General features: G+C 54.6%; 391 protein-coding genes, 6 tRNA genes, 3 rRNA genes, 1 other RNA gene, 34 pseudogenes, 1 riboswitch and 1 other annotated feature (1 of these 437 only partly in view). Of the genes and pseudogenes, 256 read left to right on the top strand and 179 right to left on the bottom strand.

What is annotated here, in order from left to right; genetic code table 11:
- From K7R23_RS02140 to bglJ, 3 genes are all read left to right on the top strand, one after another.
- A protein-coding gene (locus K7R23_RS02140) for a helix-turn-helix domain-containing protein (RefSeq protein ID WP_012908725.1) crosses the window boundary here: on the top strand, nucleotides 1-12 show its final stretch. Its footprint begins 873 nt before the window's first position; only the last 12 of its 885 coding nucleotides appear in the window; the start codon falls outside the window, past its left edge; its stop codon occupies nucleotides 10-12.
- 262 nt (nucleotides 13-274) lie between these two features.
- A complete protein-coding gene (locus K7R23_RS02135) occupies nucleotides 275-997 on the top strand; it encodes a helix-turn-helix domain-containing protein (RefSeq protein ID WP_012908726.1) in 723 nt (240 codons plus the stop codon).
- On the top strand, nucleotides 958-1,590 hold the full coding sequence (gene bglJ / locus K7R23_RS02130) for a DNA-binding transcriptional activator BglJ (RefSeq protein WP_012908727.1): 633 nt from the start codon (nucleotides 958-960) through the stop codon (nucleotides 1,588-1,590). Before K7R23_RS02135 ends, bglJ begins: the two co-directional genes overlap by 40 nt.
- Before the next feature lie 46 nt (nucleotides 1,591-1,636).
- Here bglJ and K7R23_RS02125 read toward each other — a convergent pair.
- The 3 genes and pseudogenes from K7R23_RS02125 to K7R23_RS02115 form a co-directional block, all read right to left on the bottom strand.
- Nucleotides 1,637-1,797: pseudogene (locus K7R23_RS02125) on the bottom strand (YbaK/EbsC family protein); the annotation flags it as partial.
- Between the two features lie 9 nt (nucleotides 1,798-1,806).
- Nucleotides 1,807-2,595 (bottom strand): siderophore-iron reductase FhuF, encoded by a 789-nt coding sequence (gene fhuF, locus K7R23_RS02120; RefSeq protein ID WP_012908728.1) that lies wholly within the window; start codon nucleotides 2,593-2,595, stop codon nucleotides 1,807-1,809.
- Between the two features lie 112 nt (nucleotides 2,596-2,707).
- The gene (locus K7R23_RS02115; RefSeq protein ID WP_012908729.1) at nucleotides 2,708-3,772 is read right to left on the bottom strand and encodes a GGDEF domain-containing protein; all 1,065 of its coding nucleotides are present in this window, start codon (nucleotides 3,770-3,772) and stop codon (nucleotides 2,708-2,710) included.
- Between the two features lie 210 nt (nucleotides 3,773-3,982).
- On the opposite strand from K7R23_RS02115, the gene K7R23_RS02110 reads away from it, so the two are divergent.
- On the top strand, nucleotides 3,983-4,258 hold the full coding sequence (locus tag K7R23_RS02110) for a DUF1435 domain-containing protein (RefSeq protein WP_024133093.1): 276 nt from the start codon (nucleotides 3,983-3,985) through the stop codon (nucleotides 4,256-4,258).
- Between the two features lie 39 nt (nucleotides 4,259-4,297).
- On the opposite strand, the gene K7R23_RS02105 is transcribed toward K7R23_RS02110, so the two are convergent.
- From K7R23_RS02105 to rsmC, 4 genes are all read right to left on the bottom strand, one after another.
- Nucleotides 4,298-4,384: transfer RNA gene (locus tag K7R23_RS02105), tRNA-Leu, on the bottom strand.
- A gap of 32 nt (nucleotides 4,385-4,416) precedes the next feature.
- Nucleotides 4,417-4,503 (bottom strand) — tRNA-Leu (locus K7R23_RS02100).
- 28 nt (nucleotides 4,504-4,531) lie between these two features.
- Nucleotides 4,532-4,618 (bottom strand) — tRNA-Leu (locus K7R23_RS02095).
- A gap of 206 nt (nucleotides 4,619-4,824) precedes the next feature.
- On the bottom strand, nucleotides 4,825-5,853 hold the full coding sequence (rsmC, locus tag K7R23_RS02090; RefSeq protein ID WP_012908731.1) for a 16S rRNA (guanine(1207)-N(2))-methyltransferase RsmC: 1,029 nt from the start codon (nucleotides 5,851-5,853) through the stop codon (nucleotides 4,825-4,827).
- A gap of 213 nt (nucleotides 5,854-6,066) precedes the next feature.
- Here rsmC and K7R23_RS02085 point away from each other — a divergent pair, with 213 nt between their 5' ends.
- The 4 genes and pseudogenes from K7R23_RS02085 to K7R23_RS25895 all read left to right on the top strand — a co-directional run.
- Entirely contained in the window at nucleotides 6,067-6,480 is a 414-nt protein-coding gene (locus K7R23_RS02085; RefSeq protein WP_012908732.1) for a DNA polymerase III subunit psi, read from the top strand.
- Nucleotides 6,449-6,895 (top strand): ribosomal protein S18-alanine N-acetyltransferase, encoded by a 447-nt coding sequence (gene rimI / locus K7R23_RS02080; protein ID WP_012908733.1) that lies wholly within the window; start codon nucleotides 6,449-6,451, stop codon nucleotides 6,893-6,895. Before K7R23_RS02085 ends, rimI begins: the two co-directional genes overlap by 32 nt.
- 14 nt (nucleotides 6,896-6,909) lie before the next feature.
- The gene (gene yjjG / locus K7R23_RS02075) at nucleotides 6,910-7,587 is read left to right on the top strand and encodes a pyrimidine 5'-nucleotidase (protein ID WP_012908734.1); all 678 of its coding nucleotides are present in this window, start codon (nucleotides 6,910-6,912) and stop codon (nucleotides 7,585-7,587) included.
- A 91-nt stretch (nucleotides 7,588-7,678) separates the two neighbouring features.
- Nucleotides 7,679-7,741: pseudogene (locus K7R23_RS25895) on the top strand (hypothetical protein); the annotation flags it as partial.
- Between the two features lie 461 nt (nucleotides 7,742-8,202).
- Here K7R23_RS25895 and K7R23_RS02070 read toward each other — a convergent pair.
- Nucleotides 8,203-9,338, bottom strand: a protein-coding gene (locus K7R23_RS02070; protein WP_217968131.1) for an IS3 family transposase whose coding sequence is annotated in 2 segments (ribosomal slippage) — nucleotides 8,203-9,092 and nucleotides 9,092-9,338 — 1,137 coding nt in all. Because the reading frame shifts where the segments join, the coding sequence is not laid out codon by codon here.
- 64 nt (nucleotides 9,339-9,402) lie between these two features.
- Nucleotides 9,403-10,517 (bottom strand): annotated as a pseudogene (locus K7R23_RS02065) (IS3 family transposase); the annotation flags it as partial.
- Between the two features lie 52 nt (nucleotides 10,518-10,569).
- Here K7R23_RS02065 and K7R23_RS02060 point away from each other — a divergent pair.
- Nucleotides 10,570-10,650 (top strand): annotated as a pseudogene (locus K7R23_RS02060) (hypothetical protein); the annotation flags it as partial.
- Nucleotides 10,651-11,381: 731 nt separating this feature from the next.
- On the opposite strand, the pseudogene K7R23_RS25890 reads toward K7R23_RS02060, so the two are convergent.
- A pseudogene (locus K7R23_RS25890) lies at nucleotides 11,382-13,163 on the bottom strand (hypothetical protein).
- A gap of 373 nt (nucleotides 13,164-13,536) precedes the next feature.
- Here K7R23_RS25890 and K7R23_RS02050 point away from each other — a divergent pair.
- From K7R23_RS02050 to K7R23_RS02040, 3 genes and pseudogenes are all read left to right on the top strand, one after another.
- Nucleotides 13,537-13,844 (top strand): annotated as a pseudogene (locus tag K7R23_RS02050) (hypothetical protein); the annotation flags it as partial.
- Between the two features lie 143 nt (nucleotides 13,845-13,987).
- Nucleotides 13,988-14,869 (top strand): type III secretion system effector kinase NleH, encoded by an 882-nt coding sequence (gene nleH / locus K7R23_RS02045; RefSeq protein ID WP_012908740.1) that lies wholly within the window; start codon nucleotides 13,988-13,990, stop codon nucleotides 14,867-14,869.
- A 65-nt stretch (nucleotides 14,870-14,934) separates the two neighbouring features.
- Nucleotides 14,935-15,504 carry an NleF caspase inhibitor gene (locus K7R23_RS02040; RefSeq protein WP_024133095.1) on the top strand — a complete coding sequence of 190 codons (570 nt, stop codon included), beginning with the start codon at nucleotides 14,935-14,937 and terminating at the stop codon, nucleotides 15,502-15,504.
- A gap of 364 nt (nucleotides 15,505-15,868) precedes the next feature.
- Here the strand turns inward: K7R23_RS02040 and K7R23_RS02030 are convergent, their stop codons facing one another.
- From K7R23_RS02030 to K7R23_RS02010, 5 genes and pseudogenes are all read right to left on the bottom strand, one after another.
- On the bottom strand, nucleotides 15,869-16,498 hold the full coding sequence (locus K7R23_RS02030) for a DUF1076 domain-containing protein (protein ID WP_012908743.1): 630 nt from the start codon (nucleotides 16,496-16,498) through the stop codon (nucleotides 15,869-15,871).
- 379 nt (nucleotides 16,499-16,877) lie between these two features.
- Nucleotides 16,878-17,195: pseudogene (locus K7R23_RS02025) on the bottom strand (YkgJ family cysteine cluster protein).
- 131 nt (nucleotides 17,196-17,326) lie between these two features.
- The gene (locus tag K7R23_RS02020; protein WP_012908744.1) at nucleotides 17,327-17,980 is read right to left on the bottom strand and encodes an EspJ family T3SS effector ADP-ribosyltransferase; all 654 of its coding nucleotides are present in this window, start codon (nucleotides 17,978-17,980) and stop codon (nucleotides 17,327-17,329) included.
- 318 nt (nucleotides 17,981-18,298) lie between these two features.
- Nucleotides 18,299-18,933 (bottom strand): annotated as a pseudogene (locus tag K7R23_RS02015) (SAM-dependent methyltransferase).
- Between the two features lie 98 nt (nucleotides 18,934-19,031).
- Nucleotides 19,032-20,237, bottom strand: a pseudogene (locus tag K7R23_RS02010) (IS3 family transposase).
- Between the two features lie 208 nt (nucleotides 20,238-20,445).
- Between K7R23_RS02010 and prfC the strand changes: the two are divergent.
- The 5 genes from prfC (at nucleotide 20,446) to K7R23_RS01985 (ending at nucleotide 25,315) form a co-directional block, all read left to right on the top strand.
- A complete protein-coding gene (prfC, locus tag K7R23_RS02005) occupies nucleotides 20,446-22,032 on the top strand; it encodes a peptide chain release factor 3 (protein WP_012908745.1) in 1,587 nt (528 codons plus the stop codon).
- Nucleotides 22,033-22,438: 406 nt separating this feature from the next.
- A complete protein-coding gene (gene osmY / locus K7R23_RS02000; protein ID WP_012908747.1) occupies nucleotides 22,439-23,056 on the top strand; it encodes a molecular chaperone OsmY in 618 nt (205 codons plus the stop codon).
- Between the two features lie 127 nt (nucleotides 23,057-23,183).
- A complete protein-coding gene (locus K7R23_RS01995; RefSeq protein WP_000490275.1) occupies nucleotides 23,184-23,345 on the top strand; it encodes a DUF1328 domain-containing protein in 162 nt (53 codons plus the stop codon).
- Between the two features lie 123 nt (nucleotides 23,346-23,468).
- Nucleotides 23,469-24,542: a patatin-like phospholipase family protein gene (locus tag K7R23_RS01990; RefSeq protein WP_012908748.1), complete on the top strand. Its 1,074-nt coding sequence runs from the start codon at nucleotides 23,469-23,471 to the stop codon at nucleotides 24,540-24,542.
- On the top strand, nucleotides 24,539-25,315 hold the full coding sequence (locus K7R23_RS01985) for a metal-dependent hydrolase (RefSeq protein WP_012908749.1): 777 nt from the start codon (nucleotides 24,539-24,541) through the stop codon (nucleotides 25,313-25,315). Before K7R23_RS01990 ends, K7R23_RS01985 begins: the two co-directional genes overlap by 4 nt.
- A 31-nt stretch (nucleotides 25,316-25,346) precedes the next feature.
- Here the strand turns inward: K7R23_RS01985 and K7R23_RS01980 are convergent, their stop codons facing one another.
- Nucleotides 25,347-26,210 carry a YjjW family glycine radical enzyme activase gene (locus K7R23_RS01980; protein WP_012908750.1) on the bottom strand — a complete coding sequence of 288 codons (864 nt, stop codon included), beginning with the start codon at nucleotides 26,208-26,210 and terminating at the stop codon, nucleotides 25,347-25,349.
- On the bottom strand, nucleotides 26,182-27,732 hold the full coding sequence (locus K7R23_RS01975) for a YjjI family glycine radical enzyme (protein WP_012908751.1): 1,551 nt from the start codon (nucleotides 27,730-27,732) through the stop codon (nucleotides 26,182-26,184). The genes K7R23_RS01980 and K7R23_RS01975 overlap by 29 nt, the downstream gene beginning before the upstream one ends.
- A 261-nt stretch (nucleotides 27,733-27,993) precedes the next feature.
- On the opposite strand from K7R23_RS01975, the gene deoC reads away from it, so the two are divergent.
- From deoC to deoD, 4 genes are all read left to right on the top strand, one after another.
- Nucleotides 27,994-28,773, top strand: coding sequence for a deoxyribose-phosphate aldolase (gene deoC, locus K7R23_RS01970; protein ID WP_012908752.1), 780 nt, complete (start codon nucleotides 27,994-27,996; stop codon nucleotides 28,771-28,773).
- Between the two features lie 156 nt (nucleotides 28,774-28,929).
- On the top strand, nucleotides 28,930-30,252 hold the full coding sequence (gene deoA / locus K7R23_RS01965) for a thymidine phosphorylase (protein WP_012908753.1): 1,323 nt from the start codon (nucleotides 28,930-28,932) through the stop codon (nucleotides 30,250-30,252).
- A gap of 51 nt (nucleotides 30,253-30,303) precedes the next feature.
- Complete coding sequence (gene deoB, locus K7R23_RS01960; protein WP_012908754.1) at nucleotides 30,304-31,527, top strand: phosphopentomutase; 1,224 nt, start codon at nucleotides 30,304-30,306, stop codon at nucleotides 31,525-31,527.
- Nucleotides 31,528-31,629: 102 nt separating this feature from the next.
- Nucleotides 31,630-32,349 carry a purine-nucleoside phosphorylase gene (gene deoD, locus K7R23_RS01955; RefSeq protein ID WP_012908755.1) on the top strand — a complete coding sequence of 240 codons (720 nt, stop codon included), beginning with the start codon at nucleotides 31,630-31,632 and terminating at the stop codon, nucleotides 32,347-32,349.
- A 71-nt stretch (nucleotides 32,350-32,420) separates the two neighbouring features.
- On the opposite strand, the gene K7R23_RS01950 is transcribed toward deoD, so the two are convergent.
- From K7R23_RS01950 to K7R23_RS01940, 3 genes are all read right to left on the bottom strand, one after another.
- Nucleotides 32,421-33,110: a DUF1120 domain-containing protein gene (locus K7R23_RS01950; protein ID WP_012908756.1), complete on the bottom strand. Its 690-nt coding sequence runs from the start codon at nucleotides 33,108-33,110 to the stop codon at nucleotides 32,421-32,423.
- Nucleotides 33,111-33,300: 190 nt separating this feature from the next.
- On the bottom strand, nucleotides 33,301-34,317 hold the full coding sequence (gene lplA, locus K7R23_RS01945) for a lipoate--protein ligase (protein WP_012908757.1): 1,017 nt from the start codon (nucleotides 34,315-34,317) through the stop codon (nucleotides 33,301-33,303).
- A 20-nt stretch (nucleotides 34,318-34,337) separates the two neighbouring features.
- A complete protein-coding gene (locus K7R23_RS01940; RefSeq protein WP_012908758.1) occupies nucleotides 34,338-34,982 on the bottom strand; it encodes a YtjB family periplasmic protein in 645 nt (214 codons plus the stop codon).
- Between the two features lie 117 nt (nucleotides 34,983-35,099).
- On the opposite strand from K7R23_RS01940, the gene serB reads away from it, so the two are divergent.
- The 4 genes from serB (at nucleotide 35,100) to K7R23_RS01920 (ending at nucleotide 39,872) form a co-directional block, all read left to right on the top strand.
- Nucleotides 35,100-36,068 (top strand): phosphoserine phosphatase, encoded by a 969-nt coding sequence (serB, locus tag K7R23_RS01935; protein WP_012908759.1) that lies wholly within the window; start codon nucleotides 35,100-35,102, stop codon nucleotides 36,066-36,068.
- Nucleotides 36,069-36,142: 74 nt separating this feature from the next.
- Entirely contained in the window at nucleotides 36,143-37,525 is a 1,383-nt protein-coding gene (gene radA / locus K7R23_RS01930) for a DNA repair protein RadA (protein WP_012908760.1), read from the top strand.
- A gap of 219 nt (nucleotides 37,526-37,744) precedes the next feature.
- On the top strand, nucleotides 37,745-38,980 hold the full coding sequence (gene nadR / locus K7R23_RS01925) for a multifunctional transcriptional regulator/nicotinamide-nucleotide adenylyltransferase/ribosylnicotinamide kinase NadR (RefSeq protein WP_012908761.1): 1,236 nt from the start codon (nucleotides 37,745-37,747) through the stop codon (nucleotides 38,978-38,980).
- Nucleotides 38,973-39,872: a LysR family transcriptional regulator gene (locus K7R23_RS01920; RefSeq protein ID WP_012908762.1), complete on the top strand. Its 900-nt coding sequence runs from the start codon at nucleotides 38,973-38,975 to the stop codon at nucleotides 39,870-39,872. The genes nadR and K7R23_RS01920 overlap by 8 nt, the downstream gene beginning before the upstream one ends.
- A 4-nt stretch (nucleotides 39,873-39,876) precedes the next feature.
- Here K7R23_RS01920 and argP read toward each other — a convergent pair whose 3' ends face one another.
- A complete protein-coding gene (gene argP, locus K7R23_RS01915; protein ID WP_012908763.1) occupies nucleotides 39,877-40,770 on the bottom strand; it encodes a DNA-binding transcriptional regulator ArgP in 894 nt (297 codons plus the stop codon).
- Nucleotides 40,771-40,930: 160 nt separating this feature from the next.
- Between argP and rpiA the strand changes: the two genes are divergently transcribed.
- Both rpiA and serA read left to right on the top strand, forming a co-directional pair.
- Nucleotides 40,931-41,590 (top strand): ribose-5-phosphate isomerase RpiA, encoded by a 660-nt coding sequence (rpiA, locus tag K7R23_RS01910; protein ID WP_012908764.1) that lies wholly within the window; start codon nucleotides 40,931-40,933, stop codon nucleotides 41,588-41,590.
- A gap of 255 nt (nucleotides 41,591-41,845) precedes the next feature.
- Nucleotides 41,846-43,078: a phosphoglycerate dehydrogenase gene (serA, locus tag K7R23_RS01905; RefSeq protein ID WP_012908765.1), complete on the top strand. Its 1,233-nt coding sequence runs from the start codon at nucleotides 41,846-41,848 to the stop codon at nucleotides 43,076-43,078.
- Nucleotides 43,079-43,180: 102 nt separating this feature from the next.
- Here serA and K7R23_RS01900 read toward each other — a convergent pair.
- The 5 genes and pseudogenes from K7R23_RS01900 to zapA form a co-directional block, all read right to left on the bottom strand.
- Nucleotides 43,181-43,627: pseudogene (locus K7R23_RS01900) on the bottom strand (hypothetical protein).
- A gap of 451 nt (nucleotides 43,628-44,078) precedes the next feature.
- Complete coding sequence (locus K7R23_RS01895; RefSeq protein ID WP_012908766.1) at nucleotides 44,079-44,462, bottom strand: hypothetical protein; 384 nt, start codon at nucleotides 44,460-44,462, stop codon at nucleotides 44,079-44,081.
- A 4-nt stretch (nucleotides 44,463-44,466) separates the two neighbouring features.
- Entirely contained in the window at nucleotides 44,467-45,063 is a 597-nt protein-coding gene (locus K7R23_RS01890) for a 5-formyltetrahydrofolate cyclo-ligase (protein WP_012908767.1), read from the bottom strand.
- Nucleotides 45,064-45,086: 23 nt separating this feature from the next.
- A non-coding RNA gene (gene ssrS, locus K7R23_RS01885) (6S RNA) lies at nucleotides 45,087-45,270 on the bottom strand.
- 41 nt (nucleotides 45,271-45,311) lie between these two features.
- Nucleotides 45,312-45,641, bottom strand: a complete 330-nt coding sequence (gene zapA, locus K7R23_RS01880; protein WP_012908768.1) for a cell division protein ZapA — start codon at nucleotides 45,639-45,641, stop codon at nucleotides 45,312-45,314.
- Nucleotides 45,642-45,808: 167 nt separating this feature from the next.
- Between zapA and K7R23_RS01875 the strand changes: the two genes are divergently transcribed.
- The 4 genes from K7R23_RS01875 (at nucleotide 45,809) to ubiI (ending at nucleotide 50,352) form a co-directional block, all read left to right on the top strand.
- A complete protein-coding gene (locus tag K7R23_RS01875; protein ID WP_012908769.1) occupies nucleotides 45,809-46,387 on the top strand; it encodes a YecA/YgfB family protein in 579 nt (192 codons plus the stop codon).
- Between the two features lie 27 nt (nucleotides 46,388-46,414).
- Nucleotides 46,415-47,731: a Xaa-Pro aminopeptidase gene (pepP, locus tag K7R23_RS01870; protein WP_012908770.1), complete on the top strand. Its 1,317-nt coding sequence runs from the start codon at nucleotides 46,415-46,417 to the stop codon at nucleotides 47,729-47,731.
- Nucleotides 47,728-48,906, top strand: a complete 1,179-nt coding sequence (gene ubiH / locus K7R23_RS01865) for a 2-octaprenyl-6-methoxyphenyl hydroxylase (protein WP_012908771.1) — start codon at nucleotides 47,728-47,730, stop codon at nucleotides 48,904-48,906. Before pepP ends, ubiH begins: the two co-directional genes overlap by 4 nt.
- 243 nt (nucleotides 48,907-49,149) lie before the next feature.
- Complete coding sequence (gene ubiI / locus K7R23_RS01860; RefSeq protein ID WP_012908772.1) at nucleotides 49,150-50,352, top strand: FAD-dependent 2-octaprenylphenol hydroxylase; 1,203 nt, start codon at nucleotides 49,150-49,152, stop codon at nucleotides 50,350-50,352.
- A gap of 73 nt (nucleotides 50,353-50,425) precedes the next feature.
- Here the strand turns inward: ubiI and K7R23_RS25885 are convergent, their stop codons facing one another.
- Complete coding sequence (locus K7R23_RS25885; protein WP_024133101.1) at nucleotides 50,426-50,629, bottom strand: hypothetical protein; 204 nt, start codon at nucleotides 50,627-50,629, stop codon at nucleotides 50,426-50,428.
- 172 nt (nucleotides 50,630-50,801) lie between these two features.
- Between K7R23_RS25885 and gcvT the strand changes: the two genes are divergently transcribed.
- From gcvT to gcvP, 3 genes are all read left to right on the top strand, one after another.
- On the top strand, nucleotides 50,802-51,896 hold the full coding sequence (gcvT, locus tag K7R23_RS01855) for a glycine cleavage system aminomethyltransferase GcvT (RefSeq protein WP_012908773.1): 1,095 nt from the start codon (nucleotides 50,802-50,804) through the stop codon (nucleotides 51,894-51,896).
- A gap of 25 nt (nucleotides 51,897-51,921) precedes the next feature.
- Nucleotides 51,922-52,311 (top strand): glycine cleavage system protein GcvH, encoded by a 390-nt coding sequence (gcvH, locus tag K7R23_RS01850; RefSeq protein WP_012908774.1) that lies wholly within the window; start codon nucleotides 51,922-51,924, stop codon nucleotides 52,309-52,311.
- A gap of 172 nt (nucleotides 52,312-52,483) precedes the next feature.
- A complete protein-coding gene (gene gcvP / locus K7R23_RS01845) occupies nucleotides 52,484-55,357 on the top strand; it encodes an aminomethyl-transferring glycine dehydrogenase (RefSeq protein WP_012908775.1) in 2,874 nt (957 codons plus the stop codon).
- A gap of 140 nt (nucleotides 55,358-55,497) precedes the next feature.
- Here gcvP and K7R23_RS01840 read toward each other — a convergent pair.
- Nucleotides 55,498-56,932, bottom strand: a pseudogene (locus tag K7R23_RS01840) (6-phospho-beta-glucosidase).
- 189 nt (nucleotides 56,933-57,121) lie between these two features.
- Here K7R23_RS01840 and yqfB point away from each other — a divergent pair.
- Both yqfB and trhA read left to right on the top strand, forming a co-directional pair.
- The gene (yqfB, locus tag K7R23_RS01835; RefSeq protein ID WP_012908776.1) at nucleotides 57,122-57,433 is read left to right on the top strand and encodes a N(4)-acetylcytidine aminohydrolase; all 312 of its coding nucleotides are present in this window, start codon (nucleotides 57,122-57,124) and stop codon (nucleotides 57,431-57,433) included.
- Between the two features lie 162 nt (nucleotides 57,434-57,595).
- Nucleotides 57,596-58,258 carry a PAQR family membrane homeostasis protein TrhA gene (gene trhA, locus K7R23_RS01830; RefSeq protein WP_012908777.1) on the top strand — a complete coding sequence of 221 codons (663 nt, stop codon included), beginning with the start codon at nucleotides 57,596-57,598 and terminating at the stop codon, nucleotides 58,256-58,258.
- An 81-nt stretch (nucleotides 58,259-58,339) separates the two neighbouring features.
- Here trhA and ygfZ read toward each other — a convergent pair whose 3' ends face one another.
- The gene (ygfZ, locus tag K7R23_RS01825; protein ID WP_012908778.1) at nucleotides 58,340-59,320 is read right to left on the bottom strand and encodes a tRNA-modifying protein YgfZ; all 981 of its coding nucleotides are present in this window, start codon (nucleotides 59,318-59,320) and stop codon (nucleotides 58,340-58,342) included.
- 256 nt (nucleotides 59,321-59,576) lie between these two features.
- Here ygfZ and sdhE point away from each other — a divergent pair, with 256 nt between their 5' ends.
- Nucleotides 59,577-59,843, top strand: a complete 267-nt coding sequence (gene sdhE, locus K7R23_RS01820) for an FAD assembly factor SdhE (protein ID WP_012908779.1) — start codon at nucleotides 59,577-59,579, stop codon at nucleotides 59,841-59,843.
- On the top strand, nucleotides 59,824-60,231 hold the full coding sequence (locus K7R23_RS01815) for a protein YgfX (RefSeq protein ID WP_012908780.1): 408 nt from the start codon (nucleotides 59,824-59,826) through the stop codon (nucleotides 60,229-60,231). Before sdhE ends, K7R23_RS01815 begins: the two co-directional genes overlap by 20 nt.
- A 43-nt stretch (nucleotides 60,232-60,274) precedes the next feature.
- Here the strand turns inward: K7R23_RS01815 and fldB are convergent, their stop codons facing one another.
- Nucleotides 60,275-60,796, bottom strand: coding sequence for a flavodoxin FldB (fldB, locus tag K7R23_RS01810; RefSeq protein WP_012908781.1), 522 nt, complete (start codon nucleotides 60,794-60,796; stop codon nucleotides 60,275-60,277).
- A gap of 100 nt (nucleotides 60,797-60,896) precedes the next feature.
- On the opposite strand from fldB, the gene xerD reads away from it, so the two are divergent.
- From xerD to lysS, 5 genes are all read left to right on the top strand, one after another.
- Entirely contained in the window at nucleotides 60,897-61,793 is an 897-nt protein-coding gene (xerD, locus tag K7R23_RS01805; RefSeq protein ID WP_012908782.1) for a site-specific tyrosine recombinase XerD, read from the top strand.
- A gap of 23 nt (nucleotides 61,794-61,816) precedes the next feature.
- Complete coding sequence (dsbC, locus tag K7R23_RS01800) at nucleotides 61,817-62,530, top strand: bifunctional protein-disulfide isomerase/oxidoreductase DsbC (protein ID WP_012908783.1); 714 nt, start codon at nucleotides 61,817-61,819, stop codon at nucleotides 62,528-62,530.
- Between the two features lie 5 nt (nucleotides 62,531-62,535).
- Nucleotides 62,536-64,269, top strand: coding sequence for a single-stranded-DNA-specific exonuclease RecJ (recJ, locus tag K7R23_RS01795; protein ID WP_012908784.1), 1,734 nt, complete (start codon nucleotides 62,536-62,538; stop codon nucleotides 64,267-64,269).
- Between the two features lie 91 nt (nucleotides 64,270-64,360).
- Nucleotides 64,361-65,459 (top strand): peptide chain release factor 2 gene (prfB, locus tag K7R23_RS01790; protein WP_012908785.1). Its coding sequence is split into 2 segments (ribosomal slippage): nucleotides 64,361-64,435 and nucleotides 64,437-65,459, totalling 1,098 coding nucleotides; the frame shifts between segments, so codons are not numbered across the junction.
- Nucleotides 65,460-65,468: 9 nt separating this feature from the next.
- Nucleotides 65,469-66,986: a lysine--tRNA ligase gene (lysS, locus tag K7R23_RS01785; protein WP_012908786.1), complete on the top strand. Its 1,518-nt coding sequence runs from the start codon at nucleotides 65,469-65,471 to the stop codon at nucleotides 66,984-66,986.
- Nucleotides 66,987-67,063: 77 nt separating this feature from the next.
- Here the strand turns inward: lysS and idi are convergent, their stop codons facing one another.
- Nucleotides 67,064-67,609 (bottom strand): isopentenyl-diphosphate Delta-isomerase, encoded by a 546-nt coding sequence (gene idi, locus K7R23_RS01780; RefSeq protein ID WP_012908787.1) that lies wholly within the window; start codon nucleotides 67,607-67,609, stop codon nucleotides 67,064-67,066.
- A 273-nt stretch (nucleotides 67,610-67,882) separates the two neighbouring features.
- Between idi and actS the strand changes: the two genes are divergently transcribed.
- The 7 genes from actS to K7R23_RS01745 all read left to right on the top strand — a co-directional run bounded on the left by actS (nucleotide 67,883) and on the right by K7R23_RS01745 (nucleotide 74,964).
- Nucleotides 67,883-68,632: an amidase activator ActS gene (gene actS / locus K7R23_RS01775; RefSeq protein ID WP_012908788.1), complete on the top strand. Its 750-nt coding sequence runs from the start codon at nucleotides 67,883-67,885 to the stop codon at nucleotides 68,630-68,632.
- Between the two features lie 78 nt (nucleotides 68,633-68,710).
- Nucleotides 68,711-68,784: transfer RNA gene (locus K7R23_RS01770), tRNA-Gly, on the top strand.
- Nucleotides 68,785-69,107: 323 nt separating this feature from the next.
- The gene (locus K7R23_RS01765) at nucleotides 69,108-70,541 is read left to right on the top strand and encodes a site-specific integrase (RefSeq protein ID WP_024133103.1); all 1,434 of its coding nucleotides are present in this window, start codon (nucleotides 69,108-69,110) and stop codon (nucleotides 70,539-70,541) included.
- On the top strand, nucleotides 70,542-71,171 hold the full coding sequence (locus K7R23_RS01760) for a DUF4145 domain-containing protein (protein WP_012908790.1): 630 nt from the start codon (nucleotides 70,542-70,544) through the stop codon (nucleotides 71,169-71,171). It abuts the gene before it with no gap.
- Nucleotides 71,172-72,429: 1,258 nt separating this feature from the next.
- The gene (locus K7R23_RS01755; RefSeq protein ID WP_024133105.1) at nucleotides 72,430-72,726 is read left to right on the top strand and encodes a hypothetical protein; all 297 of its coding nucleotides are present in this window, start codon (nucleotides 72,430-72,432) and stop codon (nucleotides 72,724-72,726) included.
- Between the two features lie 648 nt (nucleotides 72,727-73,374).
- Nucleotides 73,375-73,944 (top strand): recombinase family protein, encoded by a 570-nt coding sequence (locus tag K7R23_RS01750; RefSeq protein ID WP_024133106.1) that lies wholly within the window; start codon nucleotides 73,375-73,377, stop codon nucleotides 73,942-73,944.
- 714 nt (nucleotides 73,945-74,658) lie between these two features.
- Nucleotides 74,659-74,964 carry a hypothetical protein gene (locus tag K7R23_RS01745; RefSeq protein ID WP_012908794.1) on the top strand — a complete coding sequence of 102 codons (306 nt, stop codon included), beginning with the start codon at nucleotides 74,659-74,661 and terminating at the stop codon, nucleotides 74,962-74,964.
- Nucleotides 74,965-75,066: 102 nt separating this feature from the next.
- Here the strand turns inward: K7R23_RS01745 and K7R23_RS01740 are convergent, their stop codons facing one another.
- From K7R23_RS01740 to K7R23_RS01725, 4 genes are all read right to left on the bottom strand, one after another.
- Complete coding sequence (locus K7R23_RS01740) at nucleotides 75,067-75,348, bottom strand: hypothetical protein (protein ID WP_012908795.1); 282 nt, start codon at nucleotides 75,346-75,348, stop codon at nucleotides 75,067-75,069.
- 613 nt (nucleotides 75,349-75,961) lie between these two features.
- Nucleotides 75,962-76,369, bottom strand: a complete 408-nt coding sequence (locus tag K7R23_RS01735; protein WP_232081575.1) for an ATP-dependent endonuclease — start codon at nucleotides 76,367-76,369, stop codon at nucleotides 75,962-75,964.
- Nucleotides 76,370-76,385: 16 nt separating this feature from the next.
- Nucleotides 76,386-76,991: a hypothetical protein gene (locus tag K7R23_RS01730; protein ID WP_231851590.1), complete on the bottom strand. Its 606-nt coding sequence runs from the start codon at nucleotides 76,989-76,991 to the stop codon at nucleotides 76,386-76,388.
- Nucleotides 76,988-77,596 (bottom strand): AAA family ATPase, encoded by a 609-nt coding sequence (locus tag K7R23_RS01725; protein ID WP_231851591.1) that lies wholly within the window; start codon nucleotides 77,594-77,596, stop codon nucleotides 76,988-76,990. The genes K7R23_RS01730 and K7R23_RS01725 overlap by 4 nt, the downstream gene beginning before the upstream one ends.
- Before the next feature lie 435 nt (nucleotides 77,597-78,031).
- Between K7R23_RS01725 and K7R23_RS01720 the strand changes: the two are divergent.
- The 3 genes and pseudogenes from K7R23_RS01720 to K7R23_RS01710 form a co-directional block, all read left to right on the top strand.
- Nucleotides 78,032-78,480: pseudogene (locus K7R23_RS01720) on the top strand (hypothetical protein).
- On the top strand, nucleotides 78,477-78,665 hold the full coding sequence (locus K7R23_RS01715; protein ID WP_012908798.1) for a helix-turn-helix domain-containing protein: 189 nt from the start codon (nucleotides 78,477-78,479) through the stop codon (nucleotides 78,663-78,665). Before K7R23_RS01720 ends, K7R23_RS01715 begins: the two are co-directional and overlap by 4 nt.
- Nucleotides 78,666-78,945: 280 nt before the next feature.
- A pseudogene (locus K7R23_RS01710) lies at nucleotides 78,946-79,231 on the top strand (integrase domain-containing protein); the annotation flags it as partial.
- Here the strand turns inward: K7R23_RS01710 and K7R23_RS01705 are convergent.
- The 17 genes and pseudogenes from K7R23_RS01705 to K7R23_RS01625 all read right to left on the bottom strand — a co-directional run.
- Nucleotides 79,221-79,829 (bottom strand): annotated as a pseudogene (locus K7R23_RS01705) (tyrosine-type recombinase/integrase); the annotation flags it as partial. The pseudogenes K7R23_RS01710 and K7R23_RS01705 sit on opposite strands and share 11 nt — an antisense overlap.
- A 273-nt stretch (nucleotides 79,830-80,102) precedes the next feature.
- Nucleotides 80,103-80,945 (bottom strand): annotated as a pseudogene (locus K7R23_RS01700) (DUF4942 domain-containing protein).
- A gap of 84 nt (nucleotides 80,946-81,029) precedes the next feature.
- On the bottom strand, nucleotides 81,030-81,227 hold the full coding sequence (locus K7R23_RS01695; protein ID WP_012908799.1) for a DUF957 domain-containing protein: 198 nt from the start codon (nucleotides 81,225-81,227) through the stop codon (nucleotides 81,030-81,032).
- 16 nt (nucleotides 81,228-81,243) lie between these two features.
- Nucleotides 81,244-81,732, bottom strand: a complete 489-nt coding sequence (locus K7R23_RS01690; RefSeq protein ID WP_012908800.1) for a DUF5983 family protein — start codon at nucleotides 81,730-81,732, stop codon at nucleotides 81,244-81,246.
- Nucleotides 81,729-82,106 (bottom strand): TA system toxin CbtA family protein, encoded by a 378-nt coding sequence (locus tag K7R23_RS01685; RefSeq protein WP_012908801.1) that lies wholly within the window; start codon nucleotides 82,104-82,106, stop codon nucleotides 81,729-81,731. Before K7R23_RS01685 ends, K7R23_RS01690 begins: the two co-directional genes overlap by 4 nt.
- Before the next feature lie 88 nt (nucleotides 82,107-82,194).
- Nucleotides 82,195-82,563, bottom strand: a complete 369-nt coding sequence (locus K7R23_RS01680; protein ID WP_012908802.1) for a type IV toxin-antitoxin system YeeU family antitoxin — start codon at nucleotides 82,561-82,563, stop codon at nucleotides 82,195-82,197.
- A 49-nt stretch (nucleotides 82,564-82,612) separates the two neighbouring features.
- Nucleotides 82,613-83,257 carry a hypothetical protein gene (locus K7R23_RS01675; protein ID WP_012908803.1) on the bottom strand — a complete coding sequence of 215 codons (645 nt, stop codon included), beginning with the start codon at nucleotides 83,255-83,257 and terminating at the stop codon, nucleotides 82,613-82,615.
- Nucleotides 83,258-83,275: 18 nt separating this feature from the next.
- Nucleotides 83,276-83,497 carry a DUF987 domain-containing protein gene (locus tag K7R23_RS01670; RefSeq protein ID WP_000692323.1) on the bottom strand — a complete coding sequence of 74 codons (222 nt, stop codon included), beginning with the start codon at nucleotides 83,495-83,497 and terminating at the stop codon, nucleotides 83,276-83,278.
- A 62-nt stretch (nucleotides 83,498-83,559) separates the two neighbouring features.
- Nucleotides 83,560-84,036, bottom strand: a complete 477-nt coding sequence (locus tag K7R23_RS01665; RefSeq protein WP_001186727.1) for a JAB domain-containing protein — start codon at nucleotides 84,034-84,036, stop codon at nucleotides 83,560-83,562.
- A 15-nt stretch (nucleotides 84,037-84,051) separates the two neighbouring features.
- Nucleotides 84,052-84,537 (bottom strand): antirestriction protein, encoded by a 486-nt coding sequence (locus K7R23_RS01660; RefSeq protein ID WP_012908804.1) that lies wholly within the window; start codon nucleotides 84,535-84,537, stop codon nucleotides 84,052-84,054.
- A gap of 90 nt (nucleotides 84,538-84,627) precedes the next feature.
- Nucleotides 84,628-85,446 carry a DUF932 domain-containing protein gene (locus K7R23_RS01655; protein WP_012908805.1) on the bottom strand — a complete coding sequence of 273 codons (819 nt, stop codon included), beginning with the start codon at nucleotides 85,444-85,446 and terminating at the stop codon, nucleotides 84,628-84,630.
- A gap of 326 nt (nucleotides 85,447-85,772) precedes the next feature.
- On the bottom strand, nucleotides 85,773-88,619 hold the full coding sequence (locus tag K7R23_RS01650; protein ID WP_012908806.1) for an Ag43/Cah family autotransporter adhesin: 2,847 nt from the start codon (nucleotides 88,617-88,619) through the stop codon (nucleotides 85,773-85,775).
- Between the two features lie 372 nt (nucleotides 88,620-88,991).
- Nucleotides 88,992-89,864 (bottom strand): GTPase family protein, encoded by an 873-nt coding sequence (locus K7R23_RS01645; protein WP_024133108.1) that lies wholly within the window; start codon nucleotides 89,862-89,864, stop codon nucleotides 88,992-88,994.
- Nucleotides 89,865-89,973: 109 nt separating this feature from the next.
- Entirely contained in the window at nucleotides 89,974-90,993 is a 1,020-nt protein-coding gene (locus K7R23_RS01640; protein WP_024133109.1) for a replication regulatory protein RepB, read from the bottom strand.
- Between the two features lie 1,092 nt (nucleotides 90,994-92,085).
- Nucleotides 92,086-92,317 (bottom strand): annotated as a pseudogene (locus K7R23_RS26035) (IS1 family transposase); the annotation flags it as partial.
- A 171-nt stretch (nucleotides 92,318-92,488) separates the two neighbouring features.
- Complete coding sequence (locus K7R23_RS01630) at nucleotides 92,489-93,061, bottom strand: hypothetical protein (protein ID WP_021564615.1); 573 nt, start codon at nucleotides 93,059-93,061, stop codon at nucleotides 92,489-92,491.
- Nucleotides 93,062-93,146: 85 nt separating this feature from the next.
- On the bottom strand, nucleotides 93,147-93,353 hold the full coding sequence (locus K7R23_RS01625; RefSeq protein ID WP_001095912.1) for a helix-turn-helix transcriptional regulator: 207 nt from the start codon (nucleotides 93,351-93,353) through the stop codon (nucleotides 93,147-93,149).
- A 700-nt stretch (nucleotides 93,354-94,053) separates the two neighbouring features.
- On the opposite strand from K7R23_RS01625, the gene hha reads away from it, so the two are divergent.
- The gene (gene hha, locus K7R23_RS01620) at nucleotides 94,054-94,266 is read left to right on the top strand and encodes a hemolysin expression modulator Hha (RefSeq protein ID WP_012908811.1); all 213 of its coding nucleotides are present in this window, start codon (nucleotides 94,054-94,056) and stop codon (nucleotides 94,264-94,266) included.
- Nucleotides 94,267-94,509: 243 nt separating this feature from the next.
- On the opposite strand, the gene K7R23_RS01615 is transcribed toward hha, so the two are convergent.
- Nucleotides 94,510-94,713 (bottom strand): hypothetical protein, encoded by a 204-nt coding sequence (locus K7R23_RS01615; RefSeq protein ID WP_024133110.1) that lies wholly within the window; start codon nucleotides 94,711-94,713, stop codon nucleotides 94,510-94,512.
- A gap of 203 nt (nucleotides 94,714-94,916) precedes the next feature.
- Between K7R23_RS01615 and K7R23_RS01610 the strand changes: the two genes are divergently transcribed.
- The 7 genes and pseudogenes from K7R23_RS01610 (at nucleotide 94,917) to K7R23_RS01585 (ending at nucleotide 99,060) form a co-directional block, all read left to right on the top strand.
- Nucleotides 94,917-95,486 carry an inovirus Gp2 family protein gene (locus K7R23_RS01610; protein WP_012908814.1) on the top strand — a complete coding sequence of 190 codons (570 nt, stop codon included), beginning with the start codon at nucleotides 94,917-94,919 and terminating at the stop codon, nucleotides 95,484-95,486.
- Nucleotides 95,487-95,746: 260 nt separating this feature from the next.
- The gene (locus K7R23_RS01605) at nucleotides 95,747-96,130 is read left to right on the top strand and encodes a putative zinc ribbon protein (RefSeq protein WP_024133111.1); all 384 of its coding nucleotides are present in this window, start codon (nucleotides 95,747-95,749) and stop codon (nucleotides 96,128-96,130) included.
- Nucleotides 96,127-96,539 (top strand): annotated as a pseudogene (locus K7R23_RS01600) (putative zinc ribbon protein). The gene K7R23_RS01605 and the pseudogene K7R23_RS01600 overlap by 4 nt, the downstream one beginning before the upstream one ends.
- Nucleotides 96,540-96,544: 5 nt before the next feature.
- Nucleotides 96,545-96,726 (top strand): annotated as a pseudogene (locus K7R23_RS25880) (hypothetical protein).
- Between the two features lie 110 nt (nucleotides 96,727-96,836).
- Nucleotides 96,837-97,999, top strand: a protein-coding gene (locus K7R23_RS01595) for an IS3-like element IS3 family transposase (protein ID WP_085947771.1) whose coding sequence is annotated in 2 segments (ribosomal slippage) — nucleotides 96,837-97,098 and nucleotides 97,098-97,999 — 1,164 coding nt in all. Because the reading frame shifts where the segments join, the coding sequence is not laid out codon by codon here.
- Nucleotides 98,000-98,107: 108 nt separating this feature from the next.
- On the top strand, nucleotides 98,108-98,731 hold the full coding sequence (locus K7R23_RS01590) for an ECs1377 family protein (protein ID WP_012908816.1): 624 nt from the start codon (nucleotides 98,108-98,110) through the stop codon (nucleotides 98,729-98,731).
- Nucleotides 98,732-98,826: 95 nt separating this feature from the next.
- Entirely contained in the window at nucleotides 98,827-99,060 is a 234-nt protein-coding gene (locus tag K7R23_RS01585) for a hypothetical protein (protein ID WP_012908817.1), read from the top strand.
- A 52-nt stretch (nucleotides 99,061-99,112) separates the two neighbouring features.
- Here K7R23_RS01585 and K7R23_RS01580 read toward each other — a convergent pair whose 3' ends face one another.
- Nucleotides 99,113-99,319: a DUF4222 domain-containing protein gene (locus K7R23_RS01580; RefSeq protein ID WP_071820646.1), complete on the bottom strand. Its 207-nt coding sequence runs from the start codon at nucleotides 99,317-99,319 to the stop codon at nucleotides 99,113-99,115.
- Nucleotides 99,320-99,958: 639 nt separating this feature from the next.
- Between K7R23_RS01580 and K7R23_RS01575 the strand changes: the two genes are divergently transcribed.
- The 17 genes and pseudogenes from K7R23_RS01575 to qatD all read left to right on the top strand — a co-directional run bounded on the left by K7R23_RS01575 (nucleotide 99,959) and on the right by qatD (nucleotide 124,744).
- Nucleotides 99,959-101,611 carry a ShlB/FhaC/HecB family hemolysin secretion/activation protein gene (locus tag K7R23_RS01575; protein ID WP_012908819.1) on the top strand — a complete coding sequence of 551 codons (1,653 nt, stop codon included), beginning with the start codon at nucleotides 99,959-99,961 and terminating at the stop codon, nucleotides 101,609-101,611.
- A 9-nt stretch (nucleotides 101,612-101,620) separates the two neighbouring features.
- Nucleotides 101,621-102,148 carry a toxin-activating lysine-acyltransferase gene (locus K7R23_RS01570; RefSeq protein ID WP_012908820.1) on the top strand — a complete coding sequence of 176 codons (528 nt, stop codon included), beginning with the start codon at nucleotides 101,621-101,623 and terminating at the stop codon, nucleotides 102,146-102,148.
- 15 nt (nucleotides 102,149-102,163) lie between these two features.
- Entirely contained in the window at nucleotides 102,164-110,992 is an 8,829-nt protein-coding gene (locus K7R23_RS01565) for a polymorphic toxin type 25 domain-containing protein (RefSeq protein WP_012908821.1), read from the top strand.
- Nucleotides 110,979-111,440, top strand: coding sequence for a hypothetical protein (locus K7R23_RS01560; RefSeq protein WP_000624946.1), 462 nt, complete (start codon nucleotides 110,979-110,981; stop codon nucleotides 111,438-111,440). The genes K7R23_RS01565 and K7R23_RS01560 overlap by 14 nt, the downstream gene beginning before the upstream one ends.
- Before the next feature lie 212 nt (nucleotides 111,441-111,652).
- Nucleotides 111,653-111,988 (top strand): immunity protein YezG family protein, encoded by a 336-nt coding sequence (locus K7R23_RS01555; RefSeq protein ID WP_012908822.1) that lies wholly within the window; start codon nucleotides 111,653-111,655, stop codon nucleotides 111,986-111,988.
- A gap of 161 nt (nucleotides 111,989-112,149) precedes the next feature.
- Complete coding sequence (locus K7R23_RS01550) at nucleotides 112,150-112,590, top strand: DUF769 domain-containing protein (RefSeq protein ID WP_231851592.1); 441 nt, start codon at nucleotides 112,150-112,152, stop codon at nucleotides 112,588-112,590.
- Nucleotides 112,591-112,697: 107 nt separating this feature from the next.
- Nucleotides 112,698-113,048, top strand: coding sequence for a DUF596 domain-containing protein (locus K7R23_RS01545; RefSeq protein WP_000954752.1), 351 nt, complete (start codon nucleotides 112,698-112,700; stop codon nucleotides 113,046-113,048).
- Nucleotide 113,049: 1 nt separating this feature from the next.
- Nucleotides 113,050-113,382 (top strand): annotated as a pseudogene (locus K7R23_RS25875) (VENN motif pre-toxin domain-containing protein); the annotation flags it as partial.
- Nucleotides 113,383-113,963: 581 nt separating this feature from the next.
- Complete coding sequence (locus tag K7R23_RS01540; protein ID WP_012908826.1) at nucleotides 113,964-114,539, top strand: Ail/Lom family outer membrane beta-barrel protein; 576 nt, start codon at nucleotides 113,964-113,966, stop codon at nucleotides 114,537-114,539.
- Between the two features lie 177 nt (nucleotides 114,540-114,716).
- On the top strand, nucleotides 114,717-116,462 hold the full coding sequence (locus tag K7R23_RS01535) for a 3'-5' exonuclease (RefSeq protein ID WP_024133114.1): 1,746 nt from the start codon (nucleotides 114,717-114,719) through the stop codon (nucleotides 116,460-116,462).
- A 65-nt stretch (nucleotides 116,463-116,527) separates the two neighbouring features.
- Nucleotides 116,528-116,833, top strand: coding sequence for a hypothetical protein (locus tag K7R23_RS01530; protein ID WP_012908828.1), 306 nt, complete (start codon nucleotides 116,528-116,530; stop codon nucleotides 116,831-116,833).
- Between the two features lie 54 nt (nucleotides 116,834-116,887).
- Nucleotides 116,888-118,252, top strand: a pseudogene (locus K7R23_RS01525) (VasL domain-containing protein).
- A gap of 238 nt (nucleotides 118,253-118,490) precedes the next feature.
- Entirely contained in the window at nucleotides 118,491-120,053 is a 1,563-nt protein-coding gene (locus K7R23_RS01520; RefSeq protein ID WP_232796109.1) for a hypothetical protein, read from the top strand.
- Between the two features lie 89 nt (nucleotides 120,054-120,142).
- Nucleotides 120,143-121,969: a KAP family P-loop NTPase fold protein gene (locus K7R23_RS01515; protein WP_232796108.1), complete on the top strand. Its 1,827-nt coding sequence runs from the start codon at nucleotides 120,143-120,145 to the stop codon at nucleotides 121,967-121,969.
- Nucleotides 121,969-122,721 carry a hypothetical protein gene (locus K7R23_RS01510; protein WP_000537317.1) on the top strand — a complete coding sequence of 251 codons (753 nt, stop codon included), beginning with the start codon at nucleotides 121,969-121,971 and terminating at the stop codon, nucleotides 122,719-122,721. Before K7R23_RS01515 ends, K7R23_RS01510 begins: the two co-directional genes overlap by 1 nt.
- Nucleotides 122,703-124,022 carry a Qat anti-phage system QueC-like protein QatC gene (gene qatC / locus K7R23_RS01505; RefSeq protein WP_000508958.1) on the top strand — a complete coding sequence of 440 codons (1,320 nt, stop codon included), beginning with the start codon at nucleotides 122,703-122,705 and terminating at the stop codon, nucleotides 124,020-124,022. Before K7R23_RS01510 ends, qatC begins: the two co-directional genes overlap by 19 nt.
- Nucleotides 124,019-124,744: a Qat anti-phage system TatD family nuclease QatD gene (gene qatD, locus K7R23_RS01500; protein WP_000020778.1), complete on the top strand. Its 726-nt coding sequence runs from the start codon at nucleotides 124,019-124,021 to the stop codon at nucleotides 124,742-124,744. The genes qatC and qatD overlap by 4 nt, the downstream gene beginning before the upstream one ends.
- A 588-nt stretch (nucleotides 124,745-125,332) precedes the next feature.
- On the opposite strand, the gene tnpC is transcribed toward qatD, so the two are convergent.
- From tnpC to K7R23_RS01470, 6 genes and pseudogenes are all read right to left on the bottom strand, one after another.
- Nucleotides 125,333-126,904, bottom strand: a complete 1,572-nt coding sequence (gene tnpC / locus K7R23_RS01495; protein WP_012908830.1) for an IS66 family transposase — start codon at nucleotides 126,902-126,904, stop codon at nucleotides 125,333-125,335.
- A gap of 19 nt (nucleotides 126,905-126,923) precedes the next feature.
- Nucleotides 126,924-127,271: an IS66 family insertion sequence element accessory protein TnpB gene (gene tnpB, locus K7R23_RS01490; protein ID WP_012908831.1), complete on the bottom strand. Its 348-nt coding sequence runs from the start codon at nucleotides 127,269-127,271 to the stop codon at nucleotides 126,924-126,926.
- Nucleotides 127,271-127,921, bottom strand: a complete 651-nt coding sequence (gene tnpA, locus K7R23_RS01485; protein WP_012908832.1) for an IS66-like element accessory protein TnpA — start codon at nucleotides 127,919-127,921, stop codon at nucleotides 127,271-127,273. Before tnpA (K7R23_RS01485) ends, tnpB (K7R23_RS01490) begins: the two co-directional genes overlap by 1 nt.
- Before the next feature lie 87 nt (nucleotides 127,922-128,008).
- A pseudogene (locus K7R23_RS01480) lies at nucleotides 128,009-128,583 on the bottom strand (SLATT domain-containing protein).
- A 7-nt stretch (nucleotides 128,584-128,590) separates the two neighbouring features.
- On the bottom strand, nucleotides 128,591-129,919 hold the full coding sequence (locus tag K7R23_RS01475; protein ID WP_012908834.1) for a nucleotide-binding domain-containing protein: 1,329 nt from the start codon (nucleotides 129,917-129,919) through the stop codon (nucleotides 128,591-128,593).
- Between the two features lie 134 nt (nucleotides 129,920-130,053).
- Nucleotides 130,054-130,497: pseudogene (locus tag K7R23_RS01470) on the bottom strand (IS66 family transposase); the annotation flags it as partial.
- 54 nt (nucleotides 130,498-130,551) lie between these two features.
- Here K7R23_RS01470 and K7R23_RS01465 point away from each other — a divergent pair.
- Nucleotides 130,552-130,854 (top strand): annotated as a pseudogene (locus K7R23_RS01465) (IS66-like element accessory protein TnpA); the annotation flags it as partial.
- Between the two features lie 9 nt (nucleotides 130,855-130,863).
- Here the strand turns inward: K7R23_RS01465 and K7R23_RS01460 are convergent.
- From K7R23_RS01460 to K7R23_RS01440, 5 genes and pseudogenes are all read right to left on the bottom strand, one after another.
- Nucleotides 130,864-131,256 (bottom strand): annotated as a pseudogene (locus K7R23_RS01460) (IS4 family transposase); the annotation flags it as partial.
- 31 nt (nucleotides 131,257-131,287) lie between these two features.
- A pseudogene (locus K7R23_RS01455) lies at nucleotides 131,288-131,468 on the bottom strand (transposase domain-containing protein); the annotation flags it as partial.
- A 168-nt stretch (nucleotides 131,469-131,636) separates the two neighbouring features.
- Nucleotides 131,637-132,899 (bottom strand): tyrosine-type recombinase/integrase, encoded by a 1,263-nt coding sequence (locus K7R23_RS01450; RefSeq protein ID WP_012908835.1) that lies wholly within the window; start codon nucleotides 132,897-132,899, stop codon nucleotides 131,637-131,639.
- Between the two features lie 197 nt (nucleotides 132,900-133,096).
- Nucleotides 133,097-133,172: transfer RNA gene (locus tag K7R23_RS01445), tRNA-Phe, on the bottom strand.
- Nucleotides 133,173-133,277: 105 nt separating this feature from the next.
- Entirely contained in the window at nucleotides 133,278-133,985 is a 708-nt protein-coding gene (locus K7R23_RS01440; RefSeq protein ID WP_012908836.1) for a DUF554 domain-containing protein, read from the bottom strand.
- Between the two features lie 425 nt (nucleotides 133,986-134,410).
- Here K7R23_RS01440 and K7R23_RS01435 point away from each other — a divergent pair, with 425 nt between their 5' ends.
- Complete coding sequence (locus tag K7R23_RS01435; protein WP_012908837.1) at nucleotides 134,411-136,546, top strand: ornithine decarboxylase; 2,136 nt, start codon at nucleotides 134,411-134,413, stop codon at nucleotides 136,544-136,546.
- Between the two features lie 164 nt (nucleotides 136,547-136,710).
- On the opposite strand, the gene K7R23_RS01430 is transcribed toward K7R23_RS01435, so the two are convergent.
- From K7R23_RS01430 to mutY, 4 genes are all read right to left on the bottom strand, one after another.
- The gene (locus tag K7R23_RS01430) at nucleotides 136,711-137,967 is read right to left on the bottom strand and encodes a nucleoside permease (protein WP_012908838.1); all 1,257 of its coding nucleotides are present in this window, start codon (nucleotides 137,965-137,967) and stop codon (nucleotides 136,711-136,713) included.
- A gap of 211 nt (nucleotides 137,968-138,178) precedes the next feature.
- Nucleotides 138,179-139,264, bottom strand: coding sequence for a membrane-bound lytic murein transglycosylase MltC (mltC, locus tag K7R23_RS01425; RefSeq protein ID WP_042623038.1), 1,086 nt, complete (start codon nucleotides 139,262-139,264; stop codon nucleotides 138,179-138,181).
- A 99-nt stretch (nucleotides 139,265-139,363) separates the two neighbouring features.
- Complete coding sequence (locus K7R23_RS01420; protein ID WP_012908840.1) at nucleotides 139,364-139,636, bottom strand: oxidative damage protection protein; 273 nt, start codon at nucleotides 139,634-139,636, stop codon at nucleotides 139,364-139,366.
- Nucleotides 139,633-140,715, bottom strand: a complete 1,083-nt coding sequence (gene mutY / locus K7R23_RS01415; protein ID WP_012908841.1) for an A/G-specific adenine glycosylase — start codon at nucleotides 140,713-140,715, stop codon at nucleotides 139,633-139,635. The genes K7R23_RS01420 and mutY overlap by 4 nt, the downstream gene beginning before the upstream one ends.
- A 162-nt stretch (nucleotides 140,716-140,877) precedes the next feature.
- Here mutY and trmB point away from each other — a divergent pair, with 162 nt between their 5' ends.
- The 4 genes from trmB to ansB all read left to right on the top strand — a co-directional run bounded on the left by trmB (nucleotide 140,878) and on the right by ansB (nucleotide 143,928).
- Complete coding sequence (gene trmB / locus K7R23_RS01410) at nucleotides 140,878-141,597, top strand: tRNA (guanosine(46)-N7)-methyltransferase TrmB (protein ID WP_012908842.1); 720 nt, start codon at nucleotides 140,878-140,880, stop codon at nucleotides 141,595-141,597.
- Nucleotides 141,597-141,923: a YggL family protein gene (locus tag K7R23_RS01405; protein WP_012908843.1), complete on the top strand. Its 327-nt coding sequence runs from the start codon at nucleotides 141,597-141,599 to the stop codon at nucleotides 141,921-141,923. Before trmB ends, K7R23_RS01405 begins: the two co-directional genes overlap by 1 nt.
- Before the next feature lie 49 nt (nucleotides 141,924-141,972).
- Entirely contained in the window at nucleotides 141,973-142,692 is a 720-nt protein-coding gene (locus K7R23_RS01400) for a YggN family protein (RefSeq protein ID WP_012908844.1), read from the top strand.
- A 189-nt stretch (nucleotides 142,693-142,881) separates the two neighbouring features.
- The gene (gene ansB, locus K7R23_RS01395) at nucleotides 142,882-143,928 is read left to right on the top strand and encodes an L-asparaginase 2 (RefSeq protein ID WP_012908845.1); all 1,047 of its coding nucleotides are present in this window, start codon (nucleotides 142,882-142,884) and stop codon (nucleotides 143,926-143,928) included.
- A 110-nt stretch (nucleotides 143,929-144,038) separates the two neighbouring features.
- On the opposite strand, the gene hemW is transcribed toward ansB, so the two are convergent.
- The 5 genes from hemW to K7R23_RS01370 are packed head-to-tail and all read right to left on the bottom strand — an operon-like array spanning nucleotide 144,039 to nucleotide 147,345.
- Nucleotides 144,039-145,175: a radical SAM family heme chaperone HemW gene (gene hemW / locus K7R23_RS01390; protein WP_012908846.1), complete on the bottom strand. Its 1,137-nt coding sequence runs from the start codon at nucleotides 145,173-145,175 to the stop codon at nucleotides 144,039-144,041.
- Nucleotides 145,168-145,761: an XTP/dITP diphosphatase gene (locus K7R23_RS01385; RefSeq protein WP_012908847.1), complete on the bottom strand. Its 594-nt coding sequence runs from the start codon at nucleotides 145,759-145,761 to the stop codon at nucleotides 145,168-145,170. The genes hemW and K7R23_RS01385 overlap by 8 nt, the downstream gene beginning before the upstream one ends.
- Before the next feature lie 7 nt (nucleotides 145,762-145,768).
- Complete coding sequence (gene yggU / locus K7R23_RS01380) at nucleotides 145,769-146,059, bottom strand: DUF167 family protein YggU (RefSeq protein ID WP_012908848.1); 291 nt, start codon at nucleotides 146,057-146,059, stop codon at nucleotides 145,769-145,771.
- The gene (locus tag K7R23_RS01375) at nucleotides 146,056-146,622 is read right to left on the bottom strand and encodes a YggT family protein (protein WP_012908849.1); all 567 of its coding nucleotides are present in this window, start codon (nucleotides 146,620-146,622) and stop codon (nucleotides 146,056-146,058) included. Before K7R23_RS01375 ends, yggU begins: the two co-directional genes overlap by 4 nt.
- An 18-nt stretch (nucleotides 146,623-146,640) precedes the next feature.
- Nucleotides 146,641-147,345, bottom strand: coding sequence for a YggS family pyridoxal phosphate-dependent enzyme (locus tag K7R23_RS01370; RefSeq protein WP_012908850.1), 705 nt, complete (start codon nucleotides 147,343-147,345; stop codon nucleotides 146,641-146,643).
- 17 nt (nucleotides 147,346-147,362) lie between these two features.
- On the opposite strand from K7R23_RS01370, the gene K7R23_RS01365 reads away from it, so the two are divergent.
- Entirely contained in the window at nucleotides 147,363-148,343 is a 981-nt protein-coding gene (locus K7R23_RS01365; protein WP_012908851.1) for a type IV pilus twitching motility protein PilT, read from the top strand.
- Nucleotides 148,344-148,378: 35 nt separating this feature from the next.
- On the opposite strand, the gene ruvX is transcribed toward K7R23_RS01365, so the two are convergent.
- The 8 genes from ruvX to hprR all read right to left on the bottom strand — a co-directional run bounded on the left by ruvX (nucleotide 148,379) and on the right by hprR (nucleotide 154,679).
- The gene (gene ruvX, locus K7R23_RS01360) at nucleotides 148,379-148,795 is read right to left on the bottom strand and encodes a Holliday junction resolvase RuvX (RefSeq protein ID WP_024133119.1); all 417 of its coding nucleotides are present in this window, start codon (nucleotides 148,793-148,795) and stop codon (nucleotides 148,379-148,381) included.
- Nucleotides 148,795-149,358 carry a YqgE/AlgH family protein gene (locus K7R23_RS01355; RefSeq protein WP_012908853.1) on the bottom strand — a complete coding sequence of 188 codons (564 nt, stop codon included), beginning with the start codon at nucleotides 149,356-149,358 and terminating at the stop codon, nucleotides 148,795-148,797. Before K7R23_RS01355 ends, ruvX begins: the two co-directional genes overlap by 1 nt.
- Nucleotides 149,359-149,547: 189 nt before the next feature.
- Nucleotides 149,548-150,495 (bottom strand): glutathione synthase, encoded by a 948-nt coding sequence (gene gshB / locus K7R23_RS01350; protein ID WP_012908854.1) that lies wholly within the window; start codon nucleotides 150,493-150,495, stop codon nucleotides 149,548-149,550.
- Nucleotides 150,496-150,507: 12 nt separating this feature from the next.
- A complete protein-coding gene (gene rsmE, locus K7R23_RS01345) occupies nucleotides 150,508-151,239 on the bottom strand; it encodes a 16S rRNA (uracil(1498)-N(3))-methyltransferase (protein ID WP_012908855.1) in 732 nt (243 codons plus the stop codon).
- 73 nt (nucleotides 151,240-151,312) lie between these two features.
- Complete coding sequence (endA, locus tag K7R23_RS01340; RefSeq protein WP_012908856.1) at nucleotides 151,313-152,020, bottom strand: deoxyribonuclease I; 708 nt, start codon at nucleotides 152,018-152,020, stop codon at nucleotides 151,313-151,315.
- 91 nt (nucleotides 152,021-152,111) lie between these two features.
- Nucleotides 152,112-152,612, bottom strand: a complete 501-nt coding sequence (locus K7R23_RS01335; protein ID WP_012908857.1) for a SprT family zinc-dependent metalloprotease — start codon at nucleotides 152,610-152,612, stop codon at nucleotides 152,112-152,114.
- Between the two features lie 44 nt (nucleotides 152,613-152,656).
- Nucleotides 152,657-154,009, bottom strand: a complete 1,353-nt coding sequence (locus K7R23_RS01330) for a heavy metal sensor histidine kinase (RefSeq protein ID WP_012908858.1) — start codon at nucleotides 154,007-154,009, stop codon at nucleotides 152,657-152,659.
- Complete coding sequence (gene hprR / locus K7R23_RS01325; RefSeq protein WP_012908859.1) at nucleotides 153,999-154,679, bottom strand: response regulator transcription factor HprR; 681 nt, start codon at nucleotides 154,677-154,679, stop codon at nucleotides 153,999-154,001. Before hprR ends, K7R23_RS01330 begins: the two co-directional genes overlap by 11 nt.
- A 134-nt stretch (nucleotides 154,680-154,813) precedes the next feature.
- Here hprR and hiuH point away from each other — a divergent pair, with 134 nt between their 5' ends.
- Complete coding sequence (gene hiuH, locus K7R23_RS01320; RefSeq protein WP_024133120.1) at nucleotides 154,814-155,224, top strand: hydroxyisourate hydrolase; 411 nt, start codon at nucleotides 154,814-154,816, stop codon at nucleotides 155,222-155,224.
- Nucleotides 155,225-155,275: 51 nt separating this feature from the next.
- On the opposite strand, the gene galP is transcribed toward hiuH, so the two are convergent.
- Together galP and metK are read right to left on the bottom strand one after the other, a co-directional pair.
- On the bottom strand, nucleotides 155,276-156,670 hold the full coding sequence (galP, locus tag K7R23_RS01315; protein ID WP_012908861.1) for a galactose/proton symporter: 1,395 nt from the start codon (nucleotides 156,668-156,670) through the stop codon (nucleotides 155,276-155,278).
- Nucleotides 156,671-157,093: 423 nt separating this feature from the next.
- Nucleotides 157,094-158,248, bottom strand: coding sequence for a methionine adenosyltransferase (gene metK / locus K7R23_RS01310; RefSeq protein ID WP_012908862.1), 1,155 nt, complete (start codon nucleotides 158,246-158,248; stop codon nucleotides 157,094-157,096).
- 138 nt (nucleotides 158,249-158,386) lie between these two features.
- Between metK and K7R23_RS01305 the strand changes: the two genes are divergently transcribed.
- From K7R23_RS01305 to speB, 5 genes are all read left to right on the top strand, one after another.
- Entirely contained in the window at nucleotides 158,387-158,719 is a 333-nt protein-coding gene (locus K7R23_RS01305; RefSeq protein ID WP_024133121.1) for a hypothetical protein, read from the top strand.
- A gap of 9 nt (nucleotides 158,720-158,728) precedes the next feature.
- Complete coding sequence (locus K7R23_RS25780; protein WP_269147809.1) at nucleotides 158,729-158,863, top strand: hypothetical protein; 135 nt, start codon at nucleotides 158,729-158,731, stop codon at nucleotides 158,861-158,863.
- 104 nt (nucleotides 158,864-158,967) lie between these two features.
- Nucleotides 158,968-159,099, top strand: a complete 132-nt coding sequence (gene yqgB / locus K7R23_RS25820) for an acid stress response protein YqgB (RefSeq protein WP_042623137.1) — start codon at nucleotides 158,968-158,970, stop codon at nucleotides 159,097-159,099.
- An 8-nt stretch (nucleotides 159,100-159,107) separates the two neighbouring features.
- Nucleotides 159,108-161,084, top strand: coding sequence for a biosynthetic arginine decarboxylase (gene speA / locus K7R23_RS01295; RefSeq protein ID WP_012908863.1), 1,977 nt, complete (start codon nucleotides 159,108-159,110; stop codon nucleotides 161,082-161,084).
- Between the two features lie 144 nt (nucleotides 161,085-161,228).
- Nucleotides 161,229-162,149 (top strand): agmatinase, encoded by a 921-nt coding sequence (speB, locus tag K7R23_RS01290; protein WP_012908864.1) that lies wholly within the window; start codon nucleotides 161,229-161,231, stop codon nucleotides 162,147-162,149.
- A gap of 129 nt (nucleotides 162,150-162,278) precedes the next feature.
- Here the strand turns inward: speB and loiP are convergent, their stop codons facing one another.
- Nucleotides 162,279-163,037, bottom strand: coding sequence for a metalloprotease LoiP (loiP, locus tag K7R23_RS01285; RefSeq protein ID WP_012908865.1), 759 nt, complete (start codon nucleotides 163,035-163,037; stop codon nucleotides 162,279-162,281).
- 278 nt (nucleotides 163,038-163,315) lie between these two features.
- Between loiP and tkt (K7R23_RS01280) the strand changes: the two genes are divergently transcribed.
- A complete protein-coding gene (gene tkt, locus K7R23_RS01280) occupies nucleotides 163,316-165,307 on the top strand; it encodes a transketolase (RefSeq protein WP_012908866.1) in 1,992 nt (663 codons plus the stop codon).
- Between the two features lie 122 nt (nucleotides 165,308-165,429).
- Here the strand turns inward: tkt (K7R23_RS01280) and K7R23_RS01275 are convergent, their stop codons facing one another.
- Nucleotides 165,430-166,224 carry a triose-phosphate isomerase gene (locus K7R23_RS01275; RefSeq protein ID WP_012908867.1) on the bottom strand — a complete coding sequence of 265 codons (795 nt, stop codon included), beginning with the start codon at nucleotides 166,222-166,224 and terminating at the stop codon, nucleotides 165,430-165,432.
- A 245-nt stretch (nucleotides 166,225-166,469) separates the two neighbouring features.
- On the opposite strand from K7R23_RS01275, the gene pdxA (K7R23_RS01270) reads away from it, so the two are divergent.
- The 10 genes from pdxA (K7R23_RS01270) (at nucleotide 166,470) to K7R23_RS01225 (ending at nucleotide 176,290) form a co-directional block, all read left to right on the top strand.
- Nucleotides 166,470-167,477: a 4-hydroxythreonine-4-phosphate dehydrogenase PdxA gene (gene pdxA, locus K7R23_RS01270; RefSeq protein ID WP_012908868.1), complete on the top strand. Its 1,008-nt coding sequence runs from the start codon at nucleotides 166,470-166,472 to the stop codon at nucleotides 167,475-167,477.
- 35 nt (nucleotides 167,478-167,512) lie between these two features.
- The gene (locus K7R23_RS01265; protein WP_012908869.1) at nucleotides 167,513-169,231 is read left to right on the top strand and encodes a four-carbon acid sugar kinase family protein; all 1,719 of its coding nucleotides are present in this window, start codon (nucleotides 167,513-167,515) and stop codon (nucleotides 169,229-169,231) included.
- Nucleotides 169,232-169,323: 92 nt separating this feature from the next.
- Nucleotides 169,324-170,340 carry a 2-keto-3-deoxygluconate permease gene (locus tag K7R23_RS01260; protein ID WP_012908870.1) on the top strand — a complete coding sequence of 339 codons (1,017 nt, stop codon included), beginning with the start codon at nucleotides 169,324-169,326 and terminating at the stop codon, nucleotides 170,338-170,340.
- Between the two features lies 1 nt (nucleotide 170,341).
- On the top strand, nucleotides 170,342-170,707 hold the full coding sequence (locus tag K7R23_RS01255) for a PTS glucitol/sorbitol transporter subunit IIA (RefSeq protein WP_012908871.1): 366 nt from the start codon (nucleotides 170,342-170,344) through the stop codon (nucleotides 170,705-170,707).
- A 44-nt stretch (nucleotides 170,708-170,751) separates the two neighbouring features.
- Nucleotides 170,752-171,225, top strand: coding sequence for a ribose 5-phosphate isomerase B (gene rpiB / locus K7R23_RS01250; protein WP_012908872.1), 474 nt, complete (start codon nucleotides 170,752-170,754; stop codon nucleotides 171,223-171,225).
- 15 nt (nucleotides 171,226-171,240) lie between these two features.
- Complete coding sequence (tal, locus tag K7R23_RS01245) at nucleotides 171,241-172,191, top strand: transaldolase (RefSeq protein WP_012908873.1); 951 nt, start codon at nucleotides 171,241-171,243, stop codon at nucleotides 172,189-172,191.
- Nucleotides 172,192-172,218: 27 nt separating this feature from the next.
- Nucleotides 172,219-174,216 (top strand): transketolase, encoded by a 1,998-nt coding sequence (gene tkt / locus K7R23_RS01240; protein WP_081442381.1) that lies wholly within the window; start codon nucleotides 172,219-172,221, stop codon nucleotides 174,214-174,216.
- A 376-nt stretch (nucleotides 174,217-174,592) separates the two neighbouring features.
- Nucleotides 174,593-175,159 carry a fimbrial protein gene (locus tag K7R23_RS01235; RefSeq protein ID WP_012908875.1) on the top strand — a complete coding sequence of 189 codons (567 nt, stop codon included), beginning with the start codon at nucleotides 174,593-174,595 and terminating at the stop codon, nucleotides 175,157-175,159.
- Between the two features lie 52 nt (nucleotides 175,160-175,211).
- The gene (locus K7R23_RS01230; RefSeq protein WP_012908876.1) at nucleotides 175,212-175,949 is read left to right on the top strand and encodes a fimbrial biogenesis chaperone; all 738 of its coding nucleotides are present in this window, start codon (nucleotides 175,212-175,214) and stop codon (nucleotides 175,947-175,949) included.
- Between the two features lie 23 nt (nucleotides 175,950-175,972).
- On the top strand, nucleotides 175,973-176,290 hold the full coding sequence (locus K7R23_RS01225; protein ID WP_024133122.1) for a FimD/PapC N-terminal domain-containing protein: 318 nt from the start codon (nucleotides 175,973-175,975) through the stop codon (nucleotides 176,288-176,290).
- Nucleotides 176,291-176,331: 41 nt separating this feature from the next.
- Here K7R23_RS01225 and K7R23_RS01220 read toward each other — a convergent pair whose 3' ends face one another.
- Entirely contained in the window at nucleotides 176,332-177,300 is a 969-nt protein-coding gene (locus K7R23_RS01220) for an IS5 family transposase (protein ID WP_012904651.1), read from the bottom strand.
- Between K7R23_RS01220 and K7R23_RS01215 the strand changes: the two genes are divergently transcribed.
- From K7R23_RS01215 to fbaA, 4 genes and pseudogenes are all read left to right on the top strand, one after another.
- Nucleotides 177,280-181,392: a hemagglutinin repeat-containing protein gene (locus K7R23_RS01215; RefSeq protein WP_024133123.1), complete on the top strand. Its 4,113-nt coding sequence runs from the start codon at nucleotides 177,280-177,282 to the stop codon at nucleotides 181,390-181,392. The genes K7R23_RS01220 and K7R23_RS01215 overlap by 21 nt on opposite strands.
- A gap of 334 nt (nucleotides 181,393-181,726) precedes the next feature.
- Nucleotides 181,727-182,747, top strand: a pseudogene (gene epd / locus K7R23_RS01210) (erythrose-4-phosphate dehydrogenase).
- 51 nt (nucleotides 182,748-182,798) lie between these two features.
- The gene (pgk, locus tag K7R23_RS01205) at nucleotides 182,799-183,962 is read left to right on the top strand and encodes a phosphoglycerate kinase (RefSeq protein ID WP_012908878.1); all 1,164 of its coding nucleotides are present in this window, start codon (nucleotides 182,799-182,801) and stop codon (nucleotides 183,960-183,962) included.
- A gap of 96 nt (nucleotides 183,963-184,058) precedes the next feature.
- Nucleotides 184,059-185,138: a class II fructose-bisphosphate aldolase gene (fbaA, locus tag K7R23_RS01200; RefSeq protein ID WP_012908879.1), complete on the top strand. Its 1,080-nt coding sequence runs from the start codon at nucleotides 184,059-184,061 to the stop codon at nucleotides 185,136-185,138.
- Between the two features lie 107 nt (nucleotides 185,139-185,245).
- On the opposite strand, the gene K7R23_RS01195 is transcribed toward fbaA, so the two are convergent.
- A complete protein-coding gene (locus K7R23_RS01195; protein ID WP_024133124.1) occupies nucleotides 185,246-186,151 on the bottom strand; it encodes a carbamate kinase in 906 nt (301 codons plus the stop codon).
- A 304-nt stretch (nucleotides 186,152-186,455) separates the two neighbouring features.
- Between K7R23_RS01195 and K7R23_RS01190 the strand changes: the two genes are divergently transcribed.
- The 8 genes from K7R23_RS01190 to K7R23_RS01155 all read left to right on the top strand — a co-directional run bounded on the left by K7R23_RS01190 (nucleotide 186,456) and on the right by K7R23_RS01155 (nucleotide 195,059).
- Nucleotides 186,456-187,679: an MFS transporter gene (locus tag K7R23_RS01190; RefSeq protein WP_012908881.1), complete on the top strand. Its 1,224-nt coding sequence runs from the start codon at nucleotides 186,456-186,458 to the stop codon at nucleotides 187,677-187,679.
- Between the two features lie 12 nt (nucleotides 187,680-187,691).
- Complete coding sequence (locus K7R23_RS01185; RefSeq protein WP_012908882.1) at nucleotides 187,692-189,353, top strand: acyl-CoA synthetase FdrA; 1,662 nt, start codon at nucleotides 187,692-187,694, stop codon at nucleotides 189,351-189,353.
- Nucleotides 189,354-189,369: 16 nt separating this feature from the next.
- The gene (locus K7R23_RS01180; protein WP_012908883.1) at nucleotides 189,370-190,632 is read left to right on the top strand and encodes a YlbE family protein; all 1,263 of its coding nucleotides are present in this window, start codon (nucleotides 189,370-189,372) and stop codon (nucleotides 190,630-190,632) included.
- A gap of 60 nt (nucleotides 190,633-190,692) precedes the next feature.
- Nucleotides 190,693-191,520, top strand: coding sequence for an oxamate carbamoyltransferase subunit AllH family protein (locus K7R23_RS01175; protein WP_024133125.1), 828 nt, complete (start codon nucleotides 190,693-190,695; stop codon nucleotides 191,518-191,520).
- Complete coding sequence (gene allS, locus K7R23_RS01170) at nucleotides 191,477-192,415, top strand: HTH-type transcriptional activator AllS (RefSeq protein WP_012908885.1); 939 nt, start codon at nucleotides 191,477-191,479, stop codon at nucleotides 192,413-192,415. The genes K7R23_RS01175 and allS overlap by 44 nt, the downstream gene beginning before the upstream one ends.
- A gap of 122 nt (nucleotides 192,416-192,537) precedes the next feature.
- Nucleotides 192,538-193,398 carry a small-conductance mechanosensitive channel MscS gene (locus tag K7R23_RS01165; protein WP_012908886.1) on the top strand — a complete coding sequence of 287 codons (861 nt, stop codon included), beginning with the start codon at nucleotides 192,538-192,540 and terminating at the stop codon, nucleotides 193,396-193,398.
- A 189-nt stretch (nucleotides 193,399-193,587) separates the two neighbouring features.
- Entirely contained in the window at nucleotides 193,588-194,223 is a 636-nt protein-coding gene (gene argO, locus K7R23_RS01160) for an arginine exporter ArgO (RefSeq protein WP_012908887.1), read from the top strand.
- Between the two features lie 92 nt (nucleotides 194,224-194,315).
- On the top strand, nucleotides 194,316-195,059 hold the full coding sequence (locus K7R23_RS01155) for an oxidative stress defense protein (protein ID WP_012908888.1): 744 nt from the start codon (nucleotides 194,316-194,318) through the stop codon (nucleotides 195,057-195,059).
- Nucleotides 195,060-195,190: 131 nt separating this feature from the next.
- Here the strand turns inward: K7R23_RS01155 and ettA are convergent, their stop codons facing one another.
- Nucleotides 195,191-196,858: an energy-dependent translational throttle protein EttA gene (gene ettA / locus K7R23_RS01150; protein WP_012908889.1), complete on the bottom strand. Its 1,668-nt coding sequence runs from the start codon at nucleotides 196,856-196,858 to the stop codon at nucleotides 195,191-195,193.
- A 315-nt stretch (nucleotides 196,859-197,173) separates the two neighbouring features.
- Here ettA and sltY point away from each other — a divergent pair, with 315 nt between their 5' ends.
- Nucleotides 197,174-199,111, top strand: a complete 1,938-nt coding sequence (gene sltY / locus K7R23_RS01145; protein WP_012908890.1) for a murein transglycosylase — start codon at nucleotides 197,174-197,176, stop codon at nucleotides 199,109-199,111.
- Nucleotides 199,112-199,167: 56 nt separating this feature from the next.
- On the top strand, nucleotides 199,168-199,494 hold the full coding sequence (gene trpR, locus K7R23_RS01140; protein WP_012908891.1) for a trp operon repressor: 327 nt from the start codon (nucleotides 199,168-199,170) through the stop codon (nucleotides 199,492-199,494).
- 62 nt (nucleotides 199,495-199,556) lie between these two features.
- Here trpR and yjjX read toward each other — a convergent pair whose 3' ends face one another.
- Entirely contained in the window at nucleotides 199,557-200,069 is a 513-nt protein-coding gene (gene yjjX, locus K7R23_RS01135; protein ID WP_012908892.1) for an inosine/xanthosine triphosphatase, read from the bottom strand.
- Between the two features lie 70 nt (nucleotides 200,070-200,139).
- Here yjjX and gpmB point away from each other — a divergent pair, with 70 nt between their 5' ends.
- Nucleotides 200,140-200,787, top strand: coding sequence for a 2,3-diphosphoglycerate-dependent phosphoglycerate mutase GpmB (gene gpmB / locus K7R23_RS01130; RefSeq protein ID WP_012908893.1), 648 nt, complete (start codon nucleotides 200,140-200,142; stop codon nucleotides 200,785-200,787).
- Here the strand turns inward: gpmB and robA are convergent.
- Entirely contained in the window at nucleotides 200,784-201,653 is an 870-nt protein-coding gene (gene robA / locus K7R23_RS01125) for an MDR efflux pump AcrAB transcriptional activator RobA (protein WP_012908894.1), read from the bottom strand. The two genes, gpmB and robA, sit on opposite strands and share 4 nt — an antisense overlap.
- A 211-nt stretch (nucleotides 201,654-201,864) precedes the next feature.
- On the opposite strand from robA, the gene creA reads away from it, so the two are divergent.
- Genes creA through creD form a run of 4 tightly spaced genes read left to right on the top strand, consistent with a single transcriptional unit; the run spans nucleotide 201,865 to nucleotide 205,908 of the window.
- Complete coding sequence (gene creA, locus K7R23_RS01120; protein WP_024133126.1) at nucleotides 201,865-202,338, top strand: protein CreA; 474 nt, start codon at nucleotides 201,865-201,867, stop codon at nucleotides 202,336-202,338.
- Nucleotides 202,339-202,350: 12 nt separating this feature from the next.
- On the top strand, nucleotides 202,351-203,040 hold the full coding sequence (creB, locus tag K7R23_RS01115; RefSeq protein ID WP_012908896.1) for a two-component system response regulator CreB: 690 nt from the start codon (nucleotides 202,351-202,353) through the stop codon (nucleotides 203,038-203,040).
- Nucleotides 203,040-204,464 (top strand): two-component system sensor histidine kinase CreC, encoded by a 1,425-nt coding sequence (gene creC / locus K7R23_RS01110; RefSeq protein ID WP_012908897.1) that lies wholly within the window; start codon nucleotides 203,040-203,042, stop codon nucleotides 204,462-204,464. The genes creB and creC overlap by 1 nt, the downstream gene beginning before the upstream one ends.
- A gap of 58 nt (nucleotides 204,465-204,522) precedes the next feature.
- On the top strand, nucleotides 204,523-205,908 hold the full coding sequence (creD, locus tag K7R23_RS01105) for a cell envelope integrity protein CreD (RefSeq protein ID WP_012908898.1): 1,386 nt from the start codon (nucleotides 204,523-204,525) through the stop codon (nucleotides 205,906-205,908).
- Nucleotides 205,909-205,972: 64 nt separating this feature from the next.
- On the opposite strand, the gene arcA is transcribed toward creD, so the two are convergent.
- The gene (arcA, locus tag K7R23_RS01100) at nucleotides 205,973-206,689 is read right to left on the bottom strand and encodes a two-component system response regulator ArcA (RefSeq protein WP_001194359.1); all 717 of its coding nucleotides are present in this window, start codon (nucleotides 206,687-206,689) and stop codon (nucleotides 205,973-205,975) included.
- A gap of 95 nt (nucleotides 206,690-206,784) precedes the next feature.
- Between arcA and yjjY the strand changes: the two genes are divergently transcribed.
- From yjjY to thrC, 6 genes and pseudogenes are all read left to right on the top strand, one after another.
- Nucleotides 206,785-206,925: a YjjY family protein gene (yjjY, locus tag K7R23_RS01095; protein WP_001541509.1), complete on the top strand. Its 141-nt coding sequence runs from the start codon at nucleotides 206,785-206,787 to the stop codon at nucleotides 206,923-206,925.
- Nucleotides 206,926-207,312: 387 nt separating this feature from the next.
- Nucleotides 207,313-207,997, top strand: a pseudogene (locus tag K7R23_RS01090) (tRNA/rRNA methyltransferase).
- Nucleotides 207,998-208,209: 212 nt separating this feature from the next.
- Nucleotides 208,210-208,275 carry a thr operon leader peptide gene (thrL, locus tag K7R23_RS01085; RefSeq protein WP_012904385.1) on the top strand — a complete coding sequence of 22 codons (66 nt, stop codon included), beginning with the start codon at nucleotides 208,210-208,212 and terminating at the stop codon, nucleotides 208,273-208,275.
- Nucleotides 208,211-208,331 (top strand) — a sequence feature (Thr leader region). (Overlaps the previous gene by 65 nt.)
- A gap of 25 nt (nucleotides 208,332-208,356) precedes the next feature.
- Entirely contained in the window at nucleotides 208,357-210,819 is a 2,463-nt protein-coding gene (thrA, locus tag K7R23_RS01080; protein WP_012904386.1) for a bifunctional aspartate kinase/homoserine dehydrogenase I, read from the top strand.
- A gap of 2 nt (nucleotides 210,820-210,821) precedes the next feature.
- Nucleotides 210,822-211,751: a homoserine kinase gene (thrB, locus tag K7R23_RS01075; protein WP_012904387.1), complete on the top strand. Its 930-nt coding sequence runs from the start codon at nucleotides 210,822-210,824 to the stop codon at nucleotides 211,749-211,751.
- Between the two features lie 3 nt (nucleotides 211,752-211,754).
- Nucleotides 211,755-213,041: a threonine synthase gene (thrC, locus tag K7R23_RS01070; RefSeq protein ID WP_012904388.1), complete on the top strand. Its 1,287-nt coding sequence runs from the start codon at nucleotides 211,755-211,757 to the stop codon at nucleotides 213,039-213,041.
- 149 nt (nucleotides 213,042-213,190) lie between these two features.
- On the opposite strand, the gene yaaA is transcribed toward thrC, so the two are convergent.
- Both yaaA and K7R23_RS01060 read right to left on the bottom strand, forming a co-directional pair.
- Entirely contained in the window at nucleotides 213,191-213,964 is a 774-nt protein-coding gene (yaaA, locus tag K7R23_RS01065; RefSeq protein WP_012904389.1) for a peroxide stress protein YaaA, read from the bottom strand.
- A gap of 69 nt (nucleotides 213,965-214,033) precedes the next feature.
- On the bottom strand, nucleotides 214,034-215,464 hold the full coding sequence (locus tag K7R23_RS01060; protein ID WP_012904390.1) for an alanine/glycine:cation symporter family protein: 1,431 nt from the start codon (nucleotides 215,462-215,464) through the stop codon (nucleotides 214,034-214,036).
- Nucleotides 215,465-215,734: 270 nt separating this feature from the next.
- On the opposite strand from K7R23_RS01060, the gene tal (K7R23_RS01055) reads away from it, so the two are divergent.
- The 3 genes from tal (K7R23_RS01055) (at nucleotide 215,735) to K7R23_RS01045 (ending at nucleotide 218,818) form a co-directional block, all read left to right on the top strand.
- Nucleotides 215,735-216,688, top strand: coding sequence for a transaldolase (gene tal, locus K7R23_RS01055; protein WP_012904391.1), 954 nt, complete (start codon nucleotides 215,735-215,737; stop codon nucleotides 216,686-216,688).
- 113 nt (nucleotides 216,689-216,801) lie between these two features.
- Complete coding sequence (gene mog, locus K7R23_RS01050; protein ID WP_012904392.1) at nucleotides 216,802-217,389, top strand: molybdopterin adenylyltransferase; 588 nt, start codon at nucleotides 216,802-216,804, stop codon at nucleotides 217,387-217,389.
- Nucleotides 217,390-217,510: 121 nt separating this feature from the next.
- Entirely contained in the window at nucleotides 217,511-218,818 is a 1,308-nt protein-coding gene (locus K7R23_RS01045; protein WP_012904393.1) for an MFS transporter, read from the top strand.
- A gap of 34 nt (nucleotides 218,819-218,852) precedes the next feature.
- Here K7R23_RS01045 and satP read toward each other — a convergent pair whose 3' ends face one another.
- Complete coding sequence (gene satP / locus K7R23_RS01040; protein ID WP_012904394.1) at nucleotides 218,853-219,419, bottom strand: acetate uptake transporter; 567 nt, start codon at nucleotides 219,417-219,419, stop codon at nucleotides 218,853-218,855.
- Between the two features lie 355 nt (nucleotides 219,420-219,774).
- Here satP and dnaK point away from each other — a divergent pair, with 355 nt between their 5' ends.
- The 4 genes from dnaK (at nucleotide 219,775) to K7R23_RS01020 (ending at nucleotide 224,622) form a co-directional block, all read left to right on the top strand.
- Nucleotides 219,775-221,691 (top strand): molecular chaperone DnaK, encoded by a 1,917-nt coding sequence (gene dnaK, locus K7R23_RS01035; protein ID WP_012904395.1) that lies wholly within the window; start codon nucleotides 219,775-219,777, stop codon nucleotides 221,689-221,691.
- 86 nt (nucleotides 221,692-221,777) lie between these two features.
- Nucleotides 221,778-222,908, top strand: coding sequence for a molecular chaperone DnaJ (dnaJ, locus tag K7R23_RS01030; RefSeq protein ID WP_012904396.1), 1,131 nt, complete (start codon nucleotides 221,778-221,780; stop codon nucleotides 222,906-222,908).
- A 315-nt stretch (nucleotides 222,909-223,223) separates the two neighbouring features.
- Complete coding sequence (locus K7R23_RS01025) at nucleotides 223,224-224,156, top strand: LysR family transcriptional regulator (protein WP_012904397.1); 933 nt, start codon at nucleotides 223,224-223,226, stop codon at nucleotides 224,154-224,156.
- Nucleotides 224,157-224,271: 115 nt separating this feature from the next.
- Nucleotides 224,272-224,622: a phage holin family protein gene (locus K7R23_RS01020; RefSeq protein WP_012904398.1), complete on the top strand. Its 351-nt coding sequence runs from the start codon at nucleotides 224,272-224,274 to the stop codon at nucleotides 224,620-224,622.
- 83 nt (nucleotides 224,623-224,705) lie between these two features.
- Here the strand turns inward: K7R23_RS01020 and K7R23_RS01015 are convergent, their stop codons facing one another.
- Together K7R23_RS01015 and K7R23_RS01010 are read right to left on the bottom strand one after the other, a co-directional pair.
- Nucleotides 224,706-225,239 carry a glycoside hydrolase family 108 protein gene (locus K7R23_RS01015; protein ID WP_012904399.1) on the bottom strand — a complete coding sequence of 178 codons (534 nt, stop codon included), beginning with the start codon at nucleotides 225,237-225,239 and terminating at the stop codon, nucleotides 224,706-224,708.
- A 33-nt stretch (nucleotides 225,240-225,272) separates the two neighbouring features.
- The gene (locus K7R23_RS01010) at nucleotides 225,273-225,686 is read right to left on the bottom strand and encodes a winged helix-turn-helix domain-containing protein (RefSeq protein ID WP_012904400.1); all 414 of its coding nucleotides are present in this window, start codon (nucleotides 225,684-225,686) and stop codon (nucleotides 225,273-225,275) included.
- Nucleotides 225,687-226,070: 384 nt separating this feature from the next.
- Between K7R23_RS01010 and K7R23_RS01005 the strand changes: the two genes are divergently transcribed.
- Nucleotides 226,071-228,146: a glycoside hydrolase family 18 protein gene (locus K7R23_RS01005; protein ID WP_012904401.1), complete on the top strand. Its 2,076-nt coding sequence runs from the start codon at nucleotides 226,071-226,073 to the stop codon at nucleotides 228,144-228,146.
- Nucleotides 228,147-228,205: 59 nt separating this feature from the next.
- Here K7R23_RS01005 and K7R23_RS01000 read toward each other — a convergent pair.
- A pseudogene (locus tag K7R23_RS01000) lies at nucleotides 228,206-228,327 on the bottom strand (outer membrane protein OmpK); the annotation flags it as partial.
- 171 nt (nucleotides 228,328-228,498) lie between these two features.
- Between K7R23_RS01000 and K7R23_RS25870 the strand changes: the two are divergent.
- The 3 genes and pseudogenes from K7R23_RS25870 to nhaR all read left to right on the top strand — a co-directional run.
- Nucleotides 228,499-228,582, top strand: a pseudogene (locus tag K7R23_RS25870) (sulfatase); the annotation flags it as partial.
- 164 nt (nucleotides 228,583-228,746) lie between these two features.
- Nucleotides 228,747-229,913 carry a Na+/H+ antiporter NhaA gene (gene nhaA, locus K7R23_RS00990; protein WP_012904402.1) on the top strand — a complete coding sequence of 389 codons (1,167 nt, stop codon included), beginning with the start codon at nucleotides 228,747-228,749 and terminating at the stop codon, nucleotides 229,911-229,913.
- A gap of 59 nt (nucleotides 229,914-229,972) precedes the next feature.
- Nucleotides 229,973-230,869, top strand: a complete 897-nt coding sequence (gene nhaR / locus K7R23_RS00985) for a transcriptional activator NhaR (protein WP_012904403.1) — start codon at nucleotides 229,973-229,975, stop codon at nucleotides 230,867-230,869.
- A 34-nt stretch (nucleotides 230,870-230,903) separates the two neighbouring features.
- Here the strand turns inward: nhaR and K7R23_RS00980 are convergent, their stop codons facing one another.
- The 3 genes from K7R23_RS00980 to rpsT form a co-directional block, all read right to left on the bottom strand.
- Nucleotides 230,904-232,943, bottom strand: a complete 2,040-nt coding sequence (locus K7R23_RS00980) for a glycoside hydrolase family 31 protein (protein ID WP_012904404.1) — start codon at nucleotides 232,941-232,943, stop codon at nucleotides 230,904-230,906.
- A gap of 38 nt (nucleotides 232,944-232,981) precedes the next feature.
- Nucleotides 232,982-234,355 (bottom strand): MFS transporter, encoded by a 1,374-nt coding sequence (locus K7R23_RS00975; RefSeq protein ID WP_012904405.1) that lies wholly within the window; start codon nucleotides 234,353-234,355, stop codon nucleotides 232,982-232,984.
- A 430-nt stretch (nucleotides 234,356-234,785) separates the two neighbouring features.
- Nucleotides 234,786-235,049 (bottom strand): 30S ribosomal protein S20, encoded by a 264-nt coding sequence (gene rpsT, locus K7R23_RS00970; protein ID WP_002887965.1) that lies wholly within the window; start codon nucleotides 235,047-235,049, stop codon nucleotides 234,786-234,788.
- Between the two features lie 105 nt (nucleotides 235,050-235,154).
- Between rpsT and K7R23_RS00965 the strand changes: the two genes are divergently transcribed.
- From K7R23_RS00965 to lspA, 4 genes are read left to right on the top strand one after another with little or no spacing between them, the layout of a single operon-like run.
- Nucleotides 235,155-235,370, top strand: a complete 216-nt coding sequence (locus K7R23_RS00965) for a DUF2575 family protein (protein ID WP_012904407.1) — start codon at nucleotides 235,155-235,157, stop codon at nucleotides 235,368-235,370.
- 7 nt (nucleotides 235,371-235,377) lie between these two features.
- Nucleotides 235,378-236,316, top strand: a complete 939-nt coding sequence (ribF, locus tag K7R23_RS00960; protein ID WP_012904408.1) for a bifunctional riboflavin kinase/FAD synthetase — start codon at nucleotides 235,378-235,380, stop codon at nucleotides 236,314-236,316.
- Nucleotides 236,317-236,353: 37 nt separating this feature from the next.
- Nucleotides 236,354-239,170 carry an isoleucine--tRNA ligase gene (gene ileS, locus K7R23_RS00955; protein ID WP_012904409.1) on the top strand — a complete coding sequence of 939 codons (2,817 nt, stop codon included), beginning with the start codon at nucleotides 236,354-236,356 and terminating at the stop codon, nucleotides 239,168-239,170.
- On the top strand, nucleotides 239,170-239,667 hold the full coding sequence (gene lspA, locus K7R23_RS00950) for a signal peptidase II (RefSeq protein WP_012904410.1): 498 nt from the start codon (nucleotides 239,170-239,172) through the stop codon (nucleotides 239,665-239,667). The genes ileS and lspA overlap by 1 nt, the downstream gene beginning before the upstream one ends.
- A gap of 215 nt (nucleotides 239,668-239,882) precedes the next feature.
- Here lspA and K7R23_RS25815 read toward each other — a convergent pair.
- Nucleotides 239,883-240,002, bottom strand: a pseudogene (locus K7R23_RS25815) (hypothetical protein); the annotation flags it as partial.
- A 174-nt stretch (nucleotides 240,003-240,176) separates the two neighbouring features.
- Between K7R23_RS25815 and fkpB the strand changes: the two are divergent.
- From fkpB to K7R23_RS00935, 4 genes are all read left to right on the top strand, one after another.
- Nucleotides 240,177-240,626, top strand: coding sequence for an FKBP-type peptidyl-prolyl cis-trans isomerase (fkpB, locus tag K7R23_RS00945; RefSeq protein ID WP_012904411.1), 450 nt, complete (start codon nucleotides 240,177-240,179; stop codon nucleotides 240,624-240,626).
- Nucleotide 240,627: 1 nt separating this feature from the next.
- Entirely contained in the window at nucleotides 240,628-241,578 is a 951-nt protein-coding gene (ispH, locus tag K7R23_RS00940) for a 4-hydroxy-3-methylbut-2-enyl diphosphate reductase (protein ID WP_012904412.1), read from the top strand.
- 125 nt (nucleotides 241,579-241,703) lie between these two features.
- Nucleotides 241,704-241,826 (top strand): hypothetical protein, encoded by a 123-nt coding sequence (locus K7R23_RS25775; RefSeq protein ID WP_255201146.1) that lies wholly within the window; start codon nucleotides 241,704-241,706, stop codon nucleotides 241,824-241,826.
- On the top strand, nucleotides 241,819-242,601 hold the full coding sequence (locus tag K7R23_RS00935) for a glucose-6-phosphate isomerase family protein (protein ID WP_012904413.1): 783 nt from the start codon (nucleotides 241,819-241,821) through the stop codon (nucleotides 242,599-242,601). Before K7R23_RS25775 ends, K7R23_RS00935 begins: the two co-directional genes overlap by 8 nt.
- A 51-nt stretch (nucleotides 242,602-242,652) precedes the next feature.
- Here K7R23_RS00935 and K7R23_RS00930 read toward each other — a convergent pair whose 3' ends face one another.
- Genes K7R23_RS00930 through K7R23_RS00910 form a run of 5 tightly spaced genes read right to left on the bottom strand, consistent with a single transcriptional unit; the run spans nucleotide 242,653 to nucleotide 246,969 of the window.
- On the bottom strand, nucleotides 242,653-243,471 hold the full coding sequence (locus tag K7R23_RS00930) for a PTS system mannose/fructose/sorbose family transporter subunit IID (protein WP_012904414.1): 819 nt from the start codon (nucleotides 243,469-243,471) through the stop codon (nucleotides 242,653-242,655).
- The gene (locus tag K7R23_RS00925; protein WP_012904415.1) at nucleotides 243,471-244,274 is read right to left on the bottom strand and encodes a PTS mannose/fructose/sorbose/N-acetylgalactosamine transporter subunit IIC; all 804 of its coding nucleotides are present in this window, start codon (nucleotides 244,272-244,274) and stop codon (nucleotides 243,471-243,473) included. Before K7R23_RS00925 ends, K7R23_RS00930 begins: the two co-directional genes overlap by 1 nt.
- A gap of 10 nt (nucleotides 244,275-244,284) precedes the next feature.
- Nucleotides 244,285-244,779: a PTS sugar transporter subunit IIB gene (locus tag K7R23_RS00920; protein WP_012904416.1), complete on the bottom strand. Its 495-nt coding sequence runs from the start codon at nucleotides 244,777-244,779 to the stop codon at nucleotides 244,285-244,287.
- Between the two features lie 11 nt (nucleotides 244,780-244,790).
- Complete coding sequence (locus tag K7R23_RS00915; RefSeq protein ID WP_012904417.1) at nucleotides 244,791-245,219, bottom strand: PTS sugar transporter subunit IIA; 429 nt, start codon at nucleotides 245,217-245,219, stop codon at nucleotides 244,791-244,793.
- Nucleotides 245,220-245,223: 4 nt separating this feature from the next.
- On the bottom strand, nucleotides 245,224-246,969 hold the full coding sequence (locus K7R23_RS00910; RefSeq protein ID WP_012904418.1) for a class I mannose-6-phosphate isomerase: 1,746 nt from the start codon (nucleotides 246,967-246,969) through the stop codon (nucleotides 245,224-245,226).
- A gap of 185 nt (nucleotides 246,970-247,154) precedes the next feature.
- Between K7R23_RS00910 and K7R23_RS00905 the strand changes: the two genes are divergently transcribed.
- The 5 genes from K7R23_RS00905 to caiF all read left to right on the top strand — a co-directional run bounded on the left by K7R23_RS00905 (nucleotide 247,155) and on the right by caiF (nucleotide 254,598).
- Complete coding sequence (locus K7R23_RS00905) at nucleotides 247,155-248,162, top strand: LacI family DNA-binding transcriptional regulator (RefSeq protein ID WP_012904419.1); 1,008 nt, start codon at nucleotides 247,155-247,157, stop codon at nucleotides 248,160-248,162.
- A 133-nt stretch (nucleotides 248,163-248,295) separates the two neighbouring features.
- Nucleotides 248,296-249,117, top strand: a complete 822-nt coding sequence (gene dapB / locus K7R23_RS00900) for a 4-hydroxy-tetrahydrodipicolinate reductase (RefSeq protein ID WP_012904420.1) — start codon at nucleotides 248,296-248,298, stop codon at nucleotides 249,115-249,117.
- Nucleotides 249,118-249,570: 453 nt separating this feature from the next.
- Nucleotides 249,571-250,719, top strand: a complete 1,149-nt coding sequence (gene carA / locus K7R23_RS00895; protein ID WP_012904421.1) for a glutamine-hydrolyzing carbamoyl-phosphate synthase small subunit — start codon at nucleotides 249,571-249,573, stop codon at nucleotides 250,717-250,719.
- A gap of 18 nt (nucleotides 250,720-250,737) precedes the next feature.
- A complete protein-coding gene (carB, locus tag K7R23_RS00890; RefSeq protein WP_012904422.1) occupies nucleotides 250,738-253,962 on the top strand; it encodes a carbamoyl-phosphate synthase large subunit in 3,225 nt (1,074 codons plus the stop codon).
- 246 nt (nucleotides 253,963-254,208) lie between these two features.
- Nucleotides 254,209-254,598 (top strand): carnitine metabolism transcriptional regulator CaiF, encoded by a 390-nt coding sequence (caiF, locus tag K7R23_RS00885; protein WP_012904423.1) that lies wholly within the window; start codon nucleotides 254,209-254,211, stop codon nucleotides 254,596-254,598.
- 226 nt (nucleotides 254,599-254,824) lie between these two features.
- Here the strand turns inward: caiF and caiD are convergent, their stop codons facing one another.
- From caiD to caiT, 5 genes are all read right to left on the bottom strand, one after another.
- Nucleotides 254,825-255,610 carry a crotonobetainyl-CoA hydratase gene (caiD, locus tag K7R23_RS00880; protein ID WP_012904424.1) on the bottom strand — a complete coding sequence of 262 codons (786 nt, stop codon included), beginning with the start codon at nucleotides 255,608-255,610 and terminating at the stop codon, nucleotides 254,825-254,827.
- A gap of 52 nt (nucleotides 255,611-255,662) precedes the next feature.
- Nucleotides 255,663-257,216 (bottom strand): crotonobetaine/carnitine-CoA ligase, encoded by a 1,554-nt coding sequence (gene caiC / locus K7R23_RS00875; RefSeq protein ID WP_012904425.1) that lies wholly within the window; start codon nucleotides 257,214-257,216, stop codon nucleotides 255,663-255,665.
- 56 nt (nucleotides 257,217-257,272) lie between these two features.
- Complete coding sequence (gene caiB / locus K7R23_RS00870; protein ID WP_012904426.1) at nucleotides 257,273-258,490, bottom strand: L-carnitine CoA-transferase; 1,218 nt, start codon at nucleotides 258,488-258,490, stop codon at nucleotides 257,273-257,275.
- A 103-nt stretch (nucleotides 258,491-258,593) separates the two neighbouring features.
- Nucleotides 258,594-259,736: a crotonobetainyl-CoA dehydrogenase gene (gene caiA, locus K7R23_RS00865; protein ID WP_012904427.1), complete on the bottom strand. Its 1,143-nt coding sequence runs from the start codon at nucleotides 259,734-259,736 to the stop codon at nucleotides 258,594-258,596.
- 33 nt (nucleotides 259,737-259,769) lie between these two features.
- Nucleotides 259,770-261,287, bottom strand: a complete 1,518-nt coding sequence (gene caiT, locus K7R23_RS00860; RefSeq protein ID WP_012904428.1) for an L-carnitine/gamma-butyrobetaine antiporter — start codon at nucleotides 261,285-261,287, stop codon at nucleotides 259,770-259,772.
- Between the two features lie 456 nt (nucleotides 261,288-261,743).
- Here caiT and K7R23_RS00855 point away from each other — a divergent pair, with 456 nt between their 5' ends.
- Genes K7R23_RS00855 through fixX form a run of 4 tightly spaced genes read left to right on the top strand, consistent with a single transcriptional unit; the run spans nucleotide 261,744 to nucleotide 265,062 of the window.
- A complete protein-coding gene (locus K7R23_RS00855) occupies nucleotides 261,744-262,517 on the top strand; it encodes an electron transfer flavoprotein FixA (protein ID WP_012904430.1) in 774 nt (257 codons plus the stop codon).
- 11 nt (nucleotides 262,518-262,528) lie between these two features.
- On the top strand, nucleotides 262,529-263,470 hold the full coding sequence (locus K7R23_RS00850) for an electron transfer flavoprotein subunit alpha/FixB family protein (protein ID WP_012904431.1): 942 nt from the start codon (nucleotides 262,529-262,531) through the stop codon (nucleotides 263,468-263,470).
- A 21-nt stretch (nucleotides 263,471-263,491) separates the two neighbouring features.
- The gene (locus K7R23_RS00845; protein ID WP_012904432.1) at nucleotides 263,492-264,778 is read left to right on the top strand and encodes an FAD-dependent oxidoreductase; all 1,287 of its coding nucleotides are present in this window, start codon (nucleotides 263,492-263,494) and stop codon (nucleotides 264,776-264,778) included.
- The gene (fixX, locus tag K7R23_RS00840; protein ID WP_012904433.1) at nucleotides 264,775-265,062 is read left to right on the top strand and encodes a ferredoxin-like protein FixX; all 288 of its coding nucleotides are present in this window, start codon (nucleotides 264,775-264,777) and stop codon (nucleotides 265,060-265,062) included. Before K7R23_RS00845 ends, fixX begins: the two co-directional genes overlap by 4 nt.
- 175 nt (nucleotides 265,063-265,237) lie before the next feature.
- Here the strand turns inward: fixX and K7R23_RS00835 are convergent, their stop codons facing one another.
- Nucleotides 265,238-266,218, bottom strand: a complete 981-nt coding sequence (locus K7R23_RS00835) for an IS110-like element ISCro4 family transposase (RefSeq protein WP_012904434.1) — start codon at nucleotides 266,216-266,218, stop codon at nucleotides 265,238-265,240.
- Between the two features lie 245 nt (nucleotides 266,219-266,463).
- Between K7R23_RS00835 and K7R23_RS00830 the strand changes: the two genes are divergently transcribed.
- Together K7R23_RS00830 and K7R23_RS00825 are read left to right on the top strand one after the other, a co-directional pair.
- Complete coding sequence (locus tag K7R23_RS00830) at nucleotides 266,464-267,795, top strand: MFS transporter (protein ID WP_012904435.1); 1,332 nt, start codon at nucleotides 266,464-266,466, stop codon at nucleotides 267,793-267,795.
- A gap of 104 nt (nucleotides 267,796-267,899) precedes the next feature.
- Nucleotides 267,900-268,133, top strand: a complete 234-nt coding sequence (locus K7R23_RS00825; RefSeq protein WP_012904436.1) for a YgdI/YgdR family lipoprotein — start codon at nucleotides 267,900-267,902, stop codon at nucleotides 268,131-268,133.
- 52 nt (nucleotides 268,134-268,185) lie between these two features.
- Here K7R23_RS00825 and K7R23_RS00820 read toward each other — a convergent pair whose 3' ends face one another.
- Nucleotides 268,186-270,402 carry an autotransporter family protein gene (locus K7R23_RS00820; RefSeq protein WP_231851593.1) on the bottom strand — a complete coding sequence of 739 codons (2,217 nt, stop codon included), beginning with the start codon at nucleotides 270,400-270,402 and terminating at the stop codon, nucleotides 268,186-268,188.
- 310 nt (nucleotides 270,403-270,712) lie between these two features.
- Here K7R23_RS00820 and K7R23_RS00815 point away from each other — a divergent pair, with 310 nt between their 5' ends.
- The 4 genes from K7R23_RS00815 to folA all read left to right on the top strand — a co-directional run bounded on the left by K7R23_RS00815 (nucleotide 270,713) and on the right by folA (nucleotide 274,500).
- Complete coding sequence (locus tag K7R23_RS00815) at nucleotides 270,713-270,964, top strand: hypothetical protein (protein ID WP_232081594.1); 252 nt, start codon at nucleotides 270,713-270,715, stop codon at nucleotides 270,962-270,964.
- A gap of 474 nt (nucleotides 270,965-271,438) precedes the next feature.
- A complete protein-coding gene (kefF, locus tag K7R23_RS00810) occupies nucleotides 271,439-271,969 on the top strand; it encodes a glutathione-regulated potassium-efflux system oxidoreductase KefF (protein ID WP_012904438.1) in 531 nt (176 codons plus the stop codon).
- Complete coding sequence (gene kefC / locus K7R23_RS00805) at nucleotides 271,962-273,836, top strand: glutathione-regulated potassium-efflux system protein KefC (RefSeq protein WP_012904439.1); 1,875 nt, start codon at nucleotides 271,962-271,964, stop codon at nucleotides 273,834-273,836. Before kefF ends, kefC begins: the two co-directional genes overlap by 8 nt.
- A gap of 184 nt (nucleotides 273,837-274,020) precedes the next feature.
- Nucleotides 274,021-274,500: a type 3 dihydrofolate reductase gene (gene folA / locus K7R23_RS00800; RefSeq protein ID WP_012904441.1), complete on the top strand. Its 480-nt coding sequence runs from the start codon at nucleotides 274,021-274,023 to the stop codon at nucleotides 274,498-274,500.
- A gap of 44 nt (nucleotides 274,501-274,544) precedes the next feature.
- Here folA and apaH read toward each other — a convergent pair whose 3' ends face one another.
- Genes apaH through lptD form a run of 6 tightly spaced genes read right to left on the bottom strand, consistent with a single transcriptional unit; the run spans nucleotide 274,545 to nucleotide 281,288 of the window.
- On the bottom strand, nucleotides 274,545-275,393 hold the full coding sequence (apaH, locus tag K7R23_RS00795; RefSeq protein WP_012904442.1) for a bis(5'-nucleosyl)-tetraphosphatase (symmetrical) ApaH: 849 nt from the start codon (nucleotides 275,391-275,393) through the stop codon (nucleotides 274,545-274,547).
- Nucleotides 275,394-275,403: 10 nt separating this feature from the next.
- Entirely contained in the window at nucleotides 275,404-275,781 is a 378-nt protein-coding gene (apaG, locus tag K7R23_RS00790; protein ID WP_012904443.1) for a Co2+/Mg2+ efflux protein ApaG, read from the bottom strand.
- Between the two features lie 2 nt (nucleotides 275,782-275,783).
- The gene (rsmA, locus tag K7R23_RS00785) at nucleotides 275,784-276,605 is read right to left on the bottom strand and encodes a 16S rRNA (adenine(1518)-N(6)/adenine(1519)-N(6))-dimethyltransferase RsmA (RefSeq protein ID WP_012904444.1); all 822 of its coding nucleotides are present in this window, start codon (nucleotides 276,603-276,605) and stop codon (nucleotides 275,784-275,786) included.
- Complete coding sequence (gene pdxA, locus K7R23_RS00780) at nucleotides 276,602-277,591, bottom strand: 4-hydroxythreonine-4-phosphate dehydrogenase PdxA (protein ID WP_012904445.1); 990 nt, start codon at nucleotides 277,589-277,591, stop codon at nucleotides 276,602-276,604. Before pdxA (K7R23_RS00780) ends, rsmA begins: the two co-directional genes overlap by 4 nt.
- Nucleotides 277,591-278,877 carry a peptidylprolyl isomerase SurA gene (gene surA, locus K7R23_RS00775; protein WP_012904446.1) on the bottom strand — a complete coding sequence of 429 codons (1,287 nt, stop codon included), beginning with the start codon at nucleotides 278,875-278,877 and terminating at the stop codon, nucleotides 277,591-277,593. The genes pdxA (K7R23_RS00780) and surA overlap by 1 nt, the downstream gene beginning before the upstream one ends.
- 53 nt (nucleotides 278,878-278,930) lie before the next feature.
- On the bottom strand, nucleotides 278,931-281,288 hold the full coding sequence (gene lptD, locus K7R23_RS00770; protein WP_012904447.1) for an LPS assembly protein LptD: 2,358 nt from the start codon (nucleotides 281,286-281,288) through the stop codon (nucleotides 278,931-278,933).
- Between the two features lie 254 nt (nucleotides 281,289-281,542).
- Between lptD and djlA the strand changes: the two genes are divergently transcribed.
- Nucleotides 281,543-282,358, top strand: coding sequence for a co-chaperone DjlA (gene djlA / locus K7R23_RS00765; RefSeq protein ID WP_012904448.1), 816 nt, complete (start codon nucleotides 281,543-281,545; stop codon nucleotides 282,356-282,358).
- 109 nt (nucleotides 282,359-282,467) lie between these two features.
- Here djlA and rluA read toward each other — a convergent pair whose 3' ends face one another.
- From rluA to polB, 3 genes are all read right to left on the bottom strand, one after another.
- Complete coding sequence (gene rluA, locus K7R23_RS00760; protein ID WP_012904449.1) at nucleotides 282,468-283,127, bottom strand: bifunctional tRNA pseudouridine(32) synthase/23S rRNA pseudouridine(746) synthase RluA; 660 nt, start codon at nucleotides 283,125-283,127, stop codon at nucleotides 282,468-282,470.
- Between the two features lie 11 nt (nucleotides 283,128-283,138).
- Nucleotides 283,139-286,045, bottom strand: a complete 2,907-nt coding sequence (gene rapA, locus K7R23_RS00755; RefSeq protein ID WP_012904450.1) for an RNA polymerase-associated protein RapA — start codon at nucleotides 286,043-286,045, stop codon at nucleotides 283,139-283,141.
- 198 nt (nucleotides 286,046-286,243) lie between these two features.
- A complete protein-coding gene (gene polB, locus K7R23_RS00750) occupies nucleotides 286,244-288,595 on the bottom strand; it encodes a DNA polymerase II (protein ID WP_012904451.1) in 2,352 nt (783 codons plus the stop codon).
- A gap of 404 nt (nucleotides 288,596-288,999) precedes the next feature.
- On the opposite strand from polB, the gene K7R23_RS00745 reads away from it, so the two are divergent.
- A complete protein-coding gene (locus K7R23_RS00745; protein WP_012904452.1) occupies nucleotides 289,000-289,383 on the top strand; it encodes a DUF4751 family protein in 384 nt (127 codons plus the stop codon).
- Nucleotides 289,384-289,418: 35 nt separating this feature from the next.
- Here the strand turns inward: K7R23_RS00745 and araD are convergent, their stop codons facing one another.
- The 3 genes from araD to araB all read right to left on the bottom strand — a co-directional run bounded on the left by araD (nucleotide 289,419) and on the right by araB (nucleotide 293,562).
- Entirely contained in the window at nucleotides 289,419-290,114 is a 696-nt protein-coding gene (gene araD, locus K7R23_RS00740) for an L-ribulose-5-phosphate 4-epimerase (protein ID WP_012904453.1), read from the bottom strand.
- A gap of 225 nt (nucleotides 290,115-290,339) precedes the next feature.
- The gene (gene araA / locus K7R23_RS00735) at nucleotides 290,340-291,842 is read right to left on the bottom strand and encodes an L-arabinose isomerase (RefSeq protein ID WP_012904454.1); all 1,503 of its coding nucleotides are present in this window, start codon (nucleotides 291,840-291,842) and stop codon (nucleotides 290,340-290,342) included.
- Between the two features lie 10 nt (nucleotides 291,843-291,852).
- The gene (gene araB, locus K7R23_RS00730) at nucleotides 291,853-293,562 is read right to left on the bottom strand and encodes a ribulokinase (protein ID WP_012904455.1); all 1,710 of its coding nucleotides are present in this window, start codon (nucleotides 293,560-293,562) and stop codon (nucleotides 291,853-291,855) included.
- A gap of 338 nt (nucleotides 293,563-293,900) precedes the next feature.
- Here araB and araC point away from each other — a divergent pair, with 338 nt between their 5' ends.
- Both araC and K7R23_RS00720 read left to right on the top strand, forming a co-directional pair.
- The gene (gene araC, locus K7R23_RS00725; protein ID WP_012904456.1) at nucleotides 293,901-294,779 is read left to right on the top strand and encodes an arabinose operon transcriptional regulator AraC; all 879 of its coding nucleotides are present in this window, start codon (nucleotides 293,901-293,903) and stop codon (nucleotides 294,777-294,779) included.
- A gap of 85 nt (nucleotides 294,780-294,864) precedes the next feature.
- The gene (locus K7R23_RS00720) at nucleotides 294,865-295,632 is read left to right on the top strand and encodes a DedA family protein (protein WP_012904457.1); all 768 of its coding nucleotides are present in this window, start codon (nucleotides 294,865-294,867) and stop codon (nucleotides 295,630-295,632) included.
- A 184-nt stretch (nucleotides 295,633-295,816) separates the two neighbouring features.
- On the opposite strand, the gene thiQ is transcribed toward K7R23_RS00720, so the two are convergent.
- The 4 genes from thiQ to sgrR form a co-directional block, all read right to left on the bottom strand.
- Nucleotides 295,817-296,527 carry a thiamine ABC transporter ATP-binding protein ThiQ gene (thiQ, locus tag K7R23_RS00715; protein ID WP_012904458.1) on the bottom strand — a complete coding sequence of 237 codons (711 nt, stop codon included), beginning with the start codon at nucleotides 296,525-296,527 and terminating at the stop codon, nucleotides 295,817-295,819.
- Nucleotides 296,511-298,121, bottom strand: coding sequence for a thiamine/thiamine pyrophosphate ABC transporter permease ThiP (gene thiP / locus K7R23_RS00710; RefSeq protein ID WP_012904459.1), 1,611 nt, complete (start codon nucleotides 298,119-298,121; stop codon nucleotides 296,511-296,513). The genes thiQ and thiP overlap by 17 nt, the downstream gene beginning before the upstream one ends.
- On the bottom strand, nucleotides 298,097-299,080 hold the full coding sequence (gene thiB / locus K7R23_RS00705; RefSeq protein ID WP_024132461.1) for a thiamine ABC transporter substrate binding subunit: 984 nt from the start codon (nucleotides 299,078-299,080) through the stop codon (nucleotides 298,097-298,099). The genes thiP and thiB overlap by 25 nt, the downstream gene beginning before the upstream one ends.
- Before the next feature lie 31 nt (nucleotides 299,081-299,111).
- A riboswitch (TPP riboswitch) is annotated at nucleotides 299,112-299,233 on the bottom strand.
- A 33-nt stretch (nucleotides 299,234-299,266) separates the two neighbouring features.
- Nucleotides 299,267-300,922 (bottom strand): HTH-type transcriptional regulator SgrR, encoded by a 1,656-nt coding sequence (gene sgrR, locus K7R23_RS00700; RefSeq protein ID WP_012904461.1) that lies wholly within the window; start codon nucleotides 300,920-300,922, stop codon nucleotides 299,267-299,269.
- Nucleotides 300,923-301,015: 93 nt separating this feature from the next.
- Here sgrR and sgrT point away from each other — a divergent pair, with 93 nt between their 5' ends.
- Nucleotides 301,016-301,138: a glucose uptake inhibitor SgrT gene (gene sgrT / locus K7R23_RS00695; protein ID WP_024132462.1), complete on the top strand. Its 123-nt coding sequence runs from the start codon at nucleotides 301,016-301,018 to the stop codon at nucleotides 301,136-301,138.
- Between the two features lie 121 nt (nucleotides 301,139-301,259).
- Nucleotides 301,260-302,438, top strand: coding sequence for a sugar efflux transporter (locus K7R23_RS00690; RefSeq protein WP_012904462.1), 1,179 nt, complete (start codon nucleotides 301,260-301,262; stop codon nucleotides 302,436-302,438).
- Nucleotides 302,439-302,555: 117 nt separating this feature from the next.
- Here K7R23_RS00690 and leuD read toward each other — a convergent pair whose 3' ends face one another.
- From leuD to leuL, 5 genes are all read right to left on the bottom strand, one after another.
- A complete protein-coding gene (gene leuD / locus K7R23_RS00685; protein ID WP_012904463.1) occupies nucleotides 302,556-303,161 on the bottom strand; it encodes a 3-isopropylmalate dehydratase small subunit in 606 nt (201 codons plus the stop codon).
- Nucleotides 303,162-303,171: 10 nt separating this feature from the next.
- Nucleotides 303,172-304,572 (bottom strand): 3-isopropylmalate dehydratase large subunit, encoded by a 1,401-nt coding sequence (leuC, locus tag K7R23_RS00680; RefSeq protein WP_012904464.1) that lies wholly within the window; start codon nucleotides 304,570-304,572, stop codon nucleotides 303,172-303,174.
- Nucleotides 304,573-304,574: 2 nt separating this feature from the next.
- The gene (gene leuB / locus K7R23_RS00675; RefSeq protein ID WP_012904465.1) at nucleotides 304,575-305,666 is read right to left on the bottom strand and encodes a 3-isopropylmalate dehydrogenase; all 1,092 of its coding nucleotides are present in this window, start codon (nucleotides 305,664-305,666) and stop codon (nucleotides 304,575-304,577) included.
- The gene (gene leuA, locus K7R23_RS00670; RefSeq protein WP_012904466.1) at nucleotides 305,666-307,237 is read right to left on the bottom strand and encodes a 2-isopropylmalate synthase; all 1,572 of its coding nucleotides are present in this window, start codon (nucleotides 307,235-307,237) and stop codon (nucleotides 305,666-305,668) included. Before leuA ends, leuB begins: the two co-directional genes overlap by 1 nt.
- Nucleotides 307,238-307,327: 90 nt before the next feature.
- Complete coding sequence (leuL, locus tag K7R23_RS25865) at nucleotides 307,328-307,414, bottom strand: leu operon leader peptide (protein WP_012904467.1); 87 nt, start codon at nucleotides 307,412-307,414, stop codon at nucleotides 307,328-307,330.
- Nucleotides 307,415-308,071: 657 nt separating this feature from the next.
- Between leuL and leuO the strand changes: the two genes are divergently transcribed.
- From leuO to mutT, 23 genes are all read left to right on the top strand, one after another.
- Nucleotides 308,072-309,022 (top strand): transcriptional regulator LeuO, encoded by a 951-nt coding sequence (leuO, locus tag K7R23_RS00665; RefSeq protein ID WP_012904468.1) that lies wholly within the window; start codon nucleotides 308,072-308,074, stop codon nucleotides 309,020-309,022.
- Between the two features lie 326 nt (nucleotides 309,023-309,348).
- A complete protein-coding gene (ilvI, locus tag K7R23_RS00660) occupies nucleotides 309,349-311,073 on the top strand; it encodes an acetolactate synthase 3 large subunit (protein WP_012904469.1) in 1,725 nt (574 codons plus the stop codon).
- A 2-nt stretch (nucleotides 311,074-311,075) separates the two neighbouring features.
- Nucleotides 311,076-311,567, top strand: a complete 492-nt coding sequence (gene ilvN / locus K7R23_RS00655) for an acetolactate synthase small subunit (protein ID WP_012904470.1) — start codon at nucleotides 311,076-311,078, stop codon at nucleotides 311,565-311,567.
- Between the two features lie 257 nt (nucleotides 311,568-311,824).
- Nucleotides 311,825-312,829 carry a catabolite repressor/activator gene (gene cra / locus K7R23_RS00650; protein ID WP_012904471.1) on the top strand — a complete coding sequence of 335 codons (1,005 nt, stop codon included), beginning with the start codon at nucleotides 311,825-311,827 and terminating at the stop codon, nucleotides 312,827-312,829.
- A gap of 614 nt (nucleotides 312,830-313,443) precedes the next feature.
- Nucleotides 313,444-313,902: a division/cell wall cluster transcriptional repressor MraZ gene (gene mraZ / locus K7R23_RS00645; protein WP_024132463.1), complete on the top strand. Its 459-nt coding sequence runs from the start codon at nucleotides 313,444-313,446 to the stop codon at nucleotides 313,900-313,902.
- A 1-nt stretch (nucleotide 313,903) separates the two neighbouring features.
- Nucleotides 313,904-314,845 carry a 16S rRNA (cytosine(1402)-N(4))-methyltransferase RsmH gene (gene rsmH / locus K7R23_RS00640; RefSeq protein ID WP_012904473.1) on the top strand — a complete coding sequence of 314 codons (942 nt, stop codon included), beginning with the start codon at nucleotides 313,904-313,906 and terminating at the stop codon, nucleotides 314,843-314,845.
- Nucleotides 314,842-315,207 carry a cell division protein FtsL gene (ftsL, locus tag K7R23_RS00635; RefSeq protein WP_012904474.1) on the top strand — a complete coding sequence of 122 codons (366 nt, stop codon included), beginning with the start codon at nucleotides 314,842-314,844 and terminating at the stop codon, nucleotides 315,205-315,207. The genes rsmH and ftsL overlap by 4 nt, the downstream gene beginning before the upstream one ends.
- 15 nt (nucleotides 315,208-315,222) lie before the next feature.
- Nucleotides 315,223-316,980 (top strand): peptidoglycan glycosyltransferase FtsI, encoded by a 1,758-nt coding sequence (ftsI, locus tag K7R23_RS00630; RefSeq protein WP_012904475.1) that lies wholly within the window; start codon nucleotides 315,223-315,225, stop codon nucleotides 316,978-316,980.
- Complete coding sequence (gene murE / locus K7R23_RS00625) at nucleotides 316,967-318,454, top strand: UDP-N-acetylmuramoyl-L-alanyl-D-glutamate--2,6-diaminopimelate ligase (protein ID WP_012904476.1); 1,488 nt, start codon at nucleotides 316,967-316,969, stop codon at nucleotides 318,452-318,454. The genes ftsI and murE overlap by 14 nt, the downstream gene beginning before the upstream one ends.
- On the top strand, nucleotides 318,451-319,809 hold the full coding sequence (murF, locus tag K7R23_RS00620; RefSeq protein ID WP_012904477.1) for a UDP-N-acetylmuramoyl-tripeptide--D-alanyl-D-alanine ligase: 1,359 nt from the start codon (nucleotides 318,451-318,453) through the stop codon (nucleotides 319,807-319,809). Before murE ends, murF begins: the two co-directional genes overlap by 4 nt.
- Nucleotides 319,803-320,885, top strand: coding sequence for a phospho-N-acetylmuramoyl-pentapeptide-transferase (gene mraY, locus K7R23_RS00615; protein ID WP_012904478.1), 1,083 nt, complete (start codon nucleotides 319,803-319,805; stop codon nucleotides 320,883-320,885). Before murF ends, mraY begins: the two co-directional genes overlap by 7 nt.
- A gap of 2 nt (nucleotides 320,886-320,887) precedes the next feature.
- Nucleotides 320,888-322,204 (top strand): UDP-N-acetylmuramoyl-L-alanine--D-glutamate ligase, encoded by a 1,317-nt coding sequence (gene murD / locus K7R23_RS00610; protein WP_012904479.1) that lies wholly within the window; start codon nucleotides 320,888-320,890, stop codon nucleotides 322,202-322,204.
- Nucleotides 322,204-323,448 (top strand): cell division protein FtsW, encoded by a 1,245-nt coding sequence (ftsW, locus tag K7R23_RS00605; RefSeq protein ID WP_012904480.1) that lies wholly within the window; start codon nucleotides 322,204-322,206, stop codon nucleotides 323,446-323,448. The genes murD and ftsW overlap by 1 nt, the downstream gene beginning before the upstream one ends.
- The gene (gene murG / locus K7R23_RS00600) at nucleotides 323,445-324,512 is read left to right on the top strand and encodes an undecaprenyldiphospho-muramoylpentapeptide beta-N-acetylglucosaminyltransferase (RefSeq protein WP_012904481.1); all 1,068 of its coding nucleotides are present in this window, start codon (nucleotides 323,445-323,447) and stop codon (nucleotides 324,510-324,512) included. Before ftsW ends, murG begins: the two co-directional genes overlap by 4 nt.
- A 57-nt stretch (nucleotides 324,513-324,569) precedes the next feature.
- Nucleotides 324,570-326,045: a UDP-N-acetylmuramate--L-alanine ligase gene (gene murC / locus K7R23_RS00595; protein ID WP_012904482.1), complete on the top strand. Its 1,476-nt coding sequence runs from the start codon at nucleotides 324,570-324,572 to the stop codon at nucleotides 326,043-326,045.
- Nucleotides 326,038-326,958 (top strand): D-alanine--D-alanine ligase, encoded by a 921-nt coding sequence (locus K7R23_RS00590; RefSeq protein WP_012904483.1) that lies wholly within the window; start codon nucleotides 326,038-326,040, stop codon nucleotides 326,956-326,958. The genes murC and K7R23_RS00590 overlap by 8 nt, the downstream gene beginning before the upstream one ends.
- A 1-nt stretch (nucleotide 326,959) precedes the next feature.
- Nucleotides 326,960-327,790 carry a cell division protein FtsQ gene (gene ftsQ / locus K7R23_RS00585; RefSeq protein ID WP_012904484.1) on the top strand — a complete coding sequence of 277 codons (831 nt, stop codon included), beginning with the start codon at nucleotides 326,960-326,962 and terminating at the stop codon, nucleotides 327,788-327,790.
- A complete protein-coding gene (gene ftsA / locus K7R23_RS00580) occupies nucleotides 327,787-329,049 on the top strand; it encodes a cell division protein FtsA (RefSeq protein ID WP_012904485.1) in 1,263 nt (420 codons plus the stop codon). The genes ftsQ and ftsA overlap by 4 nt, the downstream gene beginning before the upstream one ends.
- A 116-nt stretch (nucleotides 329,050-329,165) precedes the next feature.
- On the top strand, nucleotides 329,166-330,317 hold the full coding sequence (gene ftsZ / locus K7R23_RS00575) for a cell division protein FtsZ (RefSeq protein WP_004857884.1): 1,152 nt from the start codon (nucleotides 329,166-329,168) through the stop codon (nucleotides 330,315-330,317).
- A 100-nt stretch (nucleotides 330,318-330,417) separates the two neighbouring features.
- A complete protein-coding gene (gene lpxC / locus K7R23_RS00570) occupies nucleotides 330,418-331,335 on the top strand; it encodes a UDP-3-O-acyl-N-acetylglucosamine deacetylase (protein WP_012904486.1) in 918 nt (305 codons plus the stop codon).
- Between the two features lie 272 nt (nucleotides 331,336-331,607).
- A complete protein-coding gene (gene secM / locus K7R23_RS00565; RefSeq protein WP_024132464.1) occupies nucleotides 331,608-332,117 on the top strand; it encodes a secA translation cis-regulator SecM in 510 nt (169 codons plus the stop codon).
- Between the two features lie 61 nt (nucleotides 332,118-332,178).
- Nucleotides 332,179-334,884 (top strand): preprotein translocase subunit SecA, encoded by a 2,706-nt coding sequence (gene secA, locus K7R23_RS00560; RefSeq protein WP_012904488.1) that lies wholly within the window; start codon nucleotides 332,179-332,181, stop codon nucleotides 334,882-334,884.
- A gap of 106 nt (nucleotides 334,885-334,990) precedes the next feature.
- The gene (gene mutT / locus K7R23_RS00555) at nucleotides 334,991-335,389 is read left to right on the top strand and encodes an 8-oxo-dGTP diphosphatase MutT (RefSeq protein WP_012904489.1); all 399 of its coding nucleotides are present in this window, start codon (nucleotides 334,991-334,993) and stop codon (nucleotides 335,387-335,389) included.
- 99 nt (nucleotides 335,390-335,488) lie between these two features.
- On the opposite strand, the gene yacG is transcribed toward mutT, so the two are convergent.
- Genes yacG through coaE form a run of 3 tightly spaced genes read right to left on the bottom strand, consistent with a single transcriptional unit; the run spans nucleotide 335,489 to nucleotide 337,056 of the window.
- Complete coding sequence (gene yacG / locus K7R23_RS00550; RefSeq protein ID WP_012904490.1) at nucleotides 335,489-335,683, bottom strand: DNA gyrase inhibitor YacG; 195 nt, start codon at nucleotides 335,681-335,683, stop codon at nucleotides 335,489-335,491.
- 9 nt (nucleotides 335,684-335,692) lie between these two features.
- Entirely contained in the window at nucleotides 335,693-336,436 is a 744-nt protein-coding gene (gene zapD / locus K7R23_RS00545; protein WP_012904491.1) for a cell division protein ZapD, read from the bottom strand.
- Nucleotides 336,436-337,056, bottom strand: coding sequence for a dephospho-CoA kinase (gene coaE / locus K7R23_RS00540; protein WP_012904492.1), 621 nt, complete (start codon nucleotides 337,054-337,056; stop codon nucleotides 336,436-336,438). Before coaE ends, zapD begins: the two co-directional genes overlap by 1 nt.
- A 225-nt stretch (nucleotides 337,057-337,281) precedes the next feature.
- On the opposite strand from coaE, the gene K7R23_RS00535 reads away from it, so the two are divergent.
- Nucleotides 337,282-338,325, top strand: a complete 1,044-nt coding sequence (locus K7R23_RS00535; protein WP_012904493.1) for a GMP reductase — start codon at nucleotides 337,282-337,284, stop codon at nucleotides 338,323-338,325.
- A 71-nt stretch (nucleotides 338,326-338,396) separates the two neighbouring features.
- Here the strand turns inward: K7R23_RS00535 and hofC are convergent, their stop codons facing one another.
- The 4 genes from hofC to nadC all read right to left on the bottom strand — a co-directional run bounded on the left by hofC (nucleotide 338,397) and on the right by nadC (nucleotide 342,515).
- Nucleotides 338,397-339,599, bottom strand: a complete 1,203-nt coding sequence (gene hofC / locus K7R23_RS00530) for a protein transport protein HofC (RefSeq protein WP_012904494.1) — start codon at nucleotides 339,597-339,599, stop codon at nucleotides 338,397-338,399.
- Entirely contained in the window at nucleotides 339,589-340,974 is a 1,386-nt protein-coding gene (gene gspE, locus K7R23_RS00525; RefSeq protein WP_012904495.1) for a type II secretion system protein GspE, read from the bottom strand. The genes hofC and gspE overlap by 11 nt, the downstream gene beginning before the upstream one ends.
- Nucleotides 340,971-341,423 carry a prepilin peptidase-dependent pilin gene (ppdD, locus tag K7R23_RS00520; RefSeq protein WP_012904496.1) on the bottom strand — a complete coding sequence of 151 codons (453 nt, stop codon included), beginning with the start codon at nucleotides 341,421-341,423 and terminating at the stop codon, nucleotides 340,971-340,973. The genes gspE and ppdD overlap by 4 nt, the downstream gene beginning before the upstream one ends.
- 198 nt (nucleotides 341,424-341,621) lie before the next feature.
- Nucleotides 341,622-342,515 carry a carboxylating nicotinate-nucleotide diphosphorylase gene (gene nadC / locus K7R23_RS00515; protein ID WP_024132465.1) on the bottom strand — a complete coding sequence of 298 codons (894 nt, stop codon included), beginning with the start codon at nucleotides 342,513-342,515 and terminating at the stop codon, nucleotides 341,622-341,624.
- Nucleotides 342,516-342,602: 87 nt separating this feature from the next.
- On the opposite strand from nadC, the gene ampD reads away from it, so the two are divergent.
- Together ampD and ampE are read left to right on the top strand one after the other, a co-directional pair.
- A complete protein-coding gene (gene ampD / locus K7R23_RS00510; RefSeq protein ID WP_012904498.1) occupies nucleotides 342,603-343,166 on the top strand; it encodes a 1,6-anhydro-N-acetylmuramyl-L-alanine amidase AmpD in 564 nt (187 codons plus the stop codon).
- Nucleotides 343,163-344,017, top strand: a complete 855-nt coding sequence (gene ampE, locus K7R23_RS00505) for a beta-lactamase regulator AmpE (protein ID WP_012904499.1) — start codon at nucleotides 343,163-343,165, stop codon at nucleotides 344,015-344,017. Before ampD ends, ampE begins: the two co-directional genes overlap by 4 nt.
- Nucleotides 344,018-344,249: 232 nt before the next feature.
- On the opposite strand, the gene K7R23_RS00500 is transcribed toward ampE, so the two are convergent.
- The 3 genes from K7R23_RS00500 to aroP all read right to left on the bottom strand — a co-directional run bounded on the left by K7R23_RS00500 (nucleotide 344,250) and on the right by aroP (nucleotide 348,139).
- Complete coding sequence (locus K7R23_RS00500) at nucleotides 344,250-345,200, bottom strand: glycoside hydrolase family 43 protein (protein WP_012904500.1); 951 nt, start codon at nucleotides 345,198-345,200, stop codon at nucleotides 344,250-344,252.
- Nucleotides 345,200-346,606, bottom strand: coding sequence for a glycoside-pentoside-hexuronide (GPH):cation symporter (locus K7R23_RS00495; RefSeq protein WP_012904501.1), 1,407 nt, complete (start codon nucleotides 346,604-346,606; stop codon nucleotides 345,200-345,202). The genes K7R23_RS00500 and K7R23_RS00495 overlap by 1 nt, the downstream gene beginning before the upstream one ends.
- Nucleotides 346,607-346,765: 159 nt before the next feature.
- Nucleotides 346,766-348,139 (bottom strand): aromatic amino acid transporter AroP, encoded by a 1,374-nt coding sequence (aroP, locus tag K7R23_RS00490; protein ID WP_012904502.1) that lies wholly within the window; start codon nucleotides 348,137-348,139, stop codon nucleotides 346,766-346,768.
- Between the two features lie 562 nt (nucleotides 348,140-348,701).
- Between aroP and pdhR the strand changes: the two genes are divergently transcribed.
- The 4 genes from pdhR (at nucleotide 348,702) to lpdA (ending at nucleotide 355,536) form a co-directional block, all read left to right on the top strand.
- On the top strand, nucleotides 348,702-349,466 hold the full coding sequence (gene pdhR / locus K7R23_RS00485) for a pyruvate dehydrogenase complex transcriptional repressor PdhR (protein WP_012904503.1): 765 nt from the start codon (nucleotides 348,702-348,704) through the stop codon (nucleotides 349,464-349,466).
- A 158-nt stretch (nucleotides 349,467-349,624) separates the two neighbouring features.
- Nucleotides 349,625-352,288: a pyruvate dehydrogenase (acetyl-transferring), homodimeric type gene (aceE, locus tag K7R23_RS00480; RefSeq protein ID WP_012904504.1), complete on the top strand. Its 2,664-nt coding sequence runs from the start codon at nucleotides 349,625-349,627 to the stop codon at nucleotides 352,286-352,288.
- Nucleotides 352,289-352,302: 14 nt separating this feature from the next.
- Nucleotides 352,303-353,913, top strand: coding sequence for a pyruvate dehydrogenase complex dihydrolipoyllysine-residue acetyltransferase (aceF, locus tag K7R23_RS00475; RefSeq protein WP_012904505.1), 1,611 nt, complete (start codon nucleotides 352,303-352,305; stop codon nucleotides 353,911-353,913).
- Between the two features lie 198 nt (nucleotides 353,914-354,111).
- Nucleotides 354,112-355,536: a dihydrolipoyl dehydrogenase gene (gene lpdA / locus K7R23_RS00470; RefSeq protein WP_001519338.1), complete on the top strand. Its 1,425-nt coding sequence runs from the start codon at nucleotides 354,112-354,114 to the stop codon at nucleotides 355,534-355,536.
- A 78-nt stretch (nucleotides 355,537-355,614) separates the two neighbouring features.
- On the opposite strand, the gene K7R23_RS00465 is transcribed toward lpdA, so the two are convergent.
- Nucleotides 355,615-356,406: a DUF2950 family protein gene (locus K7R23_RS00465; RefSeq protein WP_012904506.1), complete on the bottom strand. Its 792-nt coding sequence runs from the start codon at nucleotides 356,404-356,406 to the stop codon at nucleotides 355,615-355,617.
- Nucleotides 356,407-356,418: 12 nt separating this feature from the next.
- Nucleotides 356,419-358,035: a DUF3300 domain-containing protein gene (locus tag K7R23_RS00460; protein WP_012904507.1), complete on the bottom strand. Its 1,617-nt coding sequence runs from the start codon at nucleotides 358,033-358,035 to the stop codon at nucleotides 356,419-356,421.
- Nucleotides 358,036-358,436: 401 nt separating this feature from the next.
- Here K7R23_RS00460 and acnB point away from each other — a divergent pair, with 401 nt between their 5' ends.
- The 6 genes from acnB to K7R23_RS00430 all read left to right on the top strand — a co-directional run bounded on the left by acnB (nucleotide 358,437) and on the right by K7R23_RS00430 (nucleotide 365,763).
- Nucleotides 358,437-361,034 carry a bifunctional aconitate hydratase 2/2-methylisocitrate dehydratase gene (gene acnB, locus K7R23_RS00455; RefSeq protein WP_012904508.1) on the top strand — a complete coding sequence of 866 codons (2,598 nt, stop codon included), beginning with the start codon at nucleotides 358,437-358,439 and terminating at the stop codon, nucleotides 361,032-361,034.
- A 201-nt stretch (nucleotides 361,035-361,235) separates the two neighbouring features.
- Complete coding sequence (yacL, locus tag K7R23_RS00450; protein ID WP_012904509.1) at nucleotides 361,236-361,598, top strand: protein YacL; 363 nt, start codon at nucleotides 361,236-361,238, stop codon at nucleotides 361,596-361,598.
- A gap of 181 nt (nucleotides 361,599-361,779) precedes the next feature.
- Nucleotides 361,780-362,733 carry a 2-keto-3-deoxygluconate permease 1 gene (locus tag K7R23_RS00445; protein ID WP_012904510.1) on the top strand — a complete coding sequence of 318 codons (954 nt, stop codon included), beginning with the start codon at nucleotides 361,780-361,782 and terminating at the stop codon, nucleotides 362,731-362,733.
- Nucleotides 362,730-364,001 (top strand): D-threonate kinase, encoded by a 1,272-nt coding sequence (dtnK, locus tag K7R23_RS00440; protein WP_012904511.1) that lies wholly within the window; start codon nucleotides 362,730-362,732, stop codon nucleotides 363,999-364,001. The genes K7R23_RS00445 and dtnK overlap by 4 nt, the downstream gene beginning before the upstream one ends.
- Entirely contained in the window at nucleotides 363,991-364,974 is a 984-nt protein-coding gene (locus tag K7R23_RS00435) for a D-threonate 4-phosphate dehydrogenase (protein WP_012904512.1), read from the top strand. The genes dtnK and K7R23_RS00435 overlap by 11 nt, the downstream gene beginning before the upstream one ends.
- A gap of 9 nt (nucleotides 364,975-364,983) precedes the next feature.
- Complete coding sequence (locus tag K7R23_RS00430) at nucleotides 364,984-365,763, top strand: DeoR/GlpR family DNA-binding transcription regulator (protein WP_012904513.1); 780 nt, start codon at nucleotides 364,984-364,986, stop codon at nucleotides 365,761-365,763.
- On the opposite strand, the pseudogene K7R23_RS00425 reads toward K7R23_RS00430, so the two are convergent.
- The 4 genes and pseudogenes from K7R23_RS00425 to K7R23_RS00410 form a co-directional block, all read right to left on the bottom strand.
- Nucleotides 365,752-365,886, bottom strand: a pseudogene (locus K7R23_RS00425) (LysR family transcriptional regulator); the annotation flags it as partial. The gene K7R23_RS00430 and the pseudogene K7R23_RS00425 overlap by 12 nt on opposite strands.
- Before the next feature lie 188 nt (nucleotides 365,887-366,074).
- Nucleotides 366,075-366,869 carry an adenosylmethionine decarboxylase gene (gene speD, locus K7R23_RS00420; RefSeq protein WP_012904514.1) on the bottom strand — a complete coding sequence of 265 codons (795 nt, stop codon included), beginning with the start codon at nucleotides 366,867-366,869 and terminating at the stop codon, nucleotides 366,075-366,077.
- Nucleotides 366,870-366,884: 15 nt separating this feature from the next.
- On the bottom strand, nucleotides 366,885-367,751 hold the full coding sequence (speE, locus tag K7R23_RS00415) for a polyamine aminopropyltransferase (protein WP_012904515.1): 867 nt from the start codon (nucleotides 367,749-367,751) through the stop codon (nucleotides 366,885-366,887).
- Between the two features lie 104 nt (nucleotides 367,752-367,855).
- Nucleotides 367,856-368,203: a YacC family pilotin-like protein gene (locus K7R23_RS00410; protein WP_024132470.1), complete on the bottom strand. Its 348-nt coding sequence runs from the start codon at nucleotides 368,201-368,203 to the stop codon at nucleotides 367,856-367,858.
- Nucleotides 368,204-368,370: 167 nt separating this feature from the next.
- On the opposite strand from K7R23_RS00410, the gene cueO reads away from it, so the two are divergent.
- Nucleotides 368,371-369,921: a multicopper oxidase CueO gene (gene cueO / locus K7R23_RS00405; RefSeq protein ID WP_012904516.1), complete on the top strand. Its 1,551-nt coding sequence runs from the start codon at nucleotides 368,371-368,373 to the stop codon at nucleotides 369,919-369,921.
- A 307-nt stretch (nucleotides 369,922-370,228) separates the two neighbouring features.
- On the opposite strand, the gene K7R23_RS00400 is transcribed toward cueO, so the two are convergent.
- Together K7R23_RS00400 and K7R23_RS00395 are read right to left on the bottom strand one after the other, a co-directional pair.
- Nucleotides 370,229-371,239, bottom strand: coding sequence for an IS110-like element ISCro5 family transposase (locus K7R23_RS00400; RefSeq protein WP_012904517.1), 1,011 nt, complete (start codon nucleotides 371,237-371,239; stop codon nucleotides 370,229-370,231).
- 162 nt (nucleotides 371,240-371,401) lie between these two features.
- Nucleotides 371,402-373,792 (bottom strand): glucose/quinate/shikimate family membrane-bound PQQ-dependent dehydrogenase, encoded by a 2,391-nt coding sequence (locus tag K7R23_RS00395; RefSeq protein WP_012904518.1) that lies wholly within the window; start codon nucleotides 373,790-373,792, stop codon nucleotides 371,402-371,404.
- A gap of 205 nt (nucleotides 373,793-373,997) precedes the next feature.
- Between K7R23_RS00395 and hpt the strand changes: the two genes are divergently transcribed.
- Nucleotides 373,998-374,534, top strand: a complete 537-nt coding sequence (gene hpt / locus K7R23_RS00390; RefSeq protein ID WP_012904519.1) for a hypoxanthine phosphoribosyltransferase — start codon at nucleotides 373,998-374,000, stop codon at nucleotides 374,532-374,534.
- A gap of 59 nt (nucleotides 374,535-374,593) precedes the next feature.
- Here hpt and can read toward each other — a convergent pair whose 3' ends face one another.
- Nucleotides 374,594-375,256, bottom strand: a complete 663-nt coding sequence (can, locus tag K7R23_RS00385) for a carbonate dehydratase (RefSeq protein WP_012904520.1) — start codon at nucleotides 375,254-375,256, stop codon at nucleotides 374,594-374,596.
- Nucleotides 375,257-375,364: 108 nt separating this feature from the next.
- Between can and K7R23_RS00380 the strand changes: the two genes are divergently transcribed.
- The 4 genes from K7R23_RS00380 (at nucleotide 375,365) to K7R23_RS00365 (ending at nucleotide 378,916) form a co-directional block, all read left to right on the top strand.
- Entirely contained in the window at nucleotides 375,365-376,291 is a 927-nt protein-coding gene (locus tag K7R23_RS00380) for an ABC transporter ATP-binding protein (protein ID WP_012904521.1), read from the top strand.
- The gene (locus K7R23_RS00375; RefSeq protein ID WP_012904522.1) at nucleotides 376,288-377,058 is read left to right on the top strand and encodes an ABC transporter permease; all 771 of its coding nucleotides are present in this window, start codon (nucleotides 376,288-376,290) and stop codon (nucleotides 377,056-377,058) included. Before K7R23_RS00380 ends, K7R23_RS00375 begins: the two co-directional genes overlap by 4 nt.
- Before the next feature lie 105 nt (nucleotides 377,059-377,163).
- Nucleotides 377,164-377,604 carry a PTS sugar transporter subunit IIA gene (locus K7R23_RS00370; protein ID WP_012904523.1) on the top strand — a complete coding sequence of 147 codons (441 nt, stop codon included), beginning with the start codon at nucleotides 377,164-377,166 and terminating at the stop codon, nucleotides 377,602-377,604.
- 85 nt (nucleotides 377,605-377,689) lie between these two features.
- Entirely contained in the window at nucleotides 377,690-378,916 is a 1,227-nt protein-coding gene (locus K7R23_RS00365; RefSeq protein ID WP_012904524.1) for a polysaccharide deacetylase family protein, read from the top strand.
- Nucleotides 378,917-378,919: 3 nt separating this feature from the next.
- Here the strand turns inward: K7R23_RS00365 and panD are convergent, their stop codons facing one another.
- The 9 genes from panD to thpR all read right to left on the bottom strand — a co-directional run bounded on the left by panD (nucleotide 378,920) and on the right by thpR (nucleotide 386,100).
- Nucleotides 378,920-379,300 carry an aspartate 1-decarboxylase gene (panD, locus tag K7R23_RS00360; protein WP_012904525.1) on the bottom strand — a complete coding sequence of 127 codons (381 nt, stop codon included), beginning with the start codon at nucleotides 379,298-379,300 and terminating at the stop codon, nucleotides 378,920-378,922.
- Nucleotides 379,301-379,443: 143 nt separating this feature from the next.
- A complete protein-coding gene (gene panC / locus K7R23_RS00355) occupies nucleotides 379,444-380,298 on the bottom strand; it encodes a pantoate--beta-alanine ligase (RefSeq protein WP_012904526.1) in 855 nt (284 codons plus the stop codon).
- A gap of 63 nt (nucleotides 380,299-380,361) precedes the next feature.
- Nucleotides 380,362-381,153, bottom strand: a complete 792-nt coding sequence (gene panB, locus K7R23_RS00350; RefSeq protein ID WP_012904527.1) for a 3-methyl-2-oxobutanoate hydroxymethyltransferase — start codon at nucleotides 381,151-381,153, stop codon at nucleotides 380,362-380,364.
- A 118-nt stretch (nucleotides 381,154-381,271) separates the two neighbouring features.
- Entirely contained in the window at nucleotides 381,272-381,751 is a 480-nt protein-coding gene (folK, locus tag K7R23_RS00345; RefSeq protein WP_012904528.1) for a 2-amino-4-hydroxy-6-hydroxymethyldihydropteridine diphosphokinase, read from the bottom strand.
- A complete protein-coding gene (gene pcnB, locus K7R23_RS00340; RefSeq protein ID WP_217968164.1) occupies nucleotides 381,748-383,145 on the bottom strand; it encodes a polynucleotide adenylyltransferase PcnB in 1,398 nt (465 codons plus the stop codon). The genes folK and pcnB overlap by 4 nt, the downstream gene beginning before the upstream one ends.
- A gap of 105 nt (nucleotides 383,146-383,250) precedes the next feature.
- On the bottom strand, nucleotides 383,251-384,147 hold the full coding sequence (gene gluQRS, locus K7R23_RS00335; RefSeq protein WP_012904530.1) for a tRNA glutamyl-Q(34) synthetase GluQRS: 897 nt from the start codon (nucleotides 384,145-384,147) through the stop codon (nucleotides 383,251-383,253).
- Between the two features lie 72 nt (nucleotides 384,148-384,219).
- Nucleotides 384,220-384,675 carry an RNA polymerase-binding protein DksA gene (gene dksA, locus K7R23_RS00330; RefSeq protein ID WP_003829221.1) on the bottom strand — a complete coding sequence of 152 codons (456 nt, stop codon included), beginning with the start codon at nucleotides 384,673-384,675 and terminating at the stop codon, nucleotides 384,220-384,222.
- A 177-nt stretch (nucleotides 384,676-384,852) separates the two neighbouring features.
- A complete protein-coding gene (gene sfsA / locus K7R23_RS00325; protein ID WP_012904531.1) occupies nucleotides 384,853-385,557 on the bottom strand; it encodes a DNA/RNA nuclease SfsA in 705 nt (234 codons plus the stop codon).
- A gap of 12 nt (nucleotides 385,558-385,569) precedes the next feature.
- A complete protein-coding gene (thpR, locus tag K7R23_RS00320; protein ID WP_012904532.1) occupies nucleotides 385,570-386,100 on the bottom strand; it encodes an RNA 2',3'-cyclic phosphodiesterase in 531 nt (176 codons plus the stop codon).
- 73 nt (nucleotides 386,101-386,173) lie between these two features.
- Here thpR and hrpB point away from each other — a divergent pair, with 73 nt between their 5' ends.
- The 6 genes from hrpB to fhuB all read left to right on the top strand — a co-directional run bounded on the left by hrpB (nucleotide 386,174) and on the right by fhuB (nucleotide 397,545).
- Nucleotides 386,174-388,603, top strand: a complete 2,430-nt coding sequence (gene hrpB / locus K7R23_RS00315) for an ATP-dependent helicase HrpB (protein WP_024132471.1) — start codon at nucleotides 386,174-386,176, stop codon at nucleotides 388,601-388,603.
- A 131-nt stretch (nucleotides 388,604-388,734) separates the two neighbouring features.
- Entirely contained in the window at nucleotides 388,735-391,269 is a 2,535-nt protein-coding gene (gene mrcB, locus K7R23_RS00310; RefSeq protein WP_012904534.1) for a bifunctional glycosyl transferase/transpeptidase, read from the top strand.
- Between the two features lie 306 nt (nucleotides 391,270-391,575).
- Nucleotides 391,576-393,831 (top strand): ferrichrome porin FhuA, encoded by a 2,256-nt coding sequence (gene fhuA, locus K7R23_RS00305; protein WP_012904535.1) that lies wholly within the window; start codon nucleotides 391,576-391,578, stop codon nucleotides 393,829-393,831.
- A gap of 47 nt (nucleotides 393,832-393,878) precedes the next feature.
- The gene (fhuC, locus tag K7R23_RS00300) at nucleotides 393,879-394,676 is read left to right on the top strand and encodes a Fe3+-hydroxamate ABC transporter ATP-binding protein FhuC (RefSeq protein ID WP_012904536.1); all 798 of its coding nucleotides are present in this window, start codon (nucleotides 393,879-393,881) and stop codon (nucleotides 394,674-394,676) included.
- Entirely contained in the window at nucleotides 394,676-395,566 is an 891-nt protein-coding gene (gene fhuD, locus K7R23_RS00295) for a Fe(3+)-hydroxamate ABC transporter substrate-binding protein FhuD (protein ID WP_012904537.1), read from the top strand. Before fhuC ends, fhuD begins: the two co-directional genes overlap by 1 nt.
- On the top strand, nucleotides 395,563-397,545 hold the full coding sequence (fhuB, locus tag K7R23_RS00290; protein WP_012904538.1) for a Fe(3+)-hydroxamate ABC transporter permease FhuB: 1,983 nt from the start codon (nucleotides 395,563-395,565) through the stop codon (nucleotides 397,543-397,545). Before fhuD ends, fhuB begins: the two co-directional genes overlap by 4 nt.
- Nucleotides 397,546-397,640: 95 nt before the next feature.
- Here fhuB and hemL read toward each other — a convergent pair whose 3' ends face one another.
- Nucleotides 397,641-398,921 (bottom strand): glutamate-1-semialdehyde 2,1-aminomutase, encoded by a 1,281-nt coding sequence (gene hemL, locus K7R23_RS00285; RefSeq protein WP_012904539.1) that lies wholly within the window; start codon nucleotides 398,919-398,921, stop codon nucleotides 397,641-397,643.
- A gap of 168 nt (nucleotides 398,922-399,089) precedes the next feature.
- Here hemL and clcA point away from each other — a divergent pair, with 168 nt between their 5' ends.
- Together clcA and erpA are read left to right on the top strand one after the other, a co-directional pair.
- Nucleotides 399,090-400,511, top strand: coding sequence for a H(+)/Cl(-) exchange transporter ClcA (gene clcA, locus K7R23_RS00280; RefSeq protein WP_012904540.1), 1,422 nt, complete (start codon nucleotides 399,090-399,092; stop codon nucleotides 400,509-400,511).
- Between the two features lie 81 nt (nucleotides 400,512-400,592).
- Complete coding sequence (erpA, locus tag K7R23_RS00275) at nucleotides 400,593-400,937, top strand: iron-sulfur cluster insertion protein ErpA (protein WP_012904541.1); 345 nt, start codon at nucleotides 400,593-400,595, stop codon at nucleotides 400,935-400,937.
- Nucleotides 400,938-401,057: 120 nt separating this feature from the next.
- Here the strand turns inward: erpA and K7R23_RS00270 are convergent, their stop codons facing one another.
- The 3 genes from K7R23_RS00270 to mtnN are packed head-to-tail and all read right to left on the bottom strand — an operon-like array spanning nucleotide 401,058 to nucleotide 403,207.
- A complete protein-coding gene (locus K7R23_RS00270; protein WP_012904542.1) occupies nucleotides 401,058-401,681 on the bottom strand; it encodes a TRIC cation channel family protein in 624 nt (207 codons plus the stop codon).
- 34 nt (nucleotides 401,682-401,715) lie between these two features.
- Nucleotides 401,716-402,516 carry a vitamin B12 ABC transporter substrate-binding protein BtuF gene (gene btuF, locus K7R23_RS00265; RefSeq protein WP_012904543.1) on the bottom strand — a complete coding sequence of 267 codons (801 nt, stop codon included), beginning with the start codon at nucleotides 402,514-402,516 and terminating at the stop codon, nucleotides 401,716-401,718.
- Nucleotides 402,509-403,207: a 5'-methylthioadenosine/S-adenosylhomocysteine nucleosidase gene (mtnN, locus tag K7R23_RS00260; RefSeq protein ID WP_012904544.1), complete on the bottom strand. Its 699-nt coding sequence runs from the start codon at nucleotides 403,205-403,207 to the stop codon at nucleotides 402,509-402,511. Before mtnN ends, btuF begins: the two co-directional genes overlap by 8 nt.
- A gap of 80 nt (nucleotides 403,208-403,287) precedes the next feature.
- Here mtnN and dgt point away from each other — a divergent pair, with 80 nt between their 5' ends.
- The 3 genes from dgt to cdaR all read left to right on the top strand — a co-directional run bounded on the left by dgt (nucleotide 403,288) and on the right by cdaR (nucleotide 407,657).
- Nucleotides 403,288-404,805, top strand: coding sequence for a dGTPase (dgt, locus tag K7R23_RS00255; protein ID WP_012904545.1), 1,518 nt, complete (start codon nucleotides 403,288-403,290; stop codon nucleotides 404,803-404,805).
- A gap of 129 nt (nucleotides 404,806-404,934) precedes the next feature.
- Nucleotides 404,935-406,350, top strand: a complete 1,416-nt coding sequence (gene degP / locus K7R23_RS00250) for a serine endoprotease DegP (protein WP_012904546.1) — start codon at nucleotides 404,935-404,937, stop codon at nucleotides 406,348-406,350.
- A 149-nt stretch (nucleotides 406,351-406,499) separates the two neighbouring features.
- Complete coding sequence (gene cdaR, locus K7R23_RS00245) at nucleotides 406,500-407,657, top strand: DNA-binding transcriptional regulator CdaR (protein ID WP_012904547.1); 1,158 nt, start codon at nucleotides 406,500-406,502, stop codon at nucleotides 407,655-407,657.
- Nucleotides 407,658-407,966: 309 nt separating this feature from the next.
- Here cdaR and K7R23_RS00240 read toward each other — a convergent pair whose 3' ends face one another.
- The 4 genes from K7R23_RS00240 to map all read right to left on the bottom strand — a co-directional run bounded on the left by K7R23_RS00240 (nucleotide 407,967) and on the right by map (nucleotide 412,894).
- The gene (locus tag K7R23_RS00240) at nucleotides 407,967-408,353 is read right to left on the bottom strand and encodes a DUF3461 family protein (RefSeq protein WP_012904549.1); all 387 of its coding nucleotides are present in this window, start codon (nucleotides 408,351-408,353) and stop codon (nucleotides 407,967-407,969) included.
- Nucleotides 408,354-408,463: 110 nt separating this feature from the next.
- Nucleotides 408,464-409,288 carry a 2,3,4,5-tetrahydropyridine-2,6-dicarboxylate N-succinyltransferase gene (gene dapD, locus K7R23_RS00235; RefSeq protein WP_012904550.1) on the bottom strand — a complete coding sequence of 275 codons (825 nt, stop codon included), beginning with the start codon at nucleotides 409,286-409,288 and terminating at the stop codon, nucleotides 408,464-408,466.
- A 30-nt stretch (nucleotides 409,289-409,318) separates the two neighbouring features.
- Entirely contained in the window at nucleotides 409,319-411,991 is a 2,673-nt protein-coding gene (gene glnD, locus K7R23_RS00230; protein WP_012904551.1) for a bifunctional uridylyltransferase/uridylyl-removing protein GlnD, read from the bottom strand.
- A gap of 108 nt (nucleotides 411,992-412,099) precedes the next feature.
- Nucleotides 412,100-412,894, bottom strand: coding sequence for a type I methionyl aminopeptidase (gene map, locus K7R23_RS00225; RefSeq protein ID WP_012904552.1), 795 nt, complete (start codon nucleotides 412,892-412,894; stop codon nucleotides 412,100-412,102).
- A gap of 447 nt (nucleotides 412,895-413,341) precedes the next feature.
- Here map and rpsB point away from each other — a divergent pair, with 447 nt between their 5' ends.
- The 25 genes and pseudogenes from rpsB to tilS all read left to right on the top strand — a co-directional run bounded on the left by rpsB (nucleotide 413,342) and on the right by tilS (nucleotide 441,621).
- Entirely contained in the window at nucleotides 413,342-414,067 is a 726-nt protein-coding gene (rpsB, locus tag K7R23_RS00220; protein WP_012904553.1) for a 30S ribosomal protein S2, read from the top strand.
- 135 nt (nucleotides 414,068-414,202) lie between these two features.
- Nucleotides 414,203-415,054 (top strand): translation elongation factor Ts, encoded by an 852-nt coding sequence (gene tsf / locus K7R23_RS00215; protein WP_012904554.1) that lies wholly within the window; start codon nucleotides 414,203-414,205, stop codon nucleotides 415,052-415,054.
- Between the two features lie 152 nt (nucleotides 415,055-415,206).
- Nucleotides 415,207-415,932, top strand: coding sequence for a UMP kinase (gene pyrH / locus K7R23_RS00210; RefSeq protein WP_012904555.1), 726 nt, complete (start codon nucleotides 415,207-415,209; stop codon nucleotides 415,930-415,932).
- A 300-nt stretch (nucleotides 415,933-416,232) separates the two neighbouring features.
- A complete protein-coding gene (frr, locus tag K7R23_RS00205) occupies nucleotides 416,233-416,790 on the top strand; it encodes a ribosome recycling factor (protein WP_012904556.1) in 558 nt (185 codons plus the stop codon).
- 107 nt (nucleotides 416,791-416,897) lie between these two features.
- Nucleotides 416,898-418,094 carry a 1-deoxy-D-xylulose-5-phosphate reductoisomerase gene (gene ispC, locus K7R23_RS00200; protein WP_012904557.1) on the top strand — a complete coding sequence of 399 codons (1,197 nt, stop codon included), beginning with the start codon at nucleotides 416,898-416,900 and terminating at the stop codon, nucleotides 418,092-418,094.
- Between the two features lie 188 nt (nucleotides 418,095-418,282).
- The gene (gene ispU, locus K7R23_RS00195; protein WP_012904558.1) at nucleotides 418,283-419,041 is read left to right on the top strand and encodes a (2E,6E)-farnesyl-diphosphate-specific ditrans,polycis-undecaprenyl-diphosphate synthase; all 759 of its coding nucleotides are present in this window, start codon (nucleotides 418,283-418,285) and stop codon (nucleotides 419,039-419,041) included.
- A 12-nt stretch (nucleotides 419,042-419,053) separates the two neighbouring features.
- Nucleotides 419,054-419,911: a phosphatidate cytidylyltransferase gene (gene cdsA / locus K7R23_RS00190; protein WP_012904559.1), complete on the top strand. Its 858-nt coding sequence runs from the start codon at nucleotides 419,054-419,056 to the stop codon at nucleotides 419,909-419,911.
- 11 nt (nucleotides 419,912-419,922) lie between these two features.
- On the top strand, nucleotides 419,923-421,275 hold the full coding sequence (gene rseP / locus K7R23_RS00185) for a sigma E protease regulator RseP (protein WP_012904560.1): 1,353 nt from the start codon (nucleotides 419,923-419,925) through the stop codon (nucleotides 421,273-421,275).
- Nucleotides 421,276-421,306: 31 nt separating this feature from the next.
- Nucleotides 421,307-423,736, top strand: coding sequence for an outer membrane protein assembly factor BamA (bamA, locus tag K7R23_RS00180; RefSeq protein ID WP_012904561.1), 2,430 nt, complete (start codon nucleotides 421,307-421,309; stop codon nucleotides 423,734-423,736).
- A 122-nt stretch (nucleotides 423,737-423,858) separates the two neighbouring features.
- Nucleotides 423,859-424,344 (top strand): molecular chaperone Skp, encoded by a 486-nt coding sequence (skp, locus tag K7R23_RS00175; RefSeq protein WP_012904562.1) that lies wholly within the window; start codon nucleotides 423,859-423,861, stop codon nucleotides 424,342-424,344.
- A gap of 3 nt (nucleotides 424,345-424,347) precedes the next feature.
- Nucleotides 424,348-425,373, top strand: a complete 1,026-nt coding sequence (gene lpxD, locus K7R23_RS00170) for a UDP-3-O-(3-hydroxymyristoyl)glucosamine N-acyltransferase (protein ID WP_012904563.1) — start codon at nucleotides 424,348-424,350, stop codon at nucleotides 425,371-425,373.
- Nucleotides 425,374-425,476: 103 nt separating this feature from the next.
- A complete protein-coding gene (gene fabZ / locus K7R23_RS00165) occupies nucleotides 425,477-425,932 on the top strand; it encodes a 3-hydroxyacyl-ACP dehydratase FabZ (RefSeq protein WP_003018528.1) in 456 nt (151 codons plus the stop codon).
- A 3-nt stretch (nucleotides 425,933-425,935) separates the two neighbouring features.
- Entirely contained in the window at nucleotides 425,936-426,724 is a 789-nt protein-coding gene (lpxA, locus tag K7R23_RS00160) for an acyl-ACP--UDP-N-acetylglucosamine O-acyltransferase (protein WP_012904564.1), read from the top strand.
- Nucleotides 426,724-427,872: a lipid-A-disaccharide synthase gene (gene lpxB, locus K7R23_RS00155; protein WP_012904565.1), complete on the top strand. Its 1,149-nt coding sequence runs from the start codon at nucleotides 426,724-426,726 to the stop codon at nucleotides 427,870-427,872. The genes lpxA and lpxB overlap by 1 nt, the downstream gene beginning before the upstream one ends.
- Entirely contained in the window at nucleotides 427,869-428,465 is a 597-nt protein-coding gene (gene rnhB / locus K7R23_RS00150) for a ribonuclease HII (RefSeq protein ID WP_012904566.1), read from the top strand. Before lpxB ends, rnhB begins: the two co-directional genes overlap by 4 nt.
- Before the next feature lie 24 nt (nucleotides 428,466-428,489).
- Nucleotides 428,490-431,972 carry a DNA polymerase III subunit alpha gene (dnaE, locus tag K7R23_RS00145; protein ID WP_012904567.1) on the top strand — a complete coding sequence of 1,161 codons (3,483 nt, stop codon included), beginning with the start codon at nucleotides 428,490-428,492 and terminating at the stop codon, nucleotides 431,970-431,972.
- A gap of 12 nt (nucleotides 431,973-431,984) precedes the next feature.
- Complete coding sequence (gene accA, locus K7R23_RS00140) at nucleotides 431,985-432,944, top strand: acetyl-CoA carboxylase carboxyl transferase subunit alpha (RefSeq protein ID WP_012904568.1); 960 nt, start codon at nucleotides 431,985-431,987, stop codon at nucleotides 432,942-432,944.
- Nucleotides 432,945-433,125: 181 nt separating this feature from the next.
- Nucleotides 433,126-433,449, top strand: a pseudogene (locus K7R23_RS00135) (chitinase); the annotation flags it as partial.
- Between the two features lie 52 nt (nucleotides 433,450-433,501).
- Nucleotides 433,502-434,179, top strand: coding sequence for an IS66-like element accessory protein TnpA (gene tnpA / locus K7R23_RS00130; protein WP_012904569.1), 678 nt, complete (start codon nucleotides 433,502-433,504; stop codon nucleotides 434,177-434,179).
- Nucleotides 434,179-434,526, top strand: coding sequence for an IS66 family insertion sequence element accessory protein TnpB (gene tnpB / locus K7R23_RS00125; protein ID WP_012904570.1), 348 nt, complete (start codon nucleotides 434,179-434,181; stop codon nucleotides 434,524-434,526). Before tnpA (K7R23_RS00130) ends, tnpB (K7R23_RS00125) begins: the two co-directional genes overlap by 1 nt.
- 19 nt (nucleotides 434,527-434,545) lie before the next feature.
- Nucleotides 434,546-436,117 (top strand): IS66-like element ISCro1 family transposase, encoded by a 1,572-nt coding sequence (locus K7R23_RS00120; protein WP_012904571.1) that lies wholly within the window; start codon nucleotides 434,546-434,548, stop codon nucleotides 436,115-436,117.
- Between the two features lie 31 nt (nucleotides 436,118-436,148).
- Nucleotides 436,149-437,591: pseudogene (locus tag K7R23_RS00115) on the top strand (glycoside hydrolase family 19 protein); the annotation flags it as partial.
- A 76-nt stretch (nucleotides 437,592-437,667) separates the two neighbouring features.
- On the top strand, nucleotides 437,668-439,806 hold the full coding sequence (ldcC, locus tag K7R23_RS00110) for a lysine decarboxylase LdcC (protein WP_012904572.1): 2,139 nt from the start codon (nucleotides 437,668-437,670) through the stop codon (nucleotides 439,804-439,806).
- Nucleotides 439,807-439,871: 65 nt separating this feature from the next.
- A complete protein-coding gene (locus K7R23_RS00105) occupies nucleotides 439,872-440,261 on the top strand; it encodes a VOC family protein (RefSeq protein WP_024132475.1) in 390 nt (129 codons plus the stop codon).
- Nucleotides 440,262-440,322: 61 nt separating this feature from the next.
- Nucleotides 440,323-441,621, top strand: coding sequence for a tRNA lysidine(34) synthetase TilS (gene tilS / locus K7R23_RS00100; RefSeq protein ID WP_012904574.1), 1,299 nt, complete (start codon nucleotides 440,323-440,325; stop codon nucleotides 441,619-441,621).
- Between the two features lie 84 nt (nucleotides 441,622-441,705).
- On the opposite strand, the gene rof is transcribed toward tilS, so the two are convergent.
- Nucleotides 441,706-441,966 (bottom strand): Rho-binding antiterminator, encoded by a 261-nt coding sequence (rof, locus tag K7R23_RS00095; protein ID WP_012904575.1) that lies wholly within the window; start codon nucleotides 441,964-441,966, stop codon nucleotides 441,706-441,708.
- The gene (locus tag K7R23_RS00090) at nucleotides 441,953-442,153 is read right to left on the bottom strand and encodes a YaeP family protein (RefSeq protein ID WP_024132476.1); all 201 of its coding nucleotides are present in this window, start codon (nucleotides 442,151-442,153) and stop codon (nucleotides 441,953-441,955) included. Before K7R23_RS00090 ends, rof begins: the two co-directional genes overlap by 14 nt.
- A gap of 188 nt (nucleotides 442,154-442,341) precedes the next feature.
- Between K7R23_RS00090 and K7R23_RS00085 the strand changes: the two genes are divergently transcribed.
- The 6 genes and pseudogenes from K7R23_RS00085 (at nucleotide 442,342) to K7R23_RS00060 (ending at nucleotide 449,163) form a co-directional block, all read left to right on the top strand.
- Nucleotides 442,342-442,887, top strand: a complete 546-nt coding sequence (locus tag K7R23_RS00085) for a YaeQ family protein (RefSeq protein WP_012904577.1) — start codon at nucleotides 442,342-442,344, stop codon at nucleotides 442,885-442,887.
- A complete protein-coding gene (arfB, locus tag K7R23_RS00080) occupies nucleotides 442,884-443,303 on the top strand; it encodes an alternative ribosome rescue aminoacyl-tRNA hydrolase ArfB (protein ID WP_012904578.1) in 420 nt (139 codons plus the stop codon). Before K7R23_RS00085 ends, arfB begins: the two co-directional genes overlap by 4 nt.
- A gap of 33 nt (nucleotides 443,304-443,336) precedes the next feature.
- Nucleotides 443,337-444,038, top strand: coding sequence for an envelope stress response activation lipoprotein NlpE (gene nlpE / locus K7R23_RS00075; RefSeq protein WP_012904579.1), 702 nt, complete (start codon nucleotides 443,337-443,339; stop codon nucleotides 444,036-444,038).
- 695 nt (nucleotides 444,039-444,733) lie between these two features.
- Entirely contained in the window at nucleotides 444,734-445,951 is a 1,218-nt protein-coding gene (locus K7R23_RS00070; protein WP_232796106.1) for a cell envelope integrity TolA family protein, read from the top strand.
- Nucleotides 445,952-446,603: 652 nt separating this feature from the next.
- Complete coding sequence (locus K7R23_RS00065) at nucleotides 446,604-447,713, top strand: porin (protein WP_024132477.1); 1,110 nt, start codon at nucleotides 446,604-446,606, stop codon at nucleotides 447,711-447,713.
- A gap of 132 nt (nucleotides 447,714-447,845) precedes the next feature.
- Nucleotides 447,846-449,163, top strand: a pseudogene (locus tag K7R23_RS00060) (IS4-like element ISCro6 family transposase).
- Nucleotides 449,164-449,241: 78 nt separating this feature from the next.
- On the opposite strand, the gene proS reads toward K7R23_RS00060, so the two are convergent.
- From proS to metN, 6 genes are all read right to left on the bottom strand, one after another.
- Nucleotides 449,242-450,960 (bottom strand): proline--tRNA ligase, encoded by a 1,719-nt coding sequence (gene proS / locus K7R23_RS00055; RefSeq protein ID WP_012904582.1) that lies wholly within the window; start codon nucleotides 450,958-450,960, stop codon nucleotides 449,242-449,244.
- Nucleotides 450,961-451,070: 110 nt separating this feature from the next.
- The gene (gene tsaA / locus K7R23_RS00050) at nucleotides 451,071-451,778 is read right to left on the bottom strand and encodes a tRNA (N6-threonylcarbamoyladenosine(37)-N6)-methyltransferase TrmO (RefSeq protein ID WP_012904583.1); all 708 of its coding nucleotides are present in this window, start codon (nucleotides 451,776-451,778) and stop codon (nucleotides 451,071-451,073) included.
- Nucleotides 451,775-452,179 carry an Rcs stress response system protein RcsF gene (gene rcsF, locus K7R23_RS00045; protein ID WP_012904584.1) on the bottom strand — a complete coding sequence of 135 codons (405 nt, stop codon included), beginning with the start codon at nucleotides 452,177-452,179 and terminating at the stop codon, nucleotides 451,775-451,777. Before rcsF ends, tsaA begins: the two co-directional genes overlap by 4 nt.
- Before the next feature lie 117 nt (nucleotides 452,180-452,296).
- On the bottom strand, nucleotides 452,297-453,112 hold the full coding sequence (gene metQ / locus K7R23_RS00040; protein ID WP_012904585.1) for a methionine ABC transporter substrate-binding lipoprotein MetQ: 816 nt from the start codon (nucleotides 453,110-453,112) through the stop codon (nucleotides 452,297-452,299).
- 41 nt (nucleotides 453,113-453,153) lie between these two features.
- Nucleotides 453,154-453,807: a methionine ABC transporter permease MetI gene (locus K7R23_RS00035; protein ID WP_012904586.1), complete on the bottom strand. Its 654-nt coding sequence runs from the start codon at nucleotides 453,805-453,807 to the stop codon at nucleotides 453,154-453,156.
- Complete coding sequence (gene metN / locus K7R23_RS00030; protein ID WP_012904587.1) at nucleotides 453,800-454,831, bottom strand: methionine ABC transporter ATP-binding protein MetN; 1,032 nt, start codon at nucleotides 454,829-454,831, stop codon at nucleotides 453,800-453,802. Before metN ends, K7R23_RS00035 begins: the two co-directional genes overlap by 8 nt.
- Nucleotides 454,832-455,022: 191 nt before the next feature.
- On the opposite strand from metN, the gene gmhB reads away from it, so the two are divergent.
- The 5 genes from gmhB to rrf all read left to right on the top strand — a co-directional run bounded on the left by gmhB (nucleotide 455,023) and on the right by rrf (nucleotide 461,367).
- Entirely contained in the window at nucleotides 455,023-455,589 is a 567-nt protein-coding gene (gene gmhB, locus K7R23_RS00025; RefSeq protein ID WP_012904588.1) for a D-glycero-beta-D-manno-heptose 1,7-bisphosphate 7-phosphatase, read from the top strand.
- 370 nt (nucleotides 455,590-455,959) lie between these two features.
- Nucleotides 455,960-457,501 (top strand): 16S ribosomal RNA (locus K7R23_RS00020).
- A gap of 171 nt (nucleotides 457,502-457,672) precedes the next feature.
- Nucleotides 457,673-457,748, top strand: a tRNA-Glu gene (locus tag K7R23_RS00015).
- Nucleotides 457,749-458,065: 317 nt separating this feature from the next.
- Nucleotides 458,066-461,052: ribosomal RNA gene (locus tag K7R23_RS00010) — 23S ribosomal RNA — on the top strand.
- A 199-nt stretch (nucleotides 461,053-461,251) separates the two neighbouring features.
- Nucleotides 461,252-461,367: ribosomal RNA gene (rrf, locus tag K7R23_RS00005) — 5S ribosomal RNA — on the top strand.
- The 16S, 23S and 5S rRNA genes sit together here with 1 tRNA gene alongside, the layout of an rRNA operon.
- Nucleotides 461,368-461,373 lie beyond the last annotated feature (6 nt).

Below are 461,373 nucleotides of genomic sequence, written 5' to 3'. Positions count from 1 at the left end.
CATTTACGCTAATCAGGTAAGCAGAGCTAATTTGCAAATGTAGAAAAATTTAATGTTGCATTTCGGGTTTCTGGTTAATTATTAATGGCGTAGGCTTGCGTTATACTATGCGTATAGTTATATAATCGCCTCGTAAGGAATTTACGTAAAACACAGGGATAAACAATTCATATTAACTATTGTTTTGTTTTTCGTATTTCGCTGATGTATAGGCAAACTCATACCATCACAGTGAATTACGGGACAATAATGGATATGAAATGTGGAGGATATTATGTTGCCAGGACGCTGCAAAAATGGAATTGTCATCAGCAAAGTGCCGGTAATTCAGGCGGGACTCAATGGGATTATGCACCATCATTTCCCGGAATATGAAATGACGTCCTGTCGTGCTGTAGAAGAGCTGACGTTATTACAACTTCGTCGTTCGGATGTGGTGATCGCGGATCTCACCGGCGAATGTCACCAGCCGCGTAATCTCTGCGAGCAATTTTATACGCTTATTACTCAGTATCGGGATATTCACTGGGTTTTTCTGGTCTCCCGCGCGTACTATCCGCAGGCGGTTGAATTCCTGATGTGCCCCTCCAGCACGCTGTTGTCTGATGTCGAGCCGATAGAAAATCTGGTCAATACCGTCCGTTCCGGTTGCAAAAATCCGGAAAGAATTAGTCAGTCTTTGTTATCGCCCGCACAAGCCGAACATCAGGAATTTACTTCACGTTCGATTATTTTAACGCTGTCAGAGCGAAAAGTGCTGCGCCTGCTGGGTAAGGGTTGGGGAATCAATCAGATTGCGATGTTGCTTAAGAAAAGCAATAAAACCATCAGCGCGCAAAAAAACAGTGCAATGCGCCGGTTATCAATCACCAGTAATGCTGAAATGTATGCATGGATTAACAGTTCTCAGGGAGCGAGAGAATTGAATTTACCTTCTGTATATGGAGATACGATGGAATGGAAAATCGAAGCTATACGGGAAATGTCGCACTCGTAGAAAAATGCGTCATGAGTCGTATTGGTTTTCAGAGTATATTTATTACCAACCCTGAACACCATTATAAGTTGTGTCTTTTCAAAACACGGGATGCGTTCCGGGAAGCGATGAGACTAATGGATTTTTCCGCCGTGATTTTCGCTCTCTCCTCGATTAGAAAAGACCGCCGGGTGGGATTATCGTGTCTGGCTGAACTGGCCATTGATTATCCCCGTATGCGTCGTCTGGTTATTGCGGATGATGATAACGAGGCGCGTTTGATCGCCGCGCTGTCGCCTGCGCCGCTGGATGGCGTTCTGAGTAAAGAGGCATCGCTGCCGGAGCTGCAGGAGGCGTTATTTGCCAACCTCACCGGCCCGCGTCGATTTAACGAAAGCCATCATACGATCTGGTATATCAATCAGAGCCGTATGTTGAGCCCCACAGAGCGGGAGATTTTGCGCTTTATGTCGCACGGCTACTCAATGCCGGAAATCGCGGTTGAACTGGAGCGGAACATTAAAACCATCCGGGCGCATAAATTTAACGTGATGTCGAAGCTGGGCGTCAATTCCGACGCCGGTTTGCTGAATGCGGCTGATATTTTGCTTTAACTCCACAGCCGACGTCTTCCTCTGTCCAGGTTGCCGCGACCGGCATTTACTGGCTGACGTCAACCCAGATAGCTGAAGTCAGTTCAGCCATACGTTCTGGCGAGATGCGAATGGCGCTATCAATACGCCTGCGGCGGAAAGCGTTTTGGCACAGGTCTGCAGAGAAACATCACAATCAGCGGGCAGCGGCGTTTCCAGTCCGAAAGGTTTTTTACTTTATTTCAGCGTGCAGTCGCCGCACTGCTGTACGTCGGGCAGGCGGTAGCGCTGGCAGCAGGTTCTGCGCGTCAGCACCCCCTCGCGTGGCACCACGGTGCGCCAGAGCGGGTTATCTGCGCCACAGGAAAGCTGTTTGTCAAAGAAGCAGGTCTGGCGAAGCGTATTGAGCAATGCCTCACCAAGCAGCGGTTTCATTTCGTTGAGATACCAGTGGATCAGATAGCCGGTGTTGCTCCAGATAAGCTTACTGTTGATCTCGTCCGTCGCTTCAAGCGCTTGCACGACCGGGGTGAGCGCCTGTTTGATCAGTTTTTCCATGCGTAGCTGTGGCGAACAGGCGCTCGCCTGCGGGTCTTCGTGGACGTCAATCCAGAAGCACGCGGCGCGTCCTGTTTCATGAAACTCTACGTGGAGATGGTCGGGCGAGACATCAATTGCCGTTTGCTGGGTCAACAGCGCGAGCATCAGCGGCGGCACCATCAGGCCGATATACCATTGCGCCCATAACGAGATAAGCGGCTTATTTTCGCGCGTCAGCGCAGGCTGGTTGCGATATATATGGTCGGAATAGAGGCTCAGCAGGGACTGCAGTTCGTCGGGGCGACGCCACTGTTCCAGCGTCATAGCGCTCTGCGGCGCAGGCTCATCCAGACGAATAAAATCCAGCAGGTGCTCGCGCGTCCGGGCTATGGTCGCACGTACGGCTTCGGCCAGCGAGGGAATCTGCGGCTGGAGAGGCGTTCGCCAGATAACATTATCAATGACGGGTGCGGAACGATAGGCCATAGCGTGGATAGTAATCTAAATGATAATGATTGCTAATCCTAGCTATAGGCGTAACCGATAGCAAGATCTTTATCAGTCCTGCATTCTGCGCCGCGCGATGACGCCAGAAACCTCAGGCGATGCCGGGTTCGCCGCTGACTAAAATATGGTTACGTCCCAGATGCTTGGCCTGATAGAGCGCTTTATCGGCGCGGCCAATGGCCTCTTCGACATCGCGCTCCATCAGCGGCGCGATGCCAATACTGATCGTGACGTTAGTGGCGACGCTTTCATTAAACATATGCGGGATGCTGAGATCGTAGACGCTTTGCCGGATACGCTCCGCGGCGGCGCGCGCCTGCTGCGGGTCGCTGGCGGTCAGCAGTACCATAAACTCTTCTCCGCCAAAACGCGCCACCACGTCACGCGAGCGTACGGCGTCGCGGATGGCGGCGGAGACGCGGATCAGCGCCTGATCGCCCATCATATGGCCGTAGTGATCGTTGTAGGCTTTGAAATGATCGATATCGATCAGTAAAACGTAACGCTCGTGGCTGTCTATCTCCAGCAACGTTTCCAGCCGGTGCTGCAACCCCCGACGGTTGTATAAGCCGGTTAAAGGGTCGAGCATACTGAGGTCGTTGAGCGTCTCTTTTTCGGCGAGCAGCCTGAACATCAGCTGCTGGGCAAAATTATCGTAGCGCTTCTGGATTACATGTTGAATGGCGATGCCCGCCATCGGAAGCGCGGTAAAAAAGAGGATTTGCAAAGCGTGCTGGCTACCGTTGAGCCATAAACAGGCCAGTACCGACGGCAGCGAATGCAGGGTAAAGGCGACAATATTATTGGCAAAAGATATCGAGCTGATAAATAAGATCGACAGCAGGGCGATCAGCAGAAAAGAGCCGTCCGGCAGTGAGAGCGCATAATATTTCAACGTGACGTGCACCGCCCACAGCCCGCCGAACAGTAGCGAGATCGCCGGTAAATTCACTTTCTTATCGGCATATTTTCCGTGCCACGCCAGCAGCACGGCGCTCAGCAGCAAAATGATGATACCGGGTACGGAGAGCGAATTTATCTGATAGATGGGCCAGATAACGGCAAACAGCGCAGAAACGGCATTGAGAAACAAATAGAGCTGCAGCGAGAGTTGAATTTTTTTCTTGCGTAAAGATTGCCAGGATTGTGCGGTCATATTTTAAGTATCGTGATTTTCTAATAATTACACTGTTCAGGAGGCAAAGAATACCGGGCGAGAAGTTGCTCGCGTAAAAAAGTAGATTAACGTGTTTGCGGGTTTAGCGCTGCGCAATCTATCACCTTAAAGAATTCATGTCATCAGTACGTAAGTAAAGCTAATGTCAGCAGCGACGGCGGAGTGCTGACAAATGAGAAAATTTATCATATGATATTGGTTATCATTATCAATGTCAGAGGTGAAAGCATGTTGCAACGCGCGCTGGGCAGTGGCTGGGGCGTCCTGCTACCGGGGATCGTGATCGCCGGACTGGCGTTTGCCGATCTCTCACTGGCGGTCTGGAAGGCCATTATTGTATCAGGGTTACTACTGACTCCGGGAATGCTTTACCACAAACAGCTACGCCATTTTGTTTTGTTGCCATCGTGTGTTGCGCTGATCGGCGGAATGATAGTGATAATACTGAACTGGAATCAGGGGTAACTAAACAGGGGAAGTATTGCAGGAAGGCAGCAAGATAATTGGTGCGAGGGGGGGGACTTGAACCCCCACGTCCGTAAGGACACTAACACCTGAAGCTAGCGCGTCTACCAATTCCGCCACCTTCGCACAGTCATCTTACTTTTTTGATATCGCCTCGTTGGTGCGAGGGGGGGGACTTGAACCCCCACGTCCGTAAGAACACTAACACCTGAAGCTAGCGCGTCTACCAATTCCGCCACCTTCGCCCGGTGAGAGCAATATCAACGTGGATTATGGTGCGAGGGGGGGGACTTGAACCCCCACGTCCGTAAGGACACTAACACCTGAAGCTAGCGCGTCTACCAATTCCGCCACCTTCGCATACCATCGATTCTGAAAAAGAATCGCTACCACGGAGGCGCATTCTAGTGGTTTTCAGCTTTTCGTCAATAGTTAATTGCGCCGGACGCGCTTAATTGATGGAAAAATCGGCTCTGAACGCAGGCCGGATAAGCGAAGCGTCATCCGGCAATCCGCAAACCATGCCGGAAAGGGGCAGACACCTTATCCGGCCTGAGTTGAACAGACTATTTTTTCGCCTGGCGGGTCATCACCGTGCGGTAAACCTTAAAGCGTCCGGTCTGGGCGATAACCTCATGGAAGCCAAAGGTGTCGTCCAGTACCTGCGGCCAGGGCAGAAAGGCGTTAGCGACAATACGCAGTTCGCCGCCGCTGTTCAGATGACGCACTGCGCCGCGAATCAGGGTCTGCGCCGCGTCGAAGCTGGTCTGGAGGCCATCGTGGAACGGCGGATTCGAGATGATCATGTCGAAGCGGCCCGTTACTTCAGAAAAGACGTTGCTGGCGAACACGTCGCCTTCAATACCGTTGGCGGCAAGGGTCGCGCGGCTGGCCTCTACCGCCGGCGCGCTAACGTCGCACAGGGTTAAGCGCACCTTCGGCGAGTGGCTGGCAAGGGCGACGGAAAGCACGCCAGCGCCGCAGCCGACGTCCAGCACCTTGCCTTTCGTATGCGGCGTCAGGGTGGAGAGCAGCAGCTGGCTGCCGACGTCCAGCCCGTCGCGGCTGAATACGCCCGGCAGGGTTTTGATCGTCAGGCCGTCAATCTGGTACTCGCCCCAGTATTTTTCTGCGTCAAAGGCGGGCTGTTTTTCCAGACGACCGTGGTACAGGCCGCAACGGCGGGCGCTGTCGACTTTGTTCAGCGGCGCATATTCCGCCAGCATCTGTTCGGCGCTGCGCACGCCGCTGCGGTTTTCGCCGACCACGAAAATATCGCAGTCCACCGGCAGCAAAGATAAAAGATTCATCAACTGGAACTGGGCTTCCGGCTTGTTCTTCGGCCAGTAGTAGATCAGCGTGTCGCTGTCAGCCACGTCCTGCGCCTGGGCGACAAGGCTGAAACGGGCGTTATCGCCCATCTGACGGCTGAGCGCCTGCCAGTGGTGGAACTGCTGCGTATGCGCGCGGCTGGCGGCGCTTGTAAAACGCGCGGGCAGATCATCCTGCAAATCTCCGGCAAACAGAATACGGCTTTGTTCGAAATCATCACTGTGGCGCAGCAAGACTTCACTTGCCGGGGTAAAAGCAGACATGAAACGCTCCTTAAGTTATCCAGCCGGGGATTATATACGCAAAATCATGCAAGCTGAATCAAGGCGGCAGGCGGGTAACAGATAACGCTGTGACAGGAGGAAAGAGCGCAGCTCACGCGGAGTCAGTTACAGAGGACGAAGTGTCCGTTGTTTGATGGTACAGATTCGACTTATTTGCTATATTTGCGCCCCTGATGACAGGAGCGATTCGCTATGACAACCCGACGAGACTGGCAGTTACAACAGCTGGGCATTACCCAGTGGTCGCTGCGTCGCCCCGGCGCGTTGCAGGGAGAGATCGCCATTTCCATTCCTGCGCATATCCGTCTGGTGATGGTCGCTGAAGAGCCGCCGGCGCTGACTGAACCGCTGGTAAGCGATATTCTGCGGGCGTTAACCCTCACTCCCGACCAGGTGTTGCAGGTGACGCCGGAACGTGTCGCCATGCTGCCGCAGGGCAGTCGCTGCAACAGCTGGCGTCTGGGAACGGAGGAGCCGCTGCTGCTGGAAGGCGCGCAGGTGACCACGCCCGGACTGGATGAGCTACGGGCAAACCCAGCGGCCCGCGCCGCGTTATGGCAACAAATCTGCACACATGAACACGATTTCTTCCCTTCGCGAGAGTGACTTACCCGCGGCGTTTCAGATTGAAAAGCGCGCCCACGCGTTTCCCTGGAGTGAACAGACCTTTACCAGTAATCAGGGAGAGCGCTACCTCAACTATCAGTTGACGGTTGAGGGACTGATGGCCGCCTTCGCGATTACGCAGGTAGTGCTGGATGAAGCTACGCTATTCAACATTGCCGTCGATCCCGATTTTCAGCGCCGGGGATTAGGAAAAGCGCTGTTAGAACATCTCATTGACGAGCTGGAAAAACGCGGCGTCCTGACGCTGTGGCTGGAGGTTCGCGCCTCCAACGTTGCCGCCATCGCACTGTATGAAAGCTTAGGCTTCAACGAGGCAACGATTCGCCGCAATTACTACCCGACCGCCGACGGTCGCGAGGACGCCATTATAATGGCACTGCCAATCAGTATGTAACAGAAGGTGTAACAATGAAGTGGGACTGGATTTTCTTTGATGCCGACGAAACGCTGTTCACGTTTGACTCGTTCACCGGCTTGCAGCGGATGTTTCTCGACTACAGCATTACCTTTACCGCTGAAGATTTCCAGGACTACCAGGCCGTGAATAAACCGCTGTGGGTGGATTATCAGAATGGCGCGATCACCTCGTTGCAGCTTCAGCATGCCCGCTTCCGGAGCTGGGCGGAGCGGCTTAACGTGGCGCCGGGCCTGCTGAACGACGCCTTTATCAACGCGATGGCGGAAATTTGCGCGCCGTTGCCCGGCGCCGTTTCGCTGCTGGATTCGATTCGCGGCAAAGCGAAAATCGGCATTATTACCAACGGGTTTACCGCTCTGCAACAGATCCGCTTAGAGCGTACCGGGCTTCGTGACTACTTTGATCTGCTGGTGATCTCCGAAGAGGTCGGCGTGGCGAAACCGGACCGGAAGATTTTTGATTATGCGCTCGCGCAGGCGGGCAATCCCGACCGTTCCCGGGTGCTGATGGTGGGCGATACCGCCGCCTCCGATATTCTCGGCGGTATCAATGCCGGGCTGGCAACCTGCTGGCTGAATGCGCATCAGCAGGCGCTACCGGAAGGCATTGCGCCGACCTGGACGGTCACATCATTACATGAACTGGAGCAGCTGCTGTGTAAACACTGATTGCCTCCCCCCCGCTGATGGGTAAAATAGCCGCAATTTTTCGTATTCAACATGCGCGGCGCGACGCCGCGTTTACCAAGAAGAATGAATTATGACGTTGTCTCCTTATTTGCAGGAGGTGGCCAAGCGCCGCACTTTTGCCATTATTTCTCACCTCAATAATTAAGCCCAAATCCAAGCTCTTTTACTCTTTAAAAGTCCTTTCAGTTAATTGAGTGAAAGCCACAGAGCTCATTTAAATACATGGTGTTATGTGGTGGCTTACATTGAAAGTTCTTTCATTTAACTTTAAATCGATCAGGTTGCTTTCCTCAAAAATCTGTACGTATTCTTGTACGTAATGTACAAAGCAGCAGAGATGTTTTGCGATTTGTACAAGGTGAGTAATGGCGCAGTTTGATGCGTGGTTGCGTTCAGTCATTGGAAAAGAACGCGATAAGGTTTTGGTTAAATCTGATCGTGATGTTCCGTCCGTCAGAGTTTCACCGAAAGGTCGCGTAGTGTTTCAATATCGTTATCAATAGGCAGGGAAAGGCGAGCGCCTTGATATCGGAACTTACCCAGCTACTGGATTAAAAGATGGACTGACCCCACGCCTGTAGACAAATTCTGTCCTCACGACGAGGCCTGTTCAAAGGCCTCCGGACTGACGCCGCCGAGGTGGCTGTGGCGCCGGGCCCGGTTGTAGAACACTTCAATGTAATCGAAGATATCCGCCCGGGCCAGAGCCCGGGTTTTGTATATTCTCTTCCTGATGCGTTCTTTTTTCAGTGAACTGAAGAACGATTCGGCCACCGCATTATCCCAGCAGTTGCCACGCCGGCTCATGCTCGGTGCCAGGTGATTGGCCCGGCAGAAGCGCTGCCAGTCGTCACTGCCGTACTGACTACCTTGATCGCTATGTACGATGACCTCGCCGTCCGGTTTTCGGCGCCAGACCGCCATCATCAGCGCGTCGAGCGCCAGTTCGCGCGAGAGAGTGGGTTTCATCGACCAGCCGACCACATTACGGGCAAAGAGATCGATAACCACCGCCAGATACAGCCAGCCCTGCCAGGTGCGGATATAAGTAATATCGGTGACCCAGACCTGGTTGGCCCGGACAACGGTGAACTGCCGCTGCACGCGATTAGGAGCAACGATTGAAGGCCTGCCAGCGATACGACGTGGCGCTTTATAGCCGCGCACGGCTTTAATCCGGTTCAGTTGCATGATCCGACCCACCCGGTTTTTACCGCAGGTTTCCCCGATTTCGTTCAGATCGCCATGAACCCGCCGGTAACCGTATACGCCTCCGCTCAGGGAATATGAGTCGCGGATAAGTATCAGCAGGCGCTGGTTATCTTTATCACGCGCCGAGACAGGGTTATGCAGCCACGCATAGAACCCGGCCCGGGCGACATTCAGTACCCGACACATCGTCATCACACCCCATACAGTGCGGTGCTCATTGATAAAGCGGTACTTCAGTCGGGCTCCCTTGCAAAGTACCGCGCGGCCTTTTTCAGGATATCCCGTTCTTCTTCGGTGCGTTTTAGCTGCGCCCGGAGTTTCAGGATCTCGCTTTTCGCTTCCAGTAAATCCCGGGCATGCTGCTCGCTGTTATCAGGTTTGATAGCCCGTAGCCACTTGTAGAGGCTGTGTGCAGAGACGCCCAGACGGTCAGATACTTCGGCGACGGAATAACCGCGTTCCGTTATCTGACGGACGGCTTCTTCCTTAAATTCAGGTGTAAATCGTGGTGTGCCCATACGCTCCTCCTATGCTCAAACTATAGGGCAGGATCGTCTACCGGGGCGGGGTCAGTCCATGTGCCAGATCTGCAGGGCGCGAGAGTAAAAACTCATTTTTCAGGATCCCGTTTATTCGCTCAGCCAGCGCATTCTGGTAGCAGTCATAACCATCGGTCATTGAACAGGTTATTCCGTTTCTCTCATGGACTGACTGATAAAGCGCTGAGCAGTATTGCTGCCCTCTGTCAGAGTGATGTACCAGGGGACCCGCTGTTTTTCTCCGCTTCAGTGCCTGCCTCAACGCCTTTACCACATTTTCCGTATGCAGACTTTCCCCAACATGATAACCCATAATTTTTCTGGAGCAGGCATCTGTTACCAGACTCAGATAAGCCGTGCCGCTGCGTAGCGGAAGGTAAGTAATGTCGGCAACCCAGACCTGCTCAGGCTCAAGGGCAGTAACCTGCCCCGGACCGGGTTTCAGCAGATTAGGATGCCGGTAAAAGCGATGATGGCTGTGGGTGGTTTTGTGATATGCCCGTTTCACTGGCACCAGGAGCCGGTATTCATCCAGCAGGTTAAACAGACGGTCTCGTCCGATATTCAGCATTTTATTGGCCTGAGTATTCAGCAGGTAATGCAGTTTACGCGTACCGATTCGCGGCTGACGACACCTGACGCGGGCAACAAAATCAAGAATCTGAGCATGATGTTCCTGCCGTTTTCTGCGCCTTGTGTTGTCCTGATACCATGACTGTCTGCTGTGCCCCAGGAACTGGCATGCTCGCGTAACGGTTATTTTTGGGGCCGGAGTTTGTGCGAGGACTTGCCGGGCCGCTTTTTTACGAGACTCACCCCGTAATCGTTTTTCAGGACATTGTTAACCGACTCAAAAAACTCAGCTTTCTGGTTCGCCAGCTCAAGCTGTTCTTCAGGTTCCCTGATTCTTTGCTCGGGTGTCAGCGGGACAGTCGTCTGAGCCACAGGCAGTTTCCTCTTCACCAGGTCAGGAAGTCCGGGGCTCCAGTCAAGCCGGCCATATTTACGCAGCCAGACAAGAACAGTGGAGCGCCCCTGAATGCCATATCGCAGCTGGGCCTGTTTAGAGGTCATCTCGCCTTTTTCGACCTGCTCAACAACGGCTATTTTAAAGGACAGAGGATAAACACGTTGGGTGCGTTTGACCTCAGTCATCATCACGTTCTCCGGATTTAAGTCAGGAACGTGTCAACGCTATTCAGGACGGGTCAGACTGCTGAAAAAAGTTCGTCATTTTATGGAAACCATCAGCCCATTCCCCGGAGGCAAACATGGGCTGGCAAAAGTGTAGCGGTATTATGTGCAGCTATTTAGGATATGACAAGTTTATGACAAGAGCGATTATCTAGAGGAACAGCGTAAAGCCTACCAGGCATGGTGAGAGAGGGTTGAATCGATAGTTATTTGTACTAACTCAGATAGTTTGCGCAGCCAGAACGTAATCCAATCTGACAGTCCGCTTTGAGCTAATACACATTACTCAATAATTCCAGCAAACCTGTAAATCTTGCGTGATATCCATTGATTTGGGCAGGATTTAATATCAGGATCTGGAAAATCTGATCTGTATTTCTGAGCAGTCCTCCGGTTTACGTTGTTCCGGCGAAGCACTGTCGATATTGAAACGCCACAGAAGTTGGCGACTTGTTTAGTTGTCATTAAGTTGTTTATTGCTGACTCTCCAGCGGTTGTGCAGTTGAAAGGCTGATACCAGCTCATTGCTGCTAAACGACCCAGCCGAGAGCCATATCCGATGCCATGTACTCGTTATCACCGTTTTGCCGGTTACCACGGCAGCGCGTTTTGCTGTCAGCAAGCAAGTTACGTCAGAGTGGTCGTGTGGCTTTCTGCATTAGATTAGCGATTGGATATGGATTTATAGTTCCTTTGAATTTTTATTAATATTTTTAAGTAAAGATAATTAGTTACTCAGCTTGTATATGTGTATGCGACATATTAGTGGTTTGGTCGCATACATTTTTGAACATATTGACTAATACTTTGTTAATAAAGTTTAACAATCTAACACAGCATAGATTCTCTGTATGCTAATGTTTTTATTATAACTGCGATTATTTCTTCATTAACTTTATTACCCATGCTTAATTGGTATTTATCTTTTTCATGAGTTTTATTTAAATATATCAAGAAACATCTCATTTCATTTGGTAATGAATTTAGGTTTTCTTCGGAAAAATTTCCTTCATAAACGTTGTCGATTTTATTTTAGCATATTTCTGCTTGAGAGATGCTTAAAATAGCTCTGTTCCTATGAGAGCAGGCACTTATAACTTCTTTAAATATTTTCTTTTGATCTTCAGTACTTGTTCTTTGTCCATTGAATGCATAGGATATTCTATCCTTTGTATTGAAAAGTGACTCGGTGATCTTGCTTATATATTAACGGTCAACACAAAGAGCTATTGCCTGAGTATTTAATATGTCAGGATTATGAGAATAATTTGGCCTTTTCAAGGCCTGGATGCTTGCTGATGCTCCTTCATATGGATTTTGATGAAATAATAGATTTAGTGTATTCACGATGAGTAAAGACATCATTTGTGGTGGCGTACCTTTCTCAAGGTGGCGTAGAATAGCTCCGGTTAAAGAAGACATCAAGCTTAATCCCTGAGTGAACACCCGCTGGGTAGTTTTAAATGCTGCTTCTTGTGATATAAATCGTTGAGCAGAATTTTGGTCACCAGAGGAGCCATATTTATTCGCTTTATGCCATGCGTCACCTAATATAGCTAAAGCTAGAGGAATATCTAAATAACTCACTCCTCTGCCTATAGCTCTTACTATATTACCTGTGTTAATTGCTCCATTAAGCATTAATAATGGAGATATGGTTAGTAACGAGCTTGTTAAACATTCAGTAAATCGTGCTATAACAGAACCTGTTATTGTCTTTTTATTTATGCACTGTTTGATGTCATCGATTAGTTTGGGGTACTGGTAGAGTATTGTTGGCGCATGAAATAAGGTAGCATATAGTAAATCACCAATCATACGTACTTGATTTATATCTAACGATAATACATTATTTAAGAACGCCTCTGTTTTTATTGTTGGAGGGGTAGATGTATATAAAGCTGATTGTTGATTCTGTGGAGATGATTTGTTATAGTTTCCATTAAAAAATAATGCCTGTATTAGCAAGTGAATACTAATGCCGCCTCCAGATCTGAACGCATAGGGTAGTATATTTTCTATTTGATTGTGTAAGGCCATGTAGGCATTTATAAATGCATCCTGACTCATTGTATATCTTATGGTATTGTTCATTAAGAATCCTCATAAGATGGAAAACTGCTTCTGCACTTTCATCCTCATTAGGTATAATGTCACCAATGATGTTTTCCAGTTGATATTTATGTTTGCATTCCAGAATTTTTGTGATTCTTTCATCAATTTCGATGCATACCGAATTGCTTTCTTTAGACAATAATAGATTTTTTTCTTGTATGTTTGTTATTGTATCTTGATGGGAATTGATATCAATTGCCACATCAGGGTTACATGTGCTATTTGCATCATTTGTCTTTATGTTGTCAAAAAATCGTTTAATGTTAGTTGAGAGCCAGGCTCACTGATATGGGGCGACGATGATATAGAAAAATGATCATCAAGGAGATCGTTCAGTGTTAATTCAGAGTTACTCCTTATGATCGTATATTCATTCACTGTATCTACCACTCTAATACTCCGGTTGGTAGAGATATGAACTATATTCTCATTGATTAGTGAGCATGGTATATCAATACATACATAATCTTTGTTTGAAATTGAATTTGGAGTCAAATTTACCTCCCAAATGAATGATTTTGTTTTTACAATACTAACGCGGACCGCAAAATCTATTATATGCGATTAAAATGAAGACATTTTCAAAAGAAAAAAACTTCTTCGAGTTTGTTCTTACATACAGCACTTCAGGCTGTCAATATGGTCTTACGGCACCATTTATCTAATGGTTATCGCCATTCCTATATTTCAGAATTGAAGCCATCAGCGTCATGCTAATGGCTTTTCGTATGTATGGCATAGATATGCGCTGTAAATTGCCTGGATGTGTCCTGTTTTTTTACGGAGAGAGAATGCAACAGCATTTAAACATTACGATGTGATCAGGGCTGCGTCGCCTTCATACCTTGCTGAAAAGCTGACATAAAAACTGCAGGAAGGCTGGCAACGGTTTGGTAGCCCGGTGGCCATAACCCTTTATACCCTGATGCAGGCGATTGCAGCAGAAGGTGATGTGGTGGTCAGTGGCATAACTGAGTCCGAGTGGTACTACGTAATAGTACTGGCCGGACAGTCCAATGCCATGGCTTACGGTGAGGGGCTTCCGCTGCCGGATTCATACGATGCACCAGACCCGCGTATCAGGCAACTGGCACGTCTCAGTGCGATGCGCCGAGTGGGGCCGCCTGCAGATACAACGACATTATTCCGGCAGACCACTGTCTGCATGATGTTCAGGTAACGGGACGTGGGAAAATATTGGTGGGATAAGATAGCCGACAGGTTCACAAAAATCGGAGTCCGGCTCCGGTTTTTGTTGTCATGTCAGGGTGATATTTGTTAATAAAGTTAAGATAGTCTTATTTTGAAGGTTGAAATGTATGTTATCACCAGCTCCTGTAAATTTGGGATGTTCATGGAATTCTTTAACCAGAAACCTGACTTCGCCTGATAATGCCGTCTTATCCTCTGTAAGGGATGCTGCCGCTTGCTCTGATAATGGGACGCAAGTAAAGGTGGGCAACAGAATATATCGTGTTGTTGTAACTGATAATAAGTTTTGTGTTGCAAGGGAAAACCATAGTGGTTGTTTTACTAATATGTTACATAGACTGGGATGGCCTAAGGGAGAGATTACCAGAAAAATTGAGGCTATGCTGAATACATCGCCAGTGAACTTAGCGATGGAAAGGGGTTCTGTTCATTTGAAAAGACCTGATTTACCTCCTGTGGATTATATGCAGCCAGAGTTGCCGAGGGTGGACTATAACAAGTCACCCGTTCCGGGTAATGTCATTGGTAAAGGTGGTAACGCCGTGGTATATGAAGATATGGATGATACAACAAAAGTCTTGAAGATGTTTACTACATCTCAAAACCCTGAAGAGGTGACAAACGAAGTTAGTTGTTTCAACCAATATTATGGTTCCGGGAGTGCAGAGAAAATATATGATGCCAATGGCGATATAATTGGTATTAGAATGAATAAAATAAATGGAGAATCGCTTTTTAATATTCAGTCATTACCAACACAGGCTGAGCAGGCTATTTATGATATGTTTGACAGGCTGGAACAAAAAAGAATTCTTTTTGTTGACACAACAGAAACAAATGTTTTATATGATCGTGTAAGAAACGAATTTAATCCAATAGATATATCTTCTTATAATATTTCTGATGTTTCGTGGAGGGAAGGGCAAATAATGCAATCTTATCATGGAGGAAAGCAAGATCTTATCAGAGTGGTATTAAGTAGAATTTAATATTTTTATCCGGTTATAGTAGGCATGATAATATGTATGGATTTATCGACTAAGGAATGTTTGGTATGTTACCAGCTAGTAGCTCTTCAGCAAATCTTTACTCATGGATGTATATCTCAGGAAAAGAGAATCCTTCGACTCCGGAATCAGTAAGTGAACTTAATCATAATCATTTTCTTTCTCCTGAATTACAGGAGAAACTGGATGTTATGTTCGCCATATATTCATGTGCCAGAAACAATGATGAGCGTGAGAATATTTACCCGGAGCTAAGGGATTTTGTAAGTAGCCTAATGGATAAGAGAAACAATGTGTTTGAGGTGATAAATGAAGATACTGATGAGGTGACCGGAGCTCTGAGAGCGGGAATGACGATAGAGGACAGGGATAGTTATATCAGGGATCTTTTTTTTCTGCATTCATTGAAAGTAAAAATTGAGGAAAGCAGACAAGATAAAGAGGATTGGAAATGTAAAGTTTATGATCTGCTATGTCCGCATCATTCTTCAGAGCTATATGGGGATCTACGGGCAATCAAATGCCTCGTTGAAGGATGCAGTGATGATTTTAGTCCTTTTGATACTATTAAGGTGCCGGATCTTACTTACAACAAAGGATCTTTGCAAATTGGATAGTCACGGGCCTGGTTACCATTCTGTGTAAATGCCAGTTTTCAGAAGTGACCGTCAAGGCGGTCACCAAACTTGATAATAAATCGACTCAATGCCGTATGTCAGTCTTTAAGGACATTGTCCATTTCTGTGATGACCTGGATAGCAAACCGTCCACCTTTTTACTGACCGTCTGCCGGGAACATATTGCGTTTCCTGATGGCATGATGGTTCCCCGTTATTACTTACTGTTCTCTTTAACACCAATACGCAATTCACCACATAGGAATTTTTCTTGGTTGACCGTAAATGCATGAGTGTTAATGCTAGTCTGTAAAGTATTCTGATAAAATATTATTTCTGTATTTTATCCACGATACTGTTTATGTCAGTCTGTATCCAGAATTCTGAAATGCTGATTCATAATATCAAAATAACAATTATTCTTGTCAATAATCATTTCTTTTGCTATCTTTTCCCTGCTAAGAGGATGGGGGTGGTGCTTTCTGATAAGCTGCATAATAGCTGACTTATCGTATAAAGAGCAAACTTTTGAGTCCATAGAATTTTTGACAAAAACGCCATTTTCCGGAATGCAAAATGTTATCGGGCATTCAAGATATTGTTTGCTGCAAGTAAATTCATCAGGATTTACAATAAACGCATGAGAATGAATTTTGCTTTTCAGTGCATTTTCGGCCCCTTTTTGCCATCCTATATTTAAAGACAATTGAAGCATAAAATCTCGAGACACTTGTTCAAAACTTCGTCCGTTGTTTATCTGGCGTTCTAGATTACGGGCAAGGCTGTTCCCCCTTTTCATAAGGATGGATAAATGATTGCTGTGAACAGGGTGTATCGTAAAGCCATTGACTGATTCAATATAACGAATCTCCATTTGATGGCGCCCCCTTATGATTACAGTATCATTTTGATTTTGCTGTACAATATAACGTAAAGAGTTTAGTTCATTTTCAGGCAATATGCTTCCTGCGGAGAAGTTTAAAAAGATAGGCATATTTCTTTCTGTAATATAATTAGGGGGTTTATGTTTTTTTCTGTAGGTACATTACCATTCAGATTTGATTCTCTATAAAGTATTACATGGTATGGGGATAAATGCAATAATTAAAGATGGATTACTATTATAAAATAGCGTTTGACAAATTCAGTTGTGCAGAAAGAGATGAACTGTGTTTTTGCTATAGCACCAAGAGATGTGAGTTGCTCCTACTGTTAACTGTATTAGATGTTATAAAATGGGAACTACATGGATATAGGCAGTCCTGTGTAATGTGTTCAGGAATTTAATATAATTATAATAGTTAGCATGCAAGCCATGCCATACTAAAACGTCACAGGAAGTGATGTTGCTCTCATTATTGCTGTTCCCTCATTCAGAGTACGGGTAACCCATATCTGGCGCGTGCACGGTTACATGCTTCATTTTTCAGACCGCTTTCACCAGGCATTGCGAATTCCCTGCATGTAGATGGGCGTTTTTTGTAAACGGAGCAATATGCATTTTTACCGGGGGGGCAACCAGAGCAACACATCCGGGATCTTTACTGGTTAGTGCCCTGCATAGGGGATATTTTCTTAGTGAGACTGACTGGGACGTTTCAGCATGCATTATCAGTTTCAGCCCAGTAAAAGGAGACACGAAAAAATGCACAACATGCACCACACGTCATGCATAGATTCTGATTGCTCACAATTAACCAGTCCAGCTATAACTCGAATAGAAACTGCGGTACGTTGTATGCAGACCGAGGTGCGGGTAATGGTGTGATTTATGTGAATACATTGAATTATGCCACCTTATTATATCTAAGTATATTTAAGATTATTTTTTAAATGGGTATATGTCAACATCCAGTCTGACTGATTCTGGAAGTGTAATGATGAATGGCTCGCCCAATCTTAAAGAGCATGATATGTCAGGGTATACCTTTGCACCTTTATCAAGAAGTTCACCAATTGAGGTTACAACCCAGCTACTGTTTTCTGTTTTGCTGTATTTTTTTTGTAAGTTGGCATCGCTGTTGAGTATCTTTTCATTGAATGTATCCTTTTCCATTATCATGAAATTTAGAGCGTTTCTGGATTCTTCCTTTGCTATATCAGCAGAGCGTCTTGGTATACCCGTAGTGATACCAAAAGCATTTTGACGTGAGTTATACCAGTCAATAACTTGTGCAACGGTACCTTTATGCCCTTGAATTGTTTTATTTTTTAAATCAGTGAATTGATTGTCTTGAACTCTTACAGCAACGAAATTGCGTTTTATATTAAATATGGATAACACTTTATCTGTAATGTATTTTTCTTTTGTTAAATCAGCATTTCTGAATGATAATAACTTTGCAGGGGTATTTGCAGGAGAAATGTTTCTATTTAACAGTTTTCCTGTTTGTTCTGTTTTTATTAAGGAGTATGATGTTTTTTCGTTTTTTAATATGTTGTTCACTGATGATAAACAGGACCTTATAATTGGCATGATAAACTCCTTGTCGCCATATTGGTAGATATTGAAAGTGATTATTATCATGTTTATAACAACTTGTCTAGTGGTTATCAGGTATTTTTGAATTGCTATTATATTTTATTGTTAATTAAAAATGATTTCATTATGATGTTTATAGATAATTATTATTAATTTATGTTGGTATAGTTATCATTCACTATGAGACGGTGGGACAAAACTGAGACAATGATTTTTTGCCCTTACTTTCTGTTCATGCCATTCATGAGTTATGAATGAGGGGAGGCTTCATTCATAACTTCTATATATTTATTTTGCAAGATGCTTGTGAGCTTACTTCTTATTTGTGGCAGAGAACAAAGCAACAACCCCCTCGGTTTTAATATTAATAGTGTTGAAAAGTTCAGAGAGAATTTTTGCTAAGCTTTCTTCAGGATCTGGTGTGTTAGAAAAGCTCCCTTTGTTATTATATATGTGCATTAATTTACGAGCAAACAAATTATGTTGGACTGCTTTTCTAAGGATCATAGCCCCAAATAACACACCATCGTCAGTTAGAGCCTCTGCAGCATTTTTTAATAACAGGGCTTTTCTGCTCCATACGCCTGCTAGGCAATGCAAAAAGAATCATACTGATGATGCAGCGTTTCTGGAAAAGATGGAAGAACATCATGTTGAATTGTTTTCGTGATTCGCTTACTTCCTGCTCGTTTAGAGGCTGAATCAAGGCTGGCTTCATTCAACTCCAGGAGTGAAATACTGTACTCATCCAGAATTACAGGAAGATAAAACCCTAATACCTATATCAAGATGTCTTTGTCTTACATGTTGCATGTAGTGCGGAAGTGGGGGGGGCTGTTTTCACATCTCCATGCGAAACGGTTAGAAACACCTAACACCCATCAGTCGTATAGTTTCAATGTAATTGGTTTATATACTTTTGTGCTATCAGAAATCTTGTTTTTCATAATTTTGTTAATGATAATTAAAATTCACTGGTATAAGGCTATCATGGATGGCAGTAGGCGCTGTCCTTGACCTGCTATATCCAGACAGCCGTTGTATCTTAAGTTAACGTTACCCGCTGACGCCGATATTCCCTCGGTGAGAGATAACTCAGCGCACTATGCGAATGGTTCTCATTGTAATGTTCGATCGCCACTGCAAGGTTATGCAATGCCGTTCTTACATTCGGTTTGGATATGAACGCGATGTAGTCTTCCGTCATCGTTTTCACGAACTTTTCTGCCATGCCATTACTTTGGAAGCTACTGACTGCTGTTGTGCAGGGCTCCAGATTCAACTCTCTGGCGAACTGCCGTGTTTCATGAGCCATATAGGCCGAACTGTTATCTTTCAGCTACTGGATAGCCTGTTCCGGTACCTTATCTCCAAAGCGTTTTTCTACAGCACCTAACATGACATCCTGCACCGTAGCTTTGTCATAACCTCCCGTGCTTGCTGCTCGGTCTATGGCTTCACTATCGCAACAGTCCAATGCGAACGTAACCCGTAGTTTTTCGCCATCATCACAACCGAACCCGAAGCCATCGGAATACCAACGCTAGTCGCTTTCCTTCAGCGATATCCGACCTTTATGTTCCCGCTGCGGCCGTGAAGGTTTGTTATGTAACAACAACAGGTTATTTTCGCTCATTATTTGGTAAACGCGCTTTGCATTCACAAACGGCACTCCTTCGTTGCGGGAATGACGTCTGAGTATGGTTCAGACACGACGATAGCCATATGTCGGCATACTGCTGATGATATCGAGGATGCGTGATAACACTTCGGCATCCGCAGCCTCATCACGTCTGTGGCGATGTTTATCTGACTTATTACCAGACGTTTTCATCCTTTGTACCATCTACGCACGCGACACTCCCAGAATACGGCTTACCAGGGTTATTCCTTGTCCGTCGGCAACAAGGGCGTATGCGCTATCCATTTTCGCGACAGACCGTACTCCACTGCTTCTTTAAAGATCTCAACTTCTATTGTTTTCTTACCCAGCAAGCGCTGTAACTCTTTTATCTGTTTTATAGTATCTGCCAGCTCTGAAGCAGGAACGGCATCCTCACAAGCAGCAACAGCAGTGAGACTTCCTTCCTGATATTGTTTTTTCCATTAAACAATAGGCTGGACTGAATACCATGCAAACGAGCAACATGGGACACTATCATGCCGGGTTCCATTGTCTGCTGAATAATGGCGATTTTTTCCTGAGGTGTTTTACGCTTATGGAGCTTCTGCCCAGCAAAATTCCGGTCATCTCAAAATTAGAACTAGTGTTAGACATATATCCAAATTTATTTTTTATTTTAAGATACATCCAAGGTCTGGTGTTTTAGGGGAGCGGCTCACTACAAATACACCTACTGATCATGTTCTGCTATGCTCTGATACCTCCAAAATGTACAATCAGCGGCATGAATTTTTCTTTGTACATATGATTGTACATAATCAAAGAGACAAAAATTATGACAAGCCTTTTGGCTGCAGAAGTAGCGAAAAGAAGAACCTTTGCCATTATTTCTCACCCGGATGCCGGTAAAACCACCATCACCGAGAAGGTGCTGCTGTTCGGACAGGCTATTCAGACCGCCGGTACGGTCAAAGGCCGCGGTTCCAGCCAGCACGCGAAATCCGACTGGATGGAAATGGAAAAGCAGCGTGGTATCTCCATTACCACCTCAGTGATGCAGTTTCCGTATCATGACTGCCTGGTGAACCTGCTGGACACCCCGGGTCACGAAGACTTCTCGGAAGATACCTACCGTACGCTGACCGCGGTGGACTGCTGCCTGATGGTCATTGACGCCGCGAAAGGCGTCGAGGATCGTACCCGTAAGCTGATGGAAGTTACCCGTCTGCGCGATACGCCGATCCTGACCTTTATGAACAAACTTGACCGCGATATCCGCGATCCGATGGAGCTGCTGGATGAAGTGGAGAACGAGCTGAAGATCGGCTGTGCGCCGATCACCTGGCCTATCGGCTGCGGCAAGCTGTTTAAGGGCGTTTATCACCTTTATAAAGACGAAACTTACCTGTATCAGACCGGTAAGGGCCACACGATTCAGGAAGTGCGTATTGTTAAAGGCCTGAACAACCCGGATCTTGACGTCGCCGTCGGCGAAGATCTGGCGCAGCAGCTGCGCGATGAGCTGGAGCTGGTGCAGGGGGCGTCCAATGAGTTTGATAAAGAGTTGTTCCTCGCGGGCGAAATTACTCCGGTCTTCTTCGGTACGGCGCTGGGTAACTTTGGCGTCGATCATATGCTCGACGGTCTGGTGGAGTGGGCGCCTGCGCCAATGCCGCGTCAAACAGACACCCGCACGGTGGAAGCCAAAGAAGAGAAGTTCACCGGCTTCGTGTTTAAGATTCAGGCCAACATGGATCCGAAACACCGCGACCGCGTGGCCTTTATGCGCGTCGTCTCCGGCAAGTATGAGAAAGGCATGAAAATGCGTCAGGTGCGCATCGGTAAAGATGTAGTGATCTCCGACGCGCTGACCTTTATGGCCGGCGACCGTTCCCACGTCGAAGAGGCTTATCCCGGCGATATTCTCGGTCTGCACAACCACGGCACCATTCAGATTGGCGACACCTTTACGCAGGGTGAAATGATGAAGTTCACCGGCATTCCGAACTTCGCGCCGGAGCTGTTCCGTCGTATCCGCCTGAAGGACCCGTTAAAGCAGAAGCAGCTGCTGAAAGGGCTGGTACAGCTTTCTGAAGAGGGGGCGGTACAGGTGTTCCGGCCTATCGCCAATAACGATCTGATCGTGGGCGCGGTGGGCGTTCTGCAGTTTGATGTGGTGGTGGCCCGCCTGAAGAGCGAGTACAACGTTGAGGCCATCTACGAGTCGGTCAACGTGGCGACCGCACGTTGGGTGGAATGCGCCGACGCGAAGAAATTCGAAGAGTTCAAGCGCAAGAACGAAGTTCAGCTGGCGCTGGATGGCGGCGACAATCTCACCTATATCGCGCCGACGATGGTCAACCTCAATCTGACGCAAGAACGTTACCCTGACGTTCAGTTCCGCAAAACGCGCGAGCACTAATCGTCCCGCAGGGCGCGGCGTCCGCTGCGTCCTGCCACTTTCCCTGTCTTATTAGCCTCTTGCGGAATGTTCTTAAATCCCTCTGTTTTGCTTATGTCTGCTTGTTTTTTGTTCACTTCGTCAGGCGATTTCGAAATTGTGATCTATATTTAACAAAGTGATGACATAAACACCGGCTTTAAATACCGTTCAATGCGTGAATGCAAGTGCTTAACGCTGATGTTTATTGTTGTAACGATATTAATAACTGATGCAGAAGGGCTTAAGGCGGTGCTTCGTTAACACTCTCTGATTGTGACGACTGCCATTGACTTCTGAACTGGGCGCTATTTTTTCGCCCCATTCAGCAATGCAACCTCGTGTTGCCGGAGCTCTGATTATGAGCAAACCATACAGGAACAAATCGATGACTATGACAAGACTGAAGATTTCTAAAACTCTGCTGGCCGTCATGCTGACCTCTGCTGTGGCAACGGGTTCTGCGTACGCAGAAAACTCGACCACGGACAAAGCGCAAGCCGGCGCCGAAAGCGCAGGGCAAAAAGTCGATAGCTCTATGAATAAAGTCGGTGATTTCATGGATGACAGCGCCATTACCGCAAAAGTCAAAGCGGCACTGGTGGATCATGAAAACATTAAGAGCACCGATATTTCTGTCAAAACCGACCAGAAAGTGGTGACGCTGAGCGGCTTCGTGGAAAGCCAGGCGCAGGCTGAAGAAGCCGTGAAGGTAGCGAAAGGCGTGGAAGGCGTAACCTCGGTGAGCGATAAACTGCACGTCCGCGACGGCAAAGAAAGCTCGGTGAAAGGCTATGCCGGCGACACGGCAACTACCAGCGAAATCAAAGCTAAACTGCTGGCGGATGACATTGTCCCTTCCCGTAAAGTGAAAGTAGAAACCACTGACGGCGTGGTTCAGCTTTCCGGCACCGTAGATTCTCAGGCGCAAATCGATCGCGCTGAAAGCATCGCGAAAGCGGTAGACGGCGTGAAGAGCGTTAAAAACGATCTGAAAGCTAAGTAATTTTTCGTATTCGTCCTCCTGACATTTGTCGGGAGGCGTTTTGGGCACCACACTATAAATATCGCGAATGAGTCGCCTGAGCGCTCATGACAAGCGGTCGACATTAACTATGGTAAAGGAGAGGGCTATGTTTCGTTGGGGCATTATATTTCTGGTTATCGCGTTAATTGCCGCCGCTCTGGGTTTTGGTGGACTGGCAGGTACGGCTGCGGGCGCGGCGAAAATTGTGTTCGTCGTCGGTATCATCCTGTTCCTTGTCAGCCTGTTTATGGGCCGTAAACGACCCTAGTGCGTAAAAACGTAACGCTAAATTGCAACGAAGCCAGTCCAAAGGACTGGCTTTTTCGGTTTCAGCGGGCGTGAAATTGCGTTACTTTGGCACTCTTATAAATAAAAAAACAGGAAGGCAGAGGTGGGGCAGCGTATACCCGTCACGCTTGGCAATATTGCGCCGTTGTCATTAAGGAAGTTCAAACCGGGCCGCCTGGCGCTGGTCTGCGAAGGCGGCGGACAGCGCGGCATCTTCACCGCAGGCGTGCTGGATGAATTTATGCGCGCGAAGTTTAATCCTTTTGAGCTTTTCTACGGCACCTCTGCGGGCGCGCAGAATCTTTCCGCCTACCTCTGCAACCAGCCCGGCTATGGGCGCAAAGTGATCATGCGCTATACCACCCGACGCGAGTTTTTTGACCCGGTACGCTTTGTGCGCGGCGGCAATCTTATCGATCTTGACTGGCTGGTCGAGGCGACCGCCAGCCAGATGCCTTTGCAGATGGATACCGCGGCGCGCCTGTTCGACAGCGGCAAACATTTCTATATGTGCGCCTGCCGTGGCGATGACTACACGCCGGGCTATTTTTCGCCGACGAAGCAGAACTGGCTCGATATTATTCGCGCCACGAGCGCGATTCCGGGATTTTATCGCACCGGCGTATCGCTGGACGGCATCAGCTATCTGGACGGTGGCATCAGCGATGCGATCCCGGTTCGCGAAGCGGTGAGACAGGGGGCGCAAACGGTGGTGGTGATCCGCACCGTACCGTCGCAAATGTATTACACCCCGCAATGGTTCAAACGTATGGAGCGCTGGCTTAGCGAGAGCAGCCTGCGTTCGCTGGTCAATCTGGTGCAGCATCACGAAACGAGCTATACGGAAATCCAGCGCTTTATTGAAAAACCGCCGGGCAAAGTGCGCATTTTTGAAATTTATCCGCCGAAGCCGCTAAAAAGTATGGCGCTGGGCAGCCGGGTGCCGGCCCTGCGGGAAGATTACAAGATGGGGCGGCTGTGCGGCCGATATTTCCTCGCGACGGCAGGAAAAATGCTGGCGGACGAGCCGCCGCTGCTGCGGCATCTTCCGCAGGTTGTCACGCCGACGCCGGTAGTGGTGCCTCCCGCGCCGGTGGCTAACGATCCCCATGTGGCGACGGTGTCCGCAGCGCCGCAGGCCAACGATACCCTGTTCAGCGATGAGGATCTGGCATGAGCCGACGTTTTATTGATACCCACTGCCACTTTGATTTTCCGCCTTTTACCGGCGATGAGCAGGCCTGCCTGCAGCGGGCGGCGCAGGCGGGCGTTGAAAAGATCGTGGTGCCGGCGACAGAAGCGGCCCATTTTGCGCGGGTAGTAAGGCTGGCGGAGCAGTTCGCGCCGCTGTATGCCGCGCTGGGGCTACATCCCATCGTTATTGAACAGCATACCGGTGAGTGCCTGGATCGCTTACAGCAGGTACTGGACGATCGTCCGGCAAAGGTGGTGGCCGTCGGGGAGATCGGTCTGGATCTCTATCGCGACGATCCGCAGTTTGCCAGGCAAGAGCAGATCCTCGAGGCGCAGCTGAAGCTGGCAAAACGCTACGATCTGCCGGTGATCCTCCATTCCCGCCGCACCCATGACAAGCTGGCGATGCACCTGAAGCGTCAGGATTTGCCGCGTACCGGCGTGGTTCACGGCTTTGCCGGAAGTCTGCAACAGGCTGAGCGTTTTGTGCAACTGGGCTACAAAATTGGCGTAGGCGGGACGATCACCTATCCGCGCGCCAGCAAAACCCGTGACGTAATGGCGCGGTTGCCGCTGTCGGCGCTGCTGCTGGAAACCGACGCGCCGGATATGCCGCTCAACGGTTTTCAGGGCCAGCCTAACCGCCCGGAACAGGCCGCCCGCGTGTTTGACTCATTATGTGAACTGCGCCGGGAACCCGCGCAGGAGATCGCCGACACGCTGTACCGCAATACCACGGCGTTGTTTGATGTGTAGGCCGGATAAGGCATCGCCGCCATCCGGCATGTCACAGATATAACGCCGGAAAGATCACTTTCTTCACCCCACGCTCCCGCAGCGCATCGGCCAGCTGTTCCACCTCTTCTGGCGTCGCGCTTACCCACCCGCTGGCTTCACCGTACGCGCCGTGGGGGTGAAAGGCGTTCAGCCTCACCGCGACGTCGCCAGTTTGCCGGATGAACGCGGCTAACGCATCAATATGTTGCAGATAATCGACCTGCCCCGGAATAACCAACAGCCGCAGCTCCGCCAGCTTTTGACGCGCTGCCAGCCACAGAATACTGCGCTTAATCTGCGCGTTGTCCCGTCCGGTCAGCCGCTGGTGATACTCGCTGCTCCAGGCTTTCAGATCGAGCATCACGCCATCACACACCGGCAGCAATTTCTGCCAGCCGGTTTCGTTCAGCAGTCCGTTGCTGTCGACCAGGCAGCTCAGCGACGTTAACTGCGGATCGGCTTTGATGGCGGCGAACAGGTCCACAATAAACGGCAGCTGGGTGGTGGCTTCGCCGCCGCTGACGGTAATGCCTTCAATAAACGGCGCGGCCTGACGGATCTGGTGCAGCACCTCGTCAACGCGCATGCTCTGCGCCATTGGCGTCGCCTGCTGCGGGCACATCCGCAGGCAGGTGTCGCACTGCTGGCAGCGATCGGCCCGCCATGACACCTTCCCGGCGCTGAAACTCAGCGCCTGATGCGGACACTGCGCGACGCACTCCGCGCAGTGGTTGCAGCGTCCGATGGTCCACGGGTTGTGGCAGTTTTTACAGCGCAGATTGCAGCCCTGTAAAAACAGGACCAGGCGACTGCCTGGCCCGTCGACGCAGGAAAAGGGGAGGATTTTACTGACTAAAGCGCATCTGCTGCTCATGACTTACCACACGCGGTTGTCGTTCCAGAATACGCGTATTACGCGCCGCCTCCTCGCCAAGCCAGGTGGTGTTGGTGCGGGAACCGTCGGCGCGATACTTTTGCAGATCCGACAGGCGCACCATGTAGCCGGTCACGCGCACCAGGTCGTTGCCGCTGACGTTGGCGGTAAATTCACGCATTCCGGCCTTAAATGCGCCGAGGCACAGCTGCACCAGCGCCTGAGGATTGCGCTTGATGGTTTCATCAAGCGTCAGAATGTCGCTGATCCCGGAAGGGTAATGCGCATGATGCGGCGCGACGGTTTGCAGATGGGTTACCGGGTCCGGTTCGTCGCCGTAGGGCAGGCGCGCGCCCGGCGTGGTGCCGATATCCGAACTGATCCCCGACTGGGCGTGCAGCATCGCCCGCTGCTTCCAGCCATATTTCACCGGCGTGTTTTCAACAAAATCCGCGAGCTGGGCGCTGATGCGCCAGGCCAGCTCATTCGCCGCCTGCGCTTTCCCGTAGCGCGCGCTCATGTCCGCTTTTTCGCACAGCAGATTTACCGCCTCCGCCAGCCCATACATCCCAAACATCGGCACAAAACGTTGAGGGTCGATCAGTCCTTCCTGAACGAGGAAGCTATGCTCAAAGAAATGTGATTTTTCATAGAGGAACTCACATCGCGCATCAATAACGGCGATCTGCTGTCGGCAGTAGTGGGGAAGTACGTTGGCGAAGAAGTCTTCGACAGAGCTGCTGCGCTCCGCAACGGCTTTCAGGTTCAGACGCACCAGCGTGCTGCCGCCGCCAGCGAGCGGCAGGGAGTTGTAGCAACTCACCACGCCATAACCGCCTTTTGTGAAAATTTTATCATTTACCGGGCCGTTGGAAATATGCGGCTTGCTGCATTCACAGATATTTTTCGCCACCGTCAGCAGCAGGTCGTCCGGCGTGATCTGCGGGTCGTAGATAAAGGTCAGGTTTGGCGCAACCTGCTTCAGATCGGCATCGGCGCGTAAAATGGCGCGGGTGACAGGGCCATCGGCGGGGCCGATATTGGCATGCATAAACGCGTCCGGCAGGGTTCTGTCGAGATAGCGCCAGAAACGTTTTATTCGGCTATCAATCTCATCTTGTGTTAGAATTTTAACATAAGGCTGCAACAGCGCATCAAGCTGACCGAGGTAGACCGGCATTGAGGTCACGGACGGCACATGGTAGTAGAGAATGGTCAGTAGCGAGAGCGCATCGTCGAGATCCTGCGCGCCTTCCAGCTCCAGCCACGCGGAGCCGTTGCGCAGAAAACGGGCGTAATCGGGCAACACATAGCGCGGTTTGAACGGCGCATGACCTTCAAACATATCGCAGATTACCCCGTCGTCCAGCGCCTGGCGCGCCCCGGCGGGCAGTTCAGGATAAGGCAGATTGTTCTCGGCCTCCAGCGCCAGAAAATGGCGTTTTTGCGCCGGGCTGAGCACCGAACTGGTGACGATTTGCTGGCAGCGTTGTTGCAGCGCGGTTTCGTTTGACGTGGACATCGGGATTCCTTATATGCCGGAAAGCGTGCGGACATTGTAGGAATAAGCGGGTTTATGGCTTTTGATCCTGATGCGCCTGCGGGCAGAAGTACATGCCAGAAAAAGAAATTTATTTGAAGTTGATCGCATTACGGTAATGCAAATTTGTACCAGGTTTTCATTAACTGTGATGCATATCGAAGTGTAATCGCGGGTGGATGTTAGAATACTAACAGACCCGCACGGTAAGAATTTTATACGGCGATGCCGTTGGAGAATGTTATGACCGATTTAACTGCAAGCAGCCTGCGCGCCCTGAAGCTGATGGATCTGACGACCCTGAATGACGACGACACCAATGAAAAAGTGATTGCACTGTGTCATCAGGCGAAAACCCCGGTGGGCAATACGGCAGCAATCTGTATCTACCCGCGCTTTATCCCGATCGCGCGTAAGACGCTGAAAGAGCAGGGCACCCCCGAGATCCGTATCGCCACGGTCACTAACTTCCCGCACGGTAATGACGATATTGAGATTGCGCTGGCGGAAACCCGCGCGGCGATTGCTTACGGCGCGGATGAAGTTGACGTGGTGTTCCCGTACCGCGCGCTGATTGCCGGCAACGAGCAGGTGGGCTTCGATCTGGTGAAAGCCTGTAAAGACGCCTGCGCTGCGGCCAACGTCCTGCTTAAGGTGATTATTGAAACTGGCGAACTGAAAGAAGACGCGCTGATTCGTAAAGCGTCGGAAATCGCTATCAGGGCCGGTGCGGACTTTATTAAAACCTCGACCGGTAAAGTGCCGGTAAACGCCACGCCGGAAAGCGCGCGCATCATGATGGAAGTGATTCGCGATATGGGCGTGGAAAAAACCGTTGGCTTCAAACCGGCGGGCGGCGTACGTACGGCGGAGGACGCGCAGAAATTCCTCGCCATCGCGGACGAGCTGTTCGGCGAACAGTGGGCGGATTCCCGTCATTACCGCTTTGGCGCCTCCAGCCTGCTGGCGAGCCTGTTGAAAGTACTGGGCCACGGCGACGGTAAGAGCGCAAGCAGCTACTAATAGCATTGTTCGCTGTAGGCCGGATAAGGCGTAGCCGCCATCCGGCGTTGTTCCGGTTCGCCGGGTGGCTGGCGCTACGCTTACCCGGCAAATGCCTGATGGCGCTTCGCTTATCAGGCCTACGGAAGGCTTACACTCTTTTCTCCAGGAGGTACTGTGTTTCTCGCACAAGAAATTATTCGTAAAAAACGTGATGGTCATGCGCTGAGTGATGAAGAGATCCGCTTCTTTATCAACGGCATTCGTGACAATACCGTTTCGGAAGGTCAGATTGCCGCCCTGGCGATGACCATCTTCTTCCACGATATGACCATGCCGGAGCGCGTATCGCTGACGATGGCAATGCGGGATTCAGGCACCGTCCTGGACTGGAAGAGTCTGCAACTGAACGGCCCAATCGTTGATAAACACTCCACCGGCGGGGTGGGCGATGTAACATCGCTGATGCTGGGGCCGATGGTCGCGGCCTGCGGCGGCTATGTGCCGATGATCTCCGGTCGCGGCCTCGGTCATACCGGCGGTACGCTCGACAAACTGGAAGCCATTCCGGGCTTCGATATCTTCCCGGACGACAACCGTTTCCGCGACATTATTAAAGAGGTGGGCGTAGCGATTATCGGGCAGACCAGTTCGCTCGCCCCGGCGGACAAACGTTTTTATGCCACCCGCGATATTACCGCGACGGTGGACTCCATACCGCTGATTACCGCTTCCATACTGGCGAAAAAGCTGGCCGAAGGGCTGGATGCGCTGGTGATGGACGTGAAAGTTGGCAGCGGCGCGTTTATGCCGACGTATGAACTTTCTGCAGCGCTTGCCGAAGCGATTGTCGGCGTGGCGAACGGCGCGGGTGTCCGTACGACCGCGCTGCTTACCGACATGAATCAGGTGCTGGCCTCCAGTGCCGGTAACGCGGTGGAAGTGCGCGAGGCGGTGCAGTTCCTGACCGGCGAATATCGTAACCCGCGCCTGTTTGACGTCACGATGGCGCTGTGCGTTGAGATGCTCATCTCCGGCCAGCTGGCGAAAGACGATGCCGAAGCGCGCGCGAAGCTGCAGGCGGTGCTGGACAACGGCAAAGCGGCTGAGGTGTTTGGCCGGATGGTCGCCGCGCAGAAAGGGCCGACCGACTTAGTGGAAAATTACGCGAAATATCTGCCGTCGGCGATGCTCAGCAAAGCGGTCTATGCCGATACCGAAGGCTTTGTGTCGGCGATGGATACCCGTGCGCTGGGCATGGCGGTAGTGTCAATGGGCGGCGGGCGTCGCCAGGCGTCCGATAGCATTGATTACAGCGTCGGCTTTACCGATATGGTTCGCCTGGGCGACGGCGTTGACGGACAGCGTCCGCTGGCGGTCATCCACGCCAAAGATGAAGCCTGCTGGCAGGATGCGGCGCAGGCGGTGAAAGCGGCAATTACTCTTGACGATAAAGCGCCTGAAATTACGCCAACGGTCTATCGTCGTATTACCGAATAGCGGTATACTGATCTGATCGCTTTTTTACAGCGCAGATGTATGGAGAACAATATGAAACGTGCATTTATTATGGTGCTGGACTCCTTTGGTATTGGCGCAACGGAAGATGCCGATCGCTTTGGCGATGTGGGCGCCGATACCCTGGGGCATATCGCAGAAGCTTGTGCTAAAGGCGAAGCGGATAATGGCCGCAAAGGGCCGCTGAATTTACCGAACCTGACCCGCCTGGGGCTGGTTAAAGCGCATGAAGGTTCTACCGGTAAGATCGCCGCCGGTATGGACGGCAACGCGGAAGTAGTGGGCGCTTACGCCTGGGCGCATGAGCTCTCTTCCGGCAAAGATACCCCGTCAGGCCACTGGGAAATCGCCGGCGTGCCGGTGCTGTTCGACTGGGGCTATTTCAGCGACCAGGAGAACAGCTTCCCGCAGGCGCTGCTGGATAAGCTGGTAAAACGCGCGAATCTGCCGGGCTACCTCGGCAACTGCCACTCCTCCGGTACGGTGATTCTCGATAAGCTTGGCGAAGAGCATATGAAAACCGGTAAGCCGATTTTCTACACCTCCGCGGACTCTGTCTTTCAGATTGCCTGTCATGAAGAGACCTTTGGCCTCGACAGACTGTACGAGCTGTGCGAAATCGCCCGCGAAGAGCTGACCGAAGGCGGTTACAACATTGGTCGCGTTATCGCTCGTCCGTTTATCGGCGACAAAGCGGGTAATTTCCAGCGTACCGGTAACCGTCATGACCTGGCCGTTGAACCGCCAGCGCCGACCGTGCTGCAAAAGCTGGTTGACGAGAAAGGCGGCCAGGTGGTTTCCGTCGGTAAAATCGCTGATATCTACGCCAACTGCGGCATCACCAAAAAAGTGAAAGCCACCGGGCTGGATGCGCTGTTCGACGCCACGGTTAAAGAGATGAAAGCGGCGGGCGACAAGACTATTGTCTTCACCAACTTCGTCGACTTTGACTCCTCCTGGGGCCACCGTCGCGACGTCGCCGGTTACGCAGCGGGCCTCGAACTGTTCGATCGCCGTCTGCCGGAACTGATGGCGCTGGTGGGTGAAGATGACATTCTGATCCTCACCGCCGACCACGGCTGCGACCCGACCTGGACCGGCACCGATCACACCCGTGAACACATTCCGGTGCTGATCTACGGTCCGAAAGTGAAACCGGGCTCGCTCGGTCACCGTGAAACCTTCGCGGACATCGGCCAGACGATTGCAAAATACTTTGGCACGTCTGATATGGAATATGGCAAGGCGATGTTCTGATAGCTTCGCCCGGCGGCGCTACGCTTGCCGGGCCTACGGTTTGTAGGCCGGGTCAGGCGCAGCCGCCACCCGGCAAAAATAACAATGTAAAAGGAACTAAAGATGGCAACTCCTCACATTAACGCAGAAATGGGTGATTTCGCTGACGTCGTATTGATGCCTGGCGACCCGCTGCGCGCAAAACACATTGCAGAAACTTTCCTCGAAGACGTACGTGAAGTGAATAACGTGCGCGGCATGTTAGGCTTTACCGGCACCTACAAAGGCCGCAAAATTTCCGTGATGGGCCACGGCATGGGGATCCCGTCCTGCTCCATCTATACCAAAGAGCTGATCACTGATTTCGGCGTGAAAAAAATTATTCGCGTCGGCTCCTGCGGCGCGGTGCGTAACGACGTCAAACTGCGTGATGTGGTGATCGGCATGGGCGCCTGCACCGACTCCAAAGTGAACCGTATCCGTTTTAAAGATCATGACTTTGCGGCGATTGCCGACTTCGATATGGTGCGTAACGCGGTTGACGCGGCGAAAGCGCTGGGCGTTGAGGCGCGCGTGGGCAACCTGTTCTCCGCGGATCTGTTCTACTCGCCGGACGGCGAAATGTTCGACGTGATGGAAAAATACGGCATCCTCGGCGTGGAAATGGAAGCGGCGGGTATCTACGGCGTGGCGGCGGAATTTGGCGCTAAAGCGCTGACCATCTGCACCGTCTCTGATCATATCCGTACCCACGAGCAGACCACGGCGGCTGAACGTCAGACGACCTTCAACGACATGATCAAAATCGCGCTGGAATCCGTTCTGCTGGGCGATAAAGAGTAAGTAACGCGGTCCGAAAAAAAGAGTGTAGCCATCACTACACTCTTTTTAATATGTCAATGGGACGGGTAATCTTATAAATACACCAGGCTTATCGTCGCCTGACCATTAATGGCGGTATCGTCGGTTATGGCAAGAGTCGTTGTGTCCTGGACGGCCAGCGCGACGCGTAGCGGAAAGACAGCGTTAGTAAAGCTCGCAGGCGTGGTGGTTGAGCCCTCGGCAATAGTATAAGACACGCCGTCATTGCGGATGGGAGCGCTGTCGCCCACAACCTTACCCCATGAATACGTTCCTGTTGCGTCGGAGCCTGAAATCATCGCGGCTGTTTCGCCGTTAACGGTCACGTTACTCGCCTGCACCGTGACGGCATAAGCGCCCAGTTTCACCCCCGCCAGGGTTTTTCCGGCGCCAAAAAGGCTATTACTGCTCCACACTGAACCAGAACCGCTCCAGTCCGTATTTTCGACAACGATATTCTCTTTAGAATCAGCCATATTATCGACAACAGTCCAGGCTACTTTTGTCGGCGCTACGCAGGAAATGGAGAACGAAAGATCCTTATTGCCGAGTTGATTCGTCTCAGTCGCTGACAATCCGCCAACGGAGAAAGAACCAAAATCCGCAACGCCGCCACCGCTTAAAGAGGGGATACACGCAGAGTTGGTCAGAACGCCTGTGACCTTTAACACTGCGTTATCTGCTGCGTGTGCTGCGGCGGACATTGCGATAGTAATAGAAGCGGCAAGTATAATTTTCTTCATGTTTAATCCTTAACATTGAAGTGAATAAAACCATAGTGAGTGATTCCCTTTCGCTCAGAATCTTCTAATACAATGCGCAATGCTGTCTATTAATTATATTTACAATTAAAATGTAATTTTTCTAAAGATCGTAAATATAAATAATATTGTAGTTAACTATAAATTAACCTCAACTTATTGTTATCTGACATTATTTTACTTCGCGTGCAATCCAGTCAGACAGTTCCCGCAGCTCAGTTTCCTGTTCCGGGAAGTCAGCCAGCAGCGCGTCGCACGTCTGTTGCAGCATATCCGCACGGTAAAGACAGCCCTGCAAACGACCGGCCAGCGCTTCTAACGGCGCCGGGTTGAGGCTGTCGGTAAAGACCTGCGCGCGGGTGATATGGCCTTTCTCGACGTCAAAATGTAACTCCACGCCGCCCCAACTGAAGCGCTCGTCCAGCAGATGCGAAAAAGCCGGCGCCTGGCCGAAGTTCCACTCCCAACTGCTCTGGCGGGCAAACGTCTCGGCAAAGTTCGGCAGATCCGGCGTTTTGTCCGGCGAAATCACTTCCGCCGCAACGCGTTCGCCGTAGTGGCTGAAAAAAGCCTCCGTCACCGCCGCGCAGACCTGCTCATGGGTAACGCCCGGCAGCAGTTCGATGAGATTCGCCACGCGTGAGCGAACGGAGGTGATCCCTTTGGCGGCTAGTTTCTTTTTATCCGGATTCAGATAGTTCGCCAGACGGCTGAGATCGGCATTCAGCAGCAGCGTGCCGTGATGGAAACCGCGGTCTTTGGTTTCGCGGTAGGCCGACCCGGAGACTTTACGATCGCCGTCCGCCGTTTTGACCACCAGATCGTTGCGACCGGAGGCTTCGGCAGTGACGCCCAGCGCGTTAAGCGCGTTCAGGACGATGGCGGTGGAAACGGTTTTATCATATTCCGGTTTGCCGGCCATAAAGGTAAAGCAGGTGTTGCCGAGATCGTGGAACACCGCGCCGCCGCCGCTGCTGCGACGCGCCAGCCGCACGTTATCCTCTTCCATGCGGCGGGTATTGCACTCTTTCCACGGGTTTTGCGCCCGGCCAATGACCACGGTATCGGCGTTGCGCCACAGAAACAGCACGCGCTGCGTGGCGGGCATCTGGCGGAAAATACACTCTTCCACCGCCAGGTTAAACCACGGGTCCCGGGAGTCAGAGATTAACAGGCGAAGCGTAGACATAATGATTTCCTTTTAATAACTTATTCTTTTTTATCGCTTTCTTCCTCTTCTGGCACCGATTTGCTGGCGGTAAGCAGGAAGGGCGATTGCTGCCAGCGGGTGCGTTTACCCTGTAACAGCGTGCGGGTCAGCACCACGCCGATAGCCAGCGAAAGCAGCAGCATCAGACGAAGAATATTGGTGGTATTATCCACCTGCTTCGCCTCGGTGGCTAAAGTATGCGTATCGAGAGTCAGGCGCAGATAGCCCAGCGGGCCGTTTTTCCCCTGCACAGGTTCAACGATCTGCTGATTGAAGTAGCCGCCGGCTTTTTTACCGTCCAGCGCCAGGCGATCGCGAACCTCCACGCTTTCCCCCGCGCGGGCAATCATATCGCCCTGTTCATCATAAACGCTGGCGTCGAGAACGCGGCTTTCACTGGTCAACTGCTGCAACAGGTTCTGGATGCGCTTTTCGTCCGGCGTTTCGCTACGCATCAGCGGCGCGACGTTCAGCGTCACCTGACGCGCCAGCGTGCGGGCCAGCTCTTCAAGCTGCGGATTACGCTGCCGCTGATGGTTTTGACTGAACCAGGAGGCACCCTGCATCAGCGCGACAAGCAGCGCGAGACAGAACAATACAATCACTGCACGATGAAGCCGGAATTTCAGTTTTGCGCGAGCCATATTCCACCTGCTGAAAATTTGAGGCTTAATGTTGCCAGAAGCGATGGTTACAAGGTAGCCTCATGCGTTATTTTCCCCAGGAACCTTCCCGGCCCGAACGATTTTACAGGAGCTTTAATGCCTAACATTACCTGGTGCGATTTGCCTGAAGATGTCTCTTTATGGCCAGGTTTGCCCCTCTCTTTAAGTGGTGACGAGGTGATGCCACTGGATTACCACGCAGGACGTAGCGGCTGGCTACTGTACGGTCGCGGGCTGGATAAACAGCGTCTGACCCGGTATCAGAGTAAACTGGGCGCGGCGATGGTGATCGTCGCGGCCTGGTGCGTGGAGGACTATCAGGTGATCCGTCTGGCCGGTTCGCTGACTGCGCGCGCTACCCGGCTGGCGCATGAGGCGCAGCTGGACGTCGCGCCGCTCGGTAAAATCCCGCATCTGCGCACGCCGGGCCTGCTGGTGATGGACATGGACTCTACCGCCATTCAGATTGAGTGTATTGATGAGATCGCGAAGCTGGCCGGAACCGGCGAGCAGGTGGCGGAAGTGACCGAACGCGCGATGCGCGGCGAACTGGACTTTACCGCCAGCCTGCGCAGCCGCGTGGCGACGCTGAAAGGCGCTGATGCCGCTATCCTGCACCAGGTGCGCGAAACGCTGCCGCTGATGCCGGGCCTGACGCAGCTGGTGCTGAAGCTGGAGACGCTGGGCTGGAAGGTCGCTATCGCCTCCGGCGGTTTCACCTTCTTTGCCGAATACCTGCGCGAAACGCTGCGCCTGAGCGCCGTGGTGGCGAACGAACTGGAGATTATCGACGGGAAATTTACCGGCAATGTGACGGGGGATATCGTCGATGCGGAATATAAAGCCAATACCCTGATCCGGCTGGCGCAGGAGTATGAGGTCCCGATGGCGCAGACGGTGGCGATTGGCGATGGCGCTAACGATCTGCCGATGATCAAAACCGCAGGGCTGGGCATTGCCTATCATGCCAAGCCAAAAGTGAATGAAAAGACGGAAATTACCATCCGTCACGCTGACCTGATGGGGGTGTTCTGCATTCTCTCCGGCAGCATGAATCAGAAGTAGTTTGCATCCTGTAGGCCGGATAAGGCGTAGCCGCCATCCGGCGCGCAGGCAGCACAGAGATAACGAGGTAAACCGTGGCAAAAGCTCCAAAACGCGCCTTTGTATGTAATGAATGCGGGGCGGACTATCCTCGCTGGCAGGGGCAGTGCAGCTCCTGCCACGCCTGGAACACCATCACCGAGGTGCGTCTTGCCGCATCGCCGACGGTGGCGCGTAACGAGCGGCTCAGCGGTTACGCCGGTAGCGCAGGCGTGGCGAAAGTGCAGAAGCTCTCGGAGATCAGCCTTGAGGAACTGCCGCGTTTTTCGACGGGCTTTAAAGAGTTTGACCGTGTGCTGGGCGGCGGCGTAGTTCCCGGCAGCGCGATTCTGATTGGCGGTAACCCGGGGGCCGGGAAATCAACCCTGCTGCTGCAAACGCTGTGCAAGCTCGCCGAGAAGATGAAAACCCTGTACGTCACCGGCGAGGAGTCGTTACAGCAGGTGGCGATGCGCGCGCATCGTCTCGGCTTACCGACCGGCAACCTCAATATGCTGTCGGAAACCAGCATTGAGCAGATTTGCCTGATTGCCGAAGAGGAACAGCCGAAGCTGATGGTGATCGACTCCATTCAGGTGATGCATATGGCGGATATTCAGTCCTCGCCGGGCAGCGTGGCGCAGGTACGCGAAACCGCCGCCTACCTGACGCGCTTTGCCAAAACGCGCGGCGTGGCGATCGTGATGGTTGGCCACGTTACGAAAGATGGTTCGCTGGCCGGGCCGAAAGTGCTGGAACACTGTATCGACTGCTCGGTGCTGCTTGACGGCGACGCCGACTCCCGCTTCCGCACGCTGCGCAGCCATAAGAACCGTTTTGGCGCGGTGAATGAGCTGGGCGTTTTCGCGATGACCGAACAGGGGCTGCGCGAAGTGAGCAATCCGTCGGCGATCTTCCTGAGCCGGGGCGATGAGATTACCTCTGGCAGCTCGGTGATGGTGGTCTGGGAAGGCACGCGCCCGCTGTTGGTGGAGATTCAGGCGCTGGTCGATCACTCAATGATGGCGAACCCGCGTCGCGTGGCGGTGGGGCTGGAGCAGAACCGGCTGGCGATTCTGCTGGCGGTATTGCACCGCCACGGCGGTCTGCAAATGGCGGATCAGGATGTGTTTGTCAACGTGGTGGGTGGCGTCAAGGTCACCGAAACCAGCGCCGACCTGGCCCTGCTGTTAGCGATGGTTTCGAGCCTGCGCGACCGGCCTTTGCCGCAGGATCTGGTAGTGTTTGGCGAAGTGGGACTGGCGGGGGAGATCCGCCCGGTGCCGAGCGGGCAGGAGCGCATCTCTGAGGCGGCAAAACACGGCTTCCGCCGGGCGATCGTGCCCGCCGCGAACGTGCCGAAAAAACCACCGGAAGGGATGCAGGTGTTCGGCGTTAAAAAACTTTCTGACGCCTTAGGCGTGTTTGACGATTTATAATTACGCTACCCTTGCATCGCCGGATGGCGACGCGAGGCGTCTTATCCGGCCTACAATGACTGTAGGTCCGATAAGTGAATGTTCCGTAGGCCGGATAAGCGCAGCGCCAGCAGGCAATGTTCTGTAGGCCTGATAAGCGTAGCGCCATCAGGCAATAAGCCGCGATCAAAGAGAATGCCGGGCGCCCATTCCGGCAAGTTTTTTCAGCAGGAGGCTCTTGTGTCATCGTTCGACTATCTCAAAACCGCCATCAAGCAGAAAGGCTGTACCCTGCAACAAGTGGCGGACGCCAGCGGCATGACCAAAGGGTATCTCAGCCAGCTTCTCAACGCCAAAATCAAAAGCCCCAGCGCGCAGAAGCTGGAAGCGCTGCACCGCTTTCTCGGTCTGGAATTTCCCCGCCAGCAGAAAAACATCGGCGTGGTGTTCGGCAAGTTCTATCCGCTGCATACCGGGCACATTTATCTGATTCAGCGCGCCTGTAGCCAGGTGGACGAGCTGCATATCATCATGGGTTACGACGATACCCGTGACCGCGAGCTGTTTGAAGACAGCGCCATGTCCCAGCAGCCCACGGTGCCGGATCGTCTGCGCTGGCTGTTGCAAACCTTTAAATACCAGAAAAATATCCGCATCCACGCCTTCAACGAAGAGGGAATGGAGCCGTATCCCCACGGCTGGGATGTCTGGAGCAACGGCATCAAAACGTTTATGGCCGAGAAGGGTATTCAGCCCAACTGGATCTACACCTCTGAAGAGGCCGACGCGCCGCAGTATCTGGAGCACCTGGGGATTGAAACGGTGCTTATCGATCCCAGACGCACCTTTATGAACATCAGCGGGGCGCAGATCCGTGAAAACCCGTTCCGCTACTGGGAGTACATTCCCACGGAAGTGAAGCCGTTTTTCGTGCGCACCGTGGCGGTGCTCGGCGGCGAGTCGAGCGGCAAGTCAACGCTGGTTAACAAGCTGGCGAACATTTTCAATACCACCAGCGCGTGGGAGTACGGGCGCGATTATGTCTTTTCGCACCTTGGCGGCGATGAGATGGCGCTCCAGTATTCCGACTACGATAAAATCGCGCTCGGTCACGCTCAGTACATCGATTTTGCCGTTAAGTACGCCAATAAAGTGGCGTTTATCGACACCGATTTTGTCACCACCCAGGCATTCTGCAAAAAGTACGAAGGGCGTGAGCACCCCTTTGTGCAGGCGCTGATTGATGAGTACCGCTTTGATCTGGTGATCCTGCTGGAAAACAATACCCCGTGGGTAGCTGACGGTCTGCGCAGTCTCGGCAGTTCAGTGGATCGCAAAGAGTTTCAGACGCTGCTGGTGGAGATGTTGCGCAAAAACAACATCGACTTTGTCCACGTTGAGGAGGCGGATTACGACGGACGCTTCCTGCGCTGCGTCGAGCTGGTGAAAGAGATGATGGGCGAGCAGGGTGTTTAAGCATTTACAGGATATGGCGCTGTTCGCTCTGGTGGCTGAAAACGGCAGCTTTACCGCGGCGGCGCAGAAGGCGGGGCTGCCGAAATCGAGCGTCAGCCAGCGCATCAGCCAGCTTGAACAGCAGGTTGGCATCCGGCTTATCAACCGTACTACCCGTAAACTCAATCTTACCTACGCGGGCGAACATTATCTGGTGCACTGTCGGGAGATCCTCGCCGCCAGCGAGCGCGCGGAGTATGCGCTTCAGCGGCTGCGCGACAATCCGAGCGGACGGTTGCGCATCACCTCGCCAGCAGGCATCGGCGCCACGCTGCTGGCGCGCCTGAACGCCCGCTTTCAGCAGCGCTACCCTGACGTGAATCTTGAGGTGTCGATTTCCGATGAGATGCTGGATCTGGTCGACAGCGGGTTCGACGTCGCGTTGCGTACCGGCAGGCCGCAGGATTCGACGCTGATTGGCCGGATGATAGGCCATTGTCCGCGCTATCTGCTGGCGTCACCGGACTATCTTTCCCGCTATGCGCCGCTGCGCCATCCCCGGCAGTTGCCGGAGCATCAGTGCATAACCCACAAAGCGTGGACGGAGTGGGTATTTCACCGCGGCGACGAAGATTACCAGCACGTGCCCGACCGCGTGCATCTGACGGATAACCTGGTCTATGCCCGCGAGAGCGCGATTGCCGGGGCCGGGATCACCCTGCTGCCAGCGTTTATGCTGGAAGATCGCGTGGAAAAAGGCGAACTGACGCAGGTGCTGGCGGAATGGACGGTGGCGGGAAACGATCTCTGGCTGGTCTATCCCAGCCGTAAACTCAATTCCCCCGCGCTGATGAGCTACATCGAATTTGCCCTGCACTCTGACGAGCTCAGGCATTTTTACGCGGGAAGATAACGCCTTAGTCCTGGCGCAGCACCTTGTGGCCATAGGCCAGCAGCGCGTCGGTGACGTTGCGCATCATCCGGCTTTCCGGCGCAAACCGGTGCCAGTAGAGCATCCGCCGCTGGAACAGGCCTGGCGTCAGGTCGATCAGTTCGCCGCTTGCCAGCTCTTTTTCGATCTGCAGGTGCGGGATCATACAGCAGGTGGTGCCCTGACGCGCCAGCTGTACGAAGGCTTCCGAAGAGTTCACGATATGGCACGGCACGCTGCCCGGCGGCAGATCGAAGTTCTGTTGCAGGAAGGCCTGATGCATATCGTCGAGATGGTCAAACGCCACTGCGGGCGCTTTCAGCAGCGCGGAGCGGGTGACGCCGTTCGGGAAATAGCGTTCGGCAAAGGGTTTTGAGCCGACAAACAGATAGTCCAGCGCCCCGAGCTTATCCACCAGGCAGCTTGGCAGAGCCTGATGCTGGATACTCACCGCACCGACCACTTCGCCACGGCGCAGACGTTCCTGAGTGCGGGTTTCATCTTCTACCTGTAAATTGAGGCGAATAGGGGAGTCGGCCAGCACCGGCGCCAGCGCCGGCAGCAGCCATGTCGCCAGACTGTCGGCGTTGACTGCCAGCGACAGCAGCAGCGGCGTGGAGCCGGTCTGCTCATCGCCCAGCCACTCCTCTTCCAGTAGCTCAACCTGGCGCAGCAGCGCCAGCAGCTTCTGTCCCTGCTCCGTCGGGCGCGGTGGAACGGTTCGCACCAGCAATGGCTGTCCGAACATATTCTCAAGCTGCTTGATGCGCTGTGATACGGCGGATTGGGTGATGCACAGCTTCTGCGCCGCGCGCTCAAACCCGCGTTCACGTATCACCGCATCCAGTGCCTGTAATGTTCTGTAGTCCGGACGTTTCATTGCTCTGACATACTCCTGAAATTTTTACCTGTCCTGCACTATGACATAATTTTTCAGCGGGTAAAGACGAAATCCGCGACCTGCGAAGCGGGTGGGAAGATTTTTCCGCGCATTGGTCTATAATGCGCGTGAATTTTTCCATATCACAGGCGATACGATCATGACGCAGGATGAACTGAAAAAAGCGGTAGGATGGGCGGCACTTCAGTATGTACAGCCCGGCACCATTGTGGGGGTGGGGACGGGTTCAACAGCCGCACACTTTATTGATGCGCTGGGCACCATGAAAGGACAAATTGAAGGTGCGGTCTCCAGCTCGGACGCCTCCACCGAAAAGCTCAAAAGCCTTGGTATTCCTGTGTTCGATCTCAACGAAGTGGACAGCCTTGGCGTTTACGTCGACGGCGCGGATGAGATCAACCCACATATGCAGATGATCAAAGGCGGCGGCGCGGCGCTGACCCGCGAAAAGATCATCGCTTCGGTAGCGAAAAAGTTCATCTGTATCGCCGATGCCTCGAAAGAGGTGGATATTCTCGGCAATTTCCCGCTGCCGGTTGAAGTGATCCCGATGGCGCGCAGCGCGGTCGCCCGCCAGCTGGTGAAGCTGGGCGGCCGTCCGGAGTATCGTCAGGGCGTGGTGACTGACAACGGTAATGTGATCCTCGACGTGCACGGTATGGAGATCCTCGACCCGGTGGCGCTGGAAAACGCGATCAATGCCATTCCGGGCGTAGTCACCGTTGGCCTGTTCGCCAACCGCGGCGCGGACGTGGCGTTAATCGGCACCGCCGACGGCGTAAAAACCATCGTCAAATGATCTGACCGCTCCGGTTAAAATATTTTTGCAGGGCAAATTTGGTGACTTGTGTCACGTTTTATCGTTTGCCCTGCTGAACCCTCCAAAGAAAAACTTATCTCCAGCATTTTCATCTGGCATTTCCCGTTGATTGCAATTTCCTCAACAGGGCGACGCAAACGTTCATATTGCCGCAATAATTTTTTTTGATATGTTGAAAGGCGGATGCAAATCCGTACACACAACATCAGATTGCAATAAGACAGGGTCGGGGAAATGGCAAAGGTATCGCTGGAGAAAGACAAGATTAAATTTCTGCTGGTTGAAGGCGTGCACCAGAAGGCGCTGGATAGCCTTCGTGCGGCAGGTTATACCAACATCGAATTTCACAAAGGGGCGCTGGATGCGGAGCAGCTGAAAGCGTCCATCCGTGATGCCCACTTTATTGGCCTGCGATCCCGTACCCATCTGACCGAAGAGGTGATTAACGCGGCGGAAAAGCTGGTGGCTATCGGCTGTTTCTGCATCGGCACTAACCAGGTCGATCTGACCGCGGCGGCAAAGCGCGGTATCCCGGTATTTAACGCCCCGTTCTCCAACACCCGCTCCGTGGCGGAACTGGTGATTGGCGAGCTGCTGCTGCTGCTGCGCGGCGTGCCGGAGGCGAACGCCAAAGCGCATCGCGGCGTGTGGAATAAACTGGCGGCGGGTTCATTTGAAGCGCGCGGTAAAAAGCTGGGGATTATCGGTTACGGCCATATCGGCACCCAGTTGGGGATCCTGGCGGAGTCGCTGGGGATGCACGTTTTCTTCTATGACATTGAAAATAAATTGCCGCTGGGGAACGCCACCCAGGTTCAGCATCTGTCCGATCTGCTCAATATGAGCGATGTGGTCAGCCTGCACGTGCCGGAAAACGCCTCGACCAAAAACATGATGGGCGCAAAAGAGATCGCCCTGATGAAACCGGGATCGCTGCTGATCAATGCCGCGCGCGGTACGGTGGTGGACATTCCGGCGCTGTGCGATGCGCTGGCGACCAGACATCTGGCCGGTGCGGCCATCGACGTTTTCCCGACCGAACCGGCGACCAACAGCGATCCGTTCACCTCGCCGCTGTGCGATTTTGACAACGTGATCCTGACCCCGCACATCGGCGGCTCCACCCAGGAAGCGCAGGAAAACATCGGTCTGGAAGTGGCCGGTAAGCTGGTTAAATATTCCGATAACGGCTCCACGCTGTCGGCGGTTAACTTCCCGGAAGTGTCGCTGCCGCTGCACGGCGGACGTCGTCTGATGCACATCCACGAAAACCGTCCGGGCGTACTGACCGCGCTGAACCAGATCTTCGCCGAACAGGGCGTCAACATCGCCGCGCAGTATCTGCAAACCTCGGCGCAGATGGGTTACGTGGTTATCGATATTGAAGCGGATGAAGACGTGGCGGAAAAAGCGCTACAGGCAATGAAAGCCATTCCGGGCACCATTCGCGCGCGTCTGCTGTACTGATTGTCAGGAATGCCCGGTGGCGCTGGCGCTTACCGGGCCTACAGTAATAACCGCAAACCATGAACTGCAGGCCGGGTAAGGCGTAGCCGCCACCCGGCATTTTTACAGGTCTACCAGTCCTTCTTCGGTCTTCAGCCAGCGCGGCGCTTTCAGCGTATCGGCAAAAAAATCCACCAGATCCTGCAATAAATCACCTACTATCCGCTCCATTTCCGCGGAAAGTGTTTTACTCATTAGCAACTGCGTTAATAGCTGACACTAACGTCCGAGCTGATCCGATTCCGGTGCGAAAAGAGGAAAACGGGTCGGTAGGGTGTCAACCGTCAGGCTGTCTTTCAAATGGTCCGGCACGGGCTCGGTTAGTGTGGGCTGTAACAGCGCGAGACAGGCGGAAAGACGTGCGCATATAGCCAGCTTCTCAACCGGGTTATGGCATTCTACCAGCGCTTCTGCAAAGCGTTCGCAGTTATCCGCCAGTTCGGTGAAATCTGTCGCATGGTTAAATGGCAGGGTAAATAAAGAGTGAGAAAAGAGAGGGGTAGTTACCATAGGGTAGCCTCCAGTATGCCGTGTTTAAACCACCACCGGAGAGGCTAATCTCGCGGGTGGTGGTGCCGGACGGAGTTAGCCTTACCGGTCATACTGGATACCGGCGCGTCTTGCGACGCCTCCGCCCGGCCCACCATTGAGGCGAAACCGGTCGCACGACATAGAAGTATATGTCGCCAGTATGAGATTCAGAAGGCTAATTCCGGCACCTGATTTTGCAGGTGCGGCAAGAAGATACCGCTTAACCAGGACGCTGACAAGTGTGTATTCTGGAAGGCGACTCGCAAAATTAAGATATTGATATAAATGATTATTCTGTCCGGCGGCGCTACGCATACTAGGCCTGGAATAACCGCAAGCCGCAAACCACGAATCATGAACTGTAGGCCGGGTAAGGCGCAGCCGCCACCCGGCTTTTTATGTTGAAGTATGTATGGCTACAGTACTACCTTCAGGCAGAGCGTTGAGCACTGCCGTCAGCCTGCGTAATCGCATTACCCTGATAATGAAAGGTGCAGCTAGTACACTTTGCATCCTGAAACCAACATACAATCTCACTTTCATCGCTACGCCAGTGAATAACGCTGACGCCAAAATCGAAGTTACCAGTTTTAAAAGGGTCAGAGTCAAGTCGCTCAGTAATCTCAAGGGGCGTTAAGGTGAGAAAAGACTCAGGAGACAGTTGACGAACATTCCATACGGCATCCGGTTTCTTCGACTGCTGATCGTCTAATCTGGCAAACATGACCTGATTCAGTGTATCGGTGTGGGTCTGAGGAGGAGTCTTTTTTGAAGGGCCTGTCAGCCACTTGATGATTTTATTTATGATTATCATTCACTCACCACTCCCACACTTTCGACGGCGTCACCACCGCAGGCAGCGGAACATCCCACTCTTCCACCGGCAGCTTTGCGACTCGCTGACAATCGTGCGCATACCCTACCGGCGTTAAGCCATGCTGCTGCCAGTTTTGCAACGTACGATCGTAAAAGCCGCCGCCCATACCCAAACGCTGACCGTATTCGTCGAACGCCACCAGCGGCGTCACCAGCACGTCCAGATCCGCAAGCGGCAGCACCTCGCGTACGTCCAGCTTCGGCTCCTGAATTTTCAGGCGGTTTGTTACCAGTTCACTTTGCGGATGATAGTGTAAAAACAGCAGATTACCGCGGCTGAAGGGATGGAGAACCGGCAGATAAACGCGCTTGCCCGCGCGCCAGAGTTGTTCAATCAGCGGCTGTGTGTCGAGTTCGCCATCAAACGACAAAAACACGGCGACCGTGCGCGCCATCGTCATCGGCGGGTAGGCCAGCATTCGGGTTGCGGCGCGTTGACCGGACTCAAGCTGTTGCTCAGGCGTCAGCGCGCGACGACGCTGCCGGATCATGCGGCGGATATCGTGTCGTGATAAAGGAAGTTCGGAATGTTGCGTCATGGCTGTCGCCAGCTTTTAAGAAGGGAATCTCCGAGATGCCGCCGCAGGCTGTAACCCTTGAACCCTTGGTTCAAGGTGAATGTGTCGTCACAGTTTTAAGGCTTCTCGGACGAACCGAGCATGCTCACCAACCGCGGAGCGCCACATTCTTGTGGTATGAAATATCGGCTCAGGGGACTGGCCCGCTTGCAAACATCTCAGAGAAATTTTTTCTTCACGGTCACTGTACCATAGTAAACCGGGAAGTGTTATTCAAAATTTTGGCCCGTTTTTTCGGTTATGCGACCCTGATCAAGCAGCGCCTGTTCAATGGTCTGTTGTAGCATCCGAATTCGTTGCTCCATGCTCGCCGCGTACTCGCAGGTCTTCGCTTTTTCCTGAGTTAACTCATAGCTGATGTTCAGTGCGGCAATGAAGACCAGCTGCTCAGTATTTGTGACTCTAGTGCGAACTTTCAGATCTTGCAACCGCTGATTCAGATCGTCCGCAGCCTGATTCAACGCATCCCTTTGTTCGGGCGGGCAATTCACTCGCAGTGAACGGCCAAAAATTTGGATATCGACGGGTTGTGCAGACATGCCACCTTCCTGCTGATTGACTGCGCTGCCTTCGTCTCCAGACCCGTGGTCCGCGAAGGGGCGACACTATAGCTACCCTGGTGTGAAGATACAAGCCCTTTTCTGGCATCACCAGGGTCCGGAGTGGTAGCATATCATGAATATCCTCCCTTTGATGACGAATGCGTATGTCTATACAGAACGAAATGCCTGGTTACAACGCGATGAACCAGTATTTGCACCAACAAGGGGCCGGACTGACCCCGGCCGAAATGCACGGTTTAATCAGCGGGATGATTTGCGGCGGCAACAACGACAGCTCATGGCAGCCGCTGCTTCACGACCTGACGAACGAAGGGCTTGCCTTCGGTCATGAACTGGCGCAGGCGCTGCGTAAAATGCATGCCGCCATCAGCGACGCGCTGGAGGATGACGGTTTCCTTTTTCAGCTTTATCTGCCTGACGGCGACGAGGTAAGCGTTTTCGATCGCGCGGACGCGCTGGCAGGATGGGTCAACCATTTCCTGCTTGGCCTGGGCGTGACGCAGCCTAAACTGGATAAGGTCACTGGTGAAACGGGTGAAGCCATCGACGACCTGCGTAACATTGCGCAGCTTGGCTATGACGAAGACGAAGATCAGGAAGAGCTGGAGATGTCGCTCGAAGAGATCGTCGAGTACGTGCGCGTTGCCGCGCTGCTGTGTCACGACACCTTTACCCGTCAGCAGCCGACCGCACCGGAAGTGCGTAAACCGACGCTACACTAAAAGTAAAACGAAAACGGAGGCCACGTCATGACACCGCAGGAATACCAACGTCGTCGCCAGGCGCTGCTGGCGCAAATGCAGCCCGGCAGCGCCGCGCTGATTTTTGCCGCGCCCGAAGTGACGCGCAGCGCGGACAGCGAATACCCGTATCGCCAGAGCAGCGATTTCTGGTATTTCACCGGCTTTAACGAGCCGGAAGCTGTGCTGGTGCTGATTAAAAGCGACGAGACGCATAACCACAGCGTATTGTTCAACCGCGTGCGCGATCTGACCGCGGAGATCTGGTTCGGCCGTCGTCTGGGGCAGGATGCCGCGCCGGAAAAGCTGGGTGTTGACCGCGCGCTGGCCTTCAGTGAAATTAATCAACAGCTGTATCAACTGCTTAACGGTCTGGACACCGTTTACCACGCGCAGGGCGAATATGCCTGGGCCGATGAGATCGTCTTTTCCGCGCTGGAAAAATTGCGTAAAGGCAGCCGGCAGAATCTGAAAGCGCCGTCTACCCTGACCGACTGGCGGCCGATGGTGCATGAAATGCGCCTGTTCAAATCGGAAGAGGAGATCGCCGTTATGCGTCGCGCCGGGGAGATCACCGCGCTGGCGCATACCCGGGCGATGGAAAAATGCCGTCCGGGGATGTACGAGTATCAGCTGGAAGGCGAAATCCATCACGAATTTAATCGCCACGGCGCACGCTTTCCCTCTTATAACACCATTGTCGGCAGCGGTGAAAATGGCTGCATTCTGCACTACACCGAAAACGAAAGCGAAATGCGCGACGGCGATCTGGTGCTGATTGATGCAGGCTGTGAATACAAAGGCTATGCGGGCGACATTACGCGCACCTTCCCGGTGAACGGCAAATTCACCGCGGCCCAGCGGGAAATTTACGACATCGTACTCGAGTCGCTGGAAACCAGTCTGCGCCTGTACCGTCCGGGAACCTCCATTCAGGAAGTCACCGGCGAAGTGGTGCGTATTATGATTAGCGGGCTGGTGAAGCTGGGCATTCTGCACGGCGAGGTGGATCAGCTGATTGCCGACAACGCTCATCGGCCGTTCTTTATGCATGGCCTGAGCCACTGGCTGGGGCTGGATGTGCATGATGTTGGCGAATATGGTCAGGAGCGCTCGCGCATCCTCGAACCGGGCATGGTGATTACCGTTGAGCCGGGGCTGTACATCGCTCCGGACGCCGATGTGCCGGAAGCCTGGCGTGGGATCGGCATTCGCATCGAAGACGACATTCTGATCACCGAAAACGGCAACGAAAATCTTACCGCCAGCGTCGTGAAAAAGGCCGATGAGATTGAAGCGCTGATGGCGGCAGCGCGCCAGCAATGAGCGTGATCATCGTTGGCGGCGGTATGGTCGGTGCGACGCTGGCGCTGGCTATTTCACAGCTCAGTCACGGAACGCTGCCGGTACATCTGATTGAAGCGACGGCGCCGGAGGCCGACGGGCATCCGGGATTTGATGCGAGGGCGATTGCGCTGGCGGCGGGCACCTGTCAGCAGCTGGCACGGATAGGCGTGTGGCAGGCGATTGCCGATTGCGCCACCGCCATTACTACCGTTCACGTCAGCGATCGCGGTCATGCCGGATTTGTCACTCTCGATGCCGACGACTATCGCCTCCCGGCGCTGGGACAGGTGGTCGAACTGCACGAGGTGGGTCTGCGCCTGTTTTCTCTGTTGCGCAAAGCGCCGGGCGTCACGCTGCACTGTCCGCAGCGGGTGGCCAGCGTGGCGCGTACCCAGGAGCAGGTGAGCGTGACGCTGGAAAGCGGCGAGACGCTTTCCGCAAACCTGCTGGTCGCTGCGGATGGGACGCGCTCGGCACTGGCCAGCGCCTGCGGTATCGACTGGCAGCAGGAGCCCTACGAACAGCTGGCGGTGATCGCCAACGTCGCCACTTCGGTTGCGCATCACGGGCGCGCCTTCGAGCGCTTTACCGCGCACGGGCCGCTGGCGATGCTGCCGATGTCTGCTGGCCGCTGTTCGCTGGTGTGGTGCCATCCGCGGGACAAGCGCGATGAGATTCTGGCCTGGTCGGATGAACGCTTCTGCCGTGAGCTGCAGGCGGCCTTCGGCTGGCGGCTGGGACGGATTACCCAGGCAGGTAAACGCAGCGCGTACCCGCTTGCGCTGACCACGGCGGCGAAAGCGTTTACCCATCGGACCGTGCTGGTGGGCAATGCGGCGCAGACGCTGCATCCCATCGCCGGGCAGGGGTTTAACCTCGGATTGCGCGACGTGATGAGTCTTGCCGAAACCCTGATGCAGGTTCATGCCCTGAAGCGCGATGTGGGCGACTATAGCGTCCTCTCAGCGTACCAGCAGCGCCGCCAGGAAGATCGCAATGCCACTATCGGCGTCACGGACGGTCTGGTGCATCTGTTTGCCAACCGCTGGGCGCCGCTGCTGGTTGGGCGGAATGTTGGTCTGATGGCGATGGAGTTATTTCCTCCGGCACGCGATGCGCTGGCGAAGCGCACGCTTGGCTGGGTTGCGCGTTAAGGCCTCCATCCGCCTGACCGGTACGGTGTAATTGCCTGATGGCGCTACGCTTATCAGGCCTACGAATTGTCTCCGGGCGGAAGGTGTCAGCCGCCATCCGGCAATGTGTCCGGTGTGGGCGTTAATTTCCCGTAGGTCGGATAAGGCGCAGCCGCCATCCGGCAGAATCGGCACAACTGCCTGATGATGCTACGCTTATCAGATCCACGAATAACGAACGACGTTTTTGACCAGGAGTAAACAGTGCAAAGTGTTGATGTAGCTATTGTTGGTGGAGGCATGGTTGGCCTGGCTGTCGCCTGCGGTTTGCAGGGCAGCGGACTGCGCGTCGCGGTTCTTGAGCAGCATGAACCGCAGCCTCTGGCAGCGGATGCGGCACCGGCGCTGCGCGTATCGGCTATCAACGCCGCCAGCGAAAAACTGCTTACCCGCCTCGGCGTGTGGTCAGAGATCGTCGCCCGCCGCGCCAGCTGTTACCACGGCATGGAAGTGTGGGATAAAGACAGTTTTGGGCGCATTAAATTTGACGATAAAAGCATGGGCTACAGCCATCTTGGCCATATCGTTGAAAATGCGGTAATTCATTACGCCCTGTGGCAAAAGGCGCAGCAGGCCGCCGACATCACGCTGCTGGCCCCCGCGGAATTGCAGCAGGCGGCGTGGGGCGAAAACGAAACCTTCCTGACGCTTAAAGACGGGACGATGCTGACGGCGCGTCTGGTGGTTGGTGCCGACGGAGCGAACTCCTGGCTGCGCAATAAAGCGGATATTCCGCTGACCTTCTGGGACTATCGTCATCATGCGCTGGTCGCCACTATCCGCACGGAAGAGGCGCACGGCGCGGTTGCCCGGCAGACGTTTCACGGTGACGGGATTCTGGCGTTTCTGCCGCTTCGCGATCCGCATCTGTGCTCGATCGTCTGGTCGCTCTCGCCTGAAGAAGCGGAGCGGATGCAGCAGGCGGATGACGCTGAGTTTAACCAGGCGCTGACGATCGCTTTTGATAATCATCTGGGACTGTGCCGCGTGGAGAGCGAACGTCAGATCTATCCGCTGACGGGACGTTACGCCCGCCAGTTTGCCGCGCACCGCCTGGCGCTGGTCGGCGATGCTGCCCATACCATTCATCCGCTGGCGGGTCAGGGCGTGAATCTCGGCTTTATGGATGCCGCGGAACTTATCGACGATCTGAAACGTCTGCATCGCCAGGGTAAAGATATTGGTCAGCACCTCTATCTGCGCCGCTACGAGCGCAGCCGCAAGCACAGCGCGGCGCTGATGCTGGCCGGTATGCAGGGCTTTCGCGAGCTGTTTGCGGGTGAGAATCCGGCGAAAAAACTGCTGCGTGATATTGGCCTCAAGCTGGCCGACACCCTTCCCGGCGTTAAACCGCAGCTTATTCGCCAGGCTATGGGTCTGAACGATCTTCCTGAATGGCTGCGCTGAACATCCTCCTCATTCTCATAGTTTGAAACCCGTCACATTTCTCTCTCCCGGCAGCGTTGCCGGGAGCGTTTGCTCATTTGAAATAAACTAATTTCACCGCTGATTTCGCATTACTTTTTCTAATTTTAGGATTTTTCAATTTCGCGATTTTTGACAACTTTTCCGTATTTAATATTTTATTATGCCGATTTATACCATTTTGACTGGAATAATATATGGCGTTAGGGTGCACAATGCAGAGTATTGTGTTTTTGCCCGACAGGTGAAATTTTGTCATAAGCTAATGTGATGATTAATTTTGTCTTATGGTTTAGCGCCGGGTTCGGTGGTAAGTTCAGGGTCAAAGAGAACGTTTGCGTCGGGGCCGGGAAATGGCTTCGATGCCGGGTTTCGTGGTGAAAATTGCATCGCGAAATGGTTGTCAGCCCCGCTTATTCAATGAGGACAAGATGGCTCAACAGACTCCTTTGTACGAACAACACACGCTATGTGGCGCGCGCATGGTCGATTTTCATGGCTGGATGATGCCCCTGCATTACGGTTCTCAGCTTGATGAACACCATGCGGTCCGCACCGACGCCGGGATGTTTGATGTGTCGCATATGACCATCGTCGATCTGCACGGCAGCCGCACCCGGGAGTTTTTGCGTTATCTGCTGGCGAACGACGTAGCGAAGCTCACCAGAACCGGCAAAGCCCTGTACTCCGGTATGCTCAACGCTTCGGGCGGCGTGATAGATGACCTGATTGTTTATTACTTTACCGAAGACTTCTTCCGCCTCGTTGTTAACTCCGCCACCCGCGAAAAAGACCTCTCCTGGATCACCCAACACGCCGAACCTTACGCCATTGAGATTACCGTTCGTGACGACCTGTCGCTGATTGCGGTACAGGGGCCGAACGCGCAGGCGAAAGCCGCCACGCTGTTTACCGACGAGCAGCGTCAGGCGGTGGAAGGCATGAAGCCGTTCTTTGGCGTGCAGGCAGGCGACCTGTTTATCGCCACTACCGGCTACACCGGCGAAGCGGGCTATGAAATTGCGATGCCGAACGAAAAGGCGGCGGATTTCTGGCACGCGCTGGTGGAGGCGGGCGTGAAGCCATGCGGTCTCGGCGCGCGCGATACGCTGCGTCTGGAAGCAGGGATGAACCTGTACGGCCAGGAGATGGACGAGGGGATTTCGCCGCTGGCGGCCAATATGGGCTGGACCATCGCCTGGGAACCGGCTGACCGCGACTTTATCGGGCGTGAAGCGCTGGAGATGCAGCGCGAGAAAGGCACTGAACAACTGGTGGGCCTGGTGATGACCGAAAAAGGCGTGCTGCGTAATGAACTACCGGTGCGCTTTACCGATGCGCAGGGCAATCAGCGCGAAGGCGTGATCACCAGCGGCACCTTCTCCCCGACGCTGGGCTACAGCATTGCGCTGGCGCGCGTGCCGGAAGGCATTGGCGAGACGGCGATAGTGCAGATCCGTAACCGCGAAATGCCGGTGAAAGTGACTAAACCTGTTTTTGTGCGTAACGGCAAAGCCGTCGCGTGATTCATCCTTTTCTGGAGATTGATTAATGAGCAACGTACCAGCAGAACTGAAATACAGCAAAGAACACGAATGGCTGCGCAAAGAGGCAGACGGCTCTTACACCGTGGGGATTACCGAACACGCTCAGGAACTGCTGGGCGATATGGTTTTTGTTGACCTGCCGGAAGTGGGCGCGACCGTCAGCGCAGGCGACGACTGCGCGGTAGCCGAGTCGGTGAAGGCGGCGTCTGACATCTATGCGCCAATTAGCGGCGAAATCGTGGCCGTTAACGACGCGCTGAGCGACTCTCCGGAGCAGGTCAACAGCGAGCCGTATGGCGCAGGCTGGATCTTCAAAATCAAGGCCAGCGATGAGAGCGAACTGGATTCGCTGCTGGATGCCAGCGCGTATGAAGCATTACTCGAAGACGAGTAAATACGCTTTTGCCGGATGGCGCTGCGCTTATCCTGCCTACAGACGAGCGTAGGCCCGGTAAGCGTTAGCGCCGCCGGGCACGTAACCAGAGCAAAGGCCCGAAGCGCAAGCGCCGCCGGGCATACAGATCGAGACAATCACGATTCACTGCACGTTTCAGGAACCATCGCCCATGACACAGACGTTAAGCCAGCTTGAAAACAGCGGCGCTTTCATTGAACGCCACATCGGACCGGACGCCGCGCAGCAGCAGGAGATGCTGAATGCGATTGGCGCCGGGTCGTTAAATGCGCTGATCGGCCAGATTGTGCCGAAAGATATTCAGCTCGCCACTCCGCCGCAGGTGGGTGAGGCAGCGACGGAATACGCCGCGCTGGCTGAATTAAAAGCCATCGCCGGACGCAACAAGCGCTTTACGTCCTACATTGGCATGGGCTATACCGCTGTACATCTGCCGCCGGTTATCCTGCGCAATATGCTGGAAAATCCGGGCTGGTACACTGCCTATACGCCTTACCAGCCGGAAGTCTCCCAGGGCCGTCTGGAAGCGCTGCTGAACTTCCAGCAGGTGACGCTGGATCTGACCGGACTGGATATCGCTTCCGCTTCTCTGCTGGATGAAGCGACCGCCGCCGCCGAAGCAATGGCGATGGCGAAGCGCGTCAGCAAACTGAAAAACGCCGGTCGCTTCTTCGTGGCTGCTGACGTGCATCCGCAAACGCTGGACGTTGTGCGCACGCGTGCGCAGACCTTCGGCTTTGAAGTGATTGTCGATGACGCAGAAAAAGTGCTGGATCATCAGGATGTGTTCGGCGTGCTGTTGCAGCAGGTGGGCACCACCGGTGAGGTCCATGACTACAGCGCGCTGATAAGCGAACTGAAGACGCGCAAAGTGATTGTCAGCGTCGCCGCCGATTTTATGGCGCTGGTGCTGTTGACCGCGCCGGGCAAACAGGGGGCGGACATTGTTTTCGGTTCCGCGCAACGCTTTGGCGTGCCGATGGGCTACGGCGGCCCGCACGCGGCATTCTTTGCCGCAAAAGACGAATTCAAACGCTCCATGCCGGGTCGTATTATCGGCGTCTCGAAAGATGCGGCGGGCAATACCGCGCTGCGCATGGCGATGCAGACGCGCGAGCAGCATATCCGCCGTGAAAAAGCGAACTCCAATATCTGTACCTCGCAGGTGCTGCTGGCCAATATCGCCAGCCTGTATGCGGTCTATCACGGCCCGGTCGGCCTGAAGCGCATCGCTAACCGTATTCACCGTCTGACCGATATTCTGGCGGCAGGGCTGCAGCAGAAGGGGCTGAAACTGCGTCACGCGCACTATTTCGATACCCTGTGCGTGGAAGTGGCGGACAAAGCCGCGGTGCTGGCGCGCGCTGAAGCGGCAGAGATCAACCTGCGTAGCGACATCATTAACGCGGTCGGCATCACCCTTGATGAAACCACTACACGCGACAACGTCCTGCAACTGTTTACCGTGCTGCTGGGCGACGGACACGGGCTGAATATTGATGCGCTGGATAAAGAGGTGGCCCACGACAGCCGCTCCATTCAGGAGAGTATGCTGCGCGACGACGCGATCCTGAGCCATCCGGTGTTCAACCGCTATCACAGCGAAACCGAAATGATGCGCTATATGCATTCGCTGGAGCGCAAAGATCTGGCGCTGAACCAGGCGATGATCCCGCTGGGCTCCTGCACCATGAAGCTGAACGCGGCGGCGGAAATGATCCCCATTACCTGGCCGGAATTTGCCGAGCTGCATCCGTTCTGCCCGCCTGAGCAGGCCGAAGGCTACCAGCAGATGATCGGCCAGCTTGCCGACTGGCTGGTGAAGCTGACCGGCTACGACGCCGTCTGTATGCAGCCAAACTCCGGCGCTCAGGGCGAATACGCCGGTCTGCTGGCAATTCGTCACTATCATGAAAGCCGCAACGAAGGGCACCGCGATATCTGCCTGATCCCGGCTTCTGCGCACGGCACCAACCCGGCCTCCGCCCAGATGGCGGGTATGCAGGTGGTGGTGGTGGCCTGTGATAAAAACGGCAACATCGATCTTACGGATTTACGCGTGAAGGCGGAGCAGGCGGGCGAAAATCTCTCCTGCATCATGGTGACCTATCCGTCCACCCACGGCGTGTACGAAGAGACGATCCGTGAAGTGTGTGAAGTTGTCCATCAGTTCGGCGGCCAGGTTTATCTCGACGGCGCGAACATGAACGCCCAGGTCGGTATCACCTCGCCGGGCTTTATTGGCGCCGACGTTTCGCATCTCAACCTGCATAAAACCTTCTGCATTCCGCACGGCGGCGGTGGTCCGGGGATGGGACCGATTGGCGTGAAAGCGCACCTGGCGCCGTTTGTGCCGGGCCACAGCGTGGTGCAGATTGAAGGGATGCTGACCCGTCAGGGCGCGGTTTCCGCCGCACCGTTCGGCAGCGCCTCTATTCTGCCGATCAGCTGGATGTACATCCGTATGATGGGCGCGGAAGGGCTGAAGCAGGCAAGCCAGGTGGCGATCCTGAACGCCAACTACATCGCCAGCCGCCTGAAAGAGGCGTTCCCGGTGCTGTATACCGGTCGCGATGGCCGCGTGGCGCACGAGTGTATTCTCGACATTCGTCCGCTGAAAGAAGAGACCGGCATCAGCGAACTGGATATCGCCAAACGCCTGATCGACTACGGCTTCCACGCGCCGACCATGTCTTTCCCGGTAGCGGGCACGCTGATGGTTGAACCGACGGAATCGGAAAGCAAGGTCGAACTTGATCGCTTTATTGATGCGATGCTGGCGATCCGCGCTGAAATCGACCAGGTGAAAGCTGGCGTCTGGCCGCTGGAGGATAACCCGCTGGTTAACGCGCCGCACACCCAGAATGAACTGGTGGCGGAGTGGAGCCATTGTTATAGCCGTGAAGTCGCAGTGTTCCCGGCTGGCGTGGCGAACAAATACTGGCCGACCGTGAAGCGTCTGGATGATGTTTACGGCGACCGTAATCTATTCTGCTCCTGCGTACCGATGAGCGAATACCAGTAATCTTTCTGCCATACTATAGGCCGGGTAAGCGCAAGCGCCACCCGGCTTTTTTATAGGGGAAAGCTAATGCAATAGCACTCGTCGTAGGTTACGGGGGCAGCGATACCGCTTAAGGCGAAGCCACCACCCGACAATCACAGTTACAGATTCTCGCCGTTGCTGGCAATCACCTCTTTATACCAGTTAAAGCTCTTTTTACGGGAACGCGACATATCGCCCGTGCCGTCGTCATGCTTGTTAACGTAAATAAAGCCATAGCGTTTGCTGTACTGACCGGTAGTGAACGAGACGCAGTCGATGCAGCCCCACGGGGTGTAGCCCATTAGCTCCACGCCGTCATACGTTACCGCCTTGATCATCTCTGCGATATGGGCGCGCAGGTAGTCGATGCGATAATCGTCATTGATGCTGCCGTCCGCTTCGACTTTATCGTATGCGCCAAAGCCGTTTTCGACGATAAACAGCGGCTTCTGATAGCGCTCGTACAGTTCGCACAGGGAGTAACGCAGGCCAACCGGATCGATCTGCCAGCCCCAGTCGGAGGCTTTCACGTGCGGGTTCGGCACGCTGCCCTCAAAACCGGAAATCGCATCCCCGCTGCCGCCTTCGGCTTTCACCGCGTTGGTCATGTAATAGCTGAAGCCCAAATAGTCGCAGGTGCCTTCGCGCAGAATATCCGTGTCGCCGTCTTCCATCTGAATGGTGAAACCGCGGCGCTGCCACTCGTTCAGCACGTAAGAGGGGTAGTAACCGCGAAGCTGAACGTCGGTGAACACATAGCGCTCGCGCATCGACTCCTGGGCGAACATTACATCTTCCGGCTTACAGGAGAAGGGATACAGCGCCACCATCGCCAGCATACAGCCAACCTTCATCTGCGGATTAATGCGACGCGCGGCTTTCACCGCCAGCGCGCTGGCGACAAACTGATGGTGCAGCACCTGATACATCGTCTCTTCAGGGTTATCGTGTTCGGTATACACCACGCCCGAGCAGCAGTAGCCAAACAGCTGCGCGCGCCAGTTGCGCTGGTTGTTGATCTCATTGAAGGTCATCCAGTATTTGACCTTATGTTTGTAGCGTTCGAACACCACTTCCGCGAAACGGACAAAGAAGTCCACCACCTTGCGGTTGGTCCAGCCGCCGTACTGCCGGACCAGATGCAGGGGCATTTCAAAGTGAGAGAGGGTGATCACCGGTTCGATGTTGTATTTGAGCAACTCATCAAACATATCGTCGTAGAACTTCAGCCCTTCTTCATTCGGCTGCGTTTCGTCACCCTGCGGGAAGATGCGCGTCCAGGCGATGGAGGTGCGAAAACATTTGAAGCCCATTTCGGCAAACAGTTTGATGTCTTCTTTAATAGTGACTATAAAAATCCACCGCTTCGTGGTTCGGATAGTATTTTCCCGGCATGACCTGCTGAGTAATTTCACGCGGTACGCCGTGGGCGCCGCCGGTCAGAACGTCACAAATGCTCGGGCCTTTGCCGCCCTTATTCCAGCCGCCTTCCACCTGATGCGCCGCGACCGCGCCGCCCCATAAGAAATCTTTCGCTAAGGTGAGTTTTTTCATCGTTGCGTCGCCTCAAATTGATGCAAATTGATTTGAGTCTAACAAAGGGAAGGTAAATGTCACGATATAACAAAGCCGATGTTTTTTAAGTGAAACTTTCCGACGGAGAGCGCAGGGCGCCTGCATTATCATTGCCTGAAATTTGCGTGGTAATATCGTAAACCGTCTTTCTCTTCAGGGATTAATAACATGCAGCCAAATGACATAACTTTTTTTCAGCGCTTCCAGGACGATATTCTGGCAGGCCGGAAAACTATCACCATTCGCGATGCGTCAGAATCGCACTTCAGGGCAGGGGATATTTTGCGGGTAGGGCGCTTCGAAGATGACATTTATTTCTGCACGATTGAAGTGGTTGCGACGTCGACCGTCACGCTGGAGACGCTGACGGAAAAACACGCGCAGCAGGAAAACATGACGCTTGATGAACTGAAACGGGTGATTAGCGAAATTTACCCGAATGAGACGCATTTTTATGTGATTGATTTTAAATGTCTTTGAGTTTGACTAACAGTTGTAAGTCGAGATTTTAACTCCAGGTTGATGATTTGTAATATTTTATTTAGTTGTTGTTTTTATTTTAGCTAACAGGTGTTCACTGGAACCATTCTCAGTTACGCTAGAGAGGCAATCACGAATGTGTTCGTCTTTCCGGAGTAAGCTATGGTCCAGAAGCCATTAATCGCCCAGGGATATTCACTGGCGGAGGAGATCGCCAACAGCATCAGTCACGGCATCGGGCTGGTGTTTGGTATTGTCGGCCTGGTGCTGTTACTGGTACAGGCGGTGGATATGAACGCTGGTACGACGGCGATCGCCAGTTACAGTCTGTATGGCGGCAGCATGATTTTGCTGTTTCTGGCCTCCACGCTGTATCACGCAATCCCGCATCAGCGCGCCAAGGTGTGGCTGAAAAAGTTCGACCACTGCGCAATCTATTTGCTGATTGCCGGTACCTATACGCCGTTTCTGCTGGTGGGTCTGGATTCACCGCTGGCGCGCGGGCTGATGATGGTGATCTGGGGTCTGGCGCTGCTCGGTATTCTGTTTAAGCTGACCATTGCGCACCGCTTTAAGGTGCTGTCGCTGGTGACCTATCTGACGATGGGCTGGCTGTCGCTGATTGTGGTGTACCAGTTAGCGATTAAGCTGGCGGCAGGCGGCGTAACGTTGCTGGCGGTTGGCGGCGTGGTCTATTCGCTGGGGGTGATTTTTTACGTCTGCAAGCGTATTCCGTACAACCATGCCATCTGGCACGGCTTTGTACTCGGCGGCAGCGTGTGCCATTTCCTCGCCATTTATCTGTACGTCGGGCAGGCGCAATAATTGCCGGATGACGGCTAACGCCTTATCCGGCCTACGGTTCGCCGGGTAGGCCTGATAAGCGTAGCGCCATCAGGCATGTTTTTACTCTTCCAGCGAATAGGGCAGCGGTTTAATGTGCAGCGTACCGGCATCGTCGCGAACGCGGAATACGCTGTCGGCTTCCATATCGTTGTTCATCACTACCTGCACCAGCACCTGTCCGTCATCCAGTTGCGCTGCGGCGAGCACCGTGCCGGTTCGGCGCCAGTTTTCTCCCATCTGCAGCTCCAGGTCTTCCCCGGCTTCCGGAACGCGGCTGGCCTTACCCGCCAGATACCACAACGCCCGCTTGTTGGCGCCGCGGAATTTCGCCCGGGCGACCATCTCCTGGCCGGTATAGCAGCCTTTTTTAAAGCTAATGCCGCCCAGCGCCTGAATATTAGTGGCCTGAGGAATGAACTGCGCGCTGTTCGCCGCGTCTATCACCGGAATACCGGCTTCGATATCCAGCGCCAGCCACTGCTGGCTGTTGTTCAGCTCCGCTTCGCCGCGCAGTTTCTCGCAGAGAGTTTCCGCGGTGGCGGCATCGGTGACCAGCAGGAAACGCTCCGCCGGATGCGCAAACCACAGCACGGTGGTGGCGCCGTCGCGGGTGACCGGTTTTTCAGCGTCCGGCAGTTCGCCAAACAGGTTCGCCAGCGCGGCGCGCGCCTGAAAGCCTGCGACGCCAAGCAGCACGCGCTCGTCGTCCGGGGCGATAACCACTTTCGAGAACACGGCGTATTTTTTCAGTTCGGTCAATTGCGATTCACGCAGGCTGCGGCGCTCAATCCACGCAAAGCCTTCGCCGTCGCGGAACAGCCGCAGAGGACTCCACATTTTGCCTTTAGCGTCACAGTGGGCCGCCAGCACGTGCTGCTGTTCCGTCAACTGACTCACATCGGCAGTCACCTGGCCCTGAATATACTTTTCGCTGTCAGCGCCGGTAATCGTGGCCAGCGCCCAGTCGTCGAGCGTCATCAGCGTCAGGGGCAAACGGGCGGAAGCTGACGGCTGACGAGGTGGAAAGGGTGTAAATGCCATAATAATGTCCTGATTTGCTTAACGCAGTAATAATGACTAATGGTAAAAGAGCTATTGCCCAATGCAAGCGCTTTAATCATCCCATTTGTGCCTTATTACTCGTATTGCGAGGCGTTATCCGCGATTAATGAAACCCTTGTCTTACTGTGGAATTAAATGGCGATCGTGCTTGCGGTTATCGATATTCCCGCAAACTACGATGAAAAACACGTTACAATAGCCGGATAGCTCATTTTCGTGAGACAGGAAGAAGATCATGGATATTAACAATAAAGCACGTATTCACTGGGCATGCCGTCGCGGTATGCGTGAACTCGATATTTCAATCATGCCGTTTTTCGAACATGAATACGACACGTTAAGCGATGCGGAAAAACGCATTTTCGTCCGCCTGCTGGAGTGTGACGATCCAGATTTATTTAACTGGTTAATGAATCACGGTAAACCGGCAGATGCTGAACTGGAGCAGATGGTACGACTCATCCAGATACGGAATCGGGATCGTGGTCCTGTGGCAATCTGATCTTCGCGTCTCATGGCGCGCGCAGTGGCTGTCGCTACTCCTGCATGGCCTGGTGGCCGCGGCGATTTTATTAATGCCTTGGCCGTTGAGTTACACGCCGCTGTGGTTGTTATTACTTTCACTGGTCGTGTTTGACTGCGTTCGCAGTCAGCGGCGAATTAATGCCTGTCAGGGCGAGGTGAAACTGCTGATGGATGGCCGGCTGCACTGGCAGGGGCAGGACTGGTCGGTTATCAGCGCCCCGTGGATGATGAAAGCCGGGATGATGCTGCGCCTGCGTTCAGACGGCGGTAAACGCCAGCACCTGTGGATCGCGGCGGACAGCATGGATGAGGCGGAGTGGCGCGATCTCTGCCGCCTGATGCTGCAACCGTCGACGCAGCGCTAAAGCTGACGGTCGGGGCGAAACCTGGGCCGTCAGGTCGAGGCGTTCAGGCATAGTGTTCGGCCATTTCGCCGAGGATTTGTTCGCACCAGGCCTGAATACGCTCATCGCTGAGATCGTACTGGTTGGTTTCATCGAGCGCCAGGCCGACGAACAGCTGGCCGTCGGCGATAACCGGTTTCGGGCTGGTGAATTCATAGCCCTCGGTCGGCCAGTAGCCGACGAATCTGACGCCTTTGGTCGACAGCTTGTCATGCAGCATGCCCAGCGCATCAAGGAACCATTCGCCGTAGCCTAACTGGTCGCCCATGCCGTAGAGCGCGACAATTTTGCCTTCGAGGTTGAGTTCGTCCAGTTGATCCCAGACGGCTTCCCAGTCCTCCTGGATTTCGCCGAAATCCCAGGTCGGGATGCCGAGGATCAGGACATCGTACTGCTCCATCAGGGCTGGCGCGTCGTCTTTCAGATTGTGCAGCGTGACCAGCTCCGGGCCGATGATGTCGCGTATTTTTTCCGCCGCCATCTCGGTGTAGCAGGTGCTGGAACCATAAAAAAGACCAATTTTCATCACGTAAACATCTCAATACTTGCTTTGACCTTACGCGTAGTGTACCAGAAACCCGTACCATTGAGTCATAATGGCGGATTACAGAACCAAAGAGGCAGATGTGGAAAAGGATCTCGCACGCATCGAACAGTTTCTTGATGCGCTGTGGCTGGAGAAAAATCTGGCGGAAAACACCCTGAGCGCCTACCGTCGCGATCTCACCATGCTGGTGGAGTGGCTTGCGCATCGCAAGGCGTCGCTGGAAACCGCGCAAAGCGAGGATCTGCAGGCGCTGCTGGCCGAGAGGATGGACGGCGGTTATAAAGCGACCAGTACGGCGCGGCTGCTGAGCGCGGTGCGTCGGCTTTTTCAGCACCTGTATCGCGAAAAGATTCGCCCGGACGATCCGAGCGCCGCGCTGGCGTCGCCCAAACTGCCGCAGCGCCTGCCGAAAGATCTCAGTGAAGCGCAGGTGGAGAGATTATTACAGGCGCCGGTGGTTGACCAGCCGCTGGAGTTACGCGATAAAGCGATGCTTGAGATCCTTTACGCCACCGGTTTGCGCGTGTCGGAGCTTGTCGGACTAACGATGAGCGACGTCAGCCTGCGGCAGGGCGTGGTCCGCGTGATCGGCAAAGGCAACAAAGAGCGCCTCGTTCCGCTGGGCGAAGAGGCGGTGTACTGGCTGGAGACGTATCTGGAACATGGGCGGCCCTGGCTACTCAACGGCGTGTCGATTGACGTGCTGTTCCCCAGCCAGCGCGCGCAGCAGATGACGCGCCAGACTTTCTGGCATCGTATTAAACATTATGCGGTGCTGGCGGGAATCGACAGCGAAAAGCTGTCGCCGCACGTTTTGCGTCACGCCTTTGCGACACATTTGCTTAATCATGGCGCTGACCTGCGCGTGGTGCAGATGCTGCTGGGACACAGCGATCTCTCCACGACGCAAATTTATACCCATGTCGCGACCGAACGCTTGCGTCAACTTCATCAACAGCATCATCCAAGGGCATGATAGCTGCAAGAACAGGAAAAGTTATGAAAAAAGGTTTAATGATATTCACTTTGCTGGCCACCGCGTTTTCCGGTCTGGCGCATGCGGATGACGCCGCGATTCGTCAGTCGCTGACTAAACTGGGCGTCCAGAGCACGGATATTCAGCCCGCGCCGGTTGCCGGGATGAAAACGGTAATGACCAATAGCGGCGTGCTGTACGTGACCGAAGATGGCAAACATATCATTCAGGGGCCGATGTACGACGTCAGCGGCGCGAGTCCGGTAAACGTGACCAATCAGCTGCTAATGAAGAACCTGAATGCGCTGGAAAAAGAGATGATCGTTTACAAAGCGCCGCAGGAAAAACATGTCATTACCGTCTTTACCGACATCACCTGCGGCTATTGCCACAAGCTGCACGAAGAGATGAAGGATTACAACGCGCTGGGGATTACCGTGCGCTATCTGGCTTTCCCGCGTCAGGGACTGGAAAGCCAGGCGGAGAAAGATATGAAATCCATCTGGTGCGCGAAAGATAAAAATAAGGCCTTTGACGACGCGATGGCGGGCAAGGGCGTGCAGGCCGCCACCTGCGATATCGACATCGCTAACCACTACGCGCTGGGCGTACAGTTTGGCGTCAGCGGCACGCCGGCGATGGTGCTGAGCAACGGCTACGTGGTGCCGGGCTATCAGGGGCCGAAAGAGTTGAAGGCGTTCCTTGACGCACATCAGAAACAGACCAGCGGTAAGTAACCGGCGTGAAAAAAGAGATACAGCTTCGTCGACGAGAGGTCGATGAGACGGCAGATCTGCCTGCCGATCTCCCGCCATTACTGCGCCGCCTGTATGCCAGTCGCGGCGTGCGTAGCGCCCGCGATCTGGAGCGCAGCGTAAAAGGGATGCTGCCCTGGCAGCAGCTGAGCGGCGTCGATAAGGCGGTTGATATTCTTTATAACGCCTTTCGCGAGGGGACGCGCATCATCGTGGTCGGCGACTTTGATGCCGATGGCGCCACCAGTACCGCGCTGAGCGTGCTGGGGATGCGCGCGCTGGGCTGCAATAACGTCGGCTATCTGGTGCCTAACCGCTTTGAGGATGGCTACGGCCTGAGTCCGGAAGTGGTTGACCAGGCGCACGCCCGCGGCGCGCAGCTGATTGTGACCGTTGATAACGGCATCTCTTCCCACGCGGGGGTCGATCACGCCAGCGCGCTGGGGATCCCGGTGGTGGTGACCGATCACCACTTGCCGGGCGACACGCTGCCCGCGGCGCAGGCGATTATTAACCCGAACCTGCGCGACTGCGATTTCCCGTCAAAGTCGCTGGCGGGCGTGGGCGTGGCGTTTTATCTGATGCTCGCTTTGCGTACCTACCTGCGCGACAAAGGCTGGTTTGACGAGCGCGGCATTGCGCCGCCGAATCTGGCGGAACTGCTGGATCTGGTGGCGCTTGGCACCGTGGCGGATGTGGTGCCGCTGGATGCCAATAACCGCATTCTTACCTGGCAAGGCTTAAGCCGTATCCGCGCCGGAAAGTGCCGTCCGGGGATCAAGGCGCTGCTGGAGGTGTCTAATCGCGATCCGCAGAAATTGGCCGCCAGCGACTTAGGCTTTGCGCTCGGCCCGCGTCTGAATGCCGCAGGTCGCTTGGACGATATGTCCGTCGGCGTGGCGCTGCTGTTATGTGACAACATCGGCGAAGCGCGGGTGCTGGCCAACGAGCTGGACGCGCTGAACCAGACGCGTAAAGAGATTGAGCAGGGGATGCAGGCGGAAGCGCTGACCCTGTGCGAGAAGCTGGAGCGTAGTCGCGACGCATTGCCCGGCGGTCTGGCGATGTATCATCCGGAGTGGCATCAGGGCGTCGTCGGCATTCTGGCGTCACGCATTAAAGAGCGTTTCCACCGTCCGGTGATTGCCTTTGCGCCTGCGGGCGACGGTACGTTGAAAGGTTCCGGACGTTCGATTCAGGGGCTGCATATGCGCGATGCGCTGGAGCGGCTGGATACGCTGTATCCGGGGCTGATGATTAAGTTCGGCGGTCATGCGATGGCGGCGGGACTGTCGCTGGAAGAGGCGAAGTTTGACCTGTTTCAGCAGCGCTTTGGCGAGCTGGTCACTGACTGGCTGGACCCCTCGTTGTTACAGGGAGAAATCATTTCCGACGGCCCGCTCAGCGCGGCAGAGATGACGATGGAGGTGGCCCAACTGCTGCGCGACGCGGGTCCCTGGGGACAGATGTTCCCGGAGCCGCTGTTTGACGGGCGTTTTCGTCTGCTCCAGCAGCGTCTGGTCGGCGAACGGCACCTGAAGGTAATGGTCGAACCGGTCGGCGGCGGCCCGCTGCTGGACGGCATCGCGTTTAACGTCGATACCACCTGCTGGCCGGATAACGGCGTGCGCGAAGTGGAACTGGCCTATAAGCTGGATATAAACGAGTTTCGCGGCAACCGCAGTTTGCAAATTATCATCGACAATATCTGGCCAATTTAGCGGCAGTAATGCCTATAAAAAAGAGCGTGGATTAGGTACAATCCCGCTCTTATCACCGCATTTTGACGAGTCCACTAAAAGAAATCAGACCATGTTTGAAATTAATCCGGTAAAAAACCGCATTCAGGACCTCACGGAGCGCTCTGACGTTCTTAGGGGGTATCTTTGACTACGATGCCAAGAAAGAGCGTCTGGAAGAAGTAAACGCCGAGCTGGAACAGCCGGACGTCTGGAATGAACCCGAACGCGCGCAGGCGCTGGGTAAAGAGCGTTCCTCTCTCGAAGCCATCGTAGATACGCTGGATCAAATGGCTCAGGGTCTGGAAGACGTTTCCGGCCTGCTGGAACTGGCTGTGGAAGCCGACGACGAAGAAACCTTTAACGAAGCCGTCGCTGAGCTTGATATGCTGGAAGAGAAACTGGCGCAGCTGGAATTCCGTCGTATGTTCTCCGGTGAATATGACAGCGCCGACTGTTACCTGGATATCCAGGCCGGTTCCGGCGGTACTGAAGCGCAGGACTGGGCAAGCATGCTGGAGCGTATGTATCTGCGCTGGGCGGAAGCGCGCGGCTTTAAGACCGAAATTATCGAAGAGTCAGAGGGCGAAGTGGCCGGAATCAAGTCCGTGACCATTAAGATCTCCGGCGAATACGCCTACGGCTGGCTGCGTACTGAAACCGGCGTTCATCGCCTGGTGCGTAAGAGTCCGTTTGACTCCGGCGGCCGCCGTCACACCTCGTTCAGCTCTGCGTTTGTCTATCCGGAAGTGGATGACGATATTGATATCGAAATCAATCCGGCCGATCTGCGCATTGACGTTTACCGCGCGTCCGGCGCGGGCGGACAGCACGTTAACCGTACTGAATCTGCGGTGCGCATTACTCACATCCCGACCGGGATTGTGACCCAGTGCCAGAACGATCGTTCCCAGCACAAGAACAAAGACCAGGCCATGAAGCAGATGAAAGCGAAGCTTTATGAGCTGGAAATGCAGAAGAAGAACGCCGAGAAGCAGGCGATGGAAGACAACAAGTCTGATATCGGCTGGGGAAGCCAGATTCGTTCTTACGTCCTTGATGACTCCCGCATCAAAGACTTGCGTACCGGGGTGGAAACCCGCAATACGCAGGCGGTGCTGGACGGCAGCCTGGATCAATTTATCGAAGCAAGTTTGAAAGCAGGGTTATGAGGAACCAACATGTCTGAACAACACGCACAGGGCGCTGACGCGGTAGCTGACCTTAACAATGAACTGAAAACGCGCCGCGAGAAACTGGCAGGCCTGCGCGAGCAGGGGATTGCCTTCCCGAACGATTTCCGTCGCGATCATACCTCAGACCAACTGCATGCTGACTTCGACGGGAAAGAGAACGAAGAGCTGGAAGCGCTGAACGTTGAAGTCTCCGTTGCTGGCCGAATGATGACCCGCCGTATTATGGGCAAGGCCTCCTTTGTTACGTTGCAGGACGTTGGCGGCCGCATTCAGCTGTACGTTGCCCGCGACGATCTGCCGGAAGGCATTTACAACGAGCAGTTCAAGAAGTGGGACCTGGGCGATATCCTCGGCGCGAAGGGCAAGCTGTTCAAGACGAAAACCGGCGAGCTGTCTGTTCACTGCACCGAGCTGCGCCTGCTGACCAAAGCGCTGCGCCCGCTGCCGGACAAGTTCCACGGCCTGCAGGATCAGGAAGCGCGCTACCGTCAGCGCTATCTGGACCTCATCTCTAACGATGAATCGCGTAATACCTTTAAGATCCGCTCGCAGATTCTGGCGGGGATTCGCCAGTTCATGGTGGGTCGCGGCTTTATGGAAGTTGAAACCCCGATGATGCAGGTGATTCCGGGCGGGGCGTCCGCGCGTCCGTTTATCACCCATCACAATGCGTTGGATCTCGACATGTACCTGCGTATTGCGCCGGAACTGTATCTGAAGCGTCTGGTGGTCGGCGGCTTCGAGCGCGTGTTTGAAATCAACCGTAACTTCCGTAACGAAGGGATCTCCGTACGTCATAACCCTGAGTTCACCATGATGGAACTCTACATGGCGTATGCGGACTACAAAGATCTGATCGAACTGACCGAGTCGCTGTTCCGTACGCTGGCGCAGGACGTTCTCGGCACCACTCAGGTTCCTTACGGCGATGAAGTCTTCGACTTCGGCAAACCGTTCGAAAAACTGACCATGCGCGAAGCGATCAAGAAGTACCGTCCGGAAACGGATATGGCCGAACTGGATAACTTCGACTCCGCAAAAGCGATTGCTGAATCTATCGGCATTAAGGTTGAGAAGAGCTGGGGTCTGGGCCGTATCGTGACCGAGATCTTCGAAGAAGTGGCGGAAGCGCATCTGATTCAGCCGACCTTTATTACCGAGTATCCGGCTGAGGTATCACCGCTGGCGCGCCGTAACGATGTGAACCCGGAAATTACCGATCGCTTCGAGTTCTTCATCGGTGGTCGCGAAATCGGTAACGGCTTTAGCGAGCTGAACGATGCGGAAGATCAGGCCCAGCGTTTCCAGGATCAGGTTGATGCGAAAGCGGCGGGTGACGATGAAGCGATGTTCTTCGATGAAGACTACGTGACCGCGCTGGAGCATGGTCTGCCGCCGACGGCGGGTCTGGGGATTGGTATCGACCGTATGGTGATGCTGTTCACCAACAGCCACACCATCCGCGATGTGATCCTGTTCCCGGCGATGCGTCCGGTTAAGTAAGCGGTAAGATGCCGGATGGTTCCGGCTTACGGGGAGTGCCCTGTAGGCCGGATAAGCGAAACGCCATCCGGCAATGTCTAGCGCTGGCAGTACGCCCGCAGCAATGCGCGCGCCGCGCTGTTCGACGCCTGCATCACCATCCACGGGCTGAACGCCCACGGCGTGGCGTCGATGGCGGCAAATACGCTTTGCAGCTCGCTCCACTGATACTCCATGACCTCTTCACTGTTCACCGCCAACTCACTGACCACCTGCGCGGCATACACCGGACAGACTTCATTTTCGACGATCCCATTGGCATCGGCGGCGCGATAGCGAAAGTCAGGGTAAACCGGCGACAATTGGGCTATCTCCACTCCCAGCTCAAATCGACAGCGACGAATAATCGCCTCTTCCGTGCGTTCACCCTGTTGGGGATGGCCGCAAACTGAGTTCGTCCATACACCCGGCCACGCCTTTTTCATCAGCGAACGGCGGGTGACCAGAAACTGCCCTTCGTCATTAAACAGCCAGCAGGAAAAGGCAAAATGCAGCGGGGTATGCGTGCTATGGGCGGCATATTTCTCCAGCGTGCCGGAAGGCGTGTCCTGCGCATCCAGCAAGATGACGTGTTCCCCAGTCATGAAAACTCCCGAAATTAAAACCGGCCCGCTATGCGTCGGGCCACCCTATCAGCCAATCAGCGTAGCCCATAAATGGGAGAAAGGCATTACCAAAACAAGCGCTGGCAGCGGTTGCTGCCATATAGCCGACGTGGGTAAAGTGGCTGCGACTTCCCGGCGGCTGGCAAACAAGACATATATCGCCAACGGCGCTCCGTCAATAGGTGCAATAAATTTGGCATCAGGATTATGGCTGCTATGATAAAGCGTCTGATTATGTAGCGAGGAAGTGTTTTGAGCGCAGGACGCCTGAAGAAGAACAGCTTGGGTATTGCGATGCTGCTGTGTGCCGGATTGTTAGCGGCAGGCTGTTCGGGAAACAAATCATCCGCTCCCGGATCGTATTCTGGCGCCGTTTACACCGTTAAGCGGGGGGATACGCTCTATCGTATTTCTCGCATGACGGGCACCAGCGTAAAAGAGCTTGCGCGCCTGAACGGCATCTCGCCACCGTACACCATTGAAATCGGACAGAAGCTCAGGCTTGGCGGTGCAAAAACGGCGTCCGTGAAAACCAGCAAAAAATCCTCCGGCAAAACGGCGGCTGTCAGACCGTCCTCTTCCGTACCGCAGTCATCCTGGCCGCCTGTCGGGCAGCGCTGCTGGCGGTGGCCCGCCAGCGGGAAGGTGATATTACCTTATTCCACGGCGGATGGCGGCAACAAAGGGATCGATATCTCCGCTGCCCGCGGGACGCCCATTTATGCCGCTGGCGCGGGCAAGGTGGTTTACGTAGGCAACCAGCTGCGCGGTTACGGTAATCTGATCATGATTAAGCACAGTGAAGATTACATTACCGCCTATGCGCATAATGACACCATGCTGGTCAATAACGGGCAGAGCGTGAAGGCCGGACAGAAGATCGCCACGATGGGCAGTACAGACGCTGCTTCAGTGCGGCTGCATTTCCAGATTCGCTACCGCGCCACGGCCATCGATCCGTTGCGCTATCTGCCGCCGCAGGGCTCGCCGCCAAAATGCTGACGGCGAATTAATCGCCAGTCAGCAGGAAGCCGCTTGCCAATAAGAGCGTAAGGTTTATAATGCCTTACGCACTCCAAAGCGGGCGTAGTTCAATGGTAGAACGAGAGCTTCCCAAGCTCTATACGAGGGTTCGATTCCCTTCGCCCGCTCCATGACAGTTCTGAATCACCTTTATCTTCTTGAATCCCTTGGCGATACGGCGAAAGCCTGATTGCAGAGTTACTGACTGTAACCTTCTGTGTAACCCTTCATTGGGAATTATTCACACATGGGACTCTCTGTTGTTGATTACCAGCTATGTCCATCATCATTACCTAAAGAGCTATGTACTCGTGCCGTCTGCTATCTCTATCAGCGCAACGGAATCTACTATTGCCGACTGAAAGTTCATTTATCAATAGACGTCTGGACGGCTAAACGCAGTTGTGTCAGAATATCCTCAGTCTCACTCAGGACACGGAACAGGAGAACTGCTATGCGTCACCATCATCATATCAAGTCAGCACTGAGGGCTATCCATGCCGATAACCCATTATTGACCTATGAAGACATGCGCGGTCATCTTCGAGAATTAGCCGAAGCAGAGTTATCGTTAGGTCGTTCAGATATTTTTGAGCCTGACATGGTGGATATTTACCGTGACCAGTATGGAGAACTCGGTGAGAGTCTTGTTGACGCTATTGCTAGTGAACCATTAACCGTTGACCAGCATCGTTACTTAAACGAAGCGCAAGATGTGCTCAAGGCTTGCATGGCGAGGGTAGAAGGGAACAGCCAGCCGCTGATTGATTATATTGATGGGTTTGATGGAGGAGTGAGGCAGTCGGCTAAGCAGGAAGTAGAAAGCGTAGAGCCACGCCCAGCGGTCACATTAAGATTCCTCGTTGAGCAGTACGAAAAGGAGAATGTTCAGAACTGGAAGCCAGCGACTTTAAAAGAGAACCAGGCGTCACACAGTACGCTCATTGAGATTTTTGATTATCTGGGGCTGACGGACCTGACTGCAATTACCCGAGCGGACATGCTTGAGGTTCGTGATGTGCTCCAGAAGATACCGAAGAACCGTAAACAGCGCTTCAAGGATGTCTCATTGGTTGACCTGCTGGCATCAGGGGAATCCTTCGAGTGCATGGATGTAGTGACAATCAATAATAAGTATCTGGTCAAGATGGCAGCCTTGTTTAAGTGGGCTGTTCGCAATGACCTGTTAATCAAGAACCTGACCGAAGGTTTAGAGCTAAAAGTGCCACCAAAAAAGGCCTCAGAAGCCCGTAAAGCGTTCTCAGTGGGACAAGTGTGTCAGCTTATTGATGCCGCTAAGAGATACGCTCAGAAGCCTTCTGGTAAACCATATCATTACTTTGTTGTTACGCTGGCAGCCATTACCGGGGCAAGACTGAATGAAGTCGCTCAGATTCAGGTTAGAGATGTCAGGATCACCGAGGCCGGGACCGCTTATATTCATATCAATGAAGACACTAGCACTTTGCCCGGTAAGAGCATCAAGAACCCATATAGTGAGCGCCGTGTGCCTCTGGTCGATGGAGCCTATGGTTTCGCATTGACTGACTTTATGGCGCTTGTAGAGGCCCGTAGAAGCGCTGGAGGTGAGGACGCTATGGTGTTCGATGGTCTGAAGCTAATGAAGAATGGTTATGGCGAGCAGGTCAGCAAATGGTTTAACCGGACGTTGTTGCCTAAGGTCGTGGCTGACCGTGAAGGATTGGCGTTCCATTCGTTCAGACATACAGTTGCGACGCAGCTTAAACAACACGGTGTCGAATTGGCGTATGCTCAGGCGATTCTGGGACATAGCTCCGGGTCAATTACCTATGACCGTTACGCTAAAGAGGTTGAGGTGGATAGGTTGGTTAATGTGATGGTAGGTATTTATAAGGAGATAAAGTAAATGGCAGTTCCATATGAACCAGCGGAGTTCAAGAAAGAAGCTTTTAACTGTCCGTATTGTCAGGCGTATGCTAAGCAAAAGTGGGGCCAATTATTTCCCTACTATGAAGAAACGGCTTTCCCTATGCATGTATCACAATGTGAGCGATGTGAGGAGTACTCATATTGGTTTGAGGAGTCCCTCCTAATTCCTGCATCTGCGAATGTTGAAATGCCGAACCCAGACATGCCGGATGACTGCAAGGCCGACTATATGGAAGCCAGAAGCATTGTCAACCTGTCTCCTAAAGGAGCCGCAGCGCTTCTCCGTCTGTGCCTTCAGAAACTGATGGTCCACTTAGGTGAACCAGGGAAAAACATTAACGACGACATTAAGTCTCTCGTGGAGAAAGGCTTACCTCCTCGCATTCAGCAAGCAGCGGACATCTGTCGTATTGTTGGCAATCAAGCAGTCCACCCCGGTGAGATTAGTCTTGATGATGACCCACAGTTAACGCACGGTCTCTTTAAACTGCTGAATATAATTGTCGATGACCGAATTACGAGACCAAAAGAAATCGAAGCGATGTTCCAGAGTATGCCTGAGGGGCCGCGTCAGGGGATCGAAAAGCGGGACAAAAAGAGCGCATAAGATAGTAACGACTCACTATGGGATAGCTCGTATTCGGCAATCCTATAGTGAACTCTTATTGTGCGAATATCTTGTCGATATTTATGAATTAAAATTCACTTTTAGTGATCTTTGCGTTTTTTATTAACTATCTGTTTTATATATGTATTTTGATTAACCCTCACTAACGGGAGAGACACCCATAGGAATAACATAAAGTTTATTCATTCACATACGCGCTTTCATATACGGATTGCTCATATGGTTAGACTTTAGGTTGAACCAAATGGCCCCTTGCATCCACAGCGTTACTGTCCACTTTGCATGTTAGCAGCACTTCCAACGACGTTTGCATTAACACCCACTATAGGGAGGAGAGCGACACGTTCGAGGCACTTCCAGTTCCCACCATACGCAACGTCAACCGATAGACGAGACCCGAAGGCAGACTGATTGGAAACCATCAGCCTTCATAGTGTCGAGCTTGTATCAGGTCACACGGCAACGTTGCATTCATTCACGTAAACCTTCGTACCTTTCAGGGCGGGTAACATCAGACACCACACGCGCATTGTTTCTAATGTGCTTCTTAAGTGGACTACAGAGATGGGAGGTTGAATAGACGAATTAACAATAATACAGGGCGGAAACTCAAAGTTATTACCTTTAGTTTTACTATTAGGCTGACTTAACAGGACTGCCCTTTAGGTATAGGCTTATTTTAATTAATAATAACCCCATTCATAAAGTAAACTATCAGTGCCAACAAAGGAGAAAATATTATGTCTATTTCAATTGTGTCATTTAAACAAGTGTATCGTAATTTAAATATCACTCGAAGTAAACTTATTGAGATCATGAAGCGATTCGATTTGATTAAAACAGAAGGTTTCGAGCGAGTATACCACGATAAGAAAACTGGCCGCGAGGCATTTAGTACTGAGAGATTCTCTGGTGAGTACATCGTTAATCATCATTCTGTATGTTATAAAAGTGAGTCAGGCGGTAAGGTTCCCCAGCAATTTCTTGATAGTCGAGTTATAGAACTTCTACGAAGATTAATGGTAGTCAACGGATAGTCGTAAATTGCTTGTCTGTCATGATAGTGCACCAGTCGGATGCGCGGTGTCTCGTGGTAACTGAAATATGGTTGAATTCCATTGGCAGTAATCATAGATTTTAACGATCAATATCAGTGCAATGATCGAAACAAACGATCAGGCGAAGAAACAATGTTAAGTTATCCTTGTGCTTTCTATTGTCATCAAAGGATTGCGGGATGTTGAAAGGTATTGGTTCGTTCGTTGGAATGTCGTTGCTCATGCTGGCAGTAGGCTGTATGGCTGGTTATATTTATGGGGGGACCACGTGGTCTACATACCATGCAGTCGGAAGGGCCGTTAAAGCATTTTGGTGGGCTTCAGGAGTTTTATTTATTTCAGGTATAGCTTACCGTGCTTTATTTAATAAATTATCCTCTGTATGCGGTATACTTCTCGCGTTGTCTTTATGTATCGCATTAGTGCTTACTGGTTATTACTACGCAATTGGTGGTGGTTGGTGGCGTGGGTATTGATATAGGTTAGCAGCAAGTAAGGGCTTTGGTGTCTCCCATAGGTATCATTTACCTTTTGCTTTTATTATCTAATTAATTTTCCTTTATAGGCTTCCAAAGTTTGAACTGAACCGAAGGAAGCCTTATAACTTAGCGAAGAATTATCATTCCAATAGTAATCTTTTTTATAATTTTACTAATGCTATTTGTAGATTTATTGGGGCACTTGTTGCGGGGTATAACTGAATACCAAAAGAGATTATAAGCATCGCAGAGTGAAACACGTTCTGACAGGACTTTATTACTCCTTTAGATTCTACAGTTTGTTATAGAAACAAGGAAGCGAGTCTGCACTTCATCAAAATATAACGAAAATTTTTCTGTGCTCATGTAAATGAATCAAATGGAATATTGACCCCCATTAGCTTCCCTGAGACCTGCAAAGGGAAGGATAATCAATGGCAAAAGTGAAGATAAAACTAGTTTAACTTAGAAGCTATTATGTTTGTGCTTATAGCAATATTGACTGCTCACTGAGTATCTTTTGAGTACACGCCATTGAGACTAGCCAGCAGTATCGTATTGAGTATCAGAATGTGATTGTTATAAGTCTAATGATACTGTATCGTTAGTGTCATTTAAATGATACTTAGGGCAGGGAGAGACATAATGAGCAAGACTTTCGGTTACATCCGAGTGAGCAGCAAGGACCAGAACGAAGCACGTCAGGTAGAAGCGCTCAAGGGCCTTTGCGATGACTTGATGATTGACAAGGTATCTGGCAAGAATGCTGACCGTCCAGAACTACAGGAGCTACTCAAGGTGGTTCGTCGTGGTGATGTGGTGGTGGTCAAGAGTGTGGACCGTTTAGCCCGTAACACAAAAGACCTTCTGACCATCCTTGAGACCCTTGTTGACGCTGGCGTTACGGTTCGATTCATTGATAACCAGATGATCTTTGATGATACGCCCACCAGCCGCTTTATGATTACCATGTTGGGGGCTGTAGGTGAGCTTGAGCGTTCATTCATCCGGCAGCGTCAGAGTGAAGGGGTGGCGATAGCTAAGGCTGAGGGAAAGTTTAAGGGCCGTCAGAAGGATGACCAGTTAAGGGCTGAGGTGGTGAAGCTATTGGGCCGTGGAGACTTGAGCGCTGACCAGATTGCTAAACTTGCTGGATGTGGGAGAGCTACAGTGTTCAGAATTAAGAAGGAGTTAAGTAATGAGGTTGCGAAGTAAATCTCACTATCTCCCTTGGTCAATCTGTTAAGTCGTCTATCAGTTGTTAACTCAACGTCAGAACTTATTGACCATAAGGGCCTATTAGCTGTAACTTCCCATGTAACCCGAGGGATTCTTCGGTGCTTTAGAATCAAATGGTTAACGATTGGAAATACTTTCAGTTCGATTCCCTTCGCCCGCTCCAGTCTCCTGATAAATCAATAAATTACGATTTATCAGTTAGTTACGTTGCCCCGCTAAAGCAGGTACAACTTAAACTACCCATTGTTCTACGCCCGCACCTGTCGCGTGATTGGTCTGTGGTACAAGGGAGCATATCATCACGCTGGCGGTGGTTCCAAGTTCTTACCGCGACAGCACAACAATGAACAAAAAGCCGCATACCTGGCATAACTCCCGAACAGATTGATCATACGCATTTAAGCCCGATGTGCGGCCTTATGGCTGCGTAAACAGGTGAATAGTGGTAATGCCCCGGTAGCTACAGATCCGGCTCTGCCAGCGCTTCGCTCACGCTCCTAACGGTACACGAGCACCCTGATAAGGTGTGATCCCTCTGACAATCTGATGAAGTCGCTACGCTCCGCTTGTTGCTTGTACCACTAACGGGGCTTTATGGCTCCTATTATTTAAAAGCTGCTGGTTGTGCATTTTCTATGGCTGGGATAGTTTGAGTAAACTAAACACGCTACAAAATACGAGGGAATAATAATGAAGCATGGCAGATACTACGCGCTAAATCTTGAAAGCGGGGCGGTGATTGATCTTGGCGTTCTGAACGAGAGCGAGCCTTATCCAACATTGCGCAAAAAAATCATTGCTAATTCTCCTTCGATTCCAAAGGAGGTTATTGAGTGTGATTACATTACTATCAGTGGTGAAAAAGCAAAAAAGGCCGAAAAAGAAGGAGTAGGGTTTAAAGTTGTCCAATTTGATGGGGCAGATATGGACTATAGTACTTTAATACAACTACCCGCCGTATTTGTGCTAATTAATAATGCAAGAAAATACCCTTAGTTTAAGAAGCGTAAGCGGTTTAATCTTCTTCATAACTAACCCGAAATAAATATAGGCCGCTATAAGATAGCGGCCTTAAGAGTAATTTATGTAACTAATATGTTACGCCTGCCCAATCTCATGGCAAAGGTTATTAAATACATTATAAGAGTTTGGTGCTTCATCCTTCATTTTTTCAAGCAAAGTATCCACACCAATTTGGATCATCAGGTTAATAACATCGTTCTTACTTTTACCACTGAGTTGGCAATAGGCACTAAGGCGAACATTATTAAAATTATTAAGACGAACAGTCACTTGGGTTGTATCACCCTTGTCTTCGGAAACAGGAAACTGGATGTCAGCTAAAGCGCGCCCTAAAGCAGCATTTGTATTTTCAGACATAGTATACCTCTCTTGATTTCGTTGAGTCTTCGAGAGTTATTTTGATTCTAAATGATTCCATTGTCAATTTTTTTATTCTTCCTGAGTTGGCTGTCTTTGTCAGTTGCAACGCTATACCTCCAGCCTGTGCCGCCAGCGGCAGCACACAAAGTATAACTTTCTTCATTTTTACAATCCCCCTCCCCCCTGGCGAGATAATAAGAGGCCCCTTGGCCTTGTATCTTTTGGGACGAAAATATCTACAGCACACCGTCAGATGGGTTTGACGGACAATCCCAGCCGTCAACCTTCTTTACGGATCTTCACCAAATATCGCAGCGCCGACACACCCAGCACCGTTCTTCGCCACATCACCCATAACTTCAAAAAAAAGAGAAACTTGCTGTTACAAGATTTTTTTCTGCTCGTTTTTTGCTCTATTTAACATATGATACGTAATACGTACTCGATTGTTTTAGTCAGGTATTGCTTTTCAGAACGTTGACGCGAAGCAGGGCAATCAGTAGCGATTTCACCAACAGAAAGGAGTCATTCAGGAGGATTTAAGGCTTCGTCTCCGCCCAGAAAACGTTCAAAATCAGGAACACTGACGCGTTGGCGAACCTTAAGCCCTTCACTTCTGGCTTGCCGAATGATGTTTTTGATTTTTTCGTTTTCTGTCCACACCGTTCGCTTTCTGTGGTGAATCGGCGTCATGCACCAGACTGAAATCAATTTTGAAATGCGTAAGCACTTTTATCAGCGGTATCAGTATGGCTTTTCCTCGGGCATGAATGATAGCTACCTGATCCATCAGCGCATGATTGCGTTCTATAATGGACGCCATAAACGCAGCATGTTCCGTATCGCCTTCAACCAGTACAGGGTGTGAGCCAAAAAAGACCTCAGAAAAGCTCGGATCGATATGCTGTAATGTCTGAAGCCGCTGTTTATCATCGCCTTCAAATTCAATTAGATCTGAGCGATAGGTTTTCGGCGTTACCGGAGACCGGTCATCATCTCTTTTCCGATCTAAGCGCACAATGGTGGTATGATCTTCAAACGGATTGATAAAATAAGGCGAATGAGTGGTCAGAATGACCTGCCAGTCCGGGGTTTTGATATAAATGACGCTGAGCCGCTCGGGCTGCCATAGGGAGTAAAGCATTTTCTGGTTCATCGATTAATAACAGATAGCTGGGAAAGGCAGGATCTTCCGGGCTGTCCGGGATTGGTGCGCCGCTGTCGTGGGCATCCAGTAACGTTTTGGCTTGTGCTAGATACTCTGCCAGCTGTTCCGGATCATCTTTTTTGGTGGGTTTCGCTACTTTCTTCGAGAGCTCGGTAATATCTTTTTCAAGGCGTTTGCGATAGTCGCCACGAACTTCTTTATCGCGATTAAGCTCATTATGGACCTGGAGCATTGCCCAGAATAATGCTCGGCGGGCTCCGGTTCCTTGTTGAACCAAATCGGTATCAGCCCTTCCATCTGAAATTCTCAAACTCGAACCATTTTTAATAAGTTCGTCAACTTTTGGAACAAGCGGTGCTGCACACACATTAAGACTAACGTCCAGTCGGGGAAAAATCCCCTTGAATCCCGTCGAGACCTTGCCTGCAATACCATTGAAATGTTCCTGATGCTGCTCGCTGAGGGGGTTCATACTGGAGAATACACTTTCAATCGCTTTTGCCAGATCGGATTCAGGATTGCTCCGAGCTTTTTCCAGTTCCGTGAACAGAGGGGGGAGGGCAAGTTTAAGTAACAGTTCTTCCGTTTTTGCCGCATCTTCGAGCGAGCCAATCCGGAGTGGTCTGGGAAGTCTGGAAGTAAATACCGGATCGGTACCGCCAGCTTTAGTATCCTCGGCCCAGCAGCCCTGTTGTCCATCGCATCCGGTGGGATCCCATGTAGTACGGACTTCTGAAAATCAGGTGCGTACCATTGCCAGCGGCTTTTTACAACAAGAAACTCGCCTCTCTCCTGTTTCCATTTTTCATTAACGTTACCCTGGGGAATATGGGCCTCGAGAAGTACTTCAGAGGGCTGATCTGGTTGAGTGTGTTGGTGTCGGTCATGTGTGGGATCAAATGGCACGCTTCCTTTGGCTAACTCATAGGCTCTGAGAACAGTAGACTTACCGGCATTGTTTTTTCCTATCAGACAAACAATATTATCAAGCGCAATATCGATACTTTCATTTCCTATACATCCAATGTTGCGAATGGTCATACGAAGCAGCTTCGAACGGTTTTCTACAGACATCATTTACTCCGGGATTATTAACATACAAAGGAGGTTTATGTTAATAACAAATTGAGAAGTACAAATTGATGCCACGCTAATTTATTGATAATTATCTATTTTGAAATGGTCGTACAACTTAAAGACCGTTTTTTCTGTTTGCGATCTGTCTTCCATAACCTCGCTTGCTGTTAACCGCTAATCGCGGTATCTTTTATCCGCACCTGCAAATTCAGGTGCCGGGATTGGAACCCTGAGAAATGTTACAGGCGACATACGACGCGGCCGCGTCTTTTTTATGTCGTGCGCTCAGTTATACCTCCATGGCGGGCTGGGCGGGGGCACCGTAAGGTGCGCCGGTTGCCTGTAACGCCGGTAGTTCCAACCTCGTTCAGTCCACCACCATGAGATTGGAACCTCTGGTGGTGGGTTTTAAACCCGTTACAGGAGGCTGCCACTATGGCTACGACCCCAATCTAAACACACCCGTTACTTTCTGTCCCCTTTAATGCCGCCTCGGACTTTACCGTATTGGCCGATCATTGCGACCGTTTCGCCGAAACCCTGCTTGAAAGCGACGATTCGACGCTGCGGCTGGCGCTTTGCGGAAGACTTGTCGCCTGCCTCTCGCTGCTGCGGCCCACGCTGAACGGCCCCATCCCGCCCCACCTAATCGAAAGCCTGACCGTTGATACCCTTCCCGCCAGTAACCCCTGCTTTGAACCCAGTTCCGAATTATTTTGTGACTACTCACTCACGCTGGCGCAACTTCTGACGGGGCGGGCGTTACTGCCGAAAATGGAACAGACGTTGACCGGATTACTGTGTAAGCTGGTCTGGTACTTTGCCGCCGAACTCAAGGCCACACCGCCGACGGCATAAAGCTTATTGACGAGGTGACAGTATGATGCAGCAAGACTGGCATCCCGCCGACATTATCGCCGGGTTGAAAAAACGGGGCACCTTGTTAGTGGCGCTGTCTCGTCAGACTAGGCTGGCATCCTCCACGCTTGCAAATACCCTTAACCGCCGTTGGCCTAAAGGTGAAGGGTTGATCGCTGAAGCGCTGGGAGTTGCGCCAGAGCAAATCTAGCCTTCCCGCTACCGTAAGCCTGAAAATTGCTAAATAGCTCTCCCGTTCTTCTGATGGCTCTGCTGTCAGAAGAACGGGAGAAGGCAAGCGAAGCGCGGCACTGCAGGTTCGCAAAAATCCTTTTTAACGCAAAAACAATTTTTCCTTTTCTGCGCCAGTGGCTCTGGCATAGTCTCCCTCCTGCTCCATGCTGTCGTTGACAGCGCCACGCTTCACAACCTGAAAGAAGCGCCTGTTATCAGGACGGTTGATCCGTTAAGAGCAGCTTAAGGCGTGGCATATTGAAGGCTATGTCCGTGAACGGCTGGCACAGGGTATCACGAAGCGCTCCCTACAAAACGAGATGGCAGCGGTACGTTGCATTCTGAAACAGACTGGCGCAGAGTGAGCGGCTGAATAGCCGCTCGCTGGGATTGTCCGGCGCATCCCGTAACGGTACAAAGCAGGCTATTACGCCGGAGCACTACCGTAATGTGCTGGAGACGGCCCGCGTAATAGATCCAGGGATGGCGGTAGCGCTGGAACTCTCAAGGTTGATGGGACTGCGTTCGCAGGAGGCCGTGCAGGGTGATGTTGGGTCACAACAGGGGTCACGACGCCATCCAGATCGTAAGCCGGATTATATTTTATCGTTCCCTGCTGTACGGCGTGGCGCATAATTTTGGTCAGATGCTGGCGCACCCGCCCGGCGACATCATGCACGCCCTTACCGTCGATAGTCTTAACAAGCTGTGCCAGATGGTGGTTTCAACTTCTGCAATGTCCATTGCGCCAATATCAGGGAAGACGTAGCGCTTCAGGTAGGTCAGGATCTTGTCCGCGTGGTCTTCTGACCGCAGCTTAATACAACTGGTGTGCCATGCGGTGGCGATGTACTGAAAGTTGCGCATACCGTCAACGGCGGCTTTTTCCACCTTGCGGGGCAGGGAAGGGCAGACACCGGAAACCAGCAACTTACGCGCGGCTTCGCGCTTCTCGTGGGCTTCCGCCAGCGTAATCTGTGGGTAGGGGCCGAAGGCCAGACGATTTTCCTTACCGCCGAAGCGGTAGCGGAAATACCACAGCTTAGAGCAACTGACGGATACCGTCAGGTACAGACCTTGTGCTATAGGATTTTGCGAGGGTTTTCGCGGCGCGGATTTTGCTGTCAGTCTCTTCGTTCATCGAACTGAATGAACTCTCAATCTGACCCCTAATTTTCCGGATACGTAGGGATAAATCAAAACACATCCAGAAAGATTTTTACGCTAACTTATTGAATTGCAAACATATAGGGATTTATAAGGAAGCATAAAAAAGGAAAGGTGGTGCCGGACTCGGAATCGAAAATTTCTTTTATCATATTGATATTAATCTAAATTATTTGGTTTGATTAAAAATGCACCCTCAATTATACCCGCAGTCCATTTTGATATCGAAAGGGAATCACACTCGGGATCAGGCTGAGAGCACAGAAGGAAAGTACCTGGCTATTATATCGTTAATTCTGTCAATCAGTTCCAGCCTTTTGAAAGTGATGTGTGCAGATCCCTTCTTAAAGTATTTAATTCTGAACATTTCATCTTCATAGCACTCTTTACCCTGAACAGACCGGATGTGCTCATCCAGATGAATAGTGATGTTTTCCCGGTTGTCGGGGATCGGTTTGCCGCTGAACAGATGCAGCATTCTTTCCAGGTCGGCAAGTCGGTCTGCCTGTTGCCCGGTGATAAGATGAAATCCCCACCGGTCCCACCTCACCAGGTTGTTGACGATAATTTTACTGCCAAATTTGCAGGGTGAATTAGTTTTGTAATTCTAGCTCAGTCCCCTGAAGACGTTGACCACTCCTCGCTCAAACACCTCATCCTTGTTCTGGTGCAGTTGTTCAAATGTGCTCAGAATGTTCGCTTCGCTAATTTCCGGAAAATTATCGTACTCCAGTGACCGGTACCATGTATCACGGGCCTGCGCATCCATTAATGACAGCATCCAGGAACGTTGCATCAGGTCACGCCAGATTTCGCGATCGAGATTGCGGGTGATGGCTTTCATTGCCGTTTCAGGTTTTTCCATCAGCCAGCAACCGCAGCGAAAATCCTGTTTCATCGCCCAGTCCAGTGCGGTTTTACCGCCAATACTTTCTGTCATTGCTGAGATTTCTACCAGTTGCCGGGTAAGTGTGTCGATTTGCAGCAACGTACTCTTTCGTACAGCCAGAATGTGGCGGATACTGGTTGAGCAGATAACGTCCGTATGCCCGTTGACCAGTTCCGGGCGGGAGATTGTGATATCTGACATCATCGTTTTTCCTTTTGGTTTATAAACGAAAACGCCAGCCGTATTCAGGCTGGCGTCAGTGGAATGAAGTCTGGTGAGTGAGATTCACCGGTTCTGGTGCAGAAGCTGCAGTTGGCGCAGGGTATGGATATCCTCCCTCGCCTGTTCAATACAGGACAACAGTGCTGCCGAATCCGTTTTATCCTCATTGTTGTCAAAGATAATTCCGGATTCGCAGTCGATATTGTCCTGCAGCCACGCAATCAGAATATCCAGTGCGGTTTCCGTGGTTAATGATTTCATGTTGTGAATTTCCGGATTACCAGTCGAAAGTGGGTAAACCCGGCAGACATCCGGCACTGGCATCCAGATGAATGAGACTGACGCCATAACGCCAGATGAGAGTGATAACCAGACGACGGAACGTTTTTGACAGGCCCAGGCGCTTAAGCCGCAGAACCGGGTATGACCACGCATCAGTACGTAACAGATAACCGGTACCTGTAAAATGAATCCATTCTGATTCACCAACGTCACTGGTCTGGTGTGACAGCGAGTACAGCCAGGCGTTGTCCTTTGCCGTGATATGCGCGGTACTGCAGCGTATGCCGGTCAGGGCAGCAAATGGTGGCGTGCAGTCTGTTGAGGCCCGGTCAGATTCATCAACAACACGAAGGGAGTGACCGTTATCGCAGACCACGTTAATCAGTTCAGCAAGCTCAATACCATCGACGTCAACGACAATGCGCCCCATGTTCAGTGCCTGTACGTTAACGCTGTCGGCTTCCAGCGTCAGGGCCAGTTTCATTGTTTCGCCTCCGGATGCTTCCCCTGGGTAATGTCATTTACCGTTCTGTAATTGTCGCGGGTCATCAGGCCTGTCGCCCGGCGAGCCCGGAGGATATCAATACTGTTTATTAACTGAGAGCGGGGACAAGTGCTGAATCCCGGCTGGTCGGTACGCACCAGAGCGTATTTTTCCACGAGAAAGTTCACCGCATCACACAGTGAAATACCCGCCTCAATATGCTGTTCAATCACACGTTCATCGGCGAACGGTGTGTCATTCAGCGTAAGGCTGTAATGCTGGTCCAGTAACCGGGTGAGCAGTGTCTGCCAGATGGTGACGGGAGACGGGCAGCACGATGCCTCCCGTACATGCGTGTCGGGTAATGTTTTCATACTGAAGATTTTCCTGATATGCAGATATAAAAATGGAAAAGTGGCGTGGTGAAAACACCAGACCGGAGCAGAAGGTTATTCTGGAGAGTTACTTTTTCGTTTCGGATGTTGGATAAACAGCCAGATAAACGTAACCACAACTGCCGAGGGTGTCGGCTTTGCAGGTCAGCCCTCTGGCATACAGCGTGACGGTATGCTGATGGCGGGGATTCAGTTCACCGCTGGTGAGCATTAATTCCAGTTGTTTCATCAGCAGCGGAAAGGCCTGGTCCAGGTGGTATGCATCTGCGTCCCTGAACCGGCCTCTGATACCGGCGCGGTCTGCAAGGTAATGCAACCGGTTACCCTCCTGCACCAGACGTGCCCCGAAACAGGGCGTCACGGTGCAGGGTAGCCCCCACCAGGGGCGGTCGTTGTTGTCGTCGGGATAATTTGTTTCATGGAGCGTGTCTGACACGATAAAATCCTCACAGAAAATCGGTTAAGAATGGTTTAACGATGACAGGTCAGCCGGCGCGCAGACCGGCTTCGGTGAAGGTGTATTCGTTGATGAGAAGGGCCTCATCCACAGTGGCATCTGAGGTCAGACTGTCGTACTCGTTTTCCAGTTGACTGTATAACCAGAAGGCCAGATCGCGCAGGGCTTCGCTGACAACGGCTTCCGCATCGGCTGTCATTGCCTGACCAGTCGGGCTGTTCCGGGTAACCGTGATATCCATGCTGTACGGATGGCAGTAGCGTCCCCGGTGACTGATTTCAGCCTGCAACTGCCAGAAGTTACGTTTCTGCACCGCCTGCAGGGCATCCGCGATACGATGAAGCTCACGGTCCTGCGGGGCATATTCCCTGATTTTCCGGGGGGCCGCTGGCTGCCAGTGCCAGCGTCCTTCAAAACAGGCTCTGTCCCCCTGGCTGCAGAATCCGCTGAACCAGATGCACGGCTCTTCCATAAACCTGCCGTTGCTGAGCCGGAAAACACGCTGGCGGGGGGCAATCCCGAAAATGTCACAGACCTCCCTGAAATCTTCATACACGTTTTCATACCAGTTGCTGTCAGCATGATGCTGACGGTACCAGTCGCGGGCTTTTTCCTGTGCCGGGCAGGAAAGTTCATTCAGCGTATACACAGTGGTGGTGATAATGCTGCTCATCAGAATCCCCTTTCTGATTCAGTTCAGGGTGACGCTCATCAGCCGGACATACGGGCCAAAACTGTCCTTACGACGTTCTGCAAATACGGCCAGCACACCGGGAATATCCTGCACTTCACGACCGGTATACGCTTCAGCACTGCCGTGCCAGCGGTACTTACCGGTACAGAACGGAAAAAGACGGGATGTCGGATGTTGTTGGTGAATACGCATGGCTTCACCACGGGTGATAATTTTCATGGTGGGATACCTCTGAAGACAGAAGATAAAAGTGAAAACAGGTGTGATGTGGTTGTGACGGGTTAAAGCAGACCATGTTCGGCAAAGGAGAAAACCTGGCTGCCACCGACTATCAGATGGTCCGGCACCCGGATATCCACCAGGCCCAGTGCCTGTACCAGACGTTCCGTGATAAGGCGGTCTGCCTTACTGGGGGTGACTTCACCGGACGGGTGATTGTGCGCCAGCACCACGGCAGCGGCATTGTGGTACAGGGCGCGTTTAATCACTTCCCGGGGATGGACTTCCGTGCGGTTGATGGTGCCGGTGAAGAGGGTTTCACCGGCAATCAGCTGATTCTGGTTATTCAGATACAGCACCCGGAATTCTTCACGCTCCAGTCCCGCCATGTTCAGAATCAGCCATTCCCGTGCCGCACGGGTGGAGGTGAAGGCCACGCCGGGTTCATGAAGATGGCGGTCCAGGGTTTTCAGGGCCCGCAGAATGAGACTGCGCTCGCCGGGCGTCATCTCTCCGGGCAGAAAGGAAAGCTGCTGCATTGTCCCTGCCTCCATTCAGTCGATGATGCGCATAATGGCGCTGCATTCCGGATGCTGTAGGGCGTAATCCCGCAGCCGATAATAGTGGACCGTCATGGCATAACACTCCGTACGACAGGCATGATGGATGTACGTCATCAGACAGGCGGCAATACCGGCGGCTTCCGGGCTCATTTCAGCGCGGTTACCGTTCATGGCATTGAACAGTACCCATGTTTCGTCATCATCGTCATCCGGTTCGGGCGCCATAAATGCCCCGCCGTTGTTCAGGGTGTACAGATTCCAGATACCACCGCAGTAGTCTTCGCACAGACGGTCCATCCAGCCGAAGACACGGGGCTCCAGGGTCACCCACTGTGGAATGAGGCCAAAATGCTGCGGCCAGAAGCTGATGCGCTGTTCATCAGGGACGAGGGTGGCAACCAGTTGAGGCGGGTTATTCTCTGATACAGCGGTTACGGAAACAGAAGGTGTGGTGGAATTATGCGAAACGGTTGTCATGAGATTATTCCTTATAAAAAGTAAATGAATGGAAGAAGTCGCGGGGCAAGGACGGACATGAGTCAGAACTGCGCTTTCAGGGAAAAGGCATCAGCGCATACTCTTCAGCAGTGTTTCTGCCATCACCCACAATGCGCGATTGAGCTTAATGTCCGTGTCGATGCTGTGAATGGCACGGGTGTGGATACGTTTTCCTCTGGCACTGCGACCGGAAATTCCGCCTTTCAGCATATTCTCCTGGATGGTCTGATATGCGCTCCACAGGTCCTTACCGTAATCCTCCCTGCGTCGTGGTGTCAGAATGTTAGCGGTGGTGACCGGCTGATGTTCATCACCATAACGGTAAGTCAGTGCCGCCTGTGCCAGCGCCTGGCGTGCCGGTGGCGGCAGAACCAGAGACTGCATGGCATCACGCTTTTCCTCAATCCGGTCAAAAACGCCCACTACCTCGTAAGCCCCTTCAATGACTCTGTCCACCACATTTCCCCGGTGGGGCACACGGACTTCCCCCAGAGACTGACCGCAGACGCAGCCGTTCTGGCAGACGAATCTGAAGTAACCCGGCAGCATCTGGTAGCTGGAGGTACCGTCATGGGAGTTGAGCAGAATAATTTCAGGGACATGTTGTCCGTTTATCTCCCCGTTACGGCGCAGGCGCAGCATGTGTTTTGTGTATCCCCGGCGGCCCGGGTCACGTACGCGGGTCTGGCAGGCGAAGAATGGCTGAAAGCCTTCCCGCTGCAGGCTTTCCAGCACGGTGATGGTGGGGATCCAGGTATAGTTCTCGCTTCTGGATGTGTGTTTCTCTTCCCCGAATACGCTGGGGACGACCTGCATCAGTTCTTCACGAGTTAAGGGGCGGTCACGGCGTATCTGGTTCGCATAACCAAAACGACTGGCTAATCGCATGATTTATTCCTTATGAATGAGTTAGCGGTATAAATGAAAAAGCCGCGTCTCCCGGAGAAGACGCGGCCTGATAGGGGAAATGAATGACGTTTATTGTCTGAGAAGCCCTTCACTGGCGAGCTGCGTATTTTTATGGAAGGAGATCACCCAATAACCCCATCGGGATCGGGTAATAACCGGCCAGACTGCGATCGATTCAGATGCCATTTGGCAGCAAAAGTGCCTTCGGCAATAAACGTGATGTACAACCCGGCATATCTGTTGCTCCCTGTAAGTAAAAGGCCCCGGTCATGATGACCGGGGCCTGAAGGGGAGTGACCTGATTATCAGAAAGTCACATTCAGCGTGGCCTGACCGTTATAACCTTCAGCGCTGCTGCCGCTGACACTGTGGGCATAACCGGCCTGAACGCCCAGGGTGATATTTTCCCGGACACGGGCTTCCAGTCCGGCCTGCAGGTCCAGTGTCGTGCCATTCCGGGACGGTGAGAACGTCATGTTACTGCCGGCTGCGGCTGTACCCATGCTCATGTTCCCCCGGGAGCTGAAGGTGCGGATAACAGAAGGCTGTACCCACCAGTTCACCGGCAGTTCACGCACACTGTGTTTTGCACTGTCGCGCAGGGTGTCACGGGATGAGGTGCCTTTACCAAAGTTCATATCGTTGTGGCTGCCCAGACGGAAGCCGGCACGCACATGTTGTGCACTGCCATGCCCGAACTTCACATAACCGGCGTTATCCTGGCCGTCATCCAGGGAAAGTCCCTGCCAGGTATACTGCAGTTGTGGCTCCAGCATCAGGTTGTCAGTGATACTGAAGGGCAGACCGGTTTCCAGTGAGCCCAGCCAGCCCCAGCCCCGGGCGCGGAAGTCGTTATTGTCCGATGACGCTTTCATGCTGTGGCGGGTTCCCTGTGCCACAATGTCAGTCCACAGGCCGGAGGACGTGTGTACCAGATTCAGGTATCCGCCCAGACTGCCGGCATCATCCCGGACCGTGCCGGCGCGGGAGCCGTCATCATCCTTAACATCAACGGAAGAATGGCCAGCAACACCATATACCCCCGCGGTCACAGACATACCGGCAACCTCTGTTCTCAGCAGGTCACCCTCCAGACGGACGAAGCCATAGCTGCCGTTGCTTTCCGGCGTGGCCCCACGGGCAATACCGCCGTTGTTATCGTGACCGAGATGACCGCCCTGAATGCTGAGACGGACGCTGTTATTTTCACCGTTTACACCGGTCTGATGGCTGCGGGAGCCTGCCAGAATCCGGTCATAGTCCATTGCCTGTGTCAGCATGGAGGCATACAGGGGGACTTCAGCACGATAAGCATTTTCACTGCGCAGGTACCAGTCTTCATCTCTGTCACGGTTCAGGGTGTAGTTAAAGGCGCCGGCCTGAAGCGGGCGACTCAGGGCAAACGAACCTTCTTCTGTGGTGGCACCATTCTGTGCATCCACAACCCGGATACCCTGTCCGGAGGTTGCCACCCCGAGGTTACTGTTTCCGACATTTGTAAACGCAAGCCAGGTTTTGCCGGTTGCCTGACCACCATTAATCACCAGCTGGTCAGAGGCATTGCTGCCATCAAGGCGAACACGCATATTGATGGTGCCACCCTGACCGGTGAGGTTACTGGTGGTCAGTTTATGGAACGTTACCGGGGAGTCGCCTTTTGCAACAGCACGGCTCAGCGCGGCATCCGGTGTCGTCTGATTATCAAAGTGAATCTCTCCTGCGTTAACAATATCGCCGGTACTGACCACATCACCATTCAGTACCATACTGGCGCCTTTACTGAGCTGTGTTCTGCCACTCAGACTTCCCCCGGCAGCCAGCGTCAGTGTTCCACGATGTCCGACAGTGGTGTTGCCAGCCTGTCCCCCGGCATTAACCGTAAAGCTGCCACCATTTTCCAGCAGCAGGCCGCTGGCCTGACCGGATATGCCATCAATACTGAACTTACCGCTGGCATTGGTCCCCTCAACAGTGGCACCACTGTCTGCAATCAGGGCACCACCGGATGTCATGGTGACATCTGTTGCTTTACCACCGGCAGACACTGCCAGGGTACCGCCGTCATCCACCAGTGTTTTCCAGGCTGAATGGCCCTCCAGTACATCCAGGCGACCACCGGACTCCAGTACAACACCGTCAGCATTACCGTTTTCCACCGTGAAATTGCCCAGACGGTTGCTGCCGGTGACGGTTGCCGCCGTACTGGTGACCAGTGCGCCTCCCTGCTTCAGGGTGACATTCGTGGCTGTACCACCGGCGTTCACCTGCAGTTTGCCTTTCTGGTTAACGGTGGTGAAATCCGCCAGACCACCTTCCTTGATAATCTGCCAGCCGTCACTGTTTACAACAGTGCCAGACGCCGTACCGCCGTTGTGCACATACTGATACCCCCCATTCAGCGTGGTATCCAGCGCATGTCCGTGTACAGTCTGGTCGCCGCCAGCATAAACCACAGTGGTATTTGCTGTTCCTTCAGCAGCCACAATCTGACGACCATTTTCATTGATAGTGGTACGTACGGCATCTCCGCGAACAAACTGCCCGGTATCACCATTTTCTGCATCCGGTCCCCCTTCCGCGCCGGTATTCACAACCGTGTCGGTTGCCACTGCGCCGGGTTTGACGACCTGCCAGCCCTTCTCATTAATGACGGTGCCCGTTGCAATCCCGCCTTCATGTACCCACTGCTCACCGCCGTTCAGAGTGGTGTTCAGTGCCTGCCCCTGAAGGCTCTGTCCGCCTCCGGCACTGATAACCGTGTCTGAAACGCTTCCTCCGGCATTCACTCTCTGAAGACCACCACCGGTGACAGTAGTGTTGTTGGCGGTACCGCCATTTTGTATCCATTGTCCGCCGGTATTGGCCTCGTTATCCGGCCCATACTCCAGCCCGGTACTGATGGTCATTTCGTTGGTCGTACCGAAGACAATCTGGTTGTCATGATTTGCCAGTGTTCCGCCGCTCACGGTTTCTCCCGCCTGTACAACTGTGTCAGCAGCCAGTGCCGGGACTGACGTGACAGCAGCAAAAGACAGAGCAACCGCCACACCGGTGCGTTTTCCCCGTGAGCGGGCCAGTTCGGAAGCCACCACCAGGGTGCCCGTAATGTGATTCCATACCAGCCTGTAGCTGGTGTTCAGATGTCGTTTCATCAGCTTTTCCTTACAGAGGGTGAATAAAAAAGCCGGTACCCACAAATGTGGATACCGGCAGGTACAAAACAGCATGGTCAGATAAAGTGGTTTTTCCCGGACATAAATGCTTCCCCTCTCTCATCCGCCAGAGAAGTATCAGTCCGTTGTGTGCAATTCCGTTCTGCATGATGAAGAGATTCAGCTGCCTTTTCGCAGACCATTAACCACTATAAACGATCGATAGTAACGATCGATACCTGTTTTATCGATCGTTTTATTCTATTGATGGCAGGGCGGTCACGCAAGAGAAACAGGAAGGGGATGAGGTGTTTGTGTCATGTTTTCAGTTTGTTAATGCAATATAATCAGGCATTTCCCCTGGCAGAGTGTTCAGAAGAAAATCCAGTTCCATACAGCGCGGGCAACAGAGACCACCGTGTCACGGACGGCTCGCAGAACCGTGCGTGCAACAGAGGCAATACAGACGCTCTCCGCCGTGTCAAATATCCGGTCCACCGCGCCGGTAAACTGTTCACGGGCCTGAGACCGGACAGATTCCGTGCGCAGCTCGTCCTGCAGGCGGGTCATCAGGGGACTGGCGGCATGGTCGGGAAGCGCTGTCATGAGCGCACTGACCAGCGTATCCAGTTCCCAGCCGGTGCGGGCCGATACGGCAACAACCGGATGTACGGGCCGGAACAGACGGAATACCGCCTCCGTTTTTTCGCGAATATTCTGTGCCTGTGCGGGAGAAGGCTGAATACCGGCCATATCCCATTCATGGCAGGGCTCCGTTTTGTCGGCCTGCGTCACCACAAACAGCACTTGCTGATGTCCCCGGTGCAGGATGTGTCGCCAGAAATACTCATCCACAGACAGGGCACGGTCATCGGCTTTAATCAGCCACAGTACCAGGTCAAGTTCAGGCAGAATGTCACGGTACAGGGCTTCATACTCTGCATCCCTGTCCCGGCTCTCGCCCACCCCGGGCAGGTCAGTGATAACCATGCTGTGACCATGGCCACTCAGACGGAAGCGCTGCACTTCCCGGGTGCCGGCGTGAACATCACTGACCGGGGTGACCTCCCCCTGAAACAGTGCATTACAGAGTGAGGATTTACCGGCCCCGCTTTTACCCATAATGCCAATCACGGGTTCGTGGTGAGTGAGTTTACGCAGATGTTCCAGGATGTGACGGGAAAGCGAGTAAGGCAGGGAAGAAAGTGGTTTTTCAATCGCCTCAATGGCATCAGACGGATTCATACATGTATTCCCGGTGAAAAAAGACAAAACCCCGCGCACCGGAAAGGAGGCGGGGGATTCACGGAGATAATATCTGTCTGAGATTATTTAGAATGTAACAGGTAATGAATTACTTCCTTCGCTTGTGTTCAATATATTTTTCTGTAATCAGCATTTCAAAAAACTCTCCTGTTCTCAGACCGTAAACAGTTCTGAGTTCATCAAGCATTTCTTTTGCATTGCTTCTTATATGTATATTAATAGCCTTTTTACCATCACTCCGATATTTGTCTTTTTGTTTTTTTTGATGCCAGGCATGATTTATGCGTGTTCTGAACAGTTCAATGGTATCAGGTGCCTCTTTCCATAAAGCAAAGGCGACGAGAGAGGCAAGATAATATTCTTTCGTTGAAGATGGTATGAACCACCGGGTCACTGGGTTATGTACCGGATGTGTTTCATCCTGTTTTTGTTTCAGTCTTGTCCAGAACCACTGACACATTTCATCATCGTCAGGAAGGAGCCACTTAAACTTTTGACAGGCGCTTTTCTTTTTAAGCCACGCCTGCCTGAGCTCCTCGAGATATATGCTTTTTGCATTTTTATTAATTAAAGAATGGCAGGAATCAAAATATGAAATGATTACTTTTATTCGTTCGTTATGGGATGATGGATTATCCGGAAGGTTACTTTTTTTGTAAGTATTTAACGTTTCATCGGTAACTGTTCGTCTTTTTCTGACTTCAATTCCGTTTTTTATCCCTGATGAATTATGGTTTATTTCCGGGAGATTTGTATGGTCTTCCTTCGACAGATAAATAGTAGTCCAGGTAAAGAAAGTCGCAAGTTCGTCAGTTTTCAACCAGAGAAAACTCTCTTCAGGCAGTATTGCCTGCCCTGCAATAATTTCAAGTTCATTAATTTCTTTGCTGAGAGCTTCTTCTGCAGTCGAACCAAAAACACCAAAAGAATTGTTTGAAGCTTTATAATACTTTTCTTTTAAAAATGCATTAACATTTCTGATACAGTTTTGTGGGTTGTCAGGCGCAAACTGAGGGAATTCATTGGGGTATTTGTGATTCAGATATTCGGCATAAAACCGACATTTACGGGGATCTTTGCATTTGATAAGCATCTGTTCGTTATTCATTATCTCACTCCATGTCGCCTCTCTTATAACAAAATCGTCTCAATTTTATTTTGTCACTAAGTGATTATCAAATGTTTTTGTTGTGATTTGTTTATGTTTTTAAATGTTTATGTCATGTTATCAGTGTTTTTATATAAAGATACATTGATGTTTTTATGATGGTGAAAAATCATATTTTCTTTTATATTCATTGGGTTATGCTTTTTTGTTCTGCATTTGGGGGATGGCGGAAAAGAATGGGCTGTGTTGATCACATGCGCCGTATGCGCTGTCCAGGTTACAGCGCACCTCAATATTCAGTGTTTTCCTGTTGACTGGTATTGTTAATCTTATGTTTTAGTTTTGTTTTATTGTGTGGTTGTGAATGTTGTGTTTGGTTTGATGGTTGAGAAAGAAAAAAGAAGACTATGATGCACTAATCAGGAAATATTTTCGACGCCGGTTGAGTTAAAAGAACAGATAGAGTGGACAGGTGTTTTGTTAATAGTTTACGGCTGACAGCATTCTTATTTTAATAACAGGTGTTATTATTTATGGATTTATACAGACGATACTCCCGCTAAATAGTCAGGTGATGATGGTCGTTGAGTGGTTTTATAAGCTACGTATAGCTCTGTAAGACTTATTAATTCAACGATCACTACCGTTTATTGATATACCTGTATTCGGGAAATGTCATAAAAAATGTCACGTTGTTTGCAGAATCTTTTGTTTTTTAGTTTCTGATACGCAATGACTAAGCAGGAGGACTCACTTTGTTTGTATGCTGACCGTGATCGCCAGTGGAGATGAACAATTGACTCTTACATTGAGAAATATACTCTTTTGTATTTTATCGTTTATCCGCATGAAGTAAATAATCTTCAGCAATGTTATTTATGTAAATGTTATTATCTTACCCTGAATGTTCATTTTATCAGTATGATATTTCATTGTTTATTGATGAAATTTACTGGTAAATGATCTTGTTAAGATTGCCAGAACGACAGTTTTCGCTGATTCTGTGCAATGGAAGAGATGTTATATCATCTGTTTAAGCAATAAGTTTAATACAAATTTCAGAAGATGTGTTGGTGAGTTGATGACTAATTTTCAGAGGGGGATGGAAAAGTGTATGGAGTCCCATAAAGAAAAAATCGTTATTGTCCAGTTGACGTACATTTCTGGGTGATGACTCCAGTCAGCGGAACATGTGTTTTCGATGAATGACCCAATAACTTTTTCGTGAATTTCCACGGAGCATGAAAAGCAAATCGTTTTCCGGTCCAGCCGTTTGATGTGGGAACGGGAGCAGATGGTGGTGCTCAATGCGCCGGGTAAATATCAATACGATTTGAGGAACCATTTGCTGGTTAATCTCTTTCCGATAGCATTGGATGCAGCAATCACTACATCCAACGTGAATAACCATGAATTGCACAGAAACAATATACCTGCGACCCTCTCCGGAAATTCCGGTATCACTGACTACGTACCGCCCGGGAGTGATTATGAATCAACAGGCGTATAACAGGTACTCGTCAATCATCAGTTCAAGCTCGCGCTTTTCCCGTTTGCGCGCCACAGCCCAGCTTTCAAGTTCTGCGTGTGATTTATGCTTTAACTCTTCAGTCCAGGGCTGCATGGAGTGGGCGCACATCAGATCATACCAGCACAGCCATATCAGGGTGTGGTAGAGATCGCGATCGTCAAAACGCCGGAGCAGACTGTTCAGCCTGTTTGCCAGTCGGCTTTCTCCCAGACGATGTAGTTCACTGAGTAAAACACCACCCAGGTTAAAATGTGTAAGTAGCATGATTTCATGAGTCTGAATGCTGGTCATTAATCCTTCCTGAATGGCAGGAATGAACGGTGGCGTTCCCGGGTTGACTACCTGATAGAGTCCCTGTGGTGCCACCGAGATGATGGTGCCTTTTTCCGGCAGAAAAAAGTGGGCCAGGGTCAGGCGATGATAACCATGAAGATGCGGAGAGCCCATTCCATGAGCGACAATAAACCGGGTTACACTTGCCATCCATTTCTGATGCTGGGTGAGCAGCAGATCACACCGGTTTTCAAGTTTTTGCATAATATTCTCTCCTTTAGCACGCAGCAAAATGCCTCCGGAGGCCGGATAGTGTATTCGCTGCGGTTGAACGGGTAATGGTCAGGAATTACGGACGGGATTGTGCAATACGCGCCTGCAACCAGGCTTCCACTTCACTTTTCAGCCATCGGGAGCTGCGGCCGAGTTTGATGGGGGCCGGAAAGGCACCATCCTTGATGAGCTTGTAAAACCACTTATCGGTTAAGCCGGTCAGTTGAGTGATAAACGCCATGTCGACCATCTGGTCATCCATCAGCGAAACTGGGGTATTCATGAAAATGTTCCTCCGGATGTTGTTAATCTCAACCGGCGTTGGTGATGAAAACGACGGACCACCTTCACCGGCATAACAACCGGGGAGAAACGTAAAAAATGAGTAGGGGGAATGTTCCTGCCGGGAGATAAACAGGGAGCATGATGCTGGGGTACCCGGTGGCTACCGCGAAACGATGCTTCTCGCGCGTACGCACGACAGAGAAGGGATGATTTTCGGGAGGATGAGGGGAATGCCGTCGTTCTGATAATTGCAGAGTTATTTACGAGGCGGTTACGGTGGAGCAGCCCGTGTCCGGTGGGCAGGAACAGGTATCACCGATGGGATAAGACTGTCTGATTGGTATTATAAATATATAAGAGAGATCAAACACATGAGTTCATATCTGTGAAATAAACACTGTGAGTGTGATCAGTGGGCATGAGAACGCAGTAGCAACAGATTACGTTGTACTCACAGGGCTATCCCTGATAGCTGGCGTATAACCTGCGTATATAAAACGTACCTGCAACACACGTGAACAGAGTGCATTAAGCATCCGTCTGAGCGGTAAACGTATCCGACCTGGTGAGTGACAGTCTGAGAGACCGGTTAAGTGGTGGTACGGGAGTAATGAGTTTGGGGTGGGTACCAGAATGCCAGTCAGGTGCGGTATGCTGGCAGTATCACGTTAATTGCAGCATAAAGTGATGAGAGGCTAATGGAAGTTAAAACCAAAGAAGACTGGCTGTATCAGTTCCGTCGTTGTTCATCCCGGGAGACACTGGAAAAAGTGATTTCCCACACGCGTTATAAACTTACCTCTGCGGAGCTGGAAGCCTTCAACTCTGCGGTCGATCACCGGCTGGCAGAACTGACGATGAACAAGCTTTACGATCGTGTTCCCGCTTCAGTCCGGAAATATGTCACCTGAACGTTCGGTAATCACAGCGGTATTTCGCCAGGTGTTATCTGCTCTGTGTGATTCTTTTTGGGTTTTCTCAGGTTGTTAAAAGCTGAATATGTTCCTGTTGTCGGGAACCAGGATAATACCGGGAACGTTAAGCGGTATAGCGACAACAAAGAATTCGAAATCAAAAGGGAATGGTGTACGGAGGTGTGGGTGGTCATGGGCTGATTTTCGGGCATTACCGACCTTTGCTGAGGTTTTCTCGTATTAGCCGGGGATCCGGTGCGTTGAATATTGACGGCATAAACCGACAGGCAGAGTCAGCACCAGCAGTGACGTCAGTAGACAGCGCCGACGATCGGTATTTCGGTAATAGCCTGAGGAAGCTGTTGACGCGCAGCTCGGGCAGCATTCCGTATTATGAGTAATTGCGTTACTACAATCCCTGCACACCGTTTTGCGTATCACCATCACGTCCTCCTCACAACCTTCCCCGTAACCGGCTTTTTGCATTAAAAAAACAACGCTGAAAATTCAACCGTCAGTCCGGAGACGACAGTCGGGTTATCACAGAGTGCCTGAGATATTGCCTGGTTGGAGATCACTTCAGGGAGTCTGCGCATTTTTTACGGCGTGGTTAATCCGTATGAACGAAACCATACGGAGATTTAACCATGACACACGAGTACAACCCCTTCTGGCAACAACGTATCCGTGAGACGGTGCTGCGCGCACTGGATGTTCATCCCCGTCTGACGGCATTGCGGGTTGACCTGCGTCTCCCGGATGTACCGGCAGCAACTGACGCAGCAGTGATATCCCGCTTCATCAATGCCCTGAAAGCCCGAATCGATGCTTACCAGAAGCGTAAGCGCCGTGAAGGTAAACGCGTACATCCCACGACACTGCATTACGTCTGGGCCCGGGAATTCGGGGTGCTCAGGGGTAAAAAACACTATCACCTGCTGCTGCTGGTCAACCGTGATACCTGGTGTGGTGCGGGCGATTACCGCGATCCGGGGTCACTGGCCGGGATGATTAAACAGGCGTGGTGCAGTGCCCTGGGGGTGGATGCCGGATGCTATGCCACACTGGCGAATTTTCCGTCCAGGCCGGTGGTGTGGCTGGAACGCGATGATGATGCTGGTTTACGAGATATGCTGAACCGTGCTGACTATCTCGCGAAAGAGTATACCAAAGTCAACGGTACCGGTGAGCGTAATTTTGGCTGTAGCCGGAATTGAGTACGACTGGCGCACCAGTATTCAGTAAAACCAAAACAATGGACTGTTGTCTGGCTGCAACGATGTACCTTTTCTCCCACTGGTTGTTTTTTACGCCAGAGCGCCATTGTGTGACAACCACAGTGCTGTAACAACAACCAGCCTGCTTTACCCAACCCCGGATCCAGATTTTAACTGAACCGCCATTCACACTCTGACCACGCAGCCCGTACCGGGACGGCTGACGCCTGCGTGTCGTCTGGCGGTTGAGGAGTATGATTATGTACGCAAAATCCTTTATTGCATTTGATGGCAACGGACGTCTGACCGGTGCCCGTACCGCACAGACTGCGCCATATGATCGTTATACCTGTCATCTTTGTGGCAGTTCGCTCAGATATCACCCGCAATACGACACTGAACGTCCCTGGTTTGAACACACTGACGAAGGGCTGACTGAGCACGGTCATGAGTGCCCTTATGTCAGACCGGAGCGCAGAGAAATACTGTTGATTAAACGCTTACAGCAATGGGTACCGGATGCTTTACCCGTGGTGCGTAAAGCCCACCGGCACTGCAGACAATGTCACCACGATTATTATGGGGAACGCTATTGTACACACTGTCATACAGGGCGTTTCAGTGAGGAAGTAGTGGCAGGATGAACGGTCTAAAAACGGGGCTGGGGATCACGCCGGGTGAGCACATTATCAGTGCGGCCTCAGCCCTTAGCAGAAATATCAGGCATTGTTTCTGTCTTTCCTGTCGGGTCGGTTGATTTTGCAGACAGATGCTCAGGGGGCGTGGTTTGAGCACGATTTACATGCCCTGACCGTGCAACAGAAGGTGGCCTGCGTGGTGCTGAATCCGGAAAAACCCCATCCTTACATTGAGGATATGGCGATGTTTTTATCGCCATTACCAACCGTGCTGGAGTGGCATTGTGTGATGTGCGAGAGGCTTTTTCATGGGAAGAAGTTCTGTGAGGCCTGTGGTACGGGGATTTATTGCAGAGCAACATGTACGAAGTATGTTTACAGGTACCAGCCAGATTTGCTCCGGGACCAGGAGTGAGGGAGATGCGACATAATTACCTGATCATGACAGCCATGCTTCTGCCGGATCCATACGTGGTCCGGCGTTTTTTTTCGCCGGGGGATTCACTGGCTGCGTCTGCTGATGATCCTCTTTATGCGCCATTCAGACAGGGGATACATCGAAAAACATCATCATCTGCGGGCAATATAGTTACACAGAATGATCATTGCTACCTGTTATGGCAACAATTGGTGATGACCAGGTGAAGTGATCTTACCCAGCAATAGTGGACACGCGGCTAAGTGAGTAAACTCTCAGTCAGAGGTGACTCACATGACAAAAACAGTATCAACCAGTAAAAAACCCCGTAAACAGCATTCGCCTGAATTTCGCAGTGAAGCCCTGAAGCTTGCTGAACGCATCGGTGTTACTGCCGCAGCCCGTGAACTCAGCCTGTATGAATCACAGCTCTACAACTGGCGCAGTAAACAGCAAAATCAGCAGACGTCTTCTGAACGTGAACTGGAGATGTCTACCGAGATTGCACGTCTCAAACGCCAGCTGGCAGAACGGGATGAAGAGCTGGCTATCCTCCAAAAGGCCGCGACATACTTCGCGAAGCGCCTGAAATGAAGTATGTCTTTATTGAAAAACATCAGGCTGAGTTCAGCATCAAAGCAATGTGCCGCGTGCTCCGGGTGGCCCGCAGCGGCTGGTATACGTGGTGTCAGCGGCGGACAAGGATAAGCACGCGTCAGCAGTTCCGCCAACACTGCGACAGCGTTGTCCTCGCGGCTTTTACCCGGTCAAAACAGCGTTACGGTGCCCCACGCCTGACGGATGAACTGCGTGCTCAGGGTTACCCCTTTAACGTAAAAACCGTGGCGGCAAGCCTGCGCCGTCAGGGACTGAGGGCAAAGGCCTCCCGGAAGTTCAGCCCGGTCAGCTACCGCGCACACGGCCTGCCTGTGTCAGAAAATCTGTTGGAGCAGGATTTTTACGCCAGTGGCCCGAACCAGAAGTGGGCAGGAGACATCACGTACTTACGTACAGATGAAGGCTGGCTGTATCTGGCAGTGGTCATTGACCTGTGGTCACGTGCCGTTATTGGCTGGTCAATGTCGCCACGCATGACGGCGCAACTGGCCTGCGATGCCCTGCAGATGGCGCTGTGGCGGCGTAAGAGGCCCCGGAACGTTATCGTTCACACGGACCGTGGAGGCCAGTACTGTTCAGCAGATTATCAGGCGCAACTGAAGCGGCATAATCTGCGTGGAAGTATGAGCGCAAAAGGTTGCTGCTACGATAATGCCTGCGTGGAAAGCTTCTTTCATTCGCTGAAAGTGGAATGTATCCATGGAGAACACTTTATCAGCCGGGAAATAATGCGGGCAACGGTGTTTAATTATATCGAATGTGATTACAATCGGTGGCGGCGGCACAGTTGGTGTGGCGGCCTCAGTCCGGAACAATTTGAAAACAAGAACCTCGCTTAGGCCTGTGTCCATATTACGTGGGTAGGATCAATGCATCGGTGCTTCCGTTGATTCTTATGGACTGATAAAGTTTTGTCAGCTGAATTTTTATACGGAATTCTTTTCAGTATGTGTACACGAATTGACTATCTGGCGGATAAATACTGCTTTACAGAACGGAACGAATCGCCCCGTCTTCGCCGGCAATGGCAGGATGTCCTGGATGAGTGCCGGCAGACAGAGGCAGGGCCTGAAGAACGGTTGCGTATTGCACTGCTGAATGTGGATTACGTCACCAGTTTTGAACTGCCTTTTCGCTTGTTGCTTACTCGTACACCACAACTGATTGCCGCGCTGCGTGAAGAATGGGACATCAGCCAGAAAAATGTGATGTTCAACGATAAACGCTTTGGCTGCGTGTACAGCCTGAAGGCCAGTCTTTCTGGTGTGCCGGATACATACCGGTATCATCTGTCTCACTGTATTCGTCGCGTGGTTGGGAATGAAAGCACATCATCGCCATATCTGCAGGTTGCCAGGGAAGTGAAAGCGCCCCGTGAACGGCTGAAGTATGCACTGGAGGCGGGTTTACTGGCGACTGCACTGGACGGCCTGTTCTGGTTTGGCAGTCAGCGTATTGCGGCTGATGTCCTGAGGCTGAGAAAGGCCGGAATGCCGGTGGTGACTACGACCGTGGAGGTGCATGATAACCTGACGGGAACAACCCGCAAAGTACCTGCATACCATCTCTGATACGACCATCAGGGGGAATATTGCTCTGGCAGCAGCAGTACGACATTCTTTATACTTTATCCCCGTGCCTGAAAACATGTGCTAAGGACACGGGAATGGCAAGGTCCGATTACGATATTATCAATCTGTCTCTGGAACATGAACTGAATGAGTGGCTGGCAGAGAGAGGTTATGCCGGACTGGCGGATAACCGGAATCGCCTGGAAGAAGTTGTTACCCGCAGATTGCAGGACAGGTTTTATATGAACGTTTCCTGGGATGCGCTGAACACGGCATTCAGTGAACACCCGGAGTGGGTTTCCGGGCTTGTCTCCGGGGATGAGAATTAAAAAGAGGATTATGCTGCCATCAGGCAGTGTGATTGCCGGCAGGAATTTCGTTTTATTCTGTTTCTTCCCGGGGTTCGGGTTTGAATTTTCCCAGAAAGTTGTACATTGGCCGCATGCACGGATGCGGATAGCCGTCCCGCATAAACACCACCCGGGGTTCCTCAACACTGGTCACGGTGACAAGCGCACCATGATTGTCTCTGTATCGCTGATTGACTTTCGGTAATGGAACATCTTCTACAGTGTGGTAACAGTGAATTAAATTTCATGTGGTATCACTGCGACGTTTCCTGATGTGCGCTGTTAATTTTCTGTTTTTACGAAACATTTTCCCCTTCTTCCTGTGTATTTTATTGCGCTCCTCCTTTCATGTCCTTCCCATATCCTGAAACTCACTTAAATGCTGTTTAGTCGTCACGCATTGCAATTTTCAATGACTGAAATCAAAAAATGATAGTTTTTTAGATAACCAACTGTATTAAAAGCATTCAGTGGAATAATTTTCTGCACTTTTCCATTAATTATGGTTATAAATTTTGCAATGTGCTGTTTTTGCGATATGTGGCAGAATAAAGAACTGTTCATTTGCGTTATATCGATCGATAAATCTGTCATATTGCTGCAGTTCAGATCATTATTCTATAATGATCAAAATTAAGTCAATTCTGAACGGATTTGTTACTCAGCATTCTGGTACCGGTTGGTGTGGGTAAATACCGGAAGGGCGGTAGCGTACCACTGCAAAACATGGTGGGAGGTATCGTCAGGAGGCTGGTGATTGTTGGTATGGCATGAATAAAAGGTTTTTCGTTTGACTGGAAAATTATGTTGCAGGAACGTGAGGGCAGAGGAACAAAGCTTATTCCGGCGCTGTCCGTCCTTGCTGTCACTGACACTGATGTCTGTTTTATTATCGCCTTTATCTCTTCAGGCAGCGGATATCCGGCGTAGTGGAGAGGATACATTTATCATTCAGCAGCAGCGTCAGGAAGCCCTTGAGCAACAACTGATGCCTTCAGCCCCTGATGTTCGCCTTTCTGCACCTGGCTCTTTTGCCCATAAGATTAATTTTCCTGTTGAAACGCCCTGTTTTCAGATTAAACAGACGGAACTGGAGGGGGCTGATGCGTTACCACACTGGTTGCCTTTACAAAAAATCGCCAACGGGGCGGTCGGGCATTGCCTGGGGGCGAAAGGAATTAATCTGCTGATGAGTACATTGCAGAACCGTCTGGTCGATCATGGTTATGTCACCACCCGGGTTCTGGCACCTTCGCAGGATTTAAAAAGCGGTATCCTCCGGCTGGTTATTATTCCCGGTGTTGTGCGACATGTGCGTCTGACACCGGACAGTGATGACTATATTCAGTTGTATTCCTCATTCCCGGCACACGAAGGCTCTCTGCTGGATTTACGGGACATTGAGCAGGGGCTGGAGAATATGCAACGACTGCCGGGTGTGCAGGCTGATATGGAAATTGTACCCGGTGAGCAGCCAGGGGAAAGTGACATTCTTATTACCCGCAAACAGGACAAATACTGGCGACTGGGGTTTTCGCTTGACGATTCAGGTACCCGCAGCACAGGGCGTTATCTCGGTGGTATAACATTTTCTCTGGATAATCCTTTTTCCCTGAGCGACCTGCTGTATGTTTCTGCCACCCATAATTTTCCACATTACGGGGGTAAGGGCAGTAAAAACTACACGGCCCATTACTCTGTGCCTTTCGGTTACTGGCAGTTTTCCGTCACCGCCAGTGATTACGATTACCATCAGACGGTAGCTGGTGCGGTTGAGGGTTACCAGTACAGTGGCGAGAGTCAGAATCTGGGCATGCAGCTGAGCCGGGTACTGCACCGTAACGGGACGCAGAAAACGGTGCTGACTTACGATGTTCAGGCCCGCAGGTCGCGTAACTACATTAATGATACGGAAATCCAGGTGCAGCGCCGGCAGACAGCGGCCTGGCGACTTGGGCTGCAGCACCGCCATTATATTTCGCAGGCCATACTGGATGCCGGCGTCAGCTGGCAACGGGGAACCCGCTGGTTTGGCGCACAGCCGGCACCGGAGGAAATCTTCGGTGAGGCAACGGCGCTCAGTAAGATCCTGCAGATGAATGCGTCCTTTAATCTGCCCTTTACACTGGCAGAGCAGCCCTTCAGTTATTCCTTCCGGTATCAGCGCCAGCTGAGCAATACCCCGCTGACCCCACAGGAACAGTTTGCCATCGGTAACCGCTGGACGGTACGTGGTTTTGACGGGGAGCGAACGCTGAATGCCAGTAACGGCTGGTATATCCGCAACGACCTGGCCTGGCGTACGCCACTGCCGGAGCAGGAGTTATATCTGGGAATGGATTACGGCGAGGTGGGGGGAGCCGGCAGTGAATACCTGGTGGGACGTCATCTGGCCGGTGGTGTTGTGGGGCTGAGGGGGCAACTGTTCAGTACGGATTATGACGTTTTCATCGGTCGTCCGTTTTCAAAACCGGCGGGTTTTATGACGAGTGATGTGACAGCCGGTTTTAATCTGTTCCGGGATTTCTGAGAAAGTTTCATGCGTAACGGGAAATATGACGTTCTGAGTCCCCTGTATTCCGGTGAGCCGGTCAATGAGGCGGAAGTCCTGGGGGCGGCCGTCTGGTTGTGGATGCACTCCCCCCTGCATCGTGATGCGCCACTGCATACCCTGCCGGACCTGCTGCTGCCGGTGATTAAGCACCGACAGTATGTGGTGGCAACAGAGCAGGGGCGACCGGTTTTCTTCATGAGCCAGGCCTGGCTCAGCCCGGAGGCAGAGGCGCGTTTTCTTACGCAGCCGGCAATTCTTATGCCTCAGTCGGACTGGAACAGTGGCGACCGGATGTGGGTCTGTGACTGGGTTGCCCCTTTTGGACATACCCCGGATATGAGTCGTCTTGTCCGGCAGGATATTTTTCCCCGTCTGTGCTGGCGTTCGCTGTACCACCGTGGGCAGCAGACCGGGTTGCGGGTGATGAATTTCCGGGGTGCACAGGTCAGTCGTGAAGAGGCGCGCCAGTGGCGTGTGCAGCACCCGCTTGCTGTGGATGTGCCGGAGAGATAAGTCAGGTTTATCAGAATGAACAGAAATTGTTACCGCATTATTTTTAACAAAGCCCGGGGAATGCTGATGGTGGTGGCAGATATTGCCCGTTCCGGTCGCGCCGGTACATCACTGTCCTCCCGCACAGGATATCCACACAGGCAACGTATCTGCCGTGTCACGCCGCTTGCATTCTCTTTGTGGCTGGCGTCGGGGATGGTGCATTCTGTCAGTGCTGCAGGCATTGTCGCAGACCATGGCGCACCGGGGCATCAGCAGCCCACGATTACGCAGACGGCCAGCGGCATTCCGCAGGTGAATATTCAGACGCCTTCTGCCGGCGGGGTTTCACATAATACATACAGCCAGTTCGACGTCGGTAACCAGGGCGTCATTCTGAATAATGCCCATAACAATGTGCAGACTCAACTGGGTGGCATGGTGGCCGGGAACCCGTGGCTGGCTAAGGGAGAGGCCAGAATCATTCTTAATGAAGTGAACAGTCGCAATCCCAGCCAGTTGAACGGTTTTGTTGAGGTTGCCGGGAAAAAGGCGCAGGTGGTGATTGCGAACCCGGCCGGCATCAGTTGCGACGGGTGCGGTTTTATTAATGCGAACCGGGCCACGCTGACCACGGGGCAGCCTCAGATGAAAAACGGCAGTCTGACCGGATTCAGTGTTGAACGTGGTGAGATTCAGATTACGGGCAAAGGGATGGATGCCTCGCGCACGGATTATACCGATATCATTGCCCGGTCTGTGAAGATTAATGCGGGTCTCTGGGCGCAGGACCTGAAAGTGACCACAGGACGTAACAATGTGGATATCGCGCACGGGCAGATTGAGAAAAAGACCGGAGATGTCTCTTCACAGCCTCAGATGGCACTGGATGTGGCCAGTCTTGGCGGAATGTATGCCGGAAAAATTCGCCTTGTCGGTACGGAAACGGGGGTGGGTGTTCGTAACGCCGGTCATATTGGTGCACAGGCAGGGGCGGTTACCCTGACGGCTGACGGACGAATTGAAAACAGTGGCAGTATCAGTGCGAAAGCGGATGTACATCTGGCGACAACCCGGGAGCTGCATAACAGTGGTTCTGTTTATGCGGGGCAGGATACGCAGATACAGAGTGATGGTGTATTCACCCATACAGGCTCTGTGGCATCACGTCGCAACACCCGGATTCAGACAGCGCGTCTGATCGGCGGTGAGCGGAGTCTGCTGGCCGCCGGGGTGAAAGATGACGGACGTCTGGCGGCAGCGGGCAACCTGACTGTCAGTACCACCGGCGAACTGGCGGCACACGGACAGGTTCTGTCCGGTGGGGACATGCAACTGAAGGGGCAGGGGCTGGATTTAAGCAACAGCCGGATACAGGGACAACATACTGAGCTGAATGCAACCAGTGGAAATCTGTCCACACAGAATGCGCAACTGAGTGCCGGTACGCTTTCCGCCCGGACTGCCGGGCAGTTCAGCAATAATGGCGGTACGATAAATGCCGACACACTGCAGATATCGGCACAAAGCCTGTCAAACCACAGGGGTAAACTGATTCAGACGGGAACAGGGGATTTTTCACTGAACCTGCCGGGAGGTGTGGATAACCGGGAAGGGCTGCTTGCGGCAAATGGCGCGGTGCGCCTGGATGCACTGAGCCTTGATAATCGCAAGGGGAAAGTGCAGGCGGCGCAGTCAGGTAGTCTGCAGGTGAGGACAACCGGCGCCGTGGATAACCAGCAGGGAAGTCTGATTGCCAGCCGTGACATCCTGATTAATACACAGGCGCTGAATAACGACAACGGACTGATTTCAGCTGCTGCCGGAACGGGCAGGATAAAAGCACAGCAGGCTGTCAGCAATACTGAGGGGCGAATGGAGTCCGCCGGCAGGCTGGATATTTCGGCAGGGAATCTGAATAACCACCAGGGTACGGTAGTGGCTGACGGGCTGTCTGTGACGCTGGATGGTGCGCTGGATAATACGTCCGGCAGACTGCTTTCACAGAAAACGCTGTCTGTGTCAGGCAGCGAACTGGTCTCTGATGATGGTCTGATTCAGTCCGGCAGTGACATGACGCTGGATGTACAGGACGGGGTACTCAGTAACCGTAACACGAAAACACGGGGTGGTATCAGCAGCGCCGGTACCCTGACAGTGCGGGCCGGTATGCTGAATAATCAGCAGGGTTTTATGGCGGGTCAGAAGGATATGACCCTGAACACCGGAACGCTCGATAACCGTCAGGGCGTGCTGGGGAGTCAGGCGTCATTGCAGATATCGTCAGGTACGCTGATGAACCAGAAAGGCGCACTGAAGGCCGGGACGGATATGTTGCTGAGTGGTGGTGATGTCAGTAATCAGGAAGGGACGCTTGCCGCCGGCAGAGACCTGAATGCGCACCTGAATGTGCTGGAAAATCAGCAGGGGACGGTGGTCAGCAACGGTAACAGCAGGCTGGATGTTACCCGCTCTGATAATCAGGGTGGCAGACTGGTGGCACAGCAGTCACTGACCCTCTCCTCGAAAGATATCATCAACGATGCCGGCGGCCTGATACAGAGTGGTGCCACACTGAATCTCCGTGCTGACACACTGAGTAACCGTAACAGTGGTGACCGGGGCGGGGTTATCAGTCAGGGGCCGATGACGCTGAATGCCGGCACACTGGACAGCACTGCCGGTGTGCTTTTGTCGGGAGATGCTCTGTCCCTGACTGCAGGCGTGGTTAACAATACATCCGGTCAGGTGGTGGCGAACGGTCAGATTGTGGCGAACGGTCTGCCCGGCCGGAACAGTCTGGCGCTGAACAATCAGTCCGGTCTTATTCAGGGGAAAGGTATCAGCATTAATACCGCAGGCCAGACGCTGGATAACAGAGGCGGTACGCTGAACAGCCTGCAGGAACTGACTGTCAGTACCGGAGCAATGGATAACCGGGGCGGGACCGTGGGGGCGAAAACGACAGCTGACCTGAGCACCACCTCGCTGGATAACCGTGAGGGGGGCCGGCTGGTCAGTGAAGGTGAACTCCGTCTGCATACGGGAGGTCTGCAGAACAGCCACGGACAAATACAGTCTGTGGGCGACATGTTGCTCAACAGTGTACGGGGCGTTGTGGACAACGTCTCTGGTCTGATTCGCAGTGGTTCCGCCATTACGCTGAACGCCCTGCAGTTTATCAATCGCCACACGCAGAATACCGGCCAGGGGCTGGAAGCGCAGACAATACACATCACGACGCAGGACCTTGATAACCAGGAGGGCAGTATTCTGGCAGACAGGGCGCTTACGGTTATGGCAGACAGGACGCTCAGTAATAATGACGGCGTCCTCTCTTCCGGCGCGACATTGTCTGTCAGTGGCCGTCAGCTGGCGTTTTCGAACCGTGACGGCGTGGTTAAGGCCGGGCAGTCAGTATCTGTGGATGCCGGTCAGCTCGGTGGTGACGGGAAACTGCTTTCGCTGGGCGATATGACGCTGAAAAGTAACACAACGTTCAGCAACAGTGGTCAGACTATTGCGAACGGAAACCTTACGCTTTCCGTTAATGGCGATGTCTCTAATACCGGCAGCCTGCTGGCAGGCAGCCGGCTTGACCTCAACAGCATCCGCCTTGAAAACACAGAGAAAGGTGAAATCAGTGCCGGGCAGACCTGGCTTAACGTGACGGACACACTGCTGAACCGTGGGCTGATTGACGGGAAGTATACGCGTCTTCAGGCGAACACCCTGACGAATTCCGGTACCGGGCGAATCTACGGCGATGCTGTTGGTGTCAGCGCTGCCACATTTTATAATCTGGAAGAAAATGGCGTGGCGGCGACGCTGGCCGGGCGTGAGCGTGTGGACTTGGGGGTACAGACCCTGAATAACCGGACGCACAGCCTGATTTACAGTGCAGGTGATATGCATACTGGTGGCATGCTGGATGCGAATGGCGCCGCCACGGGGAAAGCCGGTGTACTGAATAATCACAGTGCCACGATTGAAGCCGCCGGATATCTGGTACTGAGTGCCGGACAAATCAATAACGTCAATGACCATTTCACCACGGAGCGCGTGGTGGTTTCCACGGAAAAGGTGACTGAGTATCAGCTCAGCGGCTCAGATAAACGCTGGAGCGCCGGTGAACCGGGCGTTTATGTGGATAACGATTCCAGTAACTCACTGAAAAAACTGCATACACCGGAAGGCGCCAGAGATAAATTCACGCAGTACGATTACACCCGTACCGTGGAAGAAACCCGGGTAAAAGAATCCGACCCGGGAAAAATTCTGTCCGGTGCCGGCATGACGATTGTGGCAGACAAACTGCTTAATGATAAGAGTCAGGTTGTGGCAGGTGGCCTGCTGGATATGCAGGCCGGTGATGTGGAAAACGTCAGTGTCAGCGGAGAGCGCCATGTTACGGACTCAGGGACATCCACGTATTATTACCGTATCAGGAAAAAAGGAAAGGATAAGCAGGGGGAGAAAACCTCTCAGTACACACCGCCCACTGTCATTCAGACCATCACGCTGAAGCCGGGAGAGCTCACCAGCCACGGACAGGTTCAGGGCAGCCATGTCACGCTTTCTCCCCTGAAGCCACAGGGAACGGATGTACAGACAGGACTGACCGGAAATGTGGATGCGACAGTAGCCGGTACTGACCGGATACCGCTTCGCCCGGTGGTGTCTGCCGGTGAACCGGTCATTCTGTTGCCGGGGCAGCAGTTTGAAGTCAGTACACCTCAGGGCAGTATCCATGTTGCCGGGCCGGATACCCGTCTGCCGGACAGCAGCCTGTTTAAAACAAATCCGGCAGTGAATGTGCCATATCTGGTTGAAACGGACCCGCGTTTTACGAACCAGAAGACGTGGCTGGGCAGTGATTACATGCAGAAGGCGTTTTCTCAGAACGGGGATAACATGCTCAAACGCCTGGGGGATGGTTTTTACGAACAGCGTCTGATTCGTGAGCAGGTTGTCGCTCTGACCGGGCAACGGTACCTGGACGGATACAGTAATGATGAAGAGCAGTTTAAGGCATTAATGGATGCGGGTATTGCATTTGGTAAGCAATACAACCTGACACCAGGTGTGGCGCTGACTGCTGAGCAGATGGCGTTACTGACCGGTGATATTGTCTGGCTGGTTAACACCACGGTGACACTGCCGGATGGCAGCACGCAGACGGTTCAGGTACCTCAGGTGTATGCCCGTGTAAAACCCGGTGATGTGAACAGTGCCGGTGCGCTGATTGCCGGCAGGGACATGGTGATGAAGCTGGATGGTGACCTGTTTAACAGCGGTAAACTGGCCGGGAAGCAGACCGTGCAGCTCAGTGCAGAAAACATTCACAACCAGGCCGGCACCATTCAGGGAGCAAATGTCAGCCTGACGGCCCGGACGGATATTAACAGTACCGGCGGGCTGCTGCAGGCCATGGACAGCCTGCTGGCGATGGCCGGACGGGATATCAGTCTGACCACCACCACCCGTACGGCACAGCGCGACGCCGGGCAGAACCATTTTGAACGTACCAGCATCGACAGTGTGGCCGGCGTGTATGTGCAGAACGACCAGGGAAGACTGGTGCTGCAGGCCGGACGGGATATGAATCTGACGGCTGCAACGGTGGTGAATCAGGGTAAGGACAGCCTGACGCAACTCAGTGCCGGCAGGGATATGACGCTTTCCACAGTGACCACATCCGCGCAGGACAATATTACCTGGGACAAAAATAATCGTCTGTCGCAGGACGTCACACAGAGTACGGGCAGCACGCTTGCCGGTAACGGTGATGTCACGCTGACCGCCGGACGGGATATGACGTCACAGGCGGCATCGCTGTCAGCTCAGAAAGGCCTGGCCCTGATGGCGGGTCATGACGTGACGCTGACCGGTGCACAGAATACCCGCTCGCTGGATGAATACCATAAAGTGACCGGCAGCAGCGGGATGTTATCGAAAACCACTACAACCACGCATGATGTCACTGACCGCCGGACCATGACGGGCAGTGAACTGAACGGGGATACGGTCAGTATCGGCGCCGGACATAATCTGAACGTCACGGGCAGCAGTGTGGCCGGGGATAACCGTGTCTCCCTGGCTGCCGGAAATAACCTGAGTATCGGAACGCTGACAGAAAGCAACCGTGAAACACACCTGAAACAGGAGAAAAAATCCGGGCTGATGAGCTCCGGAGGTGTGGGATTCAGCATGGGCAGCCAGAGCCTGAAAGTCACGGACACCGCAACAGATACCACACAGAAAGGCAGCACAGTGGGGAGTGTTTACGGTGATGTTTCCCTTCAGGCAGGTAACCGGTTGACCGTCAACGGCTCTGACCTGATTGCCGGCAGGGACATGGCACTCAGTGGGAAGGAGGTCAGCATTACCGCCGCCACTGACCAGCATGTGCAGACACATACGGTGGAGCAGAAAACCTCCGGTCTGACGCTTGCCCTGTCCGGCACAGCGGGCAGCGCCCTGAATACGACGGTGGATACCGTACAGGCGGCGAAATCTGCCGGAAACAGCCGGCTTGAAGCCCTGCAGGGGGTGAAGGCCGCGCTCTCGGGGGCTCAGGCCGTGCAGGCCGGACGACTGGCAGACGCGCAGGGCGCCGATGCCGGAAATAATAACACGGTGGGCATCAGCCTCTCTTACGGCAGCCAGTCTTCGAAATCAGAACAGCAGTCAGAGCAGACGGTGGCGAAGGGCAGTACACTGACCGCAGGTAATAACCTCAGTATTCAGGCCACCGGCTCCGGCGTGAAGGGCGTGGATGGTGACCTGACGATACAGGGCAGTCAGATAAAGGCCGGGAACAACCTTCTGCTGCAGGCAAACCGTGACGTGAATCTGGTATCAGCAGAAAACACGTCAAAGCTGGAAGGAAAGAACACATCCAGTGGTGGCAGCGTGGGTGTCGGTGTTGGTGTGGGCTCCGGAGGCTGGGGTATCAGTGTTTCAGCCAGCGCAAACCAGGGTAAGGGCAGTGAAAAAGGCAACGGTACCATCCATACAGAAACCTCGGTGGATGCGGGAAAACAACTGACCATTATCAGCGGGCGGGACACCACACTTACCGGCGCGCAGGCTGGCGGTGAAACGGTGAAAGTGGATGCCGGTCGTCATCTGACACTGACCAGTGAGCAGGACAGTGACCGTTATGACAGTAAACAGCAGAATGCCAGCGCCGGAGGCAGCTTCACTTTCGGGTCCATGAGCGGTTCGGCGAGTGTGAACCTCAGCCGGGATAAAATGCACAGCAACTATGACAGCGTGCAGGAGCAGACAGGGATTTTTGCCGGCAGGGGCGGGTTTGATGTCACCACCGGACAGCATACGCAGCTGAACGGTGCGGTGATTGCGTCCACGGCAACGGCAGATAAAAACAGGCTGGATACCGGCACACTGGGCTTCAGTGACATTGAAAACCGGGCTGACTTTAAAACGGAACATCAGAGTACAGGGCTCAGTACCGGTGGCAGTGTTGCCGGAAATTTCCTGGGGAACATGGCAAACAATCTGCTGGTAGGTGCAAATCATGAAGGCCATGCGGACAGTACCACGCAGTCGGCAGTGTCTGCCGGAAATATCACCATCCGGGATACGCAGAGCCAGAAACAGGATGTGGCAGACCTGAACCGTGACGCAGCACATGCAAATCAGACGCTGTCCCCCATCTTTGACAGGGAAAAAGAGCAGCAGCGACTGCAGCAGGCGCAACTCATTGGTGAGATTGGTAATCAGGTGGCAGATATTGCCAGAACGGAAGGACAGATAGCCGGTGAGAAAGCGAAGCGGGACCCGGCAGCCCTGAATCAGGCCCGCGCAGAGCTGGAGGCAAAAGGAAAACCGTTCACGGAACAGGATGTGGCGCAGCGGGCCTACAATAACGGTATGGCGGCCTCAGGTTTTGGAACGGGAGGCAAATATCAGCAGGCGATACAGGCCGCAACGGCAGCAGTACAGGGACTGGCTGGCGGTAATCTGAGTGCAGCCCTGGCAGGTGGTGCAGCACCGTATATTGCTGAAATTATCAAACAGACTACCCTGGACGGTGCGGGACGTGTGGCCGCCCATGCCGTGGTGAATGCCGCACTGGCGGTGGCACAGGGTAATAACGCTCTTGCCGGTGCCGCAGGGGCTGCCACCGGCGAGGTGGTGGGAATGATAGCCACACAGATGTACGGTAAGCCGGTGAGTGAACTGAGCGAGACAGAGAAGCAGACTGTTTCGACACTGGCAACGGTTGCTGCCGGTCTGGCCGGTGGTCTGGTGGGAGACTCGGGGGCTTCAGCCGTAGCCGGCGCACAGTCAGGTAAGACGACGGTTGAGAATAATGCGTTGTCTGAGCTTGTGCCGCCTCGCGTACAGCAGGATACTTCTCTGGCAATAGATCTTGGACAGAAAGGACAAGGTTACGGAGAAATTAACAATGCGATAGATGCTTCTCATCTTGGACCTTCATGGGGGACAGAGTATAAAGTCAAGACTAATGGAAAGATTGAGGTTTCGGGTGGAATAGGTCCTGCCCTTAAAGGTGAGATGAAAGTTAACAATGATTATTTCTCTGTTTCTACAGGATATACAAAGGAGTTTGGTGCTAAAGCTGGTGCTTCAATTGGTATTGATTTTGGCCCATATGATTTCGGTGTATTTGGTGACTTACATCGTGATTATTCAACTAGTATTGGTTATGGTCCAGGTTCAGTAGGTCTGTCCGTTGGGCAAGATGGACTTGGTTTTTCCTTCTCTGTTGGGCCAAGTATTGGTTTTACAGGTTCTTCTACTGTTCCTCATTCTGAAAAAATAGAGATGAACGGCGATACTACAAAGGAAATATACCACTATGATTTCAAATGATGTGATTCTTAATGTATCATCATTGATGATGTTATTTTTTTTGTTTGCATGGGGAGGGTGTTTTTTTATTTTTGTATACAGAGTGCTTGGAGGACCTAAAGTAGGTAGAGACTCCTTGCTTTATTTTGATTTTATTTTTTTTAAGAATAATGCTCTTGCAAATATTTCTCTCTCTTTTCTTGTGTTAGGTTACATATCTGCAGCATTTGTGGAATATCGAAGAGGTGGGGACTCTTTAATGCTACTTGCTAATTTGATGGGTGGAGGAGCTTTTCTTTTTTTTGGTATATATGGGAAATGTTTCTGTCATGATGCTTTCGAAGATAAAAAACCATTCTTTTTTATTAACATCTTCCTCAAGAAAGTTGATTTTCAATTTGGTTCAGTATTTCTTTGGCTTTCGAGATTGTTATATATAGCATGGTTAATTTTATTAATTTTTAGGTAGTTGAGAACAATATACTGAATATGATAGCTACTGAAACAGCCGCTAATACGGCGGCAGCAATAGCTAGTTTTACAGGTTGAAGAAGTGAAAGTTAATATCCAACCATCTTATGCAGGTAATAGCGTAAGGCCGGATAAATTTTATGTTGAGTACTCTATAAATGGCGGAAGGCCGGTATCTGAAACGTTTAAAAATGTACCCGGAGGTAAGTAGTGAGGACTGATCAAGAGATTTATAATGATATAGGTTCAGTATTGCTATCCATTGCGCCTGAAAATGCATCCAAAGTGATCATGAGAGCAGAACTGTCTCCTGAAAATGATCATTGTAAATGTGAATTTGACTATATAAATGCAGATACTGGCAATACTGATTGGTTTTCGGCAGGGGCACAAGCAAACGGTGATTTATTTGATTTTCTTGTGGAATTAAGAAATTATTTTCTAGATAACTTTAAATCTAAGGAAAAGCCATTCTGGCATGGCTGTGAAGTGACAGTAGATGTAGAGGCTTTAAAGATTAATATTGAATTTAAATACGAAAATTGATTGCTAAGCATTCAGTTGTAGCAGTGTGAGTGTTGGTTTGGGACCTTCAGCTAGCGCAAACTAGGGTACCGGGCATGATAATAGCTGGGAGTTGTGAAGGCTCACGGGAACAGTGTGCTGTACGTGACCCGAGTCGCGATGGTACCCGGGGACCGGGGCATGTGCTGAATGGCGACAATACAGACGAAAACAAACAGCCGAATCTGGGCAAAGACGTAGCGAGTGCTACGGATAAGGATAAAGCTGAGCTTGGTGGTGCAGGTGCTGGAACACCGGGGGGATGGGGACCGGATAATGAAGAAAAAGCCCGTCATCAGGAGGTTCAGCAACAACGATTTGATGAACTGCGTAAAATATATGATAAAAGTCACCCGGTTGGAGAGTTAACGGTGGATGGGCAGACTATCAGGCAGAGTTCGGTAAGTAACCGTTATGGTACGACGAAAGTGTTTGAAAGTCAGAATCTGACGGATAAGCAGATCCATAATTACGCACAACAGCTGGCAGGCGATACACCGCTGAAAGAGGTTCGGCCGGGGATCTATACTGCAAAGCTGGATAACGGAACATCGATCACGTTGCGGAATTTATCGTCGTCCTAAGAACAAACAGGCGCCAGATGGACTATTGATATTAGAGGGAATCAGCAATTGGCTGAAATTGCACATAAATACGGACGTCAGGTTGAAATTAAATTTAGGTGATCATTATGTTGACTGAAAATGAGTATCGTGAAACAGCTGACGCATCGGAGATGCAAGCGTTAAGTGGTTTATGGGCTTACAGTATTCCAGATCATGTTGATAGCGCAGTATTCAGTTTTGATGAAAGGAAAAAACTCTTTTTCTGGATATTTGAGCGCCTTCTGAAAGAAGGGCGTATCAAACTGGCCAAGCACGGCAAGTTTCTGGAAGGAAGTGTTGACGAACAGGTTGAGCGTTTCCGACAGGCATTTCCGAAAACAGAAGAAGAGATGGAAGACGGTATCTGGTTTTTTGATGAGAGTTGTCCGGGGGGAGCTGTTTGGGTGCTTGAAGATGGCTCTCTCGAATGGACCTGATAAACCCTTCACAGCGCAGGATGTGGTCCAGCGGGCCTACAATAACGGTATGGCAGCCTCCGGTTTTGGAACGGGAGGCAAATATCAGCAGGCGATACAGGCCGCAACGGCAGCAGTACAGGGACTGGCTGGCGGTAATCTGAGTGCAGCCCTGGCAGGTGGTGCTGCGCCGTATATTGCTGAAATAATCAAAAATCCCCCGGACTGTGCGGGAAGTGTGGTAGCTCATGCAGTGGTGAATGCCACGTTGGCGGTGGTACAGGGAAATAACGCCCGTGCCAGTGCCGCAGGTGCTGCCACTGGAGACGTGGTGGGGATGATAGCCACAGAGATGTGCGAAATATCCCCTGGCACTGTCACATGTAAAAGATAAATAACGAAGCTACATCCTTCTCTTTATGAACGGCTTTATATTAGTTTTGCTGACAAGATTGAGCTAAATCCGGCCAATGAAGAAGAGCAGGTTATTCTTTAAATGTTTGATAACATGTAACACATTTTGAATATTCGGTCAGTAAGCCTTAAAAATTTACCTGGTTATGGGCTAACTGATATAACAAAGTAAATATTCGATGGGGAATGCCGGGTGCAATGAACAATGCATTAACGTATCGAAATAATGATGCAGGAGCAAACTCAGCCTGGTGAGTATACATTATGCCATTGATGCAGAGTTTAAAGGAACAGGCTGGTTCGTTATGGAACAACATTTGTGCCTGAGGAAAGGGAGTGTAGTATCTGAGGCAACAGAAGTTTGTGGGGAGTTCGGTTTATTACCATGCTTGGTTTTTTGTCAGTGTATTCAAGTCGTCAGGTGATCTATTTATAGTTTTTTGATGATAATTTCAAATAATGTTTTGTGATGTGTGGTCCTTTTTGATATTCAGAAATCATTTATTAATGAAGGAGGGTTAAATGAAAAAACTCGTTGTAATTTCAGTAATGATATTATCTGTTATGAGTGGTTCAACACTGGCTGATAATCATACGCTATCGGCTGGTTATGCTCAGAGTAAGGTACAGGACTTTAAGAATATTAAAGGAGTGAATCTGCAATATCGATATGAGTGGGATTCTCCGGTCAGTGTTGTCGGGAGTTTTTCGTATATGAAAGGTGACTGGTCGGACAGTCATCGCGATGAAGCTGACGATTTTTACAGACAGCAGGCTGATATTAAATATTATTCATTTCTCGCAGGCCCAGCTTATCGTCTGAATGACTATATCAGTTTTTATGGTTTGGTGGGGATATCTCATACTAAAGCGAAGGGGGATTATGAGTGGAGAAACAGTGTGGGTGCTGATGAGTCTGATGGATATTTAAGTGAGTCTGTATCCAAAAAATCCACTGATTTTGCTTATGCAGCTGGTGTTATTATTAATCCGAGGGGCAATATGTCTGTAAATGTTGGGTATGAGGGAACTAAAGCAGATATATGTGGAAAACATTCGGTCAATGGATTTACTGTTGGAGTTGGTTATCGTTTTTAATCATTAGACGGGACTGGATAATTGCACTTGCGTAGTGAAGTTTACTGAATGTTTGTATTTTAATGAAGTATTCGACATATTCCCTTCAGACGGAATATGTCGACGGTTATGATTTTACTGGAGCATGAGTATGTTATGGCGAAACTGATAAATGTATCGGCGTCCACTGAGGAGAGAATGACGCCCGGGGAGAGGAGGGTGGCTTCACGACTGGAGAGCTTTCTGAATGATGATTGCCTTGTCTGGTACGATATTCCGGTGGGACGGAAAAACCGACATCCGGATTTTGTCATTATTGACCCGGATAACGGGCTGGTATTTCTGGAGGTCAAGGACTGGACTGTATCCACATTACGTAAAGCAAATCAGGAGCAGGTTACACTGGAAACCGACGGTCTTCTGAAATCAGAAATAAATCCGCTGGTACAGGTTCGTCGTTATGCCTGTGATACGGTTAATGCCTTACCTGCTGACCCGTGCTTACGGCAGAATGACGGTCAGTATAAGGGTCGGCTGAACCTGGCCTGGGCGTATGGTGTGGTGTTTACCCGCATTACCCGTCAGCAACTGAAGGCACTGACAGGGAATGATGAGAATGCGGTGGAAAAGATTTTTCCTTCAGCACAGACAATCTGTCAGGATGAAATGACGCAGTCTGTTTTACCTGAGGTATTCCGGCAAAAAATTGCCGGGATGTTTACCACGGGGTTCAGAACCCGGGTGACACCCCGGATGAGAGATATTCTGCGCGCCCATCTGTTTCCTGAAGTGACCGTGAAACAGAACTCACAAATCAAAATCATGGATATCCAGCAGGAGATTCTGGCCAGAAATATTGGTGACGGACATCGTGTCATTCATGGTGTGGCCGGTTCCGGAAAAACCATGATTCTTTTGTGCCGTTGCCTTTACCTGGCAGAAACCACGTCCGGAAAGATTCTGGTGTTGTGCTACAACATTACCCTGGCCAGCTATCTGCGGGAATGCATTGAGGCCAGAGGGCTGAGGTCACGGGTTACGGTATCTCATTTTCACAGCTGGTGCGCCTCAATGGCAAAACGCCACGGTATTCAGGTGACGGCAGACAGAAAAGAATATCCTGAGAAATGCTTCAGTACACTGGAAGAGGCCGTGAACAGCGGAAAAATCACCCAAACCGGATATGATGCTGTACTGGTGGATGAAGGGCATGATTTTGACAGTCGCTGGCTGGCCCTGATTGCCCGTCTGTTTGATAACGCATCCCGTTCACTGCTCCTGATGTACGATGATGCCCAGTCCATTTACCGACGGGAGCGGGCCCTGAACTTTTCTCTGGCCAGTGTGGGGATTCAGGCACAAGGACGCACTTCTGTCCTGCCGGTCAATTATCGTAATCCGAAACGCATTCTGCACTTTGCTTATGCATTCTCCCGCGAGTATTTTGAAAAACATCAGAACCGTGAAATACCACTCGTTCAGCCACAGGCGGGTGGTGAAGAGGGCACAGAGCCGGAAATCCTGCGTTGTGCTTCTGAACGTGATGAAGCCAGACAGGTTGCAGACTGGCTGGAGAAGCGCCATGCCCTGTGCGGTCACTGGAGTGATATGGCTGTTCTGTGTCCGGCAGAGTTTTCAGTGAAACAACTGAAAGAGGTTATGACACAACGCGGGATACCGTTTGCCACCTGCTTTGACAGTGAAGGTAAGAAGGCGTACTCGCGACGTAAGGATGTGGTGCATTTACTGACATACCAGAGCAGTAAGGGGCTGGAGTTCCCGTATGTGGCGGTTATCAATGCTTCTTTCGTTCCTTCTGGTGTAGCGGATGAGTCTGAAGTAATTCCGGTGCTTTATGTGGCGTTTACCCGGGCAACCCGTGAATTACTGGTGACCTGTTACCGTGAAAACAGTATCAGTCGTCACCTTGAGGATTTTGCATAATACCGGACCATTTTTTTATTCCGGACTTTCACCATACTGTTATTATCAGGTTTATTTAATTCACCATGACCCTGTTATTTCACGATATTCAGATGCATCTTTTTTATCTGAACCACTCTCCGCACTCCTGGCACTGGAATGTCAGATTCAGACCTCAGGAAGCCGTATATATTGGCAACGATACCTGTCATATCACCATTACCTGTAATCAGTCCGGTTTTCATTTAACCAGGGACGGACAACGTCTATTCACTGAGCGTTATATCAGAAACCTTAATGAGCTGTTACCAGTTCTGAAACGGCGGTGGGATGTGACATCGGCAATTATCCGTGCTGTGGAATACCTTTCCCGGGTCCCGGTATTACACTGACATTCTTTTCGTCACTGTTAATCATGCTTTAATACAGTAACACTGAATCTGCCGATGACTTCTGAAGTGAAACGGAAAACCGGTGGTGACCCCCGGTCATTACCAGATTATGCTGCCCTGCGCGATGAAATCAGCAAACTGACCCACCCGGCACGCCCGGATGTGGACTGGCGTTATGTGGAGACGCTCTGCCTGCGTCTGTATGAACACAATGGCGTGGAATTACAGACAGCATCCTGGTACACCATCGCCCGGATGCATACAACAGGGTTAAGTGGCCTGAATGAAGGGCTGGCTCTGATTGTGGCGCTGACCCGGCATCACTGGTCAGTGATGTGGCCGCTGAATACCCACGCCCGGCTGGAAATTATTACCGGTCTGTTCAACCGTCTGCAAAAAACGCTCCGGGCCATGCCACCGGACGACCGTGACAACCTGCCCCTGCTGTATCAGACTGAAACATTCCTGAAGGCACTGAGTGACACACTGGCCCGGCACGAACTTAAACAGAGCAGTAAAGTGGCTTTACCGGAAGCCATGGTGAAGGGATATATCACCCGTCTGGAAAATCAGCCGGTGCAGGGCGAAGCGTCGTCACCGGTAACCCTTCCGGCTCAGGCACTCCGGTCTGATGCTCGGGACGTACAGGAACATCAGCCCCTGCTGCACTCCCGTCTGGTGTATGTTGTTTCTGAAACAAAAACAGAGCCCACACCCTCCCTTCAAAAATCCCCGCCCATGTTTCTGAAGCCGTTTTTGGTTGGTGTCTGTGCGGCATTGCTGGCTGTCAGCGTGGCCATTCAGGGATGGCAGTTTCTGACACAGCTATCACCGGCAGAGCAGCAACTCAGGGCGCTGCTGACACCACCACCGGATGTGCTTTCAGCAGACCAGATGACACAGCTCAGCAGAACACCCTCACTGTTAAATCATGCGTCAGAGTGGATAACCCTTTCCGGTCAACAGATAACGCGACTGACAGAATTACCCCTGGCATACAACCTGCAGCGCAGTGCGCAGCTACTGCAGCAACTGATGGTACTTTTCCCCGACAATCCCCGGGTACAGGAAATGGTGGATAACTGACAGAAGAGCGTAAGGAGTCGTGCGCTCCCGGAAGAGGCGATGACGGGCTGGAATGAAGGCATGACCCGCTTACAGCAGCTGGCTGAACGCCTGAACCGTCTGGATGAACAGCGGGGAAAATACATGGCGGTCAGTGAACTGAAAACGGAGGTGTTTGGCATCATGCAGGCTTTTAACCGGCATATCCCGGCAGAAGAGCGGTTACGTCGCTATGGTGAAGTTCGCGACCAGAATGGCAGTGAACAGCAGCAAAAACAGGCTGAAATGGCACTGAATCAGCTGATTAATCGTTATCAGGTGGAACACGCTGGCAAACCGGAGAGGCAGCCATGATGGCTGATAAAACATGGTAATGGAAAATAAACCCAAAAGAATGCGCACACCATGGGCAATCGAAGATATTCGCTACCTTGAAACGCATTATGGCGTGAAAAAAAACGCGAAATAGCGGCATATTGCCATGGGAGGGGATATGTCTGTCAGGCTGACTTGTTTTTCTCTTAAATAGCCTTTATTTAAATTAGCCTTGGTATGAAATTAGAATCTATTAATTTTTATCAAAGGAGATTGTGTGACAATAGCAAGAGATTCTGTTAGTGGTGAAATTGTTCATGGTCATGATCTTCGGGAAATGGATGATCTTTATATACGAACAACCACTTTTGAATGCCCGTATGACAAATGTAGGATACCCGCTACTCCATGTAGCTTCAAAGAAATAAATTTAAATCAATCATACTTTCGATATAAAGAGACTCATAGGCCGGGATGTAAGATTCATGATCCTAAGAGTAAAAATAAGTGTAACTCAAAGAATAATAAAAAGCATAATTCACCACCGGCATTAGCTATATCTCTTCTGAAACTTGATGTGTCTGAAAGAAATTACGACTCTTCTGGCAGAAGAATTATCAAACAGACGCGAGATGATGAAAAAGATTTGGGAGGTAAAGTACACCCTGTGTCATCTTCAAGCATCAAACCGGTAGTAGACTACTACATTAATGGAGATAATCTCTATGAACCATTATCAATTCCCCCTTATGGAGTTAGAACTTATAAAGATACTTTTCAACTAATCATCTATAAAGAAGGAATTAGATATAATAAGCCAGCAATTTATTTTGGTAAAATTCAATCTAATATACGGCTGGAGATAAATTCGAATAGATATTACCTTACTTTTTTAGCCAGAAAGAAAGGTACCAAACAAGCATATAAACTTGAAATTGATGCTTCAGAATGGGATGAAAGTAAAAAGAGTTTTTTCTGTAGTGAGTATGAAAAACAAAGAGCAGAAGCAAATAAGTATTATAATGGACTAAAAGACAAGCGCAAAGCAACCAAATATCTTAATGTTTTCTTTTTTGGTTTTCCTGATGAGTGCGATAGTTTTTTATTTAAGACTAGTTTTTTTAAATTGATTTATATCGTTTTCTTAGATGATTTTGATGTGACTTATAATGACAAAAACTACAGCATAGAAAAAGAACAGCTAATTAGAGATGAAATTAACAAAGAACATTTGACAGCTCATCAAAATAGAATAAACCTTGCTGAGGTTGCTGAGGTTGCTGAGGTTGCTGAGGTTGCTGAGGTTGCTGAGGTTGCTGAGGTTGCTGAGGTTGCTGAGGTTGCTGAGGTTGCTGAGGTTGCTGAGGTTGCTGAGGTTGCTGAGGTTGCTGAGGTTGCTGAGGTTGCTGAGGTTGCTGAGGTTGCTGAGGTTGCTGAGGTTGCTGAGGTTGCTGAGGTTGCTGAGGTTGCTGAGGTTGCTGAGGTTGCTGAGGTTGCTGAGGTTGCTGAGGTTGCTGAGGTTGCTGAGGTTGCTGAGGTTGCTGAGGTTGCTGAGGTTGCTGAGGTTGCTGAGGTTGCTGAGGTTGCTGAGGTTGCTGAGGTTGCTGAGGTTGCTGAGGTTGCTGAGGTTGCTGAGGTTGCTGAGGTTGCTGAGGTTGCTGAGGTTGCTGAGGTTGCTGAGGTTGCTGAGGTTGCTGAGGTTGCTGAGGTTGCTGAGGTTGCTGAGGTTGCTGAGGTTGCTGAGGTTGCTGATTTTGACAAGAGCGAATTTAACCCTTCGGATCCTGATAGGAAAATATGGACTGGGATAAGAAAGCTTATTTCATTCTTTAAAAAATAGATCTATAGCAGTCATCATATTGGATTATTGGTGAAGTGGTACACTGAATTTGCCCACCTGAACAGAGTTGGTTTTATCAAACCTGTAGTTTGCTCAATGACGTAAAAATTGGTGATGTAAAGGATATAAAAATGTGGTCAGACAAAGAGTCATCAGAAGACTACCTAAATTTTGGTGAAGTATCTCAGTTAGCCGTGGATGTACTTACCACGAAAGATATGTTACCAGTATCTATCGGAATTTTTGGAAACTGGGGGGCAGGTAAATCCTCTCTGTTAAAACTGATAGAGCAAAAACTTGAGCAAGACGACAAAGATTGGATTGTTATCAATTTTGACTCTTGGCTCTATCAGGGGTACGACGACGCCCGTGCCGCACTTCTTGAAGTCATCGCTACAGAATTGACAAAAGCTGCTGAAGGTAATTCTACCCTTATATCAAAAACTAAGAGACTCCTTAGTCGAGTTGATGGTTTTAGAGCTATGGGATTACTAGCTGAGGGTACAGCTTTAATGGCAGGATTACCTACTGGCGGTTTGCTTTCTAGGGGGATTGGTGCATTAAGAAATATCACCGATGGCATCCAGAGCCAGGAAGAGTATGAGGCTTTAGGCAATATAGCTAAAGAAGGTAAAGAAACTGCTTGTGGTTTGATTAAACCACAAACAAAAAAAAGCCCCCCTCAGCAGATTGATGCCTTTCGTAAGGAATATGGGGAAATTCTAGAAGAACTTGGAAAGCCACTCATTGTGGTAATAGATAACCTAGACCGCTGTCTCCCTGCCAATGCTATCCATACACTTGAAGCTATCAGGCTATTCCTTTTCTTGACTAATACAGCCTTTATTATTGCAGCAGATGAGGACATGATTCGCTCTTCTGTGGCTGATTACTTCAAAGGGGCATCACAGCGCCATCAAATAGATTATCTGGATAAGCTAATCCAGGTTCCTATTCGGGTGCCTAAGGCTGGGGTCCGTGAGATCCGTTCGTATCTGTTCATGCTTTATGCCATTGAACATGGCTTAGAAGGCGAAAAAATAACTATGCTCCGTGAGGGCTTAGAGAAGGCGTTACAGCAATCCTGGAAAGATGAACCAATCTCACGTCAGGAGGCCTTAAAAATGACTGGTGAAGCGGATGATAGCAACCTCGCGCTGGCGTTTGCGCGTGCTGACCGTATTGCTCCCATTTTAGCCAACTCTCCAATTATTCATGGTAATCCCAGGATCGTTAAACGCTTGTTGAATGTTGTGAAAATGCGATCTCAAATTGCGAAGCGACGAGCAATGCCTTTGGATGAAGCAATTATTACTAAGCTAGTAATTTTTGAACGCTGTGTTGGAGTGGATGGCACCGCTGATTTATATCATCTCGTGGATATTGAACAAGGTGTTCCCCAGATACTTAAACAGCTTGACGATAATGGCGGTCAAATACCTACTGATGCACCAAAGACATGGACTGATAGTCCAACGACTAAATCTTTCATCAGTCAATGGGCCCAACTTGAACCTCGTCTTGGTGGGATTGACTTAAGGGCCGCCATATATCTGTCCCGAGAAACTATGCCAATAGGTGCATATGTGGTTGGTTTATCGCCATCTGGACGGGAAGTACTAAATGCACTAATTGAATTGAAAAACACTAGTTCTCCTACAGCAGAAAACCTTTTGAAAGCACTTCCTCGTGAGGAGCAAATACCTGTAATGGAAGGTTTAATTAACCAGTTACGGCAGGTATCAGATTGGGATCGTAAGCCCAGAGGCTTTTCCGGCGCATGTCTGTTGGCCCGCTACTCAACAGATGCAGCCAGCATATTAATTCGTTATCTACAGGAATTACAGTTGGGGATGAAACGACCAGCGTGGATGACTGCAGCATTAAAAGATGAACAATGGAATAAGGACGCTTAATGGGAACATCACAATCAAGTAAAGGTCCAGGAGGTGGCTCTCCGCTGGTTCCACCATGGGCTGATGATCAGCCACAGCAACCGTTACCCTCGCCGCAAGAAAGGAGGTTTGCGCCATTTCGAGAATCGTTGGGAAATGCGGTATCAAATGGAAATCGAGCAGATTTCAGAAAAGCCATAGGGCACTACGCGCGAAAAGCCTCCGGAGGGAGCAGTAACGCTGCTCGGCGATTAGGGAGTGTCACGCAAGCTGGGGCCGAATTATTTGGGGCTTTAGTGGGAATGCCTTCGGCTCCCGGAGAACCAAGCATCGATTTGGGCAGTTTGGCAGGCCTTCCATGCGAAATAGCAATATCAACTATTGCTCAAGCTTTAACATCACAGGATGGTGACTCAGAAAAGATCTGTGCGGCCATGAACCATGCTTTAGTGGAGGCTCTTGATGGCGTAGAAATTTTCGATCCTCAAAAAATAACTGATGGTGTGATTGTTGACACAATGATTGGTTATCTAGCGGAAAGTATTTTCCTTCAGATGGTAATGGATTCTAATAGGGCATGGAACAAAGCAGATACACCTTCAAAGGCAATTCATGCAGAAATTGAACTCCGGGAATTGATTAAAGTTGTTGTTGATAAACATATGGCACCAAAACTTGCCGGTAACATAAGATCGTTCACACGAAACCAAATGGTAAAAATTGAACGTCAGGCCATTATTGAGGCCTGGCAAGAATGGGAGGCATACCAGTGACACAATTAGTTTTCCATCATAAACATCACCATTTGCCGCCAGCAAGTGAGAAAGTGTTACCTGTTCAGCTATATGGATTAAGTGGTCAGAGGCGCGGAGATATATCTGTTATCGGGAATCCTGCGATTGATCGGATCAGACGTTTGGGAGTACAGCTTCCAGCTAAGGTCATGGATTTTCTGAGTGTTGCATTAGCAGTAACTGCAGCAGATACTTTCGTTCAGCGTGAAAGTTCCGAGGATGGTTGGACCCGCCAATTGTCGTTACGACTCCCCCTTCATGAACCATCCAGATGGATTAGTCTAAAGAAAGAACTTGAGAGTGCTTTGCATTTTCTTAGTGGAGACATCTGGGATTTCGAATTTTGTGACGATGGTTATGCACCGCCAGAGCCTTATAGCCAGCATTCAAGGCATCGTCTGATTAAGCTAAAAGGGCTTGACTGTGTCAGCTTATTTTCAGGAGGTCTGGATTCAGCTATTGGTGCAATAGATCTTCTGGCTGCAGGGCGTGCTCCACTTTTGGTTAGTCATGCTTATAAGGGGGATAAGTCTCGTCAAGATCAGATTGCTGAAAAATTAAGTGGCCAATTTTCGCGCTTTGAGATTAATGCTGACCCACACATTTATCAAGGCGTGACTGATATTACGATGCGAACTCGTAGCCTCAATTTTCTTGCCTTTGCGGCCGTAGGTGCTTGTGCCGTACAAGAGATATCTCAACAAGAAAAGATTGATTTGTTCGTACCTGAAAATGGATTTATCTCATTAAATGCACCACTTACTCCACGGCGGATAGGTTCGCTGAGCACACGAACAACACATCCACATTTTATTACGAGCATACAAAAGATCTTTGATGCGCTCGGTATTTCTTGTCAAATAATCAATCCATATCAGTTTAAGACAAAAGGAAAAATGATCTCCGAATGTTCAAATAAGCAGCTCTTATCTAAAATTGTGGAAAGTACAGTATCCTGCAGTCATTGGAAACGAATGGGGCAGCAATGTGGGGTATGTATACCGTGTATCATTCGACGAGCATCACTTCATGCAGGGGGAATTAGTAGAGATGTTGAATATATTTTCCAGTCCTTAGCTAAAGTAATGAATGAAATAGATCGCAGGGACGACCTGATCGCCCTTAGGATTGCGATCACGCAGAAATCGACTTTGAAAATAGGTACATGGATTGCCAAAAGTGGCCCTTTGCCTACGGCAGAATTTGATAATTTCAAGCAAGTATTTAAGGATGGCCTGGATGAGGTTGAAAGCTATTTACTGAGTGAGAACATAGTATGAGCATCGATATGCACTGTCATCTAGACTTATATCCTCGGCCAGACCTCGTGGCTGAAGAAAGTAAACGTCGAGGGACTTATATTCTGTCGGTGACAACAACACCTAAAGCATGGCATGGTACTTCTTTATTGGCTAAAGAAAGTCAACGAATCCGAACTGCTCTTGGGCTACATCCTCAAATCGCGCATCAAAGATCGCATGAGTTAGACCTGTTTGATTCATTGCTTTCGGAAACTAAGTATGTAGGGGAAATAGGGCTTGATGGTGGACAGGGATTTAAAGAACATTGGGATATTCAATTGAAAGTGTTCCGACACATTCTCAACAGTGTAAATCGGGCTGGTGGCAAGATTATGACTATCCATAGTCGGGGAAGTGCATCAGCGGTGCTTGATGAGATTGAAAATATCGATGGGGTGGCAATATTGCATTGGTTCACTGGAACACCTAAGCAGCTTGAAAGGGCAATTGATTTAGGATGCTGGTTCTCAGTGGGGCCTGCTATGCTCGATACAATAAAGGGTAAGGCCTTAGTTTTGAAAATACCCAAATCACGCATTCTTACAGAAACAGATGGGCCATTTGCTAAGTTTCGTAATGACCCACTAATGCCATGGGATAGTGGGATTGCAGAGAAACAGTTAGCCGCATTATGGGGGATTAGTCAGATGGAGGTTAATGCTCAGCTAGTTGATAATTTTAAGGTATTATGTACATCATAAGAATGAAAAACTTAGATATGCATTTACAGTTCAATTCATTTTTCGTCATCAGTTAATTACACATAAAATTAAAAGTAAGAATATATCTACCCTGTGAATGAGCAAGGCGGATTTATATAGTTTGTAATTAGTTTAAATGTAAGCAGTTCGTCAGAGTGCGTATTCCGCTCTATTCGATCACGGATTGGCCGTTATGACCCGATCTCGATGGAAGTTATTGGGTGATCCCCTTCCATGAAAATATGCACCGAAGCTCCCGCAGAGGTTTCCGTGGGCGAAGGCATGATTCTGTCCGAGAGCCGGATGTGTTAGAAGCGCATGTCCGCTTCGATGAGCGGGGTGTGGAAACAGGATTTATGGTCAGGACAGTAAGGCACCGCCAATCGAAAGAGGCGGCAACAGATATGCCTGACCTGTAAAATTACCGCGCCACATCTTGACTCTACCCGTTTTCCAAGCGCCCCCCCTTATAGAACGTACACTGGATGGTGATACCGGCTATACATCGCATATTTGACAGTCAGCTTGCTGAATTTTTCATTGGCTGCAGCATCAGGGGTAAGCGGCTCACCAGAACCGTATTGATATTTACTGAGAGCTCAGATCAACTTTCCTGGGCAACAGATCGCGTACCCGGTTTGCCGGCCAGTCCTGGATATGTTCAATGACGTAGCGCAGCCATTTTTCTGGCTCCACATTGTTCAGACGGCATGTGCCGATCAGCGAGTACAACACCGCCGCATGTTCGCCACCGCTGTCGGAACCTGCGAACAGCCAGTTTTTCCGGCCCACGGCCACTCCCCGTAAGGCGTTCTCTGCGATGTTGTTGTCGATTTCCACCCAGCCATTACTGCAGTACACGTTCAGGGCCTCCCACTGTTTCAGCAGGTATGCGAACGCTTTTGCCGTATCCGAGTGACGCGACAGTGTTTTCATCTGAGTCTGTATCCAGTCATACAGTGACTGCATCAGTGGCACAGCTCTGGCTTTTCTTGCTGCCAGACGCTGTTCTGCTGAACATCCCCGGACTTCTGCCTCGATGGCATACAGTTCACCGATACGCTGCAGGGCTTCCGTGGTGATATCGGTTGGCGCTCTTGCATGCACATCGTGGATTTTTCTCCGGGCATGGGCCATACACGCGGCTTCCGTTATTCTGCCGGATTCGTATAACGCCCGGTAGCCACCGTAAGCATCGGCCTGAAGCACTCCGCTGTAACCGGCCAGGTGATTTTGTGGATGGATACCTTTCCGGTCCGGGCTGTACGCGAACCAGACCGCCGCAGGCATCTGTGAACCGGCGTTACGGTCATCACGGACGTAGACCCACAGCCGGGCTGTCCGGGTTTTACCGCTGCCCGGCTCCTGGACCGGGACGGGGATATCATCGGCATGGACTTTACCGGGCATCAGCACATACTGGCGCAGGACGTCATACAGTGGCTCCAGCAGTTCAGCAACGGCACCAGTCCAGCGCCCCAGCGTGGCACGACTCAGCTCCACGCCCTGACGACGGTATATTTCTGACTGGCGGTATAACGGCAGATGGTCTGCATATTTCCCGGTGACAACATGGGCCAGAAGCCCCGCTCCGGCATAGCTGCGTACAATGGGTTTTGAAGGCACCGGCGCCTGCACGATATGGTCACAACGGCAACAGGTCAGTTTCGGACGTTGTGTTTCGATAACCTTAAAGGCGCTGCTGATAAGCTCCAGTTGCTCTGACACATCACATCCCAGTGGACTGAGTTCACCACCACAGGCCGGACAGCATTCCTCTTCCGGCCGGATGACCCGGGTTTCACGGGGAAGTGAGGCCGGTAACGGTTTACGGGCTGAAGACTGGCGCAGGGCGGATGGCAGTGCCGGGTCATATTGCTCACCCAGCGTTTCCGCCATTTCTTCCTGAAGTGCGCTGATTCGCTCCTGTGCTTCCTGTATCTGTCGTTCGGTTTTTGCGCGAAGTTTTTCTGAGCTTTTACCGAACTGCATGCGCTGTAGTTTTGCAACCAGCGCCTTCAGCCGGTTGATTTCGGAAGCATAAGCCGCCACCCGCAGTGAGAGCAGGCGGTTGTATTCGGCCATCTGGCGGATGGTGTCCTGTTGCGTCTGCAACAGCGCCCGCAGGCGGGCATTCTCATGAGCAAGTGAGGTGTCCATATCCTCACTTTACAACGGGTTATATACGGATTCCAGCGCGTTCTGTTCGTTTCGGGTGCTTCCAGTTGATACCTTCAAGAAGCATAGATAACTGAGCCGGAGTAAGGTGAACCTTTCCATCGCGGGTGACCGGCCAGACGAAGCGGCCCAGTTCCAGGCGTTTGGTGAAGAGGCACAGTCCGTCGCTGTCAGCCCACAACACTTTTATCTGGTCACCCCGGCGTCCGCGAAAGATGAACAGATGCCCGGAGAACGGGTCATTCTTCAGGACGTTCTGAACTTTTGATGCCAGGCCGTTAAAACCATTTCGCATATCGGTGATACCGGCAACCAGCCAGATACGCGAACCGGCAGGGAGAGATATCATCAGTGGCTGCTCCCTTTCATTTCGCGGATAAGTGTCTGTAATAACGCCGGCGTCAGTTCACCTTTCAGCCTGAGAGTTCCGGCCGGCAGAACCAGCTCACAGCACAGACTGTCTGGCAGTGTATTTATCTGTTCAGGTATCTGCACTGGTGCCGGGATTTTATTATCCGGCTCCAGAGTTAACGTCACGGGAAGTAGCGATGTTTCATGTTCGCCGGGCGGCTGCAGGCCGCCGTTACGCCAGAGATGCCGCCAGTTAAAGAGCTGGTTATCGTTGATTCCGTTCTCACGAGCTATTTGTGCGACACAGGCACCGGGTAAAAGAGTCTGCTGAACAAGTCTCCATTTAAACTCCGGTGAAAATCGGTTCCGGCGGGGTTTCTCTGCTTTCACAGGCTGAGTCACGGTCGGGGTTGAAGGATATCGCCCCGGGAAAAGAGCCCGGGCCAGTTGCCCGCAGGAATATTCACCGGAAAGAGGCCAGTCAGTGAATACCTGGTGAAATCGCCTCACCAGAGAAAAAATGGCGGTTTTGCTGACACCAGTCTGCGCAGAAATGCGCGGGTACGACAGTGACTCGTCAAATCTCAGTTGTAGCACACGCAGGATCAATTCCGGATTATCTGCCAGTACCGCCTTTCGTGCATTCATCTTAAATGTCCTTTTACTGCGAAAATGGACATTAGTATCGGAAACAGGAAAGGGAGGCGAAAGACGGTTTAAATGATGCGCTTACCATCAGGGCGTTTTCCAGATGACAGCTATAGTAAAATGATCGCCAGACCGGCGAGAAAGCAGAGCGAAAGCGGGATTTTGTCCTTCAGTGTCAGGTTCAGCTCTTCTTCAACCCATGCTTTTTCAAATTCACAGTAAAATTTATAATGTGCGTACCAGTTACTTCCGAAGATCTGTTTGCTGATGACCGTGCCGTAAAACCGGGACATGATAGCGTCGATGGATTGTTGTGTACGCTGATAGTCAAAGTTTGCATCGCTTTTTACGTTGCGGTAGATGACTTCAAGTTCATTAAAAATTTTGGTCTGCTCAATCCCCGCACTTTCATAACTCTGCTTTTCCGAGTCATAAAACTGAATATACATTGTAGCAACACCAAATATAATTAATATCGCGGAAATGACGTTTGTGGCCAGCTCAGGAATAAAAAGGGCGAACACACCGACAGCAAGAGAAATAAAGCTAATCCAACCGGATGCCTTACAAATCAGATCATAGGTGGCAAAGTTTTTCTTAGCGCCAAATCCAACGTTATAACCATGTCGGGCGATTAATTTCAGCATCTCTGATTGCGTCATAAAAACCTCAGCTTATGGGAACTTCAATCTGGGCCCGGGCAACCACAACCTCATTTTTTATCACATAGCATTCTACCATGTGATCTCCGCGGAAGTCGGTAGTTTCTTTCTTCGTACAGTAGCCGCCGTCCGAAACGATTTGTCCCCGGATCATATTTCTTCTGCGTGCTTCGTCACCCACGTTCAGTACCTTCCACATAACGGTGTAGGGTTCCTCTGCCTCCATTTCTGTCAAGTCTGCCCGGAAAAGGAGAGATTTTCGAGCGGAGAGGCGGAATCTTCTGGTAAGCATCTCCCTCAGGCTTCTGGGAGGGAAACCATCCTGGGTTACGGTACAGTCAAGGTTGAGTGAGTACCTGATATCCACCGGATATTTATCCTCTATAAACTCTTCGGTATCGGTCCAGGGAACAGCATCTGCCGCATGCGATTCCAGACCAAGACGGGCTTCCATAATACCCACTTTACGTCTGGGGAAGGCTCGTCCGAACACTTTGCGCCAGCGGTCATTTTCACTGGCACCCCCCTCAGCGTCTAAGGCATCACAACATAATTCATACGCGTGTTTCGCTGCCCGGCCAAACCAGGGAGATTTAACACGTACATGCTGATTACTGCCTAACGCGAGATACCTTTCCTTTCTCTCCTCATTTGACAGATATTCAAAAAAGTCTCTGGCGAGGGCTCCCAGGCTGCCATTTCCGGTATTGTCATAATCTGATGTTGATGAAAGAAAGCGATACGCTAGTGTGTCTATCAGTAAGCCACCCATATTGACGCCATGCAGGTTCTTCCAGGCTCTGATCATTTTACACAGCTTGCGCAGATTATTGGATTTATCTCGCGAAAATGCGGTCATGGCCGCCTTTTCGTGAAGAGGTTTTGTAATGCGCCATGCTCCTCCATTATAGCTTTCAGGGAATTTAAAGCTGTCATCATCCTGTCTGAATACAGGTTGAACCTCGACATAAAAGTTTTTAAAGATGATCTGAACAACCAGTCTGTCCTTTTTCACAGTCTGGTCAGGATATTCTTCCGCCAGAATGTTTCTGACATCTGTAAGCAATGCAGACTGACCATTATCCTTACGGTTATAATATTCATACTGATTGGGGGGCATAATATAAAGCATATCCAGATCGGATATGCCTTTTATTGCGGTATGTCTGCCTACTGACCCCACTTTCAAGCGGTTTGCTACCCGGGAACTCGTTCCTCTGAACGCAAGATTTAATGACTTGGTTATTTTTCGATAGTGATAGCTGATCTTTTTTGCCTGTTTGAGGTCAAGATTCAAATTTTCAAGAAATTCGCTGAACAATTCCCTGTGGCTCATGGTGTTTCCTTTGGCATGTGAAACATTAGCTTACATTATCATTACACCTTATAAAAACCAAGATCTTGGGAGGTGAGCGTTCTGCATGGCTTTATGACTTAAACGTAAGCGTTAACGGAGTGCCGTATTGACGCTTATTTATTGGTGAGTACTACGTTCCATGGCAGGAGTTCGTCAACTCGGTTGGAAGGCCATTCCGGCAGTACGCTCAGGATATGGCGCAGATACGCTTCCGGATCGATACCGTTCAGTCGGCAGGTGCCGATCAGCCCGTACAACAGTGCTCCTCGCTCGCCGCCGTGATCGCTGCCGAAGAACATAAAGTTTTTCTTTCCGAGACAGACTGCACGAAGCGCTCTTTCCGCGGCATTATTATCCGCCTCCGCCAGACCATCATCACAGAAGTTGCACAACGCAACCCAGTGCTTCCGGATATACCGGAACGCATCTCTCAGACGGCATTTTTTCGATAATGTGTGTTCTTTCTCCTGCATCAGCTTATACAGGGAAGTCAGTAGCGGTTTACTCTGCATTTGCCTGACCGCCAGGCGTTCAGACACCGGCAACCCGCGTATTTCGGTAACCGGCTCATTTAAACCGTCTGGTGTGTTTCCTCCGGCTCCACAAAAATAATGTCCATCATTTTTGAACTGCGCCCCAGATCCTGGATCACTGAAGCTTTACGTCTTCACTTTGAAGAACATTTACCACGGATTGTGGCCGGACGTCGCCTGGGCGTACCAAAATCAACAGTTTGTGGTATGTTCGTGCGCTTCCGAAAAGCTGGCCTTTCATGGCCTCTGCCCGCAGGTATGTCGGAGCGGGAACTTGATGCCCGTCTTTACGGGAGTGCCTCCACAGTACCTGTCGTACTTACTGAAAACACCGTTATGTCCGAAGTCCCGGTGGTAAAAAAACGCCCCCGGCGGCCTAATGCCAGCCAGTTAAGCAACTGACTGGCTCTTTTTCGGGGCTGTGGGGTATTTCCAGGGCCTCTCCTTTACCACTCTCGGGAAGGCCCTTTCCCTTATTGTCGGTAATTTCACAAGTTGTCCCATACTTGCAAGATCGCGCATCAGCTCCGGTATATGTCCCGGTGAAGCGCCCTGCAATGTCATCAGCATTCTCATCACCATTCCGCATGATTCTGAGAAACTCAGTTGATTCGGCCAGTAACCTTTCAGATGTTCCGCCATTTTAATCATCTGATATCTCACCAGATTATAAGCCAGTAAGACACCCCACAGCTCTTGCTCCACAAGCTCCGGCTTTTTACTTCTCAGCGTCAGCCTGCTCAGTTGCATCGTCTGTTTTATCTCCCTGTATCCCAGTTCGATTGTAAGCGGCTCGCCAGAACCGTATTGATATTTACTGAGAGGTCAGATCAACTTTCCAGGGCAACAGATCGCGTACCCGGTTTGCCGACCAGTCCTGCATATGATCTGTGACGTAATGCAGCAATTTTTCTGACTCCGCATTGTTCAGACGGCAGGTGCCGATCAGTGAGCACAATATGTGCTGCATATTTGCCGCCGCTGTCGGAACCTGCAGCATATTACAGGTTATTACTCGATCCCGATGGATGATATTGGGGGATTTCTTTCCATGAAAATACGTAAGAGTCGGGAGTAATTTGTCTTACCATCAATCTTCTTCATCACGCCCAAAGAAAAATAGTCATTCAAAGTACCCCGGGCATTTTGCCCGGGGATTATTACTATTTTAATGGATTGTTGATCTTTGCATAATCAAACGGACTGATACATTTCTCTCTGTTCGCATTCAGAAAATCTGCCCACCACTGTAGCATCAGCCGGCGTTCTTCCAGATGTTCGGCTTTATGGATGTAAGCAGCGCGTACACCGTTACGTTCCTGATGGCTCATCTGACGTTCAACAGCATCGCGGGACCACAAACCTGATTCGATCAGCGCACTACATGCCATCGCACGGAATCCATGGCCACAGACATCCTGGGTTGTGTCATACCCCATCACCCTCAGGGCTTTATTTACAGTATTTTCACTGATTGGTTTACGCGGGTCATGTGCTCCCGTAAAGATCAGACCATTTTCACCAGCCCATGTCTGTAGTTCTGCCAGTATGGCTACAGCCTGTTTGCTGAGTGGCACAAGATGTGGTGTTCGCATCTTGGAGCCCCGGTGTGAGAATTTTACGCCAGGCAGAGGTTCGCGTTCGGCTGGAATAGTCCACATGGCATTGTCAATATCAATTTCAGACCAGCGGGCGTATCTGAGTTCACTGGAACGAATAAAAACCAGTAAATTCAGCATAACTGCCAGTCGGGTGACAGGCTGGCCTTTATAACCGTCAATACGCGACAGAAGTTCAGGCAGGCGTGAAAGATCCAGTGCAGGGCGATGCTGGCGTTTTATCGTGGTCAATGCACCAGCCATATCCAGAGCCGGGTTATATCTGATGATGCCAGACTGTACGGCATAACGCATTACAGCAGATATTCTTTGCTGCAGACGACTGGCGATTTCATAAATTTGTTTAGCTTCTGCAGCACGAACAGGGATAAGCAGGTCCGGGGTACTGAGTGTTGTGATATCCCGGTTGCCGATAAAGGGGAAAACGTGTGTCTCGAGGCTTTTGAGTACTTTATCGCTGTGTGATTGTGCCCATTGTTTATTACTGGCATGCCAGCGTCGTGCAATATGTTCAAAAGAGAGTTGTAAATCAGGGACTACTTTTTTAGCTCTTTTCTGTTCGCAAGGGTCAATCCCCTCCGAAATCAGTTTTCGGGCCTCATCCCGTTTTGTACGAGCTTCGGAGAGAGAAACTTCTGGATACACACCAAGTGCCAGAGTCTTCTCCTTACCCAGAATACGATAACGGAGACGCCAGTAACGGGAACCATTAGGATGAACCAGCAGGAACATGCCAGCCCCGTCAGTGAGTTTATAAGCCTTGTCAGTGGGCTTTGCAGCCCGGATTTTTGCGTCAGTCAGTGCCATAGTACAGCCTTCTGAATGCGTTAAAGAGGGTACAAATTCTGTCGAACTGGGGTATACCCGCAATTATACCCACACAATGGGGTTGATGTGGGGGGAATCTGGTTGAGTTCGGTAGAATTGATTTGTAGGTAGAACGCTTAAATTGTGGCGTTCTGAAACGAAAAACGGACCTCCGTGGAGGTCCGTTGATATGAATTTGGTGCCCGGACTCGGAATCGAACCAAGGACACGGGGATTTTCAATCCCCTGCTCTACCGACTGAGCTATCCGGGCAACGGGGCGCATTAAAACCGATTCACCACGTTTCGTCAACGAAATTTCTTCAAATCAACGCAGACTGCACAATCTATCACCACTTTGCGGTTATTGCATCCATTGTCAGGCGAAAAACGCCGTCCAGGCGGCGGAGAGTGGCATCGCCAGCAGCAGGGCGGGGAGCATATTTACCACCGCGAACATTTTTATGCCGCAGATGCGCAGGCCGGTGGCGACCAGCAGCAATCCCCCTACGGCGCTGAAATCGGCCATCATCGCAGGCGTGGTGAGCGGTAAAATTAAAGCCACGCAGGTCGCCAGCGAGAGCTGGATGAGCAGCATTGGCGCCGAAATAGCGGAAACCGCAATGCCAAGCGAACAGGCGAAGATCATCGCGGTAAAAAAGTCGAGAAACGATTTTGCGATCAGAATACTCGGGTCGCCGGTCATCCCTTCGCGCATCGCGCCGAAGATGCCGGTTCCGCTTGCGCAAAACAGCACAATAATCGCGACGTAGTTCTGAATAAACGACTCATGGGGCTGCTTTTTGCCCGGCCTCATAAACAGCTTCTGCGCCTTCGCAACCGCGTTATTGATGCCTTTTTCCAGATAGCAAAACTCGCCAATCAGCGCGCCGACCAGCGTTGCCAGGACCATTACCGGTAAATTGGCGCATTTGACTACCAGTAAAATACCAATACCCAGCGACGCCAGACCGAAAATAGAGGTCATTGAGACACGAATCCGTTCCGGTAAACGTTGGCTGAGAAGGGCGCCGATAACGCCGCCGAACAGTACTGCGCTGGCGTTAATAAAAGGACCGATTACCACGTTAGCTCCTGCTAAATAGATTGTCAGAATGCATTATTATGACCTGATTCTCATTTACAGTGTTGTTTAACCGCAACAAGTGTGCATCCGAATTAAATCTTGCCCCTGCTAAGTAAAGGTGCCATGATTGCGCGAATTTTCTTCAGTCTGCCAGGGGCTGCACGGGATGAATGCTGCTTTTATACGTCGCCTTCTGCATCGCCGTTTAGCGCGATACCTGCCCCTTTCCGCCTTCTTCCCCCTTTATCTCGCCATGCGGTGAGGGTAGCGCATGCTCACTGCAGGACAACAGTAAGATCAGAGAGGCTCTGCTTTTACTGATGTCTGGCGGTCGGAGCTGGTAATCAGTTTGACCCAACATCTCGTGGGACAGGGCAATGCGCCTTGTCCGGGACTTTTATTTTCCCGAAACGGGTTTTGCGCTTATGAAATCAATGAACATTGCCGCCAGTAGTGAACTGGTTTCTCGTTTATCTACTCACCGTGGCGTCGTGGCGCTGGACAGTACCGACTTTACCGATGTCGCCGCCGTTGTGCTGACCGTAGCCGACAGCCGTAGCGGCATTCTTACGTTGCTGAAGCGCACCGGCTTTCAACTGCCGGTATTTATACTGACAGATGAGATAATCGATGCGCCCGCGGGTGTTATGGCGATCATTCGCGGCAATGAGCAGGAGTGGCTGGAGCTGGATGCCGCCGCTCGTCAGTATGAAGAAAATCTGCTGCCGCCGTTTTACGACACCCTTGTACAGTATGTGGCGATGGGCAACAGCACCTTTGCCTGTCCGGGGCATCAGCATGGCGCATTTTTTAAAAAGCATCCTGCCGGTCGCCATTTCTACGACTTTTTTGGCGAGAATGTTTTCCGCGCGGATATGTGCAACGCCGACGTCAGGCTGGGCGATTTACTGATCCACGAAGGCTCGGCCAAACATGCGCAAAAGTTCGCGGCGAAAGTCTTTCATGCCGATAAAACCTATTTTGTGCTGAATGGCACCTCGGCGGCCAATAAGGTTGTGACGAATGCGCTGCTGACGCGGGGCGATCTGGTGCTGTTCGATCGCAATAATCACAAGTCGAACCATCATGGCGCGCTGATCCAGGCCGGAGCGACCCCGGTGTATCTGGAGGCGGCGCGCAATCCGTTTGGTTTTATCGGCGGCATTGATGAGCACTGTTTTCACGAAGAGTACCTGCGCTCGCAGATTCGGCAAGCGGTGCCAGAGAAAGCCGACGACCCGCGTCCGTTCCGCCTGGCGATCATCCAGCTTGGCACCTACGACGGCACCATCTATAACGCCCGTCAAGTGATCGACAAAATCGGCCATCTCTGCGATTACATCCTGTTCGACTCCGCCTGGGTCGGCTACGAGCAGTTTATTCCGATGATGGCGGATAGCTCGCCGCTGTTGCTGGAGCTGAATGAAAACGATCCGGGGATTTTTGTTACCCAGTCGGTGCACAAGCAGCAGGCGGGGTTCTCCCAGACGTCGCAGATCCACAAAAAAGATAATCATATTCGCGGTCAGGCGCGTTTCTGTCCGCACAAGCGGCTGAATAACGCATTTATGCTGCACGCCTCCACCAGTCCGTTCTATCCGCTGTTCGCCGCGCTGGACGTCAACGCAAAAATCCATGAAGGAGAGAGCGGGCGTCGTCTGTGGGCGGAGTGCGTGGAGCTTGGCATTGAGGCGCGTAAGGCTATACTCGCTGGCTGTAAGCTGATCCAGCCATTTATTCCGCCAGAGGTTGAAGGAAAAGCCTGGCAGGATTATCCGACGGCGACCATCGCCCGCGAGCGCCGTTTCTTCAGCTTTGAACCCGGCGCGAAATGGCACGGCTTTGCCGGATATGCCGACGATCAATATTTTGTCGACCCGTGCAAACTGCTGCTCACCACGCCGGGTATTGACGCTGAAACCGGGCGCTATACCGACTTCGGCATACCGGCGACGATTCTGGCGCACTACCTGCGGGAAAACGGCATAGTGCCGGAGAAGTGCGACCTCAACTCAATCCTGTTCCTGCTGACGCCTGCCGAAAGCGCGGAGAAAATGGCGCATCTGGTGGCGATGCTGGCGCAGTTTGAGCGGCATATCGAAGACGATACGCCGCTTGCAGAGGTGCTTCCGTCCATCTTCAATAAATATCCGCAGCGCTACCGTGATTATACGCTGCGCGCGCTGTGTCAGGAGATGCACGATCTGTACGTCAGCTTTGCGGTCAAGGATCTGCAAAAGGCGATGTTCCGTCAGGAGAGTCTGCCGCAGGTGGCGATGAACCCACAGGATGCCAACAGCGCGTTTATCCGCGGCGAGGTCGAGCTGGTGCGTATCAGCGAGGCCGAAGGGCGCATAGCCGCTGAGGGCGCGCTGCCGTATCCGCCAGGCGTGCTGTGCGTGGTGCCGGGCGAGGTATGGGGCGGCGCGGTGCAGCGCTACTTCCTTGCGCTGGAAGAGGGGGTAAATATGCTGCCGGGCTTCTCGCCGGAATTACAGGGGGTATACAGTGAGAAGGATGCCGATGGCATTAAGCGGCTGTATGGGTATGTGCTGAAATAACGGCGGGTGGGTTGCCGGGGGCGCTTCGCTTGCCCGTCCTGTGGTTAACGCATGGTTGTAGGGCGGATAAGGCGTTTACGCCGGGTTCGCTTTGCTTGCCCGGCCTGGATTAACGCATGGTTGTAGGCCGGATAAGGCGTTTACGCCGCCATCCGGCAAACAGATTAATGTGCGACAGGCTGCGCATCCGCCGGGACGCGAACATGTTTGTACTTAAACAGCGCCACGAAGGCGAAGGCCAGCACCAGCGAGTAGCCGGCGAAAATCAGCCACACGGTCTGCCAGTCGGTAATACCGTTCAGGGTGTAATGCTCCACCACCTTGCCGCTGACCACGCCGCCGAGAATGCAGCCGAAGCCGTTGGTCATCATCAGGAACATCCCCTGCGCGCTGGCGCGGATCTCCGGACGCACTTCTTTTTCAACGAATACCGAACCCGAGATGTTGAAGAAGTCGAAGGCGCAGCCGTAGACAATCATCGACAGGACCAGCAGCACGGTGCCAAACGGTGACGGATCGCCGTAGGCAAACAGGCCGAAGCGCAGCATCCACGCCACAATGCTGATCAGCATGACGTTCTTAATACCGTAGCGGCTCAGGAAGAACGGGATGGTCAGAATAAACAGCGTTTCGGAGATCTGCGAAATCGACATCATCACCGACGCGTGCTCGACGATAAAACTTCCGGCGAACAGCGGGTCATTATCGAAGCTGTGCAGGAAGGTATTACCGAACATGTTGGTGATTTGCAGCTCTGCTCCCAGCATCATTGAGAAGATGAAGAAGATCGCCATGCGCTTGTTCTTAAACAGCGCAAATGCGTCCAGACCCAGCATCGATGTCCAGCTCTGATTTTTCTGCTGGTTAGCAACCGGAATGTGCGGCAGCGTCAGGGTGAACAGCACCAGTATGACCGACAGCACGGCGCCGATATACAGCTGCATATGGCTCAGTTCGAAGCCGGAGAAGCTGACGCCCCACATCGCCATAATGAACCCGATCGTTCCCCAGATGCGAATCGGCGGGAAGTCGGTAACGATATCCATCCCGGCAGACTGGAGACGGTAATAGGAGATAGTATTGATTAATCCGAGAGTGGGCATGTAGGCGAGCGAGTTCAGCAGGATCACAAAGAACATCGCGCCTGGCGTGGTGACCTCCGCCGCCATAAACAGCGTGGCCGCGCCGACGATATGACAAATGGCGTAAACCCACTTCGCGCTCAGCCATTTGTCCGCCACAATTCCCAGCAGCGTCGGCATAAATACCGCTGCGATCCCCAGCGAGCTGTACACTGCGCCAATGGAAGCACCGTCAAACTTGAGGGTGACAAACATGTAGGAACCGAGCGTCGTCAGCCAGCTCCCCCACAGGCAGAACTGCAGAAAAGAGAGTATTTTCAACTGCAGCTTAAGATTCATGTTAATTTCCTCACATCATAAGGCTGATGAATGTTTCAATTGGCACAATAGTCGTTGCGTAATGATGTGATTCTATCAATGAGTGCTGGCATTTTTTTGTTAGCTGTGACAAATAATTGCAAACAATGTCTTTTTGCAATGCAAAAGGGTGACTAAGTTAACGTTTTTGTCGCAGCCCGCCCGGCAGGTTCGCCGATGGCGGGCCGGATATTTACTGGCGTCGCCAGGATTTTTGCACGGAGTTTACCTTATAGAGATAACGCCGTGACTCAGCGGACGGGTGGCGGGTGGTCAGGGTCTGGTAGACATCCCCTGGCGTCATACTGTTAATAATATTCGCCGCCTGGACTTTATCGTTTGAAAAAACGCGCAGCACGCTGCCTGCGCCGCCGTTATAGGCGGTGATAACCGCATAACGCCGCGAGGTCGGGTTATTAATACCGCTCAGATAGACGTTATTGAGCATCGCCAGATAGGCGGTGCCGGTATCGATATTGCTGGCGGGATCGAACAGATAGCTGCGGTCTGGCATACCGGAGCGGCCCTGCGAGCGGAAGACGTCTTTCCCGGCGGTGTGTTGCACCACCTGCATCAGCCCCAGCGCGTCGGAACGACTCACCGCATACGGGTTAAATGACGATTCGGTCTGCATAATCGCCAGGATCAGCGACTCGTCAATGCCATATTTATGCGAGGCCTTACGCACCATGCCGAGGTATTTATGCGCACGTTTATCCAGGTGGTTCGGCACGAGGTTAATCGTTACGCTGAAAATCTTGCGAATACCGTTGCTGCGGCTTTGCAGGCGCGACTGTAACAGGTAATCGGCGAACTGGGTGGCGCGGCCTTCCCAGCGGATCGGCTGTCCGGTGTGATCGAGCACCTGGCCGTAGAGGAACGGTTGGCGGGAAATCTGGATATCATCGACGTCTGAGTAGAGGTCAATTGAACCCGGGTCATCGCCCATCAGCAGCGTTTTGATAATCGCGCGGCGCAAATGGGAGGCCGGATCGGTCCCGGCGATGGTTTCAATGGTAATCGTACCGGCGTCGAAGTTAATGTGGCTGCGGGTCTGATACTGATCGGTGTACTTTACATAATCTTTTGGCCCGGCGATCAGCACTTCCTGATAGCCCCACAAGTTTTCAATGTTATGGGCAAACTGCCCCATCAAAATATCAAAACCGTTGGTATCCTTGACCCAGGCTTCGTTGTACGAATCGCCTTTTTTGGTCGAACTGGAACAGGAGATGAGCAACGGCGCAATAACGGCAAGCGCGAGTAATTTTTTCATCATTCCGGGAGTGCGTGTTGTGTTTGTCGTTATGCCATTTCGCCGCAGGGTATCCGGCCTGGCGACGGCATGATTGCAGGCCGGATAACCTCCGGCCAGGCATTATTTTTCTTCCGGCGTGTATCCTTCGATATGCACATCTTTACCCTCAAACAGGAAGTTGATCATCTCCTGCTCCAGCAGTTTGCGGTGATCGGCGTTCATCATGTTGAGTTTCTTTTCATTGATCAGCATGGTCTGCTTGTGCTGCCACTGCGCCCACGCCTCTTTTGAAATCTCGTTATAAATGCGTTTACCCAGTTCGCCCGGGTAGAGCTGGAAATCCTGGCCTTCTGCTTCACGCTGCAGGAAAGTACAAAAAATTGTTCTGCTCATAACAAATCCTCTTGATCGACCGATGCGTTGACCGGTGCACCGGTACGTAACTGCTGTAATAAACGCTCCACGGGAGCCGCCAGACCAACGGATGGCGGTTGCGCTAAGTTATACCAGAGCGCGTTGCCTTCATCCATGCATGAACCCGCTAAGGACACGCCAAGCCACATAGGCACAATATCTAAGTGGAAATGGCTGAAGGTATGGCGAAACGCAGTAAGCTGGGTCAAAGTATCCGCGCTAATCTGCCGTTGCGCCAGCCAGTCCCGCAGCTCCGCTTCGCTGGCGAACTGCGGGAAGCAATACAATCCCCCCCACAGACCGCTGGGCGGACGCTGGGTGAGCAGCACTTCATCGTCATGCTGCATCAGTAAAAAATAGCCGGTGCGTTCCGGTAGCGTCTGCTTCGGTTTTTTACCGGGATAGAGCGACCAGCTGTCACTGGCGGCGGCGATGCAGCCGTTCTGCAACGGGCAGAGGGAACATTTTGGCTTCGAGCGGGTGCAGACCATCGCGCCTAAATCCATCATCGCCTGATTAAAGCGCTCCACGCCATTTACCGGCGTGACCGCCTCGCTCAGCTCCCACAGCCTTTTTTCGACCTCTTTTTTGCCAGGCCAGCCGCTAACAGCATAGCAGCGCGCCAGCACGCGTTTGACGTTGCCGTCGAGAATCGGAAAAGGTTTACCCAGCGAGAGCGAAAGCACCGCGCCGGCGGTAGAGCGGCCCACGCCGGGCAGCGCCGCCACTTCATCAAACGTTTCCGGGAAGATGCCGTTATGCCGCGTGGCGACCTGCTGCGCAGCCTTGTGCAGATTGCGCGCCCGGGCGTAGTAGCCCAGCCCGGTCCACAGGTGCAGCACTTCATCCAGCGGCGCATGAGCGAGATCGTTTACCGTCGGGAAGTGGCGCATAAAGCGTTCAAAATAGGGGATAACCGTAGCAACCTGAGTCTGTTGCAACATCACTTCCGAGAGCCATACTTTGTAAGGCGTCTTGTCAATTTGCCAGGGCAGGGTTTTTCGCCCGTATTTGTCGTACCAGTCCAGAACCTGGGCTGAAAATTGAGACGCTTGCATGGTCACCAGAATCATCATTGTCGGGGGCAAGATTGCAGCACAGCGGCGGCAGGGTGTAAACCGGAACTTTCCGCAGCGCGCCATCTTCCTTTGCTTGCATCCGGGCACTAACTTTGGATAATGCCCGTTTTCAGAACTCAATCACAAGCAGACTTAACTTTTATGAAAAATGACGTCATCTCACCGGAATTTGATGAAAATGGCCGTCCGCTGCGCCGGATACGTAGTTTTGTGCGTCGCCAGGGACGACTGACCAAAGGGCAGGAACACGCGCTGGAAAACTACTGGCCGGTGATGGGCGTTGAGTTCAGTGAGGAACCGCTGGATTTTGCGACGCTGTTTGGCCGTGAAGCGCCGGTGACGCTTGAGATTGGTTTTGGTATGGGCGCTTCACTGGTGGCGATGGCGAAAGCGTGCCCGGAGCAAAACTTTCTTGGCATTGAAGTACATTCTCCGGGCGTGGGCGCGTGTCTGGCCTCTGCGCATGAAGAGGGCGTCGGGAACCTGCGCGTGATGTGTCACGACGCGGTTGAAGTGCTGCACAAAATGATTCCTGACAATTCTTTATCGATGGTTCAACTCTTTTTCCCTGACCCGTGGCATAAAGCGCGTCATAATAAACGCCGTATCGTTCAGGTGCCGTTTGCTGAACAGGTAAAAAGCAAGCTGAAGCCGGGCGGCGTGTTCCACATGGCGACCGACTGGGAAGCCTATGCGGAACATATGCTGGAAGTGATGTCCTCGATTGACGGTTATAAAAACCTGTCTGAGAGCAACGATTATGTACCGCGTCCGGCCTCGCGTCCGGTAACCAAATTTGAACAACGTGGGCATCGTCTTGGCCACGGCGTATGGGACTTAATGTTCGAGAGGGTGAAATAATGGCAAAGAACCGTAGTCGTCGTCTGCGTAAGAAAATGCACATCGACGAATTCCAGGAGCTCGGATTTTCGGTGGCATGGCGTTTCCCGGAAGGGACATCTGAAGAGCAGATCGATACAACCGTTGATGATTTTATCAATGAGGTGATCGAGCCGAACAAACTGGCTTTTGACGGCAGCGGCTATCTGGCCTGGGAAGGTCTGATCTGCATGCAGGAGATCGGCCAGTGCACCGAAGAGCATCAGGCCATCGTGCGTAAATGGTTAGAAGAGCGCAAGCTCGAAGAAGTACGCACCAGCGAACTTTTCGACGTCTGGTGGGACTAAGTAGCACAGGGTCGGCAAATGCCGGCCCGATTTGTCTTGAGGGAAAGTTATGATGCGCAAAACGCTGCTGGCGGCAGTGCTAACGTTTACGGCAATGGCCGCTCACGCCGATTATCAGTGCAGCGTCACCCCGCGTGACGATGTGATTCTCAGCCCGCAAACCGTGCAGGTGAAAGGGGAAAACGGCAATCTGGTGATCACCCCGGACGGCAACGTGATGTACAACGGCAAACAGTATTCCCTGAGCGCCGCCCAGCGCGAGCAGGCGAAAGATTATCAGGCGGAACTGCGCAGCGCGCTGCCGTGGATTGACGAAGGCGCGCGTTCGCGCGTGGAAAAAGGCCGCGTCGCGCTGGACAGCATCATTGCCAAAGAAGTGGGCGAGAGCAGCAATATGCGCGGTCGTCTGACGAAACTGGATGCCCAACTGAAAGAGCAGATGAATCGCATTATCGAACATCGCGCTGACGGTCTGACGTTCCATTATAAGGCCATCGACCAGGTGCGCGCCGACGGCCAGCAGCTGGTAAACCAGGCGATGGGCGGCATTTTGCAGGACAGCATCAATGAGATGGGCGCGAAGGCGGTGCTGAAAGGCGGCGGTAATCCGTTACAGGGCGTGCTCGGCAGCCTCGGCGGGTTGCAAACGGCGATTCAGAACGAATGGAAGAATCAGGAAAAAGACTTCCAGCAGTTCGGTAAAGACGTGTGCAGCCGGGTGGTGACGCTCGAAGACAACCGTAAGGCGCTGGTCAGCAGCCTGAAATAATCTTTTCTTAAAAAACAATGGCGCAGATCGCCTCTGCGCCGTTTTGTTTTACCTTCTCATAGCGTTTTGATATCCACCTCTAAAATTAACAATCTGAATAACACATTTATCTGGTTAATTGGATGAAGTCACATTATTCACCTGTGGCGCTGCGATAATGCGGCAAATTCACGTAACTGGAGAAATAACATGGAGTTTTTCAGGAAAACGGCGCTTGCCGCGCTGGTGCTCAGCTTCAGCGGCGCCGCTCTCGCCTTACCGCACGTCACCATTTTAGCCACCGGCGGAACCATTGCTGGTGGCGGTGATTCGGCCACCAAATCCAACTACACGGCGGGCAAAGTCGGCGTAGAGAATCTGGTGAACGCGGTGCCCCAGCTCAGGGATATTGCGGTTGTAAAAGGCGAGCAGGTCGTCAATATCGGTTCGCAGGATATGAACGATGAGGTGTGGTTAACGCTGGCGAAGAAGATCAATAACGAATGCGACAGCACCGATGGTTTCGTGATCACGCACGGTACGGACACGATGGAAGAGACGGCGTATTTCCTCGATCTCACCGTCAAGTGCAACAAGCCGGTGGTGCTGGTGGGAGCGATGCGTCCGTCCACCTCCATGAGCGCCGATGGCCCGTTCAATCTGTATAACGCGGTGGTAACGGCAGCGGACAGCGCCTCTGCCAACCGTGGCGTGCTGGTGGTGATGAACGATACCGTTCTCGATGGTCGCGACGTCACCAAGACCAATACCACCGACGTGGCAACCTTCAAATCGGTAAATTACGGTCCGCTGGGCTACATTCACAACGGTAAAATCGACTATCAGCGCACCCCGGCGCGTAAGCACACCACCTCCACGCCGTTCGACGTCTCTGCGCTGACCGCACTGCCGAAGGTAGGAATTGTGTATAACTACGCTAACGCCTCCGAACTGCCAGCCAAAGCGCTGGTGGATGCGGGCTACGAAGGGATCGTCAGCGCGGGCGTGGGTAACGGTAATCTGTATAAAACGGTATTCGATACCCTGGCGACCGCAGCGCATAACGGCACGGTGGTCGTGCGTTCTTCCCGCGTGCCGACCGGAGCGACCACTCAGGATGCGGAAGTCGACGATGCGAAGTATGGATTTGTGGCCTCCGGCACGCTGAATCCGCAGAAAGCGCGCGTGCTGCTGCAACTGGCGTTAACCCGGACCAAAGATCCTAAGCAGATCCAGACGATGTTTAATCAGTATTAATACTCCAGGCGGCTACGCTTATCTCTGAGATTTTGTAGGCCTGATAAGCGTAGCGCCATCAGGCAGTGTGTCGGATGGCGGCGCAAGGCCTGATCCGGGTATTTACAACATCACTCAACAAGAAACAGCTCAAGCAGCCAGTTTAAGAATAGCTTGCCGTGCCGGGTAATCTGCCAACATTCCTCGCTTTCCGTCAGATACCCCTGCGCTATCGCATCATCAATTTGTTGACGAATTGCCGTTTCACTCAGCCCGGTGTAATCGCTAAATTCACGGCGGGGCGCGGCTTCCAGTAAACGGAAGCGGTTCATAAAGAACTCAAACGGTTTGTCCGCCTGCGCCACATCGCGCTGGCTTTCCAGATAACGGCCCTGCATATAGCCGCGGGGATGGCGCGTTTTGGTGGTGCGCAGGATCCGCCCGTCCGGGAAGGTGATTTTCCCGTGGGCGCCGCAGCCAATGCCCAGATAATCGCCAAAGCGCCAGTAATTGAGATTGTGCTGGCACTGATAGCCGGGCTTCGCGTAGGCCGAGGTTTCATACTGCTGATAACCGGCGGCGGTCAGCAGCTGGTGGCCCTGTTCAAAAATATCCCACAGCGCATCGTCATCCGGCAGTAGCGGCGGACGCGAGCCAAACAGCGTGTTCGGTTCGATGGTCAACTGATACCAGGAAAGATGCGGCGGATTGAGCGCAATCGCCTGCCGCAAATCATCCAGCGCCTCTTCCAGCGTCTGCTCCGGCAGGCCGTGCATCAGATCGAGATTAAAGCTGCGTAAGCCTAATCCGCTGGCCAGCCTGGCCGCGCGTCTGGCCTCTTCCGGTCCGTGAATGCGCCCAAGCCGCTTCAGCTTCGCTTCACTGAAGCTCTGTACGCCGATAGAGATACGGTTAATCCCGGCGCGTTGATAATCAACGAAGCGATCGGCTTCTACCGTGCCGGGATTCGCTTCCATCGTAATTTCCGCATCGGCGGCCAGCGTTAAGCGTGCGCGCACGCCATCCAGCAGCGTCTGCATTGCCGGGCCGGAAAGCAGGCTTGGCGTACCGCCGCCAATGAAAATCGTCTTTACTTCACGCCCCTGGGCGAAGGAGACGTCCGCCGCCAGATCGCTCAGCAGATGCTGAACATAATCGTCGTGCGGGACTTCGCCTTTCAGAGCATGCGAGTTGAAGTCGCAGTACGGGCATTTCTGCACGCACCAGGGGATGTGAATGTAAAGGCTCAGCGGCGGCAGCTTAACCATTGCGCAAGGCTTCCAGCAGCAGCTTCAGCGCCTGTCCACGATGCGAAATGGCGCTTTTTTCTTCGCGGGTTAGTTCAGCAGCGGTTTTTCCTTCGGAAGGGACGAAGAAGATCGGATCATAGCCAAAGCCGCCGCTCCCCGCCGCTTCTCTGGCGATCACGCCCGGCCAGCTGCCGTGGCAGACCAGCGGCGTCGGGTCGTCCGCATGACGCAGATAGACCAGCACGCAGTGGAAGCGCGCCTGACGCTTATCGTCCGGGATCTCCTGCATCGTACGCAGCAGCTTTTCCAGATTCTGCTGGTCGCTGGCGTCTTCGCCGGAGTAACGCGCGGAATAGATCCCCGGCGCGCCGCCCAGCGCGTCTACCGCCAGACCGGAGTCGTCGGCAATAGCTGGCAGACCGGTCGCCTGCGCCGCATGACGCGCTTTCAGGATCGCGTTTTCAATGAAGGTCAGGCCGGTTTCTTCAGCGGAATCGACGCCGAGTTCCGTTTGCGCCACGACATCAAGCCCGAAATCGCTCAACAGCGACGCAAGCTCACGCACTTTACCGGCATTGCCGGTCGCGAGGACTACTTTTTGCATAAGACACCTAATCAGTTAACGCCGCGACTTCGGGCGGGATCTGTTGCGGATGCAGGATTTTAACCTGTTTATGGCGGCCAAGTTCGCCCTTTTCGATCGCTACCTGGCTTTTCGCCACGCGGAACTGTTTACCGAGAAACTTGACCAGATGGCTGTTCGCCTGGCCGTCAACCGGCGGGGCGGTAATGGCGACTTTCAGTTCGTCGCCATGTAAACCGACAATGCTGTCACGGCTGGCTTTCGGCTGGATATAGAGCCGTAAAATCAGTCCGTCATCGCAGCGCGTTACGGCACTCATAGCGCCATCCACAGCCCCGGCAGCAGCATGTTACCGGTCGCCTGGAGCATTTCGCCAATGCCCATATTAATTACGTACAGCAGCAGGACGAGGATCATCGGCGAGAAATCGATCCCGCCCATGCCGGGCAGAATGCGGCGAATCGGGCTCAGCAGCGGATCGGCCAGCTGCATCAGCACGTACTCGATCGGGCTCCGCCCCTGGCTGACCCAGCTCATGATCGCCATGATCAGCAGCACCCAGAAGATCAGCAGGCCAATGGTCTTGAGCACAATCAGCAGGCCGGCGATCCAGATGATCGGTACGAAGGTCACCACTTTAAACAGCACAATCGCTTTAATAAAGCTGAGGATAAAGGCCACCAGCAGGGAGGCGCTGTCGATGGGCCCCATCGGCGGAATAATGCGGCGCAGCGGCCCGATAATCGGCTGCGTCACTTTCACCACGAACTGGGAGAAAGGGTTGTAAAAATCGCAGCGGGCCCACTGCATCCATACGCGCAGTAGCAGCACCATGGTGTACAGCTCAATTACCGTTGAGAGCAGGAAGGTCAACGTATTCATGGCGTTCCTCAGTTTTCCTTAATTTTTTGTGTAATTCCGGGCACCAAAAATGGCGGTGCCGATGCGGACCATAGTGCTACCGGCGGCGATAGCGGCATCCATATCGTCCGACATACCCAGTGACAACGTGTCGACGCCAGGATAGCGCGTTTTCAGCCCGGCAAATGCTACAGCCATTTGCCGGGCAACTTCAAACTGCCTTACATAATCTGACTCAGGCGCCGGAATGGCCATCAGTCCACGCAGGCGCAGATTCGGTAATGCGGCCACCTCTTCCGCCAGCTGTTCCAGTTCGGCCAGCGCGATGCCGGACTTGCTGTTCTCATCGCTGATGTTGATTTGGATCAGCACGTTCAGCGGCGGCAATTGCGCCGGGCGCTGTTCGCTCAGACGGGCGGCGATGCGCAGGCGGTCGATAGTGTGGCACCAGTCGAAATGTTCCGCCACCAGGCGGCTTTTGTTGGACTGTAATGGGCCGATAAAGTGCCATTGCAGTCCTTCGCTTCCCTTTTCCTGGAAGTGGCGAATTTTTTCTACCCCTTCCTGCACGTAGTTTTCGCCAAACGCGCGCTGACCGGCGGCGATAGCTTCTTCGATGGCGCTCGCAGGTTTGGTTTTACTCACTGCAAGCAACGTAACTTCTTCTGGAGCGCGGCCGCAATGCGATGCGGCGGCTGAGATTTTGTCCCGGATCTGTGCCAGGCTATGCGCGATATCGTTCATTTTCCGAGGATGCGTTGATGAATATGGAAGAAATTGTGGCCCTTAGTGTAAAGCATAACGTCTCGGATCTACACCTGAGCAATGCGTGGCCAGCTCGCTGGCGCAAGCGGGGAAGGCTGGAAGCTGCGCCATTTTCCGCGCCGGATGTAAACGAACTCCTGTCGCAGTGGCTTGATGAGACGCAGCGAGCCGCGCTACGCCAGGAGGGCCAGCTTGATTTCGCCGTATCGCTTACCGCCAATCAGCGTCTGCGGGCCAGCGCCTTTCGCCAGCTGCAGGGGATGTCGCTGGCGCTGCGGCTGTTGCCGAATCAGTGCCCAACGCTTGACGCGCTGGATGTGCCTGCGGCGTTGCCGGAACTGCTGACCTGCGAGAACGGCCTGCTGCTGGTCTCCGGCGCGACCGGCAGCGGCAAATCAACCACCCTGGCGGCGATGGTGGAGTGGCTGAACCGACATCGCGACGGCCATATCCTGACCCTGGAAGATCCGATTGAATATCGCTACGCCAGCCAGCGCTGTCTGATTCAGCAACGGGAAGTGGGCGTACACTGTTCCTCGTTTGTGGCGGGATTACGCGCGGCGCTGCGTGAAGATCCGGATGTGATCCTGTTGGGGGAATTGCGTGATAGCGAAACCATCCGCCTGGCGCTGACGGCGGCGGAGACGGGGCATCTGGTGCTGGCTACGCTGCATACCCGCGGCGCGGCGCAGGCTATCGAGCGGCTGGTTGATACCTTTCCGGCGCAGGAAAAAGATCCGCTGCGTAGTCAACTGGCGGGCAGCCTGCGCGCCGTGCTGGCGCAAAAACTGGTGCCGGATAAACAGGAGGGGCGCGTTGCGCTGTTCGAACTGTTAATCAACACGCCCGCTGCGGGGAATCTGATCCGCGAGGGCAAAACGTACCAGTTACCGCATGTGATCCAGACCGGGCAGCAGACGGGCATGATGACTTTCGCCCAGAGCGTGCAGCAGCGCCAGGCGCAGGGGCGATTGTAGGCCCGCTAAGCGCAGCGCCATCAGGCGGGAGGGCGTTAATACCCCTGTTCGAAATAGCTTTCGAGGATAATCACGGCAGAGGCGGAGTCGATCTTACCTTTGTTGAGCGCGCGATAGCCGCCTTGCTCAAACAGGCCGGAGCGCGCTTCGACGGTGCTCAGGCGTTCGTCGTGCAGCGTCACCGTCACGCCAAACCGGCCATGAATGCGGTTGGCGAACTTGCGCGCGCGCGCGGTGAGCGGTTGTTCCGTACCGTCCATATTCAGCGGCAGGCCGACGATGATTTCATCAGGCTGCCACTCTTTAAGCAGACGTTCGATAAGATTCCAGTCTGGCGTGCCGTCCTGCGCTTTAATGGCCGCAAGCGCGCGAGCGGAGCCGGTAATACGTTGACCAATCGCCACGCCAATGCTTTTGGTGCCAAAATCAAACGCCAGTAACGTTCCGCTCATCAGGCATGCCCCGCTACGCCCGGCATGGTCTGAATGTCGATGCCAATCAGCCTGGCGGCTTCCCGCCAGCGGTCGGCAATCGGCGTCTTAAACAGAATGTTGAGATCGGCCGGAGCGGTCAGCCAGGCGTTATCCAGCAGCTCCTGCTCCAGCTGGCCTTTATCCCATGAGGCGTAGCCCAGCGCGACCAGTACTTCGGTGGGCTGTTCAGCGGTGCCTAACGTTTCGAGGACGTCGCGGGAGGTGGTAATCACCGTGTTGTCGGAAATACGGATGCTCGATGAAAAGCTTGACGGCGGCGTATGCAGGATAAACCCGCGGTCTTCCGCCAGCGGGCCGCCGAGCATCACCGCTTTATCCAGGCGGATTGCGGGATCGCGCGGTTCCGGCGTGATTTTCAGCTTTTCCAGAATCCCTTCAATCTGCAAATTTTCCAGCGGCTTGTTAACAATAATCCCCATTGCGCCATCTTCGTTATGTTCGCAAATGTAGACCACTGAGCGACGGAAAATCGGGTCCTGGAGAGCAGGCATGGCAATAAGAAAATGATGCTGTAAATTCATTGGCAGAGGTTCTGTGTCCTGGTTTAAAAAAGCAACAGGGGCCAGTATGTGGGGAAAGCACCAGGATGTCACTACTGTCAGCCGGATACGACGCTTGCGTCGCCATCCGGCACTGGTGTCTTAATGCCTGATGGCGCCGCGTTATCAGGCCTGCAGAGGCATATCGGATGTCGCCATCCAGTAAACGGCTTATTTCTGCAAACGTGCTTCAATCGCGTCCATCAGCATACCGGTAATGGAGATCGGGAATTCCGCCTCAATCTCGCGAATACAGGTCGGACTGGTGACGTTAATCTCGGTCAGGCGATCGCCAATGATGTCCAGACCGACAAAAATCAGCCCTTTCGCCTTCAACGTCGGTCCAATGCGCCGCGCGATCGCCCAGTCGCTGTCGGTCAACGGGCGGGGTTCGCCGCGGCCGCCAGCGGCGAGGTTACCGCGGGTTTCACCGCCCTGCGGAATACGCGCCAGGCAGTAGGGCACCGGCTCGCCATCCACCACCAGCACGCGCTTGTCGCCATCGACAATCGCCGGCAAATAATTCTGCGCCATGCAGTAGCGGGTGCCGTGTTCGGTCAGGGTTTCCGCAATCACGCCGAGGTTCGGGTCGCCCTCTTTGACGCGGAAAATGGAGGCGCCGCCCATACCGTCCAGCGGTTTGAGAATGATATCGCTGTGTTTCTGCCAGAAGGCTTTCAGCTGCGCTTTATTGCGGGTGACCAGCGTCTCCGGCGTCAGGTCGGAGAACCAGGCGGTGAACAGCTTTTCATTGCAGTCACGCAGGCTCTGCGGCTTGTTGACGATCAGCGTGCCTTTCTCTTCGGCGCGTTCCAGAATATAGGTGGCGTAGATAAATTCGGTATCAAACGGCGGATCTTTACGCATCAGGATCGCGTCGAGGGAGTCCAGCGCCAGATCCTGCTCGCCGGTAAAGTCGTACCATTTATCGTAATTCTGCTCGACGCTGAGGGTGCGCGTACGGGCGCGGGCTTCACCGTTGATCAGATAAAGATCGGCCATCTCCATATAGTGAAGTTCGTAACCACGACGTTGCGCTTCCAGCAGCATAGCGAAGCTGGAGTCTTTCTTGATGTTGATGCTTGCGATGGGGTCCATCACGATGCCGAGCTTGATCATTATTCTTCTCCGTTAGCCCAGATCGCCAAAACGCACCTGCAGCGCAGTGATGGCGGTGAGCGCAGTTGTCTCAGTACGCAGAACGCGAGGTCCTAACAGGATATCAGTAAACTGGTAGCGCGCGGTCATAGCGATTTCTTCCGCCGACAGCCCGCCTTCCGGGCCAATCAGCAGACGCACGCGTTCAACCGGCAGCGGCAGCGTGTTGATGCTGTCGCTGGCGCGGGGATGAAGATTCAGCTTCAGCCCTTCGTCCTGTTCCGCGCACCACGCTTCGAGGTCCATCGCCGGGCGGATTTCCGGCACCCGGTTACGACCGCACTGTTCGCAGGCGGCAATAGCGATTTTCTGCCACTGCTGGCGCTTCTTATTCAGACGCTCATTGTCCAGTTTAACGCCGCAGCGCTCAGAAAACAGTGGCGTAATGAGGCTTACCCCGAGCTCGATCGATTTCTGGATGGTGAATTCCATTTTTTCACCGCGCGACATCACCTGGCCGAGGTGGATATGCAGCGGGGACTCACGATCGTCAATTTCTCCACGCAGGACTTTGACCTCCACGCTTTTCTTACTGGCGAGGACGATCTCGGCGTCAAAAACCTGATTGCTGCCGTCGAACAGTTGCAGCGGCTGGCCCGGTCCCATCCGCAGTACGCGTCCGGTGTGGTTGGCGGCATCTTCGCACAGCGAAATTTGCGTGCCGGGGGTAACAGGCTCAGGGTGATAAATGCGGGGGGTGCGCATAGTTAAAAATCCGCGTCATGGCCCCACGTCCCGTGGGCGTGGGGAGATTAAAAATGAATCCCGCTAGTGTAGGTTAGCTCTTTTGCGCCTGGCAAGCGCGTTGCACGTAAGGATTGTGGTTTCCCTGCACCTTCGCGATGCGTTCATCGCGCTCGCACTCCCAGTCGCTGACCGGATACATCTTATTCCAGGCGTTGAAAAGCTGCGTTTGCTGACGGGAAAGAGTCAGATGGTACTGGTCGCGCATGTAAAAGTAGGTCCGCGCGATGGCGCCGCGGGCGCGGATGGGCGGCTCGGCGAGCTTCTCTTTGAAATCGACCTTCATGGCGCACTGTCCGTACTGGCCTTCGCCGCCGTTCCACTGGCTGTACATGAAGTTGCCGCGATCGCCGTTCACTTCGCCAACGGCGGGTTGCAGGTTATGCATATCGCTTTCCATCTTGCGATAGACCGGATCTTTGGCGCAGTTTTTACGCCCGCCGTCCTGCCAGCACTGGCGCTGGTGACCAAACTGCCATGCCGGAACCACATGTTCCCATTCGATCCGGCTGGCGCGGTTTTCGTTTTTACGCACCTTATAGCCGCAGGAGGCGAGATCGACGACGCCTTTTTTCCCCTGCCAGTTGATCTTACAGCCGCAGTAGAAGTCGCCGGGCACATCGGCGTTTACCTTCACGCCGGCGGCTTTCGCCTGGGAGAAACTGTTAATGCCAGCGGCCAGCGCGTGGCCTGAAAACACCGCTGTCAGCAATCCAGCGGCAAAACACAAATTACGGTACATCACGAACTCCGTATTAAAACGAGCCCGCAAAGTAACGAAAGATGACCAGGGATGCAATGAGGCCGATCGGGAAAGTTCCTGATCGTTCTGGTTATTTAATCGGCACTAACGGTTCGCCGCAGTGGACGCAGCGGTAGGTTGCTTCGCCGCGCAACACCCGGTTATGGCGACGGACGGTCAGTTGATGATCCTGGCACCGGCAGCGATAGGGAAAAGTGTTACGGCGCACCGACTGTAGCGCGAACTGGTGCGTCCGGCGGGCGGGAACGCCAAGCACGCTCTCCATCATCCACTTCCACTCTTTACCGTGCGGCGCTTTACGCCCGAAGTGCTTCCACACCAGCAAATGCGCCAGTTCATGCGGCACCACTTCGCGGATAAACGCCTCCGTGTTCTCCATCAGCAGCACCGGGTTGAGGCGAATTTCATAGCTGTCCAGCCAGGCGGTACCGGCAGAGGTGCCGCGCTGCTGATAGACCAGTTTCGGTTCGGGATAGCTGCGCGCCAGCTTCAGGTTAGCCTGAGCGAGATTTTCCCGCAGGCTGCGCATAACGGCTTGCTGGACGGCGATGGGGAGACGGGCGGTTTTCATAACGGCAGAGCATAAAGGGTAACAAAGGCGACCGCAACCCGCACTCAGGCCGGAAAGCGAAGGGTGAAAATGTGTTGGCCATCAGCGAAGCGATAGCTCACCGCGCCTGAGTGTAACGTCATAATGGCTTTCACCATTGATAATCCCAGCCCATAACCCGATGAATGCCGGGCGTTATCGCCTCGCCAGAAGCGGTTGAACAGCTTATCGGCGTTCTCCGCTTCCGTACCGGGGTTAGCGATTTCAACTATCGTCTCGTTGCCGCTGCGGGCGGCGTTGATGGTAATAACCGCCTGCTCCGGTGAATAGCGGATCGCATTCGTGAGCAGATTTAACAACACCCGTTGCAGCAAAACCCGGTCGGCCTGAATGACGGCCTCACCCGCGACGCGAAAGGCGATATCTTTTTCCTCCGCGGCATATTCCAGAAAATCGGTCAGGTCAGCTATCGGTTCGGCAAAGGGGATAGCCTCTTTTTTGAGCAGAATGTTGTGGTGTTCGGCGCGGGCGAGAAACAGGATGTTTTCCGTTAAGCGCGACAGCCCCTCAAGTTCTTCAATATTGTTTGCCAGCGTCTGTTGATACTCTTCCGTCGTGCGCGCTTTGCTTAACGCCACCTGGTTATGGCCCAGCAGGATATTGACCGGCGTGCGTAGCTCGTGGGCCAGATCGTCAGCAAACTGGTTCAGGCGGGTAAAATCATCGGCCAGTTTCTGGCGCATCACGTTTAATGCGCTGCCCAGCGGCTTTAGCTCCACGGGAAGCGCATTTTCATCCAGCGGCTGGCTAAGACCGCGGCTGTCGATGCTGGCCGTAACGCGGCTGAGGGTTTTTATCGCCTTCAGCCCCTTTCTGATTAAAAAAGGGCTCAGCGCCGAACAGAGCAGGATCGCGATGGCGCTGATCAGGATGCTGTTATTGCGGTACTGCTCAAGCATCAGCCTGCGTTCCGTGGCCAGCCTGGCGACGGTAATAGTGACCGGCTGAGCGTCGCTGTTGGCCGTAATGCGTACCGCGGCGAGCGGCGTTCCCGCAACGTCGCGTTTGGCGATGCTTTGCAGAGTGGGCGTCGTCTGTGCGGGAAGGGCATCGAGAAGAGCGGACTGTACGCCCGTATGGTTGACCACAATATGGCTGGCGGCGGGGGAGTGGATAAGCAGAATATCCTGGCGGGTATCCATCATCCGGTTAAAGTAGAGGGGAAGATTTTCCGCTTTCGCGCCGTCGCGTAACAGCTGGCGAATTTGTTCCGCCCGGTTAATCAGCATGATGTCATCCCGCCAGGTTAGCTCCTGGCTCAGCGCGCGATATAAGGTCCAGCTCACGCCGGAGCAGGCGAGCGTCAGCACCAGAACGAACAGCAGGGTCAGACGTAACGTCATGGAATCAGGCTTCATGATGTTCATCCGCCCGGAACCGGTAGCCCATTCCCCTGACGGTGCCGATGAGCTTAACGTCGAAGGGATCGTCCACTTTCGACCGTAGCCGACGTATGGCGACATCAACCGTATTGGTCTCGCTGTCAAAATTAATGCCCCACACTTCGCTGGCGATTACGGTCCTCGGGATAATTTCTCCGGCTCTGGACGCCAGCAGCCACAGCAGAAGAAACTCTTTGCGGGTTAATACAATGGCTTTTCCGTCTCTGCTGACGCTTTGCCTGACGGAATCCATCTCCAGTCCGCTGATTTTCAGATAGGTATGATGAGGCGAATGATTTCTCAACTGCGCGCGTACCCGCGCCAGCAGCTCGGCGAAAGAGAAGGGTTTAACCAGATAATCATTGGCGCTGGACTCCAGCCCTTTTACCCGGTCTTCGACCGCGTCGCGGGCAGTAAGGCAAATCACCGGCGTCTGGTTTGCCGTTCTGAGCGCCTTAAGCACCTGCCAGCCGTCGAGCCCCGGCAGCATAATATCCAGGATGATTAACGCGTAAGATTCCTGTAACGCGAAGCGCAATCCCTCTTTGCCGTCGCTCGCCTGGTCCACGACGTAGCCAGCTTCGCTCAGCCCCTGACTTACCCAGTCGCGGGTTTTTTGGTTGTCTTCAATCAGTAAAATCTTCATGGCATCACTATGGCATATGCGGTGGTTCAGCGGAAAAAGTATCGTCAATGATGACGAAAATGTAATGCGCATGTCAGGCTGTCGCGGCGCGGTTCAGATATCTTTATTCCGGACAACTGAACATGGAGCGACAAATGAAAAAGATGATTCTCACCGCCGCGCTGGTAAGCGCGCTTGCGGCGCCGACAATGGTTATGGCGGCGGCCGGCAATATCCTCAGCGTGCATATTCTCGATCAACAAACCGGGAAACCGGCCGCTAACGTCGGGGTCGTGCTTGAGCAAAAGAGCGACAGCGGATGGCAGCAGCTAAACAGCGGTCGTACCGATAACGATGGCAGAATTAAAGCGCTATGGCCTGAGCAGGCGGCGAAGCCCGGCGACTACCGGGTAACGTTTAAAACCAAACCCTATTTCGATAGCAAAAAACAGGCGACCTTCTTCCCGGAAGTGCCCGTCGAATTTCATATCGGTAACACCCAGGAGCACTACCACGTTCCCTTACTGCTGAGCCAGTATGGTTATTCGACCTATCGGGGGAGCTAAACGTCGGTGAGAAACAGGCGTCCTCTCATGGGAGAGGACGCGAAGTGAGGATTAATCGTGCGCGCCGATGTCGCGCAGCTTACGTCCTTTCATCAGATTACGTTCAATGTGTTCCAGCGAGACGTGTTTGGTTTCCGGCACCAGCCACAGCGTCAGCAGGATAAACAGCACGTTCAGACCTGAGTAAACCCAGAAGGTGTTGGCGTTGCCCAGGTTGTTGAGCATGGTCAGGAACGTTGCGCCGACGATCATATTGGCGATCCAGTTCGTGGCGGTAGAGCAGGTGATCCCGAAGTCACGACCTTTCAACGGCTGGATTTCAGAGCACAGCACCCAAATCAGCGGACCGGCGCTCATCGCGAAGCCGATAATAAACATCAGCAGCATGGCAATCGCGAAGTACTGCGCGGACGGTGAGTGAATGCCGATGTGCATCATCGTACCCAGAATTCCCATCCCGGCGGCCATGACCAGGAAGCCCAGCGTCAGCGTCGGCTTACGGCCCCAGCGGTCAACTAGGCCGATGGCGATAAAGGTCGCCAGCACGTTAGTCAGACCGACGATTACCGTACCCCACATCTGCTCGGTGGTGTTGCTGTAACCCGCCAGCTCAAAGATTTTCGGCGCGTAATACATGATGACGTTCATCCCGGTGAACTGCTGCATCACCTGCAACAGCACGCCAAGGAAAACCGCGCGGCGGAAGTTGCTGTTCTCTTTAAACAGCGCCCAGCCGCTCTGTTTTACCTGCAGGCTTTCGCGAATTTCGTCCAGTTCACGCTTCGCTTCGGCGCTGGTGTCGCGCAGGCGCAGCAGTACGCGCTCGGCGTCATGGAAGCGGCGTTTCGCGGCAAACCAGCGCGGGCTGTCCGGCAGGAAGAAGACGCCGATCAGTAGCAGAATCGCCGGAATGATGATCACGCCCAGCATCCAGCGCCATGCGCCGCTGTAGCTGAAGGCGGTATCAGAAAGATAAGCGCCGAGGATACCGATGGTGATCATCAGCTGATACATGGAAATCATGCTGCCGCGGATTTTCTCCGGCGCGATTTCAGAGAGATACAGCGGCGCGGTATACGAGGCGACGCCGACTGCCAGACCCAGCAGCACGCGGGAGAGGATCAGCACTTCAACGTTAGGCGCCGCGGCGGAGAACAGCGAACCGGCAACGAACAGGATGGCGCCGATCATCAGGCTTTTCTTACGCCCGAGCTTAAAGGAGAGCCAGCCGCTGCCAACGGCACCGACCGCTGCGCCGAACATCATCGAGCTGACCACCCACTCCTGAGTGTGCGCGGAAATCTGGAACTCATCGGTAATAAACGGTAAAGCGCCGGCAATAACGCCGATATCCAGGCCAAAAAGTAATCCTGCCAGGGCTGCAAGGAAGCAGACAAAAAATGTCATGGCCTTATTTGAACGCCCCTGTTTTTTATTGTCAGGCATTATGCCCTCCGGTTGGGTTATCAATTTTGATGATGGTAAGGGTAGGTCAGTGTTCCGTAAAAATATGTGATTATTGTCACGTTGGTGTAATCGGTTACACTAACATTCATACCATTAATGTTTTAACGAACTGAAAATAAAAACTTTTATCAACATTAGTACGGGATCGTTTGCCTGGATTTAAGACAAAGCTGAAAAATTATGTAACAACTCTTCAGGCGGCATGGTAGCGGGAAAAAGATGCTTGGCAGAACTGCGCAAAAGCGAATGTAATCGCTTTCATTGAAGTTTCATGGTTCGATCAAAGTGTAGTCAAAGAAGAAAGGTGAGGGGGAAAAAAGCCGGACAGCGCTATGCGTGCCCGGCTCTGGAATGGCTACCAACAGGCCGGATAAGAGGTTATCCGGCATGTCGTTATGGCGATTACTTCAGACCCGCAGCGTCGCGCAGGATCTGCGCTTTGTCGGTTTTCTCCCACGGGAAGTGTTCGCGGCCAAAGTGACCGTATGCCGCAGTTTCTTTGTAGATCGGGTGCAGCAGATCCAGCATCTGGATCAGACCGTACGGACGCAGGTCGAAGAACTCGCGCACCAGCAGAGTCAACTGCTCGGAAGAGACTTTTTCCGTGCCAAAGGTTTCCACCATGATGGAGGTCGGTTCTGCCACGCCGATAGCGTAAGAAACCTGGATTTCACAGCGATCCGCCAGACCTGCCGCCACGATGTTTTTCGCCACGTAGCGCGCCGCGTAGGCTGCGGAACGGTCCACTTTAGACGGATCTTTACCGGAGAAAGCGCCGCCGCCGTGACGCGCCATACCGCCGTAGGTATCGACGATGATCTTACGCCCCGTCAGGCCGCAGTCGCCCATCGGGCCGCCGATAACAAAACGTCCGGTCGGGTTGATGAAGAATTTGGTGGCGGAGGTCAGCCATTCAGTCGGCAGAATCGGCTTGATGATCTCTTCCATCACCGCTTCCTGCAGCGTTTTCTGATCGATATCTTCCGCATGCTGGGTGGAGAGTACCACTGCGTCGATACCGACAATTTTGCCGTCATCGTACTGGAAAGTGACCTGGCTTTTCGCGTCCGGACGCAGCCACGGCAGGGTGCCGTTCTTGCGTACTTCAGCCTGACGCTGCACCAGACGGTGGGCGTAGGTGACCGGCGCCGGCATCAGTACGTCGGTTTCATTGGTGGCATAGCCAAACATCAGGCCCTGGTCGCCCGCGCCCTGTTCCAGCGGATCGGCGCGGTCAACGCCCTGATTGATATCCGGAGACTGTTTCCCAATGGCGCTCAGAACGGCGCAAGAGTTGGCGTCAAAGCCCATGTCGGAATGCACATAGCCAATTTCGCGCACGGTATTACGCGTAATCTCTTCAATGTCGACCCATGCGCTGGTGGTGATTTCACCGCCCACTAACACCATGCCGGTTTTGACGTAGGTTTCACACGCGACGCGGGCTTTCGGATCCTGTTCCAGGATGGCGTCAAGCACGGCGTCAGAGATTTGGTCTGCGATTTTGTCAGGATGCCCTTCTGATACGGACTCGGACGTAAAAAGGTGTTTTGCCATGTTTTATTTCACCTAAGGAGAATTTGGTTAGCTCAAACTGTTGCGTGGTATAGCCGGGGCAGTGGATTCCACCAGGGCTTGCAGGTTAGTGACACTGGCAGTCTGAGTGTTAATCAGTATGGATGGATTAACATCTGGATGGCTATTTTAGGTCACTTCTTCACCCGATTTCCAGCTTTTTTTGAAACAGCTCGCATTGAGTTGCAAACGCAGGGAAAAATTTTTACCGATAACGATGGCAATCTGCGCATTTATGTTTTGCTTTTTCACCACGTTGTCGGTATAAAACGCGGCGCGCGGCTTATTATCCGTCCTGCTTCAGGTTGCATTTTTGCAGTCGCTTTTCTGCAGCCTGGAAGGAATCCGGATAGACAAAAAGCACACGGCGTTTTCTTCGTGTCGCCACTTCCAGCCGGGTTAAAACTACTGCTTTGGCTTAGGGTTTGTCCTGCGGGGCGGCCGTGGAGGTGATACGAGATAATGAACCGTTGTTTTTTGCCGAATCTGTCGTACCGTTCTGGTGCGTATATGTCCCCCGCACTCTGCATCTCTGTTTTGCACACCTGCCGATGTTATACCCATCTCGGCGCTTCTCAGGACTCCAGGGCCGGTTAACCGCTTTGTGAATTCTGAACAAGGGCACTCCTGAGCCTCAGGAGGTTTCTCGTGGTTTCGCCGAACCTTTGATCCTTAAGTTCGGTTACGTGTTTTACAATGATATGAATAAGAAACCGGTCGCACGGCCTTGTTTTCAGCATGACATGCTGAAAAATAGCGCCGTTAATGGGTTGTTATCGCGGTATGACGCTGCGATAGTAGTCAACTGTTTTACACTGTATACAAAGAGTTGAGGTTCGCTATGTCTGACGATATGTCTATGGGTTTGCCTTCGTCAGCGGGCGAACAGGGTGTACTACGCTCCATGCAGGAGGTTGCAATGAGCTCCCAGGAAGCCAGCAAGATGCTGCGTACTTACAATATTGCCTGGTGGGGCAATAACTACTATGACGTCAATGAGCTGGGCCACATCAGCGTCTGCCCGGATCCTGACGTACCGGAAGCGCGCGTCGATCTCGCCAAACTGGTGAAAGCTCGCGAAGCGCAGGGGCAGCGTCTGCCAGCACTGTTCTGCTTTCCGCAGATCCTGCAACATCGCCTGCGTTCCATTAACGCCGCGTTCAAACGCGCGCGTGAATCGTACGGCTATAAAGGCGACTATTTCCTCGTTTATCCGATCAAGGTCAACCAGCACCGCCGCGTGATTGAGTCGCTGATCCACTCCGGCGAACCGCTGGGGCTGGAAGCGGGTTCGAAAGCTGAACTGATGGCGGTCCTGGCGCATGCGGGCATGACCCGCAGCGTGATCGTCTGTAACGGCTATAAAGATCGCGAATACATCCGCCTGGCGCTGATTGGCGAGAAGATGGGCCACAAGGTCTATCTGGTTATTGAAAAGATGTCCGAAGTGGCGATCGTGCTGGAAGAGGCTGAACGTCTGAACGTGGTGCCGCGCCTCGGCGTGCGTGCGCGTCTGGCGTCGCAGGGCTCCGGTAAATGGCAGTCTTCCGGCGGCGAGAAGTCGAAATTCGGCCTCGCGGCGGCGCAGGTGCTGCAACTGGTGGAGATCCTGCGCGAGCATGGCCGCCTCGACAGCATTCAACTGCTGCATTTCCATCTTGGCTCGCAGATGGCCAATATTCGCGATATCGCCACCGGCGTGCGCGAGTCGGCGCGTTTCTACGTTGAATTGCATAAGCTGGGCGTCAACATTCAGTGTTTCGACGTCGGCGGCGGCCTGGGCGTTGACTACGAAGGCACCCGCTCCAAGTCGGACTGTTCGGTGAACTATGGGCTGAACGAATACGCCAACAATATCATCTGGGCGATCGGCGACGCCTGTGAGGAAAACGGCCTGCCGCATCCGACGGTAATTACCGAGTCGGGCCGCGCGGTCACCGCCCATCACACGGTGCTGGTTTCCAATATCATCGGCGTTGAGCGCAACGAGTACACCGTTCCTGTCGCCCCGGCAGAAGACGCGCCGCGGGCGCTGCAAAGCATGTGGGAAACCTGGCAGGAGATGCACGAACCCGGCACCCGCCGTTCGCTGCGTGAATGGCTGCACGACAGCCAGATGGATCTGCACGATATCCACGTAGGCTACTCCTCCGGGACCTTTAGTCTCCAGGAGCGGGCATGGGCGGAGCAGCTGTATCTGAATATGTGTCATGAAGTGCAGAAACAGCTCGACCCGAGCAACCGCGCGCACCGGCCAATCATCGACGAGTTGCAGGAGCGGATGGCGGATAAAATGTACGTCAACTTCTCGCTGTTCCAGTCGATGCCGGATGCGTGGGGGATCGATCAGCTCTTCCCGGTGCTGCCGCTGGAGGGGCTGAATCAGGTGCCTGAACGTCGCGCGGTGCTACTGGACATTACCTGCGATTCCGACGGCGCTATCGATCACTATATCGACGGTGACGGCATCGCCACCACCATGCCGATGCCGGAGTACGATCCGGAGAATCCGCCGATACTCGGCTTCTTTATGGTGGGCGCCTATCAGGAGATCCTCGGCAATATGCACAACCTGTTCGGCGACACCGAAGCGGTGGACGTGTTCGTCTTCCCGGACGGCAGCGTCGAAGTGGAGCTGTCGGATGAAGGGGATACCGTGGCGGATATGTTGCAGTACGTGCAGCTTGATCCGAAAACGCTGCTGACCCATTTCCGCGATCAGGTGAAGCAGACCGGGCTGGACGATACCTTGCAGCAGCAGTTCCTCGAAGAGTTCGAGGCTGGCCTGTACGGATATACCTATCTGGAAGACGAGTAATGCTCTCGCCCGGGTGACTTGAACCTGGGCAAAATAGCAGCGATAATTTAACACAATCTGTTTTTTTACCCATCTAACCCTTCCTCGTCGGGCCTAACGACGCGGGAGGGTTTTTTTATATCGACGAACAATGAGGTTTTTGCCATGAGCACCTTAGGTCATCAGTATGATAACTCCCTGGTTTCCAACGCCTTTGGTTTTCTGCGTTTGCCGCTGAACTTCCAGCCTTACGACAGCGATGCCGACTGGGTGATCACCGGCGTACCGTTTGATATGGCGACGTCAGGACGTGCGGGTGGCCGTCATGGTCCGGCGGCGATCCGTCAGGTATCCACCAACCTCGCCTGGGAGCACAACCGTTTCCCGTGGAACTTCGACATGCGCGAGCGTCTGAACGTGGTGGACTGCGGCGATCTGGTTTACGCGTTCGGCGATGCGCGTGAAATGAGTGAAAAACTGCAGGCGCACGCGGAGAAACTGCTGGCGGCTGGCAAGCGTATGCTCTCTTTTGGCGGCGACCATTTTGTCACCCTGCCGCTGCTGCGCGCCCACGCAAAGCACTTCGGTAAAATGGCGCTGGTGCACTTTGATGCCCATACCGACACCTACGCCAACGGCTGCGAGTTTGACCACGGCACCATGTTCTATACCGCGCCGAATGAAGGTCTGATCGATCCAAATCACTCGGTGCAGATCGGTATTCGTACCGAGTTCGACAAAGACAACGGCTTTACCGTGCTGGATGCCTGTCAGGTGAACGATCGCAGCGTGGAAGATATCCTCGCCCAGGTGAAACAGATTGTCGGCGATATGCCGGTTTACCTGACTTTTGACATCGACTGTCTGGATCCGGCGTTTGCGCCTGGGACCGGTACGCCGGTTATCGGCGGTTTGACCTCCGATCGTGCGATTAAGCTGGTGCGTGGGTTGAAGGATCTGAACATCGTCGGGATGGACGTGGTGGAAGTAGCGCCGGCTTATGACCAGTCCGAAATCACCGCGCTGGCCGCAGCGACCCTGGCGTTAGAGATGCTCTATATCCAGGCGGCGAAGAAAGGCGAGTAATGACACATTGCCCGGTGGCGCTGTGCTTACCGGGCCTACGATATGTGTTGACCGTAGGCCGGATAAGGCGTAGCCGCCATCCGGCAGATATTGTCCGGTGGCGCTGCGTTTACCGGGCCTGCAAGATCGTTACTTGATGCCGTCTGCTTTCATGCGGTCGCGAATATGCTGCGCACGTTCGGCGGATGCCGGGTGGTCGTCAAACATGGAGCTTTGACGACCCTCTTCCAGCTTCGCCAGCTTCTCGAAGCTGGTCGCCAGCCCCGCCGGGCTGATGCCGCGTTTACGCAACAGATCGTAAGAGTAGTCGTCAGCCTCGGACTCCTGGCGCTGGGAGAACTGCGAGTTGACCAGTTTTTCGCCCAGATCGCCGAGCTGCGACTGCGACAGGCTGCCGACAATACCGCCGGCAGACGCCGCTGCCGCGCGTACGGCGTTAGTGCCCAGCGCGACCTGCATCCCTTTCTTCACGTGGCCGAGCGCCACGTGCCCCATTTCATGGCCGATGACCGCTTCGACTTCGTTATCGGTCATCATATCCATCAGGCCGCTGTAAACGCGGATACAGCCGTTCGCCATCGCAAAAGCGTTGACGTCTTTCGCCATGTAAACCTTGTAGTTCACCGCCTGCCCGTTGATGTTATCGCCTAACGCCGCGGCGATGGTGTTCAGGCGCTTTGCGTACTCGCTGCCCGCGGGCGCGATGGTGGCTTTGCCATCCATTTCGGCGCATGCCTGGTCGCTTAACGCTTTCACCTGCGCGTCGCTCAGGCTGTAGGCCTGAAAGGCTTCGGCGCCTGATGAAAGCAGTCCGTTGGAGTCCATATTCTGGCAGCCGGTCAACACCGACGCCATGCCCATAGCAAGCAGTAAAGCGCGAATCTTCATGTTTTTTCTTCCACACGAAATGAGGAGTATTTTGTTGTGCGCCCTATGCTGATGAAGCGGCGCCGGAGCCTAAGTATAAAGAAAAGAACAAGGTCCGGGCGAGCAGATTGCGCAACATGCGAGCCTGATCCGGAGATTTCTGAAGCGGCAAAAGGATGCTCCATGTACATGACAGGCGGCTTGGGTTACATTGTTGGCACTTTTTTCCGGCGTAGCCCAAAACGCGCTGTCGTCAAGTCGTTACGGGCATGGCCTTCATCATCCGATCTGGAGTCAAAATGTCCTCACGTAAAGAGCTTGCCAATGCTATTCGTGCGCTGAGCATGGACGCAGTACAGAAAGCCAAATCCGGTCATCCGGGCGCCCCGATGGGTATGGCTGACATTGCCGAAGTCCTGTGGCGTGATTTCCTGAAACATAACCCGAATAACCCCGCCTGGGCCGACCGTGACCGCTTTGTGCTGTCCAACGGCCACGGCTCAATGCTGATTTACAGCCTGCTGCACCTCACCGGCTATGACCTGCCAGTTGAAGAGCTGAAAAACTTCCGCCAGCTGCACTCGAAAACGCCGGGCCACCCGGAAGTGGGCTACACCGCAGGTGTGGAAACCACCACCGGCCCGCTGGGTCAGGGCATTGCCAACGCCGTAGGTATGGCGGTTGCGGAGAAAACGCTGGCGGCGCAGTTCAACCGTCCGGGCCACGACATCGTTGACCACTTCACTTACGCCTTCCTGGGCGACGGCTGCATGATGGAAGGCATCTCCCACGAGGCGTGCTCCCTGGCCGGAACCCTGAAGCTGGGCAAACTGATTGCGTTCTACGATGACAACGGTATCTCCATCGACGGTCATGTTGAAGGCTGGTTCACCGACGACACCGCGAAGCGCTTCGAAGCCTACGGCTGGCACGTGGTGCGCGGCGTTGACGGTCACGATGCTGACGCGATTAAACGCGCGGTGGAAGAAGCACGTGCGGTCACCGACAAACCGTCCCTGCTGATGTGCAAAACCATCATCGGCTTCGGTTCGCCGAACAAGGCGGGCACCCACGATTCTCACGGCGCGCCGCTGGGCGATGCGGAAATCGCGCTGACCCGCGAAGCGCTCGGCTGGAAGCACCCGGCGTTTGAAATTCCGTCGGAAATCTATGCGCAGTGGGATGCGAAGGAAGCGGGCCAGGCGAAGGAGTCCGCGTGGAATGAGAAGTTCGCCGCTTACGCGAAGGCCTTCCCGCAGGAAGCCGCCGAGTTCACCCGCCGGATGAAGGGCGAGATGCCGTCTGACTTCGACGCGAAAGCGAATGAATTTATCGCGAAGCTGCAGGCGAACCCGGCGAAAATCGCCAGCCGTAAGGCCTCTCAGAATGCGATTGAAGCGTTCGGCCCGCTGCTGCCGGAGTTCCTCGGCGGCTCCGCAGACCTGGCGCCGTCAAACCTGACCCTGTGGTCCGGTTCGAAAGCGATTAACGAGGAGAGCGCCGGTAACTATATCCACTACGGCGTGCGTGAATTCGGGATGACCGCGATTGCCAACGGTATTGCGCTGCACGGCGGCTTCCTGCCGTACACCTCCACCTTCCTGATGTTCGTGGAATATGCGCGTAACGCGGTGCGCATGGCGGCGCTGATGAAACAGCGTCAGGTGATGGTCTACACCCACGACTCCATCGGTCTGGGCGAGGACGGCCCGACGCACCAGCCGGTGGAGCAGGTGGCCTCGCTGCGCGTGACGCCGAACATGAGCACATGGCGTCCGTGCGACCAGGTGGAATCCGCGGTGGCGTGGAAGTACGGCGTGGAGCGTCAGGACGGCCCGACGGCGCTGATCCTGTCGCGTCAGAACCTGGCGCAGCAGGAGCGTACGCCGGAGCAGCTGGCGAACATCGCGCGCGGCGGCTACGTGCTGAAAGATTGCGCCGGTCAGCCGGAACTGATCTTCATTGCCACCGGTTCTGAAGTTGAGCTGGCCGTTGCTGCCTGGGATCAGCTGGCAGGCGAAGGCGTGAAAGCGCGGGTGGTTTCCATGCCGTCCACCGACGCGTTCGACAGACAGGATGCCGCTTACCGTGAATCCGTGCTGCCAAAAGCGGTGAGCGCGCGTGTGGCAGTGGAAGCGGGTATCGCCGACTACTGGTACAAGTACGTGGGCCTGAACGGGGCGATAGTCGGCATGACCACCTTTGGTGAGTCGGCGCCGGCGGAGCAGCTGTTCGAAGCGTTCGGCTTCACCGTTGACAACGTGGTCGCGAAAGCGAAAGCGCTGCTGTAATCGTTAATACGGCAGAAAACGGGTCGCTCAGGCGGCCCGTTTTACGTTCCTTCACGGTGGTTTTTTTCAGCAAACGGCCATCGTTATCGCTATGTATTTCCCTCTCTGATCTCTCTTTCATCCTATTGCGCCTGAAGAATAAATTCCTCTTTAACGCGTTGCACAATGTCACAATAGCCGTTGGCATCCCAGGCCGAACGACCAATAAACAGCCCGTTGATGTCGTCCTGGCGGAGAAGCTCTACGGCATTTTGCCGATTGACGCTACCGCCATAGAGCAGCGGAATACGCAGCCCGGTTTCTCTGCCGAAGGTTTCGCATAACGCCTGGCGCAGCGCCCGGTGGATCTCTGCGGCCTGTTCCGGCGTCGCCGGAGTGCCGTGTTCGCCGATGGCCCATACCGGTTCGTAGGCGACCAGGGTCTGTAAAACCTGCTGTTCGCTTAATCCATACAGGGCGATTTTCATTTGCCGCACGACGGTTTCTCGCGATACCTGCCAGCGTTTTTCATCGGCGCTGTCGCCTATGCAGATCAGCGGCCGCAGACCGTGGCGCAGGGCGCTGTGCACCTTTTGGTTGATAGCGGCGTCGGTTTCATTGAACGCGCCGCGGCGTTCGGAGTGACCGAGTTCAACCAGCGTTGCCCCGGTTTCAGCCAGCATCGCGGCGGAGATTTCACCGGTCCAGGCGCCGTTTTCCATTTCATGCATATTCTGCGCTCCGGTCAGACAGGCGATCTGATGTTGCTTCAGATACTGGCTGACCGGATGAATGGCGGTAAAAGGGGGAATAACGAACGGCTGGATCGACGGATGCAAAACCCCCGGCAGCCGCTGCGCCAGCGTTTCACACCAGGCCAAGGCTTCTGACAACGGCTTGTTCATCTTCCAGCTGGTTCCTAACCAGATTTGTTCCATTTTTATTCTCCATAATATGCAAATCAATAACTTGTAATGAAAAGGGCAGCGTTTTTAACGAGGTTGAACTTTTTATCAGTGTCTGAATATATGTTAGATCACATTTTTTCATAAAATAAAACTGTGGATTTTTTTATGTGATCTCAATCACCAATACCCTCTCAATCATCAGGTAATGTTTTGTTCATATGATTATCACATGTTCATATGAACAAAAAAACTGAGTCCACTACGAGAGGTTCACGATGTCACAAGAGAGAAAACCCGTTGTCGCACTTACCATCGGCGATCCTGCCGGGATTGGCCCGGAAATTTCAGTCGCAACGATGATGAATAAAAGCGTCTACGACGAGTGCCAACCTTTTTTGATTGGCTCAGTTCCGATTATCGCCAGGGCCATGAAGATCATGGGATGCGATTTTCCGATAAACAAAATTTCCTATCCCCAAGAGGCCCGCTTCAGCTGGGGCACGCTGGATATTCTGGAAACCGGCGATTACGACTGCGAAAGCATTGAGTGGGGTAAAGTGCAGAAGCTGGCCGGGCAGATGTCGCTCGACTACGTGCTGAAATCTATCGAGCTGGGGAAAGCGGGCCTGATCGATGTGGTGTCTACCGCGCCAATTCATAAAGAAGCGATCAAGCTGGCGGGATGTAAGTTGCCGGGCCATACCGAAATCTATCAGGTTGAAACGCATTCCGATTACGGTCTGACCATGTTCCATGTGCATAACCTGCGGGTCTTCTTCGTTAGCCGTCATATGGCGCTTAAAGATGCCTGTGATTACGCCAATAAAGAACGCGTGCTGGCCTGCGTACAGCAGATTCACCATGAATTCACCGCGTTAAATATCAAAAATCCGCGTATTGCGGTCGCCGCGCTGAACCCGCACGGGTCAGACAACGGTCTGTTTGGGCATGAAGAAGCCGACAACCTGATCCCGGCGGTGAAAGCGGCGCAGGAAATGGGCATTAACGCTATCGGCCCGGTGCCGGCGGATTCCGTGTTCCACCTGGGCAAACTGGGCCACTATGACGCCATCCTCTCTCTTTACCACGACCAGGGGCATATCGCCTGCAAAACCCTCGATTTCGAACGTTCCGTCACCATCACTTTCGGCCTGCCGTTTATGCGCAGCTCCGTTGACCACGGCACGGCATTTGATATCGCCGGTACGGGTAAGGCGGGCACCGTCAGTATGCTGGAGTCCACGCTGGCTGCGGCGCGTTACTGGAAAATGAAAAACCAATAATCGCTGAGGTTAATGCGAAACAAAGGAGCAGAGAAATGGAAAAACATCTGTTGATCAGCAAGGGCAGTAAGGGCTGGGGTGGGCCGCTGTCCATTAATATTAGCCAGACGAAAAAAATTGCTTATATCACCGGGGGGATGCGTCCTCCGGTGGTTGAGCGCCTGAGCGAACTCACCGGCTGGCCGTCCGTTGATGTCTTTAAAAACGGCGAGCCGCCGGAAGAGGAAATCGGCCTGATGGTGATTGATTGCGGCGGTACGCTGCGCTGCGGTCTGTATCCCAAACGCGGTATCCCGACAATTAACCTCCATCCCACCGGGAAAAGCGGCCCGCTGGCTGAATTTATTCATGAAGGAATATATGTCTCCGGCGTGACGCCAGCCTGCATTGAGATGATCTGGCCGCAGGGCGAAGGCGGTAAGCTGGGGATCGTTGCCGACGATCTGACCGGCGCGACCACCGTCGGAGTGCTGCTGGCGCGCAGTGGCTTAAAAACCGCCGCTTTCTTTGATACCGAATCCTTTGCCCGTAATGAGGTGGAGTATCCGGCGATGGTGGTCAGCAGCGACAGCCGTCCGCTGCCGAAAGCGGAAGCTCAGCATCAGGTTAGCGCGGCGGTAAAGCAGCTACAGGCGCGCGGCGCGCATTACTTTACCAAGCGTATCGATACCACTCTGCGCGGCGGCATCGGCTTTGAAATTGACGCCATGCTGGAACAACTGCCGCTGGAAACGGTGGCCGTGGTGGTTCCGGCGATGCCGCAATCGCGTCGCATCCTCGTCGGCGGCTACTCGGTGATTGATTCCGTAGCGCTTTCGCGGACCGACGTGGCGCGCGATGTGCGTACGCCGGTCACCGAGTCCTGGGTGCCGGGGCTGCTGGCGGCGCAGACCCATCATCAGGTCGGGCATATCGCGCTGGCCTCGGTGATGAAAGGCGAGGCGCAGATCCAGCAGGATCTCCAGGAACAGCAGCTGCGCGGTGTGAGGGTTATCGTGGTCGATGCGATTACGCTTGAAGATGTCGATGCGATTGCCGGGGCGGTGATTGCGCTGAACTGGAACGTGCTGGCCGTTGATCCGGGACCGTTTACCGAGCGGCTGGCGGTGCGTCGCGGCCTGATGCGGGAAGCGCACAATAGCGCGTCAACGCCAACAACAGCCGACAGCCAGCGCGGTTCGATCCTCATCGTTGCCGGAAGCGCCACGCCGGTGACCAAAATGCAGCTTCAGCACCTGATCGCCAGTGATGACAGAGTTTGCCATATCCCCGTGGATGCCGAACTGCTGGTCGACAGGAAAAACGCCGCTGAAATCGAAGTTAATCGCGTGGTGCAGTATGCGCGGCAGTGCGTACCGGCGCAGCAGAACACGTTGTTTGTTTTTGAATCGGCGCTAACCGGGCGGCTGCTGGATCTTCAGGAGGAAGAGCAGCGATTCGGGCTGGCGCGCGGCCAGGCCGCGGAAAATATTAACCAGGGACTGGGAAATATCGTACGTGAAGTCCTTAATTGCGCATCGGGTGAAATTAAAGGTCTGTATATGACCGGCGGCGACACGATGGTGAATGTGCTGAAGGAGCTCGGCGCCACCGGTATCGAAATGATTGACTACGTCATTCCGCAAACCGATATGGTGCGTATTATCGGCGGCGATTATGCCGGATTGATTTGCGTCGGAAAAGGCGGATTAACCGGACCGCAGGATATTATCAGCACCATTGTCGAAAGAATTTATAAAGAAGCACAGCAATAATCCTGAAGTCTTATAACGAAATAACGACGTCACGGTATTCCGGGAAGTATTACGTCGCAACCTCTGTTTAATCATAATTTATGAGTTACCCTATGAACATAAATATACTTGAGAAAATGAATAAGGTGCCCGGCGGCTTAATTATTATTCCATTGCTCGCGGCAATTCTTATAAATACCTTTGCTCCCGACGTGCTTGGCATCGGCGGGCCGACGACGGCATTATTCAAAGTCGGCTCCAGCGCGATGATGGGGATTTTCCTGCTTATTTGCGGCACCTCGATTAATATCCGCCAGGCCGGGCTGCCGCTCTATAAAGGCGCGGTACTGCTGTTCCTGAAATGTCTGGCTGGCGCGCTGGCCGTGTGGGTCGCCGGGGCGATGTTTGGCCCTGCCGGTTTCCTGGGGATCTCTACCCTGGCGCTGATTGCCTGTTTAACCAGCTCCAACAGTTCGCTGTATATCGCGTTGTGCAGTAACTACGGCGATGCCAGTGATGCCGGAGCGATCTCCGTCTTCTGTATTAAGGATGGTCCGTTTGTGACCATGATGGTTCTGGGCGTCAGCGGTCTGGCCAATATTCCCTTCGCCGCGCTGCTGTCGATGCTGATCCCGCTGCTGATTGGCATGCTGTGGGGGAATCTCGATGAGCGCTTTAAACAGCTGTGCGCCGCCGCGCAGCCGCTGATCATCATCATCATGTCGTTTGCTATCGGGGCCAACTCCAGCATCGACACCGTCTTTACCGCCGGGCTGTCCGGGATCTTGCTTGGCGTGATCTCTGCGGTGACCGGCATTGTGTTCTACTTCATCTATAACCTGTTTCTCAGAAAGAAAACCGCGCTGGGCGCTGCGCTGGGGACTACTGCCGCCAGCTCAGCGCTGACGCCAGCGATGGTAGCGCAGGCCGATCCCTCGCTGGCGATTTACGTTGATGCCGCCACCGCGCAGCTGGCGACGGCGAGCATCATTACCATGATCACCGCGCCAATACTGGTGGCCTGGTTTGATAAACGCCTGAAAAAGCGCGCGCCGATGGTTGAACCGCTGAAAGAAGAAGATACGGAGAAAGTGGCGATCACCTCTCCGGCGACAAAAGGAAATAAATAAGATGACCGTGCCGTTGTATTCGCTCCTTATCACCGCTGTCGGGGAATATGTAAAACACTATCTGGAGGAACGGAAACTGATTTTATTCTCTGATGCCGTGCCTGACGATCTCGCGATGTATTGCGCCGTACATCAGGGCAGCGAGCTGACAGCGGAATTGTCGGTCGGGCAAATAATGAAAATAAATGAGACGGTTTATCCGGTGACGGCGGTGGGGAGTGTTGCAACGGCCAATTTAAAACAGCTTGGTCATATCACATTAAATTTTGATGGCGCTGTTACCGCTGAATTACCGGGAATGGTTCACCTTTGTGGCGAACCACCACGCAATATCCAGCCTGGCGACCGAATTTCTTTCTGCATCTGAATTAAAACTGAGTTAAGACGTACTGTTAAATTAAGGAAACGACCATGAAAACAATCGCTATTGGTGCGGATGATGCCGCCTATGCTTTCCGTGACGCTATTGTCGCCTGGCTGAATGGGCAGGGAATTAACGTTGTGGATTACAGCAGCGATAAACGCCAGGAGAGTACGGTTTACCCGGATGTTGCCCATGCGGTGGCGATGTCGATTAAGCAGGGCGAGCATGACCGCGGCATTCTGATCTGCGGCACCGGCATCGGGATGAGCATTGTGGCGAATAAAGTGCCGGGCATTCGTGCTGCCCAGTGCCACGATACGTTTTCCGCCGAACGGGCGCGCAAAAGCAATAATGCGCAGATTATTACCCTCGGCGCTCGCGTCATTGGCCCGGAACTGGGCAAAAAAATTATTCAGGCATGGCTTGAATCCGAATATGAAGGTGGCGGCTCGGCAGCGAAAGTGGAGCGTATTGATTATTACGAACACCAGCACGCCAGAAATGAATCTCCGCAGGCGTAATACAAGGAACAGACTATGAGCCAGTTAGACGAACTGAAAAAATACACCACGGTGGTTGCCGATACCGGCGATATTGAATCGATTAAAAAGTTTGCCCCGCAGGATGCGACCACCAACCCTTCGCTGGTGCTGAAGGCCGCGCAGCTGCCGCAGTATCAGCCGCTGATTGCCGACGCGATCGGTAAGGCCCGTCAGCAGGGTGGCAGCGCGGAAACGCAGCTGATTAACGCCTGCGACCAGGTGGCGGTGGATATCGGCACTGAAGTGCTGCGTCATGTGCCGGGGCGCATTTCCACCGAAGTCGATGCCCGTTTTGCATGGGATCGCGGGATGTGCGTGTCGAAAGCGCGCAAGCTTATCAAGATGTATGAAAAGAACGGCATCGGCCCGGAGCGTATTCTTATCAAACTCGCCGCCACCTGGGAGGGCATCCGCGCAGCGGAAGAGCTGGAGCAGAGCGGCATCAACTGCAATCTGACCCTGCTGTTCTCCTTCGCCCAGGCGCGGGCCTGCGCCGAAGCGGGCGTCTTTTTAATCTCGCCGTTTGTGGGGCGTATTTACGACTGGTATCAGAAAAATCAGCCGCAGACGACGTATCAGGTCGACAGCGATCCAGGGGTGGCTTCCGTGCGCCAGATTTATCAGTACTACAAGTCGCACGGCTACGACACCGTGGTGATGGGCGCCAGCTTTCGCCGTATTGAGCAGATCCAGGCGCTGGCAGGCTGCGACCGGTTGACAATCTCTCCGGCGCTGCTGGATGAACTGGCCGCCAGCGAAGGCGCGCTGACCCGCCAGCTGGAACCCGGCTGTGTGACGGAAACCCGCCCCAGCCCGATGACCCAGGCGGAATTCCTCTGGCAGCACAATCAGGATCCGATGGCGGTGGAAAAGCTGGCGGAAGGTATCCGGCTGTTTGCCGTTGATCAGGTCAAACTGGAAAACCAGATCCGGCAGATGCTGTAAGCGGGGGAGAAAGGAGTGATGAATACGATGACGACGACTTGCCGCCTGTGCGCCAATGCGCTGCGTGCGCTGAGCATGGACGCAGTACAGAAAGCCAAATCCGGTCATCCGGGCGCCCCGATGGGTATGGCTGACATTGCCGAAGTCCTGTGGCGTGATTTCCTGAAACATAACCCGAACAACCCGTCCTGGGCGGACCGCGACCGCTTTGTGCTGTCCAACGGCCACGGCTCAATGCTGATTTACAGCCTGCTGCACCTCACCGGTTACGACCTGCCAGTTGAAGAGCTGAAAAACTTCCGCCAGCTGCACTCGAAAACGCCGGGTCACCCGGAAGTGGGCTACACCGCAGGTGTGGAAACCACCACCGGCCCGCTGGGTCAGGGCATTGCCAACGCCGTAGGTATGGCGGTTGCGGAGAAAACGCTGGCGGCGCAGTTCAACCGTCCGGGCCACGACATCGTTGACCACTTCACTTACGCCTTCCTGGGCGACGGCTGCATGATGGAAGGCATCTCCCACGAGGCGTGCTCCCTGGCCGGAACCCTGAAGCTGGGCAAACTGATTGCGTTCTACGATGACAACGGTATCTCCATCGACGGTCATGTTGAAGGCTGGTTCACCGACGACACCGCGAAGCGCTTCGAAGCCTACGGCTGGCACGTGGTGCGCGGCGTTGACGGTCACGATGCTGACGCGATTAAACGCGCGGTGGAAGAAGCACGTGCGGTCACCGACAAACCGTCCCTGCTGATGTGCAAAACCATCATCGGCTTCGGTTCGCCGAACAAGGCGGGCACCCACGATTCTCACGGCGCGCCGCTGGGCGATGCGGAAATCGCGCTGACCCGCGAAGCGCTCGGCTGGAAGCACCCGGCGTTTGAAATTCCGTCGGAAATCTATGCGCAGTGGGATGCGAAGGAAGCGGGCCAGGCGAAGGAGTCCGCGTGGAATGAGAAGTTCGCCGCTTACGCGAAGGCCTTCCCGCAGGAAGCCGCCGAGTTCACCCGCCGGATGAAGGGCGAGATGCCGTCTGACTTCGACGCGAAAGCGAATGAATTTATCGCGAAGCTGCAGGCGAACCCGGCGAAAATCGCCAGCCGTAAGGCCTCTCAGAATGCGATTGAAGCGTTCGGCCCGCTGCTGCCGGAGTTCCTCGGCGGCTCCGCAGACCTGGCGCCGTCAAACCTGACCCTGTGGTCCGGTTCGAAAGCGATTAACGAGGAGAGCGCCGGTAACTATATCCACTACGGGGTGCGCGAGTTCGGGATGACCGCGATTGCCAACGGTATCGCCCTGCACGGCGGCTTCCTGCCGTACACCTCCACCTTCCTGATGTTCGTGGAATATGCGCGTAACGCGGTGCGCATGGCGGCGCTGATGAAACAGCGCCAGGTGATGGTCTACACCCACGACTCCATCGGTCTGGGCGAGGACGGCCCGACGCACCAGCCGGTGGAGCAGGTGGCGTCGCTGCGCGTGACGCCGAACATGAGCACATGGCGTCCGTGCGACCAGGTGGAATCTGCGGTGGCGTGGAAGTACGGCGTGGAGCGTCAGGACGGCCCGACGGCGCTGATCCTGTCGCGTCAGAACCTGGCGCAGCAGGAGCGTACGCCGGAGCAGCTGGCGAACATCGCGCGCGGCGGCTACGTGCTGAAAGAGTGCGCAGGTTCGCAGCCGGAGCTGATTTTCATCGCCACCGGTTCTGAAGTTGAGCTGGCGGTTGCGGCTTACGAAAAACTGATTGCCGAAGGGGTGAAGGTGCGGGTGGTGTCAATGCCGTCCACCGATGCGTTCGACAGACAGGATGAGGCGTACCGTGAAGCGGTGCTGCCGAAAGCGGTGAGCGCGCGTGTGGCAGTGGAAGCGGGCATTGCCGACTACTGGTACAAGTACGTGGGCCTGAACGGGGCGATAGTCGGCATGACCACCTTCGGTGAGTCGGCACCGGCGGAGCAGCTGTTCGAAGCGTTCGGCTTCACCGTCGGCAACGTGGTCGCGAAAGCGCTGCTGTGCCAATAGTTTACTGATTGCGGTTCTGAAAAAATAACCCTTAAGGGTTAGCTTGTTAGATTAAATTTATCCGGAAATAAAATTTATTTCCGGATTTTTTATTTGTCTGGTCCTGTTTCACAAATTATAAAACTCTATTTCTATCAAAAGATGCTCACTTTATTAAAGAAATCATGCTGTTTTATATTCTCCTGGTGAATGTTTGAGTGCTTAATAAAAATAAATGCGACCTGAAATCAGCCGCATGCAAAAGGTGGTGCTTTAATTTTATTTGCATGATGAATGTGTATACAGTTTTCGGAATTTATTTAGGTTGTGAAAGTAGTTGGTATAAATAAAAGAAATTAGAATGCAGGCTCAACTAATATTTATATAGGGATATACTATGCGTAAACTAGCAAAAACAGCGCTGCTGACTGTGCTTATTTCTGCTGGCAATGTTGCCGTAGCCGAAGATGGCCGAATTACTTTTGATGGCACAATTAGTGATGCCACCTGCATCATCACCGGGGGAGATGGCCAGGGAGAAACGGCAAGCCCAAATTTCACTGTCCATTTGCCTCCTGTCAGCACCACGGCATTGGCCGCTAAAGGCGAGCGCGCGGGCGATACCAACTTCTATATTAATCTTAGCGGCGCGAATTGTGAGGATGGTAAAATAGCCAGCGTTTACTTTGAAGTTGGCCAAAGTGTAAATATCGACCCTGAGACGGGGAACCTCAAAAATACTATCGCCGAAACGAACGGCGGCGCCGGGAACGTGCAGGTGGGCTTACTTAATGCCAGCAAAGCGGTTCTGAATCTGAACACGCCCACTACGGATACAACAACCAAAACGATTAAAGATAATACTGCGCGCTTTGACTACTGGGCACAGTATGTTGCCACGGATGGTGCGGCAACGGCAGGAAGGGTAAATACTGACGTTGCATATTCCATTAAATATCAATAAGTCACAGTGGCGGAGAGATCCGCCATTTATCTAATCTGAAGGAGCAGAGGATATGATAAGGAAGTTAACCGCACATATTGCTGTGGTATTTTGTCTGGCATTCTCTTTTGAAGCAATGGCAACGATTCAAATTTTAACGACGCGGGTGGTTCTCAATGCAGCTGAAAAAGAGCAAAGCGTACGTATTAATAACGTAGGAACCAAACCTGATCTGGTGCAGGTGTGGCTGTCCAGTTCAGATAAAATCAGCGGGGCAGAGAAGGAGCAGCTCCCCTTCTTTATTAATCCACCCGTCGCCAGAGTCAATGGTCAGAAAGGAAAAGTGTTTCGTATTTTCCAGACCGCCGAAGCCGTTAATAAATACCCTAAAGATCGGGAAACGCTGCTTTGGCTTAACGTCCTGGATATTCCTTCTGAACAGCCCGAAGATGCTGATAAGAATCAAATCAAAATGGCGTTCAGAACCTTAATCAAATTTTTCTACCGTCCGGCGGGGTTAAAAGGAAGTCCGATAGAAGCGGGCGATAACTTAACGTGGACATTGCAGAAAAAGGCCAGGGGGTATGAGGTAACGGGGACCAACAGATCGCCTTATTATGTCAGCATGTCTAACGTCTGGCTAACGGATGCGCAGGGTAATGATGTCAAGGTTGAAGGCCAGATGGTTGCTCCCTTTAGTACGCTGACTTACCGCTTCCCGCAGGTGAATGCCGTTCAGGGACGTGGGGTATTTAAATACAACTATATTACTGATTTAGGTGCATATATTAAGCGTACTTATAATTTTTAAAATTTAAGGATAGCCAGATCAGGATGGTTTATTTTCACTTTTTATCAAAAAAGTTAAAACAGCTCAGACGGACAGGGCTCGTTAATCCATTTATTTTTCTTACGCTTTTAACCGTGCTTTCCGCGCAGGCCAGGAGTGAGGGCCCGGCTGTAAACTTTTCTCGTGGCTTTATGAAGTTTTACGACAGCGGTATCGATCTTACCCAGTTTGATGGCAAAGAAAAAATCCTGCCGGGTGATTACAAATTAGACATCTATAGCAATCGTAAAAAAATCGATTCATGGATGATAAAAATCATCTCCGCTGACAATTCACAGGGAATTAATGGCTTTGTTGAATAAATCAGATTTCGGGTAAGTCTCCCCCGTAGCGGGTTGTGTTTTCAGGCAATACGCACGCTTTCAGGCATACCTGCTTTCGTCATTTTGTTCAGCGCTCGTACCAGGGCCATAGCCTCCGCAACCTGACCATCGTAGTCACGCAGCGTCAGTGAACCCCCGAACAGCTGTTTTACCCGGTACATCGCCGTTTCCGCTATCGAGCGACGGTTGTAATCTGTTGTCCATTTCCACCGCGCATTACTCCCGGTCATTCGCTGATTAGCCACTGCACGGTTACGGTCTGCATATTCACCGGGCCAGTAACCCGCACCTTTTCGGGGAGGAATAAGCGCGCTGATTTTTTTGCGGCGCAGTTCATCGTGACAGAGCCGGGTATCGTAAGCCCCGTCTGCCGCGGCTGCCCTGATTTTTCTGTGAGTCTGCCGGATAAGGCCCGGGAAGGCTTCTGAGTCCGTGACGTTATTCAGCGACAGGTCTGCACAGACAACTTCATGTGTGTTGCTGTCAACAGCAAGATGCAACTTTCGCCAGATACGACGGCGCTCTTTGCCGTGCTTTCTGACTTTCCATTCGCCTTCACCAAAGACCTTCAGCCCGGTGGAATCAATCACCAGGTGTGCGATTTCACCCCGGGTGGACGTTTTGAAACTGACATTAACCGACTTTGCCCGCTTACTGACACTGGTGTAATCCGGGCAGCGCAACGGAACGTTCATCAGGGCAAAAATGGAATCAATAAAACCCTGCGCAGCCCGCAGGGTCAGCCGGAATACGCGTTTAATCACCAGAACGGTGGTGATGGCGAGATCAGAATAGCGCTGGGGCCTTCCTCGTGATGAAGGTGTTGCCGACTCATACCAGGCCTGAATCGCCTCATCATCCAGCCAGAAAGTGAGGGAGCCACGGTTGATGAGAGCTTTGTTGTAGGTGGACCAGTTGGTGATTCTGAACTTTTGCTTTGCCACGGAATGGTCTGTGTTGTCGGGAGGATGCGTGATCTGATCCTTCAACTCAGCAAAAGTTCGATTTATTCAACAAAGCCTAACGGCATTGCTGACGCCGGAGAGATTAATTCCAATAGCAACATCAGCAATATTGATGTGGGCGATTATACCGTTGACACGATTATCGCGGGCTATGACGTTAAGGTTAATACAAAAACGATTGATGAGCTGGCGATGGGGATTAGCCCACTGCCTACTATCAAGGAGATGATCTCGATTCCTGGCATGTTCGAAATTTCTACTGATTTCAAAAAAGCCAGAGAAGCGGAAAAAAATGGCGCGGATTATCCGGGGCCGGCAAACAACATCGTCCCGGTTTATGAAACCCGTCCCTCCATGCTTGATCAGAGCGGCTATACGGGATCGGAATATTTCTTTAACAAAGTGGGCTACGATCCGCAAAAACCGGTCAACGTTATCGGGGATAACTACTTCACTTCTGAGCTGATCCGCCGCGAGGTCACTGATTCGGTGGGGAGTTTCTTCTCGGTACGTGACGGACTGGAAGGCGATGAGCTTGTTCAGGCGTTAATGAATAACGCCGGTGATGCGGCGCAAAATAGTGAGCTTGGGTTAGTCGTTGGTGAACCCCTGTCTCAGGAACAGCGAGAGAAACTGGATAGCGACATCGTCTGGTATGTGAATCAGACCGTGAACGGTGTGGATGTGCTGGTGCCGGTTGTTTATTTGAGCCCGAAAACGTTGCAGCAGATGGAGAGCGGCGAGGTTAACGGCGGCAGCGCGGCAATGCATGCCGGGAACAATATGAATGTTGATGCTGATGCAATCAACAATATGAACGGCTCCATCTCTTCAGGCGGTAATATGACGCTGGTGTCAGACGGTGACATCAATAACGTCAGCAACGGCATGAATTCCGGTATTTCTGCCGGGGGCGATATCAATATGTCGACCACCAACGGCGACATTAATAATGACGGCGCGGCGATTCGCGCCGACGGCGATATCGCGATGCGCGCGGAAAATGGCGACATCACCATGACCGCCAGCGTAGGCCATAGCGAAGATGGTAAGCAGGTGATTCATGCTTATGATGATGGCGTGACCGCAGGCGGCAGTATCAGCATGGAAGCGAAAACGATTACCTCGAATGCCTCAGACATTACTGCGGGTCAGGATGTCAGTCTGAAGGCCACTGAAGGGGATGTGCTCTTTAACGATCTGCACGAAATCGACGCTACCCGCGTCATTGATAATGACGTCAGAAATGCCTTCAATTTCACGCTATCCGATAAGTCCAGCACCACCGGCACCGCCATTGGCAGTAATGTGAAAGCTGGCGGCAATATGAACATTGAGGCTAAAAATGATGTGGTGATGGAAGGCGGCACCTATTCTGCGAAAACGGGGAGCATCTCAGCGGAAAACAACGTCACGATCAAAACGTCAGAAAATGTTTCGCATACGGAAGAACATACCTCCAGTCGCGAGTTCCATATCGGGGCAGGGGTTAACGCTGGCGGTCAGTCAGTGCAGGCGGACCTGAGCACGATGGAAGGCACTTCCAGAACGATCACCTCTGGCGATTACGAAAGCGCCGGTTCTCAGTCCGATACCTCTGCGATTGGTAAAAAGCCGGGACGTGCGCCGGTAAACGATGCTGCGGGCTTCCACATGAAGTTTACTTCGCAAAGTGAATCTACCGTTACTGACATCAAAAAGAATACCAACGCCTCGATCAGTTTCACTGACTCAGGAACGATTAACGCCAACAAGACCGTCGACATTGGCGGCGCGGACCTGAGCGCGGGCGAGTCTTTGAGCATTAATGCAGAAGATGTCACCAGCACCAAATATCTGGATGAGGAAAAGACCACCACCACCCGTAGCGAGGTGAATTTTGGTATTTCTGGTGAAGCGCACAGCACGCTGGTCGACTCTACCGATAAGGTCGGTAACCTGATCGAGAAATCGGAAGATGGCCAGGATATTAATGCTGCCACAACGACTGCCGAAGTATTGGGCGATGCTTCCAACCTGTTGCTCAACGATCTTGCCGGTGGTTCCGTAACGATTGGCGGCGGTAAGAAGACATCGCAATCTACCAGCAGGACAACATCGGAAAATATTACCAACGTTAATGCGAAAAATATTTCCATTAACACCAAAAAAGATACCACCCTTAACGGCGTTGATATCAAAGGCGATGAGGTAGAAATCAACGCCGGTGGTGATGTGACGATGAACGCTGCGAAATCGACATCAACCTACAGCAACTCCAGCGAGGAACATTTTGCCGGGGTGACCGCGGGCGTTGGCGTGGATGTGAGCGGCCCCAGCGGCGGTGCTTCTGTGGACTACCGCGGCAATCAGGAGCAGGGTTCCGGCGATTCAACCCATTACACCAACAGCACAATCGCCGCTGATAAAGTGAAGATAAAAACCGGCGGCGATATGGCCATGACCGGGGCGAATATCGAAGCGAATACCGCCGATGTCGATGTGGCAGGCAACCTGGACATTACCTCGGTGCAGGATACGGTTCATACCGATAACGAGCGGCAGAACTGGGGCGGTTCGGTCGGGGTCGCGGTTTCGACGAAAGGAACGATGCCTACTGCCGCAGTTAACGGCGGCGGCGGCTCGGAAGCGTATGATGAAGCAACCACGGCAAAACAGTCCGGCATCCATACTTCTGGCGAACTGAATGTTAAGACCGGCGGCGATCTGAACATGACAGGGGCGAATATCGTCTCTGACGAGGGGACGGGGTCGGTGAACGTTGCGGGTGACATCAACGCGAAAAACCTCGAAGACAGCATTGAGCAGGATGGCCTGTACGGCGGTGGCGGTGTGGGTATTGGCGGCGTGCCGGGCAAAAAAGGCGCTATACCGTCTGCCAATATTTATGTCGACACCGTTGATGAAATTCATCGCAATGAGACGCAAAAATCGACCATTGCCGTCGGAGACGTTACCAGTAAAGGTACGACCGGCGAGATCAATACCAACAAAGACGAAATGTCCGTCGTGACGCGAGACGAGAAGGAAGCGGGTAATAATATCTCCTTCACGGTTGCCGATCCGGGCATGCGCAAGAAGAGTAAGGGGAAATATAACGTTGATACCCCGGATGCTCCGCGCAACAGAAACAACGGCGCGGCAGGAGAGAAAAAGGTTGATTTCACGCCAGCTAAACCTGCGCGTAGCGAAGAGGTGCCAAAGGTCACGCCGCAGAAAGCCGAAGAGCTGAAGCCAGCGCCGAAACCCGCGGAAAGTGCAACGAAGACGGACTTCACGCCGGCTAAACCTGCGCGCAGCGAAGAGGTTCCGCAGTTGACGCCGCAGAAGGCCGACGATCTTAAGCCGTCGCCGAAGCCAGCGGAAAGCACGACGAAGAAGGAGGTCACGCCGTCTGAAACCGCGCGCAGCGAAGAGGTTCCGGCAGCGACGCCGCAGAAGGCCGACAATCTGAAGCCGACGCCGAAGCCTGCGGAAAGCGCGACGAAGAAGGAGGTCACGCCGTCTGAAACCGCGCGCAGCGAAGAGGTTCCGGCAGCGACCCCGCAGAAGGCCGACGATCTGAAACCGACGCCGAAGCCTGCGGAAAGCGCAACGCCGAAACAGGCTGACAGCACCCCGCCGAAGAAGAAATGGGATGTTCCGAATACGAACTACCCAGCGCTGTCTCCAGGGTCTGCTACCGGTAAATCGGGGATGAACGTGCCGAAGACGCCGACGCATAAAAAATGGAACGGCGACATGACCAACGGCGTGATGCCTTCCTCCGGTAACGGCGATGGCGTGAAGCTGTCTCCGGGATCTTCCACCGGACAGACGGGGATGAACGTGCCTAAAGCGCCGGCGCATAAAAAATGGAACAGCGACATGACCAACGGCGTGATGCCGTCCTCCGGCAACGGCGACGGCGTGAAGCTGTCGCCGGGGTCTTCCACCGGACAGACGGGGATGGACATGCCGAAGACGCCGGAACCTAAACACTGGAACGGTAAATCGGGGATGTCAGACGTCACGCGCCAACCTGTCGGCCAGCGCTGGGTGCCATTAATGCAGGAAACAGCGATTGACGCTTACGCCACCGTCTACATTGAGTTTGATAACACGCGTATGAGTTAAGCGCTCATTTTCCCGCTATCTCCTCTGGCGGGGATGCGCATTACTCCTCAAGGCCATCGGCGTTCTGCTGATGGCCTTTCACGTTTTACGGTGCGCGCAAATCCGACGATTATTCCAGTAAAAATGTGACAGAAGTCAGATAATTTCCCACTTCGTCTGGACAATCATTTCTTTTATTCCCCGTTTCGCTTATTCTAGCTGAAGCGTTTCAGTCGATTAAATGTTCGACAAATAATCAATCAGTCGCACTTTGCGACAGGTAAGGTTTCCCTGAGCGATGCGCTGGATTACTCTGTCAGCCCCATCTGAACCGGGACAGCCTTGCAGGAGATCTATGACCGTACGCGTAGCGATTAATGGCTTCGGTCGCATCGGACGTAATGTGGTTCGTGCTCTGTATGAATCAGGACGTCGGGCGGAAATGACCGTGGTGGCGATCAACGAACTGGCGGATGCCGCGGGCATGGCGCATTTGTTGAAATATGACACCAGCCACGGACGTTTTGCCTGGGATATCCGCCATGAGCGCGAGCAGCTCATCGTCGGTGACGACGTGATTCGCATCCTGCATGAGCCGTCGCTTGACGCGTTGCCCTGGCGCGAGCTGGGCGTTGACGTTGTGCTCGACTGTACGGGCGTATACGGCAACCGGCAGCATGGCGAAGCGCATATCGCCGCTGGCGCGAAGAAAGTGCTCTTTTCGCATCCGGGCAGCAACGATCTCGACGCAACCATCGTGTTTGGCGTCAATCAGGATCAGCTGCGTGCGGAACACCGTATCGTCTCAAACGCCTCCTGCACCACAAATTGCATCATCCCCGTCATCAAATTATTAGATGATGCCTATGGCATAGAATCGGGTACGGTGACGACAATACACTCCGCGATGCACGATCAGCAGGTTATTGATGCGTACCATCCCGACCTGCGACGCACGCGTGCGGCGAGCCAGTCGATCATTCCGGTCGATACCAAACTGGCGGCGGGCATTACCCGTATTTTTCCGCAGTTTAACGATCGTTTTGAGGCGATTGCGGTGCGTGTTCCGACGATTAACGTCACCGCAATCGACTTAAGCGTTACGGTGAAGAAACCGGTAAAAGCTAATGAAGTCAACCAGTTGCTGCAAAAAAGCGGCACAAGGTGCATTTCATGATATAGTTGACTATACGGAATTACCGTTGGTCTCAGTAGATTTTAATCACGACCCGCATAGCGCCATTGTCGATGGCACCCAGACGCGGGTCAGTGGTGGGCACCTGATAAAGACGCTGGTCTGGTGCGATAATGAATGGGGCTTTGCTAACAGAATGCTCGACACCACGTTAGCAATGGCCGCACAAGGTTTCAGGTGAGACACGCAGGTGTCTGCAAAACTTTATCAAGAATCAATGAGAGGATTCACCATGTCTGTAATCAAGATGACCGATCTGGATCTTGCTGGTAAACGCGTTTTCATCCGTGCGGATCTGAACGTACCAGTAAAAGAAGGGAAAGTAACCAGCGACGCGCGTATCCGCGCCTCTCTGCCGACCATCGAACTGGCTCTGAAACAGGGTGCGAAAGTGATGGTGACTTCCCACCTGGGTCGTCCTACCGAAGGCGAGTACAACGAAGAATTCTCTCTGCTGCCGGTTGTTAACTACCTGAAAGAGAAGCTCTCTAACCCGGTTCGTCTGGTAAAAGATTACCTTGATGGCGTTGAAGTGGCTGCCGGTGAGCTGGTGGTTCTGGAAAACGTTCGTTTCAACAAAGGCGAGAAGAAAGACGACGAAGCGCTGTCCAAAAAATATGCCGCCCTGTGCGACGTGTTCGTTATGGACGCTTTCGGTACTGCTCACCGTGCTCAGGCTTCAACTCACGGTATCGGCAAATTCGCTGACGTTGCCTGCGCAGGCCCGCTGCTGGCGGCTGAACTGGACGCGCTGGGTAAAGCGCTGAAAGAGCCGGCTCGTCCGATGGTTGCTATCGTTGGCGGTTCTAAAGTTTCCACTAAACTGACCGTGCTGGATTCGCTGTCTAAAATCGCCGATCAGCTGATCGTCGGCGGCGGTATCGCCAACACCTTCGTTGCCGCTCAGGGCCATGGCGTGGGCAAATCCCTGTACGAAGCTGACCTGGTTGACGAAGCAAAACGTCTGCTGACCACCTGCGATATCCCGGTTCCGACTGACGTTCGCGTCGCGACCGAGTTCTCTGAAACCGCAGCGGCAACCCTGAAATCCGTGTCTGACGTGAAAGAAGACGAACAGATTCTGGACATCGGCGACGCCTCTGCGCAGCAGCTGGCTGAAATCCTGAAGAATGCGAAAACCATTCTGTGGAACGGTCCGGTTGGCGTGTTTGAGTTCCCGAACTTCCGTAAAGGGACTGAAATCGTGGCGAACGCCATTGCTGAAAGCGAAGCGTTCTCTATCGCTGGCGGCGGCGACACCCTGGCGGCTATCGATCTGTTCGGTATTGCAGACAAAATCTCCTACATCTCCACTGGCGGCGGCGCATTCCTCGAATTCGTCGAAGGCAAAGTGCTGCCGGCAGTAGCGATGCTCGAAGAGCGTGCGAAGCAGTAAGTTTGTTCAGGCGGGGAAACCCGCCTGTTTTTCAGCGCGCTGAAAGGCTCGCTCCCCCGTTTTAACGGTCGAAGTTACAGAAACAGGACTCGCAACATGTCTAAAATTTTTGATTTCGTAAAACCTGGCGTTATCACTGGCGATGACGTACAGAAAGTTTTCCAGGTAGCAAAAGAAAACAACTTTGCTCTGCCCGCAGTTAACTGCGTCGGCACCGATTCCATCAACGCCGTTCTGGAAACTGCTGCGAAAGTAAAAGCACCGGTTATCGTCCAGTTCTCTAACGGTGGCGCTTCCTTTATCGCGGGGAAAGGCGTGAAAACCGACGTTCCTCAGGGCGCGGCAATCCTGGGCGCAATCTCTGGCGCGCATCACGTTCATCAGATGGCTGAACACTATGGCGTTCCGGTTATCCTGCACACTGACCACTGCGCGAAGAAACTGCTGCCGTGGATCGACGGTCTGCTGGACGCAGGTGAAAAACACTTCGCTGCGACCGGTAAGCCGCTGTTCTCTTCTCACATGATCGACCTGTCCGAAGAGTCTCTGGAAGAGAACATCGAAATCTGCTCTAAATACCTGGCGCGCATGTCCAAAATCGGCATGACCCTGGAAATTGAACTGGGTTGCACCGGTGGCGAAGAAGACGGCGTGGACAACAGCCACATGGACGCTTCTGCCCTGTACACCCAGCCGGAAGATGTGGATTACGCATACACCGAGCTGAGCAAAATCAGCCCGCGCTTCACCATCGCCGCTTCCTTCGGTAACGTACACGGCGTTTACAAGCCGGGTAACGTGGTACTGACTCCGACTATCCTGCGCGACTCTCAGGAATATGTTTCTAAGAAACACAACCTGCCGCACAACAGCCTGAACTTCGTGTTCCACGGCGGTTCCGGTTCTACCGCTCAGGAGATCAAAGATTCCGTCAGCTATGGCGTAATCAAAATGAACATCGATACCGATACCCAATGGGCGACCTGGGAAGGTGTTCTGAAATACTACAAAGAAAACGAAGCGTATCTGCAGGGTCAGCTGGGCAACCCGAAAGGCGAAGACCAGCCGAACAAGAAATACTACGATCCGCGCGTATGGCTGCGTGCCGGTCAGGCTTCCATGATTACTCGTCTGGAACAGGCTTTCAAAGAACTGAACGCGGTAGACGTTCTGTAATTTTGCCTGCGTGCTTGTTGAAATGGCTTCCTTCGGGAAGCCATTTTTTTGCCTGCCTGCCGGATGGCGGCTTCGCCTTATCCGGCCTGCAAATCAGCAATAACTTACTACCGCGTTACGCAGGTGCCTTTTTCGCCCGCCAGAATTTGTGAGGCGTCCTGGAGCGCGCCGATAAACGCCGGGTTCCCGGTCTGTTTCACAAACTGAATTACCGCTGCGGCTTTTGGGCCCATTGCGCCATCCGGCGCGGCGAAGGGGGCCAGTTCCTCTGTTGTCACATGGCGTAACGCCCGCGCCTGCGGAGTACCCCAGTTTTCATATACGGCATCGGCGTCTGTCAGGATCAGCAGGCGATCGGCGTTAATTTCGCTCGCCAGCACTGCCGCCGTCAGATCTTTATCAATCACCGCTTCGGTTCCATGATATCCGCCATCCTGCGCCACAACCGGGACGCCGCCGCCTCCACAGCAGATCACCGTATGTCCCGCTTCCATCAGCGTCTGAATAGCGTCCCTGTCGATGATGTTCTTTGGTGTCGGTGAAGGAACAACCCGGCGGAGGTACTGACCATCCGGCTTCATCGTCCAGCCGTAGCGTTTTTCCAGTTCGGTCCGTTGTTCTGGTTGATAGACCGGCCCGATATATTTTCCCGGTGCGGCAAAAGCGTCATCGTCAGGAGACACTTCCACGCGCGTCATCAGCGTCGTCACGGGCGCGCCGCCTTTGAACTGTGTTAATGCCTGGGCGATGGCGACGCCAATCATCCCCTGGCTTTCCGCCACCAGAATATCTAACGGCCAGGCGGGGGAATCTGTGTACACTACGTTTTGTAATGCCAGCAGCCCGACCTGCGGCCCATTGCCGTGAACTATCACCAGCTGATAATCGTCTGCCAGTGTTGCCGCTATCTTTGCAAAAAGCTGTATGCTCCGTTGTTGATTTTCCGCACTTAATATCTCTCCTCTTTGTAATAACGCATTGCCGCCCAGCGCGATAACCAGTTTCTTTTTCATTTTAGCCTCAATAAATAAAATATCTCGCGGCCAAAATACCGATATAGATACCTGATATTGTGATTGCGCCGACAAACCTGCTATCCGCAAAAATATCTGATTAATCTCCATTGTATTTATTTAAAAGCGTTTAAAAATGATTGTTAGATATTTTTTAATAATTGACGCGTCAGTTGCCAGAAATTTATAACAATGACTTTTGTGTGACTTTGTTCAAAAGAAAAGAGCAAGCAGCCCGATAAGGTAAGGATAGTGTAAACATCTATCTTCATCGTTTGGGGTATTTAATACCGGGAGACAGCTTATGTCTGGTTCATGTGAGGTGACGGACGTCACAAATAAAAAAGGAATACCCGCCTGGTGGGTCACTATTTTCCTGTTCTGGCTGGGATGGATTTTTATGTATGCCGACCGGACAATATTAAATCCGGTAATGGGCGAACTGGAAAAAGAGTTTGGTCTGAGCGGCACGCAACTGGGTATTCTGAATTCGGTATTCTATTTTTCTTATGCGTTATTACAGGTTCCGGCCGGTATTCTTGGCGACAAAATCGGTAAGAAAAAGGTGCTGGTGCCTGGATTTATTCTGTTTGGCGTCTTTACGGCCGTTACCGGCTGGGCGAAAAGCTGGTACACGCTGCTGTTTGCCCGCGTGGTAACGGGAGCCGGAGAAGGCACCTATTACGGCCCCCAGTATGGTTTATCCTCCGAGCAAATCCCTAAAAAATACCGCTCTCTGGGCAGCGCCATTATCAACAGCGGCATGGCTTTTGGTATCGCCCTGGGGCTGATGACGTCGAGCTGGCTGGTATACGATCAGGGCTATTCATGGCGGATGCCGTTCTATGCGATGGCTATCCCCTCCGTACTGGTTGGGTTAGCGATCTGGTTTTTGGTCAAAGAGAAAAAACGCGCCGCCGATACCGATGGCAAGCAGGTGAAAAAAGGCAAATTCAGCGATCTGCTGAAAAACCGTAATCTGATTCTTACCTATATTATGGTGTTCTGCAGCCTGTTTGGATTCTTCGTTATTCTGACCTGGCTTCCCTATTATCTGCAAAATGAACGGGGTATTGCCGGTAGCGATACGGGCTTTATTTCTTCGTTGGTGGCATGGATTTCTATTCCCGGCGCGCTGTTATTCTCCAGCCTGTCTGACAAATTAGGTAAACGCAAACCGTTAATTATGTTCCTCGTGCCGGTTGCGATTATCAGCATGCTGTCAATTATCTGGATGCCCAATATGACGGGGGTCATTATTGCTCTGTGCGTCTATGGCCTGGTTGGGAAACTGGCGCTGGACCCGGTTCTGGTTGCGCTGGTGGCCGACAGTGTTGATGAAAATAATTACAGCACCGCGTTTGGTTTATTTAATTTTATCGGCATGAGCTCTTCGATTCTTGCGCCGATTATCGCCGGTGCGGCGCGTGATATCACCGGTAGCCTGGCATCCAGTTTTTATGTTTCTGCCACTTTGTTGGCAATAGGGCTGGTTGCAATGCTGTTTTTGAAAGAAAAACGTACATAAGAGGTAGCGGTAATGATTTACGCCTTTATTAAAAAGGGAAGTTTTCAGGACTCTGTCAGCCTGATGATTATTTCCCGTAAATTAAGTGAACACCCGGAAGTGGATCAGGTGTCGGTAATGATGGGCACACCCGCCAATAAGGCGATGCTGGACTCCACCGGTTTCTGGCATGACGATTTTGCCGACGCGACGCCGAACGATATTTGCGTCGCGGTGCGGACGCTGGAGGCGCGGCCGGACATCCTCGATCTCATCCGCGAACAGCTGGAAAAAGAGTTAAGCGCGATTGCTAACGCGTCGGGCAGTACGCAACAGTTGCTGAAAGCGCGCCGCTGGGAAAGCGCCTGTCAGAAGCTGCCGCAGGCTAATCTGCTGCTGGTTTCGGTTGCCGGGGAGTATGCGGCCTCGGTTGCCAGAGAAGGGCTGCTGGCGGGCAAAAATGTCATGCTGTTCTCCGACAACGTACCGCTGGCGCAGGAGGTTGAACTGAAAACCCTGGCCCATGAGCGCGGGCTGATCGTGATGGGCCCGGACTGCGGTACGGCGATGATTGCCGGCAGTCCACTGGCGTTCGCCAACGTCCTGCCGGAAGGCGGTATCGGGGTTATCGGCGCCTCCGGGACCGGTATTCAGGAGATGACCTCGCAGATTGCCCTGCACCAGCAGGGGATCAGCCATGCGATTGGCCTGGGCGGGCGCGATCTCTGTGCGGAAGTCGGCGGGATCAGCGCGTTAACCGCCCTTGACATGCTGGCCTGCGACGATGCCACGCAGGTTATCGCTTTTGTCTCCAAACCCCCGTCGCCGCTGGTCAGAACGCGGATTATTGATGCGATGCAGAAGGTCGGAAAACCGGTGGTCGCGCTGTTCCTCGGCAGCAAGCCGGAGCAGCGCCGCGAGGGGAACGTCTGGCTGGCGAATTCCCTGTCCGATGCCGCGCAGCTGGCGGTACGGTTGATGCGCGTTGCGCAACAGCGAACCCGTCAGCCAGACGTTGCAGGCAAAGCCATTTATGGCCTGTATGCCGGTGGGACCCTCGCCGCAGAGGTTGCGATGTTACTGTCCGCCGGGCTTAACGTTCCGGTCAGCGACAGTCACGCCGACGGTGTGATGCTGGAAGCCGAAGGCCATCGTATTGTTGATCTGGGCGATGACAGTTATACCCTGGGCAGGCCGCACCCCATGATCGATCCTGTTACCCGCAGCATCGAAATCGAAAAGCTGGCCGCGATGCCGGAGGTGGGCGTTTTGCTGCTGGATGTCGTGTTGGGCTATGGCGCCTGCGGCGATCCGGCGGGGGCGGTGGTCGAGGCGGTTGAGAAAGTTCGCGCGAAACGTGCCGCGCCGCTGGTGACCATCGCTACCCTGACCGGTACCGACGCAGACCCGCAGGGACGCAGTCAACAAACCGACATCCTGCACGCCGCTGGCATTGCGGTGGTGGAAACTCTCGAAGAAGCCGTTCTGCTTGCCATCAGCCTGACGCGCCACCAGGACGCCAGCCCTTCGGGCCGCCATAGCGCCCTACTGGACGGTATTCAGGTGATTAACGCCGGATTACGCAGCTTCGCGCTGGATTTGCAAAGCAGCGGCACGCCGGTTGTGCATTTTCAGTGGGCGCCCGTTGCCGGTGGCGATGCGCGTCTCGCCAGTTTACTCAAGCAGTTACATTAAGTTCAGAGGTATCGACATGTATTCATCAATTGCCCAGGCTAATGACGCCATTATTGAACGTATTAAAGCCGCACGTCCGCACTGGCTTGCCGTCACTCCTGCAAAAGACGCCATCGCGGAGCTGTCCACTGGCCGAAAATTGCTTCATGCAGGCCCGCCGATCGCGTGGCAGGATATGACCGGTCCGATGCGCGGCGCATGCATTGGCGCGTCGCTGTTTGAAGGATGGGCGGTCAGTGAGGCGGAGGCGATAGCGCTGCTGAACAGGGGAGAGGTGGAATTTATTCCTTGCCATCACGTTGGCGCGGTGGGGCCAATGGGCGGTATCACCTCCGCAAATATGCCCGTGCTGGTGGTTCGTGATGTGGTGCACGGCAATCAGTCGTACTGCAACCTGAACGAAGGAATTGGTAAAGTGATGCGCTTTGGCGCCTACGGCGACGATGTGCAGGCCCGTCTGCGCTGGATGCGCGACACGCTGGCGCCGGTGCTCCAGCAGGCGTTATCACGTCTGGAAAACGGCGTTGATCTGACGGCGTTGATGGCCCAGGCGATCGCTATGGGTGATGAATTTCATCAGCGTAACATTGCCGCCTCTTCACTGTTGCTTCGCATATTGTCTCCCGCGATCTCGGGGCTGGAGCGTCCGAAAGCAGAGATTGTCGACGTGATGCAATTCCTCAGCGTGACCGATCAATTCTTCCTCAATCTGGCAATGGCCTACAGTAAAGCGGTAATGGATGCGGCAGCAGAGATCAAAGCTGGTTCCGTTGTAACCGCGATGACCCGTAACGGGCGTGAATTCGGCATTCGCGTCAGCGGCACCGGCGACCGCTGGTTTACCGCGCCGGTGAACACGCCGCAGGGCTTGTTCTTTACGGGTTACAGCCAGGCTGACGCCAACCCCGATATTGGCGATAGCGCGATTACCGAAACGCTGGGCATTGGCGGTGCGGCGATGATCGCCGCGCCCGGCGTGACGCGCTTTGTCGGCGCCGGGGGAATGGGGGCAGCGCTGGAAACCTCCGAAGAGATGGCGGAAATTTATCTCGACCACAACCCGCTGTTCCAGATCCCTTCCTGGGATTTTAAAGGCGCGTGTCTGGGGCTGGATATTCGTCGCGTGGTGGAGACGGGGATTACGCCGTTGATCAATACCGGTATTGCTCACCGCGAAGCGGGGATTGGTCAGGTTGGCGCCGGCACCGTGCGCGCGCCGTTGCTCTGTTTCGAAAAAGCGCTGGAGGCGCTGGCCGAAGAGCATCACATCACCGCGTAGTTTTTCTGCGTTCCAGGCCGGATAAGGCGCAGCCGCCATCCGGCGATGTGGAGCAAACGTATGGTCACCTTCAATGCCCTGGCCAGTGCCGGGCTTTATCGACTTCCTGACGGCGAATGGACGCTGCACAGTCGCTTTTCGCAGGCGATTAACTTCATCCATGCCGGGGGTAAACTGCTGACGTTGTATCGCTACGGTAAAGGAATGGGGCCGTCGGGGGTCTTACTGCCTGATGACGCGTTCTCGCGGTGTATTCAGCTTGAAAAAATGGTCAAGCGGGATGCACGGCTTTATGGGCGGGGCATTATCCTGCAACCACTGCGGCAACTGGCGTTGCGCCTGACGCCCGGGGATCTACAGCCTGTGAATCTCACCCTTTTTTCCTCGCCTACCGGGCTTGGCGGGCCGCTTAAACAGGCTGTTGCATCGCTGTCTCTCTACCCGCAAATAGCCGCGCAGCTGGCGCGCTGGCGGGACGGTTATGCTCCTGACTGGCACTGGCTGATTGGCCGCGGGCCGGGGTTAACACCCAGCGGGGATGATTTGCTGACAGGCATGATGGCAGTGTTCCATGCCGCAGAGAAACCTATGCCCCTTTTTTTACCCCCGGCCGATCAACTTGTTTTCCTGACAACTTCGGTAAGCTGTAGCTATCTGAACAGCGCCAGAGTGGGTGAGTTTTCAACGCCCGTGCTGAAGGTGATACGCCGTTTACAGTCCGGTCGTTCGCCGCAGTCGGCGATTCGTCGCCTGCTGGCGGTTGGACATACCTCTGGCGCCGATATTCTGTTAGGAATAGCCATTGCGCAGCGCTGGCTACAGGCCGTTGATTTTAAGGGAAATCATGCTGGATCAGGAAACCATTCGTACATTTATCCGCGTTGCTGAAACGGAGAGTTTTTCCCGTGCGGCCAGCTCGCTGCATAAAACACCTGCGGCGATCAGCTATCGTATTAAAACGCTGGAGGAGCAGGTGGGGACGCAGCTGTTCTTGCGCACTACGCGTTCTGTCAGCCTGACGCTGGCCGGTCAGCACCTGTTGGAACACTGTCGCCAGTGGCTTAACTGGCTGGATGCAATGCCGGATGAACTACAGCAAATCAATGCTGGCGTCGAGCGGCAGGTCAATATCGTTATCAATAATCTTCTTTATCAGCCGCAAACTACTGCTGATTTACTGACCTGGTTACATCAACAGTTCCCTTTTACTCGCTTCCAGATCTCCCGCCAGGTGTATATGGGCGTCTGGGATTCGCTGTTGTATGACGACTATCAGTTAGCGATTGGCGTCACGGGTTCCGAGTCGCTGTCGAATAATATTTCGCTGCTACCGCTGGGGGAGATTAGCTGGCAGTTTGTGGTTGCGCAGGATCATCCTTTAGCTCGCCACCCGGCGCCGTTGTTGTCTGATGATATACTGCGGCGCTTTCCGGCAATTAATATTGAAGACACCTCGCGAACGCTGACCCGGCGCGTAGCCTGGCTGCTGAGCGGTCAAAAAGAAATTAAGGTGCCGGATCTCAGTACTAAACTGGCCTGTCATTTAAGCGGACTGGGTGTCGGTTTTTTACCCGAACGTTTATGCCGTCCTTATGTGGAGTCCGGTGCGCTGGTGGCGCGTTCGGTTGCCAATGCGCGTCAGCCCTCTCCGCTTTCGTTGGCCTGGAAAAATGCCGGTAGCGGAAAAGTGGTGAGCGAAATCGCCGATATTTTCAAACAACGTCATAACCTGATTGGGGGATATTTGCGTATGGTCGATCGCCCGGCAGAACGCCAGAATTAATACAATTTTCTTCAGGGTCGTAACGAAAATGGAATATTGATCTGTTTTTGTTTACCTTTAAGGGGCTATTTTCGTGAGATTGATCTCATTTGCTCTTATCAGACATGACCAAGGAACATTGAATGGAAGATTTGAATGTTGTCGACAGCATCAACGGCGCGGGGACCTGGCTGGTCCGTAACCAGGCGTTGCTGCTGAGCTATGCCGTCAACATCGTTGCGGCTATCGCTATTATCATCGTCGGGATGATCGTGGCGCGTCTGGTTTCGAACACGGTTAACCGCCTGATGCTGGCGCGACACATCGACGCTACCGTTGCCGACTTCCTCTCCGCATTGGTGCGCTACGGAATTATCGCCTTCACCCTGATTGCCGCGCTGGGGCGCGTTGGCGTTCAGACCGCCTCGGTGATCGCGGTGCTCGGCGCCGCCGGTCTGGCCGTCGGTCTGGCGCTGCAGGGCTCGCTCTCTAACCTTGCGGCTGGTGTACTGCTGGTGATGTTCCGTCCATTCCGCGCCGGTGAGTATGTCGATCTCGGCGGCGTTGCCGGTACGGTGCTGAACGTGCAGATTTTCTCCACCACCATGCGCACCGCTGACGGTAAAATCGTGGTCATTCCTAACGGTAAAATTATTGCCGGTAATATTATTAACTTCTCCCGCGAACCGGTTCGCCGTAATGAATTTATTATCGGCGTGGCCTACGATTCCGATATCGATCAGGTGAAAAAAATCCTGACCGATATTATCGAGTCCGACGAGCGTATTCTGAAAGACCGTGAAATGACGGTGCGTCTGAATGAACTGGGAGCGTCATCCATTAATTTTGTGGTGCGCGTCTGGAGCAAAAGCGGCGACCTGCAAAATGTTTACTGGGATGTGCTGGAGCGGATTAAGCGCGAGTTTGATGCCGCCGGGATTAGCTTCCCGTACCCACAAATGGACGTTAATTTCAAACGCGTGAAAGAGAACGCGGCAGAATAAAACGTGCCCGGTGGCGTCACCGCTTACCGGGCCTGTAAAACCTGCTGGCCGGATAAGGCGTTAACCGCCATCCGGCATTTTCTCTCTCGCTATAAACCTTTCTTATGCCCGATTAATATTTTCAATTTCCGCTAATAATTCCCCCGCGCTATAGTTCCCCCTAAAGACACTCTTTGCGGAATTTTTAACGTGCTATCTTACTATTTTCAGGGGCTTGCGCTTGGCGCAGCCATGATCCTTCCCCTTGGTCCGCAAAATGCGTTTGTGATGAATCAGGGGATCCGTCGGCAATATCACATCATGATTGCGCTGCTGTGCGCCGTCAGCGACCTGCTGCTAATCTGCGCCGGAATATTCGGCGGCAGCGCGCTGCTTATGCAGTCGCCGTGGCTGATGGCGCTGGTGACGTGGGGCGGCGTGGCCTTCCTGCTGTGGTACGGTTTTGGCGCGTTAAAAACGGCGATGAGCAGCAATCTGGAGCTGGCCAGCGCAGAGGTGATGAAACAGGGGCGCTGGAAAATTATTGCCACCATGCTGGCGGTGACCTGGCTGAATCCGCACGTTTACCTCGATACGTTTGTGGTGCTGGGCAGCCTGGGCGGGCAGCTGGAGATGGAGCCGAAACGCTGGTTCGCCCTGGGTACAGTCAGCGCCTCATTTTTATGGTTCTTCGGCCTGGCGCTGTTGGCGGCATGGCTGGCGCCGCGGCTGCGTACCGCCAGAGCGCAGCGCATCATTAACACGCTGGTCGGTCTGGTGATGTGGTTTATCGCTTTCCAGCTGGCGAAAGAGGGCGTTGCGCACGTTCACGCCCTGTTCATATAAGTGTTGTCTGATGGACATCGGTTAAATACGCGCTAAGCTTGCCTGCATGTGCCCTGAAACCCGGGCAACCCACGAAACAAGGAGGAGCGACAGTGAAGTTTAAAGTGATGGCCCTGGCGGCATTTATTGGCTTGAGTGGAATGTCGGTGCAGGCAAGCGAATTGCCTGACGGACCGCACATCGTGACCTCCGGGACGGCAAGCGTCGATGCGGTGCCTGATATCGCGACGCTGGCGATTGAAGTCAACGTTGCGGCGAAAGACGCGGCAACCGCGAAGAAGCAGGCCGATGAACGCGTTGCGCAGTATCTTTCTTTCCTTGAGCAAAACCAGATCGCCCGGAAAGATATCAGTTCCGCGAACCTGCGCACTCAGCCTGACTACGACTATCAGAACGGTAAAAGCATCCTGAAGGGCTACCGCGCGGTGCGTACCGTGGAGGTTACCCTGCGCCAGCTGGATAAGCTTAACTCTCTGCTGGATGGCGCGCTGAAGGCGGGACTAAACGAGATCCGTTCCGTTTCGTTAGGCGTGGCGGAACCGAACGCTTACAAAGATAAAGCGCGCAAGGCGGCGATTGATGACGCCATTCATCAGGCGCAGGCACTGGCGGCGGGCTTTAACAGCAAGCTGGGATCGGTGTATAGCGTGCGCTACCACGTCTCGAACTATCAGCCGAGCCCGATGGTGCGGATGATGAAAGCAGAGGCGGCGCCGGCGTCCGCGCAGGAGACGTACGAGCAGGCGACCATTCAGTTTGACGATCAGGTGGATGTGGTGTTCCAGCTGGAACCTGCGGCAGAGCAGCAGCAGGCGACGGCGGCGAAAGCGCAATAATCGGTCATGCCTGATCTTGTAGGCCGGATAAGGCGTTTACGCCGCCATCCGGCACTGTTTGCCCGATGGCGCTGCGCTTATCGGGCTTGGTAAGCCTGCTCTTGTACGCCGCCATCCGGCAATCTTAACGCTTACTTCGCGATACGCTTGTACTTGATACGCTTCGGCTCCAGCGCGTCGGCGCCCAGCGTGCGTTTCTTGTACTCTTCGTACTCGGTGAAGTTCCCTTCGAAGAACTCCACTTTACCTTCGTCCTGGTAGTCCAGGATATGGGTGGCGATACGGTCAAGGAACCAGCGGTCGTGCGAGATGACCATCGCGCAGCCCGGAAACTCCAGCAGGGCGTTTTCCAGCGCGCGCAGGGTTTCGATATCCAGGTCGTTGGTCGGTTCGTCGAGCAGCAGCATATTGCCGCCAACCTGCAGCAGCTTCGCCAGGTGCAGACGACCGCGTTCACCGCCGGAGAGCTCGCCCACGCGTTTGCCCTGATCGACACCCTTGAAGTTAAAGCGGCCAACGTAGGCGCGGCTTGGCATTTCGGTGTTGCCGATTTTCATAATGTCCAGACCGCCGGACACTTCTTCCCACACGGTTTTGCTGTTATCCATCGCGTCGCGGAACTGATCGACGGAGGCCAGCTTCACCGTTTCACCGAGGGTGATAGTCCCGCTGTCAGGCTGTTCCTGACCGGACATCATGCGGAACAGGGTCGATTTACCCGCGCCGTTCGGACCAATGATGCCGACAATCGCGCCTTTCGGCACCGAGAAGCTCAGATCGTCGATCAGCAGACGGTCGCCGTAGGATTTGCGCAGATTGCTCACCTCCACGACCTTATCGCCCAGGCGCGGTCCAGGTGGAATGAACAGTTCGTTGGTTTCGTTACGTTTCTGGTATTCGGTATTGTTCAGCTCTTCAAAGCGCGCCAGACGGGCTTTACCCTTCGACTGACGGCCCTTAGCGCCCTGACGCACCCACTCCAGCTCTTTCTCAATCGACTTGCGACGCGCCGCTTCCTGAGAGGCTTCCTGCGCCAGACGCTGATCTTTCTGCTCAAGCCAGGAAGAGTAGTTGCCTTCCCACGGAATACCTTCACCGCGGTCCAGTTCGAGGATCCAGCCAGCAACGTTATCGAGGAAGTAACGGTCATGGGTAATCGCCACAACGGTGCCCTCGAAGTCGTGCAGGAAGCGCTCCAGCCACGCCACGGACTCGGCGTCCAGGTGGTTCGTCGGTTCGTCGAGCAGCAGCATGTCCGGCTTTTCCAGCAGCAGGCGGCACAGCGCGACGCGGCGGCGTTCGCCACCGGAAAGATTGGCGACCTTTGCCTCCCAGTCCGGCAGGCGCAGCGCGTCTGCGGCGCGCTCCAGCTGGACGTTCAGGTTGTGGCCGTCGTGGGCCTGAATTATCTCTTCCAGCTTGCCCTGTTCAGCAGCCAGCTTGTCAAAGTCGGCATCCGGATCGGCGTACAGCGCATACACTTCATCAAGACGCTTCAGCGCGCTAACCACCTCGGCAACCGCTTCTTCGACGGATTCACGAACGGTATGCTCAGGATTCAGCTGGGGCTCCTGCGGCAGATAGCCAATTTTAATGCCGGGCTGCGGGCGGGCTTCGCCTTCGATATCTTTATCGATGCCCGCCATGATGCGCAGCAGCGTAGACTTACCGGCGCCGTTCAGACCCAGTACGCCGATTTTTGCGCCAGGGAAGAAGCTCAGAGAGATGTTCTTAAGAATGTGACGTTTCGGCGGAACGACTTTGCCGACACGATGCATGGTATAAACGAATTGGGCCACGTTGGACTCGCCTCTGTATTTATCGTGATGAATATACCCGTCATACTTCAGGCTGCATGTGCGTTGGCTGCTACTTATGTAAGCTCCTGGGGATTCACTCCCTCACCGACTTCCTGCAACTCGAATTATTTAGGGTATAGATGTTTTCAGAGGCGAAGTGTAGCCTTTTTCCCTCCCTAAGCCCAGCCAGCAGATTTCCACTCCGGTTAAAAGTAAAAAAGTGTTGGTAACGTGGCGTAATTGGCAATGACTGGTTAGCATAAAACCATCAGGCGGCATGACGCTGCACAGGAAGCATCAATTGAGGAAGAGCTTGTGAACAAAGCCCAACGATTTACGTGGCGTCTTCTCGTCGCCAGCGTATGCCTGCTTACGCTAAGCCAGGCGGCGCGAGCCGATTCACTGGATGAACAGCGCAGCCGTTACGCGCAGATTAAACAGGCCTGGGATAGCCGACAGATGGATGTCGTTGAACAGATGATGCCGGGCCTGAAGGATTATCCGCTCTATCCCTACCTGGAATATCGCCAAATTACCGACGATCTTATGAATCAGCCGACCGTCAGGGTGAGCAATTTTATTCGCGCTAATCCAACCCTGCCGCCAGCCCGCACATTGCAGTCGCGCTTTGTCAATGAACTGGCGCGCCGTGAGGACTGGCGTGGGCTATTGGCCTTCAGCCCGGATAAACCGCGAACCACCGAGGCGCAGTGTAATTACTATTATGCGAAGTGGAGCGCCGGGCAAACCGACGAGGCCTGGCAGGGGGCAAAAGAGCTCTGGCTGAGCGGGAAAAGCCAGCCGAACGCCTGTGACAAACTGTTCAGCGTCTGGCGGGCTTCGGGCAATCAGGATCCGCTGGCGTACCTGGAGCGGATCCGCCTGGCGATGAAAGCGGGCAATACCGGGCTGGTGACGGTGCTGGCGGGGCAGATGCCTTCTGAATACCAGACTATCGCCTCATCCATTATCTCGCTGGCGAACGATCCCAATACTGTGCTCACCTTTGCCCGCAACACCGGCGCGACCGATTTCACCCGCCAGATGGCCGCCGTGGCCTTTGCCAGCGTCGCCCGTCAGGACGCGGAGAACGCACGCCTGATGATTCCGTCGCTGGTGCAGGCGCAGCAGCTTAATGAGGAACAAACTCAGGAACTTCGCGATATCGTAGCCTGGCGGCTAATGGGCAGTGACGTCACCAGCGAGCAGGCGACGTGGCGTGATGATGCCATCATGCGCTCGCAGTCCACGACGCTGATTGAACGTCGCGTGCGGATGGCGCTTGGCGCCGGCGATCGCCGCGGCCTGAACACCTGGCTTGCCCGCCTGCCGATGGACGCGAAAGAGAAAGATGAGTGGCGCTACTGGCAGGCGGATTTGCTGCTGGAGCGGGGACGCGAAGCCGAAGCGAAAGAGATCCTGCACGCGCTGATGCAACAGCGCGGCTTTTACCCGATGGTCGCCGCCCAGCGTCTGGGGGAAGAGTACACGCTGAAAATCGATAAGGCGCCAGCCAGCGTTGATAACGCGCTGACGCGGGGGCCGGAAATGGCCCGCGTGCGCGAACTGATGTACTGGAACCTGGATAACACGGCGCGCAGCGAGTGGGCTAATCTGGTCACCAGCCGGAGTAAAACCGAGCAGGCGCAGCTGGCGCGCTACGCCTTTAATAACCGCTGGTGGGATCTGAGCGTACAGGCGACGATCGCCGGTAAGCTCTGGGATCACCTTGAGGAGCGCTTCCCGCTGGCCTATGAAGAACTTTTTGCCCGCTATACCCGCGGTAAAGATATTCCGCAAAGCTACGCGATGGCGATAGCGCGTCAGGAGAGCGCGTGGAACCCGAAGGTGAAATCGCCGGTGGGGGCCAGCGGCCTAATGCAAATCATGCCGGGGACCGCGACGCATACGGTGAAGATGTATTCCATTCCGGGCTACAGCAGCCAGAGCCAGTTGCTCGATCCGGAAACCAATATCAATATCGGCACCAGCTATCTCCAGTATGTTTATGAGCAGTTTGGCAATAACCGTATCTTTTCGTCGGCGGCGTACAATGCCGGACCGGGGCGCGTGCGCACCTGGCTTGGCAACAGCGCCGGGCGTATTGACGCCGTGGCGTTTGTCGAAAGCATTCCGTTTTCAGAAACGCGCGGCTATGTGAAGAACGTGCTGGCCTATGATGCGTACTATCGTTACTTCATGGGACAAAAAGATACGCTGTTAAGCGATTCTGAATGGCAGCGACGTTATTAATCTGGCGGGTTATGTTATGATTTGTACTCGTGTAAGAGTACAAATGGCGGCATAACATGACCCAGCATTCCCCGTATTCATCGGCCCTGGCCGAACAACGTCATCAGGAGTGGCTTCGTTTTGTGGAGCTGCTCCGCCAGTCTTATGCAGACGATTTGCACTTACCGCTGTTACAGCTGATGCTGACGCCGGATGAACGCGAAGCGCTGGGCACCCGCGTGCGAATCATTGAAGAACTTTTACGCGGCGAGATGAGTCAGCGTGAACTGAAAAACGAGCTGGGGGCAGGTATTGCGACCATTACCCGTGGCTCAAATAGCCTGAAGTCCGCGCCGGTCGAACTGCGCCAGTGGCTGGAGCAGGCGCTGCTGAAGGACGTTTGATTTGCCCGTAGGCCGGATAAGGCGCAGCCGCCATCCGGCACTTTAATGACGCGGAATAGCTATCAATACGCCGCGTTATGAAACGGACTGAGCGCCAGAATAACCGCCTGATGATAGACGCTGGCGCGGGTCAGCTTCCCGGCGGTAAAGACGCCAATCGCCCCGTCTTTACGCCCAATTTCGTCAATCCCCGTATACGCCGACATCACCGGGCCCAGCGGTGCCCCCTGACGCACTTTTTCGAGGATTGCGGCGGGCAGCGGCAGCGTCGCCGAGCGCGCTTCGCCGCGCTGGCTGCCATTATCAATCACCACCCAACTGAAGGTGGCGTCTTCATCAATGCCCGCTTCAATCGCAATCCAGAAGTCGGCGTCCGGTCGCAGACAGCGCGCATTTTCAACCCGATTTCGTGCGCCAGCGCGCGTTTCAGCACTCCCCATCGGTTGTTCCGGCACGCCGCTCTCGACGGCTACGGACTCAATGTGGCAGGATCTTTCGCCAAAGATCTCCTCAAAGGCCGTTAGAATTGCCTGAATTTTGGCAGGATTGGTGGTTGCTGAGACGACATGGTGCATAATTAAGCCCGGTTTATAAAATTTATCGCAGTCTGCTCACATTATTTCGAGTATATAACGGAAAAATAGCATGTTACAGGTATACCTTGTTCGCCACGGTGAAACGCAATGGAACGCCGAGCGACGCATTCAGGGCCAGTCCGACAGTCCGCTGACCGCTAAAGGTGAGCAACAGGCTATGCAGGTAGGTGAACGCGCGAGAACCCTCGGCATCACTCATATTATCAGCAGCGATCTCGGGCGTACCCGCCGGACCGCAGAAATCATCGCTCAGGCATGTGGGTGCGATATCACCTTTGACGCCCGCCTGCGTGAGCTGGATATGGGCGTGCTGGAACAGCGCCATATCGACTCCCTGACGGAAGAAGAAGAGAACTGGCGTCGTCAGCTGGTGAACGGCACCGTGGACGGGCGTATTCCCGAGGGCGAATCGATGCAGGAGCTGGGTGAGCGCGTCAACGCCGCTCTGGCATCCTGTCTTGAGCTGCCGCAGGGAAACCGTCCGCTGCTGGTGAGCCACGGTATTGCGCTGGGCTGTCTGGTCAGCACCATTCTCGGCCTTCCCGCCTGGGCGGAGCGTCGCTTACGTCTGCGTAACTGCTCGATTTCGCGGGTGGATTACCAGGAAAGCCTGTGGCTTGCGCCGGGCTGGGTGGTGGAAACGGCAGGGGACGTGTCGCATCTCAACGCCCCTGCGCTGGATGAACTGCAGCGTTAACGGCGAATCGGGATCAGGAATTCGCAGCGCAGGTTGATAGGGCGGTCGCCGGCTTTGGCATCTTCAGCCGGGTAGTACCGCTCAATATCCTGTCCTTTGCGACGCGTCAGGTTCAGCATCGGCATACAGGTGCCGTAAACCGTCAGGATAAACTCCTGCACTCCCGTACCCAGCCCTTCATAAGTGAACATCACATATTCGCCGCCCTGTAACAGCACGGGCTGCGCCGTCTGGACGTAGCCGTTCGCCTGTTCAGGCGTCAGCGCGGTGGTGTAAAACACCTCCTGTTCATCATCTTTTTCCAGACTCGGGCGCGTTTCATTGAGGCCGTAAAGGACAGGAGGAATCGCTGGCGCATGACCAAGAAAATCGTGCCAGAACTGCACGCGCATTTCGTGGCGGAAATCAGAGATTTGCTCAAGCGAACAGGAATAACTCTGCGTTATGCCGACCAGTTGCGTATCTTCCAGGGTCACAAACTTATGTTCCGGTATGGCGAACTCGCCCAGGCGCAGGGGCGGGCGGATACCGAAGGCGCTCCATTCCGGCGAGCGACGATAGAGCGCCGGCGTTTGGGCAAACTGTTTTTTAAAGGCGCGGGTGAACGTTTGTTGCGAGTCGAAGCGGTATTGCAGCGCAATATCGAGGATCGGTCGCGCGGTCAGACGCAGCGCCACGGCGGACTTCGATAGACGGCGCGCGCGAATATACGCGCCAATTGCATGGCCCGTCACGTCCTTAAACATTCTCTGCAGGTGCCACTTGGAATAACCCGCTTTTGCCGCCACATTGTCAAGCGACAGGGGCTGATCCAGATGACCTTCCAGCCAGACTAAGAGGTCGCGAATAATGCCGGCCTGATCCATAAAATATCCTCATCCTTTACGCTACGAGCACCTGACATCAGGTATCTGGATAATAGCATTTTTTGCTTTTTTAGCATTCAGTGTTTTTTTTGCGCATAAGTGCTTTTTGTGGAATAACGAACGGATGATTATTGTAATCCTGTGATCTACAAACAGTTTATTCTACAATGTCGAATAATTGCGCAGCGTAATGTTTAATAATGGTAACAATATGAAATACAAGAGCTTAATACTATCCTCAATTTTGCTGGTGCTGGGACAAGCGGCGCAGGCGGAAGAGATTGGATCGGTCGATACGGTTTTCAAAATCTTTGGTCCGGACCATAAAATTGTCGTCGAAGCGTTTGACGATCCCGACGTTAAAAATGTGACCTGCTACGTAAGCCGCGCCAAAACCGGCGGGATTAAAGGCGGCCTGGGGCTGGCTGAAGACACTTCCGATGCGGCTATCTCCTGCCAGCAGGTTGGGCCGATTGAGCTAAGCGATCGCATTAAAAACGGCAAGGCGCAGGGGGAAGTGGTTTTTAAAAAGCGAACTTCGCTGGTGTTTAAGTCATTACAGGTGGTACGTTTTTACGATGCCAGACGCAATGCGCTGGCTTATCTGGCCTATTCGGACAAGGTTGTCGATGGCTCGCCTAAAAACGCTATTAGCGCGGTGCCCGTCATGCCGTGGAGACAATAACAGGGAAGAAATATGCAGCAGATGTCGGTCTGGCTGGTGGAGGATGAGCAGGGAATCGCAGATACCTTGATTTATATGCTCCAGCAGGAAGGTTTTACCGTGGAAGCGTTTGAGCGCGGCCTGCCAGCGCTGGAGAGGTCGCGGCATCAGTGTCCTGACGTCGCGATCCTCGACGTCGGCTTACCGGATATCAGCGGTTTTGAGCTGTGTCGGCGCCTGCTGGAGCGTCACCCGTCGTTACCGGTACTTTTTCTCACCGCGCGCAGCGATGAAGTCGATCGCCTGCTCGGGCTGGAAATCGGCGCGGATGACTACGTCGCTAAACCGTTTTCTCCCCGCGAAGTATGCGCCAGGGTACGCACGCTGCTACGGCGGGTGAAAAAATTCGCCACCCCTTCTCCGGTGGTCAGAACCGGTCACTTTGAACTGAATGAACTGAGCGCTGAAGTCAGCTGGTTTGGCACGCCGCTGTCGCTTACGCGCTATGAGTTTTTGCTGTTGAAAACGCTGTTGCTCTCTCCGGGTCGCGTTTATTCGCGTCAGCAGCTGATGGAAAGCGTCTGGGCCGATGCGCAGGACACCTTCGACCGCACGGTCGATACCCACATTAAAACCCTGCGCGCCAAATTACGCGCCGTCAACCCGGACCTCTCGCCGATCAATACGCATCGTGGGATGGGCTACAGCCTGAGGAGCCTCTGATGCGCATTGGGATGCGTCTGCTGCTCGGCTATTTTCTGATTGTCGCCGTCGCCGCCTGGTTTGTGCTGGCGATCTTCGTACAGGAAATTAAGCCCGGCGTGCGGCGCGCAACGGAGGGAACGCTGATCGATACCGCGACGCTGCTGGCGGCGCTGGCGCGTGACGATCTTCTGTCAGGCAATCCGGCCCGGGGGCAGCTGGCGCAGGCTTTTGCGCAACTGCATAACCGTCCGTTTCGCGCCAATATCAGCGGTATTCATAAAGTCCGCAATGAATACCACGTCTACATGACCGACGCGCAGGGAAAAGTGGTTTTCGATTCCGCAAACAAAGCGGTGGGGGAGGACTATTCGCGCTGGAACGACGTCTGGCTAACGCTGCGCGGACAATACGGCGCGCGCAGTACGCCAAAGGATCCTGCCGACCCGGAGAGCAGCGTGATGTACGTCGCCGCTCCCGTTTTAGATGGCGATAGATTGCTTGGCGTATTGAGCGTCGGCAAGCCGAATGCGGCGATGGCGCCGGTGATAAGGCGCAGCGAGCGGCGGATGCTGTGGGCCAGCGCGATTTTACTGGGCATTGCGCTGGCGATCGGCGCCGGTATGGTCTGGTGGATTAACCGCTCCATCGCCCGCCTGACCCGCTATGCGGATTCGGTGACGGAAAATCATCCCACACCGCTGCCGGAGCTGGGAAGCCGCGAGCTGCGGAAGCTGGCGCAGGCGCTGGAGAGTATGCGCTTGAAGCTGGAGGGGAAGAATTATATCGAACAGTATGTCTATGCCCTGACCCATGAGCTGAAAAGCCCGCTGGCGGCGATTCGCGGCGCGGCGGAGATTCTGCGTGAAGGTCCGCCGCCGGACATTGTTAAACGCTTTACCGATAATATTTTAAGCCAGAACGCGCGTATGCAGATGCTGGTTGAAACCCTGCTGCGTCAGGCGCGGCTGGAAAATCGCCAGGAGATAGCGCTTTCTCCGGTCGCGGTCGATGCGCTGTTTGCCCGGGTCAGCGACGCGCGCGCCATTCAGCTGGCGACAAAAAAGATCGCGCTGAAGATGACTCCTACTACCCTGACCGTTGCGGCGGAGCCCGCTTTGCTGGAGCAGGCGCTGGGCAACCTGCTGGATAACGCCATTGATTTTACGCCTGAGGGGGGAACCATTACCCTGAGCGCGCAGGCGCATGGCGAACGGGTGGCGTTGACGGTGAGCGATACCGGTACGGGGATTCCGGATTTTGCCCTGCCGCGTCTGTTCGAACGTTTTTATTCGCTGCCGCGCGAGAACGGGCAAAAAAGCAGCGGGCTGGGACTGGCGTTTGTCAGCGAAGTCGCGCGCCTGTTGAAAGGCCGCATCGAATTACGTAACCGTCCGCAGGGCGGCGTGGAGGCAACGCTCACACTTCACCGTCACTTCACATAACTTCAAAATTTACCCACATAGCGTGCTTACTCTGCCGGTATTGCATAAGGAGAACGCTATGTTGAAATCCCCCCTGTTCTGGAAAGTCGTCACCCTGAGCGGTGCGATTGTGTTGTTGCTGATCCCGCTGATGATGGTCCGGCAAATTATTGTTGAACGTGCTGATTACCGCGATACGGTGGAGGATGAGATTCGGCAAAGCACCAGTGGACCGCAAAAGGTGGTTGGTCCGCTGATCGCTGTCCCCGTAACTGAACTGTACACCGTGATGGAAGATGACAGGCAGGTACAGCATAAGCGCAGTTTTATTCACTTCTGGCTGCCTGAGTCGTTGATGGTTGAAGGAAATCAAAACGTTGAAGCGCGAAAAATCGGCATTTATCAGGGGCAGGTCTGGCATACCGGCGTGGCGCTGAAGGCAACGTTTGCCGCAGCGCGCCTGAGTGAACTGAATAAGCCGACGATTGAGCTGGGCAAACCGTATGTGGTGATCGGCGTAGGCGATGCGCGCGGTATCGGGGTGGTGAAAGCGCCAACGGTAAACGGCACGGCGTTTGCCGTTGAGCCGGGAACGGGCTTGTCGGGAGGCGGAGACGGGTTGCACATTCCGCTTCCTGACGAGCAGTGGGCGCAGCGGGACCTGAACCTGACGATGTCGCTGAATTTGAGCGGAACCGGCTCGTTCTCGGTGGTGCCGGTCGGGCGCAACAGTGAAATGTCGCTGAGCAGCAACTGGCCGCATCCGAATTTTCTCGGTGATTTTCTGCCTGCGAAACGCGAGATCAGCGCCTCAGGCTTTCAGGCGCAGTGGCAGAGCAGCTGGTTCGCCAATAATCTCGGCGAGCGATTTGTCGAGTCGCAAAAGGATGGCTGGTTTAGCCTGCCGGCGTTCAGCGTGGCCGTGGCGACGCCCGCCGATCAGTATCAGTTGACCGACAGAGCGACCAAATATGCTCTTCTGCTGATAACGCTGACCTTTATGGCTTTCTTTATCTTCGAAACGTTAACCGGTAAACAGCTTCATCCGATGCAGTATCTGCTGGTCGGTCTGTCGCTGGTGATGTTTTATCTGCTGCTGCTGGCGCTTGCCGAGCATATCGGCTTTACTCCGGCGTGGATAGCCGCAAGTCTGGTCGGGGCGCTGATGAATGGCGTCTATCTGCAGGCGGTTCTTAAAGGATGGCGTAACAGCATAATGTTTACCCTGGCGTTGCTGCTGCTGGACGGCGTGATGTGGGTACTGCTGCGCTCCGCCGACAGCGCGCTACTGCTGGGAACGACGGTGCTGCTGTTGGCGCTTGGCGGGGTAATGTTCCTGACGCGTCATCTGGACTGGTATGCGTTTTCCCGCGCCAGGCCGCTGCCGCCAACGACGACGCCTACACCAACAACGCCAACGGCTCCGGCGACGCCGCAGGATGACACGTTTCGTTTGTGGAAATAAACCTTAATCCGGCGGAAATAAAAAACGGCGCATTCAGCGCCGTTTTTTGACGGTGGTAAACCGCTTAGTCCTGCAGATCGCCGCAGAAACGGTAACCTTCGCCGTGAATGGTGGCGATGATTTCAGGGGTATCCGGCGTGGATTCGAAGTGCTTACGAATACGGCGGATAGTCACGTCGACAGTACGATCGTGCGGCTTCAGCTCGCGACCGGTCATTTTCTTCAGCAGCTCGGCGCGGGACTGGATTTTTCCAGGGTTCTCGCAGAAGTGAAGCATGGCGCGGAACTCGCTGCGCGGCAGCTTGTATTGCTCGCCATCCGGGCCGATCAGCGAACGGCTGTTGATGTCCAGTTCCCAACCGTTGAACTTGTAGCTTTCAACGCTACGACGTTCTTCGCTGACGGTACCCAGGTTCATGGTACGCGACAGCAGGTTACGGGCACGGATAGTCAGCTCGCGTGGGTTGAAGGGCTTGGTGATGTAATCATCTGCGCCGATCTCCAGGCCAAGTATCTTATCAACCTCGTTATCACGACCCGTCAGGAACATCAGCGCAACGTTCGCCTGCTCGCGCAGTTCGCGCGCCAGCAGAAGACCGTTTTTGCCTGGCAGGTTGATGTCCATGATCACCAGGTTGATGTCATACTCAGAGAGGATCTGATGCATTTCCGCGCCATCTGTCGCCTCGAATACATCATAGCCTTCCGCTTCGAAAATACTTTTCAACGTGTTGCGTGTTACCAACTCGTCTTCAACGATAAGAATGTGCGGGGTCTGCATGTTTGATACCTAAATTGCCAACTAAATCGAAACAGGAAGTACAAAAGTCCCTGACCTGACTGATGCATGTCGCAAATTAACATGATCGGCGTAACATGACTAAAGTACGTAATTGCGTTCTTGATGCACTTTCCATCAACGTCAACAACATCATTAGCTTGGTCGTGGGTACTTTCCCTCTGGACCCGACAGTGTCAAAAACGGCTGTCATCCTAACCATTTTAACAGCAACATAACAGGCTAAGACGAGCCGGACACCCAATAAAACTACGCTTCGTTGACATATATCAAGTTCAATTGTAGCACGTTAACAGTTTGATGAAATCATCGTATCTAAATGCTAGCGTTCATCACAAAAATGCAATAATCCAACTAGTTGCACCGGTTAACTAATTAACGCGGTGAATCCTACGAATAAGATTCATTTTAAATCAAATTGTCTTAGATAAACAGCAGGATATACTGTTTCTGTTAACATAAAAATCATTAGTAACCACAGGGAATAGTTTAGCGTCTTTTATGAAAGGTGAAACGGTTTTTCAGTGATTTTGGTTAATATTTTGTAAATTCTCTCCGCGTAATATGTTTACATTACCCACGGAGCAAGCGTAAAGAGTAGCGAAATGCGTATAACAATTATCCTTGTCGCTCCGGCCAGAGCGGAAAATATCGGCGCGGCAGCGCGCCATGAAGACGATGGGTTTTGCCCGGTTGCGTATCGTGGACAGCGAGGCGCACCGGGAGCCCGCGACGCGCTGGGTGGCGCACGGTTCCGGCGATATTATTGATAATATTGAGGTTTTTCCCACGCTTTTCGATGCGCTTCAGGATGTCGATTTCACTATCGCCACCACAGCGCGCAGCCGGGCGAAATTTCATTATTACGCCACGCCCGCAGAACTGGTGCCCCTGCTGGAAGAAAAAGCGGGCTGGATGAACCATGCCGCGCTGGTGTTTGGTCGCGAAGATTCCGGTTTAACCAATGAGGAACTGGCGCTGGCGGATGTATTAACCGGGGTGCCGATGGTTGCCGATTATCCGTCGCTTAATCTCGGACAGGCGGTGATGGTGTATTGCTATCAATTAGCAAGTTTAATGCAACAACCCGATAAAAATATCGATATATCTGATGAGTTTCAGTTACGGGCGTTACGTTCCCGCGTCATGCGCTTATTATCAACATTAGACGTTGCCGGCGACGTAAAACTGGTTGACTGGTTACAGCAACGTTTGGGTCTGCTGGGACAGCGAGACACGGCAATGTTGCATCGTCTGGTGCATGATATAGAGAAAAATGTAGCCAAATAATCATTTTGTTTTTATTGGTTTTCTGGTGGTTAATGCTAACAATGCGAGTGGTAACGTTGGTTAGTGGTTGAAAGTAAACCCGGTGGCAGCAGCACATGAACAAGTTTCGTCAGGTTAATAAATCAAATATTTATTGACTTAGGTCACCAGATACTTTAACCAATAGAGACACACAGCACAGACAGATAAAAATTACAGAGTACACAACATCCATGAAACGCATCAGCACCACCATTATTACCACCACCACCATTACCACAGGTAACGGTGCGGGCTGACGCGTACAGGAAATACAGAAAAAAGCCCGCACCTGAACAGTGCGGGCTTTTTTTTCGACCAAAGTTAACGAGGTAACAACCATGCGAGTGTTGAAGTTCGGCGGTACGTCAGTGGCAAATGCAGAACGGTTTCTGCGGGTTGCCGATATTCTGGAAAGCAATGCCAGGCAGGGGCAGGTAGCGACCGTACTTTCTGCCCCCGCAAAAATTACCAACCACCTGGTGGCGATGATTGAAAAGACTATCGGCGGTCAGGATGCCTTACCCAATATCAGCGATGCCGAACGTATTTTTGCCGAACTGCTGACCGGGCTTGCACAGGTCCAGACGGGATTTCCGCTGGCGCAGTTGAAGGCCTTCGTTGAGCAAGAATTTGCGCAGATTAAGCATGTTTTGCATGGGATCAGCCTGCTGGGCCAGTGTCCGGACAGCATTAACGCCGCGCTTATCTGCCGTGGCGAAAAGATGTCGATTGCCATCATGGCCGGGCTGTTGGAGGCGCGCGGCCACCATGTTACCGTTATCGATCCGGTCGAAAAACTGCTGGCGGTAGGGCACTATCTGGAATCCACCGTTGATATTGCCGAATCCACCCGCCGTATCGCCGCCGCGCGCATTCCTGCCGATCATATGGTGCTGATGGCGGGTTTTACCGCCGGGAATGAGAAAGGCGAGCTGGTGGTGCTGGGGCGTAATGGTTCCGATTATTCCGCCGCGGTGCTGGCCGCCTGCCTGCGCGCCGACTGTTGCGAGATCTGGACCGACGTGGACGGCGTTTATACCTGCGACCCGCGCCAGGTGCCGGATGCCAGGCTGCTGAAGTCGATGTCTTACCAGGAAGCGATGGAGCTTTCCTACTTCGGCGCCAAAGTCCTTCACCCTCGCACCATCACCCCAATCGCTCAGTTTCAGATCCCTTGCCTGATTAAAAACACCGGCAACCCGCAGGCGCCAGGTACGCTTATCGGCGCCAGCCGCGATGAGGACGATCTGCCGGTGAAGGGCATCTCCAACCTCAACAATATGGCGATGTTCAACGTCTCCGGTCCTGGCATGAAAGGTATGATCGGGATGGCGGCGCGCGTCTTTGCGGTGATGTCCCGCTCCGGGATCTCGGTAGTACTGATCACCCAGTCCTCGTCGGAATACAGCATCAGCTTCTGCGTGCCGCAGGCGGACTGCGCCCGCGCCCAGCGCGCGTTACAGGATGAGTTTTATCTTGAGTTAAAAGAAGGTCTGCTGGAGCCGCTGGCGGTGACCGAGCGCCTGGCGATTATCTCCGTGGTCGGCGACGGGATGCGCACGCTGCGCGGTATCTCGGCGAAGTTTTTTGCCGCACTGGCGCGCGCCAACATCAATATTGTCGCGATCGCTCAGGGCTCCTCCGAGCGCTCCATTTCGGTGGTGGTGAACAATGACGATGCCACCACGGGCGTGCGCGTGACCCATCAGATGCTGTTCAATACCGATCAGGTGATTGAAGTGTTTGTCATTGGCGTCGGCGGCGTCGGCGGCGCGTTGCTGGAGCAGCTCAAGCGCCAGCAGACCTGGCTTAAGAGCAAACATATCGATCTGCGCGTCTGCGGGGTGGCGAACTCACGAGCGCTGCTGACCAACGTGCATGGGCTGAACCTGGAGAACTGGCAGGCGGCGCTGGCGGAAGCGAAAGAGCCGTTTAACCTGGGGCGCTTAATTCGCCTGGTGAAAGAATACCATCTGCTTAACCCGGTGATTGTCGACTGCACCTCCAGCCAGGCGGTGGCGGATCAGTATGCTGATTTCCTGCGCGAAGGTTTCCACGTGGTTACGCCGAATAAAAAGGCGAATACCTCATCGATGGACTATTACCACCAGCTGCGTTTTGCGGCGGCGAAATCGCGGCGTAAATTCCTCTACGACACTAACGTCGGCGCGGGCCTGCCGGTAATCGAGAACCTGCAAAACCTGCTGAACGCCGGTGACGAGCTGCAAAAATTCTCCGGGATTCTGTCCGGTTCGCTCTCCTTTATTTTCGGCAAGCTTGATGAGGGAATGAGCCTCTCTGAGGCCACGAAAGTGGCGCGTGAAATGGGCTACACCGAGCCGGATCCGCGTGATGACCTTTCCGGGATGGATGTGGCGCGTAAGCTGCTGATCCTCGCCCGCGAAACCGGACGCGAGCTTGAACTTTCTGACATCGTTATCGAGCCGGTTTTGCCAGAAACCTTTGACAATTCCGGCGATGTCGCTGCGTTTATGGCGAAGCTGCCGCAGCTTGATGACGCTTTTGCCGCCCGCGTGGCGAAAGCCCGTGATGAGGGCAAAGTGTTGCGCTATGTTGGCAATATTGAAGAAGACGGCGTCTGCCGGGTAAAAATTGCCGAGGTCGATGGTAACGATCCGCTGTATAAAGTGAAAAACGGCGAAAACGCGCTGGCGTTCTACAGCCACTATTATCAGCCGCTGCCGCTGGTGCTGCGCGGCTACGGTGCGGGCAACGACGTTACGGCGGCAGGGGTATTCGCCGACCTGTTGCGTACCCTCTCATGGAAGTTAGGAGTTTAACCATGGTTAAAGTTTATGCCCCGGCTTCCAGCGCCAATATGAGCGTCGGTTTCGATGTGCTCGGGGCGGCGGTGACGCCAGTTGATGGCTCACTCTTAGGCGACGTGGTATCGGTTGAGGCGGCGGATGCTTTCAGTCTGACCAACCAGGGCCGTTTTGCCGACAAACTGCCCCCGGAGCCGCGGGAAAACATCGTTTATCAGTGCTGGGAGCGTTTTTGCCAGGAGCTGGGTAAATCCATTCCGGTGGCGATGTCGCTGGAAAAGAATATGCCGATTGGTTCCGGGTTAGGATCCAGCGCCTGTTCCGTCGTTGCCGCGCTGGTGGCGATGAATGAGCACTGCGGCAAGCCGCTGAATGACACCCGCCTGCTGGCGCTGATGGGCGAACTGGAAGGGCGTATCTCCGGCAGCATTCATTACGATAACGTTGCGCCGTGCTTTCTTGGCGGTATGCAGTTGATGATTGAGGAAAACGGCATCATCAGCCAGCAGGTGCCGGGATTTGATGAGTGGCTGTGGGTGCTGGCCTATCCGGGAATTAAAGTGTCTACGGCGGAAGCGCGCGCCATTCTGCCCGCGCAGTATCGCCGTCAGGACTGCATCGCCCACGGGCGGCATCTGGCAGGCTTTATTCACGCCTGCTATTCCCGCCAACCACAGCTGGCGGCGAAACTGATGAAAGATGTGATTGCCGAGCCGCACCGCGAGCGTCTGCTACCTGGCTTTAGCCAGGCGCGTCAGGCGGTGGCGGAAATCGGCGCGCTGGCGAGCGGAATATCCGGTTCAGGGCCGACGCTGTTTGCGCTCTGCGATAAACCGGATACCGCCCAGCGCGTAGCGGACTGGCTGGGGAAAAACTATCTGCAAAATCAGGAAGGCTTCGTTCATATTTGCCGGCTGGACACGGCGGGCGCACGAGTACTGGGATAATTAATGAAACTCTACAATCTTAAAGATCATAACGAACAGGTTAACTTCGCGCAGGCCATCACGCAGGGGCTGGGCAAAAATCAGGGGCTGTTTTTCCCGCACGATCTGCCGGAATTCAGCCTGACGGAAGTGGATGAGATGCTGAGCCAGGACTTTGTCAGCCGTAGCGCAAAGATCCTTTCAGCGTTTATTGGCGATGAAATTCCGCAGCAGATCCTCGAAGAGCGCGTGCGCGCGGCGTTTGCTTTTCCTGCCCCGGTCGCTCAGGTGGAAAGCGATGTCGGCTGCCTTGAGCTGTTCCACGGACCAACGCTGGCGTTTAAAGATTTCGGCGGCCGGTTTATGGCGCAGATGCTGACGCAAATCAGCGGCGACAGGCCGGTGACCATTCTGACAGCCACCTCCGGCGATACCGGCGCCGCCGTCGCCCATGCGTTTTACGGTCTGCCGAACGTGCGCGTCGTCATTCTCTATCCGCGCGGCAAGATCAGTCCGCTGCAGGAAAAACTGTTCTGTACGCTGGGCGGCAACATTGAGACGGTTGCTATCGACGGCGATTTCGACGCCTGTCAGGCGCTGGTCAAACAGGCGTTTGACGATCATGAACTGAAGGATGCGCTGGGGCTGAACTCAGCGAACTCGATTAATATCAGCCGTCTGCTGGCGCAGATCTGCTATTACTTCGAAGCGGTCGCGCAGCTGCCGCAGGAGGCGCGCAATCAGTTGGTTATCTCTGTTCCCAGCGGAAACTTTGGCGACCTGACGGCGGGGCTGCTGGCGAAATCGCTCGGTCTGCCGGTGAAGCGTTTTATCGCCGCCACCAACGTTAACGACACGGTGCCGCGTTATCTGCAGGAGGGGAAATGGACGCCGAAAGCGACTCAGGCGACGCTATCGAATGCGATGGATGTGAGCCAGCCTAATAACTGGCCGCGCGTGGAGGAGCTGTTCCGGCGTAAGATCTGGCGTCTGAATGAGCTGGGCTATGCCGCCGTGGACGATGCCACCACCCAGGAGACAATGCGCGAACTGCAGGCGAAAGGGTACCTCTCGGAACCACACGCGGCGGTGGCTTACCGGGCGCTGCGCGACCAGCTTAATCCGGGCGAGTACGGCCTGTTTTTAGGCACCGCGCATCCGGCGAAGTTTAAAGAGAGCGTGGAAGCGATTCTTGGCGAAACGCTGGAGTTGCCAAAAGCGCTGGCGGAGCGGGCCGATCTGCCGCTGCTGTCGCATGAACTGCCGGCTGATTTCGCCGCCCTGCGCAAGTTGATGATGAGCCGGAGATAAGCGCCTGACTGCCTGATGGCGCTGCGCTTATCAGGCCTACCGGATGACGCTTGTAGGCCGGATAAGGCGCAGCCGCCATCCGGCAATGTTCCCACGATATGATGCTTGTAGGCCGGATAAGGCGTAGCCGCCATCCGGCAATGTTCCGGTTACTGTTCGTGGCGCTTAAATACCAGCTCGCTATGCCCTGACGCGGCTTCATCAAAGAAATAGCCTTCGCTGCTGAAGTCCATCAGCTGTTCAGGCTTCGTCAGACGGTTTTCAATGATGTAGCGGCTCATCAGGCCGCGCGCTTTTTTGGCATAGAAGCTGATCACTTTAAACGTGCCGTTCTTTTCATCAAGAAAGACCGGCTTAATCAACTCCGCATTCAGTTTCTGCGGCTTCACGGATTTAAAATATTCATCGGAGGCAAGGTTTATCACCACCTGATCGCCCTGCGCCGCCAGCGCCTCATTGAGCTTATCGGTAATCACATCACCCCAGAACTGATACAGATCTTTCCCTTTCGCATTCTCCAGACGAATGCCCATCTCAAGGCGATACGGCTGCATCAGATCCAGCGGACGCAGAACGCCGTACAGACCTGAAAGCATACGCAAATGCTGCTGGGCGAAATCAAAATCCGCTTCGCTGAAGGTTTCCGCCTGTAAACCGGTATAGACATCGCCTTTAAAGGCAAGAATGGCCTGGCGCGCATTGTCCGGCGTGAAGTCTGGCTGCCAGTCGTGAAAACGGGTGGCGTTCAGATCGGCGAGCTTATCGCTGATGCCCATCAGCTTACCGATTTGCGGCGCTGAGAGCTTTTTCGCTACGTCGATCAGCTGCCGGGAGTGATCCAGCAGTTCGGGCAGGGTATAGCGCGTGGTTGCCAGCGGGCTTTGATAATCGAGCGTTTTTGCAGGTGAAATCAGAATCAGCATATCCAGTCCTTGCGGGAAATTTACTGCGACTTTAGCAAAAAAGAGGACTGAGTTGATCGATAGTTGCAATTAGTGCCGCGGTATATTGTCCCAGGCATCCGGCGCCAGCTGCTGTTCGATCTCCGGATAGCGCAGCGGATCGAAAACAGGCCGCACGCCCAGTTTACGCTGGCGTAAATAGTCGCTGGCGATAGTATGCACTACCGGAGACAGCAGCAGTATCGCCGTCAGGTTGGTGATCGCCATGCAGGCCATAATCATATCGGCCAGCTGCCACAGCATGGGGAAACTCAGCAACGTCCCGGCAATCACCGTAACGCAGGTGGCGATACGCAGGATCCAGACCGTACGGACATTGTCCAGGCGCAGAAAAAAGAGGTTATTCTCTGCGTAGATGTAGTTCGCCACTATTGAGCTAAAGGCAAACAAAATCATCACCACGGCGACAAACGCCGCGCCCCAGTCGCCGACCAGGGTATGCATGGCTTTCTGGATAAGCTGAATGCCTGCCATCGGTCCATAGGCGACGTCGTTTCCCGCCAGCAGGATCAGCATGGCTGTAGCGCTACAGACCACCAGGGTGTCGATAAAAATACCGATCATCTGCACGATCCCCTGAGCGGCAGGGTGGGGCGGCCAGGAAGCCGCAGCGGCGGCAGCGTTAGGCGAGGAACCCATACCGGCCTCGTTGGAAAACATGCTGCGCTGAAACCCGCTGGTCAACGCCTGGCTTAAGGTGTATCCCGCCGCGCCGCCTGCGGCTTCCTGCCAGCCAAAGGCGCATTTCACAATAGAGATAATCACTTCCGGAATCTGCGTGATATGTAGCGCGCAGATGCTCAGACTGGCGATAGCCCACACCAGGGCCATCACAGGGACAAACCATTGCATAATGCGCGCAACGCTTTTGATTCCGCCCATGATAACCAGCAGCGCGCCCAGTGCCATCATGATGCCTGTCGCCAGCGGTGGAAAATCGAAAGCAAAATGCAGGGCGCGGGAGACGGAGTTCGCCTGCACGCTGGTAAAAATCAGGCCATAGGCGAGCAGTAAAAAGATGGCGAACAGGACCCCCATCCAGCGCATCCCTAAACCGCGGGACATATACCACGCCGGGCCGCCGCGAAACTGACCGTGGCGATCGCGCTCTTTATAAAGCTGCGCCAGGGAGCATTCGGCAAAAGAGGTCGCCATGCCGATGAGCGCAGCGAGCCACATCCAGAAAACCGCCCCCGGACCGCCAGCGGTAATCGCCAGCGCGACGCCCGCCACGTTGCCACTGCCGATTCGCGCGGCAAGCGTGATGCTCAGCGCCTGAAAGGAGGTCAGCCCGCCAGCCTGCGGAGCGACGCTGTTTTTCAGACTTTTGCCAAACTGGCGGATATAGCGAAACTGCACGCCCCCTGTACGAAACGTAAACCAACAGCCCGCGCCAAAGAGCAGGTAGATCATCACCGATCCCCAGAGCACATCGTTGATAAACGAAAAAAAGTCAGCCATTTACGTCCCTCTTGTTGGCGCCGGTACGCTTTGACAATCCTGTGTAAGCGTTACCAATTGTCGAATAGTATATACGCTGTCGGACCATTGATAATGGGCGTCTATCATACCTGAGGCCAGGCAACTAAATAGCGCGTCACATCAAGAGCAGGCCGGAAATTACCGTAGCGATAAGCGCATTGTCTGCGGTTGCGCTGAAAGGGCGTCGTGTTATCATCAGGGCAGACCGGTTACATCCCCCTAACAAGCTGTTTAAAGAGACACACTATCATGACGGACAAATTGACCTCCCTTCGTCAGTTCACCACCGTGGTGGCCGACACCGGAGACATCGCGGCAATGAAGCTGTACCAGCCGCAGGATGCCACAACCAACCCTTCTCTCATTCTTAACGCAGCGCAGATCCCGGAATACCGCAAGTTGATTGACGACGCTGTTGCATGGGCTAAGCAGCAGAGCAGCGACCGCGCGCAGCAGATCGTTGATGCCACCGACAAACTGGCGGTGAATATCGGCCTTGAGATCCTCAAGCTGGTGCCAGGCCGTATCTCTACCGAAGTGGATGCTCGCCTCTCTTACGACACCGAGGCGTCTATCGCCAAAGCGAAACGCATCATCAAGCTCTACAACGATGCTGGCATCAGCAACGATCGTATCCTGATTAAGCTGGCTTCCACCTGGCAGGGTATCCGCGCTGCCGAGCAGCTGGAAAAAGAAGGCATTAACTGTAACCTGACGCTGCTGTTCTCCTTCGCCCAGGCGCGTGCCTGTGCGGAAGCGGGCGTCTACCTGATCTCCCCGTTCGTGGGACGTATTCTGGACTGGTATAAAGCCAATACCGACAAGAAAGAGTATGCGGCCTCTGAAGATCCGGGCGTGGTTTCCGTAACGGAGATCTACGAATACTACAAACAGCACGGCTACGAGACGGTGGTTATGGGCGCCAGCTTCCGTAACGTCGGTGAAATCCTTGAGCTGGCTGGCTGCGACCGCCTGACGATCGCCCCGGCGCTGCTGAAAGAGCTGGCGGAGAGCGAGGGCGCCGTTGAGCGCAAGCTGTCTTTCTCCGGCGAAGTCAAAGCGCGTCCGGAACGCATCACCGAGTCTGAGTTCCTGTGGCAGCACAACCAGGATCCGATGGCGGTAGACAAGCTGGCGGACGGTATCCGTAAGTTTGCCGTTGATCAGGAAAAACTGGAAAAAATGATCGGCGATCTGCTGTAATCCCTGAGCGTGGCCAGATGCGTTTCTGGTCACGCTACCTCTTCTGAAACCTGTCTGTCCTTCCTTTCGCAGTGTATCATTCTGTTCAACGAGACTGTTGAAACGGAATAATCATGAACACCTTACGTATTGGCTTAGTTTCCATTTCCGATCGCGCTTCAAGCGGGGTTTATCAGGATAAAGGCATTCCGGCGCTTGAGGAGTGGCTTGCTTCTGCGCTCACCACGCCTTTTGAAGTACAAACGCGCTTAATTCCCGATGAGCAGGCGATTATTGAACAAACGCTGTGTGAACTGGTCGATGAGATGAGCTGCCATCTGGTGCTGACCACTGGCGGCACAGGCCCGGCTCGGCGTGACGTAACGCCGGACGCGACGCTGGCGATTGCCGACCGCGAAATGCCGGGTTTTGGCGAACAGATGCGGCAGATTAGCCTGCATTTTGTGCCGACAGCGATCCTGTCGCGGCAGGTCGGGGTAATCCGCAAACAGGCATTAATCCTCAACCTGCCCGGCCAGCCGAAATCGATCAAAGAAACGCTGGAGGGGGTAAAAGACGCCGACGGTAACGTCGTGGTGGCCGGGATTTTTGCCAGCGTACCGTATTGTATACAGTTGCTTGACGGACCGTATGTTGAAACCGCCCCGGCGGTAGTAGCATCTTTTCGCCCTAAAAGCGCCAGGCGTGATATAAACGCCTGAAGTTAGCGTTTTCATGACATAAGCGGCGGTATTGATGGTGTGTTGAATTATTTACGGTATGGTAATTTAATCTTTACGGTTATTGTGCCAACTTCAACACGCCACTATCAAACGGTTTATTATGTCTCTACACCCCCGACCACTGAATCGCCAGGATTATAAAACGTTGACGCTGGCCGCCCTCGGCGGCGCGCTGGAATTTTACGATTTCATTATCTTTGTCTTTTTCGCCGCGGTGGTGAGCGAACTGTTTTTCCCCGCCGATATCCCGGAATGGCTCCGCCAGCTACAGACCTTTGGCATTTTTGCCGCCGGTTATCTGGCGCGTCCGCTGGGCGGCATTATCATGGCGCATTTCGGCGATCTGGTCGGACGCAAGAAAATGTTCACCCTGAGCATATTGCTGATGGCGGCGCCTACGCTGGCGATTGGTCTGCTGCCGACCTATGCCTCAATGGGGATTGTGGCGCCGCTTTTATTGCTGCTGATGCGCATCCTGCAAGGGGCGGCGATCGGCGGCGAAGTGCCGGGAGCGTGGGTGTTCGTGGCGGAACATGTGCCGGAGCAGCGTATAGGCATCGCCTGCGGGACGCTGACGGCGGGTCTGACGATCGGCATTCTGCTGGGCTCGGTGGTGGCGACGCAGGTCAATACCCATTTATCCGCCCAGGCGGTGCATGACTACGGCTGGCGTATTCCTTTTCTGCTTGGCGGCGTTTTTGGCCTGGTGGCGATGTATTTGCGTCGCTGGTTGCAGGAAACCCCCGTCTTTCTTGAAATGCAGCAGCGCAAAGCGCTGGCGCGGGAGCTGCCGGTGAAGTCGGTGGTGGTCCGCCATCAGAAGGCGGTCGCGATCTCAATGTTGCTGACCTGGCTACTATCAGCGGGCATTGTGGTGGTGATTTTAATGTCGCCGGTCTGGCTGCAAAAACAGTATGGTTTAGCCCCGGCGCTGACGCTCCAGGCAAACAGCGTGGCGACGATCATGCTCTGCGTGGGCTGCCTGCTGGCCGGGTTTATCGTTGATCGGGTCGGCGCCAGTAAGACGTTTATCGTCGGCAGTATTCTGCTGGCGTGTTCAAGCTGGGCTTTCTGGCATCTGGCGGGGGTACATCCGCAATATTTATTTCTGCTATATGGGCTGGTGGGACTCTGCGTCGGCGTTGTTGGCGCCGTGCCTTACGTGTTGGTGCGCGCGTTTCCTGCGGAAGTCCGCTTCACCGGTATCTCATTTTCATACAACGTTTCTTACGCCATTTTCGGCGGTCTGACGCCGATCGCGGTAACGCTGCTGATGAACGTATCGCCAATGGCGCCAGCCTGGTATGTGCTGGCGTTGTCCCTGGTTGGCGCAGGGCTGGGGGTGTGGCTGCGCCAGGATCTGTATCATCGTGATAGTCAAATGTCAGCGGAACTACAGGGGCAATAACGCTATCCCCCCGGGCGGGGGGATAAAGAAGGAATTAATGCGCTTCGCCGATCGGCAGCACGGTGCGGCCAAACTGCTCGTTCAGCACTTCGCCCATCGCCAGGTAAATGGCGCTGGCGCCGCAGATCAGACCAATCCAACCGGCCACGTGGATCACCGCTTCGTTGCCCGCAATGTTGCCCACCGCCAGCAGAGCGAAGAGTACGGTCAGGCTCAGGAACACGAACTGTAAAGCGCGCGCGCCTTTCAGGGTGCCGAAGAACATAAACAGGGTGAATACGCCCCACAGACCCAGATATACGCCGAGGAACTGAGCGTTCGGCGCATCGGTCAGACCCATTTTCGGCATCAGCAGGATTGCGACCAGCGTCAGCCAGAAAGAGCCGTAAGAGGTGAAGGCGGTTAAGCCAAAGGTGTTGCCTTTTTTGTATTCCAGCAGTCCGGCAAAAATTTGCGCGATACCGCCGTAAAAAATCCCCATCGCGAGAATAATACCGTCAAAAGCAAAGAAACCCGCGTTGTGCAGGTTAAGCAGAATGGTGGTCATGCCGAAGCCCATCAGGCCCAGCGGCGCCGGGTTAGCCAACTTAGTGTTGCCCATAAATCCTCAAAAATCATCATTGATTGAATGGTGAAATAGTTTCCCCAAAAAACAGTTGTTGCTTCGGGGCGCGGCATAATAATCAGGGGCGGGATGGCTGTCTATGATCTCATCAGGGGAAATGATGTTATTTTTAGCGTGATCGGCATCACAACCCATCGGCGCGCATTTATTTCATTAAAAGCAAAAATTTTTTCATTACCCCCCTTGATGAAGTGGGTTACGACCCCACTTAGTAGTCAACCGCAGTGATGAGTCTGAAAAAAAACGATTCAGGGCAGTTGAAACCGCACGTTTCGCCCCTATTACAGATTCACAACCACATGATGACCGAATTTTTAGTGGAGACGTTTAGATGGGTAAAATTATTGGTATCGACCTGGGTACAACCAACTCTTGTGTAGCGATTATGGACGGCACCCAAGCGCGCGTGCTGGAGAATGCCGAGGGCGATCGCACCACGCCTTCTATCATTGCTTATACCCAGGATGGTGAAACTCTGGTTGGTCAGCCGGCTAAACGTCAGGCAGTGACAAACCCGCAAAACACCCTGTTTGCGATTAAACGCCTGATTGGCCGCCGCTTCCAGGACGAAGAAGTTCAGCGTGATGTTTCCATCATGCCGTACAAAATCATCGGCGCCGACAACGGCGACGCATGGCTTGATGTGAAAGGTCAGAAAATGGCGCCGCCGCAGATCTCTGCGGAAGTGCTGAAAAAAATGAAGAAAACCGCTGAAGATTATCTGGGCGAGCCGGTAACTGAAGCCGTTATTACCGTTCCTGCATACTTCAACGACGCGCAGCGTCAGGCGACCAAAGACGCCGGTCGTATCGCAGGTCTGGAAGTAAAACGTATTATTAACGAACCGACCGCAGCCGCGCTGGCTTATGGTCTGGATAAAGAAGTGGGTAACCGTACTATCGCGGTTTACGACCTCGGCGGCGGTACTTTCGATATCTCTATCATTGAAATTGATGAGGTTGACGGCGAAAAAACCTTCGAAGTTCTGGCAACCAACGGTGATACCCACCTGGGTGGTGAAGACTTCGACAGCCGTATGATCAACTATCTGGTTGAAGAATTTAAGAAAGATCAGGGCATCGACCTGCGTAACGACCCGCTGGCGATGCAGCGTCTGAAAGAAGCGGCAGAAAAAGCGAAAATCGAGCTTTCTTCCGCACAGCAGACCGATGTCAACCTGCCGTACATCACCGCAGATGCCACCGGTCCGAAACACATGAACATCAAAGTGACTCGTGCGAAACTGGAAAGCCTGGTCGAAGACCTGGTAAACCGTTCCATTGAGCCGCTGAAAGTCGCTCTGCAGGATGCCGGCCTGTCCGTCTCTGATATCAACGACGTTATCCTCGTCGGCGGTCAGACCCGTATGCCGATGGTGCAGAAGAAAGTGGCTGAGTTCTTTGGTAAAGAGCCGCGTAAAGACGTTAACCCGGACGAAGCCGTGGCTATCGGCGCTGCCGTTCAGGGCGGCGTACTGACCGGCGACGTGAAAGACGTACTGCTGCTGGACGTTACTCCGCTGTCTCTGGGTATCGAAACCATGGGCGGCGTGATGACGGCGCTGATCAGCAAAAACACCACGATCCCGACCAAGCACAGCCAGGTGTTCTCAACGGCTGAGGATAATCAGTCTGCGGTAACTATCCATGTGCTGCAGGGTGAACGTAAACGCGCTTCGGATAACAAGTCTCTGGGTCAGTTCAACCTGGATGGCATTAACCCGGCGCCGCGCGGTATGCCGCAGATCGAAGTTACCTTCGATATCGATGCTGACGGTATCCTGCACGTTTCCGCGAAAGACAAAAACAGCGGTAAAGAGCAGAAGATCACCATCAAAGCTTCTTCTGGCCTGAACGAGGAAGAAATTCAGAAGATGGTTCGCGAAGCGGAAGCGAACGCTGAATCTGACCGTAAGTTCGAAGAACTGGTTCAGACTCGCAACCAGGGTGACCATCTGCTGCACAGCACGCGTAAGCAGGTTGAAGAAGCTGGCGATCAGCTGCCGGCTGATGATAAAACCGCCATTGAGTCTGCCCTGAGCGCGCTGGAAACTGCGCTGAAAGGCGAAGACAAAGCAGCTATTGAAGCGAAGATGCAGGAACTGGCGCAGGTTTCCCAGAAACTGATGGAAATCGCCCAGCAGCAGCACGCACAGCAGCAAGCTGGTTCAGCTGACGCTTCTGCAAACAACGCGAAAGATGACGACGTTGTCGACGCTGAGTTTGAAGAAGTGAAAGATAAAAAATAATCGCCCTGATGCAGGGTAAGTAATCAGCACGGGCGTCGAGATCTCTCCACGCCCGTGCTCGTATGTGAAAGGGCTGAAAAACAACAATGGCAAAGAAAGATTATTACGAGATTTTAGGCGTTTCCAGGTCGGCGGAAGAGCGTGAAATCAAAAAGGCCTACAAGCGCCTGGCCATGAAATATCACCCGGACCGTAACCAGGGTGATAAAGAGGCTGAAGGCAAGTTTAAAGAGATCAAAGAAGCATACGAAGTGCTGACCGACTCGCAAAAACGCGCCGCTTACGACCAGTACGGTCATGCCGCGTTTGAACAGGGCGGTATGGGCGGCGGCGGCTTTGGCGGCGGCGCTGACTTCAGCGATATCTTTGGTGACGTTTTTGGCGATATCTTTGGCGGTGGTCGGGGTCGTCAACGTGCTGCGCGTGGGGCCGATTTACGTTACAACATGGATCTCACCCTTGAAGAAGCGGTGCGTGGCGTGACCAAAGAGATCCGCATTCCGACGCTGGAAGAGTGTGATGTTTGTCATGGCAGCGGTGCGAAAGCGGGTACGCAGCCGCAGACCTGTCCGACCTGTCATGGTTCCGGTCAGGTGCAGATGCGTCAGGGCTTCTTTGCCGTTCAGCAAACCTGTCCGCACTGTCAGGGGCGCGGTACGCTGATTAAAGATCCGTGCAACAAATGCCACGGTCATGGCCGCGTCGAGAAAAGCAAAACGCTGTCGGTAAAAATCCCGGCTGGCGTGGATACCGGCGATCGCATTCGTCTTTCCGGCGAGGGCGAGGCGGGCGAACATGGCGCGCCGGCTGGCGATCTGTACGTTCAGGTACAGGTGAAGCAGCACCCGATTTTCGAACGCGAAGGCAATAACCTCTACTGTGAAGTGCCAATTAACTTCGCAATGGCGGCGCTTGGCGGCGAGATCGAAGTGCCGACCCTGGATGGCCGCGTGAAGCTAAAAGTACCTGGCGAAACGCAGACCGGTAAACTGTTCCGCATGCGCGGCAAGGGCGTGAAGTCCGTCCGCGGCGGCGCACAGGGCGATTTACTGTGCCGTGTTGTCGTGGAAACGCCGGTGGGTCTGAACGAGAAACAGAAGCAGCTCCTGCAAGATCTTCAGGAAAGCTTTGGCGGCCCAACGGGTGAAAAAAACAGCCCACGTTCAAAGAACTTCTTTGAGGGCGTGAAGAAGTTCTTCGATGATTTGACACGCTGATTTAACGTCTCAAGCGAACCCGGAATTTATTCCGGGTTTTTTTATATCTCATTCATTTTTCAACGTTATCTGCCACCTCAAAGATAAATAATGGTTATCTGATGATTTTTATTTATCCATCTATTTTAAGTTTTTCTTAAAACGACATTACTTTCTCTAAATATGTCCGACTCTTAACCAATGTTATCATTGAAAGTTATTTTTCGATTGATATTAATTGATGTCATCTATGTCAATTGTTGAATAATAATGATGTGTATTAATGCTTTTTTTCTTATACCTTCTTTGAACTCATTGATAAATTGGAGTTATTCTGTGAAGAAAGAGTTTGATTATAATTTAATTAAGGTTCTTGATGCGGTCATTTCTGCCGGAAATGTTACTAAAGCCTCTAAAAGACTGGCCGTTACGCCCGCCGCGGTTTCGATTGCCCTGACGCGGTTACAGGGCTTTTATAACGAGGCGCTTTTTGTCCGTGGACGAAGCGGCCTGATTCCGACGATGAAAGCGCTCGAAATACATGAACGATTTTGTCAGGCCATTGATTTAATTAAATTAACCTTAACCCCGCAAAAACAAAGCGCAGAACGGAACAAGATAACCATCCTGGGCGGCGATATCACCGAAAATTACTATCTGTCTCAACTCTACGACGATAAGCTCTTTGAGCGCTTTACTTTTCGTCATTTCTCAAATCGCAACAGAGACGGGGAAGAGATGAAAAGATTGCTCATTATGGAAGAGTGCGATATCGCGATTAGCCCGACACTGGTTAATGATAATGACTTTGAATGTAAACCAATCGATAATTTCAAACACTTTTGTGTTATCTGCGGCAAAGATAATCTGCTTAGTGAACTTTCGCAGCTTTCGCTACATAATTTTTTCTCTGCTCATCATGCCGTTTTTAAAGCAAATGACTATACGGCGGTGACGATAAAAGATAATAATTTATATAATAATAATGCTGACTATAAAGAGCGCCGGATTGTCGGCTATAAGAGTGATTCTCTGACAGGGCTTATCAGCATTGTAGAACGAACGCAGCTGGTCGCTTTGATGCCGCTGAAGGTCGCGACCTTCTTTAAAAATCAACGAAAATACAATATCAATATCCTGCAACCGCCCCGCGAAATGCTGATTAAACCCATTAATGTGTATGCCTATTGGCACAAAAGAAACACCAAATACCCGCACATTGAAGAAATTGTCACCATGCTTCATACCTTATCTGCGTTTCGTCATTAATATATCTTAATAATACTCTTTTCCATTAAATGTATTTTATGATTCTTTTTGATTCTTATCTTTTTCTTAACAGAACTAGATTGAGAATACCTGGTTTATTGAAAAGGAATCTATTATGTTATTACCTGGTCAACTGGAAACGCCGAAAGCGATACTGCTGGAGATAGAAATAGTTGCCATAGTCATAGCGACGGGGGCATGGGGAGGGATTGTAAGTTATTTGTTAAAGTCAGAAAAGTTTAAAGCCAGCGATTTTCATAAGCGCCTGATGGGTTGCATAACGCAGGTCATTATCTCTTGCTTCACCAGTTTTTTACTGAGTGTAGTCGCAGTTGAAAAAGGCTATAGTTTTAATATGATATTATTATTTGCTGGCATTGGTGGGGTGTTTGCCGTTCCCATCCTGAAGATATTAGGCGCGCGGGTTAAACGGATGATGAATGGCAATGATGAACTGGTTAAATAAACGGGGCTGACATTGCTGACCCCCTCGCTTAATGAGGTCAATAATCGTGGAGCAGTGTTTTATACATTGCTCCACGATTCATTTTATGCAACACGATTATTTAACCAGCCGTAGACAAACTGTTCATTTTGTACTCTCTCTTCCGTGATATTAAGATAATAGGCTCCCTGACTGCAATTTAACGCTTTAAGCAACACTTTTTCCCCCTCGGCGCCGCGGGCCTGCAGAAAGCTTTCCAGCGCCTGGAGCGTCATCGCGCCGATGCGACCATCCACCTTGATGTCATGATATAGCTTCTGTTCTTTATTAAAGACGTTCAGCCAACGCTGTAGCCAGATACAGGGGAAACGCGGGCCGATATTGACCGCCGCGTCGCACAATTCGAACGATATCGGCCAGGAGAGATGCGAGACATTTTCAAAACCTGGCTTAATCCAGTACGCATTTTCCAGGATGGCGTAAGCCTCGTCACGCGTCAGCGCTTTCATCTCTCCGTTATAGCCGTTTGCTCTGGCAGTCGCTTCAGTAATTCCCCAATGGGTTTCACCGCCACGGTCATGGGGATTGTTAGTATAACCGCCTTCTAACGCCAAAATACCATCGATAACAGGATTCATAATAACCTCAGTGATAATATGATATTAAAGGAGTTAGCGTTGAAACAGAGATGTAATGCTTTGTTTGATTTGTCTAAAAAGGGATGGGGCGGGAGGGCGTGGCATATCGTTATCAGTCGATTCGATCGGTATAGAATCATTTACCTGGATACCTTTCCGCGGGATGGTAATCAACAGGTCATTTATGCCGAACGATTTGAGATCCTTACGAATCAGATAGAGGATTTGCGTCAGATTGGCATCATTAACAAAGTTTCCCCGGCTTCCCCATAGCGCTGTAGTCAGCTCCTGACGTTCAATAACTTCATCCTGCGCATGTTCAATGATGAAGCTGAGGCATCTCGCCCGCATTGCCGTCATCCTTATTACTAAAGAATTAGTGATATTTCGCAGTTCATATTTACGTTCATTAAATATGCAGTCACGGTTAATGATATAAGTTTTCATCTTTTTCTCCCTGATGAGACCGTTTGTGGTTGGAGCGATATTAATTATGAGGATTTACTTAATCCATAAAATAAAAATAGATGACTCTCTTTTTAAACTCATTTTTAAGCCTTTGTCACAGCTTTTGTTCAGTTTTAAATAAAATTTAAAAAGGTTTTTAATGGTCTTTAACTCTTTAGGGGTAGATGGATTATTAATGAGGTCGTGAATGAAATGTTTAAATATATCCTCGTTTTAATCAATTGTTATCGCTGAGCCAGGTCAATTAAATATCATCAGCTTTTTTGATGTTTTGTGATTAGCGATTTTTTCCCTGCTCGCCGATTATTGACCCCGCAGAACGAACTGCGAATACATTTACATCCATATTTAAAAGGAAATATCATGGCTACCAGCAAATTAATTAAGGGCGATACTCTTACGGAAACCAGTAACGCTGCGGATGGTTTTAATCCTGCAACTGAAGTAAGTAAATACAGCTATACTTCTGCCCGCGTCGCAAATCCGGTTTATAACGTATATAAAGCCGATGCGAAGAAACCAAAAGTATTTGGTTATTACACCGACTGGTCGCAATATGATAGCCGCCTGCAGGGAGGGGATAACCCGGCCGACCGCGGTCGTGGTTACGATCTGGCGAACGTTGATCCACTGGCTTATGACAAAATTATTTTCGGCTTCCTTGGCATTGTCGGTGATAAAGGCGAAAAGCAGGCCACTATCGAAAGAGCTGCTGCGCAGACGGGTAAGACGACAAACGAGCCGACTTTCCTCGATCCGTGGGGTGATTTCCAGTCCTATGTTAACTGCAACCAGGAAACCAGCGGCTGGGACGTTGAGCCGATGACTGTTACCCAACAGAACACTCACGGTCTGTTAGGCGGTCTGCGCGATCTGCAGCAAAAAGCGAAACAGCTGGGCCATACGCTGGCGCTTTCTATGAGCATTGGCGGCTGGACAATGAGCAACGGCTTCCATGAGATGGCAAAAACCGAAGCGGCGCGTAAAACCTTCGCTGCAGGCGTTGTGAAGTTATTCAAACAGTTCCCGATGTTCAGCGAAGTGGATATCGACTGGGAATATCCGAATGCCGTCGGTAACAACAACCCTTATGGTCCGGAAGATGGCGCAAACTATGCTCTGGTCATTAAAGAGCTGAAAAAGCAGCTGGATGCCGCAGGTCGTAGCGATGTGAAAATCTCTATCGCCAGCTCTGCTGTCATTGAAACCCTGGGACACTCTAACGTTAAAGCGCTGCTGGATGCCGGCCTCTATGGCATCAACGTTATGACCTATGATTTCTTCGGTACGCCGTGGGCAGAAACCCTGACCCATCATACTAACCTGTCTCCGCTGTCTGCGGGTGGCTGGAGCATTGAAGCGGTTATCGATTACCTGATTGCGGAAGGCTTCCCGGCCGATCGCATCAACATCGGTTACGCGGGTTACACCCGCAATGCCCGCAACGTGGAAATTGAGAGCTTCTCTCCGCTGAAAGGCACCTATAATCCGGGTGAAGGCACCACCACCGGCTCCTTCGAATCCGGTTGCACTGAATGGTATGACACCATTTATAACTACCTGGATCTGGAAAACCAGAAAGGCCGTAACGGCTTCAACGTATACACCGACAAAGTGGCGAATGCGGATTACCTGTATAACCCGCAATCCAGACTGTTTATGTCTCTGGATACCCCGCGCAGCGTAAAAGCGAAAGGTGAATATGCTGCGAAGCTTGGCCTGGGCGGTCTGTTTACCTGGACTATCGACCAGGATAACGGTGTACTGGTTAACGCCGCGCGTGAAGGTCTGGGCTACGAAATAAGCAAAGAAGTGGTGGATATGGATCCGTTCTACTTTGAAGGCATCAATATCGAACCTGCCGATCAGGATGAAGATGAAGGCGAAAAAGTTAACCACGCGCCAAAAGCGGCAATTGCGCTGCGCGTGGTTGGCGGTTCCCGGGTCCAGCTATCCGGCGAAGAGTCCAGCGATGAGGATAAAGATGCGCTGACCTTTAGCTGGGGCGTACCGACAGCTATTGATGTGGCGGATAAAACCACTGCGGTGATCGAATTTGCCGTACCGGTTGTTGAAGCCGCCACTGACTTCCAGTTCACTCTGTTTGTCCGTGACGCACAGGGCGAGCCATCCACTCAGCAGCGTTTCGTTCTGACCGTTGTGCCTGCGGGTACAGTCGAGCCGACTCCAGCTGATGATAAAGAGGACGATGTCACCCCGACGCCAGTCCCGTCTGATGACACCGATGAACTGCCGGATGATTCCGCTTCCTCCTATCCGCAATGGGATGCAGACACCATCTACGGCGCTAACTGGGGTGAGTTCGAGATCGTGAGCTGGAAAGGCCACAACTACCAGGTTAACTGGTGGTGTCAGGGTCTGCAGCCGGATCTGAACTGCGGCCCGGCTCAGGCCTGGACTGACCTCGGCGCTTATTAATCTCTGAAATGTCAATATCAGCAGACCCCGGATTATCCGGGGTCTTTATGCTTATAGAACTAACGTTTTCTCTTGCCTTTCTTGTTATTAAAGTAACGATAAGAGACAGACGCCGTCCAGCGAGGCATAAATTTCCAGGTAAATGTTACACGCCATTTAGCGCTGTATCACCGCCTTGTTGCAACATTTATTCACAGGGAGTGAATATGTTTGCCTGTGTTAGTGTCGACAGTTGCAAAACCCTGACCGATGCTCATTCGCTGTACGTACAGCATTATCTTGATTATGAATGCCTTATTCTGGGCGGATACCTGATGGCGAATTTAACGCACATCCATCACGGACGCTGCCATATCTCATTTGTCAAACGAATGGCGAAGGCTACCGCTACGACATCACAAGCTTCCGGGTATACAAAATGAGGCTCTATCCTTAATGAACCACTGAGCGTGGCATATGAAGACAAGCCCGTAACTTATCGGGCTTTTTTTTTGTTTCGTAAAAACCGAGCTATTCATCATAAATAATCTAATTTTAACGAAGATTTGTGCGGGGTAAGATAGTCTTTACGAAGTATTCACCCGAAAGAGAGTATAAAAAGTGAAACACCTGCATCGATTTTTTAGTAGTGACGCCTCCGGGGGCATCATCCTTATCATCGCCGCGGCGCTGGCTATGCTGATGGCCAACGTCGGTCTTACCAGCGGCTGGTATCACGCTTTTCTGGATACGCCGGTTCAGCTCAAGGTCGGCGCGCTGGAAATCAATAAAAACATGCTGTTATGGATCAACGATGCCCTGATGGCGATATTTTTCCTGCTGATTGGCCTTGAGGTAAAACGTGAACTGATGCAAGGCTCTCTCGCCAGTTTGCGACAGGCGGCATTTCCGGTTATTGCCGCCATCGGCGGGATGATCGTTCCGGCGGTGCTCTATCTGGCGTTCAACTATGCCGATCCGATCACCCGTGAAGGCTGGGCGATTCCGGCAGCGACGGATATCGCCTTTGCGCTGGGCGTTCTGGCCCTGCTGGGGAGTCGCGTACCGCTGGCGCTGAAAATTTTTCTGATGGCGCTGGCAATCATCGACGACCTGGGGGCGATTGTGATTATTGCGCTGTTTTATACCAGTGACCTGTCGATGGTGTCGCTGGGCGTAGCGGCCTGCGCCATTGCCGTTCTGGCGCTGCTGAATGTGTGCGGGGTAAGGCGCACGGGCGTTTATATCCTGGTGGGCGCGGTGCTCTGGACCGCGGTGCTTAAGTCAGGCGTTCATGCGACGCTGGCGGGCGTTATCGTCGGCTTCTTTATTCCGCTCAGGGAAAAACACGGGCGCTCCCCGGCGAAACGTCTGGAGCATGTATTGCATCCGTGGGTCGCATATCTGATTTTGCCGCTGTTTGCTTTCGCCAACGCGGGCGTTTCTCTGCAAGGGGTAACGATTGATGGGCTGACCTCCATTCTGCCGTTGGGCATTATCGCCGGTCTGTTGATTGGTAAGCCGCTGGGCATCAGTCTGTTCTGTTGGCTGGCGCTGCGTCTGAAAATGGCGCAGTTGCCGGCAGGCACGACGTTTCCGCAAATCATGGCGGTCGGCATTCTGTGCGGCATCGGCTTTACCATGTCGATCTTTATCGCCAGCCTGGCGTTTGGCGGCGTCGATGCGGAACTGATTAACTGGGCGAAGCTGGGGATCCTGATCGGCTCTCTGCTGTCGGCAGTCATTGGTTATAGCTGGCTACGCGCGCGCCTGAGCCCCGCAGTCTGACCAGACAGTAACAGGGGGGCGCAGTCCGCTCCCCTACTGGCATTTATCAGGAAGAGAATATGTCCCATATTAACTACAACCACCTTTATTACTTCTGGAACGTTTATAAAGAGGGATCGGTGGTCGGCGCGGCAGAAGCGCTTTATTTAACGCCGCAGACTATTACTGGTCAGATCAAAGCGCTTGAGGAGCGGCTGCAGGGCAAATTATTCAAGCGGAAGGGAAGGGGGCTGGAGCCCAGCGAGCTTGGCGAACTGGTGTTTCGCTATGCGGATAAAATGTTTACCTTAAGCCAGGAGATGCTGGATATCGTGAACTACCGTAAAGAGTCGAACCTGCTGTTTGACGTCGGCGTTGCGGACGCGCTTTCAAAACGACTGGTCAGCAGCGTGCTGGATGCGGCGGTGGTCGAAGATGAGCAAATCCATTTACGCTGTTTCGAATCGACGCACGAAATGCTGCTTGAACAGCTCAGTCAGCACAAGCTGGATATGATAATTTCTGACTGCCCGATCGACTCAACGCAGCAGGAAGGGCTGTTTTCGGTGAAAATCGGCGAATGCGGCGTCAGCTTCTGGTGCACCCATCCACAGCCGGAAAAACCGTTCCCGGCCTGTCTGGAAGAGCGCAGACTGCTGGTGCCTGGGCGGCGTTCAATGCTGGGACGCAAATTGCTGAACTGGTTTAACTCGCAGGGGCTGAACGTCGAGATTCTCGGCGAATTTGACGACGCCGCATTAATGAAAGCTTTTGGCGCCACGCATAACGCGATTTTCGTCGCGCCGACGCTCTATGCCAACGACTTTTACGCCGACGATTCGATAGTCGAAATTGGCCGGGTCGAGAACGTGATGGAGGAGTATCACGCTATCTTTGCTGAGAGAATGATTCAGCATCCGGCGGTGCAGCGTATCTGTAATAGCGACTACAGCCGATTATTCGGCAAGCCTGACTGAGTAAAGCGCGCCAGTGAAGGCGCGCCTGATCGTTTTATACGGGCAGCAGATGGCGATATTTCCCTTTTTCGCGGATAAACACCGGTATCCTGTTCAGCGGCGCGGCGTGAAGGCGCGTTTGTCCTCCCTGATAACGTTCCCGGGTACAGAGATCGATCCAGGTGTCGCCGTCCGGTAGCCAGACGGTACGCTCGCGAGCGCCTGCATACATGACGGGGGCCACCAGTAAATCGGGTCCGAAACAGTACTGATCGTCAATCTCCCAGCTTTCTGGCTGATGAGGAAATTCAAAGAACAGGGTCCGCATCACCGGCGTATTTTTCTCATGCGTTTCCTGCATGATCTGCTTAATGTAGGGTTTCAATGACTCGCGCAGTTGCAGGCAGCCTGTCAGTACCTCGCAGACCTCTTCGCCATAGCTCCAGATCTCATTCGGCGCGCCGGTCGGACATTGGGCAATACCCTCGCGATAGGGCTGTTCCGGCAGGATCTGCGGATCGCGATTACCGTGTAGTCGCATTACCGGGCTGAATATTCCCCACTGGAACCAGCGGATTAACAACTCATGAAATGCCGGATCGTGAATGTTTCCGCCGTGAAAACCGCCAATATCCGTTGTCCACCAGGGAATACCGGCAATCCCCATATTTAATCCAGCGGCAAACTGGTTGCGTAATGAGCGGAAAGAGGAGTGAATATCGCCGGACCAGACCAGCGCGCCATATTTCTGGCTACCCGCCCAGGCGCAGCGCAGGAGGTTGATAATTTGCTGCTCTCCGGCAGCCCGCATACCATCAAAGAAGGTTCTGGCGTACATGCGCGGATAAATATTTCCCGTTTCCAGTACCGGGCCCGTGTGGTAACGATAGTTATCGTAGTCGTAGACGCTGAATTCAGGCTCTGCTTCATCCAGCCAGAATAGCTTCACGCCTTTATCGTAGTAATTGCGTTTTGCTTTGCCCCAGACATAGTTGCGCGCTTCAGGATGGGTGGCATCAAAGAACGTGGTATTGCCAAGAAAATCCATATTAATCGGCAGGCCGCGCTCCGTATGCACCAGCCAGCCGTGTTCTTTCATCTCGCGGTAGCTTTCAGTCCGGTTATCCACCGTCGGCCAGAAGGAAACCATCAGTTCCGTTCCCATCGCCTTCAGTTCCGCTATCATGGCGTCTGGATCGGGCCAGTCACACGGATCAAAAGTCCAGTCGCCCTGGTTCGGCCAGTGGAAAAAGTCGATCACAATAACCGACAGCGGTAAATTACGGCGTTTATACTCCCGCGCCACTTCCAGCAATTCCTGTTGATTACGATAGCGTAGCTTGCACTGCCAGAATCCCATGGCGTAATCAGGCATCATCGGCGGCGTTCCGGTCGCGCGGGCGTATGCCTCGCTAATCTCCGCCGGCGTATCGCCAGCGGTGATCCAGTAGTCGAGCTGTTCACTGACCGCGGCTTCCCACTCCGTTCCGTTGTTGGCGAAGATCACGCGGCCTATCGCCGGGTTATTCCACAGAAAACCGTAGCCGTGGCTGGATAATAAAAAGGGCACTGACGCCTGGGAATTACGCTGCGCCAGCTCAAGCATACAGCCTTTCAGATCCAGATTGGGCTGCTGGTATTGCCCCATGCCGTAGAGTTTTTCCCCTTCATTGGCTTCAAAGCGGGCCTTAATCGTATATTTCCCGCCGGGAATGGGCCTGAATTCGCGCTCTTCCAGGTTCAGGGCGCTGACATACTGACCATGCGACGATTCATCTTCGCCAATTTCACCGCGCAGGCGCCAGAACTCCTGCAGCAGACATTTGTCCGGGTGACGGTAAAAGGACACCTGTCCCTGCTGGTTAACAACAGCGGTAATTTTTCCGTTCTGCAACGTGGCGCGTTTTTCTTCATACGTCACCTGCGCAGCAGAGGCTACCGGTGTTTCCGTTAGCGCCCAGTTTTCATTGCGCATAACGGGCATATGGCGGCCACTGCGCACGCGCAGACTATTTTCTCCCCAGGCTTCAATCCATAGATAGCGATCGTTGTGTTGCCAGACCAGACGTTGGGGATCGTGCTTAATAAACGACATGGTTATTCCTCCGCATGAGGGTGAGATGAAGGGGACGATCAATGAGCGCCGGATTGCAGATCCTGCTGAATTCGCCTTTCCATCGCTTCGTATTGACGAAAGAAGAGCAAAGGCAGTGCGGCGAGGGCAAAGAGCAGCGCAGGCGTCCAGATAAAAGCCCAGGTGATGCCTTCCAGCCCGGCGGCGGTCTGCGCCTGATTGGGGAGGTAGCCGAAACTGTTCATGATCCAGGCGGCAAACGCCGTGCCGATACCGCTACCCATTTTGATGCAGAACGTGCTGCCGAAAGCGATGAGAATACTGGTCGCCTTGACGCCGGTTTTCCAGGCGCCGTAGTCAACGGCAAAGCCGAGCATGGCGAAGGGCATTGAGCAGGCGATACCGCTGCCGATATTGGCCAGAACCCAGGCGACAATCAGCAACGTGACGTTACCCGCTGCCAGCCACACCAATATTCCGCCAGCGGTAGACAGCAGTAAACCGGCAATCCAGATCCCGGTTTTACTCAGATACCGGCTGAAGAAAGGAATCGCGATAATAAATAAAATCTGAATGGTGGCGAGGCTATTAACCAGCGGCACCAGATCTTTACGATCCAGGTTGTAGGTCAAATAGTAGACAATAGTTGACGCGCGTTGCTGCAAGGCCACCCAGAAAATGAGGTTCGCTAACACCATCAGTATCCACGGCCAGTTCCCTTTCATGGCGCGGAAGCTTTTTTTCATCGGCAGCTGAGGCTGTTGCTGGATTTTATCGGTGTCCAGTTCACGTATATTTCTGAAGGCGAATAGCGTTAACGCACAGGATATTATTGCAAATACAATAGCCGTGTAGAAAAATCCGCTTTTATCATTCCCGCCGCCTAAAAAAGCAACCAGGGGTAAGGCGGTCGCATTCATCAGCAATACGCCAATTTGCCCGCCGGTCATCCGATAAGAGTTTAAAATAAGCCGTTCTTTCGCAGACAGGGTCATTAGCGGTAAAATAGCGCTAAGCGGTGTATTGAGCCCGGTAAAAAGAATACTGGCTATCATATATGATATCGCGGCGTACAGGGTTTTCCCGGTCATGCTAATATCCGGCGACCAGAAAGAAAGCGCGCTAAATACGGCAAAAGGCAACGGGAGCCAGAGAAACCAGGGGCGGCATTTCCCGTAGCGGGAGCGTGTTTTATCAATGATTATTCCCCAGACGGGGGCGTCAATGCCGTCAACAATACGGGCCAGCAACAGGATGGTCCCGGCAATCGCCAGCGTGATACCCGCAACGTCGGTATAGAAATAAAGAATATAAGTGGAGCCAAAACAATAAAGTAAATTACCTGCCACATCCAGTAAGCCATAGCTTATGCGTTGTAACGATGATAAACGTTGATGTTCGGTCAAATGGGCTTCTTCAATAACAGAACTCATATTCATAACTCCTGTATTATTTATGACAAGCCAGGAAATACCGCTTTTATTTTCTGAGCATTTTTCTTTCTGCAATATATTGATGAAGATAATGAATAACCGAAATTAAAATAGTAGCGTTACTCATTGTGATGAGCTGAAATTAGTTAAAGGCACTGAGTGGATCAATTGCCATATCTGGTTTTACAGTTGTGAAAATTAATTTTTAGTTGGAATTATCCTGGCTTTGGAATGCAGGTCACGTTTTTGCGCACAATGAAAGGTAAATTCTTTCAGAACAAAACAAAATTATTTTCAGGAACTCCGCGCAGCGCAGAAGAAGGAGCAGGGAGCAGAAAGAAGAAAGCGGCGGAGGTGTGATGGTGCAATCCGTCAGACATAAAAAAACCCGCTTTCGCGGGTTTTTCACAAAGCGACAACCAACGGGCGATTAAGCCAGTTTGTTGATCTGTGCAGTCAGGTTAGCCTTATGACGTGCAGCTTTGTTTTTGTGGATCAGACCTTTAGCAGCCTGACGGTCCACGATTGGTTGCATTTCGTTAAATGCTTTCTGTGCAGCAGCTTTGTCGCCAGCTTCGATAGCTGCGTATACTTTCTTGATGAAAGTACGCATCATAGAGCGACGGCTTGCGTTGTGCTTACGAGCCTTTTCAGACTGAACGGCGCGCTTCTTAGCTGATTTGATATTAGCCAAGGTCCAACTCCCAAATGTGTTCTATATGGACAATTCAAAGGCCGAGGAATATGCCCTTTTAGCCTTCTTTTGTCAATGGATTTGTGCAAATAAGCGCCGTTAATCTTGCGGCGCTCGTTACGTAGTGATGGCGCAGGATTCTACCAGCTTGCGGGGCGTGAATACAGCTTTTCAGCGAGAAAAATTGAATTGCGTTGTCTGTTAACCGCCTGCATTTGCCTCATAGCGATGAAAAGCATCCTCTTTCTGTTTCGGGGCATCAATCGCCGGTTAACCTTAACCGCGGTACAAGGTATACTTTGGCGATTTTCACTGTTTTGAGCCAGACATGAAGCTGATACGCGGCATACATAATCTCAGTCAGGCCCCGCACGGGTGTGTGCTGACTATTGGTAATTTCGACGGCGTGCATCGTGGGCATCGTGCGCTGCTGCAAAGTTTGCAGGAAGAAGGGCGCAGGCGTGGCTTACCGGTGATGGTGATGATTTTTGAACCGCAGCCGCTGGAACTGTTCGCGACCGATAAAGCGCCAGCGCGCCTGACCCGTCTGCGGGAGAAGCTGCGTTATCTGGCGCAGTGCGGCGTCGACTATGTGCTGTGCGTGCGGTTTGACCGCCGTTTCGCTGCGCTGACGGCGCAGACCTTTATCAGCGATCTGCTGGTCGACCGTCTCGGGGTGCGATTTCTCGCCGTTGGCGATGATTTCCGTTTCGGCGCTGGTCGGACTGGCGATTTCTTGTTATTACAGAAGGCCGGGGCCGAATACGGCTTTGCTGTCACCAACACCCAGACTTTCTGTGAAGGCGGCGTACGCATCAGCAGCACCGCCGTGCGCCAGGCGCTGGCGGAAGACAACCTGGCGCTTGCTGAAAGCTTGCTGGGGCATCCGTTTACCATCTCCGGTCGCGTTGTGCACGGTGATGAACTTGGGCGCACGATAGGGTTTCCGACGGCAAACATACCGCTGCGCCGTCAGGTTTCCCCGGTCAAAGGGGTATATGCGGTAGAAGTGATGGGCGCAGGCGAGCAGCCAATGCCCGGCGTGGCTAATATCGGAACCCGTCCGACGGTGGCGGGCGTTCGCCAACAGTTAGAAGTTCATGTGCTGGACGTTGTAATGGACCTCTACGGTCGCCATATAGATGTAGTGCTGCGTAAAAAAATACGCAACGAACAGCGGTTTGCTTCGCTGGATGAACTGAAAGCGCAGATTGCGCGAGATGAATTAACGGCCCGGGATTTTTTTGGGCTATCAAAACCGGCTTAACGCCTGAACGAGTTATAAATACGGAACCGAGAACCTGATGAGTGACTATAAATCAACCCTGAATTTGCCGGAAACAGGGTTCCCGATGCGCGGCGATCTCGCCAAGCGCGAACCGGGAATGCTGGCGCGTTGGACCGATGATGACCTGTACGGCATCATTCGTGCGGCCAAAAAAGGCAAAAAAACCTTCATTCTGCATGACGGCCCTCCTTATGCGAATGGCAGCATTCATATTGGTCACTCGGTTAACAAGATTCTGAAAGACATTATCGTGAAGTCCAAAGGGCTTTCAGGATTCGACTCGCCTTACGTTCCGGGCTGGGACTGCCACGGTCTGCCGATCGAGCTGAAAGTGGAGCAGGAGTACGGTAAGCCGGGGGAGAAATTCACCGCCGCCGAGTTCCGCGCCAAGTGCCGCGAATATGCCGCGACTCAGGTTGACGGCCAGCGCAAGGACTTTATCCGTCTGGGCGTGCTGGGCGACTGGTCGCACCCGTACCTGACGATGGACTTCAAAACCGAAGCCAACATCATTCGCGCGCTGGGTAAGATCATCGGTAACGGCCATCTGCATAAAGGCGCCAAGCCGGTACACTGGTGCGTAGACTGCCGTTCCGCGCTGGCGGAAGCGGAAGTGGAGTATTACGACAAAACGTCTCCGTCCATCGACGTTGCGTTTCGTGCCGTGGATCAGAATGCAGTACAGGCGAAATTTGGCCTGCCGGGCGTCAGCGGGCCGATCTCGCTGGTCATCTGGACCACAACGCCGTGGACGCTGCCGGCCAACCGCGCGATCTCGCTGGCGCCGGATTTCGACTATGCGCTGGTGCAAATCGATGGTCAGGCGCTGATCCTGGCGAAAGATCTGGTGGAAAGCGTAATGCAGCGCATTGGCGTTGCCGATTACAGTATCCTCGGTACGGTGAAAGGCGCGGAACTGGAGCTGCTGCGCTTTACCCATCCGTTTATGGGCTTCGACGTGCCGGCGATCCTTGGCGATCACGTAACGCTGGATGCCGGTACCGGTGCGGTGCACACCGCCGGTGGTCACGGTCCTGACGACTACACCATCAGCCTGAAATACGGTCTGGAAATCGCGAATCCGGTCGGTCCGGACGGCGCGTATCTGGCCGGAACTTATCCAGGTCTGGACGGCGTAAACGTCTTTAAAGCTAACGATACCATCGTTGAGCTGCTGCGTGAAAAAGGCGCGCTGCTGCACGTAGAGAAAATGCAGCACAGCTATCCGTGCTGCTGGCGTCACAAGTCGCCGATCATCTTCCGTGCGACCCCGCAGTGGTTCATCAGCATGGATCAGAAAGGACTGCGCGCGCAGTCGCTGAAAGAGATCAAAGGCGTACAGTGGATCCCGGACTGGGGCCAGGCGCGTATCGAGTCGATGGTCGCTAACCGTCCTGACTGGTGTATCTCCCGTCAGCGCACCTGGGGCGTGCCGATGGCGCTGTTTGTGCATAAAGACACCGAAGAGCTGCACCCGCGCGCCGTGGAACTGATGGAAGAGGTTGCGAAACGCGTTGAGGTGGACGGCATCCAGGCATGGTGGGATCTCGATCCGAAAGCGATCCTCGGCGATGAAGCCGACCAGTATGTGAAAGTGCCGGATACTCTGGACGTCTGGTTTGACTCCGGTTCTACTCACGCTTCCGTGGTGGACGTGCGTCCGGAGTTCGCCGGTCACGCGGCGGATATGTATCTGGAAGGCTCTGACCAGCATCGCGGCTGGTTTATGTCTTCGCTGATGATCTCCACCGCCATGAAAGGCAAAGCGCCTTACCGCCAGGTACTGACTCACGGTTTCACCGTGGACGGTCAGGGACGCAAGATGTCCAAATCCATCGGCAACACCGTGTCGCCGCAGGATGTGATGAACAAACTGGGGGCGGATATTCTGCGTCTGTGGGTGGCTTCCACCGACTACACCGGTGAAATGGCGGTATCGGACGAGATCCTGAAGCGCGCCGCCGACAGCTATCGTCGTATCCGTAACACCGCGCGCTTCCTGCTGGCCAACCTGAACGGTTTCGATCCGGTGAAAGACATGGTGAAACCGGAAGAGATGGTGGTGCTGGACCGCTGGGCGGTCGGCTGCGCGAAGGCCGCGCAGGAAGATATCCTGAAGGCGTACGAGGACTATGATTTCCACGAAGTGGTACAGCGCCTGATGCGCTTCTGCTCCGTTGAAATGGGTTCGTTCTACCTCGACATCATCAAAGACCGCCAGTACACCGCGAAGGCCGATAGCGTTGCGCGTCGTAGCTGCCAGAGCGCGCTGTACCACATTGCGGAAGCGCTGGTGCGCTGGATGGCGCCAATCATGTCCTTCACCGCCGACGAAATCTGGGGTTACCTGCCGGGCGAGCGTGAGAAATATGTCTTTACCGGCGAATGGTATGAAGGTCTGTTTGGCCTGGGCGAAACCGAGCCGATGAACGATGCCTTCTGGGACGAGCTGCTGAAAGTCCGCGGCGAAGTGAACAAGGTGATCGAGCAGGCGCGTGCGGATAAGAAAGTCGGCGGTTCTCTGGAAGCGGCAGTGACCCTGTACGCGGAGCCGGAACTGGCGGCGAAGCTGACCGCGCTGGGCGACGAATTACGATTTGTCCTGTTGACCTCGGGCGCGAAAGTCGCTGACTATGCGGAGGCTTCTGCTGACGCCCAGCAGAGCGAACTGCTCAAAGGGCTGAAAGTCGCCTTGAGTAAAGCCGAAGGTGAGAAGTGCCCGCGCTGCTGGCACTACACCACTGATGTCGGTAAGGTGGCGGAACACGCAGAGATCTGCGGCCGCTGTGTCAGCAACGTCGCCGGCGATGGCGAAAAACGTAAGTTTGCCTGATGAGTAAATCGTTGAGTTCAACAGGGCTACGCTGGCTGTGGCTGGTAGTCGTCGTGCTGATTATCGATTTGGGCAGCAAGTTCCTGATCCTCCAGAATTTCGCTCTGGGGGATACGGTGCCGCTGTTCCCGTCGCTTAATCTGCATTATGCGCGTAACTATGGCGCGGCATTCAGTTTCCTTGCCGATAGCGGCGGCTGGCAGCGCTGGTTCTTTGCCGGTATCGCTATCGGTATCTGCGTTATTCTGACGGTGCTGATGTACCGCGCAAAAGCGACGCAGAAGCTGAATAACATCGCCTATGCGTTAATCATCGGCGGCGCGCTGGGCAACCTGTTCGACCGCCTGTGGCACGGCTTTGTCGTCGATATGATCGATTTCTACGTCGGGGAGTGGCATTTCGCCACCTTTAACCTCGCCGATAGCGCGATCTGTATCGGCGCGGCGCTGATCGTGCTGGAAGGCTTTATACCGTCAAAACAGAAAACCACGGCGTAAACCCTGTGGTAATTTCCTGTAGGCCTGATAAGCGCAGCGCCATCAGGCAGACGTAGTGCCGGATGGCGGCGTAAACGCCTTATCCAGCCTGGGGTAATCGCCTGTAGGCCTGATAAGCGCAGCGCCATCAGGCGGACGTAATGCCGGATGGCGGCGTAAACGCCTTATCCGGCCTGTGGTTAATCTCCTGTAGGCCTGATAAGCGCAGAGCGCCATCAGGCGGACGTGGTGCCGGATGACGGCGTAAACGCCTTATCCGGCCTGGGGTAATCGCCTGTAGGCCTGATAAGCGCAGCGCCATCAGGCAGACGTAGTGCCGGATGGCGGCGTAAACGCCTTATCCGGCCTACGATAAGCTCCTGTAGGCCTGATAAGCGCAGCGCCATCAGGCGGACGTGGCGCCGGATGGCGGCGTAAACGCCTTATCCGGCCTACGATAAGCTCCTGTTTGCCTGATAAGCGCAGCGCCATCAGGCAAACAGGCCGGACAAAATAAGTGAGCAACCTGCATGTCTAAATCAGTACAGAGTAACAGTGCGGTGCTGGTGCACTTCACCTTAAAGCTCGACGATGGCTCCACCGCAGAGTCAACCCGTAATAACGGCAAGCCCGCGCTTTTCCGCCTGGGGGATGGCTCTCTGTCTGAAGGACTGGAGCAGCATCTTCTCGGACTGAAAGACGGCGATAAAGCCACCTTTTCCCTGGAGCCGGATGCCGCGTTTGGCGTACCGACTCCCGATCTGATTCAGTACTTCTCGCGCCGCGAATTTATGGATGCGGGCGAACCTGAAATCGGCGCAATTATGCTCTTTACCGCAATGGACGGCAGTGAGATGCCCGGCGTGATCCGCGAAATTAACGGTGATTCGATCACCGTCGATTTCAACCATCCGCTGGCGGGGCATACCGTTCATTTTGATATTGACGTGCTGGAAGTCGATCCGGCGCTGGAGGGGTAAAATGCAGATCCTGTTGGCCAACCCGCGCGGTTTTTGCGCCGGTGTAGACCGCGCTATCAGCATTGTTGAAAACGCGCTGGCGATTTATGGCGCGCCTATCTACGTTCGCCACGAAGTGGTGCACAACCGCTATGTGGTCGACAGCCTGCGCGAACGCGGGGCGATTTTCATTGAGCAAATCAGCGAAGTGCCGGACGGCGCAATCCTGATTTTCTCTGCCCACGGGGTGTCGCAGGCGGTGCGTAACGAGGCGAAAAGCCGCGATCTCACCGTTTTTGACGCCACCTGCCCGCTGGTGACCAAAGTGCATATGGAAGTGGCGCGCGCCAGCCGCCGCGGCGAAGAGTCGATCCTGATTGGTCATGCCGGGCACCCGGAAGTGGAAGGCACGATGGGGCAGTACAGCAACCCGGAAGGGGGAATGTATCTGGTGGAGTCGCCGGAGGATGTCTGGACGCTGAACGTAAAAAACGAAGGCAAGCTATCCTTTATGACCCAGACCACGCTCTCCGTGGATGATACTTCCGACGTCATTGATGCGCTGCGCCAGCGCTTTCCAAAAATTGTCGGGCCGCGCAAAGATGATATCTGCTACGCCACGACCAACCGTCAGGAAGCGGTGCGCCGACTTGCGGAGCAGGCTGACGTGGTGCTGGTGGTCGGTTCGAAAAACTCCTCTAACTCCAATCGCCTGGCGGAACTGGCCCAGCGGATGGGGAAAACGGCATTTCTGATCGACGATGCCACCGATATCCAGGAAGCCTGGGTGAAAGAGGCGAAATGCGTCGGGGTGACCGCAGGCGCGTCGGCACCCGATATTCTGGTGCAGAACGTTATCACTCGCCTGCAGGCGCTGGGCGGCGGCGAAGCGATCCCGCTTGAAGGCCGTGAAGAGAACATTGTGTTCGAAGTGCCGAAAGAGCTGCGCATGGATGTGCGTGAAATAGGGTAACGCTCTGGGTCATTCATTGAAATATGCCGGGTTTGTCGCCCGGCATTTTTTCAGGCGAAGGCTGGCGAGTTAATCGATTAATCTGCTACTCTGTCCCTGTTGTTCTCCTCGGGCCGGAGACACATATGAACCTTCCTTTTAGCCAGCCGTCGCGGCTGGAACGGGCAAACGGCGCTTTAACCGTTGGCCTGCTGTTGGCTGCTGCCAGGACCCCGCCGGTTAAGGCGAGAGAGGTGCGGCATGGCTGACGCACTTCACTCTTTCGGTCTGGATATGGCGGTGCATCATCATCCGCCCGGCTTTAGCTATGGCGATGAGGTCACCGGGCCGATGCCGGAAATTCGCCGACTCGACCAGATTCGTGCTTCGCTGCGCGACCCGCATTGCAGCGGGCCGCAGGAGGTCTATGCCATCGCGATGGATGTCGCCAGGATGCAGGATCGCGACGAGCTGAGAAAGCGTATGCTGTTATTTGGCGTGGTGACCTACGCGGCAGGGCGGCTGGGTGAAGAGCCGGTACGTAGCCAGGGGCATGTCCATCGCATCAGCCAGCACAGCGGCTGGTCGCCGCCGGAGCTGTATGAGATCTGGCAGGGAAAAGCGATCGTCTATATGCAGGAGCATGTCGGAGACGATCCGGGACGCTGTTTCGCGGTGATTGCCGGTCCCGGCGAGAAGGTGCTGGTGCCGCCGGGCTGGGGACACGCCACTATCTCCGCCGATCCTGACGCGCCATTAACCTTTGGCGCGTGGTGCGATCGCGAATACGGCTTTGAGTATGAGGCGATAAGAGCGCGCAAAGGCCTGGCCTGGTATCCGCTGTTGCAGGATAAAAACGTGGTCTGGCAGCATAACCCGCGCTATCTTCCGGGTCGCCTGCAGGTCGTGACGCCCCGGCAATATACGGAGTTTGCCATCACTTCCGCCCCGGTATACCAGCAGTTTATTGACGATCCCGCCCGTTTCCAGTTTATTTCCCGTCCGGATAAAGTTGCGGAGCTGTGGGCTCACTTTCATCCATAAAAAACCGGGGCGTTGCCCCGGTTATCTATTATTAGTGAAGAAAACAGTCGGTTATCCGGCAAACAGTCCCGTTGCGACCCCCAGCGCCGCCAGCACAAGTAGCAGAACCATCGCTTTCACCGGAGAGACGCCGCGCTTCGCCATCAAATACCACGTGCCGAGCACCACGGCCAGCGGCAGCAGCTGGGGAAAGATGCCGTCGAGCATCTGCTGAACATGAATATTTACCCCGTCTTTGGTGATAAATTCCAGCCCGGTTCCCAGCTTAACGTAGCTTGCCGCCACGCCGCCCATGACAAATACGCCCAGCAGCGACAGGGCTTCACGCAGACGGGCTGATTTACTGCTCACCAGCATTTCAACCGAACCGGAGCCCATTTTGTAGCCTTTCAAAAACAGGAACCAGGAGCCGGGTATAATGATGGCCAGCCAGGCGACGGTATAAAACAGCGGCCCAAGAATATTTCCCCCGGCGGCGAGCGCCATACCGATGCTCAGCAGGATAGGGATTAGCATCCCTGGGATCATGGAGTCGCCAATACCGGCAATCGGGCCCATCAGGCCGACTTTTAACGTATTAATGGTTTCGCCATCAATCGGTTCGCCGTTGGCTTTCTTCTCTTCCAGACCGAGCGCCATGCCGTTGACGATAGCGCCAATCTGGGGTTCGGTATTGTAGAACGATGCGTGCCGCCGCAGCATTTCATGACGCTGCGCGGCGTCCGGATAGAGTTTTTTCGCGACCGGCAACATGCTCAGACAAAAGCCAAATGATGCCAGACGCTCAAAGCTCATTGAGGAGAGGTTGTGCATCATCCATGCCCGCCAGCAGCGGCGGAGATCTTTACGGGTCAGGGTGCGTTGTTCCATCAGAATTCATCCTCATCATCATCTTTAGCTGCGGATGCCGCATTCACCGCCTGTGGCGCTTCCGGCTTGTAGTTGTAGTGAATCAACGCCAGCAGTGAACCGACGATCACCAGCGCGACCATGTTGAGTTTTAAAAAAACGATGCAGACGAAGCCGACCAGAAAATAGATCAGCATGCTGTAGTTTTTGATGATCTGCTTGAGCAGGATCGCAATCCCTACCGCGGGCAGAATGCCGCCCAGCACGTTCATCGTGGAGAGCACTATCCCCGGCAGGCTATCCATAAAACCGCTGATGTACTGCGCGCCGAAATAGACCGCAATAAAGGTAGGCACGAAACGTAATATAAAGTTTGATACCTGCGGCCAGATGGCGCTGTTCAGATAAAGACCGCGCTCGTCGCCGCGCTCCAGCGCCACGTCGGCCCGATGGTTCCAGAAGGAGTTCAGCACCATCATCGCGTTAAACAAAATGGTGCCGGCGATGCCGATTGTCGCCGCCAGCGCAACGGCGACTTCAGGACCTTTACCCGACAGGATGCCCAGCGCAATCGCCGGGTAAGCCACAAAATTGAGATCCGCAGGCATCGATCCCCCTGGCGTCACCATCGCGATATAGACCGCCTGCACCGCAACCCCGATGACGATCCCGGTTTGCATATCCCCGAGAATGAGCCCCACTAACATGCCGGAAATCAGGGGGCGGGTAATCAGATACCAGCCGCCGGTCAGCCCAAAAAGCCAGGGGCTGCTGAGGGCGCCGAGATAGCACAGAATGCCGATTAACGTCGCTTCAAAGATCATTACGCCCTCCTTATTTCATTTTCTGGCGTGCATCCTGCCAGCTGTAGAAACTGGCATCCGGCACCAGGCGAAATTCAACCAGATGCCCGCACTGGGTCAGCCAGTCAAAGGCGGCGATTTCATCGGCGTTGACTGACTGGTTGGGGCCGATAGTGACGGTATCGGCGCGGGCGCTCATCGGCCCGACGTTGATTTTTCCGTTGCCGTTTTGCAGGCTGATGCCTGCTTCTTCTATGCCTTTCAGCGTGACGGGAGATTTAGCGATCACAAAATAGCGCTTCTCGCTGGCGATGACTTTCGGCAGCTTTTCAATCGCTGTCGCGGTATCAAATAGCCAGACTTTGGTGTCCTGAACCGCGCCTTTCATTACCGATGAGAGCAGGGGATCGGCCGCAACGGCGTCATCGATAGCGATAATGCCATCACAGGGCAGCTCTCTGGCCCAGCGTGTGACGAGCTGCCCATGAATAACGCGGTCGTCAATACGTACAAAAGAGATACTCATAGCGGTTTCCTTTAAAAATCTTCTGACTGAGTGGTGACAACCGGAGCGGCTTTCACCAGCGTCGGGACGGTTAACGCCAACAGTTCATCGGCAGCGGCGTGTACATCGGTTAACGGGTTGATCTCTTCGCTTTGCAGCAGCATCGGGAAATTGACGCCCGCGACAACGGCGACAGGCGGCTGAGTGTCAGGCGAGAACGCATACTGGCAGGCGACGTTCCACGGCGTACCGCTTTGCATATCGCACAGCACCAGCACGCCATCCGCGTTTTGTCCGGCCTCCGCGAGGGTTTTGGCAAAGCTCTCTTTAAAACCTTCTATTCCCGACTGTTCGCTCAGCGTCGCCGTGTAAACATGCGGTAAATCCCCGTACACCATCCGGGCGCTGGCGAGAAGCGCTTCCGCCAGCGGACCGTGGGTGGCGACAATAATGTTGATCATATGCTTATCCTCTTACCCAGGCTTTGATGGTGGCGAGCTTCTGGCCGACGCCTTTGCCGGAAGGAGAGATTCGGTACTCCCCTACGGCTGCCGGGATGATAAATGTCTCAGCGTAGTGGACGGTGAAGGGCGCAAACGCACCGCTGGGGCTGTCGACGATCGCTTCAGCGCCTTCCACCAGATTCAGGACGTTAACGCCGCCCTGGGTATGATGGATGACCGGCGCGGTAAACCAGTGACGGCGCGTTTCGATAAATTCCCGCTCGTGCAAACCGGTTCTTTCTTCTTTCCACCCCTCGCCCTCAGCCACAGGCTCAATGCGGTTAACCAGATTGTCGTAGACCCACTGGGTGTCGCGCTGCCAGTCGATGACCTGCTCGCCGTGTTCAAGGTGCACGGGGCGGGGTAAACCATCTAATCCCAGGCGTCCCCAGTCCCACAGCTTAAAGGTGAAGATATACGGGGTCGCGCTGATCTCCAGCACCATGGTTCCGGCGCCGGAGCAGTGGACCGTCCCGGCCGGGATGAGAAAGTGATCGTGTTTCCGCGCCGGGATCTGATTAACAAAACGCGCATCGTCGAACGCTTTTTCTCCGCGTTGCGCGGCGCGCAGATCCTCCAGCATTTCCTGCGGCTCGATCCCGGTTCGGGTGCCAAGATAGACCTTCGCCTCCGGTTGAGCGTCGAGAATGTAATAGCTCTCATCCTGGGTATAGTGCATACCAAACTGCTGCTGGATGTATTCGGTCAGCGGATGGACCTGAAAACTCAGATTCTGTCCGTCAATGGTGTCGAGAAAGTCAAAACGGATGGGGAAGTCGGTACCAAAGCGGGCATGAACCTTTTCGCCGAGCAGGGGATGCGGGTAGAGCAATACCAGATCCTGAGAGGGGAGCTCGATCCGCACTGCGCCAAATCGCAGTAACAGGCTGTTTTCCTCGGGCACGCAATCAAAACACCATGCGTAATTGGGCGCAGCGGGATCGAGATCGAACTGTTGCTTCATCCACTGACCGCCCCAGATGCCGGGATCAAAGAAGGGGACAACGCGAAACGGCTGGGTGGTGGTTTGCTGTAACCCCGCGCGCAGCGCATCGCCGCTGACCATCGCCGGGGCATTTTCAATGGTGGTATCAAGCAAGAAGTCGGCGCGTTTGAGCAGCGGGGTTTTATGCCTGTCAAAGACGCGCCATTCGATGAAGTAGGCGCGTTTATAGCGACGCAGAATATCTTCGTCCGCGTTTTCCGCCCCCCAGTTTGCCAGGCCGTCATGGCGCATGCGCTGCTGTATTTCCCAGCGGGGAAGATCGGCGTACACCAGCACATCGCCGGAGTGCGCCAGTGCCGCGCCGGGACCATACACGACGACGACGCCTTTCTTCACCGAGGCGATTTGCTGACGGATCTGTTCGAGCCTGTCAGGGTCAAAGAACTCGACCAGCTGGTGGCAGGAAAGGACGCCGAAGATGCGGTCATCGGTCAGGTTTCGCGCCAGCAGGTAGTCCAGCGCCTCTTTTTCGAGACGAGCGGAGTCGATATTCACCGCTAAGGCGACGTCCAGATTCGCCAGAAGCTGCTGTTCCAGTTCATCCGTGCGTACGCCCGGATAGCAATCGACGACCAGCACGGTTTTCGTCGAATCTGAAAGCTTGGTGTTAAGCGCAGAAAGAATAGTATTCCAGCCTTGCCAGGCCTGGTGATCATATCCCTGTACGACAACGTCAGGGTATTTGTTATAGGTGGTTGGCATTTTCTGTCTCCGTATTAGCTAAATGGAGATTAATCGATTAACCTTGTTTTTCTAAGCTGGTTAACGCGATTAACCCGTCAAAAAGAGAAACCAGGGGCGGAAATGTGTCGCCAGCGTGATGGAAATCACAGGTGTGAAGAGATATTTTGGTTATTCGATTAACCTGTATGCAGCAGGGAGGAATCATGACAACAGTTACGCTGGCGCAGGTCGCTAAAAGGGCGGGCGTCTCTACGGCGACCGTATCAATGGTATTACGCAATCGGGGGCGTATCTCACAGGCAACGCGTGAACGGGTGTTGCAGGCGCTGGATGCGTCCGGCTACGTTTATAATCAAACCGCCGCCAATCTGCGTAACCGCAGCAGTAACCAGGTCGGCCTGTTACTCCATGACATTACTAACCCCTTCTATGGCGAAATGACCGCCGGGCTTAGCGATGAGATGGAGCGACACGATCTGCTGCTGTTTCTGGCCAACAGCGAAGAGTCCGGCGAGCGGCAGCAAAAGTTTGTTGACTCCCTGATGCGCAATAACGCCTGCGGCATGGTGCTCTGCGCTGCGAGGGAGACGCCGGTTTCCTTTTTTGACGCGCTGAAAAGGCGCAACATCCCCGCAATTATGGTGGTCCGCACGGTGAACGATCCCGATTTTGATTATGTCGGCACCGATAACTTTCTCGGCACGCAGATGGCGACGACGCATTTGCTCAGACTGGGCCATAAAAATATCGCCTTTATCGGCGGGAGTCCGGGGTCCGGCACCCGCGCACAGCGAATTGGCGGATTTACCAGCACGCTGCTGGAGTGGGGAATTTCGCCCGATCCTGACTGGATTGTCGCCGCCGGGGCCAGTCAGCCAGACGGGGCGAAAGCGGCGGAGTCCATTCTTGGCCGCTATCCGCAGATCACCGCCGCCGTTTGCTACCAGGATATAGTGGCGCTGGGCGTGATGCAGGCGCTGCGCAAAATGGGCCGTGAACCGGGACGCGATTTCGCGCTGGTGGGATTTGACGATATCACCGAGGCGGCGCTGGTACAGCCTGCGTTGACCACCGTTTCCGTGGCGGCGAAGGAGATCGGGCGCAAAGCGGGCGAACTGTTGTACAGCCGGATACAGGGGAACGATGAGCCGCCGAAACGGATCATTCTTCCGCCCGCGCTGGTTATCCGGGAGTCATGCGGTTTTCACTGAACATCATGCCTTTTACTGATACGCCTGCCTGTTTATCATAAAATTCTAATTATCGACGTTTTCAGATGGCGGCTTTATCACAGGCTGGTTACTCTGAAAGCGCTTTACCTCATTTTAACGTAAGAGAATAACTATGCATGATGCACAGGTCCGCGTCGCGATTGCCGGCGCGGGTGGCCGTATGGGCCGCCAGTTAATTCAGGCCGTCCTCCAGATGGAAGGTGTTGCGCTTGGCGCGGCGCTGGAACGTGAGGGATCGTCTCTGCTGGGCAGCGATGCCGGAGAGCTGGCAGGCGCAGGGAAGACGGGCGTTACCGTCCAGAGCAGCCTTGAGGCGGTAAAGGATGACTTTGATGTGTTTATCGATTTTACCCGCCCGGAGGGGACGCTGAACCACCTGGCGTTTTGTCGTGAACACGGTAAAGCGATGGTCATCGGCACCACCGGATTTGATGAGGCGGGCAAGCAGGCGATTCGCGATGCATCCCGGCAGATTGGCATTGTGTTCGCGGCTAACTTCAGCGTTGGCGTCAACGTTATGCTGAAGCTGCTGGAGAAAGCGGCGAAGGTGATGGGCGATTACACCGATATCGAAATTATCGAAGCCCACCACCGGCATAAAGTGGATGCGCCGTCGGGTACCGCGCTGGCGATGGGAGAGGCGATTGCGCATGCGCTGGATAAAGATCTCAAGGCGTGCGCCGTTTACAGCCGCGAAGGCTACACCGGCGAACGCGTGCCGGGAACCATCGGTTTCGCCACCGTGCGGGCGGGCGATATCGTTGGGGAGCACACGGCGATGTTTGCCGATATCGGCGAGCGGGTCGAAATCACCCATAAAGCCTCCAGCCGGATGACTTTCGCTAACGGAGCGGTAAGATCCGCGCTTTGGCTTTCTGCGAAGCAAAACGGCCTTTTTGATATGCGAGACGTGCTGGATTTAAACAATTTATAACGCGATATTACCTTCGTGATGTGGTTATTGTAATCTCAATCTATTGATTACATAGGGCAATATTTTATTGCCCTTTTATTTTAGCCATTACGAGTACTTTAATTTACCAGATGGCTTAAAATTAAATTTATCCGGTCAGATCTGGTTGTCGAAATGTAAATTTTGACCAGATGGTCCACTTTTTTTGACGCTGCCGTCATTTTTAATACGCTAATGCGCGCGCAAGCGTTTTCCAGCCTGAGTTAGTTGATCTTTTTACCAGATAAAGCGCCCGTTCCGTTCCTGAGCGGCAAAATAGTATAAAAAATACTGCCTTTAAGTTGACTTTTACCTGCCTTCTCTTCAGAATGCCGCCGTTTGCCAGAAATTCAGGTAAGCAGATTTGCATTGATTCATCCCTTACAAATGAATTAGTATGCAAATAAAGTGAGTGAATATTCTCTGGAGGGTGTTTTGATTAAGTCAGCGCTATTGGTTCTGGAAGACGGAACCCAGTTTCACGGTCGGGCCATAGGGGCAACAGGTTCGGCGGTTGGGGAAGTCGTTTTCAATACTTCAATGACCGGTTATCAAGAAATCCTCACTGATCCTTCCTATTCCCGCCAAATCGTTACTCTTACTTATCCCCATATCGGTAATGTCGGCACCAACGCCGCCGATGAAGAATCTTCCCGGGTACATGCGCAGGGCCTCGTTATTCGCGATCTGCCGCTGATTGCCAGCAACTTCCGCAATACCGAAGACCTCTCTTCTTATCTCAAGCGCCATAACATCGTGGCGATTGCGGATATTGATACCCGTAAGCTGACGCGTCTGCTGCGCGAGAAAGGGGCACAGAACGGCTGCATCATCGCTGGCGATAATCCGGATGCGCAGCTGGCGCTGGAAAAAGCGAAAGCGTTTCCGGGCCTGAACGGTATGGACCTGGCGAAAGAGGTCACGACAACGGAAACCTACAGCTGGACGCAGGGCAGCTGGACGCTTTCAGGCGACCTGCCGGAAGCGAAAAAAGAAGACGACCTGCCGTTCCACGTTGTCGCTTACGATTTTGGCGCCAAGCGCAACATTCTGCGTATGCTGGTGGACAGAGGCTGCCGCCTGACTGTCGTTCCCGCGAAAACCTCCGCCGAAGAGGTATTAAAAATGAACCCGGACGGCATCTTCCTTTCGAATGGGCCTGGCGATCCGGCGCCGTGCGATTACGCCATCGACGCGATCCAGCAGTTCCTGAATACCGACATCCCGCTATTTGGCATCTGCCTGGGCCATCAGCTGCTGGCGCTGGCGAGCGGGGCGAAGACCGTGAAGATGAAATTCGGCCACCACGGCGGTAACCATCCGGTGAAAGATATCGACAACAATACCGTAATGATCACGGCGCAGAACCACGGTTTTGCGGTCGATGAAGCCACGCTGCCGGCAAACCTGCGCGTCACCCATAAATCGCTGTTCGACCAGACTTTGCAGGGGATTCATCGCACCGACAAACCGGCGTTCAGCTTCCAGGGCCATCCGGAAGCCAGCCCGGGGCCGCACGACGCCGCACCGCTGTTCGACCACTTTATCGAACTTATTGAGCAATACCGTCAGTCCGCGAAATAATCAGGGGTTAACAGAGCCATGCCAAAACGTACAGACATAAAAAGTATCCTGATTCTGGGCGCGGGTCCGATTGTTATCGGTCAGGCGTGTGAGTTTGACTACTCCGGCGCGCAGGCGTGTAAGGCGCTGCGCGAGGAAGGCTATCGCGTTATCCTCGTCAACTCTAACCCGGCAACCATCATGACCGACCCGGAAATGGCCGATGCCACCTACATCGAGCCGATTCACTGGGAAGTGGTGCGTAAAATTATCGAAAAAGAGCGCCCGGACGCGGTGCTGCCGACGATGGGCGGCCAGACGGCGTTGAACTGCGCGCTGGAGCTGGAGCGTCAGGGAGTCCTCGAAGAGTTCGGCGTGACCATGATCGGCGCCACCGCCTATGCGATTGATAAAGCCGAAGACCGCCGTCGTTTCGACATCGCAATGAAGAAAATCGGTCTTGAAACCGCACGCTCGGGTATCGCCCACACGATGGAAGAGGCGCTGGCGGTGGCCGCTGACGTCGGTTATCCGTGTATCATCCGTCCGTCCTTTACGATGGGCGGCACCGGCGGCGGCATTGCGTATAACCGCGAAGAATTTGAAGAGATTTGCGCCCGTGGTCTGGATCTTTCACCCACCAAAGAGCTGCTGATTGATGAATCGCTGATCGGCTGGAAAGAGTACGAGATGGAGGTGGTGCGGGATAAGAACGATAACTGCATCATCGTCTGCTCCATTGAAAACTTCGACGCGATGGGCATCCACACCGGCGACTCCATCACCGTCGCGCCCGCCCAGACGCTGACCGACAAAGAGTATCAAATCATGCGTAACGCCTCGATGGCGGTGCTGCGTGAAATTGGCGTCGAAACCGGCGGTTCAAACGTTCAGTTTGCGGTAAACCCGAAAAATGGTCGCCTGATTGTTATTGAGATGAACCCGCGCGTATCGCGCTCCTCCGCGCTGGCCTCCAAGGCTACCGGCTTCCCGATTGCCAAAGTGGCGGCGAAACTGGCGGTGGGGTACACCCTTGATGAGCTGATGAACGACATTACCGGCGGGCGTACCCCGGCCTCGTTCGAGCCCTCCATCGACTACGTGGTGACCAAAATCCCACGCTTCAACTTCGAAAAATTCGCCGGCAGCAATGACCGTCTGACCACGCAGATGAAGTCGGTCGGCGAAGTGATGGCGATTGGCCGCACCCAGCAGGAGTCCATGCAAAAAGCGCTGCGCGGTCTGGAAGTGGGCGCCACCGGCTTCGACCCGAAAGTGAGCCTCGACGATCCGGAAGCGCTGACCAAAATTCGCCGCGAGCTGAAAGATGCGGGCGCGGATCGTATCTGGTACATCGCCGACGCGTTCCGCGCGGGCCTCTCGGTTGACGGCGTGTTCAACCTGACCAACATCGATCGCTGGTTCCTGGTGCAGATTGAAGAGCTGGTGCGTCTGGAAGAAAAAGTGGCGGAGCTGGGCATCAACGGCCTGACCGCCGACTTCCTGCGCCAGCTGAAGCGTAAAGGCTTTGCCGATGCGCGTCTGGCGAAGCTGGCGGGGGTACGCGAAGCGGAAATCCGCAAGCTGCGCGACCAGTACGACCTGCATCCGGTATACAAGCGCGTGGATACCTGCGCGGCGGAATTCGCCACCGACACCGCCTACATGTACTCCACGTATGAAGACGAGTGTGAAGCGAATCCGTCCGTCGACCGTGACAAAATCATGGTTCTCGGCGGCGGCCCGAACCGTATCGGCCAGGGTATCGAGTTTGATTACTGCTGCGTCCATGCTTCGCTGGCGCTGCGCGAAGACGGTTACGAAACCATCATGGTTAACTGTAACCCGGAGACGGTTTCAACCGACTATGACACCTCCGACCGCCTGTACTTTGAGCCGGTCACTCTGGAAGACGTGCTGGAAATCGTGCGCATTGAGAAGCCGAAAGGCGTTATCGTCCAGTACGGCGGCCAGACGCCGCTGAAGCTGGCGCGTGCTCTTGAAGCGGCTGGCGTACCGGTTATCGGCACCAGTCCGGACGCCATTGACCGCGCGGAAGACCGTGAGCGTTTCCAGCATGCGGTTGACCGCCTGAAGCTGAAGCAGCCGGCGAATGCCACCGTTACCACTATCGAACAGGCGGTCGAAAAGGCGAAAGAGATTAGCTATCCGCTGGTGGTGCGTCCTTCTTACGTTCTTGGCGGTCGGGCGATGGAAATTGTCTACGACGAAGCGGATCTGCGTCGCTACTTCCAGACGGCGGTCAGCGTGTCCAACGACGCGCCGGTGCTGCTTGACCGCTTCCTCGACGATGCGGTGGAAGTGGACGTAGACGCCATCTGCGACGGCGAGATGGTGCTGATTGGCGGCATCATGGAGCATATCGAGCAGGCAGGCGTACACTCCGGCGACTCCGCCTGTTCGCTGCCAGCCTACACGCTGAGCCAGGAGATCCAGGACGTGATGCGCCAGCAGGTGCAGAAGCTGGCTTTCGAACTGCAGGTTCGCGGCCTGATGAACGTGCAGTTTGCGGTGAAAGATAACGAAGTCTATCTGATTGAAGTTAACCCGCGCGCGGCGCGTACCGTACCGTTCGTCTCCAAAGCGACCGGCGTTCCGCTGGCGAAAGTGGCGGCGCGAGTAATGACCGGTAAGTCTTTGGCTGAGCAGGGCGTAACGAAAGAGATCATCCCGCCTTACTACTCGGTGAAAGAGGTGGTGCTGCCGTTCAACAAATTCCCGGGCGTCGACCCGCTGTTAGGGCCGGAAATGCGCTCTACCGGGGAAGTGATGGGCGTGGGCCGCACCTTCGCGGAGGCGTTTGCCAAGGCGCAGCTGGGTAGCAACTCCACGATGAAGAAACAGGGGCGTGCGCTGCTCTCCGTGCGCGAAGGCGATAAAGAGCGCGTGGTGGATCTTGCCGCGAAGCTGCTGAAACAGGGCTTTGAGCTGGATGCCACCCACGGCACGGCGATTGTGCTGGGCGAGGCGGGCATCAACCCGCGTCTGGTAAACAAGGTGCATGAAGGTCGTCCGCATATTCAGGATCGCATCAAGAATGGCGAATACACCTACATCATTAACACCACCGCCGGACGTCGCGCTATTGAGGACTCCCGGGTGATCCGCCGCAGCGCGCTGCAGTATAAAGTGCACTACGACACCACGCTGAACGGCGGCTTCGCTACCGCGATGGCGCTGAATGCCGATGCCACCGAAAAGGTGATTTCGGTACAGGAAATGCACGCGCAAATTAAAAAATAACCGACGCTGATTATTCGGCTGTTAAAAACGGTTCCGTTAACGGAGCCGTTTTTTTATGCCTTCGTTTTCTGGCTGGATCATGACGCCGCAATAGCAGGAATATCAATGTAACAAGCAAGATTTGGATCACACTCATTGCCCGGCAAGTTGCATACTATCCCCTATATCCACATTTTTAATATGGTCTTGTTTGAATTTTTGCCGACAGGACATAGCAGGATTTTTAATTTGTGAAATGGTGTGATTATGTGTGAAGAACGTGTTGATAAACCGCTTTATTTGTTGATTGCCGACTGGGTTATGGCGGAAAAGCGTTGGGTAAGCGCGAAAGAGATCGCGAAGCAATTTAATATGGATCACTGCAAAGCGAGCAATACCGTCTCTTATATTCTTGCAGAGGTGGCGGAAATTCACTGTGAAACGAAGACCATCCCTAACCAGCTGGAAGGCCGCGGCTGCCAGTGCCAGCGTCTGGTGCGGGTCACCCATATCGCGCCGCAGCTGTACGCCCGACTGGGGCAGGGGGCGCAGCAAAAAATGGTCAACAGAACGCCGCAAATGACCGCCGTACCGCCGTCGGAGCTGAACCGCGAGCAGAAATGGCAGATGATGCTGTCAAAGAGCCTGCGGCGGTAAGAGGAAAGACCTTTGCCGGATGGCGGCGTAACCGCCTTATCCGGCCTACGGGGTGTGCATGAGATGGTGCGCTGGTAGGCCTGATAAGCGCAGCGTCATCAGGCATTAACATTGCCGGATGGCGGCGTAAATGCCTTATCCGGCCTACGGGGGGAGGCATAGGGATGGTGTGCGTAGGCCTGATAAGCGCAGCGCCATCAGGCGTTAACATTGCCGGATGGCGGCGTTAACGCCCTTTCCACACCGGGTCGCGTTTTTCCGCGAACGCCCGCGGTCCTTCGAGCGCATCTTCGGAATGCAATACCGCCGGGTAATGCTTCAGCGCGCCGCTACGAAGACAGCGATACCCTTCCTCAACCGACATTTCGCCGGTGGCGCGATAGATCTCTTTCAGCGCGGCGATCGCCAGCGGCGCGCTGCTGACCAGCTGTTGCGCCAGCTCACGGGCGCTGTCCATCAGCGCCTGTTGGCTGACTACCCGATTGACGATCCCCCAGCGGAGCGCTTCCCCGGCGCTCATCCGCCTGCCGGTCATCACCATTTCGTTAGCGATAACTGGCGGTAACCGCTTCGGCAGGCGCAGTACGCCGCCGCTGTCCGGGACGATGCCCAGCCTGGCCTCCGGCAGCGCAAAGCTGGCGTGATCGGCGCAGACGATAAAATCCGCCGCCAGCGCCAGCTCAAAGCCGCCGCCGAAAGCGTAGCCGTTGACCGCGGCGATCACCGGTTTGTCGAGATCGAAGCATTCAGTCAGACCCGCAAAACCGCCGGGACCGAAATCGGCGTCCGGCGCTTCGCCTTCCGCAGCGGCTTTTAAGTCCCAGCCTGCGGAAAAGAATTTCTCGCCCGCCCCGGTCACGATGGCGACGCGCAGTTCAGGATCGTCACGGAAATTAAGAAAAACTTCCCCCATCTGAAAACTGGTTCGGGCGTCAATGGCATTGGCTTTAGGGCGATCGAGAATAATTTCCAGAACAGCGCCGTTACGGGTTAAATGTAAGGATTCACTCATGGTTCATCTCCAGAAAAAGAGGGGCCGGCAGGCGCTATGCCCGCCGGTTGGGTTATTTCAGGTTCTTTTTGATTATTTTCCCGGAACAGTTACGGGGCAGGTCGCTTCTTATTTCCATAAAAGAGGGGACTTTAAATTTCGCCATATTTTGTTCACAGAAGCTGAAAAACTCTTCTTGCGTGAGCGTTTCGCCTTCATTGAGCACCACAAATGCTTTGATCGCTTCATCGCGTATCGAATCCTTAATGCCGATCACCACGATGTCCTGAATTTTCGGATGCGCAGAAATAATATTTTCCAGCTCAACGCAGGAGACGTTTTCTCCGCCGCGCTTAATCATGTTGCAGCGGCGGTCGACAAAATAGAAAAAACCTTCTTCGTCGCGATAGCCGGAATCGCCGGTATGCAGCCAGCCGGTGGGTTCGAGCGCTTTCGCGGTCGCGTCGGGCCTGGCGTAATACTCTTTGAAGATCGTTTTACCCGGCACGCCTTTAATGCAGATTTCGCCAATTTCCCCGGCGGGCAGCACGCGGTTATGCTCGTCGCGGATCTCCGCTTCGTAGCAGAAGCCCGGCCGCCCAATTGAGGGCCAGCGGCGCTTATCGCCCGGACGGTCGCCAATAATGCCGACGATGGTTTCGGTCATGCCATAAGAGGTCAGCAGACGGACGCCGAAGCGCGCGATAAAGGCGTCTTTTTCCTGTTCAGACAGATTCAGGTAGAACATCACTTCCCGCAGGGCGTGCTGCCGATCCTGCGGCGTGGCGGGCTGGGCCATCAGCGTTCTGATCATCATCGGAATGCATTCGGTAACGGTGGCGCGGTATTTGCGCACCTGCTGCCAGAAGGCGCGGGCGCTGTATTTTTCAATCAGCACAAAGGTCGCGCCTGCCGAGAATGCCGCCATAGCGGCGGTACACTGACAGTCGATGTGAAACGCGGGCATTACCGTCAGATAGACGTCATCCTCGCGCAGGGCGCACTGCCATGCCGAGTAGTAGCCGGCAAAGCGCAGGTTATAGTGGGTGATCACGACTCCTTTGGGCCGAGAGGTGGTGCCGGAGGTAAATAAGATCTCTGCGGTGTCGTCAACAGAGAGCGGCGGGACATCGCGCAGCGTGGCCGGTTGCCGGTCTTTTCGCTGCGTAAAGTTCATCACGTTGGTTTCTTCCCCGGCATCCGCGTCAGTTATCCAGATGTCGGTCAGCATGGTGTCGCTCTGACGCAGGATCTGGCGATACATTGGCAGGAACGCGGCGCTGGTGACTAACAGCCTGGCCTGACTGCTTTGCAGGATCCACTCGCTTTCATCACGCAGCAGCCGGGCGTTGACTGGCACCATAATGGCGCCAATCTTTGCCAGCCCAAACCAGCAGAAGAAAAACGCCGGGCAATTATCCAGATGCAGCGCGACCTTATCGCCTTTGCGAATACCCGATGCGTAAAACAGATTCGCCGTGCGATTGATCTCCTGATTAAGCGAGGCGTAGCTGAACTGCTGCGCCTTCCCTGCGCAGGATTCGTAAATCAGCGCCGTTTTACCGCCATATTTTTCCGCCAGATCGTCCCACATCTGACGTAAATGTTGTCCGCCAACGATATCCATTGCATCTCTTTCCCTTTCTCTGACGCTAACCGCAGATGACGGTTAGCGCGTGCGGGTTAGTCTTCAACCTTGGCCAGGCCTTTACTGACCAGTTTCTTAATGTCTGCTTCGCTGTAACCGATATTTTGCAGAATGGCAGCGGTATCCATACCGTGCGATGGCATACCGCGCCAGATTTTCCCCGGGTTATTTTTGAATTTCGGCATGATGTTTGGCCCTTTGCAGGTGCGGCCATCCAGCGTTTGCCACTGCGTAATAGATTCACGGGCGACATACTGCGGGTTGTCTTCCAGTTCCGGTATGGTCAGCACTTTGGCGCAGGCGATATTCAGCTCGGCGAAGCGCGCCTGAACCCCGGCAATGGTGCGTGAGGCCAGCCACGCATCCAGTTTTTCTTCCACCAGCGGCCCGTAAGGGCATTCAATACGGTGAATCAACTGAGTGCCCTGCGGAACTTCCGGCGTGCCCAGCAGGTGCTCCAGACCAATATCCTTAAAGCATTCGCTGATTTGCGTAATGCCCACCAATTCCATCACGATGTAGCCGTCGGCGCATTTATACAGCCCGCAACCGGCGTAGTAGGGGTCTTTGCCTTTGCTCATGCGCGGGCAGATCTCGCCGCCGTTGAAATAGTCCATCATGAAGTACTGGCCCATGCGCAGCATCACTTCGTACATGGCAACGTCAATGCTTTCGCCTTTGCCGGTTTCACGCGCTTTATGCAGCGCCGCCAGCGCCGCGGTGGTGGCGGTCATTCCTGAGAAGTAGTCGGCGGTATACGGGAAGGCTGGCATCGGCTGGTCAATATCGCCGTTCTGGATTAAATAGCCGCTGAAGGCCTGGGCAATGGTGTTGTAAGCCGGAAGGTGGGTGTACTCCTCGCTGCCGTACTGACCAAAGCCGGACAGATGGGCAATAACCAGCTTCGGGTTATGTTGCCACAGTACCTCATCGCTAATGCCGCGGCGGGCGAACGCCGGGCCTTTGCTGGCCTCAATAAAGATATCGGTGGTTTCCATTAATTTGAGAAACGCTTCCCGGCCCTCATCTTTGAAAATATTCAGCGACAGCGCGTGAAGATTGCGACGCGAAAGCTGCGGGTAGTTGGGCTGAACGCGGATGGTATCGGCCCAGGCGACGTTTTCGATCCAGATAACCTCCGCGCCCCATTCTGCAAACATTTGTCCGGCAAACGGTCCGGCGATTTCGATGCCGGAAAAGACCACCCGCACGCCGGCAAGGGGGCCAAAGGTGGGCATAGACAGACGATTCATAAATAAGCTCCTGGCGTTTTTTTACGCCCGGTAAGCGCAGCGCCACCGGGCATGTTGCCGGATGGCGGCGCGAGCGCCTTATCCGGTCTGGAAGCTGCCCTGATTAACGGTACTGCTTGAGCACAGCGCGGCCGAGGGTCAGGATCTGCATTTCGTCAGAGCCGCCGGATACGCGGTCCACGCGCAGATCGCGCCAGAAGCGGGTGATGCGGTGGTTACCGGCAATCCCCACGCCGCCGAGCACCTGCATTGCAGTGTCGACCACCTCAAAGGCCGCGTTGGCGCAGAAGTATTTACACATTGCCGCATCGCCGGAGGTGATCGTGCCGTTATCCGCTTTCCATGCGGCTTCCAGCAGCATGTTTTTCATGGAGTTGAGTTTGATCGCCATATGGGCAAATTTTTCTTGGATAAGCTGGAAGCGGCCAATGGTCTCGCCAAACTGCACGCGCTGGTTGGCGTAGCGCGCCGCATCTTCGAAGGCGCACATCGCGGTGCCATAGTTGGTGAGCGCCACCAGGAAACGTTCATGATCGAACTCTTCTTTTACCCGGTTAAAGCCATTACCTTCGCGACCGAACATGTCCTTTTCGTCCAGTTCGACGTCGTCGAAATTAATTTCGCAGCAGCTGTCCATGCGCAGGCCAAGTTTCTCCAGCTTGTTAACCTTAATGCCGGGTTTGCTCATATCGACAAACCATTCGGTATAGACAGGCTTGTCCGGAGAAGCGCCGTCTCTGGCCATTACCACGATATAGGGGGTGTAAGCGCTGCTGGTGATAAAGCACTTGCTGCCGTTAAGATAAACCTTACCATTTTTGCGCGTATAGGTGGTTTTCAGGCTGCCGACGTCCGATCCCGCTCCCGGTTCGGTGATGGCGGAGTTCCACATCTGCTTACCCGTTCCCCGGAAGGCCATGATTTTATCAATCTGCTCCGGTGTGCCTTCGCGCAGGAAGGTGTTAAAGCCCCCCGGCAGTTGATACAGCACGTAGGTCGGCGCGCCCAGGCGGCCCAGCTCCATCCAGACGGCGGCAACGGTGACGAATCCGGCGTCCAGCCCGCCATGCTCTTCCGGGATCAGCAGGCTATCGATACCCATCTCCGCCAGCGCTTTTACGAAACGCTCCGGGTAGACGCTGTCGCGATCGCATTCGGCAAAATAGGCTTCCCAGTTCTCACTGGCCATCAGTTCGCGAATACCGGCGACAAACAGCTCCTGCTCGTCATTAAAATTAAAATCCATCTTCCAGCCTCTTTTGTCAGGGGTTAATTCAGGTTATTGGTCTTTCCAGTGCACTCTGGCGTCTTTGATAAAGGAGAGCGTCACCATGATGTTGACGAAAAACAGCGGGCAGCCGCCGGCGATGATCGCGGTCTGAATCGGCTTCAGCCCGCCAAGGGCCAGCAGCACAATGCCGATTACCCCGACCAGCACCGACCAGCCGATCCGCACCAGCAGCGGCGGTTCGTCGCCCTCGCGCACTTCCCGGCAGGTCGACATCGCCAGGGTATACGAGCAGGCGTTAATCAGCGTGACGGTGGCGATAAAACAGAGGATGAAGAATCCCCACATGGTGGCGGTGCTGAGCGGCAGCGCGGCCCAGGTTTCGATAATCGCGCGCGCCACGCCGTGCTGCTCTATCAGCTGCGGGATGTTGATGATGTTTTTATCCATCAACAGCAGGGTATTGCTGCCAAGCACGGTCCACAGGATCCAGGTGGAGGCGGTCAGGCCCAGCACCATGCCAAAACACAGTTCACGCACGGTGCGGCCACGGGAAATGCGCGCCAGGAAGATGCTCATCTGGATGGCGTAAATCACCCACCACGCCCAGTAGAAAACGGTCCAGCCCTGCGGGAAACCGCCTTTAGCGATAGGATCGGTATAAAACAGCATCCGCGGCAGGTACATCAGCAGCATCCCCACGGAGTCGGTGAAGTAGTTCATAATGAAGCTGGCGCCGCTGACGATAAACACCCAGCCGAGCATCAGGAAGCTCAGATAGCTGCGCACATCGCTGGCGATGCGCACCCCTTTTTGCAGGCCGCAGGCCACGCAGATGGCGTTGAGAACGATCCAGCAGGTAATGATGATGGCGTCCAGTTGCAGGGTGTGCGGGATACCAAACAGATACTGCATACATTCGGTTACCAGCGGCGTCGCCAGTCCGAGGCTGGTGCCCATAGCGAAAATCAGCGCAACCAGATAGAAGTTATCAATAATGGTGCCGGGCAGCCCTTTAGCGTGTTTTTCGCCGATCAACGGCGCCAGGGTGGAGCTGGGGCGAATGACGTCCATCTTGCGCACAAAAAAGAAGTAGGCGAAGGCCACTGACAGGAAGCTATAGGTCGCCCACGGCAACGGTCCCCAGTGGAACAGGCTGTAGGCCAGACCCAGCTCTTTCGCGCTGGTTGAGTTCGCCTGAAGGGCAAACGGCGGCGTTGAGATGTAGTAGTAAATCTCAATCGATCCCCAGAACAGCACGGCGGCGGAGGTACAGGAGGCGAACATCATAAATATCCAGCTGGCGGTGCTGAACTCTGGTTTCTCATCGCCGAGTCTCTTTTTGGCGTAAGGACCAAATACCAGCCAGAACCAGCCAATGAGCATTACCACCATATACCATTCGAACGCCCATCCCCAGATATTCGTCACGTAACTGAATACGGCATTAATAACGACGTTAGCAGCATCAAGATCGCGAACCGTTAGCCAGCAAAGAATGCCAACAATTATTAAAGGCGGGAAGAAAACTTTCGGCTCTATTCCTGACTTTTTCTTTTGATTGCTCATGAGTTAATTCCAGATTGAAAATAAAATGTATTTGGCGTTGCCGCTGTTTTATTTCTGTTCACTATTATCTGATGTTTTTTACGTCTTCAAATGGCGTCGGTGAGTAACTCATAATGGGTATTCGCTTGCGGGTATTCTGTTACCTTTATCACACTTTAATGCGTCAGGAAGAACAGGCGGATTTTGGCTTTTATTGTTTTAAAATCAATTGTTTTGTGGTTTATTTGCTGGCTTTTTCAGCATCTGACGTTCAATATTGGTGATCCGTAAAACAATATTGAAAATATGTCTTGAGTAGTGCTTGTTTCCAGTATTGGTGAAGCGGATAACAATATTGAAAGTTCCTCATATCAGGGTGTGACATTTTCGCCATTGGTGATTATGGTTTTATTTCGCAACGGGAGTGCGTGCTATCGGTATTTAACTCCGCTGATATTCAAGTTTTCTGGAGATGCAATGAAGATAATTACTTGCTACAAAAGCGTACCTGATGAACAGGATATTGCGATTAATCGCGCTGACGGTTCATTAGATTTCAGCAAGGCGGATGGCAAAATTAGCCAGTACGATCTGAATGCTATTGAAGCGGCCTGCCAGCTGAAACAGCAGTCTGACGACGTGCAGATTATCGCCCTGAGCGTCGGCGGTAAGGCGCTGACCAGTGTGAAAGGGCGTAAAGACGTACTCTCGCGCGGTCCGGATGAACTGGTGGTGGTGATTGACGAGCAGTTTGAACAGGCCCTGCCGCAGCACACCACCGCCGCACTGGCCGCCGCTGCGCAAAAGCTGGGCTTCGACCTGCTGATTTGCGGCGATGGTTCCGCCGACCTTTACGCGCAGCAGGTCAGCCTGCTGCTGGGCGAGACGCTGAATATTCCGGCCATCAACGGCGTAAGCCGGATCCTTTCGCTGACGGAAAATACGCTGAGCGTAGAGCGTGAGCTGGAGGACGAAACTGAGACCCTCCACATTCCGCTTCCGGCAGTCGTGGCCGTTTCCACCGACATTAACTCACCGCAAATCCCCTCCATGAAGGCCATTCTGGGCGCGGCGAAAAAGCCGGTTCAGGTCTGGTCCGCTGCAGATATCGGCTTCAGCGCCCTGGACGCCTGGTCGGCGCAAACGGTGGCGGCGCCGGAGCAGCGCGCGCGGCAACGCAACGTGATTGAGGGCGATGGCGAAGAACAGATCGCCGCTTTTGTCGAGAGTCTGCGCAAAATCATTAACTAAAAGGGGATGTTATGAGCAAGTTTTCCAGCGTCTGGGTATTTAGCGATACCGCATCTCGCCTGCCGGAGCTGATGAGCGGCGCGCGGGCTTTAGGGGAACAGGTTAACGCGTTTGTCGAGAACGCCGCTGAAGAGACAATGGTGATACAGTCCGGGGCGGACCGCGCCTGGCTGTTGCGCGGTAAGCCGGAGAACCGCATGGTGGAGGATTATGCCAACGTGATGGCGCGGACTATCCGCCAGCAGGCCAGCGAAGGTCTGGTGCTGCTGCCCAATACCCGTCGCGGCAAACTGCTGGCGGCAAAGCTGGGATATCGTCTCGCGGCGGCGGTTTCTAACGATGCCAGCGAGATCGGCGGACAGGACGGTCAGGCGGTGGTCAGACATATGGTATACGGCGGCCTGGCGACAGGCGAAGAAGTCATTGCGTCGCCTTTCGCAGTCATCACCGTTAACAGCGGTACGTTTGAAGCGCAGCAGCCGGATACGTCACGCAGCGGCGAGACGCAGGTGGTGGAATGGCAGGCGCCGGACATTACCGTAACGCGAACCGCCACGCAGCCGCGCCAGAGTAGCAGCGTCAATCTCGACAAAGCGCGGCTGGTGGTCAGCGTGGGGCGCGGAATTGGCAGCAAAGAGAACATCGCGCTGGCCGAAGCGCTGTGTCAGGCCATTGGCGCAGAGCTGGCCTGCTCCCGGCCGGTAGCGGAAAACGAAAAATGGATGGCGCATGAGCGCTATGTCGGGATCTCTAATCTGATGCTGAAACCTGAGCTGTATCTGGCGGTGGGGATCTCCGGACAGATCCAGCATATGGTCGGAGCGAACGGCGCGCAGACGATTTGCGCCATCAACAAAGACAAAAATGCGCCGATCTTCCAGTACGCGGACTATGGCATCGTCGGCGATGCGCTGAAGATCCTTCCCGCGCTGACCGCCGCGTTAAGCCGCTAACCCATCAGGCAGGGAGGTCGTATGTCGGAAGATATCTTTGATGCCATCGTTGTGGGGGCTGGACTGGCCGGGTCCGTCGCGGCGCTGGTGCTTGCCCGGGAAGGGGCGCAGGTGCTGGTGATCGAACGTGGAAATTCGCCGGGCGCGAAGAACGTCACCGGCGGGCGCATTTATGCGCACAGTCTGGAGCGTATCATTCCGGGCTTTGCTGAACAGGCGCCCGTTGAGCGGCGGATCGTCCGCGAAAAACTGGCCTTTATGACCGATTGCGGCGCAATGACGGTGGACTATCTCAATGCGGAAGAGGCCGCGTCTGCCGGGGGGTCTTATTCGGTGCTGCGCAGTCGGTTTGACGCCTGGCTAATGGAGCAGGCGGAGGCCGCTGGCGCGCAGCTGATCGCCGGGATCCGCGTGGATAACGTGGTGCAGCGCGAGGGCCGGGTGGTTGGCGTTGAAGCTGACGGGGAGATCATTGAGAGCAAAGTGGTGATCCTCGCCGACGGAGTCAATTCACTGCTGGCAGAAAAGCTGGGAATGGCGAAACGCGTGGAAGCCGCACAGGTGGCGGTAGGGGTGAAAGAGCTGATCGAACTGCCGAAATCGGTTATTGAGGATCGTTTCCAGTTGCAGGGCAACGAAGGCGCTGCCTGTCTGTTCGCCGGTTCACCAACGGATGGTCTGATGGGCGGCGGCTTCCTCTATACCAATGAAAATACCCTGTCTCTGGGGCTGGTGTGCGGCCTTCACCAGCTAAAAGAGGCGAAAAAATCGGTCCCACAAATGCTGGAGGATTTTAAACACCATCCGGCCGTCGCGCCGCTGATTGCTGGCGGCAGGCTGGTGGAGTATGCCGCGCATCTTGTGCCGGAAGCCGGGCTTGCTATGCAGCCTGAGCTGGTGGGCGATGGGGTACTGATTGCCGGTGACGCCGCCGGGATGTGTATGAACCTGGGCTTCACCATTCGCGGGATGGATTTAGCCGTTGCGGCGGGCGAGGCGGCGGCGAAAACCGTGCTGTCGGCCATGCAACGCAACGACTTCAGCCGCCAGGGGCTGGCGGAGTATCGCCAGCGCCTTGAGGATGGTCCGCTGCGGGATATGCGCATGTATCAGCGTCTGCCGGCCTTTCTTGATAATCCCCGAATGTTTACCCGCTATCCGGAGATGGCGGTGGGCATTGCCCGCGATCTGTTCTCCGTCGACGGTAGCGCGCCGGTGCCGATGCGTAAGAAGATCCTGCGCCATGCGAAGCAGGTGGGTTTCATCAATCTGATCAGGGATGGCCTGAAAGGAGCGAGCGTATTATGACTTCTCCCGTTAACGTGGACGTTAAGCTGGGCGTCAATAAATTCAATGTCGATGAGGAATATCCACACATTGTGGTGAAAGAGGAACCGGATCGGCTGACGCTGGATCTGCTGGTGAAGGCGTGCCCGGCCGGGCTGTATAAGAAACAGGACGACGGCAGCGTGCGCTTTGATTACGCCGGTTGTCTGGAGTGCGGCACCTGCCGCATTCTCGGGCTTGATAGCGCGCTGGAAGAGTGGCAGTACCCGCGCGGCACCTTCGGCGTGGAGTTTCGCTACGGCTGAACCCGTTGCCGGATGGCGACGCTTCGCGTCTTATCCGGCCTACAACATTGGCATCCGTAAGGCCCCGTAGATACTGTTATCGCCTGCAAGCTTTTTTATTTTCCGCCTTACCGGATTGCAGGCATACCAGTCACAGCGCCGTCAGGCGCTGTTTTTTCATCCCTTCCACCATATTTTACGCTGCTACCGGATTATGCCGGGACGCATCGAACGGCACGCCTGACTTCAGAACACCGTACGCCACCTGCGCCAGCTTGCGCATCATCGCACCGATTATCACTTTCCCTTTTTTACCGTTCCCTGCCAGACGGTCACGGAACGCTCTTCCCCATTCCGTTTTACTTACCGCCACCATCGCAGGCATATACAGCGCCCTGCGAAGCGACGCATGTCCGGCTTTACTCATCCGGCTGGCCCTGTTCACACTGCTGCCTGATTCATACCGCCGCGGCGTCAGACCCGCAAAAGCGGCGAACTGCCTGGCATGGGTGAAGCGCTCCTTCAGACCGGTATAAGCCAGTAATACCGCGGACGTTTTCTCCCCGATGCCCGGGATACTTTCCAGCAGCTTCCTGCGGTGCTTCATATCCGGGTCATCATCCGTCAGGTCCTTTATCTGCTTTTCGATGCGCTTAAGTTCGGCATGAAGCCACAGCAGATGGGCGTCTATACTCGGACGCTGCACCTCACGCGCTGTCTCCAGGCGGTTCAGCTCCTGCGTGTGCATGTCCGTCAGCGACTGATGGCGCAGCACCAGAGCCCGCAGGGCCCGTTCAACCGGATGCGGGGCTTCCCACGCCGGAGGGCGCTTCTGACGACAGAACTCTGCCAGCATACGGGCATCCACTGCATCGGTTTTGCTGCGCAGACCTTCACTCTGTGCAAAGGCTTTACCCAGGGCGGGGTTGATGACGGAGACGGTGTAACCGGCATCACTGAGATGAGCGGCAACGTCTTCCATATACGTACTGGTGGCTTCCATGCAGATATGTGCCGGTGCCACGCGATGACCGCTGAGCCAGCGGAGAAGTTCGTCGTGGCCCTTCGGGGTGTTGGCAAATTTTTTGCTGCGGTGACGGCCATCAGGCCGCAACACATCGACATCCAGCTTAGCTTTAGAGACATCGATACCGATAAAATGAAGTTCCTGTTCCATAGTGAGACCAGCCTTGTGAATGCGGATTACCGGGAAAACCGGTCCATGATACTGTCCGGTTTGTCACTTGTGGAGAACGGCGGTCCGCTGCATAAATCTACGTCACAGGTTATTAGCCTGAGGCCTGATACGGCATGCGGACCGCATGGCAGAGAGAACTGGCCGGTTCTCCCTGCACTGAAGGGATAATACAAGGCCTGATAAGCGAAGCGCCATCAGGCAAGGCGTTTACCCAGGACAGACTCATGCAACAGCCAAGGAATTTTGAGGACATAAAATTTTCATCCATTCACCGCAGAATCATGCTGTGGGGGAGCGGTGGGCCATTCCTGGACGGCTATGTGCTGGTGATTATCGGCGTTGCCCTTGAGCAACTCACACCGGCGCTGAAACTGGACGCCGGGTGGCTGGGGTTGCTGGGCGCAGGCACGCTGGCCGGGTTGTTTGTCGGCACCTCGCTGTTCGGCTATATCTCCGACAAAGTCGGTCGGCGAAAAATGTTCCTCATTGATATTATCGCCATTGGCGTAATTTCACTGGCGACGATGTTCGTCTCTTCGCCGGTTGAGCTGCTTATTATGCGGATATTGATCGGCGTCGTTATTGGCGCCGATTATCCCATCGCCACATCAATGATCACGGAGTTTTCCAGCACCCGGCAGCGCGCCTTTGCCATCAGTTTTATCGCCGCCATGTGGTATGTCGGCGCCACCTGCGCCGATCTGGTTGGCTACTGGCTGTATGATGTGGACGGGGGCTGGCGCTGGATGTTCGGCAGCGCAGCGATACCCTGTCTTTTCATCCTCATTGGCCGCTTCGATCTGCCTGAATCTCCTCGCTGGCTGCTGCGTAAAGGCCGGGTGAAGGAGTGTGAGGAGATGATGATGAAACTGTTTGGCGAACCGGTGGCGTTTGATGAAGAACCGCCGCAGGAGACTCATTTTTTGCAGCTGTTTAATCGCCGTCACTTGCCGTTTGTTCTGTTTGTCGCCGCCATCTGGACCTGTCAGGTGATTCCCATGTTCGCCATTTATACCTTCGGGCCGCAAATTGTCGGGCTGCTGGGGCTGGGGGCCGGGAAAAGCGCCGCGCTGGGCAACGTGGTAATTAGCCTGTTCTTTATGCTGGGTTGTATCCCGCCGATGTTCTGGCTGAACAGCGCGGGGCGGCGACCATTGCTGATTGGCAGCTTTGTGATGATGACGCTGGCGCTGGCCGTGCTGGGACTCATTCCTGAGATGGGAAGCTGGCTGGTGGTCGCGGCATTTGCGGTATACGCTTTTTTCTCCGGCGGGCCGGGAAATCTTCAGTGGCTCTACCCGAACGAGCTGTTTCCGACCGATATTCGCGCCTCTGCGGTGGGCGTTATTATGTCTCTGAGCCGGATCGGCACCATTCTATCAACCTGGGCGCTGCCGATTTTTATCACCCGGTATGGCATCAGTCATGTCATGTTGATGGGGGCCGGGATTTCGCTTGCCGGGCTGCTGATTTCCATTGCTTTTGCGCCTGAAACGCGTGGTCTGACGCTGGCTGAAACCAGCAGCATGACCTTTCGCAGATGGCCGCTGTATTAACGCTATCCCCTTCAGAGTGTTCTGCATTTGCTTTCAGCCGCGGTCAGTGAGGCTACAGTTAAAGGGTAAATGACAGAAAATGACTGAAAAGCAGGGAGAAAACCATGCAAAAGAAACTTTTTATCGCCTCCATTTTTGCCGCAGCAACTGTATTCACCGTCGCGGGCTGCTCTTCTGACCAGGCGGTACGCACCACGGATGGCAAAACGATTGTCACTGACGGTAAACCACAGGTGGACGACGATACCGGGATGGTATCCTATAAAAACGCTGAAACCGGTCAGACGGAACAAATTAACCGTGACCAGCTGAAAAACATGAGCGAGCTGGATAACTAAAAGTAAAACGCAGTGGCTTTTGCCACTGCGCTCAGTTTACGACTGCCGGAGATTACCAGCGGTGGTTAAGAAGGATATGACCGCCGTAGGCGTCATAGCTGTTTTTACCCCACTCTCCGCTTATCCGCACAGAGAAGGTCGTGGTTTCATTCAGATTACCCGTCACGCCCAGCTCTAACTGACCGCGATCTTCTGGCGTATCATTGCTGATGCTTTCGCTATTAAAGGCCAGTTCGTTTTGTCCGGCGCCTTTCAACCAGTTGACCGCAACGTAGGGTTGCCACGCCTGAACGTCTTGCCGATCGAAATAGCTGCTCTTCACGCCGAGACGACCAAATACGCTGTCGTTATCCAGTTGAGTGACCCTTACCCCGTCTGGATCGGTATGATTATCCTGATCGAGATAGCTATAGATAACCTGCACCTGCGGCTCAATTTTCCAGGTACGCTGGCGCTCTGAATCAATCACCCAGGCATGACCTGCTTCAAGAGAGGCGGCGAAACCTTCGCTGTTATAATCTTCGTCGTTGCGATTACTGCTGACGTTATTGTTATACCAGCTGTACGCCGCCCAGGTATCGATATAGCTGCCGAGGCGGAGTTTTTCATCTTCCTGCCAGGTTGCATAAATTCCCACGTTAAACCCGTCGACCTTCCCCTGGGCGTTACGGGCATTGTTTTTGCTGTCTGAATGGGTTTTGGCCTGGCCTGCGCCAGCCATTGCGCCCGCATGCAAAATGCCCTTATCCAGCGGCTTGCTCACAAAGTCAGTACCGATCTGGAGAACGGTGCTGGTGGTGTCATAGGAGAGCTTATCGCCCGCCACATCGTTTTCGTGATAGCGACCTTTCACGTATAGCCAGGTGTTGAGGTCATCTTCACCGCGCAACGTCAGCTGATCGCGATCGTCGCGTTTGTGCAGGAACATCCCTTGTGCGGCCTGATAGTTGCCAAGATAGGCGCCCACTTCCGGGGCCATGATTTCCGGAGAGCTATTGCCGCCGTCGCCGCCGTTACCGTCATCGTCGCCGTTACCACCATTCCCACCATTACCGCCATCGCCGCCGTTACCGCTATCACCGCCATTGCCGTCGTCACCGCTGTTACCACCGTCGTTGCTATCACTGTCGTCGTCAGAAGAAGCTGCTTTTGACTCCAGATACCAGTTGCCGTTTTCATGCTGGAAGAGGTTATATTCCCAGGCCCCGGCAACAACGGGTTTGGCAAGGGTGAATTCGGCGTTGGAGTTTCCTCCTACGTTAATCACTTCCATGCCATTGACCGTCAGGGCGCCCATACCGCCTACGTTGTTGACAACGAGATCGGAGACGCCATAGCTGCTGCCCTTAATGCTCAGACGATCCGTTGGGGCGTTATCATCGCCGGGTTTACTGTTCATCACGATGCGGCTTCCCGCCGCGCCGGTGTAATCCCCGTTGATGATAAAATTATTGCCAACCGCGTTGTTCTGTCCGCCAATCAATAAGGTTCCGCTGTTGCTGACGTTGCCATTGATTGTATCCACGGTAGAGGAGGTGGAAAGTGAATTACCTGCCACGGCATTCCATGCGGCCAGCGTTCCCCCGCTGAGGATCGCGATATTGTCATAAACAGTACCTGCGCTGGCAAAGGCGGCGCCATCTTCTATGGTCAACGTTGCATTGCTGCCTTCCGCTCCCAGCGTTGCGCCTTCTGCTACCAGCGTGACGCCCGCATGCAGCTGCGTATTACCGGTATAGGTGTTATTTCCGCTGAGGGTCAGCACGTTAGCGTCCGTTTTTTCAACATTACCGCTTCCGGTAATGTCACCGGAATAGGTTGAATTTTCCCCCTGGTTGAAAATAAAGGTGCCTTCGTTGATTACCTTACCGGTTAACGACGCCTTTTTTTGACCGTCGCCAAGCTGCAGCGTCGCATTCTGCTGGATATGCGTGCTGCCGCTATTTGCCACATTTCCGCCCAGCGTGAGTTTGCCGGAGTTGACCAGCAGCGTCTCGCCGGTACCGATCAGGTCGACATCGCCCGTAAGGGACCAGTCTTTTCCTTTCATGGTCAGGGAAGCAAAACCGTCATCCTCTTCAAGACCGATAAAACTACTGTCTTCGGATCCGGAACCTATTAAGGTGATCGTATTCTCTTTTGAAACGGCGGACACGACGTTGCCAACAAGTTCAGAACCGGTGTCGAGGGTGAGGGTGTTAATACTGGCGCTATTAAAGAAGATTGCAGCCTCTTTGCCAGAAATAATGCCTGAACTTATAATGTCCATTTTGGTTGTGTTGCTGGCATAAATCCCGTACCGCGTTCCACTTATGGTACTGGTGTTGGTAATTTTTGCATCGCCCGATTCAGAGTGAATACCATCGCCATTGGTTCCTTTAATCACGCCAGTATTGTCGAGTCCGAGGCCAGATTTTGTATAAATCCCCGTAGTTCCCGTTATGTTTCCCGTTTCACTATTAGTAATATTCAGCCCGGATAAACCCGGTCCAATATAAATACCATTAGTAGCTCCGGTAATTTTGCCATTATTAACAATATCTCCGCGCAAAGAGCGTATATTAATAGCATTCGCCGTTGTGGATGATATTACCGCTTGCTCGTCGTTGGTGATGGTGACTCTTTGCGCACCGGTGTTAACGTACAGCGCATCGCCAGTTCCCGATATATTTCCCTTGTTGGTCATTGAGGAAATCATTGTGCTGTTCATCGTCACCGCTGCCTCATCAGAGGAGGATGAAATCGTCACATCTTTATTAATGGTAAAACTACTGTCTTCTGCAAAAGTTTGGGGCGTGGAGGTAGATTCGCTTATTATTGTTTCAGCATGAGAAATTATTGGGGTGAATAGTATTACCGCCGGGAATATTTGCTTTAATATTCTGGTGGCGTGATTTAATGAAAAGCATTTGTTAACCATGGTTACATCCATTTAGATTAGGTCTTTGGCAAAAGAGATATATTAGCGATGCAGGTGTTTTAATAAAAGATAGTTTTGAGTTTCGCCGGGTGTTTATTATCCAATAAAGCGTTATTCACTCAGATTTCAGTAAGTTGAATGGTGTTAGTTTTACTAAATCCACAATCAGGTAAAATTAATATGTAAGTATTATTTATTGATTTCTTAAAATGATTCATGAGCCAGCGTTGTTTCTTTAAACGCATGAAATAAATATCAACGCAGATCGGCAATTTGAGTGGATAACGGCTTTTTTGTGAATGAATGTTTGAATGCTTTTAGTCGGCTCGTTAAATGTCTACACTCTCAGTAACGAAATGTAAACAGGAACAATAACTGACACATCATGATACTCATCATTTATGCGCACCCCTATCCGCAGCATTCGCATGCGAACAAGCGGATGCTTGAACAGGTAAGGACGCTGGAAGAGGTAGAGATTCGCTCGCTTTACCAACTCTATCCCGATTTCAATATTGATATCGCCGCAGAACAACAAGCGCTTTCCCGCGCCGATCTGATTATCTGGCAACATCCCATGCAGTGGTACAGCGTTCCCCCGTTGCTCAAGTTATGGTTCGATAAAGTGCTTTCTCACGGCTGGGCTTATGGACACGGCGGCACGGCGCTGCGCGGTAAACAGGTGATGTGGGCGGTTACCACCGGCGGCGGAGAAGGCCATTTTGACATTGGCTCCTATCCGGGTTTCGATGTGCTTTCTCAGCCGCTGCAGGCAACGGCGCTTTACTGCGGGCTGAACTGGCTCCCGCCGTTTGCCATGCACTGCACCTTTAGCTGCGATGATGAAACCCTGCAGGCGCAGGCGCGGCAATATCGACAACGTTTACTGTCATGGCTGGAGACGCATCATGGATAGCCATACCCTGATACAGGCGCTGATCTATCTCGGTTCCGCAGCGCTGATTGTCCCTGTTGCCGTGCGGCTCGGTTTAGGATCGGTGCTCGGCTATCTTATTGCCGGATGTATTATCGGCCCGTGGGGATTACGGCTGGTGACCGATGCCGAATCCATCCTCCATTTCGCAGAGATTGGCGTGGTGCTGATGCTGTTTGTCATTGGCCTGGAGCTGGATCCGCAGCGGCTGTGGAAACTGCGCGCCTCGGTGTTTGGCGGCGGAGCGTTGCAGATGGCGGTGTGCGGAGGGCTGATCGGCCTGTTCTGCGCGTTGCTTGGTCTGCGCTGGCCGGTGGCGGCGCTGACGGGGATGACGCTGGCGCTCTCCTCTACGGCAATCGCTATGCAGGCGATGAACGAACGCAACCTCACCGTCTCGCAGATGGGACGCAGCGCGTTTGCGGTGCTGCTGTTCCAGGATATCGCGGCCATCCCGCTGGTGGCGATGATTCCTTTACTGGCGACGAGCGGCGCCGCCACCACGCTCGGGGCGTTTGCGCTGTCGGCATTGAAGGTCGCCGGCGCGCTGGTGCTGGTGATCCTGCTCGGGCGCTATGTCACCCGTCCGGCGCTACGCTTTGTCGCCCGCTCCGGCCTGCGCGAAGTGTTCAGCGCCGTGGCGCTGTTTTTAGTCTTCGGCTTTGGCCTGTTACTGGAAGAGGTCGGTTTGTCGATGGCGATGGGGGCGTTTCTGGCGGGCGTGCTGCTGGCAAGCTCCGAGTATCGCCACGCGCTGGAAAGCGATATCGAGCCGTTTAAGGGGCTGCTGCTGGGGCTGTTTTTCATCGGCGTCGGCATGTCGATTGACTTCGGAACTCTGATCGAGAATCCGCTGCGTATCGCTATCCTGCTGGCAGGCTTCCTGGTGATTAAAATCGGCATACTGTGGCTGATAGCGCGTCCTTTATCGGTGCCGAATAAACAGCGTCGCTGGTTTGCGGTGCTGTTAGGTCAGGGCAGTGAGTTTGCGTTTGTGGTTTTCGGCGCCGCACGGATGGCTGAGGTGCTGGACCCTGAATGGGCGAAGGCGCTGACGCTGGCGGTTGCCCTGTCAATGGCGGCAACGCCTGTCTTGCTCGTTATCCTCAGCCGTCTGGAGGCAAGCGCCGCAGGAGATGAGCGCGAAGCGGATGAAATTGATGAGGAACAGCCGCGGGTGATTATTGCCGGCTTCGGGCGTTTCGGGCAGATCGCCGGTCGCTTATTGCTGTCCAGCGGCGTAAAAATGGTGGTTCTCGACCACGATCCGGATCATATTGAGACGCTGCGTAAATTCGGCATGAAGGTATTTTACGGCGATGCGACGCGAATGGAGCTGCTGGAATCCGCCGGCGCGGCGAAAGCGGAAGTGTTGATCAATGCGATTGACGATCCGCAAACCAGTCTGCAACTGACGGAGATGGTGAAGGCGCATTTCCCGAACCTGCACATCATCGCCCGCGCCCGCGATGTCGATCACTATATTCGTCTGCGTCAGGTCGGGGTGGCACAACCGGAGCGTGAAACCTTTGAAGGGGCGTTAAAAAGCGGGCGTCTGGCGCTGGAAAGTCTGGGGCTGGGACGCTATGAGGCGCGTGAACGCGCCTATCTGTTCCGCCGCTATAATACCCGGATGGTTGAGGAGATGGCGAAGGGCGAAAATGACGCCACCTCCAGGGCGGCGGTGTATAAACGCACCAGCGCGATGCTCAGTGAAATCATTACCGAAGACCGCGAGCACCTGTCGCTTATTCAGCGTCACGGCTGGCAGGGAACGGAGGAGGGAAAGCACACGGGCAACCCTGCCGATGAGCCGGAAGTGAAACCGTCGGCCCGAGTAAAAGTGTGATGTACCGCAAACTTTACTGCTAACGGATTGTTTTTATTCTACTGTAATGCCGGGAGTCCACTATCAAGTCGTGGACTCGCCAGCAGAACGAAAAATTTTCGTGCTCTTACTCTTTTCGTCAGTCGACGAAAGAATGCTCTTTACGTATAGTGGCGACAATTTTTTTGTCTCCGGGAAATAATCAATGATCAGTCTGATTGCTGCATTAGCGGTAGATCGCGTTATTGGTATGGAAAACGCCATGCCGTGGAATTTGCCTGCCGATCTCGCCTGGTTTAAACGAAATACGTTAAACAAACCTGTTGTTATGGGCCGCCATACCTGGGAGTCCATTGGACGCCCGTTACCGGGGCGCAAAAATATCGTGATCAGCAGCCAGCCGGGCACGGATGACCGCGTGCAGTGGGTAAAATCGGTTGATGAGGCGATAGCTGCCTGTGGCGATGCGCCAGAAATTATGGTGATTGGCGGCGGTCGGGTATACGAACAGTTCCTGCCGAAAGCGCAGAAACTGTACCTGACGCATATTGATGCTGAAGTGGAAGGAGATACCCATTTTCCGGACTACGATCCGGACGACTGGGAGTCGGTGTTCAGCGAATTTCATGATGCCGACGCGCAGAATTCACACAGCTACTGCTTCGAGATTCTGGAACGCCGTTAATCCAATAAATGCCGGATGGCGCTTCGCTTATCCGGCATAAAACATCAGGCGTTGACCGCTTCGCCTTCGCCCAAATCCATCTGTCGATTCGACGGCTGGACAAAGTAGCGCTTATCTTCCCAGCGCAGGCAGGTCAGTTCCCCGCCCCAGCAGCAGCCGGTATCCAGCGCGTAAATGCCTTCCGGCGTTCCTTTGCCTTCCAGCGATGCCCAGTGCCCAAAGACGATGCTGTATTCCTCGCTGACCGGGCCCGGAATGGCAAACCACGGCTTCAGCGGCGCGGGGGCGTTTTCCGGCGATTCTTTACTGTACATATCCAGTTGACCGTTCGGGAAGCAGTAGCGCATGCGGGTAAACGCGTTAGTGATAAAGCGCAGGCGCGCAAGTCCGCTCAGCTCCGGCGACCAGTTGTTCGGCATGTCGCCATACATGGCATCGAGAAAGAAAGGATAGGAGTCGCTCGACAGCACGGCTTCGACATCGCGCGCGCACTCCCTGGCGGTCTGCAAATCCCACTGGGGAGTAATGCCCGCATGGGCCATCACCAGCTTTTTCCCTTCATCGACCTGTAACAGCGGCTGACGGCGCAGCCAGTTAAGCAGCTCGTCTGCGTCCGGCGCTTCCAGAAGGGCGTTTAACCGATCCTTTGGTTTGTTGCGGCTGATGCCGGCAAAGACCGCCAGCAGATGCAAATCATGGTTGCCCAGCACCAGACGCACGCTGTCGTCGAGCGATTTTACAAAGCGCAGAACGTCCAGCGAGCCGGGACCACGGGCGACTAAATCGCCGGTGAGCCAGAGGGTATCGGATTCAGGCGTAAACGTTACCTGGTCTAACAATGCGATCAGTTCGTCGTAGCAACCGTGAACGTCGCCAATAAGGTATGTTGCCATAGCTATTGTTTTAGTGAATGAGTGTAGGAACGGCGAGTCGGAAAACAGGAATATCGATGGTAAAGGCGACGCCGTTCTCATCAATCATCTCGTAGTGACCCTGCATAGTGCCAAGCGGCGTTTCAATAACCGCGCCGCTGGTGTACTGATATTCTTCGCCAGGGGCGATATGCGGCTGCATGCCGACCACGCCCTCGCCCTGGACTTCGGTTTCCCGGCCATGACCGTTGGTAATCAACCAGTAGCGTCCCAAAAGCTGCACTGGCGCTCGCCCCAGATTGCGGATAGTTACGGTATAAGCAAAGACGTAACGTTCATCTTCAGGCGAAGACTGCGCCTCAATATAGACGCTTTGTACCTGAACACACACTCGGGGCGAATTGATCATGCTTAGCTCTCCTTCAAAGGCGCGTTTTCTGCCAGATAGTTCGCCATCCTGCAGTACTGCGCGACAGAGATATTCTCCGCGCGCATCGCCGGATCGACGCCCAGCTCCGTCAGCACCTCTACGCTAAACAGATTGCCGAGACTGTTACGAATCGTTTTACGGCGCTGGTTAAACGCTTCGGTGGTGATGCGGCTTAACACGCGAATATCTTTCACCGGGTACGGCATTGTCGCATGAGGCACCAGGCGCACCACGGCGGAATCAACTTTTGGCGGCGGCGTGAAAGCGGACGGCGGTACTTCAAGTACCGGGATCACGTTGCAATAATATTGCGCCATCACGCTTAAACGACCATACGCCTTACTGTTGGGTCCTGCAACCAGACGATTAACCACCTCTTTCTGCAACATAAAGTGCATATCGGCGATGGCATCAGTATAGCTAAACAGGTGGAACATCAGCGGCGTGGAGATGTTGTACGGCAGGTTGCCAAACACGCGCAGCGGCTGGCCCATTTTCTCCGCCAGTTCGCCGAAGTTCATGGTCATGGCATCCTGCTGATAAATCGTCAGCTTTGGGCCGAGGAACGGGTGGGTTTGCAGGCGCGCCGCCAGATCGCGGTCAAGCTCGATGACCGTCAGCCGATCAAGCCGTTCGCCAACCGGCTCCGTCAGGGCAGCCAGGCCCGGGCCGATTTCAACCATCGCCTGGCCCTTTTGCGGGTTGATGGCGGAAACAATGCTGTCGATCACAAATTGATCGTTGAGAAAGTTTTGCCCGAAGCGTTTTCGGGCTAAGTGGCCCTGATGGACTCGATTATTCATTGGGTGTTAACAATCATTTTGATGGCGAGATTAAGCGCCGTAATAAAACTGCCGACATCAGCTTCGCCCCGGCCAGCCAGTTCAAGGGCGGTACCGTGGTCAACCGATGTTCGAATAAAGGGCAGGCCCAGCGTAATATTCACGCCGCGGCCAAAGCCCTGGTATTTTAGCACGGGCAGGCCCTGATCGTGGTACATTGCCAGCACCGCATCCGCCTGTTGCAGATATTTAGGCTGAAACAGGGTATCTGCGGGCAGCGGGCCGGTCAGTTTCATCCCCTGCTTGCGCAGAGTGTCCAGGACCGGATTGATCGTGTCGATCTCCTCGGTTCCCATATGTCCGCCTTCGCCCGCATGAGGATTCAGTCCGCACACCAGAATTCGCGGATCGGCGACGCCGAATTTGCTGCGTAAATCGTGATGCAAAATGCCGATAACTTCGTGCAGCAGTTCCGGCGTGATGGCGTCAGCGACGTCGCGCAGCGGCAGATGCGTTGTCGCCAGCGCCACACGCAGCTCCTCGGTGGCCAGCATCATAACCACTTTTTTCGTCTGCGAGCGTTGTTCAAAAAACTCGGTATGTCCGGTGAACGGTACGCCCGCATCGTTGATCACGCCTTTATGCACCGGACCGGTAATAAGCGCGGCGAATTCACCCTGTAAACAGCCGTCGCAGGCGCGGGCCAGGGTCTGAACGACATACTCGCCGTTTTCCACCGCCAGACGACCCGGCGTCACGGACGCGCGCAGGGCGATCGGCAGCAGGGTCAGCGTTCCGACGGCCTGCGGCGTCGCCGGGCTGTGGGGAGCATAAGGAAGCAGTGAGAGGGGCAGACCGAGCAGCGCTGCCCGTTCAGTCAGTAATGTCGGATCGGCGCAGACCACCAGTTCAACCGGCCATTCGCGTTGCGCCAGTTGAACGAGCAGATCCGGGCCAATCCCGGCGGGTTCGCCGGGAGTGATGACGACGCGTCTGGCAACCGTCATTAGTTGCTCAGAATTTTAACGTAAGCGCTGGCGCGCTGTTCCTGCATCCAGGTGGCCGCTTCTTCTGAGAACTTACGGTTCATCAGCATACGGTAGGCGCGATCTTTCTGCGCGGCGTCGGTTTTATCAACGCTACGGGTGTCCAGCAGTTCGATCAGATGCCAGCCGAAGGACGAGTGTACCGGCGCGCTGATCTGCCCTTTGTTCATACGGGTTAAGGCGTCGCGGAATGCCGGATCGAAAATGTCCGCCGCAGCCCAGCCCAGATCGCCGCCCTGGTTAGCAGAACCCGGATCCTGAGAAAACTCTTTTGCCGCCGCGGCAAAAGTGGTTTTACCGCTCTTGATGTCCGCTGCGATCTGCTCAAGCTTCTGACGCGCCTGCTGATCGGTCATGATCGGCGACGGCTTCAGCAGAATATGACGCGCGTGAACTTCCGTGACCGAAATGCTCTGATTCTGGCCGCGCATATCGTTCACTTTCAGGATGTGGAAACCGACGCCGGAACGAATCGGACCTACCACGTCGCCTTTCTTCGCGGTGCTCAGCGCCTGGGCGAAAATGCCCGGCAGCTCCTGAATCCGGCCCCAGCCCATCTGGCCGCCTTTCAGCGCCTGCTGGTCGGCAGAGTAGGCGATCGCCAGTTTACCGAAGTCGCTGCCGCTACGCGCCTGGTCGACGATAGAACGCGCCTGCGCTTCCGCTTCGCTCACCTGGTCAGAAGTTGGGTTTTCCGGCAGCGGAATCAGAATGTGGCTCAGATTCAGCTCCGTACTGGCATCATTCTGATTGCCCACCTGCTGCGCCAGCGCTTCGACTTCCTGCGGCAGGATGGTCACGCGGCGACGCACTTCGTTGTTGCGCACTTCAGAGATAATCATCTCTTTACGGATCTGATTGCGATAGGTTGAGTAGTTCAAACCATCGTAGGCCAGACGGCTGCGCATCTGATCCAGCGTCATGTTGTTCTGTCTGGCGATATTGGCAATCGCCTGGTCCAGCTGTTCGTCAGAGATTTTTACGCCCATCTTCTGACCCATTTGCAGGACGATCTGGTCCATTATCAGCCGTTCCAGAATCTGATGACGCAGGGTGGCGTCGTCCGGAAGCTGTTGACCCGCCTGGCTTGCGTTTAGTTTGACGGACTGCATTAAGCCGTCAACGTCGCTTTCCAGCACTACACCGTTATTTACGACGGCTGCGACTTTATCGACTACCTGCGGGGCAGCGAAGCTGGTATTCGCGATCATGGCGATACCGAGAAGCAGCGTTTTCCAGTTCTTCATACTTTTTCCATTTCTATTAACCGCACTGCGGATTACGTGGTAAATCAAACAGATCACAAAGAGCTTTGATACGGCAAAATGTTGGAACGCAACATCTCTGTCGTGCCGAGACCGTAGTTGGAGCTCAGGCCGCGAAGTTCGATGTTAAAGCCAATGATATTGTCATATACCGCGTGTTCTTTATCGTTATCCCAGCCGTTCAGCTTGCGTTCGTAACCGACGCGGATGGCGTAACAGCAGGAGTTATATTGCAGACCCAGCATCTGGTCGGCAGGTTTGTTCACGTTGGTATCATAGTAGTAGGCGCCGACAATCGACCAGCGATCGGCAATCGGCCAGCTGGCGACGGAACCGATCTGAGAAATACCGTTCCTGTACTGCTCCGCCGTTGAATAATAGCTGGGCAGCGTAGCCTGGATATACTCCGGGCTGGCGTAACGGTAGTTCAACTGCAGCATACGGTCTTCATCGCGACGGTATTCGATACTGGAGCTGCTGGTCGCGACGCTGTCCAGACGGGTGTCGTACTGAATGCCGCCACGCAGGCCCCAGCGATCGGAAATCCGCCAGTAGGTGTCGCCCGCCCATACCAGAGACCCTTTCTGATCATCATTCTCCCATTTAATGTTGTCATCGCCGGTGCGAGACTCGGTGAAATAGTAGATTTGACCAACAGAAATATTAAAACGTTCAACGGTGGCATCATCATATACGCGAGATGTGACGCCGGTCGTGACCTGGTTTGCCGAGGCGATGCGGTCGAGGCCGCCGTAGGTGCGGTCGCGGAACAGGCCGGTATAGTCAGACTGCAACAGAGACGAGTCGTAGTTGTAGATCTTGCTCTGGTCGCGGTACGGCACGTACAGGTACTGAACGCGCGGCTCCATCGTCTGGGTATAACCCGGCGCGAGCATGTTCATATCACGCTCGAACACCATTTTCCCGTCGACTTTAAACTGCGGCATCACGCGGTTGGCGGAATCGTCCAGCGGCGTGTTTTTATAGGTATTGTTATACCAGTCCAGATTGGTCTGCTGGTAGTGGGTCGCCAGCAGCTTCGCTTCGGTGTTCAGGCTTCCCCACGCATTCGACAGCGGCAGGTTGATGGTCGGCTCCAGATGCAGACGCGTCGCTTCCGGCCTGTTGTCATTGGTGTTTACAAAATGCACCGCCTGGCCATAGATACGCGTGTCGAACGGACCGAGGTCGTTATGGTAGTAGTTAACGTCTAACTGCGGTTGTGCAGAATAGCTGTTGCTGTTTCTTGTATCGAAAACCTGGAACTGCTTGGAGGATACGGTGGCGTCAAAGTTCTGCACCGCGTAGCCGACGCTGAATTTTTGCGTGGCGTAGCCGTCAGTACTGGAACCGTATTTGTTATCGAAATCGTTAAAGTAGGTAGGATCGCTGACCTTGGTGTAGTCGATATTGAAGCGCCACACCTGATCCATCACCCCTGAGTGCTGCCAGTAAAACAGCCAGCGGCGTGAGTTGTCATCCTGCGGATGTTCGTCCTCGTAGACGTCGTCGGAGTTCAGATAGTCGAACTCCATCAGGCCCGCGCCCGCCTGGCTCAGGTAACGGAATTCGTTCTCCCACATAATGCCGCCGCGACGATGCATATAGTGCGGCGTAATGGTCGCGTCCATGTTCGGCGCGATGTTCCAGTAATAGGGGAGATAAAACTCGAAGTAGTTCTTCGAGGTGTATTTCGCGTTCGGGATCAGGAAGCCGGAGCGGCGTTTATCCCCTACCGGCAGTTGCAGATAAGGGCTGTAAAAAATCGGCACCGGTCCGACCTTAAAGCGGGCGTTCCAGATTTCCGCCACCTGCTCTTCACGGTCGTGGATGACTTCGCTACCCACCACGCTCCAGGTATCGGAGCCTGGCAGACAGGAGGTGAAGCTGCCGTTCTCAAGGATGGTATAGCGGTTCTCGCCGCGCTGCTTCATCAGATCGGCTTTACCGCGGCCCTGACGTCCCACCATCTGGTAGTCGCCTTTCCAGACGTTAGTGTCTTTGGTGTTCAGGTTGGCCCAGCCTTTCGGCCCTTTCAGGATGACCTGATTATCGTCGTAATGGACGTTGCCGAGGGCGTCGACGGTGCGAATCGGCTCCTGCTGGCCCGGCGCTGCTTTCTGATGGAGCTGTACCTCGTCGGCCTGCAGACGGCTGTTGCCCTGCATGATGTCCACGTTGCCGGTAAATACCGCGTCATCGGGATAGTTCCCTTTCGCGCTGTCGGCATTGATGGTGACGGGGAGTTCGTTCGTCTCGCCCTGTACCAGAGGACGGTCATAGCTTGGCACGCCCAACATACATTGTGAGGCGAGGCTGGCTGCCAGACCCTGTTGACTGTAAAGGGCGGTGGCAATCATGGTGGCCAGAAGGGTGGGAATACGTTTTTTCATACGTTGTATTTATTGTTCCATCATCAGTAGCGTCGCGCGTGACAAACCGCCACAGCCTAACTTACTCATGTTCGGAGCGCTAGTGTTAATCCTGCCGGTATCGCGTCAGTGGTGTTAGTCACGGCTGTGAATGACAGGTATGATAATGCAAATTATAGGCGATGTCCCACAATTGACCGCGGCTGTGATAACGGCAAAAGCGCTCTGTTTTGTGGAACATAGCCTCACTATGCGTGTGACAAATTGGGGAGTCTATGCAGTACTGGGGTAAAATTATTGGCGTAGCCGTGGCGCTGATCATGGGCGGCGGCTTCTGGGGCGTGGTTCTGGGGTTGCTGATCGGCCATATGTTCGACAAAGCCCGCAGCCGTAAAATGGCGTGGTTCGCTAATCAGCGCGAACGTCAGGCGCTGTTTTTTGCCACCACCTTCGAGGTGATGGGGCACTTAACGAAATCGAAAGGGCGGGTTACCGAAGCGGATATCCATATCGCAAACGTGCTGATGGATCGGATGAATTTGCACGGCGAATCGCGATCTGCCGCGCAAAATGCGTTCCGCGTCGGAAAATCAGACAATTACCCACTGCGCGAAAAAATGCGCCAGTTTCGCAGCGTCTGTTTTGGTCGTTTCGACCTCATTCGCATGTTTCTGGAGATTCAGATCCAGGCGGCGTTTGCCGACGGATCGCTGCATCCGAACGAACGTGAAGTACTGTACGTTATTGCCGAAGAACTGGGGATTTCCCGCATGCAGTTCGAGCAGTTCCTGCGCATGATGCAGGGCGGGGCGCAGTTTGGCGGCGGCTATCAGCAGCAGTCCGGCAGCGGCAGCTGGCAGCAGGCGCAGCGGGGGCCGACCCTTGAGGATGCCTGTAACGTGCTGGGCGTGAAGCCCACCGACGATGCCACCACCATTAAGCGCGCTTACCGTAAACTGATGAGCGAGCACCATCCGGACAAGCTGGTGGCCAAGGGGTTACCGCCGGAAATGATGGAGATGGCGAAGCAGAAAGCGCAAGAAATTCAAAAAGCGTATGAACTGATTAAAGAGCAGAAAGGGTTTAAGTGAAGGTATTGCCGGATGGCGACGCACGCGTCTTATCCGGCCTGGGTATGCTGGCTGCGGGTCAGTTTCGTAGGCCTGATAGGCGCAGCGCCATCAGGCACATGGCGCTTTGCTAAAAATCCGCTGGCGCTTTAAAGGTCATGCTGTTGCCGTAAGCGGGATGGGTAATGGTCAGCATTTCGGCGTGCAGCAACAGACGCGGCGCCATTGCCAGCGCTTCTGGCGAGGCGTAGAAGCGATCGCCAAGAATAGGGTGGCCCAGCGCCAGCATATGCACCCGCAGCTGGTGCGAACGCCCGGTGGTCGGTTTGAGCACCACCCGCGCGGTATTGTCCGCCGCATACTCCACCACCTCATAGCCGGTCTGCGCCGCCTTGCCGGTTTCATAGCACACTTTCTGTTTTGGCCGGTTCGGCCAGTCGCAGATCAGCGGTAAATCCACCACGCCTTCCGCGGGGACGGGATGCCCCCATACCCGCGCGACATACTGTTTTTTCGGCTCGCGCTCGCGGAACTGGCGTTTCAGCTCCCGCTCCGCCGCTTTGGTTAACGCCACTACAATCACGCCGCTGGTGGCCATATCCAGCCGATGTACCGACTCGGCTTGCGGATAGTCGCGCTGGATACGTGTCATGATGCTGTCTTTATGCTCCTCAAGACGCCCCGGCACGGACAACAAGCCGCTCGGCTTGTTGACCACCATGATATGCTCATCCTGATAGAGCACGACCAGCCACGGCTCCCGTGGCGGATTGTAGTTTTCCATCCCCATCTTCGGCTCCGTTACTGATGCGTGACGACAATCAGACGCAACGCATCCAGACGCCATCCGGCCTGGCTCAGGCTTTCCAGCACCTGCTGACGATTGCTCTCAATCGCTGCGAGTTCGTCATCGCGGATATTCGGGTTAACGGCGCGCAGCGCTTCCAGACGCGACAGTTCGGCTGACAATTTTTCATCGGCCTCATTACGCGCCGCCTCAATCAGCGCGCGGGCGGATTTCTCAATCTGCGCTTCGCCCTGTTGCAGAATCGCGTGAACATCCTGCTGTACGGCGTTAACCAGTTTGCTGCCGGTGTGGCGGTTAACGGCGCTCAGCTGGCGGTTAAAGGTTTCAAACTCCACCTGGGCGGCGAGGTTGTTGCCATTTTTATCCAGCAGCATACGCACCGGCGTCGGCGGCAGGAAGCGGTTAAGCTGCAATTGCTTCGGCGCCTGCGCTTCCACCACATATACCAGTTCCAGTAGCAGCGTGCCGACCGGCAGGGCTTTATTCTTCAGCAGGGAAATGGTGCTGCTGCCGGTATCGCCGGAGAGGATCAGATCCAGCCCGTTACGAATCAGCGGATGTTCCCAGGTAATAAACTGAGCGTCTTCCCGCGACAGCGCGACGTCACGTTCAAAGGTAATGGTGCAGCCGTCTTCCGGCAGGCCCGGAAAATCCGGCACCAGCATGTGGTCTGATGGCGTCAGCACGATTAAATTCTCGCCGCGATCGTCCTGGTTAATGCCGACAATATCAAACAGGTTCATGGCGAAGGCGATCAGACTGGTGTCGTCATCCTGCTCTTCGATGCTTTCCGCCAGCTTCTGCGCTTTTTCGCCGCCGTTGGAGTGGATCTCCAGCAGGCGGTCGCGCCCCTGTTCCAGCTGCGCTTTCAGCGCTTCATGCTGTTCGCGGCAGGCTTTGATCAGTTCGTCAAAACCGTCGGCTTCTTCCGGCGCCGCCAGATAACCAATCAGATTGTGGTAGACCGAATCGTAGATGGCGCGACCGGTCGGGCAGGTATGTTCAAACGCGTCCAGCCCTTCGTGATACCAGCGCACCAGCACTGACTGAGCGGTTTTTTCCAGATAAGGCACATGAATCTGAATATCGTGCGCCTGACCGATGCGGTCGAGACGACCAATTCGCTGCTCCAGCAGGTCCGGGTTGAACGGCAGGTCAAACATCACCAGGTTGCTGGCGAACTGGAAGTTGCGGCCCTCAGAGCCGATCTCCGAGCACAGCAGCACCTGCGCGCCGCTGTCTTCTTCGCCGAACCAGGCGGCGGCGCGGTCGCGCTCGATAATCGACATGCCTTCGTGGAACACGGCGGCGCGGATCCCTTCACGTTCGCGCAGCACCTGCTCAAGCTGAAGGGCGGTCGTGGCCTTCGCGCAGATCACCAGCACCTTCTGCGAGCGATGGCTGGTCAGATAGCCCATCAGCCACTCCACGCGCGGGTCGAAGTTCCACCAGGTGCCGCTATCGCCTTCGAACTCCTGATAGATCTGTTCCGGGTAGAGCATATCGCGCGCTCGGTCCTCCGCGCTTTTACGCGCGCCCATAATGCCGGACACCTTAATCGCCGTCTGATACTGCGTCGGCAGCGGCAGCTTAATGGTGTGCAGTTCGCGCTTCGGGAAGCCTTTGACGCCGTTACGGGTATTACGGAACAGCACGCGGCTGGTGCCGTGGCGGTCCATCAGCATAGAGACCAGCTCCTCGCGGGCGCTCTGCGCGCCGTCGCGATCGCTATTGGCGGCTTGCAGCAGCGGTTCGATATCCTGCTCGCCAATCAGCTCGCCCAGCATATTCAGCTCTTCGTTACTGAGCTTGTTGCCTGCCAGCAGCATGGCGACGGCGTCGGCGACCGGACGATAGTTTTTTTGCTCTTCGACAAACTGGGTGAAATCGTGGAAGCGGTCAGGATCGAGCAAACGCAGACGGGCAAAGTGGCTTTCCATACCCAGCTGTTCCGGCGTTGCGGTGAGCAGCAGGACGCCGGGGATATGTTCCGCCAGTTGTTCAATCGCCTGGTATTCGCGGCTCGGCGCATCCACGCTCCACACCAGGTGGTGCGCTTCGTCAACGACCAGCAGATCCCATTCGGCTTCACACAGGTGTTCGAGACGCTGCTTGTTGCGACGGGCGAAATCCAGCGAGCAGATAACCAGCTGTTCAGTTTCAAACGGGTTGTAGGCGTCGTGCTGCGCTTCGGCGTAACGCTCGTCGTCGAACAGGGCGAAGCGCAGATTGAAGCGACGCAGCATCTCCACCAGCCACTGGTGCTGTAAGGTTTCCGGCACAATAATCAGGACGCGTTCCGCCGCGCCGGAGAGAAGCTGCTGATGAAGGATCATCCCGGCTTCAATGGTTTTACCCAGACCCACTTCGTCCGCCAGCAGAACGCGCGGCGCATGGCGTCGGCCGACGTCATGCGCGATATTGAGCTGGTGCGGGATCAGGCTGGTGCGCTGTCCGCGTAGCCCGCTCCACGGCATACGGTACTGCTCGCTCTGAAATTTACGCGCGCGGTAGCGCAGGGCGAACCGGTCCATACGGTCGATTTGCCCGGCAAACAGACGATCCTGGGGTTTGCTGAACACTAGCTTACTGTCGAGCAATACTTCGCGCAGCATTACGCCGTTCTCTTCCGTGTCGAGACGGGTGCCGATGTAGGCAAGCAGGCCGTTCTCTTCTTTTACTTCCTCGACATGCAGCTGCCAGCCTTCATGGTTGGTAATGGTATCGCCAGGATTGAACATCACGCGGGTCACGGGGGAGTCACTGCGCGCATACAGACGGTTTTCGCCGGTAGAAGGGAAAAGCAGGGTGACGGTTCGCGCATCCATGGCGACAACGGTTCCAAGTCCCAGTTCGCTTTCTGTATCGCTTATCCAGCGTTGACCAAGTGTAAAAGGCATATTTAGTTCGGCTCTATCTCTTTAATTGCAGGCACTACTCGCCATACTTCAGGCTGCTGGCCGCGTCGCCGCAGGCCTGCCGCCCGAATTATTTAGAGTAAAACGACCCTGCCGCCATGCTAAGTGGGCAGCAAGGTTCATTGGGTCCAGGAATGGAAAGGGCGCTATGGTAATGGATGGCGGCGGATTCGTCACGCGTCAAAATAACCCTAATTGTCCTGTCAGTAGTGTAGCAAAATTATCGTCGATAAAAGGGAGGATGCCTTCGGCGACGGGTTGCAGCTGGCGCGTCAGGTAGTGTTCATAATCAAGCGGCGAGCGCTGGTAGTCCCGCGGCTCAGGGCCGTTTACCGTCCAGAGGTACTGAATGGTGCCGCGATTCTGATACTGCGCCGGGCGGCCCCGCTTCAGGTTTTCCTCATCCGCGAGACGCGCGGCGCGGACGTGCGGCGGAACGTTGCGCTGATATTCGCTTAACGGCCTGCGCAGCCGTTTGCGGTAGACCAGCCTGTCGTCCAGCTCACCGGCCATCAGTTTATCGATCGTTTCACGCACGTAGTCCTGATACGGTTCGTGACGAAAAATGCGCAGATACAGCTCCTGCTGAAACTGCTGCGCCAGCGGCGTCCAGTCGGTACGCACGGTTTCCAGCCCCTTAAATACCATCCTCTGCGCGTCGCCTTCCTGAATCAGCCCGGCATAGCGCTTTTTGCTGCCGGTATCCGCCCCGCGGATCGTGGGCATCAGAAAGCGGCAAAAGTGGGTTTCATATTCCAGCTCAAGCGCGCTGGTAAGATTCTGCCGTTGCAGCTCCTGTTGCCACCAGGCGTTGACGTGCGCTACCAGAGAACGGCCGATTTGCGCGGCCTCTTCTTCGCTACGGGCGCGCTTCAGCCAGACGAAGGTGGAGTCGGTATCGCCATAAATCACGTCATAGCCCTGCGCTTCGATCAGCGCTTTGGTCTGGCGCATGATCGCATGACCGCGCATGGTGATCGACGAGGCCAGTCGGGGATCGAAGAAGCGGCAGGCGGTGGTGCCTAACACGCCGTAGAAAGCGTTCATGATGATCTTAAGCGCCTGGGAGAGCGGCTTATTGCCCTGACGTTTGGCCTCATCGCGACCGTGCCAGATAGCGGTCACGATTTCCGGCAGGCAGTGCTTTTCACGCGAGAACCAGGCATCGAGAAAGCCTTCGGTGCTGTGCTGCGGGTCCGGGTGCGCCATCCCTTCAACCAGACCGACCGGGTCGATCAAAAAGGTGCGAATGATCGAAGGGTAGAGGCTTTTATAATCCAGCACCAGCACCGAGTCGTATAAGCCGGGACGGGAATCCATGACGTAGCCGCCGGGGCTGGCGTGCGGCGGCACCTCGCCGAGATTCGGCGCAACGTAGCCTGCCCGGTGCATACGCGGAAAATAGAGGTGCCCGAAGGCGGCGACAGATCCGCCGTGGCGATCGACAGGCAGCCCGTTGACCGTCGCGCGCTCCAACAGAAACGGCATGATCTCGGTTTTATGAAATATCTTTGTCACCAGCTCGCAGTCTTTCAGGTTATAGGTGGCGAGCGCGGGCTTATCTTCGGCGAAGCGCCTGTCGATTTCATCCATGCGATCCCACGGATTATCGATCGATTTACCTTCGCCCAGCAGCTCCTGCGAGACGGCTTCGAGAGAAAATGATGAGAAGTTCCAGAACGCGGATTTTAGCGCTTCAATGCCGTCGATAATCAGCCGTCCTTTAGCCTGAGCAAAATAAACGCCATTTTTAAAACCGTGTTCGCGCCATTCCAGCTCGCTGCTGTCGCGGCCAAAGCGCAGGGGAATACGGTAACGCTCGGCGTGCTTTTGCAGCATACGCAGATCGAACTGCACCAGATTCCAGCCGATGATAACGTCCGGATCGTGGCGGGCGATCCATTCGTTCAGCTTCTCCAGCAGCTGCGGGCGGCTGGTGACATACTCAAGCTGAAAATCAAGCCCGGAGGCATCGCCGTTTGCCGGACCGAGCATATAAACGATGCGCTGGCCGCAGCCTTCCAGCCCGATACAGTACAGTTCGCCGTGGCGGGTGGTTTCAATATCCAGGGAGAGCCAGCGCAGCGGCGGGCGATAATCGGGATGCGGCTTCAGCCGCGCGTTGACGAGCGCGCCGTCGCGCGCTTCGCCGTCGACCCAGACCGGCGCGGTGATAAAGCGCTCCATCAGATAGCGTTCCGGCGGGCGTACATCGCCTTCATACACCGTGACGCCGTTTTCGCGCAGCAGCTTTTCCAGACGCATCAACTGGCGGTGCGAACGGCAATAGAGGCCGGAAACCGGCTGGCGGTGAAAATCTTTGAGGTTGAGCGGCGTCAGGCGAAAACCATTTTCGCTACCGAGCAGAGATTTTACCCGCGGAACATGCTGTTCGGGGATAAACGCGACGGACTCCTGCGGCGCGAGCGATGCCAGCAGAGGCCCGCTGTCTGTCGCCAGCCAGAATGAGATCTCTGTACCCTGCGGCGTATCCCGCCAGTGCCGGGTTAAAATAAAACCTGCTTGCGCCACGCCCTGTACCTGTTTCGTTACCCGCTATCAGTATAACCTGTTTTTTTCGTGGATACTGTTTTTTTGTACAGTTATACAGCAAATATCATTAATAAACGTTCGTATCAGGCGTCGCTGTGAATTTCGGAATTATGCCTGATTCATTCTGTTACTTATTTCTCGGAATAACAAAAAAGATGAAATTTTCTTTATTTCTATTAACGGTAGGTGTAAAACTTTCTTTTGAAACATCCGGTTATTTCGCATGAATATAATATATTCAAAAAGCTTTTATTGCATAATAAAAGATGCTGGCAACGCGTTTTTTGTCAGCCACGACACGTTTTTGAGTAGGGTTACAGATGCGAAAGCAATATCAGGCTCTGCCTGCTAACGGATGTTTTTAATTTTAATGGAGTATTTTTATGAATGTCTGTAATCACATGCAACAGTCCGATTATTTAAACTATTTCTTTGTTAACACATTGATTGTAAGGCCCTATTTAAAAACGGTAAGCAGGTTTATTGAGTATAAAACGTGGACGGGACAGATATGGCGTTCAGAGGTCATTGAGGATGGGAATGCGTTTTTTCACTGGCAGGGGACGGATCGGATAAATGGTCACCGCGATACGGTAATTAATTATTTCTTACATGGGCAAAAGTGGCAGTCTACTATCACTGATTATATATTCTTTCATTCGCTGGAGGGCGAGGAGGTTCGTGGATACTTCGATAATGTAATTAAATACGTCAGCCCGAATAGTTTTATGCTAAAAAGCACATTTGCTGAATGTGTTCCGGAATAAAAATACGCGCCACTGTCGGGACGCGTATTTTGCATTTATTGTCCGTAGTAAGCCTTCGCGCCGTGTTTACGCAGATAATGCTTATCCAGCAGGGTTTGCTGCATTTCCGGTAGCTGCGGCGCGAGCTGGCGACAAAAAATGCCCATATAAGCGACTTCTTCTAACACAATAGCGTTATGCACCGCATCTTCGGCGTTTTTACCCCAGGCGAAAGGACCGTGGGAATGCACCAGAACGCCAGGCATGTGTGCCGCGTCAATTCCCTGTTTTTCAAAGGTTTCGACAATCACATTGCCCGTTTCCCATTCATATTCGCCGTTGATTTCCGCATCGGTCATTTTGCGGGTGCAGGGGATAGCGCCGTAAAAATAGTCGGCGTGGGTGGTGCCCGTCGCCGGAATTGACTGCCCGGCCTGCGCCCAGATCGTCGCATGGCGCGAATGGGTATGTACGATGCCGCCAATCGTCGGGAACGCCTGATACAGCAAACGATGGGTCGGCGTGTCCGATGAGGGTTTCTTCGTGCCTTCAACCACTTCGCCCGTGGCGATGCTGACCACCACCATATCTTCCGCGCTCATCACGCTGTAATCGACGCCGGAAGGCTTGATAACAAAAACACCACGCTCGCGATCGACGGCGCTGACGTTGCCCCAGGTGAGCGTGACCAGGTTATGCTGCGGCAAAGCCAGATTGGCCTCCAGCACCTGGCGTTTCAAATCTTCTAACATAGTTGTCTCCCCCGCCGGATGGCGCTCCGCTTATCCGGCCTACAGGATCGTTGTTTCCCTGCCGGATGGCGCTTCGCTTATCCGGCCTACAGGATCGTTGTCTCCCCGCCGGATGGCGCTTCGCTTATCCGGCCTACAGGATCGTTGTTTCCTTGCCTGATGGCTTATTCGGCCTACGTCTATGGGTAGGCCTGATAAGCGAAGCGCCATCAGGCAATAACCCAATTAACGTTTAAAACCGTAATACACTTCGTTCCAGCGCAGCGCGTCTTTGAAGGCGGGCAGGCGGGTATCGTTATCAATCACGGCGATTTCGATATCGTGCATTTCAGCGAACTGGCGCATATCGTTCAGATCCAGCGCATGGCTGAAGACGGTATGGTGCGCGCCGCCGGCGAGGATCCACGCTTCGGACGCGGTCGGCAGATCCGGCTGCGCTTTCCACAGCGCGTTGGCGACCGGCAGTTTCGGCAGCGAGTGCGGCGTTTTCACCGTGTCGATGCAGTTGACCAGCAGACGATAGCGATCGCCGAGGTCGATCAGGCTGGCGACGATCGCCGGACCGGTTTGGGTGTTGAAGATCAGGCGCGCAGGGTCGTCTTTACCCCCAATGCCGAGGTGCTGGACGTCGAGGATCGGTTTCTCTTCCACTGCGATAGTCGGACACACTTCCAGCATATGCGAGCCGAGCACTAAGTCATTGCCCTTCTCGAAGTGGTAGGTGTAATCCTCCATAAATGAGGTGCCGCCCTGCAGACCGGTTGACATCACCTTCATGATGCGAAGCAGAGCGGCGGTTTTCCAGTCGCCTTCGCCCGCAAAGCCGTAGCCCTGCTGCATCAGACGCTGTACGGCCAGTCCAGGAAGCTGTTTCAGGCCGTGCAAATCTTCAAATGTGGTGGTGAAAGCATGGAAGCCGCCCTGTTCCAGGAAGCGCTTCATACCCAGCTCGATGCGCGCTGCTTCCAGCACGTTTTGTCGTTTTTCGCCGTGGATCTGCGTGGCAGGCGTCAGGGTGTAGCTGCTTTCATACTCGTCGATCAGCGCGTTGATATCGCCGTCGCTGATGGAATTAACCACCTGTACCAGATCGCCCACCGCCCAGGTATTCACCGAGAAGCCGAACTTGATCTGTGCGGCGACCTTATCGCCGTCGGTGACCGCCACTTCACGCATGTTATCGCCGAAACGGCACACTTTCAGATGGCGGGTATCCTGTTTCGATACCGCATGGCGCATCCAGGAACCAATGCGCGCCTGCGCCTGTTTGTCCTGCCAGTGGCCGGTGACCACCGCGTGCTGTTGACGCATACGCGCGCCGATAAAGCCGAACTCGCGGCCACCGTGCGCGGTCTGGTTGAGGTTCATAAAGTCCATATCGATGCTGTCCCACGGCAGAGCGGCATTGAACTGGGTGTGGAACTGCAGCAGAGGCTTGTTGAGCGTGGTCAGCCCGTTGATCCACATTTTGGCCGGTGAGAAGGTATGCAGCCACACCACCAGACCCGCGCAGCGATCGTCATAGTTGGCGTCACGGCAAATGGCGGTAATCTCATCCGGCGTGGTGCCCAGCGGTTTCAGCACCAGCTTACACGGCAGCTTCGCTTCCGCATTCAGCGCCTTAACCACGTGCTCGGCATGCTGAGTGACCTGACGCAGCGTCTCCGGGCCGTACAAATGCTGGCTGCCGATTACAAACCACACTTCATAGTTATCAAAAATAGTCATTGTCGTGTCCTTAGTGAGTCAGGATTGCCTGGTCAGCCGGTGCGTTAATGACCGGGGCGGCAGTCGGAAGATAATGTTGCTCGGCGCTTACCGCCCACTGCTGGTAGCGGCGATAAAGCTGTTCGAAACGCTGCGCCTGTTCAGCGCTGGGTTGCAGCGTGTTTTCCACGGCGCTGGCCATTTTTTGCTGGGCGGCTGGGATATCGGTATGCACTCTGGCCGCCACGGCGGCGAAAATTGCCGCTCCCAGCGCGCAGCACTGATCGGAGGCGACGATTTGCAGCGGGCGATTCAGCACATCGCAGCAGGCCTGCATAATGACCTTGTTTTTACGCGCGATGCCGCCGAGCGCCATCACGTTGTTCACGGCGATGCCCTGTTCGGTAAAGCACTCCATGATGGCGCGCGCGCCAAAGGCGGTCGCGGCAATCAGTCCGCCAAACAGCGCCGGCGCGTCGGTGGCGAGGTTGAGATCGGTAATTACCCCTTTCAGGCGCTGGTTGGCGTTGGGAGTGCGGCGGCCGTTAAACCAGTCGAGCACCACCGGCAGATGATCCAGCGACGGATTTTTCGCCCACGCTTCGGTTAAGGCCGGGAGAAGCTGTTTCTGGCTGGCCTGGATCTGCGTTTTCAGCTCCGGATGCTGGGCGGCGAGTTGTTCAAGCGGCCAGCCGAGAACGCGGCCAAACCAGGCGTAGATATCGCCAAAGGCGGACTGCCCGGCCTCAAGGCCGATAAAGCCCGGCACCACGCTACCGTCGACTTGGCCGCAGATGCCTTTTACCGCGCGTTCGCCGACGCTCTGCCTGTCGGCAATCAGAATGTCGCAGGTCGAGGTGCCAATCACTTTTACCAGCGCGTTCGGCTGCGCGCCCGCGCCCACGGCGCCCATATGGCAGTCAAACGCGCCGCCGGAAATCACCACGCTCTGCGGCAGACCGAGGCGCTGCGCCCAGTCGGCGCACAGCGTGCCAACCGGCAGATCGGCGGTGAAGGTTTCCGTAAACAGCGGATACGCCAAATGCTGGTTAATGATGGGATCTAACTCATCAAAGAAGCTGGCGGGAGGCAGACCGCCCCAGCTCTCATGCCACAGCGATTTATGCCCGGCGCTGCAACGACCGCGGCGAATCTCCTGCGGACGGGTAGTGCCGGAAAGCAGGGCGGGCACCCAGTCGCACAGCTCAATCCAGGAGACGGCAGCCTGGGCGACAGCGCTGTCCTGGCGGGTAACATGAAGGATTTTCGCCCAGAACCATTCGCTGGAGTAAATGCCGCCGATGTAGCGGGAGTAGTCGACCTTACCCGGCGTATGGCACAGGCGGGTAATGGCTTCGGCTTCCTCCACTGCGGTGTGGTCTTTCCACAGCACGAACATCGCGTTCGGGTTGTCAGCGAACTCCGGACGTAAGGCGAGTACGTTGCCGTCTGCGTCAATCGGCGCTGGCGTGGAGCCGGTGCTGTCGACGCCAATGCCGACAACCTCCGCGCGCTGTGCGGCGCTTAGCGCCGCCAGAACGCTTTTCAGCGCCGCTTCCATCGACTCAATGTAGTCGCGCGGATGATGGCGGAACTGATTATTCGGACCGTCACAGTAACGTCCTTCCTGCCAGCGCGGATACCATTCCACGCTGGTCGCGACTTCGTCGCCGGTGGCGCAATCCACAGCCAGAGCGCGCACTGAATCACTGCCAAAATCGAGGCCAATTGCTATCGCCATCGTTTCACTCCATCCAGAAATACGGGTATGGAGAAACAGTAGTGAGTGGGGATAAAAACCGTCAGGCAGGATCCGCTAATCTTATGGACTAAAATGCTATGGCATCGCAAAGTGTGACGCCGTGCAAATATTCAATGTGGACATTTCTGCCGTTGTTATAGACACTTTTGTTACCCGTTTTTGTCGCCCTGTCTGCGCGTCTTTGTACAAAATGCTTTCAGGAAGCGGGGTTGATGGTCCGCAAGGCAAATCGCGGCGGCGCGTCAGGGCGCAGATAACGCGCCCCTGTACAATATGGACAATTTGTTTCCTCACTGAACGTCAGGAGTGATGAATTTATGGCTGAACCGCAAAATGATCCCCTGCTGCCTGGCTACTCGTTTAATGCGCATCTGGTGGCAGGTTTAACGCCTATCGACGCGAACGGGTATCTCGATTTCTTTATCGATCGTCCGCTGGGAATGAAGGGGTATATTCTGAACCTGACTATCCGCGGCGAAGGGGTGATCAACAACCAGGGCAGACAGTTTGTCTGCCGTCCGGGCGACATTTTGTTATTCCCGCCGGGGGAGATTCACCACTATGGCCGCCATCCGGAGGCCAGCCAGTGGTATCACCAGTGGGTTTACTTCCGCCCGCGCGCCTACTGGCAGGAGTGGCTGGCCTGGCCGTCCATCTTTGCCCAGACCGGCTTTTTCCGTCCTGACGAGGCGCTCCAGCCGCACTTTAACGAGCTTTTCGGCCAGATCATCAGCGCCGGTCAGGGGGAAGGGCGTTACTCCGAACTGCTGGCGATCAACCTGCTGGAGCAGCTTCTGCTGCGCCGGATGGAGGCGATTAACGCGTCGCTGCATCCGCCGATGGACAGCCGCGTGCGCGACGCCTGTCAGTACATTAGCGACCATCTGGCGGACAGCCATTTTGATATTGCCAGCGTCGCCCAGCACGTCTGCCTGTCGCCATCGCGTCTCTCGCACCTGTTTCGCCAGCAGCTGGGGATCAGCGTTTTAAGCTGGCGCGAGGATCAGCGCATCAGCCAGGCAAAACTACTGCTCAGCACCACCCGTATGCCGATAGCCACCGTCGGGCGCAACGTGGGATTTGATGACCAGCTCTATTTCTCGCGGGTGTTTAAAAAATGTACCGGGGCCAGCCCGAGCGAGTTCCGCGCTGGCTGTGAAGAAAAAGTGAATGATGTGTCAGTGAAGGTGTCATAAGCTGTAACTATTCAGATGACGGGTAGCTTGACGAAGCCGCGTCGGGTCAGCAGAATCCCTGTTTCGTAAAACTGACGGACGAACTATGCAAGCATTTCTGGAACACTTCATTCTGCAGTCCGCCATGTATGCTTTGATAGCTGTGGTGCTGGTGGCTTTTCTGGAATCGCTGGCGCTGGTCGGTCTGATTTTACCGGGCACCGTATTGATGGCCGGACTGGGGGCGCTGATTGGCAGCGGGGAACTCAACTTCTGGCACGCGTGGCTGGCGGGGATTATCGGTTGTCTGCTGGGCGACTGGATCTCCTTCTGGCTGGGCTGGCGCTTTAAAAAGCCGCTGCATCGCTGGTCGTTCCTGAAAAAGCATAAAGCGCTGCTGGATAAAACTGAACATGCGCTGCATCAGCACAGTATGTTCACTATTCTGGTCGGGCGGTTTGTCGGGCCGACGCGTCCGCTGGTGCCGATGGTGGCGGGAATGCTCGATCTGCCGGTCGCTAAGTTCATTACGCCAAATATTATCGGCTGCCTGCTGTGGCCGCCGTTTTATTTCCTGCCGGGGATTCTGGCCGGTGCGGCGATTGATATTCCGCCCGGTATGCAAAGCGGTGAATTTAAATGGCTGCTGCTGGCGACGGCGATAGTGCTCTGGCTTGGCGGCTGGCTGTGCTGGCGTCTGTGGCGCAGCGGTAAAGCGGGAACGGATCGTCTTAGTCAGTATCTGCCGAAAGCCCGCCTGCTCTGGCTGGCGCCTGGCGTGCTGGCGCTGGGAGTTGTTGCGCTGGTGCTGTTGATTCGTCACCCGCTGATGCCAGTGTACGTTGATATTCTGCTGAAGGTCGTGGGCGTCTGATATTTTGCCGGATGGCGGCTACGTCTTATCTGGCCTGTATAGGGAAATATCCCTTTGCGTAGGCCGGGCAAGCGAAGCGCCCCCGGCAATGCGCCGGATGGCGGCTACGCCTTATCCGGCCTACGTCAGGAAATATCCCTTTGTGCAGGACGGGCAAGCGAAGCGCCCCCGGCAGGATAGCCATTCACAGAACCGTATGACCTTTTATTCCCAGCAGCGCTGAGGCGCTGGCTCTGCCGCTTAATAACTCCTGCGTTTCTCCCTGCCAGGCAATTCGCCCGTCGGCCACCACCACCGAACGGCGCGCAATGCGGGCGGCATCTTCCACGCTGTGTGAAACCATCAGCATCGTTAACTGCTGGTTGCGGCAGATATCGCTGACCAGCGTCAGCATCTCCTGGCGCAGGGCCGGGTCGAGGGCGGAAAACGGCTCGTCAAGCAGCAGCACCGGCTGCTCGCGCACCAGACAGCGCGCCAGCGCGACGCGCTGCCGCTGACCGCCGGAAAGCTCGCCGGGCAGGCGATCCATCAGACCGTCGATTCCCATCTGCTGCGCAATGCGCTGGCGCTTGTCGCGCTGCGCGGCGCTCAGTTTCAGCCCCGGGTCCAGTCCCAGACCGATGTTCTGCGCGACGTTCAGATGGCTGAACAGGTTGTTTTCCTGAAACAGCATCGACACCGGGCGGCGGGAGGGGGGCGTGGCGGTATGATCCGCGCCTGCAATAAACAGCGTGCCGCGGGCAGGGGTAAGAAAACCGGCAATCAGATTCAGCAAAGTGCTTTTTCCGGCGCCGCTCGGTCCCAGGATCGCCACCTGTTCTCCGCGCTCCACCGCCAGCGTAAAGCGCATCGGCAGATGATGGTAAAGCCAGGTGATATCAGTCAGTTTTAACATTTCGCCCCGGTAATTTCTCGATAACGGTAAACAGCAGGAAACAGAGCAACAGCAGCAACAGCGCGGTTACCGCGCCGTCCTGGCTGCGGTAGGAGCCGATTTGTTGATACAGATAAAACGGCAAGGTACGGAAATTGTCATTACCGAACAGCGCCACCACGCCGAAGTCGCCAATGGACAGGACGCAGGCAAAGGCCAGCGCCTGCGCCAGCGGGCGTTTTAGCGCCCGCAGCTCCACCACCTTCAGCCGCTGCCAGCCTTCAATTCCCAGCGACTGGCAGAGCATGGAATAGCGGGAGGTAATGTCGCGCATCGGATTTTCCAGCACCTTCAGGGCGTAGGGGATAGCCATCAGCGCATTGGTGAAGAGCACAATGCCGTCAGCCGATTCCGGCAGGCCAGTGCTGTTATTAAGCAGCAAAAAGAAGCCGGTCGCCAGCACGATGCCCGGCATCGCGAGGATCAGCATCCCGCTCAGCTCCAGCGTTTGTCCTGCCAGCAGACGCTGGCGGGCGCGCAGTTCGCGGCTGCTCCACAGCAGCATCATGGTCAGCGCCACGCATAGCAGACCCGCGGCCAGCGCAATACGCAGCGAAGTCCATATTGCCTGCCACAGTATCGGCTGGGCGAGAACCTCCGGCAGATGACGGTTGAGACCGTCCGCGATCACCGCCAGTAGCGGCGGCAGCAACAGCAGTAACGCGAAGACGATAAGCAGCGCGTCGGTGATGCGACTGTGCGGACGATCGTCCGGGTCGCGCCAGCCCTGAATCAGCGTGGCGCCGGGGGCAATGGCTTTACTTAAACGCTGGCTCAGCAGCACCAGCGCCAGGCAGCAGATCATCTGGATCAGCGCCAGCATCGCCGCGCGCGCCGGATCGTAGTCGTAGCTCAGCGCCTGATAAATCGCCAGCTCAATGGTGGTCGCCTGCGGTCCGCCGCCCAGCGACAGCACGGTCGCAAAGCTGGCGAAACAGAGCATAAAAATCAGCGCGGCGACCGGCGGGATCTGGCGGCGCAGCCACGGCCATTCGACAAAGCGGAAAAAATGCCAGCCGCGGATCCCAAGCTGTGCAGCAAGCTGGCGCTGTTCGCCGGGGATGTTTTCCAGCGACTGTAACAGCAGACGCGTGGCCATCGGCAGATTAAAAAAGACGTGGGCCAGCAGGATGCCCTGTAAACCATAAGGAGAGAAGGTCCATTCCAGGCCAAAAGCCTGCCAGAGCGAAGCCAGCCAGCCCTGACGACCATAAACGCTGAGAATGCCAAACACCGCCACCAGCACCGGCAGGATCAGAGTCATGGCGCACAGGCGCAGCAGCGCCAGGCGACCAGGAAAGCGGCGGCGGTAGAGGGCGCGGGCGAGGAAAATCGCCGGTACGACCGACAGCAGGGCGGATAAAAACGCCTGCCAGAAGGAGAAGCGCACCACGTGCCACAGGTAGTCGTCCTGCCAGAGCGACCGCCATTCCCCCTGCGGCGCGTTGAGCCACAGCGCCAGAAACGCCGCCAGCGCCACCGCTGTCATCAGCGCGGCGGCGGTGAGTCCGGGAAGCAGCCAGCCGGGAATTAACGGCTGACGGCGCGTTGCCATTCGCTAATCCAGGCCTGACGCTGGGCCGCGACTTCCGCCGACGTAAATTGCAGCGTGGTGGTGGGTTTGGTCAACTGTTCGAAACCGGCGGGCAACGGGGTAGCGGTGACCGGATACATCCAGTTGCCGGTCGGAATCGTCTTCTGGAACGCGGGCTTGAGAATAAAGCGCAGGAATCTGCTCGCCAGTTCAGGCTGCTTGCTGGCTACGGTGCGCGCCGCCACTTCCACCTGCACATAGTGCCCTTCGCTGAAATTCGCCGCCGCGTACTGCTCTTTTTTCTCTTCGATGAGGTGATACGCCGGAGAGGTGGTATAGCTCAGCACCAGATCGCCTTCCCCTTTCAGGAACAGGCCATAGGCTTCGCTCCAGCCTTTCGTAACGGTCACCGTTTTCGCCGCCAGTTTTTGCCAGGCTTCAGGTGCTTTATCGCCATACACCTTTTTCATCCACAGCATCAGCCCCAGGCCCGGCGTACTGGTGCGCGGATCCTCATAGATAACGCGCCACTTTTGCGGGCTTTCTACCAGCTCTTTAAGGCTGCTGGGCGGATTTTTCAGCTTCGTTTTATCATAGACGAAGGCGAACCAGCCGTAGTCGTAGGGGATAAAAGTATCGTTATTCCAGTTGAAGGGGACGTTTACGGCGTCGGTGTGGATAGGCGTTTTGGCAAACAGCCCGGTCTGCGTCGCGGCCTCCAGCAGATTGTTGTCCAGCCCCAGCACCACGTCAGCTTTGCTGTTTTTCCCTTCCATCCGCAGACGGTTGAGCAGTGAAACGCCATCTTCCAGCGCCACGTATTTCAGTTCGCAATCGCAGTCAGCCTCGAACGCTTTTTTGACCGCCGGGCCGGGGCCCCAGTCGGCGGCGAAGGAGTCGTAGGTGTAAACGGTGAGCACGGGTTTGGCGAAAACGGGCACTGCGCACAGGAGCAGCAGGGAAAGGCATTTTTTTAACACTTTGCACCTCATAATGTGGGTGGCAAAGGACTTGAGAAGCGGTCTCAAATCCCTTCGCCGGCGTTATCCGGATCAGGTTCGACGGGTATGTTCTCAGCCCATACCTTTCTGCAAAGGAGAAAGACATGTTTATTAGCACCCCGTTGAGGACGGCGTTAGTGTAATGATTTTGTTGCTAAGCAGCAATCACGGGTCCGGCGGCGCAAACCATGCCGATTTAAAGTCGAACCAGCCGAGGGTATTCATGCGCAGCCCGCGCATACTGCGCTGTCCCTCAATGATCAGCCAGTGGTGGATCAACGGGACGATCGCTTTACTGGCGAGTAGCTGCTGGCACCACGCCGCCAGATTCATCTCGCCGGTACGCCAGCGGGCGGCGTCCGCCTGCCAGTCCAGCGGAATACAGTGTTGCAGCAGCGGAACTTCGCACAGGTAGGCGAACAGCGAGAAATCGAGCGGCAGGGTGAAGTTGGCGCTGTTCAGCCAGATATCGCTTTCAACATCTCCGGCGTGCCAGCGATCGTAGTCGATCTCCTGAATGTCCAGCTTCACCTGATGTTCCGCCAGCAATTTGCTCATGATCCGCGCGATAATCTGGTGCTCAATATGATCGCGGTAGAAGGTCAGGGTGAGGGTTTCCAGCCCGGCGGGCTTTTCGCCGTGGCCCGGACGGGCGTGATGCCAGCGGGGCAACAGGCCATAGGCGGGAAACCAGTGGCGCTGGTAGTGCTCGTTAGCATAGTAGAGTAGATTACTCGGCGACAGAATGCGGCTGACCCACTCTCTGACCGCCTGATTTGCGCCGCGATGGGTACGGGCGTCGAACAGCAGATAGTAACAGCCTTCTTCCAGTCGACTCTCAATCGCCTTTTCATCGTCAGTCGGCCCTTTCAGCGTCAGGGCGCCGGTTCGCTCGTCGCAGATATCCGGCAGCACCCAGACGTTAACTTCATCGATCAGAGCCCGATAGCCAAAAAAATCCTCAAAAGCATGGATTTTTAACTGGTTACGCGTATTACGCATTACCGCATAGGGGCCGGTGCCGATCGGCTGGCTGGCGAAGTTGTTCAGCGTTTCCCATTCGCGCGGCAGTATCATCGCCGGAACCTGCGCCAGCAGCAGCGGAAGCCAGCGGTCGGGCTGTGAGAGATGAATATCCAGCGTCCACGGCGTCGGCGAGACGATGTGCGCGATATGCGAATAGAGCGGCAGATCGTTAATGCGCCTCAGCGAAGCGATAACGTCCTCCATCTCCAGCTCGCGCCCGTGATGAAAGTGAATCCCCGGACGCAGAAAAAAGCGCCAGTGCAAAGGGGAAATTTGCTGCCAGTGATGGGCGATATCGGCTTCCAGTTCCCCATTTTCCTCATTTACGCGGGTCAGGGCGCTGAAGATTTGCCGGGCGATATGCGTCTCCGAACGCCGCAGCGCCGTGCCCGGCAGCAGGTTTTGCAGAGGACGATAATAGAGGACGCGCAGGATGTGACGGCCCTGGCGAAAGCTGCGTCCAAGATGCGAAATCAGCATCTGGCGTACCGCCGTCTTGTCGCCCACCAGCTGTACCAGCTGATCGATCCGATCCTGTTCCAGCAGATCTTCCGCACGCTGCTGCTGGAGCGCCAGCCCGGTATACAGGAAGGTCAGGCGCGATCGCTTGCCGCGCCCGACCTCCGCTTCCCACGTCAGCCAGCCGCGCGCCTGCATGGTATTGAGCAGCGTGCGCATATGGCGACGGGAGCAGTTCAGCAATTCCGCCAGCTCATTCAGGGTCGTGTCCTGTGTTTTACCGTCGCAGCACTGCCATAAACGGATGAACTGTTGTTGCAAGCGGCCTGAGGACATAAAAGGGGAACTCCTGCGGAAAACTCAGCCATTTTATTATCCCTATATTAGGCCAATAATAACTTCCGATGAAGCACAATGAAGGGGTGATCAATGCGCCAGTTCTATCTGAAATATTTTACCGCGACAGAAAGATTGTCCTGGTTGGCTTGCCTGAGCGCGCCGCAGCGCTTAAAAATACTGGAAGAACTGATGCAGTGGGAGGTGAAAACCTGACTCCGGATAGGCAGACATCATGTGTGACTGAGTATTGGTGCAGGCTATAGCCTCGATTCACCGCGCCAGCAGGTATTATCTGCTGGCTTTTTTCGTATTGGCTGCGCGCAAGGGATTTCTTATGCTCTGGATCATGACGATGGGACGACGTCTCAACGGTGTTTACGCGGCATTTATGCTGGTCGCATTTATGATGGGTATCGCGGGCGCGCTGCAGGCGCCGACGCTCAGCCTGTTTCTTAGCCGTGAAGTGGGGGCGCAGCCGTTCTGGGTCGGGCTGTTTTATACCGTTAACGCCATCGCCGGGATCGGCGTGAGCCTCGCGCTGGCAAAACGCTCCGACAGTCAGGGCGACCGGCGTAAGCTGATTATGTTCTGCTGCCTGATGGCCATCGGCAACGCCTTGCTGTTCGCGTTTAACCGTCACTACCTGACGCTGATTACCTGCGGCGTACTGCTGGCGTCGCTGGCGAACACCGCGATGCCGCAGCTGTTTGCGCTGGCGAGGGAGTATGCCGACAGCTCGGCGCGTGAAGTGGTCATGTTCAGCTCGGTAATGCGCGCGCAGCTGTCGCTGGCCTGGGTGATCGGCCCGCCGCTGGCGTTTATGCTGGCGCTGAATTACGGCTTCACGGTGATGTTTTCTATCGCCGCCGTGATTTTTGTCCTGAGCTTACTTTTGATCGCTTTTACCCTGCCGTCGGTGGCGCGGGTCGAACAACCGGCCGACGTGCCGGTCACCCGTGTCAGCGGCTGGCAGGATAAAAACGTCCGGATGCTGTTTATCGCCTCCACGCTGATGTGGACCTGCAATACCATGTACATCATTGATATGCCGCTGTGGATTAGCGCTGAGCTGGGGCTGCCGGATAAGCTTGCCGGGATCCTGATGGGCACCGCGGCAGGGCTGGAGATCCCGACGATGATTGTGGCGGGATTTTATGTCAAACGCTTCGGCAAGCGGCGAATGATGGTTGCCGCGGTGGCCGCGGGCGTACTGTTCTATGCTGGGCTGATTTTCTTTCACAGCCATTCCGCGCTGCTGATCCTGCAACTGTTCAATGCGGTGTTCATCGGGATTATCGCCGGGATCGGGATGCTCTGGTTTCAGGATCTGATGCCGGGCAGGGCGGGATCGGCGACCACGCTGTTCACCAACAGTATTTCGACCGGCGTGATTCTCGCTGGCGTGATTCAGGGGGCGGTTGCGCAGAGCTACGGGCATTTTGCCGTTTACTGGGTGATTGCGGCGATCTCGCTGGTGGCGCTGGTAATGACCGGACGGGTAAAGGATGTATAAAAAAGCCGGAGGGTATCCGGCATATTTCGCCTGATGGCGCTTCGCTTATCAAGCCTACGGGGTACAAGCTGCAGGCCGGATAAGACGCTTACGCGTCGCCATCCGGCATTCTGAACATCAGCGCATAAACGCCGGCTGTTTCTCCTCGTAAGCGGCAATCGCCGCTTCGTGCTGTAACGTCAGGCCGATGCTGTCCAGGCCGTTCAGCATACAGTGGCGGCGGAAGGCATCAATGCTGAAGCTGTACGTTTTCTCGCCTGCTTTAATCACCTGCGCTTCCAGATCGACTTCAAACTGAATCCCCGGATTCGCCTGCACCAGTTTAAACAGCTCATCGACCTCTTCATCACTCAGCTTGACCGGCAGCAGCTGGTTGTTAAAGCTGTTGCCGTAGAAGATGTCGGCGAAGCTCGGGGCAATCACCACTTTGAAGCCATAGTCGGTCAGCGCCCACGGCGCGTGTTCGCGAGACGAACCGCAGCCGAAGTTTTCCCGCGCCAGCAGAATAGAGGCGCCCTGATATTCCGGGAAGTTCAATACGAATTCCGGATTTGGCTGTTCGCCTTTATCGTCGAGAAAACGCCAGTCGTTGAACAGGTGTGCGCCGAAACCGGTACGGGTAACCTTCTGCAAAAACTGCTTCGGGATAATGGCGTCAGTATCGACGTTGGCGGCATCCAGCGGGACAACCAGGCCGGTGTGTTGGGTAAATTTCTCTGCCATGGTGGTCTCCTTATTTAATGCTGCGAATGTCGGCGAAATGGCCGGTAACGGCGGCAGCGGCGGCCATTGCCGGACTGACCAGATGGGTACGCCCGCCGCGGCCCTGACGGCCTTCAAAGTTGCGGTTGCTGGTAGACGCGCAGCGTTCACCTGGATTCAGGCGATCGTTGTTCATCGCCAGGCACATCGAGCACCCCGGCAGACGCCATTCGAAACCGGCTTCAATGAAGATCTTATCCAGACCTTCCGCTTCCGCCTGCGCCTTCACTGGTCCGGAGCCGGGCACCACCAGCGCCTGCACGCCCGGGGCTACTTTGCGTCCTTTCGCCACTTCGGCGGCGGCGCGCAAATCTTCAATGCGCGAGTTGGTGCAGGAGCCGATAAACACTTTATCAATCGCCACTTCGGTTAACGGTACGCCCGGCTTCAGCCCCATATAGGCCAGCGCTTTTTCAGCGCTTGCCCGTTCAACCGGATCGGTAAAGGAGGCCGGATCGGGGATGTTGTCGGCCACAGAAATGACCTGTCCCGGATTGGTGCCCCAGGTGACCTGCGGCGCGATCTCTTCCGCCTGTAAGGTGACGACCGTGTCGAAGCGGGCGTCAGGATCGGTTTGCAGTGTTTTCCAGTACGCAACCGCATCGTCAAAATCTTTGCCTTTCGGCGCGTGCAGGCGACCTTTCACATAGTTGAAGGTGGTTTCATCCGGGGCCACTAAGCCCGCTTTGGCGCCCATCTCAATCGCCATGTTGCACAAGGTCATTCGACCTTCCATGCTCAGGGCGCGGATCGCCTCGCCGCAGAACTCCACGACGTGGCCGGTGCCGCCGGCGCTGCCGGTTTTACCGATGATCGCCAGCACGATATCTTTTGCCGTAATGCCCGGCGCGGCGGTGCCGTTAACTTCGATCTTCATGGTTCTGGCGCGACCCTGCTTCAGGGTCTGGGTCGCCAGCACATGCTCCACTTCCGAAGTGCCGATACCAAACGCTAATGCGCCAAACGCGCCGTGGGTGGCGGTATGCGAGTCGCCGCAGACGATGGTCATGCCCGGCAGGGTGACGCCCTGTTCCGGTCCCATTACGTGAACGATGCCCTGATACGGGTGGTTCAGATCGTACAGCTCAACGCCGAACTCTTTACAGTTTTTGATCAGTTCCTGCATCTGGATACGCGCCATCTCGCCGGAGGCATTGATATCTTTGGTCTGCGTCGAGACGTTATGATCCATCGTGGCGAAGGTTTTACCCGGCTGACGAACCGGGCGACCGTGGGCGCGCAGGCCGTCGAACGCCTGTGGAGAGGTCACTTCATGCACCAGATGGCGGTCGATATACAGCAGCGGGGTTTCATTCTGCGCCTCGTACACCACGTGCGCATCAAACAACTTTTCGTATAACGTTTTCGCCATGATTACACCCCTTCTGCGACATAGCGGGCAATGATGTCGCCCATTTCATCGGTACCGACAGCGGCCGCGCCACGGGCTAAATCACCGGTGCGGATGCCTTCTTCTAATGCGCGGTTAACGGCGCGCTCAATAGCGGATGCCGCTTCATCGGCATCGAGGCTATAGCGCAGCAGCAGCGCCAGCGACAAAATTTGCGCAATCGGGTTGGCGATATTTTTTCCGGCGATATCCGGCGCGGAACCGCCAGCCGGTTCATACAGGCCGAAGCCCTGCTCGTTGAGGCTGGCGGAGGGCAGCATCCCCATCGAACCGGTGATCATCGCGCACTCGTCTGACAGAATGTCGCCAAACAGGTTGGAGCACAGCAGGACGTCAAATTGCGACGGATCTTTGATCAGCTGCATGGTGGCGTTATCAATGTACATATGCGCCAGCTCAACGTCCGGATAGGCTTTGGCGACCTCATTGACGATCTCGCGCCACAGAATCGAGGTTTGCAGTACGTTTGCTTTGTCGATGGAGGTGACTTTACGGCGGCGCTTACGCGCCGACTCAAAGGCGATGCGCGCGATACGTTCGATTTCAAAACGGTGATACACCTCGGTGTCATACGCCTTTTCATACTGTCCGCTACCTTCGCGGCCTTTCGGCTGGCCGAAGTAGATGCCGCCGGTCAGTTCGCGCACGCAGAGGATGTCGAAGCCGCTGGCAGCGATGTCGGCGCGCAGCGGGCAGAACGCTTCCAGGCCCTGATACAGTTTCGCCGGACGCAGGTTGCTGAATAATTTGAAGTGCTTACGCAGCGGCAGCAGCGCGCCGCGCTCAGGCTGCTGGTCTGGCGGCAGATGCTCCCATTTCGGGCCGCCCACTGAGCCGAACAGCACCGCGTCGGCCTGTTCGCAGCCTTCGACGGTCGCCTTCGGCAGCGGCTCGCCGTGATTGTCGATAGCCGCGCCGCCCACATCGTAGCGGCTGGTGGTAATGCGCATATCAAAGCGATTGCGCACCGCTTCCATGACCTTCAGGGCTTGCTCCATCACTTCCGGACCAATCCCGTCGCCCGGCAAAACAGCAATATGGTAATTCTTCGACATCACACGGTTTCCTTGTTTTTCTCGTTGTTCTGCGCTTTACGCTGCAACTCTTTCTCAACTTCTGCGGCGCGCCAGATATTGTTCAGCACATGCACCATCGCTTTGGCGGATGACTCAACAATGTCTGTGGCCAGGCCGACGCCGTGGAAGCGGCGGCCGTTATAGTTCGCGACAATATCCACCTGGCCCAGCGCATCCTTACCGTGCCCTTTGGCGGAGAGGCTGTATTTCACCAGCTCGATATCGTAGTCGGTGATACGGTTGATAGCCTGATAAATGGCATCCACCGGGCCGTTGCCGTTCGCCGCTTCCGCTTTCACCTCATCACCGCAGGCCAGTTTGACCGAGGCGGTCGCGATAGCATTAGAGCCGGACTGCACGCTGAAATAATCCAGACGGAAATGCTCGGGTTCTTCCTGCTGTTTATTAATAAACGCCAGCGCTTCCAGATCGTAATCGAACACCTGGCCTTTTTTATCCGCCAGCTTCAGGAAGGCGTCGTACAGGTCGTCCAGATTGTATTCGCTTTCTTTATAACCCATCTCGTCCATGCGGTGTTTCACCGCCGCGCGTCCGGAACGGGACGTCAGGTTCAGCTGTACCTGATTCAGGCCGATGGATTCCGGCGTCATGATTTCGTAGTTTTCCCGGTTTTTCAGCACGCCGTCCTGGTGGATGCCGGAGGAGTGGGCGAAGGCGCCGCTGCCGACAATCGCTTTGTTCGCCGGAATCGGCATGTTGCAGATCTGGCTGACCAGCTGGCTGGTGCGCCAGATTTCCTGGTGATTGATGCGCGTCTGCACGTTCAGAATATCCTGGCGGACTTTAATCGCCATGATCACCTCTTCCAGCGAGCAGTTACCGGCGCGTTCGCCGATGCCGTTCATTGCCCCTTCCACCTGGCGCGCGCCTGCGTGGACCGCCGCTAAAGCATTGCCCACGCCCAGCCCTAAATCGTCGTGGGTGTGGACAGAGATGATGGCTTTATCGATATTCGGTACTCGTTCATACAGGCCGGAAATGATTCCGCCAAATTCGAACGGCATGGTGTAACCGACGGTATCGGGGATATTGATGGTTTTCGCACCGGCATTTATCGCCGCTTCGACCACCCGCGCCAGGTCGGCGATAGGGGTACGCCCGGCGTCTTCGCATGAGAACTCCACGTCATCGGTGTAATTACGCGCACGCTTAACCATATAGATGGCGCGTTCGATAACTTCATCCAGCGTGCTGCGTAATTTGGTGGCGATGTGCATGGGCGAGGTGGCGATAAAGGTATGAATTCGGAAGGCGTCGGCGTCTTTCAGCGACTCTGCCGCAACGTCGATATCGTTTTCCACGCAGCGGGCTAAGGCACACACCCGGCTGTTTTTAACCTGGCGGGCGATGGTCTGCACCGACTCAAAGTCGCCCGGCGACGAAACCGGAAAGCCGACCTCCATAACGTCGACGCCCATACGCTCAAGGGCCAGCGCAATCTGCAGTTTTTCTTTCACACTCAGGCTTGCCTGTAACGCCTGTTCCCCGTCGCGTAAAGTGGTATCGAAAATAATGACTTGCTGGCTCATGGTTTAGGTCCTTTGTCTTTAGAGCGCCTTGCTTCGGGCATAAAAAAACCCGCGCAGCGGCGCGGGTTTTTTTATCTGACTGTCGTCGACTTAATGCTGAATGCCGTTCACCAGTCTACCGCGCACCGAAAATGCGTTTAGTAGTAGTAGACCGTTGAAGCGGGTAATACGGATCATTAAGTTCAACTCCAGGCGAATGCGATATGCTTTTAGTGGTACTGGATACGCAGACCGATGTCAACCCCATCCGCAAAAAACAGCGCGCCCGAGGGAAGTAAATGCGTCAGTGACTTTAGCTAATTGTGCTGAAATTTACCCGTAATTGCAGATGAAACAGCGGAATGGCGTTTACAGTTTTCATCATTTGTCATACTTAAGCATATTTTTTATCAATCATTATAACAAAAATTGTACAGAGCAGAGATGAAATATATCTTGTATCTCTATGATTTTAATGTATTTATAACGCGTATGAATTATTTTATGTTTTCTAAAATTGTGCTATTGATAAGCTAAAGTTAAGATATTTACATTAAGCAATATAAACATTTAATTAATACTTAAAGTATTATTCATAAAATGTATGATTGTCTATTTGTCCTGGTTATGTTTATATTACTTACGACACTGAAAGTTAGTAATTTACCGTGCTGTAAAGAATGCCACATCGCTCTGGTGTTTTTTATTGGTATTTTGTTTCTGCGCCTTTATGTTTTCTGAATTTTAATCTCTACCCTTTTTCTTATTTTATATACATGATAAATCATATTTTCTGAGATTATTTCTCTATATTTCGGCAAGAAAAGGGAGTTAAGCGTGACAGTGGAGTTAAGTATGCCAGAAGTGAAAGTTGATAAACCAGATTCGCCACTTGCAGATGTGGAGAAGCCGCAGCTCCGTATGGTTGATCTTAACCTACTAACTGTATTTGATGCAGTTATGCAGGAACAAAATATTACCCGCGCCGCGCACGCGCTGGGGATGTCGCAGCCTGCGGTAAGCAATGCGGTGGCGCGTCTTAAGGTTATGTTCAATGATGAACTGTTTGTGCGCTATGGCCGTGGAATACAACCCACTGCGCGCGCCTTCCAGCTATTCGGCTCCGTTCGTCAGGCGCTGCAATTAGTGCAGAATGAATTGCCGGGCTCCGGTTTTGAACCCGCCAGTAGCGAACGTGTGTTTAATCTTTGCGTCTGTAGTCCGCTGGATAATATTCTGACCTCGAAGATTTATAATCGGGTTGAGCAGATTGCACCCAATATTCAGGTTGTTTTTAAATCTTCATTAAATAAAAATACCGAGCATCAATTACGTTATCAGGAAACAGAATTCGTCATTAGCTATGAAGAGTTTCGTCGCCCTGAGTTCACCAGCATTTCGTTGTTTAAAGATGAAATGGTGCTGGTCGCCAGCCGTAAACACCCGCGTATTAACGGTCCGCTGCTGGAAAGCGATGTATATAATGAACAGCACGCCGTCGTCTCTCTTGACCGCTTCGCTTCGTTCAGCCAGCCCTGGTATGATACCCCGGACAAGCAATGCTGCGTCGCTTACCAGGGAATGGCATTAATTAGCGTTCTTAATGTGGTGTCGCAAACGCAGCTGGTCGCCATCGCACCGCGCTGGCTGGCGGAAGAGTTTGCCAGCACTCTTGATCTACAGATATTGCCGTTGCCGTTAAAACTGAACAGCCGCGCCTGCTATCTTTCCTGGCATGAAGCGGCGGGCAGAGACAAGGGACATCAATGGATGGAAGAACTTTTAGCTTCTGTTTGCAAGCGCTGACCGTTAATGAAATAAGCCGGATGCCATCTCCGGCTTATTCTTTATTTACCTGTTTGGGTAAAATTTTGTGCTGAAATGGTGTCCGGGGATTTCTGTTCGATAGTGAAAAAATTGATGATTCTCTTTATGTCCTGATTTATTAGCGATGATTTGTCATAGCGTGACGCAAAATTAGTGTAATGCGCCATTTCTCTACCGATTTCCTCTCATTTATGCTTAATTCACCCTGTTTGCGTTTCTTGCGGCCAATTGCCTGAGCATGAACGAGCGGTTAATGTGTTTTGTACCTAATAACATACGTTATTCGTCATTTAGTGAGGCAGGCCATGGAGATGTTGTCTGGAGCCGAGATGGTCGTCCGATCGCTCATCGATCAGGGCGTTAAGCAGGTATTCGGTTATCCCGGGGGCGCAGTCCTCGATATTTACGATGCGTTGCATACGGTGGGCGGTATCGATCACGTCCTTGTCCGGCATGAACAGGCTGCCGTGCATATGGCCGATGGTCTGGCGCGCGCGACGGGCGAAGTAGGCGTTGTACTGGTGACTTCTGGCCCTGGCGCCACCAATGCGATTACCGGCATCGCCACCGCCTATATGGATTCGATTCCTTTAGTTATTCTTTCCGGCCAGGTTGCAACCTCGCTGATCGGCTACGACGCCTTTCAGGAGTGCGATATGGTGGGGATCTCCCGCCCGGTGGTGAAGCACAGCTTCCTTGTAAAACAGACGGAAGATATTCCGCAGGTGCTCAAGAAAGCCTTCTGGCTGGCGGCGAGCGGTCGTCCGGGGCCGGTGGTGGTCGATTTACCGAAAGACATCCTGAATCCGGCTAAGAAGCTTCCATATACTTGGCCGGAGTCGGTGAGTATGCGCTCTTATAACCCCACCACGGCGGGCCATAAAGGACAGATTAAGCGTGCGCTGCAAACGCTGCTGTCGGCGAAAAATCCGGTGGCATATGTGGGCGGCGGGGCGATAACGGCGGGCTGTCATACGCAACTGCAACAGCTTATTGAAACGCTCAACCTGCCGGTGGTCTCCTCGCTGATGGGACTGGGCGCTTTCCCGGCCACGCACCGCCAGGCGCTGGGGATGCTGGGTATGCACGGTACCTATGAAGCCAACATGACCATGCATCATTCCGATGTCATTTTCGCCGTCGGGGTGCGTTTTGACGATCGCACCACCAACAATCTGGCGAAGTATTGCCCGAATGCGACGGTATTGCATATTGATATCGACCCGACATCCATCTCCAAGACGGTTGCCGCCGATATTCCTATCGTCGGCGATGCCCGGCAGGTGCTGGAGCAGATGCTGGAACTGCTGTCGCAGGAGACCGCGGCGCAGCCGCTGGATGATATCCGCGACTGGTGGCAACAGATTGAGCGCTGGCGCGCCCGCCAGTGCCTGAAATATGACGCCCAAAGCGAAAGCATCAAACCGCAGGCGGTGATTGAAACCCTCTGGCGACTGACCAAAGGCGACGCGTTTGTCACTTCGGATGTCGGCCAGCATCAGATGTTCGCCGCCCTCTATTATCCTTTCGACAAGCCGCGCCGCTGGATCAACTCCGGCGGCCTCGGTACGATGGGCTTCGGTCTGCCTGCGGCGCTTGGGGTGAAAATGGCGCTGCCGGATGAAACCGTTGTTTGCGTCACCGGCGACGGCAGCATTCAGATGAACATTCAGGAGCTGTCGACGGCGCTTCAGTATGAACTGCCGGTGCTGGTGCTGAACCTCAACAACCGTTATCTGGGAATGGTGAAACAGTGGCAGGACATGATTTACTCCGGTCGCCACTCTCAGTCTTATATGCAGTCGCTTCCCGATTTCGTTCGCCTTGCCGAAGCATACGGGCACGTCGGCATCCGCATCGCGCGTCCTGATGAGCTGGAGGGGCAGCTAAGCGAGGCGCTGGCGCAGGTGCAAAGCGGACGTCTGGTCTTTGTCGACGTTACCGTCGACGGCAGCGAACACGTTTATCCGATGCAGATTCGCGGCGGCGGGATGGACGAAATGTGGTTAAGCAAAACGGAGAGAACCTGATTATGCGCCGGATATTATCAGTACTGCTGGAGAACGAGTCCGGCGCGCTGTCGCGCGTCATCGGCCTTTTTGCCCAGCGCGGATATAACATTGAGAGCCTGACCGTTGCGCCGACGGACGATCCGACGCTTTCCCGCATGACCATCCAGACGGTGGGCGATGAGAAGGTGCTGGAGCAAATTGAAAAGCAGCTGCATAAGCTGGTGGACGTGCTGCGGGTCAGCGAGCTGGGGCAGGGGGCGCACGTTGAACGGGAGATCATGCTGGTCAAAATTCAGGCCAGCGGCTATGGCCGTGAGGAAGTGAAGCGCAATACGGAAATCTTTCGCGGACAGATTATCGACGTCACTCCCTCCCTCTATACCGTGCAGTTGGCGGGCACCAGCGATAAGCTCGACGCGTTTCTGGCAACGCTGCGTGAGGTTGCCAAAATTGTCGAAGTGGCCCGTTCCGGCGTGGTGGGACTTTCGCGCGGCGATAAAATCATGCGCTAATACGCAGGCCTGATGTCGCGTCAGCGTTGTCGCCATCAGGCAATCGCACAATGCCGGATGGCGCTAACGCAAATCCGGCCAACGGACATCTTCCGCACCCAGCCCAAACCTGTCGGTTGGGCTTTTTTTTGCGAATTCAGCGATAACCCACAACAAAAGCGGTTGCCGCAGTCACTATTCTGCGCTTGAATGTTAATGAAACTAATCCATGCCGTTACAATGGTTATGGTTTGTACTATCTGATGCAAGGGGCAATTGTGAAACTGGATGAAATCGCTCGGCTGGCTGGTGTATCGCGCACGACTGCAAGCTACGTGATAAACGGAAAAGCAAAGCAATACCGCGTGAGCGACAAGACTGTCGAAAAAGTCATGGCGGTGGTGCGTGAGCATAATTACCACCCGAACGCCGTGGCCGCCGGGTTACGTGCCGGACGCACGCGCTCTATCGGACTGGTGATCCCCGATCTGGAGAATACAAGCTATACCCGCATCGCAAATTATCTTGAACGCCAGGCGCGTCAGCGTGGATATCAACTGTTGATTGCCTGTTCTGAAGATCAGCCGGACAACGAAATGCGCTGCATCGAGCACCTTTTGCAGCGCCAGGTCGATGCGATCATCGTTTCCACCTCACTGCCGCCGGAACATCCGTTTTATCAGCGTTGGGCCAATGACTCGTTCCCCATCGTGGCGCTGGATCGCGCGTTGGATCGGGAACATTTCACCAGCGTTGTCGGCGCCGATCAGGACGATGCGGAAATGCTGGCCCAGGAACTGCGTAAATTCCCGGCGGAAACGGTGCTGTATCTTGGCGCGCTGCCGGAGCTTTCCGTCAGTTTTCTACGCGAGCAGGGATTCCGTAGCGCCTGGAAAGACGATCCGCGTGAAGTGCATTTCCTGTATGCCAACAGCTATGAGCGTGAAGCCGCGGCGCAGCTGTTTGCAAAATGGCTGGAGACGCACCCGATGCCGCAGGCGCTGTTCACCACCTCTTTCGCACTGTTGCAGGGGGTCATGGACGTCACGTTGCGCCGCGACGGCAAGCTGCCATCCGACCTTGCTATCGCCACCTTTGGCGATAACGAACTGCTGGATTTCCTGCAGTGTCCGGTGCTGGCGGTAGCGCAGCGCCATCGCGACGTGGCGGAGCGCGTGCTGGAGATCGTGCTGGCGAGCCTGGATGAGCCGCGCAAGCCGAAGCCGGGCCTGACGCGAATCAAGCGAAACCTCTATCGCCGCGGCGTGCTGAGCCGTAGCTAACGTTTCCCTCTTTTTGTGGCCGGATGGCGTTCAGGCTATCCGGTCGCGCTGTAAATATTCCTCTCCGACAATTCCCGCAGCATAATTAAGATTATTCTTTAGGATTTTCTGACTACGCGCGAAATAAACATTGTGAAATCAAAATAGCGTCGTAAATCACTAATTGCTGAGTCATCGGCGGTGTGCCTTGTATTCTTTTGTTACATGTTTGTCAGGATTTGCTGAATTAAGCATCACTTTTATCCCGGTAACGGCGGCATCGCGCCTGGCTTGACGGCGCGCGGCATACGCCGGGCGCAACAGAGACTGTATTCACGATGCAATATGTCCTAAAATGCCGCTCGCGTCGCAAACTGACACTTTATATTTTCATCAGAAAATAGAGGTTCGTTTTAAAACGAAGATGAGTTTTTGGAATTTTTCTTGCAACTATTCATAGCGTTAATTTGCTTCGTTTGTTGGACAGAATTTGATCAGTGCTGATATTAGCCGTAATCATTGGGTTTTTTAATCTGGTAAGCGTTGTGACTCGCTTGACAAGCTTTTCCTCCGCTCCGTAAACTCCTTCGAGTGGGAATTTGTGGGGCAAAGTGGTAAGGAGGGGTCAGACTGGCATGTTCCGGGGAGCAACGTTAGTCAATCTCGACAGTAAAGGGCGCTTATCCGTGCCTACCCGTTACCGGGAGCAACTGATCGAGAGCGCTACCGGTCAAATGGTATGTACCATTGACATCCATCACCCGTGCCTGCTGCTTTACCCCCTGCCTGAATGGGAAATTATCGAGCAAAAATTATCGCGTCTGTCGAGCATGAACCCGGTGGAACGCCGTGTGCAGCGGTTGTTGTTGGGTCATGCCAGCGAGTGTCAGATGGACAGCGCCGGCCGACTGCTGATAGCGCCTGTTCTCCGGCAACATGCCGGTCTGACGAAAGAAGTGATGCTGGTTGGACAGTTCAATAAGTTTGAGCTGTGGGATGAAACGACCTGGTATCAACAGGTCAAGGAAGATATCGACGCAGAGCAGAGCGCAACTGAGACATTATCAGAACGCCTGCAGGACTTGTCTCTATAAGATGATGGAAAATTTTAAACACACCACGGTGTTGCTGGACGAGGCCGTAAACGGTCTGAACATTCGTCCTGACGGCATCTATATTGATGGGACATTTGGTCGCGGCGGTCACTCGCGCCTTATTCTCTCGCAGCTTGGCGAAGAAGGGCGTTTGCTGGCTATCGATCGCGATCCGCAGGCTATTGCCGTTGCGCAAACCATCAACGATCCGCGCTTCTCCATCATTCATGGACCTTTTTCCGCGCTGGCCGAATATGTGGCCGAGCGCAATCTGACCGGCAGGATCGACGGGATTCTTCTCGATCTTGGCGTCTCTTCACCCCAGCTTGATGACGCCGAGCGCGGCTTCTCTTTTATGCGCGACGGCCCGCTGGACATGCGTATGGACCCGACGCGCGGCCAGTCCGCCGCCGAATGGCTGCAAAGCGCGGAAGAAGCTGACATTGCTTGGGTGCTGAAAACCTTTGGCGAAGAACGCTTTGCGAAACGCATTGCCCGCGCCATCGTTGAGCGTAACCGCGAACAGCCTATGACCCGCACCAAAGAGCTGGCGGAAGTCGTCGCTGCGGCGACGCCGGTGAAGGACAAATTCAAACATCCCGCGACCCGTACCTTCCAGGCGGTGCGCATCTGGGTGAACAGTGAACTGGAGGAGATAGAGCAGGCGCTAAAAAGCTCGCTCAGCGTGCTGGCCCCCGGCGGGCGGCTTTCCATCATCAGTTTCCACTCGCTGGAAGACCGTATTGTGAAGCGCTTTATGCGTGAGCAAAGTCGCGGTCCGAAGGTGCCGGCGGGCATACCGATGACGGAGGAGCAGCTCAGTAAACTGGGCGGCCGTGAGCTACGAGCGTTAGGCAAGTTGATGCCGGGTGAAAAAGAGGTCGCAGAAAACCCTCGTGCCCGTAGTTCAGTTCTGCGCATTGCAGAGAGGACGAACGCATGATCAGCAGAGTGACAGAAGCCCTTAGCAAAGTGAAGGGATCGATAGGAAGCAACGAGCGCCATGCCTTGCCTGGCGTGATCGGTGACGATCTTTTGCGATTCGGGAAGCTGCCGCTCTGCCTGTTCATTTGCATCATTGTCACGGCGGTGACAGTCGTCACAACCGCTCACCATACGCGTTTATTGACCGCGCAACGCGAACAGCTGGTGCTGGAGCGCGATGCGCTGGATATCGAATGGCGTAACCTGATCCTTGAGGAGAACGCGCTCGGCGATCATAGCCGGGTAGAACGGATCGCAACGGAGAAGCTACAAATGCAGCATGTTGATCCCTCACAAGAAAATATCGTAGTGCAAAAATAAGGATAAACGCGACGCATGAAAGCAGCGGCAAAACCAAAACGTCAGGAAGAACAGGCCAACTTTATCAGTTGGCGTTTTGCGTTGCTCTGCGGCTGCATTTTACTGGCGCTGGTTTTTCTGCTTGGGCGCGTGGCCTGGCTGCAGATTATCGCCCCGGATATGCTGGTGCGCCAGGGCGACATGCGTTCGCTGCGCGTGCAGGAAGTGGCGACTTCACGCGGTATGATTACCGACCGCTCCGGGCGTCCGCTGGCGGTCAGCGTGCCGGTTAAAGCCATCTGGGCCGACCCGAAAGAGGTGCACGAAGCGGGCGGCGTGCGCGTGGGCGATCGCTGGAAAGCGCTCTCTACCGCGCTGAATATCCCGCTCGACCAGCTGGCCGCGCGCATCAACGCCAACCCGAAAGGGCGTTTTATCTACCTGGCGCGTCAGCTTAACCCGGATATGGCCGACTACATTAAAAAGCTGAAGCTGCCGGGCATTCATCTGCGTGAAGAATCACGTCGTTACTATCCTTCCGGCGAAGTGACCGCTCACCTCATTGGTTTCACCAACGTCGACAGCCAGGGTATTGAGGGCGTCGAGAAAAGCTTTGATAAATGGCTTACCGGTCAACCAGGCGAGCGTATTGTGCGTAAAGACCGCTATGGCCGCGTGATTGAGGATATCTCCTCCACCGACAGCCAGGCGGCGCACAATCTGGCGTTAAGCATTGATGAGCGCCTGCAGGCGCTGGTTTACCGTGAACTGAACAACGCCGTGGCGTTTAACAAAGCGGAGTCCGGCAGCGCGGTGCTGGTGGATGTGAATACCGGTGAAGTGCTGGCGATGGCCAACAGCCCATCCTACAACCCCAACAACCTGAGCGGCACGCCGAAAGATGCGATGCGTAACCGCACCATCACCGACGTTTTCGAACCGGGATCTACCGTCAAACCGATGGTGGTAATGACCGCGCTGCAGCGCGGCATCGTCAATGAAAATACGGTGCTCAACACCGTTCCTTATCGAATTAACGGTCACGAAATCAAAGACGTGGCGCGCTATAGCGAATTAACCCTGACCGGGGTTTTACAGAAGTCGAGTAACGTCGGTGTTTCTAAGCTGGCGTTAGCGATGCCGTCCTCAGCGTTAGTTGATACTTACTCACGTTTTGGGCTGGGAAAAGCGACCAATTTGGGGTTGGTCGGAGAACGCAGTGGCTTATATCCTCAAAAACAACGGTGGTCTGACATAGAGAGGGCCACCTTCTCTTTCGGCTACGGGCTAATGGTAACCCCGTTACAGTTAGCGCGAGTCTACGCAACCATCGGCAGCTATGGCGTTTATCGCCCGCTGTCGATTACCAAAGTTGATCCGCCGGTGCCTGGGGAGCGTATCTTCCCGGAATCCATCGTGCGCACCGTCGTGCATATGATGGAAAGCGTGGCGCTGCCGGGCGGCGGCGGCGTGAAAGCGGCAATCAAAGGCTACCGTATCGCAATCAAAACCGGTACGGCGAAAAAAGTGGGGCCGGATGGCCGCTACATCAACAAATATATTGCTTATACCGCAGGCGTTGCGCCTGCGAGTCAGCCGCGCTTCGCGCTGGTTGTTGTTATCAACGATCCGCAGGCGGGTAAATACTACGGCGGCGCCGTTTCCGCGCCGGTATTTGGTGCCATCATGGGCGGCGTACTGCGCACCATGAACATCGAACCGGATGCGCTGGCAACGGGCGAAAAAAGTGAATTCGTAATTAATCAAGGCGAGGGAACAGGTGGCAGATCGTAATTTGCGCGACCTTCTTGCTCCGTGGGTAACGGGTTTACCTGCGAGAGAACTGCGGGAGATGACGCTCGACAGCCGTGTGGCTGCGTCGGGCGATCTCTTTGTGGCAGTGAAAGGTCATCAGGCGGACGGGCGTCGTTATATCCCGCAGGCGATAGCGCAAGGTGTGGCTGCCATTATTGCAGAAGCGAAAGATGAGGCGACCGACGGCGAAATCCGTGAAATGCACGGCGTTCCGGTCATCTATCTCAGCCAGCTCAACGAGCGTTTATCTGCGCTGGCGGGCCGTTTTTACCACGAGCCATCTGAAAATATGCGTCTGGTTGGCGTAACCGGCACCAACGGTAAAACCACCACCACTCAGCTGCTGGCGCAGTGGAGCCAACTGCTTGGCGAAACCAGCGCGGTAATGGGAACGGTAGGCAACGGCCTGCTGGGTAAAGTAACCCCAACGGAAAATACCACCGGTTCAGCGGTTGACGTACAGCATGAGCTGGCGGGACTGGTCGCGCAGGGCGCCACGTTTGGCGCGATGGAAGTTTCATCACATGGTCTGATTCAGCATCGCGTGGCGGCGCTGAAGTTCGCGGCGACCGTGTTTACCAACTTAAGCCGCGATCATCTTGATTATCACGGCGATATGGAACATTACGAAGCGGCGAAATGGCTGCTTTTCTCCACCCATCATTACGGTCAGGCTATCGTTAACGCCGATGATGAAGTGGGACGCCGCTGGCTGACAAATCTGCCGGATGCGGTCGCCGTTTCTATGGAAGACCATATCAACCCGAACTGCCACGGCCGCTGGCTGAAGGCGGTTGCGGTGGACTATCACGACAGCGGCGCGACGATTCGTTTCACCTCAAGCTGGGGCGAAGGCGAGATAGAGAGTCGTCTGATGGGCGCATTTAACGTCAGCAATCTGCTGCTGGCGCTCGCCACGCTGCTGGCGCTGGGCTATCCGCTGGCGGACCTGTTGAAAACCGCCACGCGTCTGCAGCCGGTCTGTGGACGAATGGAAGTGTTCAGCGCGCCGGGCAAAACCACGGTGGTGGTCGATTACGCCCACACCCCGGATGCGCTGGAGAAAGCGCTGCAGGCGGCGCGCCTGCACTGCGGCGGACAACTGTGGTGCGTCTTCGGCTGCGGCGGCGATCGCGATAAAGGTAAGCGCCCGCTGATGGGGGCGATAGCCGAACAGTACGCCGACGTGGTGGTGGTTACTGATGATAACCCGCGTACTGAAGAGCCGCGCGCCATTATCGACGATATTCTGGCGGGGATGCTGGACGCCGGACGCGCAAGAGTAATGGAAGGCCGCGCCGAAGCGGTTACCAACGCTATTATGCAGGCGAAAGAGAATGACGTGGTGCTGGTGGCGGGTAAAGGCCATGAAGATTATCAGATTATCGGCACGCAGCGCCTTGATTATTCCGATCGCGTCACTGCCGCGCGCCTGCTGGGGGTTATCGCATGATTAGCGTAACGCTGAGCCAACTGGCCGGAATCCTCGGCGGCGAACTGAAAGGGGACGATCTGACCCTCGACGCCGTGACCACCGATACGCGTAAACTGACGCCGGGCTGCCTGTTCGTGGCGCTTAAGGGTGAGCGTTTTGACGCCCACGATTTTGCCGACAAGGCGAAAGCGGGCGGGGCGGGGGCGCTGCTGGTCAGCCGTCCGCTGGATTGCGATTTACCGCAGCTGATTGTCAAAGACACCCGTCTGGCATTTGGCGAACTGGCCGCGTGGGTACGCGCGCAGGTTCCGGCGCGGGTGGTGGCGTTAACCGGTTCCTCCGGCAAAACCTCCGTCAAAGAGATGGCCGCCGCCATTCTCAGCCAGTGCGGCAACACGCTGTATACCGCCGGCAATCTGAATAACGATATCGGCGTCCCGATGACGCTGCTGCGGTTAACCAAAGAGCATGATTTTGCGGTCATCGAACTGGGCGCTAATCACCAAGGGGAAATTGCCTGGACCGTCAGCCTGACCCGTCCGGAAGCGGCGCTGGTCAACAATCTGGCTGCGGCGCACCTGGAAGGCTTCGGCTCTCTGGCCGGCGTGGCGAAAGCGAAAGGCGAAATCTATAGCGGCCTGCCGGAAAACGGCATTGCCATAATGAACGCCGATAACAACGACTGGCTGAACTGGCAGAGCGTGATCGGCGATCGTAAGGTCTGGCGCTTTTCAGCCAACGCCGCCGACAGCGATTTCACGGCGACGAACGTCCATGTGACCTCGCACGGTACGGAGTTCACGCTTCAGACGCCGGTCGGCAGCATTGACGTACTCCTGCCGCTGCCCGGACGTCACAATATCGCCAATGCGCTGGCGGCGGCGTCGCTGTCGATGGCGGCAGGCGCGCCGCTGGCGGCGATTAAAGCCGGTCTGGCGAACCTGAAAGCGGTGCCTGGCCGACTGTTCCCGGTCCAGCTGGCGGAAAACCAGCTGCTGCTGGATGACTCCTATAACGCCAACGTCGGTTCGATGACCGCTGCGGTGCAGGTGCTGGCGGAAATGCCGGGCTACCGCGTGCTGGTGGTCGGCGATATGGCGGAGCTGGGGGCAGAGAGCGAAGCGTGCCATTTACAGGTCGGCAATGCTGCGAAAGCGGCGGGTATCGACCGCGTGCTGAGCACTGGAAAACTGAGCCAGGCTATCAGCGAAGCCAGCGGCGTCGGCGAACATTTCGCGGATAAAACCGCCCTTATCGCCCGTCTCAAGGCGCTGGTTGAAGAGCAGCAGATGATTACCATTTTAGTGAAGGGTTCACGTAGCGCCGCCATGGAAGAGGTGGTACGCGCATTACAGGAGAAAGGAACATGTTAGTTTGGCTGGCCGAACATTTGGTCAAATATTATTCCGGCTTTAACGTCTTTTCCTATCTGACGTTTCGCGCCATCGTCAGCCTGCTGACCGCGCTGTTCATCTCCTTATGGATGGGCCCGCGCATGATCGCCCGTTTGCAAAAGCTCTCCTTCGGCCAGGTCGTGCGTAACGACGGTCCGGAATCCCACTTCAGTAAACGTGGTACGCCGACCATGGGTGGGATTATGATCCTGACGGCGATTGTGATTTCCGTTCTGCTGTGGGCCTATCCCTCCAACCCGTACGTCTGGTGCGTACTGGTGGTGCTGATCGGCTACGGCATTATTGGATTTGTCGACGACTACCGCAAAGTGGTGCGTAAAGATACTAAGGGGCTGATTGCGCGCTGGAAATATTTCTGGATGTCGGTGATCGCGCTGGGCGTCGCGTTCGCGCTGTATCTTGCCGGTAAAGATACCCCGGCGACCGAGCTGGTGGTGCCTTTTTTCAAAGACGTCATGCCGCAGCTGGGCCTGTTCTATGTGCTGCTGGCCTACTTCGTGATTGTGGGAACCGGGAACGCGGTAAACCTGACCGATGGCCTTGACGGTCTGGCGATTATGCCCACCGTTTTTGTCGCTGCGGGCTTTGCGCTGGTGGCGTGGGCCACCGGCAACATGAACTTCGCCAACTACCTGCATATCCCCTATCTGCGTCACGCAGGGGAACTGGTGATTGTCTGCACGGCGATTGTCGGCGCGGGGTTAGGATTTCTGTGGTTTAACACCTATCCGGCGCAGGTCTTTATGGGCGACGTCGGATCGCTGGCGCTCGGCGGCGCGCTCGGGATTATCGCCGTGCTGCTGCGCCAGGAGTTCCTGCTGGTGATTATGGGCGGCGTGTTTGTGGTGGAAACCCTGTCGGTGATCCTGCAGGTCGGCTCTTTCAAACTGCGCGGGCAGCGCATTTTCCGTATGGCGCCGATCCATCATCACTATGAACTGAAGGGCTGGCCGGAGCCGCGGGTGATTGTGCGCTTCTGGATTATTTCGCTGATGCTGGTGCTGATTGGCCTGGCAACGCTGAAGGTACGTTAATCATGGCAGATTACCAGGGTAAAAACGTCGTTATTATCGGTCTGGGGTTAACCGGACTCTCTTGCGTGGACTTTTTCCTGGCCCGCGGCGTGACTCCCCGGGTGATGGATACTCGCGCAACGCCGCCGGGGCTGGATAAGTTACCGGAAGCGGTTGAACGACACATTGGTAGTCTGAATGAAGACTGGCTGCTGGCGGCGGATCTGATCGTCGCCAGTCCCGGTATCGCCCTGGCGCATCCGGTGCTCAGCGCCGCCGCTGACGCGGGCGTGGAGATTGTCGGCGATATCGAACTGTTCTGCCGCGAAGCGCAGGCACCGATCGTGGCGATTACCGGCTCGAACGGCAAAAGCACCGTCACCACCCTGGTTGGCGAAATGGCGAAGGCGGCGGGCGTTAACGTGGGCGTTGGCGGCAATATCGGCCTTCCCGCCTTAATGCTGCTGGATGCCGGGCGTGAACTGTACGTTCTGGAACTGTCCAGCTTCCAGCTGGAAACCACTTACAGCCTGCAGGCGGAGGCGGCGACGATCCTCAACGTTACTGAAGATCATATGGACCGCTATCCGTTTGGCCTGCAGCAGTATCGTGCGGCAAAACTGCGCGTCTATGAAAACGCCAGCGTCTGCGTGGTTAACGCCGATGACGCGCTGACGATGCCGGTGCGCGGCGCCGACGCGCGCTGCGTCAGCTTCGGCGTCAACATGGGCGACTATCACCTCAACCGCCAGCAGGGCGAAACCTGGCTGCGGGTGAAAGGTGAAAAGGTGCTGAACGTGAAAGAGATGAAGCTCAGCGGTCAGCACAACTATACCAACGCTCTGGCGGCGCTGGCGCTGGCGGACGCGGCCGGTTTACCGCGAGCCAGCAGCCTGAAAGCGCTGACCACGTTCACCGGCCTGGCGCATCGCTTCCAGCTGGCGCTGGAGCATAACGGGGTGCGCTGGATTAACGATTCGAAGGCCACTAACGTCGGTAGTACCGAGGCCGCGCTCAACGGTTTACAGGTTGACGGCACCCTGCATCTGCTGCTTGGCGGCGATGGCAAATCGGCGGATTTCTCGCCGCTTGGCCGCTATCTGACCGGCGATCGCGTGCGTCTGTACTGCTTCGGGCGCGACGGCGCGCAGCTGGCTGCGCTGCGGCCGGAGATCGCTGAGCAGACGCAGACCATGGAGGAGGCAATGCGTCTGATTGCGCCGCGCGTGAAGCCGGGCGATATGGTGCTGCTCTCTCCGGCCTGCGCCAGCCTCGATCAGTTTAAGAATTTTGAGCAACGGGGCGATCTCTTTACCCGTCTGGCGAAGGAGTTAGGTTGATGCGTTTATCTCTCCCTCGCCTGAGAATGCCGCGCCTGCCGGGAGTAGGTCTGCTGGGCGGGATCCTGGCGGCGCTGAAAGGCTGGGTGATGGGCTCGCGGGACAAAGATACCGACAGCTTGGTGATGTACGATCGCATGCTGCTGTGGCTCACCTTTGGCCTGGCGGCGATCGGCTTTGTGATGGTGACCTCCGCATCCATGCCGGTGGGACAGCGCCTGGCGGGCGATCCGTTCCTGTTTGCCAAGCGTGATGCGCTGTATATTCTGCTGGCGTTTTGTCTGGCAATGATCACGCTGCGTCTGCCGATGGAGTTCTGGCAGCGCTACAGCACCACGATGCTGATCGCCTCGATCGTTATGCTGCTGATCGTACTGGTGGTCGGCAGTTCGGTGAACGGGGCATCGCGCTGGATCGCGATCGGCCCGCTGCGTATTCAGCCAGCGGAGTTTACCAAGCTGTCGCTGTTCTGCTACCTGGCGAACTACCTGGTGCGCAAGGTTGACGAAGTGCGTAATAACCTGCGCGGCTTTTTAAAGCCGATGGGCGTAATCCTCGTACTGGCGATCCTGCTGCTGGCGCAGCCTGACCTCGGTACGGTGGTGGTGCTGTTCGTCACCACCCTGGCGATGCTGTTTCTGGCGGGCGCGAAGCTGTGGCAGTTCATCGCCATTATCGGCATGGGGATTTCGGCAGTGGTGCTGCTGATCCTCGCCGAGCCATACCGTATTCGCCGCGTCACCTCATTCTGGAATCCGTGGGAAGATCCGTTCGGCAGCGGTTATCAGCTCACCCAGTCCCTGATGGCGTTTGGCCGCGGGGAAATGTGGGGGCAGGGGCTGGGTAATTCGGTGCAGAAACTGGAGTACCTGCCGGAAGCGCACACGGACTTTATCTTCGCCATTATTGGGGAAGAACTGGGTTATATCGGTGTGGTATTGGCGCTATTAATGGTATTCTTCGTCGCTTTTCGCGCGATGTCGATTGGCCGCAAGGCGTTACAGATTGATCAGCGTTTTTCCGGCTTTTTAGCCTGTTCGATCGGCATCTGGTTTAGCTTTCAGGCGCTGGTCAACGTGGGGGCGGCGGCGGGCATGCTGCCAACCAAAGGTCTGACGTTGCCGCTGATCAGCTACGGCGGGTCAAGCCTGTTGATTATGTCGACGGCAATCATGATGTTGCTGCGTATAGATTATGAAACGCGTCTGGAAAAAGCCCAGGCGTTTACACGAGGTTCACGATGAGTGGTCAGGCGAAGCGGTTAATGGTGATGGCGGGCGGTACCGGCGGACACGTGTTCCCGGGGCTGGCGGTCGCGCACCATTTAATGGCTCAGGGCTGGGAAGTTCGCTGGCTGGGCACCGCAGACCGTATGGAAGCCGATTTAGTGCCGAAGCACGGTATTGAAATCGACTTCATCCGTATTTCCGGCCTGCGCGGAAAAGGCGTGAAGGCGCTGCTTGCCGCGCCGCTGCGTATATTCAACGCCTGGCGCCAGGCGCGGGCGATCATGAAGGCGTTTAAACCGGATGTGGTGCTCGGTATGGGCGGTTACGTCTCCGGTCCCGGCGGTCTTGCCGCCTGGTCGCTGGGCATTCCTGTGGTGCTGCACGAACAAAACGGCATTGCCGGATTAACCAATAAATGGCTGGCGAAGATCGCTACCAGAGTAATGCAGGCGTTTCCCGGCGCGTTTCCGAAAGCGGAAGTGGTCGGCAATCCGGTACGTACCGACGTGCTGGCGCTGCCGCTGCCGCAGGCGCGCCTGAGCGGGCGTGAAGGTCCGATTCGCGTGCTGGTGGTCGGCGGTTCGCAGGGCGCTCGCGTACTGAATCAGACGCTGCCGCAGGCGGCCGCAAAGCTGGGCAGCGCAGTCACCATCTGGCATCAGAGCGGCAAAGGCGCGCAGCAGGCGGTAGAACAGGCCTATGCTGACGCGGGCCAGCCGCAGCATAAGGTGACTGAATTTATTGATGATATGGCTGCCGCTTACGCATGGGCGGATGTGGTGGTCTGTCGTTCAGGCGCGTTAACGGTCAGTGAAATCGCCGCAGCCGGTTTACCCGCGCTGTTTGTGCCGTTTCAGCATAAAGACCGGCAGCAGTACTGGAATGCGCTACCGCTGGAGCAGGCGGGCGCGGCCAGAATTCTTGAGCAGCCGCAGTTCACCGTGGATGCGGTTGTGAGCACCCTGTCGGGGTGGAACCGTGAGGTCCTGCTGGAGATGGCGCAACGCGCGCGCGCGGCGGCCATCCCGGATGCGACTGAACGGGTCGCAAACGAAGTCAGCCTGGTTGCCCGGGCATAACTCTCGCAGCGCCTGTTGCGCTGCACGAATTTTTTGAAGTAGTTAATGGCGTAAAGAATGAATACACAACAACTGGCAAAACTGCGTTCTATCGTGCCCGAAATGCGTCGCGTTCGGCACATTCACTTTGTCGGCATCGGTGGTGCCGGTATGGGCGGTATTGCCGAAGTTCTGGCTAACGAAGGTTATCAGATCAGTGGTTCCGATTTAGCGCCAAACCCGGTGACGCAGCAGCTGACGAACCTGGGGGCGACGATTTACTTTAATCATCGTCCGGAAAACGTGCTCGACGCGAGCGTGGTGGTGGTTTCCAGCGCCATCTCTGCCGATAACCCGGAAATTGTGGCGGCCCACGAAGCGCGCATTCCGGTGATCCGCCGCGCGGAGATGCTGGCGGAGCTGATGCGTTTTCGTCACGGCATCGCCATTGCCGGAACGCATGGTAAAACGACCACCACCGCCATGGTTTCCAGCATTTATGCGGAAGCGGGGCTGGACCCAACCTTCGTTAACGGCGGTCTGGTGAAGGCGGCGGGCGTCCATGCGCGCCTGGGGCATAGCCGCTATTTAATCGCGGAGGCGGATGAGAGCGACGCGTCGTTCCTGCATCTGCAGCCGATGGTGGCGATTGTCACCAATATCGAAGCTGACCATATGGATACCTACCATGGCGACTTCGAAAATTTAAAGCAGACGTTTATTAATTTCCTGCATAACCTGCCGTTTTATGGTCGTGCGGTGATGTGCGTTGACGATCCGGTGATCCGCGAGCTGCTGCCGCGGGTGGGCCGCCAGATCACCACCTACGGCTTTAGCGACGATGCCGATGTGCGGGTCGAGGATTATCAGCAGATTGGCCCGCAGGGGCACTTCAGCCTGCTACGCCAGGGGATGCCCGAACTGCGTGTGACCCTCAATGCGCCAGGGCGACATAACGCGCTGAACGCCGCGGCTGCCGTGGCGGTGGCGACGGAAGAGGGCATTGACGACGAGGCGATTCTGCGCGCGCTGGAGAGCTTCCAGGGCACCGGTCGCCGTTTCGATTTCCTCGGTGAATTCCCGCTGGCGCCGGTAAACGGCAAAGCTGGTACGGCGATGCTGGTGGATGATTACGGTCATCACCCAACGGAAGTGGATGCGACTATCAAAGCGGCGCGCGCCGGCTGGCCGGATAAACATCTGGTGATGCTGTTTCAGCCGCACCGCTTTACGCGTACCCGCGATCTGTATGACGACTTTGCCAACGTGCTGACTCAGGTGGATGCGCTGCTGATGCTGGATGTCTATGCTGCCGGCGAAGCGCCGATTCCGGGCGCGGACAGCCGTTCGCTGTGCCGCACTATCCGAGGGCGCGGCAAGATCGATCCGATTCTGGTTTCCGATCCGGCGCAGGTTGCCGAAATGCTGGCACCGGTATTAACCGGCAATGATCTCATTCTGGTGCAGGGCGCGGGAAATATCGGCAAAATTGCGCGTTCCTTAGCTGAAATCAAACTGAAGCCGCAAATTCAGGAGAGCGAACAACATGGCTGATAAAATCGCGGTCCTGTTCGGCGGGACTTCCGCTGAGCGCGAGGTGTCGCTGAACTCCGGCGCGGCGGTGCTGGCCGGTTTACGTGAAGGCGGCGTGGATGCGCATCCTGTCGACCCGAAAGAGGTGGACGTCACGCAGCTGAAAGCCATGGGGTTTCAGAAGGTCTTTATCGCGCTGCACGGGCGCGGCGGCGAAGACGGCACCCTGCAGGGGCTGCTGGAGCTGATCGGCCTGCCCTATACCGGCAGCGGCGTGATGGCGTCTGCCATCTCAATGGATAAACTGCGCAGCAAACTGCTGTGGCAGGGCGCTGGCTTACCCGTTGCGCCGTGGGTGGCATTAACCCGTGCGCAATTTGAAAAAGGGCTTAGCGAAGAGCTGGTTACGCAAATTTCCGCGCTTGGTTTACCGTTAATCGTTAAGCCCAGCCGCGAAGGTTCCAGCGTGGGGATGTCGAAAGTGGCGGAATATGACGCTTTACAAAGCGCATTAGCGCTGGCATTTCAGCACGATGAAGAAGTACTGATTGAAAAATGGCTCAGCGGACCGGAATTTACCGTCGCGATACTCGGTGAAGAAATTTTACCGACAATCCGTATCCAACCCGCCGGAACCTTCTATGATTATGAGGCGAAGTATCTCTCTGATGAGACTCAGTATTTCTGCCCCGCCGGTCTGGAAACCGCGCAAGAGGCGCTTTTACGTGATTTAGTGCGAAAAGCATGGTCCACGCTGGGCTGTAAAGGCTGGGGGCGTATTGACGCCATGCTTGATAGCGACGGTCAGTTTTATCTGCTGGAAGCGAATACCTCACCGGGTATGACCAGCCACAGCCTGGTGCCGATGGCGGCGCGTGAGAAAGGGCTGAGCTTCTCGCAGCTGGTGGTACGCATTCTGGAACTGGCGGACTGATATGTCGCAGGCTGCGCTGAACACGCGAAACAGTGACGAAGAGGTTTCTTCATCACGTCGCAACAATGGAACGCGTCTTGCAGGAATTTTATTTCTGCTAACGGTGCTGTGTACCGTGTTGGTCAGCGGCTGGGTTGTGTTGGGCTGGATGGAGGACGCGCAGCGTTTACCGCTGTCAAAGCTGGTATTAACCGGCGAGCGTCATTACACGAAAAACGATGATATCCGCCAGTCGATCCTGGCGCTGGGCGCGCCCGGAACGTTTATGACTCAGGATGTGAACATCATTCAGAGCCAGATTGAACGTTTACCGTGGATTAAACAGGCCAGCGTCAGAAAGCAATGGCCTGATGAATTGAAGATTCATCTGGTTGAATATGTGCCAATAGCGCGTTGGAATGATCAGCATATGGTGGATGCCGAAGGAAATGCCTTTAGCGTACCGTCAGATCGTACCAGCAAGCAGATTTTACCGATGCTGTATGGCCCGGAAGGCAGCGCGAGCGAAGTGTTGCAGGGCTATCGCGAAATGGGACAGGTGCTGGCGAAGGACAGGTTTACGTTAAAGGAAGCGGCGATGACCGCACGTCGTTCCTGGCAGTTGACGCTGAATAACGATATTAAGCTCAACCTCGGCAGGGGCGATACAATGAAACGTTTGGCTCGCTTTGTAGAACTCTACCCGGTTTTACAGCAGCAGGCGCAAACCGAGGGCAAACGGATTAGCTACGTTGATTTGCGTTATGACTCAGGGGCAGCAGTAGGCTGGGAGCCTTTACCTCCTGAGGAAACTAATCAGCAACAAAATCAGGCACAGGCAGAACAACAATGATCAAGGCGACGGACAGAAAACTGGTAGTTGGACTGGAGATTGGCACCGCGAAGGTCGCCGCTTTAGTAGGGGAAGTTCTGCCCGACGGTATGATCAATATCATTGGCGTGGGCAGTTGCCCGTCGCGGGGTATGGATAAAGGCGGCGTTAACGACCTTGAATCCGTGGTGAAATGCGTACAGCGCGCCATTGATCAGGCAGAACTGATGGCCGATTGCCAGATCTCCTCTGTGTATCTGGCGCTTTCGGGCAAACATATTAGCTGTCAGAATGAAATCGGCATGGTGCCGATTTCCGAAGAAGAAGTGACGCAGGAAGACGTGGAAAACGTGGTGCACACCGCGAAGTCGGTGCGCGTCCGCGACGAGCATCGCGTGCTGCACGTTATTCCGCAGGAATATGCGATTGACTACCAGGAAGGCATTAAAAATCCTGTGGGTCTTTCCGGTGTTCGTATGCAGGCGAAAGTGCATCTGATCACCTGTCACAACGATATGGCGAAAAACATTGTTAAAGCCGTTGAACGTTGTGGCCTGAAAGTTGACCAACTGATATTTGCCGGACTGGCGGCCAGCTATTCCGTCTTAACGGAAGATGAGCGTGAACTGGGTGTCTGCGTCGTGGATATCGGTGGTGGTACAATGGATATCGCCGTATATACTGGCGGGGCGTTGCGCCACACCAAAGTGATCCCGTATGCCGGGAACGTGGTTACCAGCGATATCGCTTATGCCTTCGGTACGCCGCCAAGCGACGCCGAGGCGATCAAAGTGCGTCATGGCTGTGCGCTGGGGTCCATCGTCGGTAAAGACGAAAGCGTTGAAGTGCCGAGCGTCGGCGGTCGTCCGCCGCGCAGTCTGCAACGTCAGACGCTGGCGGAGGTGATTGAGCCGCGCTACACCGAACTGCTCAACCTGGTCAACGAAGAGATATTGCAATTACAGGAACAGCTTCGCCAGCAGGGGGTGAAACATCATCTGGCGGCGGGGATTGTATTGACCGGCGGCGCGGCGCAAATTGAAGGACTTGCCGCCTGCGCTCAGCGCGTATTCCATACGCAGGTGCGTATCGGCGCGCCGCTGAATATTACCGGTCTGACGGATTATGCCCAGGAGCCGTACTACTCGACGGCGGTGGGGCTGCTTCACTACGGGAAAGAGTCCCATTTAAGTGGTGAAGCCGATGTAGAGAAGCGCGTAACGGCTTCAGTCGGTTCGTGGATTAAACGACTCAACAGCTGGCTGCGAAAAGAGTTTTAATTTTTTTATGAGACTGGCGAAAATTACGGTCTCAGGCGACAGGCACAATACGCTAAGCCCTTCAGGTTGCGTCGAGGCAGGCTGGAGGGTGACGTGTAACAACGGAGAGAGAAATTATGTTTGAACCAATGGAATTAACCAACGACGCGGTGATTAAAGTCATCGGCGTCGGCGGCGGCGGTGGCAATGCCGTTGAGCACATGGTGCGCGAGCGCATTGAAGGTGTTGAATTCTTCGCAGTGAATACCGACGCGCAGGCGTTGCGTAAGACTGCGGTTGGCCAGACCATCCAGATTGGTAGCGGCATTACCAAAGGTCTGGGCGCTGGCGCGAACCCGGAAGTTGGCCGCAACGCCGCGGACGAAGACCGTGAAGCCCTGCGCGCCGCGCTGGATGGCGCAGACATGGTGTTTATCGCCGCAGGTATGGGCGGTGGTACGGGGACCGGCGCCGCGCCCGTAGTTGCAGAAGTGGCAAAAGATTTAGGTATTCTGACCGTGGCTGTCGTGACCAAGCCTTTCAATTTCGAAGGCAAGAAGCGTATGGCGTTTGCGGAGCAGGGTATCACCGAGCTGTCCAAACACGTGGATTCGCTGATCACCATCCCGAACGACAAGCTGCTGAAGGTGCTGGGTCGCGGTATTTCTCTGCTCGACGCGTTTGGCGCGGCGAACGACGTGCTGAAAGGCGCGGTACAGGGGATCGCGGAACTGATTACCCGTCCGGGTCTGATGAACGTCGACTTTGCGGACGTGCGCACCGTGATGTCCGAAATGGGCTACGCGATGATGGGCTCCGGCGTGGCGAGCGGTGAAGACCGTGCGGAAGAAGCGGCTGAAATGGCTATCTCTTCTCCGTTGCTGGAAGATATCGATCTGTCCGGCGCGCGCGGCGTGCTGGTCAACATTACGGCGGGCTTCGACCTGCGTCTGGATGAGTTCGAAACCGTGGGTAACACCATCCGCGCCTTTGCGTCGGATAACGCGACCGTGGTTATCGGTACTTCTCTGGACCCGGATATGAACGACGAACTGCGCGTTACCGTCGTGGCCACCGGTATTGGCATGGACAAACGTCCGGAGATTACCCTGGTGACCAACAAGCAGGTGCAGCAGCCGGTGATGGATCGTTACCAGCAGCACGGCATGGCGCCGCTGACGCAAGAGCAGAAGCCGGTCGCGAAAGTGGTCAACGACAATACGCCGCAGACCGCGAAAGAGCCGGATTATCTGGATATCCCGGCGTTCCTGCGCAAGCAGGCTGACTAAGAATTAGCTGGAATTTGGGATTCGCGGCTCTTTGTGCTAAACTGGCCCGCCGAATGTATAGTACACTTCGGTTGGATAGGTAATTTGGCGAGATTATACGATGATCAAACAAAGGACACTTAAACGTATCGTTCAGGCGACTGGCGTCGGTTTGCATACCGGCAAGAAAGTCACCCTGACCTTACGCCCTGCGCCGGCCAACACCGGGGTCATCTATCGTCGCACCGACTTGAATCCACCGGTAGATTTTCCGGCCGATGCCAAATCTGTGCGTGATACCATGCTCTGTACGTGTCTGGTCAACGAGCATGATGTACGGATTTCAACCGTTGAGCACCTTAACGCTGCTCTGGCGGGCTTAGGTATCGATAACATCGTTATTGAAGTCGATGCTCCGGAAATCCCGATCATGGACGGCAGCGCCGCGCCGTTCGTCTACCTGCTGCTTGACGCAGGTATTGAAGAACTGAGCAGCGCGAAGAAATTTGTCCGCATCAAAGAGACCGTTCGCGTCGAAGATGGCGACAAGTGGGCTGAGTTTAAACCGTACAATGGTTTTACGTTGGATTTCACCATCGACTTTAACCATCCGGCAATCGACTCCAGCACTCAGCGCTATGCGATGAACTTCTCGGCTGATGCGTTCATGCGCCAGATTAGCCGCGCACGTACGTTCGGTTTCATGCGTGATATCGAATATCTGCAGTCCCGTGGCCTGTGCCTGGGCGGCAGCTTCGATTGTGCCATCGTTGTTGACGATTATCGCGTACTGAACGAAGACGGCCTGCGTTTTGAAGATGAATTCGTTCGTCACAAAATGCTCGACGCGATTGGTGACTTGTTCATGTGTGGTCACAACATTATTGGCGCCTTTACCGCGTACAAATCCGGTCATGCGCTGAATAACAAACTGTTGCAGGCTGTTCTGGCAAAACAGGAAGCCTGGGAATTTGTGACCTTCGAAGACGACGCAGAGCTGCCGCTGGCGTTCAAAGCACCATCGACCGTACTGGCATAACGACACGCGTTGTCGCATAAATTCGACTGGTAAATCTGGCACTCTCTCCGGCCAGGTGAGCCAGTCGTTTTTTATTTCTTCAAAGCCATCTTCGGTGAGCCTGGTTTTCTTCAGCGCAAAAGCCTTTCTGTCGCCCGGCGCCGTGCGAACGCTGCTTTCTTAAGCGTTTTTACCCGCAACTTGTCATCAATACTGCTGTAGTGCCTGCGCATTAATGATAAGATTTGTGCGCAAAAAAACGTTTTGAACAACATGACTGGGATGGTTTCAACGTGAGTGGAATACTGACGCGCTGGCGACAGTTAGGCAGACGCTACTTCTGGCCGCATCTCTTATTAGGGATGGTCGCGGCGAGTCTTGGCCTGCCTGCGCTCAGTAACGCCGCCGAACCCAATAATGCGCCCGCAAAGGCGACGGCCAGCAGTCACGATCAGCACATCCGGGTTAATTTCAGCCAGCTGGCGCTGCTCGAAGCGTCCAACCGCCGGCCCAATTTTACCGTCGATTACTGGCATCAGCACGCCATCCGCACGGTTATACGCCATCTCTCTTTCGCGATGGCGCCGCAGGCGCTGCCGGTAGCGGAAGAAACGTCGCCGCTTCAGGCGCATCATTTAGCCTTACTGAATACGCTCAGCGCGATGCTGACGCAGGAAGGTTCTCCCGCGGCAATGACTCCGCGCGTCAGCTATTCACATTTCGCCCCGCTGGCTGCGTTTACCGTTCCCGTCTGGATAAGCCAGGCGCAGGGTATCCGCGCCGGTCCTCAACGCCTCAGCTAACACGAAAAAACCTTCATCTAATAATTATGACTCCGCGGTGCGGGGCGTTTGAGATTTTACTATGCTAATCAAAATGTTAACAAAAGTATTCGGTAGTCGTAACGATCGTACGTTGCGTCGTATGCGTAAAGTAGTCGGCGTGATCAACGCCATGGAACCGGAGATGGAAAAACTCTCCGATGAAGAACTGAAGGCGAAAACCGCCGAATTCCGCGCGCGTCTCGAGCAGGGCGCCAGCGTGGAAAGCCTGATTCCGGAAGCCTTCGCGGTTGTGCGCGAAGCCAGTAAGCGCGTGTTCGGCATGCGTCACTTCGACGTTCAGCTGCTCGGCGGTATGGTGCTAAACGATCGCTGCATCGCGGAAATGCGTACCGGTGAAGGTAAAACCCTGACCGCAACGCTGCCGGCCTACCTGAATGCGCTGAGCGGAAAGGGCGTACACGTGGTTACCGTCAACGACTATCTGGCCCAGCGTGACGCCGAGAACAACCGTCCGCTGTTCGAATTCCTCGGCATGACCGTCGGTATTAACCTGCCGGGTATGCCTGCGCCAGCCAAGCGCGAAGCCTACGCAGCCGACATTACCTACGGCACCAACAACGAATATGGCTTTGACTACCTGCGCGACAATATGGCGTTCAGCCCTGAAGAGCGCGTCCAGCGTAAACTGCACTATGCGCTGGTGGATGAGGTCGACTCCATCCTGATCGATGAAGCGCGTACGCCGCTTATTATTTCCGGCCCGGCGGAAGACAGCTCGGAAATGTATAAGAAGGTGAACAAAATCATTCCGCACCTGGTTCGCCAGGAAAAAGAAGACTCCGACACCTTCCAGGGGGAAGGTCACTTCTCGGTAGATGAGAAAGCGCGCCAGGTTAACCTGACCGAACGCGGTCTGGTGCTGATCGAAGAGCTGCTGGTGAAAGAAGGCATTATGGATGAAGGCGAGTCACTGTACTCTCCGGGCAATATCATGCTGATGCACCATGTCACCGCGGCGCTGCGCGCGCACGTGCTGTTCACCCGCGACGTTGATTACATCGTGAAAGACGGTGAAGTCATTATCGTTGATGAGCATACCGGTCGTACCATGCAGGGCCGTCGCTGGTCTGATGGTCTGCACCAGGCGGTTGAAGCCAAAGAAGGCGTGGACATCCAGAACGAAAACCAGACGCTGGCTTCCATTACCTTCCAGAACTATTTCCGTCTGTACGAAAAGCTGGCCGGTATGACCGGTACGGCAGACACCGAGGCGTTTGAATTCAGCTCTATCTACAAGCTGGATACCGTGGTGGTGCCGACTAACCGTCCGATGATCCGTAAAGATATGCCGGATCTGGTCTACATGACCGAAGCGGAAAAAATTCAGGCCATCATTGAAGATATCAAAGAGCGTACCGCAAATGGTCAGCCGGTGCTGGTCGGTACGATCTCCATTGAGAAATCTGAAGTCGTTTCTAACGAGCTGACTAAAGCAGGCATCAAGCATAACGTTCTGAACGCCAAGTTCCACGCCAACGAAGCGGCGATTGTCGCGCAGGCGGGTTATCCGTCGGCGGTGACTATCGCCACCAACATGGCCGGTCGCGGTACGGATATTATGCTGGGCGGTAGCTGGCAGGCGGAAATCGCCGCGCTGGAAAATCCGACGCCGGAGCAGATCGCGCAGATCAAAGCGGACTGGCAGGTGCGTCACGATGCGGTCCTGGCTGCGGGCGGCCTGCACATCATTGGTACTGAGCGTCACGAATCACGTCGTATCGATAACCAGCTGCGCGGCCGTTCGGGTCGTCAGGGGGATCCGGGCTCCTCGCGTTTCTACCTGTCGATGGAAGATGCGCTGATGCGTATTTTTGCCTCTGACCGCGTCTCCGGCATGATGCGTAAACTAGGAATGAAGCCGGGCGAAGCGATTGAACACCCGTGGGTGACCAAAGCGATTGCCAACGCGCAGCGCAAAGTGGAAAGCCGTAACTTCGATATTCGTAAGCAGCTGCTGGAATACGATGACGTCGCCAACGATCAGCGTCGCGCGATCTACACCCAGCGTAACGAACTGCTGGATGTGTCTGACGTGAGCGAAACCATCAACAGCATTCGTGAAGATGTCTTTAAAGCGACCATCGATGCCTATATTCCGCCGCAGTCTCTGGAGGAGATGTGGGATATCCCTGGTTTGCAGGAGCGTCTGAAAAATGACTTCGATCTGGATATGCCGATCGCGGAATGGCTGGATAAAGAGCCAGAACTGCATGAAGAGACGCTGCGCGAGCGTATTCTGAGCCAGGCGATCGAGGTGTATCAGCGCAAAGAAGAGGTGGTTGGCGCGGAGATGATGCGTCACTTCGAAAAAGGCGTGATGTTGCAGACTCTCGACTCCCTGTGGAAAGAGCACCTGGCGGCGATGGACTATCTGCGTCAGGGGATCCACCTGCGTGGCTATGCGCAGAAAGATCCGAAGCAGGAGTACAAGCGCGAATCTTTCGCCATGTTCGCCGCGATGCTGGAGTCGCTGAAGTATGAAGTGATCAGCACGCTAAGCAAAGTGCAGGTACGTATGCCGGAAGAGGTTGAAGCGATGGAACTGCAACGTCGTGAAGAGGCGGAACGTCTGGCGCAGATGCAGCAGCTTAGCCATCAGGACGACCATGCTGCGGCCGCTGCTGACCTGGCGGCGCAAACCGGCGAGCGCAAAGTCGGGCGCAACGATCCGTGCCCTTGCGGTTCCGGTAAGAAATACAAACAGTGCCACGGTCGTCTGAGCTGATCCCGTTTATGGGCAGTATTGCCGGATGACGCTTCGCTTATCCGGCTTACGATAAAACAGAGACAAAAGGCGCGGGAAACTGCGCCTTTTTTACGGATACGACAAGATGAAAACACTGCAAATCGCCGTCGGAATTATACGTAATCCGCAGAATGAAATTTTTATCACCCGACGCGCGGCTGACGCGCATATGGCGAACAAGCTGGAGTTCCCGGGGGGGAAAATTGAGGCCGGTGAAACGCCGGAGCAGACGTTAAGTCGGGAGTTACAGGAAGAGGTCGGCATTACCCCGGCGAATGCCACGCTGTTTGAAAAGCTGGAGTATCAGTTTCCGGATCGGCACATCACCCTGTGGTTCTGGCTGGTCGAAAGCTGGCAAGGGGAGCCGTGGGGAAAAGAGGGGCAGTCCGGAAACTGGATTGCCGCAGACGCGCTCAGCGCGGACGATTTTCCGCCCGCCAATGAACCGGTGATTGCGAAGCTGAAACACGCTTCACTGGCCTGACAGAATGGGGAGGCCGGAAAAGCGTAGCGCTATCCGGCAGACGGGATGTAAGCCCTGACAGATAGCCGGATGGCGGCGTTGCCTTATCCGGCCTACTGATTACTCTTTCTCTTCACTCCAGTCGTCGCTGTCTGACAAATCGCCGCTGCTCGGAATACGTTTCTCCTCTGCGGCCCATTCACCCAGATCGATAAGCTGGCAGCGTTTACTGCAAAACGGGCGAAACGGACTGATTTCGCCCCAGACGACCGTTTTGCCGCAGGTCGGGCAGTTGACGGTAATGGTTTCTGACATCTTTACTCCTTAACAGCAGGCCAGTTCGAAGTCGAGGCGCTCAGGAACGACGCCGTTTTCGCTATCGATCGGCATAAAACGAATCGCAAACCGGCTCTTATGCCCGGAAATTTGCGGATACAGCTGGATATCAAGCGGCAGATTAAGGCGCAGTAAATCGGCGTCTTCGCCATTATCCTGATAAAACCCGTTCAGGCTGGTCTGTTTGCGGAAGGGGGCAGAATGGCGAATTAAATCGAGGATTAGGGTCAGCGCCTGGTTTAACGGATTCAGGCTGGCAAGCCAGGCCTCAACCTGCGCATCGCGCTGCGCCTGGGGCAGATGCAGCCACATATGCAGCGTCGGTAAATCAAAACTACAGCAGCCGCCGGGAATGCTCAGGCGCTGGCGCACCAGCGCGATCAGCCGATCTTCACGTAAAAATTGCCCAATCCGCGGGGCGGAGATCAGAACAGAACCTGCGCTTTTTAACTGTTGACGCAACGCTTCAATCCGGCTCTGATCGACCCCCGGCACTTCAATCCATGCCTGAAGTTTGCGCTGCTGGCGCTCCAGCTCTTTCAGCAATTCTGTACGCACTTCCCCGCGTTCGAACACATCCAGCAAATCTCCGACATTGCGAAAAAAGTGCAGCGCGTCCGCATGGGAGGCGACAGGGAGATTAGCGGAGAGTTGTTGAATTAAAAACTCAATGCGCAGCCATGTACGCATCTTTTCATTGAGTGGGTGTTCAAAAAGGACCTGGGTGTGCATTACGGTTTTTCCTGTGAGACAAACTGCGACGCAAGCTGGAGATAAAGCGCGTGCAGGCGGGCGACATCCGGCTTGATGGACTCTGGTGCGCCATTATTATCAATAACATCATCCGCCACGGCAAGACGCGCTTCACGCGTCGCCTGGGCTGCAAGGATCTGTTCAACATGCGCGCGGGTGACGTCGTCGCGCAGCATGGTTCGGGAAAGCTGTGTTTCGGCAGAGACATCCACCACGAGCACACGATTTGCTTTGCTGTGCAGGCCATTTTCAACCAGCAGCGGCACAACCCATAACACATACGAAGAAGTTGCCTGCCGGAACTGACGCTGCGTTTCCTGGTGAATAAGTGGATGGAGCAGGGCGTTAAGCCAGGCTTTTTCCTGCGGATTTGCGAAAATTCGCTCGCGGAGAAGCCGCCGCTGGAGCGTGCCGTCCGCGCCAATCAGCGCTTTGCCGAAGCGACTGGCAATGGCCTCCAGCGCAGGCTGGCCCGGAGCGACCACCTGACGGGCAATAATGTCTGCGTCAACGATCTGAACGCCGAGGTCAGCAAATGCGTTCGCAACGGTGCTCTTACCGCTGCCAATGCCGCCCGTTAAGGCTACCGTATACCTCATAAGCTCAGTTCCTGGAAATTAGCGATAATAATCAAATGGTTAAAATTTGAACGCTTAGTGACGAAGATGAACCCGGTCGTGGCCGACTTTCACCAGGTAAATTTATGGGATTGTAGCGTAAAAAAAGTGAATTTCGCAGTCTTGCGCGGCATTGATTAGTGCGTATGATAGCGTCACTGGAGTTGCGCTCTCATCCTTACAGCCCTTAACCCCAGGAATCCGCACATGCGTATTGAAGAAGATCTGAAGCTAGGTTTTAAAGACGTTCTTATCCGCCCTAAGCGTTCTACTCTCAAAAGCCGTTCCGAAGTCGAACTGGAACGTCAGTACACCTTTAAACATTCAGGTCAGAGCTGGTCTGGCGTCCCCATTATTGCCGCCAATATGGATACCGTCGGGACGTTTGAGATGGCGAAGGCCCTTGCCGCTTTCGATATTCTCACCGCCGTTCATAAGCACTACTCCGTTGAGGACTGGTCCGCATTTATCGAAGGCGCGTCTGCCAGCGTGCTCCGGCACGTCATGGTTTCCACCGGCACCTCTGACGCCGATTTCGACAAAACCAAACAGATTCTGGCGCTGAATCCGGAACTGAATTTTGTCTGCATCGATGTGGCGAACGGCTACTCAGAGCACTTTGTCCAGTTCGTATCGAAGGCCCGTGAAGCCTGGCCGAATAAAACAATCTGCGCGGGCAACGTGGTAACCGGCGAGATGTGCGAAGAACTGATCCTGTCCGGCGCCGATATCGTTAAGGTGGGTATCGGTCCTGGCTCCGTTTGTACCACGCGGGTTAAAACCGGCGTCGGCTATCCGCAGCTTTCCGCGGTCATCGAATGTGCTGATGCGGCGCACGGCCTGGGCGGGATGATCGTCAGCGACGGCGGTTGCACCACGCCGGGCGATGTGGCGAAAGCGTTTGGCGGCGGCGCTGACTTTGTCATGCTCGGCGGGATGCTGGCGGGCCATGACGAAAGCGGCGGCAAGATCGTTGACGAAAACGGTGAAAAATTCATGCTGTTCTACGGCATGAGCTCCGAGTCCGCTATGACCCGCCACGTTGGCGGCGTTGCGCAGTATCGTGCGGCGGAAGGTAAAACCGTTAAGCTGCCGCTGCGTGGTCCGGTAGAAAATACCGCGCGCGATATTCTCGGCGGCCTGCGTTCAGCCTGCACCTACGTTGGCGCTTCGCGTTTAAAAGAACTGACCAAACGCACGACCTTTATTCGCGTACAGGAACAGGAAAACCGCATTTTCAATAGCCTGTAATGTGCTACGTTCTGTTGTCGAAGGCCTGGTGTTTACCAGGCCTGAGATCGCTGGCAAACCCGCAGGTCGCTCTATCCCATTCCGCTCATCGCATCCCCCAGATGAAATATCGGCAGATACATTGCCACCACCAGCGTGCCGATAATTAATCCTGTAATCACCAGTAACGCTGGTTCCAGCAGCGCGGCAAGGCTATCGGCCAGCGCCAGCGTGCTTTCGCTGTGATGGCGGGCAAGATTATGCAGCATCGCGTCCAGCGATCCGGCGGCTTCGCCCGTTCGCACCAGTTGCAGACAGAGCGGAGTAAATTCCTGGGCGTTTTTAAATGCCTGCCAGACCGGGATGCCGCGGCTGATATCGTCTTGCACCTGTGAAATACGTTGTGTCCAGTAGGGACAGCGCAGGGTTTCCCGTACGCTCTCAAGCGCCGGTAAAAATGAAATCCCCGCGCTCTGCGTCAGCGCGAGGATGGTGAAAATCTGCGTCAGCTTTTGCCCTCTGAGCAAACGTCCCACAACCGGCGCGCGCAGCAGCCATCGCTGGCGTAAAACCTGCCAGGCAACGTGATGCCGGAGCCCCGCGGCGACTGCGGTGAGCGCAACGCCCGTCAGTATAACCAGCCAGCCCCAGCGCGCGCTGCCGTTTGCAACAGCGATAATCCACTGCGTCAGCGCAGGCAGCGGCGTGTTAAAGGTTCGGTAAATCGCGGCAAATTCTGGCAGCACAAAGTGCAGCATCGCCAGGACCACCATTACGGCCATGGTTAAAATGATGGTCGGGTAACGCAACGCTTTTGCGACCTTATCGCGTAGCTGCTTTTGCGCCTTCTGCTGGCGGGCGAGTTCAGAACAGCATACGTCGAGTTTGCCGGTCAGCTCTCCGGTGCGGATCATTGCCAGGTACAACGGCGGAAAAATGTCAGGCCATTGCGCCAGCGCGCTGGAGAGCGGCGCGCCATTCTCCAGCTCACGCGCCAGGCTCTCCAACAGCGCCTGCCACTGTTTGTCAGGATGCTGGCCGGCAAGCAGCCACAGCCCGTCGGAAAGCGTCAGTCCGGCCTGCAACAGCGTGGCGAGTTGCTGGATGACTTCCGCACATTTATCGCTGCGCCAGAGCGCCCGATTAACCCGTAAGCGCTTCACGCGCAGCGGCGTTATCCCGCATTGTTGCAGCGCCAGCATCAGCAGAGCGCGGTTTTCTGCCCATAGCGTTCCTTCGCCAGGCGAACCTCCGTTATCAATACCCTGCCAGCGCCAGAGTTTGTTAGCGCTCATTGGGGATACCCAGGATGCGTACCAGCTCCTCAAATGTCGTCAGTCCCTGGTCAACGGCGCGGCAGCCGCTTTCAAACAGCGTGAGCATCCCTGCCTGTCTGGCATACCCTTCCAGAGCTTCTGCCGTGGCGCCGTTCGCAATCTGCTGGCGCAGCCCGGCGCTTATCGGCAGCACTTCAAACAGCGCCGTGCGGCCATAATAGCCGTGATAACAATGCTCACAGCCCGGCGCCAGCCAGCGGGGCAGGGGCATGGCGCACACGGCTTGCGGCAAACGGACAGGATCGTCTGTGAGGCGGCGACAGTGGGGGCACAATTTTCTTACCAGACGCTGCGCCACTACCAGCGTTAGCGCCGATGAGAGCATCCAGCGCGCCACGCCCATCTGCTGCAGGCGCACCAGCGCTTCGCAGGTGGAGTTAGTATGCAGCGTGGAAAGCACCAGGTGACCGGTTTGCGCCGCTTTAATGGCGATTTCCGCCGTTTCGCCGTCGCGGATCTCACCGACCATAATGACATCCGGGTCCTGGCGTAACAGCGCCCGTAATACGCTCTGAAAGGTCAGTCCGGCGCGCGGATGGATCTGCGTCTGGTTAATACCCTCCAGCGGTATCTCCACCGGATCTTCAACGCTGCACAGGTTTACCTCCGTCGCGTTTCGCGACTGCAGTGCGCTGTACAGCGTCACCGTTTTGCCGCTGCCCGTGGGGCCGGTGACCAGCACCAGCCCCTGCGGCTGCTGTAACGCATGGTTAAAGGCGGAAAGCTGCGTGTCGTGCATTCCCAGCGCGGTAACCTCCAGCGCCTGGTTCACCTGATGCAGCAGACGCAGCACCACCTTTTCACCCTGGCGGCACGGGAGCGTGGCAATACGAAACGAGACGGCGGCGCCGTTCAGTTCGACGGTGAACTGACCATCCTGCGGCAGCCGGTGCTCGGCAATGTCCAGATGGCTCAGGACCTTCAGCCGCGCCGTCAGGGCGACGCCCGTCTCTTTCGCAATATCGGGCAGGCTATGCAGCACGCCATCTATCCGCAGGCGAATGCGAAAGTGATGTTCCGCAGGCTCAATGTGGATATCTGAGGCGCGGCTGGTCAGCGCTGCCTGTAACGTTTTATCAAGTAGCGTCGCCGCGCTGAGGCTGGATTCAGGTATCACCGCGGGCAGCGTTTGCTGCGGCTGGTGCAGATGTCCCTCCATTTGCTGACGCGTCCAGCAGACAATTTCAATGCGTTTGGTGGTGGCGAAGTGCAGGGCATCCAGTAGCTGATGGGAAGGCGCGTCCACTACGGCGACGTGTACGGCTTCGCTATCGGCGTCAAGCAGGATCCCCTGATAGCGCTGGCAAAGCGCTTTTAGCTGCGTGGTATTCATTCTGAACCTCCTGCGTTGGCATCAAAGCGAAAAACGTCTTCACAGGCCTGCTGCAACGCGCCGTCATTCTGAATCGCGCAGCTGCGCGTCCAGCCCGTTATGCCGTTAGCGTTATCCCAGACCGGCGTCATGACCACGCTGAGCCCGTTCAAACTTTCCTGGCCGCTCATTGAAACCACTCCCTTCGCCACGCTCATGGCCGAGACGTAGCGGGTGGTGGTCGGGGCGGGAATGCCGTTACTTCCTGCATCGCAGGTCGCGACGCCGCCATGTTCCAGCGCGCAAAGTTCAACGGCGGTGCGGTAGGGGACGAAGGTTTGCAGTATGTCCGTGAGCGCAGCCTTGCGCAGATAGTTCTGGTACGCCGGAATGCCGATGGCGCTGAGAATCGCGATAATGCCGATCACCACCATCAGTTCAATAAGGGTGAATCCACGTTGTTTATCCATTGGTCGCTCCTTGAGTTAGCGGAGGCAACTTTGGCAAACGCGATCGGGATTAGCGAACGGCAAAAGGAGAATCGGGAATCCGGGTTCAGAGGAATCTGTCGGCGTTTCATCACCGGACAATGCTTTTACGAGGCGGCTCGAAAAAGTGCCGGATGGCGGAGTGGCCCGGTCAGCGTCAGCGCCACCGGGCAAAGAGGATTAACGAAAGCGCATTGAGAGGTCGAGCGCACGCACGTGTTTCGTCAGCGCGCCGACGGAAATAAAGTCGACGCCGGTTTCGGCAAATTCACGCAGCGTCGCGTCGGTGACGTTGCCGGAGACCTCCAGGCGCGCCTGGCCGTTGGCGCGTTTCACCGCTTCACGCATCTGCTCGGTTTCGAAGTTATCCAGCATGATGATGTCAGCGCCGGCTTTCAGGGCCTCGTCCAGTTCATCAAGGTTTTCGACTTCAACCTCAACCGGGACGTCAGGGTGCAGCCAGAACGCCTTTTCCACCGCCTGACGGACTGAGCCGGAGGCGATAATGTGATTCTCTTTGATCAGGAACGCGTCAGAAAGCCCCAGCCGGTGATTGGCGCCACCGCCGCACAGCACGGCGTATTTCAGCGCAGTGCGCAGGCCCGGCAGGGTTTTACGCGTATCCAGCAGCTGCGTTTTCGTTCCCGCCAGCAGATCGACATACTTGCGCACTTCGCTTGCGACGCCGGAGAGCGTCTGCACAAAGTTCAGCGCGGTGCGCTCGCCGGTCAGCAGGATTCGGGCGGGTCCCTCCAGCTCAAACAGTGGCTGACTGGCGCTGATGCTGTCGCCATCCTCGACGTGCCAGATTAGCGTGACGTCGTCGCCCGCCAGTTGAATAAACACTTCTTCCACCCAGCGTTTGCCACAAAAAACGCCGTTTTCACGGGTGATAACGGTCGCGTGAGCGCGAGTATTTTCCGGCAAAAGCTGTGCCGTAATATCGTTACCGGCATCCACTTCACCACCTAAATCTTCACGCAGCGCCTGGGCGACAGCGGCAGGGATATCCAGATTAATGCGTTCCAACAGCGCGTCACGTCGGTAGTCAGGGTTATAACGGCGAGGCGGCATGATAAAACTCCAAATTGCTAACGAATCATAAGGTGGAAACATGCTACTCTGAAGCGGCTATCAGCACCACTCAAAAGGAGAACCTGCATGTTGTTAGACAAGGGCTGGCTGGCAGAGGCGCGGCGCGTCCCTTCTCCCCATTACGATTGCCGCCCGGATGACGAAAATCCTTCTCTGCTGGTGGTGCACAATATCAGCCTGCCGCCCGGTGAATTCGGCGGTCCGTGGATTGATGCCTTATTCAGCGGAACAATTGATCCAGCCGCACATCCCTTTTTTGCTGAAATTGCCCATCTGCGCGTTTCGGCCCATTGTCTGATTCGCCGCGACGGTGAAATCGTTCAGTATGTTCCTTTCGATAAGCGCGCGTGGCACGCTGGCGTTTCGCATTATCGCGGCCGCGAGCGCTGTAATGATTTTTCGATAGGCATTGAGCTGGAAGGGACCGATACGCTGGCCTATACCGATGCGCAATATCAACAGCTGGCGGCAATTACCCGCACCCTGATTACACATTACCCGGCCATTGCCGATAACACAACCGGACATTGTGATATTGCGCCTGAGCGTAAGACCGACCCGGGGCCAGCCTTTGACTGGACAAGGTTTCGCGCTCTGGTCACCCCCTCGTCAGATAAGGAGATGACATGACGCTGTTTACGACACTTCTGGTGCTGCTGATTGAGCGCCTGTTTAAGCTGGGAGAACACTGGCAGTTCGATCACCGCCTGGAGGCCTTTTTCCGGCGAGTTAAACGCTTTTCGATGGTGCGGACGCTGGGGATGACGCTGATTGCGATGGCGTTAACGTTTCTGCTGCTGCGCGCGCTGGACGGCCTGCTATTTAACGTACCGACGATTGTCGCGTGGATTTTGATTGGGCTGCTGTGTATTGGGGCGGGGAAAGTGCGAATGCACTATCACGCCTATCTTACCGCGGCGTCGCGCGACGATGCGCACGCCCGTACGGCGATGGCCAGCGAACTAACTATGATTCACGGCGTTCCGCCGGGCTGCGATGAGCGTGAATTTTTGCGTGAGCTGCAAAATGCGCTGCTGTGGATTAACTTTCGTTTTTACCTCGCGCCGCTGTTCTGGCTGATTGTCGGCGGAACCGTCGGGCCTGTGCTGCTGGTGGGTTACGCCTTCCTGCGCGCCTGGCAGTCCTGGCTGGCGCGCTACCTGACGCCCCATGAGCGTTTGCAGTCCGGCATTGACGCTATTCTTCACGTGCTGGACTGGATCCCGGTACGTCTGGCAGGCGTGGTTTATGCGTTGATCGGCCACGGTGAGAAAGCGCTGCCGGCCTGGTTCGCATCCCTTACCGATTTGCATACCGCCCAGTATCAGGTGGTAACCCGTCTGGCGCAGTTCTCGCTGGCGCGAGAGCCGCATACCGATAAGGTTGGGACGCCGAAAGCGGCAGTATCGATGGCCAAGAAAACTTCCCTGGTTGGGGTGGTGGCCATTGCGTTTCTGACTATTTACGGGGCGCTGGTGTAGCGTCAGATTTTGCCGGATGGCGCTACGCTTATCCGGCCTACAGGATTCGGTCTGGAGTAGCTAATTTTTGCCGGATGGCGCTGCGCTTATCCGGCCTACAGGATCCGGCCAGGAGTAGCTAATTTTTGCCGGATGGCGCTACGCTTATCCGGCCTACGGGATTCGGCCTGGAGTAGCTAATTTTTGCCGGCGGGCCGACATGCCCGACAGCGTAGCGCCGCCGGGCTGCGTTTCAGAGAGTATCCGCGGGCGGAATACCAAAATCCGGCATTCCGTTTTCGTCCCAGCGAACCAGCTTCAGACGGGTATGACGGTTAGGATCGTAGAGTGGATCGCCCTCGATTTCGGTGTAGTTGCGCGCGTGATATACCAGCACATCTTCCCCTTCCGGCGTTTGCGTAAAGCTGTTATGCCCCGGCCCGTACTGACGATTTTCATAGCTGGTGGCAAAGACCGGACGCGGCGATTTATGCCAGTTCGCCGGGTCTTGCGGATCGGCGTTCATATCAATCCATAAAAGACCCATGCAGTAGTTCTCATCCGTTGCGCTGGCGGAGTAGCTGATGAACAGCCTGTCGCCATGCGTGAGCACCGCCGGACCTTCGTTGACCCAAAAGCCCCGACACTCCCAGTCATATTCCGGTTGGCTGAGCATCACCGGCTCGCCCTTGAGCGTCCACGGGTTTTCCAGCTCGGCAAGGTAAATGTTAGAGTTACCTGCGATATGCGGGGATTTTTGCGCCCACAGATACCACTGTTTCCCCTGATGATGAAACGTGGTGGCATCCAGCGCAAAGGTATCAAACGGAGTTTTTATCTGGCCCTTCTCGCGCCAGAGGCCGGTGAGCGGGTCGGCATCGGCACATTCCAGCGCGTACATCCGGTGCTGGAACATCCCCAGTTTGTCGAGCGCCTGAGTATGGGCAGCGGCGAAATAGATATACCACTTACCGTTGATACGATGAATTTCCGGTGCCCAGATCAGTTCGCACATCGGGCCGGTTTCCGGTTTACGCCAGACGACAACCGGTTCCGCGTTGCGCAGACCTTCCAGAGAGGCCGCCCGGCGGATTTCCAGCCGGTCATATTCCGGCACCGAGGCAATAAAGTAGTAGTCACTACCGTCTCGCAGGATAAACGGGTCGGCGCGTTGCTCAATAAATGGGTTTGGCCAGTTTGGCATTAGGCTTTCCTTACGCTTTCAGTGGCTTTCAGTTCCTGATATTCATTAAGCTCGCGGTAGTTGACGCGGCGCTTTTCCAGATCGTCCTGAATCTGTTTCATCAGTTCGCGGTCAACCTTCAGCAGACGAACCACGCCTGCGGTAATGAGATAACCCACCCCCGGAATAACCGTAAACAGCAGTACTATGCCGTTGATCGCCGTGTCGCTCTGGGCTTTCGCTCCGGCGTCGTAGCCGTACCAGGAGAGCAGAAAGCCGACCATCGCCCCGGCAATCGCCAGACCGAGCTTCAGGAAGAACAGATTACCGGAGAAGCTGATGCCGGTGATACGTTTGCCGGTTTTCCATTCGCCGTAGTCGTCAACGTCCGCCATCAGCGACCAGTGCAGCGGCGACGGGATCTGATGCAGAATATTCAGCAGGAAGTAGAGTACGACAATCAACGCGGTGGTTTTCGGGTCGAAGAAGTAAAACGCGCAGGAGAAGAGAGCCAGCGCGATGTTGGTCCAGAAGAACACTTTCAGTTTGCACCAGCGGTCGGTCAGCACTTTCGCCAGCATACTGCCAATCATCATGCCGACCACGCCCAGGCTGATAAACAGCGTGGCGAAATGGGTGCTTTGTCCCATCACCCACGTGACGTAGTACATGGTTGCCGCCATGCGAATAAAGCCGGGGCAGACGTTGCACAGCGTCAGCAGCAGAATGCGCACCCACTGATCGTTCTTCCAGACGTCTTTAAAATCGTTCTTCATGTCATCGTGCGTGGGAACGGCAGGGCGCACGCGTTCGCGGACGGTGGCAAAGCAGAACAGGAACATGCACATGCCGATAATCGCCAGTACGGTCATCGCCATCTGGTAGCCTTTCGCCTTGTCGCCGCCGCCGAACCAGTCGACCATCGGCAGCAGGGTAAGCGACAGCAGCAGCGTCGCAATGCCGACTAAAACAAAACGATAAGACTGGCAGGCCACGCGCTCCTTCGGATCGTTGGTTATGACCCCGCCTAACGAGCAGTAAGGTATGTTAATGGCGGTATAGGTGATTGACAGCAGGAAATAGGTGACAAACGCATAGATAACCTTGCTGTTATATGACCAGTCAGGGGTGGTGAACATCAGGATGCTGAACAGCGCGTAGGGGAAGGCGATCCACAGCAGCCAGGGGCGAAAACGGCCATATTTGCTCTGGGTTCGGTCGGCAATGGCGCCCATCACCGGATCGGTTACAGCGTCAATCACGCGGACCGAGAGTAGCAACACGCCGACCAGTGCGGGAGCCAGACCAAAAATATCCGTATAAAAATAGTTAACAAACAGCATGATAGCACCGAAAATAATATTGCATCCGGCGTCGCCCATGCCATAACCAATCTTCTCTCTTACCGACAGTTTACCCTTATCCATCGAGACATCTCCCCATCTGGTGATGGTGAGAATTATTTGTCGGCGCAGGAATAATTGCGTTGCAGGATAGCGCCGCTGATATGGACGAAATAGCTAATGGCAGGAAAGTGTGAGGCAGATAACAACCCTCAACCGGCAGACGGGTGAGGGCGAGGGGGATTAATGCGCTTTAACCGTTTTTGCCGTCTTTTGTTTGCACAGGTAGCCAACGCCCAGGATCAGCAGCCATACCGGGATTAAATAGACCGAGATTGCCATTCCCGGCGTGATTAACATAATCACCAGCACCGCAGCCATAAACAGCAGGCAGATCCAGTTCCCCAGCGGATAAAGCAGGGCCGGGAAACGGGTTTTCACGCCCTGCTGCTGTTTGGCGCGGCGGAACTTGATGTGCGCAAGGCTAATCATCGCCCAGTTGATCACCAGCGCGGAAACCACCAGCGCCATCAGCAGGCCGAACGCTGATTCCGGGGCCATATAGTTGATCAGTACGCACAGCGCAGTAACCAGCGCGGAGACCAGAATGGTATTGACCGGCACACCGCGCTTATCGACGGAGAGCAGCGCTTTTGGTGCGTTGCCCTGCTGCGCCAGGCCAAACAGCATACGGCTGTTACAGTAGACGCAGCTGTTATAGACCGACAGCGCCGCGGTCAGCACCACGATGTTCAGCGCATTCGCTACAAAGGTGTCGCCCAGCTCGTGGAAGATAAGGACAAACGGGCTGGTGTCGGCGGTAACCCGCGTCCACGGCAGCAGGGAAAGCAGCACTGCCAGCGAACCCACATAGAAAATCAGAATACGGTAAATCACCTGATTGGTGGCTTTCGGAATGCTCTGTTCCGGGTTATCGGCTTCCGCCGCGGTGATGCCCACCAGCTCCAGACCGCCGAAGGAGAACATGATGATTGCCATCATCATGACCAAACCGGTCATGCCGTGGGGCAGGAAGCCGCCCTGTTCCCACAGGTTGCGCACGGTCGCCTGCGGTCCGCCGTTGCCGCTGAACAGCAGCCAGCCGCCGAACAGAATCATCGCCACCACGGCGATCACTTTGATGATGGCGAACCAGAACTCCATTTCGCCGAACACTTTAACGTTGGTCAGGTTGATGGCGTTGATGAGGATAAAGAACGCGGCGGCGGAAACCCATGTCGGGATCTCCGGATACCAGAACTGAATGTATTTTCCGACGGCGGTCAGTTCCGCCATTGCGACCAGCACATACAGCACCCAGTAGTTCCAGCCCGATGCGAAGCCAGCAAAGCCGCCCCAGTATTTATAGGCAAAATGGCTGAATGAACCGGCAACCGGCTCCTCAACCACCATCTCGCCCAGCTGGCGCATAATCAGAAAAGCGATAAAACCTGCAATCGCGTAACCCAGAATGATACCGGGCCCGGCAGACTGGATAACGGAGGCGCTGCCCAGGAACAGGCCTGTTCCTATCGCGCCGCCCAGCGCGATTAGCTGGATATGGCGGTTTTTAAGCCCGCGCTTAAGCTGCTCGCCGTGCTGCTGACTGTCCATCATGAAACCTCGTGTGTGGTGCGCTCTTTCTTTGATGAGCGTTTATCTGTTAATAACGCAGGATGCGCGTGTAAGTTTGCAATTCCGTTTGTTGTATTATTTTGTTTACGGTTGTGGTTTATAAAATGTCGCCGAAGCTCTTTTGTCCGGATCAGAATAATGGTACGCGCAGTGGAATGCACCTGGTTTATGAATGGTTGATGACGAGTTGCATAAAAAGAGAGCAGATGTAACTACCCCCTTTATACCCTCTGAAATACTTTTTTCGGTAATAATTTAAATTTTAATCTAATTTATTTGCATAAACATGCAACTGAATCGCTTCTTCAGGCATTTTTTCTCGTTTCAATAAAGTTAAACCTACCCCGTGAGAGGTAAATTTAACATTTGTGCATAGTTACAGGGTTGAAACGATATTTCTGTAATGTTGTTAAAATGTGCGTGGTTTCCTGATTTCAATCAAAACCTATATGGACAGAAGGTGAATACTTTGTTACTTTAGCGTCACAGATATATAATTGGTAAGACCAATTGACTCCGGGCAAATGGCTTAAGACAGGACATCATGGCCTACAGCAAAATCCGCCAACCAAAACTATCCGATGTGATTGAGCAGCAGCTGGAGTTTTTGATTCTTGAGGGCACGTTACGCCCCGGAGAAAAACTCCCACCGGAACGCGAACTGGCGAAACAGTTCGATGTCTCCCGTCCCTCCCTGCGTGAGGCGATTCAACGTCTCGAAGCGAAGGGTCTGTTGCTCCGTCGCCAGGGCGGCGGCACTTTTGTTCAGAGCAGCCTGTGGCAGAGCTTTAGCGACCCACTGGTAGAGCTGCTCTCCGATCATCTTGAATCCCAGTTTGACCTGCTCGAGACGCGCCACGCGCTGGAAGGCATTGCCGCATACTATGCGGCGCTGCGCAGCACCAGCGAGGACAAGACGCGTATTCGTGAACTGCACCACGCCATTGAGCTGGCGCAACAGTCAGGCGATCTGGACGCCGAATCCGATGCGGTCCTGCAATACCAGATTGCGGTCACCGAAGCGGCCCACAATGTGGTTTTGCTTCATCTGCTAAGGTGTATGGAGCCGATGCTGGCGCAAAACGTCCGCCAGAACTTTGAATTGCTCTATTCGCGTCGTGAAATGCTGCCGCTGGTGAGTAGTCACCGCACCCGTATTTTCGAAGCGATTATGGCCGGTAACCCCGAGGAGGCGCGCGAAGCATCGCACCGTCACCTGGCGTTTATCGAAGAGATATTGCTGGATCGGAGCCGTGAGGAGAGTCGTCGTGAACGCGCCTTACGCCGCCTGGAGCAGCGCAAGAATTAGTTTTTTCTGGCAGTACGTTTACCAGAAGATGTTGTTAATAAAGCGCAAAAATGTGCGCGGCAACTAAACGCAGAACCTGTCTTATTAAGCTTTCCGACGAAAGTTTAATGGGACAGGTTCCAGATAACTCAACGTATTAGATAGATAAGGAATAACCCATGTCAGAACGTTTCCAAAATGACGTGGATCCGATCGAAACTCGCGACTGGCTACAGGCGATCGAATCGGTCATCCGTGAAGAAGGTGTTGAGCGCGCTCAGTATCTGATCGACCAACTGCTTTCCGAAGCCCGCAAAGGCGGCGTGAAAGTAGCGGCAGGTGCAGGGGCAAGCAATTACATCAACACTATTGCCGTTGAAGACGAACCGGAATATCCGGGCAATCTGGAGCTGGAGCGTCGTATTCGTTCTGCTATCCGTTGGAACGCCATCATGACCGTGCTGCGGGCGTCGAAAAAAGACCTCGAGCTGGGCGGCCACATGGCATCCTTCCAGTCTTCAGCAACCATCTATGACGTTTGCTTCAACCACTTCTTCCGCGCCCGCAACGAACAGGATGGCGGCGACCTGGTGTACTTCCAGGGCCACATCTCCCCGGGCGTTTATGCGCGCGCCTTCCTCGAAGGCCGTCTGACCGAAGAGCAGATGGATAACTTCCGTCAGGAAGTGCATGGCAATGGCCTCTCTTCCTACCCGCACCCGAAACTGATGCCGGAATTCTGGCAGTTCCCGACCGTCTCTATGGGTCTGGGTCCTATCGGGGCGATTTACCAGGCTAAATTCCTGAAATATCTGGAACACCGCGGCCTGAAAGACACCTCTAAACAGACCGTTTACGCCTTCCTGGGCGACGGTGAAATGGACGAGCCGGAATCCAAGGGCGCGATCACTATCGCCACCCGTGAGAAACTGGACAACCTGGTCTTCGTCATCAACTGTAACCTGCAGCGCCTTGACGGCCCGGTCACCGGTAACGGCAAGATCATTAACGAACTGGAAGGCATCTTTGAAGGCGCCGGCTGGAACGTGATTAAAGTGATGTGGGGCAGCCGTTGGGATGAACTGCTGCGTAAAGACACCAGCGGTAAGCTGATCCAGCTGATGAACGAAACCGTTGACGGCGACTACCAGACTTTCAAATCGAAAGATGGCGCCTACGTCCGCGAACACTTCTTCGGTAAATATCCGGAAACCGCAGCGCTGGTGGCCGACTGGACTGACGAGCAGATCTGGGCGCTGAACCGCGGCGGTCACGATCCGAAGAAAGTTTACGCTGCACTGAAGAAAGCGCAGGAAACCAAAGGCAAAGCGACCGTTATCCTCGCCCATACCATTAAAGGCTATGGCATGGGTGACTCCGCGGAAGGGAAAAATATCGCCCACCAAGTGAAGAAAATGAACATGGACGGCGTTCGCTACGTCCGCGATCGTTTCAACGTGCCGGTATCCGATGCTGACCTTGAAAAACTGCCGTACATCACCTTCCCGGAAGGTTCTGACGAGCATAAGTACCTGCATGAACGCCGTCAGGCGCTGCACGGCTACCTGCCGTCCCGTCAGCCGAACTTTACCGAGAAGCTGGAACTGCCGACCCTGGAAGATTTCGGCGCGCTGCTGGAAGAGCAGAACAAAGAGATCTCCACCACTATCGCTTTCGTTCGCGCCCTGAACGTGATGCTGAAGAACAAGTCGATCAAAGATCGTCTGGTGCCGATCATCGCCGACGAAGCGCGTACCTTCGGTATGGAAGGTCTGTTCCGTCAGATTGGTATCTACAGCCCGAACGGCCAGCAGTACACCCCGCAGGACCGTGAGCAGGTTGCGTACTATAAAGAAGACGAAAAAGGTCAGATTCTGCAGGAAGGTATCAACGAGCTGGGCGCAGGATCTTCCTGGCTGGCGGCGGCGACCTCCTACAGCACCAACAATCTGCCGATGATCCCGTTCTATATCTACTACTCCATGTTCGGGTTCCAGCGTATCGGCGACCTGTGCTGGGCGGCGGGCGACCAGCAGGCGCGCGGCTTCCTGATTGGGGGTACCTCAGGGCGCACTACCCTGAACGGCGAAGGTTTGCAGCACGAAGATGGTCACAGCCACATTCAGTCGCTGACTATCCCGAACTGCATCTCTTACGATCCGGCTTACGCCTACGAAGTGGCGGTCATCATGCATGACGGTCTGGAGCGTATGTACGGTGAAAAACAAGAGAACGTTTACTACTACATCACCACGCTGAACGAAAACTACCACATGCCAGCGATGCCGGAAGGCGCGGAGGAAGGTATCCGTAAAGGTATCTACAAACTCGATACCCTTGAAGGCAACAAAGGTAAAGTTCAGCTGCTGGGTTCCGGTTCTATCCTGCGTCACGTGCGTGAAGCGGCAGAGATCCTGGCGAAAGAGTATGGCGTCGGTTCTGACGTATACAGCGTTACCTCCTTCACCGAACTGGCGCGTGACGGCCAGGACTGCGAGCGCTGGAACATGCTGCATCCGCTGGAAACTCCGCGCGTACCGTACATCGCTCAGGTGATGAACGACGCACCGGCTGTCGCATCAACTGACTATATGAAACTGTTTGCTGAACAGGTTCGTACTTATGTACCGGCTGACGATTATCGCGTACTGGGTACCGACGGCTTTGGTCGCTCCGACAGCCGTGAAAACCTGCGTCACCACTTCGAAGTGGATGCGTCCTACGTGGTGGTAGCGGCGTTGGGCGAACTGGCTAAACGTGGTGAAATCGATAAGAAAGTGGTGGCGGATGCCATCGCCAAATTCAACATCGATGCAGAAAAAGTTAACCCGCGTCTGGCGTAAGAGGTAAAAGAATAATGGCTATCGAAATCAAAGTACCGGACATCGGGGCAGATGAAGTTGAAATCACCGAGATCCTGGTCAAGGTCGGCGACAAAGTGGAAGCAGAGCAGTCGCTGATCACCGTGGAAGGCGACAAAGCCTCTATGGAGGTCCCATCTCCGCAGGCTGGCGTGGTTAAAGAGATTAAAGTCTCTGTCGGCGACAAAACCGAGACGGGCAAACTGATTATGATTTTCGATTCCGCCGACGGCGCAGCTGACGCTGCGCCTGCTCCGGCAGAAGAGAAGAAAGAAGCGGCGCCGGCGAAAGCTGAAGCGGCTCCGGCAGCAGCTGCACCGGCGGCGACCGGCGCGAAAGAGGTTAACGTACCGGATATCGGCGGCGACGAAGTCGAAGTCACCGAAGTGATGGTCAAGGTTGGCGATAAAGTTGCAGCCGAACAGTCGCTGATCACCGTTGAAGGCGATAAAGCGTCGATGGAAGTGCCGGCGCCGTTCGCGGGCACCGTGAAAGAGATCAAAATCAGCACTGGCGACAAAGTGAAAACCGGCTCTCTGATTATGATCTTCGAAGTGGAAGGCGCAGCGCCTGCTGCGGCTCCGGCGAAACAGGAAGCGGCTGCTCCGGCGCCTGCGGCGAAAGCAGAAGCGCCAGCAGCGGCAGCGAAAGCGGAAGGTAAATCTGCATTCGCTGAAAACGACGCCTACGTTCATGCAACTCCGCTGATTCGTCGCCTGGCGCGCGAATTCGGCGTAAACCTGGCGAAAGTGAAGGGCACGGGCCGTAAAGGTCGTATCCTTCGCGAAGACGTTCAGGCTTACGTGAAAGAGGCGATCAAACGCGCTGAGGCTGCGCCAGCCGCGGCAAGCGGCGGCGGTCTGCCGGGCATGCTGCCGTGGCCGAAAGTGGACTTCAGCAAGTTTGGTGAAATTGAAGAAGTGGAACTGGGTCGTATCCAGAAAATCTCTGGCGCCAACCTGAGCCGTAACTGGGTGATGATCCCGCACGTTACGCACTTCGACAAAACCGACATCACCGATCTGGAAGCGTTCCGCAAGCAGCAGAACGCCGAAGCTGAGAAGCGTAAACTGGACGTGAAGTTCACCCCGGTTGTCTTCATCATGAAAGCCGTGGCTGCGGCGCTTGAGCAGATGCCACGCTTCAACAGTTCGCTGTCGGAAGACGGTCAGCGCCTGACGCTGAAGAAATACATCAACATCGGCGTGGCGGTTGATACGCCGAATGGCCTGGTGGTTCCGGTCTTTAAAGACGTGAACAAGAAGAGCATTACCGAGCTGTCCCGTGAGCTGACCACTATCTCCAAAAAAGCGCGTGACGGTAAGCTGACCGCTGGCGAAATGCAGGGCGGGTGCTTTACCATCTCCAGCATCGGCGGCCTGGGCACCACCCACTTCGCGCCGATTGTCAACGCGCCGGAAGTGGCTATCCTCGGGGTGTCCAAATCGGCGATGGAGCCGGTATGGAACGGTAAAGAGTTTGTGCCGCGTCTGATGATGCCGATCTCTCTTTCCTTCGACCACCGCGTGATCGACGGCGCTGATGGTGCGCGTTTCATTACCATCATCAACAATATGCTGTCTGACATTCGCCGTCTGGTGATGTAAGCAAAAAAGCCGGCCCGACGGCCGGCTTTTTTCTGGTAATCTCATGATGTGGTTGAGGTTATTAGTGCGAAGAAAAATCGTTGCCGTTTTGTTGTTTCAAAATTGTTAACAATTTTGTAAAATACGGGCGGATAGAACGACCCGGTGGATGATGGGCGAGAAGACCAGGGACCGCCGGATACAAATTAAGAGGTCATGATGAGTACTGAAATCAAAACTCAGGTCGTGGTACTTGGGGCAGGCCCGGCAGGTTACTCTGCTGCCTTCCGTTGCGCTGATTTAGGTCTGGAAACCGTCATCGTAGAACGTTACAACACCCTCGGCGGTGTTTGTCTGAACGTCGGCTGTATCCCTTCTAAAGCGCTGCTGCACGTAGCGAAAGTTATCGAAGAAGCCAAAGCGCTGGCTGAACACGGTATCGTCTTCGGCGAGCCGAAAACCGATATCGACAAGATTCGTACCTGGAAAGAGAAAGTTATCACTCAGCTGACCGGTGGTCTGGCGGGTATGGCCAAAGGCCGTAAAGTGAAAGTGGTAAACGGTCTGGGTAAATTTACCGGGGCGAACACCCTGGAAGTTGAAGGTGAAAACGGCAAAACCGTGATCAACTTCGACAACGCAATCATCGCGGCGGGTTCCCGTCCGATCCAGCTGCCGTTTATTCCGCACGAAGATCCGCGCGTCTGGGACTCCACCGATGCTCTGGAACTGAAAGAAGTACCGAAGCGTATGCTGGTTATGGGCGGCGGTATTATCGGTCTGGAAATGGGCACCGTTTACCATGCGCTGGGTTCAGAGATCGACGTGGTGGAAATGTTCGACCAGGTTATCCCGGCGGCGGATAAAGACATCGTTAAAGTCTTCACCAAACGCATCAGCAAGAAGTTCAACCTGATGCTGGAAACCAAAGTCACCGCCGTTGAAGCGAAAGAAGATGGTATCTACGTTTCGATGGAAGGTAAAAAAGCGCCTGCCGAAGCGCAGCGTTACGACGCGGTGCTGGTGGCGATCGGTCGCGTGCCGAACGGTAAAAACCTCGACGCAGGCAAGGCTGGCGTTGAAGTGGACGACCGCGGCTTTATCCGCGTCGACAAACAGCTGCGCACCAACGTGCCGCACATCTTCGCTATCGGCGATATCGTCGGTCAGCCGATGCTGGCGCACAAAGGCGTGCATGAAGGCCATGTGGCCGCTGAAGTTATCGCCGGTAAGAAACACTACTTCGATCCGAAAGTGATCCCGTCTATCGCCTACACCGAGCCGGAAGTGGCATGGGTGGGTCTGACCGAGAAAGAAGCGAAAGAGAAAGGCATTAGCTATGAAACCGCCACCTTCCCGTGGGCGGCGTCTGGCCGTGCTATCGCTTCCGACTGCGCAGACGGTATGACCAAGCTGATTTTCGACAAAGAGTCTCACCGTGTTATCGGTGGCGCGATTGTCGGGACCAACGGCGGCGAGCTGCTGGGTGAAATCGGTCTGGCGATCGAGATGGGCTGTGATGCGGAAGACATCGCGCTGACCATCCATGCTCACCCGACGCTGCACGAGTCCGTAGGGCTGGCGGCAGAAGTGTTTGAAGGCAGCATTACCGACCTGCCAAACCCGAAAGCGAAGAAGAAGTAATTTTGCGGGTGCAGGCCTGATAAGCGAAGCGCTATCAGGCTAATAAAAAGCGGCGTAATCGCCGCTTTTTTGTGCCTGCTATTCTACAGGCTGCCACGGTTGCTGGTCGCTGTACTGCGTGATTGCGGCGGCTTTCTTCTCCGTCTCTTTTCCCAGGTCCGCCTGATACACCTTATCGTCCTGATTCACCACGAAGCTCATCACCCCCGTTTCGCCCCATGTCACCGGCCAGGCCAGTAACGCGAACCCGCGGCTGCTGTTGCTGGCAATTATGCGGAAATGGTAGCCGTGATAGCCTTCGCTATGCATATCCGGACTGAACGCCGGGCCTAACGGGCTGGGCCGTTCACCGGGCTGCACCGGCCAGTAGAGTCCGTCCTGTTGCCCCTCGCTGCTGATCAGCTTTGTTGCGAACATCTGTTTACGCTGCCGGTAATCATACTGGGCGTCGACGTAGGCGCGCATGGCCTGTATTGCCGACAGCTCGTTGCGGCCAATGGTTCGCGTCAGGATTTCATCCTGCGCGGCGGACATATCAAAATGCCAGCCCGTATCTGACTTCACGACAGGAATGGGCAACTGCCAGTTTTGCTGCCCGACGTTCAGGTATGCGACATTGCCCTGCCGCACAATGCGATGGCTGATTTTCCAGTCGCGGTTAAACCGCGCGACCGCTTGCGGGTCGGCGCCGTCGGGAGGCAAAAATTGTCGCCAGTTATCCCCTAACAGCGCGGTTAACTGCGCATCGTTTTTGCTGGCGACCGCGCTGGCGAAGGCGCTGGCCGCTTCATCCGGCGTGGCGAACATCTGCTGCGCGTGGCTCAGTAAAGGCAGCGAAAGCAGCAGGGCGCTAAATAGCATTTTTTTCATATTCGGCTCCGGTTAGCGATGACGAAATTCGTGGCGCTCAGAAAGGTGTTCACGCGCCGCGGCGCGCTGCTCGCCGCTCAGGTGCCCCACGCGACGACTTTCCTGGCCGCGTCGCTGCTGCGACTGCCAGTCCGGCGAGCGGCTGTCGTTGCCGCTGAAGGCATTGGCGTGGTTTTGCCGGAAGGTCTGGCGCTGCTCAGGCGTTGAGGCGGCGATCCGCTGGCGGGCGTTGTCTCTTTGCTGCTGCGTGACCGGATGCGGCTGCGCCCGAGTTTTCAGCGCCTCACGGCGCTGTTGCAGCGGCACAGCGGTCGGTTTATGTATCGCCTGATGAGGAGCGCTGGCGCGATCCGTATCGTAGCCGCGGTAATTGTTGCGCCGGGCAATCTGATCCAACTGCTGCGAAGCCGCTTTACGCCGGGCGTCACGCGAGGGGGACTGTTGCTGCGCGGCGGCGGTCGGGTGGCGCTGTTGCAATTGCGCCATTGCCGCCTGGCGCTGACTGTCGCGCGTGGCCGCCGTCGGCTGCCGGGTGGCGCTCAGACCGCCGCTGACGTTGGTCTGATGAAAGCGTTGCGCGGTGGCGCTGTTATGGTACGGCACGCCGTCGCGATACGCCGGGTTATGGCGCCAGGTCAGATTCTGCTCCTGCAGATGCTGTCCGGTAATACGGTTGAAGTTATTGACGTTAATGTTGATGTTATCGCCGTTATGCTGGTAGCCGTCGTGATGGTGGTCATGGTCATCGTGGTGATGATCGTCGTCGTGATGGTGATGATGATCGTCATCATCGTCCCAGTCGATGTTGCTGAACAGCGCGTAGGTGGTGGCGACGCCGAGGCTGTAGCCGAAGCCTTTCACAAAGCTGCTGGCGAACTGTTCGCCCGGAGGCGGCGGCAGATAGACCGGCGGGTACGCGGTATTGGGCCAGGTGCCGTACACCGTGGCGGGGTTATAGCTGGGGACGTACACTACCTGCGGATCGGCCGGTTCAATTTTAATCACCGTTGGCGTGGATGCAGTCGCGCTGGCAGTCCGGGCGGCGGGCGCAGGTTGAGCGGTCGCCACGCTTTTCTTCGGCGTGCTGGTGACCGTCTGCTGCGGCGTGGATTGCAGCGAACCGGTTTGCTGCGCCAGCTGGCGCAGCCGCTGTACTGCATCCATTACATCCTGCGGCTGTGCCAGAAACGCGTCGCCAAGATCCTGCACCCATTGCGGGTTTTCACCCATCAGCGCCATTAGCTGCGGAAAGGCCACCAGCGACTTCACGCTGGGGTCCCACGGTTGCCCGGAAACGGCCTGAATCGCGGCATCACCCTGTAGCGTGGGATTATCACGTGACCACTGCACCGCCTGCACCACATTCGCCGGATAGGTAGCGGCCATCAACACCTGAGAGAGCAGCGGGTCCGGATAGAGCGCAATGGGGGCGATCCACTGGTCGATCTGCGCGGTGGTGAACGCGGGCTGGACGACCGGCGCGGCGGGAGCTGGCGCAGGCGTCGTGACGGGAACGGGTTGGGAAGGCGCTTCGGGCGTCCGGCTTTTTACGTATATCACCCCGGAAGCGGCGAATAACCCGGCGCTACAGACAAGCGCCAGCACATGGGGTTTAAAAGACAACGTCATTTTCTTACTCCCGATTCCTCAAGAAATCGCTGTGGTCGAATTGCTGCCACCCGCAGGCGCAGTGGGGGTGAGTATAGAGAGCCGATAGTTTAATTTTTGACTAATCCTGTGATCGCGACCACGGGGCGCTGAGGAGAGCGCAAAATTAATGTGACCCTTTGTAACAGCGCTTAATTGCCTTTTGCCACGAGCACAACGGGCATTAGACCATCCTTAACGATTCAGCCACTTTTTTTATGTTGCTTTTTTGTAAACAGATTAACACCCCACTAAAATCCTGCTATTCTGCCCGTTGCGGTACCGGGCATTTACCCAACTAACTGCTGTCTCACAGGAGCGTGAAGAAAATCGCCCATCGATAAAAGCGCCGCACTATGACAATGAGAGCGAGGAGAACCGTCGTGCTAGAAGAATACCGTAAGCACGTAGCTGAACGTGCCGCCGAGGGGATTGTGCCCAAACCCTTAGATGCAACCCAAATGGCCGCGCTCGTCGAGCTGCTGAAGAACCCGCCTGCGGGCGAAGAAGAGTTCCTGTTAGACCTGTTAATCAACCGTGTTCCCCCTGGCGTCGATGAAGCCGCCTACGTTAAAGCGGGTTTTCTCGCTGCCGTCGCCAAAGGCGAAACGACCTCTCCGCTGGTTACGCCTGAAAAAGCCATCGAACTGCTTGGCACCATGCAGGGTGGTTACAACATCCATCCGCTGATTGACGCCCTCGACAACGACAAGCTGGCGCCGATTGCCGCCAAAGCGCTGTCCCACACCCTGCTGATGTTCGATAACTTCTATGATGTGGAAGAAAAAGCCAAAGCGGGCAACGCATTTGCGAAGCAGGTGATGCACTCCTGGGCGGATGCCGAATGGTTCCTGAGCCGTCCTGAGCTGGCAGAAAAAATGACCGTCACCGTCTTCAAAGTGACCGGTGAAACCAACACTGACGATCTCTCTCCGGCGCCGGACGCCTGGTCCCGTCCGGATATCCCGCTGCACGCGCTGGCGATGCTGAAAAACGCCCGTGAAGGCATTGAGCCGGATCAGCCAGGCGCCGTCGGCCCGATCAAACAGATCGAAGCATTGCAGCAGAAAGGTTTCCCGCTGGCCTACGTTGGCGACGTCGTGGGGACCGGTTCTTCGCGTAAATCGGCTACTAACTCGGTGCTGTGGTTTATGGGCGACGATATTCCGTACGTGCCGAACAAGCGCGGCGGCGGTCTGGTGCTGGGCGGTAAAATCGCGCCAATCTTCTTTAACACGATGGAAGATGCGGGCGCGCTGCCGGTGGAAGTGGACGTATCAAACCTGAATATGGGCGATGTGATTGACGTTTACCCTTATAAAGGCGAAGTGCGCAACCATGAAAGCGGCGAACTGCTGGCGACCTTTGCCCTGAAAACCGACGTGCTGATCGATGAAGTGCGCGCCGGTGGCCGTATTCCGCTGATCATTGGCCGCGGTCTGACCACCAAGGCGCGTGAAGCGCTGGGTCTGCCGCACTCAGACGTTTTCCGTCAGGCGAAAGACGTGGCGGAAAGCAGCCGCGGCTTCTCGCTGGCGCAGAAAATGGTTGGTCGCGCCTGCGGCGTCGCCGGCGTTCGTCCGGGCGCTTACTGCGAGCCGAAGATGACCTCGGTTGGTTCTCAGGACACCACCGGCCCGATGACCCGTGACGAACTGAAAGACCTGGCCTGCCTGGGTTTCTCTTCCGATCTGGTGATGCAGTCTTTCTGCCATACCGCGGCCTATCCGAAGCCGGTTGACGTGACCACCCATCACACCCTGCCGGACTTCATCATGAACCGCGGCGGTGTGTCGCTGCGTCCGGGGGATGGCGTTATCCACTCCTGGCTGAACCGTATGCTGCTGCCGGATACCGTCGGCACCGGCGGCGACTCCCATACCCGCTTCCCGATCGGCATCTCTTTCCCGGCGGGTTCCGGTCTGGTGGCCTTTGCCGCCGCAACCGGCGTAATGCCGCTGGATATGCCGGAATCGGTGCTGGTGCGCTTCAAAGGCAAAATGCAGCCGGGCATCACCCTGCGCGATCTGGTGCATGCGATCCCCCTGTACGCCATCAAACAGGGCCTGCTGACCGTTGAGAAGAAAGGCAAGAAAAACATCTTCTCGGGTCGTATCCTGGAGATTGAAGGCCTGCCGGATCTGAAAGTCGAGCAGGCGTTTGAGCTGACCGATGCCTCCGCCGAGCGTTCCGCTGCCGGTTGTACCATTAAGCTGAACAAAGAGCCGATTATCGAGTACCTGAACTCCAATATCGTGCTGCTGAAATGGATGATCGCCGAAGGTTACGGCGACCGTCGCACCCTGGAACGCCGTATTCAGGGGATGGAAAAATGGCTGGCGGACCCGCAGCTGCTGGAAGCTGACGCCGATGCGGAATACGCCGCGGTGATCGACATCGATCTGGCTGACATTAAAGAGCCGATTCTGTGCGCGCCGAACGATCCGGACGACGCGCGTCTGCTCTCTGACGTCCAGGGCGAGAAGATTGACGAAGTGTTTATCGGTTCCTGCATGACCAACATCGGTCACTTCCGCGCCGCCGGAAAACTGCTGGATGCGCACAAAGGTCAGCTGCCGACCCGTCTGTGGGTGGCGCCGCCAACCCGTATGGATGCCGCGCAGCTAACGGAAGAGGGCTATTACAGCGTCTTCGGCAAGAGCGGCGCGCGGATTGAGATCCCCGGCTGTTCGCTGTGCATGGGTAACCAGGCGCGCGTCGCCGACGGCGCGACGGTGGTTTCTACCTCCACCCGTAACTTCCCGAACCGTCTGGGCACCGGAGCGAACGTCTTCCTGGCCTCTGCGGAACTGGCGGCGGTTGCGGCGCTGATCGGTAAACTGCCGACGCCGGAAGAGTATCAGACCTACGTGGCGCAGGTGGACAAAACCGCTGTCGATACCTACCGCTATCTGAACTTCGACCAGCTTTCCCAGTACACCGAGAAGGCTGACGGAGTGATCTTCCAGACGGCAGTGTAATTTACCGGAGGCGGCTGCCTTATCCGCTCTTCGGGATTTTCCCGGAGCGGATCAGGCGTGACGCCGCCATCCCGTCCGGGTAGCCTGCATAACCCATCGCAACTGCGGTGGGTTTTTATTTTCATTCCTCCCACTTTGCACGCTTTTTTTCTTTCTCTCTGCTGCGATAATTACCCCAAGGGCTTTGCAGAGGAACACCTTATGGATTACGAATTTCTGCGCGATGTTACCGGGCGGGTTTTAGTGCGTATGTCGATGGGCCACGAAGTGGTGGGTCACTGGTTCAATGAAGAGGTAAAGGAGAACCTGACGCTGCTTGATGAAGTGGAACAGGCGGCGCAGGCGGTGAAGGGCAGCGAGCGTTCCTGGCAGCGGGCCGGTCATGAGTATACGCTCTGGATGGACGGCGAAGAGGTGATGATCCGCGCCAACCAGCTGGAGTTTACCGGGGACGAAATGGAAGAAGGTATGAACTACTACGATGAAGAGAGCCTGTCGCTGTGCGGCGTGGAAGATTTTCTGCAGGTGGTGAAAGCCTATCGCGACTTTTTACGACAATCCTGAGCGAATTCAATCATCAGAGAGCGCCGGACGTCAGCGTCCGGCTTTTTTTGCGCCGAAAAAGTACAATTGATTTTTATTAATCAATTAAGAACTGTGATCTGACACCTTTCTGATCTAAAATTGATTAAATATAATCTTTGTGATTTTATTTAATCACAACAGGACAACAGGCGGGAAGACCATGAACATCAAGAAAGCAATAGAACGCGTCCCTGGCGGCATGATGGTAGTGCCACTGGTTATCGGCGCGATAATCAATACCTTTGCCCCGCAGGCGCTGGAGATCGGCGGTTTCACCACCGCATTGTTTAAAAACGGCGCCGCGCCGCTGATAGGCGCATTTCTGCTGTGCATGGGCGCGGGCATCAGCGTCAAAGCGGCGCCGCAGGCGCTGTTGCAGGGCGGTACGATTACGCTGACTAAGCTGCTGGTCGCCATCGCGATTGGCCTCGGCGTGGAGCATCTGTTCGGCGCGGAGGGGATTTTCGGCTTAAGCGGCGTGGCGATTATCGCCGCGATGAGTAACTCCAACGGCGGGCTTTACGCCGCGCTGGTCGGCGAGTTTGGCAACGAGCGTGACGTTGGGGCAATTTCGATTCTGTCACTGAATGACGGGCCGTTCTTTACCATGATCGCGCTGGGCGCCGCGGGGATGGCCAACATTCCGATCATGGCGCTGGTGGCGGTACTGATTCCGCTGGTGGTGGGGATGATCCTCGGCAACCTCGATCCGCATATGCGTGACTTTCTGACCAAAGGCGGTCCGCTGCTGATCCCGTTCTTCGCCTTTGCGCTGGGGGCCGGTGTCAACCTTGAAATGCTGTTGCAGGGCGGACTGGCGGGCGTTCTGCTCGGCGTGCTGACCACTTTCGTTGGCGGTTTCTTTAACATTCGCGCCGATCGCCTGGTCGGCGGAAGCGGAATTGCCGGCGCCGCTGCCTCCAGCACCGCCGGTAACGCCGTCGCGACGCCGCTGGCGATTGCCCAGGCCGATCCGTCGCTGGCGCAGGTTGCCGCCGCCGCCGCGCCGCTGATTGCCGCATCGGTGATTACCACCGCGATTCTGACGCCGATCCTCACCTCATGGGTGGCAAAGAAGCAGGCGCGTCAGAACGTTAAGGAGAAGAAAGCATGAAAATGATCGTTATCGCCGATGACTTTACGGGCTCTAACGATACCGGCGTTCAGCTGGCGAAAAAGGGGGCGCGCACCGAGGTGATGCTGACGCCGGAGCAGAAGCCCTCCCGTCGCGCCGACGTGCTGGTGATTAACACCGAAAGTCGGGCGATACCCGCAGAGCAGGCGGCGAAAGCCGTACAGCAGGCGTTAGCCCCCTGGTGCGAAGGGGACAGGATGCCGCTGGTCTATAAAAAGATCGACTCCACCTTTCGCGGCAACGTCGGGGCAGAAGTCACCGCCGCCATGCGCGCCGCGCGCCGCAGGCTGGCGGTGATTGCGGCGGCGATCCCCGCCGCCGGACGCACCACCCGCGACGGTCTGTGCCTGGTCAACGGCACGCCGCTGCTGGAAACCGAATTTGCCAGCGATCCGAAGACGCCGATTCTCTCCTCGCGCATTGCGGAGCTGGTGGCCCTGCAAAGCGACGTTCCGGTGCATGAAGTGTCGCTTGACGCGGTTCGCCGGGGAGAGTTGAGCGCGCTGCTGGCGGCTTACGCTGCCGAAGGCGAATGTATGGTGGTGGCCGATGCGGTGGAGGATCGCGATCTGTCGCTGATCGCCCACGCCGTCTGCGAGCAAAAAGAGATGCCGCTGCTGGTCGGCGCCGCCGGGCTGGCGAACGCGCTGCCGGTCAGAACCTTTATGCAGGCAAAGCAGGAGCTGCCGGTGCTGGTGGTAGCGGGGTCGATGAGTGAAGCCACGCGCCGCCAGGTGGAGAAGGCGCTGTGTCATGGGCGCGCCAAAGTCGTGGATATTGACGCCTCGCGGCTGGCTTCGGCGCAGGCTGAACAGGAGATAGCGTCGGTGGTGGAACAGGCCTGCGCGCTGCTCGGCCAGCGTCACCATACCATTTTACGCACCAGCCGCAGCGCGGAAGACCGCCAGATGATTGACTCGCTGTGCCGCGAGCTGGGCGTGAGCCGACAGCAGCTCGGCGAACAGCTGAGCCAGAGGCTGGGAAAGATTACCTTACGCATCATTGAACGGTCGCGAATTGGCGGCCTGTTCCTGACCGGCGGCGATATCGCCACGGCGGTCGCCAGCGCGCTCGGGGCGGAAGGGTATCGCATCCAGAGCGAAGTCGCGTCTTGTATCCCCTGCGGGACCTTCGTCAACAGCGAAATTGACGACCTGCCGGTGATTACTAAAGCGGGCGGATTCGGTTCAGACAGCACCCTGTGTGATGCGCTTTATTTTATTGAGGAGATGTACCGTGGTAACTAAAACAATTGCGATTACGATGGGCGATCCGGCGGGTATTGGTCCGGAAATTATTGTCAAAGCGCTCGGCGAAGAGGAGCTGAACGGCGCGCCGCTGGTGGTGGTGGGCTGCCTGCAAACCCTGAAGCGCCTGCAGGCTAAAGGGCTGGCGGAAGGCGTCACCTTCCGCGCGATTGAACAGGTGGCGGATGCCCGCTTTGCCCCCGGCGTGATCCACGTGATTGATGAGCCGCTGGCGCAGCCGGAGGCGCTGGAGCCGGGTAAAGTGCAGGCGCAGGCGGGAGATCTCGCCTACCGCTGCGTAAAACGGGCGACGGAGCTGGCAATGAAAGGAGACGTTCATGCCATCGCCACCGCGCCACTGAATAAAGAGGCGCTGCACCTTGCCGGGCATAACTATCCGGGCCATACCGAACTGCTGGCGACGCTGACCGACAGCCGCGACTACGCGATGGTGCTGTACACCGACAGGCTGAAGGTGATTCATGTCTCCACCCATATCGCCCTGCGCAAGTTTCTCGATACCCTTAACGGGCAGCGCGTGGAGACGGTGATTGGCATCGCGGATCGCTTCCTGAAACGCGTTGGCTTTGCTCATCCGCGCATCGCGGTGGCCGGGGTGAACCCGCACGCTGGCGAAAACGGTCTGTTTGGCGATGAGGAAATTCGCATTGTGGCGCCGGCTATCGAAAACATGAAGGCGCAGGGAATGGACGTTTACGGTCCGTGTCCGCCGGATACCGTGTTTTTACAGGCCTATGAAGGGCAGTACGACATGGTGGTGGCGATGTACCACGATCAGGGACATATTCCGCTCAAACTGCTTGGCTTTTACGATGGGGTGAATATTACCGCCGGTCTGCCGTTTATTCGCACCTCTGCCGATCACGGGACGGCGTTTGATATCGCCTGGACGGGCAAAGCAAAATCTGAGAGCATGGCCGTATCGATTAAACTGGCAATGCAACTGGCGTAATTTCCTGTTATGAAAGGACAACACCGTCTGGATAAGATTGTGGCGTATTTGAAAAATCATACGCTGGTCACCGTGGAGCAACTGGTGGATGCGGTGGAGGCATCGCCAGCGACGATCCGCCGCGATCTGATCAAACTGGATGAACAAGGGGTGATCAGCCGTAGCCACGGCGGTGTTGCATTACGGCGCTTTGAACCGGCGCAGCCGACGACCAACGAGAAGCAGCTGCGATCGCCTGCGGAGAAGCGGGCCATCGCCCGTTTCGCGGCGTCGATGGTGCGCCCGGGCGACGCGGTGGTGCTCGACGCCGGAACCACCATGCTCGAGCTGGCAAAGTGTCTGACCCATCTGCCGCTCAGGGTGATTACCGTGGATTTGCACATCGCCCTGTTTTTATGCGAGTTTCGCCAGATTGAGGTGACGATTATCGGCGGTCGCATTGATGACAGCAGCCAGTCCTGCATCGGCGAATCTGGCCGTAAAATGTTACGCAGCGTCTATCCGGACATTGCCTTTATGAGCTGCAATACCTGGAGTATGGAAAAAGGGGTGACCACCCCGACCGAAGATAAAGCCGGACTGAAGCAGGAGATCATCGCTAACGCTCAGCGGAAAGTGCTGCTGGCCGACAGCAGCAAATACGGCGCGCATTCGCTGTTTAACGTGACGCCGCTCAGCCGCTTTACCGACGTCGTAACCGACATCAATTTACCGCACTCCGCCCAGGACGAACTGAAAGCGCTGCCTGTGGCGTTGACGCTGGTGCAGCCTGAGCCATCAGAGTTTTAAGGTGTCAATCACCGCCCTCAGCGCGGGGGACACGTTGCGATGGGGATAATAGATAAACGACCCCTCCAGCCGCTGGCTGTAGCGTTGCAGCACCCTGATCAAACGGCCCTGCGCCAGATCCTCGGCGTTGATTCGGCCGGAATAAAATCATGTCCACACTGCGTGTCAAAACAACAAACAGCGAAAAGTTTGCCTGCTGGAGCGGTCTTTTACTTCTGAGCGCCGCGGCGCCGGATGGTTGCACTCCCTGGCCTACAAGAGCGACTGTAGGCCGGATAAGCGCAGCGCCATCCGGCAAGGTGGTTAACGCATTACACCGCCGGGATATTGCGCCCGTAGTAAATCTCGCGCATCTCTTTCCACAGCGCCGTGGTAATCTCCTGGCGCTCGGCTTCCGTCAGATCTTCTGGCCGGGTGTGGAACATATAGTGCTTAAGGTCGAACTCTTTAAGCAGCATCTTGGTATGGAAAATGTTTTCCTGATACACATTGACGTCCACCATGTCATACAGCGACTTCATATCTTCAGACATAAAGTTCTGGATGGAGTTAATCTCATGGTCGATAAAGTGCTTCATGCCGTTGATATCGCGGGTAAATCCGCGCACGCGGTAGTCGATGGTCACGATATCGGACTCTAACTGGTGGATCAGGTAATTCAGCGCCTTCAGCGGAGAGATCACGCCGCAGGTCGACACTTCAATGTCCGCGCGGAAGGTGCACAGCCCGCCTTCCGGGTGGCTTTCCGGATAGGTATGCACGCAGATGTGGCTCTTATCAAGATGGGCGACCACCGTTTCCGGCAGCGGGCCGGGGTGTTCGGTTTTGTCGATAAGCAGCGGATCAACAGGTTCTTCACTCACCAGAATGGTAACGCTGGCGCCCTGCGGTTCATAATCCTGGCGGGCGATGTTGAGGATATTGGCGCCGATGATTGAGCAGGTTTCCGACAGAATTTCGGTCAGGCGGTTGGCGTTATACAGCTCATCGATATAGGCGATATAGCCGTCGCGTTCTTCGGCAGTTTTGGCGTAGCAAATATCGTAAATACAAAAACTCAGACTTTTGGTCAGGTTGTTAAAGCCGTGCAGTTTCAGTTTTTTCAATTTTTTATCTTCTCCTCAGGACGACGATGAAGTCAGCGCGTCTTGCAGATACTGAGGCAGGGCAAAGGCTGCCGTGTGGATTGCCGGGTTGTAGTAACGGCACTTCAGGCCGGACGTGTGAAAACGCGCCTGGATGATTTCAGTCGACAGATGACGCAGCGCTTCGTTGTCCGTCGCCCAGGCAAAGGTCATTATGCCGCCATAGTAGGTCGGAATCGCCGCCTGATAAAAGCCGACGTCGGCAAAGTAATGGCTCAGCTTGCGGTGGCTGTCCAGAGCTTCATCCTGTTGCAGAAAGCACACCCCGTTCTGGGCGACGAAGATCCCGCCGGGGTTCAGGCAGCGTTTGCAGCCTTCGTAGAACGCCGAGGTGAACAGGCTTTCTCCGGGACCGATCGGATCGGTGCAGTCTGAGATGATCACATCAAACGTCTGCTGCGTCTGGTTAACGAAGTTAACGCCGTCGTCGATCACCAGCGTAAAGCGCGGATCGTCGTAGCTGCCGGCGTTGTGATTGGGCAGGTACTGGCGACAGAAGGAGACGACGCCCGCGTCAATCTCGACCATCGTGATGGTTTCGACGTTTTTATGGCGGGTGACTTCACGCAGCATCGCGCCGTCGCCGCCGCCGATGATCAGCACGTGCCTGGCGTGGCCGTGGGCGAACAGCGGAACGTGGGTCATCATCTCGTGATAGATAAACTCATCGCGCTCGGTGGTTTGCACCACGCCATCCAGCGCCATCACGCGGCCAAAGGCGGCGTTTTCGAAAATGATCAGATCCTGATGGTCGGTCTTCTCATGATAAAGAACGTTATCGACGGCAAAGTACTGCCCAAACTGGTCGTGTAGCGTTTCATGCCACTGTGGATTTTCGGCCATGGGTTGATACCTCCTTTGTTAACACCCGTAAAAAAAGGGCGCAACATCATAGCTAACAATGACCGACGATGCACGGTCATTATTTCAGCAATGTGCGGGAGGGATTATTTTACGTAGGCCAGCAGGCTGAGGGAGTCGCGCGCCAGCGCTTTGCATTTTTTCGCGACGGGGATCCCGATACCGCTCAGGTCGCGATAGCTGTCCTCGCCGAGAGATTTCATATCGAAGGTATCGTAATTGCTGAGGTCCCACTGATTTTGCTGCGCGAAAAAGACCAGTGCCCGACGGATCTGCCCGTTGGGTAAATTCTGATAGCCGCAGTCATTTTTCAGAAAGACAAAAACGGCTGTTAAGTCGGCCATATCTTCGGCTTCAGATTCACTGAGCGCATAACTGTTTGCGCAAACAGCCATCAGGCTGCTGAACAGCACGGTTCTGAAAAACGTCTTCATTGCTTCTACCACTGCATTACGGAAACTAAACGTTAGCACACTGTAGGCAAGGCGACGACTTTTATTATTGCTTTCATTTATGACGTTATCTTGACCTTCCCGTAAGGGGAGGGTCTATGCTCAGGGACCGGGTTTTGTTTCGTCTGCCGCAAAATAAGGAAGTGATTATGCAACGTCGTGATTTCTTAAAATATTCTGTGGCGCTGGGGATGGCCTCGGCGTTACCGCTATGGAGCCGCGCGGCTTTTGCCGCCGGACGTCCCGCGTTACCTGTTCCGCAACTGCTCACCGCCGATGCCCGTAATCGCATCTCATTGATGGTGCAGGCGGGGCAGTCCACCTTCTCCGGCAAAACGGCGACCACCTGGGGCTATAACGGCAGTCTGCTCGGGCCTGCGCTGAAGCTGCAAAAAGGTAAAGCGGTGACGGTGGATATCCATAATCAACTTGCCGAAGAGACCACCGTGCACTGGCACGGGCTGGAGGTTCCCGGCGAAGTGGATGGCGGGCCGCAGGGGATCATTCCGGCCGGGGGCAAACGCACCGTCACTTTTACCCCGCAACAGCGCGCGGCGACCTGCTGGTTTCACCCGCATCAGCACGGCAAAACCGGGCATCAGGTGGCGATGGGCTTAGCCGGTCTGGTGATTATCGAAGACGAAGAGATGCATAAGCTGCTGTTGCCGAAACAGTGGGGCATTGACGACGTGCCGGTTATTGTTCAGGACAAGCGGTTTACTGATGCCGGGCAGATTGATTATCAGCTTGATGTGATGACCGCCGCCGTCGGCTGGTTCGGCGATACGCTGCTGACCAACGGGGCTATCTATCCGCAGCACGCCGCCCCGCGCGGCTGGCTGCGCCTGCGTCTGCTCAACGGCTGCAATGCCCGTTCGCTTAACTTTGCCGCCAGCGATAACCGTCCGTTATATGTGATTGCCAGCGACGGCGGGCTGCTGGCGGAGCCGGTCAAGGTGAATGAACTGCCGGTGCTGATGGGCGAACGCTTTGAGGTGCTGGTGGATATCAGCGACGGTAAGCCGTTTGATCTGGTGACCCTGCCGGTGAGCCAGATGGGGATGGCGGTTGCGCCGTTCGATAAGCCGCATCCGGTGATGCGCGTGCAGCCGGTGGCGGTTAACGCCTCCGGGATGCTGCCGGATACTCTCGCGACCATGCCCGGCCTGCCGCCGCTGGAAGGGCTGACCACGCGTACACTCCAGCTGTCGATGGACCCGATGCTCGACATGATGGGGATGCAGAAGCTGATGGAAAAGTATGGCGATCAGGCGATGGCGGGCATGAGCCACGGTCAGATGCAGGGGCATATGCAGCACGGCAGAATGGGGGAAATGCACCACGGCGGGCATTTCGACTTCCACAATGCCAATAAGATTAACGGCGTCGCGTTTGATATGAACAAGCCGATGTTTGCCGCCAGCAAAGGGCAATATGAGCGCTGGGTGATTTCCGGCGTCGGCGACATGATGCTGCATCCGTTCCATATTCACGGCACGCAGTTCCGTATTCTCTCAGAGAACGGTCAGCCTCCTGCGGCGCATCGCGCAGGCTGGAAGGATACGGTGCATGTTGAAGGCGGCGTGAGCGAGGTGTTAGTCAGGTTTGAGCATGAGGCGCCTAAAGAGTTTGCCTATATGGCGCACTGTCATCTGCTGGAGCATGAAGATACGGGCATGATGGCAGGGTTTACCGTATAAAAATGCCGGATGGCGGCTACGCCTTATCCGTATATGGACACCTCCCGTTATGCAAGCCACTAATCATGTTTTGTGTAACGGGAGTAAGATGCTTTCGTATATCCGGCCTTTCTTTCGGCACCGTCGTGCCCGGCCATGATGTTATCTGCACACCTGGTTCCATTCGGCCTGACGGCTTTGCTTCGCAGGGAGCCTTCGGATAAACCGGAGTTTTCAGGTGTCGGTCTTACCTGTTACACATTTGTGCTTAATGACTCTGCAATCTCACGACAGGATTATTCTTTTCTCTCACTCTTACCGTTTCGTTCTACATCACGCGATATTCTTCTTCCCGACTCAGCACGGCCCACGCGATACGGGCATTTTTGTTCGCCATGGCGACCGTTGCGACATTCCTGTTACGTCTTTCTGCCACTGACTGCAGCCACTGGCTTCGACGGTCTTCCTTGTTACCGCAGGCATTCAGTACTGCACGCGCTCCGTGGATCAGCAGCGTTCGCAGGTAGCTGTCACCCCGCTTACTGATGTGACCCAGCCGGTTTTTTCCGCCGCTTGAGTGCTGCCCGGGAACCAGCCCCAGCCAGGCCGCCATTTCACGTCCGTTTTTAAACTGTCTTGCATTACCCACTGCTGCAACCAGCGCGCTGGCGGTTACCGGGCCAATCCCGCTGATCTCCTGAAGCCGCCTGATACGGTCATCGTCCTGCGCCAGCTGTTTAAGCCGCCGGTCATAACGCGCCAGTCGGTCATCCAGTATCTGCAATTCCTCCGCTAACTCGCACAGCAGACGGATAAAGCGGTTATCCCATTGTTCCTGCTGAGAAAGTATCTCCGGCAGTGCTCGTCTGAGCGCGGCAAGCCCGACAGGAAGCACAAGGCCAAACTCGCCCAGCATGCCGCGTATCTCGTTGCTGAGCGCCGTTCTGTCGCGAAGCAGGCGGGCACGAACCCGGTGCTCTGCCTGCATGCTCTGTTGCGCTTCAGATTTAACGGCAACATAGCGCATACCGGGCCTGCTGACGGCCTCGCAGATAGCTTCGGCATCATTGGCATCGTTTTTGTTGCCCTTCAGATAAGGCTTAACGAACCGGGGCGGGATAATACGGACAGAGTGCCCGAGTCGGGTCAACTCTCTGGCCCAGTAATGCGAGGAGCCGCAGGCTTCGATACCAATAAGACAGGGCTCAAGCCGGGCGAAAAAGACAAGCATCTGTGAACGGCGCAGTGTTTTACGGAGAACAACGCGTTCATGGTGATCAACGCCATGAAGCTGAAAAACCAGCTTTGCGAGATCGAGGCCAATACGTTTAATATTCATGTGGACACCTCCCCCTGGGAACTGAAGTTAACACCTCAGTCTGGCACTAATGATGCCGTAAGGTGGGAGGTGTCCATCACATCGGCCTGGGGAAGGTGCTGTTGTAGGCCGGGCAAGCGAAGCGCCTCCGGCAGGATGCCCGGATCTCTCCGGGCATCAAAGTTACTTCTCGTCGTCCGGCAGCGCATACGCGACAATATAATCGCCCATCTTCGTACCAAACGAACCGTGACCACCCGCGGAAATAACAACGTACTGCTTGCCATTCACCTCATAGGTCATCGGCGTGGCCTGTCCGCCCGCTGGCAGGCGAGCCTGCCACAGCTTTTCCCCGTTGCTCATGTTGTAAGCGCGCAGGTAGTTATCGGCGGTCGCGGCGATAAACAGCACGTTACCGGCAGTCGAGATGGGCCCGCCGAGCATCGGCATCCCCATGTTGAAGGGAAGCGGAACCGGCATCGGGAACGGCATACTGTCCTGCGGCGTACCGATACGTTTTTTCCACACCACTTCATTGGTTTTCAGATCCAGCGCGGAAATATAACCCCAGGCCGGTTGCTTACACGGCAGGCCAAACGGCGACAGGAACGGGTTCAGCGTCACGCCGTACGGTACGCCGTACTGCGGCTGAATACCGGCTTCGGTGCCGGTGCCTTTCGCATCCTTCGGCTGCTCCATCGGGTTGCCCGGACCGCGTGGAATAAGCTTAGAGACGAACGGCAGCGCCATCGGGTTAGCAATCGCTACCTGACGGTTCGGATCGACGGAAATACCGCCCCATTCGAACATCCCGAGGTTGCCCGGGAACACCAGCGTGCCCTGCTCAGATGGCGGAGTGAAGATGCCTTCATAGCGCAGCTGGTGGAACATCACGCGGCATACCAGCTGGTCGAACATGGTGGCGCCCCACATATCCGCGCCGCTGAGATCTTTCTTCGGACGGAAGCTCAGTTCAGAGAACGGCTGCGTTTTGCTGACGTAATCGCCTTTCGCGGCGCCCTGCGGCACCGGCGTTTCCGGCGCAGGCACCACCAGTTCGCCGTTACGGCGATCCAGCACAAAGATATTGCCGGTTTTCGCCGGGGCGTAAATGACCGGAACGGTCTGGCCGTTGACGGTAATGTCCGCCAGCGTCGGCTGAGCGGGCAGGTCCATATCCCACAGATCGTGGTGAACCGTCTGATAGCTCCAGGCGAGTTTACCGGTGGTCGCGTTCAGCGCCAGAATGGAACTGGCGTAGCGCTCCTGCTCCGGCGTCCGGTGTCCGCCCCAGATATCCGGCGTCGAGACCCCCATCGGCAGGTAAACGAGGTCCAGCTTCGCGTCATAGGCCGCTGGCGCCCAGGAGTTCGGCGAGTTAAAGGTAAACGTGTGCTCATCGGACGGGATCGCATTCGGGTCTTTCGCGCCCGGATCGAACGCCCACAGCAGCTTGCCGTTGTTAACATCGAAGCCGCGAATGACGCCGGAAGTCTCGCGGGTCGAGAAGTTATCGGTCACCGAACCGGCAATGACGATGGTTTTATCGGTGATGATCGGCGGCGAGGTTGGCTCATACAGCCCCGGCGTTTGATCCGGCATGTTGGTTTGCAGATTGAGCACGCCTTTGTTGCCGAAAGTCTCGCACAGCTTGCCGGTTTCAGCGTTAAGCGCAATCAGACGACCGTCGTTTACCGGCAGAATAATGCGGCGCGGGCAGTCGGCAATCACTTCCGGCGAAGCGTTACCCGCAGTCGCCTCATGGTATGAAACGCCGCGGCAGGTAACGTGCTGGAAGGACTCGTTGGTTTTCAGCTCCGGGTCGTAGTGCCATTTTTCTTTACCCGTCGCCGCCTCCAGCGCGAACAGACGCTGGTGAGCGGTGCACAGATACAGCGTGTCGCCCACTTTAATTGGCGTCACTTCATTGGTCAGTTCGCCCGGATCGTCCGGCTGCTTCAGATCGCCGGTACGGAACACCCATGCTTCTTTCAGCTTGTGAACGTTATCGGCGTTAATTTGCTTCAGCGGCGAATAGCGCTGGCCTTCCTGATTGCGGCCATACGCCGGCCAGTCGCCGTCAGCCACTGGTGAGATGGCCTGTGCAGGCGTCGACTCCGCGCTGAGCGCGCCGTCGATCTCCTGCGGGTCGTTGAAGCCCGCCCAGGTCAGGATGCCGCCGCTAATCAGCAGGGCGGCAACCAGTGCGGCCACCGCGCCGCGGGAAGGCACCATCAGGCGATGCCAGACAAAAGGCAAAATCAGCCAGATGCCGAAGAAGACCAGGATATCGCTGCGCGGCGTCAGCGCCCAGAAGTCGAAGCCGACTTCCCATACGCCCCAGATCATGGTGGCGAGGAGCAGGGCGGCATACAGCCATAGCGCCGTACGTCTGCTGCGCCACAGCAGCCAGGCGACGCCCAGCATCGCCAGACCGGCGATCGGGTAGTACCAGGAGCCGCCGATGGCGACCAGCCAGCCACCGCCGATCAGAAGATACAGCCCGCAAAGCGCTGCAAAGAGGGCCGTCAGCGTCACGAGAAGTCGTGGCGAACGTGCATTGTTTTCAGCCATAAAAAGGTACCATCTCAATTTGTTAATTTTTTAATAGCAATTAAGTATAGGATTTAACATGTGTGATCGTCATCACAAAATGAGCTTTATCAACAGATGCCGCGGATAAAGGCTTTTGCTGGTATACTGCGTGACTTGCTTTTCGATGCGGGCTTATTTACGGCAGGCATTGACCGATTTGTTTTTAAATCATGTGGTTATAGATATGAAACATACTGTAGAAGTAATGATCCCGGAAGCGGAGATCAAAGCGCGTATTGCCGAACTGGGCCGTCAGATTACTCAGCGTTATAAAGACAGCGGCAGTGAAATGGTGCTGGTTGGTCTGCTGCGCGGTTCATTTATGTTTATGGCGGACCTGTGCCGTGAAGTGCAGGTATCTCATGAAGTCGATTTTATGACCGCCTCCAGCTACGGTAGCGGCATGTCTACCACCCGCGATGTGAAAATCCTGAAAGATCTGGATGAAGATATTCGCGGTAAAGACGTGCTGATTGTGGAAGACATCATCGATTCCGGAAATACGCTGTCAAAAGTACGTGAGATCCTGAGCCTGCGCGAGCCGAAATCGCTGGCGATTTGCACGCTGCTGGATAAGCCTTCTCGCCGCGAAGTGAACGTGCCGGTAGAGTTCGTTGGCTTTTCCATTCCGGACGAGTTCGTGGTGGGGTACGGGATTGATTACGCCCAGCGTTACCGCCATCTGCCGTACGTTGGCAAAGTGGTGCTGCTGGACGAGTAAGAACAGAATAGCCGGATGGCGTCGCAAACGCGACGCATCCGGTCTACAACCCTGATGGCTTATTCGTGGTTAATGTACTTTTTCCCTAACGCGGAAACGCCCTTATGATAGCGGTTCTCCAGCGTTTCCCGGTTGGTGGCCGTAACGTCAAGATCGCGCAGCAGGCCATCATTAATACTGTATGCCCAGCCGTGAATCGTGACTTTTTGCCCGCGTTTCCAGGCGGATTGCATAATAGTGGAGTGCCCCAGGTTATAAACCTGCTCCATCACATTCAGCTCATAGAGCGCATCCAGACGTCGTTCTTCCGGCATTTCGCCCAGCAGTGAGCTATGTTTAAGCCAGATATCGCGAATGTGCAGCAGCCAGTTGTTAATCAACCCCAGTTCCGGGTTTTCGACGGCAGCCTGGATACCACCACAGCCGGAGTGACCACAAATAATTATGTGTTCAACTTCCAGCACATCGACGGCATACTGCACCACGGAGAGGCAGTTGAGATCGGTGTGGATGACCAGATTGGCCACATTACGGTGAACAAACAATTCGCCCGGTTCCAGACCGGTTAAGCGTTCAGCGGGAACGCGACTGTCGGAACATCCAATCCATAGAAAGCGCGGTTTCTGCGCTTGCGCCAGTTTCTCAAAAAATCCGGGATCCTCTTCCACCAGCATTTTTGACCATAGTGCATTGTTGCTGATGAGTGTATCTATGTCTTTCATGGAGGTTAACGACCTGTAACCAGATTAGTGCGTTGAGCTAATATAGGGCAACTCCAGGATTATTTAAACCACATATAAAGTGTAAGAACGTAAGGTAAGTAAAAATTTATGACCATTGCGCTGGAACTTCAACAACTTAAGAAAACCTATCCGGGAGGCGTTCAGGCGCTGCGCGGGATAGATTTGCAGGTCGAAGCGGGGGATTTTTATGCGCTGCTCGGGCCGAACGGGGCAGGCAAGTCAACGACCATCGGCATTATCAGTTCGCTGGTTAACAAGACTTCCGGACGGGTCTGCGTGTTTGGCTACGATCTGGAAAAAGATATCGTCAACGCCAAACGCCAGCTCGGGCTGGTGCCGCAGGAGTTTAACTTCAACCCGTTTGAAACCGTGCAGCAAATCGTCGTTAATCAGGCGGGTTATTACGGCGTCGAGCGTAAAGAGGCGGTGGCGCGTAGCGAAAAATACCTGAAACAGCTCGATCTGTGGGAAAAACGCAACGAACGCGCGCGTATGTTATCCGGCGGTATGAAGCGTCGCCTGATGATCGCCCGCGCGCTGATGCATGAGCCAAAGCTGCTGATCCTCGATGAGCCGACGGCCGGGGTCGACATTGAGCTCCGCCGCTCAATGTGGGGCTTTCTGAAGGATCTGAACGACAAAGGCACCACCATCATTCTGACCACTCACTATCTGGAGGAAGCGGAAATGCTGTGCCGTAATATCGGCATTATTCAGCACGGCGAGCTGGTGGAAAACACCTCGATGAAGAGTCTGTTGTCCAAGCTGAAATCCGAAACCTTTATTCTCGATTTAGCGCCCAGGAGTCCGCTGCCGAAACTGAACGGCTACCAGTACCGGCTGGTGGATACCTCCACGCTGGAGGTGGAAGTGCTGCGTGAACAGGGTATCAACAGCGTGTTCAGCCAGCTCAGCGAGCAGGGGATTCAGGTATTGAGTATGCGTAACAAAGCGAACCGCCTTGAGGAGCTGTTTGTTTCACTGGTTCATGAAAAACAAGGAGATCGCGCATGATGCAGCTTTACTGGGTGGCGCTGAAAAGCATCTGGGCGAAAGAGATTAACCGCTTTATGCGCATCTGGGTGCAGACGCTGGTGCCGCCGGTCATCACCATGACTCTCTATTTTATTATCTTCGGTAACCTGATTGGTTCGCGCATCGGCGAAATGCACGGTTTCAGCTATATGCAGTTTATCGTGCCGGGCCTGATCATGATGGCGGTAATCACCAACGCTTACGCCAACGTCGCCTCATCGTTCTTCAGCGCCAAGTTCCAGCGCAACATTGAAGAACTGCTGGTGGCTCCGGTGCCGACGCACGTGATTATCGCCGGCTTTGTCGGCGGCGGCGTGGCGCGCGGTCTGTGCGTCGGCGTTCTGGTCACGGCGGTGTCGCTGTTTTTCGTGCCGTTCCAGGTCCACTCCTGGCTGTTCGTCGCGATGACGCTGGTATTAACCGCGATTCTGTTTTCGCTGGCGGGATTACTGAATGCCGTGTTTGCTAAAACGTTTGACGATATCAGCCTGATCCCGACCTTCGTGCTGACGCCGCTGACCTATCTTGGCGGGGTGTTCTATTCCCTGACGCTGTTGCCGCCGTTCTGGCAGGGGCTGTCGCACCTGAATCCGATCGTCTATATGATCAGCGGCTTCCGTTACGGTTTCCTCGGCATTCACGATGTGCCGCTGGTGACCACTTTCGGCGTACTGCTGATCTTCATTATCGCTTTTTATCTGCTGTGCTGGACGCTGATCCAGCGTGGCCGCGGTCTGCGTAGCTGACAATCCTATTCCTCTCCCTGCCGCGGGAGAGGATAAGTTTTGACCGCTGTCATCATTCTCTATTTATCACCCTGATAAACTACTTGCCTGCTAAGGAGGCGAGCCATGTTAGGTTGGGTGATTACCTGTCATGACGATAGGGCGCAGGAGTTGCTGGAGCGTCTGGAAAAGAGGTACGGACCGCTGACGCAGTGCCGGGCGGTCAATTACTGGCAAGGGCTGAGCGCCAATATGCTGAGCCGGATCATGTGCGATGCGCTGCACGAAACGGATTCCGGCGAGGGTGTTATTTTTCTGACTGATATTTCTGGCGCCGCGCCGTATCGCGTGGCGTCACTGCTGAGCCACAAACATCCGCTGTGTGAAGTGATCTCCGGGGTGAGTTTTTCGCTGCTCGAACAGATGCTGTTATTACGCGAAACAATGAATAGCGCCGCGTTTCGCGACCGGATCGTTGCCCTTGGCGCGCCAGAAGTGACCAGCCTCTGGCATCAGCAACAAAAGAATCCGCCTTTTGTTCTGCTGCACGATCTGTATGCGTGCTAGCGCCTGACGGGACAGGCTTCTGGTCATTTTTATTGACGGGGTGAATTGATACAATCGCGGCGTTGTCTTGTCCCGGTTATGAGAAATGATGAAATATCTTGTCCTTCTGCTGTGCTGGCTTTCCACTGCGGTCAGCGCGGCGCTGCCCGCCCGCTATATGCAAACCACCGAAAATGCCGCTATCTGGGCGCAAATCGGCGATAAAATGATAACCGTGGGGCACGTTCGCAGCGGGCAAATTCTCTCTGTTATCCCGGTCGCCGCCGATTACTACGAGTTCAGCTTTGGCTTCGGCACCGGGTTTATCGATAAACAGCATCTCGGGCCGGTCCAGGGTAAGCAGCGCGTCGCGGACAGCCTCGGCGATCTCAATAAGCCGCTCAGCAATCAGAACCTGATTACCTGGCAGGCGACGCCTGTTTACAACGCGCCGAACGTCGGCAGCGCGCCGTTTGGCGTCCTGAGCGAAAACCTGCGTTATCCCATCGTCAGTAAACTCAAAGACCGGCTGAATCAAACCTGGTATCAGATTCGCATCGCCGACAGGCTGGCCTGGATAAGCGCGCTTGATGCGCAGGAGGATCGCGGAATGCCGGTTCTGACTTATCACCATATCCTGCGCGATGAAGAAAATACCCGCTTCCGTCATACCTCAACCACCACCAGCGTGCGGGCGTTCAGCAATCAGATGACGTGGCTGCGCGATCGGGGATATGCCACCCTGACGATGGCGCAGCTCGAAGGCTATGTGCGCAACCAGCTGAACCTGCCCGCAAAAGCGGTAGCGATCACCTTTGACGACGGCCTTAAGTCGGTAAGCCGCTATGCGTATCCGGTACTGAAACAGTACGGGATGAAGGCGACGGCGTTTATTATCACCTCGCGCATCAAAGGCCGTCCGCAGAAATGGGATCCGCGCTCGCTACAGTTTATGAGCGTTTCCGAACTGAAAGGCATTCAGGACGTTTTTGATTTACAGTCGCACACCCATTTTCTGCATCGGGTGGATGGCGACAGGCATCCCATTTTACTCAGCCGCAGCGAGCACAATATCCTTTTTGATTTTAAGCGTTCGCGCCGCGTGCTCTCGCGCTTCAATTCGCAGGCGCTGTTTCTCTCTTACCCGTTTGGCGGCTATAACAGTAAAGCGGTGGAAGCGGCAAAGGATGCCGGTTTTCATCTGGCGGTGACCACGGTGAAAGGAAAGGTGAAACCGGGGGATAATCCCTTCCTGCTGAAGCGTTTGTATATCTTAAGAACGGATTCGCTGGAGATGATGTCGCGGCTGATCAGCAATCAGCCGCAGGGATAACGGTCAGGCGACCTGAACAGGGATGGCTTTTGCGGTGCGCTTCATTTCGTTGTCGCCTTCAAAGTAGGCCACTTTCGGCTGCCAGCGGCGCGCTTCTTCGTCAGTCATGGTGACAAAGCTGGCGATAATCACAATATCGCCGACGTTTGCGCAGTGCGCCGCCGCTCCGTTGACGGAGATGATGCGGGAACCGCGTTCGGCGGCAATCGCGTAGGTTGAAAAACGGTTGCCGTTTGACACGTTCCAGATATCAATGGCTTCATTTTCCAGGATGCCTGCGGCGTCGAGAAAATCCTGATCGATGGCGCAGGAACCTTCGTAGTGCAGGTCCGCCTGGGTGACTTTCACACGGTGAAGCTTACCTTGCAGCATTTTGCGAATCATTACGTCTACCTTTATCTTCTTCATTCAGGCGACCGGCACGGCGGCGACTGAATAACGGTGCATCAATTCTGTTAGCAACGAAGCAGGGCGAACCCTGCCTTGAGAATTTTCTCAGGCAGTATTGCCCGATTTTTAACCCCTGTCTACTGGGTTAAGGTCACGATCTGGTTGTCGATTAAGCGCGCCTGACCCAGCCACGCCGCCGCCAGAATTACCGCCCGCTGGCTGCTTTCGGTCAGCTCGAGCAGGGTATCGGCGTCGCGGATCTGAATATCATCGGCGCGGAAGCCTTTTTCATTCAGCTCCTTCTCCGCAAGGGCGATCAGTTCGTCGAGTTCGCGCTCGCCAGCCTGCAATTTTTCGCCGATGCCGCACATCGCTTTGTACAGGCCGGGGGCGATTTTGCGCTGTTCAGCCGTCAGATAGCCGTTGCGCGAACTCAGGGCCAGACCGTCTTTGGCGCGAATAATCGGCACGCCGACAATCTCGATGTCATAGCCCATATCCGCCACCATTTTGCGGATCAGCGCCAGCTGCTGAAAATCTTTCTCGCCAAAGCAGGCGATATCCGGCCCAACGAGATTAAACAGCTTGCTGACGATGGTGGAAACGCCGCGGAAATGACCCGGACGGCTGGCGCCTTCCAGCATGGTGGACAGTCCCGGCACGTCGACATACGTCTGGCCTTCGGTGCCCTGCGGGTAGATTTGATCGGCTGCCGGGGCAAAGACGACATCGACTTTGCGCTTGTTCAGCTTTTCGCAATCTTCCTGCAACGTGCGCGGGTAGCGCGCCAGATCGTCAGGGCGGTCAAACTGCATCGGGTTAACGAAGATACTGACCACCACGATATCGGCGCGGGCTTTCGCTTCATCTACCAGCTTCAGATGGCCGTCATGCAGGTTGCCCATCGTCGGCACCAGCGCAATACGTTTACCTTCCTGACGGGCTCTGCGGATATGCTGGCGCAGCAGCGGCAGGGTTTCAATTATCAGCACAACTTGGCTCCTTTCGTTGCCGGATGGCGACGCACGGCGTCTTATCCGGCCATTCATGCCACATTAATGGAAACTGTGTTCTTCGCCCGGATAGAGGCCGGACTCCACTTCGGCAATATACTGCCGCACGGCGGCGCGCATGTCGCCTGCTTCTGAAAGGAAATTTTTAGCGAATTTCGGAATGTGGCCGCCGGTGATGCCGAAGGCGTCATGCATCACCAGAATCTGGCCGTCGGTGACGTTGCCGGCGCCGATGCCAATCACCGGAATGGAGAGCGCGTCGGTCACGCGTTTAGCCAGCGCCACCGGCACGCATTCCAGCACGATAAGCTGCGCGCCAGCGGCTTCCAGCGCCAGCGCGTCGTCAAGCAACCTTTGACCAGCATCGCCGCGACCCTGAACTTTATAGCCGCCGAAGATATTCACCGACTGCGGCGTCAGGCCGAGATGGCCGCAGACGGGCACCGCGCGCTCGGTGAGCATTCTGACGGTATCCACCAGCCATGCGCCGCCCTCGATTTTGACCATATTGGCCCCGGCGCGCATCACGATTGCCGCATTTTCGCAGGCCTGCTGCGGCGTGGCGTACGCCATAAACGGCAGGTCGGCGAGCAGAAGGCAGTTCGGCGCGCCGCGACGTACCGCGTGCGTATGGTAAGCAATATCTTCCACGGTGACGGGCAGGGTGGAGTCATGCCCCTGAACGGTCATCCCCAGCGAGTCGCCTACCAGCATCACATTGATGCCTTCTTCGGCAAACAGCTTCGCGAAGCTATAGTCATAGGCGGTAATGGTGGCGAAGCGTTTTTTCTCCTGTTTGCACTTCTGCAACAACGAGAGAGTGGTTGGTTTCATAACATTTCCTGCTGCTGAACGTCAGATTTACCGGCATTCTAACAGGCACATTCAGGGGGGCAATTGTTTTAAGCAAACGATTAGCATCAAAGCCCTAAACGCTTAAACGATGGGGAAATTACCAGCGATCGGGCTTTCCGGCGCCGAGTCCGGCAAGGAGATGTTGCAGGGATTCGCCCTGCGGAAAACGCAGATCCGGGGCGATTTCAAACAGCGGCCAGAGCATAAAGCCGCGGTTATGCATGTCGTAATGTGGTACGGTCAGCCGCTCGCTGTTAATGATGCGATCGCCAAACAGCATAATATCGAGATCCAGCGTGCGCGGCCCCCAGCGTTCGGCTTTGCGCACCCGGCCCTGTTGTAGTTCGATGCGCTGAGTGTGGTCGAGTAGCGCTTCCGGTTCGAGGTCGGTTTCCAGCGCGACCGCCGCGTTGAGGTAATCAGGCTGATCCTGCGGTCCCAGCGGCGGCGTGCGGTAAAAGGAGGAGACGGCGATAATCCGGCTGTGTGGAATATCGCCAAGCGCTGTTATCGCCGCATTAACCTGCTCCAGCGGCGAGGCCAGATTGCTGCCGATGGCGATATACGCCGGCGTCACGCGCTGCCCTCACGGCGCGGCGAGCGCTTGCGCGGACGACGATGGCGACGGCGCGGAGCCGGATCTTCATCCAGCTCGTTAAGCATGCCTTTTTGCTCCGGCGGCGCGGATACCTGGAATTCGCCCCACCACTGCGCCAGACGCTGTAGCTCCGGGTTATTTTCCGCTTCAGCGCGCAGCGCCAGCAGATCGTAAGCGGCGCGGAACTTCGGATGCTCCATCAGCTTCCAGGCGCGTTTACCCTGGCGACGTGACATGCGCAGCTGAAGCTGCCAGATATCGCGGGTCAGCGCGGTAAGGCGTTTAGGGATCGCCAGCGAGCGGCAGGCTTCATCCAGCACTTCATTCATCGCCAGCGCGAACGCGTCGTAGTAGGCCAGACCGCTTTCCTGGGCGATTTTTTGCGCCATCTCCAGCAGCGGATACCAGAACATCGCCGCGAACAGGAACGCCGGGTTCACGCGCATATCATTATGAATGCGGTTGTCGGTGTTCTTCAGCACCTGCGCGATGATGCGCTCCATCGGGCTGTCGCCGTTTTCGGTGAAGTAGCGGGTGATGGTCGGGAACAGCGGCTGGAACAGGCTGTATTCACGCAGCTTGAGATAGGTTTCGTAGCCGTAACCGGACTGCAGGAGCTTCAGCGACTCTTCGAACAGACGCGCCGGCGGAATGTCGTTGAGCAGCGTCGCCAGGCGTGGGATCGGCTCGGCGGTTTCCGGGCTGATGCGCATATCCAGCTTGGCGGCAAAACGCACCGCGCGCAGCATCCGCACCGGATCTTCGCGGTAGCGGGTTTCCGGATTGCCGATCAGGCGGATAACGCCATCCTGCAGATCCTTCATGCCGCCAACGTAATCGCGGACGGTAAAGTCGGCAACGCTGTAATAGAGGCTGTTGATGGTAAAGTCGCGGCGCTGGGCGTCTTCTTCGATCGAACCAAAAATGTTGTCGCGTAGCAGCATACCGTTTTGCCCGCGCTGGGAGGTGGTGCGATCGCTCTCGCTGCCTTCATGGTGGCCGCGGAAGGTGGCGACTTCAATAATTTCCGGGCCGAACATAACATGCGCCAGCCGGAAACGACGGCCAACCAGACGGCAGTTGCGGAACAGTTTGCGTACCTGATCCGGCGTCGCGTTGGTAGTGACGTCGAAATCTTTGGGTTTTTTGCCGAGCAGAAGGTCGCGGACGCCGCCGCCGACCAGCCAGGCTTCATATCCCGCTTTATTGAGCCTGTACATTACCTTCAGGGCATTTTCACTGATATCTTTGCGGGAAATAGCGTGCTGCTCGCGTGGGATGACCGTCATATGCGGACGGGCGACGGCGACTTCGGCCTCGCTCTCCTCGCGGCTTAGCACCTTGCGGCAAAAATTAGCGACTCGGGTAAAAATAGTGCACCTCGGTAGTGTCAATCATCAATCAAATCCATTCACCCGCAGGCTTTCGCATTGTGATAATGAGAAAGACGACGAGCAAAAATAGCGGCTAATCATAGCTCAGCAAGAGGCATTTGAGAATGGCGGATTTACGTATGCCGATTCCGGCACCGCTGTGAGCCGCCAGTGGGTCACGGCGAGACGGAGCAGTTGCTCCACCGGCAACGCCTGCCATTCCGCTTCGGTATGCTGTCCAAGAAAGCGCAGCGCCGCGAGAAGCACGGGGCGCGGATCGCCCGGCGGCAGCGCGGGGGCGTGGTTCTGTTTCGACAGTTTAGCGCCGTGCGCATTGAGCGCCAGCGGCAGATGCACATAGTCCGGCGGCGTCCAGCCGAACTGCTGGTACAGCGAAATCTGTCGCACCGTCGGTTCGATAAGATCCGCGCCGCGCACAATTTCCGTGACGCCCTGGAAGTGGTCGTCCACCACCACGGCCAGGTTATAGGCAAATAAACCATCACGACGATGAATAATAAAGTCTTCCCGCGCCAGCCGTTCGTCGGCCTGAATCTCACCGCGCAGGCGATCGTAAAAACGGGTCACCGGATGCTGCTGCTTTATGCGTACCGCCGCCTGCTGCGGCCCGTTGCACAGTTCGCGGCAGTGACCGTCGTAAATGCCGCCGATGCTCTGAATGCGCGCGCGGGTACAGGTGCAGTAGTAGCTCAGCCCCTGGTCATACAGCCAGGCGAGCGCCTCGCGGTACGCCTCATGGCGGCGGGACTGCCACAGCACCTCGCCATTCCAGTGCAGGCCGTAATGTTCCAGCTGGCGCAGAATAGCGTCGGCGGCGCCGGGAACTTCACGGGGCGGATCGATATCTTCAATACGCACCCGCCATATCCCGTTCCGGGCGCGAGCCTGTAAATAGCTGCCGAGGGCGGCGATAAGCGAGCCAAAGTGCAGTTCGCCGGAAGGTGAGGGGGCGAAACGGCCAATATAGTGTGAGTCAGTCATCGTTGCGGATTTGCGGAAAATGAAAAGGCGGGGAAGCCCCCGCCTGTGGTAAACGTGATCAAACGGTGGGGCTTAACCCGCCATCTGTTTTTCGCGAATCTCAGCCAGCGTTTTGCAGTCGATGCAGAGATCGGCTGTTGGACGCGCTTCAAGGCGACGGATACCAATTTCCACTCCGCAGGATTCGCAGTAGCCGAAATCTTCGTCTTCAACCTTCTTCAGCGTTTTCTCGATCTTTTTGATCAGTTTGCGCTCACGGTCACGGTTACGCAGTTCGAGGCTGAACTCTTCTTCCTGCGCGGCGCGGTCAACCGGATCAGGAAAGTTTGCCGCTTCGTCCTGCATATGAGTAACGGTGCGATCGACTTCATCCCTGAGTTGATTACGCCATGCTTCAAGAATACGCCTGAAGTGCGACAGCTGGGCTTCGTTCATATACTCTTCGCCCGGTTTCTCCTGGTACGGCTCCACCCCAGCGATGGCGAGAATACTCAGGGACGATGTTTTACGGTTTTGCCCTTCTTGCATGTTGCTTCTCCTTAACACGCACTATCGATCCCCATGTTCGGGGGAAAAATCAGGTCGCTATAAATAGCAGATGCTTTTCCGGATAGCAATTAACTAAACGTAACACTTGACAACCCTGTGAGGAAAAGCGTATTTGCGCACGCGACCAGAATACGAAATAACCAGATTGTTACATCACTATAAAGTAACGGGTAGCGACTCCATCAGAGTCATACTGTCGGCAGAAAGTTCCGCTTTATATGCCAGAACTTCTACCCCCTTACGCTGTGCTTCATTCAATAGTTGCGCATATTTCGCGTCAATATGGCGCGCGGGTGAAAACCGGGTAATGGCGGAGTGCAGAACGGCGAAAAAGATCACCGCGCGTTTACCTTCAGCCGCTACGTTCATCAGTTCGCGAAGGTGTTTCTGACCTCGCTGTGTGATTGCGTCGGGAAAATAACCCTTCTCGTTTTCCGCGAGCGTTACCGATTTCACTTCAATATAGCAGTCAGGACGTAAATCTTCCTGTAACATAAAATCAATGCGGCTGCGTTCGGCGCCGTATTTTACTTCGCTTCTCAGGACGCTGTAGCCTGAAAGTTCTGAAACCTGGCCCTGTTCAATGGCTTCTTTCGTTAATCTGTTAGCCCAGAGCGTGTTAACGCAAATTAGCGCGCCGTTACGGGTTTCAGTTAATTCCCAGGTATGCGGATATTTGCGTTTAGTATTTTCTGAGGTGGAATACCAGACCGTATCGCCAGGGTCAGCGCAGCCGGTCATTGCGCCGGTGTTGGGGCAGTGTATTGTCAGTTCAACGCCCTCTGGCGTGATCACATCGGCTAAAAAGCGTTTATAGCGCTGAACCAGCGTGGCGCGCTGGAGTGGCGGAGTAAACTGCATTCCTTTTCTTCCTTATTTGACAAGCGTCCAGCGCTGTAACGGCGTGTAACGGGTGCGACCTCGCGTAAATGAGGAGGCGTAGAGCACAAATTCGCTCACCGGAAACGACCAGCAAAAGCCGGGCGGCGGGAGCGCCACCGCGTGGCTGGCGTCGCGCAGCAGCGTAATGTGCGGATGAAATGGCCGCGGGCTCTGGTAGCAGCCGCTGCGCGCCGCCTGGGCGCGCAGCATATCGGCCAGTTGCAGCAGGCCGCGCGGCGACCGGCGCGTGCCGAGCCAGACTACCCGCGAGCGCAGCCATTGCCCGGCATCGTCCAGCGTGAGCGTAAATCCGGGCTGGCGGATGCGTCCGGCCAGCGCGGCTAACGCCTTTTGTTTGTCGGCGCTCACTTCGCCTAAAAACGCCAGCGTCAAATGCAGATTGTCGGCAGCGACAGGACGGCCCGCTTCCCCAGGGAAGTGCGCCGCGCGCCATGCGACAATTTGCTCGCGCACGTCGGCGGGCAGTTCAATGGCGAAAAACAGCCGTTTCGGCTCAGACATCTTCGGTACTCGGTAATGAATTAACGCGATGCTACAATGCAGCGCGAAGAATGTTAACCCTCCGGAGCTATTTGTGACCTCATTGCCTGTTGCCGCCGTTCTGCCTGAACTGCTTGCCGCCCTTGACCGTTCGCCGCAGGTTCTGCTGAGCGCGCCGACCGGCGCCGGGAAATCCACCTGGCTGCCGCTACAGTTTCTGACTCACAAAGGCATTGAGGGAAGAATTATCCTGCTGGAGCCGCGCCGTCTGGCGGCGCGCAATGTGGCACAGCGGCTGGCGGAGCAGCTGAACGAACAGCCCGGCGGGACGGTGGGCTACCGGATGCGCGCGCAGTCCTGCGTGGGGCCCGCGACGCGGCTGGAAGTGGTCACCGAAGGGGTGCTGACGCGAATGCTTCAGCGCAATCCCGAGCTGAACGGCGTAGGTCTGGTGATCCTCGATGAATTTCACGAGCGTAGTTTACAGGCGGATCTGGCGCTGGCGCTGCTGCTGGACGTGCAGCAGGGGCTGCGCGACGACCTGAAGCTGCTGATCATGTCCGCCACGCTGGATAACGAACGCCTGCGCCAGTGCCTGCCGGATGCGCCGGCGGTGGTTTCCGAAGGGCGCGCTTATCCCGTTGAGCGCCGCTATCACCCGCTGTCGCCGCAGTTACGTTTCGATGAGGCGGTTGCGGTGGCGACCGCCGAACTGTTGCGCCATGAAGCGGGATCGCTGCTACTCTTCTTACCCGGCGTCGGGGAGATCCAGCGCGTGCGGGAACAGCTGCGCGACCGCGTCGGCAGCGATGTGCTGCTGTGTCCGCTGTACGGCGCGCTGCCGCTTAACGAGCAGCGTAAAGCTATTCTGCCCGCGCCGCAGGGAAGCCGTAAAGTGGTGCTGGCGACCAATATCGCCGAGACCAGCCTGACAATTGAAGGCATTCGTCTGGTTGTCGACTGCGCTCAGGAGCGGGTGGCGAGATTTGACGCGCGGACCGGGCTGACCCGACTGATTACCCAGCGCGTCAGCCAGGCGTCAATGACCCAGCGCGCCGGTCGCGCCGGACGTCTGGAGCCCGGCATCTGCCTGCATCTGATCGCCAAAGAGCAGGCGGAGCGCGCCGCGGCGCAGGGGGAGCCGGAAATCCTGCAAAGCGATCTTTCCGGCCTGCTGATGGAGCTATTGCAGTGGGGATGCCGCGATCCGGCGCAATTGACCTGGCTGGATCGCCCGCCCGCGATACACTTACAGGCGGCAAAACGATTGTTACAGATGCTCGGCGCGCTGGAGGGCGACAGGCTGAGCGCCGTCGGGCAAAAAATGGCGGCGCTGGGCAACGACCCGCGTCTGGCGGCGATGTTAGTGAGCGCTTCCGATCCTGATGAGGCGGCCACCGCCGCCAGGCTGGCGGCTATTCTTGAGGAGCCGCCGCGTATGGGCAACACCGACCTGGGCGTGGCCTTTTCCCGTACCCAGCCAGGCTGGCAGCAGCGCAGCCAACAGCTGCTGAAGCGGCTGAAAGCGGGCCGCGGCGAAGCCGATGCGTCGCATATTGCGCCGCTGCTGGCGCGCGCCTTCGCTGATCGGATCGCCCGGCGGCGCAGCCAGGACGGGCGCTATCAGCTGGCGAACGGTATGGGCGCGGCGCTGGATGCGGACGATGCGCTGGGACGCCATGAATGGCTGATCGCTCCGCTATTATTGCAGGGCAGCGCGTCACCGGACGCACGTATTCTGCTGGCGCTGCCGCTGGATATCGACGCGCTGGTCCAGCGTTGCCCGGCACTGTTACAGCAGTCGGATACCGTTGAGTGGGATGAAGCGCAGGGAACGCTGAAGGCATGGCGCAGAATGCGCATCGGGCAACTGACGGTGAAAGTGCAGCCGCTGGCGAAACCGTCGGAAGAGGAGCTGCATCTGGCGATGCTGAACGGTATCCGCGATAAGGGACTCGGCGTACTGAACTGGACGCCGGCGGCGGAACAGCTGCGGCTACGTTTACAGTGCGCGGCAAAATGGCTACCGGAATATGACTGGCCTGCCGTGGACGAGCAGACGCTGCTGGCGGCGCTGGAAAGCTGGCTGCTGCCGCATATGAGCGGCGTGCATTCGTTGAAAAGTCTGAAATCGCTGGATGTACATCAGGCTTTGCTGGGCTTACTGGACTATCCCCGGCAGCAACGTCTGGTGAGTTCGCTGCCCACACATTACACTGTGCCGACGGGAAGCCGGATAGCCATTCGTTATCATGAGGATAACCCGCCCGGGCTGGCGGTCAGGATGCAGGAAATGTTTGGCGAAGCCAGTACGCCGACCATTGCCGAAGGCCGGGTGCCGCTGGTGCTGGAGCTGCTGTCCCCCGCGCAACGGCCTTTACAGATTACGCGCGATCTCAGCGCGTTCTGGCAGGGATCGTACCGCGAGGTGCAAAAAGAGATGAAAGGGCGTTACCCCAAACACGTCTGGCCGGACGATCCGGCGAATACCGCGCCGACGCGGCGCACCAAAAAGTATTCGTAGGCTGCAGGCCGGATAAGGCGAAGCCGCCCTCCGGCAGAAATACAGCAGATAATTGAGAGATTTCTTCTTCTGTCGGGTGACAGAAGAACTGAAAATCGGGCCTTTGCGCCTGAACGTTGCGGAGAAAAAGCATGGCCGGGAATGACCGCGAGCCAATTGGACGCAAAGGGAAACCCTCGCGTCCGGTGAAACAAAAGGTGAGTCGTCGCCAGCTCAGAGATGATGAGTATGACGACGAGTATGATGATGACTATGAGGATGAAGAACCGATGCCGCGTAAAGGTAAAGGCAAAGGGCGCAAGCCTCGTGGCAAGCGCGGTTGGCTGTGGCTGCTGCTGAAGATAGCGATTGTTTTTCTGGTGCTGTTTGCCATTTACGGCGTTTATCTGGATCAAAAAATCCGCAGCCGTATTGATGGCAAAGTCTGGCAGCTGCCGGCGGCCGTTTATGGCCGGATGGTGAACCTTGAGCCGGACATGTCGGTCAGCAAAAACGAAATGGTGCGTCTGCTGGAGGCCACGCAGTATCGGCAGGTCACGAAGATGACGCGTCCTGGCGAATTTACCGTGCAGGCGAACAGTATTGAGATGATCCGCCGTCCGTTTGACTTCCCGGACAGCAAAGAGGGGCAGGTACGCGCGCGTCTGACCTTCGATGACGGCCATCTGAACACCATCGTCAACATGGATAATAACCGTCAGTTCGGTTTCTTCCGTCTCGATCCGCGCCTGATCACCATGCTTTCCTCGCCGAACGGCGAGCAGCGCCTGTTTGTGCCGCGCAGCGGCTTCCCGGATCTGCTAGTGGATACGCTGCTGGCGACCGAAGACCGCCATTTCTATGAGCATGACGGGGTTAGCCTGTACTCGATCGGCCGCGCGGTGCTGGCCAACCTGACCGCCGGAAGGACGGTGCAGGGGGCCAGTACGCTGACGCAGCAGTTAGTGAAGAACCTGTTCCTCACCAGCGAGCGTTCCTACTGGCGTAAGGCCAACGAAGCCTATATGGCGCTGTTGATGGATGCCCGCTACAGCAAAGACCGTATTCTTGAGCTGTATATGAACGAGGTGTACCTCGGGCAGAGCGGCGATAACGAGATTCGCGGCTTCCCGCTGGCGAGCCTGTACTATTTTGGCCGACCGGTAGAGGAACTGAGCCTCGACCAGCAGGCGCTGCTGGTCGGAATGGTGAAAGGGGCTTCTATTTATAACCCGTGGCGCAACCCGAAGCTGGCGCTGGAGCGGCGTAACCTGGTGCTGCGCCTGCTGCAACAGCAGCAGATTATCGACCAGGAGCTGTACGACATGCTGAGCGCCCGTCCGCTGGGCGTGCAGCCGCGCGGCGGGGTGATCTCTCCGCAGCCGGCATTTATGCAGATGGTGCGCCAGGAGTTACAGGCGAAGCTGGGCGATAAAGTGAAAGATCTCTCCGGCGTGAAGATCTTCACCACCTTCGATCCTGTGGCGCAGGACGCCGCTGAAAAGGCGGCGGTGGAGGGCATTCCGGCGCTGAAGAAACAGCGTAAGCTTAGCGATCTGGAAACCGCGATTGTGGTGGTCGACCGCTTCAGCGGGGAAGTGCGCGCGATGGTCGGCGGCGCCGAGCCGCAGTTCGCGGGCTATAACCGCGCGATGCAGGCGCGCCGTTCGATTGGCTCGCTGGCAAAACCGGCGACCTACCTGACCGCCCTGAGCCAGCCGAAAATTTATCGTCTCAACACCTGGATTGCCGATGCGCCGATCGCGCTGCGTCAGCCTAACGGCCAGGTGTGGTCGCCGCAGAACGACGAGCGCCGCTACAGCGAAAGCGGAAAAGTGATGCTGGTGGATGCACTGACCCGTTCGATGAACGTGCCGACGGTCAATCTCGGGATGGCGCTGGGTCTGCCGGCGGTGACTGACACCTGGACGAAGCTCGGGGTGCCGAAGGATCAGCTGCATCCGGTTCCGGCCATGCTGCTGGGGGCGCTGAACCTGACGCCGATCGAAGTGGCGCAGGCGTTCCAGACTATCGCCAGCGGCGGTAACCGCGCGCCGCTCTCCGCGCTGCGTTCGGTGATTGCGGAAGACGGCGCCGTGCTGTACCAGAGCTTCCCGCAGGCGGAACGCGCCGTACCGGCGCAGGCGGCGTACATGACGCTGTGGACCATGCAGCAGGTTGTCCAGCGCGGTACGGGTCGCCAGCTGGGCGCGAAATACCCGGGGCTGCATCTGGCCGGGAAAACCGGGACCACCAACAACAACGTCGATACCTGGTTTGCCGGGATTGACGGCAGTCAGGTGACCATTACCTGGGTGGGGCGCGATAATAACCAGCCGACGAAACTGTACGGCGCGAGCGGGGCGATGTCGATTTACCAGCGTTATCTGGCAAACCAGACGCCGACCGCGCTGACGCTGACGCCGCCGGAAGACATTGTCGATATGGGCGTGGACTATGACGGAAACTTTGTCTGCAGCGGCGGGATGCGCACTCTGCCGGTGTGGACCAGCGATCCGGATGCGTTGTGCCAGCAGGGCGAGATGCAGCAACAGCAGCAACAGCCGTCGGGCAATCCGTTCGATCAGTCTTCTCAGCCGCAACAGCAGCAACAGCCGCCGCAGGAAGAGAAGAAAGACAGCGACGGCGTGGCTGGCTGGATTAAGGATATGTTCGGCGGCAATTGATCGCCGGGTTTCTGATATGCCCGCTGGTGCTGGCGCTTACCGGGCAAATGCCTGATGGCGCTATGCTTATCAGGCCTACGAGCCCTGTAGGCCGGATAAGGCGTTTACGCCGCCATCCGGCGCATCACGCATAACATTCCAGACTAATTCATTAACCCTTTCTTTTCATCTGGTTGTTTCTTAACCCCTTAGTTTTCGTAGGGGTGTGTACTGCTTGCTATCGCGCCAGCGTTTAGAATATTATTCTGCCGTCATAATAATAATTCTCGTTTACGTTATCATTCACTTTTCATCAGAGATATACCAATGGCGCGTCTTAAAACTGCTCAGCCAAACTCCTCGCTGCGTAAACTCGCAGTTGTAGTAGCCACAGCGGTTAGCGGCATGTCTGTCTATGCACAGGCGGCGGTTCAACCGAAAGAAGAAACCATTACCGTCACTGCCGCGCCTGCTCCGCAGGAAAGCGCCTGGGGACCGGCGGCGACCATCGCCGCGCGTCAGTCCGCGACGGCGACCAAAACCGATACCCCCATCCAGAAGGTGCCGCAGTCTATTTCTGTGGTCACCGCTGAAGAGATGGCGCTGCACCAGCCTAAATCGGTAAAAGAGGCGCTCAGCTATACCCCTGGCGTTGCCGTAGGCACCCGCGGCGCGTCTAACACCTATGATTACCTGATCATCCGCGGTTTCGCTGCCGACGGCCAGAGCCAGAATAACTATCTGAACGGCCTGAAGATGCAGGGCAACTTCTACAACGACGCGGTGATCGACCCTTATATGCTTGAACGCGCGGAAGTCATGCGCGGTCCGGTTTCCGTGCTTTACGGCAAAAGCAACCCGGGCGGCCTGCTGAATATGGTCAGCAAGCGCCCGACGACCGAACCGCTGAAAGAAGTCCAGTTTAAAATGGGCACCAACAGCCTGTTCCAGACCGGCTTTGACTTCAGCGATGCGCTGAATGACGACGGCGTTTACTCTTACCGCTTAACCGGCCTCGCGCGCTCGGCGAATGCCCAGCAGCAGGGTGCGGAAGAGCAGCGTTATGCCATCGCGCCTTCTTTTAGCTGGCGTCCGGATGATAAAACCAACTTCACCTTCCTCTCCTATTTCCAGAACGAGCCGGAAACCGGTTACTACGGCTGGCTGCCGAAAGAGGGGACGGTTTCTACACTGCCGAACGGTAAGCGTCTGTCGACCGACTTCAACGAAGGGGCGAACAACAACACCTACTCCCGTAACGAGAAGATGGTGGGGTACAGCTTCGACCACGAATTCAACGACACCTTTACCGTGCGCCAGAACCTGCGTTACGCGCAAAACAAAGTTGCGCAGAAAAGCGTCTATGGTTACGGCATGTGCTCCGATCCGATGTATTCGAGCAATCCGGATTCCAGCCCTTGCGCCAGCGTTTCGCAGTCAGAGTGGGGCCACACGCTGACTCGTCAGTACGTTGTCGATAACGAAAAGCTGGAAAACTTCGCGGTGGATACGCAACTGCAAAGCAAATTCGCCACCGGCTCTGTCGATCACACTCTGCTGACCGGCGTTGATTTTATGCGTATGCGTAACGATATCGACTCCTGGTTTGGCTATGTCGGTTCCGTTACGCCGTCTGATATCTATAACCTCGACCGCAGCGACTTCGATTTCAATTCGCGCGATCCGGACACTTCCGGCCCCTATCAGATCCTGAATAAGCAGAAACAAACCGGTCTTTATGTGCAGGATCAGATGCAGTGGGATAAGGTGCTGGTGACGCTCGGTGGTCGTTATGACTGGGCGAAACAGGACTCCCTGAACCGCGTGTCTGGTACCACCGACTCCCGTGAGGACAAAGAATTCACCTGGCGTGGCGGTATTAACTACCTGTTTGATAACGGCGTAACGCCGTACTTCAGCTATAGCGAGTCGTTTGAACCGGCTTCCCAGACCGGGGCCAGCGGTAATATTTTCGCGCCGTCAAAAGGCAAGCAGTACGAAGCAGGCGTGAAGTATGTGCCCAACGATCGTCCGATTGTGATTACCGGCGCGGTCTATCAGCTGACCAAATCCAACAACCTGATGTCTGACCCAACGCCAGGCTCCTTCTTCTCCATTGAAGGCGGCGAAATTCGCTCGCGCGGCGTGGAAATTGAGGCGAAAGCGGCGCTGTCGGCCAGCGTTAACGTGGTGGGCTCATATACTTACACCGACGCGGAATACACCACCGATACCCGCTACAAAGGCAACACCCCGGCGCAGGTGCCAGAGCATATGGCCTCCCTGTGGGGCGACTACACCTTCTTTGACGGCGCGCTCTCCGGCCTGACGCTGGGCGCGGGCGGACGTTACTCCGGCTCCAGCTATGGCGATCCGGCGAACTCGTTTAAAGTGGGCAGCTATACCGTAGTAGATGCGCTGGTCCGTTACGACCTGGCGCGCCTGGGAATGGCAGGCTCTAACGTCGCGCTGCACGTCAACAACCTGTTCGATCGTGAATATGTCGCCAGCTGCTTTAACACCTATGGCTGCTTCTGGGGCGCGGAACGTCAGGTCGTTGCAACAGCAACCTTCCGCTTCTGATTTCTCTTTGGGCACGCGTTGCGTGCCCGCTTTACAAGTTGGCCGCTATGCAGGAACAGACCCATCATCCCGATACCACCTTTGCACTGCGTGATGTCACCTTCCGCGTGCCGGGGCGCACGCTTCTGCATCCTCTGTCGTTAACCTTTCCTGTCGGTAAAGTGACGGGCCTGATTGGTCATAACGGCTCAGGAAAATCCACTCTGCTGAAAATGCTTGGTCGCCATCAGCCGCCGTCGGAAGGGGAGATCCTGCTGGACGCCCAGCCGCTGGAGAGCTGGAGCAGCAAAGCGTTTGCCCGCAAGGTGGCTTATCTGCCGCAGCAGCTGCCGCCCGCGGAAGGGATGACTGTGCGGGAACTGGTGGCGATTGGCCGCTATCCGTGGCACGGGGCGCTGGGGCGCTTTGGCATTGCGGACAGAGAAAAAGTGGAAGAGGCGATTACGCTGGTGGGGCTGAAACCGCTGGCGCATCGTCTGGTGGACAGCCTCTCCGGCGGCGAACGGCAGCGGGCGTGGATTGCGATGCTGGTGGCGCAGGACAGCCGCTGTCTGCTGCTGGATGAACCGACCTCGGCGCTGGATATCGCCCATCAGGTGGACGTGCTGGCGCTGGTGCACCGCTTAAGCCAGCAGCGCGGCCTGACGGTGATTGCCGTATTGCACGACATCAACATGGCCGCCCGCTACTGCGACTATCTGGTGGCGCTGCGCGGCGGCGAAATGATTGCCGAGGGGACGCCCGCCGCGCTGATGCGTGGCGAAACCCTGGAGCAGATTTATGGTATTCCGATGGGGATCCTGCCGCATCCGGCGGGCGCCGCCCCGGTGAGTTTTGTCTATTAATGAGCGGATTACACCATCTCACGCGCCGTCGTTTATTAACGGCGATGGCGCTCTCGCCGTTACTCTGGCAGATGCGCCCGGCCCGCGCGGCCTCCATCGATCTGCAACGCATCGTGGCGCTGGAATGGCTGCCGGTCGAACTGCTGCTGGCGCTTGGCGTCACGCCCTATGGCGTCGCGGATATCCCGAACTACCGACTGTGGGTGAACGAACCGCCGTTGCCGGCGTCGGTCATTGACGTTGGGCTGCGTACTGAACCCAATCTCGAACTGCTGACCGAAATGAAGCCTTCGTTTATGGTCTGGTCGGCAGGGTATGGCCCTTCGCCAGAGAAACTGGCGCGCATCGCCCCTGGCCGCGGATTTAATTTCAGCGACGGAAAACAACCTTTAGCGGTTGCCCGTCAGTCGCTGCTTGAGCTGGGGCAACTGCTGAATCTGGCACCGGCGGCGACGCGCCACCTGAGCGAATTCGACCAGTTTATCGCCAGCAGAAAGCCGCGTTTTGCCCGGCGCGGGGAACGGCCGCTATTGCTTATCACTCAGCTTGATGCGCGCCATATGCTGGTGTTTGGTCCGAACTGCCTGTTTCAGGCGGTGCTTGACGAGTACGGCATCCGCAACGCCTGGCAGGGAGAAACCAACTTCTGGGGCAGCACCGTGGTGGGCATCGATCGGCTTGCCGCCTATAAAGATGCCGATGTGCTCTGTTTTGATCATGGCGACAACAAAGAGATGGATTCGCTGGTGCGTACGCCGCTGTGGCAGGCGATGCCGTTTGTCCGCGCAGGCCGCTTCCAGCGCGTTCCGGCGGTGTGGTTCTACGGCGCGACGCTGTCGGCAATGCGTTTTGTGCGGATACTGGATCAGGCGCTGGGAGGCAAAGCGTGAGTAAGCGTATTGCTCTTCTCCCGGCTTCCCTGCTGGCGCTGTTGTTTTTCGTCGCGGCAGGCTTAAGCTGGACGAATCTTTCCGTCGCGCTGCCGCGCAGCCAGTGGCAGCAGGCGCTGTGGTCGCCGGATATCGATAGCATCGGGCAGATGATATTCTACTACAGCCTGCTGCCGCGGCTGGTTATCTCCCTGCTGGTGGGGGCCGGGCTGGGGCTGGTGGGCGTGCTGTTTCAGCAGGTGCTGCGTAATCCGCTGGCGGAGCCGACGACGCTCGGCGTGGCGACCGGCGCGCAGCTTGGCGTCACGGTCACGACGCTGTGGGCGATTCCGGGCATGATGGCGGCGCAGTTTGCCGCGCTGGCCGGAGCGTGCATCGTCGGCGCGCTGGTGTTTGGCGTCGCGTGGGGCAAACGGCTGTCGCCCGTCACCCTCATTCTCGCGGGGCTGGTGGTAAGCCTGTACTGCGGGGCGGTTAATCAGCTGTTGGTGTTGTTTCATCACGATCAGCTGCAAAGCATGTTCCTGTGGAGTACCGGCACGCTGACGCAAACCGACTGGAGCGGCGTACAGCGACTGTGGCCGCAGCTGCTCGGCGGCGTGGTGCTCACGCTGCTGCTGTTACGTCCGTTGACCTTAATGGGGCTGGATGACGGCGTGGCGCGTAATCTTGGACTGGCGCTGTCGCTGGCGCGGCTGGCGGCATTGACGCTGGCGATTGTGCTCAGCGCGCTGCTGGTCAACGCCGTCGGGATTATCGGCTTTATCGGCCTGTTCGCGCCGCTGCTGGCGAAAATGCTCGGCGCGCGGCGTCTGCTGGCCCGGCTGATGTTGGCGCCGCTGATTGGCGCGCTGATCCTCTGGCTTTCCGATCAGATCATACTCTGGCTGAGCCGCGTGTGGATGGAGGTTTCTACCGGTTCGGTTACCGCGCTGATTGGCGCGCCGTTGCTGCTATGGCTGCTGCCGCGCTTACGCAGTATGAGCGCGCCGGATATGAACGTCAGCAACCGTGTGGCCACAGAGCGTCGCCACGTGGCGGGATACGCCCTGGCTGGACTCATTATCCTGTTGCTTGGCGCCTGGGTTGCGCTTTCGCTGGGGCGCGACGTGCACGGCTGGAGCTGGGCGAGCGGCGCGTTGCTGGACGAACTGATGCCGTGGCGCTGGCCGCGCATCCTGGCGGCGCTGATCGCCGGGGTGATGCTGGCGGTGGCGGGCTGTATTATTCAGCGCCTGACCGGTAACCCGATGGCGAGTCCGGAAGTGCTGGGGATTAGCTCCGGCGCGGCGTTCGGCGTGGTGCTGATGCTGTTTCTGGTGCCGGGGGATGCGTTTGGTTGGCTGCTGCCTGCCGGGAGCCTTGGCGCGGCAGCCACGCTGCTGGTCATTATGATCGCCGCCGGACGCGGCGGCTTTTCGCCTCAGCGTATGCTGCTGGCGGGGATGGCGCTCAGCACCGCTTTTACCATGCTGTTGATGATGTTGCAGGCGAGCGGCGATCCGCGGATGGCGAGCGTACTGACCTGGATCTCCGGTTCGACCTATAACGCTTCCGGAGAACAGGCGCTGCGCACCGGTATTGTGATGGTGATTCTGCTGGCGCTGACGCCGCTGTGCCGTCGCTGGCTGACGATCTTAACGCTGGGCGGCGATACCGCGCGGGCGGTCGGTATGGCGCTGACTCCGTCACGTATTGGCCTGTTGCTGCTGGCGGCCAGTCTGACCGCCACGGCGACGATGACCATCGGACCGCTGAGCTTCGTCGGGCTGATGGCGCCGCACATCGCGCGAATGCTCGGTTTTCGCCGTACCATGCCGCATATCGTAATGTCGGGATTAGTGGGGGGCCTGCTGCTGGTCTTCGCCGACTGGTGCGGCAGAATGGTGCTGTTCCCGTATCAGATCCCGGCCGGGATCCTGTCGACCTTTATCGGCGCGCCGTATTTTATTTATCTGCTGCGGAAGCAGAGCCGTTAATTTTGCCGGTGGGGGAGTATCATTGTAGGCCGGGCAAGCGCAGCGCCCCCGGCAGGATTTGCCGGATGGCGGCTTCGCCTTACCCGACCTCTTTTTTACAGCTTCGCAAACACCCGACGCGCGGCGTCAATGGTGTTATTAATATCTTCCATGCTGTGCGCCACTGACATAAAGCCCGCCTCAAACGCCGACGGCGCCAGATAAACGCCTTCCTCCAGCATCAGGTGGAAGAAACGTTTAAAGCGCTCCACGTCGCACGCCATGACGTCCTGATAGCAGGTGACGGATTGCGCGTCGGTGAAGAAAATGCCGAACATGCCGCCGACGTGATTCACCACCAGCGGGATATGGGCTTCCTGCGCCGCCTCCAGCAGACCTTCCGCCAGGCGGGTGGTCAGTTCATCCAGCGTGTCATGAACGCCCGGTTGCGCCACTTCGTTCAGGCAGGCAAAGCCTGCCGCCATCGCAATCGGGTTGCCGGACAGCGTACCCGCCTGATAGACCGGACCGGTCGGCGCCAGCGCTTCCATTACCTCGCGACGACCGCCGAAGGCGCCTACCGGCATTCCGCCGCCGATAATTTTGCCCAGGCAGGTGAGATCCGGCGTCACGCCGTAGTAATCCTGCGCGCCGGCCAGCGCCACGCGAAAGCCGGTCATTACTTCATCAATAATCAGCAGCGCGCCGAATTCGTCGCACAGGGCGCGCAGACCTGGCAGAAATTCCGGCAGCGGCGGAATGCAGTTCATATTGCCCGCGACCGGCTCAACGATGATACAGGCGATCTCCTGCGGGAACTGCGTGAACGCGGCGCGTACCGAGTCGAGATCGTTGTAGGTGCAGGTCAGCGTATGTTTAGCGAAATCCGCCGGTACGCCCGGCGAATTCGGCTGGCCCAGCGTCAGCGCGCCGGAACCGGCTTTGACCAGCAGGCAGTCCGCGTGTCCATGGTAGCAGCCTTCAAATTTGATGATCTTGTCGCGACCGGTGAATCCGCGCGCCAGACGAATGGCGCTCATCGTCGCTTCAGTACCGGAGTTCACCATGCGCACCATGTCCATCGTCGGCACCAGCTCCGTCACCAGCGCCGCCATTTTGACCTCCATCTCGGTCGGCGCGCCGAAGCTTAAGCCGCGTTCAGCCGCTTCGATCACCGCGTTGCGGATGGCCGGATGGTTGTGGCCCAGCACCATCGGCCCCCAGGAGCCGACGTAATCGATATACGCTTTGCCATCGACGTCATACAGATACGCGCCGTCTGCTTTTTCAATAAACAGTGGAGTGCCACCCACGCCGGTAAAGGCGCGAACGGGAGAGTTAACGCCGCCGGGGATTAGCTCGCGCGCCGCGCTAAAAAGGTTCTCTGACTTGCTCATGGATGGATTCCTGGTTCGTGGAAAAAGTGAATGCCCGCTATTCTAATTATTCAGGGAAGGTTATGAAAGTTTTGCGCATTTGAAACATCACGATTTGCAGGGGATTTTCCGGCGAGAGGCGAGTACAATGCCGCCTCTGCATTTGTATTACCAATTAATGATCATCTGATGAAGACTGAAACTCCCTCTTTTGAAGCACAGCAAATCGTGCGTTTGCGCCGCCGGGATCAAATCCGCCGCCTGCTGGAGCGGGATAAAACGCCGCTGGCGATCTTATGTATGGCGGCGGTGGTCGGGACGATTACCGGCATCGTTGGCGTCGCGTTCGAAAAAGCGGTGACCTGGGTGCAGAATATGCGTATTGGCGCGCTGGCGAGCGTCGCCGACCACGCGTGGCTTCTCTGGCCGCTGGCGTTTATTCTCTCCGGATTGCTGGCGATGGTCGGCTATTTTCTGGTGCGTAAATTCGCTCCGGAAGCGGGCGGCTCCGGGATTCCCGAAATCGAAGGCGCGCTGGAGGAGCTGCGTCCGGTGCGCTGGTGGCGCGTGCTGCCGGTGAAGTTTATCGGCGGCATGGGAACGCTGGGCGCGGGCATGGTGCTCGGGCGCGAAGGGCCGACGGTGCAGCTCGGCGGCAACATTGGCCGTATGGTGCTGGATATCTTTCGTATGCGCAGCGCCGAAGCCCGCCACACCCTGCTGGCTACCGGGGCGGCAGCCGGTCTCTCAGCGGCTTTTAATGCGCCGCTGGCGGGGATCCTGTTTATTATTGAAGAGATGCGCCCGCAGTTTCGCTACAACCTCATCTCCATTAAAGCGGTATTTACCGGCGTGATTATGTCGAGCGTGGTATTCCGCATCTTTAACGGCGAATCGCCGATTATTGAGATCGGTAAGCTCTCTAATGCGCCGGTTAATACGCTGTGGCTCTACCTTGTTCTCGGCATGATTTTTGGCTGCGTGGGGCCGGTATTTAATAAGCTGGTGTTGCGCACGCAGGATATGTTCCAGCGTTTTCACGGTGGCAATATCACCAAATGGGTGCTGATGGGCGGCGTGATTGGCGGCCTGTGCGGTATTCTCGGGCTGATAGAGCCCGAAGCGGCGGGCGGCGGCTTCAACCTGATCCCCATCGCGGCGGCGGGCAACTTCAGCGTCGGTTTGCTGCTGTTTATCTTTATTGCCCGGGTGATCACCACGCTGCTCTGCTTCTCCTCCGGCGCGCCGGGGGGCATTTTTGCGCCGATGCTGGCGCTCGGCACGCTGCTCGGCACCGCCTTCGGTATGGCGGCGGCGGTCAGCTTCCCGCACTATCAGCTGGAGGCAGGGACGTTTGCCATCGCCGGAATGGGAGCGCTGATGGCGGCGTCCGTGCGCGCGCCATTGACCGGCATCGTGCTGGTGCTGGAGATGACCGATAATTACCAGCTCATTTTGCCAATGATTATTACCTGTCTTGGCGCAACACTATTAGCGCAATTCCTCGGTGGAAAACCGCTATACTCCACCATTCTTGCCCGCACCCTGGCGAAGCAGGAAGCGGAGCAGGCGGCGAAGAGCCAGGCCGCCGCCGCAGGCGAGAATACTTGAATGAAATACCAGGGTATTAGATAATGGGCGCAAAGTTGGGTTATTATTTGCCCAATTGCCGATGTCGTTTGGAGCAAATTTATGAGTGATGACGTAGCGCTGCCACTGCAATTTACTGAAGCAGCAGCCAATAAAGTGAAAAGCCTGATCGCTGACGAAGACAATCCCAATCTGAAGCTGCGCGTGTATATCACTGGCGGCGGTTGCAGCGGTTTCCAGTATGGTTTTACCTTTGATGACCAGGTCAACGAAGGCGATATGACCATTGAGAAGCAGGGGGTTGGTCTGGTGGTTGACCCGATGAGTTTGCAGTATCTGGTTGGCGGTTCTGTGGATTATACCGAAGGCCTGGAAGGTTCCCGCTTCGTCGTAACCAACCCGAATGCGAAAAGCACCTGCGGGTGTGGTTCGTCGTTCAGCATCTGACGTACAGCCGGAGCCCTTCCGGTTGTCGGTCCTCCATGCCCGGTAAGCATCGCGCCACCGGGCAATCCGCCGGATAGCGGCGTAACGTCTTATCCAGCCTGCAATGCCTGCCTCGTTGAGTTAACGTCCACTCTCATCTAACGCGAACGTCGGCAGTTTCAGATGCCAGCGGATCGCCGCCAGCCGAATGCACAACGTGACTACCATGCCCATCATACTGGCGGTTTCTAAGGGGATCGCGAAGGTATAAAAAGCGGTGGCGTGGACACTCCCGCCGATAATGCAGGCCGTCGCATAGATCTCCGTACGTAAAATCATCGGAATTTCGCGCGCCAGCACGTCGCGGATAATACCGCCGCCAACGCCGGTAATCACACCCATACAGATCGCCACCAGAGGGCCGCTGTCGGCAATAAACGCTTTATTGACGCCAATGCCGACAAACACCGCCAGACCGACGGCGTCGAGTACCGGCAGCATCCATTTGGGTAAGCGTCTCGGCTGGCGCACCAGCAGGATCGTCAGCATGCTGGTGACCATCGCCACCACCAGATCGGTGGGATCTTTTACCCAGAACACCGGCCCGTTATCCAGCGCCATATCACGGATCGTCCCGCCGCCGACGGCGGTGACCACGCCTAATACCAGCACGCCGAACGGGTCCATACGCAGTTTTCCGGCCAGCAATACGCCAGAGATAGCAAATACCGCGGTCCCGATAATATCCAGCCAATAGACGAGCATTGTCCGATCCTCATGTGAGCACGCAGAGCGGGCTCTAATTCACCTGTGAAAGCGCAGTGCAGAGTTGTTTTGCGGCGAGGATAATACGCGGGCTTGCGCGTTCAAACCAGTCACTGGTAAGGGGAATAACCGGAATTTTTAGCTGATTACCCCAGTATTGTTTAATTTTGAGAGTTTCCTCCGCATTACCGGCGACGACGATCGCCTGCGGAGCGCGGGCCAGCACCTGTTCGCGGCTTACCTGCGGCCAGGGAACCCGACTGTCGGCAAAGATGTTTTCCCCGCCGCACAGCTCCAGCACTTCATTTTGAATCGATCCTTTTGCGCTGGTGAAGGGAGGATTGATGCCAAACTGCAAAAACAGACGCTTTTTGCTTCTGTCCGCGTACTCAGATTTTAACTGCTGGTAATCGTCCAGCAGGCGCCGGGCGGCATGCTGCGCCTTTTCCGGCTGCGGACTCCAGGCGGCCAGTTTGCGCAGCGTTTGCGCGATTTGCTCAATGCTGGCGGCATCCACCCACATCACCCTGATGCCTAACGAGGTGAGTTGATTAACCTGCCGTTCCGCGTTGCCGCCGCGCCAGGCGATGACCAGATCCGGCTTCAGCGCCACAATGCGCTCCAGGTTCATGCCCTGCCAGGTTGACACCTGCTCAATGTCTCGCGCTGCGGGCGGGTAGTCAGAATAGCTGCTGACCGCGACGGGCGTAATGCCAGCGGCAAAGGCGAGTTCGGTATTGGCGGGAGAGAGGGTAATCACGCGCGGTGCGGCGCAGAGCGACACCGGGAGCCATAACAGCAGGGCGGCAAGCGCCCTGGAGAGAGAGTTAGCCATGCGCCAGTTTCTGTACCAGCGTTTCGACCATCAGACTTGACTGTTTCGCCGCGACCGCGAGGAATTCGTCGAAGCTCAGGTGCGACTGCTGATCGGCCACGTCAGAGATGGCGCGCACGACCACAAACGGCACGTTAAAGTTATGGCAGACGTGCGCAATCGCGGTGGCCTCCATCTCAACGGCAATCGCCTGCGGGAAGTTATGGCGGATTCTCGTCAGCCCCACGGAACCGTTAATAAAGGCATCGCCGCTGACGATCAGCCCGCGAACCGCATTCAGATTGAGTTGCGCAATGCACGACTCCGCCGCGGCCACCAGTTTCTCGTCGGCTTTAAAACCTGCCGGACAGCCCGGAAGCTGACCAAATTCATAGCCGAAGGCGGTGACGTCAGCGTCGTGGTAGCGCGCTTCGTCTGACACCACGATATCGCCAACCTTCAGCGTCGGCGCAAGACCGCCGGCGGAACCGGTATTGATAATCACATCCGGCTTGCAGTGCTCGAGCAGCAGCGTCGCGCCCAGCGCCGCCGCCACTTTACCGATCCCGGATTTCAGCAGCGCAACGTCGGTGCCGTTTAGCTGGCCGGTATAAATTTCACAGCCGCCCCGGCTGAACGTTTGCCGGTTTTCGATTTTGTCACGCAGCAGCGTCACTTCTTCTTCCATTGCACCAATGATGCCGATTTTCATAGATTTACTCGCGCCAGGTGAGAATTAAAGGCATAGTCTATCATGCGCTTAAGGGGAAGTGCATGCTCAGGGGGGAGGAGATGGCTCAGATTGATTTCCGCAAAAAAATAAACTGGCATCGTCGTTACCGTTCACCGCAGGGGGTGAAGACCGAACATGAAATCCTGCGCATCTTTGAAAGTGACCGTGGGCGGATAATCAATTCGCCGGCGATCCGTCGCCTGCAACAAAAAACGCAGGTGTTTCCGCTGGAGCGTAATGCGGCGGTGCGCACCCGTCTTACCCATTCGATGGAAGTGCAGCAGGTCGGACGCTATATCGCCAAAGAGGTGCTAAGCCGTCTCAAGGAGATGAAGCTGCTGGCGCAGTACGGCCTGGATGAGCTGACCGGCCCCTTCGAGAGCATTGTTGAAATGTCCTGCCTGATGCACGACATTGGCAACCCGCCGTTCGGTCATTTTGGCGAAGCGGCGATCAACGACTGGTTTCGCCAGCGCCTGCATCCGGCGGACGCCGAAAGCCAGCCGCTGACGGAAGACCGCTGTAAGGTGGCGTCGCTGCGCCTGCGCGAGGGCGAAGAGTCGCTGAACGATCTGCGGCGTAAAGTGCGTCAGGATCTGTGCCATTTTGAAGGGAATGCGCAGGGTATTCGGCTGGTGCAAACCCTTATGCGCATGAACCTGACCTGGGCGCAGGTGGGCGGGATTTTAAAATATACCCGTCCGGCATGGTGGCGCGGAGAAACGCCCGCGACGCACAATTATTTAATGAAAAAGCCGGGCTACTACCTGTCTGAAGAATCCTATATTGCGCGGTTGCGCCGGGAGCTGGATCTGGCGCTTTACAGTCGGTTTCCGTTAACCTGGATTATGGAAGCTGCCGATGATATTTCTTATTGCGTGGCCGATCTTGAAGACGCGGTAGAGAAAAGAATTTTCAGCGCAGAGCAGCTTTATCATCATTTGCAGGAAGCCTGGGGAGTCCATGAGAAAGGTTCGCTGTTTGCGCTGGTCGTGGAAAACGCGTGGGAGAAATCGCGCGCCAATACGCTGAGTCGCAGTACAGAAGATCAATTCTTTATGTATTTGCGGGTGAATACGCTAAATAAACTGGTGCCGTATGCCGCCCAGCGTTTTATTGATAATCTTGAACAGATTTTTGCCGGCACCTTTAATCAGGCGCTGCTGGAAGATGGCAGCAGCTTTAGTCGCCTGCTTAAGCTCTATAAAAATGTGGCGATAAAACATGTCTTTAGCCACCCGGAGGTCGAGCAGCTTGAGCTACAGGGCTACCGGGTCATTAGCGGCTTATTAGACATTTACCGTCCTTTATTAAGTCTGCCGCTGGCGGATTTTAGCGAGCTGGTGGAAAAAGAGCGGCTGATGCGTTTCCCGATTGAGTCGCGCTTATTCCAGAAGCTTTCCACGCGTCATCGGCTGGCCTACATTGAGGCGGTAAGTAAATTAGCGCCAGACTCGCTTGAATACCCGGTAATGGAATATTATTACCGCTGTCGATTGATTCAGGATTATATCAGCGGTATGACCGATCTCTATGCCTGGGATGAATATCGTCGGCTGATGGCGGTCGAACAATAAAGTAAGTTTTGTAAAGACGGACAATAAAATTTTACCTTTTCCATAAACTTTCGTCCGGAACTTCGCGTTATAAAATGAATCTGAGGTACACAGCAATTTTGCGTTATCTGTTAATCGAGACTGAAACACATGAAAAAAACCACGTTAGCAATGAGTGCACTGGCTCTGAGTTTAGGTTTGGCGTTATCTCCGCTTTCTGCCACCGCCGCTGAGACTGCCTCAGCGACGACTTCTCAGCAGATGCCAAGCCTGGCGCCGATGCTCGAAAAAGTGATGCCATCGGTGGTCAGCATTAACGTTGAAGGTAGCACAACCGTAAACACCCCGCGGATGCCGCGTAACTTCCAGCAGTTCTTTGGTGATGATTCGCCGTTCTGCCAGGAGGGTTCTCCGTTCCAGAGCTCCCCGTTCTGTCAGGGCGGCCAGGGCGGCGGACAACAGCAGAAGTTTATGGCGCTGGGTTCCGGCGTGATCATTGACGCCGCGAAGGGCTACGTCGTCACCAATAACCACGTGGTGGACAACGCCACGGTCATTAAAGTACAGCTGAGCGATGGCCGCAAATTCGACGCCAAAGTGGTCGGCAAAGATCCGCGTTCCGATATTGCCTTAATCCAGATTCAGGATCCGAAAAACCTGACGGCGATTAAGCTCGCCGACTCCGACACGCTGCGCGTCGGCGACTACACCGTCGCCATCGGCAACCCGTTTGGCCTGGGCGAAACCGTGACTTCCGGTATCGTCTCTGCGCTGGGCCGTAGCGGCCTGAACGCGGAAAACTATGAAAACTTCATTCAGACCGACGCCGCGATTAACCGCGGTAACTCCGGCGGCGCGCTGGTTAACCTGAACGGGGAACTGATCGGCATTAACACCGCGATCCTCGCGCCGGACGGCGGCAACATCGGCATCGGCTTTGCTATCCCGAGCAATATGGTGAAAAACCTGACCGCGCAGATGGTCGAATTCGGCCAGGTGAAACGCGGCGAGCTGGGTATTATGGGCACCGAACTGAACTCTGAACTGGCGAAAGCGATGAAGGTTGACGCCCAGCGCGGCGCGTTTGTCAGCCAGGTAATGCCGAACTCTTCGGCGGCGAAGGCGGGGATTAAAGCTGGCGACGTGATTACTTCGCTGAACGGTAAGCCGATCAGCAGCTTCGCCGCGCTGCGTGCCCAGGTCGGCACCATGCCGGTCGGCAGCAAAATCACGCTTGGCCTGCTGCGCGATGGTAAGCCGGTGACGGTGAATCTGGAACTGCAGCAGAGCAGCCAGAATCAGGTTGACTCCAGCTCTATCTTCAGCGGCATTGAAGGCGCGGAAATGAGCAACAAGGGTCAGGATAAAGGCGTGGTGGTGAATAACGTGAAAGCGAATTCTCCGGCGGCGCAGATTGGCCTGAAGAAAGGCGATGTGATTGTCGGCGCGAACCAGCAGCGCGTGAAAAACATCGCCGAGCTGCGCAAGATCCTCGACAGCAAGCCGTCCGTGCTTGCGCTGAATATCCAGCGTGGCGACAGTTCCATCTACCTGCTGATGCAGTAATCCCTTCTTAACGCCCTTCCCGGACAGGGAAGGGCATGTTTTTGTGATATTTCCCACAACTCCATACATATTCTCTCTGCTTTGTGCATTTGCACAATGTTGTGTCCGGCGAACTTCCTTATCCTTGAGCTCTGCTCACAGGAGGGTTTATGGCTGGCTGGCACCTTGATACCAAAATGGCGCAGGATATCGTGGCGCGCACGATGCGCATTATCGATACCAATATCAACGTAATGGATGCCCGTGGACGTATTATCGGCAGCGGCGATCGCGAGCGTATTGGTGAATTGCACGAAGGCGCGCTGCTGGTGCTCTCTCAGGGACGCGTGGTGGATATTGATGACGCGGTGGCGCGGCATCTGCACGGCGTGCGTCAGGGGATCAACCTGCCGCTGCGTCTGGAAGGGGAGATCGTTGGCGTTATCGGCTTAACCGGCGAGCCGGAGCATCTGCGCAAATACGGCGAACTGGTGTGCATGACGGCAGAGATGATGCTTGAGCAGTCGCGTCTGATGCACCTGCTGGCCCAGGACAGCCGCCTGCGCGAAGAGCTGGTAATGAACCTGATCCAGGCGGAGGAGAACACCCCGGCGCTGACCGAGTGGGCGCAGCGACTGGGCATCGATCTCAACCAGCCGCGCGTTGTGGCGGTGGTAGAGGTCGACAGCGGCCAGCTTGGCGTCGACAGCGCGATGGCGGAGCTGCAACAGTTACAGAACGCGCTGACCACCCCTGAACGCAATAACCTGATCGCGATTGTGTCTCTCACCGAGATGGTGGTGCTGAAACCGGCGCTGAATCAGTTTGGCCGCTGGGATGCGGAAGATCACCGCAAGCGCGTGGAGCAGCTCATTTCGCGGATGAAAGAGAACGGGCAACTGCGTTTTCGCGTCGCGTTGGGCAATTACTTTACCGGTCCGGGCAGTATTGCCCGTTCGTACCGCACCGCCCGCACCACGATGATGGTCGGCAAGCAGCGGATGCCGGAAAGCCGCAGCTATTTTTATCAGGATCTGATGCTGCCGGTGCTGCTCGACAGCCTGCGCGGCGGCTGGCAGGCCAACGAACTGGCGCGTCCTCTCACAAGGCTGAAGGCGATGGACAATAACGGTCTGCTGCGCCGGACGCTGACGGCATGGTTCCGGCATAACGTGCAGCCGCTGGCGACCTCGAAGGCGCTGTTTATTCACCGTAACACCCTGGAGTACCGCCTGAACCGCATTTCTGAACTGACCGGGCTGGATTTGGGCAATTTCGACGACAGATTATTACTGTACGTGGCGCTGCAACTGGATGAGCAGCGCTGAGAACGTGTTTGTTGATGGGGCATTTTGCCTGATGGCGCTGCGCTTATCAGGCCTGGGGACTGAGAACGTGTTTGTTGATGGGGGATTTTGCCTGATGGCGCTACGCTTATCAGACCTGGGGACTGAGAACGTGTTTGTTGATGGGGTATTTTGCCTGATGGCGCTGCGCTTATCAGGCCTACGGACTGTGATGTTTTGTAGGCCGGATAAGACGCTTGCGTCGCCATCCGGCAATGGTGAGCAGGCCTGGGGGGACTCTCAGACCAGTGAACGAAAGAGATAGCTACGCCGCCATTCGGTAACAATCGCTTATTTACGCGTCAGTTTTTCCAGATCGGCTTCGATTTCCGTGATCTTATTCGCCACCACGCTTTCCAGATGGCGTAAGTCGTCGAGGATCTTGCGCTTCAGATCGACTTCGCTGCGATCGCGCTGGCAGATCTGATCCAGTTCGTCGATGACATAACGCAGATTAGGGCTGATCTCCTGCACCTCTTTGTAGCCCTGTCCGACGCCGTCGGCGACCACGGTTTTACGCTGGCGCGGATATTTAAACTTCACGCTTTTGGCAAAAAATTCGCCCCGATCCTTCTGGAAATAGATTTTCAGGATATCGTTGTTGGCTTCTTGCCGCAGGCTGTAACGATCGATTTCTTCAGGATTAGTAATGCCCAGACTTTTCAGATTGTCGTACATAGCGGTACCCTTAATCGCAACATAACCTATGAATAATTAATGAAAAGCCCCGTTTTCGCCACTCACAGAGACAAAAAAAGCGGGCTAAGCCCGCTTTTTCAAAACCGCTGTCAGTCGATGGTGCGCAATAATTCGTTGATGCCCACTTTGCCGCGCGTTTTGGCGTCGACTTTTTTCACAATCACCGCGCAGTACAGGCTGTATTTGCCATCTTTGGACGGCAGGTTGCCGGAAACGACAACCGAACCCGCCGGCACGCGGCCATAATGCACTTCGCCGGTTTCGCGATCGTAAATACGGGTGCTCTGACCGATATAAACGCCCATCGAAATGACCGAACCCTCTTCCACGATAACGCCTTCCACCACTTCCGAACGCGCGCCGATGAAGCAGTGGTCTTCAATGATGGTCGGGTTGGCCTGCAACGGCTCCAGTACGCCACCGATGCCGACGCCGCCGGAGAGGTGAACGTTTTTACCAATCTGCGCGCAGGAGCCGACGGTCGCCCAGGTGTCCACCATCGTTCCTTCATCCACATAAGCGCCAATGTTGACATAGGAGGGCATCAGCACCGTGTTGCGGGCGATAAACGCGCCCTGACGGACCGCCGCTGGCGGCACCACGCGGAAACCTTCTTTCTGAAAGCGCGCTTCATCATAGTCGGCGAATTTCATCGGCACTTTATCGAAGTAGCGGCTTTCCGCGCCGTCGATAACCTGGTTATCGTTAATCCGGAAAGAGAGCAGGACCGCTTTTTTCAGCCACTGGTGTGTCACCCACTGGCCGTCAATTTTTTCTGCGACACGCAGTGCGCCGGAGTCCAGCAGAGAGATCACCTGATTCACTGCTTCACGGGTTACGGTATCCACATTGGCCGGCGTGATCTCGGCGCGGCGCTCAAAAGCGGTCTCAATAACGTTCTGTAACTGCTGCATTGTTAAACTCTTTCCCTATAAATAAACACACTACCCTTTATCGTTTGGATTGAGGGCCTCTGTCAACCGTTGATGCACTTCCTGCTGCAGCTCATTATTAAGCGCACGCCGGTCCGCGGTGGCGATTATGAATAAATCTTCTACTCGCTCGCCAATGGTTGTAATTCGGGCGCCATGAAGCGAAATTCCCAGATCGGCAAAAATTTGCCCGACCCGTGCCAGCAGTCCGGGCTGGTCGAGGGCGATCAGCTCGAGGAACGATTTTCGGTCGGTATGCGTCGGCAGGAAGGTCACTTCGGTATCGACGGTAAAATGACGCAATTTTGCCGGTTGACGACGCGGCTGCGGCGGCTGCCAGCTGCGCTGGGTGATCGCCTGCTCCAGCCCGAAGCGGATCGCTTCATGCCGATCGGATGACAGCGGGCTACCGTCCGGCTCCAGCACGATAAACGTATCCATCGCCATGCCGTCGCGGGTGGTGAAAATTTGCGCATCGTGGACGCTCAGGTTACGCCTGTCCAGTTCAGCGCAGACCGCGGCGAACAGGTATGGCCGGTCCGGGCTCCAGATGAAAATTTCCGTTCCGCCGCGCGTCGCCTGCGGGCTGAGCAAAATTAACGGCTTGCTCAGGTCATGCTGTAGCAGATGGCGGGCGTGCCAGGCCAGCTGGTTTGGGCTGTGGCGGACAAAATAGTTGGCGCGACAGCGCGACCAGATATGATGCAGCGCCGCTTCATCAATATTATCCATCCGCAGCAGCGCCAGCGCCTGAAGCTGATGATGGCGCACACGCTCGCGCATATCCGGCGTATTCTGCATTCCCCGACGCAGCTGTTTTTCCGTGGCGAAGTACAGTTCGCGCAGCAGGCTTTGCTTCCAGCTGTTCCACAGCGTTTCGTTGGTGGCGCAGATATCCGCCACCGTCAGGCAGACCAGAAAGCGCAGGCGGTGCTCGGTCTGTACCTCTTCGGCGAACTGCTTAATAACTTCCGGATCCTGAATATCGCGGCGCTGGGCGGTAACCGACATCAGCAGATGCTGACGCACCAGCCATGCGACCAGCTGTGTCTCCCGTGAGTTCAGCCCGTGCAGTTCGGCGAATTTGAGCACGTCCTGAGCGCCAAGCACCGAGTGGTCGCCGCCGCGTCCTTTGGCGATATCGTGGAACAGCGCGGCGATGAAGATCAGCTCCGGCTGGCGCAGGCGCGGCCAGAGATCCACGCACAGCGGGTGGCGCTGGCGCGTCTCTTCTCTGGCGAAGCTTTCCAGCTTCAGCATCACGCGAATGGTGTGTTCGTCCACCGTATAAGCGTGGAACAGGTCAAACTGCATCTGTCCGACAATGTGCGACCACTGCGGCATATAGGCCCACAGCACGCTGTGACGATGCATCGGCAGCAGCCCGCGGCTGATGGCGCCGGGGTGACGCAACATGCTGAGGAACAGCGAGCGCGCTTCCGGAATGTAGCACAGTGGCTGGTTCAGGTGGCGTCGGGCATGGCGCAGATGACGCAGGGTGGTGGAGTAGATCCCGGTGATCGCGCTGTTACGCACCATGGTGTAAAACATGCGCAGGATCGCTTCCGGTTCGCGGATAAACAGATCGTCGTGGCGCAGGTCGATCAGCGTGCCGCGCAGCTGGAAATCGTCGTCGATTGGGCGCGGCTTTTCGTCGGCGGGGAGGGCAAGGATCGCTTCGTCAAACAGCTGGAGCAGCATCTGGTTCAGCTCGCTGACCCGGCGCGTTACCCGGAAGTAATCCTTCATCATCCGCTCGACCGGTTCGTTGCCTTCGCCGCTGTAGTTAAGGCGTTGGGCGACGCTGAGCTGACGGTCAAACAGCAGGCGGTTATCGTAACGGCTTACCACCAGATGCAGCGCAAAGCGGATGCGCCAGAGAATGTGCAGACACTCATTCAGTTCGGCGCGCTCGGCCTGGGTTAAAAAGCCGAAGCCGACCATTTCATCGAGCGAAGTGGCGCCAAAATGGCGGCGGGCGACCCACTGTAGCGTGTGGATGTCGCGCAGGCCGCCAGGGCTGCTTTTGATGTCCGGCTCGAGGTTATAGCTGGTGCCGTGATAGCGCTGGTGGCGCTGGTTTTGTTCCTCCACTTTCGCGGCGTAAAACTTATCAGACGGCCAGAAGCCTTCGCTGAAAATGTGTTTTTGCAGTTCAAGGAACAGCGCCACGTCGCCAATCAGCAGCCGGGTTTCTATCAGGTTGGTGGCGACAGTCAGATCCGACAGCCCTTCCAGCAGACACTCTTCCAGGGTGCGCACGCTGTGCCCGACCTCCAGCCTGACGTCCCACAGCAGCGTCAGCAGTTCTCCCACTTTTTGCGCCTGCGCATCGGGTAGTTTTTTGCGGCTTAAGATCAGCAGATCGATGTCGGAAAGCGGGTGCAGTTCGCCGCGCCCGTAGCCGCCGACCGCCACCAGCGCCAGATCGGCAATCTGGCCGAACCCGGCCTCAATCCACAGGCGCTGCAACAGCTGGTCAATAAATTCGGTGCGGGCTTCAATAAGCTGCTCGGCGGAGACTCCGCCGTCAAAGGCGTCGCCCAGCCACTGCTGAAAAGTATCGATGTGGGATTTGATCCCGCTGATGGTGAGATCGTCGCGCGGCCAGGCGCCGGGGTTTTGCGGCTGGCCGGGAAGGGTGGGAAGTGCCGTATTCGCGTGCTGTTCAGGAAGTGTGTTCATTGTGCGCCACCCATTAAAAAGCCGGATAGCGGCGAAAGCGCCTTATCCGGCCCAGGGAATACTGCCATTTCCAGGCCTGACAAGCGACTACGCCATCAGGCAAAAAAGTTATTCGTCGTGCGTGATGATCGCCGGGATGGCGTCATCCTTGCGTAACGTCAGAATTTCGCAGCCGTTTTCAGTCACCACAATAGTATGCTCGTACTGCGCAGACAAGCTTCTGTCTTTGGTTTTTACCGTCCAGCCGTCCTTCATGGTGCGGATGCGGTAATCACCGGCGTTCAGCATCGGTTCAATGGTAAAAGTCATGCCCGGTTGCAACACCACGCCGCCGTCATCCGCGTCGTAATGCAGCACCTGCGGCTCCTCGTGGAAGCCGCGACCGATACCGTGTCCGCAGTACTCGCGCACGACGGAGAAACCTTCGCCTTCTGCATACTTCTGAATCGCCGCGCCCAGGGTGCGCAGACGGATGCCCGGTTTCACCATGCGCAGGGCCAGATACAGGCTCTCCTGGGTGACGCGGCACAGACGTTCGCCGAGAATGGTTGGTTTACCGACGATAAACATTTTCGAGGTGTCGCCGTGGTAATCGTCTTTGATCACCGTAACGTCGATGTTAACAATGTCGCCGTCTTTCAGCAGTTTGGCATCGTCCGGGATCCCGTGGCACACCACTTCGTTAATGGAGATGCAGACGGATTTCGGATAGCCGTGGTAGCCGAGGCAGGCGGAGATCGCGTGTTGTTCATTGACGATGTAGTCGTTACAAAGACGATCCAGTTCGCCGGTGCTGACGCCCGGTTTGATATACGGTTCGATCATCTCCAGCACTTCCGCGGCCAGACGGCCCGCGACGCGCATTTTTTCGATTTCTTCAGGGGTCTTGATTGAGATAGCCATGAATTCTGTCCATCAGCGTCGTTTATTTCGACAATAATTGTGTAAGTGCTGTCAATGGTATCAGTCGGGGGCAACACTGCCAAACTGAGAATCATTCTGAACTTCGCCTTTCGTGCCGCAGGGGCGTTGGCTGCCTTTTTTCACCCCGGCGACGTACGACATGTCAGCGCCGGGGGATGCAAAAAATTCGCAGCCTTCCTGTAACACGAAATTGATCGTTCAGTTCAGCGCAGAGCGCCAACAATTATTGGTGTCTGCGACGTATTTGTGGTATAAAGCGCGCCGGACTTCGGTTTCATTAAATATGCACGGAATGGAACTGAAGCGACATATCTCACATTGTGTAATTACACACACGTATCGGCACATATTCCGGGGTGCCCTTCGGGGTCGGTAATATGGGATACGTGGAGGCATAACCCCAACTTTTATATAGAGGTTTTAAACATGGCAACTGTTTCCATGCGCGACATGCTCAAGGCTGGTGTTCACTTCGGTCACCAGACCCGTTACTGGAACCCGAAAATGAAGCCGTTCATCTTCGGCGCGCGTAACAAAGTTCATATCATCAACCTTGAGAAAACTGTACCGATGTTCAACGAAGCGCTGGCTGAGCTGAACAAGATTGCTTCTCGTAAAGGTAAAATCCTTTTCGTTGGTACTAAGCGCGCTGCAAGCGAAGCGGTGAAAGAAGCTGCTAACAGCTGCGACCAGTTCTTCGTGAACCATCGCTGGCTGGGCGGTATGCTGACTAACTGGAAAACTGTTCGTCAGTCCATCAAACGTCTGAAAGACCTGGAAACTCAGTCTCAGGACGGTACTTTCGAAAAGCTGACCAAGAAAGAAGCGCTGATGCGTACGCGTGAGCTTGAGAAACTGGAAAACAGCCTGGGCGGTATCAAAGACATGGGCGGTCTGCCGGACGCTCTGTTCGTTATCGATGCCGACCACGAGCACATTGCTATCAAAGAAGCAAACAACCTGGGTATTCCGGTATTTGCTATCGTTGATACCAACTCCGATCCGGACGGCGTTGACTTCGTTATCCCGGGTAACGACGACGCAATCCGTGCTGTTAGCCTGTACCTGGGCGCTGTAGCTGCAACCGTTCGTGAAGGCCGTTCTCAGGATCTGGCTTCCCAGGCGGAAGAAAGCTTCGTAGAAGCTGAATAAGGAACGCTCGTTCGAGCCCCTTTTTGGACCAGGTAGTATCACGTTTGGTTAGGGGGCCTATCAATGGCCCCCTTTTTCACTTTTAAATCTGTGCGGTTTGACGCCGGGCAGATCAAACCTTCCGAGGATTTTAGAATGGCTGAAATTACCGCATCCCTGGTAAAAGAGCTGCGTGAGCGTACTGGCGCAGGCATGATGGATTGCAAAAAAGCGCTGACTGAAGCAAATGGCGACATCGAGCTGGCAATCGAAAACATGCGTAAGTCCGGTGCGATCAAAGCGGCGAAAAAAGCAGGCAACGTGGCCGCTGACGGCGTGATCAAAACCAAAATCGAAGGCAACACCGCGTTCATTCTGGAAGTTAACTGCCAGACTGACTTCGTTGCTAAAGACGGCGGTTTCCAGGCTTTCGCTGACAAAGTGCTGGACGCAGCGGTTGCTGGCAAAATCACTGACGTTGAAGTGCTGAAAGCGCAGTTCGAAGAAGAACGCGTTGCGCTGGTTGCAAAAATCGGTGAGAACATCAACATCCGTCGTATCGCTTCTCTGGAAGGCGACGTTCTGGGCAGCTACCAGCACGGCGCGCGTATCGGCGTTCTGGTTGCCGCGAAAGGCGCTGACGAAGAGCTGGTTAAGCAGCTGGCAATGCACGTTGCTGCAAGCAAGCCGGAATTCGTTAAGCCAGAAGATGTTTCTGCCGACGTGGTAGAGAAAGAGTACCAGGTACAGCTGGACATCGCCATGCAGTCTGGCAAGCCGAAAGAAATCGCAGAGAAAATGGTTGAAGGCCGCATGAAGAAATTCACCGGCGAAGTTTCTCTGACCGGCCAGCCTTTCGTTATGGACCCGAGCAAGTCTGTTGGTCAGCTGCTGAAAGAGCACAACGCTGACGTCACCGGCTTCATCCGTTTCGAAGTGGGCGAAGGCATCGAAAAAGTTGAGACTGACTTCGCAGCAGAAGTTGCTGCCATGTCCAAGCAGTCTTAATGATTGAAAAGGAGCCGCCTGAGGGCGGCTTCTTTTTGTCACCCGTCACGCAAAAATCAGTATGGCTCTTATTCCGCTGTGCTGAGAAGCGGCATATCATTGTCGCCAGATTTATCCCCCTTTTAAATTGTTGACAGTCTCAGGAAAGAAACATGGCTACCAATGCAAAACCCGTCTATAAACGTATTCTGCTTAAGTTGAGTGGCGAAGCTCTGCAGGGTTCGGAAGGCTTCGGTATTGACGCAAGCATACTGGACCGTATGGCTCAGGAAATCAAAGAACTGGTTGAACTGGGTATTCAGGTTGGCGTAGTGATTGGTGGCGGTAACCTGTTCCGTGGCGCGGGGCTGGCGAAGGCGGGAATGAATCGCGTTGTGGGCGACCACATGGGTATGCTGGCCACCGTGATGAACGGTCTGGCAATGCGCGATGCGCTTCACCGCGCCTATGTGAATGCCCGCCTGATGTCCGCTATTCCGCTTAACGGCGTCTGCGACAACTACAGCTGGGCGGAAGCGATCAGCCTGTTGCGCAACAATCGCGTGGTGATCCTCTCTGCGGGCACCGGCAACCCATTCTTTACCACCGACTCAGCCGCCTGCCTGCGCGGTATCGAAATTGAAGCCGACGTGGTGCTGAAAGCAACCAAGGTCGATGGCGTGTTTACGACCGATCCGGCAAAAGATCCTTCCGCCACCATGTACGAGCAGCTGACCTACAGCGAAGTGCTGGAAAAAGAGCTGAAAGTAATGGATCTGGCGGCGTTTACGCTGGCGCGTGACCACAAATTGCCGATTCGTGTTTTCAACATGAACAAGCCGGGCGCGCTGCGTCGCGTAGTGATGGGTGAGAAAGAAGGGACTTTAATTACCGAATAATTCCCGTGGTACACTGACTTTCAGGCTGCCTTTGCTTACCCAGGTCACTTACTTGAGTAAGCTGACGGGGATAAATGAGGGACATCCTTGTCCCTCGCCGAAGGTAGCCTGCGGCTGGTCAAATTTGTCGCTCAGCTGCCGCCTTGATACAACCTGAATGATTTTGTGTAGAATTCGCGGTAAGATTTTGCGTTCGTATCGCGGGATTACCCGTAATATTTTAATCAGGGCTATACTAAGCGCATTCCACTATGTGCAATTGTCTGGTCTGACTGAGACTAGTTTTCAAGGATTCGTAACGTGATTAGCGATATCAGAAAAGATGCTGAAGTACGCATGGACAAATGCGTTGAAGCATTCAAAACCCAAATCAGCAAAATTCGCACGGGTCGTGCTTCTCCCAGCCTGCTGGATGGCATTGTTGTGGAATATTACGGTACGCCAACGCCGCTGCCTCAGCTGGCAAGCGTAACGGTAGAAGATTCCCGTACCCTGAAAATCAACGTCTTTGACCGTTCGTTAAGCGCGGCCGTAGAGAAAGCGATTATGGCCTCCGATCTCGGTCTGAACCCGAGCTCTGCGGGTAGCGATATCCGCGTTCCGTTGCCGCCGCTGACCGAAGAACGTCGTAAAGATTTGACCAAAATCGTGCGTGGCGAAGCGGAACAGGCTCGCGTAGCCGTGCGTAACGTCCGCCGTGACGCGAACGATAAGGTTAAAGCGCTGCTGAAAGAAAAAGAAATCAGCGAAGATGACGATCGTCGTTCTCAGGACGATATCCAGAAACTGACCGATGCTGCGATCAAAAAAGTGGAAGCGGCGCTGGCAGATAAAGAAGCGGAACTGATGCAGTTCTGATTCGCCTGGACGATGAAAACGCCGCTCAGAGGATCCTCCGGATCGGCTGGCGGCGTTTTGCTTTTTTACCCTGTCTTATCCTGTCGTAATCTTATTCTGGACGTTTCATGAAGCATATAACCATTCTGGGCTCGACCGGATCGATTGGCTGCAGCACGCTCGATGTGGTGCGCCAGAATCCCGGCGACTATCGCGTGGTCGCGCTGGTCGCAGGCAAAAATGTCACCCGTATGGTGGAGCAGTGTCTGGAATTCTCTCCGCGCTATGCGGTGATGGATGATGAAGCCAGCGCGAAACTTCTGAAAAATACGCTGCAACAGCACGGTAGCCGCACCGATGTTCTCAGCGGTCAGCAGGCCGCCTGTGAGATGGCCGCGCTGGATGAAGTCGACCAGGTAATGGCCGCTATTGTCGGCGCCGCCGGGCTGTTACCGACGCTTGCCGCCATTCGTGCCGGAAAAACCATCCTGCTGGCGAACAAAGAGTCGCTGGTCACCTGTGGACGCCTGTTTATGGAGGCGGTGAAGCACAGCAAGGCCCGCCTGTTACCGGTGGACAGCGAGCATAACGCCATTTTTCAGAGTATGCCCCAACCCATTCAGCACAATCTGGGATACGCTGACCTGGAGCAGAATGGCGTAATGTCCGTTTTGCTTACCGGGTCTGGTGGCCCGTTCCGCGAGACGCCGCTGCGCGATCTGGCGTCGATGACGCCCGATCGGGCTTGTCGTCACCCGAACTGGTCGATGGGGCGTAAGATTTCCGTCGATTCTGCCACCATGATGAATAAAGGTCTGGAATACATTGAGGCGCGCTGGTTGTTTAACGCCAGCGCCAGCCAGATGGAAGTGCTGATTCATCCGCAGTCGGTGATCCACTCGATGGTGCGTTATCAGGACGGCAGCGTCCTGGCGCAACTCGGAGAACCGGATATGCGTACGCCTATCGCCCATACCATGGCCTGGCCGAATCGCGTGACCTCCGGCGTGAAGCCGCTTGATTTCTGCAAGCTGAGCGCGCTGACCTTTAGCGCGCCTGACTACCAGCGTTATCCGTGCCTGAAGCTGGCGATGGAGGCATTTGAGCAGGGGCAGGCGGCAACCACGGCGCTGAACGCGGCCAACGAAATTGTCGTGGCTGCGTTTCTGGCTGAAGACATTCGCTTTACCGATATCGCCGATCTCAATTTAGGCGTGCTGGAGCAGATGGAACTGCAGGAACCTCAGAGCGTGGACGATGTGCTGAGGGTCGACGCCATTGCGCGAGAAGTCGCCAGAAAACAAGTGATGCGACTCGCAAGCTGAGGATAATCCTGCGACAGAAGATCGTGCTATTTGTTAGCGTTGGGCTTCGGTGATATAGTCTGCGCCACCTGATCGCAGGTAGTTGGCTTTTTTCGGTCAGGCAAGCCGTGGTTTGACACGGCTTTTTTGTGTAAAGGCTTCAGTATTCCTGAGTACCGCTAAATCCTTTCAGGGACTAAAAACGCGTTATGTTGTCTGCAACTCAACCAGTAAGCGAAAATTTGCCAGCACATGGCTGCCGCCATGTCGCGATCATAATGGATGGCAATGGTCGCTGGGCGAAAAAGCAAGGGAAGATTCGGGCATTCGGGCATAAGGCCGGAGCGAAATCGGTCCGCCGCGCCGTCTCTTTTGCTGCCAATAATGGTATTGATGCGTTAACGCTGTATGCCTTTAGTAGTGAAAACTGGAACCGACCAGCGCAGGAAGTGAGCGCGTTAATGGAGCTGTTTGTGTGGGCGCTGGATAGCGAAGTGAAAAGCCTGCACCGCCATAACGTTCGCCTGCGCATTATTGGCGATACCAGTCGATTTAACTCGCGTTTGCAGGAACGTATTCGTAAATCTGAAGCGCTGACCGCCCGGAATACCGGGCTGACGCTGAATATTGCAGCGAATTACGGTGGACGCTGGGATATTGTTCAGGGAGTCAGAAAGCTGGCGGAACAGGTGCAGGAAGGTGTGCTGCGCCCCGATCAGATTGATGAAGAGATGCTTAATCAGCAGATCTGTATGCATGAGCTGGCTCCGGTGGATTTAGTAATAAGGACTGGGGGAGAACATCGAATAAGTAACTTTTTGCTTTGGCAAATCGCCTATGCCGAACTTTACTTTACAGATGTTCTCTGGCCCGATTTCGATGAACAAGACTTTGAAGGTGCGCTGCATGCCTTTGCTAATCGAGAGCGTCGTTTCGGCGGCACCGAGCCCGGTGATGACAAAGCCTGATGGGGGTCGCTTTTGCTGAAGTATCGCCTGATTTCTGCTTTTGTTTTAATACCTGTCGTCATTGCGGCGCTGTTTCTTCTGCCGCCGGTGGGATTCGCTATTGTTACGCTGTTTGTCTGTATGCTGGCGGCGTGGGAATGGGGGCAGTTAAGCGGTTTCGCCACTCGCACGCAGCGCGTATGGCTGGCGGTGCTGTGTGGACTGCTGCTGGCGCTGATGCTGTTTTTACTGCCGGAATACCATCATAATATCCGTCAGCCGCTGGTCGAGGTTTCGCTGTGGGCGTCGTTGGGCTGGTGGGGTGTTGCGCTATTACTGGTCTTTTTTTATCCCGGTTCGGCGGCGATATGGCGTAATTCGAAGACTTTGCGCATAATCTTCGGCGTGCTGACCATCGTTCCCTTCTTCTGGGGGATGCTGGCGCTACGCGCCTGGCACTATGACGACAATCATTACAGTGGCGCACTATGGCTGCTCTATGTCATGATCCTGGTCTGGGGCGCGGACTCCGGCGCGTATATGTTTGGCAAACTGTTTGGCAAACATAAGCTGGCGCCGAAAGTGTCGCCGGGGAAAACCTGGCAGGGCTTTTTTGGCGGACTCGCGACGGCGGCGGTAATCTCATGGGGTTACAGCATGTGGGCGAACCTGGATGTTGCGCCGGTGACTTTATTAATTTGCTCTATCGTAGCTGCGCTGGCCTCCGTGCTGGGCGATCTCACCGAGAGCATGTTTAAGCGTGAAGCAGGAATTAAAGACAGCGGTCATTTGATTCCAGGACACGGCGGTATTCTTGACCGTATTGATAGCCTGACGGCGGCAGTACCGGTCTTTGCGTGTCTGTTGTTACTGGTATTCAAAACGCTATAACGGAAGGTTTTATGCTGAGTATTCTCTGGAATCTGGCTGCATTCATCGTCGCACTGGGCGTGCTTATCACCGTGCATGAATTTGGTCATTTCTGGGTTGCCCGGCGCTGCGGTGTTCGCGTAGAGCGCTTTTCCATTGGCTTTGGTAAAGCGCTCTGGCGTCGTACAGACAGATCTGGAACTGAATACGTCATCGCCCTGATCCCGCTGGGCGGCTACGTCAAAATGCTGGATGAGCGTGCCGAACCGGTGATTCCGGAGCTGCGCCACCACGCTTTCAACAATAAAACCGTCGGCCAACGCGCGGCGATCATCGCAGCCGGCCCGGTTGCAAATTTCCTCTTTGCTATCTTTGCTTACTGGCTGGTGTTTATCATCGGCGTCCCCGGCGTGCGTCCGGTGGTTGGCGAAATAACGCCCAACTCAATAGCCGCTGAGGCGCAAATTACGCCGGGCACGGAACTTAAAGCGGTTGATGGTATCGAAACCCCTGACTGGGATGCTGTGCGTTTACAACTGGTCGCGAAAATCGGCGACGAACAGACTACTCTCAGCGTGGCGCCTTTCGGCAGCAACCAGCGGCAGGAGAAAACGCTGGATTTGCGCCACTGGGCATTTGAGCCTGACAAGGAAGATCCTGTATCTTCTTTAGGGATTCGACCGCGTGGTCCACAGATTGAACCGGTGCTGTCAGAAGTGCAGGCGCAGTCCGCCGCCAGTAAGGCGGGTTTGCAAGCTGGCGACAGGATCGTTAAAGTCGATGGTCAGCCGTTAACGAAATGGGTAAATTTCGTGACGCTGGTGCGCGATAATCCGGGTAAGCCATTAGCGCTGGAAATTGAAAGACAGGGGAGCGCCTTGTCTTTAACGTTAATTCCGGAGACGAAGCCGGGTAACGGGAAGGCAGAAGGTTTTGCCGGCGTTGTGCCGAAAATCATCCCTCTGCCGGATGAGTACAAGACAGTACGCCAGTATGGCCCGTTCAGCGCCATTGCACAGGCCACGGAAAAAACGTGGCAGTTGATGAAGCTGACGGTCAGTATGCTGGGAAAATTGATAACCGGTGATGTGAAACTGAACAACCTCAGTGGGCCGATTTCTATCGCTCAGGGGGCTGGGATGTCAGCGGAGTTCGGGGTGATTTATTATCTGATGTTCCTTGCGCTTATTAGCGTGAACCTCGGAATAATCAACCTGTTCCCGCTGCCCGTTCTTGACGGGGGTCATCTGCTGTTCCTGGCGATAGAAAAGCTTAAGGGCGGACCGGTATCCGAGCGGGTTCAAGACTTTAGTTATCGCATTGGCTCGATTTTGCTGGTGCTGTTAATGGGGCTTGCACTTTTCAATGATTTCTCTCGGTTGTAAGAGAGTTAGTTAGGAAGAACGCATAATAACGATGGCGATGAAAAAGTTGCTCATAGCGTCGCTGCTGTTCAGCAGCGCCACCGTATACGGTGCTGAAGGGTTCGTAGTGAAGGACATTCATTTCGAAGGCCTGCAGCGAGTCGCCGTTGGTGCGGCCCTCCTCAGTATGCCGGTGCGCACAGGCGACACGGTTAATGATGAAGATATCAGTAATACCATTCGCGCACTGTTTGCCACCGGCAACTTTGAGGATGTCCGTGTCCTTCGCGATGGCGATACCCTTCTGGTTCAGGTAAAAGAACGTCCGACCATTGCCAGCATTACTTTCTCCGGAAATAAATCGGTGAAAGATGACATGCTGAAGCAAAACCTCGAGGCGTCTGGTGTGCGTGTTGGCGAATCTCTGGATCGCACCACTATCGCCGACATCGAAAAGGGGCTGGAAGACTTTTACTACAGCGTGGGTAAATACAGCGCCAGCGTGAAGGCTGTAGTGACGCCGCTGCCGCGTAACCGTGTCGATCTTAAACTGGTGTTCCAGGAAGGCGTATCCGCGAAGATCCAGCAGATCAATATTGTCGGCAACCATGCTTTCAGCACCGACGAACTGATCTCTCACTTCCAGCTGCGTGATGAAGTGCCGTGGTGGAACGTGGTCGGCGATCGCAAATACCAGAAGCAAAAGCTGGCGGGCGACTTAGAGACCCTGCGTAGTTACTATCTGGATCGCGGCTATGCCCGTTTCAACATCGACTCCACTCAGGTCAGCCTGACGCCGGACAAGAAAGGCATCTACATCACCGTCAACGTGACCGAAGGCGATCAGTACACGCTTTCCGGCGTTCAGGTGAGCGGCAACCTGGCGGGGCACTCTGCCGAGATTGAGAGCCTGACCAAAATTGAACCGGGCGAGCTGTATAACGGCACCAAAGTGACCAAAATGGAAGATGATATTAAAAAGCTTCTGGGTCGCTATGGTTACGCCTACCCGCGCGTTCAGTCTCAGCCGGAAATTAACGACGCCGATAAAACCGTTAAGCTGCGCGTTAACGTCGACGCGGGCAATCGCTTCTACGTGCGTAAAATCCGCTTCGAAGGCAACGATACCTCCAAAGACTCCGTTCTGCGCCGTGAAATGCGTCAGATGGAAGGGGCATGGCTGGGCAGCGATCTGGTCGATCAGGGCAAAGAGCGTCTGAACCGTTTGGGTTACTTTGAAACCGTTGACACCGACACCCAGCGCGTACCGGGCAGTCCGGACCAGGTTGATGTGGTCTATAAGGTGAAAGAACGTAACACCGGCAGCTTCAACTTCGGCGTCGGCTACGGTACGGAAAGCGGCGTCAGCTTCCAGGCGGGCGTTCAGCAGGATAACTGGCTGGGTACCGGTTATGCCGTCGGCATTAACGGCACGAAAAACGATTACCAGACCTATAGCGAACTGTCGATCACCAACCCGTACTTCACCGTTGACGGCGTGAGTCTGGGCGGGCGCATATTCTATAACGACTTCCGTGCGGATGATGCGGATCTGTCCGACTATACCAACAAGAGTTACGGTACGGACGTGACGCTCGGCTTCCCGATCAACGAATACAACACGCTGCGCGCGGGTCTTGGTTACGTGCATAACAGGCTGTCCAACATGCAGCCGCAGCTGGCGATGTGGCGCTATCTGAACTCAATGGGTCAATACCCGGATCCGACCAACGACAGCAACAGCTTCACCGCGGATGATTTCACCTTCAACTACGGCTGGACCTACAACAAGCTGGACCGCGGCTTCTTCCCGACGGAAGGTACGCGTATCAACCTGAACGGTAAAGTGACCATTCCGGGCTCTGATAACGAATACTACAAAGCGACGCTGGATACCGCGACCTACGTGCCGATCGATGACGATCACAAGTGGGTGGTTCTTGGTCGTACCCGCTGGGGTTACGGTGATGGAATCGGCAGCAAAGAGATGCCGTTCTATGAAAACTTCTATGCGGGCGGCTCCAGCACCGTACGTGGTTTCCAGTCGAATACCATCGGTCCGAAGGCGGTCTATCTGCCAGCCTCCAGCCGTCATGACGGCGACGATGACTACGATAACGAATGCGCCAGCACCAATACGGCGCCGTGCCAGTCTGATGATGCCGTCGGCGGGAACGCGATGGCTGTCGCCAGCCTGGAATTCATCACCCCGACGCCGTTTATCAGCGATAAGTATGCGAACTCGGTCCGTACCTCCTTCTTCTGGGATATGGGGACCGTGTGGGATACCAACTGGGATTCCAGCGGTTATTCAGGCTACCCTGATTACAGCGATCCGAGCAATATCCGTATGTCCGCGGGTATCGCGTTGCAATGGATGTCCCCATTGGGGCCGTTGGTATTCTCCTACGCCCAGCCGTTTAAAAAGTACGATGGAGACAAAGCAGAACAGTTCCAGTTTAACATTGGTAAAACCTGGTAATTGTTCTTCACAAAGGAATGTAATGGTAGTGTAGCGATGACTTTAGGCGATCCTGCATGGGGTCGCCTGGCCACGCAAAGAACTGTGCCTGCGGGTGCAAATGGGATGGTAAGGAGTTTATTGTGAAAAAGTGGTTATTAGCGGCAGGTCTTGGTTTGGCAATGGTCACGTCGGCACAGGCTGCAGACAAAATTGCAATCGTCAATATGGGTAGCCTGTTCCAGCAGGTTGCGCAGAAGACCGGTGTTTCCAAAACGCTGGAAAACGAGTTCAAAAGCCGCGCCAGCGAACTGCAGCGTATGGAAACCGACCTGCAGTCCAAAATGCAGCGTCTGCAGTCCATGAAAGCAGGTAGCGAACGTACCAAACTGGAAAAAGACGTGATGGCTCAGCGCCAGACCTTCTCCCAGAAAGCGCAGGCTTTCGAGCAGGATCGCGCGCGTCGTTCCAATGAAGAGCGTGGCAAACTGGTTACCCGTATCCAGAGCGCTGTGAAATCCGTTGCCAGCAGCCAGAGCATCGATCTGGTCGTTGACGCGAACACCGTTGCTTACAACAGCAGCGATGTGAAAGATATCACCGCTGACGTGCTGAAACAGGTTAAATAAGTAATGCCTTCAATTCGACTGTCTGATTTAGCAGAGCAGTTGGATGCAGAATTACACGGTGATGGCGATATCGTCATCACCGGCGTTGCGTCCATGCAATCTGCGCAAACGGGTCACATTACGTTCATGGTGAATCCGAAGTACCGTGAGCATCTGGCTTTGTGCCAGGCGTCCGCCGTTGTGATGACGCAGGACGATCTTCCTTTTGCTAAAAGCGCTGCGCTGGTAGTGAAGAATCCCTACCTGACCTACGCGCGAATGGCGCAAATTTTAGATACCACGCCGCAGCCGGCGAAAGACATTGCGCCGAGCGCAGTCGTTGACGCCACGGCAACGCTGGGTAACCATGTCTCAATCGGCGCGAACGCGGTGATTGAATCCGGCGTGGAACTGGGCGACAACGTGGTGATTGGCGCCGGTTGTTTCGTCGGGAAAAATACGAAAATAGGCGCCGGTTCGCGCCTGTGGGCAAACGTAACGGTTTACCACGACATCCAGATCGGTGAGAATTGCCTGATTCAGTCCGGTACGGTCATTGGCGCTGACGGTTTTGGTTATGCCAACGATCGCGGCAACTGGGTGAAGATCCCGCAGCTTGGTCGCGTTATTATTGGCGATCGCGTGGAGATCGGCGCCTGTACCACCATTGACCGCGGCGCGCTGGATGATACGGTGATCGGCAACGGCGTTATCATTGATAACCAGTGCCAGATTGCGCATAACGTCGTGATTGGCGACAATACGGCGGTTGCCGGTGGCGTCATTATGGCGGGCAGCCTGAAGATTGGCCGTTACTGTATGATTGGCGGTGCCAGCGTAATCAACGGGCATATGGAAATATGCGACAAGGTTACGGTGACTGGCATGGGTATGGTGATGCGTCCCATCACGGAACCTGGCGTCTATTCCTCAGGCATTCCGCTGCAACCTAACAAAGTATGGCGTAAGACAGCCGCACTGGTGATGAACATTGATGATATGAGCAAGCGCCTCAAAGCGATTGAGCGCAAGGTTAATCAACAAGACTAAACTCTCACCCGGTCACACATACTTTACGGCCTGTCGGCATTCATACGATTGCGGCAGGCCGTGTTATTATTGGCTTTTAGCATATTTGGACAGGAAGAGTATTTTGACTACTAACACTCATACTCTGCACATTGAAGAGATTTTAGAACTTCTGCCGCATCGTTTTCCGTTTTTACTGGTCGATCGCGTGCTGGATTTTGAAGAAGGTCGTTTTCTGCGCGCAGTGAAAAATGTCTCTGTGAACGAGCCGTTTTTCCAGGGACATTTTCCGGGTAAGCCGATTTTTCCGGGCGTTCTTATTCTGGAAGCCATGGCGCAGGCTACCGGTATCCTGGCGTTTAAAAGCGTAGGCAAACTGGAGCCAGGCGAACTGTACTATTTCGCGGGCATTGATGAAGCGCGCTTTAAGCGTCCTGTTGTGCCGGGCGATCAGATGATTATGGAAGTCACTTTCGAGAAAACGCGCCGTGGCCTGACCCGTTTTAAAGGGGTTGCGCTGGTCGACGGTAAAGTAGTTTGCGAAGCAACGATGATGTGCGCTCGTAGCCGGGAGGCCTGATACGTGATTGATAAATCCGCCTTTATTCATCCAACCGCCATTGTGGAAGAAGGCGCCTCTGTCGGCGCTAACGTTCATATTGGTCCTTTTTGCCTTGTTGGACCCCATGTTGAAATTGGTGAGGGAACCGTACTGAAGTCTCACGTTGTCGTGAACGGCCACACTAAAATTGGCCGCGATAACGAGATTTATCAGTTCGCCTCCATCGGTGAAGTGAACCAGGATCTGAAATACGCTGGCGAACCTACCCGCGTGGAAATCGGCGATCGTAACCGTATTCGCGAAAGCGTTACCATTCATCGTGGCACGGTACAGGGCGGTGGATTAACGAAGGTGGGCAGCGATAACCTGTTGATGATCAACGCTCATGTGGCGCACGACTGCACAATAGGCGATCGCTGTATTCTGGCGAATAACGCCACCCTCGCCGGTCACGTTTCGCTGGATGACTATGTCATCATCGGCGGCATGACCGCGGTGCATCAGTTCTGCATTATCGGGGCGCACGTGATGGTGGGCGGATGTTCCGGCGTGGCTCAGGACGTTCCGCCGTACGTTATCGCCCAGGGCAACCACGCCACGCCGTTTGGCGTGAACATTGAAGGGCTGAAGCGCCGCGGCTTTACCCGCGAAGCGATCACCGCGATTCGCAATGCCTACAAAGCGCTGTACCGCAGTGGTAAGACGCTGGAAGAAGCGAAACCGGACATCGCCGAACTGGCGAAGCAGCACCCGGAAGTTCAGCCGTTCAGCGATTTCTTTGCCCGCTCAACCCGCGGTCTGATTCGTTAATGGCCAACCCGCGACCATTAACGATTGCCCTGGTCGCCGGAGAAACCTCCGGCGATATTCTTGGCGCTGGCCTGATCCGTGCGCTGAAGGCGCGCGTTCCGCACGCCCGTTTTGTCGGTGTGGCTGGTCCGCGTATGCAGGCCGAAGGCTGCGAAGCCTGGTATGAAATGGAAGAGCTGGCGGTAATGGGCATTGTTGAAGTGCTCGGTCGCCTGCGTCGTCTGCTGCATATCCGCGCCGACTTAACCCGCCGCTTCACCGCATTACAGCCAGATGTCTTTGTCGGCATCGATGCGCCTGATTTCAATATCACCCTTGAAGGGAACCTGAAAAAGCAGGGCATAAAAACCATTCATTATGTCAGTCCGTCCGTCTGGGCGTGGCGACAGAAACGCGTTTTCAAAATAGGCAGATCCACCGACATGGTGCTGGCCTTTCTGCCTTTCGAAAAAGCGTTTTACGATAAATATAACGTGCCGTGCCGTTTTATTGGTCATACGATGGCGGACGCCATGCCGCTGGACCCGGATAAAAACGCGGCGCGCGACGCGATTGGCATCCCGCACGATGCCCACTGTCTGGCATTGCTGCCTGGCAGTCGCGGCGCGGAAGTGGAAATGCTCAGCGCCGACTTCCTGAAAACCGCGCAGCTGTTGCGACAGCGCTATCCCGATCTCGAAGTGGTGGTGCCGTTGGTCAATGCCAGACGGCGCGAGCAGTTTGAGAAAATTAAAGCGGAAACGGCGCCGGAGCTGCACGTTCATCTGCTCGACGGCATGGGGCGCGAAGCGATGGTCGCCAGCGATGCGGCACTGCTGGCGTCCGGCACCGCCGCGCTTGAGTGTATGCTGGCGAAATGCCCGATGGTGGTGGGTTATCGTATGAAGCCCTTTACCTTCTGGCTGGCAAAGCGGCTGGTTAAAACCGACTACGTTTCGCTGCCGAATCTGCTGGCGGGAAGGGAACTGGTTAAAGAACTATTGCAGGAAGAGTGTGAACCGCAGAAGCTTGCGCAAGCCCTGCTGCCGCTGCTGGCGAAGGGTGAAACCAGCCACGCGATGCACGATACCTTCCGCGAACTGCATCAGCAGATCCGTTGCAACGCCGATGAGCAGGCGGCGGATGCTGTGCTGGAGTTAGCACAATGATCGAATTTGTTTATCCGCATACGCGTTTAGTCGCCGGTGTGGATGAAGTCGGGCGAGGCCCGCTGGTCGGCGCGGTGGTCACGGCCGCCGTTATTCTCGATCCGGCGCGTCCGATTGTGGGTCTTAACGATTCCAAAAAATTATCGGAAAAGCGACGGCTGGCGCTGTATCAGGAGATCAAAGAGAAAGCGTTAAGCTGGAGTCTTGGACGCGCAGAGCCGCATGAGATCGATAAGCTGAACATCCTTCATGCCACCATGCTGGCGATGCAGCGCGCGGTGGCGGGCCTGCATATCGCGCCGGAATATGTGCTGATTGACGGCAATCGCTGTCCCGCGCTGCCGGTGCCGTCAATGGCGGTCGTTAAAGGCGATAGCCGGGTGGCGGAAATCAGCGCTGCGTCGATCCTCGCGAAGGTGACGCGGGATGCGGAAATGGCCGCGCTGGATAGCGTTTTCCCGCAGTATGGATTCGCCCAGCACAAAGGCTATCCAACCGCTTTTCATCTGGAGGCGCTGGCGGCACATGGCGCTACAGAGCACCATCGTCGCAGCTTTGGCCCCGTCAAACGCGCACTGGGACTCGCGTCCTGATCCCTGGGTTAAAGGAAGCTGAAGATGTCTGAACCACGTTTCGTCCACCTGCGGGTGCACAGCGACTACTCTATGATCGATGGGCTGGCTAAAACCGGACCGCTGGTAAAAAAGGCGGCCGCGTTGGGCATGCCAGCGCTGGCGATCACCGATTTTACCAACCTCTGCGGTCTGGTGAAGTTCTACGGAGCGGGGCATAGCGCCGGGATTAAGCCAATTGTCGGCGCGGATTTCCATGTTCAGAGCGAGCTGATGGGCGATGAGCTCACTCATCTGACGGTGCTGGCGGCGAATAATACCGGCTATCAAAACCTTACCTTGCTGATCTCAAAGGCCTACCAGCGCGGCTACGGCGCGGCGGGGCCGGTTATCGATCGTGACTGGCTGATTGAACTGAACGAAGGGCTGATCCTGCTCTCTGGCGGGCGCATGGGCGACGTGGGGCGCGGCCTGCTGCGCGGCAACAGCGCGCTGGTTGAAGAGTGCGTCGCCTTTTATGAACAACACTTTCCGGATCGTTACTTCCTCGAGCTGATTCGTACCGGCAGACCGGATGAAGAGAGCTATCTGCACGCGGCGGTTGAACTGGCGGAAGCGCGCGGCTTACCGGTGGTCGCCACCAACGACGTGCGTTTTATCGACAGCGCTGACTTTGATGCGCATGAAATCCGTGTCGCCATTCACGATGGTTTCACCCTCGACGATCCTAAGCGCCCGCGCAACTATTCGCCGCAGCAGTATATGCGCACGGAAGAGGAGATGTGTGAACTCTTCTCCGATATTCCGGAAGCGCTGGAAAACAGCGTTGAGATTGCCAGACGCTGTAACGTGACGGTACGCCTGGGCGAGTATTTCCTGCCGCAGTTCCCGACCGGCGATATGACCACCGAAGACTTCCTGGTCAAGAAATCGAAAGAGGGGCTGGAAGAGCGTCTGGCGTTCCTGTTCCCGGATGAGGAAGAACGTAAAAAACGCCGCCCGGAATATGATGAACGCCTGGATATTGAGCTTCAGGTTATCAACCAGATGGGATTCCCCGGCTACTTCCTGATCGTTATGGAGTTTATTCAGTGGTCGAAGGACAACGGCGTGCCGGTTGGTCCGGGCCGCGGATCGGGCGCGGGGTCGCTGGTGGCCTACGCGCTGAAAATTACCGACCTCGATCCGCTGGAATTCGACCTGCTGTTCGAACGCTTCCTTAACCCGGAACGTGTCTCCATGCCTGACTTCGACGTTGACTTCTGTATGGAGAAACGCGACCAGGTCATTGAGCACGTGGCGGACATGTACGGTCGTGACGCGGTATCGCAGATTATTACCTTCGGTACGATGGCGGCGAAAGCGGTTATCCGCGACGTGGGCCGCGTGCTGGGGCATCCGTATGGCTTTGTCGATCGCATTTCGAAACTGGTGCCGCCCGATCCGGGGATGACCCTGGCGAAAGCGTTTGAGGCCGAGCCGCAGCTGCCGGAAATCTACGAAGCTGACGAAGAGGTCAAAGCGCTGATCGACATGGCGCGTAAGCTGGAAGGCGTGACGCGTAACGCCGGTAAGCACGCCGGCGGCGTGGTGATCGCCCCCACCAAAATTACCGATTTCGCGCCGCTGTACTGCGATGAGCAGGGACAGCACCCGGTAACCCAGTTTGATAAGAACGACGTGGAGTACGCCGGACTGGTGAAGTTTGACTTCCTCGGTCTGCGCACGCTCACCATCATTAACTGGGCGCTGGAGATGATCAACAAGCGGCGCGAAAAGAACGGCGAGCCGCCGCTGGATATCGCCGCTATTCCGCTGGATGACAAGAAAAGCTTCGACATGCTGCAACGCTCGGAAACCACCGCGGTCTTCCAGCTGGAATCCCGCGGCATGAAGGATCTGATTAAGCGTCTGCAGCCTGACTGCTTCGAAGATATGATCGCGCTGGTGGCCCTGTTCCGCCCGGGCCCGTTGCAGTCCGGGATGGTGGATAACTTTATCGACCGTAAGCATGGCCGCGAAGAGATCTCTTACCCGGACGTCCAGTGGCAGCATGAAAGCCTGAAGCCGGTGCTGGAGCCGACCTACGGCATCATCCTGTACCAGGAACAGGTGATGCAGATTGCCCAGGTGCTCTCCGGCTATACCCTCGGCGGCGCGGACATGCTGCGTCGTGCGATGGGTAAGAAAAAACCGGAAGAGATGGCCAAGCAGCGTTCCGTCTTTGAGGAAGGGGCAAGGAAGAACGGCATTGACGGCGAACTGGCGATAAAGATCTTCGACCTGGTGGAAAAGTTCGCTGGTTACGGCTTTAACAAATCGCACTCCGCCGCCTACGCGCTGGTCTCCTATCAGACGCTGTGGCTGAAAGCGCACTATCCCGCTGAGTTTATGGCCGCGGTCATGACCGCCGATATGGACAACACCGAGAAGGTGGTTGGTCTGGTGGATGAGTGCTGGCGTATGGGGCTGAAGATCCTGCCGCCGGATATCAACTCCGGGCTGTATCACTTCCACGTTAACGACGAAGGTGAGATCGTCTACGGCATCGGCGCGATCAAGGGCGTTGGCGAAGGTCCGATCGAGGCGATCATCGAGGCGCGCAATAACGGCGGCTACTTCCGCGAGCTGTTCGATCTTTGCGCCCGCACCGACACGAAAAAGCTCAACCGCCGGGTGCTGGAAAAACTGATCATGTCCGGGGCCTTTGACCGCCTGGGACCGCACCGCGCGGCGCTGATGAACTCGCTGGGCGACGCGCTGAAAGCCGCCGATCAGCACGCGAAAGCGGAGGCCATCGGCCAGGCCGATATGTTCGGCGTACTGGCGGAGGAGCCGGAGCAGATTGAGCAATCCTACGCCAGCTGCCAGCCGTGGCCGGAACAGGTGGTGCTTGACGGAGAGCGTGAAACGCTGGGGCTGTACCTGACGGGCCACCCGATTAATCAGTATTTAAAAGAAATTGAGCGCTATGTCGGAGGCTACAGGCTGAAAGACATGCATCCGACAGAACGTGGTAAAGTGACCACGGCTGCGGGGCTCGTCATTGCCGCAAGGGTTATGGTCACCAAGCGCGGCAATCGTATCGGCATCTGTACGCTGGATGACCGTTCCGGACGTCTGGAGGTGATGCTCTTTACCGACGCCCTGGATAAATACCAGCAGCTGCTGGAAAAAGACCGCATACTTATCGTCAGCGGACAGGTCAGCTTTGATGACTTCAGCGGGGGGCTTAAAATGACCGCCCGCGAAGTGATGGATATTGACGAAGCACGGGAAAAATATGCTCGCGGGCTTGCTATCTCGCTGACGGACAGGCAAATTGATGACCAGCTTTTAAACCGACTCCGTCAGTCTCTGGAACCCCACCGCTCGGGGACAATTCCAGTACATCTCTACTATCAGAGGGCGGATGCGCGCGCGCGCTTGCGTTTTGGCGCAGCGTGGCGTGTTTCTCCGAGCGATCGTTTGTTAAACGATCTCCGTGGCCTCATTGGTTCGGAGCAGGTGGAACTGGAGTTTGACTAATACAGGAATACTATGAGTCTGAATTTCCTTGATTTTGAACAGCCGATTGCCGAGCTGGAAGCAAAAATCGATTCTCTGACTGCGGTGAGCCGTCAGGACGAGAAACTGGATATTAACATCGATGAAGAAGTGCATCGTCTGCGTGAAAAAAGCGTAGAGCTGACGCGTAAAATCTTCGCCGATCTTGGCGCATGGCAGGTAGCCCAGCTGGCGCGCCACCCGCAGCGTCCTTACACCCTGGATTATGTTCGCCTGGCGTTTGAGGAGTTTGACGAACTGGCCGGCGACCGCGCCTACGCAGACGACAAAGCTATCGTTGGCGGTATCGCGCGTCTTGAGGGGCGTCCGGTGATGATCATCGGCCATCAGAAAGGCCGTGAGACAAAAGAAAAAATCCGTCGTAACTTCGGGATGCCGGCGCCGGAAGGCTACCGTAAAGCGCTGCGCCTGATGGAAATGGCCGAGCGCTTTAAGATGCCGATCGTTACCTTTATCGACACGCCGGGCGCTTACCCGGGCGTGGGCGCGGAAGAGCGCGGCCAGTCAGAGGCCATTGCCCGCAACCTGCGTGAAATGTCGCGTCTGAGTGTGCCGGTTATCTGCACCGTAATTGGCGAAGGCGGCTCCGGCGGCGCGCTGGCGATCGGCGTGGGCGATAAAGTGAATATGTTGCAGTACAGCACCTATTCCGTTATCTCGCCGGAAGGTTGCGCCTCTATTCTGTGGAAGAGCGCGGATAAAGCGCCGCTGGCCGCAGAAGCGATGGGCATCATCGCGCCGCGACTGAAAGAGCTGAAGCTCATCGACTCCATCATTCAGGAACCGCTGGGCGGCGCGCACCGCAACCCGGAAGCGATGGCCGCATCCCTGAAAGCGCAGCTGCTGGAAGATCTTGCCGATCTCGACGTGCTGAGCACTGACGATCTGAAAAACCGTCGTTATCAGCGTCTGATGAGCTACGGTTACGCATAATTAACCCCATCATTTTTTCTCTGAGGCCGGATAATCCGGCCTCATTTTTTATATGAGAAAAAAATGAGGCCGCAATGAGCTGTTATGATTGAGCGGTCATGCCCGTTGTCCTTGAAACTGTGACCACGGCCAGCCATCAGGTACGAGCTGGTCGGGAGAATAACACTCAAGGAGAATAGATATGGCAATGCGAAAAAAAATGGCGTTAAGCGCCATGGCTGCAGGGATTATGTTCAGCTTAACGGGCGCACAGGCTGCCTCTTTGCTCAGCAGCAGCGAACCTTACACTATCAAAGCCAGTGAACTGGCGGCCAAAGAGAAAGCATTGACGGATTTTCCGTTAATGAACGCAGTCAAAACATCAATTGCGACGCTTCCCAACAGCGAAGTCGAAAAAATTGAGCCGGGTCGGGCGGCAAACCCGGAGAACGTGAAGCGGGTGGAAAACATTATTTCCGAACAGGACTGGGACTACCTGTTTCCGATGCGGGCGCCGGAATATACGTAAGCGTCTCATTTAAACCGTCTGGTCTGTTTCCTCCGGCTCCACAAAAATAATGTCCATCATTTTTAGTGGACACTATCGTATGGAATACCGGACCTGGATTACTGAAGCTTTACGCCTTCACTTCGAAGAACATTTACCTCGGGTTGTGGCCGGACGTCGCCTGGGTGTACCAAAATCAACAGTTTGTAGTATGTTCGTGCGCTTTCGGAGAGCTGGCCTTTCGTGGCCTTTGCCCGCAGGCATGTCGGAGCAGGAACTTGATGCCTGCCTTTACGGACAATTTTCCACGGTACCAGTCGTACGTCCTGAAAGCACCGTTATATCCGAAACCCCCGTGGTAAAAAAACGTCCCCGGCGGCCCAACTTCCCTTATGAGTTTAAAATCGCCTTAGTGGAGCAGTCACTGCAGCCCGGAGCCTGTGTGGCGCAGATCGCCCGGGAAAACGGAATCAACGATAACCTGCTCTTCAACTGGCGCCATCAATACCGGAAAGGTGGCCTGCTGCCTTCCGGAAAAAATATGCCGGCACTGCTTCCCGTGACGTTAACGCCGGAGCCGGATAATAAAATCCCGGCCCCCGCACAGGAACCAGAGCAGATAAATACACCGTCCGACAGTCTGTGTTGTGAGCTGGTTCTGCCGGCCGGAACTCTCAGGCTTAAAGGTAAACTGACGCCGGCGTTATTACAGACACTTATCCGCGAAATAAAAGGGAGCAGCCACTGATGATATCTCTCCCTGCAGGTTCGCGTATCTGGCTGGTTGCAGGTATCACCGATATGCGAAATGGCTTTAACGGCCTGGCATCAAAAGTTCAGAACGTCCTGAAGGATGACCCGTTCTCCGGACACCTGTTCATCTTCCGCGGACGCCGGGGTGACCAGATAAAAGTGTTGTGGGCTGACAGTGACGGACTGTGCCTCTTCACCAAACGCCTGGAGCGGGGCCGCTTCATCTGGCCAGTCACCCGTGACGGCAAGGTGCACCTTACTCCGGCTCAGTTATCCATGCTTCTTGAAGGTATCAACTGGAAGCACCCGAAACGAACGGAACGCGCTGGAATCCGCATATAACCCGTTGTAAAGTGAGGATATGGACACCTCACTTGCTCATGAGAACGCCCGCCTGCGGGCACTGTTGCAGACGCAACAGGACACCATCCGCCAGATGGCCGAATACAACCGCCTGCTCTCACAGCGGGTGGCGGCTTATGCTTCCGAAATCAACCGGCTGAAGGCGCTGGTTGCGAAACTGCAACGTATGCAGTTCGGTAAAAGCTCAGAAAAACTTCGCGCAAAAACCGAACGGCAGATACAGGATGCACAGGAGAGAATCAGCGCACTTCAGGAAGAAATGGCTGAAACGCTGGGTGAGCAATATGACCCGGCACTGCCATCCGCCCTGCGCCAGTCTTCAGCCCGTAAACCGTTACCGGCCTCACTTCCCCGTGAAACCCGGGTTATCCGGCCGGAAGAGGAATGCTGTCCTGCCTGTGGTGGTGAACTCAGTTCTCTGGGATGTGATGTGTCAGAGCAACTGGAGCTTATCAGCAGCGCCTTTAAGGTTATCGAAACACAACGTCCGAAACTGGCCTGTTGCCGGTGCGACCATATCGTGCAGGCACCAGTACCTTCAAAACCCATTGCACGCAGTTATGCCGGAGCGGGGCTTCTGGCCCATGTTGTCACCGGGAAATATGCAGACCATCTGCCGTTATACCGCCAGTCAGAAATATACCGTCGTCAGGGAGTGGAGCTGAGCCGTGCCACACTGGGGCGCTGGACAGGTGCTGTTGCTGAACTGCTGGAGCCGCTGTATGACGTCCTGCGCCAGTATGTGCTGATGCCCGGTAAAGTCCATGCTGATGATATCCCCGTCCCGGTCCAGGAGCCGGGCAGCGGTAAAACCCGGACAGCCCGGCTGTGGGTCTACGTCCGTGATGACCGTAACGCCGGTTCACAGATGCCCCCGGCGGTCTGGTTCGCGTACAGCCCGGACCGGAAAGGCATACATCCACAGAATCACCTGTCCGGTTACAGCGGAGTGCTTCAGGCCGATGCTTACGGTGGCTACCGGGCGTTATACGAATCCGGCAGAATAACGGAAGCCGCGTGTATGGCCCATGCCCGGAGAAAAATCCACGATGTGCATGCAAGAGCGCCAACCGATATCACCACGGAAGCCCTGCAGCGTATCGGTGAACTGTATGCCATCGAAGCAGAAGTCCGGGGATGTTCAGCAGAACAGCGTCTGGCGGCAAGAAAAGCCAGAGCTGCGTCACTGATGCAGTCACTGTATGACTGGATACAGACTCAGATGAAAACACTGTCGCGTCACTCGGATACGGCAAAAGCGTTCGCATACCTGCTGAAACAGTGGGATAGCCTGAACGTGTACTGCAGTAATGGCTGGGTGGAAATCGACAACAACATCGCAGAGAACGCCTTAAGGGGAGTGGCCGTAGGCCGGAAAAACTGGCTGTTCGCGGGTTCTGACAGCGGTGGCGAACATGCGGCGGTGTTGTACTCGCTGATCGGCACATGCCGTCTGAACAATGTGGAGCCAGAAAAATGGCTGCGTTACGTCATTGAGCATATCCAGGACTGGCCGGCAAATCGGGTACGCGATCTGTTGCCCTGGAAAGTTGATCTGAGCTCTCAGTAAATATCAATACGGTTCTGGCGAGCCGCTTACGGAATATACGTATGCCAATTTTCTGAAAGCGATTGGTAAATTCCCGGCGGTATGCGGTACCTATACCGATGGCCGCGACAGCGATGCCATTTGCCGTAAATCACTGGCCACCATGTTTGCTCACTTTGCCCAGGAAACCGGCGGCCATGAAAGCTGGCGTGATGTTCCGGAGTGGCGTCAGGCGCTGGTCTATCTGCGCGAAGTCGGCTGGGTTGAAGGGCAGAAAGGCGGCTATAACGGCGAGTGCAACCCGGATATCTGGCAGGGACAAACCTGGCCTTGCGGTAAAGATAAAGACGGCGACTACCTGAGCTATTTTGGTCGCGGCGCGAAGCAGCTCTCTTACAACTACAACTATGGTCCCTTCTCCGACGCGATGTATGGCGATGTCCGTCCATTGCTGGATAAACCTGAACTGGTGGCGGATACCTGGATGAACCTCGCCAGCGCGGTCTTCTTCTTTGTTTACCCACAGCCGCCGAAACCTTCCATGCTGCACGTGATTGACGGCACCTGGCAGCCTAACGATCGCGATAAAGCAAACGGTCTGGTCCCTGGCTTTGGCGTCAGTATTCAGATTATCAACGGCGGCGTTGAGTGCGGCGGCGCGGAAGAAAACGCTCAGTCGCTGAACCGCATCACCTATTACAAAGAGTTCGCGAACTACCTGAAGGTGCCGATTGCGGACGATGAAGTTCTGGGCTGCAAGAACATGAAGCAGTTCGATGAAGGCGGCGCTGGCGCTCTGCCTATCTACTGGGAAGAGGACTGGGGATGGAGCGCGGACACTCCGGATGGTAAAACCTACTCCTGCCAGCTGGTTGGTTATCAGACGCCATTCAGCGCGTTCAAGGAAGGCGACTACTCGAAGTGCGTGCAGAAAAAATTCAACGTCACCATCGTGGATGATTCCGGTAAGCCGGAAGAAGACACGACGCCAGCTCCGGCCCCTGTTCCTGCTGAAAATGTCGCGCCAGTGGCGCATATTGCCGGACCGATTGGCGCCGTTGAAGCGGGTAGCAAAGTGTCGCTGAGCGGGGCGGGTTCTACCGACGCTAACGGCGATAAACTGACCTACACCTGGATGTCGCAGGATGGCAAAACCATCAGTGGCGAAGACAAAGCGGTAGTAATCTTCAACGCGCCTGACGTGACAAAAGACAGCCAGTTTGTCGTCAACCTGAAGGTGAGCGACGGCACCCTTGTCGACACGACCGAGTATACGCTGAACGTAAAAGCGAAAACCGGCGCCGATGAAGGTAAGGATATCACTTATCCTGCGTGGAACAGCACCACCAGCTGGTCTGCGGGCGATATTGTGAATAACAACGGGGCACTGTATCAGTGCAAACCGCTGCCTGAAGGCGCATGGTGCAATTCCAGCCCAGTCTATTATGAACCGGGCGTAGGTATTGCATGGGCCGATGCCTGGAAGGCGCTGTAATCTGAAAAATCCTGCCGGTGCAGTGCGCCGGCAGGATTGTTACTATGCTTACCTCAGGTTTTTCCAGGAGGAACGCATGAATATCATTGCCATTATGGGACCCCATGGCGTCTTTTATAAAGATGAACCCATTAAGGAGCTTGAGCGCGCACTGCAGGCGCAAGGGTTTCAGATTATCTGGCCGCAAAACAGCGTCGATCTGCTGAAGTTTATTGAACACAACCCGCGAATCTGCGGCGTGATTTTTGACTGGGATGAGTACAGTCTCGATCTTTGCAGCGACATTAATCAGCTCAACGAATATTTGCCGCTGTACGCCTTTATTAATACCCATTCCACGATGGACGTCAGCGTACACGATATGCGCATGGCGCTATGGTTCTTTGAGTATGCGCTGGGGCAGGCGGAAGATATCGCCACGCGCATCCGGCAGTACACTGACGAATACCTCGACAACATTACGCCGCCCTTTACCAAAGCGTTATTCACCTATGTGAAGGAAGGGAAGTATACCTTCTGTACGCCGGGACATATGGCCGGCACCGCATATCAAAAAAGTCCGCCAGGCTGCCTGTTTTATGACTTTTTTGGCGGCAACACGCTGAAAGCCGACGTTTCGATTTCGGTCACCGAACTCGGTTCGTTGCTCGACCATACCGGCCCGCATCTGGAGGCGGAAGAGTACATTGCCCGAACCTTCGGCGCAGAGCAGAGCTATATGGTGACTAACGGCACCTCTACGTCCAATAAGATTGTCGGGATGTATGCCGCACCGACCGGCAGTACGCTACTGATTGATCGCAACTGCCATAAATCGCTGGCGCATCTGCTGATGATGAGCGATGTCGTCCCCCTGTGGCTGAAACCGACGCGCAATGCGCTTGGCATCCTCGGCGGCATTCCGCGACGCGAATTCACGCGCGAGAGCATAGAAAATAAGGTCGCCGAAACGCCGCAGGCGCAGTGGCCGGTTCATGCGGTTATCACCAACTCCACCTATGACGGGCTGCTGTATAACACCAACTGGATTAAGCAGACGCTGGATGTCCCGTCGATCCACTTCGATTCCGCCTGGGTGCCGTACACTCATTTTCATCCCATCTATCAGGGAAAAAGCGGCATGAGCGGCGAGCGGGTGCCGGGTAAAGTGATCTTCGAGACGCAGTCGACCCATAAGATGCTGGCGGCGCTCTCACAGGCTTCGCTGATTCACATTAAAGGGGAGTATGACGAAGACACCTTTAATGAAGCGTTTATGATGCACACCTCCACCTCGCCGAGCTACCCCATTGTGGCTTCGATAGAAACGGCGGCGGCGATGCTGCGCGGCAATCCCGGAAAACGGTTAATCAACCGCTCGGTGGAGCGTGCGCTGCATTTCCGCAAAGAGGTGCAGCGTCTGCGGGAAGAGTCTGACAGCTGGTTCTTCGATATCTGGCAGCCGGAAGAGGTGGATGCCGCCGAATGCTGGCCTGTCGCGCCGGGGGAGGAGTGGTACGGGTTTAACGACGCCGACCACGATCATATGTTCCTCGATCCGGTTAAAGTCACCATCCTGACGCCGGGGATGGACGAGCAGGGAAACATGAGCGACGAAGGCATTCCCGCCGCGCTGGTAGCGAAATTCCTCGATGAGCGTGGCGTGGTGGTTGAGAAAACCGGCCCTTATAACCTGCTGTTTTTGTTCAGCATCGGCATTGATAAAACCCGGGCGATGGGGCTGCTGCGCGGCCTGACCGAATTCAAGCGCGCTTACGATCTCAATCTGCGGGTTAAAAATATGTTGCCGGATCTGTACGCCGAAGATCCCGATTTCTACCGTAACATGCGTATTCAGGATCTGGCCCAGGGGATCCATAAGCTCATCCGCCAGCACGATCTTCCCGGACTCATGCTGCGCGCGTTCGATACGCTGCCGGAGATGATGATGACACCGCATCAGGCCTGGCAGCGGCAGATCAGAGGCGACGTAGAGACCGTGACGCTGGATCAACTGGTCGGGCGCGTCTCCGCCAATATGATCCTGCCGTATCCGCCAGGGGTGCCGCTGCTGATGCCAGGGGAAATGATCACCGAACAGAGCCGGGCGGTACTCGATTTTCTTCTGATGCTCTGTTCGGTGGGGCATCACTATCCGGGCTTCGAAACCGATATTCACGGGGCGAAACAGGACGAAGAGGGCGTATACCGCGTACGTGTCTTAAAAAACATATGACGGCTTGCCTTTATGCGGCCAGGACGGGTAACGTGCAGATAACCAATAACGGAGACAATGACGCTATGCTGGGACTCAAACAGGTACATCATATCGCGATAATCGCGACCGACTACGCGGTAAGTAAAGCTTTCTACTGCGATATTCTGGGCTTTACGCTGCTGAGTGAAGCCTGGCGGGCCGAGCGCGATTCCTGGAAAGGCGACCTGGCGCTGAACGGACAATATGTCATCGAGCTGTTTTCATTTCCGTTCCCACCGCCGCGCCCCAGCCGACCGGAAGCCTGCGGTCTGCGCCACCTGGCGTTTAGCGTCGATGATATTGAACAGGCTATCGCCCATCTGGAAGCCCATGAAGTCAAATGCGAGCCGGTGCGAATCGATCCCTTCACCGGCAAGCGCTTCACTTTCTTCAACGATCCGGATGGTCTGCCGCTCGAACTGTATGAGCAGTAACACTTGTTATTGCGACGATAGCCCGGTAACGTGCCGGGCAACGTCACTGTAAGTAACCGCCATGACAACACTTACCCTCAACACGTCGCTTTTTAACCGGCCACAGATTCTGGTCGCTTTTAGCGGCGGTCTGGATTCCACCGTCCTCCTGCATCAGCTGGTGCAATGGCGGGCGCTGCGTCCCGAGCTTCGCCTGCGGGCGATTCATATCCATCATGGGCTGAGCCCCCACGCCGATGAGTGGGTGGCGCACTGTGAGGCTGTCTGCGCGCGGTGGCAGGTGCCGCTGATGGTCAGGCGCGTGCAGCTGGCGGATGAAGGACTGGGCATCGAAGCGCTGGCGAGGCAGGCGCGCTATCAGGCGTTTGCCCAGGCGCTTGCGCCCGGCGAAATACTGGCAACCGCTCAGCATCTTGACGATCAGTGCGAAACGTTTCTGCTGGCGCTTAAACGCGGCAGCGGTCCGGCAGGGCTGTCCGCGATGGCTGAAGTCTCGGCGTTTGCCGACAGCAGGCTCGTTCGCCCGCTGCTGACGCAGAGCCGAACGGCGCTGGAACAATGGGCAAGAGAGCACAGCCTGTGCTGGATCGAAGATGAAAGTAATCAGGACGACGCCTACGATCGCAACTTCCTGCGCCTGCGCGTGCTTCCGCTTTTGCAACAGCGCTGGCCGCATTTTGCGCAAGCGACGGCGCGTAGCGCCGCGCTGTGCGCGGAGCAGGAATCGCTGCTGGATGAACTGCTGGCGGAAGAACTTTCCGGCTGCATGACGACAAACGGAACGTTACGGTTATCGCCATTAATGGCAATGCACGATGTACGGCGCGCGGCGTTAATTCGCCGCTGGCTGGCCGCGCGCAATGCGCCGATGCCTTCGCGCGATGGTCTGGCGCGGATCTGGCAGGAGGTGGCGCTGGCGCGGGAAGACGCTTCGCCCTGTCTGTGCTTTGGCGAGTATGAGGTGCGCCGCTATCAGGGGCAGCTGTGGTGGGTGAAATCCCGGCCAGGGCAGAGTGAAACGGTGCTTCGCTGGGCGGACTGGCAAACGCCGCTACGGCTGCCCGCCGGGCTTGGCACGGCAGCGCTGATACCGGGCGGCGAACTGCGAAAGCCGCTCGACGATGAGCCGGTCACCCTGCGTTTTAAGGCGCCGGGAATGCTGCATATTGTTGGTCGTCACGGCGGGCGGAAGCTGAAGAAAATCTGGCAGGAGCTGGGGATTCCTCCCTGGCGACGCGACACTACGCCGCTGTTGTTCTATGGCGAGACTTTGATTGCGGCAGCCGGGGTTTTTGTGACCCATGAGGGCGTGGCGGTGGAAGACGATGGGGTGCAGCTACTATGGCAGGAAGGGGAATAAAATGCCGGATGGCGTTACGCTTATTAAGCCTACGGTAGCAGCACATTGTAGGCCGGAAAAGCGTAGCGCCTCCGGCTGGTAATATCAGGATTCGCTGACCACCACGGTGCCGATTTCCGGGTGGCTGAAGCTGGCGATTCTGTCGAGGCGCAGCTCGCGCGTTTCACCTGCAACGTCGGTGATCAGGTATTCCACATTCTTACGCGACACCAGATCGTTGGCTTTTGCCTGTAAAACTTCACCGTCTTTCAGCTCCAGCGTCAGGAGTAAATGATGCTGGCAGGCGAGTTCAAGGTTGTCGTAGTCATCGCAGTTAATGGGTTGATATGTTTCATTCATTGACATAATCGCTCACCAGTAAGTTCGCAGCAGCGTACGCCGCCTTTTCCCTGACCGACTCTGAAAGGGCGCTATCCGCGGCCATTTCATTAAGCACCTTCAATACGCAACCCAGCGCATCCGGGACATACCCTAAGTCTCCGCTGGCAATTTCCGCATACCGTTTGCGTATTAACTCACAATATTTTTCCACATGCCCTCCTGTCAGCATTCTGACTTCACCGTGGATGCAAGTCTAAGCCTACGAAGATAAACTCTGTTTAGCAAGGTGACTATACCACAGCCCTTCAGCCGAAATCAGCAGGTTGCTAACCGAACCATTAACAGCCTTTTTGCATCGTTTTCGTTACAATGTCCGCCTGATTCGAAAGGAGTTTTTTCATGGCGCTTAAAGCGACAATTTATAAAGCCGTTGTTAATGTGGCGGATCTCGACCGTAACCAGTTTCTGGATGCGCCGCTGACGCTGGCCCGTCATCCTTCAGAAACCCAGGAACGCATGATGCTGCGCCTGCTGGCGTGGATAAAATATGCGGATGAGCGCCTGCAATTTACGCGCGGCCTGAGCGCTGAAGATGAGCCTGAAGCCTGGCTGCGTAACGATCATCTGGGCATCGATCTGTGGATTGAGCTGGGACTGCCGGACGAACGGCGTATTAAGAAGGCCTGTACTCAGGCGCAAGAGGTCGCGCTGTTTACCTATAACAGCCGGGCGGCGCAGATCTGGTGGCAGCAACAGCAGAGCAAGTGCGCACAGTTCACGAATCTGACGGTCTGGTATCTGGATGACGAGCAGCTGGCGCAGTTAAGCGAGTTTGCCGGGCGGACAATGGCGCTACAGGCGACGATACAGGATGGCGCTATCTGGCTTTCCGACGCTCAGAATAATCTGGAAATCCATCTGACAGCATGGCAACAGCCGGGATGATTGTTATCTCACGAACCGTCTCGATCGCCGAGGATGAACTGGAAATTACCGCCATTCGCGCACAGGGCGCGGGCGGCCAGCATGTCAACAAGGCGTCAACGGCGATACATTTGCGTTTTGACATCCGGGCCTCCGGCCTGCCAGAGTATTATAAAGAACGTTTACTCGCCGCCAGTCATCATCTGATCAGCCCGGATGGCATTATCATCATCAAGGCGCAGGAATATCGTAGCCAGACGCTTAATCGTGAAGCGGCGCTGGCCCGGCTGGTGGCGGTGATTAAAGAACTCACCGTGGAACAAAAAAGTCGGCGGGCAACGCGGCCCACGCGGGCGTCGAAAGAGAGAAGACTTGTTTCGAAGGCGCAAAAATCCACTGTGAAAGCCCTCCGTGGTAAGGTCCGTCGCGTGGACTGACGGGCAGGGACAAAAATACAGAAGGAATTCAGGGTGAAAAAGACACTCATCTCCGCGATAGCCGTGCTCTCGCTGTTTACATTATTTGGTTGTAATAACCGTTCAGAAGTGGATGTACTGCAACCGACCCGGGCGGCGGAACTGAAACCGATGCAGCAAAGCTGGCGCGGCATTTTACCGTGCGCTGATTGCGAAGGCATTGAGACGTCGCTGTTCCTGGAAAAAGACGGCACTTGGGTGATGAACCAGCGCTATCTGGGCGCGCGTGAAGAGCCCTCTTCTTTTGCTTCATACGGCACATGGGCGCGTACCGCCGATAAGCTGGTCCTGACCGACAGCAACGGCGAGAAGACCTATTACCGGGCGAAAGGCGATTCGCTGGAGATGCTCGATCGCGACGGTAATCCGATCCAGTCGCAGTTTAATTACACGCTTGCGCCGGTGAAAGCGATTCTGCCGGTGACGCCTATGGCGATGCGCGGCATGTATTTTTACATGGCGGATGCGGCAACCTTCACCGATTGCGCGACCGGCAGGCGGGTATCGGTAGCGAATAACGCGGAGCTGGAGCGCGGATACCTTGCCGCCCGCGGTGCTGGTGAAAAACCGGTGTTGCTGACAGTAGAAGGGCACTTCACCCTTGAGGCAAACCCGGATACGGGGGCGCCGGTGAAGACGCTGAAGGCGGATAAAGAGATTAAATTTATCTCAGGCCAGGACTGTAACAGTAAATAACGTCGCGTTCTGAACGCATAACATAATCCATTGTCGCGCTGAGGGAGCTTCGCAAACTCAGCGCTGATTAATTAGCGCCTTCCTGGGCGAAAATCAAAAAAGAGCTGACGATTACTTTTTACAACGCGCCTATAAAATGCAACCTTTGCATTTTTTTAATTACATACCTCTAAAGACACCTCCTTTAATAGGCGTAAAATTTTACTAAGCTAAACGCAACGTAAATTCAGATATATTTAACCTCTCTTTCTGTTTGACCATGTTATTGGTTTACCTTAAGTTATCTTTCCAAAAGATTCCTTTTTTTTCCGCAAAAACAGGAAGGCCCTCCTGAATGAAAGTTGATCATTGCTCTGTCTCACCTTAAACCTTAATAATCGTCCTGATTAAGGCTGATGATAAAACTGTCTGTTAGCCGGGCTGGACCAACACAATAATCAGCGTAATGGTCAGAAAATTACCGTGGCCGTTGCGTCTCAATTCGCGGATTCGTCTTCGATGTTCATCTTTTTTAGGGTGAGCGTCTTTTTATTTCCTTTTGGACATTTTTCTTATTCTTAATTTGATGGTGATTTATGAATAAAAAGTTAATAGCTTTAGCAATTCTGTTTGCTATGGGTAGTGCTCACGCTTGCGAAAATACCGAAGATTGCAAAGCGGCAGTCGATGATGTTTACGAAGCAATTAATACGAAAATGCAGCCGAAGCAGGAAAATGAGAGCGCGGCGGTATGGGGCGAGAAGTATGCGAACTGGCTCGGGCGGGTTAACGAAGTTGCCGAACGTCGTTTAGGCACGACCTTCGACAATCTTGGCGATATTGCCCGCTGGGAGATCGCCAACAGTAAGACCGGAAGTTCAGCTAACGCCGATTCAGGCGAGAACGGTAATACGGGCGCTACGGATACAAATACAAAAAATCCTACAGGCGACTTTATTGAGCCGGAACTGGAGACGGCTTATGTTACTGCGGGCCAGGCGCAGGCAGGCGACCGCGCGGCAATTGCGCAAGCGCAGGATTATGCGGATAGCGTCGCGACTGAGGTCGAGAATAAAACAAAGGATTACGCGGCCCAGGTTGCGACTGAAACCGCCGCGACGGCGGCGAATAATGCGATAGGCCTCGCCGCTCAGGTTGCCACCGAAACCGCGGCAACGGCGGAGAACAACGCGAAAGGCTATGCCGCAAACGTGGCCACTGCTGCGGAAAGTAAAGCGAAACAATACGCCACAAGCGTGGCTACGGACGCAGCGTCAACGGCGCAGACCAACGCCGAAGGTTACGCCGCCCAGGTTGCCACTGAAACCGCAGCGACGGCGGAGAACAATGCCAAAGGCTATGCCTCGCAGATCGCCACCAAAGCGGCGGACAGCGCAAAAAACGCCGCAGAAACCCACGCTGATAAAGCCGCTACCGAGGCGAAAAGCGCAGCGGTAAAAGAGGCGAAAGACGACGCCAGAGCGCAAGTAACGGCAGCGGAGAAGCGTTCGAACGCGCATGCTGACGCTACGGCAAAGAAAGCGGAAGTGAATGCGAATGACTATACCGACCAACAAATGGCAACGGCGGAAGAGTACGCCACCACCCTGGCGCATTCCACCATCCGCTACGCTAATCAGAGCTTACAGGAGTCAAAGAGCTATACCGATCGCGTTGCCAGGGGCTTACAGAAGCAGATAAACCACAACGGCAAAGCGATTAAGCGTCTGGGCGCCAGCGCTCAGGCGACAGCGAACCTCCACTACAACGCCAATCATAACGGCTATGCTATTGCGGTTGGCGAGTACAACAGCGAAACCGCGCTCGCGGGCGGCCTGCAGTTCAATACCGGTAAGAGCACTGCCGTAACGGTACAGGGCAGCTATGATGCCGAATCGTTCGGCGGTAGCGTCGGTCTGCACGGGGACTGGTAATGTTGGCCTTTATATAAAGCGCATTATCGACCGAAAACTATCATCATTACGGCGCTATTTTAGCGCCGTTTTTCCCATCGGCTGAAATTAACCGTTTGGCTAATCTGCGCTTTAAGTTAAATTAACGCTTTCTCTCTTGCGATATTGGTAACAAGGTTACGCCAGTGAAGGTAAAAAAAGCCGAAAAGAGCGTGCTCCTTTCGGCAGATCCCAATGAGGGTATACATTTGCAGTGAAGCGGGATTAAACAAAGTAAGGATTACCGCTCTCAGGCATCGGCAGAGAAATTAGCGGTGAAATATAAATAGCACTCTCTGTTACACCAAACAACCCATAAGGGAATATTTTATATTACATCACTTTCGTTTATTATTTGTTGATATTTGCTGTGTTTTTAATTTTTTATTAATTATGTTTCTTTAATTTAATATTGCTGTGAATACGCATAAATACCTCATCAAAATATCATTTTCGTTAGCGTTGATATCTTAACAATTTTATTCGTAATGGATGCGTGAGTCCTTATTTTTACATTTACTTACATGTTATTGGTTTTATTTTTTGGATTTTCGAATAATTTAATCCATGCAGTTGGCGCGGTATCTTTATTTATGTTCAGATATCGCAAAAATATCTCCTTGAGTTGATAAAAATTATGAAAAAAGTTCTGATGATGGCAATTCCCGCTCTCCTTGCGGCGGGCTCCGTTCACGCGGCGGAAATTTATAATAAAGACGGTAATAAATTAGATCTTTATGGCAAGGTTGATGCTCGTCATACTTTTTCTGACGCGAAAAGCAAAGACGGCGACGCCACCTATGTGCGCCTGGGTTTTAAAGGTGAAACCCAGATCAACCGCGACCTGACTGGTTACGGCCAGTGGGAATACAACATTCAGGGGAACAAAACCGAAGACGAAGGCGCAGACACCGCTACCCGTCTGGCTTTTGCCGGCCTGAATGCTGGCGATGCCGGCACCTTCGATTACGGTCGTAACTACGGCGTTATTTATGATGTAGTCGCTATCACCGATATGCTGCCGGTCTTTGGCGGTGATTCCTACTCCGCTTCCGACAATTTCATGACCGGACGTGCGAACGGCCTGGCGACCTATCGTAATAGCAACTTCTTCGGTCTGGTAGAGGGTCTGGGCTTCGCGCTGCAATATCAGGGTAAGAATGGCGCTGTCGGTGAGAATATTAACGGTCGCGGTAAAGTTCTTGCGCAGAATGGCGAAGGCTGGGGCAGCTCCGTCTCTTATGACATGCCTTACGGCGTTTCCGCTGTCGTGGCTTATTCTAACTCTCACCGTACCGGCAAGCAGCGTACCGAGACTTTCAATGACGCTAAGCATGCTGAAGCATGGGCGACGGGTTTAAAATATGACGCCAACAGCGTTTATCTGGCCGCTAACTATGCGGAAACCCGTAACATGACTGCGATGGCTGGTTCTGTTCTGTCCGATCTCGAACTGAGCGCGGTAACGGATAAAACCAAAAACCTGGAAGTTGTGGCGCAATATCAGTTTGATTCTGGTCTGCGTCCTTCCATCGCTTATCTGCAATCTAAAGCGCAGAAAGACGGTTACGACTATACTCAGGTCAAATATATTGAAGCGGGTGCGACCTATTACTTCAATAAAAACATGTCGGTCTATGGCGATTACAAATTTAACCTGCTGAATAAAAACAACAGCGATGTTAAAAATCTGGGCCTGACCACTGACAACGAGATCGGCATTGGCGCGATTTACCAGTTCTAAGTCCGTTAGCTGAACGTCAGAAAACAAAAACCCGCCGTCTGGCTAACACCGATCGGTTAAGCAAAATGATCGGTTGAACGATCCAGTGGGTAGGTGACAATAGCCTCATCAATTTTCTGATGGGGCTTTTTTATGCTTTCGACCTGGCTTGACGATACCCAGACCTGGGCTGAACCCGCTTCACTTTCCTGTTTTCAGCGTGCCATTCTCCTTGAGTGGATTTCTCAGGTCCTTGATTCCACCAATAAAGCCAGTATCCGTAAACGTAAGCTCCCCCGCAGAACTCGTGGTCTGGCTGATTGTGGGCATGGGCCTGTATCGCGACCGCTCCATCACGGACGTTGTGACAAAACTCGATCTCGTCCTGAGTTCACAGGAAGGCGAGACTCTCGCCGCCAGCTCTGTTGCCCGGGCCCGTCAGAGACTCAGTGATGAACCGCTCCGGGAGCTCTTCACCCTGACGGCCAGCCACTGGACGCAGCAGGAAGACAAGGATGACCTCTGGCACGGGCTGCGCCTGTTTGCCGTTGATGGCACGCTTTTTCGTACTCCCGATACGCCCGAACTTGCTGGGCATTTTGAGTACATAAAGCATCGTCCGGACAGACACACCGAGTACCCGATGGTCAGGCTGTGCGCCATGATGTCACTGCGCAGCAGATTGATTCACGGCGTAAAATTCGGCCCGGCAAACTCCGGCGAGGTCAGTTACGCGAAGCAGTTATCGCCGCAGGCGAAGAGCCTGACCCTGTTTGACCGATGTTATCTGTCTGCAGAGTTACTGATTAACTGGCAGCGCAGGCAGCAGGAAGCGCACTGGCTGGTTCCCCTGAAGGGCAATACAAAATACCGCATAGTTGAAACCTTCGCCGGAGGAGACCATCTGGTGGAGATGCAGGTCTCGCCGCAGGCCCGCAAACAGGACAGTTCGCTGCCAGAAAACTGGCAGGCCCGGCTAATAGAATATGAAGATGAATCAGGCGATTACAAAGGTTTTATCACCTCTCTGACAGAGCCGGGGCAGTATCCGGCAGAGGCGCTGCGTTATGTATATCAGGAACGATGGAGCATAGAAAATGGTTATGGAGAACTGAAACAGTTCCAGCTGAGCACAGCCACGCTGTTGCGCAGTCAGAAAGTGAGCGGGATTTACCAGGAAATATGGGGCCTGCTGACGGCCTATAATCTGATACGGATGGAGATGAGTCAGATAGCACGGGAAGCAAAAGTGCCGCCGCTGCGGATAAGCTTCGTGATGGCGATGAGACTAATCCAGGATGAACTTGTCTGGTGCTCACTGGGTAAACCGGGGACGATCCCAACGAAGCTAAAGAAAATGCGGGAGAATGTGAAGCAATTTATCCTGCCAGAAAAGAGAAAACGGCCCAAAAAGAGGACCGTCAGAATCTCAAAAACCCAGTATCCCGTTCACTCAAAACATCTTAAGTGAACGGTGTTAGCCGTCTGGCGGGTTTTTTCTTATGACTTATCTGCCGGTAACCGGGAATAATCACAGCATCAGGCGGGATCAGCCTTTGTTGGCGTTCACCAGGAAGCTAACGATATCACCGGTTTTGATCAGCTGTTTTTCGCCGTTGCGACGGTACTTGTATTCTATGTCATCGTTATCGAGGTTGCGATCGCCCAGCACGATGGTGTGTGGAATACCGATCAGCTCCATATCAGCGAACATCACGCCCGGACGCTCTTTACGATCGTCCAGCAGCACTTCAATGCCCTGGGCGCGCAGTTCAGCGTACAGCTTCTCAGCCAGCTCCTGTACACGGTAGGACTTGTGCATATTCATCGGCAGAATCGCCACCTGGAACGGCGCGATAGCATCCGGCCAGACGATGCCGCGTTCGTCGTAATTCTGCTCAATAGCGGCGGCAACCACGCGTGTCACCCCAATGCCGTAGCAACCCATCGTCAGGATCTGGTTGCGGCCATCTTCCCCCTGAACCGCGGCTTTCAGCGCTTCAGAGTACTTGGTGCCCAGCTGGAAAATGTGACCGACTTCGATACCGCGCTTGATCAGCAGCGTACCCTGACCGTCCGGGCTTGGATCGCCCGCCACCACGTTACGGATGTCGGCAACGATCGGCGTCGCGACGTCGCGATCCCAGTTGATGCCGAAGTAGTGTTTGCCATCAACGTTCGCGCCCGCAGCGAAATCGCTCATTGCGGCAACGGTACGATCAATAATGACCGGAACCGGCATGTTCACAGGACCCAGCGAACCCGGACCTGCGTTAACAACGGCGCGAATTTCCGCCTCGGTTGCGAAAGTCAGCGGGCTTGCCACCTGCGGCAGTTTTTCCGCTTTCACTTCATTCAGCTCATGATCGCCACGAACCAGCAGGGCGACCAGCGGGCTGCTGCTGCCTTCAGCGGCTTTCACCAGCAGCGTTTTGACAGTGTTTTCGATCGGCAGATTGTACTGTTCAACCAGCTCGGCAATGGTTTTCGCATCAGGCGTATCAACCAGCGTCATTTCCTGCGTAGCGGCGGCGCGCGGCGCTTTCGGCGCAACGGCTTCCGCCAGTTCAATGTTGGCGGCGTAATCGGAGGTGTCAGAGAAAATAATATCGTCTTCACCGCTCTGCGCCAGCACCTGGAACTCATGAGAGGCGCTACCGCCGATGGAGCCAGTGTCAGCCTGCACCGCCCGGAATTCCAGACCGATACGGGTGAAGATTTTGCTGTACGCCGCATACATGGCGTCGTAGGTTTCCTGCAACGATTCCTGAGAAGTATGGAATGAGTAAGCGTCTTTCATCAGGAATTCGCGGGAGCGCATGACGCCAAAACGCGGGCGCACTTCGTCACGAAATTTGGTCTGGATCTGGAAGAAGTTCAGCGGCAGCTGTTTGTAGGAGCTGAGTTCGTTACGAACCAGATCGGTGATCACTTCTTCGTGGGTTGGGCCGAGTACGAACGGACGCTCGCCACGGTCAACAAAACGCAGCAGTTCCGGACCGTACTGTTCCCAACGACCACTCTCTTGCCACAGATCGGCAGGCTGCACCACTGGCATCGACACCTCGATCGCACCGGCGTTATTCATCTCTTCACGCACGATGTTTTCGACTTTTTTCAGGACGCGCAGGCCGGTCGGCAGCCAGGTGTATAACCCGGAGGCGAGCTTGCGGATCATCCCGGCGCGCAGCATCAGCTGGTGGCTGATGACCTCGGCGTCGGCAGGTGTCTCCTTCAGGGTGGAGAGCAGGTATTGGCTAGTACGCATGTTGTTACGGTTCCAGTTGAACGATCGAACAGGCTCAACGCGAGCCTGACACAAAAAAAGTGATTTAGTTTACCAGCGAGAACGGGTTGCCAAAAGAGAAGGGCGTGAATTTAGCGGGGTTCAAGCGCAAAGACTTCGAAACCGGCGTCCGTTACGCGCCAGCGCACGTTGAAATCATGCAGCCATACCGCATACGTTTTGCCCGTTTCTTCCCCTTTACGGTAAGCGGGGCGCGGGTCCTGCGCCAGCACTTCGCAAATAAACGTTTTCAGCTGCGGATAACGTTTTTCCAGCACGGGGAGCTGCCGCTCAATCTCGTCGGTAAAACTTACCGACATTTCAGCCAGCGGCGCATGCTGCGCGTAGCTGGCGCTGGCTTCCGGCAGCGACTCGGCAAAGGGCAGGTAAGGCTTAATGTCGATAACCGGCGTGCCGTCGACCAGATCCAGGCTACCGAGCTTCAGAATGACCTTATCCTTCTGGCAAACAATAGCGTTAAGTTCTACCAGCGACATACCGACCGGGTTTGGCCGGAACGTCGAGCGCGTTGCGAAAATGCCCATGCGCGCATTGCCGCCCAGCCGGGGCGGGCGCACGGTGGGGCGCCATCCGCCTTCCATCGTTTGATGGAAAATAAACAGCACCCACAGATGGCTGAAGGCGTCCAGGCCGCGCACGGCGTCGGCCTGATTGTAGGGCGGCAGCAGATGCAGCTCGCCGCGAGCGCTTTTTACCAGACCTGGCTGGCGGGGGACGGCGAACTTTTCTTTATAAGGTGAGCGAATGACTCCGATTTGCTCAAACTGAAAGTGACTCATTTAGCCGAAATGTTGAGCGCAGAGCCAATGCAGACAGCCTGACGGTAGCAGCCCGGCGTACCGCTGGTCACTTCGCAGCTGTGCAGCAGGACGGCGTTAGCTTTCATTTTTGACGCGTTAATCTGCATACGCTTACGTGCTGTCGGGATGTTCGGCGGAGAGTCCTGGTTGGTGGCCTGGCATGATTCGCCGCTCACCTCGCCAAGATCGCGGAAGGGCTTGCCAACCAGCGCTTCAGCATTGGTATAAATTCTGACGGGGGCGACACGCGGCGCTTTCGGTTTTTCCGGCACCGCTTTAGGTGGAGTTGGAGTGCTTTTAACAGTTTCAACAGGGGATCTGCTTAGCATGGAACAGCCACTCAGCACGAGTGCCAACAAACAGATCGGTAAAGCACGCATAATATTTCCTCAATGAATGATCTAAATGTCAGATATTGAATCAGGAGCTTGCATAAATGACAAGACGGGCAAGCGCCCGTCTGAATGATATTACAATTTGAGGAAAGCGCCTAAAAATTACCAGCCTTTCACCGCTCCGCCGTTAAAGACTTTGTTCGCTGCTTCGTAGACTTCATCAGACTGGTAGGCCTGAACGAATTTTTTCACGTTTTCAGCGTCTTTGTTATCTTCGCGGGTCACGATCAGGTTAACGTACGGGGAGTCTTTGTCTTCCACAAAGATACCGTCTTTCGCCGGAGTCAGGTTGATCTGGCTGGCATAGGTGGTATTAATCACCGCCAGCGCTATCTGCGCATCGTCAAGGGAACGCGGCAGCTGCGGCGCTTCAAGTTCAACGATTTTCAGATTTTTCGGGTTCTCTGCAATATCCAGCGAGGTCGGCAGCAGACCCACGCCATCTTTCAGCTTGATTAAGCCCACCTTCTGCAGTAGCAGCAGGGAGCGGCCCAGGTTAGTCGGGTCATTCGGCACGGCGACCTGAGCGCCTGGCTGCAGTTCGTCCAGCGACTTAATTTTCTTAGAGTAGCCGGCAATCGGATAGACAAAGGTATTGCCTGCGGCGACTAACTTGTAACCGCGATCTTTAATCTGCTGATCCAGATAAGGTTTATGCTGGAAGGCGTTCGCGTCAATGTCGCCTTTGCTCAGCGCTTCATTAGGCAGCACGTAGTCATTGAACGTCACCAGTTCGACGTCCAGACCGTATTTTTCTTTTGCGACTTTCTGGGCCACCTCGGCTACCTGCTGTTCAGAACCAACGATAACGCCCACTTTGATGTGGTTCGGATCTTTTTCATCCTGACCGCAGCCCACAAGTGCCAGAGAACCAATCAGGGCACCCACTGCCGCAAAGGTTTTGAATTTGAACGCCATGCTTATTTCCTTAATAGATTATTGGTGTTGTGTGGTTAACGTTACTTGTGCGTCACTGAACGGACGATACGATCGCCTGTGAACTGAATTAAATAAACCAGAACGACGAGTAATACCAGTACCGTATTCATCACGGTAGCATTGTAGCCGATGTAACCGTACTGATAGCCGATCTGCCCAAGACCACCGGCGCCGACGGCGCCGCCCATCGCGGAATAGCCCACCAGGGTAATCAGCGTAATGGTTGCCGCATTCACCAGCCCAGGCAGCGCTTCCGGCAGCAGAACCTTGCGTACGATTTGCAGCGGGGTAGCGCCCATCGCGCGGGAGGCTTCAATCAGACCGACAGGGATTTCCAGCAGCGCGTTTTCCACCATACGGGCGATGAACGGCGCCGCGCCGACGGTCAGCGGCACAATAGCGGCCTGCAAACCGATGGATGTGCCCACAATCACCCTGGTGAATGGAATCATCCAGACCAGCAGGATAATGAACGGAATAGAACGGAAAATATTCACTACCGCCGAAAGAATGCGGTAGAGTTTTGCGTTTTCAATGATTTGCCCCGGGCGCGTCACGTACAGCAGCACGCCCACCGGCAAACCGATCACAAAGCCAAAGAAACCCGATACAAAGGTCATCGCCAGCGTTTCCCAGACGCCACGAACCAGCAGCCACATCATCGGTTCAGACATAACCCAGTACCTCTACTTTTACATGGTGTTCCTGCAGCCAGGCAATTGCAGCCTGCGTTTCTTGTTGCGTGCCGTGCATTTCGGTCAGCATGATGCCAAACTTCACGCCGCCTGCGTAATCCATCTGCGCGCTGATGATGTTGTTATTGACGTTGAAACGGCGCGCGGTTTCTGAAAGCAGCGGCGCGTCAACCGACTGGCCGGTAAATTCCATACGCAGCATCGGTACGCTGCCTGCTGCGGGTTCGACTTTCAGGCGTTGCAGATAATCTTCCGGAATATCCAGATGCAGCGTGGACTGAATAAATTTCTGCGCCAGCGGCGTTTTCGGATGGGAAAAGACTTCGCTGACGGTGTCCTGCTCAATTAACTCACCGTTGCTGATTACCGCCACGCAATCGCAAATACGTTTCACCACGTCCATTTCGTGGGTGATCAGCAGAATCGTCAGGCCGAGGCGACGGTTAATGTCCTTGAGCAGCTCAAGAATGGAGCGGGTAGTGGCCGGGTCCAGCGCGCTGGTGGCTTCATCACACAGCAGCACCTTCGGCTGGCTGGCTAACGCGCGGGCGATCGCCACGCGCTGTTTCTGGCCGCCGGAGAGATTAGCCGGATAGCTGTCGTGCTTATCACCCAGACCAACCAGATCCAGCAGCTCCGTGACGCGACGCTTGCTCTCCTCTTTCGGCGTGTTATCAAGCTCCAGCGGCAGCGCCACATTGCCAAAAACGGTACGCGATGACAGCAGGTTAAAATGCTGGAAAATCATGCCGATCTGACGGCGCGCTTTGGTCAGTTCCGCTTCTGAAAGCGTGGTCAGCTCCTGGCCATCTACCAGTACGCTGCCTTCCGTCGGGCGTTCCAGCAGGTTTACACAGCGGATAAGCGTACTTTTACCGGCGCCTGATGCGCCGATCACACCATAAATCTGTCCGGCGGGGACATGCAGGCTGACATTATTCAACGCTTGAATGGTGCGGGTCCCTTGCTGGAACACTTTGGTGATATTCGAAAGTTTAATCATTGATCATTTATTATCGTAATTGAGTTAGCCGTGGCATTTTCGTCTGTCTGAAGCGGTTAAAAGCCGTCAACAAAATGGATGTTAAGGCATCCAGACGTCTAAATCAATCAGCCTTTCTGCGATGAGCACTTTCTTGCCTGCCGAAACATGCGATACTAGCGCCACATGCCTTATGTAAGGAGCTATAAAAGGTGGCAAAGTCGGTACCCGCAATTTTTCTCGACCGTGACGGCACGATTAATGTCGATCACGGCTACGTACATGAAATCGATGATTTTGAATTTATTGAAGGCGTCATTGACGCCATGCGCGAACTGAAAACAATGGGCTTTGCGCTGGTGGTGGTGACCAACCAGTCAGGCATTGCGCGCGGCAAATTTACCGAGGCGCAGTTTGAGACGCTGACGGAATGGATGGACTGGTCGCTGGCGGATCGCGATGTCGATCTCGACGGCATCTATTATTGTCCGCACCACCCGCAGGGAAGCGTGGAAGAGTACCGTCAGGTTTGCGACTGCCGTAAACCGCATCCCGGTATGCTTATCTCCGCGCGCGATTTCCTGCACATTGATATGGCTGCCTCTTATATGGTGGGCGATAAATTAGAAGATATGCAGGCCGCTGAGGCGGCAGGAGTCGGAACGAAAGTACTGGTACGCACCGGCAAGCCTGTCACGGCGGAAGCAGAAAATGCCGCCGACTGGGTAATAAGTAGTCTGGCAGAGCTGCCAGCGGCGATAAAAAAGCAGCAAAAGTAAGCGTTGCGGTTAAAAGGTGAGCGATTGAAATAAATCTGCATTTTTCCGCTTGTCTTCCTGAGATGACCCCCTATAATGCGCCTCCATCGACACGGCGGATGTGAATCACTTCACAGAAAAACGCCGGTGGCGATGAAGAGAAAAATCCTGAAATTCAGGGTTGACTCTGAAAGAGGAAAGCGTAATATACGCCACCTCGCAACGGCGAGCTGAAAGCCGCGTTGCAACTGCTCTTTAACAATTTATCAGACAATCTGTGTGGGCACTCAAAGTGACATGGATTCTTGACGTCGCAAGACGAAAAATGAATACCAAGTCTCTGAGTGAACACGTAATTCATTACGAAGTTTAATTCACGAGCATCAAACTTAAATTGAAGAGTTTGATCATGGCTCAGATTGAACGCTGGCGGCAGGCCTAACACATGCAAGTCGAACGGTAACAGGAAGCAGCTTGCTGCTTTGCTGACGAGTGGCGGACGGGTGAGTAATGTCTGGGAAACTGCCCGGTGGAGGGGGATAACTACTGGAAACGGTAGCTAATACCGCATAACGTCGCAAGACCAAAGAGGGGGACCTTCGGGCCTCTTGCCACCGGATGTGCCCAGATGGGATTAGCTTGTTGGTGAGGTAACGGCTCACCAAGGCGACGATCCCTAGCTGGTCTGAGAGGATGACCAGCCACACTGGAACTGAGACACGGTCCAGACTCCTACGGGAGGCAGCAGTGGGGAATATTGCACAATGGGCGCAAGCCTGATGCAGCCATGCCGCGTGTATGAAGAAGGCCTTCGGGTTGTAAAGTACTTTCAGCGGGGAGGAAGGGATTGTGGTTAATAACCGCAGTCATTGACGTTACCCGCAGAAGAAGCACCGGCTAACTCCGTGCCAGCAGCCGCGGTAATACGGAGGGTGCAAGCGTTAATCGGAATTACTGGGCGTAAAGCGCACGCAGGCGGTCTGTCAAGTCGGATGTGAAATCCCCGGGCTCAACCTGGGAACTGCATTCGAAACTGGCAGGCTTGAGTCTCGTAGAGGGGGGGGGAATTCCAGGTGTAGCGGTGAAATGCGTAGAGATCTGGAGGAATACCGGTGGCGAAGGCGGCCCCCTGGACGAAGACTGACGCTCAGGTGCGAAAGCGTGGGGAGCAAACAGGATTAGATACCCTGGTAGTCCACGCCGTAAACGATGTCTACTTGGAGGTTGTGCCCCTGAGGCGTGGCTTCCGGAGCTAACGCGTTAAGTAGACCGCCTGGGGAGTACGGCCGCAAGGTTAAAACTCAAATGAATTGACGGGGGCCCGCACAAGCGGTGGAGCATGTGGTTTAATTCGATGCAACGCGAAGAACCTTACCTGGTCTTGACATCCAGAGAACTTTCCAGAGATGGATTGGTGCCTTCGGGAACTCTGAGACAGGTGCTGCATGGCTGTCGTCAGCTCGTGTTGTGAAATGTTGGGTTAAGTCCCGCAACGAGCGCAACCCTTATCCTTTGTTGCCAGCGGTCCGGCCGGGAACTCAAAGGAGACTGCCAGTGATAAACTGGAGGAAGGTGGGGATGACGTCAAGTCATCATGGCCCTTACGACCAGGGCTACACACGTGCTACAATGGCATATACAAAGAGAAGCGACCTCGCGAGAGCAAGCGGACCTCATAAAGTATGTCGTAGTCCGGATTGGAGTCTGCAACTCGACTCCATGAAGTCGGAATCGCTAGTAATCGTGGATCAGAATGCCACGGTGAATACGTTCCCGGGCCTTGTACACACCGCCCGTCACACCATGGGAGTGGGTTGCAAAAGAAGTAGGTAGCTTAACCTCCGGGAGGGCGCTTACCACTTTGTGATTCATGACTGGGGTGAAGTCGTAACAAGGTAACCGTAGGGGAACCTGCGGTTGGATCACCTCCTTACCTTAAAGAACCTGCCTTTGTAGTGTCCACACAGATTGTCTGATGAAAGTAAAGAAGCAAGGCGTTTACGCGTTGGGAGTGAGGCTGAATGAAATAAGGCCGCTCGCTTTCTATTAATGAAAGCTCACCCTACACGAAAATATCACGCAGCGCGTGATAAGCAATTTTCGTGTCCCCTTCGTCTAGAGGCCCAGGACACCGCCCTTTCACGGCGGTAACAGGGGTTCGAATCCCCTAGGGGACGCCACTTGCAGGCCAATGTGTGAAAGGCGTTGCCAACCGTATCTCAAAACTCATCTTCGGGTGATGTTTGAGATATTTGCTCTTTAAAAATCTGGATCAAGCTGAAAATTGAAACACAGAACAACGAGAGTTGTTCGTGAGTCTCTCAATTTCGCAATCATGAAGACAACTGTAAAAGGTGACGTGAGCGAAGTGAAGACAAGGCGTACCGCACGCAGCGAGCGCAGTGGACTCAGTGTCCATGAGCATCGCGAGTACGGAACAACGCAGTATTCACGATGCGCAACGAACCGGACAGAGAAAGACATCTTCGGGTTGTGAGGTTAAGCGAACAAGCGTACACGGTGGATGCCCTGGCAGTCAGAGGCGATGAAGGACGTGCTAATCTGCGAAAAGCGCCGGCGAGGTGATATGAACCTTTGACCCGGCGATGTCCGAATGGGGAAACCCGGTGCACCACGGTGCATCATCGTTAACTGAATACATAGGTTAACGAGGCGAACCGGGGGAACTGAAACATCTAAGTACCCCGAGGAAAAGAAATCAACCGAGATTCCCCCAGTAGCGGCGAGCGAACGGGGAGGAGCCCAGAGCCTGAATCAGCTTGTGTGTTAGTGGAAGCGTCTGGAAAGTCGCACGGTACAGGGTGAAAGTCCCGTACACGAAAACGCACAGGCTGTGAGCTCGATGAGTAGGGCGGGACACGTGGTATCCTGTCTGAATATGGGGGGACCATCCTCCAAGGCTAAATACTCCTGACTGACCGATAGTGAACCAGTACCGTGAGGGAAAGGCGAAAAGAACCCCGGCGAGGGGAGTGAAAAAGAACCTGAAACCGTGTACGTACAAGCAGTGGGAGCCTCTTTATGGGGTGACTGCGTACCTTTTGTATAATGGGTCAGCGACTTATATTCTGTAGCAAGGTTAACCGAATAGGGGAGCCGGAGGGAAACCGAGTCTTAATTGGGCGTTAAGTTGCAGGGTATAGACCCGAAACCCGGTGATCTAGCCATGGGCAGGTTGAAGGTTGGGTAACACTAACTGGAGGACCGAACCGACTAATGTTGAAAAATTAGCGGATGACCTGTGGCTGGGGGTGAAAGGCCAATCAAACCGGGAGATAGCTGGTTCTCCCCGAAAGCTATTTAGGTAGCGCCTCGTGAATTCATCTCCGGGGGTAGAGCACTGTTTCGGCTAGGGGGCCATCCCGGCTTACCAACCCGATGCAAACTGCGAATACCGGAGAATGTTATCACGGGAGACACACGGCGGGTGCTAACGTCCGTCGTGAAGAGGGAAACAACCCAGACCGCCAGCTAAGGTCCCAAAGTCATGGTTAAGTGGGAAACGATGTGGGAAGGCTCAGACAGCCAGGATGTTGGCTTAGAAGCAGCCATCATTTAAAGAAAGCGTAATAGCTCACTGGTCGAGTCGGCCTGCGCGGAAGATGTAACGGGGCTAAACCATGCACCGAAGCTGCGGCAGCGAACGTATCACTTAAAGCGATTCAGCGTCTTACGATTGACGGAGCGAAGCGACGTCAAAGCGTATACAAAGTCGAGTCGGTTTAAGGATACGTTCGTTGGGTAGGGGAGCGTTCTGTAAGCCGTTGAAGGTGTGCCGTGAGGCATGCTGGAGGTATCAGAAGTGCGAATGCTGACATAAGTAACGATAAAGCGGATGAAAAGCCCGCTCGCCGGAAGACCAAGGGTTCCTGTCCAACGTTAATCGGGGCAGGGTGAGTCGACCCCTAAGGCGAGGCCGAAAGGCGTAGTCGATGGGAAACAGGTTAATATTCCTGTACTTGGTGTTACTGCGAAGGGGGGACGGAGAAGGCTATGTCGGCCGGGCGACGGTTGTCCCGGTTTAAGCGTGCAGGTGTGTGTTCCAGGTAAATCCGGTTCACTTTAACACTGAGGCGTGATGACGAGGCACTACGGTGCTGAAGTGACAAATGCCCTGCTTCCAGGAAAAGCCTCTAAGCATCAGGTAACATCAAATCGTACCCCAAACCGACACAGGTGGTCAGGTAGAGAATACCAAGGCGCTTGAGAGAACTCGGGTGAAGGAACTAGGCAAAATGGTGCCGTAACTTCGGGAGAAGGCACGCTGGCGCGTAGGTGAAGTGACTTGCTCACGGAGCTGAAACCAGTCGAAGATACCAGCTGGCTGCAACTGTTTATTAAAAACACAGCACTGTGCAAACACGAAAGTGGACGTATACGGTGTGACGCCTGCCCGGTGCCGGAAGGTTAATTGATGGGGTTATCCTCGCGGAGAAGCTCTTGATCGAAGCCCCGGTAAACGGCGGCCGTAACTATAACGGTCCTAAGGTAGCGAAATTCCTTGTCGGGTAAGTTCCGACCTGCACGAATGGCGTAATGATGGCCAGGCTGTCTCCACCCGAGACTCAGTGAAATTGAACTCGCTGTGAAGATGCAGTGTACCCGCGGCAAGACGGAAAGACCCCGTGAACCTTTACTATAGCTTGACACTGAACACTGGTCCTTGATGTGCAGGATAGGTGGGAGGCTTTGAAGTGCGGACGCCAGTCTGCACGGAGCCGTCCTTGAAATACCACCCTTTAATGGCTGGTGTTCTAACGTTGGCCCCTTATCGGGGTTGCGGACAGTGTCTGGTGGGTAGTTTGACTGGGGCGGTCTCCTCCTAAAGAGTAACGGAGGAGCACGAAGGTTGGCTAATCTTGGTCGGACATCAGGAGGTTAGTGCAATGGCATAAGCCAGCTTGACTGCGAGCGTGACGGCGCGAGCAGGTGCGAAAGCAGGTCATAGTGATCCGGTGGTTCTGAATGGAAGGGCCATCGCTCAACGGATAAAAGGTACTCCGGGGATAACAGGCTGATACCGCCCAAGAGTTCATATCGACGGCGGTGTTTGGCACCTCGATGTCGGCTCATCACATCCTGGGGCTGAAGTAGGTCCCAAGGGTATGGCTGTTCGCCATTTAAAGTGGTACGCGAGCTGGGTTTAGAACGTCGTGAGACAGTTCGGTCCCTATCTGCCGTGGGCGCTGGAGAACTGAGGGGGGCTGCTCCTAGTACGAGAGGACCGGAGTGGACGCATCACTGGTGTTCGGGTTGTCATGCCAATGGCACTGCCCGGTAGCTAAATGCGGAAGAGATAAGTGCTGAAAGCATCTAAGCACGAAACTTGCCCCGAGATGAGTTCTCCCTGAGACCTTGAGTCTCCTGAAGGAACGTTGAAGACGACGACGTTGATAGGCCGGGTGTGTAAGCGCAGCGATGCGTTGAGCTAACCGGTACTAATGAACCGTGAGGCTTAACCTTACAACGCCGAAGATGTTTTGGCGGTTGAGAGAAGATTTTCAGCATTGATTCAGAGTTAAGTACGCAATAGTTTGCGCAGCAGCAAGGCGGCAAGTGATGCACGTCAGCAGGAGCATACAGGAGTATGTGACTGCTGCGGGCGAACGCAGGCAACGCCGCTGATGCGATAAAGTATTGCGTACAGAGCACAAGGAATTTGCCTGGCGGCCGTAGCGCGGTGGTCCCACCTGACCCCATGCCGAACTCAGAAGTGAAACGCCGTAGCGCCGATGGTAGTGTGGGGGCTCCCCATGCGAGAGTAGGGAACTGCCAGGCATCAAA

Source organism: Citrobacter rodentium NBRC 105723 = DSM 16636 (genome assembly GCF_021278985.1).
Lineage (GTDB): Bacteria > Pseudomonadota > Gammaproteobacteria > Enterobacterales > Enterobacteriaceae > Citrobacter_A > Citrobacter_A rodentium.
Note: the sequence above shows the minus strand (reverse complement) of the source record. Positions and strands in the feature narration are given on the sequence as shown.

Coding starts and splice junctions, on each gene's coding strand:
- K7R23_RS02135 (WP_012908726.1), top strand. CDS start 275: ATGTTGCCAGGACGCTGCAAAAATGGAATTGTCATCAGCAAAGTGCCG.
- bglJ (WP_012908727.1), top strand. CDS start 958: ATGGAAAATCGAAGCTATACGGGAAATGTCGCACTCGTAGAAAAATGC.
- fhuF (WP_012908728.1), bottom strand. CDS start 2,595: ATGGCCTATCGTTCCGCACCCGTCATTGATAATGTTATCTGGCGAACG.
- K7R23_RS02115 (WP_012908729.1), bottom strand. CDS start 3,772: ATGACCGCACAATCCTGGCAATCTTTACGCAAGAAAAAAATTCAACTC.
- K7R23_RS02110 (WP_024133093.1), top strand. CDS start 3,983: ATGATATTGGTTATCATTATCAATGTCAGAGGTGAAAGCATGTTGCAA.
- rsmC (WP_012908731.1), bottom strand. CDS start 5,853: ATGTCTGCTTTTACCCCGGCAAGTGAAGTCTTGCTGCGCCACAGTGAT.
- K7R23_RS02085 (WP_012908732.1), top strand. CDS start 6,067: ATGACAACCCGACGAGACTGGCAGTTACAACAGCTGGGCATTACCCAG.
- rimI (WP_012908733.1), top strand. CDS start 6,449: ATGAACACGATTTCTTCCCTTCGCGAGAGTGACTTACCCGCGGCGTTT.
- yjjG (WP_012908734.1), top strand. CDS start 6,910: ATGAAGTGGGACTGGATTTTCTTTGATGCCGACGAAACGCTGTTCACG.
- nleH (WP_012908740.1), top strand. CDS start 13,988: ATGTTATCACCAGCTCCTGTAAATTTGGGATGTTCATGGAATTCTTTA.
- K7R23_RS02040 (WP_024133095.1), top strand. CDS start 14,935: ATGTTACCAGCTAGTAGCTCTTCAGCAAATCTTTACTCATGGATGTAT.
- K7R23_RS02030 (WP_012908743.1), bottom strand. CDS start 16,498: ATGCCTATCTTTTTAAACTTCTCCGCAGGAAGCATATTGCCTGAAAAT.
- K7R23_RS02020 (WP_012908744.1), bottom strand. CDS start 17,980: ATGCCAATTATAAGGTCCTGTTTATCATCAGTGAACAACATATTAAAA.
- prfC (WP_012908745.1), top strand. CDS start 20,446: ATGACAAGCCTTTTGGCTGCAGAAGTAGCGAAAAGAAGAACCTTTGCC.
- osmY (WP_012908747.1), top strand. CDS start 22,439: ATGACTATGACAAGACTGAAGATTTCTAAAACTCTGCTGGCCGTCATG.
- K7R23_RS01995 (WP_000490275.1), top strand. CDS start 23,184: ATGTTTCGTTGGGGCATTATATTTCTGGTTATCGCGTTAATTGCCGCC.
- K7R23_RS01985 (WP_012908749.1), top strand. CDS start 24,539: ATGAGCCGACGTTTTATTGATACCCACTGCCACTTTGATTTTCCGCCT.
- K7R23_RS01980 (WP_012908750.1), bottom strand. CDS start 26,210: ATGAGCAGCAGATGCGCTTTAGTCAGTAAAATCCTCCCCTTTTCCTGC.
- K7R23_RS01975 (WP_012908751.1), bottom strand. CDS start 27,732: ATGTCCACGTCAAACGAAACCGCGCTGCAACAACGCTGCCAGCAAATC.
- deoC (WP_012908752.1), top strand. CDS start 27,994: ATGACCGATTTAACTGCAAGCAGCCTGCGCGCCCTGAAGCTGATGGAT.
- deoB (WP_012908754.1), top strand. CDS start 30,304: ATGAAACGTGCATTTATTATGGTGCTGGACTCCTTTGGTATTGGCGCA.
- deoD (WP_012908755.1), top strand. CDS start 31,630: ATGGCAACTCCTCACATTAACGCAGAAATGGGTGATTTCGCTGACGTC.
- K7R23_RS01950 (WP_012908756.1), bottom strand. CDS start 33,110: ATGAAGAAAATTATACTTGCCGCTTCTATTACTATCGCAATGTCCGCC.
- lplA (WP_012908757.1), bottom strand. CDS start 34,317: ATGTCTACGCTTCGCCTGTTAATCTCTGACTCCCGGGACCCGTGGTTT.
- K7R23_RS01940 (WP_012908758.1), bottom strand. CDS start 34,982: ATGGCTCGCGCAAAACTGAAATTCCGGCTTCATCGTGCAGTGATTGTA.
- serB (WP_012908759.1), top strand. CDS start 35,100: ATGCCTAACATTACCTGGTGCGATTTGCCTGAAGATGTCTCTTTATGG.
- argP (WP_012908763.1), bottom strand. CDS start 40,770: ATGAAACGTCCGGACTACAGAACATTACAGGCACTGGATGCGGTGATA.
- rpiA (WP_012908764.1), top strand. CDS start 40,931: ATGACGCAGGATGAACTGAAAAAAGCGGTAGGATGGGCGGCACTTCAG.
- serA (WP_012908765.1), top strand. CDS start 41,846: ATGGCAAAGGTATCGCTGGAGAAAGACAAGATTAAATTTCTGCTGGTT.
- K7R23_RS01895 (WP_012908766.1), bottom strand. CDS start 44,462: ATGATAATCATAAATAAAATCATCAAGTGGCTGACAGGCCCTTCAAAA.
- K7R23_RS01890 (WP_012908767.1), bottom strand. CDS start 45,063: ATGACGCAACATTCCGAACTTCCTTTATCACGACACGATATCCGCCGC.
- zapA (WP_012908768.1), bottom strand. CDS start 45,641: ATGTCTGCACAACCCGTCGATATCCAAATTTTTGGCCGTTCACTGCGA.
- K7R23_RS01875 (WP_012908769.1), top strand. CDS start 45,809: ATGTCTATACAGAACGAAATGCCTGGTTACAACGCGATGAACCAGTAT.
- pepP (WP_012908770.1), top strand. CDS start 46,415: ATGACACCGCAGGAATACCAACGTCGTCGCCAGGCGCTGCTGGCGCAA.
- ubiH (WP_012908771.1), top strand. CDS start 47,728: ATGAGCGTGATCATCGTTGGCGGCGGTATGGTCGGTGCGACGCTGGCG.
- K7R23_RS25885 (WP_024133101.1), bottom strand. CDS start 50,629: ATGACAAAATTTCACCTGTCGGGCAAAAACACAATACTCTGCATTGTG.
- gcvT (WP_012908773.1), top strand. CDS start 50,802: ATGGCTCAACAGACTCCTTTGTACGAACAACACACGCTATGTGGCGCG.
- gcvH (WP_012908774.1), top strand. CDS start 51,922: ATGAGCAACGTACCAGCAGAACTGAAATACAGCAAAGAACACGAATGG.
- gcvP (WP_012908775.1), top strand. CDS start 52,484: ATGACACAGACGTTAAGCCAGCTTGAAAACAGCGGCGCTTTCATTGAA.
- yqfB (WP_012908776.1), top strand. CDS start 57,122: ATGCAGCCAAATGACATAACTTTTTTTCAGCGCTTCCAGGACGATATT.
- trhA (WP_012908777.1), top strand. CDS start 57,596: ATGGTCCAGAAGCCATTAATCGCCCAGGGATATTCACTGGCGGAGGAG.
- ygfZ (WP_012908778.1), bottom strand. CDS start 59,320: ATGGCATTTACACCCTTTCCACCTCGTCAGCCGTCAGCTTCCGCCCGT.
- sdhE (WP_012908779.1), top strand. CDS start 59,577: ATGGATATTAACAATAAAGCACGTATTCACTGGGCATGCCGTCGCGGT.
- fldB (WP_012908781.1), bottom strand. CDS start 60,796: ATGAAAATTGGTCTTTTTTATGGTTCCAGCACCTGCTACACCGAGATG.
- dsbC (WP_012908783.1), top strand. CDS start 61,817: ATGAAAAAAGGTTTAATGATATTCACTTTGCTGGCCACCGCGTTTTCC.
- lysS (WP_012908786.1), top strand. CDS start 65,469: ATGTCTGAACAACACGCACAGGGCGCTGACGCGGTAGCTGACCTTAAC.
- idi (WP_012908787.1), bottom strand. CDS start 67,609: ATGACTGGGGAACACGTCATCTTGCTGGATGCGCAGGACACGCCTTCC.
- K7R23_RS01765 (WP_024133103.1), top strand. CDS start 69,108: ATGCGTCACCATCATCATATCAAGTCAGCACTGAGGGCTATCCATGCC.
- K7R23_RS01760 (WP_012908790.1), top strand. CDS start 70,542: ATGGCAGTTCCATATGAACCAGCGGAGTTCAAGAAAGAAGCTTTTAAC.
- K7R23_RS01755 (WP_024133105.1), top strand. CDS start 72,430: ATGTTGAAAGGTATTGGTTCGTTCGTTGGAATGTCGTTGCTCATGCTG.
- K7R23_RS01750 (WP_024133106.1), top strand. CDS start 73,375: ATGAGCAAGACTTTCGGTTACATCCGAGTGAGCAGCAAGGACCAGAAC.
- K7R23_RS01745 (WP_012908794.1), top strand. CDS start 74,659: ATGAAGCATGGCAGATACTACGCGCTAAATCTTGAAAGCGGGGCGGTG.
- K7R23_RS01740 (WP_012908795.1), bottom strand. CDS start 75,348: ATGTCTGAAAATACAAATGCTGCTTTAGGGCGCGCTTTAGCTGACATC.
- K7R23_RS01730 (WP_231851590.1), bottom strand. CDS start 76,991: ATGAACCCCCTCAGCGAGCAGCATCAGGAACATTTCAATGGTATTGCA.
- K7R23_RS01725 (WP_231851591.1), bottom strand. CDS start 77,596: ATGATGTCTGTAGAAAACCGTTCGAAGCTGCTTCGTATGACCATTCGC.
- K7R23_RS01715 (WP_012908798.1), top strand. CDS start 78,477: ATGATGCAGCAAGACTGGCATCCCGCCGACATTATCGCCGGGTTGAAA.
- K7R23_RS01695 (WP_012908799.1), bottom strand. CDS start 81,227: ATGAAATCATTAACCACGGAAACCGCACTGGATATTCTGATTGCGTGG.
- K7R23_RS01690 (WP_012908800.1), bottom strand. CDS start 81,732: ATGAAACTGGCCCTGACGCTGGAAGCCGACAGCGTTAACGTACAGGCA.
- K7R23_RS01685 (WP_012908801.1), bottom strand. CDS start 82,106: ATGAAAACATTACCCGACACGCATGTACGGGAGGCATCGTGCTGCCCG.
- K7R23_RS01675 (WP_012908803.1), bottom strand. CDS start 83,257: ATGAGCAGCATTATCACCACCACTGTGTATACGCTGAATGAACTTTCC.
- K7R23_RS01670 (WP_000692323.1), bottom strand. CDS start 83,497: ATGAAAATTATCACCCGTGGTGAAGCCATGCGTATTCACCAACAACAT.
- K7R23_RS01665 (WP_001186727.1), bottom strand. CDS start 84,036: ATGCAGCAGCTTTCCTTTCTGCCCGGAGAGATGACGCCCGGCGAGCGC.
- K7R23_RS01660 (WP_012908804.1), bottom strand. CDS start 84,537: ATGACAACCGTTTCGCATAATTCCACCACACCTTCTGTTTCCGTAACC.
- K7R23_RS01655 (WP_012908805.1), bottom strand. CDS start 85,446: ATGCGATTAGCCAGTCGTTTTGGTTATGCGAACCAGATACGCCGTGAC.
- K7R23_RS01650 (WP_012908806.1), bottom strand. CDS start 88,619: ATGAAACGACATCTGAACACCAGCTACAGGCTGGTATGGAATCACATT.
- K7R23_RS01645 (WP_024133108.1), bottom strand. CDS start 89,864: ATGAATCCGTCTGATGCCATTGAGGCGATTGAAAAACCACTTTCTTCC.
- K7R23_RS01640 (WP_024133109.1), bottom strand. CDS start 90,993: ATGAATAACGAACAGATGCTTATCAAATGCAAAGATCCCCGTAAATGT.
- K7R23_RS01630 (WP_021564615.1), bottom strand. CDS start 93,061: ATGCAAAAACTTGAAAACCGGTGTGATCTGCTGCTCACCCAGCATCAG.
- K7R23_RS01625 (WP_001095912.1), bottom strand. CDS start 93,353: ATGAATACCCCAGTTTCGCTGATGGATGACCAGATGGTCGACATGGCG.
- hha (WP_012908811.1), top strand. CDS start 94,054: ATGGAAGTTAAAACCAAAGAAGACTGGCTGTATCAGTTCCGTCGTTGT.
- K7R23_RS01615 (WP_024133110.1), bottom strand. CDS start 94,713: ATGGTGATACGCAAAACGGTGTGCAGGGATTGTAGTAACGCAATTACT.
- K7R23_RS01610 (WP_012908814.1), top strand. CDS start 94,917: ATGACACACGAGTACAACCCCTTCTGGCAACAACGTATCCGTGAGACG.
- K7R23_RS01605 (WP_024133111.1), top strand. CDS start 95,747: ATGTACGCAAAATCCTTTATTGCATTTGATGGCAACGGACGTCTGACC.
- K7R23_RS01590 (WP_012908816.1), top strand. CDS start 98,108: ATGTGTACACGAATTGACTATCTGGCGGATAAATACTGCTTTACAGAA.
- K7R23_RS01585 (WP_012908817.1), top strand. CDS start 98,827: ATGGCAAGGTCCGATTACGATATTATCAATCTGTCTCTGGAACATGAA.
- K7R23_RS01575 (WP_012908819.1), top strand. CDS start 99,959: ATGTCTGTTTTATTATCGCCTTTATCTCTTCAGGCAGCGGATATCCGG.
- K7R23_RS01570 (WP_012908820.1), top strand. CDS start 101,621: ATGCGTAACGGGAAATATGACGTTCTGAGTCCCCTGTATTCCGGTGAG.
- K7R23_RS01565 (WP_012908821.1), top strand. CDS start 102,164: ATGAACAGAAATTGTTACCGCATTATTTTTAACAAAGCCCGGGGAATG.
- K7R23_RS01560 (WP_000624946.1), top strand. CDS start 110,979: ATGATTTCAAATGATGTGATTCTTAATGTATCATCATTGATGATGTTA.
- K7R23_RS01545 (WP_000954752.1), top strand. CDS start 112,698: ATGTTGACTGAAAATGAGTATCGTGAAACAGCTGACGCATCGGAGATG.
- K7R23_RS01540 (WP_012908826.1), top strand. CDS start 113,964: ATGAAAAAACTCGTTGTAATTTCAGTAATGATATTATCTGTTATGAGT.
- K7R23_RS01535 (WP_024133114.1), top strand. CDS start 114,717: ATGACGCCCGGGGAGAGGAGGGTGGCTTCACGACTGGAGAGCTTTCTG.
- K7R23_RS01530 (WP_012908828.1), top strand. CDS start 116,528: ATGACCCTGTTATTTCACGATATTCAGATGCATCTTTTTTATCTGAAC.
- K7R23_RS01510 (WP_000537317.1), top strand. CDS start 121,969: ATGGGAACATCACAATCAAGTAAAGGTCCAGGAGGTGGCTCTCCGCTG.
- qatC (WP_000508958.1), top strand. CDS start 122,703: ATGGGAGGCATACCAGTGACACAATTAGTTTTCCATCATAAACATCAC.
- qatD (WP_000020778.1), top strand. CDS start 124,019: ATGAGCATCGATATGCACTGTCATCTAGACTTATATCCTCGGCCAGAC.
- tnpC (WP_012908830.1), bottom strand. CDS start 126,904: ATGGACACCTCACTTGCTCATGAGAATGCCCGCCTGCGGGCGCTGTTG.
- tnpB (WP_012908831.1), bottom strand. CDS start 127,271: ATGATATCTCTCCCTGCCGGTTCGCGTATCTGGCTGGTTGCCGGTATC.
- tnpA (WP_012908832.1), bottom strand. CDS start 127,921: ATGAATGCACGAAAGGCGGTACTGGCAGATAATCCGGAATTGATCCTG.
- K7R23_RS01475 (WP_012908834.1), bottom strand. CDS start 129,919: ATGAGCCACAGGGAATTGTTCAGCGAATTTCTTGAAAATTTGAATCTT.
- K7R23_RS01450 (WP_012908835.1), bottom strand. CDS start 132,899: ATGGCACTGACTGACGCAAAAATCCGGGCTGCAAAGCCCACTGACAAG.
- K7R23_RS01435 (WP_012908837.1), top strand. CDS start 134,411: ATGAAATCAATGAACATTGCCGCCAGTAGTGAACTGGTTTCTCGTTTA.
- K7R23_RS01430 (WP_012908838.1), bottom strand. CDS start 137,967: ATGAATCTTAAGCTGCAGTTGAAAATACTCTCTTTTCTGCAGTTCTGC.
- mltC (WP_042623038.1), bottom strand. CDS start 139,264: ATGATGAAAAAATTACTCGCGCTTGCCGTTATTGCGCCGTTGCTCATC.
- K7R23_RS01420 (WP_012908840.1), bottom strand. CDS start 139,636: ATGAGCAGAACAATTTTTTGTACTTTCCTGCAGCGTGAAGCAGAAGGC.
- mutY (WP_012908841.1), bottom strand. CDS start 140,715: ATGCAAGCGTCTCAATTTTCAGCCCAGGTTCTGGACTGGTACGACAAA.
- trmB (WP_012908842.1), top strand. CDS start 140,878: ATGAAAAATGACGTCATCTCACCGGAATTTGATGAAAATGGCCGTCCG.
- K7R23_RS01405 (WP_012908843.1), top strand. CDS start 141,597: ATGGCAAAGAACCGTAGTCGTCGTCTGCGTAAGAAAATGCACATCGAC.
- K7R23_RS01400 (WP_012908844.1), top strand. CDS start 141,973: ATGATGCGCAAAACGCTGCTGGCGGCAGTGCTAACGTTTACGGCAATG.
- ansB (WP_012908845.1), top strand. CDS start 142,882: ATGGAGTTTTTCAGGAAAACGGCGCTTGCCGCGCTGGTGCTCAGCTTC.
- hemW (WP_012908846.1), bottom strand. CDS start 145,175: ATGGTTAAGCTGCCGCCGCTGAGCCTTTACATTCACATCCCCTGGTGC.
- K7R23_RS01385 (WP_012908847.1), bottom strand. CDS start 145,761: ATGCAAAAAGTAGTCCTCGCGACCGGCAATGCCGGTAAAGTGCGTGAG.
- yggU (WP_012908848.1), bottom strand. CDS start 146,059: ATGAGTGCCGTAACGCGCTGCGATGACGGACTGATTTTACGGCTCTAT.
- K7R23_RS01375 (WP_012908849.1), bottom strand. CDS start 146,622: ATGAATACGTTGACCTTCCTGCTCTCAACGGTAATTGAGCTGTACACC.
- K7R23_RS01370 (WP_012908850.1), bottom strand. CDS start 147,345: ATGAACGATATCGCGCATAGCCTGGCACAGATCCGGGACAAAATCTCA.
- K7R23_RS01365 (WP_012908851.1), top strand. CDS start 147,363: ATGAATATGGAAGAAATTGTGGCCCTTAGTGTAAAGCATAACGTCTCG.
- ruvX (WP_024133119.1), bottom strand. CDS start 148,795: ATGAGCGGAACGTTACTGGCGTTTGATTTTGGCACCAAAAGCATTGGC.
- K7R23_RS01355 (WP_012908853.1), bottom strand. CDS start 149,358: ATGAATTTACAGCATCATTTTCTTATTGCCATGCCTGCTCTCCAGGAC.
- gshB (WP_012908854.1), bottom strand. CDS start 150,495: ATGATCAAGCTCGGCATCGTGATGGACCCCATCGCAAGCATCAACATC.
- rsmE (WP_012908855.1), bottom strand. CDS start 151,239: ATGCGCACCCCCCGCATTTATCACCCTGAGCCTGTTACCCCCGGCACG.
- endA (WP_012908856.1), bottom strand. CDS start 152,020: ATGTACCGTAATTTGTGTTTTGCCGCTGGATTGCTGACAGCGGTGTTT.
- K7R23_RS01335 (WP_012908857.1), bottom strand. CDS start 152,612: ATGAAAACCGCCCGTCTCCCCATCGCCGTCCAGCAAGCCGTTATGCGC.
- K7R23_RS01330 (WP_012908858.1), bottom strand. CDS start 154,009: ATGAAGCCTGATTCCATGACGTTACGTCTGACCCTGCTGTTCGTTCTG.
- hprR (WP_012908859.1), bottom strand. CDS start 154,679: ATGAAGATTTTACTGATTGAAGACAACCAAAAAACCCGCGACTGGGTA.
- hiuH (WP_024133120.1), top strand. CDS start 154,814: ATGAAAAAGATGATTCTCACCGCCGCGCTGGTAAGCGCGCTTGCGGCG.
- galP (WP_012908861.1), bottom strand. CDS start 156,670: ATGCCTGACAATAAAAAACAGGGGCGTTCAAATAAGGCCATGACATTT.
- metK (WP_012908862.1), bottom strand. CDS start 158,248: ATGGCAAAACACCTTTTTACGTCCGAGTCCGTATCAGAAGGGCATCCT.
- K7R23_RS01305 (WP_024133121.1), top strand. CDS start 158,387: ATGGCTATTTTAGGTCACTTCTTCACCCGATTTCCAGCTTTTTTTGAA.
- K7R23_RS25780 (WP_269147809.1), top strand. CDS start 158,729: ATGAACCGTTGTTTTTTGCCGAATCTGTCGTACCGTTCTGGTGCGTAT.
- yqgB (WP_042623137.1), top strand. CDS start 158,968: ATGAATAAGAAACCGGTCGCACGGCCTTGTTTTCAGCATGACATGCTG.
- speA (WP_012908863.1), top strand. CDS start 159,108: ATGTCTGACGATATGTCTATGGGTTTGCCTTCGTCAGCGGGCGAACAG.
- speB (WP_012908864.1), top strand. CDS start 161,229: ATGAGCACCTTAGGTCATCAGTATGATAACTCCCTGGTTTCCAACGCC.
- loiP (WP_012908865.1), bottom strand. CDS start 163,037: ATGAAGATTCGCGCTTTACTGCTTGCTATGGGCATGGCGTCGGTGTTG.
- tkt (WP_012908866.1), top strand. CDS start 163,316: ATGTCCTCACGTAAAGAGCTTGCCAATGCTATTCGTGCGCTGAGCATG.
- K7R23_RS01275 (WP_012908867.1), bottom strand. CDS start 166,224: ATGGAACAAATCTGGTTAGGAACCAGCTGGAAGATGAACAAGCCGTTG.
- pdxA (WP_012908868.1), top strand. CDS start 166,470: ATGTCACAAGAGAGAAAACCCGTTGTCGCACTTACCATCGGCGATCCT.
- K7R23_RS01265 (WP_012908869.1), top strand. CDS start 167,513: ATGGAAAAACATCTGTTGATCAGCAAGGGCAGTAAGGGCTGGGGTGGG.
- K7R23_RS01260 (WP_012908870.1), top strand. CDS start 169,324: ATGAACATAAATATACTTGAGAAAATGAATAAGGTGCCCGGCGGCTTA.
- K7R23_RS01255 (WP_012908871.1), top strand. CDS start 170,342: ATGACCGTGCCGTTGTATTCGCTCCTTATCACCGCTGTCGGGGAATAT.
- rpiB (WP_012908872.1), top strand. CDS start 170,752: ATGAAAACAATCGCTATTGGTGCGGATGATGCCGCCTATGCTTTCCGT.
- tal (WP_012908873.1), top strand. CDS start 171,241: ATGAGCCAGTTAGACGAACTGAAAAAATACACCACGGTGGTTGCCGAT.
- tkt (WP_081442381.1), top strand. CDS start 172,219: ATGACGACGACTTGCCGCCTGTGCGCCAATGCGCTGCGTGCGCTGAGC.
- K7R23_RS01235 (WP_012908875.1), top strand. CDS start 174,593: ATGCGTAAACTAGCAAAAACAGCGCTGCTGACTGTGCTTATTTCTGCT.
- K7R23_RS01230 (WP_012908876.1), top strand. CDS start 175,212: ATGATAAGGAAGTTAACCGCACATATTGCTGTGGTATTTTGTCTGGCA.
- K7R23_RS01225 (WP_024133122.1), top strand. CDS start 175,973: ATGGTTTATTTTCACTTTTTATCAAAAAAGTTAAAACAGCTCAGACGG.
- K7R23_RS01215 (WP_024133123.1), top strand. CDS start 177,280: ATGCGTGATCTGATCCTTCAACTCAGCAAAAGTTCGATTTATTCAACA.
- pgk (WP_012908878.1), top strand. CDS start 182,799: ATGTCTGTAATCAAGATGACCGATCTGGATCTTGCTGGTAAACGCGTT.
- fbaA (WP_012908879.1), top strand. CDS start 184,059: ATGTCTAAAATTTTTGATTTCGTAAAACCTGGCGTTATCACTGGCGAT.
- K7R23_RS01195 (WP_024133124.1), bottom strand. CDS start 186,151: ATGAAAAAGAAACTGGTTATCGCGCTGGGCGGCAATGCGTTATTACAA.
- K7R23_RS01190 (WP_012908881.1), top strand. CDS start 186,456: ATGTCTGGTTCATGTGAGGTGACGGACGTCACAAATAAAAAAGGAATA.
- K7R23_RS01185 (WP_012908882.1), top strand. CDS start 187,692: ATGATTTACGCCTTTATTAAAAAGGGAAGTTTTCAGGACTCTGTCAGC.
- K7R23_RS01180 (WP_012908883.1), top strand. CDS start 189,370: ATGTATTCATCAATTGCCCAGGCTAATGACGCCATTATTGAACGTATT.
- K7R23_RS01175 (WP_024133125.1), top strand. CDS start 190,693: ATGGTCACCTTCAATGCCCTGGCCAGTGCCGGGCTTTATCGACTTCCT.
- allS (WP_012908885.1), top strand. CDS start 191,477: ATGCTGGATCAGGAAACCATTCGTACATTTATCCGCGTTGCTGAAACG.
- K7R23_RS01165 (WP_012908886.1), top strand. CDS start 192,538: ATGGAAGATTTGAATGTTGTCGACAGCATCAACGGCGCGGGGACCTGG.
- trpR (WP_012908891.1), top strand. CDS start 199,168: ATGACCCAGCATTCCCCGTATTCATCGGCCCTGGCCGAACAACGTCAT.
- yjjX (WP_012908892.1), bottom strand. CDS start 200,069: ATGCACCATGTCGTCTCAGCAACCACCAATCCTGCCAAAATTCAGGCA.
- gpmB (WP_012908893.1), top strand. CDS start 200,140: ATGTTACAGGTATACCTTGTTCGCCACGGTGAAACGCAATGGAACGCC.
- robA (WP_012908894.1), bottom strand. CDS start 201,653: ATGGATCAGGCCGGCATTATTCGCGACCTCTTAGTCTGGCTGGAAGGT.
- creA (WP_024133126.1), top strand. CDS start 201,865: ATGAAATACAAGAGCTTAATACTATCCTCAATTTTGCTGGTGCTGGGA.
- creB (WP_012908896.1), top strand. CDS start 202,351: ATGCAGCAGATGTCGGTCTGGCTGGTGGAGGATGAGCAGGGAATCGCA.
- creC (WP_012908897.1), top strand. CDS start 203,040: ATGCGCATTGGGATGCGTCTGCTGCTCGGCTATTTTCTGATTGTCGCC.
- creD (WP_012908898.1), top strand. CDS start 204,523: ATGTTGAAATCCCCCCTGTTCTGGAAAGTCGTCACCCTGAGCGGTGCG.
- arcA (WP_001194359.1), bottom strand. CDS start 206,689: ATGCAGACCCCGCACATTCTTATCGTTGAAGACGAGTTGGTAACACGC.
- yjjY (WP_001541509.1), top strand. CDS start 206,785: ATGACTAAAGTACGTAATTGCGTTCTTGATGCACTTTCCATCAACGTC.
- thrA (WP_012904386.1), top strand. CDS start 208,357: ATGCGAGTGTTGAAGTTCGGCGGTACGTCAGTGGCAAATGCAGAACGG.
- thrB (WP_012904387.1), top strand. CDS start 210,822: ATGGTTAAAGTTTATGCCCCGGCTTCCAGCGCCAATATGAGCGTCGGT.
- thrC (WP_012904388.1), top strand. CDS start 211,755: ATGAAACTCTACAATCTTAAAGATCATAACGAACAGGTTAACTTCGCG.
- yaaA (WP_012904389.1), bottom strand. CDS start 213,964: ATGCTGATTCTGATTTCACCTGCAAAAACGCTCGATTATCAAAGCCCG.
- K7R23_RS01060 (WP_012904390.1), bottom strand. CDS start 215,464: ATGGCTGACTTTTTTTCGTTTATCAACGATGTGCTCTGGGGATCGGTG.
- tal (WP_012904391.1), top strand. CDS start 215,735: ATGACGGACAAATTGACCTCCCTTCGTCAGTTCACCACCGTGGTGGCC.
- mog (WP_012904392.1), top strand. CDS start 216,802: ATGAACACCTTACGTATTGGCTTAGTTTCCATTTCCGATCGCGCTTCA.
- K7R23_RS01045 (WP_012904393.1), top strand. CDS start 217,511: ATGTCTCTACACCCCCGACCACTGAATCGCCAGGATTATAAAACGTTG.
- satP (WP_012904394.1), bottom strand. CDS start 219,419: ATGGGCAACACTAAGTTGGCTAACCCGGCGCCGCTGGGCCTGATGGGC.
- dnaK (WP_012904395.1), top strand. CDS start 219,775: ATGGGTAAAATTATTGGTATCGACCTGGGTACAACCAACTCTTGTGTA.
- dnaJ (WP_012904396.1), top strand. CDS start 221,778: ATGGCAAAGAAAGATTATTACGAGATTTTAGGCGTTTCCAGGTCGGCG.
- K7R23_RS01020 (WP_012904398.1), top strand. CDS start 224,272: ATGTTATTACCTGGTCAACTGGAAACGCCGAAAGCGATACTGCTGGAG.
- K7R23_RS01015 (WP_012904399.1), bottom strand. CDS start 225,239: ATGAATCCTGTTATCGATGGTATTTTGGCGTTAGAAGGCGGTTATACT.
- K7R23_RS01010 (WP_012904400.1), bottom strand. CDS start 225,686: ATGAAAACTTATATCATTAACCGTGACTGCATATTTAATGAACGTAAA.
- K7R23_RS01005 (WP_012904401.1), top strand. CDS start 226,071: ATGGCTACCAGCAAATTAATTAAGGGCGATACTCTTACGGAAACCAGT.
- nhaR (WP_012904403.1), top strand. CDS start 229,973: ATGTCCCATATTAACTACAACCACCTTTATTACTTCTGGAACGTTTAT.
- K7R23_RS00980 (WP_012904404.1), bottom strand. CDS start 232,943: ATGTCGTTTATTAAGCACGATCCCCAACGTCTGGTCTGGCAACACAAC.
- K7R23_RS00975 (WP_012904405.1), bottom strand. CDS start 234,355: ATGAGTTCTGTTATTGAAGAAGCCCATTTGACCGAACATCAACGTTTA.
- ribF (WP_012904408.1), top strand. CDS start 235,378: ATGAAGCTGATACGCGGCATACATAATCTCAGTCAGGCCCCGCACGGG.
- ileS (WP_012904409.1), top strand. CDS start 236,354: ATGAGTGACTATAAATCAACCCTGAATTTGCCGGAAACAGGGTTCCCG.
- lspA (WP_012904410.1), top strand. CDS start 239,170: ATGAGTAAATCGTTGAGTTCAACAGGGCTACGCTGGCTGTGGCTGGTA.
- fkpB (WP_012904411.1), top strand. CDS start 240,177: ATGTCTAAATCAGTACAGAGTAACAGTGCGGTGCTGGTGCACTTCACC.
- ispH (WP_012904412.1), top strand. CDS start 240,628: ATGCAGATCCTGTTGGCCAACCCGCGCGGTTTTTGCGCCGGTGTAGAC.
- K7R23_RS25775 (WP_255201146.1), top strand. CDS start 241,704: ATGAACCTTCCTTTTAGCCAGCCGTCGCGGCTGGAACGGGCAAACGGC.
- K7R23_RS00935 (WP_012904413.1), top strand. CDS start 241,819: ATGGCTGACGCACTTCACTCTTTCGGTCTGGATATGGCGGTGCATCAT.
- K7R23_RS00930 (WP_012904414.1), bottom strand. CDS start 243,471: ATGGAACAACGCACCCTGACCCGTAAAGATCTCCGCCGCTGCTGGCGG.
- K7R23_RS00925 (WP_012904415.1), bottom strand. CDS start 244,274: ATGATCTTTGAAGCGACGTTAATCGGCATTCTGTGCTATCTCGGCGCC.
- K7R23_RS00920 (WP_012904416.1), bottom strand. CDS start 244,779: ATGAGTATCTCTTTTGTACGTATTGACGACCGCGTTATTCATGGGCAG.
- K7R23_RS00915 (WP_012904417.1), bottom strand. CDS start 245,219: ATGATCAACATTATTGTCGCCACCCACGGTCCGCTGGCGGAAGCGCTT.
- K7R23_RS00910 (WP_012904418.1), bottom strand. CDS start 246,969: ATGCCAACCACCTATAACAAATACCCTGACGTTGTCGTACAGGGATAT.
- K7R23_RS00905 (WP_012904419.1), top strand. CDS start 247,155: ATGACAACAGTTACGCTGGCGCAGGTCGCTAAAAGGGCGGGCGTCTCT.
- dapB (WP_012904420.1), top strand. CDS start 248,296: ATGCATGATGCACAGGTCCGCGTCGCGATTGCCGGCGCGGGTGGCCGT.
- carB (WP_012904422.1), top strand. CDS start 250,738: ATGCCAAAACGTACAGACATAAAAAGTATCCTGATTCTGGGCGCGGGT.
- caiF (WP_012904423.1), top strand. CDS start 254,209: ATGTGTGAAGAACGTGTTGATAAACCGCTTTATTTGTTGATTGCCGAC.
- caiD (WP_012904424.1), bottom strand. CDS start 255,610: ATGAGTGAATCCTTACATTTAACCCGTAACGGCGCTGTTCTGGAAATT.
- caiC (WP_012904425.1), bottom strand. CDS start 257,216: ATGGATATCGTTGGCGGACAACATTTACGTCAGATGTGGGACGATCTG.
- caiB (WP_012904426.1), bottom strand. CDS start 258,490: ATGAATCGTCTGTCTATGCCCACCTTTGGCCCCCTTGCCGGCGTGCGG.
- caiA (WP_012904427.1), bottom strand. CDS start 259,736: ATGGATTTTAATTTTAATGACGAGCAGGAGCTGTTTGTCGCCGGTATT.
- caiT (WP_012904428.1), bottom strand. CDS start 261,287: ATGAGCAATCAAAAGAAAAAGTCAGGAATAGAGCCGAAAGTTTTCTTC.
- K7R23_RS00855 (WP_012904430.1), top strand. CDS start 261,744: ATGAAGATAATTACTTGCTACAAAAGCGTACCTGATGAACAGGATATT.
- K7R23_RS00850 (WP_012904431.1), top strand. CDS start 262,529: ATGAGCAAGTTTTCCAGCGTCTGGGTATTTAGCGATACCGCATCTCGC.
- K7R23_RS00845 (WP_012904432.1), top strand. CDS start 263,492: ATGTCGGAAGATATCTTTGATGCCATCGTTGTGGGGGCTGGACTGGCC.
- fixX (WP_012904433.1), top strand. CDS start 264,775: ATGACTTCTCCCGTTAACGTGGACGTTAAGCTGGGCGTCAATAAATTC.
- K7R23_RS00835 (WP_012904434.1), bottom strand. CDS start 266,218: ATGGAACAGGAACTTCATTTTATCGGTATCGATGTCTCTAAAGCTAAG.
- K7R23_RS00830 (WP_012904435.1), top strand. CDS start 266,464: ATGCAACAGCCAAGGAATTTTGAGGACATAAAATTTTCATCCATTCAC.
- K7R23_RS00825 (WP_012904436.1), top strand. CDS start 267,900: ATGCAAAAGAAACTTTTTATCGCCTCCATTTTTGCCGCAGCAACTGTA.
- K7R23_RS00820 (WP_231851593.1), bottom strand. CDS start 270,402: ATGGACATTATAAGTTCAGGCATTATTTCTGGCAAAGAGGCTGCAATC.
- kefF (WP_012904438.1), top strand. CDS start 271,439: ATGATACTCATCATTTATGCGCACCCCTATCCGCAGCATTCGCATGCG.
- kefC (WP_012904439.1), top strand. CDS start 271,962: ATGGATAGCCATACCCTGATACAGGCGCTGATCTATCTCGGTTCCGCA.
- folA (WP_012904441.1), top strand. CDS start 274,021: ATGATCAGTCTGATTGCTGCATTAGCGGTAGATCGCGTTATTGGTATG.
- apaH (WP_012904442.1), bottom strand. CDS start 275,393: ATGGCAACATACCTTATTGGCGACGTTCACGGTTGCTACGACGAACTG.
- apaG (WP_012904443.1), bottom strand. CDS start 275,781: ATGATCAATTCGCCCCGAGTGTGTGTTCAGGTACAAAGCGTCTATATT.
- rsmA (WP_012904444.1), bottom strand. CDS start 276,605: ATGAATAATCGAGTCCATCAGGGCCACTTAGCCCGAAAACGCTTCGGG.
- pdxA (WP_012904445.1), bottom strand. CDS start 277,591: ATGACGGTTGCCAGACGCGTCGTCATCACTCCCGGCGAACCCGCCGGG.
- surA (WP_012904446.1), bottom strand. CDS start 278,877: ATGAAGAACTGGAAAACGCTGCTTCTCGGTATCGCCATGATCGCGAAT.
- lptD (WP_012904447.1), bottom strand. CDS start 281,288: ATGAAAAAACGTATTCCCACCCTTCTGGCCACCATGATTGCCACCGCC.
- djlA (WP_012904448.1), top strand. CDS start 281,543: ATGCAGTACTGGGGTAAAATTATTGGCGTAGCCGTGGCGCTGATCATG.
- rluA (WP_012904449.1), bottom strand. CDS start 283,127: ATGGGGATGGAAAACTACAATCCGCCACGGGAGCCGTGGCTGGTCGTG.
- rapA (WP_012904450.1), bottom strand. CDS start 286,045: ATGCCTTTTACACTTGGTCAACGCTGGATAAGCGATACAGAAAGCGAA.
- K7R23_RS00745 (WP_012904452.1), top strand. CDS start 289,000: ATGAATGTCTGTAATCACATGCAACAGTCCGATTATTTAAACTATTTC.
- araD (WP_012904453.1), bottom strand. CDS start 290,114: ATGTTAGAAGATTTGAAACGCCAGGTGCTGGAGGCCAATCTGGCTTTG.
- araA (WP_012904454.1), bottom strand. CDS start 291,842: ATGACTATTTTTGATAACTATGAAGTGTGGTTTGTAATCGGCAGCCAG.
- araB (WP_012904455.1), bottom strand. CDS start 293,562: ATGGCGATAGCAATTGGCCTCGATTTTGGCAGTGATTCAGTGCGCGCT.
- araC (WP_012904456.1), top strand. CDS start 293,901: ATGGCTGAACCGCAAAATGATCCCCTGCTGCCTGGCTACTCGTTTAAT.
- K7R23_RS00720 (WP_012904457.1), top strand. CDS start 294,865: ATGCAAGCATTTCTGGAACACTTCATTCTGCAGTCCGCCATGTATGCT.
- thiQ (WP_012904458.1), bottom strand. CDS start 296,527: ATGTTAAAACTGACTGATATCACCTGGCTTTACCATCATCTGCCGATG.
- thiP (WP_012904459.1), bottom strand. CDS start 298,121: ATGGCAACGCGCCGTCAGCCGTTAATTCCCGGCTGGCTGCTTCCCGGA.
- sgrR (WP_012904461.1), bottom strand. CDS start 300,922: ATGTCCTCAGGCCGCTTGCAACAACAGTTCATCCGTTTATGGCAGTGC.
- sgrT (WP_024132462.1), top strand. CDS start 301,016: ATGCGCCAGTTCTATCTGAAATATTTTACCGCGACAGAAAGATTGTCC.
- K7R23_RS00690 (WP_012904462.1), top strand. CDS start 301,260: ATGCTCTGGATCATGACGATGGGACGACGTCTCAACGGTGTTTACGCG.
- leuD (WP_012904463.1), bottom strand. CDS start 303,161: ATGGCAGAGAAATTTACCCAACACACCGGCCTGGTTGTCCCGCTGGAT.
- leuC (WP_012904464.1), bottom strand. CDS start 304,572: ATGGCGAAAACGTTATACGAAAAGTTGTTTGATGCGCACGTGGTGTAC.
- leuB (WP_012904465.1), bottom strand. CDS start 305,666: ATGTCGAAGAATTACCATATTGCTGTTTTGCCGGGCGACGGGATTGGT.
- leuA (WP_012904466.1), bottom strand. CDS start 307,237: ATGAGCCAGCAAGTCATTATTTTCGATACCACTTTACGCGACGGGGAA.
- leuL (WP_012904467.1), bottom strand. CDS start 307,414: ATGATCCGTATTACCCGCTTCAACGGTCTACTACTACTAAACGCATTT.
- leuO (WP_012904468.1), top strand. CDS start 308,072: ATGCCAGAAGTGAAAGTTGATAAACCAGATTCGCCACTTGCAGATGTG.
- ilvI (WP_012904469.1), top strand. CDS start 309,349: ATGGAGATGTTGTCTGGAGCCGAGATGGTCGTCCGATCGCTCATCGAT.
- ilvN (WP_012904470.1), top strand. CDS start 311,076: ATGCGCCGGATATTATCAGTACTGCTGGAGAACGAGTCCGGCGCGCTG.
- mraZ (WP_024132463.1), top strand. CDS start 313,444: ATGTTCCGGGGAGCAACGTTAGTCAATCTCGACAGTAAAGGGCGCTTA.
- rsmH (WP_012904473.1), top strand. CDS start 313,904: ATGATGGAAAATTTTAAACACACCACGGTGTTGCTGGACGAGGCCGTA.
- ftsL (WP_012904474.1), top strand. CDS start 314,842: ATGATCAGCAGAGTGACAGAAGCCCTTAGCAAAGTGAAGGGATCGATA.
- ftsI (WP_012904475.1), top strand. CDS start 315,223: ATGAAAGCAGCGGCAAAACCAAAACGTCAGGAAGAACAGGCCAACTTT.
- murF (WP_012904477.1), top strand. CDS start 318,451: ATGATTAGCGTAACGCTGAGCCAACTGGCCGGAATCCTCGGCGGCGAA.
- mraY (WP_012904478.1), top strand. CDS start 319,803: ATGTTAGTTTGGCTGGCCGAACATTTGGTCAAATATTATTCCGGCTTT.
- murD (WP_012904479.1), top strand. CDS start 320,888: ATGGCAGATTACCAGGGTAAAAACGTCGTTATTATCGGTCTGGGGTTA.
- ftsW (WP_012904480.1), top strand. CDS start 322,204: ATGCGTTTATCTCTCCCTCGCCTGAGAATGCCGCGCCTGCCGGGAGTA.
- murG (WP_012904481.1), top strand. CDS start 323,445: ATGAGTGGTCAGGCGAAGCGGTTAATGGTGATGGCGGGCGGTACCGGC.
- murC (WP_012904482.1), top strand. CDS start 324,570: ATGAATACACAACAACTGGCAAAACTGCGTTCTATCGTGCCCGAAATG.
- K7R23_RS00590 (WP_012904483.1), top strand. CDS start 326,038: ATGGCTGATAAAATCGCGGTCCTGTTCGGCGGGACTTCCGCTGAGCGC.
- ftsQ (WP_012904484.1), top strand. CDS start 326,960: ATGTCGCAGGCTGCGCTGAACACGCGAAACAGTGACGAAGAGGTTTCT.
- ftsA (WP_012904485.1), top strand. CDS start 327,787: ATGATCAAGGCGACGGACAGAAAACTGGTAGTTGGACTGGAGATTGGC.
- ftsZ (WP_004857884.1), top strand. CDS start 329,166: ATGTTTGAACCAATGGAATTAACCAACGACGCGGTGATTAAAGTCATC.
- lpxC (WP_012904486.1), top strand. CDS start 330,418: ATGATCAAACAAAGGACACTTAAACGTATCGTTCAGGCGACTGGCGTC.
- secA (WP_012904488.1), top strand. CDS start 332,179: ATGCTAATCAAAATGTTAACAAAAGTATTCGGTAGTCGTAACGATCGT.
- mutT (WP_012904489.1), top strand. CDS start 334,991: ATGAAAACACTGCAAATCGCCGTCGGAATTATACGTAATCCGCAGAAT.
- yacG (WP_012904490.1), bottom strand. CDS start 335,683: ATGTCAGAAACCATTACCGTCAACTGCCCGACCTGCGGCAAAACGGTC.
- zapD (WP_012904491.1), bottom strand. CDS start 336,436: ATGCACACCCAGGTCCTTTTTGAACACCCACTCAATGAAAAGATGCGT.
- coaE (WP_012904492.1), bottom strand. CDS start 337,056: ATGAGGTATACGGTAGCCTTAACGGGCGGCATTGGCAGCGGTAAGAGC.
- K7R23_RS00535 (WP_012904493.1), top strand. CDS start 337,282: ATGCGTATTGAAGAAGATCTGAAGCTAGGTTTTAAAGACGTTCTTATC.
- hofC (WP_012904494.1), bottom strand. CDS start 339,599: ATGAGCGCTAACAAACTCTGGCGCTGGCAGGGTATTGATAACGGAGGT.
- gspE (WP_012904495.1), bottom strand. CDS start 340,974: ATGAATACCACGCAGCTAAAAGCGCTTTGCCAGCGCTATCAGGGGATC.
- ppdD (WP_012904496.1), bottom strand. CDS start 341,423: ATGGATAAACAACGTGGATTCACCCTTATTGAACTGATGGTGGTGATC.
- nadC (WP_024132465.1), bottom strand. CDS start 342,515: ATGCCGCCTCGCCGTTATAACCCTGACTACCGACGTGACGCGCTGTTG.
- ampD (WP_012904498.1), top strand. CDS start 342,603: ATGTTGTTAGACAAGGGCTGGCTGGCAGAGGCGCGGCGCGTCCCTTCT.
- ampE (WP_012904499.1), top strand. CDS start 343,163: ATGACGCTGTTTACGACACTTCTGGTGCTGCTGATTGAGCGCCTGTTT.
- K7R23_RS00500 (WP_012904500.1), bottom strand. CDS start 345,200: ATGCCAAACTGGCCAAACCCATTTATTGAGCAACGCGCCGACCCGTTT.
- K7R23_RS00495 (WP_012904501.1), bottom strand. CDS start 346,606: ATGGATAAGGGTAAACTGTCGGTAAGAGAGAAGATTGGTTATGGCATG.
- aroP (WP_012904502.1), bottom strand. CDS start 348,139: ATGATGGACAGTCAGCAGCACGGCGAGCAGCTTAAGCGCGGGCTTAAA.
- pdhR (WP_012904503.1), top strand. CDS start 348,702: ATGGCCTACAGCAAAATCCGCCAACCAAAACTATCCGATGTGATTGAG.
- aceE (WP_012904504.1), top strand. CDS start 349,625: ATGTCAGAACGTTTCCAAAATGACGTGGATCCGATCGAAACTCGCGAC.
- aceF (WP_012904505.1), top strand. CDS start 352,303: ATGGCTATCGAAATCAAAGTACCGGACATCGGGGCAGATGAAGTTGAA.
- lpdA (WP_001519338.1), top strand. CDS start 354,112: ATGAGTACTGAAATCAAAACTCAGGTCGTGGTACTTGGGGCAGGCCCG.
- K7R23_RS00465 (WP_012904506.1), bottom strand. CDS start 356,406: ATGAAAAAAATGCTATTTAGCGCCCTGCTGCTTTCGCTGCCTTTACTG.
- K7R23_RS00460 (WP_012904507.1), bottom strand. CDS start 358,035: ATGACGTTGTCTTTTAAACCCCATGTGCTGGCGCTTGTCTGTAGCGCC.
- yacL (WP_012904509.1), top strand. CDS start 361,236: ATGGATTACGAATTTCTGCGCGATGTTACCGGGCGGGTTTTAGTGCGT.
- K7R23_RS00445 (WP_012904510.1), top strand. CDS start 361,780: ATGAACATCAAGAAAGCAATAGAACGCGTCCCTGGCGGCATGATGGTA.
- dtnK (WP_012904511.1), top strand. CDS start 362,730: ATGAAAATGATCGTTATCGCCGATGACTTTACGGGCTCTAACGATACC.
- K7R23_RS00430 (WP_012904513.1), top strand. CDS start 364,984: ATGAAAGGACAACACCGTCTGGATAAGATTGTGGCGTATTTGAAAAAT.
- speE (WP_012904515.1), bottom strand. CDS start 367,751: ATGGCCGAAAATCCACAGTGGCATGAAACGCTACACGACCAGTTTGGG.
- K7R23_RS00410 (WP_024132470.1), bottom strand. CDS start 368,203: ATGAAGACGTTTTTCAGAACCGTGCTGTTCAGCAGCCTGATGGCTGTT.
- cueO (WP_012904516.1), top strand. CDS start 368,371: ATGCAACGTCGTGATTTCTTAAAATATTCTGTGGCGCTGGGGATGGCC.
- K7R23_RS00400 (WP_012904517.1), bottom strand. CDS start 371,239: ATGAATATTAAACGTATTGGCCTCGATCTCGCAAAGCTGGTTTTTCAG.
- K7R23_RS00395 (WP_012904518.1), bottom strand. CDS start 373,792: ATGGCTGAAAACAATGCACGTTCGCCACGACTTCTCGTGACGCTGACG.
- hpt (WP_012904519.1), top strand. CDS start 373,998: ATGAAACATACTGTAGAAGTAATGATCCCGGAAGCGGAGATCAAAGCG.
- can (WP_012904520.1), bottom strand. CDS start 375,256: ATGAAAGACATAGATACACTCATCAGCAACAATGCACTATGGTCAAAA.
- K7R23_RS00380 (WP_012904521.1), top strand. CDS start 375,365: ATGACCATTGCGCTGGAACTTCAACAACTTAAGAAAACCTATCCGGGA.
- K7R23_RS00375 (WP_012904522.1), top strand. CDS start 376,288: ATGATGCAGCTTTACTGGGTGGCGCTGAAAAGCATCTGGGCGAAAGAG.
- K7R23_RS00370 (WP_012904523.1), top strand. CDS start 377,164: ATGTTAGGTTGGGTGATTACCTGTCATGACGATAGGGCGCAGGAGTTG.
- K7R23_RS00365 (WP_012904524.1), top strand. CDS start 377,690: ATGATGAAATATCTTGTCCTTCTGCTGTGCTGGCTTTCCACTGCGGTC.
- panD (WP_012904525.1), bottom strand. CDS start 379,300: ATGATTCGCAAAATGCTGCAAGGTAAGCTTCACCGTGTGAAAGTCACC.
- panB (WP_012904527.1), bottom strand. CDS start 381,153: ATGAAACCAACCACTCTCTCGTTGTTGCAGAAGTGCAAACAGGAGAAA.
- gluQRS (WP_012904530.1), bottom strand. CDS start 384,147: ATGACTGACTCACACTATATTGGCCGTTTCGCCCCCTCACCTTCCGGC.
- dksA (WP_003829221.1), bottom strand. CDS start 384,675: ATGCAAGAAGGGCAAAACCGTAAAACATCGTCCCTGAGTATTCTCGCC.
- sfsA (WP_012904531.1), bottom strand. CDS start 385,557: ATGCAGTTTACTCCGCCACTCCAGCGCGCCACGCTGGTTCAGCGCTAT.
- thpR (WP_012904532.1), bottom strand. CDS start 386,100: ATGTCTGAGCCGAAACGGCTGTTTTTCGCCATTGAACTGCCCGCCGAC.
- mrcB (WP_012904534.1), top strand. CDS start 388,735: ATGGCCGGGAATGACCGCGAGCCAATTGGACGCAAAGGGAAACCCTCG.
- fhuA (WP_012904535.1), top strand. CDS start 391,576: ATGGCGCGTCTTAAAACTGCTCAGCCAAACTCCTCGCTGCGTAAACTC.
- fhuC (WP_012904536.1), top strand. CDS start 393,879: ATGCAGGAACAGACCCATCATCCCGATACCACCTTTGCACTGCGTGAT.
- fhuD (WP_012904537.1), top strand. CDS start 394,676: ATGAGCGGATTACACCATCTCACGCGCCGTCGTTTATTAACGGCGATG.
- hemL (WP_012904539.1), bottom strand. CDS start 398,921: ATGAGCAAGTCAGAGAACCTTTTTAGCGCGGCGCGCGAGCTAATCCCC.
- clcA (WP_012904540.1), top strand. CDS start 399,090: ATGAAGACTGAAACTCCCTCTTTTGAAGCACAGCAAATCGTGCGTTTG.
- erpA (WP_012904541.1), top strand. CDS start 400,593: ATGAGTGATGACGTAGCGCTGCCACTGCAATTTACTGAAGCAGCAGCC.
- K7R23_RS00270 (WP_012904542.1), bottom strand. CDS start 401,681: ATGCTCGTCTATTGGCTGGATATTATCGGGACCGCGGTATTTGCTATC.
- btuF (WP_012904543.1), bottom strand. CDS start 402,516: ATGGCTAACTCTCTCTCCAGGGCGCTTGCCGCCCTGCTGTTATGGCTC.
- mtnN (WP_012904544.1), bottom strand. CDS start 403,207: ATGAAAATCGGCATCATTGGTGCAATGGAAGAAGAAGTGACGCTGCTG.
- dgt (WP_012904545.1), top strand. CDS start 403,288: ATGGCTCAGATTGATTTCCGCAAAAAAATAAACTGGCATCGTCGTTAC.
- degP (WP_012904546.1), top strand. CDS start 404,935: ATGAAAAAAACCACGTTAGCAATGAGTGCACTGGCTCTGAGTTTAGGT.
- cdaR (WP_012904547.1), top strand. CDS start 406,500: ATGGCTGGCTGGCACCTTGATACCAAAATGGCGCAGGATATCGTGGCG.
- K7R23_RS00240 (WP_012904549.1), bottom strand. CDS start 408,353: ATGTACGACAATCTGAAAAGTCTGGGCATTACTAATCCTGAAGAAATC.
- dapD (WP_012904550.1), bottom strand. CDS start 409,288: ATGCAGCAGTTACAGAACGTTATTGAGACCGCTTTTGAGCGCCGCGCC.
- glnD (WP_012904551.1), bottom strand. CDS start 411,991: ATGAACACACTTCCTGAACAGCACGCGAATACGGCACTTCCCACCCTT.
- map (WP_012904552.1), bottom strand. CDS start 412,894: ATGGCTATCTCAATCAAGACCCCTGAAGAAATCGAAAAAATGCGCGTC.
- rpsB (WP_012904553.1), top strand. CDS start 413,342: ATGGCAACTGTTTCCATGCGCGACATGCTCAAGGCTGGTGTTCACTTC.
- tsf (WP_012904554.1), top strand. CDS start 414,203: ATGGCTGAAATTACCGCATCCCTGGTAAAAGAGCTGCGTGAGCGTACT.
- pyrH (WP_012904555.1), top strand. CDS start 415,207: ATGGCTACCAATGCAAAACCCGTCTATAAACGTATTCTGCTTAAGTTG.
- ispC (WP_012904557.1), top strand. CDS start 416,898: ATGAAGCATATAACCATTCTGGGCTCGACCGGATCGATTGGCTGCAGC.
- ispU (WP_012904558.1), top strand. CDS start 418,283: ATGTTGTCTGCAACTCAACCAGTAAGCGAAAATTTGCCAGCACATGGC.
- rseP (WP_012904560.1), top strand. CDS start 419,923: ATGCTGAGTATTCTCTGGAATCTGGCTGCATTCATCGTCGCACTGGGC.
- bamA (WP_012904561.1), top strand. CDS start 421,307: ATGGCGATGAAAAAGTTGCTCATAGCGTCGCTGCTGTTCAGCAGCGCC.
- lpxD (WP_012904563.1), top strand. CDS start 424,348: ATGCCTTCAATTCGACTGTCTGATTTAGCAGAGCAGTTGGATGCAGAA.
- lpxB (WP_012904565.1), top strand. CDS start 426,724: ATGGCCAACCCGCGACCATTAACGATTGCCCTGGTCGCCGGAGAAACC.
- rnhB (WP_012904566.1), top strand. CDS start 427,869: ATGATCGAATTTGTTTATCCGCATACGCGTTTAGTCGCCGGTGTGGAT.
- dnaE (WP_012904567.1), top strand. CDS start 428,490: ATGTCTGAACCACGTTTCGTCCACCTGCGGGTGCACAGCGACTACTCT.
- accA (WP_012904568.1), top strand. CDS start 431,985: ATGAGTCTGAATTTCCTTGATTTTGAACAGCCGATTGCCGAGCTGGAA.
- tnpA (WP_012904569.1), top strand. CDS start 433,502: ATGTCCATCATTTTTAGTGGACACTATCGTATGGAATACCGGACCTGG.
- tnpB (WP_012904570.1), top strand. CDS start 434,179: ATGATATCTCTCCCTGCAGGTTCGCGTATCTGGCTGGTTGCAGGTATC.
- K7R23_RS00120 (WP_012904571.1), top strand. CDS start 434,546: ATGGACACCTCACTTGCTCATGAGAACGCCCGCCTGCGGGCACTGTTG.
- ldcC (WP_012904572.1), top strand. CDS start 437,668: ATGAATATCATTGCCATTATGGGACCCCATGGCGTCTTTTATAAAGAT.
- K7R23_RS00105 (WP_024132475.1), top strand. CDS start 439,872: ATGCTGGGACTCAAACAGGTACATCATATCGCGATAATCGCGACCGAC.
- tilS (WP_012904574.1), top strand. CDS start 440,323: ATGACAACACTTACCCTCAACACGTCGCTTTTTAACCGGCCACAGATT.
- rof (WP_012904575.1), bottom strand. CDS start 441,966: ATGTCAATGAATGAAACATATCAACCCATTAACTGCGATGACTACGAC.
- K7R23_RS00085 (WP_012904577.1), top strand. CDS start 442,342: ATGGCGCTTAAAGCGACAATTTATAAAGCCGTTGTTAATGTGGCGGAT.
- arfB (WP_012904578.1), top strand. CDS start 442,884: ATGATTGTTATCTCACGAACCGTCTCGATCGCCGAGGATGAACTGGAA.
- K7R23_RS00070 (WP_232796106.1), top strand. CDS start 444,734: ATGCAGCCGAAGCAGGAAAATGAGAGCGCGGCGGTATGGGGCGAGAAG.
- proS (WP_012904582.1), bottom strand. CDS start 450,960: ATGCGTACTAGCCAATACCTGCTCTCCACCCTGAAGGAGACACCTGCC.
- tsaA (WP_012904583.1), bottom strand. CDS start 451,778: ATGAGTCACTTTCAGTTTGAGCAAATCGGAGTCATTCGCTCACCTTAT.
- rcsF (WP_012904584.1), bottom strand. CDS start 452,179: ATGCGTGCTTTACCGATCTGTTTGTTGGCACTCGTGCTGAGTGGCTGT.
- metQ (WP_012904585.1), bottom strand. CDS start 453,112: ATGGCGTTCAAATTCAAAACCTTTGCGGCAGTGGGTGCCCTGATTGGT.
- K7R23_RS00035 (WP_012904586.1), bottom strand. CDS start 453,807: ATGTCTGAACCGATGATGTGGCTGCTGGTTCGTGGCGTCTGGGAAACG.
- metN (WP_012904587.1), bottom strand. CDS start 454,831: ATGATTAAACTTTCGAATATCACCAAAGTGTTCCAGCAAGGGACCCGC.